A 453,866-nucleotide genomic window follows, 5' to 3' on the forward strand; every position below is an offset into this window, starting at 1 on the left:
AAGCGGCGCCGGCGCTGCAGGTCGATCACCCGCCGGCGCAGGATGCTCCAGAACAGCGGCGCCCACTCGGCGGCCGGCTTGTCGGCGTAATCCAGCATGCGCAGCAGGGCATCCTGCACTGCGTCCAGGGCGTCGTCGCGCTGGCGCAGGCCGGCCTCGGCGAAGCGGAAGGCGCGCGGACCGACGCCGGCCAGGAACGCCTCCAGCGATGCCGGCAGGGCATCGGTCTCGGCGCTCGGGGGGACAGGGCTGCTCACCAGCACAGGGTACGGTTCCTCGCTCGGGGTCACCATTGACAACGCGTGAGCGCGGCATCGGTTGACCCGGATGCGCGCCAGGTTCAGCCCGTGGTTATGATGGGGCGACGAAGACAGAGCGGGAGCGTTGCCAGTGAGTGACGGGTTCGTGGCGCTGTACATCTTCATGCTGGCGGCCATCGCCGGCCATGTGATCATTTCGCGGGTGCCGGTGATCCTGCATACCCCGCTGATGTCCGGATCCAACTTCATCCACGGCATCGTGCTGATCGGCGCGATGGTGGTGCTGGGGCACGCGCAGACGCCGCTGGAAAAGGCGCTGGGCTTCCTTGCCGTGGTGCTCGGCGCCGGCAACGCCGCCGGTGGCTATGTGGTCACCGCGCGCATGCTGGAGATGTTCAAGCCGAGTGCGCCCAAGGGCGCCAAGGACGAACTGAAGGAGCCGCAGGCTTGAACATCAGCACCGTCGAACTGCTTGATTGGCTGGTCAAGGCCAGCTACCTGGTGGCCGCCACGTTGTTCCTGCTCGGCCTGCAGCGCATGGCCTCGCCGCTGACCGCGCGCAGCGGCATCCGCTGGGCCGGGCTGGGCATGCTGCTGGCCACCGTGGCCACCTTCTTCCTGCCGGAACTGCACAACGTGCCGCTGATCCTGGTGGCGCTGCTGCTCGGCGCCGGCCTGGCCTGGTGGTCGGCCGGTAAGGTCGCCATCACCGACATGCCGCAGATGGTGGCGCTGTACAACGGCATGGGCGGTGGCTCGGCGGCGGCGATCGGCGCGGTGGAGCTGCTGCGCTATGCCTTCCTGGCCCACCGCGACACCACGCATTGGAGCGCGCAGGCGCTGGCCGACCTGGCCGCGCGCCAGCCGTCGGGCACGGTGCTGCTGCTGGCGGTGGTCGGCGCGGCCATCGGCGCGGTGTCGCTGTCCGGCTCGGTGATCGCCTGGGCCAAGCTCGATGGCCGCCTCGACAAGCGCGTCACCTGGCCGGGCCAGCAGGTGATGAACCTGCTGGTGGCGCTGGCGGTGGTGGTGCTGGCGATCATCGCGGCCAGCACGCTCAGCACCTGGGCGATCGTCGCCTTCTTCGTGCTGGCACTGGCACTGGGCGTGCTGATGACGCTGCCGATCGGTGGCGCCGACATGCCGGTGGTGATCTCGCTGTACAACGCGTTCACCGGCCTGGCGGTGTCTTTCGAAGGCTACGTGCTGGGCAACGAGGCGCTGATCATCGCCGGCATGATGGTAGGCGCGGCCGGCATCCTGCTCACGCGGTTGATGGCCAAGGCGATGAACCGGCCGATCCGCAACGTGCTGTTCTCCAACTTCGGCGGCACTGCCGGTGGCGAAGCGCAGGCGATCAGCGGTTCGCAGAAGCCGATCGACGCGGCCGACGTCGCCGCGATGATGGCCTTTGCCGAGCGCGTGGTGATCGTGCCCGGCTACGGCATGGCGGTGGCGCAGGCGCAGCACAAGATCTGGGAGCTGGCGCAGCGGCTGGGCCAGCGCGGGGTCAAGGTGAAGTTCGCCATCCACCCGGTGGCCGGGCGCATGCCCGGGCACATGAACGTGCTGCTGGCCGAAGCCGGCGTGCCCTACGACCTCATTGCCGACATGGACGACATCAACCCCGAGTTCGCCAACACCGACGTGGTGCTGGTGATCGGCGCCAATGATGTGGTCAATCCGGTGGCACGTACCGATCCGGCCAGCCCGATCTACGGCATGCCGGTGCTGGACGTGGTCAACGCCCGCAACGTGGTGGTGATCAAGCGCGGCAAGGGCACCGGCTTTGCCGGCATCGAGAATGCGCTGTTCTACGCCGACAACACGCGCATGCTGTACGGCGATGGTGCCGAAGCGGCGGCCTCGCTGGTGAGCGAGCTGAAGGCGCTCGACGGCGGGCATTGAGATCCGGGGTCGGATCCCTTTCCGCAGGAAAGGGCTCTGACCCCACATGTGTTGCTTGGTGGGTGCGGACCTTGGTCCGCACGCTTCTGCCGGCCAGCGGCCGGCACTACCACCCTTATCCACGCATGGCGTGGATTTACGCGCTCAGCGCGCCAGCCAGGCGCCCACGGCCACACCCAGCGCCAACCACAACCACTCCATCGCGCCATTGGCCAGGGTGACCAGAGTCCAGGCCAGGTGCGGGCCCATCCGCATCGTGGCGTCCCACAGGTCCAGCCCGATCGAGCCGCCCATCCAGGCGCTGGCGATGGTCCAGTTGGCCACTGCGGCCACCAGCAGGGTGCCCAGCACGACCAGGGCGATGCGCAGCCGGCCCGGGCCGAGCGTGCCCAGGCGCAGCATGAACACCAGTTCCAGGGCGGTCACCACCGCCATCCAGCCGACCTGTCGGCCGGTCATCAGCGCCAGCACCAGCCAGGCGAGGGGAGCAACAACCAAGCCCAGCAACAGCATGAAGGGCCAGAGCCAGGTCACGGTCCTGGCACGCGCGGCATTGGAGGACATCGAAGCTCCCTGAAGATCATCCACAGGATACTGTGGTTTGCCGCGGTGCACCGGCGGGGGCAGGGCGGCTGGGCTAGAATGCGTGCTTGCGTGGCTGCAGCCACGGCCCCATATCGGTCCCCATGTATTCCCGTAGCAGTGAACCTGTCCACTTCGAGCGCGATTGCGAGGCCGTGATGGTCCCGCAGGGCGATACCGTGACCCTGCCCGCCGGCAGCTATGGGTACATCACCCAGGCGCTCGGTGGCAGCTATTCGGTGTTCGTCGAGGGCAACCTGTTCCGCATTGCCGGCAAGGACGGTGATGCCATCGGCAAGGAGGCGCCGGCACCGCTGGAACTGCCCGCCGATGCCACCGATGAACAGGTGGAACAGCTGGTGTGGCAGCAGCTTCGCACCTGCTTCGATCCGGAAATTCCGGTGAACATCGTCGAACTGGGCCTGGTCTACGAGGTCGAGATCAAGCACCTGGACGAGGGCCAGCGCGAGATCGACGTGAAGATGACCCTGACCGCGCCGGCCTGTGGCATGGGCGACATCCTGGTCGACGACGTGCGCAGCAAGCTTGAAATGATCCCGACGGTGGCCGAGGCCGACGTCGAGCTGGTATTCGACCCGCCGTGGAACCAGCACATGATGTCCGAAGCGGCCCGGCTCGAGACCGGCATGCTTTGACCCAGGGCCCGCAGTGACGCGGGCCCGGCACTACCCGTAACCAGAACAGGAATCCTCCGGTGTCCCAGTCCATTCCCAGCTTCGCCGTCACCCGTTCGGACCACCCGCGCAGCGCTGAAGAGCGCGCCCAGATCCTGGAGAAGCCCGGCTTCGGCCTGCACTTCACCGATCACATGGTGGAAGTGCGCTGGGACAAGGACGCCGGCTGGCACAACGCCAGCGTGCGTGCCTACGGCCCGCTGCAGCTGGACCCGGCTGCGGCCGTGCTGCACTACGGCCAGGAAATCTTCGAAGGCATCAAGGCCTACCGCCACGCTGACGGCTCGATCTGGACCTTCCGCCCGGACGCCAACGGCCGCCGCCTGCAGCGTTCGGCGCAGCGCCTGGCGCTGCCGGAACTGCCGGTGGAAATCTTCGTCGAATCGCTGAAGCAGCTGATCGCCGTGGACAGCGCCTGGGTGCCGTCGGCCGATGAGTCCAGCCTGTACTTCCGTCCGTTCATGATCGGCGACGAAGCCTTCCTCGGCGTGCGCGGCGCGCACAAGGCAGGCTACTACGTCATCGCCAGTCCGGCCGGCCCGTACTTCGCCAAGGGCGTGGCCCCGGTCTCGATCTGGCTGTCCACCGAGTACGCGCGTGCGGCCAAGGGCGGCACCGGCGCCGCCAAGTGCGGCGGCAACTACGCCGCTTCGCTGCTGCCGCAGCAGAAGGCACAGGCGCAGGGCTGCTCGCAGGTGCTGTTCCTCGACCCGGTTGAAGGCAAGTACCTGGAAGAGCTGGGCGGCATGAACGTGTTCCTGGTCTACAAGGACGGCACGCTGGTGACCCCGGAACTGTCCGGCAGCATCCTCGAGGGCATCACCCGCGAGAGCATCCTGCAGCTGGCCCGCGATCGCGGCATGAAGGTCGAAGAGCGCAAGGTCAGCATCGACGAGTGGAAGCAGGGCGTGGCCTCGGGCGAGATCGCCGAAGTGTTCGCCTGCGGTACCGCCGCGGTGGTCACCCCGATCGGCCAGCTGAAGGGCGAAGGTTTCTCGGTCGGCGACATCAACGCGCCGGCCGGCGAAGTGACCATGTCGCTGCGCAAGGAGCTGACTGACATCCAGTACGGCCGCCTGCCGGACCGACACAACTGGCTGGTCAAGCTGGGCTGATCGCCCACATGGATCGGTAGCGTCGAGCGTGCTCGACGGCTCTTCCGGAAAGCCCGTCCCCGTGACGGGCTTTCTGCGTTCTGACCCCGAGTGCCGCCGCCCACACCGAACCGTAGCGTCGAGCTTGCTCGACGGCTCTTCCGGAAAGCCCGTCCCGGTGACGGGCTTTCTGCGTTCTGGGCCGGGGGTCAGATCCCTTTCCCTGCGGAAAAGGGATCTGACCCGAGTGCCGCCGCCCACACCGAACCGTAGCGTCGAGCTTGCTCGACGGCTCTTCCGCAAAGCCCGTCCCGGTGACGGGCTTTCTGCGTTCTGGGCCGGGGGTCAGATCCCTTTCCCTGCGGAAAAGGGATCTGACCCCGATTGGGCGGACGCCGATGTCGGCAAAGTCATCACAGGACACGTGATGACCCAGTCAGGTGCGTGCAGGGCGCGAGAAAGTTCCTTCACCTTCACAAACCCTCGACCCGAAAAGTCTCAGAACGAACATTTCATCTTGCTGAAAAGACACTGAAAATCTTGTGGTGTCCGGTTTTGGTCATTAGCGTCGTCTGCACGGCGGATCAATAGGGGGATCCGCTGACTCACCGGTCTTCCGAACCTCGCCAATGCAAGCCAGCCCATGGTTCGGGCCGGTGCTTCTGCCGATTCCGGCATTCACACCACTAGAAAGGGAAATACGATGTCCCAGGTAACGCAACCGCGTGTGCGTCGAGTGTGGGTGGTCCTTGGTGCGTCCGTTCTGTCATCGCTGCTGCTGGCCACGCCCGCGCTGGCCGGTGATGTCCAGCTCAGCGGCCTGCAGTCCGCACCGACACACCAGCGTTTCATCGTGAAGTACCGTGATGGCAGCGCCCCGGTGGCCAACACCACCGCGCTGGCTTCTTCGCTGAAGAGTGCCGCCGCCGGCCTGGCCAGCAGCCAGGGCCGCGCGCTGGGCCTGCAGGAAGTCCGCAAGCTGGCCGTCGGCCCGACCCTGGTCAGGACCGACCGTCCGCTCGACCAGGCCGAATCCGAACTGCTGATGCGCAAGCTGGCGGCCGACCCGAACGTGGAATACGTCGAGGTCGACCAGATCATGCGTGCCACGCTGACCCCCAACGACACCCGCTTCAGCGAACAGTGGGGCTTTGGCACCTCCAATGCCGGCATCAACATCCAGCCGGCCTGGGACAAGTCCACCGGCACTGGCGTGGTGGTGGCGGTGATCGACACCGGCATCACCAACCACCCCGATCTGAACGCCAACATCCTGCCCGGCTATGACTTCATCAGCGACGCGGCGATGGCGCGCGACGGCGGTGGCCGCGACAACAACCCGAACGACGAAGGCGACTGGTACGGTGCCAACGAGTGCGGCTCGGGCATTCCGGCCTCCAACTCCAGCTGGCACGGCACCCACGTCGCCGGCACCGTGGCGGCAGTGACCAACAACGCCAGCGGCGTGGCGGGTACCGCCTTCAACGCCAAGGTCGTGCCGGTGCGCGTGCTCGGCAAGTGCGGCGGCTACACCTCCGACATCGCCGACGCGATCGTGTGGGCCTCCGGCGGCACCGTCAGCGGCGTGCCGGCCAATGCCAATCCGGCCGAGGTGATCAACCTCTCGCTGGGCGGTGGTGGCAGCTGCTCGAGCACCTACCAGAACGCGATCAATGGCGCGGTCGGCCGCGGTACCACCGTGGTGGTTGCCGCCGGCAACAGCAACGCCAACGTGTCCAGCTCGGTGCCGGCCAACTGCCCGAACGTGATCGCGGTGGCCGCGACCACCTCGGCCGGTGCGCGTGCCAGCTTCTCCAACTACGGCGCCGGCATCGATATCTCCGGCCCGGGCCAGAGCATCCTGTCCACCCTCAACACCGGCACCACCACCCCGGGCAGCGCCAGCTACGCTTCCTACAACGGCACCTCGATGGCGGCCCCGCACGTGGCCGGCGTAGTCGCGCTGATGCAGTCGGTCGCCCCGAGCCCGCTGAGCCCGGCGCAGGTGGAGAGCATCATCAAGAGCACGGCCCGTCCGCTGCCGGGCGCCTGCTCGGGTGGCTGCGGCGCCGGCATCATCGATGCCAACGCGGCGGTGGCCGCCGCGATCAATGGCGGCGGCACCAATCCGGGCGGCAACGTGCTGCAGAACAACGTGCCGGTGACCGGCCTGGGCGCCTCGACCGGTGCCGAGCTGAACTATACCGTCGCCGTTCCGGCCGGCAGCACCCAGCTGCGCGTGGCGATCAGTGGCGGCAGCGGTGATGCCGACCTGTACGTGCGCCAGGGCAGTGCCCCGACCGATACCACCTACACCTGCCGTCCGTACCTGAGCGGCAACAGCGAAACCTGCACCATCAACAGCCCGGCCGCCGGCACCTGGTATGTACGGGTGAAGGCGTACAGCACCTTCTCGGGCGTGACCCTCAACGCCCAGTACTGAGCCCAAGACCCTCTCCAAGGGCACGCCCTGGCTTCGGCCGGGGCGTTTTTGCTTTGGTAGGTGCCGACCTTGGTCGGCACGCGGTTCCTCACACCGATTCGAAGCGGTTCGCAGCCACGTTCTTGCGCACGTGCTGCGGATCGAAGATGCGGCCGTTCATGGCGATGTACACGCCGCTCGGCAGCGACTGCACCGCGCCGATCGCGCAGCCGATGTTGAACTCCGCATCCGAACCACGGAACCGCGCCGGGCTGAGCGCGCCGGTCATCACGATGGTCTTGTCCGGGATCGTCGCCAGCACCTTGCCGGTCTGCACCATCGAATCGGTGCCGTGGGTCACCAGCACGTGACGGGTCGGCTGCGCGGCAATGGTGGCACGGATCAGCTCGCGGTCCTCATCGTTGATGTGCAGCGAGTCCTTGCGCAGGATCGGAATCACGTTGAAGCGGAACGTCACACCCAGCTCACGCAGGATCATGCCGATCTGCGGATCGCCGATCTGGTAGTCCGACTTGTCGTCGAAGTAGATCTTGTCGATCGTGCCACCGGTGGTGACGACCAGGAGCTCTTCCATCATGTGCATGCGCGAAACCAGGACAGGTACTGCGGCGCGGGGCCAGGAATGCAGATGATACGGCCCAGCGGGCGCAGCGTCAGCGTCGCTTGCCGAAGCGGGCGCGCAGGCCGGGCAGGCTGGCGCTGAAGATCACCAGCAGTGCCAGTGCGATCTCGATCAGCGCCAGCCAGCGCGTTTCCGGGTGGCTCCAGGCGCTCATCACGCCATGGCTGAACCAGCCCAGCGCCAGCACCGAGGCCCAGAAACCGGCCTTGCGCCAGCCCAGTCGCAGGGCCACGGCCAGCAGCAGCGGCGGCGCGGTGAACACCAGCTGGGTGGCCAGCCAGTGCTTGTCATTGATGAACCAGCCGGCGAACAGCGCGGCCAGCCCCATCAGGGCCAGCAGCAGGACCGTGCGCGGCGCGGCACTCATCGGGCCAGCCGCTGCGCGATATCGGCCACCCGCCGGCCCAGCGCGCGCGCCAGCACGGCCTCGTCGTCGGTCGGCTGCGGGTCGTCGGCGGCACCGGCCACGTGGCTGGCGCCGTAGGGCGTGCCGCCGCTGGTGGTGTGGCTCAGCGCCGGTTCGGTGAAGGGAATGCCGACGATCACGCAGCCGTGGTGCAGCAGTGGCACCTGCATCGACAGCAGGGTCGATTCCTGGCCGCCATGCATCGATGCGGTGGAGGTGAAGACACCGGCTGGCTTGCCGGACAGGGTGCCGTTGACCCACTCGGCGCCCAGGCCATCGAGGAAGTGCTTGACCGGCGCGGCCATGTTGCCGAAGCGGGTGGGGCTGCCGAGCAGCAGGCCCTGGCACTCGGCCAGGTCCTGCACGCTCACGTAGGGGGCGCCATCGTCGGGCACCGGTGGCTGCGCGGTCTGGGTGACGGCGGCCACCGGCGGCACGCTGCGCAGGCGCGCGCTCATGCCCGGCACTTCGCCGATGCCCCGCGCGATCTGGCGCGCCAGCCGTGCCACCGAACCGCCCCGGCTGTAGTACAGCACCAGAATCTCGCCCATCGTGCCCGCTTCTCCTCGTCGTGTGGCCCCCAGTATGGCTATCCTGCCAGCATTCCGCATCGGGTACCCTTCCACCGATGGAACCTTTGGATACGCTCAACCTGTGGATGGAGCGCGCGCGGGATCGCGCACGGGCCATCAGCTTCGGCCGCTTCCTGTGGCACCGCTTCCTCGACGACCGCCTGTTCCAGGCAGCGGCGGCGCTGGCGTACACCACGGTGTTCGCGCTGGTGCCGCTGGCCATCGTGGTGTTCGGCGTGCTCTCGGCCTTCCCCGTCTTCGACCGCTGGAGCGATCAGCTCAGCGATTACGTCTTCTCCAACTTCGTGCCCAATGCCGCGCGCGCGGCCGAGGGCTACCTGCGGCAGTTCTCGGCCAGTGCCGGCCAGCTCACCGCCGCCGGCTTCATCGCGCTGGTGGTATCGCTGCTGATCACGCTCAACAGCGTGGAAGAGACCTTCAACCAGATCTGGCGGGTCGGCTCGACCCGGCCCAAGCTGACCCGCTTCCTGGTCTACTGGACTGTGCTGACCCTGGGCGCGATGCTGGCGGCCGCTTCACTGGCGGTGTCGGCGCGGGTGTTTGCGATGCCCCTGTTCGGTACCCAGGAGGGCCGCTGGCTGGCCGAGCTGGCGTTGCGGCTGGCACCGATCCTGATCGAGTTCGTATGCATCACCCTGATGTACCGGGTGGTGCCGCACCACACGGTGAAATGGCGGCATGCGGTGCCCGGCGCGATCCTGGCCGCGGTGATCCTGGAGGTGGTGAAGTGGGGCATCGGCGCCTACCTGGGCAGCTTCCAGTCCTATCAGAAGCTCTACGGCACGGTGGCCTTCGTGCCGATCCTGCTGCTGTGGATCTACCTGTGCTGGGTGGCGGTGTTGCTCGGCGCGTCGCTGGCCTCGTCGATGGCCGCCTTCCGCTACCAGCCGGTTGAGCTGCGCCTGCCGCAGGGCTACGAGTTCTACGGCCTGCTGCGCCTGCTCGGGCGCTTCCATCATGCGCGTGCGCAGGGCCGGGGCCTGGCCGATGACGAGATCCTGCGGCTGGAGCCGATGCTGACCGACTCGTTGCTGCAGGATCTGGCCTGCAACCTGCAGGAGATCGGCCTGCTGCGCCGTGATGAGCGCGGCGAGTGGCTGCTGTCGCGCGACCTGGATCAGGTCAGCCTGGCCGATCTGTACGAATGCACCCAGCTGCGCATCCCGGTGGCCGAGCAGCATCTGCCGTACCGCGACGACAGCCTGGGCCGCGCCGCGCTGGCGGCGCTGGACGAATTGCGGCTGCCCCTGCGCGAACGCCTCAAGCGCAAGGTCAGCGATATCTATCCCGATTCCGGAGACACCCCATGACCCGCAAGACCTCGTTGCCGCTGCTGCTCCCGCTGGCCCTGCTGTTGGCGCTGGCGGCCTGCAAACCGGCCCAGGAGCCGCCCCCGGCCAGCAGCCAGCCACCAGCGCAGGCACCGACGCCGACCACGCCGGCACCGGAGGCAGAAACCCCGGCCGAGCGCACCACCGCCGACTTCCCGACGCTGAAGATGAAGGCGGTGGACGGCAGCGACTACGACCTGGCCGCGCATCGCGGCAAGTGGGTGGTGGTGAATTTCTGGGCGACCTGGTGCGCGCCGTGCCGCAAGGAAATGCCGGAGCTGTCGGCGCTGCATGCGATGCGCAGCAACATCGAAGTGGTCGGCCTGGCCTATGAGGACATCGAAGCGCCGGAGATGCAGGCATTCCTGGTCAAGCATCCGGTGACCTATCCGATCGTGATCGTGGATCCCTACGATCCGCCGGCCGACTTCGCCACGCCACGCGGTTTGCCGTTGACCCATCTCATCGATCCGCAGGGCAAGCTGGCGCACAGCTTCCTTGGTCCGGTGACAGCCGCCGACATCGAAAAGCAGATCGCCGCTGCCAAGTAGGTGGGGTATCGGCAGGGCTGCGCCCTGCACCCGCGGTAGTGCCGGCCGCTGGCCGGCAACCTCAGCAACAGCCAAAGCAACAGCCAAAGCGCGATTTCGGTGTGGTGGCGGGGCGGTGTCGGAGTGCGGGGACGCCGCAAGTACGTCCCTGTAGGCTTGGCAGCCGCATCCATGCGGCTGACACCCCGCACTCCGACACCGCCCCACCTCTGACAGATTTCTGCGATCTGGTAGATCCACGCCATGCGTGGATGAATCTCCATCGAGTTCGAATACTTCGACAATTGAACAAAGAGCATCCACGCATGGCGTGGATCTACAGAAAGCAATGCCGACAGATCGCGGAGAACTGTCGAAGGCGGGGTGGGTCCGGTTGCGGGGGCGTGAGCCGCATGGGCGCGAGGCATGCCTCGGGCGGGTTGGGCAGGACGCCCAACCCCGGTCTTGCCGTGTGCGCAGGACAGCGCACACGTGCAAGCCGCGACCGAGCTTACATGGACGTATTTGCAGCGGCCCCCGCAACCGGACCCACCCCGCCTACCCACAGGTAAGCCGCTTTCTGATTCGGCTGTTGCTGTTGCCCTGGTTCGTAGCAGGTGCAGGGCCGCAGGCCCTGCCGAACAACCCCTAGTCTTCGACCGGGAAATCCTCGATCGGCTTCAGCACGTCGTAGTGTTCCCGATGCAGCTTGCCCTTCAGCTTCGGCAGCTCCGGCAACGGCGCATCCACGCGCGTATCCGGCAGCCGGTCCAGCAGGTTGCGCACCAGGGTCAGCCGGCCCAGCCGCTGGTCGTTGAAATCCACCAGCGTCCACGGTGCCGCCTCGCGATGGGTCGCACGCAGCATTGCCTCGCGGGCTTCGGTATAGGCGCTGTACTTGCTGCGCGATTTCAGGTCCACCGGAGAGAGCTTCCAGCCCTTCAGCGGATCGAGGTGGCGTTCGGCAAAGCGCTTCTCCTGCTGCTCCTGGTCCACGCACAGCCAGTACTTGAACAGCAGTAGGCCGTCGTCCACCAGCAGCTGTTCGAACACCGGCGCCTGGCGCAGGAACTGCTGGTACTCGGTTTCGCTGCAGTAGCCCATCACCCGCTCGACGCCGGCGCGGTTGTACCAGCTGCGGTCCATCAGCACGATCTCGCCGGCGGCCGGAAGATGCGCGGCGTAGCGCTGGAAATACCACTGCGTGGCTTCGCGGTCGGTGGGCTTGGGCAAGGCCACCACCCGGCACTGGCGAGGGTTGAGATGCTGGCTGATGGCCTGGATCGCACCGCCCTTGCCGGCCGTGTCGCGGCCTTCGAACAGCACCAGCAGGCGTTGCCCGCTGTGCTGCACCCAGCGCGCCATCGCGGTCAGTTCCAGCTGCAGCGGCAGCAGCAGTTCGTCGTAGTCCTTGCGCTTGAGCTTGGCCATCGTCACACCACGCGGGAAGGAAGCCCGAGCGTAGCGCAGGCGGCGCTCAGGTGATGTCGATGCCGGGAAGCCGGGTAGAGTCGACTGTCAGTCGACTATCGCGCGCAGCGCGGGGGTTTGCGTTCTGCCCCTAGGGCAGTCGACCAACAGCCGACTCTACCCAGTCGACGTCATCCAATCGACGTTACCCAGCCGACGTTACCCATCCGACGCCTCTGTTCCCAACCAGCCGTGCTCGCGCGCCAGCTGCTGCAGCAACGCCGACAGATCGCGGGCAAACCCACCCATGTCGAACAGCCCGCTGCGCTCGCGTGCCTGCGCCAGTTCAGCGCGCAACGCCGCCAGCGCCACCGGATCGTTGCCCAGCGCACTGGCGGTGGCGATGAACGCGGCATCGTCGTCGGCATTCATCCGCGCCAGACCCAGATGATGGTTGAGGCTGCCGGCCACGCGCGCGGCGAAGGTATCGCCGGGGCAGGTCAGCACCGGACAGCCGGCCCACAGTGCGTCGGATGCCGTGGTGTGGGCGTTGTACGGATGGGTGTCGAGGAACAGATCGGCCAGTCGATAGCGGGCCAGATACTGCGGATGTGGCAGCTTGGGCATGAACACCAGGCGCGCCGGATCCAGGCCAGCGGACTGTGCGGCCGCGCGCAGACGTGCATCGGCCTTGCCGGGGCCGGACAACAGCCACAGCACGCTGCCCGGCACGGCCTGCAGCACTGCGAAGGCACGGCCCATGCTGCGCGGGTTGAGCTTGTAGCTGTTGTTGAAGCAGCAGAACACCACACCCTGTGCGGGCAGGCCGCAGTCGGCCCGGGTCGGCGCGGGTTCCAGTACACGGGTGTTGTCTGAAGGCTGGAAGGCGCGCGGCAGGCGCAGCACGCGTTCGCTGTAGTGTGGTTCCAGCGCGGGTGGCAGGACGAAGGCATCGCCGACCACCGCATCCATCCACGGCGCGCCCGACGTGCCCGGGTAGGCCAGCCAGTTCACCTGCAGCGGGGCCGGGCGCATCGCCAGCACTTCCGGGGTGCCACCCCCACCCCAGCCACGCAGGTCGATCAGCAGGTCGATGCCGTGTGCGCGGATGCGTGCAGCCGTGTCGGCGTGTCGCAGCCCTGTTACATCGTGCAGCTGGGTCGCCGCCTGCAGGCGCTGGCGGATACGGCTGCCGTCATCGCGGTTCAGGGCGTACAGATGCAGCTGCAACGCCGGGTCGTGGCGCAGCTGCTCGAACAGCGCCACGGTCAGCAGCCCGGTCGGATGCGCGCCGAAGCCATTGGAGAGGAAGCCGACCCGCAGCGGGCCACGCGCGCGCACCGTCACCGGCGGCAAGGGCCGCACCGCAGCGGCCACGGCCAGCGCGCGGGTGCGTGCGCAGGTCAATTGTTCTGCGGCGCTGGCGTCCTCGCTGAGGAAGGCGAACGGTTCGACCACGCCCTGGCCGGAGGCCAGCGCGCCGCGTACCTGTGCGGCCAGGGCGTCCAGGTCCTGCCAGTCGCACAGGCGGCGCTGCCAGGCCAGGCGCTGGGCTGCGATGTAGGGCTCTGCGGGCATCAGCGTGTGCGCGCGCCGATAGGCCGCGGCCGCGCCTTCGGCATCGTCGGCGTCTTCCAGGGCATGGCCCAGCCACAGTGCGATGCCCGGGTGCTGCGGGGCCAGCGCCGAGGCCTGGCCGAGCAGCGTTGCGGCATCTTTGTGTGCACCGGCCATCCAGGCCACACGACCCAGCCGCGCCAGCGCTTCCGGATGGTTCGGGCGCAGTTGCAGCGCGCGTCGCGCGGCCTGTTCGCCGGCAGCGATGTCGCCGGCTTCCAGTTCCAGGTCGGCCAGCATCACCCAGGCAACGAAGTCGCCGGGTTGGCGTGCGATCGCCTGCTGCAGGTGCTGTCGCTGCTGCCAGGCCGACATCGGGTCAGCCCGCCGACAGCTGGGCCAGGGCGTCGACCTGGTGTTCGTGGCTGAGCCGCTGCAGCAGCGGGTCGAGGTCGCCGGCCAGGATGTTGGGCAGGTCGTACAGGGTCAGGCCTTCGACGCGATGGTCGGTGATCCGGCCCTGCGGGAAGTTGTAGGTGCGGATGCGCTGGCTGCGGTCGCCGCTGCCGACCTGCAGGCGGCGCGATTCGGCCTGCGCCGCGTCCTGGCGCTGGCGCTCGGCATCGAGCAGCTGCGCCTTCAGGCGCTTCATCGCCTTGTCGCGGTTGGCGTGCTGGCTGCGCTCGGTCTGGCACTCCACCACCACGCCGGTGGGCACGTGGGTGATGCGGATCGCCGATTCGGTCTTGTTGACGTGCTGGCCGCCGGCGCCGGACGAACGGAAGGTATCCACCTTCAGGTCGGCCGGGTTGATGACGATGTCATCGACTTCGTCGGCTTCGGGGATGATCGCCACCGTGGCGGCAGAGGTGTGGATGCGGCCCTGCGATTCGGTGGCCGGCACGCGCTGCACGCGGTGGGTGCCCGATTCGAACTTCAGCCGCGAGAACGCACCGCGGCCGACCACGCGCGCCACCACTTCCTTGTAGCCGCCATGCTCGCCGGGGTTGTCCGATTCGATCTCGACCTTCCAGCCCTGGCGCTCGGCATAGCGGGCGTACATGCGGAACAGGTCGCCGGCGAAGATCGCCGCTTCGTCGCCGCCGGTGCCGGCGCGCACTTCCAGGAACAGGTTGCCTTCATCGCGCGGGTCGCGCGGCACCAGCAGCAGTGCCAGTTCCTGTTCCAGCTCCTGCAGGCGGGCCTGTGCGGAGGTGATTTCCTCGTCGGCCAGCTCGCGCAGATCGGGGTCGGCGCGCATGCCTTCGGCGGCGGCCAGGTCGGCCTTGGCACGGGCTTCGTCGGCGAGTGCGGTGGCGACCGGTTCAAGTTGGGCGAATTCGCGCGAAAGGTCGCGGAAACGGGTGTTGTCGGCGACCACATCGGGTTCGGCGAGCAGGCGTTCCAGTTCTTCGCGGCGCTCGGCCAGCGCTTCCAGCTTACGGCGCAGGGTCGGCGTCATCGGGTCTCACGGAGGGATGGTGGTAACCCGGCGTGGCCGGGAACAGGCGCTGCGCGGCGCGGGTCAGGTCGGCATCGCCGCTCAATGCGGCCGCGCGCAACGCAGCGGTGGGCGGGTGCAGCAGGCGGTTGGTCAGGCCATGGGCCAGCAGTTCCAGCACTTCATCGGCCGGCTTGCCGTTGGCCAGCTGCTGGCGCGCGCGTTCCAGCAGCTCGGCGCGGGTGGCCTCGCCGAACGCGCGCAGCTGCCGCAGCGGGGCCTGGTGGGCGCTGGCCTGCTGGGTCTCGACGAAGCGCGACACCTGCAGGTCGATGATCGCCTCGGCTTCGGCGGCGGCCTCGCGACGGCCGCGGCGGTTGTCTTCCACCGCGCGTTCCAGGTCATCGACGGTGTACAGGAAGGCATCGTTGAGCGTGCCGACCTCCGATTCGATGTCACGCGGTACGGCCAGGTCGAACAGCAGCATCGGCTTGTGCCGGCGCGCGCGCAGCGCCTTGGCCACCATCTCGCGGTGGATCACCGGTTCGCGCGCGGCGGTGGCCGAGAACACCACGTCGGCCTCGGCCAGGTGGCGGTCCAGCTCGGTCAGCGGCAAGGCCACGCCGCCGTGGCGGGTGGCCAGCTCCTGGGCGTGGGCGAGGGTGCGGTTGGCGATCAGCAGCCGGCGCACCTTGCCTTCACTGAGGTGGCGCGCGGCCAGTTCAATGGTCTCGCCGGCACCGACCAGCAGTACCGTGGAATCGTCCAGCCGCGCGAAGGCGTTCTGCGCCAGACGCACCGCTGCCGAGGCCACCGATACCGGGTTGGCCCCCACCTGGGTGTCGGTACGGGCGCGCTTGGCCACCGAGAAGGTCTGCTGGAACAGCCGGTCCAGGCGCTGGCCCAGCAGGCCGTGGTCGCGCGCGGTGGACCAGGCATCCTTCACCTGGCCCAGGATCTGCGGCTCGCCCAGCACCATCGAGTCCAGCCCGGTGGCGACCCGGAACAGGTGGCGCACCGCCTCGGCATCGGCGTGCTGGTACAGGTAGCCCTGCAGGTCGCCGGCCTGGCTGTGCAGCCACTGGTCCAGCGCCTGTGCCGAATCGGCCACGGCGTACAGTTCGGTGCGGTTGCAGGTGGACAGCAGCACCGCCTCGGCAATCTGCGGGGTGTCGCGCAGCGAACCCAGCGCGCGCGGCAGCGCCTCACCGGCGAAGGCCGCGCGCTCGCGCAGCTCCACCGGTGCGGTCTGGTGATTCAGTCCGAGCACCCACAGGGTCATTGTTCAGTTGCTTGCGATAAGCTGCTGGCCATTGGACGACATTTTAAGGCCCCGATGCCGACGATGCCCGCATTGATTCGCATCCCCAGTGTTCTGCTGCTGTCCCTGGCCTGCGGCCAGGCCCTGGCGGCGGTGCCGGCCAAGGCTCCTGTACGGGTCCCGGCCACTGAGGAACTGGCGCTGGAACCGGTGATGGCCGGTGAGTTCGCGCTGCAGGCCGGCAAGCTGGCCGAGGCCGCGCGCTGGTACCTGCAGGCGGCCCAGCGGACCGACGGCGATGCCGGCCTGGCCGAGCGTGCCACCCGCATTTCCATGCTGGCCAACGATGATGCCAGTGCTGCCAAGGGTCTGGCCCTGTGGCAACAGCGCGCGCCGCGCTCGTTGACGATGCGCAGCGCGGCCGGTGCGCTGGCCATGCGCCAGGGCGATGTGAAGGCCGCCCGCACCGAGCTGCAGGGGCTGCTGGCCGACCCCGATGAGCGGGGCTGGAAGTTCGCCCTGGCCGCGCTGATCGGCGGCGGTCGCGATCCGGCGGTGCCGGCGCAGGTGCTGGGCGAACTGGTCGAGGCCAACGCCATTCCGCCGAAGATCGAGGCCTGGCAGGAGTTCGGCCGCCTTGCCCTGCGCATGGACAAGCCCGAACTGGCGCGGCGGATGATCGATGAAGTGGTCAAGCGCTTCCCCGAAGAGCCGCGCGTGGCCCTGCTGCGCGCCAGCCAGCTGCAGCAGGCCGGCGAGACCGGCAAGGCGCTGACGCTGCTGCACGACGTCGAGCCCAGGACCCGCCAGGACCCGGAACTGCGCAACGCGGTGGCCATCGCCTACGACAGCCTCGGCCAGCCTTCCGCGGCCGAGCGCGTGCTGGCGTTCGGCCCGCAGGACGTGCAGACCTGGGGCATGCGCGCCTCGCTGCTGGCCAAGCAGGGCGACAAGGCCGCGCTGTCCAATCTGTACAACGAGCTGTCGCGGCAGGCGGCCAAGCCGGATCCGGCGCAGCGCCTGCTGCTGGGCAAGATCGCCGAGTACCTCAAGCGCTATCCCGAGGCGGTGCAGTGGTACCACAGCGTGCCCGGTGGCGATGAACTGAGCGAGGCGCGCCTGCGCGCAGCCAACGCCCAGGCCCTGGCCGGGCGCCTGCCGCTGGCGCTGGATGAAGTGCACGCGATCCAGTCCGATGCGGTTGTCGATGACGATGTGCGCCGCGACGCCTACCTGCTGGAAGCCGAACTGCGCCAGCGCGGTGACGACAGCGCCGGTGAGCTGGACGCGCTGGCCCGCGGCCTGGCCGCCTTCCCGGATGACAACGGCCTGCTGTATGCGCGCGCGCTCACCTGGGAGCGCCGCGACGACATCCCGCGCGCCGAAGCCGACCTGCGCAAGATCCTGGTGACCGACCCGGAAAACGTACCGGCGCTGAATGCACTCGGTTACACCCTGGCCGACCGCACCGGGCGCCTGCAGGAGGCGCTGGAACTGATCGACCGCGCACGCGTGGCCGAGCCGGACAATGCGGCCATCGTCGACAGCTATGGCTGGGTGCTGTATCGCCTGGGCCGCAAGGAAGAAGCGCTGGTGCAGCTGCGTCGCGCCTGGACCCTGGCCAAGGACCCGGAGATCGCCGCCCATGTCGGCGAAGTGCTGTGGGTGCTGGGCAAGCACGACGAAGCCCGCCACTTCTTTGAAGAAGCCGCCAAGCTCGATCCCGAGAACCGCGCGCTGCTGCGCGCCCGCGAGAAGTTCAATCCATGAGTGTTTCCCTGATCCGGCCGCTGCTGTTGGCGGCCGCGACCCTGGCCGTTTCCGCCTGTACCAGCGTGGGCACCCAGAAGACAGCGCCGCCGGCCGTGGTCGAAACGGTTTCGGCCGAGGCGGCGCAGGCCGAAGCGGCGCGCGTGGCCGCGCTGCACGCACAGCCGGACTGGGCCTTCCAGGGCCGGGTGGCGGTCAGCAAGGGCAAGGACGGCGGCAGCGGTCGCATCGACTGGAAGCAGCAGGGCCGCCGTTATGTGGTCGAACTGAGCGCACCGGTGACCCGGCAGAGCTGGAAGCTGAGCGGCGATACCCAATCCGGAGGTGGGCGCCTGGAAGGGCTGGCAGGCGGCGCGCGCGAGGGCGAGGACGCCCAGCAGCTGCTGCTCGACGCCACCGGCTGGGACATTCCGGTCAACCCGTTGCCTGACTGGATCCGCGGCCTGGTGGCCGCTGGCACCGGCGATGGCGCGCAGGCGGTCGAACGCGACGGCGAAGGCCGGCCGCGCCGCATGCAGCAGATGGGCTGGCAGGTGCAGTACCTGGACTGGTACCCGGCCGACGCAGCGCGTCCGGCGTTGCCGCGCCGGATCGAGGCCAGCCGGGGCGATGCCAAGGTGCGGCTGCTGGTGGACCAGTGGGGGCAGGGCGCTCCATGAATGCGGCGGTCGAGGGTGCGGGCTGGTCCTGGTGGCCGGCCCCGGCCAAGCTGAACCTGTTCCTGCATATCACCGGCCGTCGCGCCGATGGCTATCACGAGCTGCAGACCGTATTCCGCCTGCTCGACTGGGGCGACCGCATCGGCCTGCGCCTGCGTGAAGACGGCCAGGTGCGCCGGCAGGGCGAGGGCTTGGCTGGCGTGGCCGAAGCTGACGATCTCGCGGTTCGCGCTGCGCGATTGCTGAAAGAGGTCGCCAATGTCGCGCAAGGTGCTGACATCATCGTCGAAAAACATGTTTCTGCTGGCGGTGGTTTCGGTGGCGGCTCATCGGATGCCGCCACCGTGCTGGTCGCGCTGAACCGGCTCTGGCAGGCCGGCCTGGACGAAGACGCGCTGGCTGCGCTGGGTCTTCGGCTGGGTGCGGACGTGCCGGTATTCGTGCGTGGCCGCAACGCCTGGGCTGAAGGCGTAGGCGAGCGCCTGCGTCCGATCACGCTCGCACCTGCCTGGTATGTGGTGGTCGAGCCCGGCGTTCATGTTCCCACGCCGGCCCTGTTCGCAGACCCGGATTTGACGCGCGACAGCCCAGTGGCGAAAATAGAGGACTTCGCTTCCGGGACCCTGGTCGGGAACGCGTTCGAACCGGTGCTGCGCCGCCGTGAGCCTGCCGTTGATGCAGCGCTTGCAGCGTTGAGCGACATTGGCGCGGCGCGACTGACCGGTTCGGGAAGTGGTTGTTTCGTCGAGTTCGCATCGCAGGCTGCCGCAGAGCAGGGACGGTCGAAGTTGCCGAAGGAGTTGCGGGCAAGGGTGGCTGCGGGCGTTGCGCGTTCGCCACTGCTGGATGCACTCGAGCAACACTGATTTATCAATGCAGGGGCGTCGCCAAGAGGCCCAAGGCACCAGGTTTTGATCCTGGCATTCGTAGGTTCGAATCCTACCGCCCCTGCCAATAGCGGCTGTGTCCGCGCCTTCCAGCGCATCGCCCGCGCGGGACGTGGAAACAACCGCGGTGTTGTCAGCAGCAAGGGTCCATCAGGGTCCTTGCCGACTCCGGATCCCCGCCACTCGTCCCCGCCCGAGACAATCATGATGCAAGAGTCCCCGAACCTGCTGGTCTTTTCCGGCAACGCCAACAAACGTCTGGCGCAGAACATCTGCAAGGAACTGGGGGTTCGCCCGGGCAAGGCGCTGGTCTCGCACTTCTCCGATGGCGAAGTGCAGGTGGAGATCGAAGAGAACGTCCGCAAGCAGGACGTGTTCGTGATCCAGCCGACCTGCGCGCCGAGCGCGGAAAACCTGATGGAACTGCTGGTGCTGATCGACGCGCTCAAGCGCGCATCGGTGGCCAGCGTGACCGCCGTGGTGCCGTACTTCGGCTACTCGCGCCAGGATCGCCGCATGCGTTCCTCGCGCGTGCCGATCACCGCCAAGCTGGCGGCGAAGATGTTCAGCACCGCTGGCGCTGACCGCGTGCTGACCGTCGATCTGCACGCCGACCAGATCCAGGGTTTCTTCGATATTCCGGTGGACAACGTGTATGCGTCCCCGCTGCTGCTGGCCGACATCTGGCGCGCCTACGGCACCGAGAACCTGATCGTGGTCTCGCCGGACGTGGGTGGTGTGGTCCGCGCGCGCGCCGTGGCCAAGCGCCTGGATGACGCCGATCTGGCAATCATCGACAAGCGCCGCCCGCGCGCCAACGTCTCCACCGTGATGAACATCATCGGTGACGTCGAAGGCAAGACCTGCGTGATGGTCGATGACATCGTCGATACCGCCGGCACCCTGTGCGCCGCTGCCGCTGCCCTGAAGGCGCGCGGTGCGCTCAAGGTCGCCGCCTACTGCACCCACGCGGTGCTGTCGGGCCCGGCGGTGGACAACATCACCAATTCGCAGCTGGACGAACTGGTGGTGACCGACACCATTCCGCTGAAGGACGCCGCGCGCGTGTGCAGCAAGATCCGCCAGCTGAGCGTGGCGGAAATGCTGGCCGAAACGATGCGCCGCATCGCCTTCGGCGAGTCGGTAAGCTCGCTGTACGTCGATTGAGTTTTTCGCTCCTGCCGGCAACGGTGGGGGCATACCCCGGATGCTTCTGGTCGCGGAAGCATCTTCAACCGCCAGGCCGCAAGGCAGGGCAACAACCTGAGTAGTCGAAAATGTCGAAGACCCATGAAATCAAGGTCACCAAGCGTGAACTGCAGCGTAAGGGTGCGAGCCGCCGCCTGCGTCACGCCGGTGTGATCCCGGCCATCGTGTACGGCGGCAACGCCGAGCCGGTCGCCATCAGCCTGGACCACAACGAAATCTGGCTGGCCCAGCAGAACGAGTGGTTCTATGCCTCGATCCTGGACCTGAACCTGGACGGCCAGGTGCAGAAGGTCCTGCTGCGTGACATGCAGCGCCACCCGTACAAGCAGCTGATCATGCACCTGGACTTCCAGCGCGTGAACGAGAACGAAGCCCTGACCGCTTCGGTCCCGCTGCACTTCGTCAACGAAGACACCTCGCCGGCTGGCAAGGCTGCCGACGTCGTGGTCACCCACGAACTGAAGGAAGTGACCATCACCTGCCTGCCGAAGGACCTGCCGGAGTCGATCGAAGTCGACCTGGGCGAGCTGAAGGCCGGTGACGTGGTGTACCTGTCCAACATCAAGCTGCCGAAGGGCGTGGAAATCCCGGCGCTGGCGCTGGGCAAGGACCACGACGACGCCATCGTCACCGCCAAGGCCGGCAAGGCCGACGCGGCCGACGAAGAAGCGGCTGCCGAGTAATACCGCTACGGTGCCTGCCTCCGGGCAGGCACCGTATTGGAAGGAACCATGGCAGGACTGCGACTGATCGTCGGTCTGGGCAATCCCGGATCGGAACACGCCCGGACCCGGCACAATGCCGGGTTTCATTTCGTTGAGGCCCTGGCGGAAAAAGCCGGTGCGCGATGGAATGTGGACAGCAAGCTGTTCGGCGAGACCGCCAAGGTCGAGATTGCCGGGCAGACGGTGTGGCTGCTCAAGCCCGCCACCTTCATGAACCTCAGCGGCAAGTCGGTCACCGCCGCACAGCGGTTCTGGAAGATCGAGCCGGAGGAAACCCTGCTGGCCCACGACGAACTGGATCTGGCGCCCGGCGTGGCGCGGTTGAAGTTCGACGGCGGCCACGGCGGCCAGAACGGCCTGCGCGACACCATCCGCCTGCTCGGCCATGGCAAGTTCCATCGCCTGCGCGTGGGCATCGGCCATCCCGGTCACAAGGACCGCGTGGTGGGCTGGGTGCTCGGTCGCCCGTCCAAGGAAGACGACGTCCTGATTGCCCGTGCCATCGACGATGCGATCGACGTGCTGCCGCTGGCGGTGCAGGGCGATTTCAGCGAAGCGATGAAGCGGCTGCACACCCCGAAATAACCGGTAGGTACCGACCGTTGGTCGGTACGGAACCAACCCGGCCGGTAGGTACCGACCGTTGGTCGGTACGGAACCAACCAGACCGGTAGGTGCCAACCTTGGTTGGCACGCAATGATCAACACCGAGATGGATTGGCCAAGCAGCGCGCGCGCTGTTTCTCCAATCACTTTCACCCCAGAGAGCTGTCACCCATGGGTATCAAATGCGGCATCGTCGGCCTGCCCAACGTCGGCAAGTCGACCCTGTTCAACGCGCTGACCAAGGCGGGTATCGCCGCGGCGAACTTCCCGTTCTGCACCATCGAGCCGAACGTCGGCATCGTGCCGGTGCCGGATCCGCGCCTGAACGAGCTGGCGGCGATCATCAACCCGCAGAAGGTCATCCCGACCGCGGTCGAGTTCGTCGACATCGCTGGCCTGGTGGCCGGTGCCGCCAGCGGTGAGGGCCTGGGCAACAAGTTCCTGGCGCACATCCGCGAAGTCGATGCGATCACCCACGTGGTGCGTTGCTTCGAGAACGCCGACGTCATCCACGTCAACAACAAGGTCGACCCGATCTCGGATATCGAAACCATCGATACCGAACTGGCGCTGGCCGATCTGGACAGCGTCGAGAAGGCGTTGAACCGTGCCGAGCGCGCCGCCAAGGGTGGCGACAAGGATGCGGCCGCGCGCAAGCCGGTGCTGGCCAAGCTGCAGGCCGCCCTGTCGGACGGCAAGTCCGGTCGTTCGGTCGGCCTGGACGAGGAAGAGAAGGCGCTGGTGCGCGACCTGTTCCTGCTGACCCTCAAGCCGGTGATGTACATCGCCAACGTGCTCGAGGACGGTTTCGAGAACAACCCGCACCTGGAAGCCGTGCGCGCGCACGCCGCCGCCGAGGGCGCGCAGGTGGTGCCGGTGTCGGCTGCGATCGAAGAAGAGCTGTCCCAGCTCGATGACGAAGACCGCGATACCTTCCTGGCCGACCTGGGCCTGAGCGAGCCGGGCCTGAACCGCGTGATCAACGCGGCCTACAACCTGCTGGGCCTGCAGACCTACTTCACCGCCGGCGTGAAGGAAGTGCGCGCCTGGACCGTGCGCAAGGGCGCCACCGCGCCGCAGGCCGCGGCAGTCATCCACACCGACTTCGAGAAGGGCTTCATCCGCGCCGAGACCATCGCGTATGACGACTTCATCAAGTACAAGGGCGAAGCTGGCGCCAAGGAAGCCGGTCGCCTGCGTCTGGAAGGCAAGGAGTACCGCGTGCAGGAAGGCGACATCCTGCACTTCCGCTTCAACGTCTGATCCAGCGGCAACGGATCGACCCCGGACGCCCCGCCTTGCGCGGGGCGTTCGCGTTTCCGGCATCGGTCGCATGCGTGGACAGAAATTGACCACGCCCTGAAACGCCCGCGGCGCAAGGCTCGCAGGTACTTGTCCACACCAAACCCCCACCACTTTCCACGCCCGGTGTGGAAAACCCCGTGTGCCGCTGTAGAGCCGAGCCCATGCTCGGCTGATGTCGGCCGGAGCCGAGAATGGACTCGGCTCTACAGGGCTTGTCCGCACGGCGTGGATAAATACTCGCCACGCGTCCAAACACTTGCCTGGCAACACTCACAACCACTTGTCCACACCTAGTTCCCATCGCTTTCCACGGCGCATGTGGAAAACCCGGATTCTGCCTGGACAAAAAAACACCACCCTTTGAAACCATTGCAATGCGTGGTTCGCAGCGACTTCTCCACACCAAACCCCCACCGCTTTCCACGGCCTGTGTGGAAAACCCCGTGTGCCGCTGTAGAGCCGAGCCCATGCTCGGCTGATGCCGGCCGGAGCCGAGCATGGGCTCGGCTCTACAGGGCTTGTCCGCGCAGCGTGGATAAATATTCGCCACGCTTCCAAACACTTGCCTGGCAACACTCACAGCCACTTGTCCACACCTGGTTCCCATCGCTCTCCACGGCCTGTGTGGAAAACCCCCGGCATGAAAAAGGACGGAGGCCTGCGCCTCCGTCCCAGCGTCCACATCGCGATGGAGTGCGCCTTACAGCGCGCTGCCACCGAACTTGTGGGTGTACTGCAGGTTGATCGTGCGGCCGACGCTGTCGAACCAGGACACGTCGTAGTACGGATAGGCCGTATAGGTCAGGTCCTTCGGCGGCATCTTGTTGAACACGTTGACCACCGACAACGACAGGCGCGAATGGTCGTCGAAGCGGTACTGCACCGATGCGTTGTAGCGGTAGGTTGCCTTGACGTAGGGGCTGTCGCCGCTGTCCCAGTCGAACACCTGGTCGTAGCTGTCCGAAGTCGGCAGCTTGCCCAGGCGCGAGCCGTAGACCGTGGCCGACCACGCGGCCTTCTCCCAGGTCACGCTCAGGCTGGTCTTGGTGCGCGGAATATCGAAGCCGCTGTTGACCGCGAACTGGTCCTCGGTCACATCGCCAGCGAAGCGCTGGAAGTCGTGCTTCTTCACCCAGGTATGGGTGCCGTTGAGGATGAAGTCACCGATACCGGTCTGCAGGCGGTAGCGCAGGCCGACGTCGATGCCGGAGGTGGACTCGCGGGCCACGTTGATCGGCTCCACGCGCACGCCGTACAGGCGGCCGTCGGCGGTACGGGTGATGCGGCCGAGCGCGTCCACGCAGGTCGGCGAGCTGATGTCCGCGCTGCCAAGGCGGCAGTTGGCTTCATTGGCCAGGATCGTGCGCACGTCCATGTCCTGCACCTGGTTGCGCATGTCGATGTCGAACCAGTCCACCGACAGGTCCAGGCCGATGGCCGGCGACCAGACGAATCCGGCGCTCCACGAGGTGCTGGTTTCCGGATCAAGCTGGCGGTTGCCGGTGCGGCTGCGGACCAGATCGCGCTCATGGTCGGCACAGTCGCTGGCCTCTTCCAGGCGGCAGGTGTACAGATCTTCAGCGCTGGTCTCGTCGTTGCCCGGGCCTGCGAACACGTAGTGCAGGTCCGGCGCCCGGAACGCGGTGCCGTACGAACCGCGCACCAGCAGGGTATCGATCGGGCGCCATTCCAGGCCGCCGCTCCAGGTCGCCTTGCCGATGGTGTGGCCGGAATAGCGGTACTGGTCGTAGCGGCCGGCCACGCTCAGGTTGACCGTCTCATGCAGCGGCATGCGCAGTTCGGCGGCGGTGGCCCAGCGGTTGCGCGAGCCCTGGCCGTCCGAATCCTTCCAGCTGTAGTAGTAGTACTGCGTCGCCAGCGGATCGGGATTGAGCGAGTACGCCTGCTGGCCCACTTCCACGGTGGCCGCGAAGCCGGCATCACCGCCGGGCAGGCCGAACAGTGCGCTGTTGGTCAGGGTGAAGGCCGCCGTCTCCGTGCGCGACTTCGGCGTGTAGGTGGTGCGCGCGGCGATCGAATCGTACTCGGCGCGGGTCAGCGGCCGGTACAGGCGCGACGGGTCGGCGTTGTAGATCGGGAAGCCTTCGTCATCCTCGCCCAGCTGCGGGCCCAGGAACAGGTCATTGGCCTTGGCGGCGACGATCTGCGCCCAGCTGATCCGCGACTTGTACTGCGAATGGCTCAGTGCTGCTTCGTAGTCCCAGTTGCCGGCCAGATTGCCCTTGAAGCCGGTGGTCACGCTGAAGGTGCGCTGCGTGCTGCGCACCATGGCGTTGCGCAGCCCACCCATTTCCTCCGGCGAGAACTGCCGCTGCCAGAACTCGATTTCGCCGGTGGCTTCGTTGTTGAAGTAGCCCGACTCATCGCCGTTGGCGTCCATGCGGCCCCACGAGGTGACGTCGCGCATCAGCGACAGCGTGTGGTAGCCCAGCTGCACATCGGCGAACCACTGCTGGCCGTTGTCGAAGTCGTAGCTCAGCGACGCATAGCCGTTGGCGCCGCGGCGCTTGTTGAGGATGGTGCCGTAGCCGATCGATGCGTCGCTGCCGCAGTAGTAGCCGTAGCGCGGCCGGTAGGCGTGGTAGGTGCTGCCCTGGTTCTGCGCGGCCAGCGCATCGCAGGTGGCCGCACCCGGGTCGAGGTAGTCATCGTTGTAGTCGGTACGCAGGTAGGCGCGACGGCCGATGCGCGAACCTTCGGTGGGACCGTCCTGGGTCGAATCCTGGATGTCGCGCTGGTAGGCCCACAACGGGGTCTGCGACTGCAGCTCGACGCTGTACACGGCGTTGAAGCCGCCGTGGCTGAATCCACTGGCGATGCTCATGTCGAACGACTCGCCACCGCCTTCGGTGGTGGTGCCCATGCGCAGGTCAACCGTGGTGCCGTCGGCCTTCTTCTTCAGGATGAAGTTGACCACACCGGCGATCGCATCCGAACCATAGATGGCCGAAGCACTACCGGTCAGCACTTCGATGCGCTCGATCATGCCCAGCGGGATGTTGGAGACGTCGGTGAAGTTGCTGCGGCCCTTGAACGGCATCGGGAAGTCGGCGATGCGGCGGCCATTGACCAGCACCAGGGTGTGGTTCGGGCCCAGCCCGCGCAGATCGACCTGCTGTGCGCCGGGCGAGAAGTCGGCGCCACTGGACGACTGCTGGCTCTGTGTCTCACCGCCGTTCTGGGTCATCGCACGCAGCACGTCCGGCACGCTGGTGAAACCACTGGAGCGGATCTGCTCGGCATTGATCACCGTGATCGGCGCGGGGCCTTCCACCTGGGCGCGCGGAATGCGCGAGCCGGTGACCTGCACCGCGTCCAGTTGTTGAACCGAAGAGGAAGCCGGTGCCTGGGCCGCCGCGGAAGCAGCCACGCCCATCAACGCCAGCTGGATCGACCACGCCATCGCCTGTCTACGCATGAGGAATTCTCAAAAATGATGCCGGCCCGCAGAGGAGGGGCCCTGTCCCCCATTCATGTTTCAGCAATGGGCGCGCGCATTTAACGCCTTTTTCATGCTCTTGACTACTGGGTGTCCATCTGGCAAAGAGTGAAAACGCTTGCAGGTCGATTTTGTTCAGGGAGATCAAGATGCGACGCCTCCATCGGGCCTGGTTTGCCCCGATCACCTGGCTGGTGGTCCTGGTGCTGGCCTGGCCGCTGGCCACGTCCGCGCAGGACCTGCACGGTCCCGGCTTTGCCTATTACGAAGTAGGCGATCTGGACGCGCCACGCCCCGGCCCGCGCGCCCCGGCCATGATGTTGATGGGCGGTGGGGAATGGGTGCCCGATGCCTTCCAGTGGTGGTTGCGGCAGGCCGGCAACGGCCGCGTGCTGATCCTGCGCGCCTCCGGCAGCGATGAACTGCAGGACCGGCTGTACCACGACATCGGCGGCACCACCGCCGTGCAGACCCTGGTCTTCGACAGCCGACGTGGCGCCGACGATCCGGCCGTGCTGCGCGTGGTGGCGGCGGCCGATGCCATCTTCATCGCCGGTGGCGACCAGTCGCGCTACATCCGCTTCTGGAAGGGCACCGCGCTCAACCGTGCGCTCAATGCACACGTGCGTGCCGGCAAGCCGATCGCCGGCACCAGTGCTGGCCTGGCGATCCTGGGCGGCTATGCCTATGGCGCGCTCGATGGTGGCAGCATCACCTCGGCCGGTGCACTGGCCGATCCCATGGGCAGCGCGGTCACCCTGGACCATGGTTTCCTGCAGATGCCCTACCTGCAGCGCGTGGTCACCGACACTCATTTCGACAAGCGTGACCGGCTCGGCCGCCTGATCGTGTTCGTGGCGCGCGCCGTGCAGGACAGTGGTGACCCCGGCATCGTCGGCATCGGCGTGGATGAAGATACTGCCCTGTGCGTGGAGCCCGATGGCCAGGCCCAGGTCTACAGCGCCGACGGCGAGGGCAAGGTCTGGGTGGTCAGCCCCGGCCGCGATGCCGACCGGCTGGTCGAGGGCGAGCCATTGCGCTTCCATGCGGTGCCGGTGACGGTGGTCGCCAGCGGCAGCCGCATGCGGCTGGATGATTTCGAGGCCGAGGCCGACTACCAGGCGGTGGCCGACATCAACGACGGCGAGATCGAAGTCATCCGCCGGTGACCCGGCGATCCTGTGGCCACGCATGGGATGCTGTAGAGCCGAGCCCGCGCTCGGCTGCCTTTCAATCGAGGCATCAGCCGAGCATGGGCTCGGCTCTACGATGATGCCTCCCTTGCCCACCTGTTGGAGACGTACCCGATGAAACTGCGCCTGGCGCTGTCTGCGCTGCTGTCCCTGCCTTTGCTCGCCCAGGCCGCGCCGACGGCTTCGCCGCTGCTGGTCATCCATGGCGGCGCCGGTGTCGAGCGCAAGGATCTGTCACCGGCCGAAGAGAAGGCCGCGCGCGAGGCGCTGCGTGCCGCGCTGCTGAAGGGCCATGCCGAACTGGCCGCCGGCCGTCCGGCGCTGGCCGCAGTCACGGCGGCGATCACCGTGCTTGAGGACGATCCCACCTTCAATGCCGGCAAGGGGGCGGTGTTCACCCATGACGGCCGCAACGAGCTGGATGCTGCGGTCATGGACGGTGCCACCCAGGCCGCCGGCGCGGTGGCCGGCGTGCAGCGGGTGCGCAACCCGATCCTGCTGGCGCAGACGGTCATGCAGAAGTCCAGGCACGTGATGATGGTCGGGCAGGGTGCCGAGGCGTTCGCAGTGGAGCAGGGCACGGTGCTGGTCGATCCGTCCTACTTCCGCACCGAAAAGCGCTGGCAGCAGCTGCAGCGTGCACTGAAGGAAGAGGCCAGCGGCCAGGCGCACGCCGATCTGGAGACCGCAAGACACTTCGGTACCGTCGGCGCGGTCGCGCTGGACGCGCAGGGGCAGCTCGCAGCAGGCACTTCCACCGGCGGCATGACCAACAAGCGCTATGGCCGGGTGGGTGACTCGCCGATCATCGGTGCCGGCACCTGGGCCGATGCGCGCTGCGCGGTGTCAGGCACCGGCTGGGGCGAGTACTACATCCGCACGGCCGCCGCGCACGAGATCTGTGCACGCATGCGCTACCAGGGGCAGACCCCGGAACAGGCCGGCAAGGGCGTGATCAACGAGACGATTCCGAAGATGGGCGGCGACGGCGGCGCGATCGTGCTCGCTGCAGACGGAAAAATGGCCACGCCGTTCAACACCCAGGGCATGTATCGGGGCTGGATCGGCGCCGACGGTGTCCCGCATGTCGCAATTTTCGCCAGTGAGACCCTGCCGGTCCCCGGGCAATAACCTTGCGTATCAATGGGTTTGCGACAACGTGTGAAAAAGATGGAAAAAAGCGTTGACAGGCCTCCGTCCCATCAGCAGAATAAGCGGCTCACCACCACACACCGCAACGCTTCGGCGGCAACGGAATGGGGTGGTAAGGAGGGATACCCAAGCGGCCAACGGGGGCAGACTGTAAATCTGCTGGCTTACGCCTTCGGTGGTTCGAATCCACCTCCCTCCACCAGTTTCACGTTGTGACATTCCCGGCGCGGGAGTAGTTCAATGGTAGAACCTCAGCCTTCCAAGCTGATGGTGCGGGTTCGATTCCCGTCTCCCGCTCCATTGAATGAACTTTGAATCTTATCGAGTTCATGTCATAATGCAAAACTCGGCTCACGTAGCTCAGTCGGTAGAGCACTTCCTTGGTAAGGAAGAGGTCGAAGGTTCGATTCCTTTCGTGAGCACCATCTTAAGCATCACCTCTCAGACGAATTCGAGATAAGCAGCCATGGCCAAGGGTAAGTTCGAGCGCACCAAGCCGCACGTCAATGTCGGCACCATCGGTCACGTCGACCACGGCAAGACCACGCTGACCGCCGCACTGACCAAGATCGGTGCCGAGCGCTTCGGTGGCGAGTTCAAGGCATATGACGCCATCGACGCCGCGCCGGAAGAAAAGGCTCGTGGTATCACGATCTCGACCGCGCACGTCGAATACGAATCCCCGACCCGTCACTACGCCCACGTTGACTGCCCGGGCCACGCTGACTACGTCAAGAACATGATCACCGGTGCTGCCCAGATGGACGGCGCGATCCTGGTGTGCTCGGCCGCTGACGGCCCGATGCCGCAGACCCGCGAGCACATCCTGCTGTCGCGTCAGGTCGGCGTGCCGTACATCGTCGTGTTCCTGAACAAGGCCGACATGGTTGACGACGCCGAGCTGCTCGAGCTGGTCGAGATGGAAGTGCGCGAACTGCTGAGCAAGTACGAGTTCCCGGGCGACGACACCCCGATCATCGCGGGTTCGGCCCGTCTGGCGCTGGAAGGCGACCAGAGCGACATCGGCGTGCCGGCCATCCTGAAGCTGGTCGATGCCCTGGACACCTGGATTCCGGAGCCGGAGCGTGCGATCGACAAGCCGTTCCTGATGCCGGTGGAAGACGTGTTCTCGATCTCGGGCCGCGGCACCGTGGTGACCGGTCGTATCGAGCGCGGCATCATCAAGGTCGGCGACGAAATCGAAATCGTCGGTATCCGTCCGGTGCAGAAGACCACCGTGACCGGCGTTGAAATGTTCCGCAAGCTGCTGGACCAGGGTCAGGCAGGCGATAACGCCGGTCTGCTGCTGCGCGGCACCAAGCGTGACGACGTCGAGCGCGGCCAGGTTCTGGCCAAGCCGGGTTCGATCAAGCCGCACACCAAGTTCGAAGGCGAAGTCTACGTCCTGTCGAAGGACGAGGGCGGCCGTCACACCCCGTTCTTCAACGGCTACCGTCCGCAGTTCTACTTCCGCACCACCGACATCACCGGCGCTGCCAAGCTGCCGGAAGGCGTCGAAATGGTGATGCCGGGTGACAACATCAAGATGGAAGTCACCCTGATCAACCCGGTGGCAATGGACGAAGGCCTGCGCTTCGCCATCCGCGAAGGCGGCCGTACCGTCGGCGCCGGCGTGGTCTCGAAGATCATCGAGTAAGCCTGCAGTACCGGTGGTTGCATAGCACCGCCGGTTACGCGAATGGCGGGCCGGGAACCTCGGTCCGCCTTCGCCGTCTAAGGGAAGGCAAGTTTCAAACGTACGCCAGTAGCTCAATTGGCAGAGCAGCGGTCTCCAAAACCGCAGGTTGGGGGTTCGAGTCCCTCCTGGCGTGCCATCTGCCCACCTTATCCAGCGGCCTGGGCCGCTAAAGCAGACACAGCCGGATGAATAGCAAGATCGAACACTCCAAGGACACCTCCGCCACGGGTGGGGATATCGTCAAGTATGTCGCCGCATCGCTGCTGGTGCTGGCCGGTCTGTTCGTCTGGTTCTGGTTCTCCGCCGACTCCGGTCGCGCCGCCCAGCTGGGTGCGTGGGCCGGTCAGTTGCGTGCATTGGCGGTTGTGGTCGGCCTGGTTGGCGGTATCGGCGTGTTCATGCTGACCGGCAAGGGGCGCGACACCCGTGAATTCCTCTCCGAGTCGCGTTTCGAACTGCGCAAGGTGGTCTGGCCGACGCGCCAGGAAGCCATCCGCATGACCTGGGTCGTGATGGTGGTGGTAACCATTCTCAGCCTGCTGCTGGGCGGGTTCGATTACGTCATTCAGTGGCTGGTTCAGCTGTTCCTGAGCCGCTAAGGAGATTTGCATGAAGCGTTGGTACGTCGTTCACGCCTATTCGGGCTTCGAGAAGTCGGTGGCGCAGGCTCTGCGCGATCGCATCGTCCGTGACGGCATGGAAGAGCGCTTCGGCGACGTCCTGGTCCCGACCGAAGAAGTGGTCGAGATGCGCGCTGGCCAGAAGCGCCGCTCCGAGCGCAAGTTCTTCCCGGGTTACGTGCTGGTCCAGATCGAGACCCACGAAGAAGCCGGCATTCCGCGCATCGACAACGAAAGCTGGCACCTGGTCAAGGAAACCCCGCGTGTGATGGGCTTCATCGGCGGCACCGCTGACCGTCCGCTGCCGATCGCCGATTCCGAGGCCGAAGCCATCCTGAATCGCGTTCAGGAAGGTGTCGAGAAGCCGCGCCCGAAGGTGCTGTTCGAGCCGGGCCAGATGGTCCGCGTCACCGACGGTCCGTTCAACGATTTCAATGGCGTCGTCGAAGAAGTCAACTACGAGAAGAGCCGTCTGCGCGTCTCGGTGCTGATCTTCGGTCGTGCCACCCCGGTCGAGCTCGAGTTCGGCCAGGTCGAAAAGGCCGTCTGACCGGCGGGGTAGAGTCGAGCTTGCTCGACTTTGCTGGCCAGTCGAGCAAGCTCGACTCTACGACCGCGGAAAGTCGAGCAGGCTCGACGCTACGTCAAGGAACCGGGCATCGCCCGGTTTCCTTCGTTTATGCGCCGCTTCAGGCATGTGAAGAAAAAACCTGTTATAGTTTGCGGCTCCCTGCTGGGATGCCGGCAGGACGAGGCCGCCGCGAGGTGGCCTTCGGCATGATTTCAAAACGCGATGCCGGGACGCGTGATTCCCGGTCCGATGGGGAGCCTGTTGTCGAAAGGCGCTAGCACCCGGAGAGCACTCACATGGCAAAGAAAGTTGTCGGTTACATCAAGCTGCAGGTGAAGGCCGGTCAGGCCAACCCCTCGCCGCCGGTCGGTCCCGCGCTGGGTCAGCGTGGTCTGAACATCATGGAATTCTGCAAGGCGTTCAACGCTGCCACGCAGAAGCTCGAGCCGGGTCTGCCGGTTCCGGTGATCATCACGGCCTACTCGGACCGTACGTTCACCTTCATCACCAAGAGCACCCCGGCCACCACCCTGCTGAAGAAGGCCGCTGGCATCTCGTCGGGCTCCAAGCGCCCGAACACCGAGAAGGTCGGCAAGGTCACCCGTAAGCAGCTGGAAGAGATCGCCAAGGCGAAGGAACCGGATCTGACTGCCGCCGACCTGGACGCCGCCGTGCGTACCATCGCTGGCTCTGCCCGTTCCATGGGCCTCGTGGTGGAGGGTTAATAAGATGGCACAGACCAAGCGTGAGAAGGCCATCAAGGCCGCCGTCGTTCCGGGCAAGGCATACGCCTTCGAGGACGCGATCAACATCCTGAAGAGCGCCACCAAGGCCAAGTTCGTCGAGTCGATCGACGTTGCCGTGCGCCTGGGCGTCGATGCGAAGAAGTCCGACCAGCAGGTTCGTGGCTCCACCGTGCTGCCGGCTGGTACCGGCAAGTCGGTCCGCGTCGCCGTGTTCGCTCCGGCCGGTGCCAAGGCTGACGAAGCCCTGGCCGCTGGCGCCGAAGCCGTCGGTATGGATGACCTGGCCGAGAAGATGCAGGCCGGCGATCTGAACTACGACGTCGTCATCGCGACCCCGGACGCCATGCGCGTTGTCGGTAAGCTGGGCACCGTGCTGGGCCCGCGCGGCCTGATGCCGAACCCGAAGGTCGGCACCGTTTCCCCGAACCCGGGTGAAGCGGTGAAGAACGCCAAGTCGGGTCAGGTCCGTTACCGCACCGACAAGGCCGGCATCATCCACTGCACCATCGGCAAGGCCGACTTCGCCGAAGACGCGCTGAAGTCGAACCTGACCGCGCTGCTGCTGGACCTGATCAAGGCCAAGCCGGCCACCTCGAAGGGCACCTACCTGCAGAAGGTTTCGGTCAGCTCGACGATGGGCCCGGGCGTCACCGTCGACCAGTCGTCGCTGACCCTGAAGTAATTGTTTCAAGCGGTCACGGTGCCTTGGGTGCCGTGACCGTGACATTTGAAGGCATCGCAGGCAGTACACCGCCGGCGGTAGCCGTCAAAGACCGCAGGCGCGGTCGTGGCAATACCGGCGACGGGCACGGAAGCTCGATCTGGCAAGGAGTCGCCGCCGGAGCAGTCACGAGCGCTTAATCGATTCCCCGGAATCACCCTGCGTAGATGGTGCCCTTCTGGAGTTTTTCTGGTTCACGCACGTCTGGGTTTCCCAGGTTGGCCCACTCCAGGTCTAGAACGGCCCACCCCCGGAACATCATCCCGATGTTCCCGGCGTCCAGGACGGATGCCGCACAGGACCGCACACGGCAGGAGCCGTAAGCGGAGTTCAATAGGAGGAGTGCAATGGCTCTCAATCTGTCCCAGAAGCAAGAAGTAGTCGCCGAGCTGGCAGACGTCGCCGCCAAGGCCCACTCCTTGATCGCAGCCGAATACGCTGGCACCACGGTCGCCCAGATGACCGCGATGCGCAAGCAGGCTCGTGAAACCGGTGTTTTCTTGAAGGTTGTCAAGAACACCCTGGCTTCGCGCGCTGTTGAAGGCACCGAGTTCGCAGTCGCCCAGGACCAGATGGTTGGTCCGCTGCTGTACGCGTTCTCGCTCGAGGAGCCCGGCGCTGCCGGTCGCCTGATCAAGGAAGCCGCCAAGGGCAACGACAAGCTGAAGGCTAAGGTCGTCGCCATCGGTGGCGAAGTGTTCCCGGCAAGCCACGTTGACGTGCTGGCCTCGCTGCCGACCCGCGATCAGGCCCTGGCCATGCTGGCCCGCGTCCTGACCGAGCCGGTCACGATGTTCGCCCGCGCGATCAAGGCTGTTGGCGAGAAGCAGGGTGGTGGCGACGTTGCCGCCGACGCTGCCGAGCCGGCCGCCGAGACTGCCTGAGTTTCGACTTACCGTGGTTCCTGACGGAACCTCAACCCAGAAAATCATCCAAAGGTATTTATCATGTCCCTTACCAACGAACAGATCGTCGACGCCATCGCCGAGAAGTCCCTGATGGAAGTGATGGAGCTGGTCAAGGCCATCGAAGAGAAGTTCGGCGTCTCCGCCGCTGCTCCGGTTGCCGTGGCTGCTGCCGCCGGCCCGGCTGCTGCTGTTGAAGAGCAGACCGAATTCACCGTCACCCTGAAGACTGCCGGCGAGAAGAAGGTCGAAGTCATCAAGGCCGTCCGCGCCATCACCGGCCTGGGCCTGAAGGAAGCGAAGGACCTGGCCGAAGCCGGTGGCGTCCTGAAGGAAGCCGCTTCGAAGGACGAAGCCGAGAAGATGAAGAAGGACCTGGAAGCTGCTGGCGCGACTGTCGAAGTCAAGTAAGCACTTCCCTTGCATCGTCATCGATTCACGGCGATGCAGCCAAGGCTGGGGGCGTAAGCCCCCGGCCTTTGGTCGTTCCTGCGGTGTTGTAGATCCACGCCATGCGTGGATGTAGTCGGTAGATCCACGCCATGCGTGGATGCAACAAGCAGCAGAAAGCCCAACACGGGCTGCGGTCAGACCCCGGCCGGCCAGCGCAGAGCGCGGCAGCGGGGGAGTGGTAGCAGACGAGTTGGCAGTTGGAAGTAGCGGGAGAAGGCGTGCTGGTGCCGGCAATACCAGCGACTTCCAACTGACAATTTCAAGTTCCCTTCAGGGTCGTGGACGCACGGCCCGCACAACAAGGTGGAAGACCTCATGACGTCCTATTCGTTCACCGAAAAAAAGCGTATCCGCAAGGATTTCGGCAAGCAGCGCTCGATTCTCGAAGTGCCGTTCCTGCTCGCCATCCAGGTGGATTCCTATCGTGAATTCCTGCAGGAAAACGTCGATCCGGCCAAGCGCACGGACCACGGCCTGCACGCTGCGCTGAAGTCGGTCTTCCCGATCGCCAGCTACAGCGGCAATGCGGCCCTGGAATACGTCGGCTACAAGCTGGGCGAACCGGTCTTCGACGAACGTGAATGCCGCCAGCGCGGCATGAGCTACGGCGCCCCGCTGCGCGTCACCGTGCGCCTGGTGATCTACGACCGCGAGTCGTCGACCAAGGCCATCAAGTACGTGAAGGAGCAGGAGGTCTATCTGGGCGAAATCCCGCTGATGACCGAGAACGGCACCTTCATCGTCAACGGCACCGAGCGCGTCATCGTCTCGCAGCTGCACCGCTCGCCGGGCGTGTTCTTCGACCACGACCGTGGCAAGACCCACAGCTCGGGCAAGCTGCTGTACAGCGCCCGCATCATTCCTTACCGCGGTTCCTGGCTGGACTTCGAGTTCGACCCGAAGGACGCGCTGTTCACCCGTATCGACCGCCGCCGCAAGCTGCCGGTGTCGATCCTGCTGCGCGCGCTCGGCTACAGCAACGAAGAGATGCTGGCCGAGTTCTTCGAGATCAACACCTTCCACATCAACCCGGATGAAGGCGTCCAGCTGGAGCTGGTGCCCGAGCGCCTGCGTGGCGAAACCCTGGGCTTCGACCTCGCCGACGGCGACAAGGTCATCGTGGAAGCTGGCAAGCGCATCACAGCGCGCCACATCAAGCAGCTGGAAGCCTCGGGCATCGCCGCCCTGGCCGTGCCGGACGACTACATCGTCGGCCGCATCCTGTCGCACGACGTGGTCGATGCCTCCACCGGCGAACTGCTGGCCCAGGCCAACGACGAGATCAGCGACGAGCAGCTGCAGAACTTCCGCAAGGCCGGCGTCGATGCGGTGGGCACCCTGTGGGTGAACGACCTGGATCGTGGCCCGTACCTGTCCAACACCCTGCGCATCGATCCGACCAAGACCCAGCTGGAAGCCCTGGTCGAGATCTACCGCATGATGCGTCCGGGCGAGCCGCCGACCAAGGATGCCGCGCAGAACCTGTTCCACAATCTGTTCTTCACCTTCGAGCGCTACGACCTGTCCGCGGTCGGCCGCATGAAGTTCAACCGTCGCGTGGGCCGCAAGGAAACCACCGGCGAAGCCGTGCTGTACGACAGCAAGTACTTCGGTGAGCGCAACGACGAAGAGTCCAAGCGCCTGGTTGCCGCCCATGGCGACAGCTCCGACATCCTGGACGTGATCAAGGTCCTGACCGAGATCCGCAACGGTCGCGGCGTGGTCGACGATATCGACCACCTGGGCAACCGTCGCGTGCGTTCGGTCGGCGAAATGGCTGAGAACGTGTTCCGCGTGGGCCTGGTCCGCGTCGAGCGCGCGGTCAAGGAGCGCCTGTCGATGGCCGAGTCCGAAGGCCTGACCCCGCAGGAGCTGATCAACGCCAAGCCGGTCGCCGCGGCCATCAAGGAGTTCTTCGGCTCCTCGCAGCTGTCGCAGTTCATGGACCAGAACAACCCGCTGTCGGAAGTGACCCACAAGCGTCGCGTCTCGGCCCTCGGCCCGGGCGGTCTGACCCGTGAGCGCGCCGGCTTCGAAGTGCGCGACGTGCACCCGACCCATTACGGCCGCGTCTGCACCATCGAAACCCCGGAAGGCCCGAACATCGGCCTGATCAACTCGCTGGCCGTGTACGCCCGCACCAACCAGTACGGTTTCCTCGAGACCCCGTACCGCAAGGTCGTGGACGGCAAGGTCTATGACGAAGTCGAGTTCCTGTCGGCCATCGAAGAAAACGAGTACGTCATTGCGCAGGCCAACGCGCTGACCGACGCCAACAGCGTGCTGACCGAGCAGTTCGTCCCCTGCCGTTACCAGGGCGAATCGCTGCTGAAGCCGCCGGCGGAAGTCCACTTCATGGACGTCTCGCCGATGCAGACCGTGTCGATCGCGGCCGCGCTGGTTCCGTTCCTGGAGCACGATGACGCCAACCGCGCACTGATGGGCGCCAACATGCAGCGTCAGGCCGTGCCGACCCTGCGTGCGCAGAAGCCGCTGGTCGGTACCGGTATCGAGCGCGCCGTGGCGCGTGACTCCGGCGTGACCGTGAACGCCCGCCGTGGTGGCGAGATCGTGCAGATCGACGCCGCCCGCATCGTGGTCAAGGTCAACGAGGAAGAGATCGTTGGCGCCACCGACGCCGGCGTGGACATCTACAACCTGGTCAAGTACACCCGCTCGAACCAGAACACCTGCATCAACCAGCGTCCGCTGGTCCAGGTGGGTGATGTCATCGCCCGCGGCGACGTGCTGGCCGACGGTCCGTCCACCGACATCGGCGAACTGGCCCTGGGCCAGAACATGCTGATCGCGTTCATGCCGTGGAACGGCTACAACTTCGAAGACTCCATCCTGCTCTCTGAGCGCGTGGTGGAAGAGGATCGCTACACCACGATCCACATCGAAGAGCTGACCTGCGTCGCGCGTGACACCAAGCTGGGGCCGGAGGAAATCTCGGCCGACATCCCGAACGTTTCCGAGCAGGCGCTGAACCGCCTGGACGAGAGCGGCGTGGTGTACATCGGTGCCGAAGTCCGCGCCGGCGACATCATGGTCGGCAAGGTCACCCCGAAGGGCGAAAGCCAGCTGACCCCGGAAGAGAAGCTGCTGCGTGCGATCTTCGGCGAGAAGGCTTCGGACGTGAAGGACAGCTCGCTGCGCGTTCCGCCGGGCATGGACGGCACCGTCATCGACGTGCAGGTCTTCACCCGCGATGGCATCGAGAAGGACAAGCGCGCCCGTCAGATCGAAGAATCTGAAATCAAGCGCGTCAAGAAGGACTTCGACGACCAGTTCCGCATCCTGGAAGCGGCCATCTACATGCGTCTGCGTTCGCAGATCGTGGGCAAGGTGGTCAACGGTGGCGCCGGCCTGAAGAAGGGCGACGTGATCTCCGACGCCTTCCTGGACGGCCTGAAGAAGGCCGACTGGTTCGCCCTGCGCATGAAGGACGAGGACGCGTCGGAAGCCATCGAGCGCGCGCAGAAGCAGATCCAGGCGCACGAGAAGGAATTCGAGCGTCGCTTCGCCGACAAGCGCGGCAAGATCACCGCCGGCGACGATCTCGCCCCGGGCGTGCTGAAGATGGTCAAGGTGTTCCTGGCCGTGAAGCGCCGCATCCAGCCGGGCGACAAGATGGCAGGCCGCCACGGTAACAAGGGTGTGGTGTCCAACGTGGTGCCGGTCGAGGACATGCCGTACATGGCCTCGGGCGAAACCGTGGACATCGTGCTGAACCCGTTGGGCGTGCCGTCGCGTATGAACATCGGCCAGATCCTGGAAGTGCACCTGGGCTGGGCGGCCAAGGGTCTGGGTCGCAAGATCCAGGCGATGATGGAAGCCCAGGCGGCCGTGGCCGACCTGCGCAAGTTCCTGGACGACATCTACAACCACGATGACACCAACGTGGCCAACCGTGTCGACCTGTCGCAGTTCAGCGACGAGGAACTGCTGCGCCTGGCCCGCAACCTGACCGACGGCGTGCCGATGGCCACCCCGGTGTTCGACGGTGCCACCGAAGCGGAAATCAAGCGCATGCTGGAACTGGCCGACCTGCCGAGCAGTGGCCAGACCCAGCTGTACGACGGCCGCACCGGTGAAGCCTTCGATCGCCACACCACCGTTGGCTACATGCACTACCTGAAGCTGAACCACCTGGTCGACGACAAGATGCACGCCCGTTCGACCGGCCCGTACTCGCTCGTCACCCAGCAGCCGCTGGGCGGCAAGGCGCAGTTCGGCGGCCAGCGCTTCGGTGAAATGGAAGTCTGGGCGCTGGAAGCCTACGGCGCGGCCTACACCCTGCAGGAAATGCTGACGGTGAAGTCCGATGACGTGCAGGGCCGCAACCAGATGTACAAGAACATCGTCGACGGTGAGCACGAGATGGTCGCGGGCATGCCGGAATCCTTCAACGTGCTTGTGAAGGAAATCCGCTCGCTGGCCATCAACATGGAACTGGAAGACAACTGATCCATGCCGGCGCGGCGGTTCGCCGCCGCGCCGCTGGCAGTGACCTGAAAGCCCATCGACACAGCATTCCTCCTTCTGGAGAACACCATGAAAGACCTGCTCAACCTCTTCAACCAGCAGCGCCAGACGCTGGACTTCGACGCGATCAAGATCGCGCTGGCCTCGCCGGACCTGATCCGTTCGTGGTCCTTCGGCGAAGTGAAGAAGCCGGAAACCATCAACTACCGTACCTTCAAGCCGGAACGTGACGGCCTGTTCTGCGCCGCCATCTTCGGGCCGGTCAAGGACTACGAGTGCCTGTGCGGCAAGTACAAGCGCATGAAGCACCGCGGCGTGGTCTGCGAAAAGTGCGGCACCGAAGTGACCCTGGCCAAGGTGCGTCGTGAGCGCATGGGCCACATCGACCTGGCGTCGCCGGTCGCGCACATCTGGTTCCTGAAGTCGCTGCCGTCGCGCATCGGCCTGATGCTGGACATGACCCTGCGCGACATCGAGCGCGTGCTGTACTTCGAAGCCTACGTGGTGACCGAGCCGGGCCTGACCGCCCTGGAGCGCCGCCAGCTGCTGACCGAAGAACAGTACCTGCAGGCCCGCCAGGAGCACGGTGACGACTTCGACGCCGCCATGGGCGCCGAGGCCGTGTACGAACTGCTGCGCACCATCGACCTGCAGTCGGAAATGACCCGCCTGCGCGAGGAAATCGCCGCCACCGGTTCGGAAACCAAGCTCAAGCGCCTCACCAAGCGCATCAAGCTGATCGAAGCCTTCCTGGAATCGGGCAACCGTCCGGAGTGGATGGTCATGACCGTGCTGCCGGTGCTGCCGCCGGACCTGCGTCCGCTGGTGCCGCTGGACGGCGGCCGCTTCGCGACCTCCGACCTGAACGACCTGTACCGCCGCGTCATCAACCGTAACAACCGCCTGCGCCGCCTGCTCGAACTGAGCGCGCCGGACATCATCGTGCGCAATGAAAAGCGCATGCTGCAGGAATCGGTCGATGCGCTGCTGGACAACGGCCGTCGTGGCCGTGCCATCACCGGCACCAACAAGCGCCCGCTGAAGTCGCTGGCCGACATGATCAAGGGCAAGCAGGGTCGCTTCCGTCAGAACCTGCTGGGCAAGCGCGTCGACTACTCGGGCCGTTCGGTCATCGTGGTCGGTCCGTACCTGCGCCTGCACCAGTGCGGCCTGCCGAAGAAGATGGCGCTGGAGCTGTTCAAGCCGTTCGTCTTCGCCAAGCTGCAGCGTCGTGGCCTGGCCACCACCATCAAGGCCGCCAAGAAGCTGGTCGAGCGCGAAGAAGCCGAAGTCTGGGACATCCTGGAAGAGGTCATCCGCGAGCATCCGGTGATGCTGAACCGTGCGCCGACCCTGCACCGTCTGGGCATCCAGGCGTTCGAGCCGGTGCTGATCGAAGGCAAGGCCATCCAGCTGCACCCGCTGGTCTGCACCGCGTTCAACGCCGACTTCGACGGTGACCAGATGGCCGTCCACGTGCCGCTCTCGCTGGAAGCCCAGCTGGAAGCGCGTGCGCTGATGATGTCGACCAACAACATCCTGTCGCCGGCCAACGGCGAGCCGATCATCGTGCCGTCGCAGGACGTCGTGCTGGGTCTGTACTACATGACCCGCTCGCTGGAGAACAAGAAGGGCGAGGGCATGGCCTTCGCCAACATCGCCGAAGTCAAGCGTGCCTACGACAACCGCGTGGTGGAACTGCACGCGCGCGTCAAGGTCCGCATCACCGAAGTGGTGACCGACGAGGAAGGCAACAAGCAGCCGAAGACCTCGATCGTGGATACCACGATCGGTCGCGCCCTGCTGGCTGAAATCCTGCCGGAAGGCCTGCCGTTCGCGCTGGCCAACACCGAGCTGACCAAGAAGAACATCAGCCGCCTGATCAACTCCAGCTACCGCCAGCTGGGTCTGAAGGACACGGTCGTGTTCGCCGACAAGCTGATGTACACCGGCTTCGCCTACGCGACCCGCGCCGGCGTCTCGATCGGCATCGACGACATGCTGATCCCGGACGAGAAGAAGGGCATCCTCACCGAGGCCGAAGCCGAAGTGCTGGAAATCCAGGAGCAGTACCAGTCGGGTCTGGTCACCGCCGGCGAGCGCTACAACAAGGTGGTCGACATCTGGTCGCGCACCAACGAGCGCATCGCCAAGGCGATGATGGACACCATCGGTACCGAGAAGGTGGTCAATGCCAAGGGTGAGACCATCGACCAGAAGTCGATGAACTCGCTGTACATCATGGCCGACTCCGGTGCGCGTGGTTCGCAGGCGCAGATCCGTCAGCTGGCCGGCATGCGTGGCCTGATGGCGCGTCCGGATGGCTCGATCATCGAGACGCCCATCAAGGCGAACTTCCGCGAAGGCCTGAACGTGCAGGAGTACTTCAACTCCACCCACGGTGCCCGTAAGGGTCTGGCCGATACCGCGCTGAAGACCGCGAACTCGGGTTACCTGACCCGTCGTCTGGTCGACGTGGCGCAGGACGTGGTGATCACCGAGGTGGATTGCGGTACCACCGAAGGCCTGATCATGACCCCGATCGTGGAAGGCGGCGACGTGGTCGAACCGCTGAAGGACCGCGTGCTGGGTCGCGTGGTTGCCGAGGACGTGTTCCTGCCGGGCAACGACGAAGATCCGATCGTGACCCGCAACACCCTGCTCGACGAAGCCTGGGTGGCCAAGCTGGAAGATGCCGGCGTGCAGAGCATCAAGGTCCGCTCGACGATCTCGTGCGAATCGGCCTTCGGTGTCTGCGGTCGCTGCTACGGTCGCGATCTGGCCCGTGGCCACCTGGTCAACATCGGTGAAGCGGTCGGCGTCATCGCCGCCCAGTCCATCGGTGAGCCGGGTACCCAGCTGACCATGCGTACGTTCCACATCGGTGGTGCGGCGTCGCGTGCGGCTGCGGTCGACAACATCACGGTCAAGACCACCGGTTCGGTCAAGTTCAACAACCTCAAGTCGGTCGAGCACGCCAATGGCTCGCTGGTCGCAGTGTCGCGCTCGGGCGAAATCTCGGTGCTCGACGCGCACGGCCGTGAGCGTGAGCGCTACAAGCTGCCCTACGGTGCCAACATCACCTCCAAGGACGGCGAAGCGGTCAAGGCTGGCCAGACCGTGGCCAACTGGGATCCGCACAACCACCCGATCGTTTCCGAAGTGGCCGGTTTCGTGCGCTTCGTGGACTTCATCGACGGCATCACCGTCATCGAGAAGACCGACGAACTGACCGGCCTGGCGTCGCGTGAGATCACCGACCCGAAGCGTCGTGGTTCGCAGGGCAAGGATCTGCGTCCGCTGGTCCGCATCGTCGATGCCAAGGGCAACGACCTGTCGATCCCGGGCACCGATCTGCCGGCGCAGTACCTGCTGCCGCCGCGCTCGATCGTCAACCTGCAGGACGGCGCCCCGGTGGGCGTGGGCGACGTCGTCGCCAAGATCCCGCAGGAAGCATCGAAGACCCGCGACATCACCGGTGGTCTGCCGCGCGTGGCCGACCTGTTCGAAGCGCGCAAGCCGAAGGATCCGGCGGTGCTGGCCGAGCGTTCGGGCATCATCAGCTTCGGCAAGGACACCAAGGGCAAGCAGCGCCTGATCATCAAGGACACCGATGGTTCGGAGCACGAAGAGCTGATTCCGAAGTACCGCCAGGTCATCGTGTTCGAAGGCGAGCATGTCACCAAGGGTGAAACCATCGTGGACGGCGAGCCGAGCCCGCAGGACATCCTGCGTCTGCTGGGTGTCGAACCGCTGGCGGCCTACCTGGTGAAGGAAATCCAGGACGTGTACCGCCTGCAGGGCGTGAAGATCAACGACAAGCACATCGAGGTGATCACCCGCCAGATGCTGCGCAAGGTCGAGATCACCGATCAGGGCAGCAGCAAGTTCCTGAACGGCGAACAGGTGGAGCGTCAGCGCGTGATCGAGGAGAATGCGCGCCTGTCGACCCGCAACGAGCTGCCGGCCCAGTTCGATCCGGTGCTGCTGGGTATCACCAAGGCCTCGCTGGCGACCGAGTCGTTCATCTCGGCGGCGTCCTTCCAGGAAACCACCCGCGTGCTGACCGAAGCGGCCGTCCGCGGCACCTCGGACAACCTGCGTGGCCTGAAGGAAAACGTCATCGTCGGCCGCCTGATTCCGGCCGGTACCGGCCTGGCGTACCACAGCAACCGCCGTCGTGGCGCGTCCGGTCTCACCGAGTCGGAGATGCAGACCCTGGCCGGCACCCCGGCCGCGGTCGAGGCACCGGCCGCCGAAGTGGAAGCTGAACAGGCTTCGGAAGACTGAAACACCGGTCCGGCCGGTAGAGTCGAGCTTGCTCGACTGCACCGATCGGGCCAAGGACAGGGCAGGGTGGACCGCTCGCGGTTCACCCCGCCAACCTGAACGGGGTACATGGAGGCCCCCCAGTAACGTTCCGGGATCAGGAACGGGCTTGACAGGAGGCGTTTGACTGCTTTCCTGGCAGGTTGCTACAATCGTCTGTCTCAGCAGGCCAAAATTTCGGCCTGCTTTAACATTTCCGCATCTCTGGTCGGATTTTCCGGCCACCAATCAGAAGAACCTACTGATGGCGACGATCAACCAGCTGGTCCGCAAGCCGCGGCAAGCGACCACCTACAAGAGTGCCTCGCCGGCGCTCGACAAGTGCCCGCAGCGCCGTGGCGTCTGCACCCGTGTCTACACCACCACTCCGAAGAAGCCGAACTCGGCTCTGCGCAAGGTTGCCAAGGTCCGCCTGACCAACCAGGAAGAAGTGATTTCCTACATCGGTGGTGAAGGCCACAACCTGCAGGAGCACTCCGTGGTCCTGATCCGCGGCGGTCGCGTCAAGGACCTGCCGGGTGTGCGTTACCACACCGTTCGTGGCTCGCTCGACGCCGCCGGCGTTGCCAAGCGTCGCCAGGCCCGTTCCAAGTACGGCGCCAAGCGTCCGAAGGCATAAGGAGAGAGCACTATGTCGCGTAAGGGTAATACTCCGCAGCGTTCCGTCCTGCCCGATCCGAAGCACGGAAGCGAAACCATCGCCCGCTTCATCAACATGGTCATGCAGAGCGGCAAGAAGTCCGTCGCCGAAAAGATCGTGTACGGCGCCATGGACGTGATCACCGAGAAGAACAGCAGCGCCAACGCCATTGAGCTGGTGCAGAAGGCGCTGGACAACGTCGCTCCGGCGGTCGAAGTCAAGTCGCGCCGCGTCGGTGGTGCCACCTACCAGGTGCCGGTCGAAGTGCGTTCGTCGCGCAAGATGGCTCTGGCCATGCGCTGGCTGATCGACTCCGCGCGCAAGCGTGGTGAGAACACCATGCCGAAGAAGCTGGCCGCTGAACTGATCGACGCCTCGGAAAACCGTGGCGGCGCCATCAAGAAGCGCGAAGAAACCCACCGCATGGCCGAAGCCAACAAGGCATTCGCCCACTACCGCTGGTGAGTTTGACGGCCTTGTAAAACAGGCAGGGCAGCACCATTACGGTGCTGCCTCGCGGCCCCAGAAGGGCTGCGCCAATCCGAAGGCCGCCGCAAGGCGGCGTTCGGCCATCCGAATTCCAAGAAATCTGAGAGGCTCCCCGTGGCCCGTTCCACTCCCATCGAGCGTTACCGCAACTTCGGCATCATGGCCCACATTGATGCCGGCAAGACCACCACGTCCGAGCGCATCCTGTTCTACACCGGCAAGAGCCACAAGATCGGTGAAGTGCACGACGGCGCCGCCACCATGGACTGGATGGAGCAGGAGCAGGAGCGTGGCATCACGATCCAGTCCGCTGCCACCACCGCGTTCTGGAAGGGCATGGACAAGTCCCTGCCGGAGCACCGCTTCAACATCATCGACACCCCCGGGCACGTCGACTTCACCATCGAAGTGGAGCGCTCGCTGCGCGTGCTTGACGGTGCCGTCTTCGTGCTGTGTGCCGTCGGTGGCGTGCAGCCGCAGTCGGAAACCGTGTGGCGCCAGGCCAACAAGTACCACGTGCCGCGCATCGCGTTCGTCAACAAGATGGACCGCACCGGTGCCAACTTCCAGAAGGTCGTCGGCCAGCTGAAGGCCAAGCTGGGCGCCGTTGCCGTGCCGATGCAGCTGCCGATCGGCGCTGAAGACAACTTCAAGGGCGTCGTCGACCTGCTGAAGATGAAGGCCATCCACTGGGATGAAGCCTCGCAGGGCATGAAGTTCGAATACAGCGACATCCCGGCCGACCTGCAGGGCCCGGCGGAAGAAGCTCGCCAGTTCATGGTCGAGACCGCTGCCGAAGCCAGCGAAGAGCTGATGGAAAAGTACCTGGGCGGCGAAGAGCTGGCCGAGGCTGAAATCATCAACGCGCTGCGTACCCGCACCCTGGCCACCGAAATCGTGCCGATGTACTGCGGCTCGGCCTTCAAGAACAAGGGCGTGCAGGCCATGCTGGACGGCGTGATCCAGCTGCTGCCGTCGCCGGTCGACGTGCCGGACGTGAAGGGCGTGGACGTTGACGACGACACCGTCGAAATGACCCGCAAGTCGGACGACAAGGCTCCGTTCTCGTCGCTGGCCTTCAAGATCATCACCGACCCGTTCGTCGGCGCGCTGACCTTCTTCCGTGTCTACTCGGGCACCCTGAACGGTGGCGACACCGTGCTGAACTCGGTGAAGGGCAAGAAGGAGCGCATCGGCCGTATCCTGCAGATGCACTCGAACAACCGCGAGGAAATCAAGGAAGTTCTGGCCGGTGACATCGCCGCGGCCGTGGGTCTGAAGGACACCACCACCGGTGACACCCTGTGCGCCGTGGACGCCCCGATCATCCTGGAGCGCATGACGTTCCCGGAGCCGGTGATCTCGATGGCTGTCGAGCCGAAGACCAAGTCGGACCAGGAAAAGATGGGTCTGGCCCTGGGCCGTCTGGCGCAGGAAGATCCGTCGTTCCGCGTCAAGACCGACGAAGAATCCGGCCAGACCATCATCTCGGGCATGGGCGAGCTGCACCTGGACATCATCGTCGACCGCCTGAAGCGCGAGTTCAACGTTGAAGCCAACGTCGGCGCGCCGCAGGTGGCCTACCGCGAAACCATCACCCTGGCCGACGTCAAGTCGGACTACAAGCACGCCAAGCAGTCCGGTGGTAAGGGTCAGTACGGTCACGTCGTGATCGAACTGTCGCCGATCACCGCTGCCGACCGTGCCGATCCGAAGCTGGCTCCGGCCATCAAGGATGACTTCCTGTTCATCAACGACATCACCGGCGGCGTGATCCCGAAGGAATTCATTCCGTCGGTCGAGAAGGGCCTGCGCGAAACCATCACCAGCGGTCCGCTGGCTGGCTTCCCGGTCGTGGACGTCAAGGTGAAGCTGGTGTTCGGTTCGTACCACGACGTCGACTCCTCGGAAATGGCGTTCAAGCTGGCTTCGTCGATGGCCTTCAAGCAGGGCTTCGCCAAGGCCAAGCCGGTGCTGCTGGAGCCGATCATGAAGGTCGAGATCGTGACCCCGGAGGATTACCAGGGTGACGTGATGGGCGACGTCAGCCGTCGTCGCGGCGTGCTGCAGGGTTCCGACACCACCGGTGACGGTTCGGCCAGCATCATCAACGCGATGATCCCGCTGGGTGAAATGTTCGGCTACGCCACTGCGCTGCGTTCGCAGACCCAGGGCCGCGCCACCTTCACCATGGAATTCGATCACTACGAGCCGGCGCCGACCAACATCGCCGAAGCCGTCATGAAGAAGGGCTGAGCCTCGCTCAGCCTCTCTTGAAACCACTTACGAACAATCAAGGTATAGAACAATGGCAAAGGGTAAGTTCGAGCGCACCAAGCCGCACGTCAACGTCGGCACCATCGGTCACGTCGACCATGGCAAGACCACGCTGACCGCTGCACTGACCAAGATCGGTGCCGAGCGTTTCGGTGGCGAGTTCAAGGCGTATGACGCCATCGACGCCGCGCCGGAAGAAAAGGCTCGTGGTATCACGATCTCGACCGCACACGTCGAATACGAATCCCCGACCCGTCACTACGCCCACGTTGACTGCCCGGGCCACGCTGACTACGTCAAGAACATGATCACCGGTGCTGCCCAGATGGACGGCGCGATCCTGGTGTGCTCGGCCGCTGACGGCCCGATGCCGCAGACCCGCGAGCACATCCTGCTGTCGCGTCAGGTCGGCGTGCCGTACATCGTCGTGTTCCTGAACAAGGCCGACATGGTTGACGACGCCGAGCTGCTCGAGCTGGTCGAGATGGAAGTGCGCGAACTGCTGAGCAAGTACGAGTTCCCGGGCGACGACACCCCGATCATCGCCGGTTCGGCCCGTCTGGCGCTGGAAGGCGACCAGAGCGACATCGGCGTGCCGGCCATCCTGAAGCTGGTCGATGCCCTGGACACCTGGATTCCGGAGCCGGAGCGTGCGATCGACAAGCCGTTCCTGATGCCGGTGGAAGACGTGTTCTCGATCTCGGGCCGCGGCACCGTGGTGACCGGTCGTATCGAGCGCGGCATCATCAAGGTCGGCGACGAAATCGAAATCGTCGGTATCCGTCCGGTGCAGAAGACCACCGTGACCGGCGTGGAAATGTTCCGCAAGCTGCTGGACCAGGGCCAGGCAGGCGACAACGCCGGTCTGCTGCTGCGCGGCACCAAGCGTGACGACGTCGAGCGCGGCCAGGTTCTGGCCAAGCCGGGTTCGATCAAGCCGCACACCAAGTTCGAAGGCGAAGTCTACGTCCTGTCGAAGGACGAGGGCGGCCGTCACACCCCGTTCTTCAACGGCTACCGTCCGCAGTTCTACTTCCGCACCACCGACATCACCGGCGCTGCCAAGCTGCCGGAAGGCGTCGAAATGGTGATGCCGGGTGACAACATCAAGATGGAAGTCACCCTGATCAACCCGGTGGCAATGGACGAAGGCCTGCGCTTCGCCATCCGCGAAGGCGGCCGTACCGTCGGCGCCGGCGTGGTCTCGAAGATCATCGAGTAATCTGGTAGTATCTGCGCCCCGATGTTGCCTGGGTAGGGCATCGGGGCGTATCAAATGGGAAAGCAGGCACAGGATGTGCCTTGTGTTCCCCGGACCAGGAAGGGTCAATGCCATTCAGGCGGCGTCAACAGGCGACTGTTGACAGCTGCCTTGCGTGCCATTATGCTTCTACGTCTGGGCAGGCCTGGGAACGGGTCTGCCTACGTTTTTGAGGTCTACGGATTGACCTTGTCGGCCTGCAGGAGTGTGGGCCGTCCGTATTCAGGAATTTCATGGGACAAAGCAACCCAGAGGCTTTGTCTGTCGCTCTTTTAACGAAGGAACCTACCGCCATGGCGGACCAAAAGATCCGGATCCGGCTGAAAGCGTTCGATCATCGTCTGATCGACCGTTCGGCCAGCGAGATCGTTGAAACGGCAAAGCGGACCGGCGCGCAAGTGCGTGGCCCGATCCCGCTGCCGACCAAGATCGAGCGTTACACCGTTCTCGTCTCCCCGCACGTCGACAAGGACGCGCGTGACCAGTACGAGACCCGCACGCACAAGCGCGTGCTCGATATCGTTGACCCGAATGACAAGACCGTGGACGCGCTGATGAAGCTCGAACTGGCTGCCGGCGTCGACGTTCAGATCAAGCTGACCTGAGGACTACGACCATGACGAAGAAGTATTCGTTGGGCTTCGTGGGCCGCAAGGCCGGCATGAGCCGCGTGTTCACCGAAGATGGTCGTTCCATCCCGGTGACCCTGATCGAAGCAACCCCGAACCGCATCGCGCAGATCAAGACCGTCGAAACCGACGGCTACAGCGCTGTGCAGGTGACCGTCGGCGCGCGTCGCGCTGCCCTGGTCAACAAGCCGGAAGCCGGCCACTTCGCCAAGGCGAAGGTGGAAGCGGGTCGTGGCCTGTGGGAATTCCGCGTTGAAGACGCGCAGCTCGGCGATTTCGCCGTTGGCGGCGAAGTCAAGGCGGACATCTTCGAAGTCGGCCAGATCGTCGACGTCCAGGGTGTCACCAAGGGTAAGGGCTTCCAGGGCACCATCAAGCGCCACAACTTCCGTATGGGCGATGCAACCCACGGTAACTCGCTGTCGCATCGCGCGCCGGGTTCGCTGGGTCAGCGCCAGACCCCGGGTCGCGTTTTCCCGGGCAAGAAGATGTCGGGCCACATGGGCGCGGTGCAGCAGAGCACCCAGAACCTGGAAGTGGTCAAGGTCGACGTCGAGCGCGGTCTGATCGCGGTTCGCGGCGCCGTTCCGGGCGCGGCGGGTGGCGATGTGATCGTCCGTCCGGCGAGCAAGGCATAAGGAGAGATGACGATGGAACTCGTTATCACGGGTAGCAACAACAAGGTCTCGGTCTCCGAAGCCGTGTTCGGTCGCGATTTCAGCGAAGATCTGGTCCACCAGGTCGTCGTTGCTTACCGCAACGCCGGTCGCGCCGGCACCAAGGCACAGAAGACTCGCTCCGAAGTGGCTGGTACCACCAAGAAGTCGAAGAAGCAGAAGGGCGGCGGCGCGCGTCATGGCGCACTGACGGCTCCGATCTTCGTCGGCGGCGGTGTCACCTTCGCGGCCAAGCCGCGCAGCTTCGAGCAGAAGGTCAATCGTAAGCAGTACCGTGCCGCCATGTGCGCGATCCTGTCCGAGCTGAACCGTCAGGGCCGTCTGACCATCGTGGAGGCCTTCGATGTCGAAGCCACCAGCACGAAGGGTCTGATCGCCAAGCTGGCCGGCCTGGAAGTGGGCAAGCGCCCGCTGATCGTCACCGAAGATGCCTCCGAGCACCTGTACCTGTCCGCCCGCAATCTGCCGTACGTGCAGGTGCGTGACGTCCAGGGCCTGGATCCGGTGTCGCTGGTCGGTGCCGACACGGTCGTCATCACCGCTGACGCGGTCAAGAAGGTCGAGGAGTGGCTGGCATGAACAGCAACGAAAAAATCTTCAGCGTGCTGCGTGCCCCGCGTGTCTCCGAAAAGACCGCGCGCCTGCAGGAACTCTCCAACCAGTATGTCTTCGAAGTTTCGAACGAAGCCACCAAGGCCGATGTAAAGGCCGCGGTTGAGCAGCTGTTCGACGTCAAGGTCGAAGCCGTCAACGTGGTCAACGTCAAGGGCAAGAACAAGTCCTTCCGTAACCGTGCTGGCCGCCGCGGCGATTGGCGCAAGGCGTACGTTCGCCTGGCCGACGGCCAGTCGATCGATGTAACGGCCAAGGCCTGAGGTACATCCCATGCCATTGATGAAATTCAAGCCCACTTCCCCCGGTCGTCGTTCGGCCGTGCGCGTGGTCACGCCCGACCTGCACAAGGGTGCTCCGCACGCCGCACTGGTCGAGTCGCAGAGCCGCTCGGGTGGTCGTAACCACCACGGCCGCATCACCGTGCGTCACGTCGGTGGTGGTGCCAAGCAGCACTACCGCATCATCGACTTCAAGCGCAACAAGCTGGGCATCCCGGCGCGCGTGGAACGCATCGAATACGATCCGAACCGCACCGCCCACATCGCCCTGCTGTGCTACGTCGACGGTGAGCGTCGCTACATCATCGCCCCGAAGGGTCTGAAGGCTGGTGATCAGGTGATCGCTGGTTCGGACGCCCCGATCAAGGCCGGCAACACCCTGCCGCTGCGCAACATCCCGGTCGGTACCACCATCCACTGCATCGAACTGAAGCCCGGCAAGGGCGCTCAGATCGCCCGCGCCGCTGGTGCGGCCGTGCAGCTGGTGGCCCGTGAAGGCATCTACGCCACCCTGCGCCTGCGCTCGGGTGAAATGCGTAAGGTTCCGGTCGAGTGCTGCGCCACCATCGGCGAAGTCGGCAACGACGAGCACAGCCTGGAAAAGCTGGGCAAGGCCGGTGCCAAGCGCTGGCGCGGCGTCCGCCCGACCGTTCGTGGTGCTGCCATGAACCCGGTTGACCACCCGCACGGTGGTGGTGAGGCGAAGGCCGGCCAGGGTAACCCGCACCCGGTCACCCCGTGGGGTGTCCCGACCAAGGGTTACAAGACGCGCCATAACAAGCGCACTCAGCAGTTCATCGTCCGCGATCGTAGGGGCTAATCGACCATGGCACGTTCACTCAAGAAGGGCCCGTTCGTCGATCACCACCTCGTCAAGAAGGTGGAGGCCGCTGCGGGCAGCAAGAAGCCGATCAAGACCTGGTCGCGCCGTTCGATGATCCTGCCTGACATGGTAGGCATCACCATTGCCGTGCATAACGGCAAGAACCACATCCCGGTTCTCGTCAACGAGAACATGGTCGGCCACAAGCTCGGCGAATTTGCCATCACCCGGACCTTCAAGGGTCACGGTGGTGACAAGAAGTCGGGCAAGTAAGGAGAGATGACAATGGAAGCGAAAGCCATCCTGCGCACTGCGCGCATCTCCCCGCAGAAGGCTCGTCTGGTCGCTGACCAGGTGCGCGGTCTGCCGGCCGAGCGTGCGGTCAACCTGCTGAAGTTCTCGGACAAGAAGGCTGCCCACCTGATCAAGAAGGTGGTGGAGTCGGCTATTGCCAACGCCGAGAACAACCAGGGCGCCGACGTCGACGAGCTGAAGGTTCAGACCATCATGGTTGATGAAGGTCCGACCCTGAAGCGTTTCATGGCGCGGGCGAAAGGCCGCGGTACCCGCATCCTCAAGCGCACCAGCCACATCACTGTGGTTGTGGGCGCCGGCAAGTAAGCGGATAAGGAAAAGACCATGGGTCATAAAGTTCATCCGATTGGTATCCGTCTCGGTATTTCCAAGGACTGGAACTCCAAGTGGTACGCCAACAAGGCCGAGTTCGCTGGTTACCTGGCAGCCGACCTGAAAGTGCGCGAAATGCTGCGCAAGAAGCTGGCTCAGGCCGGCATCAGCAAGATCCTGATCGAGCGTCCGGCCAAGACCGCTCGCGTGACGATCCACACCGCCCGTCCGGGCGTGGTGATCGGCAAGCGCGGTGAGGACATCGAGAAGCTGCGCAAGGAAGTGAGCGAGATGATGGGCGTCCCGGCGCACATCAACGTCACCGAAGTGCGCAAGCCGGAACTGGACGCGCAGCTCGTTGCCGAGTCGATCGCCCAGCAGCTGGAGCGTCGCATCATGTTCCGCCGTGCCATGAAGCGCTCGGTCGGCAACGCGATGCGCCTGGGTGCCCTGGGCATCAAGGTCAACGTCGGTGGCCGCCTCAACGGTGCAGAAATCGCCCGTTCGGAGTGGTACCGCGAAGGCCGCGTGCCGCTGCACACCCTGCGTGCCGACATCGACTATGGCTTCGCTGAAGCCAAGACGACCTACGGCATCATCGGCATCAAGGTCTGGATCTACAAGGGCGAAGTCTTCGATTTCTCCCAGGTTGGCCAGGAAAAGCAGGACGACACCCCGTCGCGCAACGATCGTCACGATCGCGGCGACCGTGGTGACCGTCAGCGCCCGGCTCGTGAAGCGAGGTAACGACAATGTTGCAACCCAAGCGAACCAAGTACCGCAAGGTACACAAGGGCCGTAACGAAGGCCTGAGCTGGAGCGCCAACGCTGTCAGCTTCGGCGAATACGGCCTGAAGGCAACCGCACACGGTCAGCTGACCGCGCGTCAGATCGAAGCGGCCCGCCGCTCGATCAGCCGCTACGTCAAGCGCGGCGGCAAGATGTGGATCCGCGTGTTCCCCGACAAGCCCATCACCAAGAAGCCCATCGAAGTTCGAATGGGTTCGGGTAAGGGCAACGTGGAATACTGGGTGGCCCAGATCCAGCCCGGCCGCATGATCTATGAAATCGAGGGTGTTACCGAAGAAGTGGCACGCGAGGCGTTCCGCCTGGCCGCCGCCAAGCTCTCGGTCACCACCACTTTCGTGACCCGTACGGTGCGCTGATGGATATCAAAACTCTCCGTGAAAAGTCGGCTGACGAACTGAAGGCCCACCTGATCGACCTGCGTAAGGAACAGTTCTCTGTCCGTATGCAGCAGGTCACCGGCCAGCTGCCGAAGACCCACGACATCCGCCGGGTCCGTCGCGAGATTGCTCGCGTCAAGACCCTGCTCGGCAGCACGAAGTAAGGATGGCCGCTATGAGCGACAATACTGAAAACAAGACGCTGCGCACGGTCGAAGGCCGTGTCGTCAGCAACAAGATGGACAAGACGGTTACCGTCCTGGTTGAGCGTCAGGTCAAGCACGCGCTGTACGGCAAGTACATCAAGCGCTCGACCAAGCTGCACGCCCACGATGCCGACAACGCCTGCAAGGAAGGCGATGTCGTCCGCGTGACCGAGATTGCTCCGATGTCCAAGACCAAGAACTGGCGCGTGGTGGAAGTCATCACGCGTGCGGCTGAATAAGGAGTCTGAATCATGATCCAGATGCAGAGCTACCTTGACGTCGCGGACAATTCGGGTGCCAAGCAGGTGATGTGCTTCAAGGTGCTGGGTGGTTCCAAGCGCCGTTACGCCGGCATCGGCGACATCATCAAGGTCACCGTGAAGGATGCGATTCCGCGCGGCAAGGTCAAGAAGGGCGAAGTGTATGACGCCGTCGTGGTGCGTACCCGCAAGGGTGTGCGTCGCGCCGACGGCTCGCTGATCCGCTTCGACGGCAACGCTGCCGTTCTGCTGAACAGCAAGCAGGAGCCGATCGGCACCCGTATCTTCGGGCCGGTGACCCGTGAACTTCGTTCGGAGAAGTTCATGAAGATCGTCTCGCTCGCTCCCGAAGTGCTGTGAGCGACAGGAGATAATCATGGCTAACCGTATCAAGAAGGGCGACCAGGTCGTCGTCAACACCGGCAAGGACAAGGGCAAGCAGGGCGAAGTCGTCCGCGTCGACGGCGACCGTGTGGTCGTCGCCAACGTGAACATCGTCAAGCGCCACACCAAGCCGAACCCGCAGGCAGGCGTTGCCGGCGGCGTGGTCGAGCGTGAAGCTTCGATCCATATCTCCAACGTGAATGTGCTGAACCCGGCTTCGGGCAAGGGCGAACGCGTTGGCTTCAAGGTGCTGGAGGATGGACGCAAACTGCGTGTGTTCCGCTCCAGCGGTGAGGCGCTCGACGCCTGAGGAATGTGAAGATGACTTCCCGTCTCGAAAAGTTCTACAAGGAAGAAGTGGTGCCGGCGCTGATGAAGCAGTTCGGCTACACCAATCCGATGGAAGTGCCGAAGCTCGTCAAGGTCACCCTGAACATGGGTGTCGGCGAAGCGGCCACCAACAAGAAGATCCTGGAAAACGCCGTCGGCGACATGACCAAGATTTCCGGCCAGAAGCCGGTTGTCACCAAGTCGCGTATCTCGGTTGCGTCGTTCAAGATCCGTGATGGCTGGCCGATCGGCTGCAAGACCACGCTGCGTCGCCACAAGATGTACGAGTTCCTGGACCGCCTGATCAACATCTCGCTGCCGCGCGTGCGCGACTTCCGTGGTGTTTCCGGTCGTTCCTTCGACGGTCGCGGCAACTTCAACATGGGTGTGAAGGAACAGATCATCTTCCCGGAAATCGACTTCGACGCCGTCGACGCGATCCGCGGTATGGATATCGCCATCACCACCACTGCGAAGACCGACGCGGAAGCGAAGGCGCTGCTGGCAGCGTTCAAGTTCCCGTTCCGTAACTGATCTGTCGAGGAAACCGAAATGGCAAAGACCTCCATGGTCAACCGCGACATCAAGCGGGAAAAGCTGGCCAAGAAGTACGCTGACAAGCGTGCGGCTCTGAAGAAGATCGTGTCCTCGGTGGACGCGAGCTACGACGAGAAGATCGAAGCCGCTACCAAGCTGGCCAAGCTGCCGCGCGACTCGTCGCCGAGCCGCCAGCGCAACCGCTGCGAGCTGTCCGGCCGTCCGCGTGGCGTTTACAGCAAGTTCGGCCTCGGCCGCAACAAGCTGCGTGAAGCCACCATGCGTGGCGACGTCCCGGGCCTGCGCAAGGCCAGCTGGTAATCCCAGCCGGTCCTGCGATCAGGAGCCCCCTCGGGGGTTCCTGAACCGGGGAGGGGAGGCATTCAGCTTCCCTTCTGCGAAAAAACCCGAAGAGCCCGACGCAAGTCGGGCTCTTTTGGCGTATACTCCCGCGTCTTGCCCTGTGCAAACCGGGTTTTAGGGCGGGCCGCTGGCCTGCCGCAAGAAGGGACCTGGCCCGTTTCCAGGAGACAACAGATTTTCGCGAAAGCGGATATCGGTGCACTCAAAGGTACTCATATGAGCATGACTGATCCCATCGCCGACCTGCTGGTCCGCATCAAGAATGCGGCTGCGGTTGGCAAGCAGACGGTGAAAGCCCCGTCGTCCAAGATCAAGGTTGCGATCGCCCAGGTCCTGAAGGACGAGGGTTACATCACCGACCTGCGCGTGACCCAGCTGGAAAACAACAAGTCCGAGCTGGAAATCGTGCTGAAGTATTTCGAAGGCAAGCCGGTCATCGCGACCCTGAAGCGCTTCTCGCGTTCGGGCCTGCGCCAGTACCGCGGCAAGAGCGAGCTGCCGAAGGTCATGAACGGCCTGGGTATCTCCATCATTTCCACCTCCAAGGGCATCATGACTGATGCGCAGGCGCGCCAGCTGGGCGTCGGCGGCGAAGTCCTGTGCTTCGTGGCCTAAGGCGAAAGGAGTAGAACTATGTCCCGCGTAGCCAAGAAGCCCGTCGACCTGGGTAAGGTTGAACTGAACGTCCAGTCCGAATCCGTCACCGTCAAGGGCCCGAAGGGCACCCTGTCGCTGGCCAAGCCGGCCGGTATTGCCATCAACGTCGACAACGGCGTTGCCACCCTGAGCACCGAGAACGCCGAGCTGGTCGCACTGACCGGTACCGTGCGTGCGATCCTGTCCAACATGGTCAAGGGCGTGTCCGAAGGCTTCGAGCGCAAGCTGGAGCTGGTCGGCGTGGGTTACCGCGCTGCCATGCAGGGCAAGGACCTGAGCCTGTCGCTGGGCTTCTCGCACCCGGTCGTGTTCGTGGCGCCGGAAGGCATCACCCTGTCGACCCCGACCCAGACCGAGATCCTGGTCCAGGGCGCTGACAAGCAGGTCGTCGGTGAAGTCGCCGCCAAGATCCGTGCGTTCCGCAAGCCGGAACCGTACAAGGGCAAGGGCGTGAAGTACTCCGACGAAGTCATCATCCGTAAGGAAGCCAAGAAGGCCTAATTAGGTCCTTCCGCTTTCAAGGGAAAAACAAAATGAACAAGAACATCGCCCGCCTGCGTCGCGCCAAGTCGACCCGCGCCCACATCCGTGAGCTCGGCGTTGCCCGTCTGTCGGTGCTGCGCACCGGTCAGCATCTGTACGCCCAGGTCTTCACCGCTGACGGCTCCAAGGTGCTGGCTGCTGCCAACACCACCCAGGCCGACATCAAGGAAGGCCTGAAGAACGGCAAGAACGCCGACGCCGCCGCCAAGGTCGGCCGTATCGTCGCTGAGCGCGCCAAGGCCGCCGGCGTCGAGAAGGTTGCCTTCGATCGTTCGGGCTACCGCTACCACGGCCGCATCAAGGCCCTGGCAGAAGCCGCCCGCGAAGCCGGCCTGCAGTTCTAAGGGATAAGGGCAGGGGACTTCGGGTCCTCTGCCCGCCTGCTCGCCAGCCTGAGTGAGGCTGGACGGCGCCGCTCTTCTGTAGCGGCCCACCGGAACAACGCGTCACTCCACAACCATAAGCGGCCTCGAGCCGTACATACCCAAACTACCAAGGAATCAAAATGGCAGAAGAGCGTCAGCAGCGGGGTCGCGATCGCGACCGTAACCGCGAAGAGAAAGTCGACGACGGCATGATCGAAAAGCTGGTCGCGGTCAACCGCGTCAGCAAGACCGTCAAGGGCGGTCGCCAGTTCACCTTCACCGCCCTGACCGTGGTCGGCGACGGCGAAGGCAAGGTCGGTTTCGGCTATGGCAAGGCGCGCGAAGTGCCGGTCGCCATCCAGAAGTCGATGGAACAGGCGCGCAAGAACCTGGTCAGCGTTGACCTGAACAACGGCACCCTGTGGCACACCATCAAGGATGGCCACGGCGCTGCACGCGTGTTCATGCAGCCGGCTTCGGAAGGTACCGGCGTCATCGCCGGCGGTGCCATGCGCGCCGTGCTGGAAGCGGTTGGCGTGAAGAACGTGCTGGCCAAGGCCACCGGCTCGCGCAACCCGATCAACCTGGTGCGTGCCACCGTGAAGGGCCTGACTGCAGCGCAGTCGCCGGCTCGCATCGCGGCCAAGCGCGGCAAGAAGGTGGAGGAACTCAACCATGGCTAATGAGTCCAACAAGACTGTGAAGGTGCGCCTGGTGCGCGGCCTGCGTGGTGCTCAGTCGCGTCACCGCCTGTCGGTGCGTGCTCTGGGTCTGAACAAGCTCAACGATGTGCGTGAACTGAAGGACAGCCCGCAGGTTCGCGGCCTGATCAACACCGTTCACTACCTCGTCAAGGTTGAGGAGTAATCGATCATGACTCTGCGTCTCAATGAACTGAGCCCGGCACCGGGCGCCCGCACCGAGCGCACCCGCGTCGGTCGCGGTATCGGCTCGGGCCTGGGCAAGACTGCCGGCCGCGGCCACAAGGGTTCGTTCGCCCGTAAGGGTGGCGGCAAGATCAAGGCTGGCTTCGAAGGCGGCCAGACCCCCATGCAGCGTCGTCTGCCGAAGATCGGCTTCCGTTCGCCGATCGCCAAGGACACCGCTGAAGTGCTGCTGTACGCGCTGGACAAGCTGCCGGCCGGTGAGATCGACTTCGCCGCCCTGCGTGCTGCCAAGCTGGTCCCGAGCACTGCCAAGAAGGCCAAGGTCGTCGTCAAGGGCGAAGTGACCAAGGCGTTCACCCTGAAGGGTATTGCTGCCACGGCTGGTGCCAAGGCCGCGATCGAAGCTGCCGGCGGCAGCGTAACGGAGTAAGAAAATCATGGCGCAAGCTGGCATCGGTAACCTCGCGGGCGGAATGGGCAAGTTCACTGAACTTCGCCAACGTTTGCTGTTCGTCGTCGGGGCTTTGATCGTCTATCGCATCGGCTGCTACGTGCCGGTGCCGGGCGTCAATCCCGATGCCATGCTTGCCATGATGCAACAGCAGGGCGGCGGCATCGTGGACATGTTCAACATGTTCTCGGGCGGCGCCCTGCACCGTTTCAGCATCTTCGCGCTGAACGTGATGCCGTACATCTCGGCATCGATCGTGATGCAGCTGGCCGTGCACATCTTCCCCGCCCTGAAGGCGATGCAGAAGGAAGGTGAGTCCGGTCGCCGCAAGATCACCCAGTATTCGCGCATCGGCGCCGTGCTGCTGGCAGTGGTGCAGGGCGGTTCGATCGCGCTGGCCCTGCAGGGCCAGGTCTCGCCGTCGGGCGCTCCGGTCGTGTACGCGCCGGGCATGGGCTTCGTGCTCACCGCTGTGGTCGCGCTGACCGCCGGCACCATGTTCCTGATGTGGGTCGGTGAGCAGGTCACCGAGCGCGGCATCGGCAACGGCGTGTCGCTGATCATCTTCGCCGGTATCGTGGCGGGCCTGCCGGGTGCGGTCATCCACACCTTCGATGCCTACCGCGACGGCAACATCCAGTTCATCCAGCTGCTGCTGATCGCCATCGTCGTGCTCGCCTTCACCTTCTTCGTGGTGTTCGTCGAGCGTGGCCAGCGCCGGATCACGGTCAATTACGCGCGCCGCCAGGGCGGTCGCAACGCGTACATGAACCAGACCTCGTTCCTGCCGCTGAAGCTCAACATGGCCGGCGTCATCCCGGCGATCTTCGCCTCGAGCCTGCTGGCCTTCCCGGCCACCCTGGCCATGTGGTCCGGCCAGGCGGCCAACCAGAGCAGCTTCGGCCAGGTTCTGCAGAGGGTCGCCAATGCCCTGGGCCCGGGCGAACCGCTGCACATGATCGTGTTCGCTGCGCTGATCACCGGCTTTGCGTTCTTCTACACCGCGCTGGTGTTCAACTCGCAGGAAACCGCCGACAACCTGAAGAAGTCCGGCGCGCTGATTCCGGGCATCCGTCCGGGCAAGGCCACCGCCGATTACATCGACGGCGTGCTGACCCGCCTGACTGCGGCTGGCTCGGCCTACCTGGTGATCGTCTGCCTGCTGCCGGAACTGATGCGCACGCAGCTGAACGCCTCGTTCTACTTCGGCGGTACTTCGCTGCTGATCGTGGTGGTGGTGGTGATGGACTTCATCGCCCAGGTGCAGGCGCACCTGATGTCGCACCAGTACGAGAGCCTGCTGAAGAAGGCCAACCTGAAGGGCGGCAACCGCGGCGGCTTTGCCCGCGGCTGATTGGCCTGTTATACTTTCGTCTTCCTGACGTGATGGTCCCTCCGCTTCGCGGACTCCGGCCACACAAACGAAGGGCGGCCCCCGCAGCGGTTCCGGGTGGGGGTGTGATGAGGTGGTCCCGCGCTGGAGTAGCGCGGGCGGCTCCGGGGGAAACCCCAGGTCCAACCCCATCCGGCGCCGGAGCCTGGGCACACTCCCCAGGCCGGGTTCATGAAACCAATGGTTTCACGGGCTTCCATGTAAACCGGAACCTTGTTAGTATCGCTAGTTCACTTTTTTGATCCATCCTGCCGGATTGGCGTGCCCGAGGCGCGCTGTCGGCCATCACTCAGCTGGAGAACCGCGTCATGGCGCGTATTGCAGGCGTCAACCTGCCAGCCCAGAAGCATGTCTGGGTCGGGTTGCAAAGCATTTACGGCATCGGCCGTACCCGTTCGAAGAAGGTCTGCGAAGTCGCAGGCGTTGCTTCGACCACCAAGATCCGCGATCTGTCGGAGCCGGAAATCGAGCGCCTGCGCGCCGAAGTCGGCAAGTACATCGTGGAAGGCGATCTGCGTCGTGAGATCGGCATCGCGATCAAGCGCCTGATGGACCTGGGCTGCTATCGCGGCCTGCGTCACCGTCGTGGCCTCCCGCTGCGTGGCCAGCGCACCCGTACCAACGCCCGCACCCGCAAGGGTCCGCGCAAGGCGATCAAGAAGTAAGGGACTGAGAAATGGCTAAGCCCGCTGCTAAGACCAAGAAGAAGATCAAGCGCGTCGTCACTGACGGCGTTGCCCACGTCCACGCTTCGTTCAACAACACCATCGTCACCATCACCGACCGCCAGGGCAATGCTCTGTCGTGGGCGACCTCCGGTGGCGCTGGCTTCCGCGGTTCGCGCAAGTCGACCCCGTTCGCTGCCCAGGTGGCTGCTGAAAAGGCCGGTCGTGCTGCGCTGGACTACGGCGTGAAGTCGCTGGAAGTCCGCATCAAGGGCCCGGGTCCGGGCCGTGAGTCGGCCGTGCGTTCGTTGAACAACGTCGGCTACAAGATCACCAACATCATCGACGTGACGCCTATCCCGCACAACGGGTGCCGTCCGCCGAAGAAGCGTCGCGTCTAAAGGGAGCGATAAGAAATGGCTCGTTATATCGGTCCTACCTGTAAGCTCGCCCGTCGCGAAGGCGCCGACCTGTCCCTGAAGAGCCCGGCGCGTGCGCTGGACTCCAAGTGCAAGCTGGAGCAGAAGCCCGGCCAGCACGGCGCCACTGCCCGCAAGGGCAAGCTGTCCGACTACGCCACCCAGCTGCGTGAAAAGCAGAAGGTCAAGCGTATCTACGGCCTGCTGGAGCGTCAGTTCCGCAACTACTACAAGAAGGCCTCGACCAAGAAGGGCAACACCGGCGAGAACCTGCTGCAGCTGCTGGAAACCCGCCTGGACAACGTCGTCTACCGCATGGGCTTCGCCGTGACCCGTCCGGCTGCCCGTCAGCTGGTGTCGCACCGCGGCGTCACCGTGAATGGCAAGTCGGTCAACCTGGCTTCGTACCAGGTCAAGGCTGGCGACGCCATCGCTCTGTCTGAAAAGGCTGCCAAGCAGCTGCGCGTCCAGGAAGCCCTGACCGTCGCCGCCCAGCATGACCTGAGCCCGTCGTGGGTTGAAGTGGATTCCGGCAAGTTCACCGGCATCTTCAAGGCTGTTCCGGATCGTTCGGATCTGCCTGCGGACATCAACGAAGCGCTGATCGTCGAGCTGTATTCGAAGTAATTCACATTGGAGAGCCCCCGGCGACGGCCGGGGGTTCACTAGGAGAACCCGCAACATGACGGTTACCGCCAACCAGGTTCTGCGTCCTCGCGGTCCGCAGATCGAACGCCTTACCGACACCCGTGCAAAGGTCGTTATCGAACCTTTGGAGCGGGGTTACGGGCATACGCTGGGCAATGCCCTGCGTCGCGTGCTGCTGTCGTCCATCCCGGGCTTCGCCATCACGGAAGTCGAAATCGACGGCGTGTTGCATGAGTACACCACGGTCGAAGGTCTGCAGGAGGACGTGCTGGAAGTCCTGCTCAACCTGAAGGACGTGGCCATCCGTATGCACTCCGGCGACAGCGCCACCCTGTCCCTGTCCAAGCAGGGCCCGGGCGTTGTCACCGCTGCCGACATCAAGGTTGACCACAATGTGGAAATCTTGAACGGCGACCATGTGATCTGCCACCTGACCAAGGACACGGCAGTCAACATGCGTCTGAAGATCGAACGTGGTTTCGGCTACCAGCCGGCTGCCGCGCGTCGTCGTCCGGACGAAGAAACCCGTGCCATCGGCCGTCTGGTCCTGGATGCCTCGTTCTCGCCGGTCCGCCGCGTCGCCTATGCCGTGGAAGCGGCTCGCGTCGAGCAGCGCACCGACCTGGACAAGCTGGTCATCGATATCGAGACCAACGGCACCATCGATGCCGAGGAAGCCGTGCGCACCGCCGCCGACATCCTCAGCGACCAGCTGTCGGTGTTCGGTGACTTCACCCACCGCGATCGCGGTGCGGCAAAGCCGGCCAACAACGGCGTGGATCCGGTGCTGCTGCGCCCGATCGACGATCTGGAGCTGACCGTGCGTTCGGCCAACTGCCTGAAGGCCGAGAGCATCTACTACATCGGCGATCTGATCCAGAAGACCGAAGTGGAGCTGCTGAAGACCCCGAACCTGGGCAAGAAGTCGCTCACCGAGATCAAGGAAGTGCTGGCTCAGCGCGGCCTGTCGCTCGGCATGAAGCTGGAGAACTGGCCGCCGGCCGGCGTCGCCAGCCACGGCATGCTGGGCTGATATCGGTAATGGCTGAGGGCTCCACCGGCAACGGTGGAGCCTTCAACCGGTTTACCAAACATGCCACGACGAACCCCAGGTTCGCGGGCAGGGCGTCCAGGACGGGCGACCAGGACCATCCGCAGTCCACGCAGCAACGCCAGGATGGCGACAACGATCCGCACAGTCTCATCATTAACCAAGGAATATCACCATGCGTCACCAGAAGTCTGGCCGTAAGTTCAGCCGCACCAGCGCCCACCGCGAAGCGATGTTCAAGAACATGGCCGCCTCGCTGTTCAAGCACGAGCTGATCAAGACCACCCTGCCGAAGGCCAAGGAACTGCGCCGCGTTGCCGAGCCGCTGATCACCCTGGCCAAGGTCGACTCCGTCGCCAACCGCCGTCTGGCCTTCGCCCGTCTGCGTGACAACGAAGCCGTGGGCAACCTGTTCACCATCCTGGGCCCGCGCTACGCGAACCGTCCGGGCGGCTACCTGCGTCTGCTGAAGTGCGGCTTCCGCGCCGGCGACAACGCACCGATGGCCTACGTCGAGCTGGTTGACCGTCCGGCCGTGGCCGAGGAAGTGGCCGAGTAATCGGACCGCTCCAACGCGACACAGTGAAAGCCCGGCATCTGCCGGGCTTTTTCGTTTCTGCGGGGTCGGATCGCGCGCCGGAGGCACGGGATCTGACCCTCACCGTTCCGACAGGCGTCACCTGTGGCGGTTCGAATGGCGCGCGCTCTCGGTTACGCTTGGCGCCTGATCACTTGAGCGTTGACGATGAATCCACTGCGCTGGCCCTTCCGCGCCCAGTTCTTCCTGGGCTTCCTGATCTGCGCGGGCCTGCTGGGCTACGCGATCTTCCTGCAGCTGAAGATGGGCCTGGAGCCGTGCCCGCTGTGCATCTTCCAGCGCCTGGCGTTCGCCGCCCTGGGCCTGTTGTTCCTGATCGGTGCGTTGCACGGTCCGTCCAACCGCCCTGGCCGGGCGACCTACGGCATCCTCGCCTTCATCGCTGCGGCGGTGGGCGTGGGCATCGCCGCGCGCCACGTCTATGTGCAGATGCTGCCGCCGGAGATGGGCGCGACCTGCGGCCCGCCGTTGAGCTTCCTGCGCGAGACGATGGGTCCGCTGGAAGTGTTCCGCACGGTGCTGACCGGCACCGGCAACTGCGGCAACATCGACTGGACGTTCCTGGGCCTGACCATGCCGATGTGGTCGGGCGTGTGGTTCGTGCTGCTGGCGCTGTGGGCGCTGGTGGTGTCGCTGCGCAGGGTCAAGCGCTGAACGTAGCCACCCATGGCGTGGCTCTACTGGGTAGTGCCGGCCGCTGGCCGGCATACCGTGGAATTGCCGGCCAGCGGCCGGCACTACCTCAGAAGTCCTGCTGCAGGCTCAGGTAGGCGCCGCGACGCGGTCCCCATTGCGGGGCAAATACACCGACGCCGCCACCGTCGCGCAGCTGGTAGCTGCGATCCAGTGCGTTGATCACAGCCACCTGCACGTGCAGCGGATGCCCGCTGTCGGCGTTGAAGTCATGCCCGGCGCTGAGGTTCACCTGCAGGTACGATGGCAGCTCGCCGCCGTTGGGCACGCCCTCGATATCCGAACGCAGGCCGCTGCCGAACACGTAGTTCGCACCGATCCGGTTGTGGCCGGCGAGGGCATAGCTGAGGCCACCGGACGAGGTCAGTTTCTGGTCGTGGTCCAGGTGGATCCAGTGGTCGGCCACGTAGGCCAGGGCGTCCGGGTCGAGGTTGTACTGGCCGGTGATGACCTGGGTGCCGATAGCCTTGTTGTACGCCGCGTTGAAGTAGGCACTGAACGGGCCGTTGCTGTAGTCGGCACTGAACTCCAGGCCACGGATGTGGCCGCGGCCATAGTTGAAGGTCGAGTAGATGTACGCGGCGCCGAACTGGCCTTCGTCCTGCAGGCGCGCAACGCGGCGGTCGTACGCGTCCAGGCCCAGGGTCAGGTGTTCGCCCAGCTGCTGCGAGACGCCGATGTCGTAATAGTCACTGCGCTCGGCCAGGGGCGTGGTGTTGCCGCCGCTGGGCTGCTGGTTGGTGGTGCCGTCGTACAGGGCGATGTCGCTGCTGGCGATCAGCTCACTGGCCGGCGGCGTGAAGTAGCGTGAATAGCCGGCGTGCACGGTGGTGCTGTCGCTGGCATTCCAGACCACGCCCACGCGCGGGCTGAGCTGGCCTTCGGTGTGGCCGAAGGCCTTGTAGCGGTCGCCACGCAGGCCATAGTTCACCGTCCAGTCGTCGCCGATCTTCCATTCGTCCTGCACGTACAGCGCCAGCGTGCTGGCATGGAAGGCGCTGCGGTCGGGGATCAGCCGCGGCGTGGTGCTGGACTGCTGGCCGCTGTCGTCCACCGGGAACACCCAGCTGTTGTTGCTGGCCTGTGCGTTCTCGTAATTGCCATACAGGCCATAGCGCAGCGTGTGGTCGTTGCCCAGCGGCGTTGAGAAATCGGCCTGCAGGGTGTTGGCGCGGTTGCTGCGCTGCACCTGCGAGGCGACGCCGCTGAACACCAGGTCGCCGATGACATCCGGGTTGAACGCCACATCGCTGTAGCGCTGCCCGGCCGAGAGCTGATAGGCGGTGGCGCCGAGCGTTCCCTGCAGCACCAGCATGCCGAAGCGAGTGGCCTCGCGCTGGGTCTCGTCCAGCTGGCTGGAATCGAAGGTAGTGGTGTCGAGATAGCCGAACTGCGGCGTCTGGCCCGGATTGACCGGAATCTGGAAGCGGTTGTTGGCGAAGCCGGCAAACACACTCAGGCGCGTGCTGTCGTTGACCAGGTAGGTGAGGTCGGCGAAGGCCTTGCCCTGATGGGTATCGTCATGCAGCGGCCTGCGCGCGTTGGTGGGGTTCTCCAGGCCAACATCGTTCTGGTCGTAGTTGCCGGTCAGGAACCAGCTCCAGCGCCCCTGGCTGCCCCACCAGGAGGCATTCGGGTTGAGCTTGCCGAATGATCCGGCGGTCAACCCGACACTGCCGCCGTTGCCAAGCTCGGCGCCACTGCGGGTGGTGATGTCGACCACCGCCGCCGTACGCTCGCCGAACTGTGCCGGCAGCGCGCCGTCCATCAGGCGGATGCTCTTGATGGTGCGGGCGTCCAGAGTCTGGCCGAAGCCGGAAATCGACTCGGGCAGCACGACGCCGTTGATGCGGTACTGCAGATTGGCGTGGTCACCGCGGACATGCACGCCGCCGTAGGAGTCCTGCACCACGCCGGGTGCCTGCAGCAGCACCTGGCTGAGCGGCGCGGAGGCGCCCAGCGGCTGCTTCTGGATGTCCTCGGCGGTGATCTGGTACTGGCTGCTGCCGATGTCCGGCGACAGTGCATTGCGGGCCTGGTCGAGCTGGGCGTGGACGGTGACCGCGTCCAGCTGGGTGACCGGCGCGGCCGCATCATTGGCGGCGGCAGCGAAGGCCGGGAGGCTGGCCACGGCCAGGACGAGGGTGATGCCGGTAGCGAGGGGCGAGGGCTTCATGGGGAGGGGCGGAGCCTGGGGCGTAGGAGGGGCCGGTCCGTGACATGTCAGTGTTACTCCGTAACAAATCATGCGCCTGTTGGAGCCGTCGTGGACATGCCGTGTCTGGCCGCTCGCGTTGCCCTTTCCCCACCGTTCAGGCTGCCGGACGCGGCCCTGGCCCTTTGCGACAGCGGCCGGCTCTGCGACCATGACCGCCCCCCACCCCGGAAGTCTGCAATGAGCCTGTCCGCCGTTCCGCCCGTGTCCGATCCTGCCGCAGGTGCCGTTGGCGCCGCCTGGTCGCCGGAGAGCTGGCGTGGCAAGACCGCGCTGCAGATGCCGACCTATCCCGATCCGGTGGCGCTGGACGCGGCGCTGCACGAACTGAAGCGGCTGCCGCCGCTGGTCACCTCCTGGGAGATCCTGGCGCTGAAGCAGCAGCTGGCCGAGGCCCAGGAGGGCAAGCGCTTCCTGCTGCAGGGTGGCGACTGCGCGGAGAACTTCAGTGACTGTGAATCGGGCACCATCTCCAACCGCCTGAAGGTGCTGCTGCAGATGAGCCTGGTGCTGGTGCACGGCCTGCGCCAGCCGGTGATCCGCGTGGGCCGCTTCGCCGGCCAGTACGCCAAGCCGCGCTCGGCCGACACCGAGACCCGCGACGGCGTGACCCTGCCCAGCTACCGTGGCGATGTGATCAATGCGCCGGCGTTCACCGAAGCGGCGCGCCTGCCGGATCCGAAGCGGATGCTGCAGGCCCACGCGCATTCGGCGATGACGATGAACTTCGTGCGGGCGCTGATCGATGGTGGCTTCGCCGATCTGCACCATCCCGAGTACTGGAACCTGGAGTGGGTGCGGCATTCGCCGCTGGCCGCCGAGTACCAGAAGATGGTGGCCTCCATTGGTGATGCGGTGCACTTCATGGAGACCCTGGCCGGGGCCCGCGTGCACAACCTCAACCGCATCGATTTCTACACCTCGCACGAAGCGCTGCTGCTGCCCTACGAGCAGGCGTTGACCCGGCAGGTGCCGCGCCAGCAGGGCTGGCTGAACCTGAGTACGCATTACCCGTGGATCGGCATGCGCACCGCCGCGCTGGATGGCGCCCATGTCGAGTACCTGCGGGGTGTGCGCAACCCGATTGCGATCAAGGTCGGGCCGTCGGTGTCGCCGGACCAGCTGCTGCGCCTGATCGACGTGCTCAACCCGCACGACGAACCGGGCCGCCTGAGCTTCATCCACCGCATGGGCGCGGCACAGATTGCCGACAAGCTGCCGCCGCTGCTGGATGCAGTCAAGCGCGACGGGCGCCGCGTGCTGTGGGTGTGCGATGCGATGCATGGCAACACCGAAAGCACGGCCAACGGCTTCAAGACGCGCCGCTTCGACAACGTGCGTGGCGAAGTGGAGATGTCGTTCGACCTGCATGCGGCCGCCGGCACCCGTCTGGGCGGCGTGCATCTGGAGCTGACCGGCGAGGACGTGACCGAATGCACCGGTGGTGCGCGCGAACTGACCGAGCGTGACCTGGAGCGTGCGTACCGCTCGACGGTGGACCCGCGGTTGAACTACGAGCAGTCGCTGGAGATTGCGATGGCGATCGTGCGCAAGCAGGAACAGGTGCGGTAAGGGGTTTTCGGCAGGGCTTGGTAGTGCCGGCCGCTGGCCGGCAACCTCAACAGCAAAAGCAGAAGCGGCATTCCGTGGGATGGTGGGACGGTGTGGGTAGTCAGGACACGCCGTAAACCCATCCATGGGGGCTCGATGGCGCCATTCATGGCGCCAACGGTCCTGCCTACCCACACCGTCCCACCTCTGACGGATTCCTGCGGCGGTTGGTAGGTGTCGACCTTGGTCGACACGGTAGATCCACGCCATGCGTGGATGAATCTCCATCGACATCGAATATTTCGATTTCGGAACGATTTGAGCCGAGCATGGCTCGGCTCTACAGAAGGCAGTACCCGACAGGTCGCAAGGATCTGTCGAAGGCGGGGTGGGTCCGGTTGCGGGGGCGTGAGCCGCATGGATGCGGCGACCGAGCCTCCATGGACGGATTCACGGCGTCCCCCGCAACCGGACCTACCTCGCCATCCCACGGGATGCACGCTGTTGCTGTTGAGGTTGCCGGCCAGCGGCCGGCACTACCGCAGGTGCAGGGCTGCAAGCCCTGCCGACCAACATCCTGCTTACGAACGACTGACGTGACGCTCATGCCCCATGCGCGAGGCTGTCCGCTTGGCTGTTCGAGTGGAGGTGGCAGCGGTGCACTGGCAAAGCGCACAGGCCTACGCATGGCCGTTGGGATTGGCAGCATTGATCGGTGGCATCGGTGCGTGGCTGATCCTGTGGATCTACCATCGATTGAAAGGGCGTGATCGTCGGCGCGCGCGCATCGGTCGCGTGCTGGGCCTGCCGATGGCGACCGCCTGGCCGCTGCTGCTGCTGATCCCTGCATTGCAGGCCACGCCCCTGCAGGATCCGTTGCTTGGCCACCTGCAGCACGTGCTGCATATCGCACTCACGGCCTGCTTCATCTGGTTGCTGGTTCGCGCGGTGGCGGCGGGCGAACGGGCAATCCTGCGCAGTCATCCCATCGATGTCGCCGACAATCTGGAGGCGCGCCGCATCCAGACCCAGACGCGGGTGCTCAGCCGGGTACTGATGGGCGGCATCATCGTGCTCGGCGCATCGCTGGTGCTGCTGACCTTCCCGATGGTGCAGAAGATCGGCACCGCGCTGCTGGCATCGGCGGGCCTGATCGGGCTGGTGGCGGGCATCGCGGCCAAGCCGGTGTTCGGCAACCTGATTGCCGGCCTGCAGATCGCGCTGACCCAGCCGATCCGGCTGGACGACGTGGTGATCGTCGAAGGTGAGTGGGGGCGTGTCGAGGAAATCGGCAGCAGCTATGTGGTGGTGCGGGTCTGGGACGAACGGCGCATGGTGGTGCCCCTGACCTGGTTCATCGAGAACCCGTTCCAGAACTGGACGCGACGCAGCGCGGATCTGCTGGGGACGGCATTGCTGTGGCTGGACTACCGCGCGCCGATCGCGGCGATCCGCAGTGAGCTGGAGCGCATCTGCCGTGGCGAGGCGCTGTGGGATGGACGCGTCTGCGTGACCCAGGTGACCGAGACCAGTGAACGCGCGATCCAAGTGCGGCTGCTGGTCAGCGCGCGCAGCTCCGGTGATGCCTTCGATCTGCGCTGTCTGGTGCGCGAGCGCATGCTCGATTTCCTCGCGCGTGAGCATCCGCAGTCATTGCCGCAGGTTCGTGCACGCGTGCAGCACGAGGACGAGCAGGACATGCCGCGCGGGCCGCGTGCACGCACGGCGGATGTGCGCTCGCCGGGTGCGGAGGATGGCGAAGCGGCGATCGTGCCGGTGGAGGCGCTTGATCGGTAGTGCCGGCCGCTGGCCGGCAGCGCCGGGATGATCGAGCTGCCGGCCAGCGGCCGGCACTACCGGAGCTCAGGATTCGCCGGCGTCACCGGAAGTCAGGATTTGCCGGCGTCATCGGAGATCACGGCTCGTCGGTGTCGATCAGCGTGTCGGTATCAAAGTGCGGTGGCCGTCGCGCGCGCGTGCGTTGTTCATAGGCGTAGGCCATTTCGATCAGCTTCGGTTCGCTCCAGGCGGTGCCCATGAACAACAGGCCCACGGGCAGGCCGTTGATCTGGCCCATCGGCACGCTGAGGCTGGGATACCCGGCCACGGCGGCGGCGCCATAGCTCTCGCCGGGGAAGTCGTCTCCTTCGCTGCGGATCGGCCAGGCCACACCGGTGGTCGGCGCCACCAGTGCATCGAGCTGGTGGGCGGCGAGGGCGGCATCGATGCCTTCCGGGCCGGCCAGCCGGCGCGCATCGCTGCGTGCACGGATGTAGGCGGGATCGGCCAGGCCGGCGGTGGCGTCGGCTTCCACCAGCAGCTCCTGGCCGAACAGGCCCAGCTCCTGCTTGTGGTGCGCCTGGTTGAAGGCGATCAGGTCGGCCAGGCGTCGCAGTGGCGCCCGGTGCGTGTTGAAGTAGCGCTCCAGGCCGGCCTTGAATTCGTACAGCAGTACCGTGCGCTCGGCCTCGGCCCACGCGCCCTGGTTGGGCAGTTCCACCGGCACCACCACCGCACCGGCGCGACGCAGTTCGGTGGCCGCCTGTTCCATCAGCGGTGGCATGCCCCGATAGGTCAGCAGCGGCGTCTGCAGCAGGCCGATGCGCTTGCCACGCAGACCCTGCGGGTCCAGGCGTGCGGTGTAGTCATAGACCGCGCGGCCGGGCATGGTCGCAGTGGCCGGGTCGGCGTCGTCGCGGCCGGCGATCGCGGTCAGCACGGCCGCCGCGTCGGCCACGCTGCGCGTCATCGGCCCGGCGGTGTCCTGGCTGAAGGAGATCGGGATGATGCCGTCGCGGCTGACCAGCCCGACGGTGGGCTTCAGGCCAACGACCCCGTTGATCGCGGCCGGGCAGACGATGCTGCCGTCGGTTTCGGTGCCGATGGCCACGCTGGCCAGGTTGGCCGCCATCGCCACCGCGCTGCCGCTGCTGGAGCCGCAGGGGGAGTGGCTGAGGCGGTAGGGGTTACGGGTCTGGCCGCCGCGCGCACTCCAGCCGGAGATCGAGTCGTTGCCGCGGAAGTTGGCCCACTCGCTGAGATTGGTCTTGCCCAGCACCACGGCGCCGGCCTCGCGCAGGCGTCGCACCAGGTAGGCATCGTCAGGACGGAAGCCCTGCAATGCCAGCGAGCCGGCCGTGGTGCTCATCGGTGCGGCGTTGATGTTGTCCTTGAGCAGCACGGGAATGCCGTGCAGGGCACCGCGCACGCGGCCGTCACGGCGCTCGCGGTCGCGTGCGGCGGCTTCCTTCAGGGCATCGGGATTGAGTTCGATCACCGCGCGCAGGCGTGGCCCGGCACGGTCCAGGGTGGCGATGCGCTGCAGGTAGGCCTGGGTGAGGGTGGTGCTGTCCAGTTCGCCGGCGGTCATCCGCGCCTGCAGGTCGGCCACATCGGTTTCGGCATAGGGGAAGGGCACGTTGCGGCTCGCAGGTTCGGCGGCATGTGCGCTGGACGCGGCCGGACTGCAGCCAGCCGAAAACAGCGCAGGCAGCGCGCTGAGCAGGCAGATCAGCAGAGGCGGCAGGGGCGGGCGCATGGGGCGGCTTGGTCGGCTCCAATCCCCAGTGTAGCCGGTGCTCAGCGGTGACGCTTGCGCAGGTCGCGGGCCAGCACGTAGACCACGATCAGGTTGATCGCCAGGATCGTCCAGGAGGGCCAGCCGGGGTGGCGGATGATCGCGAAGATATCGAAAGGCAGGTACAGCGAGGCGGTCAGGCAGCCCAGCCAGGAGGCCCAGGCCTTGGCCCGCCACAGGCCCCAGGCTTCGACCAGGTGCAGCAGGCCGTAGCCGATCATCCCCGCCGCGGCCAGGTGCACCGCGTCGGGGCTGATCATGTGCAGCAGCGAGGGCAGGGTGCCATGGTCCGGATCCAGGCTGAAACGCCGGATCAGGACCATGATGCCGTGCCGTAGCGGCTGCGGTCCGAGCACTTCCAGCCCGGTGGCAGCCAACAGCGCCAGCATCGCCTTGCTCGCTTCGAGCAGGGCGATGACGTGGAGACCCGGATGCCGGTGCGGATCCGGGTTGTAACCGCTCGGGTTCACGGGGTGCTGGCTCAGCCGCCGCGCGAAGCCTTCTTGCGGTCGCTTTCGGTCAGGAACTTCTTGCGCAGACGGATCTCCTTCGGGGTGATCTCGACCAGCTCGTCGTCTTCGATGAAGTCCAGGGCCTGTTCCAGCGAGTACTTGATCGCCGGGGTCAGCTGGATCGCATCGTCCTTGCCCGAAGCGCGCATGTTGGTCAGCGGCTTGGTCTTGATCGCGTTGACGGTCAGGTCGTTGTCCTTGGAGTGGATGCCGACCAGCTGACCTTCATACACGTTGTCGCCTTCAGCAGCGAAGAGCTTGCCGCGCTCCTGCAGCGGGCCCAGCGAGTAGGCGGGCGTGGCGCCCGGCGCATTGGCGATCATCACGCCGTTGATGCGCTTGGCGATCGCGCCCTGTTCCTTCGGACCGTAATGGTCGAACACGTGGAACAGCAGGCCCGAACCCTGGGTGAGGGTCTTGAACTCGTTCTGGAAGCCGATCAGGCCACGGGCCGGGATCTGGTATTCCAGGCGCACACGGCCCTTGCCGTCCGGCTCCATGTTCTTCAGCTGGCCCTTGCGGGTGCCCAGCTTTTCCATCACGCCGCCCTGGTGCACTTCTTCGATGTCCACCACCAGCTGCTCGATCGGCTCCATCAGCTGGCCGTCGATTTCCTTGATGATCACTTCCGGGCGCGACACGGCCAGCTCGTAGCCTTCGCGACGCATGTTCTCGATCAGCACCGACAGGTGCAGTTCGCCACGGCCGGAGACCAGGAACTTGTCGGCGTCTTCCAGCTGTTCGACCTTCAGGGCCACGTTGTGGACCTTTTCACGGTCCAGGCGGTCCTTGATCTGGCGGCTGGTCAGGAACTTGCCACCGGACAGGTCCTTGTTGCCGGCGAACGGCGAGTTGTTGACCTGGAAGGTCATCGAGATGGTCGGCTCGTCGACGGTCAGCGCCGGCAGTGCTTCCGGGGTATCCGGGGCGCAGAGGGTGTCGGAGATGGTCAGCTCCTGGATGCCGGAGATGGCCACGATGTCGCCGGCTTCGGCCGAGTCCTGCTCGATGCGCTCCAGGCCCAGGAAGCCCAGCACCTGCAGCACCTTGCCGTTGCGCTTCTTGCCTTCACGGTCGATGACCGCGACCTGCATGTTCTTCTTCAGGGTGCCGCGCTGGATGCGGCCGATGCCGATGACGCCCACGAAGTTGTTGTAGTCCAGCTGGCTGATGCGCATCTGGAACGCGCCTTCCGGGTCCACTTCCGGCTTCGGCGCGTGCTGCATGATCGCTTCGTACAGCGGGGTCATGTCGCCGTCGCGCACGGTGTCTTCCAGGCCGGCGTAGCCGTTCAGGGCCGAGGCGTAGACGATCGGGAAGTCCAGCTGCTCATTGGTCGCGCCGAGCTTGTCGAACAGGTCGAAGACCTGGTCGATCACCCACTCCGGACGCGCGCCCGGACGGTCGATCTTGTTGACCACCACGATCGGCTTGAAGCCCATCGCGAAGGCCTTCTGGGTGACAAAGCGGGTCTGCGGCATCGGGCCGTCCATCGCGTCGACCAGGATCAGCACGGTGTCGACCATCGACAGCACGCGCTCGACCTCACCGCCGAAGTCGGCGTGGCCGGGGGTGTCGACGATGTTGATGCGGTTCTTGACGCCGGTCCGCTTGTCTTCCCAGGTGATGGCCGTGTTCTTGGCCAGGATGGTGATGCCGCGTTCCTTTTCCTGGTCGTTGCTGTCCATCACGCGCTCGGCGAGGACGGTGCGCTCGGACAGGGTGCCGGACTGCTTCAGCAGCTGGTCGACCAGGGTGGTCTTGCCATGGTCGACGTGGGCGACGATGGCGATGTTGCGAAGATTTTCGATGGACATACGAAAGGGGGCCAGTCGGCGCCGGATTTGGAAAAAGAAGTCCAACATTATACGTCGAACTTGACGATTCGCGAAAAGGTGGATTTCACGCCGGTCATGGGGCCCATTCAGCTGGCCGACCACCGCCCCGGCCGAGGCCGCCAGGAGCCGGCGGCGCGGCTCCCCGTCCGGAGGCTGAAGCCGGGCTCTTCACCGATGGTCGAAGCCGCCGCCGACACGAGGCGGGTGTAAACTAGGTGGCTAGACGCATTCCCCTTTGCATCAAGGATCTTCATGTCCCTCATCGCCACTTTCGACACCACCCAGGGCCCGATCAAGGTCGAGCTGTTCGCCGACAAGGCGCCGCTGACCGTGGCCAACTTCGTGAACCTGGTCAAGCACGGCTTCTATGACGGCCTGATCTTCCACCGCGTGATCGCCGACTTCATGATCCAGGGCGGCTGCCCGCAGGGTCGTGGCACCGGCGGCCCGGGCTACAAGTTCGAAGACGAGAAGAATGGCGTGAAGCACGAGGTCGGCTCGCTGTCGATGGCCAACGCCGGCCCGAACACCAACGGCAGCCAGTTCTTCATCACCCACATCAAGACCGACTGGCTGGACGGCCGCCACACCGTCTTCGGCAAGGTCCTGGAAGGCCAGGCCATCGTCGATTCGGTCAAGCAGGGCGATGTGATCCATTCGATCACCCTGGAAGGCGACGTCGACGCCGTGCTGGCCGCCCAGGCCGACCGCGTCGCCGAGTGGAACAAGCACCTCGCCGCCTGATTCCCCTTCGAAACGGCCACCCACGGGTGGCCGTTTCCCTGTTCCCCGCCGCCCGCCAGGCCTGCGTGGCTCCGCCCGCGGCGTCCCATCAAACGCTTGCAAGCAAGAGGAAACCCCCATGAAAGCACCCGTTCGTGTTGCCGTGACCGGCGCCGCCGGCCAGATCGGTTATGCCCTGCTGTTCCGCATCGCCTCCGGCGAAATGCTGGGCAAGGACCAGCCGGTCATCCTGCAGCTGCTGGAACTGCCGGTGGACAAGGCCCAGGCCGCCCTGAAGGGCGTGATGATGGAGCTGGAAGACTGCGCCTTCCCGCTGCTGGCCGGCATGGTCGGCACCGATGACGCCGAAGTGGCGTTCAAGGACGCCGACATCGCCCTGCTGGTCGGCGCGCGTCCGCGCGGCCCGGGCATGGAGCGCAAGGATCTGCTGCTGGAAAACGCCAAGATCTTCACCGCCCAGGGCGCGGCGTTGAACAAGGTCGCCAGCCGTGACGTGAAGGTGCTGGTGGTCGGCAACCCGGCCAACACCAACGCCTACATCGCCATGAAGTCGGCTCCGGACCTGAAGCCGGAGAACTTCACCGCCATGCTGCGCCTGGACCACAACCGCGCGCTGAGCCAGCTGTCGACCAAGCTCGGCAAGCCGGTCGGTGGCATGGAGAAGCTGGTGGTGTGGGGCAACCACAGCCCGACCATGTACCCGGACTACCGTTTCGCCACCGCCGATGGTGCGTCGATTGCCGATGCGATCAACGACCAGGAGTGGAACGCCAACACCTTCATCCCGACCGTGGGCAAGCGCGGCGCGGCCATCATCGAAGCCCGCGGCTCGTCCTCGGCGGCTTCGGCGGCCAACGCTGCCATCGACCACGTGCGTGACTGGGTGCTGGGCAGCAACGGCAAGTGGGTCACCATGGGCGTGCCGTCCGACGGTTCCTACGGCATTCCGGAAGGCGTGATCTTCGGCTTCGCGGTGACCACCGAGAACGGCAAGTACACCCTGGTGAAGGATCTGCCGATCGACGACTTCAGCCAGAAGTACATCGACAAGACCCTGGCCGAGCTGGAAGAAGAGCGCGCCGGCGTCGCCCACCTGCTGGGCTGATGCGGGCGGTACCGGCCACGGCCGGTATCTCCGCCGCGATGGTGGGTATCTCCACCGCCACGGTGGGTACCGACCGTTGGTCGGTACGCTCACCGCAGAAAACGGGGAAGCTTCGGCTTCCCCGTTTTTGTTTGAACGGATACGCAAACCGATGATCCACCTGCACTACATCGACGATGCCCTGCTGGTGGCCGAGAAGCCGGCCGGCCTGCTGTCTGTGCCCGGCCGCAGCGAAGAAAACCAGGACTGCGTGGTCACACGCCTGCAGGGGGTGTACCCGGACGCGCTGACCGTGCACCGGCTGGACCAGGTGACCTCCGGCCTGTTGCTGCATGCGCGCGGCAAAGAGATGCAGGCCGCGTTGTCGATGCAGTTCGAGCGGCGCCAGGTCGGCAAGCGCTACGAGGCCATCGTGCAGGGCGTGATCGAAGGCGAGGCCGGCGAAGTGGACCTGCCGCTGATCGTGGACTGGCCGAACCGACCGAAGCAGATGGTCGACCGTGAGCGCGGCAAACCCGCACTGACGCGTTGGCGCGTGCTGGCCCGTGACGCGGGAGCGCAGCGCACGCGCGTGGAGCTGGAACCGATCACCGGCCGCAGCCATCAGCTGCGCCTGCACATGGCCAGCCTCGGCCATCCAATCGTCGGTGACGTGCTGTACGACGCCGCACCGGCGCAGCGCGTGCACCTGCATGCACGCAGCCTGCAATTCACTCATCCGGTGACGGGCGAAGCGCTCGCGTTCGAGTCTGCGGCTCCGTTCTAGGGAGTGGGTGTATCGGCAGGGCTGCGCCCTGCACCTGCTACGAACCGGTGCAACGTCAAAGGCCAAGGTGGCTCTGGTGTTCTGCTTGTTGGGCGGGGCGGTGTGGGTTGGCAGGACACGCCGTAAACCCATCCATGGGGGCTCGATGGCGCCATCCATGGCGCCAACGGTCCTGCCAACCCACACCGCCCCGCCTTCGACAGATCTCCGGTGAAGGATGGTCTATCCACGCTTTGCGTGGATCAAATCCATCGGAATCGAATATTTCGACAACTGATCGAAAAGTATCCACGCATGGCGTGGATCTACCGTGTCGACCAAGGTCGACACCCATCAGGGCAATACGCCGTTCCAACAGATCGCAGGAAACTGTCGAAGGCGGGGTGGGTCCGGTTGCGGGGGCGTGAGCGCCATGGACGGCGCGACCGAGCCTACAGGGACGTATTCACGGCGTCCCCCGCAACCGGACCCATCCCGCCAACCCTCAGGAAACCAGCTTGTGCTGTTGCCGTTGCCGGCCAGCGGCCGGCACTACTGCAGGTGCAGGGCTGCAAGCCCTGCAGAACAAACCCACCCCCTACCAAGGTAGGGCGGCCCGCGCGGCAGCGCCGGACTATCCTCGAACCCATGACTTTGTCTGGGAGGGCTGCGTCATGAACTACGAGGAAACCTACCGTCGCTCGATCGACGAGCCGGAGGCCTTCTGGGGCGAGGAAGCCAAGCGCATCCATTGGCACAAACCGCCACAGCAGGTGCTCGACTACAGCAACCCGCCGTTCCGGCGCTGGTTCGTCGGCGGCGAAACCAATCTCTGCTACAACGCCGTCGACCGCCATCTGGCCGACCGTCCCGACCAGCTCGCGCTGGTGGCCATCTCCACCGAAACCAACAGCACCCGCGAAATCACCTATCGCCAGCTGTATCGCGAAGTGAATGATTTCGCTGCCGTGCTCAAGCATCTCGGCGTCGGCCACGGCGACCGCGTGGTGATCTACATGCCGAACATGGCCGAGGCCGTGTTCGCGATGCTGGCCTGTGCACGCATCGGTGCGGTGCATTCGGTGGTGTTCGGCGGCTTTGCCGCACACAACCTGGCGCTGCGCATCGACGATGCCCGACCCAAGCTGCTGATCGCCGCCGATGCCGGCATGCGCGGTGGCAAGCTGATTCCGTACAAGCCGATGGTCGATGCCGCCTGTGCGGAAGCCAGCGCGCCGCCACCGCACGTGTTGATCGTGTCGCGCGGACTGGATGCGGCCGAGCCGCGCGTGCCGGGCCGTGATGTGGAGTACGCCGCGCTGCGTGCGCAGATCGGGCAGGTCGATGTGCCGGTGCAGTGGCTGGAAGCCAGCGAGCCAAGCTACCTGCTGTACACCTCCGGGACCACCGGCAAGCCCAAGGGCGTGCAGCGCGATGTCGGCGGCTATGCGGTAGCGATGGCACAGTCGATGGAAACCGTGTTCGACTGCAGACCGGGGCAGGTGATGTTCTCCACCTCCGATGTCGGCTGGGCGGTGGGCCATTCGTACAACGTGTACGGCCCGCTGATCGGGGGTTGCACCTCGCTGCTGTATGAAGGACTGCCGACCAACCCCGATCCGGGCATCTGGTGGGCGCTGTGCGAGCAGTACAACGTGCGCACGATGTTCTCTTCGCCCACCGCGATCCGCGTGCTGAAGAAGCATGATGCGGACTTCATCCATCGCCACGACCTGCGCGCGCTGAAGTACCTGTTCCTGGCCGGCGAGCCGCTGGATGAGCCGACTGCGCACTGGATCAATGACGCACTGGGCAAGCCGATCATCGACAACTACTGGCAGACCGAAACCGGTTGGCCAGCGCTGACCCTGCTGCCCGGCCTGGAGATGAAGCCGGTGCGCTTCGGCTCGCCCGGCTTCCCCAACCTCGGTTACCGGATGAAGGTGATCGACGAGAACACCGGCGAAGAAGTCGCGCCGGGACAGAAGGGCGTGCTGGTGGTGTCGCCACCGCTGCCGCCGGGCTGCATGAGCACGGTGTGGAACGACGACAACCGTTTCCTGCAGAGCTACTTCAGCCACTTCAAGGAACTGCTGTACAGCTCGCTGGACTGGGCGATCCGCGACGATGATGGCTATACCTTCATCCTCGGCCGTACCGACGATGTGATCAACGTGGCCGGGCACCGCTTGGGCACGCGCGAGATCGAGGAGGCCATTTCCAGTCATCCGCGCGTGGCCGAGGCCGCCGTGATCGGGGTCAAGGATGAGCTGAAGGGGCAGGTGCCGCTGGTGTTCGTCACCCTCAAGCAGAGCCTCGGTGGCGAGGATCCGGCACCGGTGGTGGCAGAGATGATGGCGACGGTGACGACTTCGCTTGGTGCGGTAGCGCGCCCGGCGCATGTGCACGTGGTCAATGCATTGCCCAAGACCCGCTCTGGCAAGCTGCTGCGGCGCTCGTTGCAGGCGCTGGCCGAGCAGCGCGACCCGGGTGACCTGTCGACCCTGGATGATCCCAGCGCGCTGGAGGAGATCCGCCGGGCGTTGGGCCGCTGACCCGGTAGTGCCGGCCGCTGGCCGGCAATCCCGTCAATCCGGAGGTTGCCGGCCAGCGGCCGGCACTACCCGCGGTTCTTGCGCTAAGCTCGGCCTGTCATCGACCTGCAACACGCGGCGCGCGCCGGGGAACGTGCGTGCCGTCCGGGGATGGCAGACAGGGGGACGTGCCCGCCAGGGCACGCCGGCATGGCGCATCAAGGGAGGGGGATGCAATGGCATTGCTGCACGCCAAGACGGCTGCTGGCCGTCAGGAAATCGAAGACCGTGGCCGGCGTCTGCCGGCGGCGCTGCGATCAATCCTGCTGATGGTCGACGGCCATCGCGACGATACCGAACTGCGCGGCCTGTTCGAAGGCCTGCGCGCACCGCACGATGCGCTGGAGCAGCTGGCAGCGCAGGGCCTGATCGAGGTGATCGGTGGCAGCGCCGAGGCGGTGCCGATGCGCGGCATCAGCAGTGGCCGCGAACAGGACCCGGCGTTGTACCAGCAGCTGTATGAGGCGATGAGCGACGCCGTGCGGCGTCATCTCGGCCTGAAGGGCTACTTCATGCAGTTGAAGATCGAGCGCTGTACCGATGCGCTGGCGCTGGAACGCCTGTGCCCGGAACTGCTGGCTGCCGTGGGCAAGGCGCGCAGCCCGGCACTGGCGCAGCGCTGGTGGCAGGAAACCCAGGCGGCGATGGCGATCGATGGTGGCCAGGTCGTGCAGGCCTGAGCCAGCGCGTAAAGTGATCGGTTCACTTTCCCACAAGGAGTCCCGCGTGCAGGACGACCACCACGACAGCGACACCCCGGGCTGGGACGCGATCAACGCCGCGCTGGCGCCGCTGTATGCCGGCCAGGAACCGCGCCATTTCGGCACCGCGCTGCCGTATACGCTGGGTGGCCAGGATCCACTGGACGGCATCAGTGTGTACTGGTCGGATGCGCCGGTGCCGCACTGGCATTACATCACCTATGGATTCTCCGAGCTGTACGCCAAGGAGAGCAGTGACGCTGCCGCCAGCGGCTATGGATTTGAACTGACCTTCCGTCTGGCCGCCGCAGCCGATGAGCGCGCCGACGGCACGCCGCCGGTGTGGCCGATGAACCTGTTGCAGAACCTGGCGCGTTACGTGTTCGGCAGTGGCAATGTGTTCGAGGATGGCCACCATCTGGATGCCAACGGCCCGATTGCGCTGGAGACCGACACGCGGCTGTGCCATCTGGCCTTCATCGCCGACCCGCAGTTGCCGGCGCGCGACACCGCCAATGGCCACCTGCAGTTCCTGCAGCTGGTCGGGCTGACCGACGAAGAGATGGCGGCGGTCAAGCGCTGGTCCACGCGCGGCGTGCTGCAGGCACTGCAGCCGGCGATGCCGCTGTGGATCACCGATCTGCATCGCGGCAACCTGCTGGAGGATCCGGTATTGGCCGCACGTGTACGTGCCGGGAGCGAGCAGGAAGGCTCCAGTACCGGCATGTTGTTCATCGAGACCCTGGACTGGCGCCAGCAGGAGGGCGTGACCACGCTGGTGCTGGGTGCAGGGCAGGTGCCCAGTGTCTGCGAGCTGCTGCCGTTGCGCCTGCGCCATGGCATGTCGCTGGAACTGGTGAGCCGCCAGCGGCAGTGGGAGTTCAGCCCCGGCGACGAGGGCGGACGCGGCGAACTGGGGCCGGACAGCGCGCGCTGGCCGTTGGACGAGCACGGGCTGCAGGCGCTGGCCGAGGTGCGTGCCGAGCGTGGCATCTACCCACTGGGCGCTGCACTGCAGATCGAAGTGGTGCCGACCCTGCTGCGTGACGCCCAGGGTGAGGTGATCCGCCAGATCGGCTGACCACGCCGATCGCAGCGGTGGGGTCAGAGCCGCCTGCGGTGCAGGCGGATCCGACCCCGCCTGGGGGCAGTGGGGTCGGATCCGTTCGCAGGACGAACGGATCCGACCCCGGGCGTGCCTCAGGCCAGGCCTTCGGCCTTCAGCGCGGCCTGCACGCCGGCATCGGCGTCCATGCGCGCCTTGTAGGCGGCCAGGTTGTCCAGGCCGGACAGATCGACCTTGGTGCCGGCGGCCCAGCGCAGGGTGATGTAGAAGTACGGGTCGGCGAAGCTGCGGAAGCCGGCCAGCCACGGCTTGTCGGCCAGCTGCCTGTCGGCGGTCTCGAACAGGCCGCGCAAGCGCTTGTGCGCGGCGGCGCGGATGGCGTCGTACTGGCCTTCGTCGGCAATGAACTTGCCCGGCGCGAACAGCGGCGAGAAGGCCGGGTGCACGTCGGAATTGACGAAGGCCAGCCAGCGGGTGGCTTCGGCGCGCTGGCGCGCGCTGCCGTCGCCGCCGAGGCCGGCCTGCGGGAAGCTGTCGGCGATGTAGCCCATGATCGCGGCGTTCTGCAGCAGCACGAAATCGCCGTCGACCAGCGCGGGTACCGCGCCGGCCGGATTGATCTTGAGGAATTCCGGACCCTTCAGGGTGTCCTTGTTCAGCAGTTCAACCTCGAACGGCTGGCCGGTCCACTGCAGGGCGATGTGGTCGGCGGTGGAACAGGCACCGGGCTTGCTGTACAGCTTCATGGGAACTCCAGGTGATGCGGGCGGGAAACGCCCACTATCCCAGAGCCTGGCGGCGGGCGGCAACGCTGCCGCCGGCACGGATCGTTACGACTGTCGCGGCTTGAGGTTCTGCACCTTATAGAAGGTGTGATCGCCGATGGTGGCCACCTGGTAGGCATTGCGCCAGTTCGGGCTGGCGATGGACAGCGCGGCGAAATGGCTGGCACCGGGCACGATCTCGCGGCGCTCGCCGGCCGGCAGCGCCCAGTTGCGCTCGGCGTCGAAGGCGACGTTCATCGCCTCGCTCCAGGCCGCGTCATTGCCCAGCTGGGTGCCGGGGGAGACGATGGTCGGCGCGAACTGCTTGCGCGCGGTGACCACCTGGCACATCGAGTCGCCCCACAGGCCGCTGTCGAGGCGGCGCAGGGCAACCTCGGCGACGGCCTGCTGGCCACGCAGGGTCTGGTCGCGGGCTTCCAGGTACACGGTGGTGCTCAGACACAGTGAATCGGCGGCCGGCTGCGGCAACAACTGCGACAGCCAGAGAATCCAGGCCAGTTTCATATAACTCCTTGCTCCGTATGGGCCGCACTCTCCGGTTCCGGCCGCGAGGGCGACGGGAAGCGGGGCACGACTTGGCGTCATGGGGAGGCGGCCATCGGGGCCGCCCCGTGGGCAGCCCCAAAAGAAACGATCAGTACCGATCGAGGGGGCTGCGCCGGCTCACCGGAAACTGGCTGGTGAGCGGAAAGATGGCGCAAGGTAGGGGGGCATAGCCGAACGCATCGTGAACCGCCCGGCTTGACATTCAGCTTCAGCAGGGGTGACGGAAATCACATTCCGTCCCCCATTCAGGCGCCTCTTACAGCGCCGCGGCGACGCGACTGCCCTGGTCGATGGCGCGTTTGGCATCCAATTCGGCGGCGACATCGGCGCCGCCGATCAGCTGCGCACTGATGCCGGCGGCCTGCAGTTCGGCCTGCAGCGCGCGGTTCGGTTCCTGCCCGGCGCAGATCACCACGTGGTCGACCGGCAGCAGCTGTTCGCTGCCCTCGACGCGGATGCGCAGGCCCTCGTCGTCCACGCCCAGGTACTCGACGCCACCGAGCATGCGTACGCCCTTGGCCTTCAGCGTGGCACGGTGGATCCAGCCAGTGGTCTTGCCCAGGCGCGCACCGGGCTTGCCCGGGCTGCGCTGCAGCAGCCACAACCGCCGCGGCGAGGCTTCGGCCTGCGGTTTTGCCAGCGAGCCACGCGCTTCGAAGCTGCTGTCCACGCCCCATTCGGCCATCCAGCGCTGCGGGTCGAGGGACGGGGACTCACCGGCATGGCTGAGGAACTCGCCGACGTCGAAGCCGATGCCGCCGGCGCCGATGATCGCCGCATTGGCGCCCACCTCGACCCGGCCCAGCAGCACGTCCAGGTAGCTGACCACCTTGGCATGGTCGGCGCCGGGGAAGTCGACCTTGCGCGGGGTGATGCCGGTGGCCAGCACCACCTCGTCGAATCCGGCCAGGCTGGCCGCGTCGGCGCGGGTGCCCAGGCGCAGCTGCACGCCGGTTTCGGCCAGCTTGTGGCGGAAGTAGCGCAGGGTTTCGTGGAACTCTTCCTTGCCGGGGATGCGCTTGGCCACGTTGAACTGGCCCCCGATCTCCTCGTTGGCATCGAACAGGGTGACCTGGTGGCCGCGCTCGGCAGCCACCGTGGCGCAGGCCAGTCCGGCCGGACCGGCGCCGACCACGGCGATCTTCTTCGGCGCGGGGGTGGGGCGGTAGACCAGCTCGGTCTCGTGTGCGGCGCGCGGGTTGACCAGGCAGCTGGCCAGCTTGTTCTCGAACACGTGGTCCAGGCAGGCCTGGTTGCAGGCGATGCAGGTGTTGATCGCCTCGGCGCGGCCCGCCCGGGCCTTGTTCGGCCACTGCGGGTCGGCCAGCAGCGGGCGCGCCAGCGACACCATGTCGGCGCCGCCGTCGGCCAGGATGCGCTCGGCGACCTCGGGCATGTTGATGCGGTTGGTCGCCACCAGCGGCACCTTCACATGCGGCTTGAGCTTGGCGGTGACCCCGGCGAACGCAGCACGCGGCACCGAGGTGGCGATGGTCGGAATACGCGCTTCGTGCCAGCCGATGCCGGAGTTGATGATCGTCGCACCGGCGGCCTCGATGGCCTGCGCCTGCTGCACGATCTCTTCCCAGTTGCTGCCGTCTTCCACCAGGTCCACCAGCGACAGGCGGTAGATGATGATGAAGTCCGGCCCACAGGCCTCGCGGATGCGGCGCACGATCTCCACCGCAAAGCGCATGCGCTGGCGGGCGTCACCGCCCCAGGCATCGGTGCGTTTGTTGGTGCGCGGGGCGATGAACTCGTTGATGAGGTAGCCCTCCGAGCCCATCACTTCCACGCCGTCGTAGCCGGCCTCGCGGGCCAGCTTCGCGCTGCGTGCGTAGTCGGCGATATGGCGCTCGACACCCCCGGCCGACAATGCGCGCGGGGTGAACGGGTTGATCGGCGCCTTCAGCTTCGACGGCGCCACCGACAGCGGATGGTAGGCATAGCGGCCGGCGTGCAGCAGCTGCAGGCAGATCTTCGCGCCGTGCTGGTGCGCGGCGGCGGTCAGCTGCCGGTGCGGGCGCACTTCCCAGGGCCAGGACAGCTTGCCGCCGAACGGCTTCAGCCAACCGACCACGTTCGGCGCGAAGCCGCCGGTGACGATCAGGCCGACGCCGCCTGCGGCGCGCTCGGCGAAGTAGGCCGCCAGGCGCGGGAAATCACGGGCGCGGTCTTCCAGCCCGGTATGCATCGAGCCCATCAGGACGCGGTTGCGCAGCTGGGTGAAGCCCAGGTCCAGTGGGGCGAACAGGTTCGGGTAGGCGGCTTCGTTGGCTGGCGACATGATCGATACGCTTGCGTACGGAAGCGCGAAGCGTGCCGGGAAACGGCCGCCGGAGCAAGGGGCGCGGGGTAGTGCCGGCCGCTGGCCGGCATTCCAGCCAGCTCAGGGCGATTGCGGTTGCCGGCCAGCGGCCGGCACCACCGGCAGCGGCCGGCCGATCCCGAACCAGCCCAGGGTCACCCCGCATAGCGGGCCGATCAGCAGGGCAAAGACCAGGGTGCCGATGCCGACGTTGCCGCCCAGCCACCAGCCCAGCAGCAGCACGCTGCCTTCGATCAGGCTGCGCACCTTCCAGATCGGCCAACCGGTGCGGGCATGCAGCCCGGTCATCAGGCCGTCGCGCGGGCCAGGGCCCAGGCGCGCGCCGATGTACAGGCCGGTGGCCAGCGCGACCAGCAGCATGCCGGCGCAGAACATCGCCAACTGCCAGCCCAGGCCGTCCGCTGGCGGCAACAGCCACAGGCCGAACTGCGCCGAGGGACCGATCAGCAGCACATTGAGAACCGTGCCCAGCCCCGGCTTCTGCCGCAGCGGCCACCACAGCAGCAGCACCAGCGCGCCGATCACGTTGGTCGCCAGGCCGAACGACAGCGGCGTCTGCGCGGCGATGCCCTGCGACAGCACATCCCAGGGCGCCACGCCGATCGCCGCACGGATCATCAGCGAGGCACCGAAGCCATACAGGAACAGGCCGGTGATCAGTTGCAGCAGGCGCAGGGGCAGGGCGGTGGGCATGGCGGGCTCGGGGGAGGGGATCTGTTTCCACCGTAGATCCGAATAAGTCGCCAGCATAGATACAGATGCCGGCCAATCCGCCGCCACAGGCGGAATCTGTAGAGCCGAGCCCATGCTCGGCTGCTTTGGCTGGCACCGCCAGCCGAGCATGGGCTCGGCTCTACATGACGCTTCAGTCGTCCCAGCCGGCCAGCGCCAGCTTGCCCACCGTGCGTCCGCTGGCCAGGCGCTGATGGGCGATGTCGAGGTTGGCGGCGTTGATCGTGCCCAGCGTTTCGCTGAGCGTGCCGCGCAGTTGTCCGGCGTCGATCATGCTGGCCGCGCGGCTGAGGATGCGGTGCTGTTCGATGCGGTCGGCGGTGGCAAAGCGCGCACGCGCAAACATGAATTCCCAATGGATGCCGATGCACTTGGCTTTGTACGGATCACCGATCCGCAGCGCGCCGCGGGGTTCGACGATCAGGCCGACATGGCCCTGCGGTGCCAGCAGCTGGCCCAGCTCATCCCAGTAGTGGTCGGTGTCGGCCAGGTTCAGTGCGACCTGCACCTCGGCGATGCCCAGCGCCTGCAGCTGGGGTTGCAGGCGCTGCCGATGATCGATCACATGGCGGGCGCCCATCTGCCGGCACCAGTCGACCGAGGCGTCACGCGAGGCGGTGGCGATCACCTCGAAGCCCGCATGGTGGGCCAGCTGGATCGCCATCGATCCCACGCCGCCGGCGCCTCCGACCACCAGCAGATGCTGGCCCGCTTGGCGACGATCATCCAGCTGCAGGGGCATCCGCTGGAACAGCAGTTCCCAGGCGGTGAGCGTGGTCAGCGGCAGTGCGGCAGCCTCGGCGAAATCCAGCGTAGTGGGCTTGCGAGCCACCAGCCGCTCGTCCACCAGCTGGTACTGCGCATTGCAGCCCGGACGGGTGACATCCCCGGCGTAATAGACCTCGTCACCGGAGGCGAACAGGCTGGCCTCGTCGCCAATGGCCTCGACCACGCCGGCGGCGTCCCAGCCCAGCACGCGCGGGGTGTCGAGTGTGGCCGGATCGGTGGCGGCACGCTGCTTGCCATCGACGGGATTGACCGACACCGCTTCGACCCGGATCAGCAGGTCGCGGCCACCCGGCGGCAGCGGCGGAGGCAGATGGACATCGTGCAGGAGGGGGGCGGATTCACGACTCAGGGCGACAGCTTTCATTACGGCTCCGGCTGGGTGCGTTCCCTCATCATAAGGTTCCTCACGTTTGCGGAAATGCGCTGAACACGGTCATCCGTGGTGTTGCGCAGTATGTCGTTTTCCGCACTTAAACCCCGTCAAACCCTTGCAGCGTGAGGGTCTTGCGGATTTTCATCATCCTGTATAGGGTTTCAACGTCGGACCGGTGGACGGTCGGGCGCAACACTTCACATGTTACGGGACTGTTAACATGACCTTCACCCGCCTGAGCATAATGTTCGCGGCGGTGGCGTGCTGAATCGGCTGTCGAGCTTCGACGCAGTAGTGCTGGCCCATGCCTCTACCGGTTTCATACCCCCGAAATAGGAGCTGTACTCAATGAACAAGAAGATCCTTACTGCAGCGCTGCTGGGCGGCCTGGCTTTTGCCCAGGCAGCTTCTGCGCAGGAGTTCGATGACCGCTGGTACCTGACCGGTTCGGCCGGCTTCAACTTCCAGGACAGCGACCGTCTGACCAATGACGCTCCGTTCGTGACCCTGGGCCTGGGTAAGTTCATCAGCCCGAACTGGTCGCTGGACGGTGAGCTGAACTACCAGAACCCGAACTTCGACAGCAACCAGGACCTGAACTGGTCGCAGTACGGCATCTCGCTGGACCTGCGTCGCCACTTCATCAAGGAAGGCCGCGGCTGGAACCCGTACATCGTCGGTGGCCTGGGCTACCAGAAGTCGGAAGAAGAGTACGCCGCGCTGGACAACAATGGTCCGCGTGAGCGCAAGGACGGCAACGTTGCCGCCAAGCTGGGCGTCGGCCTGCAGACCACCTTCGACAAGCGCGTTGCTGTCCGCGCCGAAGTGGCCTACCGCGCTGACTTCGACGACCAGAGCGTTGCCGCCCGCAACGAAAGCTGGTTCGGCGACGTGCTGGCTTCGGTCGGCGTCGTGATCCCGCTGGGCCCGGCCCCGGTCGCGGCTGCTCCGGCTCCGGCTCCGGTTGCCCCGAGCTGCGCCGATCTGGACGACGACGGTGACGGCGTCAACAACTGCGACGACAAGTGCCCGAACTCGCAGCCGGGTCAGACCATCGGTCCGGACGGTTGCCCGGTGCCGGTCTCCATCGACCTGAAGGGCGTGAACTTCGACTTCGACAAGTCGAACCTGCGTCCGGACGCCGTGGCGATCCTGAGCGAAGCCACCGAGATCCTGAAGCGTTACCCGGATCTGCGCGTTGAAGTTGCCGGTCACACCGACTCGAAGGGTACCGACGCTTACAACCAGAAGCTGTCGGAGCGTCGCGCCACCGCCGTGTACAACTACCTGACCAAGAACGGCGTTGACGCCGGTCGCCTGGTCGGCCCGATCGGCTACGGCGAGAGCCGTCCGATTGCTCCGAACACCAACCCGGATGGTTCGGACAACCCGGAAGGTCGCGCCAAGAACCGTCGTACCGAGCTGAACGTCCAGAACTAAGTTCTGACGCTCTGCCGGTAAGACACTGCAGGACCCGGCTTCGGCCGGGTCTTGTTGTTTGTGCGGCCCGGATGCTGGCCGCACGCCGATCGGGCAGACCGTTCGTCGGTAATTTGTCCATGAAACCAATAAGTTGGCGTATTCATTGAAAGTGGCGCTTGAAAGCTGTCGCGGCATTGCTACACTCGCCGCGTCACTTCCTTCCGTGGATGCCCCTCATGCTGCGCTCTGCATCGGCCGCCGTCCTGGCGCTGGCCCTGGTTCCCGCCGCCCACGCTGCGGTTGATTGCTCGGTCAACACCAGCGCTACGCCGCTGCCGTTGCCGGCCACGACCATCGCACCGGTGGCCGACGAGCTGTACATCCGTGGCAATCAACTGGGCATGCCGGCCGGCGTGCTGAGCAGCAGCTATGACCCCTCGCAGTCGCTGGACCAGGTGCTGCAGCGTCTGCGCATCGATGGTTGCCAGAACATCGCCAAGGCCATCCCGAGCGCACCGGCGGTGAAGCCGAACGATCCGGCGGCGTACAAGCCGCAGACCGAATTCGACAACACGCCCTGGCGCTTTGACATGAGCCAGAACGGCAAGCGCATGACCGCCGAGGAGTTCGACGCCTGGATGAAGGCGCGCGGTGTGCGTGTGGTCAAGGCGCGTCCGGCACCGGCGGCCGCCTCGGCCGCTGCCGAAGCACCGGCTGAGACCAAGCCGGGCGAGAAGAAGTAAGGCGCGCGGGGAGCAGAGGCTTGCGCACGCGCCGCCCCCCTGCTGCCCCCGCTGCCCGCTCCCACGCAGCGCGTGGGCGTGCGACGCCCGCTGCCATGCCGGCCGGTGTCCGTCATGGCCTGGCGCGTGTGTTGTCCAAGGCCGGTGTGTGCTCGCGCAGCGAGGCCGCGCGATGGATCGCCGATGGCCGCGTACGCGTGTCCGGCCGCATCGTGCGCGATCCGGAATTCCCGATTGGCCAGCCGGCGCCGTCGATCGAGGTCGACGGCCAGCCGATGGGCGCGCCGCAGCGCCTGTACCTGATGCTCAACAAGCCGCGCGGGGTGGTGACCACCGCGCAGGACGAGCGTGGGCGCGACACCGTGTACCGCTGTTTCGATGGTGCCGGCCTGCCCTGGATCGCCCCGGTCGGGCGCCTGGACAAGGCCAGTGAAGGGTTGCTGCTGTTCAGCAACGACCCGCAATGGGCGGCGCGGCTGACCGACCCGCAGACCGGGCCGGACAAGACCTACCACGTGCAGGTCGACCATCTGCCCGATGAGGCGACGCTGGCGGCCCTGCAGGCCGGCGTGCAGGACGATGGCGAGTTCCTGGTGGCCCAGGCCGTGCGCGTGCTGCGCAGTGGCGACAAGACCGCGTGGCTGGAGGTGGTCCTCGACGAGGGCCGCAACCGCCACATCCGCCGCCTGCTGGCGGCCTTCGACCTGCAGGTGCTGCGCCTGGTCCGGGTCGCGATCGGCGGGCTGGCGCTCGGTGATCTCGGCAAGGGCCAATGGCGGGTGTTGCAGGTCAGCGACCAGCAGCGGCTGGGGGCCGCTGCAGCGGGCTGATCATCGCCCGCGGCCGGCAGCTGCCGGCCACCGTTCCAGGCGTAGGGGGCGCCTGGCTTTCGATCTACTTGAACGGAGCGTGCCCATGTACCTGACCCTCAACCGAACCCTGCGCTGCGCCGGCCTGCTGTTGCCGATCGCATTGCTGGCCGCCTGTGGCGGCCACAAGAAGGTGGCCAAGGCGGAAACGCCGGCCGAGACCCCGGTGGTGGAAGTGAAGACCCCGGAGCTGGACGGTCGCGGCAGTTACCGCTTCATGATGAGCAACGGCGACCAGAAGATGACCGCCGACCAGTTCGATGCCTGGATGAAGGCCAACGGCATCCGCGTGGCCAAGGGCAACGCGCAGGATGCTGCCGCCAAGCCGGTGGTGGTGGCCAGCAAGGACGAGCCGAAGGGCAAGAAGAAAAAGAAATGACGCCGACAGGTGCCGACCCTGGCCGGCACGCCACCCGGCTCCGGTAGGTGCCGACCTTGGTCGGCACGCTCTGCCCGGTGGGGTCAGAGCCCTTTCCTGCGGAAAGGGATCCGACCCCGGGCCTGATCAGGCCTTGATCACGCCCAGCTCGACGCCGATGCGAGTAAACGCATCGATCGCGCGATCCAGATGCTCGCGGCTGTGCGCCGCGCTGATCTGGGTGCGGATGCGCGCCTGGCCCTTGGGCACCACCGGGAAGAAGAAGCCGATCGCATAGATGCCTTCTTCCAGCAGGCGCTCGGCGAACTTCTGCGCCAGCGGGGCGTCGTACAGCATCACCGGGCTGATCGGGTGCACGCCGGGCTTCACGTCGAAGCCGGCCGCGGTCATCTTCTCGCGGAAGTAGGCGGTGTTCGCGGCCAGCGTGCTGCGTAGGTCATCGGCGGCGGCCAGCATCTCGAACGCCTTGATGCCGGCGGCGACCACATGCGGCGGCAGCGAGTTGGAGAACAGGTACGGGCGCGAGCGCTGGCGAAGCAGCTCGATCACCTCGGCGCTGGCACAGGTGAAACCGCCCAGCGCGCCGCCCATGGCCTTGCCCAGGGTGCCGGTGATGATGTCGATCTTCTCCAGCACACCCTTGACCTCGGCCGAGCCGCGGCCGGTGGCGCCGAGGAAGCCGGTGGCGTGGCACTCATCGATATGCACCAGCGCGTTGTACTTCTTCGCCAGCGCGGTGATCTCGTCCAGCGGAGCGATGAAGCCGTCCATCGAGAACACGCCGTCGGTGGTGATCAGCTTGGTCTTGCAGCCGGCGGCGTCGGCGGCCTGCAGCTGCGCCTCCAGGTCGGCCATGTCGCAGTTGGCATAGCGGAAGCGCTTGGCCTTGCACAGGCGCACGCCGTCGATGATCGAGGCGTGGTTCAGCGCATCGGAGATGATCGCGTCGTTCTCGCCGAGCAGCGGTTCGAACAGGCCGCCGTTGGCATCGAAGCAGGCCGCATACAGGATGGTGTCCTGCTTGCCGAAGAAATCGGCGATCTGCTTTTCCAGCTGCTTGTGCAGGTCCTGGGTGCCGCAGATGAAGCGCACCGAGGCCATGCCGAAGCCATGGCTGTCCAGCGCATCCTTGGCGGCCTGGATCAGGTCCGGGTGATCGGCCAGGCCCAGGTAGTTGTTGGCGCAGAAGTTCAGCACCGTGCGGCCGTCGTCGAGGGTGATCTCGGCGGACTGCGGGCTGGTGATGATCCGCTCGGACTTGAACAGGCCCTGGGCGCGGATGGCGTCCAGTTCGTCTGCATAGTGGCGGGTCAGGGCGGAGGAGGCGTCGGTCATGGCGTGGGCACGGCTCAGCACGGGAAACCGCTGATTCTACCGGGCATCGGTGACCCCGGACCGGGTGACCGGCGGCCCCGCCATGGCCGGCACATGTTGCATCGCAATAGCAAACGGGTTAAAAATTCGTGAACCGGACCTGTCTGGCTCCGGTTCCCGCATCCGCCTTCCACGCCACCGCCCCCACCGGAGACGCCCATGAAGCACGCCCGTGCCTGCCTCGCCATTGCCGCCGCCCTGACCCTTGCGCCGTTCGCGGCCAGCGCCCAGGACAACGAATCGCCGTACAGCTGGAACGTCACCGCCGTGTCGGACTACCTGTTCCGTGGTGTGTCGCAGACCGACGAGAAGCCGACCCTGCAGGCGGGCTTCACCTACACCTCGCCGGTCGGCCTGTATGCCGGTGTCTGGGGTTCGGGCGTGGACTTCGGTCCGGGCGACCCGAACACCGAGGTCGACTACCAGATCGGTTACGGCGTGGACGTCACTCCGCGCGTCAACTTCGACGTGCTGCTCAACCGCTACACCTACATCGGTGCCAGCAACCAGAACTACAACGAACTGGTCACCACCACCACGCTGGATGAGACCTACAAGCTGACCGTGGCCTACACCAACGACCAGTGGAACAGCGGCACCGATGGCTGGTACTACGGCGTCGGTGGCCAGTGGGGTCTGCCGAACGACTTCGCACTGAGCGCCAATGTCGGCCGCAGCAGCTTCGAACAGGGCCTGGCCAAGGACTACACCGACTGGAACGTCGGCGTCAGCCGCCAGTTCGGCCTGTTCAATGTCGGCCTGGGCTACTACGGCACCGACGGCAACGGCCGCGACAACTCGGGCAAGCTGGCGCACAGCCGCGTGCTGCTGACCGTGGCGGTCGGAAAGTAACGCCGCAGGCGTTACCGGTAGTGCCGGCCGCTGGCCGGCAACACCAAAGAAAAAGGCGCCCATCGGGCGCCTTTTTCAATTCCGCAGCGTTCTTGATCCCATCTGGGGGAGAGCCCCCTTGTTGTTCAAGGGGGCGCGCCAATGGCGCGGGGATAAGGAAACATGCGCGGACTGATTCAACGTGCCGAGAGCACGGTGAATCAGTTCCAGCTCAGCACGACCTTGCCCGCCTTGCCTTCTTCCATCAGGTCAAAGCCCTTCTGGAACTCGTCGATCGGCAGCTGGTGGGTCATCACCTTGCCGAGTGGGAAGCCGGACAGCACCAGCTGGGTCATCTTGTACCAGGTCTCGTACATCTTGCGGCCGTAGATGCCCTGCACGGTCAGGCCCTTGAAGATGATCTTGTCCCAGTCGCAGCCGGCGCCCTTGGGCATGATGCCGAGCATGGCGATCTTGCCGCCGTGGTACATGCAGTCGAGCATGTCATTGAACGCGCGCGGGTTGCCGCTCATTTCCAGGCCCACGTCGAAGCCCTCCATGTGCAGCTCCTTCATCACGTCCTTCAGCGACTGGTTGGCGACGTTGACCACGCGGGTGGCGCCCATGTCGGCGGCCAGCTTCAGGCGGAAGTCGTTGACGTCGGTCACCACCACGTTGCGCGCACCGATGTGCTTGCAGATGCCCGCAGCGATGATGCCGATCGGGCCGGCGCCGGTGATCAGCACGTCTTCGCCGATCACATCGAACTCCAGCGCACAGTGCGCGGCGTTGCCGTACGGATCGAAGAACGCGGCCAGTTCCGACGGAATCTGATCGGGGATCGGCCACAGGTTGCTGGCCGGCATCACCATGTATTCGGCGAACGCGCCGTTGACGTTGACGCCGATGCCGACGGTGTTCGGGCACAGGTGCGGGCGGCCGCCACGGCAGTTGCGGCAATGGCCGCAGACGATGTGGCCCTCGGCCGAGACACGCTGGCCGATCTCGTAGCCGGTCACCGCCGAGCCGAGCGCAGCGATGCGGCCGACGAACTCATGACCGATGGTCAGGCCCGGCTTGATGGTGCGCTGGCTCCACTCGTCCCACAGGTAGATGTGCAGGTCGGTGCCGCAGATTGCGGTCTTCTCCAGCTTGATCAGGACCTCGTTGGGGCCCGGGGTCGGCACCGGAACTTCTTCCAGCCAGATGCCCTTGGCCGCTTCGCGCTTGACCAGGGCCTTCATCGTTTGCTGCGCCATCGGGGTGGAACTCATCAGGGGGAAAGCGCGGATTATAGGGTGCTGCGCGGATTTCCCATGTTGCGCTGCGGGTGCTTTGGCGGAACGAAAGGCGTGCGCCGGCGGGCGTTTCGAACGTCCTGCAAACAGCAGCGCCTCCCTGATCAGGGGGGAGGGGGCGTGGTCACCCTGGCCGGGACACGCAAAAGCCCTTCCATGGTGCTCGATGGCGCCATCCATGGCGCCAACGGTCCCGGCCAGGGTGACCACGCCCCCTCTGGACGATTCCCGTGCGCGCGGCCAACATGCGCGCGGCGGAGCGAAGTGGGCCCATGACTTCCGGGGTTCGGGCCGGGGCAGGGCGGCGGGCTACAATCGAGGGTTCCACTACCAGGGGCCGCTCCATGCGCTCGAACCTGCTTGCATTCTCCATCGTCGCCAGCCTCGGGCTGGCCCAGGTCGCCCATGCCGCTGAAGGCATGTGGGTGCCGCAGCAGCTGCCGGAAATCGCCGGCCCGCTGCAGAAGGCCGGCCTGAAGCTGTCCCCGGAGCAGCTGTCCAACCTGACCGGCGACCCGATGGGCGCGGTTGTTGCCCTCGGCGGCTGCACCGCCAGCTTCGTCTCGCCGCAGGGCCTGGTGGTCACCAACCACCATTGCGCCTATGGCGCCATCCAGCTCAATTCGACCGCGCAGAAGAACCTGATCAAGGACGGCTTCAACGCGCCGAAGCACAGCGATGAACTGAGCGCCGGCCCGAACGCCCGCGTCTACGTGCTGGACCAGATCACCGATGTCACCGCGCAGGCCAAGGCCGCCATTGCTGCGGCCGGCAACGATCCGCTGGCCCGCAGCCGTGCGCTGGATGCCTTCGACAAGGCCCAGGTCGCCGCCTGTGAAGCCGAGGACGGCTTCCGCTGCCGCCTGTACACCTTCTCCGGCGGCAACACCTACCGCCTGTTCCGCAACATGGAAATCAAGGACGTGCGCCTGGTCTATGCGCCCCCGGGCAGCGTCGGCAAGTACGGCGGCGACGTCGACAACTGGATGTGGCCGCGCCACACCGGCGACTTCTCGTTCTACCGCGCCTACGTCGGCAAGGATGGCAAGCCGGCCGCGTTCTCGGCCGACAACGTGCCCTACCAGCCCAAGCACTTCCTGAAGTTCACCGACCAGCCGCTGGGCGCCGGTGACTTCGTGATGGTGGCGGGTTACCCGGGCCGCACCAACCGCTACGCACTGGCCGGCGAGTTCAACGAAACCGCCAACTGGACCTACCCGACCATTGCCAAGCACTACAACGCGGTGCTGAAGATGATCGACGAGGCCGGCAAGGCCGACGCCGACGTCAAGGTGAAGTACGCCGCCACCGCGGCCAGCATGAACAACGTGGCCAAGAACTATTCGGGCCAGCTGGAAGGCTTCAAGCGCATCGACGCCGCCGGCCAGAAGCAGGCCGAGGAAGCGGCCGTGCTGGCCTGGCTGAAGAAGCAGGGCGCCGCCGGCAAGCCGGCACTGGCCGCACACGCGCAGCTGGTCAAGCACCTGGACACCAGCAAGGCCACCCGCGAGCGTGACCTGTTCGTCGGCCAGTTCAACAACACCCAGGCGGTCAGTGCCGCCATCGGCCTGTACCGCCTGTCGATCGAGCGCGCCAAGCCGGATGCCGAGCGTGAAGTCGGCTACCAGCAGCGCGACCTGCCGACCCTGGAAGGCGGTCTGAAGCAGATGGATCGCCGCTACGTGGCGAAGATGGACCAGCAGCTGCAGACCTACTGGCTGGACCAGTACGTCGCCCTGCCGGCCGCGCAGCGCAACAACGAGGTGCTGAACAGCTGGCTGGGCGGCAGCGATGCCAACGCGGTCAAGGCGCTGGTCAGCAAGCTGTCGGGCACCGAGCTGGGCAGCCTGGACGCGCGCCTGAAGTGGTTCAAGGCCGACCGCGCCGCGTTCGAAGCCAGCAGCGATCCGGCCATCCAGTACGCGGTGGCGGTCATGCCCTCGCTGCTGAAGCAGGAAGAGCAGAAGAAGATCCGCGAAGGCGAATCGCTGACCGCGCGTCCGCTGTACCTGCAGGCACTGGCCGACTACAAGAAGAGCCAGGGCGAGTTCGTCTACCCCGATGCCAACCTGTCGCTGCGCATCACCTTCGGCAACGTGATGGGCTATGAGCCCAAGGACGGTGTGGCCTACACCCCGTTCACCACGCTGGAAGGCATCGTCGCCAAGGATACCGGCGTGGATCCGTTCGATGCGCCCAAGGCGCTGCTCGATGCGGTCAAGGCCAAGCGTTACGGCGGCCTGGAAGACAAGCGCATCGGCTCGGTGCCGGTGAACTTCCTGTCCAACCTGGACATCACCGGTGGCAATTCCGGTTCGCCGGTGCTGGACGCCAACGGCAAGCTGGTCGGCCTGGCCTTCGACGGCAACTGGGAATCGGTCAGCTCCAACTGGGTGTTCGACCCGGTGATGACCCGCATGATCTCGGTCGACAGCCGCTACATGCAGTGGATCATGCAGGAAGTGGCGCCGGCACCGCAGCTGCTGAAGGAACTGAACCTGGCCAAATAAGGTAGTGCCGGCCGCTGGCCGGCAACGCCGGCACGCCCGGTGCGCGATTCATCCACGCATGGCGTGGATCTACCAACCCCGCGACCGACGTCGCGGGGTTTTTTCATGCCCGGCCCGGCCCGGTGCGCCGAACAGGTATCATCCGTGTTCCGCGTACTTCACAGGATGTGAACGAAACGCGGAAACCTCCTCCCCCCAGGACCCCTTGTTCGCATGCGCATCCTGCTTGCCCGTCACGGCGAAACGCCGTGGAACGCCGAAGGCCGCTACCAGGGCCAGATCGATATCCCGCTTTCGCCGATCGGTGAAGCCCAGGCACAGGCACTGGGTGCCCGCCTGGCCTCGGTGGACATCACCCGTGCCGTCGCCTCGCCGCTGTCGCGCGCGCAGCGCACCGCGCAGCTGGCGCTGGGCGCGGCCCGTGCCGACATGCTGCTGACCGAGCCGGAACTGCAGGAAATTGCCCACGGTGAGTGGGAAGGACTGCTGGCCAGCGAGATCCACGAGAAGGATCCGTCGCGCCTGCAGGCCTGGCGCGAGGAGCCGGATACCGTGCTGATGCCCGGTGGTGAATCGCTGCGCCTGGTACTGGAACGCAGCTGGCGTGGCCTGGCCCGTGCCACCGAAGGCCTCGGCGAGCACGACACCCTGCTGGTGGTCGCCCACGACGCGGTCAACCGCGTGATCCTGTGCAAGGTGCTGGGCCTGCCGATTTCCCGCCTGTGGACCTTCCGCCAGGCACCGACCACGCTCAACCTGCTCGAAGGCGCCGACCTGGACAGCCTGGAAGTGGTGCGCCTGAACGACTGCGCCCACCACACGCCGTTCTTCGGTGAAGCCAAGCACCGCGCTCTCTGATCCATCCCCTCGCATCAACTGCTTCTGCTGGAACCGCTGCCGTGACGAACATCCCGACCACCCTGGCCGACTGGCTGGACTACATTGAACGCCAGCACCCGGCGACCATCGACATGGGCCTGGAGCGCGTACGCGCCGTGGCCACGGCGATGGGGCTGGGCGCGCCGGCCAAGCGCACCATCGTGGTCGGTGGCACCAACGGCAAGGGCTCCACAGTGGCCTTCATCGAGGCCATCGCGCGCGCCGCCGGCTGGAAGGTCGGCGCGTACACCTCGCCGCACCTGCTGCGCTACAACGAGCGCGTGCGCATCGACGGCCAGGACGTGGACGATGCTGCGCTGGTGGCCGCCTTCAACACCATCGAGGCCGCCCGCGGTGACACCACGCTGACCTATTTCGAATACGGCACGCTGGCGGCACTGCAGCTGTTCGCCGACGCCGGGCTGGACCTGGCGGTGCTGGAAGTGGGGCTCGGCGGCCGCCTGGACGCGGTGAACATCGTCGACGCCGACGTCTCGGTGATCACCACCGTGGACATCGACCATGCCGAGTGGCTGGGCGAAGATCGCGAGACGATCGGGGCCGAGAAGGCCGGCATCATCCGTGGCTGGAAGCCGGTGATCCTCGGCGAGACCGATCCGCCCTCCAGCGTGCTGGCGCGCGCCTACCTGCTGGGGGCCAACGCGATCCGTGGTGGCAGCGATTATTTCTACGAGCCGATCGATGCCCAGCGCTGGCGCTGGCGCGACGTTGGCCTGCGCATGGAGCTGCCGACCCCGGCGATGGCCGGTCCGATCCAGCTCGCCAACGCCGGCGCCGCCGTGGCCGCGCTGCGCGCGCTGGACAAGCCGGTGCCGCGTGCAGCGTGGGCGGCGGGTATCGCGGCGGCGCGCATCGCCGGCCGCCTGCAGGCCTTCGAGCGTGATGGCGTGCAGATCCGGGTCGATGTCGGCCACAACCCGCAGGCTGCCGGCCAGCTGGCGCGTGCACTGAAGGCCGAGGTGTGCAGCGGCCGCACGCTGGCGGTGTACGCCGCGCTGCAGGACAAGGACGCGGTGGGCGTGGTGCAGGCGCTGCAGGAGGTAGTGGGGGCGTGGACCCTGGCCGGCCTGGACGGCCCGCGCGGGCAGAGCGCGGCCCAGCTGCAGGATCGGCTGGCCGATACCGCAGCCGCCAGCGCGGCCCTGGCCGGTACCGTCGAGCAGGCGCTGGCGCAGGTGCTGGCGAAGGCCGAGCGCGGCGACCGGGTGCTGGTGTTCGGTTCTTTCCATACCGCCGCCGCTGCACTGCAATGGCTGCAGGAGCCGGCCTGATCCACGTTCAGCCAACGCCGACGCCGCCCGGTCCGGCACCCGTATAATCGACCGCAACCTCCGGACAGTTGCCTGCCTCACGTGGATACGCCTCTGAAACAGCGTCTGATTGGTGCCATCGTGCTGGTGGCACTGGCCGTGATCTTCCTGCCGATGCTGGTCAAGGGACCGGCTCCGGACAGCGGTGTCGCCAATGTGCCGATCGCCGCGCCGGACGCACCGGCCGATGGCCAGTTCGAAACCCGTGAGCTGCCGCTGGTCGCTCCGGCCGGTGGCGCTACCGGCCTGCAGAGCGGCCAGGCCAAGCCGCTGGCGGATGCCGCCGCGCCGGTCACGCCGCCGACGGTGGATACCTCGCCGGCCGTGGCCGCCGGCAACTATGCAGTCACCTTCGGTGCCTACGGCAGCAAGGCCGACGCCGACGCGGTGATCGCCCACCTGCAGCGCTCGCAGCTGCCGGGCTTCAGTGAAACCACCACGCTCAATGGCCGCCAGGCCTGGCGTGTGCGCGTCGGGCCGTATGCCGACCGCGCGCAGGCCGAAGCCGGCCGGCTGCAGGCGGTGAAGATCCGTTCCGACGTGAAGGCCGAGGTCATCACGCTGGATGCGGCCACCGGCAGCACGGCCGCGGCGACCCCGGCGCCGGCCGCGCCGAGCGCCAGCACCCCTGCCGCAGCCACCGCACCGTCGGCCAATGGCAACCCGGTGCGCAGCGAAGCCCTGCCGCCGAGCACGCCGACCGCCACCACCGCGCCGGCGGCCAAGCCGGAACCGCCCAAGCCGGCACCGAAACCGGAAGCCCCCAAGCCGGAAGCCACCGCCAGCAAGCCGGCGACCGCGCCGGTCACCCCGGCCGCACCGGCCGCGGCAGGCGTCGGCTTCGCCGTGCAGCTGGGCGCCTTTGGCCAGGCCAACGATGCCAACGCGCTGCGTGACAAGGTCCGTGCCGCCGGATTCAGCGCCTTCGTCGAACAGGTGCGCACTGAAAAGGGCACCCTGCATCGGGTCCGTGTCGGGCCGGTGGCCAACCGTGCCGATGCCGAGCAGCTGAAGGCGCAGGTCGCCGCCAAGGTCGGCGTCGCCGGCATGGTCCGCCCGCACCCGTGACCGGGCGCGCAGTCCGCCGCTGTCGAAGGCAGGAGCGGGTCGCGTGATCGACATCGTGCTGGGCGTGCTGATCGGCGCGTCCGCCCTGTTCGGCTTCATCCGTGGGTTCGTCGGTACGGTGGTGGCGCTGGTGTCCTGGCTGCTGGCCGGCTGGGCGGCGTTCACCTTCGGCAACCAGGCCTCCCATTGGTGGGCGGCGCCGCAGCCACCGGGCAGCGGCCATTACCTGGCCGGCTATCTGGGCGTGTTCGTGGTCACCGTGGTGCTGGTGGGCCTGCTGGGCCTGCTGCTGAAGGCGGTGATCAAACTGACCCTGCTCGGTGGCGTCGATCGTCTGCTGGGCGGGGCGCTGGGCGTGGTCCGCGGTGCGTTCTTCGCCTGCGTCCTGCTGTTGCTGGCCGGCTTCACCGCGCTGCCGGGTGAGCCGGCGTGGCAGCAGTCGCAGCTGCGCCCGGTGCTGCAACCGGCGGTGGCATGGATGCAGGCGCAACTGCCACAGCTGGACGAGGTATTGCCGCAGGCGTTGCCGCTGCAGGCCCTGCTGCCGGAGCGGCTGCCCTTGCCTCTGGCCGAGGACGCCCCATCTTCGCAGCAGGTGTTGGGCAAGCCGACGGTGACAGGCGATAATGGCGTTCTCAACCAGGTAGTGGCGGGCGGCGGATGGCCGCGGCCCGTGGACGTGGAGCCGGAGCCCAGGCGGGCCCCCGCACTGCCCAGCAACATCGAGCCGGTGCCCGCGCGCCCGGCCCGGCCCGCGCCTGACGCGGGCGGGATCCCCGGCCAGGCACGGCCATCTTCCTTGTAACTGGGCACAGCCCAGCGGAGACCTCGCACCATGTGTGGCATCGTCGGAATCGTCGGCAACCAGAACGTCGCCGGGCAGTTGTATGACGGCTTGACCGTTCTCCAGCACCGTGGCCAGGACGCGGCAGGCATCGCCACCGCCAACGGCAGTCGCCTGCGGGTGCAGAAGGCCACCGGCCTGGTGCGCGACGTATTCGATGCCCGCACCATGTCCACCCTGGAAGGCAGCGTCGGCATCGCGCACGTGCGTTATCCGACCGCCGGTTCGGAAGGCATGGACGAGGCGCAGCCGTTCTACGTCAATTCGCCCTACGGCATCGCGCTGGCGCACAACGGCAACCTGATCAACACCGAGGCACTGCGCCAGCAGGTGTTCGAGCAGGACCGCCGCAACGTCAACACCGATTCGGACAGCGAAGTGCTGCTGAACGTGTTCGCCTATGAACTGGAGCAGCAGCGCCAGCTGAGCCCGGAGGCTGCGATCCGTGCGGTGGCCGGCGTGCACCGTCGCTGCAAGGGCGGCTATGCGGTGGTCAGCGTGGTGCTGGGCCTGGGCCTGGTGGCCTTCCGCGATCCGCACGGCATCCGTCCGCTGGTGCTGGGCAAGCGCAGCCATGCCGAAGGTGATGAGTACATCGTCGCCTCCGAGTCGGCCGCGCTGGACGTGCTGGGCTTCCAGCGCGTGCGTGACGTGCAGCCGGGCGAAGCGCTGGTGATCACCGCGCGTGGCGAGCTGTTCTCGGAAATCTGCGCCGAGCCGGCCGAGCACACCCCGTGCATCTTCGAGTACGTGTACTTCGCGCGTCCTGACTCGATGATCGACAACGTCTCGGTGCACAAGGCGCGCATGCGCATGGGCATCAAGCTGGGCGAGAAGATCCTGCGCCTGCGCCCGGACCACGACATCGACACCATCATCCCGATCCCGGACACCTCGCGCGATGCCGCGCTGGAGATCTCCAACGTGCTGGGGGTGAAGTACCGCGAAGGCTTCATCAAGAACCGCTACATCGGCCGCACCTTCATCATGCCGGGGCAGGGTGAACGGGTGAAGTCGGTGCGCCGCAAGCTCAACCCGATCCACCTGGAGTTCCGCAACCGCGTGGTGCTGCTGGTGGACGATTCGATCGTGCGCGGCACCACCAGCCAGCAGATCGTGCAGATGGCCCGCGATGCCGGTGCGCGCAAGGTCTATCTGGCCAGCGCCGCGCCGCCGGTGCGGTTCCCGAACATCTACGGCATCGACATGCCGGCCGCCGAAGAGCTGGTCGCGCATAACCGCAGCGTGGAAGAGATCGAAGCCCACCTGGGCTGCGACTGGCTGATCTACCAGGACATCGAGGACATGGAAGCGGCGGTCAGCGAAGGCAATCCGGCGCTGCGCAGCTTCGATTCGTCCTGCTTCAACGGGCATTACCCGACCGGCATCGAGCCGGGCTACTTCGAGCGCATCCAGCAGCTGCGTTCGGACGACGCCAAGCACAAGCGCCGCGCCTGAGGTCCAGGCGTGGTGGATGTGGCCGACGTAGGAGGCGATCTGCTGCGCGCGGCACAGCAGTGCCTGGCCGAAGCCGATCCGCTGCGCAAGGTGGCGCTGACCCAGGCCCATGCCGCCGCGTTCCGCGCCGGCCGCCTGAAGGTGGCCACCGATGCGCCAGCGCCGGAGCCGATCCGCATGCCGGGCCGGCCGGCGCAGCTGGTGCTGGTGCATCCGCGCGAAGTGCCGCGACGCGGACTGGGTGGCGTGGAGGGACGCGCCGCCTTCATCCACGCCATTGCCCACATCGAGCTCAACGCCATCGATCTGGCCTGGGATGCGGTATATCGCTTCCGCGGCCTGCCGTCGGCCTTCCATGCCGATTGGGTCAGCTGCGCCGATGACGAATCGCGGCACTTCATGCTGCTGCGCGAACGGCTGTTGGCCCATGGCCACGACTACGCCGATTTTCCCGCGCACAACGGCCTGTGGGAGATGTGCGAAAAGACCGCGCACGATGGCCTGGCGCGCATGGCGCTGGTGCCGCGCGTGCTGGAAGCGCGTGGCCTGGACGTGACCCCGGGCATGATCGACAAGCTGCGCAATGTGGGCGACGGTGAAACCGCCGAGGTGCTGGAGGTGATCCTGCGCGAGGAAGTGGCCCATGTCGCCGCCGGTTCGCGCTGGTACCGCTGGTACTGCGACCGCGCCGGCGTCGAACCGCGCGCACGCTTCAAGGAACTGCTGGTGGAGTACGCCGGCGGCTACCTGCACGGGCCGTTCAACATGGAGGCCCGCCTGTTGGCCGGCTTCGATGCCGACGAACTGGCCAACCTGGTCGAGCAGGCCGGCTGAAAAAAGGGGACGGAGGGAATCAAGTCGTTTGTGCCACAAACGACTTGATTCGCTCCGTCCCCTTTTTCATGCGTTCGGCAGAACCACGCGCTTGCCGTCGACCGTCGGGCGGTTGATGTAGAACAGCCCGGGCCCGGGCCGGTAGGGCAGTTCGCTGACCCCGGCGTCAGCGGCGTAGGTCAGTGCGGTGTCGCCCAGCGCGTCGAAATTCCAGTGCGCCGACTGCATCAGGTAACGCCGGCGCAGCAGTGCTTCCTGCGGTTGGGTGAGCGTCTGTCCAGCCACCAGGCGACGCGCGATCGGCTGCAGGGCGGAGGGCAACGCCCATTCGGCAACATCGGCGGCATGGCCACGCCACTGCACACCGGCATCGATGGCGTGCTGCTGCATCACCTGTAGTGCGATCAGCTGGTAGCGCCAGTCGATGCGCCGGCGCAGCACCACCGCCGCAGTGACATACAGCGTCGGTGCCAGCAGCACGCTGCGGCTCCCCGCACGGCGCTGCTGCTGCCACTGGTGCCAGACGTCCACCCAGACCTCGTTCGCGCCCGCCCCCAGCTGTTGCCGCCAGCGCTCGGCATCGGCCTGCGCTTCGGCATAGGCCGTGGTGGCCTGCAATACCGCCAGCGGCGGTGTCTGGTAATCGGCAACGGCGGGGCGACGCAGCTGCTGGCGCCGTGGCCGGCTCAGCAGCTTCGGTCCTTCCTCCACCTGGTTGTAGCCGCCACCGATGTTGGCATGCACCCCCGGCAACGCGATCTCGGCAAACGGGGGCGCCACGCTGGTGAGCGGATAGTGCTGGCGGTGCTCGTCACGGGCGGTCAACTGCACCACGTGCGCGGCCACGCCTTCGCGCAGCTGTATCTGCGGCTGCTCGTCCGCGCGCCCACTGTTGACCGCTACCACCGTGTCGAACAGCCCGATGAAACGCACCAGCGGTGTGGCCGGTGCGAAGTCCTCCGTGCAGGCCAGGCCCGAGGCCTGCAACTGCTGCCGCCAGCGCGCGCTGTCCCAGCCCTGCAGCTGGTTGGCGACCTCACGTGCCGCAGCGGCACCGCGCGAGTAGCCGAACAGGTCCAGCTGCACGCGCCGCAGCGGCGTTGTCCAGCGCGCGGAAAGCGCGGCCAGCGCCGCCGGCAACAGCACCTGCAATGCGCGCTGCACTTTGGCACGCACACCGCTGGCGCCGATGCCGAACGCCAGTCCGATCAGATCGTCGTCGGCGTCATCGCGGGTTCCCACACCTTCCACGTAGATCGACAGCGAGGGTGAGGCACGGGTTTGGCGCCGGCTGTCCGGATACAGCTGCTGCAATCGCGCGATGTTGGTCAGGCCGTTGTCGTAGCTGCTGGTCAGCCGGCTCTGGTAGGTCGAGTCATCGTCGGCCCGCATCTGCGCGGGTCGGGGCTGCGGTTGCTGCGGGCGACCGCGCGCCAGGTTGTGCGCGTTGTTGCGGGTGCCGTCGAAGAACAGGCCAATCCGCAGCAAGCCGACAGCTTCGTCCGTGTCCTGCGATGGTGCCATGTGCATTCCCCGTCGTGGCTGCGTCACGGTAGCGCGAAAGTAGTGTGTTGACGACGTGTAGTGACGCTTTTGACCTGCCTGAACGCAGATGCGGTCGATCACATTTCCTGATTTTCATTCTCATCATCTATTGAATTCACACGACCTGCGCAGGCCAGATGGCCAAACCCGGCAGATCCGGGTCGTGCTGCATCAACGCTGTTCACATCATTCAAGGAGCGACGCAATGTTGTCCAGATCGATTGGCAAAGCGGCAGGTGGCCTGGTGTTGGGATTGTCGGTGGTAGCGGCCGCGCACGCGGCTCCCCTGTTCGAACCGGTGACGGTACTCAGTCGCGCCTCGGCGTCGAGCGAGCCCGCGCTGGGCAAGCTGCTGGCGGCCCCGTCCACGGCCACGGTGCAGGAAGTCCGCGTTGATGCGGCAGCCACTGCATCGACGCAGCTGGAATTCGAGCTGCTCGGCCAGCGCGTGCAGGCAGTGCGCAGCAAGCTCGAAGCGCTGCCCGACGGCGGCAGCATCTGGTATGGCCAGTTCCGTTCGCCTTCGGACAAGCTGACCGCCGCGACCTCCAACGGCCAGGACGATCCGGGCAATTCGCTGATCCTGGTGCGCTCGGGCAACACCCTCACCGGTTCGATCCGCAAGGACGGCAAGCTGTACCGGCTGCGCCCGCTGGGCAACCGCCATGTGCTGGTCGAGGTGGACGAATCGCGGATGCCGGCCGACCATCCGGCCGACTACAACCAGTTGCCGAAGATCCCGATGGGCGACAGCGACCGCATCGGCATCGCGCAGGCATCGTCGGGCACCCCGGCCACCATCCGAGTGCTGGTGGTGGCAACCAACGCGGCGGTGGCGGCCTATGGCGGCAACATGCAGTCGCTGGTGCAGCTGGCGGTGGCCGAGTCCAACCAGGGCTACACCAACAGCAACGTCGGCCTCACCCTGCAGCTGGCCGGCTACGAGACCACCAGCTACAGCGAGTCGGGCAGCTTCGATACCGACCTGGCGCGGTTCCGTGGCACCAGCGATGGCTACATGGACAGCATCCACACCAGCCGCAACACCACCACCGCCGACGTCGGCGTACTGCTGATCAACAACAGCGCCTATTGCGGCCTGGCCTCGGGTATCGGCTCGACGGCGTCGACCGCGTTCGCGGCGGTGTACTGGGACTGCGCGACCGGGTACTACTCCTTCGCGCACGAGATCGGCCACCTGCAGAGCGCGCGGCATGACATCGCCACCGATCCGAGCACCTCGCCCTATGCCTACGGCCATGGCTACCGCTATGAACCGTCCAGCGGCACCGGCTGGCGCACCATCATGGCCTACAACTGCACCCGCAGCTGCCCGCGCCTGAACTACTGGTCGAACCCGAACATCAGCCACAACGGCATCCCGATGGGCAATGCCAGTACCGCCGACAACCAGCGCGTGCTGGTCAACACCAAGCACACGATCGCCGCCTTCCGCTAAGCCCAGGCGCCGGCCAAGGTCGGCGTCTACCAGTGCGCGTGCACCTGCTCTGGTAGATGCCAACCTTGGTTGGCACCCTGCGATCCATCAGCCGCGCGCGAGGGTCTCCAGCGACCAGCCGCTGGCATCCACGCGCAGTACCGAGCCCTGTTCGTACCAGTCGCCCAGCACGATGCGGGTGCGGTCACGGCCGCCGGCCTGCAGCGCATGGATGGCGGGGCGGTGCGTATGGCCATGGATCATGGTGTCCACACCATGGCGCACGAAGGTGGCCTCGACCTCGGCCGGCGCCACGTCGGTCACGGTCTCGAACTGCGCGCGATCACCCTGCTTCATTTCCGACTGGCGGGCCTGGCTGGCCTCACGTGCCTTCTGTGCGAAGGCGATGCGAGCGGCCAGCGGCTGCGACAGGAACTGCGCCTGGAACGCCGGATCGCGGGTCTGCGCACGGAACTGCTGATAGGGGATGTCATCAGTGCACAGCAGATCGCCGTGCTGCAGCAGCACCGGGCGGCCGTACAGCTCGATCACGCACGGGTCGGGCAGGATGCGCAGGCCGGCACGGCGCGCATAGTCCTCGCCGAGCAGGAAGTCGCGGTTGCCACGGATGAAGTACACCGGCACGCCACTGTCGGACAGCACCTTCAACGCATCGGCCACCGCATCGGCGGCGGGCGAGGGCGTGTCGTCGCCGATCCAGGCTTCGAACAGGTCGCCGAGGATGTACAGCGCATCGGCGCCGGGCGCCTGCTCGCGCAGGAAGCGCAGGAACAGATCGGTGATCTCCGGACGGCTGGGGTCCAGGTGCAGGTCGGAAATGAACAACGTGGTCATGCCCGCATTCTAGGGCATCAACGATGACGGTAGCGCCGCAGGAATCGCCGGGGTCAGATCCCTGTTCCTTTGGAAAAGGGATCTGACCCCGAAGGCTACCCCGGGGGCTACACCGGCAGCGGCAACCAGGCCAGGCTCGCCGACGCCAGCCCGATGGCGATGCCGGTGGCGGCCAGCACATCGCTGGGGTAATGCAGCCCCAGGACCACGCGCGACAGGACCACGCCGCAGGTGAACGGCACCAGCAGGGGCGCCAGCCACGGGTAGTAGGCCAACGCGACGATGGTGAACGATACCGCGTGCAGCGTGTGTCCCGAGGGGAAGCTGAACTCGTCCAGCGGCGCCACCCAGGCGCGGATGCGCAGGTCTGCCGCATACGGGCGCGGGCGTCGGGTCCAACGCTTGAGGCCCTTGTACAGCAGCAGTGCGGCCAGCCCGGTGGCGGCCATGTGTACCGACGCACGCAGGCCGTCGAAGCCATCGATCAGCACCAGCGCACCCATCAGCACATACCAGAACACGCCATCGCCCAGCCGGCTGATTACCGCGAACAGGCGACGCACGCGGCGGCGCCGGCAATAGTGGTTGGCCCGCCGGCACAGGCGCGCTTCGCGGCCGGCCAGCAGTTCAAGCGGCGTGGTGCGCATGACCGCTCCTCCGCGACTGGGCCAGTTCGGCCAGCAGGGCATCGAACTCGGCCACCACCTGCTGGGGATGCAGCCGCTTCATCGCACGTGCGGCGTTGCTGCCGAGCTCGCGCCGTTGCGCATCATCACCCGCCAGCTGCACGGCGGCGTCGATGAACTGCTCATCGCTGTCCACCGCCGCGCCGTTCTCGCCGGTACGCAGGTATTCGCGTGCGGCACCGTAATCGAAGGCCACCGTCGCCACACCGCTGGCCATGCTTTCCAGGGTCACGTTGCCAAAGGTCTCGCTGCGGCTGGGGAACAGGAACAGGTCGCCGCTGGCGAAGTGCCGGGCCAGGGCATCGCCGCGCTGGATGCCACAGAAGATGAAGTCGGGGTTCTCATGCGCCAGCTTCTCGCGGGCGGGCCCATCGCCGACCCAGACGAAGCGTGCCTTCGGCCGGATCTGCTGCAGGCGGCGGAACGCCTTTACCGCAAGACCGAGATTCTTTTCGGCGGCAATGCGGCCCACATAGATGGCCACCAGGCCGTTGCCATCCACGCCCCATTCCTCGCGCAGCGCGGGATCACGCCGGGCCGGATCGAACTGCTGGCTGTCGACCGCACGGGCCAGCAGGCGCACCCGCTCGAAACCCTGTTCGCCGAGGAACTGCTGCAGTTCGCGGGTCGGCACCAGGGTGGCATCGGCCTGGTTATGGAAGCGCCGCATCCAGCGCATCGCCGCGGCCTGCAGCCAGGCTACGCCGTAATCGGGAAGGTATTCGTCGAAGCGCGTGTGGAAGCCGCTGGCAACCGGAATGCCCAGGCGGCGCGCGGTGCGCAGCGCCGACCAGCCCAGCGGGCCTTCGGTGGCAACGTAGACCGCATCCGGGCGTTGCTGCTGCCAGTGCCGACCGAGCCGGATCGGCGCCGGCAGGCCGAAGCGCAGGCCCGGGTAACGGGGCAGCGCCGCGCCCGGCACCAGCAGGGTGCCCGGCGCCGAATCGAGCGCTTCGCTGGCCTGGCGGGGGCGTACCAGGTCGATCTCGTGCCCGGCCGCGCGCAGTCCCTGTTCCAGCCCCTGCACGGTAAGGGCAACGCCGTTCACTTCCGGCGGATAGGTCTCGGTGACGATGGCATAGCGCATGGCGGGCCTCCGGGTTTCGGGCATGCTCGGGCCTGGCGATGTAGCCAACATGACCGTATTGCGACCGCTGGATGACGCCGCTGCCGGCCACCGTATGGACGGCGCCGGGCAAAAAAAACCACGGCCCCGAAGGGCCGTGGTCGTGGTGCATCACATCACAGCGCGATGGATCAGAAGCGCTGCTGGTACTTCATGTAGACGAAGCGACCGATGTCGTAGCCGCCGTAGTACGAGAAGGCCGAGTTCGGCTTGGTGTACATGATCGGGCCGGTCTTCTCGAACACGTTGTTGGCACCGACGGAGACGGTGGCATCCCACGGCAGCGAGTAACGGAACTGCACGTCGTGGAAGGTGACCGAACCACGCTCGTTGTAGTTGCGTGCACCCTTGTACCACGGGGCGTACACGCCCGGATCGGAGCACTCGTCCGGATAGGCGCGGATGTCCACGCACTGTTCCTTCACGCCGGAGTAGTAGCGCGCGGTCCAGCTGACGCCGAAGTTGCCCAGATCCCAGCCCAGCACCAGGTTCGAACGGACGCGGAAGTTGCTGCCGATGCCGTTGGAGACGGTCGGCACCACCGTGCTGTCGTTGGTCGAGCGGAACTCGCTCTTGCTGACATAGGTGGTGGCCCAGCCGGCGTTGAACTTGCCGACGCTGGTTTCCAGGCGGTAGTTCAGGTCCAGGTCGTAGCCTTCGGTTTCCATGAAGCCGGCATTGCGGCTGCCGAACTGCAGGGTATCGACGATGCCGGCGGTCGGGCCGGTCGACTTGTCACGGGTGAAGCGCTGGCAGCGTGCATCAATGCCCTGCTCGTAGCAGTCGATCAGGATCTGGGTCGGGCTGTCGGCAACGATGGTGTTGTCGATGCGGATCTTCCACCAGTCCAGCGAGGCGTTGAAGTTCTTGATGAAGCTCGGGCTCCAGACCAGGCCCAGCGTCTTGCTGGTCGAGGTTTCCGGGGTCAGGCTCGGGTTGGAGCCGGACACGAACGGCACCGGCGTCGCATCGACGGAGGTGGCGACCGGCTGGTTGCCCTGGCGCAGCTGACGGAAGGTTGCAGCGTTGGCGATGTCACGGGCGCAGCGTGCACGCACTTCGGCGCTGGTGCGCGAGGAGCCGAACTGCACGTCGCAGGGATCGCTGAACTGGGCGAAGGTCTGCGAGCCACCACCGTACAGATCGCTGATGGTCGGGGCGCGGAAGCCTTCAGCCCAGGTACCACGGACCAGCAGCTGGTCGAACGGCTTCCACTTGAAGCCGAACTTGCTGTTGAGCGTGTTGCCGAAGGTGTCGTAGTCGGAGAAGCGGGTAGCGCCGTTGAAGGTCAGTTCCTTCGCACCCGGCAGGTCGGCCAGCACCGGCACGTTGATTTCCAGGTACGCCTCGTTGACCTTGTAGCCGCCACCGGTCGGGCCTGCGGCCAGGTTGGTGGTGGCACCGGTCTGCGCCAGCGGATCCGGACGGTACTCACCGGTTTCCTTGCGGCTTTCCACGCCGAAGGCGAAGCCCAGGTCGCCGGCCGGCAGGGTCACGATGGAACCGGCGATGTTGGCGAAGAAGTTCTTGCTGGTGGTCTTGCCGGTGGTGACTTCCGGCGGGAACAGCCAGGCCTGCAGGTCGGCGTTGCCATCGATGCCGTTCGGATCGATCGTGCCGTACGGCACCAGCGGGTTCCACGGCTTGCACACGTCATAGGAGATCGGCGCGGCAGCGGTACCGCACTGGACCTTGCCGGTGGCTGCATTGTAGAACGACGGGCCGACGCCGCCGGCGACGCGGGCCTTGTGCAGGTTGCCGGTGGCGATGGTTTCCAGCTCGTTGCGGTTGTACTGGTAGCCCGCTTCCCAATCGAAGTAGCGGCTGCCGATCTCGAACGAACCGTCGAACGAAGCCACCGCGCGGTAGGTCTTCAGCTCGCTGGTGGTCACGCGCGGCACTTCCCAGGTGCGGCGGTTCCAGGCCACGGCGGTCGGGGTGGCGTAGCCGTGCTGGCGGCCGAACGGGTTGAAGTAGCTGTCGATCGACATCGAACCCACGCCGGCGGTGCTCGACTGCAGCGGGTAGCCGGCGATCTGGCGCACGGCCTTGCGCTTGTTGTAGCCCAGCTCGGTGCGGAAGTTGACGTTGTCGGTGATCTTGAAGCGGCCGTCGAAGTACACCGAATCACGCTTGAGCGGGAAGTTCAGGTGCATCTGGTCGTTGGCGTTGCTGACATCGCCGGTGAACGCAGACGGATCGGTGAGGTGGTAATTGGCCGGGTTGGTCGGATCGGCGCCACGGTTGAGCGAGTAGTTGCAGCCGCTGCTGATGGTGCAGCCCGGGCCACCCCGCAGGCCGGTGAACTGGCCCCACTGGCTGATGGTCGTCCAGTTGGTCAGGTTGTCGGCATGGCGGTCGGTCAGGCCGTAGGCGCTGAAGCCACGGTCCTTGGCCCATACGGCCTTTTCTTCGGCATGTTCGGCCGCGACGGTCAGCGAGATGCGGTCATTGCTCCAGCCCGCCACCACGTCGAAGCGGTCGCGCGCGCCGTCGCCCTGGCTGAACTGGCCGTGGTAGACGTTGGCGGTCACACCGGTGACATTGGAGCGGGTGATGATGTTGACCACGCCGGACATGGCATCGGAACCGTAGATGGCCGACGCGCCATCCTTCAGCACTTCGATGCGCTCCACCGCCGACACCGGAATCGTGGAGATGTCCTGGTAGCCGGAGGTGCTGATGCCCAGGCGCTTGCCGTTGATCAGCACCAGCGTGCGCTGGGTGCCCAGGTTGCGCATGTCGATGTACGAGCCACCCGCGTTCTCACCTGCGGTCAGCGCGTTGGCGCGGCTGATCGCCGGGCTGCCCATCGCGGTGACGTTCTGCAGGATGTCGGCGACCGAGCTGAAGCCCTGCTGCTCGATGGCGGTGCGGGTGATCGCGAACACCGGCTGCGCGGTCTCCACGTCCACCTGGCGGATGCGCGAACCGGTGATCTCGATGCGGTCGAGGTTGGTCGGGTTGGCGTTGCTGCCGTCCTGGGCAAAGGCGGGCAGGGCGGCCAGCGCTGCAGTGGTAGCCAGGGCGTAGCGGATGGCCTGCCCCAGTGCGGTGGTGCGTGAAGTCATGGCGAGCTCTCTCTCTCAGGTCGTGCAAAGGACGCCAAAGCGGGCGTCGAAGGAAGCCGGCATGGCCAATGACCGAGCCGGTGACCCGATAGTAGTCTCGTTGGTTAATGCTCTGTAAAGAGTTCGTATCCATTTATGTCGTGACGCACCCGACCTTTTCACGAAACGTGAACAAAAGCAGGCGGTTACGTGGGGTTCACGGAATCGGTCATGGCCTCGCCGTGCTGCGTGGCAGCACAAAAAACCGCCAGACTGCGCAAAGTGGGAGCGCGAAGCGCGTCACCTTGTCGCCCCGTGACCCGCACGGGGACGCGTATTCAGGCAACGAAGGGGCGGAACTGGATGCCCAGCCCGGCCAGGCCATCGTTCTCGCCGATCAGGTCGGCGCGCAGCAGCGGGCGGGCATCGATGAAGGCCTGCGGCACGATCAGCGACAGCCGGTTGTCGTCAGCGGTCAGCTCCAGTGCCGGCAGCGGATCGTTCTCATGGGCGCGGTTGAGCAGCACCGCCAGCCGCAGCAGGGCCGCCAGCCGGCGTGCGGTCAGCAGCAGGCGCTCGGGCAGGGCATCGAACGCGGTCTTGGGCACGCTGCGGCGATGGCTGCGCACCAGCGCGGCCAGCATCTGCTGCTCCTGCCGCGAGAAGCCGGCAATGTCCGAGTGCTCCAGCACATAGCTGCCATGCACGTGGTAGCCGCTGTGCGCGATCATCAGGCCCAGCTCGTGCAGGCGCGCGGCCCAGCCGAGCATGCGTGCGTCGTCGGCATCCAGGGCCCAGCGCTCCTGCACCTGCTCCAGCAACGACAGTGCGGTGTCCTGCACGCGGTCGGCCTGTACGGCGTCGATGCCATAGCGCTGGCTGAGCGCAGCCACCGACTCCTCGCGCAGGTCGTTGTCGCCGGCACGGCCGACGATGTCATAGAGGATGCCTTCGCGCATCGCCGCCTTGCTGACCAGCAGTTTCTGCAGGCCCAGCGCCTGGAAAGCGGCTTCCAGCACCAGGATGCCGCCGGCGATGATCGGGCGACGGTCGCTGGACAGGCCTGGCAACTGGATGTCGTCGATCTTCTTGGCTTTCAGCAGTTCGTCGCGCAGCTGCGGCAGCGCTTCAGCGGTGATCGCGCCCTTGCTCAGCTTCATCGTCGCGCAGATCTCGCTGATCGCCTTGTGCGTGCCCGACGAACCCAGCGCCTCCTGCCAGCCCAGCGCGCGGTACTTGCTGGCGAAGGGCTGGAACTCGCGGCCGATCTCGGCCAGCGCGTCCTTCCAGCGCTTGCGGCTGAGCTTGCCGCCCGGGAAGAAGCGACGCGTGCTGGCGATGCAGCCGGCCTGCAGGCTCTCGCGTTCCAGGGTCTGCATGCCCATGCCGATGATGAATTCGGTCGAGCCGCCGCCGATGTCGATCACCAGCCGGCGCTGGCCGGGCTTGGGTGGCTGCGCATGCGCCACGCCGAGGTAGATCAGGCGCGCTTCTTCGCGGCCGCTGACCACTTCGATGGCGTGCCCCAGCGCGGTCTCGGCCGGAACCAGGAACGATTGCGGCGAGCGCAGCTGGCGCACGGTGTTGGTGGCCAGCGCGCGTACCCGGTGCGGCGGCACATTGCGGATGCGCTGGCCGAAACGGGCCAGGCATTCCAACGCACGCTGCCGGGCCGCGGCGGAGAGCCCGCCCTTGCCGTCCAGGCCGTCGGCCATGCGCACCGTTTCGCGCAGGCGGTCGATCACCCGCAGCTGGCCGAGCGTGTAGCGCGCGATGACCATGTGGAAACTGTTGGAGCCAAGGTCGATGGCGGCCAGCAGGTCGCCATCCTGCAATGCGGGCGGAGTCGTGGTGGTATGCGGCATGGGCGAATGTTAGCCGAAGGCCGGGTCGCGGCGTCACCGCGCGGTCTTCACATTTTGTGGGAGGCGTACGGCAGGGATGCACCCTGCACCTGCTGAATCAACGTCAACGTCAAAGGCGGGCTGTCCGTGGGAGGGCGGGGTGGGTCCGGTTGCGGGGGACGCCGCAAGTACGTCCCTGTAGGCTTGGCCGCGGCATCCATGCCGCGGACACCCCCGCAACCGGACCCACCCCGCCTTCGACAGGCCCCGCGATCTGTCGGAACGGCGAGGGGTCAGATCCCGTCGCTGCGCAACGGGCTCTGACCCCGGTGTTGAATCGCTTTTGTAGAGTCGAGCCATGCTCGACTGCCTTTGCTGTTGGCAGGTGTCGACCTCGGTCGACACGGTAGATCCACGCCATGCGTGGATGAATCCCAACGTGCCGACCAACGGTCGGCACCTACCGGATCACAGACCCTGCATCAACGCCATGTGGGCCGAATGCGGCGCTTCGTCGTGTGCCGGGGACAGCTGTAGGTAGGTGTCGACCTTGGTCGACACGGTAGATCCACGCCATGCTTGGATGAGATCCAGCGTGCCGACCAACGGTCGGCACCTACCGGATCACAGACCCTGCATCAACGCCATCTGGGCCGAGTGCGGTGCCTCGTCATGGGCCGGGGCGCGCTTGTGGTACACGCCGTCGGCATCAAGCTCCCATGCGTTGAGGTTGTCGTCCAGATAGTTCTGCAGTACCTCGCGGTACACCCGCTTGGCCAGTTCCGGATCGAGGATCGGGAAGCAGGTCTCGACCCGGCGCAGCAGGTTGCGTTCCAGCCAGTCGGCGCTGGCGCAGTACATCTCCGGTGCGCCGTCATTGCCAAACCAGTAGACGCGGCTGTGCTCGAGGAAGCGGCCGACGATCGAACGCACGCGGATGGTGTCCGACACGCCCGGTACGCCCGGGCGCAGGGTGCAGGCGCCGCGGATGATCAGGTCGATCTGCACCCCGGCCTGCGAGGCGGCGTACAGCGCACGCACCACCTGCGGTTCGTTCAACGCGTTCATCTTGGCGATGATGCGAGCGGGCCGCCCGGCAGCGGCGATGCGCGTCTCGCGCTCGATGCGGCCGAGGATGCCGGTGTGCAGGGTGAAAGGCGACTGCAGCAGGCGCTTGAGCTTCATCTTCGAGGCCAGCCCGGACAGCTGCTGGAACAGCAGGTGCACGTCGTTGCCGATGTCCGCATCGGCGGTGATCAAGCTGATGTCGGTGTACGCGCGCGCGGTACCGCTGTGATAGTTGCCGGTGCCCAGGTGCACGTAGCGGCGCAGCTTGCGGCCCTCGCGGCGCACGATCAGCAGCATCTTGGCATGGGTCTTGTAGCCGACCACGCCATACACCACCTGCACGCCGGCTTCCTGCAACCGATCGGCCAGGCCCAGGTTGGCCTCTTCGTCGAAGCGCGCGCGCAGTTCGACCACCACGGTCACGTCCTTGCCGTTGCGCGCGGCCTGGATCAGCGCATCAACGATGAGCGAGTCCTTGCCGGTACGGTACAGGGTCTGCTTGATCGCCAGAACGTTGGGATCGATCGCCGCCTGCCGGATCAGGTCCAGCACCGCGCTGAAGGCATCGAACGGATGGTGCAGCAGCAGGTCCCGGCGCGCAGCGATCTCGAAGATGCCGTCGCTGTCGCGCAGGGTGCGCGGGGTCATCGGCGGATACTTCAGGTCAGGCTGCGCGATCAGGTCGTACAGCTGGATGATGCGGTTGAGGTTGACCGGGCCGTCGATGCGGTACACCGCGTTCTCGGTCAGGCCGAAGTTCTGCAGCAGGGTGCGCACGATCTCGCGCGGCATGTCATGGGCGATTTCCAGCCGCACCGCCGGCCGGTAGCCGCGGTCGACCAGTTCGTCGCGCAGCGCCAGCGCCAGGTTCTCCACTTCTTCCTCGTCCACCACCAGTTCGGAGTTGCGGGTGACGCGGAACTGGTAGGCGCCTTGGACTTCCATGCCCGGGAACAGCTCGTCGACGAAGGTGGACAGCACCGAGGACAGGAACACGAAGTTCTGCGAGCCCCCCAGCTTCTCCGGCAGCTGGATGATGCGCGGCAGCGAGCGCGGCGCGCGCACGATGGCCAGGTGGCCGGCACGGCCGAACGCGTCGGTACCCTTCAGCACCACCACGATGTTCAGCGACTTGTTGAGGATCTTCGGGAACGGATGCGCCGGGTCCAGGCCCAGCGGCGACAGCACCGGCATGATCTCGTTGCGGAAGTAGGCGCGCAGCCAGCGCTTCTGGCGGTCGCTCCAGGAATGGCGGCCGAGCACGCCGATGCCGGCGTCCATCAGCGCCGGGCGCAGCGTCTCGTTCCAGCAGCGGTACTGCTGGTCCACCAGTTCGGCGGCGCGTTCGTGGATGGCATTGAGGATGGCCTGCGGGCTCATCCCGTCCGGCGCCGGCGGCAGGCCGAATTCCTGCGCATGGCGCACGGCGGCGGCACGGATCTCGAAGAATTCATCCAGGTTGGTGCAGGAGATGCACATGAAGCGCAGGCGCTCCAGCAACGGCACCTGCGGGTCCATCGCCTGGGCCAGCACGCGGAAGTTGAAATCCAGCTGTGACAGCTCGCGGTTGATGTACAGCGCCGGGTCGCGCAACGGATCGTTGTCCGGGCTCACGGGGAGGGGGAGGGATCCGAGGCTGCTCATGGCGTCATTCTTCGATGGTGGTCAGGGGGGCGGACTCACGTGGGCGCACGTGGTCGGCATCGAAATGGCAGGAGAACACCGAGCCCTTGCCGACTTCGCTTTCGATCTCCAGCCGCGCATGGTGCAGGCCGAGGATGTGCTTGACGATCGACAGGCCCAGGCCGGTGCCGCCGCTCTCGCGCGAACGGCTGCTGGAAACACGGTAGAAGCGTTCGGTCAGGCGCGGCAGGTGGTTGGCCGGAATGCCATAGCCGGAGTCGCGCACCGCCAGCACCGCACCGTCGCCTTCGCGGCGGAACTCGACCGCGATGCGGCCGCCGGCCGGGGTGTAGCGCACGGCATTGGTGACCAGGTTGGAGAAGGCGCTGTGCAGCTCCTTGGTCGAGCCCTGCAGGTCGACACCGGCAAGATCGTCGATGCTGATCTGGTGGCGGCCCTGGCTGTGCGCTTCGGCCTCGCGGCGCAGCGTGGCCAGCATCGGCTGCATGGCCACGGTCTCCTCCTCGCTGTGTTCCTGCGATTCCAGCCGCGACAGGGTCAGCAGGTCTTCCACCAGCTGGGCCATGCGCTGGCTCTGCTTTCGCATCTCTTCCAGCATCGGTCCGGTGCCCGGGAAATCCTCCGGGTCCATCATGTCCAGGTAGCCGTGCACCACGGTGAGCGGCGTGCGCAGCTCATGTGAAACGTTGGCCACGAAGTCACGGCGCACCTGCTCCAGGCGCAGCAGCTTGCTGACATCGCGGGCGATCAGCAGCCAGTAGTCGGACGAATAGGGAATCAGGCGCAGGTTGAGGCGGATCGCCGGATCGACCGGCGAGGGCACGTCCAGGATCGGCTCGGCATTGCGGCCGCCGGCCAGCCAATGCGCCAGCGGCATCGGCTGCAGGCGTTCGACCAGCGCTTCGCCAAGGTCGCCGGGATGGTGCAGGCCGAGCAGGGCGGTGGCCGCTTCGTTGAACCACTGCACGCGCTGGCTGTTGCGGTCCAGCACCACCACCGCATCGGGCAGCGCGGCGGCAGCGGCGCGGTAGCTGCGCAGCATGTCCAGCAGGCGGCGCTTGCGCACGCGCATTTCCACCTGGTTGCGGTACAGCAGGCGGTCCAGCTCGTTCCAGACACCGGTGCCTTCTTCGGCGGTATCCCAGCGCTGGCGCGCGGTCAGCCGGCGCAACACGCTGCGCAGGCGCCAGTAATGCCAGGCCAGCGTGGCCAGTGCGCCCAGCGCGATGCACAACCACAGGTGGCCCGTGAACCATCCCACCAGTCCGGCGAACAGCAGTACCGCGGCAACGGTGGCCAGGGTCTTCAACCAGGCAGAGCGGATGTGGCGGGGCATTGCGATCTCGTCGTTGAGGTGCGGCGGTTCACTGGGGTGAACCGAGGGTTATAGCAGAGTTGCCGGCACCGGCACCCGCGGGTGCGCGGCGCCGGCACGACGAGACTCAGGTGGCAGTGGAGAAGCGGTAACCGGCGCCGCGCACGGTCTGCACCATGTTTTCGGCGTTGAACGGTTCCAGCGTCTTGCGCAGGCGGCGGATGTGCACATCGATGGTGCGCTCTTCCACATACACGCTGCCGCCCCACACATGGTCCAGCAGCTGGGCGCGGGTATAGACGCGCTCGGGGTGGGTCATGAAGAAGTGCAGCAGGCGGTATTCGGTCGGGCCGATCGGCACCGGCTGGTCGTTGGCGAACACGCGATGGGCAGCGCCGTCGATGCGGATCGGGCCGACCGCCACGCTGCCATCCTCATCGTCCTCGCGGGCACGACGCATGACCGCGCGGATGCGGGCCAGCAGTTCGCGCGCCGAGAACGGCTTGACCACGTAGTCGTCGACACCGGCTTCCAGGCCACCGACGCGGTCGTTCTCTTCGCCGCGGGCGGTCAGCATGATGATCGGCACTTCGCGGGTCAGTGTTTCCTTGCGCCAGCGACGGGCCAGGTCCAGGCCGCTGGTGCCGGGCAGCATCCAGTCCAGCAGGATCAGGTCGGGGACGCGGTCGGCGATCGCGGTCTGGGCCTCACGGGCATCGCCGGCGTGGACCGGTTCGTAATCGCCCTTGCGGAGGGCGAAGGCGACCATTTCACGGATCGCGGGCTCGTCGTCGACGATCAGGATGCGTTTCTGCACGAGGACACCGTAGGGCTCGGTTACTGGAGTGGTGCCAGTAGACTACGGTTTGATGACATGTTTGTGACTACCCGGCCGGAACCGGCCGCGATTGCCATCGGCCGGTCATGCGCGGCTCAGCGGCGGTCCAGATCCGGGTCCTGCACGCCCTGCCGGCGCAGTTCCAGCACGGTGGGGGTGATCGCCTCGATGCGCGCGTCCACCCGGGCGCGCCCGATGTAGTCCAGGGCCGGGTTGCGCTTGAGCGCCTGCAGCTGCATCAGCGCCTGCTCCGGGCGCCCGCTGAGGAAAGCGGCCTCGGCATAGGCCTCGCTGGCCCGCACGCTGTCACCGGCCAGCTCGCTGGCGCGGGCGTAGCGCTGCTGGAAGACCGGATCGTTACCACTTTGCGACAGCAACGGCCGCAGCATGGCCTGGGCGCGCTTGCCGGCGTCGGGGTTGCCCTGTTCGTTGAGGATCTCGGCATAGGTCAGCGCCACCGGGCGGCTGTTGGGGTGCTCGCGCAGCAGCTGCTCGAACCGGCTGTTGGCCTGCGCGGCCTGGCCCGCCCGCGATTCGGCCTCGCCCAGGCCCAGCGCCAGCCACAGGTTGCCCGGATGGTCCTGCAGCAGACCGGCCAGCGTCTGCCGGGCCTGGCCGGCGCCACTGCGGCCACCGCGCATCACCGCCAGGGCCTGGCCGTAGCGCTGTGCGTCGTTGAGGCCGTTCTTCTGGCGCTTGGCCAGGTCGGCATATTCGCGCTCCAGCTCGGGGGTCGAGTCGGCGCTGAGCACGCGCAGGCGCTCACGTGCCCAGTCGAAGTCGCCGCTGGCGCCACGGCTGAGCTGCCCCATCGGGACACGCAGCACACTGGCCGGCAGCAACGGGTTGTTGCCGCGCAACAGGGGTTCGGCCAGGCTGGGGTCGGCCGGGTCCACCCGTTCCCTGCGCTCGCCGGTCGGCGTTGTGGTGGTCAGCAGCACCGTGTCCTTCTTCATCTGCTCGGCGCGGGCCTTGGCCTCGCTGATGCGGGTGATGTTGACCGGGTGGGTGCGCAGGAAGTCCGGCACGCTGTAGCCGCCCTCGTTGCCGCGCATCGCCGCCGACATCCGCTCGAAGAAGCCGGCCATCGCATCCACGTCGTAGCCGCTGCGCGACAGGGTGCGGATGCCCAGGCGGTCGGCCTCGGACTCATTGGAGCGGGTGTAGTTGATCTGCCGCTGCTGCATCAGGCCCATGCCCGAGCTGATCGCGGCCATGGTGGCGTTGCCCGAGGAGCTGCTGTTGCTGGCCTGGGCGGCCACTACCGCCGCCAGCATGCCCAGCAGGATCGGGATCTGGTCGCGCTGGGCACGTTCGACCCCGCGCAGCACGTGCTGCTGGGTGACGTGGGCGATTTCGTGGGAAAGCACCGCGGCCACCTCGTCCTCGCGCTCGGCGGTCAGCACCAGGCCGGCGTTGACCCCGATGTAGCCGCCCAGGGTGGCGAAGGCGTTGATCTGGCGGTCCTTCATCACAAAGAAGGTGTAGGGCTGACGAGGCTGGTCGCTGTTGGAGCCGAGCCGGGTGCCCATGGTCTGCAGCCAGTCGTTGACCAGCGGATCGTCCAGCAGGTAACCGTAGTTGCGCAGCTCGCGCAGCATCATCGCGCCGTACTCGGCCTGGCGCGCCGGGGTCAGCAGCTCGCCGGCCGAGGAGCCGATGTCGGGCAGCTTCTCCTGGGCCCGGGCCAGCGGCATGGCCAGGGCCAGGGTGACGGCGGTAGTCAGCAGCAGGGCTCGCAAGCAGAAGGTCCTCGGGCGGGGCGCGCCCAGCGTGGCAGGGCAGGGGGCAACCATTCGTTAATCCACAGTGTTGCGGCCGTGGCGTGGAAATTCCAGCGCACCGGTACCATATGTAGACCGTCGATCCATCGTGGAGTTTCCCGTGACAGCCCAGACCGCCGGCGGTGCCCCCGCCATCACCATCTATTCCACCGCCGTCTGCCCCTACTGCGTGGCCGCCAAGAACTTCCTCAAGAGCAAGGGCCAGCAGTGGACCGAGGTCCGCATCGACCTGGACCCGGTCGAGCGCGAGAAGATGATGGCGCTGACCCGCCGCACCAGCGTGCCGCAGATCTTCGTCGGCGACGTCCATGTCGGCGGCTACGACGACATGATGGCCCTGCACCGTGAAGGCAAGCTCGAGCCGCTGCTGGCCGGGCAGGGCCAGGCATGAGCGCGGCCGACGACGGCAGCAAGGACCGCATCGCCGAGTTCACCGACTTCCGCAAGCGCATGAACGAGCGCATCCTGGGCGAACCGAACCAGGTGGTGCGCCGCTTCTTCGCGCTGGACACGCAGACCTACCAGGCCGGCGCGCTGGACGTGAAGACCAAGGAACTGTTGGGCCTGGTGGCCTCGATGGTGCTGCGCTGCGATGACTGCATCAGCTACCACGTGGCCCAGTGCAAGGACGCCGGGGTGACCCGTGAGGAGTTTTTCGAGACCTTCTCGGTCGGCCTGGTGGTGGGCGGCTCGATCGTGATCCCGCACCTGCGCCGCGCGGTCGACTTCCTCGACCAGCTCGAAGGCGGCGCCGCCGCCCCGGCAGCGCACGAGCACTGACCCTGACGAACGCCGGGAACCGGGACCTTGCGCCCTTCCCGGTACGGCCGGCCGCTGGCCGGCACTACCCCGTGATCTTCCAGCCCAGGAGCCCCTTCTTGTTGAAGGGGCGCGCCGACAGGCGGGGGTAGAGGAGGAATGCGCGGGCAATTCTGCCTGGGCCAGGGACTGGGACCATGGTCTATTTGGGACCTCGGCCCCGGCTCAGGCATAATTGCTGGTGAAACTTCCTTTGCGCCGGCGTTTCCGGGCACGTCCGGACGGCGTTTTTCCCCCTGTTCGGAACATCGATCAATGACGCAGAAAATTACGGTCATCCGCGGCGACGGCATTGGCCCGGAAATCATGGACGCCACCCTGTTCGTGCTCGACCAGCTCAACGCTGGCCTGGAGTATGAAGACGCCGACGCCGGCCTGGTGGCCCTGGAAAAGCACGGCGACCTGATGCCGGCGGTGACCCTGGAATCGATCGCGCGCAACAAGGTGGCGCTGAAGAGCCCGCTGACCACCCCGGTCGGTGGTGGCTTCACCTCGATCAACGTCAGCCTGCGCCGTCACTTCGACCTGTACGCCAACGTGCGTCCGGCCCACACCTTCCCGAACACCAAGTCGCGCTTCGACAACGTCGACCTGATCACCGTTCGTGAGAACACCGAAGGTGCCTACCTGGCCGAAGGCCAGGAAGTGTCGGCCGACGGCGAGACCGCCTTCTCCGGCACCCGCATCACCCGCAAGGGCTCCGAGCGCATCGTGCGCTACGCCTTCGAGCTGGCCCGCAGCGTCGGCCGCAAGAAGGTCACCGCGGTGCACAAGGCCAACATCATCAAGTCGACCTCGGGCCTGTTCCTGAACGTCGCCCGTGAAGTGGCCGCGCAGTACCCGGACATCGAGTTCCAGGAAATGATCGTCGACAACTGCTGCATGCAGCTGGTGATGCGTCCGGAACAGTTCGACGTGATCGTCACCACCAACCTGTTCGGCGACATCATCTCCGACCTGTGCGCCGGTCTGGTCGGCGGCCTGGGCCTGGCCCCGGGTGCCAACATCGGCAAGGACGCGGCGATCTTCGAAGCCGTGCACGGCACCGCGCCGGACATCGCCGGCCAGGGCAAGGCCAATCCGTGCGCGCTGCTGCTGGCAGCCGCACAGATGCTGGACCACGTCGGTCAGCCGGAAAACGCCGAGCGCCTGCGCAAGGCCATCGTCGCCACCATGGAAGCCAAGGACTCGCTGACCGGCGACCTCGGCGGCACCGGCACCACCATGAGCTTCGCCAAGGCCATCGCCAGCCGCCTGTAAGCGGCCGGCGTTCCGGCTGGAGATCGTCTCGGTGATGTCCAGTCCGGTCCTGCATGCGTTGAAGACGGGCCGTCGTTGTACGGCCCGTCTGCGTTTTCAACTGCGGCTTTTCACCGACAGGACTTTTTCAGATGCCTGAGGCGGCCGTGTGGGTCGTGGCGGCCGTTGCCGTCTATGCTACCGGCGTGGCCATCTACGCCTTCTTCTACTGGCCGTGGTCCCGCGCCCAGCGCGCGCTGCGCCGCCTGCGCACGCATGGGGCGCCCCTCCGCAGCCTGCGGGAGAGCGAGGCGCGCATCCTGCGGTTGGTCGAATTTCCGGCAGGATTGCCTGTGTATATGCTCGAAGGCAACTGTGCGGCGTTCGTGATCAGGAGCAGGATCTCTCCGGCCCAACATGTGCAGACGCTGGCCGGCGTCCCAGTGAAGTATCCGACGAGACTTGAACGTGCCGTGCGTGCGGGCAGCAATATCGCCGAAGTGGTGCTGGGTCGTGACCACGCGATGATCGTGCGACTCAACGGGGTCAAGCTGGCCCCGTAGCCTCGGGCCATGCTCGGCCGCGCTTTCACGGCCCTGGACGAAAAGCAGAAGCAGTCGAGCATGGCTCGACTCTACAGTGCGTTTTTCGCACAGATCATGTGCTGTTGCATGGCTGGTTCGTGCGCCAACCGCTCCGCATCCTGTGCCCCACTCCCATCGCACAGGAATCCGTCCATGAACCTCACCGCCTTTGGCCTGGCCAGTCTGATCGGCATGGCCGCCGCTGCCCCGATTGCCTCCGCCGAGCCGTCCCACCCCACCATCCGCCACATGGCCGGCGCGCCGTCGGTGGCCGCGCTGGATGCAGCCAAGACCGCCGTCTTGGTGATCGACTTCCAGAACGAGTATTTCGATGCCAGCGCCGCACCGGGCTTTGCCGGTGGCCGCATGGTCATCCCCGATGGCGTGGCCGCGCTGCGCCAGGCCAAGCGGGTGGTCGAATTTGCCGACGCCAACGGCATCCGCGTGATCCACGTGCAGCACGTGCTGCCAGCCGGTGCGCCGCTGTTCGCGCAGGGCAGCGTCAATGCCGCCTTCCATCGCGACCTGCAGCCGCGCAAGGGCGAGACCGTGGTGCAGAAGGACAACGTCAGCGTGTTCGCTGGCAGCTCGGCCGCGGTGCTCGACACGGTGCTGAAGGACGCCGGCATCGACACGCTGATCGTCACCGGTCTGCAGACCCACGCCTGCGTGGCCGGTGCCGCGCGCGATGCGGCCGCCGCGCCGCGCGGCTATCGGGTGATCGTGGCCTCCGATGCCAGTGCCAGCCGTGACCTGGACCTGGCCAATGGCGGTCGCATCGATCATCGCGTGCTGCACGACGCCTCACTGGCGCAGATTGAAGACACCTTCGGTGATGTCATGCGTACCGATGCGATCCTGGCGCTGCCGGTACGCAAGGCCGGCAACGGCGCTTGATAAGCTGGCGGGGTCCGCACGTCGCGGGCCCCGCCCTGTGGAGCCGACCACCGATGGACCACTTTGCCGCTCTGCGCGCGCTGCGCGCCATCGTTGATGCCGGCAGTTTCACCGCCGCCGCCGAGCGCCTGGGCACCACGCACTCGGCGATGTCGCGGCAGCTGCGGCAGCTGGAAGAGCACCTGCAGGTTCGCCTGCTCGATCGCAACAGCCGACGGTTGTCATTGACCGAAGCCGGACGCGACTACTACCGGGAGGCCGGCGCCCTGCTGGACCGCCTGCAGGAAGCCGATGACCGCGCGCGCGCCGGGCAGGCGCAGCCCAGCGGCACCGTGCGGATCAGCGTGCCGCAGGTGGTGGCCAGCCAGGAGTTGCCGCAATGGCTGCCATCATTCCTGCAGCGCTACCCGCAGGTGGCGCTGGACCTGTCGGCCGATGACCAGCTGGTCGATGTGGTCGGTGGTGGCTTCGACCTGGCCCTGCGCATCGCCGCCACGTTGCCGGACAGCCAGCTGGTCGCGCGCGAACTGGCCAGCTGCCCGCGCATCCTGGTGGCTGCGCCGGCCTATCTGGCACGTCATGGTCTGCCGCGGCAGGCTGCGGATCTCGAACAACACACGCTGCTGGGATTCAGTCCCACCCCGTCAATGCTGCCCTGGCAGCTGCAGGGGCCGCGCGGTGCCAGCGTGAGCATCGAGGCCGGCCAGCGCCTGCGCGTGGATGCCACGCCCGCGCTGTATGCCGCCGCGCTGGCCGGAATGGGCATCAGCCTGTTCACTGCACTGACCGTACAGGAGGACCTGCGCGCGGGCCGCTTGATCCGCGTGTTGCCGGCCTGGCATGCCGGGCAGCGCCGCTACTTCGCGCTGTATCCGCATGCGCGTGCACTGGCGCCGAAAGTGCGCGCGCTGGTCGAGCACCTTGCGGCGCACTACGCTGCACAGGTGGGCGCGGCAGGGTAGCCGCGCGGTTGCAACCGAGGTGGTGATGGAGTCGGTGTATCTGCTGGTCGCGCTTGGCGCGATCGTCGCTGGATTCGTGCAGGGCTTGTCCGGCTTCGCCTTCGGCATGGTGGCGATGTCGTTCTGGGCATGGGGACTGGAGCCGCGCCTGGCCGCCACACTGTCGGTGTTCGGCGCGCTGGTCGGGCAGTTGGTTGCAGTGTTCACCGTGCGCCGCGGCTTCAACCTGCGCCTGCTGCTGCCCTTCGTGCTGGGCGGGCTGGCCGGCATTCCGCTGGGCGTGATGGTGCTGCCGCAGCTGGACATGGTCTGGTTCAAGGCGCTGCTGGGCGGCTTCCTGGCACTGTGGTGCCCGGTGATGCTGATGGCGCGGTCGTTGCCGCCGGTCACCGTCGGCGGCCGCGTGGGCGATGCGATCGCCGGCATGGCCGGGGGGGTGCTCAGCGGCATTGGCGGTTTCGCCGGACCGGTGCCGACGCTGTGGAGCACGCTGCGGGGCTTCGGCAAGGACGAGCAGCGCGCGGTCATCCAGAATTTCAATCTGGCGATGCTGGCGGTGACCCTGGCCACCTATGTCGGAAGTGGCCTGGTGACGCGGCAGATGCTGCCGTACTTCGCCATCGTGGCACCGGCGATGCCGGTGCCGACGCTGTTGGGCGCGCGGGTCTACATCGGCATCAGCGAAGCGCGCTTCCGGCAGGTCGTGCTGAGCCTGCTGACCGCCTCCGGCATCGCGCTGCTGGCGTCGTCACTGCCGGTGCTGCTGGCCGGGCGGTAGCTGGGGAAGGTCATGGGATCCTGCTCCGTAGCGTCGAGCTTGCTCGACGGGATCGGCATCCGTCGAGCAAGCTCGACGCTACCGTCTGAAGCAGTCGAGCAAGCTCGACGCTACGAAAAAGCCGCGACCCTTGCGGATCGCGGCTTGTCGTTTACGGCACGCCGGGACTCAGCGCTGCTGGATCTTCGACAGCAGTCGCAGGAACTCCACATACAGCCAGACCAGGGTCACCATCAGGCCGAATGCGCCATACCATTCCATGTACTTCGGCGCGCGCTGGGCCACGCCGGTCTCGATGAAGTCGAAATCCAGCACCAGGTTGAGTGCGGCCACCACCACCACGAACAGGCTGAAGGCGATGCCCAGCCAGCTGGCGTCGTGGATCACCGGCACGTTGATGTTGAAGAAGCCGAGTACGAACGAGGCCAGGTAGAGCAGGGCAATGCCGCCGGTGGCGGCGACCACGCCCATCTTGAAGTTCTCGGTGGCCTTGATCACGCCGCTGCGGTAGGCGATCAGCAATGCGGCCAGCGTGCCGAAGGTCAGCAGCACGGCCTGGAACACGATGCCCGGGTACTTCATGTTGAACAGGGCCGAGACCGCGCCCAGGAACAGGCCTTCGACCAGTGCGTACATCGGTGCGGTGACCGGCGACCATTCCTTCTTGAAGATGGTGATCAGCGCCAGCACCAGGCCACCGATCGCGCCGCCCATGGCGTACAGGCCGGCACCGCCGGTCATCTGGCCGTACGCGTCGACCGACTGGTTCCAGGCGAAGGCGGCGGTCAGCACGGTCAACAGCAGCAGGATGCCGGTCTTGTTGGCGGTGCCGTTGAGGGTCATCACCTGGTCGGGGCGGGTCACCACCGAACCGTTGGCGAGGTCGAGGAAAGTCGACTCGGAAAGAGCCGGGTTGCCGCTGCGCATGCGCGTTCTCCGTGCGAATGAGGGTCTGGACGGCCATCCGGCCGATCACCGCGAGCATAGCCGATGACCGCGCACGGCGCTGTTGTCGGCGCCCACGTCGCGCTGCCCGCGTTGACAGTTCGCAATGCGCTTGGCGACAATGACCAGCTCCCCGGGCCCGGCCCGAGGGGATTGCAAGACCGGGGTATAGCGCAGTCTGGTAGCGCGCCTGCTTTGGGAGCAGGATGTCGGGGGTTCGAATCCCTCTACCCCGACCAATCCCACATCACGTCGGATTGGACACCGTTCCGGTTCGGGCGCCCGTAGCTCAACTGGATAGAGCACCGGCCTTCTAAGCCGGCGGTTACAGGTTCGATTCCTGTCGGGCGCGCCATTGGAATCAATGGCTTATAGATTATTCTGATGCTGGCGGAGCCCTCCCGGGAACACCGGGGATGCGCGGATCGCGACATTGTGGGCAACAAAAAAAGGCCAGCGCGGTGCGCTGGCCTTTTTGCGTCCTGGCAGGGCACTGCGTTGAAGCGCCCCGCGTGGAATCACAGCTGCTCGAGTTCGCCCACATCAACCCTGCCGCCACCGCAGTTGCCGTGGCAGCCGCCGCCGATCGGGCCGCTGCCGCCACCGCCGCCGCCGCCACCACCACCACCGCCACCGCCACGTGCAGGGGGCGGCAGGACGGTGGAAACAACCGTGCCACTGTCGAACACCTGGTTGTAGCGCAGGGTGTAGTCCGCGCAGACGATGCCATTGCACACCGTCAGGGTGTCGCCGGGCTTCATCCGGTTCGCGACCTGCCACACGGTCCCGCTCGAGGGGCTCTGGCGCTCACGCTCCCGGGACAGCACGCGATACGTTGCTTCATCCGGATTCGGTACGGTGACCGTGCACTCGCTGCAGTTGAGAACGCCGCGATTGGCCGCAGACGCCTCCCAGGCAGTCAGAAGTACCAGTGCGCCGAGCAGGATCGAAAGATGCTTCGTTCGAAACCCTGGAGTGTCCTTGATTCCCACAGTTTTCATGTTTTCCTTTCCCCTATTTCAGGATGCAACAGTTCTGGTAGATGTTTTCAGCAAGGGTTCGTGAGTTGGCCTTCTCCTCCTGAGTCAGGTCTTTCTCGTAGCGCATCAGATCGTCATGGGTGACCAGGCGCGGGTTGACCCTCTGCAACGCGCGCGCGTATGCCCAAGCGCGCACAGGGTCGGGTTGCGTGAAGCTGCCGGCGGCGTACGCCCTTTCCAGATCACCGAGTGCGGAAATGTTTCCCTGTGCAGCCAGTGCATCGAGATAGCTGAGCGCGGTCTCCTTCCATTGGCTGAGCCGGGCCGGATCCCGGATGGCGTCATCCAGTGAGCCGATGACCTTCTCGGGAGAGAGCGAGTAGGCGCGCATGGCTTCCTGCGAGCCCATTGCAGCAGCCTTGGAGAGCCAATCGGTGTGGTAGATGTCGCGCTCCAGCGCCAGCGATTCGCACTCCTTGAGCAGGCGCTCGGATCGTTCCAGGAACCAGCCGCCGGCACCGACGCTGGCGGCCGAATCGGCCAGCACGTCGGCGCGGTCCGAAGTGAAGGTCTGGCACTGCTCGATGGTCAGATGGATCTCGTAGGTGGCCGTGGCATCGCCGGCATCGGAGCGCAGCATCAGTTGCCTGACGTGGGCGAGTGCATCGCCCGCAGGGCGGAATTCGTGTGCGCGGGTGATCTGGTAGGCCTTGGGTCCCACCGCGGTGTACGAGCCGGGCGGGATCTTGCTGTCCTTCTCAAGCCGCTGTGCGGTCGCTGCACCGGAGCCTGGTGGCTGCGCCTGCCGGGTCGATTCCTGCGTCGGGCCGACGCGTCTGGTTGCATCCGCGTGCATGGCATCTGCAGGCGCCTGTTGCAGGTGGACGAACAGTGCAACGGCCGCCACTGTCAGCACCGCTGCCAGTGCGATCACTCCGATTTGCCGTTTTCTCATCTGGTGTTTCACCTTCGTTGCCGGACGGGACAGGGTTTCAAACGTCCGCCTCGCCTTCCATGTCCCGCTGCTAACGGTGAATGAGCGGATCTCCCCCAGCGTCATTCGCGATTCGTTCACTATTTATTCATTTGTTGTTCACGCGTCCGCATAGCCGATGATGGGCAGGGGCCGGCGCCCGGAACTGGGCGTCGGAGGTGTTGCGGTGACGGGCCGTCCGAGCGCTGCGGCGCAACGCCACAAAGTGGTGGGTGGACAGCCGTGTGTCGTGTTGTCTGGATGGACGATCCGGTTCCGCGTCCATCACCGGACTGCGCGTTTCCGATCATGCGTGGCCAATGACGGAGGCGTGCATCGCGCTGCGTCCACACCTGGCCGCAGGAGAGTGGAGAACACGCCTGACGTTGTGGGTCTCCGCAGAGCAGAAACGCGGCTGGCGCCGCTGACCGTTTGCGCCGCAGGGTGCGAAATTGTGGCCACGCATCGCTGATGCGGGTGCCTGCACATCAATGTGAAGAAACGCTTGCAATTCCTTCGCGACTCCCGGAAAATGCCGGACTCGCTTCGGGGGACGGACTTCTGGTTCCGCCCGGTTGCAAAGCATCAAGGTTCCAACGCCAGCTTCATCGGCGGGGGAGCAAACGTTTCAGTGGTGGCTGTAGCTCAGTTGGTTAGAGTACCGGATTGTGATTCCGGTGGTCGGGGGTTCGAATCCCCTCAGCCACCCCACTGTTTCAACCGCCTCGGCGCAGCCGAAACGGTATTGCAATAAACAGAATGCACGTTACAATGTGCGTCTGAGTTTCACGGGCCGTTAGCTCAGTTGGTAGAGCAGTTGACTCTTAATCAATAGGTCCAAGGTTCGAATCCTTGACGGCCCACCAAGACGGAAGCCACCTGGTATGCCAGGTGGCTTTTTTCTTTAAGTGTGACTCCTTCTTTCTGTTGGATCACACGCTGCAGATCCCCGCCTGGCTTGGATCTGCCGCAGTAGCGGGATCGCAGTACTGGTTTCAACGATGTTGAAAATAGTGCTTGCGCCCACCGAGCGGATCGGGTCATAATTCGCGCCCCGATTTCGGGCTGTTAGCTCAGTTGGTAGAGCAGTTGACTCTTAATCAATAGGTCCAAGGTTCGAATCCTTGACAGCCCACCAGACGAAAGCCACTTGGTTTGCCAAGTGGCTTTTTTCTTGCCCGCGCGCGGCCTTCATCCACGCATGGCGTGGATCTACTGAAGCTTTGCCCGCGCGAGTGGCCGACCCTCATCCACACAAGGTGTGGATCTACTGAAGCGGTGATGAAACCCGGGGCATACGCGTCATCGGTGTTTTCAATGCTGTGCGCTGCTTCTCACCGCAGTGCCTCCTGCATCGCACCCAATGGTGGTTCCGCGCCGATGGCGCATGCATGGAGGACGATCCTGATGGCCGATTTCAATCGACTGCGCCTGACGCTGCTGTTGCCGTTCGCACTGGTGGCGCTGACCGCGTGTGAGGCTGGGCGTGAGGCTGCCGGACATGATGCTGCCGCGCAGAGTGCTCCGGCTGCTTCGGCCGGGGAGGCGATGCCGATGCAGCCGACCGCGCCGATGGAAGGGGGGCCGCCGTCCGAGGCGGTGCAGGTGCGCCGGACCGATGACGGCGGTGTTGAAATCCGCAAGCTGGACGCGGCGGACGGGCAGGGTGTGGATGCGGCGCCGGCCGAACCCCGACAGCCCTGATCCATGAGCGTCCCGGGCGGCTGCCGGTCGCTCGGGACGGCAGATTCAGCTTTGTGCAGGCCTTCCGCTTCCTGCGCCCGCCTGCGACAATGAACGCCTGTGCCGGCCACGCGAAAGTGGCGGAATTGGTAGACGCCCTGGATTTAGGTTCCAGTGCCGCAAGGCGTGGGGGTTCGAGTCCCCCCTTTCGCACCAGTGCCGGCCTGTCCCCGCCCTGATCGGGCCATCGGCGCCCCCTTGACCGGCACGCGCTGGCAGTGCACGCCGAATTGGGCGAAACTAAAGGGCTGCGGCAAGCAGGCGCGTCCCAGACGTCGTGTCCTTACAACCGTTTCATCCCATCATCGAGCCGGGGGCCTGGGCCACCGGTGGCAGGAGTCAACATGCAAGCTTCGATCGAATCCACCGGCAACCTGGAACGCCGCCTGAGCTTCTCGCTGCCGGAAGACCGTCTGCAGAGCCACATCGTCGGCCGCCTGGGCGAAATCGCCCGTACCACCCGCATCAAGGGTTTCCGTCCGGGCAAGGTGCCGGCCAAGGTGATCGAGCAGCGCTTCGGCGCGCAGGTCCGTGGCGAGGCGCTGGACGGCCTGCTGCGCGAAACCTTCGACGCGGCCGTGCGTGAGCACGACCTGCGCATCGTCGGCAGCCCGCGCATCGACAAGGGCGAGGAGGGTGAGTTCTCCTTCGTGGCCACCGTGGAAGTGGTGCCGGACTTCGGCGACCTCGACGTCAGCAAGCTGACCGTGGTGCGCCACACCGCCGAGATCAGCGACGCCGACATCGACCAGATGATCGAGAACCTGCAGAACCAGCGCCGTACCTGGGCCCCGGTCAGCCGTGGCGCGCAGGACGGTGACCTGGTGGCAGTGGAGACCTGGTCGCAGGCCGGCGAAGAGCGCCTGCCGGCCGAAGGCACCGAGAAGGGTTCGATCGTGCTCGGCCAGGGCATGATGTTCGACACCATCGAGAAGGGCCTGGTCGGCCTGGCCAAGGGTGAAGAGAAGACCCTGGACGTCGACTTCCCGGCGGACTGGCGCGTGCCGGTGCTGGCCGGCAAGACCGTGCAGGTCACCGTCAAGGTGGCTGAAGTGTCCGAGCCGGTCGTGCCGGCGGTGGACGAAGCCTTCATCAAGAGCTTCGGCGTGAAGGGCGGCGACGTCGAGCAGTTCCGCAGCGACATCCGCGCCAACCTGGAGCGTGAGCTGAAGGGCGCGCTGATGAACCGCCTGCGCCGCGAAGTGGGTGAGCAGCTGATCGCCGCTTACTCCTCGGTGGAAATGCCGCCGCGCCTGGTCGACAACGAAGCCCGCGCCATGCTGGCCCAGCAGGTCGAGCAGATCCGCCGCAACGGCCAGAACGTCGGTGAGATCCCGGCCGACGCCCACGAAGGCTTCAAGGACGCGGCCGCCAAGCGCGTGCTGGTCGGCCTGGTGGTGGGTGAAGTGGCCCGCACCAACGACCTGCGCCTGGAACCCAAGCGCCTGAACGAAACGATGCGTCTGATCGCTTCGACCTACGAAGAGCCGGAACAGGTCATTGAGATGTACCGCAACGACCCCCAGCTGATGTCTGGCCTGCAGAACCGTGTGATGGAAGAGCAGGTGATCGACTGGATCGCCGAGCGTGCCCAGCACACCGAAGAGAAGCTGTCGTTCCAGGACGCGATCCGCCAGTAATCCCGGGCGGATCACCGCATCCCCCGCGTCGTTGCCGGCGCGGGGTTGTTTCCCCCCAAGACAGGTACCTCACGTAATGGACAACCGAACCAAAGCCCTGAACCTGGTTCCGATGGTGGTCGAGCAGACCAGCCGCGGCGAGCGTGCCTACGACATCTATTCGCGCCTGTTGAAGGAGCGCCTGATCTTCCTCGTGGGCCCGATCGACGATCACATGGCCAACGTGGTGGTGGCGCAGTTGCTGTTCCTGGAATCGGAAAACCCGGAAAAGGACATCAATATCTACATCAACTCGCCGGGTGGCGTGGTCACCGCCGGCATGGCGATCTACGACACCATGCAGTACATCAAGCCGAATGTGAGCACCACCTGCATCGGCCAGGCCGCCTCGATGGGCGCCCTGCTGCTGGCCGCGGGCGAAGCCGGCAAGCGCTATGCGCTGCCGAACTCGCGCGTGATGATCCACCAGCCGCTGGGCGGCTACCAGGGCCAGGCCACCGACATCGACATCCACGCGCGTGAGATCCTGACCCTGCGTTCGCGCCTGAACGAGGTGCTGGCCAAGCACACCGGCCAGTCGCTGGAGACGATCGCCCGCGATACCGAGCGCGACAACTTCAAGAGCGCCTTTGAAGCCCAGGCCTATGGTCTGGTCGACCAGGTGCTGGAGCGTCGTCCGGATGAGTCGATCCAGGCCGGTTGACCGGCCTTCACGGGGCCATGGAGGCCCCGTTCCTGCAGGGTCGGGCGGGACTGGTGTCCCCTCGGCCCTGTGCTATTCTCGAATCGAACCCCCGTTCAGCGGGTGGGGCAACTGGGTAAGCGAAGCATGAGCGAAGACCGCCAAGGTCGTTCCACGGACACCGGCAAGATCCTCTACTGCTCTTTCTGCGGCAAGAGCCAGCATGAAGTGCGCAAGCTGATTGCGGGTCCGAGCGTGTTCATCTGCGATGAATGCGTGGAGCTGTGCAACGACATCATCCGTGAGGAACTTGAGGAAAAGGCGCAGTCGGCGCGCAGTTCGCTGCCCAAGCCGCGCGAGATCCTCGAGGTCCTCGACCAGTACGTGATCGGCCAGAACCGCGCCAAGCGCACCTTGGCCGTGGCCGTGTACAACCACTACAAGCGCATCGAGAGCCGGCAGAAGAACGACGACGTCGAACTGGCGAAGTCGAACATCCTGCTGGTCGGCCCGACCGGTTCGGGCAAGACCCTGCTGGCCGAGACCCTGGCCCGCCTGCTCAACGTGCCGTTCACCATGGCCGATGCCACCACGCTGACCGAAGCCGGTTACGTGGGCGAGGACGTGGAGAACATCATCCAGAAGCTGCTGCAGAAGTGCGACTACGACGTCGAGAAGGCGCAGCAGGGCATCGTCTACATCGATGAGATCGACAAGATTTCGCGCAAGAGCGAGAACCCGTCGATCACCCGCGATGTGTCCGGCGAAGGCGTGCAGCAGGCGCTGCTGAAGCTGATCGAAGGCACCGTGGCCAGCGTGCCGCCGCAGGGCGGCCGCAAGCACCCGCAGCAGGAATTCCTGCAGGTGGACACCAAGAACATCCTGTTCATCTGCGGCGGCGCGTTCGCCGGGCTGGACAAGGTGATCCAGGCCCGTTCCACCGACGTGGGCAGCATCGGCTTCGGTGCCAAGGTCAAGAGCAGCGAGCGCAAGCAGGAAGTGGGCAAGGTGCTGGCCGAAGTCGAGCCGGAAGACCTGATCAAGTTCGGCCTGATTCCCGAGTTCGTCGGCCGCCTGCCGGTGGTGGCGACCCTGGAGGAGCTGGACGAGCCGGCGCTGATCAAGATCCTGACCGAGCCGAAGAACGCCATCACCAAGCAGTTCAAGAAGCTGTTCGAGATGGAGAACGTCGAGCTGGAGTTCCGTCCGGACGCGCTGTCGGCCATTGCCCGCAAGGCGCTCAAGCGCAAGACCGGTGCCCGTGGCCTGCGCACCATCGTCGAATCGGTCCTGCTGGACACCATGTACGACCTGCCGTCGCAGGAAAACGTCAGCAAGGTGGTGGTGGACGAGTCGGTGATCGAGCACAAGTCCGAGCCGTACCTGATCTACCAGACCCCGGCGGCCCCTGAACAGAAGGCCGCAGGCGCCGAGTGATCCCTCCAGGTTGTTGATTGGAAAGGATTTTCAAGGAATGCCTTGCATCTGAAAGCCGATGGCCCCATAACGGGGCCATCGGCTTTTTTTGTCTCCGGAAGATGCCCTCCCGGAGGCGGTTTTCCCCTTCCCTGGAGCCCCCATGGCCCGTTCCCCAAGTGAAACCCTCGACCTGCCGGTCCTGCCGCTGCGCGACGTAGTGGTGTTCCCGCACATGGTCATCCCGCTGTTCGTCGGCCGTGACAAGTCCATGCACGCGCTCGAACAGGCAATGGAATCGGACAAGCGCATCCTGCTGCTGGCGCAGAAGTCGGCCGAGACCGACGACCCGCATGCGGCCGACCTCTACCAGGTCGGTACGCTGGCGCAGGTGCTGCAGCTGCTGAAGCTGCCCGACGGCACCATCAAGGTGCTGGTCGAAGGTCTGTCGCGCGTGCAGGTCACCCACGTCGACGAGCGCAACGGCTCGCTGCACGGCCAGGCGGTGGAGATCGACGCCGTTGACGGTCGCGAGGCGCGCGAGGTCGAAGCGATCGCCCGCTCGCTGATGTCGCTGTTCGAGCAGTACGTGAAGACCAACCGCAAGCTGCCGCCGGAACTGCTGCAGACGCTGTCGGGCATCGATGAGCCGGCGCGCCTGGCCGATACCATCGCCGCTCACATCAGCGTGCGCCTGGCCGACAAGCAGCGCCTGCTGGAGACGCTGGCGGTGAGCGACCGCCTGGAGATGCTGGTCGGCCTGGTCGATGGCGAGATCGACGTGCAGCAGATGGAAAAGCGCATCCGCGGCCGCGTGAAGTCGCAGATGGAGAAGAGCCAGCGCGAGTACTACCTCAACGAACAGATGAAGGCCATCCAGAAAGAACTGGGTGACCTGGACGATGCGCCGGGCGAGCTGGAAGAACTGGCGCGCAAGATCGCCGAAGCCGGCATGCCCAAGGCCGTGGAAGCCAAGGCGCGCAATGAACTGAACAAGCTCAAGCAGATGTCGCCGATGTCGGCCGAAGCAGCCGTCGTGCGCAACTACCTGGAGTGGCTGCTGGGCGTGCCGTGGAAGAAGCGCAGCAAGGTGCGCAAGGACCTGAAGGCCGCGCAGGACACCCTGGACGCCGATCACTACGGGCTGGAGAAGGTCAAGGAACGCATCCTGGAATACCTGGCGGTGCAGTCGCGGGTGAAGCAGATGAAGGGCCCGATCCTGTGCCTGGTCGGGCCGCCGGGCGTGGGCAAGACCTCGCTGGGCCAGTCCATCGCCAAGGCCACCAACCGCAAGTTCGTGCGCATGTCGCTGGGCGGCGTGCGCGACGAGGCCGAGATCCGTGGCCACCGTCGCACCTACGTCGGTTCGATGCCGGGCCGCATCGTGCAGAACCTCAACAAGGTCGGCAGCAAGAACCCGCTGTTCGTGCTCGATGAGATCGACAAGATGTCGATGGACTTCCGTGGCGATCCGTCCTCGGCGCTGCTGGAAGTGCTCGACCCGGAGCAGAACAACGCGTTCAACGACCACTACCTGGAAGTGGATCTGGACCTGTCCGAAGTGATGTTCGTGGCCACCTCGAACTCGCTCAACATTCCGGGCCCGCTGCTGGACCGCATGGAAGTGATCCGCATCCCCGGCTACACCGAGGATGAGAAGCTCAACATCGCCACCCGCTACCTGGTTCCGAAGCAGATCAAGGCCAACGGCCTGCAGCCGGAAGAGCTGGAGATCGGCAGCGATGCCATCCAGGACATCGTGCGCTACTACACGCGCGAATCGGGTGTGCGCAACCTGGAGCGCGAGATCGCCAAGATCTGCCGCAAGGTGGTGAAGGAGATCGCGCTGGCCGGCCCGCAGCCGGCGGCGAAGGCGAAGAAGGGCGCGAAGAAGAAGGCGCTGGTGAGCGTGTCCGGCAAGAACCTGGACAAGTACCTGGGCGTGCGTCGCTTCGACTTCGGCCGTGCCGAGGAAGAGAACGAGATCGGCCTGGTCACCGGCTTGGCCTGGACCGAAGTGGGCGGCGACCTGCTGCAGATCGAATCGACGCTGGTGCCGGGCAAGGGCCAGCTGATCCTGACCGGTCAGCTGGGCAACGTGATGAAGGAATCGGCGTCGGCGGCGTTGTCGGTGGTGCGTTCGCGCGCGGTCGGCTTCGGCATCGATCCGGAGTTCCTGCAGAAGCACGACGTGCACCTGCACGTGCCCGATGGTGCCACGCCGAAGGATGGCCCGAGTGCCGGTGCGGCGATGGTCACCTCGCTGGTGTCGATGCTGACCAAGGTGCCGGTGCGTGCCGACGTGGCGATGACCGGCGAGATCACGCTGCGCGGTCGCGTCACCGCCATCGGCGGGCTGAAGGAGAAGCTGCTGGCGGCGCTGCGCGGCGGTATCCGCACGGTCATCATTCCGGAGGAGAACCGCAAGGATCTGGCGGACATCCCGGTCAACGTCACCCGCGATCTGAAGATCGTGCCGGTGAAGTACATCGAAGAGGTGCTGGATCTGGCATTGGAGCGTCCGCTGGCGCCCAAGAAGGCGCGCAAGAGTGCGCAGCGCGTCACTGTGCGCAGCAAGGCCAAACCGAGTGGAAGCGCGCGCGTCAAGCATTGACGCGCGCTGTCCAATGGCCCGAAACCCGCGTCGTTGCTGGCTTTCCAGCTTGCGTGGGGGTAGGGCCGCTGGTATAAAAGCAGCACTCGCGAATGAGTGATCGCTGTCAGCGATGACTGAATCGGCGAACCGTTTCCACATGGCGGCCGCATGCAGAACGCGTGCGGTTGCTTCCCTGTCGAATAAGCGGAACCCACCGCCAAAGGAGTTGTAGAGAATGAACAAGACCGAATTGATCGATGCCGTTGCTGAAGCTGCCGACCTGACCAAGGCCGAGTCCAGCCGCGCTGTCGATGCCGTCGTTGCTGCCGTCACCAAGGCGCTGAAGGACGGCGATGCGGTCACCCTGGTTGGCTTCGGTACCTTCCAGGTCCGCGACCGTGCTGCCCGCACCGGCCGCAACCCGAAGACCGGCGACACCATCAAGATCGCCGCTTCGAAGAATCCGTCGTTCAAGGCTGGTAAGGCCCTGAAGGATGCTGTAAACTAAGCGGCTCGCTGGGGTGCTTAGCTCAGCGGTAGAGCGTCTCCTTTACACGGAGAGGGTCGGGGGTTCGAAACCCTCAGCACCCACCACAGCACCGCGGTAAAAGTTTGAGTGTGGAGCGGTAGTTCAGCTGGTTAGAATGCTGGCCTGTCACGCCGGAGGTCGCGGGTTCGAGTCCCGTCCGCTCCGCCATTCAACGAGGCCTCCGGCCAAAAGCTGGAGGCTTTGTTTTCTCCCCGGTCCAGGCCGGCAGGAAACAAAAGCAGCAACAACGCGGAGCGGTAGTTCAGCTGGTTAGAATGCTGGCCTGTCACGCCGGAGGTCGCGGGTTCGAGTCCCGTCCGCTCCGCCACTACATCGAGGCCCCGGTTCAACGCTGGGGGCCTTGTCTTCTCCCCGAAAGGTTCGGGAGGAAGGCGAAAAGGTTTTTGCAAGAACGGAGCGGTAGTTCAGCTGGTTAGAATGCTGGCCTGTCACGCCGGAGGTCGCGGGTTCGAGTCCCGTCCGCTCCGCCATTGCAGAATTCTTAAGTCCCTGTGAAAAAACTTTGAAAAAAGTGTTCACCGGGCTGGGTTTCCAGGGAGTCTTCGGATATACTGGGCGCCTGCAAAGTTTCAGTGCGGAGCGGTAGTTCAGCTGGTTAGAATGCTGGCCTGTCACGCCGGAGGTCGCGGGTTCGAGTCCCGTCCGCTCCGCCAACTCTAAAAGCCCTCGGCGCAAGCCGGGGGCTTTTTCTTTGTGCCGTCGCGAAGCGGTGCGCAGCCCACGCCGGCGCTGCTTTTGGTCCCTGCCACGAAGCGGGTTACACTGCCGGGCTCGCCAATCAGGCCTTGTGATTCCTCACCATGCTGCAGAAACTCCGCGACAAGACCTCAGGCTGGATCGTCACCGTGATCCTGGGGCTGCTGATGATTCCGTTCCTGTTCGTGATCGACAACAGCTACCTCGGTGGCGTTGGCGCACAGAACGTGGCCAAGGTTTCCGCGCCGCCGACCTGGTGGCGTTCGGCACCGTCGTGGTGGCCGGTGCGCATGTTGTGGCAGCACCATGAGATCAGTGCGCAGGATTTCCGCACCCGCTTCGAGCAGGAGCGCATGCGTGAGCGCCAGCAGCAGGGCGAGAACTTCGACCCGCGCGCGTTCGAAAGCACCCAGAACAAGCTGGCCGTGCTCGACCAGCTGATCGACGAGCAGGTGGTGCGCCTGGTCGGCGAGCAGGCCGGCGTGGTGATCGGTGATGGCGCGGTGCGCGAGTACATCGCCACGATGCCGGCCTTCCTCGATGCGAACGGCAAGTTCAACGAGAACAACTACCGCCTGGCGCTGGCCGGCGGCAATCCGCCGCGTACGCCGACCCAGTTCCAGGAACTGGTGCGCGAGAGCCTGCAGCAGTCGGTGATCCCGGCCGGCCTGCAGAACTCCGGCTTTGTCACCCAGGCCGAAACCGAGCGCCTGCTGAAGCTGCTGGGCGAGACCCGCGACGTTGAACTGGCCGCGCTGCCGGAAGTGCCGGCCGATACCGCGCCGGTCACCGATGCACAGATCAAGCAGTGGTACGACAGCCATGGCAAGGATTTCCGCCAGGCCGAAACCGTCTCGCTGGAGTATGTCGAGATCAACGGTGGCAACCTGCCGGCGCCGACCCCGGCCGATGAAGCAACCCTGCGCAAGCGCTATGAGGAAGAGAAGGCGAAGTTCACCTCGCCGGAGCAGCGCCAGGCCTCGCATATCCTGATCACCGGTGACGGTGCCGAAGCCAAGGCCAACAAGCTCGCAGCCGAAGCCAAGGCGGCCGGTGCCGACTTTGCTGCATTGGCCAAGGCCAATTCGGAAGATCCGGGTTCGAAGGCGCAGGGCGGTGACCTGGGCTGGGTCGAGCGTGGCGCGATGGTCAAGCCGTTCGAAGACGCTCTGTTCGCGGCCAAGGCCGGCGAGGTGATCGGCCCGGTCAAGACCGATTTCGGCTATCACATCATCAAGGTGGCCGCGGTGCGTGGCGGCCAGGGCAAGTCGTTCGAGGAAGTGCGTGACACGCTGGCCGCCGAGCAGCTCAAGGCCGATGGCGAACGTGGCTTCAACGATCTGGCCGGCCGTCTGGTCGATGCCATCAACAAGAGCCCGAGCGATCTGGCGGCGGCGGCCAAGGAAGTGAACCTGCCGCTGCAGACCCTGGGTCCGATCACCCGTGCCACCGCCAGCGGCATTGCCGCCGACCCGGCCGTGCTGCGTGCTGCGTTCTCCGACGTGCTGGTGCAGGACGGTACTGCCAGCGACCCGATCGCCCTGGGTGGTGCCACCAACCACAGCGTGGTGATCCGCGTGGCCGCGCACACCCCGGAACAGGCGCTGCCGCTGGACAAGGCGCGTGAGCAGGTGATCGCCGCGATCCGTGCCGACCGCCAGCGCCAGGCCAGCGACAAGGCCGCCGATGCCATTCTGGCCAAGCTGAAGGGTGGGGCCACCCTGCAGTCACTGGCGGCCAGCGAGAAGCTGCAGCTGAGCCCGATGCCGGGCCTGCCGCGCAGCCAGCCGGTGCCGACCCCGGAAATCAACCGCGCGATCTTCAGCGCGCCGGTGCCGGCCGAAGGCAAGCCGAGCTACGGCAAGGTGGATGTCAACGGCCACGCGCTGCTGTTTGCGGTGAACAAGGTCAACCCGGGCGACATCAAGGAAGTGACCGCCGAGCAGCAGAAGCAGCTGAAGGACCAGCTGAGCCAGATCGACGGCATGGCCGCTGCGAAGGGCTACATCGAGACGATGCGCAAGAAGTTCGTGATCCAGACCACCGAAGCGAACCTGTAAGCGCTGCGTTATTGGTGAACGAGAAAGGCCCGGCATTGCCGGGCCTTTTTTGTGGGTGTGCGTAAGCGTGGAGCTTGTTCGGCCAGGTTCTGTTGCGTCGAGCTTGCTCGACTGGAGACACAGAAGCAGTCGAGCAAGCTCGACTCTACCGGGAGCGCGGTCGAGCAAGCTCGACTCTACGGGCGGTGTTTCGAGGGCAAGAAAAAAGCCGAGCGTGGGCTCGGCTCTACAGGCAGTGCCTGGCGGGCGCGTCAGTCTTCGACGCGCAGTACCGCGCCCGGCTTCAGCACGCTGCTGCCGCTCAGGCCGTTCAGCGACAGCAGAGCCTTCACCGGCATGCCGTAGCGACGTGCGATGGTCCAGGCCGACTCGCCGTCGCGGACGGTGTGGCGGCGGCTGCGCGGACGATCGGCGATTGCGGCAACGGTCTTGGCGGCCTGCGGCGTGGGCGCTGCGGCAGCCACCGGTGCGGCGCTGGCGACCAGCGCGGTCGCCGTCTCGGTCACCGTCGCATTGGCAGCCGAGACCGGCGCCAGCACGCGGGTGGTGCCCGAGGCGCGGCCACCGCCGGCCAGGGCCGGGTTGAGGCGGGTGATGCGGGCCGGGTCCAGGGCGCGCTGTGCGGCCCACTGCTGCACGCTGGTACCGGCCGGCAGGGTGTGGTCCTTCAGCACCGGTACGGTGCGGTCCAGCGAGGCCATCACGCCCGGCTGGTCTTCCACGTCTTCCAGCACGCAGGCCAGGGCATGCAGCTTCTCGACGTAGGCATAGGTGACCGGCGACAGGCCCGGCAGCGCTGACGGCTTGGCGTTCTGCGCGTTCATGCCGGCCTTGCGCAGCGATTGCAGCACGCGGTACTCACCGGCGTTGTAGGCCATCGTGGCCAGGCGCCAGTCGCCACCGAACATGCCGTGCAGGGTCTTCAGGTAACGCACCGCGGCCTGGGTCGAATCCACCGCCGACAGGCGGCCATCGTAGCCGTTGCTCATCGGTACGCGGTGGTTGCGTGCGGTGGTGGCGATGAACTGCCACAGGCCGGTGGGGCCGCTGCCGTTGCGGGCGTTGGGCCGGTAGCCGCTTTCCACGAACGGGATGAGGGCGAACTCGGTGGGCAGGCTGGCCTTGCGCAGCTCTTCGACCACATAGCCGAACAACACCAGGGCATCGTCATCCTGGTTGGCCAGGCGCGAGGGCGCATGGGCGAACTGCTTCTGCCAGCGCGGGCTGGTGGCCTCGGCGTCGCAGCTGGGCTCGGCCAGGCCGTCGCGGAAGCTGGTGAAGATCTCCTGGCCGTTGCGTACCGACGGTGCCGGCAACGCTGCCGGATCCAGCGGCAGGGCCGCAGCGGCGGTCAGGTTCTGGCTGATGCCGGCGCCCAGCGACTGCGCGCCCGCGTTCCCGGCCAACCCCAGGGCGAGCCCCAGGGCCAGCGTCAGACTTCGGCGCATCATGCGCGGAAGCCGTCTTTCCAGTGCCGGAGACCGGCCATCACGTCGACGTCGTCCACGACGTCACGGCCCAGGTGTGCCGACACCGACGCACGGATCGGTGCGCTGTGCACACGCAGGAAGGGATTGCAGTCAAATTCGTTGGCCAGGGTTACCGGCAGGGTGGAACGGTCATCGCGGCGCATGGCCAAAGCCTCCTCTTGGCGCTGCCACAGGGCAGCGTTGGCGGGGTCGACATGCCGCGCGAAGACGGCATTTGACACGGTGTACTCGTGGGCGCAACAAAGCAGCAGTTGCGCGGGCAAGGCACCCAGCTTGCGCATCGATGCCAGCAGCTGGGACGGCGTACCTTCGAACAGGCGTCCACAGCCCAGGCTGAACAACGAATCTCCGCTGAAAAGATGTTCAGCAGTGTGAAACGCGATGTGGCTGCGGGTATGCCCGGGCACGGATAGTACGTGGAACATCTGCCCCAGTGCCTGAACGCGTTCACCTTCGCCGATCCGCTCGGTCGCGCTGGCGATGCGCTCTTCCACGGGAGCCACCACCCGCACGCCGGGAAAACGGGCCTGCAACGCGGGCACGCCGCCGATGTGATCGTCGTGGTGGTGGGTGAGCAGGATCGTGTCCACGCGCAGGCCCTGATCGGCCAGTGCGAGTACCGGGGCGGCATCACCAGGGTCGACGACCACGGCCGCGCCGTCGTCGCCGATCAGTGTCCAGATGTAGTTGTCCGCAAATGCGGGCAGGGCAGTCAGTCGCATAGAATTGGACCATGCCCGCGCTGCAGAGCACCCGTCAAGCGAGCCAGACCCCGTGGTTCGACAGCGAACCGGCGGCGGCCCTGCGCATTCTGGAACGACAGTTGCTGTTGCCGCAGCTGTCGGCGCTGCCTACGCAGCCCTGGTTGTGGATCGCGCCGAGTGCGGCCTGGCTGGGCGACGCAGCACTGGGCGGGCGCGGCCTGCGCCTGTACCGGGAGGGGGGCGGCTATGCCGGCGATACGCGTTGCGCGCTGCCGTTGCCGCTGGCCAACGAGAGCGTCAATGCCATCGTGCTGCAGCATGTCACCGCCGCCGATGCGGACCGGCTGCTGGACGAGTGCGAACGCGTGCTGATGCCGGGTGGGCACCTGTGGTTGAGCAGCCTCAATCCGTTCAGCCCCTACCGCACGCGCTGGCGCCAGCATGGACTGGTGGTGCGCACGCCGCAGCGGATCCGCCTGCTGCTCGGCCGCCATGGCCTGGAGTGCGACGATATGCGTTACCTCGGCCCGCTCTGGCGCGGCGCCGGCAGCCGCCGACCCGGTGGCTGGGCGCCGCTGCGCGCCGCTTGCCTGTTCCATGCGGAAAAACGCACGCTGGCCCTGCCCGGGCCGAAACCGTTGCCGGTGCGCTGGCACGGCACCGTTGCTACCTGATCCTGGAGTTGTATTGAAAACCATTGAAATCCACACCGACGGTTCCTGCCTTGGCAATCCCGGCCCGGGCGGCTGGGCTGCGTTGCTGCGTTACAAGGGCCACGAGCGCGAACTGAGCGGCGGCGAAGCGCACACCACCAACAACCGGATGGAGTTGATGGCGGCGATCTCCGGGCTGGAGACGCTGACCGAGCCGTGCAACATCGTGCTCTACACCGATTCGCAGTATGTGCGGCAGGGCCTGACCCAGTGGATGCCCGGCTGGATCCGCAAGAACTGGAAGACCGCTGGCGGCGACCCGGTGAAGAACCGCGAGCTGTGGGAGCGCCTGCATGCGGCCACGCTGCGGCACCAGATCGACTGGCGGTGGGTGAAGGGCCACTCCGGTGACCCGGACAATGAACGGGTGGATACCCTGGCCCGCAACGCGGCGATCCAGATCCGCGATTCCAGCCCGGTAAACTGAGCCCATGCGTCAGATCATCCTCGATACCGAAACCACCGGCCTGGAATGGAAGAAGGGCAACCGCATCGTCGAAATCGGCTGCGTGGAGCTGTTCAAGCGCCGCCCGACCGGCAACAACTATCACCAGTACATCAAGCCGGACTGTGAGTTCGAACAGGGCGCGCAGGAAGTTACCGGGCTGACCCTGGAGTTCCTGGATGACAAGCCGGACTTCGCGCAGATCGCCGATGAGTTCCTGGCGTTCATCGATGGTGCCGAACTGATCATCCACAACGCGGCGTTCGACCTGGGCTTCCTCGACAACGAGCTTTCGTTGCTGGGCCCGCAGTACGGGAAGATCACCGACCGCTGCACGGTGATCGATACCCTGGTGATGGCGCGTGAGCGCTTCCCCGGCCAGCGCAATTCGCTGGATGCGCTGTGCAAGCGGCTGGGCGTGGACAACTCGCACCGTGCGCTGCATGGCGGCCTGCTCGATGCGCAGATCCTGGGCGATGTCTATATCGCGCTGACCTCGGGCCAGGAAGAGATCGGTTTCGGCCTGGGCGATGACGAGGGCGGTGGAGCCGGTGCGGCGCTGCACGCGTTCGATACCAGCAAGCTGCTGCCGCGCCCGCGCGTGGTGGCTACGCCGTCGGAACGGGAAGCGCACACCGCGCGGCTGGAGCGACTGCGCAAGAAGGCCGGCCACGCCCTATGGGATGGCCCGAAGGTGGAAGAGCCCGCCAGCGCGTAATGCCTGGGATGGGGTAGTGCCGGCCGCCGGCCGGCATCTGCGTGATACGAGGTTTCCCGATGAGCCGGCCAGCGGCCGGCACTACCGTGAGTCAGTGGCAGCGCACCAGGATCACGCTGATGTTGTCGCGGCCGCCGCCATCGAGTGCGGCCGCCACCAGGGTGTCCACGCATTCCTGCGCGCTGGCATCGTCGAAGGCCAGGGTGCGCGCGATGCCCCGGTCATCCACCTCTTCGGTGAGGCCGTCACTGCACAGCAGCAGCTGCATGCCCGGGCGCAGCTCACCGCTGGTGGTGGCCACATTCAGATGCGCCGGATCGGTCACACCCAGTGCCTGGGTGACCACGTTGCGGTGCGGATGCGCACGCGCCTGTTCGGCGGTCAGGTTGCCCTGCGCGACCAGCTCCTGCACCACGCTGTGGTCCTGGCTGAGCTGGGCCAGCTGGCCGTCGCGCCACAGGTAGGCACGGCTGTCGCCAACCCAGGCCACTTCATAACGATTGCCCTGCACGCGTGCGGCGACCACGGTGGTGCCCATCGGCAGCGTGTCATTGCGCCGGCGCGAGGTGCGGATGATCTCTTCATCGGCGGTGCGGATGGCCTGCACCAGCGGTGCACCGCGCCGCACTTCGCGGACGATGGTCTCGCGAGCCAATGCGCTGGCCACTTCGCCGCAGGCGTGACCGCCCATGCCATCGGCCACCAGCCACAGGGCCAGCTCGCTGTCACCGTAGTAGGTGTCCTCGTTGAGCTCGCGGCGCAGGCCGGGGTGGGTGAGGTGTCCGAATTCGATCATGGTGGGTCGTGGGCGGGGCATTGCGGGGGAGACAGGCATCATCGGGGGGCCGCCGGCATCCGGCAAGGCATGCGCCGAGGAAATTTTCACTTCATTGGCTGGAATGACTTGTCGCCGGCCTCACTTCCTCGTATGATGCGCGTCCCCGGTCCGCCGGGGACCACCCGGAGAGGTGGCAGAGTGGTTGAATGTACCTGACTCGAAATCAGGCAGGCGTTTATAGCGCCTCGGGGGTTCGAATCCCCCCCTCTCCGCCAGATAAAGAAAAAGGGCTGCCGAAAGGCAGCCCTTTTTCTTTATCTGACGCGGGACGCGACGCCCCTGTCGGGGCAGCCCCTCAACAGAGGGGCTTGTTGCTCCAGAGGCATCAGTAGATCCACGCCATGCGTGGATCCACCCTTCCCATCGCGGGCCGCGGGTTAAACTGCCTGCATCATCTGCTGGAGCTTTCCCCATGACCGCTGAAATTCTCGTTCCCGTTTCTTTCGGCGAGCTGCTGGACAAGATCTCGATCCTGCAGATCAAGTCCGAGCGCATCAGTGACGAGGGCAAGCTGGCCAACGTGCGCAAGGAGCTGTCGGCGCTCGACCAGACCTGGATGGCGCACCCGGCGGCGGTGAAGGACATCGCCCGGCTGCGTGCCGAGCTGAAGACGGTCAACGAGCAGCTGTGGGACATCGAGGACGATATCCGCCTGAAGGAAAAGGCGCAGGCGTTCGATCAGGGCTTCATCGATCTGGCGCGCAGCGTCTATCTGCGTAATGACGAGCGCGCACGGATCAAGAAGGCGATCAACCTGGCGCTGGGTTCGGCCTATGTGGAAGAGAAGTCCTACCAGGATTACGCGCAGCGCGGGTGAGGTGGACCCGCCGGGCGTGACCCGGCGCTACCGATGATCCATCGACTCAGGTGAGGTGGTCCGCCACGTAGCGTTCGAATGCGGCGATGCCGTCCTCGACGGTGATCAGTTCCATGACCTCGTCGAACTCGATCTTGGTGCCCCACTTCAGGTCGGCCGCCTGCTTGCCGAGGTACTTGCGCGCAGCATCGTCATAGCGGTCCACGCAGTAGCGACGGTCCGAGTAGGGGCCGCTGCGGTGCGGGTTGCTGGCCGCATGCAGGCCCAGCACCTTGGTGCCCATCGCGTTGGCGATATGCATCGGGCCCGAGTCCGGGGTCATCACCAGGTTGGCGCGGGCCAGCAGGGCGGGCAGCTGCTTGAGCGTGTCCTTGCCGACCAGATCCAGTGCCGGTGCAGGCAGCTGCGCCTGGATGGCATCGCCCATGCTGCGCTCCAGCTCGCTGCGGCCACCGCACAGCACCACCTGCCAGCCGCGTTGCGCGGCATGGTTGGCCACGGCGGCGTAGCGGTCGGCGTACCAGTTGCGGCGCACGTGGCTGGAACACGGCGAGATCATGAGCACCGGGCGGCCATCGTCCTGCCACTGCGCGGCGGCCCACTCGAAGGCGGACGGCGGTACCGCCAGATCCCAGCTGACCTCGGTCTGGCGCAGTCCCAGCGGTTCGCAGAAGCTGCCGATGGCGTCCAGTACATGGATGCCCGGGCGGTCGGGAATGCGTTCGTTGATGAAGAGCCCGTGCAGGTCCTTGGAGCGGCTGCGGTCGTAGCCGATGCGGCGCTCGGCCGGAATGAAGGCCGACAGCAGATTGGCGCGGAAGGCGACCTGCATCTGCAGCAACGCTTCAAAACGCCCCGGTGGCAGCTGCGTGCGCAGTTCCTTGACCCCGGCCATGCCGCTCTTCTTGTCGTAGGCATGGAAGGTGACGCCCGGCAGGCCATCGAGCAGCTTGTGGCCGGCCTTGTCGATGATCCAATGGATCGGCGTATCCGGGCGCGCGGCCTGCAGGGTGCGCACCAGGGGCACGACATGGGTGACATCGCCGAGTGCGGACAGGCGCAGGAGGCACAAGGATGAGGACGCTGATGCCATGTGTTGTTAGACTCAATGAAATGGTCGCATTCGACGCCAATGAAGCGCTGACGCCATGCCGCGAGGGTCGCGGCATCGGGGCCATTCTGTTCGACCGCGAGCGGCTGCGGCAAGCCGAGATCGGCCTGTTCTCGCCGCAGCACTGGGGCAGCAGGGCCCGGCCGGTAGGCGAGGGGGGCCGTGGCAGTGCCTGGTTCGTCGATGCACCGTTCGGCGCCAGCGTGCTGCGGCACTACCTGCGGGGCGGCCTGGCCGCCAAGCTCAGCCATGACCAGTACCTGTGGCGCGGCTCGGACCGGACCCGCAGTTTCGCCGAATTCCGGCTGATGCGTGCGCTGCGCGAGAAGAAGCTGCCCGTGCCGCGGCCGATCGCCGCGTTCTACATGCGCGAGGGCCTGCGCTACCGGGCTGCGATCCTGATGGAGCGGATCGAGGGCGTGCGCTCGCTGGCCGACCGTGCACTGGTGGCCGGCCGCGGCGCGCCGTGGGAGGAGACCGGTCGGCTGATCGCCCGCTTCCATCGTGCCGGGCTGGACCATGCCGACCTCAACGCGCACAACATCCTGTTCGATGGCAACGGCCACGGCTGGCTGATCGACTTCGACCGTGGCGTCATCCGTATTCCGGCCACCGCCTGGCGCGAACGCAATCTCAAGCGCCTGCTGCGCTCGCTGATCAAGCTGCGCGGTGAACGCAGCGTGGAAGATGTGCAGAAGGACTACGCGCGGCTGCGCCGCGCCTATGACATGGCCTGGAACCGGGGCACCTGATGGACTGGTCGTTGCGTTTCCTCGGCGTCGGCAATGCGTCGGCGGTCGAGCTGGGTTCGCCGATGTCGGTGATCGAGCGCGAGGGCCGGCCGTGGCTGACCATCGATTGTGGCGGCGAAGGCCTGACCGCGTTCAAGGCGCACTACGGGCACATGCCGCAGGCGCTGTTCGTCACCCATGTGCATCTGGACCACGTGGCCGGCTTCGAGCGGCTGTTCGTCGATACCTTCTTCAATGCGCAGCGGCGCGGCAAGGTGCGCCTGTATGTGCCGGCCACGGTGGTGCCGCTGCTGCACAAACGCATCGGTGACTACCCGAACGTGCTGGCCGAGGGCGGTGCCAACTTCTGGGACGCGTTCCAGCTGATCGTGGTGGGCGATGCGTTCTGGCACGAGGGAGTGCGCCTGGAGGTGTTCCCGGTGCGCCACCACTGGCCGGAGACGGCCTATGGCCTGCGCCTGCAGGGCGCGCTGACCTGGAGCGGCGATACCCGGCCGATTCCGGAGATGCTGGCCCGCTTCGCCAGCGACAACGAGCTGATCGCCCACGACTGCGGCCTGCACGGCAACCCGTCGCACACCGGCGTGGATGACCTGGAGCGCGAGTACAGCGCTGAACTGCAGGCGCGGATGATGCTCTACCACTACGCCAGCGTGGCCGATGGTGCCGCGTTGGCGGCGCGCGGGCACCGCGTGGCGCAGCCGGGCCAGTGCGTGCCGCTGGCCACCCCGACCGCGCCGCACGTGCTGGTGCAGGATCCGCCGTGAGCGGAACCGGCGGCGCTGGCCGCCAAATTTGAGGCGCTGGAACGCGCGCTGCACACCCGGCATGTGCGCGCTGATCGCACGCGGCTGTCGGAACGTCTGGATTATGAAGCCGGGGTCAGATCCCTTTGCCATGCAAAGGGATCTGACCCCAGTGCAGAAAAGGCGGTGGCCCCGCCGGCTGGCCTCGGCGCCCGCGTCGATCGATACCGTTGCTGCCTTCCGGCCCTGGCGGGGTTTTCGACCTAGCGTCGCGAGGGGCCGACGGGGCCACCATAGAGACGTTGGCCGCCCGATGGGTGGCCAGTTCACGGATCAGGGGAAGCAGCGCGGGTTGCGCCGGAGACCACAGCCGGACTGCGCATCGGCTGGCCGATGGCAGACGCGTATTCTACCGCACGCGCACGCACCGACGCCAGCTTCACGCACTGAATCGGCTGTAACCCGTTCCCGGCCAGGCAGGCCGCGGCGGTTGCCCGTTGCTAGAATGCCGGCCAGGAGGAACGACCTCCCCCACATCGGGAATCAAAGACCAGGACGGCCTGGCCCTACCAAGAGGAGGGCCGTCATGGCCTGGATCTATCTGTTGTTCGCCGGCCTGCTGGAAATCGTCTGGGCCGTGTCCATGAAGCAGTCCGAAGGCTTCAGCAAGCTCACCCCCACCGTGGTGACCATCATCGGCATGATCGCCAGCTTCTGGCTGCTGGCGGTGGCCATGCGCAGCCTGCCGCTGGGTACCGCCTACACGATCTGGACCGGCATTGGTGCGGTCGGCGCATTCGTGGTCGGCATCGTTTTCCTCGGCGAACAGGTCAGCCCGATGCGGATTGGTGCGGCGGTGCTTATCGTTTCCGGCCTGGTCCTGATGAAACTCTCCAGCAGCTGAGGGTTTATCCCGACTGGGTTATGCAGGGTGGGTTCTGTTTGCCGTGAATATGCAATGTGCATTTTCGGCAAAATAGATTTACCCGCCCGTTTTATTTGACGCACGTCATAAAATTTCGTTGGGTGATTCACGCGGCACTGGCGGCATCCGTCGCACAGTGCCGCCATTCGTCGTGCGGAACCGGGGAGTTTCCGTGCCGATGGATACGCTGGAACGCCGTCCTCGATGCGCGCCCGCGTGAAGATGTGAAGATTTTCCGAAGTTAATGCGCCAGGCCTTGTTTCCGCAGCGGGAACCGGGATGGGCCGCATCGTCTTCAAAAAACCTGCCCGCAGTGCCATCCGGTCTTTTCATGGAGATTTACCGATGAACCGCATTTACCGTCTGGTTTTCAATCGCGCCCTTGGCGTAATGCAGGTTGCATCGGAGGTTGCCCAGAATCCGGGTGGAAGTGCAGTTTCCACCGGGCGGCCACCGCGCCTGCGGGCGCATCAGCTGGCGATGGCTTTGGCCGCCACGCTGGCCAGTGGTTCGGCGTTCGCTGCGTGCACGGGGACCACCACGGTCAATTGCGATGGCGCAACCAACCTCACCAACTACGCCAATGGCACCAGCGGGCTGACCCTGAACATCGCCAGCGGCGCAGTGTTCAGCGTGCCGCCGCTGCTGGGCGGCAATGCGGTGACGCTGACCGGCAGCAACACCACGGTCAACAATGCCGGCACGATCGATCCGTTCCTGACCGGTGGGCTGAGCCTGGCCGCTGCCGGCCTGGTGGTCGGCAACAACACCGCCGGTGGCAGCACGATCACGGTCAACAACGAGACCGGTGGCCAGATCAAGGGCATCTTCAATATCGGCACGCTGCTCGGCTTCGGCGGCCAGGCGGTGACCGCGCAGAATGCTGCCGGTGGCACGACCACCCTGGTCAACGACGGTGCGATCGGAATGTCGCTGCTGGGCTTGGGTCAGGTGGCCGATGCGACCTCGGTGGTGACCTACGGCGGTGCACAGGCCAACGTGACCAACCGCGGCAGCATCACCGGCCGTGTCGGCCTGGGCGCTTCGGGCGGAAATACCTTCACCAATGCAGGCACGGTCAGCGGCAGCGTGCATCTGGGTGATTCCACAGGAGGCAATACCTTCACGGCCGTGGCCGGCTCCAGTGTCGCTGCAGGCGGTGGCCTGGCCGCAGCGGGCACGCTGGTGGGCGTGGCCGGGGTGAAGGTGGCGGCCGCCGGATTCGTCGACGCCGGCGCCGGTACCGGTGCGGCCAACAACACGCTGGTGCTGCAGGACAATGCCGGCAACAACGGACCGGCCACCAGCATCGGCTGGAGCAACTACGTCGGGTTCCAGAGGCTGACGGTCAACAGCGGCATCTGGAACCTGCAGGGACCCTGGTCGGGAACCGGCGCGATCACCCTCGGCGGTGGTCTGGTCAACTTCAACAGCAGCACCTCGTTCGGCTCCGGGCTGTTCACCGTCAACGGCGGCACCATCGCTGCCAGCGGTGCAGGCCTGGCGCTGGGCAACAATTTCACCCTCAACAACGCGTTGACCCTGGGCGGCACGCAGGGCTTTGCCCTGAATGGCGTGCTGTCCGGTGGCGGTGGCCTGACCATCAGCAACACGGGGGTGGTGACGCTGGGTGCTGCAAACCTGTTCGGCGGCGGCGTCAATCTCAATGCCGGCGGCCTGGTGTTGGGCAATGCCGGTGCGCTGGGCAGCGGCAACCTGACCGTCGGCGGCAGCGCCTCGCTCGATACTACCGCCGGCTTCGTGCTGGGCAACAACCTGGTGATCAACGGCGGCGGTTCGCTGAACCTGCTGGGCAACAATGCGCTGTCATTGAACGGCTCGATTTCCGGTGCCGGCAACCTGATCAAGAACGGTGCCGGCACGCTCACCTTGAACGGTGCCAATTCGCTGACCGGCAACTTCAGCCTTACCGGGGGCTCGCTCGCGCTTGGCGCGGGCGGCAGCTTGTCACCCATCGGCGCGATCAACGTGGGCGTAGGCACCAGCCTGGACCTTTCCGCGGCCGCCAACCAGACCATCGGCTCGCTGGCCGGCCTCGGCGGCACGGTCAACCTGGGCAGCCGCACGCTGACCCTCGGTGGGCTGGGCAACACCAGCTACAGCGGCACGTTCGGCGCGGGCACCGGTGGCCTGATCAAACTCGGGACCGGCGTGCAGACGCTGTCGGGTGTCAACAACCTCAGCGGCGGTGTTGCGCTCAACGCCGGTGGCCTGCTGCTGGGCAACAACGCTGCACTCGGCAGCGGCGCGCTCAGTGTGGGTGGCAACGTGAGCCTGGATGGCACCAGCGCGCTGTCACTGACCAATGCGATCTCTCTGGGCGCTGGCGGAACGCTGAACCTGCTGGGCAACCAGGCACTGACGCTCAACGGTGTGATCGGTGGCGTGGGAGGGCTGACCAAGAGCGGCGCGGCAACGCTGACGCTCAATGGTGCCAATACGTTCGGTGGCGGGCTGGCGTTCAATGCCGGCAGCCTGGTGCTGGGTAATGCCGGCGCGCTGGGCACCGGCGCGCTGAATGTCGGTGGCGCGGTGACGCTGGATACCGGCTCGGCGCTGAGCGTGGGCAATGGCATCAACCTGGGCGGCGGTGCGTCGCTCAATGTGCTCGGCGGCAATGCACTGACGCTGGGCGGTGTCATCGGCGGCAGCGGCAGCCTGGTGAAGAATGGCGCTGCAACGCTGACCCTGAGCGGTGCCAACACCTACACCGGCGGCACCGCCATCAATGCGGGCACGTTGGCCATCGGTGCTGGTGGCAGCCTGGCCGCAACCGGCGCGGTCACCCTCGGTGGCGTCGGTGCGGTGCTGGATCTGTCCGCCGGCGGCAACCAGACCGTCGGCGCACTCAGTGGCGTGGCCGGCAGCACGCTGGCGCTCGGCGCCACGACGCTGACCTTCGGCGACGCCACCAACCAGACCCTGGCAGGTGTCATCACCGGTACCGGCGGACTGGTCAAGCAGGGCGCCGGCACGCAGACACTGAGTGGAGCCAACACCTTCAGCGGTGGCCTGAACCTGGCGGCTGGCGGGCTGGTGCTGGGCAACAACGGTGCCCTCGGCAGCGGCGCGTTGACGGTCAGCGGCAACGGCACGCTGGACGGCACCGCTGCGCTGAACTTGGGCAATGCGGTGAACCTGACCGGCTCGCTGACGCTGCCAGGCGCACAGAACCTGACCCTGGGCGGTGTGGTAGCCGGGACCGGCAGCCTGGTCAAGAACGGCGCTTCGGTACTGACACTGACCGGTACCAATACCTTCAGCGGCGGGCTGACGCTCAATGCCGGCAGCCTGCTGCTCGGCAGCAGTGCGTCGCTGGGCAGCGGCGCACTGAACGTCAATGGTTCGGCGACGCTGGATGGCGTGTCGGCGCTCAACCTGGGCAACAACGTTGCGCTGGGCGCTGGCGTCGCACTGACGCTGCCGGGCACGCAGGCGGTGACGCTCGGTGGCGTGGTATCCGGTGCCGGCAGCCTGACCAAGAATGGCGCCAGCACGCTGACGCTCAACGGTGCCAACACCTTCACTGGCGGCCTGGCGCTCAACGGCGGTGGCCTGCTGCTGGGCAACGCCGGAGCACTCGGCACGGGTGCACTGAATGTTGGCGCAAACGCGACGCTGGACAGCAGTGTGGCGGCCAACCTGGGCAATGCGGTGAACTTGGCTGGAGGCACGGTGCTGAACCTGCTGGGCAGCCAGGACGTGACGCTGGGCGGTGTCATCGCCGGAACCGGCGAACTGGTCAAGAACGGCGCTTCGACGCTGACCTTGAATGGCCCCAACACCTTCTCCGGTGGTGTCGGCCTCAATGCCGGTGTGCTGCGGCTGGGCAATGCCGGCGCACTGGGCACCGGCGCACTGGATGTGGGCGGCAATGCGTCGCTGGATACCAGCGCTGCACTGAACCTGGGCAACAGCATCGGCCTGGCCGCAGGTGCCAACCTGACCGTGCTGGGCAGCAACGACCTGACGCTGGCTGGGCCGGTGTTCGGCGCCGGTGGATTGATCAAGGACGGTGCGGCACGGTTGACCCTGAGCGGTGCCAACCTCTATGCCGGCGGCACCACCATCAACAACGGTACGCTGGCGCTGGGGGCCGGTGGCAGCCTGGCGGCGGGCGGCGATGTGACGCTCGGCAATGCCGGTGCGGGCTTCGACATTTCAGCGGCCGGCGGCAACCAGACCATCGCTGCGTTGAACGGCGTGGCCGGAACCGCGCTGACCCTGGGCGGCAATTCGTTGACCTTCGGCAGCAATGCCAGCGCCACCTTTGATGGCGTGATCAGCGGCACCGGCGGCCTGGTCAAAACCGGTACCGGCATCCAGACGCTGTCCGGTGCCAACACGTTCAGCGGTGGCCTGGCGCTCAATGGCGGCGGGCTGGTGCTGGGCAACGCCGATGCGCTGGGGACCGGCGCGCTCGGCGTCGGTGCTGCGGTCAGTCTCGACAACACGGTGGCACTGAACCTTGCCAACGCGGTGAACTTCGGCGCCGGCACGCAGCTGACCCTGGGCGGCAGCAATGACCTCACCCTGGGCGGCGTGCTGAGCGGCGATGGCAGCCTGGTCAAGAACGGTGCTGGCCTGCTGACGCTCAACAACAGCAACACCTTCACTGGCGGCCTGACCTTGAACGGCGGCAACCTGGTGGCGGGCGCCAACGGTGCGCTGGGTACCGGCGCACTGGCGGTGAACGGCAACGCCTCGCTGGATGCCGGCGCTGCGGTGACGCTGGGCAACGCGGTGAACCTGGGATCGGGCGTGGCACTGACCCTGCCGGGCAGCAACGCGCTGACCCTGAGCGGCATCGTGGCCGGCAATGGCAGCCTGATCAAGAATGGTGGTGCGACGCTGACACTGTCCGGCGCCAACACCTATACCGGTGGCACCACCGTCAATGCCGGCACGCTCGCGTTGGGCGCGGGCGGCAGCCTGGCTGCGGCAGGTGATGTCACGCTGGGCGCTGCAGGGGCGATCTTCGACATCTCCGGCGCAGGCAGCAGCCAGACCATCGGGGCGCTCAACGGCGTGGCGGGAACTTCGCTGGCCCTGGGCGGCAATTCGCTGACCTTCGGCAGCGCTGCCAACGGCGCGTTTGATGGCCTGATCAGTGGTGGCGGCGGGTTGGTGAAGGTGGGGGCGGGTGTGCAGACCCTGTCCGGTGCCAACACCTTCGGCGGCGGCGTGACGCTCAATGCCGGCGGCCTGGTGCTGGGCAATGATGCGGCGCTGGGTACCGGCGCACTTACCGTCGGTGGCGCGGCTACATTGGATACCACCGCGCTGGCGACGCTGGCCAACAACGTTGTGCTCAACGCCGGGCTGACCGTGCTGGGCACCAACGCACTCACCCTCAACGGTGTGCTCTCCGGTACCGGCAGCCTGACCAAGAACGGCCTTGCAACGCTGACCTTGAACGGCATCAACACCTACACCGGCGGTACCAACATCAATGCCGGTACGCTGGCACTCGGCGCCGGCGCCAGCCTGGCCGCAAGCGGCACCGTCAATCTCGCCACCGGCGCCACGCTGGACCTGTCGGCCGGCAACGGCACGCAGGTGTTCGGCACGCTGGTGGGCAACGGCACGGTCAACCTGGGGGCCAACAACATCGAGGTGGGCAGTGCCGCCAACGGCACCTTCAGCGGTTCGATCGCCGGCACCGGTGGCCTGACCAAGGTCGGCAGCGGTATCGAAACTCTGACCGGCATCAACACCTACACCGGCGGCACCACCATCAACGCCGGCACGCTGGCGATCGGCGCCGGTGGCAGCCTGGCGGCGACCGGTGCAGTGAACGTGGCGGCGCCAGGTGCGGGCTTCGACATCTCGGCCTCCGGCGCCAACCAGACCATCGGTTCGCTGTCCGGCGTGGCCGGCTCGACGGTCAGCCTGGGCGCCAACACCCTGATCCTGGGCGGCGTCAGCAGCAGCACCTTCGATGGCGCGATTGCCGGTACCGGCGGGTTGGTCAAGAACGGCGCGGGCATTCTCACCCTCGGCGGCGCCAACCTGTTCAGCGGCGGCGTGGCATTGAACGGTGGCGGGCTGGTGGTCGGCAACAACGCGGCACTGGGCAGCGGCGCGTTGAACGTCGGTGCCGATGCGTCGCTGGACAGCAGCCTGGCGGTGACCCTTGGCAATGCCATCGACCTCACCGCCGGGGCCAACCTCAACCTGCTCGGCAGCAATGCGCTCACGCTGGGTGGTGTCATCAGCGGTGGCGGTGGCCTGATCAAGAATGGTGCGGCGACGGTGACCCTGACCGGCGCCAACACCTACACCGGCGGTACCACCATCAACAGCGGCACGCTGGCCATCGGTGCCGGCGGCAGCCTGGCCTCCACCGGCGCGGTGAATCTTGCCGGCGCCGGCACGCTGGATATCTCCGCCGGTGGCAACCAGAGCATCGGTTCGCTGGCCGGTGTGGCCGGCAGCAGCGTGGCGCTGGGCGGCAACTCGCTGACCCTGGGCGGCGTGGCCGACAGCACCTACAACGGCGTGATCAGCGGCAGCGGCGGATTGATCAAGAACGGTGCCGGCGTGCAGACACTGACCGGTGCCAATACCTTCGGTGGAGGCGTCAGCCTCAACGCCGGTGGCCTGGTGGTGGGCAACAACGCCGCGCTGGGTACCGGCACGGTGACCGTGGGTGGCAATGCCACGCTCGATTCCAACAGCGCGATCACTCTGGGCAACAACTTCGTTCTCAATGCCGGCCTGACCGTGCTGGGCAGCAATGACCTGACCCTCAACGGCAGCCTCAGCGGCACCGGTTCGCTGACCAAGAACGGCCTGGCCACGCTGACCTTGAATGGCACCAACACCTATACCGGTGGCACGTTCATCAATGCCGGCACGCTGGCGCTGGGGGCAGGGGCCAGCCTGCATGCCAACGGCATCGTCAACCTGGCCAGCGGGGCCACCTTCGATCTGTCGGCCGGCGCCGGTACGCAGCAGTTCGGCACGCTGATCGGCGACGGTACGGTGAACCTGGGCGCGAACACGCTGACCATCGGTGATGCCACCAACGGCACCTTCGCCGGTTCGGTGGCGGGCACCGGTGGGCTGATCAAGGAAGGCACCGGTACCCAGACCCTGACCGGCACCAACACCTTCACCGGCGGCACCACCATCAACGCCGGCACGCTGGCGATCGGCGCCGGCGGCAGCCTGGCGGCGACCGGTGCGGTCACCCTGGCCAATGCCGGTACCGCGTTCGATATCTCCGCAGGCGGTAACCAGAGCATCGGCTCGCTGGCGGGCGTGGCGGGCTCGGACGTGTCGCTGGGCGGCAACACGCTCACCCTCGGCGGCGTCGGCAACACCACGTTCAACGGTGTCATCGGTGGCACCGGCGCGTTGATCAAGGACGGCGCGGGCGTGCAGACGCTGGGAGGTGCGAACACCTTCACTGGTGGTGTCACCCTCAACGCCGGCGGCCTGGTGGTCGGCAACAACGCGGCACTGGGCAGCGGCGCGCTCACCGTCGCCGGCAACGGCACGCTCGATGCCAACGCGGCGGTGACCCTGGCCAACGACGTCGCCCTGGGCGCCGGCGCCAACCTGGACGTGCTCGGCAGCAACGATCTGACCCTGGGCGGCGCGATTTCCGGCGCAGGCGGCTTGATCAAGGATGGCCCGGCCACGCTGACGCTGACCGGCGCCAGCAGCTACACCGGCACTACCACCCTCAACAGCGGCACGCTGGCGGTGGGCGCGGGCGGCAGCCTGTCCGGCGCCAGCACCGTGAACCTGGCCGGCACCGGCACCCTGGACATCAGCGCCGGTGGCAACCAGAGCATCGGCGGTCTGGCCGGCGTTGCCGGCAGTACCGTTGCGCTGGGTGGCGCCACGCTGACCACCGGCGGCAACAACGCCAGCACCACCTTCGCCGGCGTGCTCAGCGGTACCGGTGGCCTGGTGCAGGGCGGTACCGGCACGCTGATCCTCAGCGGCGACAACACCTATACCGGGGGTACCACCGTCAATGGCGGCAGCACGCTGCAGATCGGCAATGGTGGCAGCACCGGTTCGGTGCTGGGCGACATCACCAACAACGGCAGCCTGGTCTACAACCTGGGTACCACTGCAACGGTGGGTGGCGTGGTCAGCGGCAGCGGCGGCCTCACCCAGGCCGGCAGTGGCACGCTGGTGCTGACCGGCAACAACACCTACACCGGCGGTACCACCATCAATGCCGGTGGCACGCTGCAGGTCGGCAATGGCGGTGCCAGTGGTGCGATCGTCGGTGACATCACCAACAACGGCGCGCTGGTCTCCAACGTGGCCGGCAACACCACGCTGGGCGGCACCATCAGCGGCAGCGGTGGCCTGACCCAGGCCGGCAGCGGCACGCTGCTGCTGACCGGCAACAACACCTATACCGGCGGCACCACCATCAACGCCGGTGGCACGCTGCAGGTCGGCAACGGCGGCGCGACCGGTGCGATCACCGGCAATGTCGCCAACAACGGCAGCCTGGTGTTCGACGTGGCCGGCAACACCACCGTCGGTGGCGCGATCAGTGGCAGTGGCGCGCTGACCCAGGCCGGCGCGGGTGTGCTGACCCTGGTCGGCAACAACAGCTACACCGGTGGCACCACCATCAATGCCGGTGGCACGCTGCAGGTGGGCAATGGCGGCGCCACGGGTTCGATTGCCGGTGACATCACCAACAATGGTGCGCTGATCTCCAACGTGGCCGGCAATACGCAGCTGGGCGGCACCATCAGCGGCAGCGGTGGCCTGACCCAGGCCGGCAGCGGCACGCTGCTGCTGACCGGCAACAACACGTACAGCGGCGGTACCACCATCAACGCTGGCGGCACGCTGCAGCTGGGCAATGGCGGCGCGACCGGCTCGATCGTCGGCGACATCACCAACAACGGTGCGCTGGTGTCCAATGTGGCCGGCAACACCACGCTGGGCGGCACCATCAGCGGCAGCGGCGGCCTGACCCAGGCTGGCAGCGGCACGCTGACCCTGACCGGCAACAACACCTACACCGGCGGCACCACCATCAACAGCGGTGGCACGCTGCAGGTCGGCAACGGTGGCGCGACCGGCGCGATTGCCGGCAACGTCACCAACAACGGCAGCCTGGTGTTCAACGTCGGTGGCAACACCACCGTCGGCGGCACCATCAGCGGCAGCGGTGGCCTGACCCAGGCCGGCAGCGGCACACTGATCCTGGGCGGCAACAACACCTATACCGGTGGCACCACCATCAACACCGGTGGCACGCTGCAGGTCGGCAATGGCGGCGCCAGCGGTGCCATCACCGGCAATGTCAGCAACAACGGCAGCCTGGTGTTCAACGTCGGTGGCAACACCACGGTTGGCGGCACCATCAGCGGCAGCGGCGGCCTGACCCAGGCCGGCACCGGCACCGTCACTCTCACCGGCAACAACACCTACACCGGCGGCACCACCATCAATGCCGGCGGTACCGTGCAGGTCGGCAACGGCGGCGCCAGCGGCTCGATCACCGGCAACATCACCAACAACGGTGGCCTGATCATCAACACCAGTGGCACCACCACGCTGGGCGGCACCATCAGCGGCGGCGGCAGCATCGTGCAGGCCGGCCCGGGTGGGCTGAATCTGGGCGGCAACAGCGGTGGCTTCAGCGGCACCGGCCAGGTCACCGGCGGCGGCCTGAATGTCACCGGCACCATCGGTGGCCAGTGGACCATCGGCAGCGGCACCACCCTGTCCGGTACCGGCACCATCGGTGGCACCGGCGGTGGCGTGACCGTTTCCAGCGGCGGCGTGCTGTCGCCGGGCAATGGGCCGGGCAACGGCAGTGGCGCCGGCAACGGCACCGGGACGATCACCGTGGGCGGCAACCTGACCCTGTCGCCGGGCAGCACGCTGGGCATCGATCTGGGCGCCACCGGCAGCGATACCGTGCAGGTCGGTGGCAGCGCGACGGTGGGCGGCAGCACCGTGCAGGTGAACACCATTTCGCCCAGCACCAGCTACCAGCAGGGCCAGCAGTACACGGTGGTCAACGCGGCCGGTGGGGTGAGCGGGCAGTTCGCCTCGGCGACTTCGCCGTCGGCGTTCCTGACCATCACGCCGGTGTATACGGCCAATACCGCCAACCTGAAGATCGACGTGGCGCAGACCGCGGCGTTCACGTCGGTGGCCAACAGCCGCAACCAGTACAACACCGCAGCCGCGCTGGACAGCCTGCCGCAGAGTGGTCCGGCGCTGGGCCTGTACAACACCGTGCTGATCTATGACGCGGCCACCGCGCGCAGTGCGTTCGACCAGTTGTCCGGTGAAGTGCATGCGGCCAGCCGTGCGGTGCTGCTGTACGACAACTACCTGGAAGAAGGCATCCGCCAGCGTCTGGGCAGCGAACTGCCGACCGTGCGTGGCGAGCGCGCCTCGGCCTGGCTGGCCGGCAGCGGCAAGGTGTTCAAGCAGGATGGCGATGGCAACGGGGATGAGATCCGCGCCAACCGCAATGCGCTGATGGCCGGTGTGGACTGGCAGCTGGGCGAGCACGTGGTGCTGGGTGCGGCCGCCGGCAATGAACGCCTGGATACGCGCCTGTACGAACGCAGCTCGCGCGCCCGCCTGCGTGGCAATACCTTCGGCCTGTATGCACAGGGCGAATGGAACAACGGCTTCGCGGTCGGTGGCAGCGTGTCACGCGGTGACTACCGTACGCGCACCACGCGTGAAGTGCCGCTGCTGGGCCAGACCCTGTACAGCCGCCAGGATTCGGACGTGACCATCGCCCAGGTCGAAGGCAGCTGGACCTGGAGCCACGGCCGGACCCAGCTGCAGCCGTACGTGCAGTTCACCAAGCACTGGGTCGACAGTGATAGCGCAGTGGAGCAGGGCGGGACTGCCGCGCTGGTGCTGGAAGGCGGCAAGGACACGCTCAATGTCAGCACCGTGGGTGTGCGTGGCCGCTGGGATGTGGGCAGCGGCGAGCGCTTCCCGGCGCAGCTGACGGTTGGCCTGGGCTGGCAGCACGCCTCGGGTGATACCGACGTGGCCAGCCGCAACCGCTTCGCGGTCGGCGGCAATGCCTTCGATGTCTACAGCGCGGTGATGGCACGCAATGCGCTGGTCAGCCAGGTCGGCGTGGCGGTGGGCCTGGGCCGCAACAGCCAGCTGTCGATGTTCGTGCAGGGCCAGCACGGCGATGGTCGCCGCGATGTCGGCGGGCAGATCAACCTGCGCGTGGGCTTCTGAGGGGAGTAGGGCAGCAAGGGATCCACGCGCGGCGTGGATCCGGGCCGGGGCGGAGGGCTATACCCTCCGCTCCATCTCCACGGCGTCAATGCCTGCGCCGTGGCCATCGGCTACCACCCGCGTCACCTGGAAGCCGAGGCCGGCGTAGAACCCCTGGGTGTGCTGGCTGGTGCTGAGCGTGATGCGGGTGATCGACCGATCCGCTTGGGCCTGGTGCAGGCGCGCCCGGGCCAGTTCGCGGCCGATGCCGTGCCGGTGCAGCGCGCGCTCGACCATGCCCCAGCAGAAGCCGGCACTGCCATCGTCGCGGCGCGAGAGCCCGCCACAGGCCACGATGCGGCCATCGCGTTCGATGACCTGGAACGCGCAGGCCATCGCCTGCTCACGCAGGAAGCGTTCGAAATCACTGCGCTCTTCGGGCGCGAAATACGTGGGCACGTTGCCTTCGAAGATCGACAGGCAGGCGTTGGCATCCGTGTGCCGGTAGAGTCGGAGTGTCATGCGCTCACGATAGACGATCGGCGGTAGATCCACGCCACGCGTGGATTCACTGCCTGGATGCCTTGCTTGTTCCTGCTTACGCCGAGATACCGGCCAGCGTTGCGTACATCACCACGAAACTCACCAGGCACAGGTAGATGCCACCGATGATGAGATAGCGCGCGAGGGTCAGCACCTTGTTGCCGCCATAGACGCGTTGCTGCATCCACAGCAGATAGATGGGAACGGCCAGCCACAGCAGCGCGTACAGCCACGAGCTGACCGCCGAGAACGTGGGCGAGGCGAAAGCCGTGCCCAGGCCGGCGATGAGGAAGGTGGCCAGCAGCACCATCATCAGCCAGCAGTGGCTGTACAGTGCCACCACTAGGTGCTCGAGATAGCCCATCGCACGTGGGACGTAGGCCACGCGCAGGACCAGTGCGAAGACCGGCATCAGGAAGAACAGCGCGCCGGGCAGCGCGGTCAGGATCGCCTGCATGTACAGATCGGTCTTGCCGCCCATGCGCTGGATGTTGGCGTTGCCGTTCTGCAGGCGCTTGTTGAGCCACTGGTTGGCGAACTGTGGCCAACCGGCAATGACGATCGGATTGCGGTCGGCGTCCCACGGTTTGCCGTTGACGGTGTGGCTGAAGAACGAACCCCCGCCGGAGGCGGTGTCCTCGCTGCCGGCATCCTGCTGCCCGCCGGTCAGCTCGGCCCGGCGTTGAGCCGCCGCGGCGTTCAGCGCTGCCCTGGCCATGGCGAAGGCGGCCGGGCCAGCCGTGGCCGCGTCGGCCTGCTGCCGTTCGAGCAGGGTGATCTGCTCTGCGCGCAGCGCATCAACCTGTTCGACGGTCGTGGCGCGGGCAAACAGGGCGTCGCGGCCACCGCCGCTGCTGATGCCGAAATCGTCGACATGCACGAACAGCTTGCCGATGAAGAAGGTGAACAGCGTGAGGATCACAAACAGGCGCAGCGGCTGTACGTAGCCGACCCGGCGGCCGTTGAGGTAGTTCAGCGCGATGCGGCCGGGCATCCACAGATCGCGCAGCGTGCGGAAGATGCGTCCATCCAGATGCCAGAACGATTCGAACACTTCCTCGATGGCATGGCCCACGTGCTTGAGCGGGTTGTGCGCCGATTGCCCGCAGCGATGGCAGTAGTGGCCCTGCAGGGCAGTGTTGCAGTTCTCGCAGGCGGCGTGCGCGCTGTCAGTCGAGCTCATGGGCGATGGGCGACGCGTCGGATTGAAGGCGCCTACGATAGCGAATTTTCAGGGTTCGTTCAGTTTTGTTTGAGGGGGGCGCGAGAGTGTGGAAGGTGTCCAGGCGCATCCACGCATGGCGTGGATCTACGGATCGGTCTGGAGGAACAAGCCCCTTTGTTGAGGGGCTGCCCCGACAGGGGCGGGGAGAGGCAGGCAAAGGGAGGGGCCCAATCGTTGCGCAGCAACGTTTGGGGCGAAGCGCGCGCAGCGCGTTTCGCGTCCCGCGCCAGATAAACAGGAAAAGGCGTCTGCCAGATCGGGGGCATCCGGTGGCGCGCCATCCACGCATGGCGTGGATCTACGGATCGGTCTGGAGGAACAAGCCCCTTTGTTGAGGGGCTGCCCCGACAGGGGCGGGGAGAGGCAGGCAAAGGGAGGGGCCCAAAGGTTGCGCAGCAACGTTTGGGGCGAAGCGCGCGCAGCGCGTTTCGCGTCCCGCGCCAGATAAACAGGAAAAGGCGTCTGCCAGATCAGGGGCATCCGGTGGCGCGCCATCCACGCATGGCGTGGATCTACGGATCGGTCTGGGGGAACAAGCCCCTCTGTTGAGGGGCTGCCCCGACAGGGGCGGGGAGAGGCAGGCAAAGGGAGGGGCCCAAAGGTTGCGCAGCAACGTTTGGGGCGAAGCGCGCGCAGCGCGTTTCGCGTCCCGCGCCAGATAAATAAAAAAGGCCACCCGAAGGGCGGCCTTTTTTATTTATCTGGCGGAGAGAGGGGGATTCGAACCCCCGAAGCGCGGTTTAGACGCTTACACACTTTCCAGGCGTGCTCCTTCAACCACTCGGACACCTCTCCGGATCCCTGCCATCGGCAAACGCCTCAGCAGGGGCGCAGATTCTAGCGGGCGGCGCGGCAGGACACAAGCACCCCGATCAGGGATGCATCCCGGGGCGTTGAAGGCGAGGGGGCTGGACAGGCATGGCACAATGGAACATCCGATGGAAAACGGTGGCCTGATGTCCTATCTCGTCCTTGCCCGCAAGTGGCGTCCGAAGCGTTTTGCCGAGCTGGTGGGCCAGGAACACGTGGTCCGGGCGCTCAGCAACGCGCTCGACAGCGGCCGGGTCCACCACGCGTTCCTGTTCACCGGCACCCGCGGTGTGGGCAAGACCACCATCGCGCGCATCTTCGCCAAGTCGCTGAACTGCGAACAGGGCACCAGCGCCGACCCGTGCGGCCAGTGCGCGGCCTGCCTGGACATCGACGCCGGCCGCTACATCGACCTGCTGGAAATCGACGCCGCGTCGAACACCGGTGTGGACGACGTACGCGAGGTGATCGAGAACGCGCAGTACATGCCCTCGCGCGGCAAGTACAAGGTCTACCTGATCGACGAAGTGCACATGCTGTCCAAGGCGGCGTTCAACGCGCTGCTGAAGACGCTGGAAGAGCCGCCGGAACATGTGAAGTTCCTGCTGGCTACCACTGACCCGCAGAAGCTGCCGGTCACCGTGCTCAGCCGCTGTCTGCAGTTCAACCTCAAGCGCCTGGACGAAGACCAGATCCAGGGCCAGATGACCCGCATCCTGGCCGCCGAGGAGATCGAGGCCGACGGCAGTGCCATCGTGCAGCTGGCCAAGGCCGCCGACGGCAGCCTGCGTGATGGGCTGTCGCTGCTCGACCAGGCCATCGCCTACGCCGGTGGTGCACTGCGCGAGGACGTGGTGCGGACCATGCTGGGCACGGTCGATCGCACCCAGGTGACGGCCATGCTCGATGCGCTGGCCGAGGGCGATGGCCCGCGCCTGCTGCAGGTAGTGGCCGCGTTGGCCGAGTTCTCGCCGGATTGGAGTGGCGTGCTGGAAGCGCTGGCCGAAGGCCTGCACCGCATCCAGGTGCAGCAGCTGGTGCCCGGTGCCGCGACTGCGGAAGGTCTGGATGCGGCTGCATTCGCCGAGCGCCTGCGCCCGGAAGTGGTGCAGCTCTGGTACCAGATGGCGCTCAATGGCCGTCGTGACCTGCCGCTGGCGCCGAGCCCGCGCGCGGGCTTTGAAATGGCCGTGCTGCGCATGCTGGCGTTCCGTCCGGCCGCAGCGGTGCCGCCGGTGCCGACGTCGGTCGATGCTGCTGGCGGTGGCGTGCAGGGCGGCACTGCTGCCGGTGGTGGCGCAGCTGCCCCCGAAGCGGCGCCGGCCGCCGCTGGCGCCTCGGCCGCAGCGCAGACGCCCGCGCCGGTACAGGCTGCGCCGCGTGAGCCTGAACCCGAACCTGAGCCGGCCCCGCAACCGGAGCCGACACCGGACCCCGAGCCGGAGCCGGTTCCGGTGGAAGAGCCCGTGTCGCCGCCGCCGCTGAAGGCGGAGGCCGCGCTGCCGACGGCCACCGCTGACGCTGGGGCGGCCGATGATCTGCCGCCGTGGGCCACCGACGAAGCCGAGGCCCGTGATGCGGCGCTGGCGGCCGAGATGGCGGGCCCGGATGCGGCCATGGTCGCGCCCTGGCACAAGCCGCCGGCTCCGGCCGTCGCGCCTGCTGAAGCAGTGCCAGCCGAGCCGGGGCGTTCGTTCCGCGCCGAAGGCATTGCCATCGCGCCAGCCGAGCCCGTCGCGATGCTCGAGACCGCGCCGCAGGAAGATGTCAGCGAGCTGGCCACGGCCGAAGACTGGCTGGACCTGGTGGCCAACAGCGGCCTGAGCGGCCCGTCACGGCAGCTGGCCGCCAACGCCGCGTTCATCAGCTGCCAGCACGGGACCTTGAAACTGGGCCTTTCGCCCGGATTTGAATACCTGCGTTCGGAGCGCGCGCTGAGCGCCCTGGGCGAGATGCTGGCCAAGGCGCTCGGCCAGGCGCCGAAGATCGTGGTCGAGACCGTGGAGACCGAGCACGTTCCGGCCGAGACCCTGCACCAGCGTGCCGACCGCCAGCGTGGCGAGCGGCAGCAGCTGGCAGAGGCTGTTTTCATGGACGACCCGGAAGTGCAGGTGCTGATCCAACAGCACGGTGCGCGGGTCGTTTCCGATTCCATCCGTTCTTTTGACGAGTAAGACACCATGCGCGGAAACATCGCCCAACTGATGCAGCAGGCCCAGAAGATGCAGGAGAACCTGCAGAAGGCCCAGGAAGAAATCGCCAAGATCGAAGTGACCGGCAGTGCCGGTGGCGGCATGGTCAGCGTGACCCTGACCGGCGCCAAGGAGTGCCGCAAGGTGCGCATCGATCCATCGCTGACCAGCGATCCGGAAATGCTGGAAGACCTGATCGCCGCCGCCTTCAACGACGCCTCGAACAAGATCGATGCCGAGTCGAAGTCGAAGATGGGCTCGGCCACCGCCGGCATGCAGCTGCCGCCGGGCATGAAGCTGCCGTTCTGATCGAGGGTAGCGTCGAGCCTGCTCGACTTCATGCATGAAGCAGTCGAGCGAGCTCGACGCTACCAAGCCCTTCAGTCGAGCATGGCTCGACTCTACAAAGCATGCCGCCGTGTCCGCACCCCTGCTTGAACAACTGATCGATGCGCTGCGGGTGCTGCCTGGCGTTGGCCAGAAGACCGCCCAGCGCATGGCCTACCACCTGCTCGAACGTGAGCGCGAAGGTGGACAGCGCCTGGCCGAAACGCTGGCGCTGGCGGTGGAACGCATTGGTCATTGCGCGCAGTGCCGCGACTTCAGTGAAACCGATCTGTGCCCTACCTGCGCCAACAGCAGCCGTGAGCGCAGCCAGTTGTGCGTGGTCGAATCACCGGCTGACCGGCTGGCCATCGAGAATGCTACCGGCTTCCGCGGTGTGTACTTCGTGCTGCAGGGCAGGCTGTCGCCGCTCGATGGTATCGGGCCGCGAGAGCTGGGTCTGGAGCAGCTGGAGCAACGCCTGGCCGAAGGCGAGGTGCAGGAGCTGATCATCGCCACCAGTGCCACGGTCGAGGGCGAGGCGACGGCGCATTACCTGGCGCAGCTGGCACGGGCGCGCAAGGTGCAACCCAGCCGCCTGGCCCAGGGGCTGCCACTGGGCGGTGAGCTGGAGTACGTCGACCGCGGCACGCTGTCGCACGCGTTCGGAACGCGCAGCGAGTTCCGCGATTGAGTGCAGGCCGGGCATTGCCCGGCGCGGGCGGCCTACAATGCCGATGACATCTCCGCCTAGGCCGACCATGAGCACCGAAACCCTCTTCAGCAAGATCATCCGCCGCGAGATCCCGGCCAGCATCGTCTATGAGGACGATGAGGTGCTGGGCTTCAAGGACATCGCGCCGCAGGCACCGGTGCATGTGTTGTTCATTCCGAAGAACGAGATCATCCCGACCCTGGATGACCTGCAGCCGTCGCAGGCGCACCTGATCGGCAAGCTGGCGCTGGCTGCGGCCGAATATGCACGGCGCGAAGGCTTCGCGCAGGACGGCTACCGCATCGTGATGAACTGCCGCGAGGACGCCGGGCAGACCGTGTTCCACATCCACATGCACCTGCTGGCCGGTGCGCCGCTGGGGCATTTCGGTACGCCGGGGCGGTGATGCGCCCGGCATCCGTCCAGTAGATCCACGCCATGCGCGGATGAAAAAAAAGGCCGCCCGAAGGCGGCCTTTTCCGTCAAGCGTGGCGCGTGGCGATCACCACCAGCCCCAACGGCCGTAGCCGCCCCAGTACGGGCCATACGGGCCCGGGCCCCACGGGCCGTAGGGGTAGGGCACCACATCGACCTGGCGCTGTTCCGGCCACAGGTAGATCACATCGGCCGAGAGCTTCGGCAGGCGATAGTCGTAGTCGCCGATGCGGGTGTTCTGGTAGCCATCGATCTTGCCGATGAAGGTCACGTCACGACCTGCCTCGAACACGGCCGGGTCGTAGAAGCCGGCGCGGCAGGCAATGAAGCGGCCATCGCTGGCATCGGAGGAGGTGGTGTTCGGGCGGCCGCTGGCGTTGAGCGGGCGCGAGATCATCTGGAAGCAGGTCTCGCCCTGGCCGGGCTTGGTTTCAATGATGCGGCCACCCCACCGGACCGGCGTGCCGACCTGCTGGGTAGCGACCGAGTCGCGGGGGGAAACCAGGCTGAACTGTCCCTGCAGCGGCTTGGGGGCCGTGGCGCAGGCCGACAGGGCCAGCGTGGCCACAGCGGTGAGAAGGAACTTGGTGTTCATGGGGAGGCTCCGGAAGTCGGGCGATGCCTGCGCAGGTCCCGCAATAATGAAGCGAGGTCGGTGCAAGTTCCAGCGTAACGCGCGTCAGCGAAACGCTGGCTGAGTGCGAGCAGGGCCGGATCGGGCCGCGCGGCATGCACCCGCTGCGCCCAGTCGTGCGCGGTTTCGTGCGGCTCCCGGGCCAGCCCGAAGCGGGCGTAGCGACGGCCCAGACGGTGCCAGGCGCGCAGCAGCGGGTCGCGCTCGCGTTCGCCCCGGGCCAGCAGCCAGGCCATCCAGGCCAGCGCCATCAACGCGGCGATCACAAAGCCGGCCAGCAGCTGGGCAGGCGCCAGATCGTCCAGGCCCAAAGGCTTGAGCAGTTGCTGCTGGCGCTGGGCGTCGAAGGACAGCACCAGGTCGTTCCAGCCGCGGCGCAGCCAGTCGCCCACCTGGCCCAGTTGCAGCCAGCGCTGCTGCAGCGGGGTATCGGCGGCGGCCAGCAGGCGGTCATCGAGCGTATCGAGGATGCGCTCCGGCGCCACCGCAGCGGTCGGGTCGATGCGCACCCAGCCGCGCTGCGGCAGCCACACTTCGGCCCAGGCGTGCGCATCCATCCGGCGCACCACCCAGTAGTCGCCGATCGGGTTGCGGGTGCCACCGGCAAAGCCGGTCACCACGCGCGCGGGAATGCCGGCATTGCGCATCAGCACCACGAAAGAGGAGCTGAAGTGTTCACAGAAGCCGGCCTTCTGATCGAACAGGAACTCGTCCACCGGGTCGCGGCCGGCCGGCGGCGTATCCAGCGTGTAGGAGAAGTCGGTGCTGATCCATTGCAGTGCGCGGCGCACGAGAGCTTCATCGTCGGCGCCGGCCTGCTGCCGCCACTGCCGGGCCAAGCTCGCCGTGCGCGGGTTGAAGCCGGCAGGCAGCTGCAGGGTGGCGCGGCGCAGGTAGGGCGACAGGCTGGTGTCGAAGCGCTGCACCGGCGCCGAGTGCAGGCGCCAGCGGCTGAGCGAGGTGAGCGGGCGTTCGCTGCCCAGGCTCATGTCGGCATCGAGCTGGCTGCCGGCCGGCGCCTGGCTGGGCAGGTCCAGCGCCACCAGCTGGCGGCGGTCGGTCGGCTCGTAGTCGATCTGGTAGTCCCATCCGCTGGCCGCGGCCTCCACCTGCGGCGCCGGCCGTCGCGCGCTGGCACGGTCCCGGGTCCAGCGCCGGCCATCGAAGGCGGTCAGCACCGGGCCACGCCAATAACGCTGTGCCGGTTCGGGCGTCGCGCCGAAGAACTGCACGCGCAGTGCCGGTGTGTCATCGGACATCAGGTCCAGCCACTGGCCCGGCTCCATGCTGTCGGACAGCCCCGGTGTCCCCACCGCGCGCTCGGGCACGCCCCAGAGCGGGGTGGCCAGCCGCGGGAACAGCCAGAAGCAGGCCAGTGCCAGCGGCAGGCCGATCGCCAGCAGGCGGCCGACACCCCGCAGTTGGCCACGCAGCGGCAGGCGGCCGGCGTGGCCCTCATCCTGTGCAAGTCGTTGCAGTGCCAGCAGCGCGCTGACCCCGGCCAGCGCGGCCAGGGTGGTCGTCAGCGGCCCCTGGTCGAGCAGGAATGCGGCAAAGGGCGAGAACAGGGCGAATCCGAGCAGGCTGCGGGCATCGCGCAGGCTGCGCAGTTCACTGGATTTGATGGCCAGCATCGCCGCCAGCAGCGCACAGCCGGTATCGCGTCCGGGTCGCACCAGGCCCATCTGCCACACGATCGCCGCAAGCATGCCCAGCACCAGCAGCAGGCGCAGCGGCATCGGCAGCACGCGCCGCCACGACAGCGCGGCGGTCAGCAGGGCGGCCACGGCGATCAACGTCGCCAGTACCGGCGGCAGCTGCAGCAGCAGCGGCAACAGGGCCAGCGCGGCACTGGCCAGGGTTGCGTTGCGCGTGGCGCGATCAAGTTCGATGGCGGTGTCAGTCATGGGGCATCAGGGCCAGTGCTCGCAGGCACAGCTGATGGTGGCTGGCGCCCTGGCCGGGCCCGAAGGGCGGATGTGCCGGCAGCAGCAGCGTGTAGCGGCGTCCTTCGCGCTCGGCACTGTCGACCCAGCGTGCCAACCGCGCGATGCGTGCTTCGCCGCCCAGTGGCGCCAGCGTGTGCCAGTCCAGCACCACGTCGATGCCGATGGGCTTCTCATACTCACGCACCAGCAGGCTGTCACGCCGCGCCGAGTGCTTCCAGGAAATGCTGCGCGGCGCATCGCCGGTGCGGTAGGCGCGCAGCTGGTGCAGTTCTTCACCGCTGGCGTGGGCGCGGGTGTGCAGCGGGTCGTTGCCACTTTCGGGTAGCGCCGGTGCCATCGCTTCGGCCAGCGGATGGACCAGCAGCGGTTGTTCCGGCCACACCCACGACCACGCCCGCACCAGCCCCAGCGGCTGGGTGGTGGACAGGCGGATGCGCGGCAGTTCCAGCCAGCCGCGTCGCTCGCTGCGGACATCCAGTTCCACCTCGCAGCGGCCGTGCGCCGGCAGCGATGCCCAGGCCTGGCTGTCGCCCAGTTGCAGATGCAGCCCATGCCGTGGGCGCGGATCACGCAGCGACAGGTCCACCCGCAGGCGCAACGGCTGGCCGGCCGGCACCGGTTCGGCGGCGATCGCATCGACCTGCACACCGGACAGCTGCAGGTGCGCGGCGATGGCGCTGGCGATGGCCGCAGCGGCCAACAACAGCGCCAGCAACAGGGCCGGGTTGTTGTTGTAGTTCAATGCGCCCAGCAGCATCGCCGCCAACACGCCGGCGACGAACAGGCCGAAGCGGGTGGGCAGTACATAGATGCGGTGGCGGTCCAGCCGCTGCGGCAGGGCTTCGGGACTGCGTGGGCGGGCCAGCAGCTGGAGGCGTGCCCAACGCGAGGCCATGTTCAATCCACCGCGACGGTCTGCAGGATCGCCCGCGCCATGGCCGGTCCCGAACTGGATTCGGCCTCGGCAACCAGCCGATGCCCGGCCACCGCCACGAACAGGGTCTGCACATCCTCGGGGACCACGTGGTTGCGGCCGAGCAGCAGCGCGTGCGCCCGCGCCGCGCGCAGCAGCGCCAGGCCGGCGCGCGGCGACAGGCCCACGCGTACGCCGGCGTGCTGGCGGCTGCGGGTCAGCAGTGCCTGCACGTAGTCGATCAGCGCGTCGCTGGCATGCACCTGGCCGACCGCCTCGCGCAGCGCACGCACCTGACGGTCATCCAGCTTCGGCACCGCACGCGCGATCAGGTCGCGACGATCGGTACCCCGCAGCAGTTCGCGTTCGGCCTGTGCGCTGGGATAGCCCATCGCCAGGCGCAGCAGGAAACGGTCCAGCTGCGAGTCCGGCAACGGGAACGTGCCGGACAGATCAACCGGGTTCTGGGTGGCGATCACGAAGAACGGATCGGGCAGCGAATGGGTCTGTCCGTCCAGCGTGACCTGCTGTTCGGCCATGGCCTCCAGCAGGGCGCTCTGAGTGCGTGGCGGAGCGCGGTTGATCTCGTCGGCCAGCAGCACATGGGTGAACACCGGGCCGGGATGAAACTGGAACTGGCGACTGCCGGCCTCGTACACCGATACGCCAAGCACATCGGCCGGCAGCAGATCGGAGGTGAACTGCACACGCTGGAAGCCCAGGCCCAGGCTGCTGGCCAGCGCGTGCGCCAGTGTGGTCTTGCCCAGACCAGGCAGATCCTCGATGAGCAGGTGGCCGCCGGAGAGCAGGGCGACAAAGGCCAGCCTGACTTCCGGCACCTTGCCCAGCACCAGTGCGTTCACCTGATCCTGTGCCTCCCGCAGGGCCTGGCGCAGTTGATCGGTTAGCATGCTGGGATTGGGGGACGAAGCTGGCATGATCGTCTCACGTCTGGAATCCATCGATTATCCATAGAGCAATGCAAGGCGAACAGCGCGCACGAACGATATTTCTCTGGTTATGGACGCTGGTCACAGCGGCCAAGCTGGTGGTGGCTGCGCGCCTGCCGCTTTTTGTCGATGAAGCGTTCTATTGGCAGGAAGGCCAGCACCTGGCCGCCGCCTATTCCGATCTGCCCGGGTTGACCGCATGGCTGGCGCGGCTGGGCGTGGAGATCGGTGGCGGGCACGTGCTCGGGTTGCGGCTTCCGTTCCTGGCCATCGGCGCGCTGCTGCCGCTGCTGGTGGTACGCATTGCCACGCGCTGGTTCGGCAACGTCGCCGGCTGGCAGGCCGGCAGCCTGACCTTGTTGATGCCGCTGTCGGCCACGCTGGGCCTGCTGGCGGTGCCGGATGTGCCGATGGCGCTGGCGGCGGTGATCTGCCTGAGTGCCGGCGCACGCCTGCTGCACAACGTGGATGCGTCCTCGGCGATGAAGCTGGCACTGGGCCTGCTGATCGGTGCGCTCAGCCACTACCGTTTCATCGGTGTCATCGGCGTTGGCTTCATCGCCTTGCTGGCGCTGCCGCAGGGCCGGCGCATGCTGGCCGACCCGCGCGTCTGGGTGGCGCTGGCGGTGGGCGTGCTGGCGTGGCTGCCGCTGCTGGCGTGGAATGCGGACAACCACGATGCCGGCCTGAAGTTCCAGGTGGTCGAGCGCCATCCCTGGGCTTTCGAGTGGAACGGGCTGTGGTTCCTGGTGATCCAGCCGATGCTGGTGACGCCGATCCTGTGCATCGCGATGTGGAAGGTGGCGCTGGCCGGTACCCGCAGCGGTGGCGGCGCACGAGTGCAGTGGCGTTACTTCGGCCTGGTCGGCGGCGTGTCGACGCTGGGCATCTTCGTGCTCGGCTTCTTCACCGATGTCGAACGGATCAGCTTCCACTGGCCGCTGCCGGGCTACCTGGCACTGCTGGTGGCGGTGCCGGTGGTGCTCAACGGCTGGCCGCGCTGGTTGCGCCGCGCCGGGTGGTGGCTGGCAGCGGCCGGCGCGGTGCTGGCCTTCGGCTACTACCTGATGGCGTCGACCCCGGCGCTGCGCGAGCAGCTGGCCGGCAGCAAGTATTACCCGCGCAACTTCGCCGGTTGGCAGCCGCTGGCCGTGGCGGTGCGCGACGAACTGCGGCAGATGCCGCAGGGCACGCGCATCCTGGCGGGCAACTTCAAGGTGGGCGCCGAACTGGGCTTCCAGCTGCGTACCGGTGACATCGAGGTGCTGCCGCATCCGCTCAACGACAAGCACGGGCGGACCGCGCAGTTGGCGCAGTGGAACCTGCTGCACGATGGCCAGCGTGCTGCACCGATGCTGCTGGTGCTGTCACCCAGCGATCAACGCTATCGCGATCTGCTGGCGCGCTACCACGCCATCTGCGAGCAGGTGGGGCCGTTGCCTGCACCGCGTGTGGTCAGCAGCGATCATGGATTCCAGCGCTTCCTGTTGTTCCGCCTGCCTGCGCAGCGCGCGCCGGGCCCCTGCGTCACCCCGGCCATGGCGTGGCTGGATTCGCCGGCCAACGGCCAGCGGGTGTCCGGCACGCTGGCGATCAAGGGATGGGCGTTCAAGGACGGTGTCGGGCTGGAGCGCGTGGAGATCCTGGTCGATGGCCGCCGCATCGGCGATGCGCGCTATGGACGCGTGTTCGACGTCCGTCACACCTGGCCGGACAGCACCGATCCGCAACATCCGGCGGTGGGTTTCGATTCGGCGCTGGATACCACTACGCTTCAACCCGGCCGGCATTGGCTGGGCCTGCGCCTGCACGGGCGTGATGGCAGCGTTGAAGAATGGCAGGAGCAGCCGTTCGAGGTTCGCTGAGGCGTCCGCTTTTGTAGAGTCGAGCTTGCTCGACTGCGTTTGTTGCAGAGGCCGAAAAAGCAGTCGAGCAAGCTCGACTCTACCGTTCAGGGCACCGCGAACCCGGCCTTGCGCAGCAAGCCGCACAGCGCGATCAGCGGCAGGCCGATCAGCGCGCTCGGGTCGCGGTTGTCGATCGCCTCGAACAGGCTGATGCCCAGACCTTCGCATTTGAAGCTGCCGGCGCAGTCCAGCGGTTGTTCGGCGGCCACGTAGCGGGCGATCTCCGCCTGTTCCAGCGTGCGGAAGCGCACCTCGGTCATGTCGAGCGCGGCCAGGGATTCTCCGTCACGGGTGAGACTGATGGCGGTATGGAAGCGTACCGTCTGCCCGGACATCGCCGCCAGCTGCGCGCAGGCCGCCTCGACCGTCCCAGGCTTGCCCAGCGGCTGTCCGTTCAGGTCCGCCACCTGGTCCGAGCCGATCACCCAGGCGCCGGGATGGCGGGCGGCCACCTCGGCGGCCTTGGCGGCGGCCAGGCGCACGGCCAGGGCCTGCGGGGCCTCGCCGCGCAGCGGAGTCTCGTCCACCTCCGGGCGCGCGCAGTCAAAGGGCAGCCCCAGCCGTTGCAGCAGCTCGCGGCGGTAGCGGGACGTGGAGGCCAGGACCAGTGACATGCGACAATACCGGGGCAGGGCGGGGCAGTCTGGCCCGTCGCTGGTGCCCGCAGCAAGACCCTGTATGGCGGGCATTTGACAGTCGCCGCCCCGATCCTTAGTATTCAGCGGCTTATGTCCGCGAACGTGCCCGAAACGCTGGATGCCTGGCGGATGGTTGTAGCGCGAAGGCGCTTCGACGGCCAGGTCTCCCTGGCTGAATTGACCCGCCTGCAGGGGTTGGTCGCCGATACCGACGGCGAGTGTGTCTACTCGCTTGAATTCGGTCGCGACGACGTCTTGCGGGTATCCTATGTGGAACTGACCATCGATACCGCGCTGCCGCTGATCTGTCAGCGCAGCATGCAGCGATTCCTGTTGCCGGTGAAGGTGACCCAGAGGCTTGGCCTGATCCGCGACGAGGACGAGGAATCGTCCCTGCCGGAGGAATACGAGGCGTTGCTGGTGCCGGAAGATGGCCAGCTGAAGCCGCTGGATCTGGTCGAGGACGAATTGGTGCTGGCGGTGCCGGTGGTACCGCTGTCGCCCGACGGTGAAGCAGTCGACAAGGACTGGGCGCCGAGCGAAGAAGAAACGAAGAAGGCCAACCCGTTTGCGGCGTTGGCGGCATTGAAGAAGCAATAGCAGCCGGTTGTCGTCGGCGGCTGCGGCGAAAGCGAAAAGTGTGCTGGGCGCTGGCGTCCTGTGCGACGAAACGACGAAGCAAAACGAACCGAGTTTGGAGCAATCCCATGGCTGTCCAGAAATCCCGTGTTACCCCGTCCCGTCGCGGCCAGCGCCGTTCGCATGACGCCCTGAGCGCCAAGCAGCTGTCGACCGACCCGACCACCGGCGAAGTGCATCTGCGTCACCACATCACTGCTGACGGTTTCTACCGCGGCAAGAAGGTCATCCAGACCAAGACCTCGGCCGTCGAAGAAGATTGATGTGCCGGGAAGGCCGCTGCCTCCGGGCAGCGGCCTTTGCCTTCTTTCCCGGGCGTGCCGGTGATCGGCGGCCCGCGCAACAGGAAACATGATGAGCAAGCGGATCTACTCGAGGATCGCGGGCACCGGTAGCTATTTGCCGGAAAAAGTCCTGACCAACGCCGACCTGGAAAAAATGGTCGAAACCTCGGATGAGTGGATCCAGTCGCGCACCGGAATTCGTGAACGGCACATCGCGGCCGAAGGCGAAACCACCAGCGATCTCGGCTACCAGGCCGCGCTGCGCGCACTTGAAGCGGCAGGCATCGACGCTTCGCAGCTCGACATGATCGTGGTCGGCACGACCACGCCTGATCTCATTTTCCCCTCCACCGCGTGCCTGATCCAGGCCAAGCTCGGTGTTGCGGGGTGCCCTGCCTTTGACGTCAACGCCGCCTGCTCGGGCTTCGTGTTCGCGTTGGGCGTGGCCGACAAGTTCATCCGTTCCGGCGACTGCAAGCATGTGCTGGTGATCGGCACCGAAACGCTGACCCGCATGGTCGACTGGAACGATCGCACCACCTGTGTGCTGTTCGGCGATGGCGCTGGCGCCGTCGTGCTCAAGGCCGACGAAGAGACCGGCATCCTCAGCACCCACCTGCATGCCGATGGCAGCAAGAAGGAACTGCTGTGGAACCCGGTAGGCGTCTCGACCGGCTTCAAGGGCGGCGCCAATGGTGGTGGCACCATCAACATGAAGGGCAACGACGTGTTCAAGTACGCCGTCAAGGCGCTGGACTCGGTCGTGGACGAAACCCTGGCCGCCAATGGCCTGGACAAATCCGACCTGGATTGGCTGATTCCGCACCAGGCCAACCTGCGCATCATCGAAGCCACGGCCAAGCGCCTGGACATGTCGATGGAGCAGGTGGTGGTGACCGTCGACAAGCACGGCAACACCTCGTCCGGTTCGGTGCCGCTGGCGCTGGACGCCGCGGTGCGCTCGGGCAAGGTCGAGCGTGGCCAGCTGCTGCTGCTGGAAGCCTTCGGAGGCGGCTTCACGTGGGGTTCGGCCCTGCTGCGCTATTGATAGTGCAAGTTACGACAACGTGAAGTCTGTCGTTACGGCCCCTCTGGGGCCGTAACGCGTTTAGGAGGTCCTGTCATGGTTGAGCCCATCGTCATTGAAGGGCAGCGCGCCTGGCTGAAGCAGTACGGCAAGGGAAGCCGCGCACTGGCCCTGGGCCTGCTCAATGTCATCGCCCGCCGCTTTCATCTGGATGCCCTGCGCCCGCCACCGCACCGGGGCGGCGATGCCGCGCGCGAAACCGAGGCCCGTCGCCTGGCTGAACTGCAGGCGCAGGGCGTGAACGTGCCCGGTGTGCTGGGCAGCGGCCATGCCGCGCTGGTGATCGGCGACAACGGCAGCTCGTTCAATACCTGCCTGCGCGAGGCCGACGACGCACAGCGCGACCGCCTGGTGATGGCCGCGATGCAGTCCCTGGCCGAGGCACACGCGCGTGGCGCCTACTTCGGCCAGCCGCTGCCGCGCAATCTCACCTGGGATGGGGAAAAGGTCGGTTTCATCGACTTCGAGGAAGATCCGCTGGAAGTGATGGATCTGGCCGAAGCGCAGGCCCGTGACTGGCTGATGTTCGGCTACGGCGTGGCCAAGTACTACGCCGACCGCCCCGAGCAGCTGCAGGCGATGATGGCCGAGGCGATGGGCGAGGTTCAGGCGCCGGTGCGCGAGCACGTGCACGCCGTCAGTGGCCGCCTGCGCAGCCTGGCCCGGGTCTGCATGAAGCTGGGCCGTTCGGCGCGCGCGCTGGCCCATTCGATCTTCATCACCCATGGCGCCAGTACCGCCGGCGTGCTGATGCTGGTGGGGCTGTGCGTGGACTTCCTCGCCGACGGCGATCTGGACGTGCTGCAGCTGTTCTGCTGATGGCTGACAGGGGTCAGATCCCTTTTCCTGCGGAAAAGGGATCTGACCCCGTTGCGCCTGCCCGGCCGCGCTCCATACGCCTGCATACGCGCACGTACAGACGACACAGCGGATTCGCCCTTATCATGGCCCGCTTCGATTGCAGCAAGCGGATGACCGCGTGACCGTATCCACCCTCGCTTTTGTCTTCCCCGGCCAGGGCTCGCAGTCTGTGGGCATGGTGGCCGAGCTGGCCGAACTGCACCCGCAGGTGCGTGAAGCCTTCACCGAGGCATCCGACGGTGCCGGTGTCGACCTGTGGGCGCTGTCCCAGGGCGGACCGGAGGAAATGCTCAACCGTACCGAATACACCCAGCCGGCCCTGCTGGCCGCGAGCATCGGCGTGTGGCGCGCCTGGAACGCCGTCGGCGGTCCGCGCCCGTCGGTGCTGGCCGGCCACAGCCTGGGCGAGTACACCGCCCTTGTCGCTTCCGGCGCGCTGAGCCTGCATGACGGCGCCCATCTGGTGCGCCTGCGCGGCCAGCTGATGCAGGAAGCCGCGCCGGCCGGTGTCGGCGCCATGGCCGCCGTGCTCGGTGCCGAAGACCAGCTGGTGCTGGACGTCTGTGCCGAAGCCGCAGGCAGCCAGGTGGTGGTGCCGGCCAACTTCAATTCGCCGGGCCAGATCGTGATCGGTGGCGACGCCGAGGCGGTCGACCGCGCGCTGGCGCTGCTGGCCGAAAAGGGCGTGCGCAAGGCGGTCAAGCTGGCCGTCAGCGTGCCCTCGCACACCCCGCTGATGCGCGAAGCCGCCAACCGCCTGGCCGAAGTGATGGCTGGGCTGTCCTGGCAGGCGCCGCAGCTGCCGGTGGTGCAGAACGTCGATGCCAAGGTGCATGACGGCGTTGATGCCATCCGTACCGCGCTGGTGCAGCAGCTGTACCAGCCGGTGCAGTGGACCGGTTGTGTGCAGGCGCTGGCCGCCCGTGGCATCACCCAGGTTGCCGAGTGCGGCCCGGGCAAGGTGCTGACCGGCCTGGTCAAGCGCATCGACAAGGCCATCGACGGCCGTTCGCTGGCCACGCCGGGCGACTTCGAAGCCGCCCGCGAGGCATGGTCGGCCTGACCTTCCCTGTTCCTGCCGACCGTACCGGTGGCCGCTGCACGCGGTGCGGGTACGGCGGCCGCTCCCGCCTGAGGAAAACATCATGAGCAAGCCCCTGCAGGGTGAAATCGCACTGGTCACCGGTGCCAGCCGTGGCATTGGTGCCGCCATCGCCGATCTGCTGGCCGCCCAGGGCGCCACCGTCATCGGCACCGCCACCACCGAATCCGGCGCCGCCGCGATCGGTGAGCGCCTGGCCGCCCACGGCGGTCACGGCCGCGCGCTGAACGTCACCGACGCCGCCGCGCTGGACAGCGTGCTCGATGGCATCGCCAAGGAATTCGGTGCGATCTCGATCCTGGTCAACAATGCCGGCATCACCCGCGACAACCTGCTGATGCGCATGAAGGACGAGGACTGGGCGTCGATCATCGACACCAACCTGACCAGCGTGTTCCGCACCAGCAAGGCGGTCATGCGCGGCATGATGAAGGCGCGCAAGGGCCGCATCATCAACATCGCATCGGTGGTGGGCGTGACCGGCAACGCCGGCCAGGCCAACTACGCCGCGGCCAAGGCCGGCATCATCGGCTTCAGCAAGTCGCTGGCCAAGGAAATCGGTTCGCGCGGTGTCACCGTCAATGTGGTCGCACCGGGCTTCATCGACACCGACATGACCAAGGCGTTGCCGGAAGAGGCGCGTACCGCGCTGATCAACGACATCGCCCTCGAACGCCTGGGTTCGCCCGAAGACATCGCCCATGCGGTGGCCTTCCTGGCCAGCCCGGCTGCCGGTTACATCACCGGCGAAACCCTCCATGTGAACGGTGGCATGTACATGCCGTAAGCAAGGGGCGCAGGGATTGCGCCGCAAGTGGTTGATCTGCTGAGGTTTTTGCTGCGATGCAAGGCCGCGCCGGTTTCCACTACACTATCCCACGGCCATCGCCTTTGATGGCGACCACTTTTGAACCACAACTCCATCTGGAGCGAGATCCCATGAGCACCATCGAAGAACGCGTCAAGAAAATCGTCGTCGAACAGCTTGGCGTCAAGGAAGAAGAAGTCACCAACAGCGCATCGTTCGTCGATGACCTGGGCGCTGACTCGCTGGACACCGTCGAGCTGGTGATGGCCCTGGAAGAAGAATTCGAGTGCGAGATCCCGGACGAAGAAGCCGAGAAGATCAGCACCGTGCAGGCCGCCATCGACTACATCAAGGCCCACGTCAAGGCCTGATGTCAGACGGCAGTGCGCGCGCGGGTCTCCGCTCGCCGCGCACCGCACCCCATGGGGCCGCAGTTGCGGCCCCGTGTGTTTGAGCATCACACCGAAGCAAACCGTGTTACCCGATTGAACCTTCGGGTCAGGAGAATCAGCAATGAAGCGTCGCGTCGTCGTAACCGGCCTGGGTATCGTCTCGCCGTTGGGCAATGATCTGGCCAGCAGCTGGGAAGGCATCACCCACGGTCGTTCGGGCATCGGTCCGCTGACCAACGTTGCCGATGCCTACCTGGACCGGTTCACCACCAAGATTGCAGGTGAGGTCAAGGGTTTTGACATCACCGCCGACAACGAACTGTTCGGCAAGTACCGGGTCAGCGGCAAGGATGCCAAGAAGATGGACCCGTTCATCCATTACGGCCTCGGTGCCTCGTTCATGGCCCTGCACGACTCGGGCCTGGAAATCACCGAAGCCAATGCCGAGCGCATCGGCGCCATCGTCGGCGCCGGCATCGGCGGCCTGCTCGGTATCGAAGAGCAGACCATCGAGTTCCACGAGGGCAAGAAGATCTCGCCCTTCTACGTGCCCAAGACCATCATCAACATGCTGCCGGGCCAGCTGAGCATCATCAGCGGCCTGAAGGGCCCGTCGTTCTCGGCGGTGTCGGCGTGCGCGACCTCGAACCATTCGATCGGTACCGCGATGCGCATGATCCAGTACGGCGATGCCGACGTGATGGTGGTCGGTGGTGCCGAGCGTGGCTCCTCGCCGACTGCACTGGGCGGCTTCTGCGCGATGAAGGCGATGAGCACCCGCAACGACGCTCCGGAACAGGCCTCGCGCCCGTGGGACAAGGACCGTGACGGCTTCGTGCTGGGCGACGGCGCCGGCATCCTGATCCTGGAAGAGTACGAGCACGCCAAGGCCCGTGGCGCGAAGATCTATTGTGAGCTCGCCGGTTTCGGCGCCAGCTCCGACGCGTACCACATGACCGCCCCGAGCGAGAACGGCGAAGGCGCCGCGCGCTGCATGGTGATGGCGATGAAGGACGCCGGCGTGACCCCGGAACAGGTCGGTTACCTCAACGCGCACGGCACCTCCACGCCGCTGGGCGACCTCGGCGAAACGATGGCGATGAAGACCGCCTTTGGCGACCACGCCTACAAGATGATGGTCAGCTCCACCAAGTCGATGACCGGCCACCTGCTCGGCGCGGCCGGCGGCGTGGAAGCGATCTTCTCGGTGATGGCGCTGCAGGACAACGTCATTCCGCCGACCATCAATCTGCAGCAGCCGGGCGAAGGCTGTGACCTGGACTACGTGCCCAACGAAGCACGCCAGGCCAAGGTGGACGTGGTGATGTCCAATGGCTTCGGCTTCGGCGGCACCAACGGCACGCTGATCTTCAAGCGCGTCTGACCGGTGCGGTAGGTTGTAGAGTCGACTGTTAGTCGACTGCTCTTCGCGGGAAGCCAAATTCCCGCGCTGCGCGCGATAGTCGACTAACAGTCGACTCTACCGTTCGGCGTCCGGAGAATCGGATCAACGCCGTGCACCACGGAGGCCGCCGCAAGGCGGCTTCCGTGCATCTGAACCCCCGAACTGGCCGCCATGACCCACGCACCGCTGATCCACCCGCTGCCGCACCCGATCGACCTGCTGGCCCTGCAGCAGCACGACCCGGCGCGTTTCCCGCTGCTGATGGAATCCACCGCCTCGGGCACCGCCCAGGGGCGCTGGAGCCTGCTGCTGGCCGCGCAGGGCGATGGCCTGCGGCTGGACGCCGATGGCCAGGTGCGCGACCTGCACGACGTAGTGCAGCCCGGCACGTTCCTGCAGGCGCTGGACCGTGCCTGGCAGCATGAGCGCCTGCCGCATGATGGCAGCCACAGCCTGCCGTTCCGTGGCGGCTGGGCGCTGATGCTGGATTATGAAGTGGCCAGCCAGATCGAACCGGTGCTGCCGGCCCGTGCACGGGACGACGGCCGCCCGACTGCGCTGGCGCTGCGCTGCCCGGCCGCCGTGCTGCATGACCATCACAACGACGCCAGCTTCGTCATCGCCGAAGCGGGCGAACAGGCGCTGCTGGACGCGCTGGTGGCGCTGGCCGCGCAGGCACTGCCGGATGCAGGGCAGGGCTGGCAGCCGCCGCAGGCGGTCGGCGAAGACGCGCCGCAGCGCTTCACCGATGGCGTGCGCCGGGTGATCGACTACCTGCGCGCCGGCGACGTGTTCCAGGTGAACCTGTCGCGGCGCTGGAGCGCGCAGTTCGCCGCGCCGGTCAGCCCGCAGGCGCTGTATGCGCAGCTGCGCCGCGCCAACCCGGCGCCGTTCGCCGGCCTGTTCAGCGCACACGGCCGTCACGTGGTCAGCTCCTCGCCGGAGCGGCTGGTCTCCGTGCATGCCGGGCATGCGCAGACCCGGCCGATTGCCGGCACGCGGCCGCGCTTCGAGGGCGATGATGATGCCGCGCGCATCCAGGAGCTGGTCGGCCACCCCAAGGAGCGTGCCGAGCACGTGATGCTGATCGACCTGGAGCGCAATGATCTGGGCCGCATCTGCCAGCCCGGCACCGTGGTGGTCGATGAGCTGATGACCGTGGAGAGCTACGCGCATGTGCACCACATCGTCAGCAACGTCAGCGGCCACCTGCGCCCGGAAGTCACTCCCGGCGAGGTGATCGCCGCTACGTTCCCGGGCGGCACCATCACCGGCTGCCCGAAGGTGCGCTGCATGCAGATCATCAGCGAGCTGGAACAGGTGCCGCGCGGGGCCTACACCGGTGCGTTCGGCTGGCTGAACCGCGATGGCGACCTGGACCTGAACATCCTGATCCGCACTGCCGAAGTGGACGGCCATGAGGTGAGCTTCCGCACCGGTGCCGGCATCGTGGTGGATTCGGACCCGGACAAGGAACTGGACGAGACCCGCGCCAAGGCCCGCGGCCTGCTGCGCGCGCTGGGCCAGCAAGGCTGATTCGGCCGGGGTCGGATTCCCCGCGCGCCGCGCGAGGGCTCTGACCCCGGCGGTCATGTTGGTGGGTGCCGGTGGGTGTCATTGTTGTGGTGGGTGCCGACCGTTGGTCGGCACGGGCACAGGCCCCGGTCATGACCCCACACCACCGGCACGGTATCCTGCACGACGGAATCGAGTTCAGAGGTAGTCCATGGCGGGAGCCAAGCGCGGGTGTCTGTTCGTGGTAACGCTGGTGGTGGTGCTGGCCGCCGTCGTGGCCGGTGCGGGCGCGTGGTTCTTCTACCAGCAGACCCGCTTCGCCGATGCTCCGATCACGCCCTCCGCCGAGAGCGTGGTCATCGCCAGCGGCGATGGCATGAACAGCGTGCTGCGCAAGCTGCGCGAGGCCGGCGTGGATGAAGGCCAGGACACCCAGTGGCAGCTGCTGGCGCGCCAGCTCGATGCGGCCGGCAAGCTGAAGGTGGGCGAGTACGCACTCAGTGGCGAGCTGACCCCGCGCGAGCTGCTGCTGCGCATGCGCGCCGGCAAGGTGCTGCAGCACCGCCTCACCATCATCGAAGGCTGGAACATCCGCCAGGTGCGTGCCGCGCTCAAGCGCGCCGAACCGCTGCTGCACACCACCGACAGCCTGGATGACGCCGCACTGATGCAGCGCCTCGGTTTCGGCGGCCAGCATCCGGAAGGCCGCTTCCTGCCGGAGACCTACATCTATCAGCGCGGCGACAGCGATCTGGACGTGCTCAAGCGCGCCCATGCCGCGATGGAAAAGGCACTGGACGAAGCCTGGGAAAACCGCGCGCCGGACCTGCCGATCAACACGCCGTATGAACTGCTGACGATGGCCTCGATCATCGAGAAGGAAACCGCGCTGGCCAGCGAGCGCCCGCAGATTGCCGGGGTGTTCATGCGCCGCCTGAAGATCGGCATGCGCCTGCAGACCGACCCGACCGTGATCTACGGCATCGGTGCGGCGTATGACGGCAACATCCGCCGCCGTGACCTGACCACCGATACGCCCTACAACACCTATACCCGTGCCGGCCTGACCCCGACTCCGATTGCCATGCCCAGCCGCGACGCGCTGATGGCGGCCGCACAGCCGGCTGCGGGCGATGCGCTGTACTTCGTCGCCGTCGGCGATGGCAGTGGCGCGCACGTGTTCTCGCCCAGCCTGGACCAGCACAACGCCGCAGTGGCCCGCTACCTGCAGCAGCTGCGCCAGCAACGTACCCAGGAGACCCCGGCGCAATGAGTCCCGCGCTGCTTCGCCACCCGCGTTTCGTCAGCCTGGAAGGCGGCGAGGGCGCGGGCAAGACCACCGCCATCAATGCCATCCGTGACTGCCTGCGCAGCCACGGCCACGAAGTGGTGCTGACCCGCGAGCCCGGCGGCACGCCGCTGGCCGAGCGCATCCGCGGCCTGGTGCTGAAGCCCGATGCCGAGATCGCCGCCGAGCCGCTCAGCGCCGAAGCCGAACTGCTGCTGGTGTTCGCCGCGCGCGCGCAGCATGTGCGCCAGGTGATCCAGCCGGCATTGCAGCGCGGTGCCTATGTGTTGAGTGATCGCTTCACCGATTCCAGCTACGCCTACCAGGGCGGTGGCCGTGGCCTCGACCCGCAGTGGATTGCCGACCTGGAGCGCCGCGCGGTTGGCCTGCTGCCGGGGCTGACCCTGTTGCTGGATGTAGACGTGGCCGTCGGCCGCGCGCGCGCCAACGGGCGCGACCTGTGGCCGGACCGCATCGAAAGCGAACAGGATGATTTCTTCCAGCGCGTGCGCGAAGTGTTCCGCAGCCGCGCGCAGCAGGACCCGCAGCGCTTCGCGCTGATCGACGCCGGCCAGGTGCAGGCCCGCGTGGCCGCCGATGTGGTCGCGCAGGTCGAGCGCTGGCTGCAGGACGGGGAGGGCGCATGAGCACCTTTTCGCCGTGGCAGCAGCGCGCCTTCGACCAGACCGTGGCCGCACTCGATGCCGATCGTCTCGGCCATGGCCTGCTGATCTGCGGCCCGGCCGGGCTGGGCAAGCGCGAGGTGGCGCTGGCGCTGGCCGACCACGTGCTGGCTCGCGGTGATGCCGCGCATGCCACGCGCACGCGCCAGCTGATCGCGGCCGGCACGCATCCGGACCTGCAGCTGGTCAGCTTCATTCCGAACAAGAGCGGCGACAAGCTGCGCACCGAGATCGTGATCGAGCAGGTGCGCGAGATCACCGACAAGCTGGCGCTGACTCCGCAGTACGGCGTGGCACAGGTGGTGATTGTCGACCCGGCCGATGCGATCAACCGTTCGGCCGCCAATGCACTGCTGAAGACCCTGGAAGAACCGCAGCCCGGCCGTTACCTGTGGCTGATCAGCAGCGACCCGGCGCGCCTGCCGCAGACCATCCGCAGCCGCTGCCAGCGCCTGGAGTTCAAGCTGCCGCCGCAGCACGAAGCGCTGGCCTGGCTGCAGCAGCAGGGCCACAGCGAGGCGTCGGCGCGTGAAGCGCTGGAGGCCGCGCGCGGCCATCCCGGCCAGGCCGACAACTGGCTGCGCGAAGACGGCCTGAGCCTGCGCCGCGAGGTCGGTCGCGAGCTGGAACAGCTGGCCGCCGGCAAGACCGGTGCGGTGGAACTGGCGCAGAAGTGGTGCGGCGATGACAACGCGGCGCTGCGCCTGCGCTTTGCCGCCGACCTGGCGCTGGCCCAGGCCAGCACCGATGCCTTGACCACGCCGGAGCGATTGCACAAGCTTGCAGCCTGGTTCGATGCGGCCAACCGCACCCGCGACCTGCTGCGCACCACGGTGCGTGCAGACCTTGCCGTGGTCGAGTTGCTGCTGGCCTGGAACAAGGTGAACGAGCGGCCTGCCGCAAGGGGAAATCGATGAGTGCCAGCAACGCCCGCCAGGGCATCCTGTCCCTGGCTGTGAAGGATAAAGCCGCGCTGTACAGCGCGTACATGCCGTTCGTGAAGAATGGCGGCATCTTCGTGCCCACGCCCAAGCGCTACTTCCTGGGCGACGAGGTGTTCCTGCTGCTGACCCTGCCCGATTCCAGCGAGCGCCTGCCGGTGGCCGGCAAGGTGATCTGGGTGACCCCGGCCGGCGCGCAGGGCAACCGCACCGCCGGCATCGGCGTGCAGCTGGCCGACGGCGCCGAAGGCGAGGGCGTACGCCACAAGATCGAGACCCTGCTGGCCGGCCTGACCAGCTCGGACAAGCCGACCCATACGATGTGATTCCGGTAGCGCCGGGCCATGCCCGGCGGAACCACCGAAACACCCGTGAACACGAATGTGAAAAACTGTTGACGGCCTCTGAAAAGCCCCTATAATGAGCGGCTCAGCAACACACCGGGCGGTTAGCTCAGCGGTAGAGCATTGCCTTCACACGGCAAGGGTCACAGGTTCGATCCCTGTACCGCCCACCATGTTGCAGAACGAAAGAAGCCTCCAGCAATGGGGGCTTTTTTGTTGCCTGCGATCCAGCAGATCAGCCGAATGCGCGCACCGCCTCAACCGTGCTCCTCCAGCAGCTCGCGCGCGATCATCGCTGTAGCATCCAACAGGTCGTGGCCGCTACCGGCCTGCACCACCACCGCCAGCAGACTACGGCCGACCTCGGCATTGCCGCTGGTCAGTTCCATCTCGCCTTCAAAGCACAGATCGGCCAACCATTCATGGGCCTGCTGCAGCCCACGCTTGCGGACGCGGCGGAACTCCGCGAGCAGCTTCGCCTGTCCGGCCTCCCGCTCGCCATCGGCCAGCAGGCCGATGGCTCCGCCGTGCGCTGCGCGCCAGATGGCCGGCAGTGGGCGACCGTTCGCATCCACCACATCCGCCGAGAACTGGGCGCAGTACATTTCGTAGCGTTTGCCCGCCGTACTGCCGGGCACGATGCCGGCCTCGGCGAGCAGGCGTTCGGCTTCATCCAGTTTGCTGAACTTCAAGCGCAGCAGTGCAGGGCGGCTCAGCTGTTGTGCCAGCGCGTGCTGGTTTGCGGCAAACCATACGTTCCAACCCACGGTTGCGCGGCCTTCCAGTGCGGCCTTGAAGTACTCCAGGTGTTCGGCGTCCATTGCGGCCTCCTGCGTTCCCTGCGCGATTGTAGCGGGAGCACATCCGGGCCGGTCAGGTGTGGTCCTCGGCGAGGCAGTGATGCGCCTCGCGCACCAGTTGTCGCGCGGCCACGATCAATCCATCAGTGTGGAAGGCGCCCAACTGCTGGTCTGCGCCACCTTCGGCGCGCGCTCGATCGCCCGCCTGCAGCAGATCGAGCAATGCACTGAGCCCGGACAGCGAGCGGCGGAGCGAGGCGTGATTGCTGGCGCAAAGGGTGAGGCTGCAGCACGGTTGTCCGTCATCGCCGTCGGCCTGGTTGATGGCATTGAGGCAAGTGAAGAAGGCAGGCGACTGCACGGGCACATTCTGTTCGTGCAAGGCGCACTCGATCTCGCGTGCGAGGTCCTCGGGCACGTCGGCGGCGATGTCGCCGATCAAAGCGAATAGGCGGGGATGGACGGCGGTGCGGTTGGTCATGGCGAAACCCTCACTGGCGTGGAGCCACCTTCCAGAGTGAAGGTGGCGGACGGTGCGGGTTGGCGTGCCGGGGCAAACACAACGGAGTGAGAAATCACCCGGCGGATCGAGTGATCCCCACGCACCGCCCGCCATTGAGGGCAGTTGGTGCATTCTTGCGGCTACGCACTGCTGCGCAACCTATCCGTTCGGTTTGCTTTTTCGAGACGCCAATCCCGGCCTAGGCATCTGCCTCGGCCCGGAGATCATCGGATCGCACAATCACAGTGGTCTGTAAGGAAAGTTCTCAACTGAGTGCAGGCGCACCAAGCGTTCACCGTTCTGTGCCCTGCTGCACCCGCCCGCTGTGCAGCCCATCACTGATGGCGCATATCGCCGCCCATGCCGACCGTGCATATGACGACTCCTGTGCGGCGCCGCCATGTCAATCGCGTCACCCAGCGCGCGCGGGCGGGAATGTGCCACGGGTGAAGGCAGAGGGTTCCATCCCTGCGCTGTCCCACCGCCCCGGGCAGGCGTAGTCTCAGCCCATTGCCGTGCCCATCCACGCTGGAGCCCCGCCATGCCGCTCGCCCGCATCGATCTTCGCAAAGGAAAATCCGCCGACTACCTGCAACGTGTCGGTGAAACCATCTACCAGGCCATGCGCGCGGTGGGCGTGCCGGAAAACGACCGCTTCCAGATCTTCCAGGAACACGCGCCCGGCACGCTGATCTACGACCCCGGCTACCTGGGCGTGGACCGCACCGACGACTTCATCTGCATTCAGATCACCTGGAACGAAGGGCGCACGCTGGAGCAGAAGAAGGCGTTGTACGCCGGCATCGCCGATGGACTGCACGCGGCGGTGGGTATCCGCCGCGAAGACGTGTTCATCAATCTGGTGGAGGTGAAGAAGGAGAACTGGTCGTTTGGTAATGGCGTGGCGCAGTACGTGAGTTGATGGGCGAAAAGCATCCACGCATGGCGTGGATCTACTGAATGGACGGCGTGCGCGGGGGAGGGCAGGCCTGCGTCACCGTGTCGCAGGGGGTAAACCCTGAACGGGGTCCAAGGTTGGCTGCGGGCCCGTAGAATGGCCGCGTGCGTCATTCTGTCCTCCACCGCCGATTCCAGGCCCTGGCTTGGCTTGCCCTGCTGCTGGTGCTGCTCGCCCCGCTGGTGAGCCGCTGGCTGGCGCACGGGCACGTGGCCGCGGCGGTGCCGGTGGCGGCGATGGATCATTCCCTGCATGCACAGCACGCGATGGAAGGCCATCACGACCACCACGCGATGGCGATGCCGCACGGCGAATCGACGCCTAAGCCGCCTGCCGATCCCCATGCCGATCATGAGATGGGTGTGGATTGCGATTACTGCCTGATCGCAGCGCGGTTGATCACGCTGTTGGTAGCGGCATTGTTGCTGCTGGTGCCGATGGCCGCGGTGTGCCGCGCGCTGCGCGGTGCGGTGCGCACGTTGCCACAACGCGTTAGTGGCACATTGGGAGCGCGTGGGCCGCCCGCCTTGATGGCCGTCTGAGACCTGCGCGTACGCCGTTGGATTGATGCTTCCGAGCTGCCAGGCATGGCCTGGCACTACTGCGTGCGCGTTTCCCGAACTCCTTGAGTTGCCCTGCTTCTGCGGGGTGGCCTTGCATGCCGTGAAACAATGAAAACGAACCCCAACTCCGCGCGCCTGCGCCGGGCGGCGCTGTCTGTCGCCTGCGCGCTGCTGCTGCACTCCACTTCTGCCCTTGCTGCCGACGCGGCACCACCGACCACGCTGGATACCGTACGCGTGATCGATACCCGCAGCGGCGAGCTGTCAGCCACCGCCAGCGCCGGCTCTGCGTTGGGCCTGAGCGTGCTGCAGACGCCGGCCAGCCTGACGGTGATTTCGCGCGAACAGCTTGAGCAGCGCGGCGACAGCAACCTCAACGATGCGATCAGCCGGGCCGGTGCGATCAGTGCCATGCCGCACCCGGGCAACGGCCTGAGTGCGCTGTCCAGCCGTGGCTTCACCGATGGCGCTTCGGTGATGCGCCTGTACGACGGGCTGCGCCAGTACGGCGGCGTGGGCATCACCTTCCCCTTCGATCCCTGGTCGATCGAGCGCATCGAAGTGCTGCGCGGGCCGGCCTCGGTGATCCACGGCGATGGTGCGATCGGCGGGGTGATCAACATCGTGCCGAAGAAGCCCTCGCGCGGTGTCATCGACAACGAGATCAGCGTGACGGTGGGCAGTGAGGACACCGCGCGCCTGGGCTTCGGCAGTGGTGGCGCGCTGACGCCGGAGCTGGCCTATCGGTTGGACGTGAGTGGCAACTACAGCGGTGGCTGGGTGGACCGTGGCCGCAACAGCGATGCCACCTTCTCCGGCGCGCTGCTGTGGCAGCCGCGTACCGACCTGCAGCTGACCCTGACCCATGCGCAGGGCCATCAGAAGCCGATGCGCTACTTCGGCACGCCGCTGGTGGACGGACGCCAGCTGGACGCGCTGCGCCACCGCAACTACAACGTGGAAGACAGTGATATCCGCTTCCGTGACCGCTGGACCCAGCTCGATGCGCTGTGGACGCCTAACGCGAAGGTGGAATGGCGCACGCGCGTCTACCAGATCGACAGCCAGCGCGATTGGCGCAACGCCGAAGCCTATGTCTACAACCCGCGCACCGGGCTGGTTGACCGCTCGGGCAACACCCAGATCACCCACAACCAGGACCAGACCGGGCTGACCTCGACGCTGCGTGTGCAAGGGAATATGGGCGGCCTGGCCAACAATTTCGCGGTGGGTCTGGACGCAAACCGTGCGCACTTCAAGCACACCAACAACACCTATGCGGGCAGCTCCGGCCCGGTCGATCCGTTCCATCCGGTGCCGGGTCAGTTCGCCAGCGATGCGCCGAATCTGCCGCGCTACCGCAACGGTGCCGAGCAGTACGCGCTGTTCGTGGAAGACCATCTGACGCTGAGCGAGCGTTGGTCGGTGCTGGGCGGCCTGCGCCATGACCGCGCGCGCATCGATCGCACCGATCTGATCAGCGGCCAGAACGCGTTCTCGAAGACCTACAACAGCACCGGCTGGCGCGCCGGCACGGTATTTGCGCTGCAGCCGACGCTGAGCCTGTACGCGCAGTATTCGCAGGCGGCCGACCCGGTCAGTGGCCTGCTGATGATCAGCCCGGCCAACGGTGCCTTCGACCTGGCCAAGGGCCGACAGATTGAGGTGGGCCTGAAGCAGGCCTTCGACGGTGGCGAGTGGACACTGGCGGCGTACCGGATCCGCAAGACCGGGCTGCTCAGCCGCGACCCGCTGCTGCCCGATCGCCGGGTGCAGGTAGGGTCGCAGACCTCGCGCGGCATTGAAGCCTCGTTGAACTGGGCCTTCGCGCCGCGCTGGTCGCTCGATGCCAACGCCACGCTGCTGAAGGCCGAGTTCGAGGACTTCCTGGAAACCACCGGTTCGCCGGCGATAGTGGTGTCGCGCGATGGCAACGTGCCGCCGAACGTGGCCGAGCGGCTGGCCAATGTGTGGCTGAGCTGGCAGTTCCTGCCCGACTGGACCGTGGCCGGTGGCGCGCGTTACGTCGGCAAGCGCTACGCCGACAACGCCAACACCCTGCAGCTGCCGGGCTACAGCACCACCGACCTGGCGCTGAGCTGGCAGGCGGCACCGCGCACGCGGGTGAGCGCGCGCCTGTTCAACGTGTTCGACAAGGCGTACTACGCGACGGCCTACTACACCAGCACACAGTGGCTGCTGGGCGCGGACCGCCGCGTCGAGTTCACGCTCGACCACCGCTTCTGAGGGCGCCGGCCATGTCGTTGCGATCCACTGCCAAGCGCTGGACCTACCTGGTGCACCGTTGGCTGGGCATCGGCGGATGCCTGCTGATGCTGCTGTGGTTTGTCAGCGGCATGGTGATGCTGTTCGTGGGCTACCCGAAGCTGACGCCGGGCGAGCGGCTGGCGGCGTTGCCGGTGCTGGGCGATGCGCACGGGCTGCTTGGCTTGTCGGCGTTACCGGCAGCAGTACAGGCGGAGCCGGAAAGCGTGGCGCTGACCACGCTGCGCGGTGAGCCTGCCTACGTGGTGCGTAGTGGCAACCACGTGGGAGCGTGGTCGGCGCACACCGGGCAGGCTTTGCTGCCGGTCTCGGCACAGCGCGCCGAAGCCTCGGCGGCGCAGTTTGCCGGCGGGCCAGCCTTCGTCGGTGCGATGCGCGTGGATGAGGACCGCTGGACCCATTCGCGTGCGCTGGACGCGCATCGGCCGCTGTACCGGGTGGAGGTGGGCGGTGCGCAGCCGGGTGACCTGTATGTGTCTTCGCGCACCGGTGAGGTGGTGCTGGATGCACCGCATGTGCAGCAGCGCTGGAACTATGTGGGGGCGTGGCTGCACTGGCTGTACTTCCTGCGCATGCAGTCGGTGGACCCGGTGTGGACGTGGGCGGTGATCGTGCTGTCCTCGCTGTGCACGCTGGCGGCGGTCAGCGGCATCGTGGTGGGGGTGTGGCGCTGGCGCTTCGCTGGCCACTATCGTTCCGGTGCGAAAACGCCGTACGTCGAGCCGTGGATGCGCTGGCATCATCTGATCGGCCTGATGGCTGCGGCGTTTGTGTTCACCTGGATCTTCAGTGGCCTGATGTCGATGAATCCACTGGGCGTGTTCAGCAGTACGCGCGGGGCGATCGACACGGCGCAGTATCGCGGCGATGCGGTGGCGGTGAATGGCGCTCTGGGCGAACCGGCAGCGCTGCTGGCTGCGGCCCATGATGGGCCGTTCATGCCGGTGGAGATCCAGTGGCGGCGCATCGGCGGTGAGCTGTTCGCGCTGCTGCTGGACGGGCAAGGCGATACGCGCATCGTGGCCGCGGGCGAAGGGCATCTTCGGGTGATGCAGTGGCTGCCGCTGGCATGGCTGCAGCAGAAGGCGCAGGCGATGTCCGCCGCGCCGATGCGCCGGTTCGCGCTGCTGCCTGCAGCCGATGCCTATTTCTATCCACGTGCGCCGGAGGCGATGAACGGTGCGGCGGTGCGCCGCTTCCCGGTGGCGGTGGCGGACTTCGGTGATGCCGAAGCAACGCGCGTCTACGTCGACCTGGCCAGCGGTGACCCACTGCTGACGTTGGGGCATCGTGAGCGGGTTGGGCGCTGGCTGTTCTACTTCCTGCACAGCTGGGACCTGCCGGCGATGCTGCGGCAGGAGACGGCGCGGTTGGGCGTGCTGCTGCTGTTGAGCACGGCCGGCACCGCGCTGTGCGCGACCGCCACGGTGATCGGTTACCGCCGGGTGCGGATGAAGCTGCGGCGCCGGCGTCGTTGATGCCGCGCGCTACACCCGCAGCCAGCGCGTGGACACCGCCACCAGCAGCAGTGCGATGGCCACACCGATGAATGCAGCGATCAGGCCGAAGTGGTTGGCGGCAAAGCCGATGAGTGCCGGGCCGGCAAGAATGCCGGCAAAGCCCAGCGTGGAGACGGCGGTGATCGCCAGTGCGCCGGGCATGCGGGTCTGGTGGCCCGCCAGCGAGAACAGCGCCGGCGCGATGTTGGCGCAGCCAAGGCCGACCAGCACATAACCGGCCAGTGAAGCCTGCCAGGGCGTGACCAGCGTGAGCACCAGCACGCCGCTGGCAGCGAGCAGGCCGCCGAACACGATGGCGCGTTCGCGTCCCACCCGCGCCACCAGTGCATCGCCGAACAGGCGCGCGACGGTCATGGTCAGGGTGAAGGTCACATAGCCGATGCCGGCCAGGCTGGCATCGACGCGGCGCACATCGCTGAGGAACACCGCGCTCCAGTCCAGCATCGCGCCTTCGCCGAGGAAGGCCACGAACGCAAGCACGCCGATGAACAGCACGATGCCATGGGGCATCGCCAGCATCGGGGTGTCGTGGGGCATGCGTTCGCTGTGCCAGTACGACGCCGACGCCAGCATCGCCAGCAGCATTGCGGCCACACCGATCAGCACCGACGCCAGCGGTGGCAGCTGCGCGGAGAGCAGCAGGGTCATCATCGCTGCACCGAGGAAGCCGCCGATGCTGAAGAAGGCGTGGAAGCCGGACATCATCACGCGCCGTGCCTCGCGCTCGACGATCACCGCCTGTACGTTCATGGTGCAGTCCATCGCGCCCACGGCAGCACCGAACACGAACAGCACCAGGCCCAGCAGCCACGCCGAATCGGCCAGTGCCAGCCCGGGCACGGTCAGGCAGATCAGCAGGCTGCTGGCCACCATCACCCGGCGGCAGCCCAGGCGCGCGGCCAGCACGCCGGACAGCGGCATCGCCAGCAGCGAACCGGCACCGAGACAGAGCAGCACCAGGCCCAATGTGGCGTCGTTGATCTCCGTACGTGCCTTGGCGAAGGGGACCAGCGTGGCCCACAGCGCGGTGGCGAAGCCGGGAATGAAGAAAGCAGCGCGGGTCGCGTGCTGTTCGGCACGCGCGCGGTTGGCCAGGGACATGAGCGGTACGGTCAGGGGGGAGTGGGGTGCACCGCGATGCCGGCGGCGCGGAAGCGCGCGGCCAAGGCCGGCGGTGCGCTGGTGGTGAGCACCAGGTCGTCGATTTCGTCCAGGCTGGCAATCTGCCAGTGGCCACGGGCGCCGAGCTTTTCGGTGATGGCGGCGACGATGACACGGCTGCTGCAGGCCACCATGGCACGCTTCAATGTGGCTTCTTCGGCATCCATCGCCCACACACCGGTGTCGCCGTCCACCGCGCACGGGCCGGGCAGGTACACGTCGGCACGCAGGCGCTGCACCTGGGCCAGTGCTTCGGCGCCGACTGCACCGCCACCGCTGGCCAGGCGGCCGCCGATCAGCTGCACCGACGTGCCTTCATGCAGGCTGGCGGCGGTGGCGATCTGCGGCGCGTTGGTGATCACCGTCAGTGCCAGTTCGGGCGGCAACTGCTGGGCGATGGCCAGGTTGGTCGAACCGGCATCGAGCAGCACCACCTGGCCAGGTTGCAGCAGGGCACAGACGCGCGCGGCCAGTTCGGCCTTGTCGCCACGGTCGCGGGTCAGCCGCTCGCGCAGCGGGCGTTCCTTCGGTGGCGGCAGCACGGCGCCACCGTAGACGCGCTGGCACAGGCCCTGGGCGGCCAGTTCGCGCAGGTCGCGGCGGATCGAATCTTCGGAGACGGCATAACGACGCGCCAGCTCGGCGGCCACCACGCGGCCCTGCTGGCGCAGTTCCTCGAGGATCAGCCGGGTGCGCTCGGCGGGGAGGGAATTGGGTTCGGAGCTCATGGTGCGAGTGTGCATGTTCGTGCATGAACGTGCAACAACGGGCATTGAGCGATGGCGCGGTCGATGAGCGGGTGAATCCGTGCCGGCGTAGGGCTTTGGAATGCGGCAGTGGCCCGGCATCATGGCTGCGCTTCTGGCATGGAATCCCTGATGTCCTCCACCGTTCACCGCAGGCTGCGCATCGGCGCGGACCAGTACACCGGCCAGAAAGTGGTCGACCAGCAGTTCCACGAATGCGATTTTTCCGGCGCCGACCTGACCGGCACCGAGTTCATCAACTGCAGCTTCTACGATGCTGACAGTCGCCTGGGGTGTCGCTTCAACGGCGCCACGCTGAAGGAAGCCAGCTTCCGCAGCTGCGACCTCAGCCTGTGCCATTTCAACTTCATCAAGGCGCTCGGCCTGGAGATCAGCGAGTGCCGCGCGCAGGGTGCGGACTTCAGCAACGCCAGCTTCATGAACCAGATCACCACGCGCAGCTGGTTCTGCAGTGCGTTCATCAAGAAATCGAACCTGCGCTATGCCAATTTTTCGCGGGTGACGCTGGAAAAGTGCGAGCTGTGGGAGAACTGCTGGGACGGTGCGAATGTGAGCGGTGCCAGCTTCGCCGGCTCGGACCTGTCCGGTGGCCAGTTCGAGGGCATCGACTGGAACAGCGCCAACTTCGCCGACTGCGATCTGACCAACTCGGAGCTGGGCGAGCTGGACCTGCGCAGCACCAACCTGCGCGGCGCCACGCTGGATGTGCAGCAGGTGGCGCTGTTGATGCAGCGCATCGGCATCACCGTGGTGCCCTGAGCGTACCCGTAGCGTCGAGCTTGCTCGACGTCTCTTCAGCCTTCGTAGCGTCGAGCTTGCTCGACGGCCGACGCCGCATCCAGACCTGGCCTCGGCTGCACCAAGGCGTCAAGCCGCATAGGCCACCCAACCCCTGAAGCTGAAACCTGCATAGAACAGCTCTACGCCCTCAAAGCCGGCCTCCTGCAGCAGCGCGACCTCCTGCTCGGGTGCCAGCAACGGCAGCCGCTCGGCGATGGCCTCGATCGCGCGCTGCGCATCGGCGCGTGCCACGCCGGACGCTTCGGCGAAGGCTGCGTAGCGCTGCAACCAGCGCCGCTTGCCGGCCGGATCCTGCGGCACGCTGTGGTGGGCCACCACCAGTGGCGCGCCGCGTTGCAGGCGCCTGTGCAGTTCACGCAGTGTGTGCAGGCGCTGCGCGGCATCGAGGAAATGCAGGGTCAGCAGGCAGCTGGCACCGTCGAAGCGCATGTCCGGGGCATCGTCGATATAGCCTTCCAGCAGCTGCACACGCGATATCAACGGGCCCAAAGTCTGCTCGGCCAGGGCCAGCATCGGCGCGGCCGGGTCGACCCCCAGCAGCTGCCAACCCGGTTGCGCCTCGGCAAAGGCCTTCAGCTCCAGCCCGCCACCGGCGCCGAGCACCAGCACGCGGCCCTGTGCTGGAACCCGTTCGGCCAGCAGCAACTGGCTCATCTGCTGCAGGGCCAGGAAGCCCGGCACCTGGCGCAGTGGGCCTTCGGCGTAGCGGGCTACCGCCTGCGGATCGGAGAACGTGGACATGCGCGGTTTCCTGCAACGGGCGACATACCACTGTAGCGCGGCGCGCAAGGGGCATTGCGCGCCGCTGCCGCACAGGCAGGTGAGCGCTCAGGCCGCTTCCGCTTCCAGCACATCCTGCAGCCGCAGCTCGCCAAGGAAACCGCCGCTGCTGGTTGCCGTCCGCTGCGCCTCGATGGCGTGCGCGAACTGCACACCGGCATCGTCCTGGAGTCGTTCGAACAGCTGCTGCAGCTTCGGGAAGTCGCGGCGGTCGACCACCTGGTGGTAGTCGTTCCAGCGGGCGATGCCGGCGAAGTAGGCGTCGGCCAGGCTGCGCTGTCCGCCCAGCAGCCAAGGGCCGTTGCCGATCATCTGCTCAAGCGCCTGATGCACGTGGCGTACTTTTTCCGTGCCGTAGCGGCGCAGGGCTTCGCCGTCGGCACCTTCGGCATGTTCCAGCGCGTGCCAGAGCGGGGCATAGGCACCAAAGAAGCTGGTGTTGAGGTAGGCCAGCGCCTGGTTGAGGCGGTCGAAGCCGGGCGTGCCCTGCGCGAAGCCCCAGCCCTGGGCGATGCCGCGCGCGGCCAGATGGTTGAGGATGGCCAGGCTTTCGCTGATCAGTTCACCGTTGGCGGTGCGCAGGGTGGGCGTTTCTCCCAGCGGATTGAGGCGGCGATAGTCTTCGCCCTGTACCTGGCCGGGCATGTCGATGCGGCACAGCTGGTAGGGCTGACGCAGCCATTCCAGGGCAACGATGGAGCCGAACGAGCAGCCCGAGGGCACGCCGTAGAAGAGGATCGGGGTCATGGCAGGTTTCCGGTTGAAGCCGCGGTGCGGCGGGTAGGGAAAGCGTGCCTGCATGGACATTGCGGCAGAAGCCATTCAAATGGCATCCTGAAGTCCACGCCTATGGACGTTGCGCATGCTCAACCTCAACGACCTGGCCCTGTTCGTCACTGCGGTGGAGCAGGGCGGCTTTGCTGCCGGCGGCCGTCATCTGGGCCTGCCGCGCTCGACCCTGAGCAAGCGTGTGGCATTGCTGGAGGAGCATCTGCAGGTGCGCCTGTTGCAGCGCAGTTCGCGCCGCTTCGCGCTGACCGAGGTCGGTCAGGAGTTCTTCGAGCGCGCACGCGCGGCGTTGTCCGAGGTTGAGGCTGCCGAGGCCATCGTCCGCGACCGCCAGGCCGAACCCAGCGGCACCGTGCGCATCAGTGCTTCGATTCCGGTGGTGCAGGGCGAGCTCGCCGCATGCCTGCCCGCGTTGGCCCGGCGCTATCCGCGGCTGCGCATCGAAGTTGAAGTGAGTGATCGTTTCATCGATCTGGCGCAGGAAGGCATCGACATCGCCCTGCGCAGCCACTTCGGCCCCTTGCCGGATTCGGGGTTGGTGCAGCGCGCGCTGGGCAGCGAACGCATTGTGCTGGTGGCGGCGCCCGCATACCTGGCCGCCGCGTCTGCGCTGGATGCGCCGGAGCAGCTGCGCGGGCATGCCGGGCTGCTGACCGCGCGCCACGCAACGCGCTGGACACTGCACGGGCCGGCCGCGCGCAGCGTGCAGGTGGAACCGAAGGTGGCGATGGTCGGCAACGAATCGCAGCTGCTGATCGCGGCGGCCGAAGCCGGTCTGGGCATCACCGTGCTACCGCACAGCCTGTGTGCGGCGGCCATTGCCGCCGGCCGCCTGCAGCAGGTATTGCCGCAGTGGCATGCCGGAGAGGTGACCACCAGCGTGCTGCTGCCGCATCGTCGCGGCCAGCTGCCGGGCGTGCGCGTGGTGGTGGACGCGCTGGTGGCGCATTACCAGCTCAGCGCAGCGCCTGCGCCAGCACTTGCCAGATCCGTGGGTCCTGGCACTGCGAAACGTTGAAGCGCAGATAGTCGGCCGCGCGCTGCGACTGGCTGAAGGCATTGCCCGGCGCCAGCACGATGCCCTCGCGCAGGCACTGCCGCGCCAGCGCAGCGGCATCGCGGCCATCGGGCAGCTGGCACCACAGGAACAGGCCGGCTTCCGGTTGCAGCCACGCGGTGATGCCCAGCGCGTGCAGTTTCCGCAATGTGTGCCGGCGCGCATCGGCCAGGCGCGAGCGCACCGACTGCATGTGGCGGCGATAGCCGCTGTCGGTCAATGCGATGTGCATCAGCTGCGCGATCAGGTGGCCACCGCCGAAGCTGGTGGCCAGCTTCAGATCGGTCAGCGCCTCGATCCACTCCGGGCGCGCGGCGATGTAACCGCAGCGCGAGGCGGCCGACAACGTCTTGGAGAAACTGCCGACATGGATCACCCGCGACAGGCCATCGAGCGCGGCCAGCCGCGGCGCAGGGTGCAGCTCGAAGTCGGCGAAGATGTCGTCTTCGATGATGATCAGTTCGCTGCGTTCGGCCAGCCCCAACAACCGATGCGCGGTGCTGGCCGAGAGGATCGCGCCGGTCGGGTTGTGCAGGCCGGAATTGGTGATGTACAGCCGCGGCGCGTGCGCCTGCAGGGCCTGCGCGAACGCGTCCAGATCCGGGCCGGTGTGCGTGTACGGCACACCCACCGCCTGTACCTGGTGCGCCTTCAGCAGGGCGTGGTAGTTGAAGTAGCTGGGGTCATCAACCAGCACGCAGTCGCCGGGCTTGAGCAGGAAACGGCAGATCAGGTCGACGGCATGGGTGCCCGATTCGGTGAGCAGGATCTGCTCCATCGGCGCGTCGATGCCCAGCACGGCCGCACGCCGCTGCAACAGCTGGCGCAGGGCGGGCAGCCCGAGCGGTCCGGCGTAGTCGACCAGCTGCGGTGCATCGACGCGCGCCAGCCGGCGCAGGCCGCGACGCATGCCATCGTGGTACAGCCAGGTGCTGGGCATCCAGCCACAGCCGGGCTTGAGGTGGCCGGCGGGTGTTTCCAGCGATTGTCGTGACACCCACAGCGGATCGACTGCACGGTCCAGCCGCGGTTCCATCTCGGCCAGGGCCAACGGCGCCACCGGGCCGCTGACGTAGAAGCCGGACCCGGCGCGGGCGGCAATCACGCCTTCCGCTGCCAGGCGCTCGTAGGCCTCGACCACGGTGGACACCGACACCCCCATCGCCGCCGCCTGCGCGCGCACCGAGGGCAGGCGCGAGCCCGGCCCGTCCACACGTGCGCTGATGCGGCTGCGGACCGTGTGGATGACCGATTCAATGCGGGTAAGGGGGCGGTTCATAGCGGGACTGTAGTGGAAGTGTGAGCAGTACAGTTTCTTGAAACTGTACTGGATTGTAGCTGGGGAGACGCGGCGGTCGATGCTTCCATGGACGTCCACCGGGCATCGCCCGGCATTGCGGGAGCACAGGTGTGGAACGGTCGGCGAGTGGGTGGGTCAATGGCTTCATTGGTGTGGTGATTTTTGCCGGCTCGCTACCGGCCACCCGACTGGCGGTGTTGCAGCTGGATGCCGGATTCGTCACCGCCGCGCGCGCCAGCATCGCCGCCGTGCTCGGGCTGGGACTGTTGCTGCTGCTGCGCCAGCCCTGGCCCCGGCGCGCAGACCTGCCCGGGCTGGCGGTGGTCAGCCTGGGCGTGGTGGTGGGCTTTCCGCTGTTGACCGCGCTGGCCCTGCGCCATGCGTCCTCGGCGCACACGATCGTGTTCCTCGGCCTGCTGCCGTTGAGCACGGCCTTGTTCGGCGTGCTGCGGGGCGGTGATCGTCCGCGCCCGGCGTTCTGGCTGTTCTCGCTGCTGGGCAGTGCCTGCGTGGTCGGCTACGCGGCCCGCAACGGTATCGAGGCCTCGCTGCAGGCCGACCTGCTGATGCTGGCGGCGATCGTGGTGTGCGGGCTGGGCTATGCGGAGGGCGGCCGGCTTGCGCGTCATCTCGGTGGCTGGCAGGTGATCAGCTGGGCGCTGTTGCTGGCGTTGCCGGTGATGTTGCCGCTGACGGTGCTGATGCGCCCGGTCTCGTTTGCTGCGGTGGACGCCTCGGCATGGTGCGCGCTGGGTTACGTGGCGGTGTTCAGCATGCTGCTTGGGTTCCTGTTCTGGTACCGCGGCCTGGCACAAGGCGGCATCGCGGCCGTCGGCCAGTTGCAGCTGCTGCAACCGTTCTTCGGCCTGGCGCTGGCTGCACTGCTGCTGCACGAGTCGGTCAGCCTGGGCATGGTGCTGGTGACGCTGGCCGCGGTGATCTGCGTGGCCGGCGCCCGCCGCTTCAGCCGCTGAAAAAAGGGGACGGAGGGGATTAAGTCGTTTCTGGCACTTCGTGGGCGATTGCGACTTAATCCCCTCCGTCCCCTTTTCTGGCGATAGCGTGGGCGTATCGTGGTGGGTGGCCAACGGTATTGGCCAGCGCCGTCGCTCCTGGTTGAAGCTGGGCGGATGCAGCCGATTTCCCCTATTTCCTTTGAGGGCCAGGTGGGCCTGGTGACCGGTGCCGCCGGTGGGCTGGGCCTGGCCTACAGCCGCCTGCTGGCCCAGCGCGGTGCGCACGTGGTGATGCATGACGTGGGTGCGGGTACCGATGGCCGTGGTCGCGACCCGCAGCACATCCTGCACAGTGTCGAGACGCTGCGGGCGCAGGGCCTGTCGGTGCAGGGCGCAAGCGGACCGATCGACGATCGCGCCAGTTGCCACGCTGTCCTGCATTCGTTGTTGCAGCAGCATGGCCGCATCGACTTCCTGATCCACAACGCCGGATGGGTGGAGTACCAGGCGCTGGAAGCCATCGAGGACGAGGCATTGGAGCGGATGCTGTGCCTGGCGGCGAAGACGCCGCTGTGGCTGGCGCAGGCGGCATGGCCGGCCATGCGCGATGCCGGGGGAGGGCGGATCGTCATCACCACCTCCGATCGCGCGCTGTATCCGCAGTACGCACAGCGTGGGCTGTCCGCCTATGCGATGGGCAAGCTGGCCGCGCTCGGGCTGGTCAATGTGCTGGCACTGGAAGGGGCCGCACACGGCATCGTGGTCAACGCGGTGTCGCCGGTGGCCAAGACGCGCATGTGGGGCATCGACGGTGAGCCGGATGAACTGCATCCGGAGGCGGTCGCACATGGCGTGGCCTACCTCGCCTCGCCGCGCTGCCAGCAGGGCGGGTGGGCGCTGCGCGCGAGCAACGGGCAGTTCCACGCGTTGCGCCTGCAGGAGGCCGAGCATGTGGCCTACCCACGTGATCTGCGCGCGATCAGTGCCGACAGCATCGAAGCGGTGGCGTTGCAGTGGCCGGCCATCGCCCGCGCGAGCGTGGACGTGCGCAGCTGAGGGCGTAGGCTAGGCAGGTTTCCATTGCCTGCATCCAGATGATCGACCTGCGCCTGCTCCGTCAGTTCGTGGCCGTGGCCGAAGAACTGCACTTCCACCGCGCTGCGGCCCGCCTGCACATGTCACAGCCGCCGCTGACCGCGGCGATCCGGCGTCTGGAAGACGTATTGGGCAGCGAGCTGATCGTGCGCGGCAACCGCACCCTGGGCCTGACCGCGGCCGGGCAGACCTTGCTGGTGGAAGCGCGGGCCACCCTGCAGCAGGCCGAGCAGGCGCTGCAGCGCACCCGTGAGGCTGCAGCGGGGCACTGTGGCAGCCTGCGCGTGGGGTACGTGGGCAGCGCACTGTATGGACGCCTGCCGGGATTGATCCGCCGCTTTCGCCAGCAGTATCCGCAGGTGCAGCTGCATCTGCACGAAGCCACCTCGCGCCAGCAGCAGCAATGGCTGCGGGAGCAGCGCATCGACGTCGGCGTGCTGATTCCACCGATTCCGGCCGCCGAGCTGCTGCTGCACGACTTCGATCACGACCGCCTGGCGATTGCGCTGCCGCGTGCACATGCACTGGCCGACGCAGCGCAGGTCCGTGTGGCGATGCTGGCCGACGAACCGTTCGTATCGTGGCCAGCGGGCGAAGGCATCGGTTTTCATGCGCAGGTGCTGGGCCTGTGCACCGCCGCAGGCTTCACTCCGCACGTGGTGCAGGAAACACAGGGCATGCACGCGGTGCTGTCGCTGGTGGCGGTGGAAGCCGGGGTGGCGATCGTGCCGGCCAGCATGGCCAGCTTCCGTCCGGAAGAAATCGTCTATCGCGAGCTGGAAGGCGATGCAGCGCGCTTCGCCCTGCAGTTCTGCGTGCGCCCGCAACAGCCCTCGCCGGTGCTGGGCAATTTTCTGCAGGCGGCGACCAGTGGCTGATACGGCGGGTCAGCTAACCCTTGTCACTGCGGAACAGATGCGCAGCGGCATAGTCGATGAACACCCGCAGCCGTGCACTGGGGTGGCGCCCACCAGGCCATAGCAACGAGAACTGCCCTTCGTAGGTGGGCAGCGCGGGCAGCACCCGTTGCAGGCGGCCGTCGGCCAGTGCGTCGGCGGCCAGGAAGTCGGGCATCCAGCCCAGGCCCATGCCACCGATGGCGGCGGCCAGCAGGGCTTCCATGTTGTTGCAGGTCATCGCCGTTGGAAGGTGCGCTCCGGCGTCACCTTCAATCCCCGGCAGCCGCCACGGATGCAGCTTTCCGGTGGTCGGGTAACGGAAGCGCAGTGCTGCATGCATGCGCAGGTCGCCCACGTCGGCCGGCGTGCCGTGCGCCTGCAGATAGCCGGGCGCGGCACAGAGCATGAAACGAAAGCCACCCAGCCGGCGTGCGGTCAAGCTGGAGTCGGCCAGTTCACCGCTGCGTATCACCGCGTCGAGGCCTTCGCTGACCACATCGACGATGCGGTCGTTGAAATCCAGTTCCAGCTGTACCTGCGGGTAGCGCTGCTGGAAGCCGGGCAGCACCGGCAGCAGGAACCGGTAGCCGATGGTGGGCAGGCCGATGCGCAGCAGGCCGCTGGGTGCGTGCTGGCGTTGCGCCAGATCCGCCTGTGCCTCGGAAAGCTCGTCCAGTGCGCGCCGGCAGCGCTGCAGCAGCAGTTCGCCTTCGTCGGTGAGGTGCACGCGGCGGGTGGTGCGATGGAACAGCCGCGTGCCCAGGTCCTGTTCGAGGCGTGCGATGCGCTTGCCGACCGCCGAAGCCGACAGGCCGAGCACACGGGCGGCGCCGATGATGCTGCCGGCCTCGGCGGTTCGGACGAAGGCGAGCAGGGCAGAGATGGAGTCCATGCAGGCATGATTGCGGAACATCTGGCCGTAATCAACGTCCATCCAGCCTGTTTTTCAGCAATAGCGGCCTGCCCATCATCAATGCCCCTGATGGAAGGAGGCCCGCATGGCCCCGGTTTCGATGCTCCCTGAATCTGATCGCACGCAGCAGCGCTGGGCGCTGCTGGCGGTCTGCCTGGCCGCGCTGGCGCTGCCGCTTTCGTTCTCGGCCGGCGCGGTTGCGGTCCCCGTGCTGGCCCGCTCCGCTGCGGCTTCGCCGACGGCACTGGCGTGGGTGACCAATGCGTTCATGCTGACCTTCGGCAGCCTCCTGCTCGCTGCCGGTGGGTTGGCCGACCGCTATGGGCGGCGACGGCTGTTCCTGCTGGGCACGGCCGGGTTCACCGCCGCCACCGGCGCTGCATGCCTGGCACCGGCGCTGCCCTGGCTGGATCTGGCGCGAGGTCTGCAGGGCGTTGCCGCCGCTGCGGCGCTGGCGTCCGGCACGGCGGCGCTGGCGCAGGCCTGGCAGGGGCCGGCGCGTGGCCGCGTCTTCGCCCTGCTGGGTACGACGTTCGGTGCGGGGTTGGCATTGGGGCCGCTGCTTGCCGGCCTGCTGCTGCAGGCACTGGGCTGGCGCAGCGTGTTCGCCGCCGGCGGCCTGCTGACGTTGGCGGCCTTCGCACTGGGCGCACGCGTGTTGCCGGAAAGCCACGGCGAGCGCGGCCGGCTGGACATCGCCGGCATGCTCGGCTTCAGCCTGATGCTGGCGGCGTTGACCCTGGCCCTGTTGTGGCTGGGCGAATTCGGCGCGCAGTCGCTGCGCGTGCGGATGGCGATGCTGGCGACACTGCTGCTGGGTGTGGCGTTCGTCGCCCTCGAACGTCGGCAGGCGTCACCGCTGCTGGACCTGACCCTGTTCGCGCAACCGGCGTTCCTGGGGGTGCAGCTGCTGCCGGTGGCGACCTGCTTTGGCTATGTGGTGCTGCTGGTGGTGCTGCCGCTGCAGCTGATGGGCGTGCATGGGCAGAGCGCGGCCTGGGTCGGCCTGCAGATGCTGGCGCTGTCCGCACCGATGCTGGTACTGCCCCTGCTGGCCGCGCGCTGGGCGCAACGGATCGGCAGCGCGCCGCTGTGCACGTTCGGCTTGTTGGCCGGTGCAATGGGCCTGTACCTGTTGTCGCGGCAGGCGGTGCATCCTTCGCCAGCACAGTGGATGCCGTTGCTGCTGCTGATCGGTGCCGGCACTGCGCTGCCGTGGGGGCTGATGGATGGCCTGTCGGTGAGTGTGGTGCCGGTGCAGCGCGCTGGCATGGCGGCTGGCATTTTCGGCACGGTGCGGGTGGCCGGCGAGGGCATTGCGCTGGCGGCGGTCACTGCCTTGATCGCGCTGTTGATCGGCCAGCGGCTGCACGGCGCGTCGCCGGCAACGGTGGCCAGGGCGGCGGCCTATCTGGCCACCGGCGCGCAGGCGCAGGCCGCAGCGCTGTTGCCGGCGATGACCGCCACGCAGCTGCAGCAGGCCAGCGCCGAAGCACTGGCGGCGCTGCTGCGCGTGCTGGCGGTGCTGACCGCCGCATGCGCGGTGCTGTTGCACCTGCTGCTGCGGCGGCCAGCGCCGGCGGTGCTCAGAACCGATAGCTGATGGTGCCGGTGACCACGCGCGGATAACCGGCGAAGCAGTCGCCGAAGGTGCGGCACGGTGCGTAGTAGCGCTTGTCGGTGAGGTTGGTGATGTTCAACGCCATCGTCCAATCGGTTACCTGCACCTCCAGCAGTGCATCGGCCAGCGTGTAGCTGGGGGTGACGATGCGCCCGCCGTTGCCCAGCGAGACCGTGTTGCCGACGTGGCGCACGCCCAGGCCCAGGCGCAGGCGCGCGGCATCATCCAGCTGGAAGCCCTTGGACACCCAGGCCGAGGCCAGGTCCTGCGGCGTATCGTTCAGGCGCTCGCCCACTTCCAGCGCGAAGTTGCTGCGGCTGACTTCGGCTTCGTTGCGTGCAACGGCGGCGGTGACGGTGAGGTCGTTGGCGAACTGGAACTGGCCTTCCAGCTCGATGCCCTTGGAGCGGATCTGGCCGGTCTGCACCACGTTCAGCACGTTGTCCGGATCGTTGGTCTGCCGGTTGGTTTCGGTGATGCGATAGGCCGCCATCGTCAGCAGCAGGTTGCGTGCCGGCTGCCACTTGATGCCGGCTTCGCCCTGGCGGCCGCGCATCGGCTTGAAGGCCTGGCCGAACAGGTCCTGGCCGGATACCGGCAGGAACGATTCGCTGTAGCTCAGGTAAGGCGACACGCCGGCTCCCACGTCGGCAATCAGGCCGGCGCGATAGGTGGTGGCGTTGTCGGTCTGGCTGGGCTGGCCCTCGGTTTTGGAGCGCGCATGGTCGCGGCGCGCACCCAGCACCAGCGAGACGCGGTCGGCCCAGCGGATCTGGTCCTGCACGTACAGGCCCAGCTGGGTGGAGGTCTGGTCGGGCTGGCGCTCCCAGCCGCGCACCGTCGGCGCCACCGACACCGGGTCGTAGATGTCGATCGGCGTGCCGGTGGCATCCAGGCGCTGCAGCTGTTCCTTGTACTGGCTGTAATCCACGCCCGCCAGCAGCAGGTGCTGGAAGGCACCGGTGGCGAAGTCGAACTGCAGTGCGTTGTCGGCGCTGAGGATCTGCACGTCCGGGCGGGTACCGTAGGCAGTGCGGTTGACCACGCGGCGCGCAGCGTCGATGAACGGATCGGCCGGGTTGCTGTAGCTGTCCACGTACATCTGCTGCAGCGTGGTCCTGCCGTCGATGTAGCGCAGCGCCGAGCGCAGGCTGAGCACGTCGCTGAAGCTGTGGTCGAACAGTGCGGTCAGGCTGTAGACGCGCGAGTCGATGCGGTCGAAGTCGGGATCGCCGATGAAGGTGGACGGATCCAGGCGGCGCCCGGGCGGCGCCAGCAGGGTTGCCGCCAGCGGCAGGAACTGCTGGCTGGAGCCGGTCTTGTCATGCTGGTAGCTGGCCAGCAGGGTGAGGTTGCTGCGCTCGCCGCGCCAGCTGATCGACGGAGCCAGGTAGACGCGATCATCCTTGAGCGTGTCGGTCTGCATGTTCGACGCGCGTACCAGCCCGACCAAGCGTCCGGCCACGCTGCCATCGGCGTTCAACGTGCCGTTGAGATCGCCCTGCAGCTGGCGCCGGTCGAAGCTGCCGAGCTGTACGCCGAGCTCGCCGCTGGGCGAGGCGAAGGTGGGGCGCTTGCTCATCGCATTGATGATGCCGCCGGTGGCACCGGCGCCGTACAGCACCGAAGAGGGGCCGCGCAGCACCTCCACCCGTTCCAGGCCGTAGATCTCCGGTCGTGCCAGCGGGCTGAAGCCATAACTGCGGCGCAGACCATCGAGGTACTGCACCGGGTCCAGGCCGCGCATCGAGGTGGCATCGTTGCGGGTATCCAGGCCCCAGGCGTCGGCGGTGACGCCGGCGCTGTAGCGCAGCACTTCCTGCAGGTTGTGCGCGCCGCGATCAGTGAACAGCTGCTGGGTGACCACGCTGATCGCCTGTGGCGTCTGGGTCAGCGCGGTATCGGTCTTGGTCGCGGTGCTGGCGCGGTCGGCGACGACGCTGACCCGGTCCAGGGTGCGCGCATCAGGTGCGTCATCGGCCAGGGCCAGCGGAGCGGTGACACAGGCGGGAAGGCAGAGCGCAAGCGACAACAGGGTGCGGCGGGCGGGCATGGCGGTCGGTCCACAGGAGATCGCCGCGGATTATCGGGATCGACCGCGAATGATGCAAATGATTCTCAATGGCGTGTCATCTGGAGGTCGTCCGCGCATCACGCCGTGCATGCCGACGTGGGCCCAGTATCGATCGTCCCCGTCCCCCACGGAGACCCGCCATGTGGCTGCTCGACCATCTCTGGCCCGGCCGAAGGCCCGTGCCCGCCCCGGCTGCCACCGAGCCGCCGGCGATGCCCCGCCGGCCCTGGCTGAAACGCCCCGTGCGGGCCGGCCGCAGCGGCATGGCGCCCTGGCAGAAGGTCGCCGCACCGCCGCGGCGCAGCCGCCACTAGGCGCTGCGGTCGGCGGGGTGGTTGACCCCGTCGTTGACCGGGATCACGCCCAGCGCGAACGGGTCGATGCCTTCCAGGCAGGCCACGTTGTAGCCGTACTGGTCGGGGTTGGAGCGCCTGCGATGATGGGTGTAGATGCCGCACACGCCGCAGAAGTAGTGCTCGGCCACGTGGGTGTTGAACTGGTACCGCTGCAGGTGGTTCTGCCCGCGCAGCACCTGCAGGCCTGCGCGGGTGACGCTGGCGGCGATGGCGCCACGGCGGCGGCACATCGAGCAGTCGCAGCGGCGCGGGTCGACGATGCCATCGGGCAGATCGAGCAGCAGTTCGACCGCACCGCAGTGGCAGGTGGCGCGGTGCCGGGGTTGGACCGGAACACCGGCTACGGACGTGATGCCCATTGTTGCTCCTGTGTGGTGGAACGTGGTCCAAGACCCTGCGCCGGCTGGCCTGAACGGGCCGTAGATGCCACGCTGAGCCGGCTTGTGGCTAACTATGCGGCTTCAAGACCGCCACAGGATGCCAGTGAACGCCGCAGGACGTTGGATGACAGGAAGTGCCATGGCGCTGGCGGCGTTGTGGGTGACCGGCCTGCTGGCCTATCAGCTGCCGGGGCCGGGCTGGCTGGCCACGGGCGTGGCGATGCTGTGGCTGCTGCTCGCCCTGTGGGCCGCGTGGCAGGTGGCGCGCGGCCACGGCACGCGCCGCCTGGGCCTGGCCTTCGGCGCATCGCTGGCGCTGGCCGGGCTGTGGTGGCTGCTGCTGACCCCGCGCCAGGACCGGGTATGGGCCGACGATGTTGCCCAGCGCCTGCACGTGGTGTCATTCGACGGCCGCCATGTGGTGCTGGACAACGTGCGTGACTTCACCTGGCGCAGCGAGACCGACTACGACGCGCGCTGGGTGCGCCGCGAGTACGATCTTGACCAGCTGCGCTCGGCCGACCTGGTGCTGTCGTACTGGATGGGCCCGGCGATCGCCCACACGCTGATCTCGTTCGGCTTCGACGACGGTCGCCATGTGGTGTTCTCGCTGGAGATCCGCAAGGAGCGCGGCGAATCGTTCTCGGCGCTGGGCGGCTTCTTCCGCAAATTCGAGATGACCCTGGTCGCCTCGGAGGAGACCGACATCATCCGCACCCGCACCAACGCGCGTGGCGAGGATGTCTACCTGTACCGCCTGCACGGCATGGACCGCGCGCAGCTGAAGGCACTGTTCGCGGCCTACATCGCGCAGGCGCGCGAGCTGGATGCGAAGCCGGGCTTCTACAACACGCTGACCAGCAACTGCACCACCATCGTCTTCGACCTGGCCCGGCATATCGCGCCGCGTCTGCCGCTGGACTACCGCCTGCTGCTGTCCGGCTATCTGGCCGAGTACGCGCAGGAGGTCGGCGCGTTGACCCCGGGCGTGCCGTACGCCGAGCTGCATGACAAGGGCCGCATCACCCAGCGTGCGCTGGACCTGGGCAACGGCGACCATTTCTCCACCGTGATCCGCCAGGGCGTGCCCGGCACCGAGCAGGACCCGCAGTAATGACCCCATTCTTCCCCTCCCGCTGGCAGCGCCTGCTGCCGGCGTTGTTCGCCGCCTTCCTGCTGCTGGGCAGCAGCGGCTGTGCGATGGTCACCGTCAAGCAGGTCACCTCCAGCGATTCGCTGGTCAACAAGCGCGCCGACGTGCTCAACACCGGCAAGCTCAGCCCCGCCGCGCGCGAGACGCTCAGCGCGGCGGGCCTGGACGAGTCGCAGTGCGAAAAGGACTTCCTGGTCTGCCGCAGCACGCTGCTGATGACCGATGACCTCAACGTTGAGCAGCGGCTGTCGGCGCTGTCCGAGCTGTGGGTGAAGGCGGCGCTGGCGCTGACCCCGAAGAAGACCGCCGCCGGCGATCCACCGATGAGTGACGCGGCGCTGGATGCCTGGCTGGAAGCGGCGCGTTACGCATATGCCTACCTGTTCTACAGCGGCCGATCACCGTCCGACCGTGCCTTCGAGGATCGGCAGACCCAGGTGCGCGACTACTACAACTATGCGGCCGAGAAGGCCGCGGTGGTGTTGTTCGTGCGCGCGCGTGCGGCGGCATTGGCCGGCGAGGACTATACGAAGCCGCTCTCGGTTGGCAGCTGGTCACTGGCCTCCAACTACCAGCAGTTGAACCTGAAGAGCATCCCGGCGCAGCTGGTGCCGGCCGGCACGGTCAGCTTCGTCGGCCTGCGCAGCACCTATCGCCGCGACGGCTTCGGTGCCGAGCTGGTGATGGTGATGGACCCGCCGAAACTGGTCGCACCGGTGATCGCACCCGATGGCCCCAAGGCCGACAGCGCGCCGGATGACGAAGACGATGCGCGCCGCGGTCGCCGCCATCGGCATGACGACTCGGTACCCGAGTTCAGTGAAATGTCTTCGATCAATGTCACCGCGCTGCTGCGCTTCGAGGGCAGCAACCTGGACGATGTGATGCGCACGCGCCGGGTCGAGCTGGACGCTTATTCGCCCGAAGCCACCGAGCGCATCACCCTGCATGGCGAACAGGTGCCGCTGGCCGGCAACTTCACCGCTGCCTACGGCCTGTGGCTGGCGCAGAGTGGCTTCGCCCGGCAGTCGCTGCGCACCCTGTTCGGCATGAGCGAGGGCATCGGCGAACCGCATATCTACCTGATGCAGCCGTGGGACCCGAACCGCCGCATCATCTTCATGCTGCACGGCCTGGCCAGCAGCCCGGAAGCGTGGGTGAATCTGGCCAACGAGATCATGGGCGACCCCGAACTGCGCCAGCAGTTCCAGGTGTGGCAGGTCTATTACCCGACCAATGCGCCGATCGCGCTGAACCGCTACGAGATCGCCAATGCATTCAACGACACGCTGAAGCATTTCGATCCCAACGGCAGCACGCGTGCATCGAAGGACATGGTCTATATCGGCCACAGCATGGGCGGGGTGCTGGCGCGCCTGCTGGTCAGTGATTCCGGAGACGTGCTGTGGAATGATTTGCTGGCCAACTACGACCTGAAGGGCGAGCGCTTGAAGCGCGTGCAGAACAAGCTGGGGCCGCTGCTGCATTTCAAGGCGCAACCGAACGTGGAGCGCGCGATCTTCATCGCCGCACCGCACCAGGGCACCGATATTGCCGGCAACAAGGTCGGGCGCCTGATCGGCCGGCTGGTGCGCCTGCCGCTGACCATCCTCGGCAAGTTCGAGGATGTGTTCCTGGCGCTGGCGCAGGCCGAACAGCAGGTTGACGGCACCGCCAAGCCGAAGATCCCCAACAGCATCGACAACCTCAAGGCCAGCGATCCGTTCGTGAAGGCGGCCGCACAGCTGCCGATCGAGGCCGGCCTGAAGTACCACTCGATCATCGCCCAGCGCAAACCGGAATTGCCGGTGCAGAAGTCCGACGATGGGCTGGTGCCGTACTGGAGCGCGCACCTGCCGGGCGCGCTGTCGGAGAAGGTGATCATTTCCGGCCACAGCGTGCAGGAGACCCCGCAGGCGGTGCTGGAAGTGCGCCGCATCCTGCATCGGGATATCGATGACATGGGAGCCGCTGCCCGGTAGTGCCGGCCGCTGGCCGGCAGTGTCGATCAAGGTCGACACCTATCAACAGCATTCCCATTGCCGCATGACCGTGCAGAGCCCAGGGCAGGCAACGTGCCGGCCGGAGGTTCCGGTAGTGCCGGCCGCTGGCCGGCAGTGTCGACCAAGGTCGACACCTACCAACTGCATTCCCCTTGCCGCACGACAGTGTGGAGCCCAGGGCAGGCAAGGTGCCGGCCGGAGGTTCCGGTAGTGCCGGCCGCTGGCCGGCAGTGTCGACCAAGGTCGACACCTACCAACAGCATTCCCCTTGCCGCATGACCGTGTAGAGCCGAGCGCAGGCAACGTGCCGGCCGGAAGTTCCGGTAGTGCCGTCCGCTGGCCGGCAGTGTCGACCAAGGTCGACACCTACCAACTGCATTCCCCTTGCCGCACGACAGTGTGGAGCGCAGGGCAGGCAACGTGCCGGCCGCTGGCCGGCAATCCCGCAATGCGCCGGCGCTACACCCGCCGTGCGATCACCGCAGCCAGCACTGCCAGGCCGAAGGTGATCGCCAGGCACAGCAGGTAGCCGGTGTGCGGTGCGCTGTCCACGAACAGCGCGAACAGCGCGCCGGAGACCGCCAGCGCGGTTGTCACCGACAATGCTTCGCTGAGTTGCAGGGCGGAGGTGTTGGCGCCCTGCTCATGCGGCGCCGACAGCGAAAGCGTCAGCACCGACAGGCTGGCGTAGATCATGCCCATGCCAAAGCCGGTCACGGCCCAGCCGAGCAGCGACAACGGCAGCGGCACTGCGTTGAACAGCACCGCCAGCGTGGTGGCGATGCCGACCGTCATCATCGCGGTGCCGGCGCGCAGCAACTGCTGGCGCGACCAGCCACGCTGCTGGTGGCCCTGCAGCCACGAACCGGCAAACCAACCCAGCGCGCCCAGGCTGAGCACGGCGCCGGCGCCACTGGGCGTGAGCCCGCGCTCGCGCTGCAGCAGCAGCGGCAGGTAGGCCTCGCAGGCGAAGAAGGCCGCAGCGGCGATGCCGCGCAGCGCGATCACGCTGGGCAGCCCGCGGCGCAGCAGCAGGGTTCCCGGCGGCAGCAGCCGGTACACGCAGAACAGCAGTGCCAGCATCGCCACGCCGATGCACAGCAGGGCGGTCACACCGCGTTGCTGGCCGCCGAAATACAGCAGCAGCGCCGCCAGCGACGCACCGCTGGCCCAGCGCACCACGTTGCCGCGCCCACCGTCATCGCTGCTGGTCGCCGGCGGCTGCAGCCGCGCCAGCGCCGGGCGCAACAGCAGGGCCGCCGGGACCGCCAGCAGCGGGACCGCCAGGAACACCCAGCGCCACCCCAGGTGCTGCACGATCAGGCCGCTGAGCGCGGGGCCGATCATCGACGGCACCACCCAGCCTGCGGAGAACGCTGCGAACACCTTTGGCCGCAGCGGTTCGGGGTAGCTGCGGCCGACCATCACATACAGCGATACCGAGATCGCACCGGCGCCCAGGCCCTGCAGCAGGCGCCCGGCCACCAGCACGCCCATGCGCATCGCCAAGCCGGCCAGCAGCAGGCCCAGCACGAAGCAGGCCAGGCCATACCACAGCGGGCGCGCCGGCCCATGGCGGTCAACCCAGCGCCCAGCCAGGGTCATGCCGATCACGCTGGTGGCCAGCGTGCCGCCAAAGGCCAGCGCATACAGCCGCAGGCCGTCCAGCGCCTCGGCCACGGTCGGCATCGCTGCGGCCACCGCCAGCGCCTCGAACGCATGCAGTGCGACCAGCGCCACCATGCCGAGGGTGGTGGCGCGGTAGCGGGAGGACAGGATCGACATGGCGGCCGGCGGGTGCGTGTCGGCGGGCGAGAGTGTTGTGTTCATACCAGGCAGGGGCGGGCCGCGCTTGTCAACGAGCGGCGAAGATAGCAGCATGACACCTCAACCGTAGTTGAGGTCAAGGCATGGCATCCCAGGAGTTGAGCGTGGGAGAGGTTTCCCAGCGCAGTGGCGTGGCCATTTCCGCGTTGCACTTCTACGAGCGCAAGGGCCTGATCAGCAGCCTGCGCACGTCCGGCAACCAGCGCCGCTACAACCGCGACGTGCTGCGCCGGCTGGCGGTGATCCGTGTGGCGCAACGGGTGGGCATGCCGCTGGAGGCGGTCGCGCGGGCATTCGAGAGCCTGCCCGAGGGACGGACACCGACCAAGGCCGACTGGGCCAAGCTGTCCGCACGCTGGCGCACCGAACTGGAACAGCGCATCCATATGCTGCAGCTGCTGCGCGATGAACTGACCGGCTGCATCGGCTGCGGTTGCCTGTCGCTGAAGCGCTGCCGCTTGGCCAACCCCGAAGACATCCTCGGCGAACGCGGCGACGGCCCGATGCGCTGGGAATGAGCGAAGAAGAGGCCGGCTCCCGCTAGCGCCGGGCCATGCCCGGCGGATCACCAGACGGTGATCGTCTCACCGCTCTGGATGCCCTCGACCGCGCGCTGGAACGCGAGCGCTGCGCGCTGTGCGGTCACCGCTTCAAAGCCCGGGAAGTAGGGGCCGTAGTCGGCCATCGATTCGACCAGCACGTTGGGGCTGATCACGTTGATGCGCAGGCCGCGCGGCAGCAGCTCCAGCGCGGCGGCACGCACGAAGCCTTCCAGTGCGGCATTCACCGCCGTGGCGTTGACGCCATCGCGGATCGGATGGGCGCTGATGATGCCGCTGGTCAGGGTGATCGAGCCACCCGCGTTGAGATGATGCTGCGCGGCCAGCGCCAATCGCACCTGCCCCAGCAGCTTGTCCTGCAGGCCAAGGTTGAACTGCGCCGGCGTCATCTCCTGCAGCGGGCCGAAGTGCACTGCGCCGGTGGTGGAAATCACCGCATCGACCGTACCGGTGCGCGCGAACAGGTCGGCGACGCTGGCATCGTCGGTCAGGTCGACGCGCAGTTCGCCGCTGTGGCGGCCGGCAGACAGGATCTGGTGCTGCTGGCCGAGCTGGCGCGCGACTGCCTGGCCGAGGGTGCCGTTCGCGCCGACGAGGAGGATCTTCATGGCCGTTCCTTGCGAGTGGGGATGGGCGCAGTCTGCGCCGTCACAGTCGGGTTAGGTAAGTGGCGTATGCTTCGCAGATTCCTAACGGTGGGTTAGTAATGGATACCTTGCGCTGCATGCACGCGTTTGTCGCCGTGGCCGAGTGCGGCAGCTTTGCCGGTGCCGCCGAGCAGCTGCAGGTGTCGGCGGTGATGGTTGGCAAGTACATCCAGCAGCTGGAGGCACACCTGGGCACCGCGTTGCTGCAACGGAACACCCGCCGCCAGCGCCTGACCGAAGCCGGCAGCGCCTACCTGGCCGGGTGCCGGCAGGTGCTGGAGCAGGTGCAGCAGGCCGAGGCCGATGTGGCCGGCCTGCAGGTGCAGCCGCGTGGCCTGCTGCGGGTCAGCGCGCCGACCACCTGGGGCAGCTGCGTGCTGGCGCCGCGACTGGCCGGCCTGTTGCGCGCGCAGCCGCAGTTGAACATCGAGCTGGATCTGAGCAACCGGCGCGTGGACCTGATCGAGGATGGGTTCGATGTGGCGATCCGGGTGGGTCCGCTGCCGTCACAGGAGGTGGTGGCGCGGCCGCTGCCGCCGTATGCGATGAGCCTGTGCGCGGCGCCGTCGTACCTGCGGCGGCGCGGCACGCCGCGCACGCCTGCCGATCTGGAAGGGCACGATTGCCTGAGCCATCTGGCCTGGCGCGGAGGCCATGGCTGGCAGCTGGCCAATGGCGAGCAGGTGGATTGGGAAGCGCGCCTGACCTGCAACGATGGGTTCGCGTTGCGCGAAGCGGCCGTGGCCGGAGCGGGACTGGTGCTGCAACCGACCGCGTTGCTGGCGGCCGAAATCGCCGCCGGGCGCCTGAAGCCGCTGCTGCGCGACTACCTGCCCGAACCGCGGCCGATGCACCTGATCTACCTGCCCGATCGCAGGCCGCGCCCGCGATTGCAGTGCTTCGTGGATTTCGTCATGACCACCTTGGCGCGGTAGATGGGGTCAGATCCCTTTGCCTCGGAAAAGGGATCTGACCTCAGGGGATCAATCATTCGCCGCAGACAGTTCCTGCCCACGCACCTGCGCGGCGCGCAGGGCGCTGTCCACCAGCGCCTCGAAACCTGCGGCCTGGAAGCTTTCGATCGCGGCCTGCGTGGTGCCGTTCGGCGAAGTGACGCGGCGGCGCAGTTCCGCCGGGCTTTCGCCAGCCTCATCGAGCATGCGCGAGGCGCCCAGCAGGGTCTGCACCACCAGCGTGCGTGCCGCCTCGGCCGGCAGTCCCTGGGCGATGGCCGCCGCTTCCATCGCTTCGGCCAGCAGGAACACATAGGCCGGGCCACTGCCGGAGACGGCGGTGACCGAATCCATCAGCGCCTCGTCGTCGATCCACACGGTGCGCCCGGCACTGGCCAGCATCTGCTCGGCCTGCGCGTGCTGTGCCGCATCCACCGCCGGCGTGGCGAACAGACCGGTGACGCCGGCGCCGAGCAGGGCCGGGGTGTTGGGCATCGCACGCACCACCGGCAGCTGGCCACCCAGCCAGCGCTGCAGCTGCGCGCTGGTGATGCCGGCGGCAATGGAAACCACCAGCGGCCGGTTGTCCTGCGCCAGCGCCTGCAGTGACTGGCAGACCTCGCGCAGCACCTGCGGCTTGACCGCCAGCAGCCAGGTGCCGCCCTGCGTGGCCGCGTTGGCGGCGTTGTCGTGCACCTGCACGCCGAAGTCGGCGGCCAGTGCCTGGCGCAGTTCGGCCACCGGTTCGGCGACGTGGATGCGTGCGGCAGGCACGCCCTGGCGGATCAGGCCGGCGATCAGGCTGCGGGCCATGTTGCCGCCGCCGATGAAGGTGATGGAATCAGTTGCCATGGGGGTCTCCTTCGAATGTCAGGCCGGGCGCGGGCGCGCGCCGAACAGGGCGGTGCCGATGCGCACCAGGGTGGCGCCCTCGGCGATGGCTTCGGCGTAGTCACTGCTCATGCCCATCGACAGCGTGTCCAGCTGCGGGTGCTGGGTGGCCAGTGACTGGAAAAGTGTGCGCATGCGCACGAACGCGTCGCGGCGGCGCTCGGCCTCGGGCCACGGCGCGGGAATGGCCATCAGGCCACGCAGGCGCAGGCGGGGTTCGGCGGCAATCGCGGTGGCCAGTGCCGCCACGTCCTCCGGTGCACAGCCGTGCTTGCTGGATTCGTCGTCGATGTTGACCTGGATCAGCACGTTCAGCGGGCCACGCGCCTCGGGGCGATGCCGTGCCAGCGCGGTCACCAGCTTGGGCCGGTCCACGCTCTGTACCCAGTCGAAGTGGGCGGCGACGGCGTCGGCCTTGTTCGACTGCAGATGGCCGATCAGGTGCCATTCCAGCGCCAGGTGCTGCAGCGCCTGCATCTTGGCCAGTGCTTCCTGCACGTAGTTCTCGCCGAACGCCTGCTGGCCCTGGGCGGCCAGCGCGGCCACGGCCTCGGCCGGTTGGGTCTTGGACACCGCCAGCAGACGCGGGTCGGGCCGGCCGGCCGCTGCGGCGGCGGCATGCAGGTTGCTCAGGATCTGGGGCAGGGGAGTGGCCACGTAACGCGTTCCATTGAATCAGGAGGCTATACTGCCGCCCGGGGAAAGATCCTTCCAGTCGAAGCCGTTATTGGGGAGTAGCCGCTCATGGATATCGCCGAACTGCTGGCGTTTTCCGTAAAGAACAAAGCGTCCGACCTGCACCTGTCCGCAGGCCTGCCGCCGATGATCCGCGTGGACGGCGACGTGCGCCGGATCAACATTCCAGCCCTGGACCACAAGCAGGTCCACGCGCTGGTATACGACATCATGTCCGACAAGCAGCGCCGCGATTACGAGGAATTCCTCGAAGTGGATTTCTCGTTCGAGATCCCGTCGCTGGCGCGCTTCCGAGTGAACGCGTTCAACCAGAACCGTGGTGCCGGTGCGGTGTTCCGTACCATTCCCTCCGAGGTGCTGACCCTGGAGGACCTGGCCTGCCCGCCGCTGTTCCGCGAGGTGATCCAGCAGCCGCAGGGCCTGATCCTGGTGACCGGTCCGACCGGCTCGGGCAAGTCGACCACGCTGGCGGCGATGATCGACTACATCAACAAGAACGAATACGGCCACATCCTCACCGTCGAGGATCCGATCGAATTCGTGCACACCTCGCAGAAGTGCCTGATCAACCAGCGCGAAGTGCATCGCGATACGCACGGCTTCAACGAAGCACTGCGTTCGGCACTGCGTGAAGATCCGGACATCATCCTGGTGGGCGAACTGCGTGACCTGGAAACCATCCGCCTGGCGCTGACCGCTGCGGAAACCGGCCACCTGGTGTTCGGCACCCTGCACACCAGTTCGGCGGCCAAGACCATCGACCGCATCATCGACGTGTTCCCGGCCGGCGAGAAGCCGATGGTGCGCTCGATGCTGTCCGAATCGCTGCGCGCGGTGATCTCGCAGGCGCTGCTGAAGAAGGTCGGCGGCGGTCGTACCGCAGCGTGGGAGATCATGGTGGGCACCCCGGCCATCCGCAACCTGATCCGCGAGGACAAGGTGGCGCAGATGTATTCGGCCATCCAGACCGGCCAGCAGTACGGCATGATGACCCTGGACCAGCACCTGCAGGATCTGGTCAAGCGCAGTCTGATCACCCGCAATCAGGCCCGCGACTACGCCAAGGACAAGCGCCTGTTCGAGTAAGGCGGGACGACCACGGGCGGCGTGCGCCACCGCGCCGCCGTTGCCGTGCTGTTTCCTCCACCGACCGTTTCCTGGTACATGCCCCATTGGGAGCCCGCCGTGAACACCACCGCGACCACCATCGATTTCACTTCGTTCCTCAAGCTGATGGCGCACCAGCGCGCCTCGGACCTGTTCATCACCGCTGGCATGCCGCCGGCGATGAAGGTCAACGGCAAGATCTCGCCGATCACACAGACCCCGCTGACGCCGCAGCAGAGCCGCGACCTGGTCCTCAACGTGATGACCCCGGCGCAGCGCGAAGAGTTCGAAAAGACCCACGAATGCAACTTCGCCATCGGCCTGTCCGGTGTCGGCCGCTTCCGTGTCAGCTGCTTCTACCAACGCAACCAGGTCGGCATGGTGCTGCGTCGCATCGAGACGCGCATCCCGACCGTGGAAGAGCTGAGCCTGCCGCCGATCATCAAGACGCTGGCGATGACCAAGCGCGGCATCATCCTGTTCGTCGGTGCCACCGGTACCGGCAAGTCGACATCGCTGGCGGCGATGATCGGTTATCGCAACCATAATTCGACCGGCCATATCATCACCATCGAAGACCCGATCGAATTCGTGCACAAGCACGAAGGCTGCATCATCACCCAGCGCGAAGTGGGCATTGATACCGACAGCTGGGAAGCGGCGTTGAAGAACACCCTGCGCCAGGCGCCGGACGTGATCATGATCGGCGAGGTGCGTACCCGCGAGGGCATGGACCATGCCATCGCCTTCGCCGAAACCGGCCATCTGGTGCTGTGCACGCTGCATGCCAACAACGCCAACCAGGCGATGGACCGCATCATCAACTTCTTCCCGGAAGACCGCCGCAACCAGCTGCTGATGGATCTATCGCTGAACCTCAAGGGTGTGGTGGCGCAGCAGCTGGTGCCTTCGCCCGATGGTCGTTCGCGCAAGGTGGCGATGGAGATCCTGCTGGGCACGCCGCTGGTGCAGGACTATATCCGCGATGGCGAGATCCACAAGCTGAAGGAAGTGATGAAGGATTCGGTCCAGCTGGGCATGAAGACCTTCGACCAGAGCCTGTTCGAGCTGTACCAGGCCGGTGAGATCAGCTACGAGGACGCACTGCGCTACGCCGATTCGCAGAACGAGGTACGCCTGCGCATCAAGCTCAGCCAGGGCGGCGACGCACGCACGCTGTCGCAGGGGCTGGATGGCGTGGAGATTTCCGAGATCCGGTGACCACCAAGGCGCCTGCGGGCGCCTTCTGCTTCGTGATGACCACAACGCCTGCTGTATTCCGGCGTGAACCTGTCAGGAAGGTGTGCATGCGTGAAACGGCGCGCGTGATGTTGGCAATGGCCGTGCTGTTGCAGGTCGGTTGTGCGCGTACTCCCGAGTCCGCCGCCCCGGCCGGGGACTGCGACGATCCGCAGGCGCACGCCTGGTATCTGCTGCCACCGCCCGCACAGAGGCGCAGCAGGGACCCGCTTCCGTTCGTCGATTTCACCGGGTTTGCAAGGGCGTCCTACAACGACCGGTTGCGGGATCTCGATGGCTTGCCGGAGCCGTCGTTCCGCTGTGGCAGCGTACCGGTCCAGGCGTATCGCTTCGTCTGGGAACCCGCGTTCTTCCCGGGTGTGGTCATACGCGCGCAGCGCAACGCAGCGGGCCAGGCGTGGATCGTCGGGCGCAGTGCACGCGATTTCGAGATTCCCGCATCGCCGTCCGACGGCCCAGCCACCCTCATCAAGGGCGGGACATGTTCTCCGCCCCGCGCGCTGAGCGCGCAGGAGTGGAAGGCCATTGCCAGCGCGTTTGCGCTGCTGCAGGGCGAAGATTCGAGCGCTGGACTCGATGGTTCATCGTGGATTTTCGAGTCCGTGGTGGACGGCGAGCAGCGCTGGTTCGCGCGATGGGTGCCGCGGGATCCGACGTTCCGCAATGCTGGCAGGATGATGGTGGAACTGGCGGGATGCGCCGACACCCTGCAGTCGATGGAATGACGGGTACCGCGGCTGATTGATGAATTCCAGTCATGACCGACTGCCATCGCGTCGGTTCAATCCGCCGCCCTTGCAGGCGTATCGTCAGCGCTCCCCCTCTGGAGCACGACGATGCAGACACGTGAACTCGGCCGCAGCGGCCTGAAGGTTTCCGCCCTGGGCCTGGGCTGCATGGGCCTGAGCCATGGCTACGGCCAGCCGGTCGAGCGCAGCCAGGGCATCGCGCTGCTGCACGCCGCTGTCGAGCGCGGTGTGACCTTCTTCGATACCGCCGAAGTGTACGGCCCGTATACCAACGAAGACCTGCTCGGCGAGGCGCTGGCGCCGTACCGCGACAAACTGGTGATCGCCACCAAGTTCGGCTTCAAGGATGCGCGGGTGGATACCGGCCTGGACAGCCGTCCCGAGAACATCCGTGCGGTAGCCGAGGCCAGCCTCAAGCGGCTGCGTACCGACCATATCGACCTGTTCTACCAGCACCGCGTCGACCCGAACGTGCCGATCGAAGATGTAGCCGGTACCGTGCGCGACCTGATCGCCGAGGGCAAGGTCGGCCACTTCGGCCTGTCCGAGGCCAGTGCCGCCACCGTGCGCCGCGCGCATGCGGTACAGCCGGTGGCGGCGGTGCAGAGCGAGTACTCCCTGTGGTGGCGTGAGCCGGAGCGCGAGCTGCTGCCGACCCTGCAGGAACTGGGCATCGGCTTCGTGCCGTTCAGCCCGCTCGGCCGCGGCTTCCTGACCGGTGCGATCAACGCTGATACGACCTTCGACGCCAACGACTTCCGCAACACCGTGCCGCGTTTCGAGGTGGAAGCGCGTCGCGCCAACCAGGCGCTGGTGGACCGCATCAGCACGATTGCTGCTGCGCGCGGTGCGACCCCGGCACAGGTGGCGCTGGCCTGGCTGCTGGCGCAGGCACCTTGGATCGTGCCGATTCCGGGCACCACCAAGATCCACCGCCTGGAAGAAAACCTGGGCGCGGCCGCGCTGCAGCTGGCGCCGGAGGAACGGCAGCGCATCGCACAGGCGCTGGAGGAAGTCGCGATCGTCGGCGAGCGGTACAACGCGCAGCGTGCGGCACAGGCCAAGGGCTGACCGCCCGGTGGGTGCAGAGTGTGGTGGGTGCGGACCGTTGGTGGTGGGTGCGGACCGTTGGTGGTGGGTGCGGACCGTTGGTCCGCACTCCTTGACCCTCACCTCATCGGCTCGCGCAGCGCATCCAGCACCGTGCGCATCGCCACCGTTACATGCCGGCGGGACGGGTAGTACGCGTAGTACCCATCGAAGTGCGGGCACCAATCGTCGAGCACCGACAGCAGCCGTCCATCGTCCAGCATCGGTTGTACCTGGTCTTCCGGCAGCCAGGCCAGGCCGCTGCCGGCCAGTGCGGCGGCGCGGGTCATGCCCATGCTGTTGAAGATCCACTGGCCACTGACGCGCACGCTCAGTTCGTTGCCGTCCTTGCCGAAATCCCACGGCATCAGCCCACCGTGGGTCGGCAGGCGCAGGGTGACGCAGTTGTGCGCGGCCAGCTCGTCCGGATGCTGCGGCACCACGTGCTGGCGGAAATAGCTGGGGGCGCCGACCACGCGCATGCGCAGCGGTGGGCTGACCGGCACGGCGATCATGTCCCGGGCCAGCCGCTCGCCCAGACGGATGCCGATGTCGTAGCGCTCGGCAACGATGTCGGCCAGGCCGTAGTCGGCGGTCAGTTCCACCTTCAGGTCCGGGTACTGCTGCAGCAGCGGCGCCAGTCGCGGCCAGGCGATGTACTCGGCGGCATGGCCGGTCGCGTTGATGCGGATGGTGCCGGCCGGGCGCTCGCGGTACTCGGCCAGCGCGGCCAGCCCGTCCTCGATCTCGGCCAGGCGCGGAACCAGCGTGTCGAGCAGGCGGGCGCCGGCTTCGGTGGTGGATACACTGCGCGTGGTGCGGGTCAGCAGGCGCACACCCAGGCGCTGTTCCAGCCCGCGCATGGCATGGCTGAGCGCGGACTGGGAGACGCCCAGCTGCGCGGCCGCCCGGGTGAAGCTGCCCTCGCGGGCGACGTGGACGAAGGCCTGCAGGTCGTTGAGGTTTTCACGGGGCATGCGCGAATGATACGGCCGGGCTGCGCCCGGCACCTGCCGAATCAACGTCAACGGCAACGTCAAAAGCTGGCTTCCCGTGGGAGGCGGGGTGGCTCAGGTCGCGGGGGACGGCGCAAGTACGTCCATGTAGCCTCGGTCGCGCCATCCATGGCGCTCACGCCCCCGCAACCTGAGCCACCCCGCCTTCGACAGTTTCCCGCTGCTGTTGGTGGGTGCCGACCGCTGGTCGGCACGGGATCCGGCACCACTACGTGAGGGTGTGTCGATTTCTGCGTCTGTGGTTCGTCGAATGAATGACTTCAATGGGAGCTGCAGATGAGCACTGACACCAAGCCGAAAGGCCCGGCCTCGTACTTCCCCTCCATCGAGAAGACCTACGGGCAGCCGGTGGCACACTGGTTCGGCCTGCTGTCGAAGAAGAAGGGGCTCAAGCACATGGAACTGGTCAGCTTCCTGAAGAGCGAGCACGGACTGGGCCATGGGCACGCCAATGCGCTGGTGGCGCACCACCTGGCTGGCAAGGGCTGATCAAGGGGAGGCGGAAGGCAGGGTGGGGCGCATTCAGCTGAACGATTTCATCTGCAACTGTCATGCAGATCGTGTCTAATATCGCTCCCCACCTGCTGTTCCCCCACCCGTATGTCCCTCCCTTCCCATGGCCCCGCGCCGTGCGACGACGCCGACGGCCACCTGGTCACCGCCGGTCCGTTGACCCCGCCGCCGGACAGCGCCGGTACCACCGCCGATGAAAAAGCCTTGCGCCACTCGATCGCCGAGGATGTGCAGGGCATGGTGCTGGCCACCATGGTGGCCTCGCTGGGGCTGGCCATCTTCGCCAAGAGCGGGCTGATGATCGGCGGTATGGCCGGCATGGCCTTCCTGCTGCACTACGCGCTGGACTGGAACTTCGGCGTGGTGTTCGTGCTGGTCAACCTGCCGTTCTACTGGGTGGCGGTGCGGCGCATGGGCTGGGAATTCACCCTGAAGACCTTTGCCGCGGTCACCGCTTGCGGCGTGCTGACCGACCTGCTGCCGCGCTGGATCGACTTCTCGCACATCCACCCGCTGTATTCGGCGATCGTCGGTGGCGCGCTGTCCGGGCTGGGCATCCTGTTCTTCATCCGCCACCGCGCCAGCCTCGGCGGCATCGGCATCCTGGCGGTGTACCTGCAGCGCACCCGTGGCTGGAGCGCGGGCAAGGTGCAGATGTCCTACGACGCGTGCCTGATGGTGGCTGCGTTCTTCGTGTTGTCGCCGTCGAAAGTGCTGTATTCGGCCATCGGCGCAGTGGTGCTCAGCCTGGTGCTGATGTTCAACCACCGCCCGGGCCGTTACATGGGGGTGTGAGGGTTCAACGGGGGTGCCGGCCAGCGGCCGGCACTACCGGAACCCACGCGTGGTAGCGCCGGGCCATGCCCGGCGGATTTGCATCAGCGGGCGGCGGCCTTCAACCACGGCGGTGAAAGCTTCAGCAGCCGCGCCTGCACCGGGCAGTCCTCGGCATGGGCGCCGGGCAGGTAGCCCAGGCTCATCAGGAACTCGCCGGTGATCTCGCCGCCGGTGAAGCGGAACGTCTTCTTGAACAGCTTCACCCAGTCGGCCTTGCTGCGCGGGTGATGCGCATCCAGCCACGCCGCGAAGCTGCCATGGCTGGCCCTCAGTTGCTGGATCACCTGCGCGTTGTGGATCGCCGCCAGCACCTTCAACCGGTTGCGGATGATGCCGGCATCGGACAGCAGGCGTTCGATGTCCTGCTCGGCATAAGCTGCCACGCGGTCCACATCGAAACCGTCATAGGCCGCGCGGAAGCCCTCGCGCTTCTTCAGGATCGTTTCCCAGCTCAGCCCGGCCTGGTTGATCTCCAGCACCAGCCGCTCGAACAGTTCGCGCTCGTCACGCTGCGGGAAGCCGTACTCGTTGGCGTGGTAGTAGTCGTGCACCGGATGGCCCGGGGCGATGAGGCAGTAACCGGACACGTCGAACTCCTGCGCGGTGGGACGTCATTATGCGCGCCGTGACCGTCGAGTGGAGGCGCCCGGCGCGCCCAGCCGCTAGAATGGGGCCATGCCTGTAACGCCGACCTCCCTTGCCGATCACCTGCTCGTCGCGCTGCCGTCGCTGCTCGACGCGACCTTTGCCCGCAGCGTCGCGCTGATCTGCCAGCACGACGAGAACGGGGCGATGGGCGTGCTGGTCAACCAGCCGTCCGAGTACACCCTGGGCGAAGTGCTCGCGCAGATGGACATCAGCACCGGTGATGGCGACCTGCAGGCACGCATGGTGCTCAACGGCGGCCCGGTGCATCCCGAACGCGGCTTTGTCATCCACGACGACGCACGGGCGTGGGATTCCAGCCTGATCGTGGGCGAAGGCCTGTACCTGACCACTTCGCGCGACATCCTTGAAGCGATGGCGCGTGGCGAAGGCCCGGCCAACGCCGTGGTCACCCTCGGTTGTGCGGGGTGGGGCGCCGGCCAGCTGGAAAGCGAGCTGGCCGAGAACAGCTGGCTGACCGTGCCGGCCGATGCCGAACTGGTGTTCCAGCTGCCGCTGGAGCAGCGCTGGCAGGGCGCGGCCTCGCGCATCGGCGTGGACCTGTTCCGGCTGACGGACTACAGCGGCCATGTCTGAGCCGGCCGTCATCCGCCGTGATGGCACCGTGCTCGGCTTCGACGTGGGCTCGCGGCGGATCGGCGTGGCCATCGGCAGTGCTTTCGCCGCGCATGCGCGCGCAGTGGCCGTAGTTGATGTGCATGGCAACGGCCCGGACTGGACCGCGATCGAACGGCTGCTCAAGGAATGGAAGCCCGATGGCCTGGTGGTGGGCGACCCGCTCACCCTCGATGGCCAGGACCAGCCCAACCGCAAGCGCGCGCAGGGCTTTGCCCGCCAGCTGCGGGAACGTTTCAAGCTGCCGGTGGTGATGATCGACGAGCGCTCCAGCTCGGTCGAGGCTGCCCGCCGCTTCGCTGTCGAGCGCGCCGAAGGGCGCAGGCGCCGCCGTGACGCGGCCGCCCTCGATGCGGTGGCCGCGGCGGTGATCATCGACCGCTGGCTGTCGTCACCGGACGACGCCACTCCCATTCCCTGACTGCACGACTCCCGCCATGACCGCCCAGCAACTCGATGCCTCCGGACGCCTGCGCCACCTGCTGACCCTTGAGGGCCTGCCGCGCGAAACCCTGCTGCAGCTGCTCGACCGTGCCGGGCAGATCCGCGATGCCGCAGTCGGCCGCGTCGGCAACAAGCGCCACGTGCTGGCCGGTTCGGCGGTGTGCACGCTGTTCTTCGAACCGTCCACGCGTACCCGCAGCTCGTTCCAGCTGGCGGCGCAGCGGCTGGGCGCCGACGTGCTGAACTTCGATGCCTCCACTTCGTCCACGCGCAAGGGCGAAACCGCCTGCGACACGCTGCGCAACCTGGAAGCGATGGGCGTGCGCGGCTTCGTGGTGCGCCACCCCGATGACGGCGCCGTGGCCGCACTGGCCGAGGCGGCGGGCGAGGGCACGGCGTTGATCAACGCCGGCGACGGCCGCAGTTCGCACCCGACCCAGGGCCTGCTGGACATGCTGACCCTGCGCCAGGCCAAGGGCCCGGATTTCTCGAAGCTGAAGGTGGTGATCGTCGGCGACGTGAAGCATTCGCGCGTGGCCCGCACCGACCTGCACGCGCTGCGCACGCTGGGCGTGGGCGAGATCCGCGTATGCGGCCCGCAGTCGCTGCTGCCCGACGATGAGACCCTGAAGGGCTGCGTGGTCGGCGATGATTTCGACGCGATGCTGGAAGGCGTCGATGCGCTGATGATGCTGCGCCTGCAGCGCGAGCGCATGGAAGAGGGCCTGGTGCCGTCGCTGGAGCAGTACCACGCGCAGTACGGCCTGACCAACGCGCGCCTGGCGCGTGCCGGCAAGGATGCGGCGGTGCTGCACCCCGGTCCGATCAACCGCGGCGTGGAAGTGACCGACGAGGTGGCCGACGGCCCGCAGTCGTGGGTGCTGCGCCAGGTCGCCAACGGCGTCGCCGTGCGCATGGCCGTGCTGGAAACCCTGCTGGGCTGATCCCCCTGGATTTGCTTGGGTAGGTGCCGACCGTTGGTCGGCACAGAGCAACACGTCACGTGAACTCCTGGGCGCGACCATTGATTGGCCGCAGCCCTACCTCCATCGGAGCGTTTACCTGATGGAAGCAAGCTGGCGGCGGGCACAAGCTTGGGCCCATGAGCTGTGCACGTCTACGCCTTGGCCGTCATTCCCGGATCGGGCAGACCTACATCCTGACCACCGTTACCGGGAGTCGTCGACGCTACTTCGACGATGCCAATGCGGCGCTGATGGTGATGGACGTGGTCCGCCGCATTGATGCTGAAGGTCTGACGCACTCGCTTGCCTATGTGGTCATGCCGGACCACATCCATTGGCTGGTGGAGCTCCGCGCGTTCTCACTGGACTACATCATGCAACGCTTCAAATCGAGCAGTGCATTGCGGATCAATCGCATGCTGGGTAGAACAGGACGATTCTGGCAATCGAGCTATCACGATCACGCCATTCGTTCTGAAGAATCACTGTTTCGTCATGCGATGTACATCGTCGCCAACCCGGTCAGGGCGAACTTGGCGAGCTGCGTGGGGGAGTATCCGTATGCCTGGTGCCGATGGGAGATCGATGTGAGTTGCCAAGCAATGGATTTCCCCGAAACGGAGAGATAGTGCCGACCAACGGTCGGCACCCACCAACATCCATGCCGACCAACGGTCGGCACCCACCAACATCCATGCCGACCAACGGTCGGCATCCACCAACAGATGTTTCCCAGCAGAAGCGGTGGCTCAGCGCTTCTGCGCGAACAACCACGCCCACATCGCCGGATCGGCGTAGGTGGCATCCCAGGCGTTGTGGTTGCCGTCGGGGTATTCGGTGTAGCGCACGTCGCGCGCGCCGGCGGCCTGGAACGCGGTGTGCAGGCGACGGTCATCGGCAGGCGGCACCACGTCATCCAGCGCGCCGTGGAAGATCCAGATCGGGGTGTGCCGCAGGCGCTGGGCGATGGTCGCGTACGGGTCGGCCTCGTGGGCGACCTGTTCGACGAACAGGGTCGGGCGCACCGCACGCGGGGCCAGTACCGCGCCACATACCGGCACGATCGCCGCGAAGCGGCGTGGGTCGTCCAGCGCGATGTTCCAGCTGCCATAGCCGCCCATCGACATGCCGGTCAGGTACTGGCGCGCCGGGTCGGCGCCGAACTCGGCAATGGCGGCGTCCAGCGCGGCCAGCGCCACGCGGTTGTTGCGCCCGCTCCATTCCTCGCGCCCCGGCACCTGCGGAAACACCGCCAGCGCCGGGAAATCGGCCGCATGCGCACGCAGGTGCGGCCCCAGTCCCGCGTGGGTCTGCTTGACGCCATCGCCGCCACGCTCGCCGGATCCATGCAGGAACAGCACCACCGGCAGCGAGCCGGGTGTGCGCGCCGCCGCCGCCGGAACGAACACCTGGTAGTAGGCCGTTTCGCCGTCCACCTTCACCGCGCGCGCTTCGAAATGTCCTCGCGCGCTGTCCGGCATCGAGGAGCAGCCGGTCAACATCAGAACGGCCAGGGCTGGCAGCCAGCGCGAGATTGAACGGAGCATGGGGCTTCCAGAAGCGGCGAGGTCACTGCATCGTAGTCCGCTGCCGTCAGCGCGGCATCGTGCGCCGCGTCACTGCGGGTGTGGAAAGCTGGCGATGATGTCCAGCTGCTCCTGGGCCTCGGCATTGCCGTCGGCGGCCGCCGCCTGCACCTGCGCCAGGTCCGGGTGCAGGACCACCAGCAGCGGGTTCTCGCAGACCGGGCAGTCGTACTCGGTGGCGTCTTCGTCCAGCTCCATCTCCATTGCGCGCGAGTTGCCCTTCCATTCGCAGGCCGGGCAGGTGTGCTGCTGGTCGCGCCAGCCGGGCTGGAAGTAGTTTTCGATGGTGGTTGCCATGGGGGATCCAGTGGGGATCGGGTCAGAGCCCCGCGCAGCGGGGATCCGACCCTGGGTTTGGAGCAGGTCGAGGATCTGACCGTGCAGGGATCAGTGCAGCAGCACCAGGGTGGCCAGGCCGAGGAAGGTGAAGAACCCCATCGAGTCGGTCACCGCAGTGAGGAAGATGCCACTGGCCAGCGCGGGGTCGAAACCGAAGCGCTTCAGGGTCAGCGGTACCAGCACGCCGGCCAGCGCGGCGAACAGCAGATTGCAGGTCAGTGCGATGGCGATCACCGCCGACAGCCCCGGCGAGTGGAACCAGGCCAGCACGATCAGACCCAGCACCGAACCGAGCATCACGCCGTTCAACAGCGCGACCCGGACTTCCTTCCACAGCAGGGTGCGGGCGTTGGAGGCGCCCACCTGGCCCAGCGCCAGGCCGCGCACCATCAGTGCCAGCACCTGGGTACCGGCGTTGCCGCCGAGGCCGGCGACGATCGGCATCAGCACCGCCAGCGCCACCAGCTTGTCGATGGTGCCTTCGAAATGGCCGACCACGCTGGAGGCCAGGAAGGCGGTACACAGGTTCACCGACAGCCACATCAGGCGGCGGCGCATCGCGCGCCAGACCGGGCTGAACAGGTCCTCGTCCTCGTCCAGACCGGCGGCGCCCAGCGCCTGGTGCTCGGCCTGGCCGCGGATGATGTCGACCACGTCATCGATGGTGATGCGGCCGATCAGGATGTTGTTGTCATCCACCACCGGCGCGGAGATCCAGTCATGGTCGGAGAACTGGCGGGCGACTTCCTGATCGCTCTCGCCGACGTCGATGGCCGGCTGCTCGTCGTCGATCAGGCGGTTGATCGGGGTGGTGTCCTCGTGGGTCACCAGTGCCGCCAGCGACACCCGGCCCAGGTACTGGTGGCGGCGGCTGACCACGAACAGATGATCGGTGTGGTCGGGCAGTTCGCCGCGCAGGCGCAGGTAGCGCAGCACCACGTCGACGTTGACGTCGGCGCGCACGGTCACCACGTCCGGGTTCATCAGGCGCCCGGCGCTGTCCTCGGGATAGGACAGCACCTGTTCCAGGCGCTCGCGGTTCTCCCGGTCCATCGACTTGAGGACCTCGTCGATGACCGTGTCCGGCAGGTCTTCGACCAGGTCGGCCAGATCGTCGATGTCGAGGTCTTCGACCGCGGCGATGATCTCGTCCGGGTCCATGTCGGCCAGCAGGCTCTCGCGCACGTCGTCGCCGACGTGGACCAGCACCTCGCCGTCATCTTCCGGATCGACCAGGCCCCACACCACCTCGCGCTTGCCGGGCGGCAGCGATTCGAGCAGGTTGCCGATCTCGGCCGGGGCCAGGGTGTTGACCAGGCGGCGCACCGGACCCAGGCGGCCACTGTCCAGTGCATCGGACAGCATCCGCAGTTGGCGCGCAGTCTTGTCGTGGCGTACAGCTTCAGCCATCGCAGCTCCCGCGGGGATAAGAAAAGCCGCGATCCCGGCAAGGATGCGGCAACAGGGGTGTTCAGCGCGTCATTATCGCAAGGGGATGTTTCAGCGCATAGCCGCCGGGGAATGGGGTCAGATCCCTCTCCGGCGGAGAGGGATCTGACCCCGCCGGACGGCGCGTCAGGGCGCGTCGACCACCAGCGCCAGCCAGCGCTCGATGGCGCGGCGGTCGCGGGCGGCCAGCAACTTCGGTGCGCGCGCGCGCAGCGTGGCCAGATCGGCCTCGCGGATCGCGCGGCGCACTTCCAGCAGGGTGCCCGGATGCAGGCTGAACTCGGTCAGGCCCAGCGCCAGCAGCAGTGGCGTCATCCGTGCATCGCCGGCCATCTCGCCACACACCGCTACCGGAATGCGATGGCGCGCGCCGGTCTCGATCACCATCTGCAGCAGGCGCAGCACGGCCGGGTGCAGGGGTGAATACAACTCGCCGAGCGCTTCGTTGTTGCGGTCGGCGGCCAGCAGGTACTGCACCAGGTCATTGGTGCCGACCGACAGGAAGTCGACCAGATCGATGAAACTCTCCAGCGCCAGCGCGGCGGCGGGGACTTCGATCATCGCGCCCAGCGGCACATGCTCGGACACCATGTGCCCTTCGCCGCGCAGCTGCTCGGTCAGCTTCAGCATGCGCCGGCGCACCGCCAGCAGTTCCTCGCGGGTGCTGATCATCGGCAGCAGCACGCGCAGCTTGCCGTAGGCCGATGCACGCAGGATCGCACGCAGCTGGGTATCGGCTACCTTCGGCCGCGCCAGCGACAGGCGCACGCCACGCAGGCCCAGCGCCGGATTCTCCTCGTTGCTCAGGGTCAGGCCGGTGCGGTCGGCCTTGTCCGCACCCAGGTCAAGCGTGCGGATGGTCACCGGCCGCCCGCTCATGCCCAGCGCGGCGTCGCGATAGGTCTGGAACTGCTCTTCCTCGTCCGGCAGCTCGTTACGCTGCAGGAACAGGAATTCGGTGCGGTACAGGCCCAGGCCCTGGGCGCCCAGCGCATGGGCCTGGGTCACATCCTCCAGCGATTCGGCATTGGCCAGCAGGGCGATGTCGACCTGGTCGCGGGTGCGGCTGGGCTTGCTGCGCAGCCGCCCGAGCTCGCGCTGTTCGCGTGCGTGTTCCTTCAGGCGCGCGCGGTAGTCGCGCAGGTTGTCGGCCAGCGGGTTGGCGGTGATGCTGCCGTCGGCGCCATCGATGATCAGCACATCGCCATCGGCGACGCGGCTCAGCAGCTGCGGCACGTTCACGATCAACGGCAGATGCAGGCTGCGCGCCAGGATGGCGCTGTGTGACAGCGCGCTGCCGGCCGCCGTGACGATGCCGACCACGCCCTGTGCCTGCAGCTGGGCCAGCTCGGACGGGGCGATGTTGTCGCAGACCAGGATCTCGCCGGCCAGGCCCTTCACCACCGGCGCACGCTCGGGTTGCAGGAAGGCATGGATGCGGCCGATCACATGGTCCAGATCGTCCATGCGGCTCTTCAGATAGGCATCGTCCATGCCATCGAAGACCTTGGCCAGGCGGTCGCGTTGCACGCGCAGGGCATAGCCTGCGCTGTACGGACCGCTGCGGATCAGCTCATCCAGCCCGTGCAGCAGCTCGGGGTCGTCCAGCAGCAGGGCGTGCAGGTCGAGGAATTCGCCCACTTCCTGGCTCAGGGCACCGTGCAGGCGCTGGCGCAGCTCGTGCATTTCGGTGCGTGCGGCGGCCACTGCGTGGTGCAGGCGGGCCAGTTCGGCCTCCACCTGGCTGGGCGCCACCCGTTGTTCGGCTACCTCCAGCGCATGCGGCAGGCGCACCCGGGCGCGGCCCATCGCCGTGCCGCGTGCGGCGCCGTGGCCGGCCAGCAGCTGCACCGGCCGCAGGCCGGAAGAAGGCTGGCCGGCGCGTGCGCGTGGCACGCTCAGCTGTCCTCGTCGAAGCGGCGTTCGAACAGGTCCACCACCGCATCCATCGCGGCCGACTCGTCCTCGCCGGTGATGCGCACGGTGACCGGCGTGCCCTGGCCGGCAGCCAGCAGCATCACGCCCATGATGCTCTTGGCGTTGATCTCACGGCCTTTGGCGGCCATGGTCACGTTGCAGCGGAAAGGCGCCAGGGTCTGCACCAGCTTGGCGGTGGCCCGGGCATGCAGGCCCAGGCGGTTGCTCACGGTGAGTTCTCGTTCAAGCATCGTCGACTATCGCTCCATTACGGGTACCCGCCGCGGCTGTGGCGGGCAGTTGATCCAGTCCCTGTTCCGGATAATTCATCACCCGCAGCAACATCGGCAGGCTCAGCGCCGACACCCGGCGAACCGGGGTCCCCAGCCGGGCCAGCTGCCCGGCAAGATTGGCGGGGCTGGCACCGTACAGGTCGGTCAGGATCAGCACGCCTGCACCACCATCTACCCGCCGCAGGGCGGCCGAGGCGAGCGGGAGCAGGGCGTCCAGGTCTGCGTCGAACGGTACTTCGAAAGCTTCGGTCTTCAGCGGCAATTGCCGCAGGAGCCGGGTCGCCACATCAAGCAGGGCGGTCCCGACCCCAGGGTGTGTTACGAGGAGAATGCCACAGGTCATTACTGCACGTTAACAGGTCAAGGTGAATCGGCGATAGCAGCAGGAGAGGGGCACTGTGTCCCGTATTCAGCGATGCCGGGGTCGGATGCCTTTTCCATGGGAAAAGGGCTCTGACCCGCCACGGGTTCCGATTCATCCACGCATGGCGTGGATCTACCGTGTCGACCAAGGTCGACACCTACCCACAGCAGCGCAGAACGCCGTCCCTACAGATGGCGGGAACCTGTCGAAGGCGGGGTGGGTCAGCAAGCGGGGGCGTGAGCCGCATGGATGCGGCGACCGAGCTTACAGGGACGTACTTGCAGCGTCCCCCGCTTGCTGGCCCGCCCCGCCATCCCACGAAATGCTGCTGTTGCTGTTGCTGTTGCTGTTGCTGTTGCTGTTGCCGGCCAGCGGCCGGCACTACCAGCGGGTGCCGGGCGCAGCCCGGCCGACGCCCTCAATCCTGTTCGCGGTGGTAGGTCGCCACGTCTTCCCAGCCCATCTCGCGCGCATGCCGCGCCATGCGCTCGGCCAGGAACACCGAGCGGTGCTTGCCACCGGTGCAACCGAAGGCCACGGTCACGTAGCTGCGGGTGCCGTCGCCCAGCTTCGGCAGCCAAGTATCGAGAAAGTCCATCAGCTGGGCCAGATAACGCTGCACATCCGGCTGCGCCTCCAGGTAGTCGCGCACGCCGGGTTCGCGCCCGCTGAGCGCGCGCAGGTCGGGATCCCAGTGCGGGTTGGGCAGCACCCGTGCGTCGAACACGAAGTCTGCTTCGGCCGGCACGCCACGCTTGTAGGCAAACGATTCGAACAACAGCGACAGGCTGGTGGCATGGCCCATCGCGAACTCGGTGATGATGCGACGGCGCAGCTGATGCACATTGAGGCTGCTGGTATCGATCACCGCGTCGGCTTCGCGCCGCAACGGCGCGGTCAGTTCGCGTTCGCGGGCGATCGCCTCGGGCAGAGAAAGACCGAGCTGGCTCAGCGGATGCCGGCGGCGGGTGTCGGCATAGCGCTTGAGCACGGTCTCGTCGCTGGCCTCGAAGAACAGCACCTTCACTTCAACGCCGGCGTCGGTGGCCAGCTGCCGCCAGTCGCCCAGCTGGCTCAGGTCGGCCTGGCCGCGCACGTCGATACCCACCGCCAAGCGGCGCGGCGCGCGGCCGTCGTGGTTGTCCAGCAGGCTGCGCACGAAGTCCGGCAGCAGGTGGATCGGCAGGTTGTCCGAGCAGTAGTAGTCCTGGTCCTCGAAGGTCTTCAGGGCGACGGATTTACCCGAGCCGGACAGGCCGCTGACGATGATCAGGGTCGGGGCGGTGGGAGGGACGGTGCTCATGGACAGGCTCTTGGCAGGGCAGGGGGTCAGGGCGTTCGCCGTTCCAGCAGGTTGCTGTGGCGGGCGATGAACATCGCCGCCGGGTCGATGCCCTTGGTACGCAGGATGTGCAGGCGGGTGGCCGCCTCGGTCAGCACGGCCAGGTTGCGGCCCGGCATCACCGGCAGGGTGATCAGCGGCACGTCCAGGTCCAGCACATGGCGGGTGCCCGAATCGCCGGTCAGGCGCTCGTAGCCATGCGGCGTGGGTTCGGTCATCGGCTTGGTCAGGTGGACGATCAGCCGAAGATACTTGTTCTTCTTTACAGCCGTGTCGCCGAACATCTCGCGCACGTTCAGCACGCCCAGGCCGCGCACTTCCAGCAGGTCCTGCAGCAGCTCCGGGCAGGTGCCATCGAGCACGTCGGGGGCGATCTGGGTGAACTCGGGGGCGTCGTCGGCCACCAGCCGGTGGCCACGGCTGAGCAGCTCCAGCGCCAGCTCGCTCTTGCCCGAGCCGGCCTCACCGGTGATCAGCACGCCGATGGAGTAGATCTCCATGAACACGCCATGCAGGATCACCCGCGGCGCCAGCGTGCGCGCCAGGTGGTAGGACAGATGGTTGAGCAGCTCGTGGCCGCGCTTGGGAGACAGCCACAGCGGCGTGCCGGATTCATCGGCGGCGGCGCGCAGGTCTTCCGGACAGGGCTGGTTGCGGGTCAGCACCAGCGCCAGCGGATGCGACTGCATGATCTTCTCGATCGTTTCCCAGCGCTGGCGCGGTTCCAGCGCATCCAGCCAGGACAGCTCTTCGGTGCCCAGGATCTGCACCTTGTTGGGGTAGATCGCATTGAGGTAGCCGGCCAGCGACGGGCGCCGCGAGACCGTGTTGCCGGCCTCCAGCTCGCGCTTTTCGCCGGACTGGCCGGCGGCCCAGCGCAGGCCGAGCCGCTCGCGCTGCTGTTCGAACAGTTCGCGTGCGGTGATGCTGGTATTCATGCGGCGCTCGCAGGTGGGGGCAGGTCCAGCGCCTGGCGCAGGGCCCGGGCGTCGCCGGCGTCACGCAGCGCCTGGCGGATCGCCGGCGCCGAGAACAGTTCGGCCAGCTCGGACAGCAGCATCAGGTGCTGGTGCGTGTAATGGGCGGGGACGGCGATCGCAAATACCAGGTCGACCGGTTCGTCGCCGCCGAAGTCGACCGGGGTGGCCAACCGCAGCAGGGCGCCGCGTGGGCGATCCAGGGTCGGCGCGCGGCCGTGGGGGATGGCGATGCCGTGACCGATCGCCGTGCTGCCCAGCGCTTCACGCTGGCACAGGTTCAGGTAGATCTGTTCGGCGTTGGCCTGGCGGCAGGCCAGCAACCCGGCGGCGGCCTGCAGGACGCTGTCGCGGTCGGTGGCCGTGCAGAGTTGGGTCTGCACGGCCGCCAGGAGGTCATTCAGGGGCATGTCTGCGGGAAACGGTGGCGATCAGCCGCCATTGTCGCCCACCGGCAGCGGTGCGTGCTGCTGTTTTTTCTCCTTGTGCTTGATCACCAGGCGGTCAAGCTTGTCCGCAAGCACGTCGATCGCGGCATACATGGTCTGGCCGCCGGCCTCGGCGTGCAGGGTCTGCCCCGGAATGTTGAGGCTGGCGTCGACGTGGTGCTCGGTCTTCTGCAGCTTGAGGGTCACCCGCGCTTCGCAGTGCTGGTCGAAGTGTTTTCCGATCCGGGCCAGCTTCTCCTCTACATAGGACTGCAGGGCCGGGGTGACTTCGACGTCTTTGCCAAACGTTTCGATGCGCATCGGGTTTCTCCTGTGTTCGGATGTGCCAATGAACCTCTCCGCCGGGCGCGGCGGTGCGTCAAGCGATTCTGACCCTTTCGTGCGAGGCGGAGATGTTCATGGCTTCACGATACTTCGCCACGGTGCGCCGCGCTACTGGAATTCCCGACGATTTGAGCAGGTCAGCCAGCTTGGCGTCAGAAAGCGGCTTGCGCGGGTTCTCATCGTCGATCAGGCGCCGGATCATCGCCTGGATGGCGGTGCTGGAGGCCTCGCCGCCGCCGTCGGTATCGATGCCCGAGGCAAAGAAGGCACGCAGCGGCAGGGTGCCGCGCGGGGTGCGCACATGCTTGCGGGCGATCGCGCGCGACACCGTCGATTCGTGCAGGCCCAGTTCGGCGGCGATCTCGCGCAGAGTCAGCGGGCGCAGCGCCTGTTCGCCGAATTCGAGGAATCCGGCCTGTTGCAGGATCAGGCTGCGCACCACCCGCAGCAGGGTCTCGCCACGCTGCTGCAGGCCCTTGAGCAGCCAGCGCGCTTCCTGCAGCTGGGCGCGCAGATAGCCTGCATCGGCGTCGCCACAGCGGCGGATCAACTGTTCATAGCCACGGTGGATCACCACCTTCGGCCCGGCATGCCCGGCCAGTGCCGCGCGCCAGACACCGTTCTGCCGCCACACCACGACGTCCGGCACCACGTAGGTGTCCTGCGACAGCGGCGCGATCTGCGTGCCCGGGCGCGGGTCCAGCGAGCGCAACAGGGCCACGGCGGTCTCGACTTCGGCCAGCGGCTGCTTCAGTTCGTGGGCAAGCCCGGACACGCCACTGCGCGGCAGTCGTTCCAGCGGGCCTGCGGCAATCTGCCGCGCCAGCGCCAGGCCGGGCGTGTCCTCGTCCAGCACCTCCAGCTGCAGCTGCAGGCATTCGCCCAGCGTACGCGCGGCCGCGCCCACCGGATCGAAACGCTGGATGCGGTGCAGTACCGCCAGGATCTCATCCTCGTCGGCATGGATCGCCGGCAGCAGGGTTTCGGCGATGGTTGCCAGCGGCTCGCGCAGGTAGCCGTCGTCGTCCAGTGCATCGATCAGCGCCGCGCCGATGCTGCGGTCACGCGCCGACAGATGCGACAGGTGCAGCTGCCACAGCAGATGGTCGGCCAGGGTTTCGGTTTCGGCCACGCGCTCGGCGGCGCTGCCGGTGTCGTCATCGTCATCGAAGCTGCCGCCGCTGCCGGCGGCACTCCAGTCCAGCTCGGCCGGCGCCCAGTCGTCGCCGCTGTCGCTGCGTTCGGCCGGGGCCTCGCTGTCGCTGTCGTCACTGCCTTCGTTGGCCGCGTTGCCGTCGCTGCCGTCGGCCCAGTCCAGCAGCGGATTGCTTTCCACCGCCTGGGCGATCTCCAGCTCCAGCTCGGTGGTGGACATCTGCAGCAGCTTGATCGCCTGCTGCAACTGGGGCGTGAGCACCAGGTGCTGTCCCAACGATGTCTGCAGCCGAGTCTTCATGCCTGTGCCGAACGGAAGGAAAGGGACCCGGCGCCTGCGATCACAGCTTGAAGGAATCCCCAAGGTAAACGCGACGTACGTCGGCGTTGTCCAGGATCGCCTCCGGCGACCCCTGGGCGAGCACGCTGCCCTCGGCGAGGATATACGCGCGGTCACAGATTCCCAAGGTCTCGCGCACGTTGTGGTCGGTGATCAACACACCGATGCCGCGCTGCTTGAGATGGGTGACGATGCGCTGGATCTCGCCGACCGAGATCGGATCGACACCGGCGAACGGTTCATCGAGCAGGATCAGGCGCGGCTGTGCGGCCAGGGCGCGGGCGATCTCGCAACGGCGGCGCTCGCCACCGGACAGGCTGGCGCCGAGCTGGTCGGCGACGTGGCCCAGCTGCAGCTCGTCGAGCAGGCTGTTCAATTCGCGCTCGCGGCCGGCCGAATCCAGGTCTTCGCGCAGTTCCAGCACCAGGCGGATGTTGTCGGCCACGGTCAGCTTGCGGAACACCGACGGTTCCTGCGGCAGGTAGCCCACGCCCTGCTTGGCGCGGGTGTACATCGGGTCGCCGGTGATGTCCTTGCCGTCGAGCACGATGCTGCCGGCATCGGCGGCGACCAGGCCGACGATCATGTAGAAGCAGGTGGTCTTGCCGGCACCGTTGGGGCCCAGCAGGCCGACCACTTCGCCGGCGTCGAGAGTCAGCCCGAAGTCCTTGACGACTTCGCGCTGCTTGTACTTCTTGCGCAGGCCCTGTGCGACGAGCATTACTTCTTGCTCCCGGCCGGCGCCGCCGCCGGCGTCTTGTTCTTGGGCGGGATGACGGTGCGCACGCGGCTGCCGTCGCCACCGGAGTTCATCTCGCCGCTGCGGGTGTTGTAGATCATGCGCTGGCCGGCATTGGTGCCGCGCGCGCTGGTGACCTTGTAGTTGCCGGTCAGGGTGATGATCTCGGTCTTGATGTCGTAGTCGATGCGGTCGGCCAGCGCGTCCATCCAGGTGCCGTCATCGAGCTGCTGCTTCATTTTGGCCTGCTTGCCGGTGAACACCACGCGTACCGCTTCACCGTCCTTGAGGTAGATCTCGGCCTCGGACGAGCGCAGGTCCAGCGTGCCCTGGGTGATGATCACGCCCTGCGACAGCACGGTCTTGCCGTCGCCGGTGAGCATGCCCGACTGTGCGCCGGAATCGATGTGCATGTCTTCGTTGCGGTCGGTGGACTTGGCGAAGGCAGCGCTGGGCACAAGAAGACCGAGCGCGAGTACGGCTGCAAAGGGAATCTTCATCGGGGTCCGTTCTACCAGTGGGGCCACCCGGCGGACCGGGGGCGGGTGGGTGGGCTGTCCGCTTTGCGCCGGTCCGGAGACGTCGCAGGCGGGCGGCGGAATCAGCGTCGGGGCGTGTAGCGGCCCTTGGACTGGCTGAGGAAATGATACGTGTTGTTCTTCGAATCCACCTCGAAACCCACACCGGACTGTTCCATGCCCGGACGGGTCATGGTGACCAGGGCATCGGTGCGGGCGCGGCTGTCCTTGGGGAACACGTCCAGGTGGTCGGTGCGGAAGGTGGTGGGCACCACGCCCGGGCCGGCCGGGCTGTCGCCGGCGACATTGCCGCGCAGCTTCATTTCATCGCCCTTGGCGCTGAGCCAACCGGTTTCGGCACGCAGGGTCCAGTGCTTGCCATCCTTGTCGGGCATCTCGAACAACGGGGTGGCGATGGAGATGGTCTGGTCACCGCGCTGGCGCTCCAGCAGCGGCGCCCGCAGGGTGGTCGATTCCTTGCCCTGGTCATCCAGTGCCACGATCTGGAAATCGTGCAGCACGTAGTCCACGCCCAGTTCCTGGCTGTCGTTGGCCGGGCCCCTGTCGCGGTTGCGCAGGGCGGCCCAGCTGCTGAGCAGCGCCGCCAGCAGCAGACCGATGCCCAGCATGGTGCGCCAGTTCAGTGTCGGCAGGTTCATGCGCCGAACCTCGCCAGCGCGGCGTCCACGTGGCCCTGCGCGGCCAGCAGGATGTCGCACAGTTCACGGGCCGCGCCACGACCGCCCTCGGCCCGGGTCTGCCAGTGCACGCGCTCGGCAATCCACGGGTGGGCATTGGCCGGGGCCACCGCCAGCCCGACCGCGCCCAGCGGCGCCAGGTCAGGCAGATCGTCGCCCATGAACGCCACCTGGTGCAGCCCGATGCCGTGCCTGGCGCACAACGCCTGCACGCTGGCCAGCTTGTCGCCCACCGCGATCTGGGTATCGATACCCAGGTCGGCGCCGCGCTTGAGCGCGGACTGGCTGTTGCGCGCGGTGATCAGCACGGGGTGGATGCCGTGCTGCTGCAGCAGTTTCAGGCCCAGGCCATCCTGCACGAAGTACGCCTTGCTCTCGTTGCCGTCCTTGTCGTAGTACAGCCGACCGTCGGTGAGGGTGCCGTCCACGTCGAAGCAGGCCAGGCGGATACCGGCCGCCGTGGCGTGCAAGGGAGCGGGAAAGGCGGACAGGGGGGACCAGGGCATCAGGGCGACAGACTCGGTGGCGGCAGGAAGGGCATTACAGACTGAATGGGGTCTACGGACTGTCGGTTAAACCACCCGGGCCCGCAACAGGTCATGAATGTTCAGGGCGCCGACCGCCCGGCCCTGGCCATCGACCACGATCAGGCCGTTGATTTTCTGGGTTTCCATCTGCCGGGCGGCCTCCACGGCCAGCTGGTCGGCACCGATGGTGCGTGGGTTGCGGGTCATCACATCGGCGATCCTGGCGGTACGCACATCCAGCGCACTGTCCAGCGCACGGCGCAGGTCGCCGTCGGTGAACAGGCCGATCAGCACGCCATCGGCGTCCACCACGGCGGTCATGCCGAGCCGTTTGCGGCTCATTTCCACCAGCGCTTCGCTGAGGCTGGCGTCGGCCGGGACCTTGGGCAGGTCCTCGCCGGTGTGCATCACGTCGGTGATGTGCAGCAGCAGGCGGCGGCCGAGGCTGCCGGCCGGATGCGAGCGGGCGAAATCATCGGCGGTGAAGCCACGGGCGTCGAGCAGGGCCACTGCCAGCGCATCGCCCATCGCCAGCGAGGCGGTGGTGCTGGAGGTGGGGGCCAGTGCCAACGGGCAGGCCTCGGCCGGCACGCTCACGTCCAGGTGCACGTCGGCCGCAGTGGCCAGGCTCGACTGCGGGCGGCCGGTCATGGAAATCAGCACGTTGCCCTGGCGCTTGAGCACCGGCAGCAGCATCAGCACCTCGTCCGACTCGCCCGAATAGGACAGGGCCAGCACCACGTCGTCTTCGGTGATCATGCCCAGGTCGCCGTGGCCGGCCTCGCCCGGGTGCACGTAGAACGCCGGGGTGCCGGTGGAGGCCAGGGTCGCGGCGATCTTGCGCGCGATATGCCCGGACTTGCCCATGCCGGTGGCGACCACCCGGCCGCGGCTGGCCAGGATCGCCTGGCAGGCCTGCTGGAAGGCCTCGCCGAGGCGGCCGGCGACGGCATCCAGGGCCTGCTGCTCGATCTCGAAGACACGGCGGCCACTGGCGACCAGGCTGGCCGGATCGACGGAACGGGGGGGCAGGAGGGACTCGGCCATGCGGACGCCACGCAGCGGAAGTAGAATGAGCGCTCATTTTATTAGGAAAGCCCGTTGGACGCCGACACCATCCGCAACCTGATCGAAACCGGCCTGCCCGGCGCCCGCGCCGATGTGCGTGGCGACGATGGCGTGCATTTCGAAGCGACCGTGGTCTGCGAGGCCTTTGCCGGCAAGATGCCGCTGACCCGCCACCGGATGGTCTATGCCACCCTGGGCGACCTGATGGGCGGCGCGATCCACGCGCTGGCGCTGAAAACCGTGACCCCGGCCGAAGCCGGCTGAACCGCAGAAGATCCCCAATACATGGCCAAGATCGTTGTGACCGGCGGCGCTGCGCTGCACGGTGAAGTGAGCATCTCCGGCGCCAAGAACGCCGTCCTCCCCATTCTCTGCGCGACCCTGCTGGCCGATGCGCCGGTGGAGATCACCAACGTGCCGCACCTGCACGATGTGGTCACCACGGTGAAGCTGCTGGGCGAACTGGGCGCCAAGGTCACCATCGACCAGGGCACCCTGTCGCGGGGCAGTGCGATCGTGGTCGATCCGCGCTCGGTGAACCAGCACGTCGCGCCGTATGAGCTGGTCAAGACCATGCGCGCCTCGATCCTGGTGCTGGGCCCGCTGCTGGCCCGCTTCGGCGCCGCCGAAGTGTCATTGCCCGGTGGCTGCGCGATCGGTTCGCGCCCGGTGGACCAGCACATCAAGGGCCTGCAGGCGCTGGGTGCGGACATCGTGGTCGAGAACGGCTTCATCAAGGCCACCGCCAAGCGCCTGAAGGGCGGCCATTTCACCTTCGACATGGTCAGCGTTACCGGTACCGAGAACGTGCTGATGGGCGCGGTGCTGGCGGAAGGCACCACCATCCTCGACAACTGCGCGATGGAACCGGAAGTGACCGATCTGGCGCATTGCCTGATCGCCCTTGGCGCGAAGATCGAAGGCCTGGGCACTGCGCGCCTGGTCATCGAAGGCGTCGAGCGCCTGTCCGGTGGCCGCCACGAAGTGCTGCCCGACCGCATCGAGACCGGCACCTTCCTGGTGGCCGCGGCGATGACCGGCGGCAAGGTCACGGTCAACCGTGCGCGCCCGAACACCATGGACGCGGTGCTGTCCAAGCTGGTCGAAGCCGGTGCGAAGATCGAGACCACCGAAGACACCATCACCCTGGACATGCAGGGCAAGCGGCCCAAGGCGGTGAACCTGACCACCGCGCCGTACCCGGCGTTCCCCACCGACATGCAGGCGCAGTTCATGGCGCTCAACTGCGTGGCCGACGGTGTCGGCGTGATCAATGAAACGATCTTCGAGAACCGTTTCATGCACGTCAACGAACTGCTGCGCCTCGGCGCGGACATCCAGGTCGAAGGCCATACCGCCATCGTGCGGGGCAGCGAACACCTGAGCGGTGCGCCGGTGATGGCCACCGATCTGCGTGCGTCGGCGTCGCTGATCCTGGCCGGCCTGATGGCCAGCGGCGATACCACCATCGACCGCATCTACCACCTTGACCGTGGCTACGAGAACATCGAAGAGAAGCTGTCTTCGCTCGGTGCCACCATCCGGCGCGTGCCATGATTCTGCGCGGGAAGTTCAGCCCGCGTCGCAAGGCGCTGCTGGCGCTGGTGCTGATCGTGCTGGCGTGGCTGGGCTATGCCTGGTACGCCAACCTGGCCATCACCCAGGGCATCGAGCAGAAGGACATGGACTGGAATGGCGATGGCACGGTCAGCCGTGACGAGATCATCCAGTCGTTCTACGCGGTGGCGGTGAATGACAGCCAGGACGGCAACCGCCATTGCCGCACCTTCGTCTGGCGCAGCACCGGTGAGCAGATCCGCGTGGACTGCCGCACCGAGTTCGCGCCGGCCGCGGCCGAGGAAAAGAAGTAAAAAACGCCCGCGAAAGCGCGCGTTTTTTTCTGGGGCATCCATCCACGCATGGCGTGGATCTACTTCAGGTTTCCAGTAGATCCACGCCATGCGTGGATGACGTGGATCTCCGGTCAGTTCATCGCCTTGATGGTCAGGTCCAGCGCGTCACGGCCACCCTCACGCTGCAGCATGCGCGCCGGCACCGGGAACTCCGGCACGATCCAGGCGATCAGCTCCTTGTTGCCGTCGGCACGCGAGACCTTGGTGGCGTCGTAGCTCTTGCCGCCAACGGTGATCGCTTCCTTGCCGATCACACGGTAGGTCATGTTCTTGATCCGGCCTTCGTCGACCATGCGGTAGGTCAGCGGCTTGCCGGCGGCCAGGTCGCGGGCGATCGCCAGGTTGATCAGCAGCGCATCCATGTCACCGCTTTTCAGCGCGATCGGGCCGGCGCGGTCCGGCTTGATGTCGCCGGTCCAGGTGGCCTGGTTGCTGGTCCAGTTGTAGTTGGCCTGCACGTTGCGCTTCTTCACCAGCAGGGCCGAACGGTCCTGGCTGCTGAGCGGGCGCAGCTGGCCGCGCACTTCCTCGAACACGGTGCTCTGGCTGAGGTCGGCGAGCTGGTTCTTCACCTGCAGCGTGTAGCGCCACTTGTTGGCGCCTTCGCTGCTCAGGGTCATGCTGCCGTTGGCCTGCATGCCCATGTAGCTGGCCAGGTAATCGGCCTTGAACGGCTGCAGGGCCATGGCCGGCAGACTGGCCATCGACAGCGCGGCGGCCGCGATCCAGGTGAGGGGGCGGGTCAGGGTGCTCATGCTCAGACTCCTTGGTATTCGATCAGTCGAAGGTCGACGCGGTCTTCGCCGTCTTCGCGTTGCAGGATGCGCACCGGGGTGGGAACACCGTTGGCGATCCAGAGAATGGTTTCGTTGTTGCCGCCGTTGGTGCGGTACACCTTCAGCGCGTTGTAGGACAGGTCGCCGACCTCGACGTTCTCGGTCTGCGCTGCCGCCTGGTAGTCATGCTGGCGGACCTTGCCCATGTCCACGTAGCGGTAGTGCATGGCCGCGCCCGGACGCGCATCGCGCATGATCGCCAGGTTGATCAGCAGGGCGCTCTGGTCGCCCGGCTGCAGCGGGATCGGCTGCGCGCGGTCCTTCTTCACATCGCCGCTCCACTGCGCGGTGCCGGCCTGCCAGTTGTAGGTGCCGACCGCCTTCTTGCCCAGGAACAGGCCCTTGCGCACGGTGCTCTGGCTGAGCGGCGCGTAGGTGCCACCGCGTTCCTCGAACACGGTGCTCTGCTCGATGTTCAGGCCCAGCACGCTGGCAAAGCCGCGGCGGCCGACCACCTGCATGTCCACCCGCCATTGGCTGCCGCCGGTGTGGGTGACCTGCATGCTGGCGTCGCCGGCCTCCTTGCCCTTGTAGAAGGCCTGGTAGGTGGCGCTGAACGGCTGCAACGGCGGCGGCTCCCAGGCCAGGGCAGGAGGCATCGGCACCGGCGGTTCGGCCGGCGCCTGCACCATGGGCACCGCAGCCGGTGCTGTGGCGGGCGCTTGCGCCTGTCCCCAGCCCGGGCCGGGGAACGCGGCAAGCGACAGCAACAATGAAGTGGGCAGCAGGGTCGTGGTCTTCATGAAGGGCAGGGACCGCAGGAGGGGGCAGGATGCCAGCCGCGCAGTCAGCGGGGCGTGTGCAAGCCGGTTACCGGTTCAGGTTCCCGGCGAAATCTAGAGCCAACGGGTTAAACAGGGGGTGACCATCCAGCCAGGGTTGCCCGTCCCGTTCAGCCAGGCGGCCGCTGCACAGCAGCTGCAGCGTGGCGATCAGCAGCGGATGCTCCACCGCCAGCACGCGTGCAGCCAGGCTGTTCGCGTCATCGCCTGGCAGCACCGGCACCCGCACCTGGGCCAGCACGGCACCGGCATCCAGCTCGGGGACCACCAGGTGCACGCTGGCGCCATGCTCGGTATCGCCGGCCTGCAGCGCCCGGGCGTGCGTGTCCAGGCCCTTGTGCAGCGGCAGCAGCGAGGGATGGATGTTGACCAGGCGGCCAGCGAAGCGCTGCACGAAGATCGCGCCGAGGATGCGCATGTAGCCGGCGCAGATGATCCAGTCCGGCTGCGCTGCGGCCAGCGCATCGCCCAGGGCCTGTTCATAGGCGGCGCGGTCACTGAATTCCTTCGGTGCATGCGCCCAGCGCAGGCCCGCATCGACGCGTTGCAGCGCCTCGGCCGCGGGGCGATCGGAGAACACACCGACCACCTCGGCGCGCAGCCGGCCGCTGCCGATGGCGTCGAGGATGGCCTGCAGGTTGCTGCCACGGCCCGAGGCAAGCACGGCGATACGGGGGGGGGAAGCACTCATTACGGGGAACTCCGGCGGATCAGCGGCCAGGTGAACAGGCTGCCCACGGTGGCCATCAGCATGTCGGCGTGGGCATCCCACAGGTCGCCCTGCTGGCCGTTGTAGGCCTCGGCGGCATCGGGGGAGAGGGCCAGCGCGATGGCCCATTCAAACCATTCGTAGACCAGGCTGGAGCACATGATGGTCATCACCGCCAGGGTGAAGGCGTGGCCCCGGCGCAGTGCCGGCCAGGCATGGCGGGCCAGCTGCAGCAGTGCCGGGGTGAAGCAGACGCCGTACAGGAAGTGGATGAGGCGATCGAAGTGGTTGCGCTGCCAGCCGAACGCCGCATTGGGCGACCAGCCGGTCAGCGTCTGCATCCACGCGTCGTAGGGCACGTTGGAGTACAGCCAGCGCGCCGCCACGCAATGCAGGGCGATGAAGCCGCAGATGGCGATGAAGGCGCCATTGCCCAGCCAGCCACGGCGGTCCACCCACAACAGGGCGACCAGCCCGAGCACGGTCAGCGTGCTGTGCAGGGCCTGTTCGGTCGGCCACAGCGGCCGGATCCAGCTGATCGCGAACACCACCAGCACGGCGGCGAACGCCAGCTTCTTGGCGCCCGATGCACGGTAGGCGGAGGCAGGAGGGGCGAGGGCAGGCGAGGACATGTCGGGTCGATCAGGAAGGGACGGGTATTCGCCGGCCGGCTCAGACGCTGAGATGGTCGCCGCGGTCGAACAGGGCAGCCATCTCCGGTTTGGACAGGAACACCAGTGCATAGGCGGTCAACGCCATGCCCAACGGCCCGGCCAGCACGGCCAGCCAGGCCGCACGCCGGCACGCGGCCAGACCGGAGCGGCGCGACAGCAGGCGGGCGGTATGCAGCTGCACGAAGCCCAGCACCGCGGCCAGCACGGCGATTGCCGCATAGACCGTGGCCAGCACGGCGCCGTCGTCGAGCCCGCGCGAACTGGCCACCAGACCGATGAAGGCGGTGAAGGCCAGTGCGGCCAGCCAGTGGAACCCCGCCAGCGCGTAGAACAGCACTTTCAACGTCTGCAGATGGCTGGCCAGCTGCAGCTGGGCCAGGGTCTGCTGCGGCAGCGGTGGCGGATGGCCTGCGGCGTTCACAGGGCAGCGCCCGGTGCATCGAAGGCCGCCTTGACCTGCGGGCGCAACAGGGTGATCAGGCTCAACACGCCCAGCGCGGTGCCGATCGGGGCGACCAGACAGGCCAGGCCGGCCACGATCAGGCACAGCAGATGACGGCGACGGCGTGCCAGGCAGCGCCCGGCATAGGCGACGAACGCGCCCAGCGTGACGCCCCCGAACACCATGACGCAGCCGAGGATGGTGAACACCCAGCCCATCAGCTGCTGTTCGGCCAGCGAGGAGGGCTCGCCGCCGGACTTCATCGGCAGGCTGCCGGTCAGGGCGGCGATACCGATCACGATGTGCAGGATGAAGATCAGCGAGAACAGTGCGATCAGGCCACCGACCACGTAGTGCGCGATGGCCAGCATGCGCAGGTGGTCGGCATCCTGGGCGGTGAACACCGGCACCGTCGCCAGCGGCGGCGGTACCGGAGCGGGTGGCAGGGGGGGCGTTGCGTCCATGCGGGCTCCTGGGTTGCCGGGATCAGCCGATGTGGACGCGCTCGGCGCCTTCGGCGCTGACCACCTGGCCGATGGTCCAGTGTTCCAGGCCCTGCGCCTTGACTGCCTCGGACACGGCCGCCACCTGATCCGGAGCGACGATCAGCACGAAGCCGATGCCGCAGTTGAAGGTGCGCCACATCTCGCTGTCGGCCACCGCGCCTTCCTTCTGCAGCCACTGGAAGACCGGCGGCAGGGTCCAGGACGAAGCCTGGATGTCCAGGCCGAGGCCGTCGGGCACCACGCGGATGATGTTCTCGGTCAGGCCGCCACCGGTGATGTGGGCCATGCCGTGGATGGCCGCACCGTGCGACTTCAGCAGCGACAGGATCGGCTTGACGTACAGCCGGGTCGGCGCCATCAGCGCATCGACCAGCTTCACGCCGCCTTCCAGTTCCAGATCGGCCGGGCGGCCGGCGCGGTCGTAGATGCGGCGCACCAGCGAATAGCCGTTGGAGTGCGGGCCGGAAGAGGCGATGCCGATCAGCACGTCGCCGTTGGCCACGCTGGCGCCGTCCTTCAGCTCGCTCTTCTCGACCGCAGCGACGGTGAAGCCGGCCAGGTCGTATTCGCCGGGGGCGTACATGTCGGGCATTTCAGCGGTTTCGCCGCCGATCAGGGCGCAGCCGGCCTCGGTGCAGCCGTTGGCGATGCCACCCACCACGGCCGCGGCGGTGTCGATGTCCAGCTTGCCGGTGGCGAAGTAATCCAGGAAGAACAGCGGTTCGGCACCCTGCACCAGCACGTCGTTCACGCACATGGCGACCAGGTCGATGCCGATCGTATCGTGGCGGTTCAGCTGGTGGGCCAGCTTCAGCTTGGTGCCCACGCCGTCGGTACCCGACACCAGCACCGGCTCGCGGTACTTGTTGGACAGGTCGAACAGGGCGCCGAAGCCGCCCAGGCCGCCCATCACTTCCGGCCGGAAGCTGCGCTTGACCAGGGGCTTGATGCGCTCGACCAGCGCGTTGCCGGCGTCGATGTCGACACCCGCGTCACGGTAGGTGAGGGGGGAGGGGGCGGAAGACGGGGTGTTGGTCACGGGCGTCGGCGCTGGCAGGGGTTGAACGGGCGATTTTAACAGGCCGCATTGGCGCAAAGTCCGTATTCGGGCAACAATTCCCCCCGGATACGTCGAGCCAATGGATGTCCTGATGCGCCGCAGCCTGATTCTGACCCTGCTCATTGCACTGAGCCTGCCGGTGGCCACGATGGCCCAGAGCGGCCTGCGCACCGAGGGTGATGTCGCCACCGCCACCGGCGCGTACGAGGCCGAAGTGCCCGTCAACAGCCAGGCCGAAGCCGATCGCAACGGCGCCCTGGCCCGCGCGCTGAGCGTGGTTCTGGGCAAGTTGTCTGGCGATCGCAGCGTGATGTCCCGCCCCGGCGTGGTGCAGGCGCTGCGCAACGCCAAGGATTACGTGGCCAGTTACGACTACAAACAGGACCAGAGCGTGGGCGCCAGTGGCGCGCCGAGCTTCCGCACCCTGCTGGTGGCCCGTTTCCGCGAGGATGACGTCGATTCGCTGGTCGCCGCCCTGGGCCTGCCGCTGTGGCCGCAGCCGCGACCGAAGCCGGTGCTGTGGCTGGCGGTGGATGACGGCAGCGGCCCGCGCCTGGTCAGCGTGCAGCAGGCCAATGCCGCCCGCCCGCTGCTGAACCGCGCCATCGAACGCGGTTACAAGCTGGGCCTGCCCAGTGGCGGTGCCGCCGAACAGGCGCTGGCCGGGGCCATCTGGCGCCAGGACAGCGCTGCGGTGGCCCGTGCCTCGTCGCGTTATTCGCCGCCGATGCAGCTGATCGGCAAGCTGTACCGCGCCAATGGCGGCTGGCAGGCGGACTGGGTGTTCGTCGACAACGGCCGTGAACTGAACAAGTGGACCAGCAAGGACGCCAACGCCATGCGTGCGATGGCCGCCGGTGCCGATGGCGCCGCCGACGCGCTGGTCAAGCGCTATGCCAAGGCCGGCGTAGCCACCGGCCAGGCCGGGACCTACCGCGTGGTGGTGACCGGCATCAACAGCGCCGACGATTACCTGCGCCTGGCCGCCGGCCTGCGCGAGGTGCCGGTGGTGCGCAATGTCACCCCGCTGCACGCCTCGGCCGGCCAGTTGGAGCTGAGCCTGGAGATGACCACCGGCCTGGCCGGCTTCAACCGCATGCTGGGCGACAACGGTGTGCTGGTGCCGAGTGCCACGCTGCCGGCGCTGCCGACCCCGATCGATGAGACCAGCGGCGCCCCTGTGGCCGCGCCGGTCAGCAACGAGTACCGCCTGCGATGACTCTGACCCCGGAAGCGGAAATCGCGCAGTTCCTGCGGCGGATGAAGTACATCCTGTTCGCCGGCCTGGTCGGCTGGATCGTCTGGCTGCTGGCGCCGATCCTGACCCCTTTCGTACTGGCGCTGGCCCTGGCCTGGCTGGGTGACCCGTTGGTGGACCGCATCGAGGCTACTGGCCGCTCGCGCATGACCGGCGTGGTGCTGGTGTTTGCGGCCATGGTGCTGGTGATCGTGGCCCTGCTGCTGGTGCTGGTGCCGATGATCGAACGCCAGATCACCACCCTGATCGCGGTCGCGCCGCAGGCGCAGGCGTGGCTGATGGAAAAGGGCATTCCCTGGTTCGAGCAGAAGACCGGCCTGGAAGTGATGCAGTGGCTGGACCCGGATCGGCTGATCGACTGGGTGCGCAGCCACTGGCAGCAGGCCGGCGGCTTCGCCACCACGTTCATGGGTTACGTCTCGCGCTCGGGCTTTGCGATGGTGACCTGGGTGGTCAACATCCTGCTGCTGCCGATCCTGGCGTTCTACTTCCTGCGCGACTGGGACAAGCTGGTGGAGCGGGTGGCGTCGGTGATTCCGCGCAACCACATCGGCACCATCAGCGCGCTGGCGCGCGAGTCCAACGACGTGCTGGGCGCGTTCATCCGCGGCCAGTTCCTGGTGATGCTGGCGCTGGGCGTGATCTACGCCGGCGGTCTGTCGCTGGTGGGCCTCAAGCTGGGCCTGCTGATCGGCCTGATTGCCGGCCTGATCAGCTTCATCCCGTACCTGGGCGCGACCACCGGCATCGTGATGGCGATCGTGGCCGCGCTGGTGCAGTCGCAGGGCTTCGACCTGAAGCTGCTGATCCTGGTCGGTGTGGTGTTCACCGTTGGCCAGCTGCTGGAGAGCTACGTGCTCACGCCGCGCATCGTCGGCGACAAGATCGGCCTGCACCCGGTGGCGGTGATCTTCGCGGTGATGGCCGGTGGCCAGCTGTTCGGCTTCCTCGGCATGCTGCTGGCGCTGCCGGTGGCGGCGGTGACCAACGTGCTGCTGCGCTACGCCCACCAGCGTTATCGGCAGAGCGAGCTGTACGTGGGCGAGAAGCCGGCAATCGTGCTTGATGGCGTGGTCGATACCCCCCATATCATCATTCCGAACGACAAGGGCCCCGACCTGAAGTGATGGGTGTGCCGCAACTGCCGCTGGCCCTGCATTACCCGCGGGACCAGCGCCTGGAGACCTTCATCGGCGCGCCGGATGGCGCGCTGGCGCAGCTGCGCGCGATCGCAGTGGGCGCCAGCCACGATTGGGTCTACCTGGAAGGGGCGGCGGGCACCGGCAAGACTCATCAGGCGCTGGCGATGTGCTCCAGTGCCGAGCAGGCCGGGCGCCTGCCGACCTATGTACCGCTGGCCAGCGCCGCCGGCCGTGTGCGCGCGGCGCTGGACGGGCTGGAGTCGCGTGAACTGGTGGCGCTGGATGGCCTGGATGAGGTGGCCGGCGATCGCGAGGACGAGATCGCGCTGTTCGACTTCCACAACCGCGCGCGGGCTGCCGGGGTGACCGTGCTGTACACGGCGCAGAAGGCGCCCGAAGCGCTGGGCCTGGTGCTGCCGGACCTGCGTTCGCGGCTGGGCCAGTGCGTGCGCGTGCTGCTGCAGCCGCTGGATGAGGAAGGCCGCGCGGCGGTGCTGCGCGAGCGCGCGCTGCGGCGTGGGCTGGCGATCGACGAGGCCGCCATCGAGTGGCTGCTGTCGCACACCGGGCGTGAACTGGGTGGATTGATCACGCTGCTGGACTGGCTGGACCGCGAATCGCTGGCGGCCAAGCGGCGGATCACCGTGCCGTTCCTGCGCCAGGTGCTGGAAGAAGGCCGCCCTCGTTACTGAGGATGGGTGTGTTTGCAGGGCTGCGCCCTGCACCCGCGGTAGTGCCGGCCGCTGGCCGGCAACAGCAGAAGCGACGTCAACGTCAACTTCAAAAGCTGGCTTCCTGAGGGGAGGCGGGGCGCTGTGGGCTTGCGGGGCCGCCGTAAACCCGTCCATGGGGGCTTGGTCGCCGCATCCATGCGGCTCACACCCCGCAAGCCCACAGCGCCCCGCCTTCGACAGGTTCCCGCGGCTGTTGGTGGGTGTCGACCTTGGTCGACACGAGTCTTGCTTGTGGTGGGTGTCGACCTTGGTCGACACCAGAGCAAGCGCAGCGAAGCGACCCGCTTTTGATTTTCTTTTTCTTTTCCGTGGCTGGACGTACACGGAAACTGTCAGAGGCCGGGCGGGTGGGCCATGCAGGGGCGTTGGCGCCATGGATGGCGCCATCGAGCTTACAGGGACGTACTTGCAGCGTCCCCTGCATGGCCCACCCGCCCGGCCAAGCACGCGATCCGCTCTACGCAACCCGCCACGAGGGGCTCAGCCGTTCGCCGCCAATTCCGCATCCAGCGCACGCAGGCGATCCACCGTCCCGACATCGGTCCAGCGCCCGTGATGGTACTGACCCGTCATCAATCCCTGCGCCATGAAGTGCTTCTGCAGCGGCACGACCGAAAATTTCGGTGGCATCCGCTCGCTGCCCGGCGCATCGCCGATCACCTCGCGCCAATCGGCCACGATCGAAGGGCGGTACACGCCGATGCCCGCATACGTCAGGCACGGTCCTTCGCGGTCGTGATGCAGCCCGCCCTGCGGGTCCAGCCGGTAATCACCGTGTGGGTGCTGGGCCGGATTGTCGACCAGCACCAGGTGCGCCTGGCCCTGCGGTTCGCGCGGCAGGCCGGCGAAATCGAAATCGGTCCAGATGTCGCCGTTCACCACAAGGAATGGTGCCTCGCCCAGCACCGGCAGTGCATTGAGGATGCCGCCGCCGGTTTCCAGCGGGGTCGCCCCTTCGTGGAGGAAATGCAGGTGCAGCCCCCATTGGCTGCCATCGCCCAGCACCGCCGGAAACTGCTCGGCCAGCCACGCGGTGTTGATCACCACCTCGCGCACGCCCAGCGCGGCCAGGCGCTCCAGGTGCCACACGATCAGCGGCTTGCCCGCCACTTGCAGCAGCGGCTTGGGCGTGTGCAGGGTCAGCGGGCGCATGCGCTCGCCCAGGCCCGCGGCAAAGATCAGCGCCTTCATCGGGCCACGCGCATCGGTGCAGCCAGTTCGGCCAGCGCCGGCTTGATGCGTGTTTCCAGCAGCTGCTGCAGCGGTGCCAGCTCGCGATAGCGCGGCAGCACTTCCTCCAGGTAGCCGATGAAGCGCGGCGCGTCATCCAGGTAATGGCCCTTGTTGTCGCGGTAACGCAGGCGGCAGAACAGGCCGAGGATCTTGACGTGGCGCTGGATGCCCATCCAGTCGGCATCACGCAGGAAGGTAGCGCGGTCGGGCACCGGCAGGCCGGCATCCAGCGCGCGCTGGTGGTACTGCGCCAGCCATTCGTCCACGCGCTGCAGCGGCCAGCTCAGGAACGCATCCTTGAACAGGCTCACCGCATCGTAGGCGATCGGGCCACGCACCAGGTCCTGGAAATCCAGCACCGCAGGGCCATTGTCGACCGGCATGAGGTTGCGTGGCATGTAGTCGCGGTGGGTCATCAGCTGGGCCTGGCCCAATGCGTTGTCCATCAACCGGCGATGCACCAGCTGCAGGCCTTCGATTTCACCGCAGTCCAGTTCCAGGTTCAGATGGCGCTGCAGGAACCATTCGTCGAACAGCCCGGCATCGCGTTGCAGCAGTGCTTCGCCGAACTGGCCGAAATCAGCCGGCACCGGAATCGCCTGCAGGCGCAGCAACTGTTCGATTGAACGGCCGAACCATTCATCGGCATTGCGTTCGTCGAGGATCTTGGCCAGCGTCGGGCCACCGAGATCCTCCAGCAGCAGGAAACCGGCATCGAGATCCTGGGCAAGCAAGGCGGGCACGCGCAGGCCATGGTCATGCAGCAGGCCGCGCATGCGCAGCCACGGTCGCGGATCTTCCAGCCCCGGCGGCGCGTCCATCACGATGTGGCTGCCGCGCGTGCTGGTGGTGCGCCAGTAGCTGCGCATGCCGGCATCGACCGAGGCGCGCTCGACCACCGCGTTGGCATCATCAAGCTGGGTACGGGCCCACTGCAGGCGCTGCGCGCTGCGCTGGGGGTCGGAGGCGGGTTCGGTCATGCAGGCAGTTCCGGGCGCGCCAGGCGCGCCACGCTCAGGAGAGAGGAAAGGGGGTGTCAGCGGCGTGGGCTGAACAGGCGCATCAAGGCCAGCACGGCCACCGCGCCGATCACGGCGCCGAGGAAACCAGCCGGCTCGCCGGGGCGGTACCAGCCCATGTACTGGCCGAACCAGCCGGCCACCAGCGCGCCGACGATGCCCAGCACGATGGTCAGCAGGCAGCCCATGCGGTTGTTGCCGGGCATGAAGAAGCGCCCGAGCAGGCCGACGAAGAAGCCGACCAGCAGGATGTACAGCCAGCTGCTGCTGCCGAACAGACCATTCATGCGCGCGGATTCCGCTTGAGTGTGGACGCAGCCTAGCAAGGCCAGGCTGCGTCCGTCACGGGTGCCGGATCAGCAGCAGCCGTGGTCGCCGTGGCGGGTGCCGCTGTCGGCGGCCACTGGCGAACCGCTGGTCTCGCCGCGCAGGCTGGCGGCGTAGTGCTCGCTGATCACCTTGGACACGCAGGCGGTGACCTTCTTGCCCATCGGAATGTGCAGGAACTCGTTCGGGCCGTGCGCGTTGGAGTGCGGGCCGAGCACGCCGGTGATCATGAACTGCGCACCCGGGAACTTCTCACCCAGCATGCCCATGAACGGGATCGAGCCGCCTTCGCCCATGTACATCGCCGGCTTGCCGAAGAAGGCCTGGCTGGCGTCGTCGATGGCCTGGGTCAGCCACGGCGCCATGGCCGGGGCGTTCCAGCCGGTGGAGGCCTTTTCCAGGTCCAGGGTGACCTGCGCGCCGTTCGGCGGGTCGCGCAGCAGCGCTTCCTTCAGCAGTTCGCCGCAGGCCTTGCCATCGGCGGTCGGCGGCAGGCGCAGCGACAGCTTCACCGAGGTCTGCGGGCGCAGCACGTTGCCGGCCGATTCCAGCGGCGGCATGCCACCGATGCCGGTGACCGACAGCGCCGGGCGCCAGGTGCGGTTGAGCACCAGCTCGGTCAGGTCTTCGTTCATCGGGCGCAGGCCGTCGACCATCGGGAACTTCTCGAAGATCTCGGTATCGACCACTTCGGCAGCACGCTTGGCCTGTTCCTGGCGCTCGGCCGGAATCTCCACGTTCATGCCGTCGATCAGGATGCGGCCGGTGTCCTGGTCCTCGATGCGCGAAAGGATCTGGCGCAGCAGACGGAAGCTGGACGGGATCACGCCGGAGGCATCGCCGGAATGCACGCCTTCGTTGAGCACCTTCACGGTGAAGTTGCCGCCGGTCAGGCCGCGCAGCGAGGTGGTGCACCACAGCTGGTCGTAGTTGGCGCAGCCCGAATCCAGGCAGACCACCAGCGACGGCTTGCCGATGCGGTCGGCCAGGTGGTCGACGTAGGCCGGCAGGTCGTAGCTGCCCGATTCTTCGCACGCTTCGATCAGCACCACGCAGCGGGCGTGCGGCAGGCCCTGGGCCTGCAGCGCCAGCACCGCCGCCAGCGAGCCGAAGATCGCGTAGCCATCATCGGCGCCGCCGCGGCCGTACAGCTTGTCGCCGCGCAGTACCGGGGTCCACGGGCCGAGGTCGTCGTCCCAGCCGGTCATTTCCGGCTGCTTGTCCAGATGGCCGTAGAGCAGGATGGTGTCGTCGCCGGTCTCGGCGCCGGTGGCCGGAATTTCCAGGAAGATCAGCGGGGTACGGCCTTCCAGGCGCACCACCTCGACCTTCAGGCCGGGCAGCTGCTGGGCCTTGGCCCAGTTCTCCATCAGGGTGACTGCCTGTTCCATATAGCCGTTCTGCACCCAATTGGCGTCGAACATCGGCGACTTGTTGGGAATGCGGATGTAGTCGACCAATTGCGGGACGATCTCGCTGTCCCACTTGTCATTGACGAATTGGCCGAGCTTGGCGCTGTCCATCTGAAACTCCGGTTGCATGGGCTGTGATCCGGCCATTCTACGCCTGTGCCGAGGGTAGGGTTTTTCCTACATCACGTCGGGTATTTGGCTGGCTTACTGGAACGCGGGAAACCGATAGGCTGTGCACATGTGGAGACGGACACTGTTCCTACCGGCGGGATTGCCGGGAGGGGCCACCCGAACCACAAGGAGATACACGTCGTGCCTTGGTTTGTCGTGTTAAGGGCACTGGTACTGGGAATGTGGATCGCAGGGGCGCACGCCGCTGCTCCGATCGACATCAACCGGGCCGATGCCCGGGCGCTGCAGCAGGGACTGACGATGGTCGGAGCCGTCAAGGCCGAGGCGATCGTCGAGCACCGGCGCAGACACGGCCCGTTTCACCGCGTCGAGGACCTGACGCAGGTGAAGGGGATAGGGAAAGCAATCGTCGAACGGAATCGACAGCGGATCACCGTAGGCAACAGGGCGTTGCCGGCGGATCCGGTACCCGGATCGGTACCGGTGCGAACCGTACCCAGGCGCTGACAGCAGGATCGTCGGAACCGGCAGGACGCTGGTTCATCGGGCACGGGCAGGAAGGCCGTGCCCACCGACCGCCGCAGGACGCGGCACCAATCACCAGGACGGTGGCATCACAGACCTGTGGAAGGGGCTGAGATACAAGCAGGACGAACGCGGTCGCGTGCAGGATGCAACGCTGTCCCCACAGCGCAGGAAGCGAGGGGACGGCAGCAGGCCGACAGGGATGTAACGATTGCCCGGTACGACACAAGGCTGTGTCGCCGGGCAATTTCATTTGTGGCGTCCGTTCTTGCCGCGGCCACCACGCGCCGATGAGGTACGGTAACCGCCTCGCATGGAAAGGACCGCCGCTGGATGCCTCTGTACCGCCCCACGACGCTGATGTTCGCCCTGGCCCTGGCCCTGCCGCTGATGGCCAGTGCCGCCGCGCCCGCCAAACCTGCGGCTGCGGCCGCCAGCACCGCGGAGGTACGCGGTCCGACCGACCTCAAGCCGGGCGAGTACCTGTGGCACCCGGAAATCTCGCCCACCGGCCCGATCGTGCTGGTGGTCAGCCTCGACGAGCAGCGTGCCTACGTCTACCGCAACGGTATCGCCATCGGCCTGACCACGATCAGCTCGGGCAAGGCCGGGCATGAAACACCCACCGGGGTGTTCACCATCCTGCAGAAGGACAAGGACCACAAATCCAACCTCTACAACAGCGCGCCGATGCCCTACATGCAGCGGCTGACCTGGGACGGCATCGCCCTGCACGGCGGCAGCCTGCCCGGGCATCCGGCCTCGCATGGCTGCGTGCGCCTGCCACAGGCCTTCGCGCAGAAGCTGTTCAGTGAAACCCAGCGCGGCGATACGGTGGTCGTGGCCGATGCCAAGAGCTCGCCGATGACGCTGGCCTACCCGTCGGTGCTGGCGCCGGTGAACGCGCGCGGCCAGGCGCTGCCGGAAACCGAGGGCGGCGCCAGCGCGCAGGCCTGGTGGAACGACGGCGCAGCCCCGGCCGGGCAGGTCGGCATCCTGGTCAGCCTGCACGACCAGCGTCTGTACGTGCTGCGCGATGGCGTGATGATCGGCGAGTCGCCGCTGAAGGCGGACGCGCTGCCGGCGTTCCAGGGCACCACCCTGTTCGTGATGGGGCAGGGTTACAGCGATACGCCCAGCCCGCTGGATGTGAACCAGCGCCTGCACCAGTGGACGGCCTACCCGCTGCTGGGCCAGGACCGTGCCCAGGCCACCCCGGACCTGCTGGCCACGCCGTCGTTGCCGATGGCGCTGCCGGCCGATTTCGCCCGTCAGCTGTACCAGGTGCTGGTGCCGGGCACGACCCTGCTGGTGACCTCGCTGCCGGCGGTCCGCCCAAGCCCGGCTGAATCCGGAATGCAGCCGGTCTTGGAATCCGAGCCGCCAGGGTCCACCCTCAAGGGCAACTGAGCCCCCTCGTTGTGCCCATGACTGCATCCCGCCTGTGCCGGCTGGCCGCGTTCGGCCTGCTGGCGACCTCGGCCAGCGCCCCGGCGCTGGCACAGACGCCCGCCCTCGCCACCAGCGCCGATGATCTGGCTGCGCTGCTGTCGCGTAGTGCGCCCAAGGCCGACCGCCACGTGTTGCAGCTGGCGGCGCACGCCATGCGCTGTGCATTGCAGCGCCCCGAGCTGGGCATCAACGGTGATCGCCTCAGCGTGATCGATTATTCGCGGCCGTCCACCGAGCCGCGCCTGTGGGTGTTCGACCTGGCCCACCAGCGCCTGCTGTTCGAGGAATGGGTGGCGCATGGGCGCAACAGCGGCGAGAACCGCACCGAGCACTTCTCCAACCGTGATGGCAGTTTCATGTCCAGTCTCGGCGCGTTCACCGCGCAGGAGACCTACATGGGCGGCAACGGCTATTCGCTGCGCCTGGCCGGGCTGGAACCGGGCTTCAACGACCGCGCGCGCGAGCGCGCGATCGTCATCCACGGCGCGCCCTACGTGAACCCGGCGACCGCGCAGCTGCAGGGGCGGCTGGGCCGCAGCCTGGGTTGTCCGGCAGTGCGCCTGTCGGTGGCCAAACCCCTCATCGATGCGCTGCGCGGCGGCACGATGGTGTTCGCCTACTACCCCGACCAGGACTGGCTGAAGCACTCGCAGCTGCTGGGCGGCGAGTGTGGTGGCCAGAGCACGCTCGCCACGCGGTGATGCACGATGGCGCGTGGCGTGATGCAATGCGCCGATGAACGTCGACTCTCTGCTGCACACTCCGAGCCAGGTCATCTCCTGCCTGGACTACCGCCGCGAACGCTGGCGCAACAGCCTGGGCTGGACGCGCGAGATCCTGCGCCTGCCCGCGCAGGGCGACGACTGGGCGCTGCGCCTGTCGGTGGCCGAGATCGAACAGGATGCCGCGTTTTCCGCCTTCCCCGGTGTGGAGCGTGAACTGGTGCTGTTGCAGGGCAATGGCGTGCGCCTGCGCTTTGAAGACGGCCGTGTGGCCGAGGTGCTGCCGCCACATGGGCGCGTGCGCTTTGCCGGCGAGGAAGCGCTGCAGGGCGAACTGGTGGATGGCATCACCCACGACTTCAACCTGATGTGGAAGCGCGATCTGCTGCAGGCCGAACTGCTGCACCGGCCGCTGGTGGGCTCGATGTTCTTCTTCTGCGAGCCGGGCGTGGCCTGGGCCTTGCACCTGTTGGCCGGGCACGCGGAGTTCGGTGCTGACAGTGGCCTGCCGCCGCTGCAGGCCGGCGATACTGCGTGGCTGTCAGCGGGTGAACGGCAGCGGCATGCCGTGCAGGGCGGCGGCGAGGTGTTGGCGATCCGGGTGAGTGCGGCGGCGTGATGATTCGTTGGCGCCGGTGGGCGCGGCCAGCCGAGCATGGCTCGGCTCTACAGTAGATCCACGCCATGCGTGGATGCGGCGACCTCAATACACATCCCGCCGGTAACGACCGGCCAGCAGCAACGCTTCCTTGCCGTCCGCTCCCAGCACCTGCTCGATCACTGCATCCACGGCCGGGGCCATGCCCTGCAGGCTGCCGCAGACCAGGATCGTCGCGCCTTCATCCACCCATTGCCGCAGCGTCGCCGCCTCGGCCAGCAACCGGTCCTGCACGTAACGGTGCGCGCCGCCGTCGCGGCTGAACACTACGTCCAATCGCGCCAGCGTGCCGTCGGCCTGCATCGCCTGCAGTTCTTCACCGAAGTGGAAGTCGTGCGCTGCGGTGCGCTCGCCGAACAGCAGCCAGGTACGGCGCGCGCCACTGCGGGCACGTTCGTGCAGATGGGCACGCAGGCCGGCGATGCCGGTGCCGTTGCCGATCAGCAGCAGTGGCACGTCGGCGGCGACGCCATGGAAGTTGTCGTTGCGACGCAGGCGCAGCTGCACCGGCTCGCCGATCACGGCGTGGTCGCACAGCCAGCCGCTGCCGATGCCGGGCGTGCCATCGCTGCGCAGCTGGCGCCGTAGCAGCAGTTCCAGTGCGCCGTCGGCCATCACCGAGGCGATCGAGTATTCGCGATGCGGCAGCGGCTGCAGCGTCGCCAGCAACGCCGATAGATCTCCGGGGGGAACCAGCGAGGGCAGGTGCGAGCGTTCGACGCGGGCCAGCAGTGTCTGTCCATCGTCCAGCACCGTATCTGCGTCCAAGCCCTGCGCCTGCAGCCAGGCACGCGCGGTGTGGCGCGCATGCTGCGGGCCGATCTCGGCGATGTCACCGGCCTGCCACTGTCCATCGGCATTGCCCGGCGGTTGCAGGCGCAGCCAGTACACCGCGCCACCGGGGCTGCCGGGATTCAGATGCGCGCGCTGCTGCAGCGTCCATGGCTGGTACTCGGCCGGGCTCCAGTCGGGCAACTCGCTGGCGCCGCCACCAAGCTGGCCGAGCAGTTGCTGCCAATGGCGCAGCGCGGCCGGATCGGCGTTGTCGACTTCGATCGCATCGAACAACGGATGCGCGCCTTGCCTGCGCAACCACTGATCAAGTTGATGGCCGAATCCGCAGAAATGGCCATAGCTGCGGTCGCCCAGTGCGAGCACGCCGTAGTGCAGGTGTTGCAGCGAAGGCGGCGCGGCCATCACCCCGCGCAGGAACGGCAGCGCATGATCGGGTGGGTCGCCTTCGCCAGTGGTGCTGGCGATGAACAATGCACGCTGGCTGTCGGCCAGCAGTGCGGCGTCCACCTCGTGCAGACCGCGCACACGCACTGGCACGCCGGCACCACGCAATGCCTCGGCACTGCGTTCAGCCAGTTCGCGGGCAAAGCCGGTCTGGCTGGACCAGACCAACAGCAGCGGCCGCGTATCGCCGGCTGCGGCGTCGTCGCGCGGGCGGCCCCGCCACCACAGTGCGGCGCAGGCCAGCGCATACAGCGTGGACGCGGCCGCGGCGATCAACTGCTGCCGTCCCGGCGGCGCGCCCTGCCACCAGGATTCGCCGAGGTGCAGGCGCAGCAGCGCCCAGCCGATCAGCGCCAGCGCGATCAGTACAAGCGTGTTGCCGAGCAGCGCGCGCGACGGCCGTGCGCTCATGCGTCCTGCTCGTCGAGCAGGCGCTGGAAGGCGCTGCTGAGGAACTCGCGCGGGCCATCGACGGCCCGTTGCAGGTAACGCACGGCCAGGCCTTCGCGCTCGGCCAGCGCCAGGCCCTGATCGTGGCCGAGCACGGTCAAGGCGGTGGCCCAGGCATCGGCGTGCATCGCGTCGTCGGCGACTACGGTCACGGCGGCGGCGACCTGGCGTACCGGCATGCCGGTGCGCGGGTCGAGGCTGTGGCTGAAAGCCTGGCCGTCGGCCTGGTACTGGTGCCAGCGGTCACCAGAGGTGGCGACCGCCCTGCCGTCCAACGCCAGCACCCGCGGTGGTGTCTCGGTGTGTGCGTCTTCTTCCGGCGCCGATTCCACCAGCACGCGCCACGGCTGGCCGTCCGGCTTGCGGCCGTAACCGGCCAGTTCGCCACCGACTTCGATCAGTGCAGCGGTGATGCCTTGGCTGCGCAGCCAGTCGGCCACGTGATCGACACCGAAGCCCTTGGCGATCGCCGACAGGTCCAGTTCCAGTCCGCCCGGCTGCAGCAGTGCGTCGTCCTGCCAGTGCAGGTGCTGCCAGCCGCAGCGTTCACGCGTGGCCTGCAGCGTAGCGACGTCGGGCTGGCGGCGTTCACCGGCATGCGCACCGAAGCCCCACAGCGCAACCAGGGGGCCGACGGTGGGATCGAAGGCGCCGTCACTGGCGGCGGCGATGGCCTGTGCGCAGGCCAGCACCCGGCGCGTCTCGGCCGGCAGCGTGCACCACTGGCCGGCGGCGGCCTGATTGAAGCGGCTGAGGTCCGAGCCGGCCTCCCACGTACTCATCTGCGCGACCACCTCATCCAGTCGCGCCTGGATGCCGGCGTGCAGCGGGTGCAGGTCGCGCTGGCGCGGTGCGACCAGCGACACGCTCCAGGTGGTGCCCATGGTGGTGCCACCGAGGCGGGCGATGTCGTGCAGGGAATCGGTCATGGCGGGGCGGTGCGGGCGCGATGCCGGGATGTGCCCGGCATCGCGGTCCACATTACTGCGGCAGCACTTCCAGCGTGGCAACGTAGCTCAGGCGACGCTTGGCAGCCTGCTTGACCGAGGTCTTGTTGTCTTCGGTGCCGGTTTCCAGCCAGTACATGCCGGCTTCCGGCCAGGTCACCTTGATCTCGCCCTTGGCGTCGCTGGTCAGCTTCAGCTCGTCCTGCGCGTTGCGGTAGCGGGTGGCGCCACGCACGATCTCGAATTCCAGGCCGGCGGTCGGCTTGCCATCGACCAGCACGCGGAAGGTGGCTTCCTCGCCGGCGAACAGGTCGTTCGGATGGCCCACGGCAACCAGCTCGATGCCACGGTTGGTCGGCTTCAGCGCGGTGGCGTTCGGCGCACCGTTGGTGACGAAGGTCTCCACGCGGCCAACCGACTGGCTCACTTCCAGCTTCTTCGCGTCCTTGGGCAGTTCGCCGAAGGTGGCGGCGGTACCGCGCCAGCGCTTGCGCTCGCCGTTCTGTTCGTAGGTGGCGAACAGGCCGTCGTTGACCGAGGCGATGCGGTAGGTGCCCGCCTGCTTCAGTTCCAGATCGAACACGCTGCGGTACTTGCCGGTCGAAGCATTCTGCGGTTGCACGCTGCTGCCGTCCGGCGCGGTGATCACCAGCGATTCCAGGCGCAGCGGCACATGGTTGAAGTAGAACAGGTCGTTGGAGACCGCACCGTCGACGGTGATCCACGGCGCGTTGCCGGCGATCACGGTCTGCGAGGGCAGCAGCCAGGCCTTGTGGGCCAGGGCGGAGAAGGGAAGGGCAGCGGCCAGAGCGGCGGCGAGGACGAGCGTGCGCTTCATGCGGAAGACTCCAGGGACGTTGGGTGGGTGGGGTCAGAGCCCTTCCTGCGGAAGGGATCCGACCCCGGGGTCGGATCCCTTTCCAACGGAAAGGGCTCTGACCCCGGCTCAGGCAGTTACGGCTTTACGGCGAGGGTGACCTGGCCCAGTTCGGTGGCGCCCTGCGCCTTGCCGTTCTGCGCGGCGGTGGCCGGCCAGGTGAAGGGGATCTTCAGCAGTTCGCGGCCGCCGACTTCGCGCACCGCTTCCACCACCAGGGTGTAGTTGCCCGGTGCCAGCTGCTTCAGCGCCGGCTGCTTGTCGTTGAACGACAGCGCGTGCTTGCCGGCCGGGCGGGTCGGGCCGGTCACGCCGTCCACCGGCACCTGCAGCGTGCGGCCGCTCTTGCGCCACCACTGGCGCAGGTCGGGCAGCCACTTGGTGCCGTGGCCCTCACTGTTGCTGGTCTGCTGGTACCAGACCGACAGGTTGGCCGCGACCTTCTGGTCGGCACCTTCCAGCCACACCGCCACATACGGGCGGTGGTATTCGGCCACGTTGAGCTTGGGCACTTCGACGTTGATGTCGAGGGTGGCGGCGTAGGCCGGCGAGGTGGCCAGCAGGCCGCTGAGGGCGATGGTCAGGGTGACGCGCATGGAGCGGCTCCGGGAACGAGGGAAAGTCAGTGGATCAGCAGCAGGGCGATCAGCAGCGGGATCATCAGGCCCAGGCCGACCAGCGGCCAGGTCATGCGCCGCTGCCGCGCATGCAGGTGCAGCAGGAACAGGCCGGTGATGCAGAACACCAGGCAGGCCACGGCGAACAGGTCCAGGAACCAGCCCCACGCCGGGCCCGCGTTGCGGCCCTTGTGCAGGTCGTTGAGGTAGGACACCACGCCGCGCGAGGTCGATTCGTACTCCACCGCGCCGGTTTCGCGATCGATGCTCAGCCAGGCGTCGCCGCCGGGGCGTGGCAGCGACAGGTAGATCTCCTCGGCCGACCACTCGGCGGGGCGGCCGCCGATGGCGATGCCCAGCTGTGCATCCAGCCAGTGCCGCGCCGGGCGCGGAATCGGTGCGTTGCCGTCCTCGCGCGTGCCGAGCTGGCCGAGCAGTTCGGGCGGCAGTTCCAGGTGCTGGTTCTGCACCTGGGGCGTGGCTTCGATCTTCGCCGCGTGGTTGAGGGTCAGCCCGGTCACCGCGAACAGCAGCATGCCGATCAGGCACACCGCCGAGCTGATCCAGTGCCACTGGTGCAGCGTCCGCAGCCAGAAGCCACGGCTCTGTTGCTGCTGCACGGTGGAGGAGGCGGGACGGCTCACGGCACGGTTCGGGGCGGACGGGGACTGCCCATTACATCATTGATGAGAATAGCTCGCAATTGCGTATCTTTCTGTATCCCAGACGGGGTAGTGGCGGTTGCCGGCCAGCGGCCGGCACTACCGCTACCGCCGGTCGGTAGATCCACGCCATGCGTGGATGAAACGGTGCCGACCAAGGTTGGCACCCACCAGGGCAGGGCGGTGCCAACCAAGGTTGGTATCTACCGAAGCAGCGCGGTGCGGGGCGATCAGAACTTCGCGTTGAGCGAGATCCAGTAGCTGCGGCGCTGATCCTTGGTCGCGTAGTCGTCCACGCAGTTGAACTCGCTCGGGCTGATCAGCAGGCACGACTGCGAGACGAAGTCCTTGTCGAACAGGTTGTTGACCCGCGCGTTCACCGTCAGCCAGGGCGTGGCCTTCCAGCTGCCACCGAGATGGAAGATCGTGTAGTCCTCGTAGTAGCGGGTCTGGCTGACGCCGTTGGCGTCCAGCAGCGTGTCGCGGTAGCGGTCGTAGCGGCCCTCGCCGATCAGCGACAGGCTGATGGCCTCGTTGAGCTGCCAGTTCAGGCTGGCGTTGGCCATGTGCTTGGCCGGGGTGGTGCCGGTGATCGGCAGTCCCTTCTGCGGGCCGCTGGTCTGCTCACTCTTGGTCCAGGTGTAGTTGCCGCGCAGCTGCAGGTTGTCGAGCAGGTCGACGTGGCCGGCCAGTTCGGCACCACGGGTCTCGGCCTTTTCGATGTTCACGCTCTGGGTGAAGGTGCTGTAGCCCAGCGCGGCCCAGCCCGGGCCGATGTCCACGCAGTACCCGCTGCCGGCCGGCGCCACTTCGCAGTTCGGGAAGGTGCCGCCGCTGGCGATCTTGTCTTCGAACTTGTTGATGAAACCGGTGACGTTGAAGCCCCAGCGCTGGCCTTCGTAGTAGGCGGCCAGCTCGTAGTTGGTGCTGGTTTCCGGCTTCAGGTTGGGCGAGCCCACCAGCGGCAGCACGCCCTGGCCACCGAAGCCGGTGATGCCCGGGAACAGCTGGTCCGGGCGCGGGGTCTTGTAGCCGGTGCTGACGCCACCCTTGAAGGTCCACGCATCGCTGGCGTTCCACACCAGGTAGCCGCGCGGGCTGAGATGGCTGCCGAAGATGTTGTGGTCGTCGTAGCGCAGGCCGAAGGTGGCGGTGAGGGTGTCGGTCAGCGCCCAGTTGTCCTCGGCGAACAGCGCCCACATGCGGTGCTTCTGCCTGGTGTTGCTGCGGTAGCCGGCGCCGTCCATGCCAAACACGCCGTCGATCATGTCGGTGTCGTTGTACTGGCCGCCGACGGTGAGCTTGTGCGCGCCGAAGTCGAGGTCGAGCATCGTGTCGAGCACGTAGCCTTCCAGTTCCATGGTGCGCAGCGGACGCGGCAGGAACGCCTGCAGGCGGGCCTGTTCACTGGCGTTGAGTGCGGTGAGGGCATTGTTGCGGCCGGCGGCGCAGTTGTTGGCCGCGCCGGTGCGGCGGCACACGTCGTTCCACAGCGTCTGCAGGTTGGCGCGCTCGTCCAGGGTCAGCGGCAGCGAGCGGCCCAGGTTGCTGCTCTTGCTGTGGGTCAGCGAGGTCTGCCAGGTGCCGAAGCTGTAGCGGCCCTGGTGGGTCAGCGACAGCTGGTCGCGCTCGTAGCGCTGGTAGGCGGTGTAGCCCACGCGCGGCTGCACCACGCGGCGGGTGACCGTGCCGTTGCCGTTCGGATTGGGGATGACTGCGTTGCCGACGCGCCACAGGCTGGCCAGGCTGTCCAGGGTGCCGGTCTGGCCTTGGCTGTTGTCGTACTTCTGCCGCGACACGTCGTAGTCCAGCCACAGTTCGTGGTCATCGTTGACGTGGAAGTCCAGGCGCACGCCGGTGTTCCAGTTGGTGTTGGCCACCGACTTGCCGCCGCCACCGAAGCCGATGCTGCGCTCCCACAGCGTGCCGTCGGGCAGAGTCAGTGCATCCCATTCCGGGTTCGATGCCTTGGCGTCGTAGTAGCTGCCGCGCACCGCCAGGCTCAGACGATCCTTCAGCAGCGGGCCGCTGAGATACAGGTCGGTGGTGCGTGCATCACCGAACTGGTCGTCCTGCTGCACCGTGAAGCCCTGGGTCAGCGCGCCGTGCCAGCTGTCCTGGTTGCGGCGGGTGATGATGTTGATGACGCCGCCCATGGCGTCCGAGCCGTACAGGGTGGACATCGGGCCGCGCACCACTTCGATGCGTTCGATGGCATCCAGCGGCGGCAGGTAGGCGAACTGGCCGCCACCGAAGTTGTTCGGGTACAGCTGGCCGACGTTGCTCTGGCGGCGGCCGTCGATCAGCACCAGGGTGTATTCGGAGGGCAGGCCGCGCATCGAGATGGTGGCGCGGCCGTTCTTGTCGGTGGCTTCCAGGCCGACGTCGATGCCTTCGACATCGCGCAGCGCGTCGACCAGGTTGGTGTACGGGCGCTTGCTCAGTTCCTCGCGGCTGACCACGCTGATGCTGGCCGGTGCATCGACCACCTTCTGTTCGAAGCCGGAGGCGGTGACCACCACCTTGTCCAGCGTCTGCGGGGCGCCGGCGATCTCTGCATGGGCGGAAGCAGGGGCCGCCATCGCCGCCAGCACGGCGCTGGTCAGCAGGGGGCGGGACAGGGACGAACGGACACGATGGCGCTGGGCCATGGCAGATACCTCGAAGGATGTAAGGCAGCGCGATGCCGGGTGCGGAGCGCGCACGGCAGAGCAGGGAAAGCCCGGTCAGGGGCGGCAGGGATGAAGCAGGCGGCGGCGTGTGCACGCGACCGCGCAGGCGGTCACGTCGGGCCGTGGATCAGGCCAGCGGCGGCGCCTGGCCGCGTTGCTGGCGACGCCCCGGCGCGTCGGCCCAGGGCGTGTCCGGAGCGGCCAGTGGCCAGTCCGGGCGCACGCCGGGCATGGCCGGCGTGGCGGGTACGAGTTCAAGTTCGGTACGCAGCCACTGGCTGGCCAGCAACAGCGGCGGCGGCGCCTTCTCGGCCGCTTTCATCGGGGTGGAGGCGCAGCGGCGCAGTTTGGCCGGGGCCTCTTCCTGCAACGGGCCTTCGCCACCACGTTCTTCCAGCGGGACCTGCACGGCCATCGCTGTGGCCGGATGCGGCAACAGCGGCAGGGTGCCCAGCAGCAGCACCAGCATCGCCACCCACGCCAGCAGGCTGGCCAGCGCGGGACGCTGACCGCGCATGGCGGTGCCCATCTTGCGATGGATCAGTGGGCGAGGGCGGAGCGGGCGCAGCAAGCAGGGGTCCCCGGGCGGTCGCCGGCAGCGGCCGGCATCAACGGGGCGTGATTGTAATGAGAGCTGTTAGCCGTTGCAAATGAGAATGATTGCCAAACGATCACGGGGCGGCCGCAAACGGCTCAGACCTCGCTCCAGCGCCGCAGCAGGTTGTGGTACACGCCAGTCAGCTGCAGCACCGCCTCAGCGTCGCCACCGGTCTGGCGCAGGCGCTCGATCGAGCCGTCCATTTCCCACAGCAGGCGCCGCTGCACGTCATCGCGGATCATGCTCTGCACCCAGAAGAACGAGGCCACGCGCGCGCCGTTGGTGACCGGGCGCACCTGGTGCAGGCTGCTGGACGGGTACACGATCAGGTCGCCGGCCGGCAGCTTCACTTCATGCTCGCCGTAGGTGTCGCTGATGATCAGCTCGCCGCCCTCGTACTCGTCCGGATCGGACAGGAACAGGGTGCAGGAGATGTCCGAGCGCAGCTGTTCGCCGTTGCCCAGGTTCATCACCGCGCCGTCGACATGGAAGCCGTAGGTGCCGCCGCCGGTGTAGCGGTTGAAGCGCGGCGGCAGGATCTTCAGGGGCAGCGCTGCAGCGAAGAACAGGGGGCTGCGGCTCAGTGCGGCCAGCACGTCCCGGCCCAGCTCCGCTTTCAGGGGCGAGGCATCCGCCAGCTGCTGGTTGTGCTTGACCATTGCGCCCTGCGTACCGACGGTCTCGTGACCGTCGGTCCAGTCTGCAGCGTCGAGCCGCCTGCGTGCCTGCGCCACGTCCTGGGGTGAAAGCACGTCGGGAATGTGCAGCAGCATGGCGGTTCCTTTTGGGGCGCGGGGGAGCGTGGCTCCCCCGCGCAATGCATCAGAAGCGGATGTCCGCGCTGAGCAGGAAGGTGCGCGGGGCACCCGGGGTGTAACGGTAGCCGCTCTTGTTGATGCTGGCCACGTACTGCTTGTCGAACAGGTTGTAGCCGTTCAAGCGCAGCGAGATGTTCTCGTTGATCGCCCAGGACACGACAGCGTCGTACACCACGTAGGATTTGGTGAACGACGGGGTGCCCACCGCACCGTCGGTGCCGCGGTGCATGCCGGCGGCATAGCGCACGCCGCCGCCCACGGTGATGCCGTAGGGCAGGATGTAGCTGGTCCAGCCGGTGAACGTGTCGTCCGGGGTATAGGTCAGGTTGGTGGTGCCGTCGGCGGCCACCTTGGCACCTTCCTTCACTTCGGTGTCCAGATGGCTGTAACCGGCGCTGACCGACCAGTTGTCGGTGAGGCGGCCGACTGCGGAGAGCTCCACGCCCTTGACGCGCTTGCTGCCGGTCTGAGTCGGGTTGCCGGCATCATCCAGCACGGTGGTGTTGATTTCGTTGTCCACGTCGGTCTGGAACAGCGCCAGGTTCACCGCCAGCGCATCGTCCATGAAGCCCCACTTGCTGCCCACTTCGAAGGTCTTGGCCTTCTGCGGGTCCAGCTTCGGGTTGTCGGCGCTGCTGGCCGAGCTGCTCAGCTGGAAGTTGGCACCGCCCGGCGGCTGCTGGGAAATGGCGTAGTTGGCGTACAGGCTGACCGTGTCGCCGACCTTGTACAGTGCACCCAGCTTCCAGTTCAGCAGGGTGTCGCTGGCTTCCAGCGTCGGATTGCGCAGCACGGTACCGGTGGGGTTGCTGCCGCAGGCCGGGCCACCGCGGCCACCGCACACCGAAGCGCTGGCGTACTCGGTCTTGTAGTGGTCGGCGCGCACGCCCGCGGTCAGCAGGAAGCTTTCACCGAAGGACAGGGTGTCGAACAGGTAGGCCGAGGAGGTGGTGGTCTTGCCGTGCGCATCGGCGCCGTTGTGCGCCCAGCTCAGGCCACTGACGTTCCAGTCCGGGTCGTACAGGTTGGCGGCGGGCCAGCTGGTACCGGCCGTAGCGGCCTGGCCGTAGCTGTCCAGTTCCTCACGGGTGAACTCCAGGCCGGCGCTCAGCGCGTGGCCGACCGCGCCGGTGGCGAAGTCCGCGCGCAGGTTCAGCTGATCGGTGAGGATAGTGTTGCGCTGGTCCTTGAAGGTCGGCAGGCTGCGCGCGATGGCGTAGCTGGAGAGGTCAGCCGGGTTGGTATAGCTGATGTTGCCGGTCGGTCGGCCACCCGCGCCGCGCACGCCGGTGCCCATGAAGGCAGTGAGCAGGTAGTCCTGTTCGGTGCGGCCCCAGCGCGCAGTGTTGGTCAGGCGCACGCTGTCGTTGAAATCGTGCTCGAAGCGGAACGTGGCCATCTTCGCGGTCACGTCATCGTGGTCGGCGCGGGTGCCGTAGAAGTTTTCCGGATCGACCGGGTGGCCGGCCAGCGCTTCCAGGGTCGGCTGCGGGGTCCAGCCCGGCAAGCCCAGAGTGGGCACGCCGCCATCGGGCACGTTGTCCTGCTTCACATACAGCAGGTTGAGGTAGTAGCGCGTGGCAGTGCCCAGGCCAAAGGCCAGCGACGGTGCGATGCCCCAGCGCTTGTTCTGCACGTGGTCGCGGCCGGGCTGGTCGCTGTCCTGCCACATGCCGTTGATGCGCAGCGCGCTGGTGGCGCCCAGCGACTGGTTCCAGTCGGCCGTGGTACGGCGCTGCTGGTCGCTGCCCAGCGAAATGCTGGCCGAAGTGGCGTCCTGCAGGTTGGCCTGCTTGCTGACCAGGTTGATTGCACCGGTCGGTGCCGAACGACCGTTGTCGGTGCCGGCCGGGCCCTTGGTCACTTCCACCTGTTCGATGTTGAACACATCGCGCGAGATCGAGCCCAGGTCGCGCACACCGTCCACGTACAGGCTGTTGGAGGTGTCGAAGCCGCGCATGAACAGCGCGTCGCCGGTGGTGGTGTTGCCGTTCTCGCCGGCATAGAAGGTGCCCACGCCGGGGCTGTTGCGCAGCGCTTCGGTCAGCGTGGTGGCGCCCTGCTGGTTGAACAGGTCGCTGGTGATGACCTGGATGGTCTGCGGGGTGTCCTGCAGGCGCTGGGTGAACTTCGGCGAGGCCACCTTGTCAGCCTTGTAGCCGCGGGTGGCGTGCACATCGATCTTGTCCAGGGTGCGCGCGTTGTCGGCGGCTTCGGCGTGGGCCAGCGCGGGAAGGGCCGCCAGGCCGAGGCCGGCGGCAAGACTGGCGGTGGCCAGCGGCAGGGTACGAAGCGGCGAAGCGTGCTTGCGGCTCTTGATCGGTTTCATGGGCGTCTGCAGAGAGGGAACAGGAAGGGGCGGCCGGCGCAGGCGGCGCGGCAGCAGGGCATGGAGCGAAAAGGGGAACGTGCGGATACGACTGCGCAGCGCGCAGCAGAGCGTCAGGCCAGCAGCGCGGGTGGTGCCTGTGAGGGGGGCTGGCGTCGGTCCGGCGCGTGCAGCGCAGGCGCCGGTGTCAGCGTCGCCGGAGCGTCCGCAGGGGCACTCTGTGGGAATTGCAGGCAGAGCCGTCGCAGCACCGGTGGCTTGCCGCCGCGACTGCCATCAGGTTCGGACTCCGCGCGGTGCATGGCCTGTTCGTGCGGCAGTGCATGTGGTGGGGACGCGGGCGCGGCACCCGGGGCGTGCACCGTGTTCATGGCGGCGGTTGCCGTACCACGTCCTTCGTGCAGTGCCGACCAGCCCAGCAGCAGCGTCAGCAACACCGCCACCAGCAGCGGCCACCCGTGGCGGGCGAGCTGGCACAACGCGGCGGTGGGCGCGGGCGAAGCCATGGCGCAGAGGTGGAGTCGTTACGAAGATGTTACGCAGAATAACATAAACGATAATGATTCGCATGTGCGCAATTCGGCGGGCGATCCGGATGGCCCGGAAGGGCTCTGGGGCGCCGCTCAGGACGCTCTGGTAGATCCACCCGGTGGTGGGATGCTCTTCGGTAGGGGCGTCCGAGAGCGATCCCTGTAGGCCGAGCGCTGCCTCAATCGCGGTCGTCGCGGGTCCAGACCGCGTCGTGCTCGCGCTTGACCGGGAACTTGGGCACCGGGGTATAGGCCGGGGCGCACAGGGCGCGGCCATCGCGCACGTCGAAGCGCGCGCCGTGCAGCACGCACTCCACGCTGCCTTCGGCCGTGTTGAACTCGCCCGAGGATAGTTCGAACTCTTCATGCGTGCACTGGTCCTCCAGTGCGTACAGCTCGCCGTCGAGGTTGAACACCACGATCGGGGTGCCGGTCACTTCGTCGAACACGCTCTTCATTTCACCCGGCAGCAGCTCGTTGCCGGCACAGACGAAGGTCCAGGTATCGCTCACGCGGCGGCTCCGGCCAGCGGCTTTTCCAGAATCTCGAAGCGCAGGTCGTCGCGCTTGGGAATGCCGAAGCGTTCGTCGCCGTACGGGAACGGCTTCTTGATGCCGGTGCGGCGGTAGCCGCGGCGCTCGTAGAAGGCGATCAGTTCGTCACGCACGTCGATCACCGTCATCTGCATCACCGGCACGTTCCATTCGCGCGCGGCGTGCGCTTCGGCCGCGTCCATCAGCTGCTTGCCGACGCCGCCGCCCTGCTGGGCCGGGTCGACCGAGAACATGCCGAAGTAGCCCTTGCCGTCGACATCGGCGACGTGGGCGCAGGCCACCAGTTGGCCCTCGCGTTCGGCCAGCAGGATGGTGGAGCGCGGGCGGTCGAGGTCGCCCTGGATGCCTTCGGCGTCGATGCGGGCGCCGTCCAGCAGGTCGGCTTCGGTGGTCCAGCCGACGCGGCTGGCGTCGCCTCGGTAGGCCGAGGTGACCAGGGTGATCAGGGCGGGGATGTCGGCCGACGTGGCGGCGCGGAAGGTCAGGGTGCTCATCGGCCCATTCTAGGTGGGCGGTGGGCGGGCGCAAATGGGGGAGCAGCGTGGGGTCAGAGCCCTTTCGCGATGCGAAAGGGATCTGACCCCGGCGTCTACTGACCCAACGCCAGGCCATGGACCGACTGTCACGGGCGCAGAGCCGGCAGATGCTCGGGGTCAGATCCCTTTGCGCAGCGAAGGGCTCTGACCCCTGTTCCCAGGAGACACCCATGCCAAGGCCACCACGCATCGATGCGCCCGGTTACCCGCAACATGTTGTTCAACGTGGCAACAATCGCCAGCCCGTGTTCTTCACCGATGGCGACCACGTGGCCTACCTGCGCCTGCTGTGTCAGCACGCGGACCAGCAGCACTGCCGGGTCCACGCGTATGTGCTGATGGACAATCACGTTCATCTGCTGGCGACCCCTGATGTCTCCGGCGGGCTGTCGCGGATGATGCAGGCCGTGAGCCGGACCTACGTGCGGCGGGTGAATGATCGGCAGGGCCGCACGGGAACCCTGTGGGAGGGGCGTTTCCACTCGACGCTGGTCGATACGGATCGCTATCTGCTGGCCTGCCAGCGTTACATCGAGCTCAACCCTGTCCGTGCGGGGAGGGTGGCGCGCCCAGGGGACTATCGCTGGTCGAGCTATCGGGCGAATGCGCACGGCAGGCCGAATGCGCTGCTCAAGCCGCATTCGGCATTCGAGCTGATTGCCTTGGATCTGGATGAACGGCGCAGGCGCTATGCGGCGTTCATCGAGGAGGGTATTCCTGCCGCGGATGTGGCGGCGATCCGGCAAGCATTGCAGTCACAGCGACGGTTGGCCGGTTCGCTGATGGGGTCAGATCCCTTTCGCGGAGCGAAAGGGATCTGACCCCGGTGTGCCGGGTGGCGCAGGTGTTATGCGGAGGTGGGGTCAGATCCCTTTCGCGGGGCGAAAGGGATCTGACCCCGCTGTTCCGGCTCAGCCCAGCAGCTTGCGTACCTTGGTCAGCGCGGTCATGAAGCGCTCGATCTCGGCGTGGGTGTTGTAGAACGCCAGCGAGGCACGGCAGGTGGCCGCCACACCGAAGTACTGCAGCAGCGGGTGCGCGCAGTGCTGGCCCGAGCGCACGGCCACGCCTTCCAGGTCGAGCAGGGTGGCCAGATCGTGCGCATGCGCGCCGTCGATCAGGAACGAGACCACCGCTGCCTTCTCCGGCGCTTCGCCGATGATGCGCAGGCCGTCAACCCGGCGCAGTTCTTCGGTGAAGTGCGCCAGCAGTTCGGCTTCGCGCGCTTCCACGTTGTCCTGGCCCAGCTGCTGCAGGTAGTCGGCGGCCACGCCCAGGCCGATGAAGCCGGCGATGTTCGGGGTGCCGGCTTCGAACTTGTGCGGGGCATCGTTGAACACGGTGCCGTCGAAGCTCACTTCCTTGATCATCTCGCCACCGCCGAGGAACGGCGGCATCGCGTCCAGGTGCTCGCGGCGCGCCCACAGCGCACCGGTACCGGTCGGGCCGCACATCTTGTGGCCGGTGATGGCGTAGAAGTCGCAGCCGATCGCGGCGACGTCGACCTTGCGGTGCGGCACTGCCTGCGAGCCATCGACCACGGTGATGATGCCGCGCTTGCGCGCTTCGCGGCAGATCTCGCGCACCGGGTTGACCGTGCCCAGCACATTGGACACATGGGTGACGGCGAGCAGCTTGACCTCGGGGGTCATCGCCGCACGCAGCGCATCCAGGTCCAGCGCGCCATCGGGGGTGATCTCGGCCACGCGGATGGTGGCGCCTGTGCGCTGCGCGACCAGCTGCCACGGCACGATGTTGGCGTGGTGCTCCATGCGCGAAACCAGGATCACGTCACCGGCCTTCAACCGCGGCAGGGCCCACGAATACGCCACCAGATTGATGGCGAAGGTGGTACCACTGCACAGCACCAGGTCGCTGGGGCGCACGTTGAGGAAACGCGCCAGCTTGTTGCGTGCACCTTCGTAGGCGTCGGTGGCTTCGCTGCCCAGCGCATGCACGGCGCGGCTGACGTTGGCGTTGTAGCGGCGGTAGAACTCGTCCACCGCGCCGATCACCTGCACCGGCTTCTGGCCGGTGTTGGCATTGTCGAAATAGACCAGCGGCTTGCCGTGCACTTCGCGCATCAGCAGCGGGAAGTCGAGGCGGACGCGGTCCCAGTCGGGGGCGCCGCTGGGGGTTTCGATCGGGCGCGGGGTGGACAGGTTCATGCCACACCCGCCTCGGCCAGGGCCTTGTCCAGGCGGCGTGCCAGCTGCTCGCGCAGCGCGTCGGGCAGCACCTTCAGCGGCTCGTGGCAGAACGCGGCACTCAGCAGCGCCTGCGCCTGGGCCTGCGGAAGGCCACGCGAGCGCAGATAGAACAGCGCATTGGCATCGAGCTGGCCGACGGTCGCACCGTGTGCGGCCTTCACTTCATCGGCATCGATCACCAGCGTCGGCTGGGTGTCGATCTCGGCATCGGCCGACAGCAGCAGGTTCTTGTTGGACAGGTTCGCATCGGTGCCGTCGGCGCCTTCGCGGATCTGGATGCCACCATGGAACACCACGCGGCTGCGGTTGGCGGCGACGCCGCGCCACAGCAGTTCGCAGCTCGTATCGCGGGCGATGTGGTCGATACCCAGGCGGGTCTCGACGTGGCGGCGGCCAGTGCCGAGCAGCACGCCATTGGCGGTCAGCTGGGCGTTGTCGCCTTCCAGACGCACGTTCAATTCGTGGCGGCTGAGCGCGGCGCCCAGTTCCAGATCGACACGGTGGTACTGCGCATCGCGTGCCAGCACCGCGTCGGTACGCAGGAAGCTGGTCTGGCGCGCGCTGCCAGCCTGCACGCGGGCATGCTTGAGCACGGCATCGCGGGCGACATGGGCGTGCAGCACGGTGTTGTCCAGGTGCGCCGAATCGCCCACGCTGAAGCGGTGCTCGACCACGCCCAGGCTGGCGCCGGCACGCAGTTCGATCAGGTGGCGATGGTGCCAGGCCAGGTCGGTATCACCGGCGACGCTGGCGAACACCAGTTGCAGCGGCGTTTCGACCTGGACGTCTTCGTCGACACGCAGCACCACGCCTTCATCGGCCAGTGCGGCATTGAGGCGGGCGAAGATCTCCTCACTGCGCTCGTAGCGGCGACCGAGGAAACGCACGGCGTCCTCGCCGGCCGCCAGCGCAGCCGACAGCGGCTGCAACTGCACGCCGGCCGGCAGTGCCTGCACATCGCTCAGCGCGGCATCCAGGCGGCCGTTGACGAACACCAGGCGCGGCGCCGGGATGTCCTCCAGCAGCGCGGCATCCAGTCCCGGCGGGGCCAGCGGTGCGGCGGCGAACGCACGGCGCTCCAGCTGGCGCAGCGAGGTGTACTTCCAGGCTTCGTTGCGGGCGGCCGGCAGGCCGTCACGCAGGGCCGCGTCGAGCACTTCGCGGCGCGCATCGCTGCCGCAGAAGGCCTGGGCCATCGAGTCGAGCAGCGCGCTCATCAGACCGCCGCCTCGCGCACCACGCGATCCTTGAGGAAATCGTAGCCGTGCGCTTCCAGTTCCAGCGCCAGTTCCGGGCCGCCGGTCTTGACGATGCGGCCGTCGGCCAGCACGTGCACCACGTCCGGCTTGATGTAGTCCAGCAGGCGCTGGTAATGGGTGATGACCAGGAACGAGCGGTCGGCGGCACGCAGTGCGTTGACGCCGTCGGCCACGCTCTTCAGCGCGTCGATGTCCAGGCCCGAATCGGTCTCGTCCAGGATCGCCAGCTTCGGCTCCAGCACGGCCAGCTGGAAGATTTCGTTGCGCTTCTTCTCGCCACCGGAGAAGCCTTCATTGACGCCACGGTGCAGCAGCTCGTCCTTCAGGTGCAGCACGGCCAGCTTCTGGCGTACCAGCTTGAGGAACTGCATGGAATCCAGTTCGTCTTCGCCACGCGCCTTGCGCTGCGCGTTCAGTGCGGCCCGCAGGAAGTAGGTGTTGTTCACGCCCGGGATTTCCACCGGGTACTGGAACGCCAGGAACAGGCCGGCCGCGGCGCGCGCTTCCGGGTCCTGGTCGAGCAGGTCCACACCGTCGAACTGCACGCTGCCCTCGGTCACTTCATAGCCGTCACGGCCGGCCAGGACATTGCCCAGGGTGGACTTGCCGGCGCCGTTGGGGCCCATGATGGCGTGCACCTGGCCGGGCTTCACGTCCAGCGACAGGCCCTTGAGGATTTCCTTGTCGCCGATGCGGGCGTGGAGGTTTTCGATCTTCAGCATGGTGGGGGTTTCCGTGTGGCGGGCCGTGGCCCGCCGGTAAAGAGAATGCGTTTGCGAGGGGGCAGGGGGCGGGCGATCAGCCCACCGAACCTTCCAGCGAGACTTCCAGCAGCTTCTTGGCTTCCACTGCGAATTCCATCGGCAGTTCGCGGAACACCTGCTTGCAGAAGCCGTCGACGATCATCGACACCGCGTCTTCCTGGCTGATGCCACGGGCGCGGCAGTAGAACAGCTGGTCGTCGGAAATCTTCGAGGTGGTGGCCTCGTGCTCGACGGTGGCGCCCGGGTTCTTCACCTCGATGTAGGGGAAGGTGTGGGCACCGCACTGCTTGCCGATCAGCAGCGAATCGCACTGGGTGTAGTTGCGCGCGCCATCGGCATTGCGGTCCACCTTGACCAGGCCACGGTAGGTGTTCTGGCCGCGGCCGGCGCTGATGCCCTTGCTGACGATCTTGCTCTTGGTACGCTTGCCGACGTGGATCATCTTGGTGCCGGTGTCGGCCTGCTGGCGGTGGTGGGTCAGTGCCACCGAGTGGAATTCGCCCACCGAATCGTCGCCCAGCAGCACGCAGGACGGGTATTTCCAGGTGATCGCCGAGCCGGTCTCGACCTGGGTCCAGGTGACCTTGCTGCGCGCGCCGCGGCATTCGGCACGCTTGGTGACGAAGTTGTAGATGCCACCCACGCCGTTCTCGTCGCCCGGGTACCAGTTCTGCACGGTGGAGTACTTGATCTCCGCATCTTCCAGCGCGACCAGTTCCACCACCGCCGCATGCAGCTGGTTCTCATCGCGCATCGGCGCGGTACAGCCTTCCAGGTAGGACACGTAGGCCTTGTCCTCGCACACGATCAGGGTGCGCTCGAACTGGCCGGTGTGGCCGGCGTTGATGCGGAAATAGGTGCTCAGTTCCATCGGGCAACGCACGCCCTTGGGAATGAACACGAAGCTGCCGTCGGAGAACACCGCCGAGTTGAGCGCGGCGAAGTAGTTGTCGCCGACCGGCACCACGGTGCCCAGGTACTGGCGCACCAGTTCCGGGTGCTCCTTGATGGCCTCGGACATCGAGCAGAAGATCACGCCCTTCTCGGCCAGCTCCTTGCGGAAGGTGGTGCCGACGGAGACCGAGTCGAACACCGCATCCACCGCCACCCCGGCCAGCTTGGCGCGCTCATGCAGCGGCACGCCCAGCTTGTCGTAGGTATCGAGCAGTTCCTTGGGCACGTCGTCCAGCGAGGCGTACTTCGGGCCCTTCGGCGCGGAGTAGTAGCTGAGCGCCTGCAGGTCGATCGGCGCGATCTCCAGCTTGGCCCAGTCCGGCATCGGCATGGTCAGGAAGTGGCGGTAGGCGTCCAGGCGCCACTGCGTCATCCACTCCGGCTCTTCCTTCTTGGCCGACAGGGCACGGATGGTGTCCTCGTCCAGGCCGGCCGGAAGCGAGTCCGATTCGATCTCGGTGATGAAGCCGGCCGAATACTTGCGGCCGAGCTGCTCGTGGATCTCGCGGTTGGGGGTGTCGTCGTGGGCGATGTTTTCGATGGTTTCGGTGGCCATGGGGGGGCTGCCTACGGATCAGGAGACGACGTCGACAGCGATGGTGCGGCGCTGTTCGTCATCGACAAGGGGAAGGGGGGGCAGGATCTGGGCCAGGCTGACATCGCGCAGGGCCTCGGATACCACGTCGTTGATCAGCCGCCAGCTGCTGCGCGCGCCGCACTTGGGCGCCATGCCGCACTGGTGGTGGTCGTGGCTGCATTCGGTCAGGGCCAGCGGCCCCTCCATCGCTTCGACCACTTCAAACAGCGAGATCTCGAGGGCCGGGCGGGTCAGGCGGTAGCCGCCACGCACGCCGCGCAGGCCCTCGACCAGGCCGGCCTGGGCCAGCGGCTTGAGCACCTTGCTGACGGTGGGCGGTTCCAGACCGGTGAATTCGGCCAGTTCGGTGGCACTGAGCACCTCGCCCGGGCGGGCGGCGAGCACGGTCAGCACGACGGTGGCGTAATCGGTGAGCTTGGTGACGCGCAACATGGGGATGCGAGTGGTTCTTAAAGCGGACTGAAATTGTACGCTTTTCTTCGCCGCCATCCAACCCGGGTATTCAGCCGGCGCTGGGGCCTGGCCGGGAGCACACACCGGGGCCGTTGCCGGGGGCGCCATGCTGCGCTACCGGGGTGATTTTCGCAATCACCCGGAATGGGCGAGAATCCCCCTTCCTTTCGCTGCAAACAGCCCGTGCCGATGCCGAAGAAGATCCAAGCCCGCAAGTCCGCCATCCATGGCAACGGCGTGTTCGCCGTGGCCCCGATCAAGCAGGGCGAGCGCGTGATCCAGTACAAGGGCCTGCTGCGCAGCCACGGCGACGTCGATGCCGATGACAGCGGCGATGTCGAAAGTGGTCATACCTTCCTGTTCACCCTCAATGACGACTGGGTGATCGATGCCAACTACAAGGGCAACGATGCGCGCTGGATCAACCACAGCTGCGAACCGAACTGCGAGGCGGTGATCGAGGAGGACGAGGACGGTGACAGCCGCGGCGACAAGGTGTTCATCGAGGCGCTGCGCGATATCAAGGCCGGCGAAGAGCTGACCTACAACTACGGCATCGTGCTGGCCGAGCGCCACACCGCGAAGCTGAAGAAGATCTGGGAGTGCCGTTGCGGCTCGCCCAAGTGCACCGGCACCATGCTGCAGCCCAAGCGCTGACCCGCAACGGGTAGTGCCGGCCGCTGGCCGGCACACACGTGAAAAGGGTGCCGGCCAGCGGCCGGCGCTACCTCATTTGCCGAGGATGCCGGCCGGCACCAGGTTGCCCAGGTTCTGGTTGAAGGTCACTACCAGCTTGCCGTTCTTGACCTGCGCCGACTGCACCTGCAGGGCGCCCAGCACCCCGGCCACGGCCGGGTCCAGCTTGTAGATCGGTTCGCGCTGGGCGTAGTCGCTCAGCCAGGCGTTGAGCAGGCCGCGGGTGCGCGAATCGAGGCGGCCGCCCTGGCTGGCCGGGGTGAAGTCATCCACGCTCGGCTGCTGCAGGTGGAAGCCCTGGGTCTGCGCGTCGTAGCGCAGGCCGCTGCTGAGCTTGACCGTGCCGAGCTTGGCCGGATTGCCGCCGGCGGTGGCCAGCGCCACGTCCATGCCCAGGTTCAAGCGTTCGCCGGCCGGCAGGCTCAGTTGCGGGTGGCTCATGGTCAGCGCGATCAGCCCACCCAACGCATCCTGGGTGCGCGGGAAGCTGCCGTCGAGGTACTGCTGCACATCGCTGGCGCCGACCGACAGTTCGCGGCCGGAAATCGAGGGCGCCGCCTGCGCGCCGATCGCCGCGGCGATCAGTACGGTGGACGCGGCGAGGCGGGTCATCAGGGAACGCAGGCGCATGGTGGTGACCGATGGCGGAATGGATGAAGGACAGAGTAGTCCTGCTGGCTGAATCGTGCGTGCATGCCGTTGCAACGGTTCAGTCCAGCGATGGCCGCAGTTGCGCCGACTGGATCTGCCAGGCGCGCCCATCGGCGCTGGGCTGCACGCGGTACCAGCCGCCGAAGCGGAAGGTGCCGTTGGCGGTGAGTGCGCGCACCTGCACGGGAACTTCCAGCAGCCGCGGTGGCTGCTGGCCATCGCGGGCGATCGGCAGTTCGGTGCTCAGGCGCATGCTGCGCACGCCCTCCAGCTGGCGCAGCGCGGCATCGTCGGCACGGGCGTCGTCGCTGGGAGGGAACGTCCAGGCGGCGTCGGCGGTGGCACGATCGCGGTTGAGCAGCGCCATCACGTAGCGGTCCAGCAGCGCGGCCGGTGGCTCGGCATCGGCATCGACGGCGGCGAACAACGGCGCGATGGCCGGCGCCTGCAGCGCGGGCGGATCGGCTTCAGTGCGCGCCGTGGCGCTGCCCGCGTCGGTGGCGGTGGCAGGTTTGCCCGCAGGGTCCTGTGTGGTGGCAGGCCGGGAACAGCCCAGCAGCAACAGGGGTACGACCAGCAGCAGTTGACGGTACATGCCTGCCTCCTCCCCGAGGCAACCTGAAGGGCGGCAGTGTATCGATTCCCGGGCCGTCAGCGGGAGGAGGGCAGTTGCTCCAGCGCGTCCAGCGCGGCCAGCGTCTGCGCGGCAACGGCGGCCAGTGCGTGGCCTTCGCTGCCGGCATGGCGTTGCACGATGTCGCGCAGCAGCTGTGCTGCGATCACCAGGGTGGCGCGTTCGTCGCCGCCCAGCCCGGCCGTGCGCGGCGCGGCTTCCAGCAGGCGCATCAGGTCGCGGCTGGCGCGATGCTCCAGTTCGATGGTGCAGCGCCCGGTGCACTGCACCCCGTCCTTTTCGATAGGCGTCACCGAGATGCGGTAGCGGGTGGAGGGGCTGGCCATGGGGGATGCTCGCCGTAGCTGTGGAGGATGTGCCAACCATAGGCAAGCAAGCGGCCGGCGGCGACGGCCGGCGCTGCACGCAGTGTTCCACCCGGTACGTTCCGCAGCTGCGGCAGGTGGGACGCGGCCAACAGTGGCGGGCCTGAGCAGGGGATGGCGCAGGCCGGGAAACGCTGTGTTGCGGCCGATGGAGCCACGCGCGGCGGGGTTCCGCGCAGCCGTGGCGCGGGCAAAAAAAACGGGACGGCCAAGGCCGTCCCGTTGCGAACCAGCAGAAGGGTACGCGCTTACAGCGCGGCGTCCTTCAGCTTCTTCAGCGGGCGCACCTTCAGCTTGGTGGTGGCCGGCTTGGCGGCGAACCACTGCTCTTCCTTGGTGAACGGGTTGATGCCCTTGCGCTTCGGCTTGGCCGGCACATTGACGGTGGTGATCTTCAGCAGGCCCGGCAGGGTGAAGGAGCCAGCGCCCTTCTTGTGCACCGAGGAGGCGACTGCGCCTTCCAGCGAGGCCAGCACCGCGCGGACGTCCTTGGCGACAACGCCGGACGCTTCAGCGATGTGTGCAACCAGGCCCGACTTGGTCAGCACTTCCTTGATCGGCTTCGGAGCGGCCGGCTTGGCGGCTGCCTTCGTCGCGACTTTCTTCACTGCCTTCTTCGGGGCAGCCTTCTTAGCGGTCTTTGCCATGGTTTCCTGTTCCGTGAACGGTTGGTTGTTTGGTCGGCGCCGAACCCCGTCGGCAAGCGCAATGTAGGGCAACTCTCGGGCGCCGCCAATAGCCCGAAGCGCGGAAAGTGCATGTTTTTTCATATCCAGGCCGATTCAGTACATGGCCGGTGGTGGGGGATGGGGGCGCTCGGGCACGCCCGGCGGCTGCAGCCCGGAGCAGGGTGAAATGCGCGAAACCACTGAAAACAAGGGGAAAATATGTGGCGGGCTGGTGAGCGGACGTCCATCCGCAGCGCGCGCGCCGGACGCCCTGACTGCGGCGGAGCGACGCAGGACTAACGCGCCGCGTGCGAGGGTGAGTGTTCATCACCACCACGCAGGAGCCGCACGAATGGGAATCTCACGACACGCCACCGCGCACTGGGAAGGCGATCTGAAGTCCGGGAAGGGCCAGTTGAGCACGCCGCAGAGTGGCCTGCTGGACAAGACCCGCTACGGCTTCAACAGCCGTTTCGGTGAGGAAAAGGGCACCAATCCCGAAGAGCTGATCGCCGCCGCGCACGCCGGCTGCTTCACCATGGCGCTGTCGGCCAAGCTTGGCGAAGCCGGGTTCACCCCGACCTCGCTGGATACCGAGGCCAAGGTCGATCTGTCGCTGGAAGGGGGGCCGCAACTGTCGCAGATCCGGCTGAAGGTGAAAGCGGTGGTGCCGGGCATCGACGCGGCCGCGTTCCGTGCCATCGCCGATGACGCCAAGCAGAACTGCCCGGTGTCCAAGGCATTGAGCGCGGTGCCGATCAGCCTGGAGGCCGAGTTGGGCTGAGCGGGTAGTGCCGGCCCCTGGCCGGCAATCGCAGGATGCTGAAGCCAAGGTGGCAGCCGGCCAGCGGCCGGCTCTACCCTCCAGCAGCAATCACCAATCAAGGGTGCCGGTAATCACCGTCTGCACCTGGCCGCCCGACCAGACCTCACCGTCCTCATCCACCAGAAGGGTCAGGCGCGCATCATGGCCGACCTCGCGGCCCTGACTGACTTCGAACGGTGCACGGCCACGCGGCAGCGCATCGCGCAGGTCCAGCCACGCGGCCAGCACGGCGTTGGCGGCGCCGGAGGCGGCGTCCTCGAAGCGGCGTCCATTGCCGACGAAGGCGCGTACCGCCAGGTCGAAGTCCTCATGGCCATCGCAGAAGGTATAGGCGAACACGCCCATGCTGTCGGTCGATTCGGCCAGCGAGGCCACCGCGTCCCAGTCCGGGCGCAGCGCGCGCAATGCCGCTTCATCGGCCACCTGCACCACCCACCAGCTGCGGCCGCCCTGCATGCGTGCCGGTGGCAGCGGGCCCAGCGGCCAGCCCTTCAGCGCAGCCTGCAGCCGCGGATCGCTGGCCTCGGCGATCTCGGCCAGCTGCGCGCGCGGGGTGCGGATGGCGATGCGCTGCTGGGCGCCTTCGCCACTGACGCGCAGCGGCAGCGCGCCGGCGATGCCGTCCTGCACCAGCACGCCGTCCACCGGCACCGCCAGACCGGCCTGCAGCACCGCATGCGCGGTGCCGACGCTGGGATGGCCGGCAAACGGCACTTCCTTCTGCGGGCTGAACATGCGCAGCCGGTAGCTGGCGCCGGGCGCCTCCGGCGGGAACACGAAGGTGGTCTCGGGCAGCCGCGTCCAGCGGGCGATGGCCTGCATCGCGGCGTCGTCCAGGCCTTCGGCATCCAGCACCACGGCCAGCGGATTGCCAGCGCCGGCGCGCGGGGAGAACACATCGAGCTGCAGGAAACGGCGGGGGGGCATAGGGGAAACTCCAGGAACGGGTGGCGCGCAGCTTAACCCGCCGTTGTGGAGCCGAGCCTGTGCTCGGCTGCCCTGCGGTGGGCCGCAGCCGAGCGCGGGCTCGGCTCTACAGCCAGCGGATGTGGCCGTCGATGACCGGCTGCACCTGGCCGCCGATCCACACCGTGCCCTGCGCATCAATCTGCACCTGCACGCGGCCATCGCGGCCGACCTCGCGGCCCTGGCTGGCCACGTAGCGGCCCTCACGGCCGGGCAGCGCATGGCGCTGCCGCAGCCAGGCACCGATCAGCGCATTGGCGCTGCCGGTCACCGGGTCCTCAGGTACGTTCACCGCGTCGCCCGGGCAGAACGCGCGCACCACGCGGCTGTGGTCGGCGGCGGCTTCATCGGCGAACACGGCAACACCGGTCGCGCCGGTAGTATTGGTCCAGTCACGCAGCGCTGCCATGTCCGGGGCCAGGCCGCGCACGGCGGCGGCATCGCGCAGCGGCAGCAGCCACCAGCGCGGGCCGTTGTCCCACAGTTCCGGCCGATGACCGGCGGCGGCCAAAGCCAGCAGCGGTTCCGGCACCGTGCCGGGCGCGGTCGGCAGCTGGCGCGCCGGTGGGCTGGCCAGTTCGATGGTCGGCGCATCGGCGTTACCCCTCACCCGCACCGGCAACAGGCCGGCGGCGCACTGCTGGACCAGCGCGCCGTCCGCGCGCGGGGTGGCCAGGCCGCAGGTGACCGCTGCCCAGGCCGCACCCACGCTGGGGTGGCCGGCAAACGGCAGCTCGCTGCCGGGGGTGAAGATGCGGATGTGATAGTCGGCGCCCGGGGCGCTGGGGTGCAGGAAGAACACTGTCTCGGACAGGTTCAGCCAGGCAGCGAGCGCCTGCATGCGGGCGCTGGACAGCGCGTCAGCGCCCAGCACCACGCCCAGCGGATTGCCGCTGCCGGGGTGGGAGGCGAAGACATCCAGCTGCAGGTAACGGAAGGCGGCCATCGGCGGGTCCATTGGGCTTAGAATCGAAGGTTCCGCCCCCACGGGCGGCTTCCCCACATTACACATAGCCTATCCATGTCAGCTTCCCCCCTTGTCGATCGTTGGATCGTACTGAAGTTCGGCGGCACCTCGGTGTCGCGTCGCCACCGCTGGGACACGATCGGGAAGCTGGCGAAAAAACGCGCGGAAGAGACCGGCTCGCGCGTGCTGGTGGTGGTTTCGGCACTGTCCGGCGTCACCAATGAACTGACCGCGATCGCCGACGGTGCGCCGGACAGCCGTGATCGCGTGGCGGCGCTGGTCGAACGCCATGAAGGCTTCCTGGACGAACTGGGCCTGGGCCGCGAGGTGCTGGCCGAGCGCCTGGCCGCGCTGCAGGGCCTGCTTGACGACGCACGCGCGGCTGGCCGTCCGCTGGACTGGCAGGCCGAAGTGCTGGGCCAGGGCGAGCTGTTGTCCTCCACGCTGGGCGCGGCCTATCTGCGCGCCTCGGGCCTGGACATGGGCTGGATGGATGCTCGGCAGTGGCTGGACGCGATGCCGCCGCAGCCGAACCAGAGCGACTGGTCGCAGCGCCTGTCGGTGAACTGCCAGTGGCGTGCCGATGCGGAGTGGATGCAGCGCTTCCGCGCACAGCCGACCCGCCTGCTGATCACCCAGGGCTTCATTTCCCGCCATGCCGATGGCGGTACGGCCATTCTTGGCCGCGGGGGCTCGGATACCTCGGCGGCGTATTTCGGTGCACTGCTCGGCGCCAGCCGCGTGGAAATCTGGACCGATGTGCCGGGCATGTTCAGCGCCAACCCGAAGGACGTGCCCGACGCGCGCCTGCTGACCCGCCTGGACTATTACGAAGCGCAGGAAATCGCCACCACCGGTGCCAAGGTGCTGCACCCGCGCTCGATCAAGCCGTGCCGCGACGCCGGCGTGCCGATGGCCATCCTCGATACCGAGCGCCCGGAACTGCCGGGCACCAGCATCGATGGCAATGCCGCGCCGGTGCCGGGCGTGAAGGCGATCAGCCGCCGCAACGGCATCGTGCTGGTGTCGATGGAAGGCATCGGCATGTGGCAGCAGGTCGGCTTCCTGGCCGATGTGTTCGGCCTGTTCAAGAAGCACGGCCTGTCGGTGGACCTGATCGGTTCGGCCGAGACCAACGTCACCGTGTCGCTGGACCCGTCCGAGAACCTGGTCAACACCGATGTACTGGCCGCGCTGTCGGCCGACCTGTCGCAGATCTGCAAGGTCAAGGTGATCGTGCCGTGCGCGGCGATCACGCTGGTGGGCCTGGGCATGCGTTCGCTGCTGCACAAGCTGTCGGACGTGTGGGCCACCTTCGGCCGCGAGCGCGTGCACATGATCTCGCAGTCGTCCAATGACCTGAACCTGACCTTCGTCATCGACGAGGCCGATGCCGATGGCCTGCTGCCGATCCTGCATGCCGAGCTGATCGACAGCGGCGCGATGCCGGTGGAAGAGACCGAAGTGTTCGGCCCGCGCTGGCGCGAGATCGCCGGCAGCGTGCGCCCGCGTGGCACGCCGTGGTGGCGTGGCCAGCGCGCGCACCTGCTGCAGCTGGCCGATGCCGGCACGCCGCGCTACGTCTATCACCTGCCGACGGTGCGCGCCCGCGCCCGCGCGCTGGCGGCGATCAAGCCGATCGACCAGCGCTACTACGCGATCAAGGCCAACAGCCACCCGGCCATCCTGCAGCTGCTGGAGGCCGAAGGCTTCGGCCTGGAGTGCGTGTCGCACGGCGAGCTGAAGCACGTGTTCCAGCATCTGCCGGAACTGTCGCCCAAGCGCGTGCTGTTCACCCCCAGTTTCTGCCCGCGCAGCGAGTACGAAGCGGCGTTCGCGCTCGGCGTCACCGTCACCATCGACAATGTGGAAGCGTTGCAGCGTTGGCCGGATCTGTTCCGCAACCGCGAACTGTGGCTGCGCGTCGACCTGGGCCGGGGTGAAGGCCACCATGCCAAGGTGCGCACCGGCGGCAAGGAGTCCAAGTTCGGCCTGCCGATCGCCCGCGTGGACGAGTTCGTGCGCGCGGCCACCGAGCTGGGTACCCGCGTGGTGGGCCTGCATGCGCACCTGGGCAGCGGCGTGGAGACCGCGCAGCACTGGCGCCTGATGTGCGATGAGCTGGCCGGTTTCGCCCGCCGCATCGGCAGCGTGCAGACCATCGACATTGGCGGCGGCCTGCCGATTCCGTATTCCGCCGAGGATGAGCCGTTCGACCTTGAGGCCTGGGCCGAAGGCCTGGCCGAGGTCAAGGCGCTGCACCCGGCGTTCCGCCTGGCGATCGAACCGGGCCGTTACCTGGTGGCCGAATCGGGTGTGCTGCTGACCCACGCCACCCAGGTGGTGGAGAAGGACGGCGTGCGCCGCGTCGGCCTCGACGCTGGCATGAACGCGCTGATGCGCCCAGCCCTCTACGACGCCTGGCACGACATCGAGAACCTCAGCCGCCAGGGCGGTTACGCCGAAGCGGCGTTCGATGTGGTGGGCCCGATCTGCGAATCCAGCGATGTGTTCGGCAAGCGCCGCAAGCTGCCGGTGTCCACCGCGCCGGACGATGTGATGCTGATCGCCGATGCCGGCGCCTACGGTTACGTGATGGCCAACACCTACAACCAGCGGCTGTTGCCGCGCGAGGACGTGATCGAGTGATCCGCTCGCGCGCCCTGCACCTGCCCACCGACACGCCCCGCGCCAGCGCGCGGGCCGTGCCTGACCGCGCTTGAACTGGATCCACCATGACTGCTTTCGACAAACACCAGGTTTCCCGCTTCCGCTTCGTCCGCTGCGAATTCGCTGCGGATACCGGCGTGGCCCGGCTGGTCTACGCCTTCGATGACGGCCCGGAGATGGTGGAGACCATCTCCGTGCCCGGCGCACCGTTCGTGCTGGACGACGCGCGCGCCGCTGCCGTGCAGCGCGCGCTGCAGCTGCTGCACCTGATTGCCGGTGTCAGCTACTACAAGGCGGGTGTGCCGGAGACGGTCAGCATCGACAGCTATGCGATCGATGCCGATACCGCCGCCCTGGTGGAAACGATCTACCTCAATGGTCTGGGCGAATTCGCCTACCGCAACGGCCTGAACCTGCGCGGGCGTTTCCGCCTGCCGGTGCAGGGCCAGGCAGTGCAGGCGCCGGTGCTGGGCCTGCAGCCGCATGCGCTGGTGGCCATCGGCGGCGGCAAGGATTCGCTGGTCAGCATTGAAGCGTTGCGCCGTGCCGGGGTGGACGAGACGGTGACCTGGATCGGCGGTTCGCAGCTGATCCGCGCCTGTGCCGAACGTACCGGCCTGCCGACGCTGAACCTGGGCCGCGCGCTGGCCCCGGAACTGTTCGAGCTGAACCGCCAGGGCGCCTGGAACGGCCATATTCCGGTCACTGCGGTGAACTCGGCGATCATGGTGCTGGCCGCGCTGCTGCAGGGCGTGGACCAGGTGGTGTTCTCCAACGAGCGGTCGGCCAGCTATGGCAGCCAGATTCCGGGCACCGGTGAAGTGAACCACCAGTGGTCCAAGGGCTGGGCCTTCGAGCAGGCCTTCGGCAACTACGTGCAGCAGCAGGTGGCCGCCGATCTGCAGTACTACTCGCTGCTGCGCCCGATGTCCGAGCTGGCGGTGGCCCGCCAGTTCGCCAAGACCGATTTCTACGACGCGCATTTCTCCAGCTGCAACCGCAATTTCCACATCCTGGGCGAGCGCCCGGTGAACCGCTGGTGCGGCGTCTGCCCGAAGTGCCATTTCGTGTTCCTGGCGCTGGCCCCGTTCATGCCCAAGACCCGCCTGGTGCGCATCTTCGGCCGCAACCTGCTGGACGATGCCGAACAGGCCGGTGGCTTCGATGCGCTGCTGGAATTCCAGGACCACAAGCCGTTCGAGTGCGTCGGCGAAGGCCGCGAATCGCGTGCGGCGATGGCGACCCTGGCGCAGCGCCCGGAGTGGAAGGAAGACGTGCTGGTGAAGCGCTTCTGCAACGAGATCCAGCCGCAGCTGGAGGCGGCCGAACTGGAACTGGCACCGCTGCTGCAGCTGCAGGGCGAGCACCGCATTCCGGCTGCGCTGTGGGAACAGGTGCGTGAAGATTTCGCAGCTTGAAGGAAAGCGCGTAGCGCTGTGGGGCTGGGGACGCGAGGGCCGTGCGGCGTTTGCCGTGCTGCGCGCTCGCCAGCCTTCGCTGGCCCTGAGCCTGTTCTGCCCGGCCGCCGAGGCCGAGGCGGCGCGCGCCGAAACGCAGGGCGGGCTGGACGTGCGCGGCGAGCCTACGGCCGAGGCACTGGCGGCGTTCGATGTGGTGATCAAATCGCCCGGCATCAGCCCCTATCAGCCGATCGCGCTGGCGGCGGCGGAGCAGGGCACCACCTTCATCGGCGGCACCGCGCTGTGGTTCGCTGAACATGCCGGTGCCGATGGCATCGTGCACGACACCGTGTGCGTGACCGGCACCAAGGGCAAGAGCACCACTACCGCGCTGGTCGCGCACCTGCTGCGCGCGGCTGGCCATCGCACCGGCCTGGTCGGCAACATCGGCCTGCCGCTGCTGGAAGTGCTGGATCCGCAGCCGGCGCCCGAGTACTGGGCTGTCGAGCTGTCCAGCTACCAGACCGGTGAAGTGGCGCGCAGTGGCGCCCATCCGCAGGTGGCGGTGGTGCTGAACCTGTTCCCCGAACACCTGGACTGGCACGGCAGCGAGCAGCGTTACATCGAGGACAAACTGCGGCTGGTGACCGAAGCGGCACCGCGCATCGCCGTGCTCAACGCGGCTGATCCGCATCTGGCCGCACTGTCGCTGCCCGACAGCCAGGTGGTCTGGTTCAACCAGCCGCAGGGCTGGCACATGCGCGGTGACATCGTGCACCGCGGCGAGCGGGCGGTGTTCGATACCCGCAACACGCCGCTGCCCGGCCGCCACAACCGCGGCAACCTGTGCGCGGTGCTGGCCGCGCTGGAAGCGCTGGGCCTGGATGCGGTGGCGCTGGCACCGGCGGTGCAGGCGTTCCGTCCGTTGCCCAACCGCCTGCAGCGCATCGGCGTGGCCCAAGGCCTGACCTACATCAACGATTCGATCAGCACCACGCCGCATGCCAGCCTGGCCGCGCTGGAGTGCTTTGCCGGGCAGCGCATCGCGCTGCTGGTCGGTGGGCACGACCGTGGCCTGGACTGGACCGACTTCATGCAGCACATGGCGCACGACGTGCCGCCGGTGGAGATCGTGACCATGGGCAGCAACGGCCCGCGCATCCATTCGATGCTGCAGCCGCTGGCCGATGCCGGCCGCTTCGGCCTGCACCCAGCGGGTGATCTGCCCGAGGCGATGGCGCTGGCGCGTGCCGCCCTGGGTGCGCAGGGCGGGGTGGTGCTGCTGTCGCCGGGTGCGCCCAGTTTTGGTGCCTACCGCGATTACGTGGCGCGTGGCCGCCATTTCGCCGAACTGGCCGGGTTCGACCCGGACAGCATCAGCGCGATCCCGGGCCTGGGCATCGCCTGAGGGGGCGGCTGAGGGGGTCAGAGCCCTTTCCGCAGGAAAGGGCTCTGACCCCGCCATGGAATTACCATGGGCTTCCCCGGACGCATCCGGACACCCGCATGTGCACCTTCATCACCCTGTTCCTGCCGACGTCGTTTCCGCACGATGAGGCCGCCGCGATCATGCAGCGCAGCGGCCGACGTCTGTTCGCCCAGGCATCGTCCAGCCTGCAGGCGGCGGCCGGACCCCGATGGCAACCGTGGCTGAGTGCCACGCACTGCGATTGCGGGACGGCGCTGGCATCGGCAGGTGCGGCCCCGGAATGGAAGGGCGATGCCGAACGCTGGCGGAAGAAGGGCTGGAGTGAGGCCAAGATCGCCCGCGCGCAGGCCGAGCAGACGGCGCGGCACGCGCAGGATCTACAGTTGCGTCGCGATGAAGCGCTGGGCGATGCCGACCAGTGGCTGCAGCGCATCGACGCGCTGCTGCGGTCCGGCGCCACGCGCATTGGCCTGCTGGTGCGTGACTACGACGGCGCGGTGGGGGCGCGGCAGGCCAAACCGCCGGAACGTTGTTGGTCGTGGACGCAGATGACGGCGGCGGATCTGGTGGCGTTCGAGCCGGGCACGTTGCATTGGATCGAACGCGGGTAGTGCCGGCCGCTGGCCGGCAACCCCCGGGGAAACCCATCCACGCATGGCATGGATCTACTGTAGAGCCGAGCCCACGCTCGGCTGGGTCTCAATCATCGTGCCGGATGAACGCGTAATCGCGATCAATCAGCTGCTGCAGGTACGCATCGAAGCTGGGGGCGATCACCGCATAGCTGTCCGGATCATGCAGGTAGCGCACCACCTGGCCGACGGTGCCGCCCGGCGTCGGATTGAAATCCAGATACAGCATCGAGGTGCCGCCATTGTTCATGCAGTGCGAGAAGCACAGGCGGCGGTTCATCGGCAGGTCGGCATCGATACCGTCGCCGAGGATCTCCGGTTCGTCATCCAGCCATTCCTCGTAGATGGAACGGATGCTGTCGTCCCACTGCTGCTGGTCCTCGAAGATCTGCGCCACCGATCGCAGGTAGTACGGGTAGCCGCCGTCCTCCACGTCCGAGCCCAGCATCAGCACACAGACCTCGCCACCGGGATACTCGCGGAAGTGGCTGCCATCCACCCGTGCAAGCAACGCCAGCAGGCTGTCCGGCACCTGCGGCCACTGCGCGCGCAGGCGCTGCAGGTCCCCACTGCTGGCGCCCTGCACAAGGGCCCACTGCGGCGCATCGTCGGCGGGCAAGCGCGGGATCAATCCCAACAGAAAGCGATCGACAAGGTTCATGCCAAAAAAGGGGACGGAGGGGATTAAGTCGTATCCCACCACACCTGCGTCACGCCGCCAAGGCAGAATGCGACGCGGGAGGGGCGAATACGGCTTAATCCCCTCCGTCCCCTTTTTCTGCGGAGCAGGCGCATGAAACGTTGGCGATGCGGTGTGGCGATGGTGCTGGGGCTGGCGGCGATGCCGGCGTGGGCGGCGATGAAGACCCAGCCGGTGGAGTGGAAACACCAGGGCACGACCTTCAGCGGCGTGCTGGTCTACGACGATGGCGAGCATGACAAGCGCCCGGGCTTGGTGATGGTGCCGAACTGGAAGGGCGTGAACGAATCGGCCATCGAGAAGGCCAAACAGCTGGCCGGTGACGATTACGTGGTGCTGGTGGCCGATGTCTACGGCAAGGGGGTGCGGCCGAAGACCGATGCCGAGGCCGGCCCGGTGGCGACCAAGCTGCGCAATGACCGGCCGCTGCTGCGCGCACGTGCGCTGGAGGCGGTGAACGTGCTCAAGGCGCAGGCCGGCAAGGTGCCGCTGGATGCCAGCCGGATCGGCGCGGTCGGGTTCTGCTTCGGCGGCACCACGGTGCTGGAACTGGCCCGTGCCGGTGCGCCATTGGCCGCTGTGGTCAGCCTGCATGGCGGATTGGGATCGCCGTTGCCGGCACAGGCCGGGGGCACGCACCCGTCGGTGCTGGTGCTCAACGGCGCCGACGACAAGAGCGTGACCGCGGAGGACATCGCCGGTTTCCAGAAGGAAATGGACGCGGCCAAGGTCGATTGGGAGTTCACCAACTACAGCGGCGCGGTGCACTGCTTTGCCGAGCGCGATGCCAACAGCCCGCCGGGTTGCCAGTACAACGAGCGGGCGGCCAAGCGCGCGTGGAAGGCGCTGGATGAGTTCTTCGAGGAGCGGTTCCGGTAAACAAACGCGTGCCGACCAACGGTCGGCACCCACCGATGCTCCAGTGCCGACCAAGGTTGGCACCCACCGATGTTCCAGTGCCGACCAAGGTTGGCACCCACCGATGTTCCAGTGCCGACCAACGGTCGGCACCCAGCAAACCGGCATTGCCGTGGGTGCCGACCGTTGGTCGGCACGCCTCCCCATCAATGCGAGCGCTGTACCGCGTAGCGGGCCAGGCCGCGCAGGGCGGCCACGGCATCGTTGTCGGCCAGGCCATCAAGCGCACGCTCGGCCGCTTCGGCGTATTCCTCGGCACGCGCGCGGCTGTACTCCAGGCCGCCGGTGGCACGGATCGCGGCCAGCACTTCCGGCATCGCCGAGGCATCGCCGTCCTGCACGATGGTGCGCAGGCGCTCGCGGGTGGCGTCGTCGGAATGGGCCATGGCGTGGATCAGCGGCAGCGTCGCCTTGCCTTCGGCCAGATCGTCGCCCAGGTTCTTGCCCAGCTCGTCGGCGTTGGCCGAGTAGTCCAGCACGTCGTCGGCGATCTGGAACGCGTAGCCCAGGTGCATGCCATAGTCGAACAGGGCCTGCTGGGTGGCCTCGTCCACGCCGCTGGCCAGCGCGCCCAGACGGGTGCCGGCGGCAAACAGCACCGCGGTCTTGCGCTCGATCACGCGCAGGTAGGCGGCTTCGTCGGTGTCCGGGTTATGCACGTGCAGCAGCTGCAGCACCTCACCCTCGGCGATGCGGTTGGTGGCATCGGCCAGGATCTGCATCACCGACATGCGCTCCAGCTCGACCATCAGCTGGAAGCTGCGCGAGTACAGGAAGTCGCCGACCAGCACGCTGGGCGCATTGCCCCACAGCGCATTGGCGGTGCTGCGGCCACGGCGCAGGCTGGATTCGTCCACCACGTCGTCGTGCAGCAGGGTGGAGGTGTGGATGAACTCGATGATCGCGGCCAGCTGGTGGTGGTCCGCGCCGACGTTGCCGACCGCGCGGCCGGCCAGCATCACCAGCATCGGGCGCAGGCGTTTGCCACCGGCGGAAATGATGTGATCGGCGATCTGGTTGATCAGCACGACGTCCGAGGACAGCCGGCGCCGGATCAGGGCGTCGACGGCAGCCATGTCGGCTGCGGCAAGCGACTGGATCTGGGGCAGGCCCAGGGCGGGGCGGGTGTCTTCGGTGATGGTCATGCGATCAGGCTTTCAGGCTCACCGCTGATTATAGGCGTTGGCCGTGAATTCGGGCGCAAAGCGTGCCGGCCCGGTCGGTCGGCCCGCGGCGGCGGGCCGCCTGCGTGAATACGTATGCAGGCTGCGCCATGCCCGCAAGGCCACCGCTAAGCTTGCCGGAACAGGATTTCGGCCCGCTTCCGGTGGGCCCTGCATGCCCGGAGGGGGGCTGTCGATGTCGCACTATCCATGGTGGCGCGGAGCCGTCATCTACCAGATCTACCCGCGCAGTTTCCTCGACGCCAACGGCGATGGGGTAGGCGACCTGCCCGGCATCATCGAACGCTTGGACTACATTGCCGCGCTGGGCGTGGACGCGATCTGGATTTCGCCGTTCTTCAAGTCGCCCATGGCCGACTTCGGCTACGACATCGCCGACTACCGCGAAGTCGACCCGTTGTTCGGCACCCTGGATGACTTCGATCGCCTGCTGGCCAAGGCCCACGGGCTGGGCCTGAAGGTGATGATCGACCAGGTGCTGAGCCATACCTCGATCGAGCATGCCTGGTTCCGCGAGAGCCGCCAGGACCGCAGCAATCCGAAGGCGGACTGGTACGTGTGGGCCGACCCGCGCGAGGACGGCACCCCGCCCAACAACTGGCTGTCGCTGTTCGGTGGCTGCGCCTGGCAGTGGGAGCCGCGCCGTGAGCAGTACTACCTGCACAACTTCCTGGTCGACCAGCCGGACCTGAACTTCCATCACCCGGAGGTGCAGCAGGCGACCCTGGACAACGTGCGCTTCTGGCTGGACCGCGGCGTCGACGGCTTCCGCCTGGATGCGATCAACTTCTGCTTCCACGACGCGCAGCTGCGCGACAACCCGGCCAAGCCGGCGGACAAGCGCTTCGGCCGCGGCTTCAGCCCGGACAATCCGTACGCCTACCAGTACCACTACTACAACAACACCCAGCCGGAGAACCTGCCGTTCCTGGGGCGCCTGCGCGCGCTGCTGGACCAGTACCCGGGCGCGGTCAGCCTGGGCGAGATCTCCTCGGAGGACTCGCTGGCCACCACCGCCGAGTACACCCGTGATGGCCGCCTGCACATGGGCTACAGCTTCGAGCTGCTGGTGGACGACTACAGCGCGGCCTACATCCGCGACACGGTCTCGCGCCTGGAAGCGGCGATGACCGAAGGCTGGCCGTGCTGGGCGGTGTCCAACCACGACGTGGAGCGGGCGGTGAGCCGCTGGGGCGGCCATCCGGCCGATCCGCGCCTGGCGCGGATGCTGGTGGCGCTGCTGTGCTCGCTGCGCGGTTCGGTCTGCCTGTACCAGGGCGAGGAACTGGGCCTGGCCGAGGCCGAGGTGCCGTTCGAGGCGTTGCAGGACCCGTATGGCATCACGTTCTGGCCGAACTTCAAGGGCCGCGACGGCTGCCGCACCCCGCTGCCGTGGACCGAGGCGCCGCTGGCCGGCTTCACATCGGGCCAGCCGTGGCTGCCGATCCCGGCCGAGCACCGGGCGGCGGCAGTGTCCGTGCAGGAAGCGGCCCCAGCGTCGGTGCTGTCCGCCTTCCGGGCGTTCCTGGCCTGGCGGGCCACCCAACCGGCGCTGCAGCACGGCAGCATCCGATTCGTCGAAAGCGCCGAGCCAGTGCTGCTGTTCGAGCGTATGCTTGCAGATGAAACCCTCCTGCTGGCCTTCAACCTGTCGGCCGAGGCGGTGAGCCATCCGCTGCCGCCGGGCAACTGGCAGCAGGTGGCGGTACCGGGCCCGGATGCGGGCACGGTGCAGGGCAATGAACTCCAGCTGCCGCCGCGCGCGGTGATTTGCGCACGACGCAGCTGACCGTTTTCTCCGGTGGCGGTACTTGCGGGGACGGGGCCGAAGCGCCCCGTCCCTTTTTTGTGGGTACGGTTGCGGTGGGAGGCATCCACGCATGGCGGGGATCTACCGGCGCGTAAAAGAAAACCCGCTGCCTGCGCAGCGGGTTTCCGGTCCTGCTCCCTGTTTTCTGTTGCCGGCCAGCGGCCGGCACTACCGACTGGCGGCCGGCCAGCGGCCGGCGCTACCGGGCCCGGGGCGCCGGGCAGGGCCCGGCGCGACCTCAGAACTTGTAGTTCACGCCCAGCATGTAGGTGCGGCCCCACTCGATGTACTCCAGCGGGCGGTCCTTGCTGCCGGCATAGGTGCGGTACGGCTCGTTGGTCAGGTTGCTGCCCTGCAGCAGCACGGTCAGGCCACGCAGGGCGCTGCTGTCGCTGAAGGTGTAGCTGACCTGCGCATCGGTCACGTTCTCGCCCACCACGTAGCGCAGGCTGCGGTTGCCGTTGAAGTTGCCGATCTCACCGATGAAGTCCGAACGACGGCGCTGGCTGACGCGTGCCTCGAAGCCGCTGCGCTCGTAGTACGCGGTGAAGTTGTACACGCGCTTGGACAGGCCGGGCAGGCTGATCGGATCGGTGCCCACGCTGGAGGCGCTTTCCGGATCCAGGATGGTGATGTCGCTCTTGTTGAAGGTGGCGCTGGCCTGCACACCGAACCCGCGCAGGCTGTCGGTCAGCATCTCCAGCGGGAACGAGCCGGTCAGCTCCAGGCCCTTCAGCGTGCCGCCCTTGCCGTTCTGCGGTGCGGAGAAGGTACCGGTGGTCAGCACCGGCGAGGTCATGCCCGGCGGCGGCACGTAGCTGCCCAGCAGCGCGGTGAAGTCGTAGTTGTCCACCGACTGGGTGTAGACGTAGCTCTTCAGGTCTTTGTAGAAGATCGCAGCGGCGACGTAGGCCTTCTCGCCGAAATACTTCTCATAGGACAGGTCCAGCGCGGTGGCACGCCACGGGTCCAGCAGCGGGTTGCCGCCACTGCCGCCGGGGCGGCCGGTGCCGGTATCCACGCCGAACTCCAGGCCGGCGCGCATCTGGTCCACACGCGGGCGCGCGACCTGCTTGGCGGCGGCGAAGCGCAGCGTCTGCTGGTGCGGGAACATGAAGGCCAGGTTCAGGCTCGGCAGCCAGTCGTTGTACGTGCGGCCGTCGGAATAGGGCTGGATGTTGTTGCCGGCCGTTTGCGAGCTGTCCCAGTAGCGTGAATCCGAGCTCTGGTCGGTGTGCTGCATCTGCACGCCGATGTTGCCGCGCACGCCGACCACGCCGATGTCGGTGTTGATGTTCAGGCGCGCCCAGGCGGTGGTGATCTTCTCCTGCACCGTCCACGACTTGGGAATCAGGTAGTCCAGGTTGTCGACCGGATTGAAGGTCATGTAGCGAGCGACCGCGGCCGGCACATCCCACGCCGGAATGGTGCCCAGGCCGGCGAAACCGAGATTGACCGGGCGGTACTGCAGGTCGGCGGCGATGTTGGCATCGCCCTGCGCGCCGAGCAGGATGTTGCCCTCGGACTGGGTCTTCACCTTGCGACGGTCGGCATAGTTGACGCCGATGTCGATGTCCGGTGCCCACGAGGCGATCGCTTCGGGCAACGCAATCGTTGCGGCCAGCTTGCCGCCCTTCAGGCGGTCTTCCACCTGCGGCACCTTGCCGTAGCCGGAGCCGTAGATGGTGTTGGTCAGGAACAGCGCGTCGGGGTTGGAGTAGTTCAGGCCCGGGCTGATCTGCGAGAAGCCGTTCTGGCGGATCGACACGCCGACCGTATCCAGCTGCGGCATGGGGGTCAGCTGCAGGTTGTTTTCCAGGTTCAGTTCATCGCGCGTGGCCTTGGAGTAGTTCAGGTCGGCGACCAGTTTGACGCCACTGAAGTTGAACTCGTTGTTCCAGCCGAACGCGTCGATCTTGTCCTTGCGCTTGTTGTACATGCCACGCACCAGCGGGTACACGCCGCTGGCGGTGCCGCCGGTGAACGAACCATTGGCGTTGACCTGCGGGTTGCTGACCAGCAGACCCGGGGTGTAGTTGCCGTTGTAGTTGCTGAGATTCAGCTCGAACTGGTTGGCAGTGTCGATCTGCTCGGCTTCGGTGTGGAACGCATCGAAGGTGCTGGTCCAGCTGTTGTTCGGCCGGAACTGGATGGTGGCCATCACGCCGTCGCGCTTGTTGTTGCCAGTGCGGCGCAGGGCCTTGATGCCGTCGGAGAAGTAGGTGCCCGCAGCAACACCCGGGCGGTTGCCGTTGTCGGTGTGCTCGGTGGTCCACGGCTCGTACAGGCCGACCTGGTTTTCCTGGATCGGCATGTCGCTGTGCGCGTAGCCGATGGCGATGCCCAGGGTCTTGTCCAGGAACTGGTCGATGTAGCTGGCGCTGAAACGGTTGCCGTACGGGTCGACATTGGCGGCGCGGCCGAGCGAGCTCTTCTGGTAGCGGCCACTGACCGCGATTACGCGCTCACCGAAGCTGAGCGGACGCGCGGTCTGCATGTCGATGGTGCCCGACAGGCCCTGGCCCACCAGCGCGGCATCCGGGGTCTTGTACACGGTCACGCCGTTGACCAGCTCGGACGGGTACTGGTCGAACTCGACGCCACGGTTGTCACCGGTGCTGACCACTTCGCGGCCGTTGAGCAGGGTGGTGGCGAAGTCCGGCGACAGGCCGCGCACGCTGATCACCTGCGCACGGCCGGCCACGCGCTGTGCGGCCAGGCCGGGCAGGCGCGAGATCGATTCGGCGATGCTGACGTCGGGCAGCTTGCCGATGTCTTCGGCGGAAATCGCCTCGACCACCGAGGTGGCGTCCTGCTTGATGGCGATCGCGTTCTCGATGCCACGGCGGATGCCGGTGACCTGCACCGTATCCAGGTTGGTGGCGGCGGTGCCGGCCGGCGTGGTGGTGTTCTGCGTGGACTGTGCCGACGCCAGCGTCGGCGCCAGCACAACGGCCAGCGCGAGACTCAGCGCACTGCGCTTGTGGTTCAACATTTTCCCCTCCCAGGCAATGTTGCAGATCGATTCGTGAGCGTCCCGGAGTGCCCGGAGACGTGCGACGCGGTGGCCGCTGTCGTCGCCGCTATGGTAGGCAGCGCATTCTTCGCGGGAATCACCCTGCATACGTATTCAATGGCGTTTGCAGGGGTGTAATCGCTTTCAGGTCCTGTTTGCGGTAGTGCCGGCCAGCGGCCGACACCACCCATGCATTCAAAGCGGCGTGAAGCGGATGGCCTGCCCACCGCCCGGCGCCAGCACCAGCGTCAGGGCATCGGCGCTGGTCACCTCGCGGGTTTCGCGGGCGAACGCGAACGGGTTGCTGCGGAAGTCGGCGCCTTCACCATCGCGGTAGATCTCGGCGCGATAGCGCACGCCTGGTTCCAGGAAGCCCAGCGACACCGGCAGCACGCGGCCGTGCTCGTCGGTGATGCTGCCCAGGAACCAGTCACGGCTGTTGCGATCGCGGCGCACGATCGTCACGTAGTCCCCCACTTCACCCTCGAGCACGCGGCTCTGTTCCCAGTCCACCGCCACGTCCTCGATGAAGCGGAACGCCTCGCGATGCTGCAGGTAGTGCTCGGGCAGGTCGGCGGCCATCTGGATCGGGCTGTACAGCACCACGTACAGCGCCAGCTGCCGCGCCAGCGTGCTCGGAATGGCCTGGCCGTGGCGACCCTTCAGGCTGAGGATGCCGGGGGTGTAATCCATCGGCCCGGCCAGCATGCGGGTGAACACCAGGTTGACCTCGTGCTCCGGTGGGTTCGGTGGCTGTCCCCAGGCGTTGTACTCCATGCCACGTGCGCCTTCACGCGAGATCCAGTTGGGATAGGTGCGGCGCAGGCCGGTGTCCTTGATCGGCTCATGCGGGTTCACCGACAGGTGCCGGCGCGCGGCCTCCTGCACCACCTTCAGGTGGTGGCGGGCCATGAACTGCCCGTCGTGCCACTCGCGCCACAGCGGGCCACCGGCTGGATTGCGGCGATCGACCTGGCCATCGTCGCAGACGTAGCCGGTCTTGAACTGGTCCACGCCCAGCCGTGCGTACAGGTCCAGCGCGGCGCCCAGCTGGTCCTCGTAGTGCTCGATGGCGCAGCCGGTTTCATGGTGGCCGATCAGATGTACACCCTTTTCCAGGCCATACGCCGACAGCGCTTCAATGTCGAAATCGGGCGTGGCACGGGTGAAATCGAAGTCGTAGCCGTTGCCCACCCACATGCCGTCCCAGCCGGGGTTCCAGCCTTCCACCAGCACGCCGCGGAAGCCGTGCGCAGCGGCGAAATCGATCACTTTTTTCGTCTTGGCGGTGGTGGCTGCGTGCTTCGGCCCGGTCGCCCAGCTCTCGTTGTCCAGGTGCATCGACCACCACACGCCCAGGTACTTGGCCGGTTTCACCCAGCTCACATCGCCCAGCGCATTGGGTTCGTTGAGGTTGAGGATCAGGTCCGATTCGACCAGGCCGCCGGCGCGGTCGGCAATCTGCAGCGTGCGCCACGGCGTGGCCAAGGGCAGGGTGCGGCGCACCTTCCAGCCTTCGGCCGAGGGCGAGAGCTGCGCGCGCAGGCGCTGGCCCTCGGTGCGGCGCAGCCACATGCCGGCGTAGTCCACCAGCGCGGCCTCGTGGATCGCCACGTGCAGGCCGTCACCGCTGCGCACGGTCATCGGCGTATGCACCAGCGGCACTTCGCGCAGCGGGGTACGCTGGTACAGGTACTCGTAATGGATCGGCTCGCCGGCGGGTATCCACCAGGCGGTCGATTCCGGCGCGATGGCGAACTCGGTCAACTCGTCATCGATGATCGCTTCGCGCAGGTTCGGTTGCTCGGGGAACACATAGCGGAAGCCGAGGCCGTCGTCGTAGACGCGGAACACCACATCCAGCCGCCGCTTGCTGCCGGTGGTCTCGGCCAGCTGCACGGTCAGCTCGTTGAAGTGGTTGCGGGTGACCCGGCGTTCGCCCCAAGGCTGTTCCCAGCGGTCGTCGACGCTGCGTTGCTGCTGCCCGATCACCGCGAAATCACGATCCAGGCGGCCGTCGCGCAGGGCGAAGCCGAGCTTCGAATCGTCCACCACGGTCTGACCGAAGCGCTCGACGCGATAGCGCGCCGTGCCGCCATCCAGCACCAGGCTGGCCCTGAGCACCTTGCCCGGCGAGTCGACGCTGACAACCAGCGGCGTGGCCTGCGCCAGCGAGGCCATTCCCAGCAGCGCCAGGCCGAACAGATGCGCGAGCGCGGTACGTACAGCAATGGGTGACATCGGCATTTCCCCTCCCAAGGCGCCGTTGGCAGACCCGGACCATAAGCCAGCGCGGCGGGCGTGCTGGCGCAGGGCGGCATGAATACGTATGCAGCTGGACGCAGCCGACAGCCCCGCGTCTACCATGGGCCCAAGGCACCTTGAGGGAGGGGCCGCGCCCGCCCCTCGGCAACGATGGTGCGGACCTACAACGCGTGCAGAGAGGGAGGGAGGCCGACGGGCGCAAGCCGGTCCGCCGCTTCGATGCTGAAGATCATTTGCCTGACCGCTGCCCTGGGGGCAGCGCTGGGATCGACCGCGCAGGCGGCCGACCTGCAATTCGACGGCCGCCACGCGCGCGCCGAAGCCGCAGCCAACGGCAGCTTCGTGCTGCATGCGCCGACGGGCGAGGTGCGCATTGCGCCGATGCCGATGCGCAGCCAGACCGGCAGCGTGATGTTCGATGCGCTGTTCGCGCTGGCCCAGCAGGACATGGACCAGGACCGCGTGGACGCGATCCGTGACCCTGCCTTCGACGAAGGCAGGCCGGTGCCCTGCGAATGCTTCCAGACCGGTGCACGCTGGCCTTACGTGTGGACCCGCGATGTGAGTTTTGCCGCCGATCTGGCGCTGGCGAAACTGGACCCGCAGCGCACGCGGCAGTCATTGCAGTTCAAGCTGTCGGCAGCCCGCGACGGGCACACGCCCGGCCTGTTCGTGGCGCAGGACACCGGTTCCGGCGGTAGCTGGCCGATCAGCAGCGACCGCGTGGTGTGGTTCCTGGCCGCGCGCCATCTGCTGGATGATGCGGCCTTTGCCGACCAGGTCTGGCAGGCGCTGCAGGGCACGCTGGCGCAGGACCGTGCGATGGTGTTCGACGCGCAGATGGGCCTGTACCGCGGCGAGACCTCGTTCCTTGACTGGCGTGAGCAGACCTACCCGGACTGGACGCGCGAGAACGTGCGCTTCATCGGCGATTCCTACGCGCTGTCCACCAACGTGCTGCACTACCAGGCCCTGCGCCTGGGCCAGCAGATGGCCGCGCAGCTGGGCGATGAGCGCGCCGAGCAGTACAAGGCCTGGGCCGACGCACTGGCGGTGCAGATTGATGCACGCTTCTGGCGGCAGGACATGGGCCAGTACATGAGCTACATCGGCGAGGCCGCGCACCCGGTGCCTTATGCCAAGGTTGATCTGCTGGGCCTGTCGCTGGGCATCCTGGCCGAGGTGCTGCCCGCCGAGCGCGCGCAACGGGCGCTGGCCGCTTACCCGATGGGGCCGGCCGGCAGCCCGGTGGTGTGGCCGCAGGAAGCGCAGCAGCCGATCTACCACAACCGCGCCATCTGGCCGTTCGTCAGCGCCTATTCGCTGCGCGCGGCGCGCCAGCTGGATGATGCGCCACGCATTGCCGCCGAGATCCGTTCGCTGATGCGCGGCGCCGCGCTGGCCGGTTCCAACATGGAAAACTACGAGCTGGTCAGCCAGGCCGTGCATGTGGACGAAGGCGCGCTGAGCGGGCCAGTGGTCAACTCAGAGCGCCAGCTGTGGTCGGTGGCCGGCTATCTGGCCATGGTCACCGAAGGCGTGTTCGGCGTGCAGGACGATGGCCGCGTGCAGCCCAAGCTTCCGGCCGCGCTGGTGCCCGAACTGTTCGGCAAGCAGCGCCGCATCACCCTGGACGCCAACGGCAAGCGCTATGTGCTGGAGCGGCCGAAGCGGGTGGGTGATGGCCTGCTGGTGGCCGGCAAGGTGAAGACGCGCGGCACCACCACAACCGTGCAGCTGGTGGCCGCGCCGTCGCGTGCGTTGCCCGCCAGCACCGCCGATGCCAATGCGCGCGCGCCGGCAACCCCGGCTGCACCGCAGGCGCGGCGCAGCGGCCAGGGCTGGACCGTAGCGGTGGCCGAGGGCCAGGTGCTGTGGCAGGACGGCCGCGCGGTGACCGCGATCAGCAAGGGGGTGGCACGCCTCGGCGATGACGGCCTGCAGCATTGCCTGAGTCTGACCCGTCGCGACGGTGCACTGGAATCGCTGCACAGCCCGACGCTGTGCGTGGGCCCGCAGCAGGTGCTGCGCGGTGCACGCCAGTGGCAGTTCACTGCAGCCAAGGCCGGGCCGGTACGCCTGCGCCTGCAGTACAGCAACCCCAATGGCCCGATCAACACGGGGGTGACCGCCGCGGTGAAGCAGCTGGCGGTGCAGTGTGGCAGCCAACCCGTGCAGCGCTTGACGGTGACGCTGCCGCACAGCGTGGCCGCGCAGGAATCCACTGCCGCGACCTTCAGCGTGCCCAAGGGGCGCTGCAGCGTGAAGCTGGAAGAGGGCTTCAACATGAGCGCGCTGCAGCACTTCGCGCACTACACCGGCGGCAAGGGCGGGCGCGACGGCGTGCTCAACCAGGCCCGGGTGCAGGCGCTGAAGGTAGCGCCGGTGGTGGCGGACGAGGGCGCACGATGAATCGTCCCGCCAAGCCGCAGCTGTCGTTCTGGCAGATCTGGAACATGTGTTTCGGTTTCCTCGGCATCCAGTTCGGTTTTGCCCTGCAGAACGCCAATGCCAGCCGCATCTTCGAAACCCTCGGTGCGGACATGGAAGCGGTGCCGGGGCTGTGGATCGCCGCACCGCTGACTGGTCTGCTGGTGCAGCCGGTGATCGGCTACCTGTCCGACCGCACGTGGACGCGCTGGGGACGGCGCCGGCCGTTCTTCATGATCGGCGCGGTGCTGACCACGCTTGCCCTGCTGGTGATGCCCAATTCGCCGACGCTGTGGATTGCCGCCGGCACGCTGTGGGTGCTCGATGCCTCCATCAACGTATCGATGGAACCGTTCCGCGCGTTCGTGGGCGACCAGCTGGCACCGCGGCAGCGGCCCACCGGCTATGCCATGCAGAGCTTCTTCATCGGTGTGGGCGCGATCGTGGCCAGCTTCCTGCCGTTCATCCTGGCCCACTTCGGGGTGGCCAACACGGCCGCCGCCGGCCAAGTGCCCGATACGGTGCGCTATGCGTTCTACTTCGGTGCGGTGGTGCTGCTGGCCGCGATCACCTGGACCGTGGTCAGCACGCGTGAGTATTCGCCCACCGAGCTGGCCGGCTTCGAGGATGCCGAGCCGCCGGCGCACCACGCCGCCGCCGCGATCCACGGACCGGCGCCGTGGTCGCAGGTAGCGCTGTGGCTGGGCATGGGCCTGCTGCTGGCGGTACTGATCGCCTGGCGCCAGGGCGACAGGATGCTGTACGTGCTGGCCGGCCTGTGTGCGGGTTACGGCCTGCTGCTGGCGGTGGCCCGCTCGTTGCCGGGTACCCACATGCTGGCGGCAATCGTCGACGATCTGCGGGCGATGCCCATCACCATGCGGCGCCTGGCCTGGGTGCAGTTCTTCTCGTGGTTCGCCCTGTTTGCCATGTGGATCTACACCACCGCTGCGGTGGCCGGCACCCACTTCGGTTCCACCGATCCGCAGTCGGCCGCCTACAACGAAGGTGCCAACTGGGTGGGCGTGCTGTTCGGCGCGTACAACGGCTTTGCCGCGCTGGCCGCGCTGGTCATCCCGCTGATGGTGCGTGCCGTGGGCCTGCGCTGGAGCCACCTGGTGAACCTGTGGCTGGGCGGCGCCGGCCTGATCTCGCTGATGTTCATCCGCGATCCGCACTGGCTGCTGCTGTCGATGGTAGGTGTGGGTTTTGCCTGGGCGTCGATCCTCTCGCTACCGTATGCACTGCTGTCTGACAGCGTGCCGGCCAGGAAGATGGGCGTGTACATGGGCATCTTCAATTTCTTCATTGTGATCCCGCAGTTGGTCGCGGCCAGTGCGCTCGGCTTTGCCCTGCGCGCATGGCTGGGTGGCCAGCCGATGCACGTGCTGGTGCTGGGCGGCTGCAGCCTGCTGCTGGCCGGTGTGTGCGTGCTGCGGGTTCCGTCGCGTTCGGAGGTGGTGTGATGCGTGCTGTGTTGCCTGTTGCTGTCTGTGTAGCCCTGTTTGCCGGCCAGGCGCTGGCCGCGCCGCGCCCGGCGTATGTCGGCACCACCGAACCGTTCGCCAGCGATGCGGTGTACTTCGTGGTGACCGATCGCTTCGTCAATGGCGATCCGTCCAACGACCACCGTGACCAGGGCGGCAAGCACCGTACCTTCGATATTCCGGTGCCGTGCCCGGACAAGGTGGACGGCAACATCGGTTACCTGGGCGGCGACTTCCGCGGCGTGCTGGACAACGCGCAGTACATCCGCAACCTGGGCTTCGGCGCGGTGTGGATCACCCCCATCGTCGACAACCCCGACCAAGCCTTCACCGGCAGCAAGGCGATCAGCTGCACCAGCACGCTGACCGACCGCGGCAAGACCGGCTACCACGGCTACTGGGGCATCAATTTCTACAAGCTCGATGAGCACCTGCCGAGCAAGGATCTGGATTTCGCCGGGCTGAACAAGGGCCTGCACGATGCCGGCCTGAAGGTGGTGCTGGACATCGTCGGCAACCACGGCTCCCCGGCGTGGACCATGCCGAAGCGGCAGCCGCAGTTCGGCCAGATCTTCGACAAGGACGGCAAGCTGATCGCCGATCACCAGAACCTGCCGCCGCAGAAGCTGGACCCGAAGCACAACCCGCTGCATGCGTTCTACAACAACATCGGCCCGGTCGACGGCAAGAACGGCTCGATCTTCGATGGCAACCTGGCCGAGCTGTCCGACTTCAACCAGAACAATCCGGCGGTGATGGACTATCTGGTCGGCGCCTACCTGCAGTGGACCGCGCAGGGCGTGGACGCGCTGCGCATCGACACCATCGGCTGGCTGCCGCACCCGTGGTGGCATGAATTCGTCAGCCGCATCCGCGCCGAGCATCCGGGCATGTTCATGTTCGGCGAAGCGTTCGACTACGATGCCGCGCGCATCGCCGAGCACACCTGGCCAGGCAATGCCAACGTCAGCGTGCTGGATTTCCCGCTGCGCGGCGCGCTGGAGCAGACCTTCGGCACCGCCGGCAAGGGCTTTGAAACGCTGGCCGAACCGCTGCACCTGAGCGGTGGGCCGTATGCCAACCCGTACGAGCTGATGAGCTTCTACGACAACCATGACATGCCGCGCCTGCAGGCCAGCGACAACGGCTTCATCGACGCGCACAACTGGCTGTTCACCGCACGCGGCATTCCGGTGGTCTATTACGGTTCGGAAACCGGCTTCATGCGCGGCCGCGCCGAGCATGCCGGCAACCGTGCCTACTTCGGCCAGCCGCGCGTGGACGCCGCGCCGCAGAGTCCGATCTTCGCGCCGCTGCAGCGCATCGCCAGGCTGCGCGAAGCCACCCCGGCCCTGCAGCGCGGCTTGCAGGTGAACGAACGCCTGCAGGGGGATGAGGCGGTGTTCCTGCGCGTTCTGCAGCACGGCGATGTGGCGCAGACGGCGCTGGTGCTGCTGAACAAGGGCGATGCGGCGCGCACCTTCGACGTGGAGCGCTACCTGCAGGCCGGCACCTGGCGCGACGCACTGGGCGGCGGCGAACTGAAGGTGAAGGACCGCCTGCGGACTGAAGTGCCCGCCCACGGGGTGAAGGTCTACGTGCTGGATGCGCCGGTGCAGCAGCCGGCATTGCAGACTGAACTGGACAAGGCGATGGCCGACCAGCGGGCACGGGACCAGCGGCTGCGGCGGTGACCCCCATCGGTAGTGCCGGCCGCTGGCCGGCAACCCCGGATTCATGGAAGCTGCAGATGCCGGCCAGCGGCCGGCACTACCGGGTTTGACCGCATCCGGCACAATAGGCCCCCCCTCACGCCTTGCCGTACCGCCATGACCGACCTCGCCCCGCAGACCCCGATTGAAACCCTGCTGAAGGCGGCGATGGACGGGGCCGTGCCGATCCGCGCGTTCATGGAAGCCTTCGTCGCCTCGGAGGTCGTGCTGCTGACCGGCAGCCTGGTCACCCCTGACGGCAGCGGCTTCGACCCGCTGCTGTTCGACAAGCAGGGCACCCTGCACGTGGCCGTGTTCACCGATCCGTCGCGCGTGGGCATCTACAGCCAACAGGCACCGCACCAGATCCGCTGGCTGATGCTGGACGTGCTGCGCCGCGTGCCGGGTGGCTACGGCGTGGTGATCAACCCGGGTACCCCACTGGGCTTCGAGATCTCGCCTGCGGGCATCGGCGAGATCCTGAAGGACTTCGCGCAGGGCTGAATGTCCCATCGGACGGTTTCGTCCGTGGCATGCACTTGCGGGGATCGGGGTGTTTGCTAGAGTCCGCGCACCGACAGGACGCAAGGAGCAGCGCCATGACAGCAGCGCAGGAAAGGCCCGCACGTGTCGTCGATCTGCACACCCATCTGTTCAACGCGCGGCATCTGCCGCTGGAAAGCATCATCGCCGGCGCGATGGGCGCGTGGTCGAGCCCCCTGGCCCGACCCTTGGCGAAGCTGCTGTATTTCCTGACCGACACAGGCGGCGAGCAGGCGGAGTTCTCGCGTCTTCAACAGCTGCATCCGCAGCGTCTTCTTCATGGTCATGGCGGGCACGAGCAGATCGACTACATCGCGTCGATCAGCAACGTGGCCAGCCATGAGCTTCTGGCAGGCACTGCGGCAGCGCCGCTCGATGCTGACGGTCTGGCGGCGCTGGCGGTCGACTCACCGGAAGCACAGGCCATACGAGGCTCCGAGCTGATGGCGATTCTCCGCGAGCTGGATCAGGCCATTCCTGCGACCGGGGGGCCCGAGCCAGGCGCCTGGCCGCCCGTCGATTCCCTCGTGCAGGAAATGATGGCGCCGGCCGGTCTGGTCGATTGGGCACGCCGCACCGTGAAGCGCGCGCTGGAACGCTTCATGGCAATGGTGGTGCGTGATCCGACCAGTACGATCGGCAACTACGCCGAGTTCTTCTTCACCCTGCTGGGTTCGGAGGAAACGATTTTCCGTCGCCTGCAGGCGGCGTACGGCAGTTCCCTGCCGCCCATGGAGTACGCCCATCTGATGATGGACATGGAGCTGGCGTACCCGGGCGGGCCATTGGCCAACTATCACTTGCCGCAGCGCACCCGGAACATGCTGGAACTGCAGGCCAGGTTTCCTGCGCTGCATGGCTTCTTCGCATTTGATCCGCGTCGCAATGATGCGAAGGCGGGTGGCTGGCGACAGCTGCTCACATCTGCGCTTGAGGCGGGATTTGTAGGCTTCAAGTTCTATCCGGCGATGGGATACAGACCCGCCGGTGATGCGGTCCATGCCCGGCGGATCGACGAGTTCTACGATTTCTGCCTGGAGCACGATGCGCCGATCTTCGCGCATTGCACCCCGGTGGGGTTCCAGACCCCGCGCAAGGAAGGTGCGTTCGCGAACCCGGAGTACTGGGCCGAGGTTCTGGGCAGTCGCAAGGAACTGCGGTTGTGCCTGGGTCATGCAGGTGGGCAGCGTGCCCCCAGCGAGCGGCCGGTTTCGGCGGGCTGGGACGCCGAAGAGGTCGAGTGGAAGAAGGGCAACTACGCCTGGCAGGTGGTCGACCTGTGCGTCCGATACCCCAATGTCTACTGCGAGATCGGGCATCTGGAAGGTCTGCTTGATGGAGATATCGCTGCCTTCGAACGGAACCTCAGACGCGCCCGGGATACGCAGGTCGAGTACGGATTCATGAGCAAGATCGCCTATGGGTCAGACTGGCACATGCAGGCGATGGTCAACTCGGCCCGTCCCTACCTTGATCTTTTCCTGCAGCTGTTTGAAAAGGAGGAGTGGCGGGACTACAGGGAAGGCTTCTTCTGGCGCAACGCATACGCCTACCTGCGGCTGCCGCGATAAGGTGGTTGCACACGGCAGTGATCCGCACTGAAGCAGAGGTCATGGATGGAGTTCAACGTACTTGCCGGCGATGCGCCGGAACGGCAGCAACTGGCACAGTGGTACCACGCGCAATGGGGCCAGGACGCCGGCCTGACACTGGAACAGGAACTGCAGCGGCTCAACCGGGCGCAGGATGCGGACGGTTTCCCGCACCTCATCGCGGCCTTCGACGGCGGGCAGGTGGTTGGCGCCGTGCAGTTGAAGCGGCGTGAGATGACGGCCTTTCCGCAGTACGAGCACTGGCTGGGGAGCGTGTTCGTTGCCGACAGCCATCGTGGTCGCGGCCTGGCCGGCCAGCTGGTCGAGCGGGCCGCCGCGCAGGCCGTGCGGATGGGCGTTGCCGACCTGTACCTGCAGACCGAAGCGCCGGACGGTGGGTTGTACGCGCGATTGGGCTGGACGCCGCTGCATCAGGCCGACAACCAGGGCCACCGCGTGCTGGTGATGGTGCGCAGGCTCGCCGCATGAGCGCCGCAACGGCCCGGCACTCCCGATCTGCACTGTTGTTCCTGTTCGGCGCCATCGTCGCCGCGCTGGCATCCATGCCGCTGCTGCGCGCGCTGGGCCTGGTGCAGTGGCCGGTGCTGGTCATCGCCTGGCTGATCAACCTGGGCGCAGCCTGGCATCTGGGGCAATGGGCGCGCCAGCAGGGGCGTCCGGGCTGGGCGTTCGGGGTAGCGGCGGCGCTCGGAACGGTCGCTTCCATCGTGGTGTACGTGCTGTTGGCGTTGCTGGGGCCGAAGGCCGCGCGCTGAGTTCGCGCGGCACGTCCGGCCCATGTGCCGAGCATGGCTCGGCACTACAGTAGAGCCGAGCCATGCTCGGCTGCACCAGGCGGAACGTCACAGTAGAGCCGAGCCATGCTCGGCTGCACCAAGCGGAACGTCACAGTAGAGCCGAGCCATGCTCGGCTGCACCAGGCGGAACGTCACAGTAGAGCCGAGCCATGCTCGGCTGCACCAAGCGGAACGTCACAGTAGAGCCGAGCCATGCTCGGCTGCACCAAGCGGAACGTCACAGTAGAGCCGAGCCATGCTCGGCTGCACCAAGCGGAACGTTCGAAATTCCGCAGCTGCATGCCCCGCACAACCGGGTGTCATGCAAGCGTCTGCGGGTAGTAGAGCAGCGCGGATCCTGTCTCCAGAGCTTCTTCGTAGAAGGCGGCAAAGCCACGGTAGGCCTCGCGGTTGAGTGCATCCACCTGCATGCGGCCACAACGCAGATCCTGGATGTCATCGAACCCGAAGCGGGTGCATTCGGCCAGCGCGAGGTCGAATGCATCGCGTTCGTCCTCCTGCAGCAGGAACAGCATGGCCCTGTGGCGTGCACCGATGCTGGGCGCGTCCCACTCGAACGCGCCGTTGCCGGTGTAGCGGCCACTGAAGCCGTAGATCAGCACGACCATGCTGTTTGCCGAGCTTGGCCCGGCACTACCGTACCGGGTCTCACATCGTCACCTTGCGCCGGTTGTCATCGCTCACCCGGTCGATCAGCTTGTTGTAGGGGTCAAAGCCCGCCTCATCCGGCTTCTCATCCACGGTCACCATGATCTTCGGTTCCGCCGTGGTGATGTGGTGGCGCTGCAGGTACAGCACCTTCTGGTCGCGCTCCTTGCCGGAAGGGCCATTGGCGAACACGCCGATCTCGATCCAGTCGTCCATCGTGCCAGTGCTCTCCTGGCCCTTGCCATCGGCATACTGCTTGGCCGCGTGCAGGTCCAGGGTCACGTCGTAGCGGCCGTCATCGCGCTTGCGTGCGCTGGCGGCCATCACCCGGTTGTCGTAGAAGCTGATCTTCTCGAACAGGTCGGTGACCAGCTGCTGGCGGTCGGCCGGCGTCTCGGCGCGGATGTAGGCCAGCAGTTCGCGCGAGGTGGTGTAGGGCGGCTGCTGGTAACCCTTGTCCTGCAGGAAGCGTTTCAACGCGCGGTTCAAGGCCTGCTCGCCGATCTCCTCGCGCAGCCGGTAGAACACCAGCGAACCCTTCTGGTAGTGGATGTACTGCTGGTTCTCCACCCGCTCCAGTGGCTGTTCCTCGATGGCCTCGCCACCACGTCCGGACAGGTAGCCATCCAGTTCGCGCTTGAGGAACTGGCGCATGTGCTGGCGGCCGTACTCCTGCTCCATCACCATCAGTGCCGAGTACTGCGACAGCGACTCGGACAGCACCGTGGCGCCCTGCATGTTGGCGCCGATCACCTGGTGCGCCCACCACTGGTGCGCGATCTCGTGCGCGGTCACGTAGAACACGTAGTCCACCTTGTCCGGATCACGCAGGTCGGCGATGAAGCCGATCGCTTCGGAATACGGGATGGTGTTGGCGAACGACTGCGCGAAACGCGCATAGCCCGGGAACTCGATGATGCGCACCTGGCGGTGCTGGTACTGGGTGAAGTTCGCTTCGTAGTAGGCCAGCGACTTCTGCACCGCCTCGATCATCCGGTCCACGTTGTAGCCGTGCGCCGGGTCGAAGTAGACCTCGATCGGAATGTCCTTGTACGTGCCCTTGCGCACCTGCCAACGCGCCGACAGGTAGGCGTAGAAATTCAGCATCGGCCGGTCCATGGCGTAGCTGAAGCAGCGCCGGCCGTTCACCGTGGTCTGGTGGCGCAGGTAGCCCGGGGCCAGCGCGACCTGGTCGGGCGCAGTGCAGACGGTGGTGCGGAAATCGAGCCAGTCGGCATCGTTGGAAATGTAGGTGTTGGCGCGCGCCGCTTCGTCTTCCAGCTTGGGCATGCGCCGCGGTTCGCCGAGATCACGCTTGCGGCGTTCGTTGCGGTCGGTGATCTCCGCGCCCTCGTTGTAGCCGAACGATGGCAGCACGCGGCTGTTGAAGAACGTGCCGTTGTCCACGAGGTTGCTCGGCGCCTGGCCGGCGGTGAGGCCGTTGGGCTTCTGCACTACCCGGAAATGGACGCTACGGCTTTCGCCTGGCCGCAGCGGCGTGTCCAGCCGGTAGATGCGGTAGCCCAGATCCTTGTCATGGAAGGTCAGCTTCTGTCCGCCAAGATCGGCCGCCAGCAGCTGCTTGTCGTCGCCCATCGTCACATGCAGGTCCTGGATGGGCTGCGCGTGCAGGTTGCGGATCGTCCAGTTCGCATCGATCACCATCGACTGCGATTCCGGGAACAGGTCCACGCGGTTGTCCACCGCCACGATGCGCGGCTGCGGCAGGTTGCGGTACTTCGACAGCTCACGCTCGTAGCGGGCCTGCAGGTCCAGCTGCTGGTCGGGCGAGAGGAACTCGTTGCGGATGTTGGTGCTCCAGTACAGCCAGCCGCCCACGCCGACGAACGCCAGTGCGGCCACGGCGGCGAACACGCCGGTCGGGCCGCGCAGGCGGCGGCCGGCCAGGGCCAGGCGCTGGCGCAGGCCCTGGCTGACACCGCGTACCCAGAAGGCCGAAGCCAGGCACATCAACGCGAGCAGGAACAACGCCCAGTAGCCCTGGAAGGCCAGCTGTCCGGCCAGGAAGTGGCCGTAGCCATTCATGTCCGAATAGGGAGCGATCGGCCAGCTGCCGAAGTTGTAGATGTTCTGCGTGTAGTCCAGCAGGCCCAGCACGCCCTGGCCGATCATCACCACGATCAGCAACGCGTAGCCGATGAACTTGTTGTTGGTCAGCACCTGCAGCACCAGCGCCAGGCCCCCCATCAGCACGTACACCACCGAGTCCAGCGCCAGGCTGCGCAGGTACAGCAGCGGCTCCAGATGGGTGTAGCCCTTGGCCAGCTGTACGCCCATCGCGGCCAGCGCACCGGCCGCCTGGAAGCAGACGATCACCGCCAGCAGCGCGGTGAACTTGGCCAGCAGCGGAACCCAGTTCGGCACCGGCATGGCATCGGTGACTTCATTGATGCGTGCGCTGCGCTCCTTCCACACCAGCTCGCCGGCGAAGAACAGCACGATGATCACCAGCAGCCAGCTGAAGGCGCCCTGCAGGGCCATGATCATCTGCGAGGTGACCGGCCAGATCGAGGTGCCGTACAGCGTCTGCCGGAACAGCGCGCTGGGCAGGAAGTTGGCCAGGCCCAGCACCAGCAGCACGATGAACGGCACGCTGCGCAGCACGCCGCGCGTGTCGAAGCGGACCTGGCGCAGGAACTGCTGCCACGCCGTGCCTGCCGTGAATGCCGGCGCCACGCGCGGAAGCGTCGCACGGCGGGGGCGGACGGCGCTGGCGTCGGCTGCCGGCAACGCGTGCCTGCGGCCCCAGCGGCGGCGCCCGCTGCCACTGCGCTCGGTACGGAACAGCGCGAAGGTGGCGGCGAACAGCACCGCGGTCACGCCCAGCCACAGCGCACGGTTGGCCAGCAGGTAACCGGTCAGCGCGGGAATACCACTGTTGCGCTCGGCGGTGGACCAGTAGCGGATGGTGCGGCCCAGCGCACGCATGCCCAGCGGCTCGCTCAGCACCGCGATCCAGGTGTTGTCGATGTCGCGCAGCAGCGCGGCGCTGGCGCCGAACAGCACCAGATAGGCGACCAGGCCGATGTAGATCCACAGGATCGAGCGGGTCACCGCGGCCAGCAGCGACAACAGTGCGGTGCTGAACAGCAGGTTGGGAATGACGATGACCGCGAAGGTCCAGGCAAAGCCCTGCCAGCTGATCGGGCCCATGCGGTCGGGGTCGACCCAGGGCATGAACGGCGCCAGCCACAGGCCGAACGCGATCAGCACATAGACCAGCAGCCCGGCGGCCAGGGCTGCGGCAATGCGCCCGGCCAGGTAATCGCGGCGCTTCACCGGGCTGGCGAAAATCAGCTCGGCCGTGCCCAGTTCGAAATCACGCAGCAGCGCATTGCTGACAAACAATGCAGTGACCAGCATGCCGAGCAGGGTGAAGATACCCAGCATCTGCGCGATCACCGTCGGCGCGTTGCTGTGCACGTTGCCGGTGCCGCCACCGATCTGTACCGCGTCGCTGGAGGCCGCGGCGAAGGCGAGCAGGGCGAACAGTCCGGCCAGCAGCCACAACAGCGGGGAACGCAGCTGCTCGCGCAGCTCGAAGCGGAAGAAGTTGAGGATCATGGTGTGCTCCGCTCAGGCTGCCGCGCGGGCACGGGCCTGCAGGCGCAGGCGCTGGAAGTACACGTCCTCAAGGTCGGGAGCCACGGCCGCGAAGCCATCGCCGGGGTCGTTGGCGCTGTGTACGTGGATCACCGGGCGGCCCCCCACCAGGCGGGTCGACAGCACCACATAGCGCGCCTCGTGGTCGGCCAGCTCGGAAGGATCGACCTGCTTGCGCCAGACCTGCTGCTGCAGCGCGTCGATGGCATCGGCCGGGCGCCCGGTCAGCAGCACCTGGCCCTTGTTCATGATCGCCATGGTCGGGCACAGGTCAGTCACGTCCTCGACGATGTGGGTGGACAGGATCACCGCCACGTTCTCGCCGATCGCCGCCAGCAGGTTGAGGAAGCGGTTGCGCTCCTCCGGGTCGAGACCGGCGGTGGGTTCATCGACGATCACCAGACGCGGGTCGCCGAGCAGCGCCTGGGCGATGCCGAAGCGCTGCCGCATGCCGCCGGAGAAGGTGCCCAGCTTGCGCTTGCGCGCGTCCCATAGGTTCACCTGCTGCAGCAGGCCGTCGACCACTTCGCGACGCTGCGCGCGCTGGGTCAGGCCCTTGAGCACCGCGAAATGCTCCAGCAGGTCCAGCGCACTGACCTTGGGGTACACGCCGAAATCCTGCGGCAGGTAGCCGAGCCGGCGCCGCACCGCATCCTTGTCGCGCAACACGTCGATCGGTGCTTCGCCGGGGATGCTGAGCACGGCCGAGCCGCTGTCGGCCTCCTGCAGAGTGGACAGCGTGCGCATCAGCGAGGACTTGCCGGCGCCGTTCGGCCCGAGCAGGCCGAACATGCCGCGCGGGATGTCCAGGCTGACGTTGTTGAGGGCATGCACGCCGTTGGCGTACGTCTTGGACAGCGAATCGATCTTCAGCATGCGACGTACACCTTTCCATGGGCGTGTCTGCGCGTTATCCGCGCATCGGCGCCGGTGCGCATCCGCCGTTGGTCATGGGGGGAGAATCCTGCGGTTGCGCGTTGGGGAGCGGCGGCGGTGAGGTCGCCGCCCCGATCGACGCCTCAGTCGGCCGTCACGTGCCGTCGCCAGCACAGCAGTGCACCGTCTTCGGCGTCGCTGCGCTGACCGACCACGGTAAAGCCATTGCGACGCAGCACCGCCTGCGAAGCGACGTTGCCCACCGCCGTTTCAGCGCTCAGGCAACGTACGCGCGCATCGTGCCGGGCCCATTCCACCAGCTCGGCCAGGGCCCGGCCGGCAAGACCACGGCCCTGGTGTACCGGCGCAACGCCATAGCCGATATCGAGCACGCCCTGCTCGGGTGCGCGGGTAATCGAGAACAGGCCGACCGCCACGCCGTCCTCGGTCACCAGCCAGGCGGCGGGTGCGAACACCGGTTCGATACGCCCGGCCAGGTCGGCCAGCATGGTCAGCACGGCAGGCGGGGCGATGGCATGCCCCTCGGAACACGGAGACAGCAACAGCTCGCGCAGATCCTGCGCGGAAGTGGGAACCAGCATGGAAACCTCGACAGGTTGAATGGCCCAAGGCGGGCATGACCGGTACGAGGGCGGGCGTGGGCGTCAGTCTCGACGCAGCGTGCCTTTCGCCGCCGTTACCGGTGCGGTGTGGGTGCGCTGGCGGAGGACAAAGGCCTTCTCCCGAAGAGGGCGTGCGATGCCGGGTCGGGCCCGGCGGTTGGGCGCAGCATAGCCGATGCAGTCGCCTCAGCGCTGCGAGGATTCGCGCACCACCAGCTTCACCGGGATGCTCTGGCTGTCCACCGGCTGCCGGCCGATCAGCGCCAGCAGGCGTTCGACCAGCAGCTGGCCGGCCTGCTTGGTGTCCTGCTGCACCGTGGTCAAGGCCGGCGACACCGAGGCGGCCAGTGGAATGTCGTCGAAACCGGTCACCGCTACGTCCTGCGGCACCCGCAGGCCCGCCTCGCGCAGGGCGCGGATCGCACCGATCGCGATCAGGTCGCTGGCCGCGCAGATCGCATCGATGGGTTCGCCGCGCGCCAGCAGCAGCTGGCAGGCCTCCTGGCCGGAGGCCTCGGTGGTGATGGCATCGTGCTGCAGCGCCGGTTCGGCGGCCAGACCGTGTTCCTGCAGTGCCGCCACATGGCCGCGGTAACGCTCCTGGAACTCCGGGTAGTGGCTGGAGGCATGGCCGAGGAAGGCGATGCGGCGGCAGCCCTGCTGCAGCAGGTGGGTGGTGATGTCATGCCCGCCCTGGAAATTGTCGCTGCCGATCGACACGCCGGGCTGGCCGGGCAGGGCGGCGCCCCAGCGCACGAAATGCGTGCCCTGTTCGACCAGCCGCTGCAGGCGGTCGCGTGATTGGTGGTAGTCGCCATAGCCGAGCAGGATGATGCCGTCGGCCTTGTTGCTGTCCTCGTAATCGGCCTGCCAGTCGGTGGACAGCTGCTGGAACGAGACCAGCAGGTCCTGCCCGTGCAGGGCGCAGGCACGGGTGATCGAGCCGAGCATCGAATGGAAGAACGGGTTGATCAGCGAGTCGTCGTTGGTCGGGTCTTCGAAGAACAGCAGGGCCAGGGTGCCGGCATTGCGCAGGCGCAGGCTGGAGGCGTTCTTGTCGACCTTGTAGTTCAGCTCGCGGGCGATACGCAGGATGCGCTCGCGGGTCTCGGCGTTGACCATCGGGCTGCCACGCAGGGCCCGCGACACGGTGGGCTGGGAGACCCCGGCCAGGTGGGCGATGTCCAGGGAGGTGGCTTTGCCTTTGATGGTCATGTGTGGACGCAGGGGGACAGATGGAAGGTGCGTGGGCATGATGCCATGGGCCGACGCGAATGCCCCTCTGGACGTCGGCCTGCGTGCAGGTAAGTCATTGCCGGACAAGGAAATCAGCCGGATCCTTCGGCGTGATCGGGGTCTCCTGACCGGGCGGATGGCGGCGGCAATGGTAAGATGCCTCGTTCTCGCATTCCCCCAAATTTCACCAGGGGCGGCCCAGCGTACTGCACCCCGCCCGGGGCTGTGCTATCACTGGCGGTCTGCCCCTGGACAACGGACGAAGGTACCTATGGCGCGCGGCATCAACAAAGTCATCCTGGTCGGCAATCTCGGCAACGACCCGGACGTGAAGTACACCCAGAGCGGCATGGCGATCACCCGCATCAGCCTGGCCACCACCAGCGTCCGCAAGGACAAGGATGGCAACCAGCAGGAACGCACCGAATGGCACCGCGTGGTGTTCTTCGGCAAGCTCGGCGAGATCGCCGGCGAGTACCTGCGCAAGGGCAGCTCGGTCTACGTCGAAGGCAGCCTGCGTTACGACAAGTACACCGGCCAGGACGGCGTGGAGAAGTACTCCACCGATATCGTCGCCGATGAAATGCAGATGCTTGGCGGCCGCGGCGAAGGCGGCGGTGGTGGCGGTGGCGGCAACTACGGCGGCGATCGCCCGCAGCGCCAGCAGGCCCCGCGCCAGGAGTACGGCGGTGGCGGTGGCGGCCAGCGTGGTGGCCAGGGCGGCGGCTATGGCAACCAGGGCGGCAACCAGGGCGGTGGCTACGGCAACCAGGGCGGCAACCAGCGCCCGCAGCCGCAGCAGGCGCCGCCGATGGACGACTTCGCTGACGACGATATTCCGTTCTGATCGAACGCGCGTCTGCAGCAGAAAAGAAAGCCCCGCTCATGCGGGGCTTTTCTTTTTCCACGATGTCATCGCAGTGGTGCCCCGCAGCATCGATTTTCGTGCACTGCGACTTGCAAACAGACAATTTCCTCCCCTATGGTGCAATCGATTGCATTGCGGCGAATCCGCAGCGTTTGATGCCGGTTGGGAGGCCGGAAGGTGGATGTCCATCCCTACGATCAAACCCGGCCCATCCCCGGGGCTTACGCGACGTGATGCGCTGCGTCTCGCCGTGGCCGGCAGCATTGGCCTGGGGGCAGCGGGCGCGCTGCCCGCATTCGCCGCCGATGCACCGCTGAAGGGCAACCTGAAGCACTCGGTGGCGCGCTGGACGTTCCCGCAGCTGTCGGTGGCCCAGCTCTGCCAGACGGTGAAGGACATCGGCTTCGCCGCCATCGATCTGGTCGGCCCCGAAGACTGGCCCACGCTGAAAGCCCATGGCGTCTACAGCTCGATGTGCAATGGCGCGGAGCTGGGCCTGACCAAGGGCTTCGCCGGCCGCCAGTTCCACGATGAACTGGTGGCGCGCTACACGCGGCACATCGACCTGGTGGCCGATGCCGGCTATCGCAATCTCATCTGCTTCTCGGGCAACCGCGACGGCATGGACCCGCAGGAAGGCATCGCCACTGCCGAGGCCGGTCTCAAGCGCATCCTCGGGCACGCCGAGAAGCGTGGGGTGGTGCTGGTGATGGAGCTGCTGAACTCCAGGGTCGATCATCGCGACTACCTGTGCGACCACTCGGCCTGGGGCGTGGAGTTGTGCCAGCGGCTGGGCTCGGACAACTTCGGCCTGCTCTACGACATCTATCACATGCAGATCATGGAGGGCGACATCATCGCCACCATCGGCAGGCACCACGCGTTCTTCAAGCACTATCACACCGCGGGTGTGCCGGGCCGGCATGAGATCGGTGACCAGCAGGAACTCAACTATCCGGCCATCTGTCGCGCGATCCGCGACACCGGCTTCCAGGGGTATCTGGCCCAGGAATTCATGCCTGCCGCGCCGGACCCGGTTGGCTCATTGCGCGAGGCGATCCGCCTCTGCGACGTCTGAAACGATATCCACCCAGGTGAGAAACCCATGGCAGATAATCACTACGACGCCATCGTTGTTGGCTCGGGAATCAGTGGCGGTTGGGCGGCAAAGGAACTGACCGAAAAGGGCCTGAAGGTCCTGATGCTCGAACGCGGGCGCAACATCGAGCACGTCAAGGACTACGTCAATGCGATGAAGGAGGCATGGGATTTCCCGCATCGCAACCGGCCAACGCAGGCGATGAAGGCCGAGTTCCCGGTGCTGATGCGCGACTACGGCCTGGCCGAGAACCTGGAAGGGATGTGGGCCAACGAGCAGGAATCGCCCTATATCGAGACCAAACGGTTCGACTGGTTCCGCGGCTACCACGTCGGCGGCCGCTCGCTGATGTGGGGCCGCCAGAGCTATCGCTTCTCCGACCTGGATTTCGAAGCGAACCTCAAGGACGGCATCGCCACCGACTGGCCGATCCGCTATGCCGACATCGCGCCCTGGTATGACCATGTGGAGAAATTCGCCGGTATCGCCGGCACACGCGAAGGTCTGGATGTGCTGCCGGACGGTGAGTTCCTGCCACCGATTCCGTTGAACATCGTCGAGAAGGATGTGGCGGCGCGGATCAAGAAAGCCTTTGGTGGAACGCGGCACCTGATCCACTCGCGCACCGCCAACATCACCAAGCCGATGCCCGAGCAGGGCCGCGTCAACTGCCAGTACCGCAACAAGTGCATCCTGGGCTGCCCGTTCGGCGCCTACTTCTCGACCCAGGCGGCGACGCTGCCGGCGGCGATGAAGACCGGCAACCTGACGCTGCGGCCGTTCTCGATCGTCAAGGAAGTGCTCTACGACAAGGACCGCAAGCGCGCGCGTGGCGTGGAGGTCATCGATGCCGAAACCGGGCAGACCTACCAGTACACCGCCAAGGTCATTTTCCTCAATGCGTCGTCGTTCAACTCGACCTGGCTGCTGATGAACTCGGCCACCGATGTCTGGGACGGCGGGCTGGGCTCCTCCTCGGGCGAACTGGGACACAACGTGATGGACCATCACTTCGGTGCCGGCGCCTCCGGCCGCGTCGAGGGCTACGAGGACAAGTACTACTTCGGCCGTCGCCCCTGTGGTTTCTACATTCCCCGCTTCCGCAACATCGCCGCCGAAAAGCGCGGCTACCTGCGCGGGTTCGGCTACCAGGGCGGCGCCAGCCGCACCGGCTGGTCGCGCGAGATCGCCGAACTGAACATCGGTGCCGACCTGAAGGAGGCGCTGACCGTGCCCGGTGACTGGCGCATCGGCATGACCGGTTTCGGCGAGATGCTGCCGCACCACGACAACACGATCCGGCTGGATCGGCAGCGCAAGGACAAGTGGGGGCTGCCGGTGCTGGCGATGGACGTTGCCATGCGCGCCAACGAACTGGCCATGCGCAAGGACATGGCCGCCGATGCCGCCGAGATGCTGGAGGCGGCCGGGGTCAAGGACGTGAAGATGCACGACAACGACTACGCGCCGGGCAAGGGCATCCACGAAATGGGAACCGCACGCATGGGCCGTGACCGGAAAAGCTCGGTGCTGAACGCGCACAACCAGGTCTGGGACGCGCCCAACGTGTACGTGACCGATGGTGCTTGCATGACCTCCAGCGCCTGCGTGAACCCTTCGCTGACCTACATGGCCTTGACCGCGCGCGCCGCCGACCACGCCGTGCGCGAACTGAAAGCGGGGAACCTGTGATGGATCGGCGCGAACTGCTGAAGATGATCGTCGCCGCCACGGGAGCGGCGATGGTGGGCCTGCCGGCGCTGGTGCACGGGCAGGGGGCGGCTGCACCCACACAGGTCCGTTTCTCCGACGCCGATGTCGGCATGCTCGATGAGATCGCCGAGACCATCCTGCCGCGGACCCGGACGCCAGGTGCCAAGGACGCCGGCGCTGGCGCATTCATGGCGACGTTCGTCAGCGACTGCTACACAGCCCGGCAGCAGGCCACGTTCCGCGCCGGGCTGGCTGACATCGACAAACGCGCCGGTGGCCGCTTCGTCTCACTCACACCAGAGGCCCGCACCGGACTGCTGCGTGTTCTGGACGCGGAGGCCAGGGCACGCCCTGCCGAGGTGACCGAGACCGGCACCGCCGAGGAGGGCGAAGCAATGCCGCATTACTTCACGATGATCAAGCAGTTGGCGATCTTCGGCTTCTTCACCTCCAAGGTCGGTGCGACCGGGGTGCTGCAGTACGTTGCCGTGCCAGGGCGCTACGACGGCGATCTGGCCTATGTTCCCGGCACTCCTGCATGGGGGACCAGCTGATGGAGCGCACGATGAGGATCAAGCCGCTATTGATCGCCGCTGGCGTGCTCGCCGCTGCACCTGCGTTCGCGCAGGCCGCTGCCGATCCTGCGCGCGATCCGAAGAAGACCGAAGTGTGGTCACCCGTGCCGGCGATCGTGGCCACGCCGGCGGGCGCCGCGCCTTCCGACGCGATCGTGCTGTTCGATGGCAAGGATCTTTCGCGCTGGGAGTCCGAGCAGGGCGGGCGCGTGCCCTGGACCGTCGCCGACGGCGCGATGACCGTGGTGCCGGGCAGCAAGGGCATCCGCACCCGGCAGGGCTTCTGCGATGTGCAGCTGCATGTCGAGTGGCGCACGCCGGTCGAAACCCAGGGCTTTGACGGTCAGAACCGCGGCAACAGCGGCATCTTCCTGCAGGGACTGTACGAGCTGCAGGTGCTCGACAGTTACAACAACCGGACCTACGCCAACGGCCAGGCCGGCTCGATCTACAAGCAGGCCTTGCCGTTGGTGAATGCCTCACGGGCGCCGGGGCAGTGGCAGGCCTACGACATCATCTGGAAGGCCCCGCGCTTCTCGCCGGGCGGCGGGCTCGTCTCGCCCGCGCGTATCACCGTGCTGCACAACGGCGTGCTGGTGCAGGATGACACCGTGCTGGCGGGCAAGACCGAGTACATCGGCGCACCGTCGTACTCGCCCCATGCCTGCGCGCCGCTCTATCTGCAGGAGCACGATTCGAAGGTCAGCTACCGCAACATCTGGGTACGCGAGCTGTAATGCCGATCAACTACTTCGCCAGGTAACTGGCGATGTCGTCGATCTCCTGCTGCGACAGCTGTGGAAACGGCGGCATCAGTCCGCCGCCTTTCCGGATCTTGTCCTTGATCTGCGCGCCATCCAGGCGCTTGCCAATATCGGTGAGCGCCGGGAACGCCCCCGGCATGCCGGCGCGGTCTGCCCCATGGCAGGCGGTGCAGTTCGCGCTGTAGAGCTTGGCGCCGGCAGCTGGATCGTCCTTGCTCCAGCCGGTGGTCGCAAGCGTTGCGCCACACAGCATCGCCGCCAGTTTCAGTATCGTCTTCAAGCGAGTCTCCTTCGCGGGCTAGCGCTGTGCGCCGGCGGGCGGGCTGACGGTCAGGTGTTCACGCAGGTAATCCGCGCCGGACTGGATCACCCTGGCCGGATCGCGTGGCTGGTCGTGTTCGAGGATGTACCACTGCACGCCGGCGGCGGATGCGGCCGGCAGGATCGCGTTCCAGTCCAGCACGCCCTGGCCGACGGCGGCGAAGCCACCTTCGTCCTCGGCCTGGCCCTTGGCAGCGTTGTCCTTAGCGTGCACCGCGAACAGGCGGCCGCGGAACTTGCCCAGCATCACGGCCGGGTCGTGGCCGGAGCGTGCCACCCAGGCCAGGTCCAGTTCGGTCTGCAGGTCAGGTCCGGCGGCGGCAAACAGCAGTTCCAGGCCGGTCCTTCCGTTGAAATCGACCAGCTCGAAGTCGTGGTTGTGGTAGGCCAGGTGCATGTCCTTGGCGCGCACCTGTTTGGCGAGGCGGCCCAGCTCCTGGCCCAGTGCGGTCCAGCCGGCCGCATCGGTCGGCCGGTCCTTCGCATCCAGGTAAGGCACCACCAGCGTGGTGTTGCCGATCGAACGGTTGAAGGCCACCACGCCGTCCAGGTCCCGGCGCAGCTCGGCCAGTGCCACGTGCGACGAGATCGCCTTGATCGCATACCGGTCCAGCAGCTGCTTGAGTTCGCTGGCGCTGACGCCCTGCGTGCCGACCGTTTCCACCGCATGCACGCCGGCGTCGTGGACGATCTTCAGCTGCTGGTCGAGCGATCCGGCATTGCGCAGCGAGTACATCTGCACCGCAATGGGCTTCTGCGCGGCGACGGCCTGCCCTGCAAAGGCGGGCAGGGCAGCAAGCAGCAGAAGTGCGAGCGCTGTGGTTCGGCGGACAGGGGCTTTCATCAGGCGTTCCTCCCGGGGTTCAGTCGATGGTGGTCCAGGCACGCGTCCAGGCTGAGGCGATGACGCGGTCAACGATCCGCGCTGAGCGCACGCCGTCGTCGAAGGTCGGCAGACCCTCGGCGCGTTCGCCGTCGAGGGCGCGATAGGTGTCGGCGACAAATGCGTCGAAGCACGCGCTGTAGCCCTGTGCGTGCCCGGCCGGCAGCACCGACAGCCGGCGCTGATCGGCACTTCCCGCGCCCGGGCCGCGCACGAAGATTTCCTCGCGCTGGTCGGGCCGGCCGATCCACAGCCGCTCTGCATCTTCCTGGTTGAAGGCCACGCTGGCCCGGGCACCATCGATCTCGAACCAGAGCCGATTGTGCCGACCGGCCGAGACCTGGCTGGTCGTCAACGATGCCAGCGTGCCGGCGCCGGTCCTGAACATGGCTATCGCCACATCTTCGCTGACCACCGTCTGCAGCGCGCCGCCGGCGGCCGGGGTGCTGAAGCTCTGCGCGGTGCCGGCGCCGCGCTCACTGATCACGGTGTCGAACGCCGCGCTGACCTCGGTGAAGCGTTCGCCGCTGACCCATTCCACCAGATCGCACCAGTGCGAGCCGATGTCGGCGAACACGCGGGAGGCACCGCCCAATGCCGGGTCCACGCGCCAGTTGTTGCTGGCCGGGTCCAGCAGCCAGTCCTGCAGGTAGCTGCCGTGGATCAGGTGCAACGGCCCCAGTTCGCCCTGTGCAATGCGCGCGCGCGCTTCGCGCACCACCGGGTGGTAGCGGTAGACGAAGGGAATCGTGGCGACAAGGCCGCGCGAGGCGGCCAGCGCCGCCAGCGCCTGGGCATCGGCCAGGGTGGTGGCCAGCGGCTTCTCGCAGATCACGTGCTTGCCCGCCTCCAGCACGGCTTGTGCCATCGGCCGGTGCAGGTGGTTGGGCGTGCAGACGTGCACGACCTGCACCTGCGGATCGGCGATGACCTCTTCGATATCCCGATAGGCGCGCGTGACATTCCACGAATGAGCAACCTCGCGTGCACGGTCCGGCGAAGAGCCGGCAACACCGCAGATCCGGGCACCGGCCAGCAGCGCCGCGCGACGGTGCACGGCGCCGATCATGCCGGTTCCGATGATGGCGATTCCAGGTGTTGGCATCGGCAGGCGTCCTCAGGGGGTGGAAGGGGCGGCAGCAACGGCCGGCCGGTCGCGGAACAGCAGCAGAAACGCGATCAGCACGAGCAGGGCGACGCCGGCCGGGAACAGCCAGATCTGCTGCCAGTCCGGCCCTGCTGCGGTGGTGAAGTGCTCCACCACCGCGCCGGACAGGAAGGTGCCGATCAGCATGCCCACACCATAGGTGGCCAGGGTGATGAAGCCCTGTGCACTGCTGCGCGCGTCGGGGCCGGCATGTGCATCGGTATAGATCTGGCCGGTAACGAAGAAGAAGTCGTAGCAGATACCGTGCAGCACGATGCCGATCACCAGCAGCGAGAAGCCGCTGCCGGCATCGCCGAAGGCGAACAGGGCATAGCGCAGCACCCACGCGGCCATGCCAACGGCCAGCATCGTCTTCACCCCCAGCCGCACGAACAGGAACGGCATGGCCAGCATCAACAGCACTTCGGACACCTGGCCCAGCGATTGCAGGCCGGCAGCGCCACGTACGCCGAGGTCGTTGAGGTAGGGGTTGGTGAAGTTGTAGTAGAACGCCAGCGGGATGCAGATGGCGATGGAGGCCAGGAAGAACACCAGGTAGGAACGTGACTTCAGCAGCCGCAGCGAATCCAGCCCCAGGATCTGCCCCAGCCCGGCATCGCGCTGCCGGGCCAGCGGCGGCGTGTGCGGCAGGGTGAACGCATACAGCCCCAGCAGCAGCGATGCCACGGCGGCCATCTGGAAGGTGAGTTCGAGCCGGTGGGCCTGTTCCCAGCCCAGCCAGCCGATCAGCACACCGGCCACGATCCAGCCGACGCTGCCGGCCACGCGCACCAGCGGGAACTGCTTTTCCGGCGACTGCATGTGCCGCATCGCCACGCTGTTGGCCAGCGCCAGCGTGGGCATGAACAGCAGCATGTAGCCCATCACGCAGGCGGAGAACATGCTGAAACTGGTGGCGGTGGAGGCAAGCCACAGCAGTACCGCGCCGGCCAGGTGCAGCACCGCCAGGATGCGCTGCGCGGCGAAGTAGCGGTCTGCGATCAGCCCGACCAGGAACGGCGCGACGATCGCACCGATCGACTGGCTGAGGAAGGCGGTGGCCACCTGGCTGGCGCTGGCCTGCAGCGGGCCCTGCACCAGGTAGGTGCCCAGGGTCACGAACCAGGCGCCCCAGATGAAGAACTGCAGGAACATCATCGCGCCCAAGCGCGACATGGCGTGCGTCATGGCTTGCCCTCCCGGGGCGGTAATGGCTCAGATTCCCAGCATGCGGTGCAGTGAAGCGGTGTCGGTGCCGCTGTCGGCGAAGTCGTCGAAGGCGCGTTCGGTCACACGGATGATGTGGTCGCGGATGAAGGCCACGCCCTCGCGTGCGCCGTCCTCCGGGTGCTTCAGGCAGCACTCCCATTCGAGCACGGCCCAGCCCGGGAAGTCGTACTGCGCGAACTTCGAGAAGATCGCCTTGAAGTCGATCTGGCCATCCCCCAGCGAGCGGAACCGCCCCGGGCGATCGATCCAGTCCTGGTAGCCGCCATACACGCCGCTGCGCGCGCTGGGGCGGTACTCGGCATCCTTGACATGGAAGATGCCGATGCGGTCGTGATAGCGATCGATGAAGCCGAGGTAGTCCAGCTGCTGCAGCAGCAGGTGGCTGGGGTCGTAGAGGATCTTCGCGCGTGGATGCTGGTCGACCACCTCGAGGAAACGTTCGAAGGTTGCGCCGTCGTGCAGGTCTTCGCCCGGGTGGATCTCGAAACACAGATCGACGCCGCAGGCATCGAACGCATCGAGGATGGGCCGCCAGCGGCGGCCGAGTTCGGCGAAGGCTTCTTCCGCCAGGCCGTGGGGGCGCTGTGGCCAGGGGTAGAAGTAGGGCCAGGCCAACGCGCCGGAGAAGGTGGCATGCGCGCTCAACCCGAGGTTCCGGCTGGCCTGGGCCGCCAGCAGCAGCTGCTCGACCGCCCAGGCCTGCCGTGCCGCCGGATCGCCGCGCTTGTCCGCCGGCGCAAACCCGTCGAACAGGCTGTCGTAGGCGGGATGGACGGCCACCAGCTGCCCTTGCAGGTGGGTGGACAGCTCGGTGATCTGCAGCCCGTGCCCGGCCAGCATGCCGGCGATGTCATCGCAGTAGGTCTGGCTGCGCGCGGCCTCGGCCAGATCGAACAGGTGGGGCGCGTTGGTGGGTACTTGTACGCCAGAATAGCCCAGGCCCGCAGCCCAGCCGGCCAGCGTGTCCAGTCGATCAAAAGGAGCTGTGTCGCCGATGAACTGCGCCAGGAACAGCGCGGGACCCTTGAGCGTCTTCAAGAGGATTCGCCCTCGATGCAATCGATTGCATTATCCTAGCAGGGGCGCACGCAGGAGCTGTTGTGCACTGCACAGCGGACAGGAGGACTAACGCCATGGCCACCATCTACGACATTGCAAAGCACGTTGGCGTCTCCGCCGGCACGGTGTCGCGCGCGCTTTCGCGGCCGGACAAGGTACTGCCGGCCACGCGCACCCGCATCGAGCAGGCCGCCGCCGCGCTGGGCTATGTGCCCAACACGGTCGCGCGGACGCTCAAGACCCAGCGCAGCGGCAAGATCCTGGTCACCGTGCCGGACATCGCCAACCCGTTCTTCGCGCAGATCCTGCAGGGTGCCGAAGACGCCGCGCAGGCGCTCGGCTACGCGGTACTGCTGGGCGATACCCAGGACCAACCCGACCGCGAGGAGCGCTACGCACAGATGCTCCGTCGCAACGAGGCCGACGGCATGATCGTGCTCGGGCATCGCCTGCCGCCCACCGCACGCGCCATCGTCGAGCAGCAGGGGGCCGCCGCACCGGTGGTCAATGGCTGCGAGTTCGACCCGGCGCTCGGGCTGCCCAGCGTCCACATCGACAATGCGGCCGCCGCACGCGCGGTGATGGAACACCTGTATGCGCTGGGCCACGAGCGGATCGCCGTGGTCGGCGGGCCGCCCGACAACCCGCTGCACCAGCAGCGCCTGGAAGGGGTGCGGGCTGCCGCCAGGGCGCGCGGTCGCCTGCGCCAGCTGAACATCGTGCCGGGTGATTTCTCGGTCGATTCCGGCCATGCCGCGGCGACGGCGCTGCTGGCCGCCACGCCCGTACCGACGGCGATCTTCTGCTTCAGCGATCAGATGGCGCTGGGGGCCCTGGCGGCCTGCCGCGATCTGGGCATCGGCGTGCCCGATGACCTGTCCATCGTCGGCTTCGATGATCTGGCGTCGTCGCGTTACCTCACGCCGCCGCTGACCACCATCCGGCAGCCGATGCGGGAAATCGGCGAGCGCGCGGTCAACCTGCTGCTGGCCATCATCGAGCGTGCCGATGTACCGCTTCAGCAGACGCTGGAGTTCAGCCTGATGGTACGGGGCTCGACGGCGGCGCCACGGCGCGGGTGAGGGCGGGGCGCGCGATCATCGCCTGCGCTCGTACCAGCCCTGCGATGCGTTGACGATGCGGACCACCGACAGCATCACCGGTACCTCGATCAGCACGCCGACCACCGTCGCCAGCGCTGCACCGGAATGCACGCCGAACAGGCCCACCGCGGTCGCGACGGCCAGTTCGAAGAAGTTGCTGGCGCCGATCAGCGCCGATGGACCGGCCACGCAGTGGGCAACGCCCAGCTGCCGGTTCAACAGGTAGGCCAGCCCTGCGTTGAAGTACACCTGGATCAGGATCGGCACCGCGATCAGTGCGATGACCAGCGGCTGCTGCACGATCTGGCGGCCCTGGAAGCCGAACAACAGCAGCAGGGTCAGCAGCAGCGCGGCCAGCGACAGCGGACCGAGCGCGCGCAGCACGGCCTGCAGGCCGGCCGGGCCATGTCGCGCCAGCAGCATGCGGCGCAGCACTGCGGCAGCGATCACTGGCGCGATGATGTACAGGGCCACCGACAGGACCAGCGTATCCCACGGCACGCTGATGGCCGCCAGGCCCAGCAGCAACGCCACCACCGGCGCATAGGCCACCACCATGATCGCGTCGTTCAGCGCCACCTGGCTCAGCGTGAAGTTGGCATCGCCGCGGCACAGGTTGCTCCACACGAACACCATCGCCGTGCACGGCGCTGCCGCCAGCAGGATCAGGCCGGCGATGTAGCTGTCGGCCTGCCCGGGCGGCAGCCAGCCGGCGAAGGCATGGCGCAGGAACAGCCAGCCCAGCAGCGCCATCGAGAACGGCTTGACCGCCCAGTTGATGAACAGTGTCACGCCGATGCCCTTCCAGTGCTGGCCGACCTGGCGCATCGCGCCGAAGTCGACCTTCAGCAGCATCGGGATGATCATCAGCCAGATCAGCACCGCCATCGGCAGGTTGACCCTGGCCACTTCGGTGCGCGCCAGCGCGGCAAATGCAGCGGGCAGGAAATGGCCCAGTGCGGTGCCCGCCGCGATGCACAACGCGACCCACAAGGTGAGGTGGCGTTCGAAGCGCCCCATCGGAGCGGAACGGCTCATGCGTCCGGGTCTGCGGGCTGCACGAAACCGATCCGGTCCAGGGCGTGTTTCAGTTCACCACGGTCGTTCCAGGTGGCGGCCGGCAGGGCCAGCAGGGCGAGCAGCCGTGCCTTCACGATGGCATGGGCCTGGGCAAACGCCTGGGCCTTGTCGGCGTCGCTGCCTTCGACTGCGGCCGGATCCGGCAGGCCCCAGTGCGTGCGCAGGAAATCGCCGAACACCACCGGGCAGGTTTCCGCCGCAGCGGCGTCGCAGACGGTGATCACCAGATCCATCGGTGCGGCGTGGGCGAACACGTCCCAGGATTTGCTGTGCAGCCCGGCGGCGGCGATGCCGTCGGCCTGCAGCTGGGCGATGGCGAACGGATTGACCTGGCCGGTCGGCTGGCTGCCGGCACTGAAGACCTCGAAGCGATGCCCGGCCCACGCCCGCAGGGTGGCTTCGGCGAGCACACTGCGGGCGGAATTGCCGGTACACAGGAACAGCACGCGTAGGGGGGGCACAAGGAGATCTCCGCTCAGCAGGCGCAGTCGGGCGCGTTGGGGCTGCAGCCCGGCGCGGGTGAGCCGGCACAGCAGTTGTGGGTGAGGTAATCGATCAGGCCGGTCATGGCGTTGAAGTTGGCGCGGTAGCAGACGTTGCGGCCCTGGCTCTGGCTTTCCACCAGGCCGGCCTGCAGCAGTTCCTTCAGGTGGAAACTCAGCGTGGCCGGTGGCACCTGCAGGATCGAGGCGATGTCGCCGGCCATGCGCCCCGCGGGCCCGGCTTCGACCAGCAGGCGGAAGGCGGCCAGGCGGGTGGCGTGGCCGAGGGCGGTGAGGGCCGCGATTGCAATCTTCGTTTCCATATTTCTAGAATAATCGAATGAACAAGCCGATCTCAAGTACCGCACTGCCGAATCTGCTCGAAGCCGCCCTTCCGCAGCCCGATCCCATCCTGCTGGCCGCCGGCGATGCCGGGCCTCCCAGGATCCTGCTGCTGTATGGCTCGCTGCGGCCAGAATCGTTCAGCCGCAAGCTGGCACTGGAGGCTGAGCTCGTGCTGCGCCATCTCGGCTGCCAGACGCGGGTGTTCGACCCGCACGGGTTGCCGATGCTGGACAGCACCGACAAGCACCACCCGGAGGTGCAGCGCCTGCGTGCGTGGTCGCTATGGGCCGAGGGCCACGTGTGGATCAGTCCGGAACGCCACGGCACGGTGACCGGCGTGTTCAAGAACCAGATCGACTGGTTGCCGCTGGAGGAGGGCGGGATGCGTCCCACCCAGGGCAGGACGCTTGCGGTGATGCAGGTCAGCGGGGGCTCGCAGTCGTTCAACACCGTCAACACGCTGCGTGTACTGGGGCGCTGGATGCGCATGCTGACCATTCCCAACCAGTCGTCGGTGGCCAAGGCCTGGCAGGAGTTTGACGATGACGGACGGATGAAGCCCTCCGCGTTCTATGACCGGGTGGTGGATGTGATGGAGGAGCTGGTCAAATTCACCCTGCTGACACGCGGTCGGTCGGATTACCTGGTGGATCGCTACAGCGAACGCAAGGGCAATCAGCAGGCGGCCGTGCTCGCCGGCGCTTCGGGAGCGGATGCAGCGAAGTAGTTCCACTGAGTTCGATGCCACCTTGATCCCGAATTGACGCAAAGCTGTCAGACTCGTTGCAGGCCGCCCGCCAGGGCCGTAGTGGAACGTGCGATCACGCAAGGGGGTCGTCAATGCCTTACTTCACCGACTCGACGGAAGTGGCGGTCGAAGGCATTGGCGCGGCCCGGCGCATCGGCTGGATGCGCTTCGTCGGCAACGGACTGGGTGCGGTTCCCATCGCCTCGATCATGCTTGAGCGCCAGGATGGCACGCTGGCCTGGCTCCTGTTGCTGCTCAACGCGCTGGCCTGGCCGGCGCTGGCGCTGCTGCTGACCCATCGTTCGCGCCAGCCCGCAGTGGTGCAGTTCCGCTGCATGGTGGTCGATTCCCTCTTCGGCGGCGGCTGGATCGCTTTCATGGGCCTCAGTGCGGTGCCCAGTGCACTGTTCGCCGCGTTGCTGGTGGCCGACAAGATCGCCGCCGGCGGCGTGCGCCTGGCACTGCGCGCAACGCTGGCGCTGGTGCTGGGTTTCGCGCTCACCTGGTGGATGCTGGGGTTCCCGTACCAACCGGTGTCGTCGCAGCGCACGATCGTGCTCAGCGTGCCCTTCCTGTTTGTCTACGGCATCGGGCTCAGCATCCTCAGCTGGCAGCTGGCGCGCCGGGTCAAATCACAGAACCGGCAGCTGCAACGGTTGAGCCGGATGGATCCGCTGGTTGAACTGGCCAACCGTGGTTTCCTGATCGTGCGCGCGCAGCAGGCGCTGGACCGCGCACAGGGGCAGGGCGGTTTCGCCTGCCTGCTGATGCTGGACGTGGACGATTTCAAGCACATCAACGATTCCCATGGCCACCGCGCCGGGGACGAAGTGCTGCGCCACATCGCCGCTACCCTGCGCAGCTTCGCCCGGCCCGGCGATACGCCCGCGCGGCTGGGCGGCGACGAGTTCGTGGTACTGCTGCATGACTGCGCGCCGGTGGATGCGATGCATGTGGCCGAGCGCGTCCGGCTGCGCCTGCTGGAGGCGGCCCGGCAGGCCACCCCGGGCGTCGAGTTCAGCGTCAGCATCGGCATCGCGGCCACCCCCCGGGGCGGCAGTGTGGAGGACTGGCTGGCGCTGGCCGACCGCGCCCTCTACCACGCCAAGCGCCAGGGCAAGAACACCGCCAGCTACGGCGAATGAGGCCACCTGCACCGCGGCGCCGCCAGTCCGTGGCTGGCCCGGTGGCGGTTCAGCCTGCACGCGGCATTGCGCCGGCAATCCTCTACCATGGGCCACCCTGCCCGGACGTACCGCCATGCAAGACGCTCTCGCTGCCCAGCCCAAGCCCCCCGTTGCACGGATCGCGGCCTGGTTGATGATGCTGCTGGGCATGTGGCTGGCGCTGAAACTGGGGCTGGTGGTGACGCTGTTGTCGGGCCTGCTGGTGTTCCAGCTGACCCATGTGCTGGCCTCCACGGTGGAGGGCCGGCTGCCGCCGGGACGGGCGCGGGCGATCGCGGTGATCCTGCTGTCCGCCGTGATCATCAGTGCATTGGTGCTGGCCGGGATCGGCATCGCCTCGTTCTTCCGCACCGAGACCGGCGGCCCGGACGCGCTGCTGGGGCACCTGATGGAGATCCTCAACAGTTCGCGCCATCAGGTACCGGCACTGCTGCAGCCCTATATTCCCGAAGACATGCCGGCATTGCGTGCGGCGCTCAACGAATGGGCGGCCGAACACCAGCGCCAGCTGGGTGTGGCCGGCACCTCGGCGGTGCAGGTGGGCGTGCGCATCCTGATCGGCATGGTGCTCGGGGCCATGATCGCGCTGTACGACGAACTGCCGCTGCCGAAGATGGGGCCGCTGGCGCAGGAACTGATCGGACGTACCAGCCGCATGGCCACCGCGTTCCGCCAGGTGGTGTTCGCGCAGGTCAAGATCTCGCTGCTCAACACCGTGTTCACCGGCATCTTCCTGCTGGGCGTGCTGCCGCTGTTCGGCGTGCACCTGCCGCTGTCCAAGACCCTGGTGCTGATCACCTTCCTGGCCGGCCTGCTGCCGGTGGTGGGCAACCTCATCTCCAACACCGTCATCACCATCGTCGCGCTGTCGGTCTCGTTCTATGTGGCGGTGGCCGCGCTGCTGTACCTGATCGTGATCCACAAGCTGGAGTACTTCCTCAACGCACGCATCGTCGGTGGCGAGATCCAGGCCCGTGCCTGGGAGCTGCTGCTGGCGATGCTGGTGATGGAAGCGGCGTTCGGCCTGCCGGGCCTGGTCGCCGCGCCGGTGTTCTATGCCTACGTCAAGCGCGAGCTGGTGGATCAGCGCTGGATCTGATCTGCGGTGACGTGGGCCGGCTGATCCACTGATCCACATGCAGGGGGCTACATCGATGGGTCGCAGGGCATCGCCAATCGGTCTGCAGACATGGCTCTGGATACTGGGCGGCCTGTTCGTGCTGTGCACGCTGCCGTTGATGGCCATCGCGCTGGTGCAGGGGACGCAGCGCTTCGTTGAAGCCGAGACCAACCTGGTCAGCCTGCGCCAGCTGCGCCAGACCTTCGAGCTGGCCAATCTGATCTCGGCCGAGCGTGGCCCGGCCAACAGCCTGCTCGGCGCAGACCCGGCCGACGCAGGCACGCACGCGCGATTGGCCGCGCAGCTGGCGGCGGCACGGCAACGGGTGGATGCCGCGCTGCTGCGCCTCGATGCGGTCTTCAAGGCCGACCCGGGAGAGGTGGATGGCCAGGGCCTGCTGGCCGATGCACGGCGCCGGTTGTCCTCGGCGCGCGCAGCGGTGGACCAGATCGTGGCACGACCACGCGATGCGCGGCGGGTGGAAGAGGTGGAGCGTGCGATCAGCAGCATGTTCGCCGTGGTCGATCGTCTGCACCTGCTGACCTCGGCACAGATCAACGCGCTGGTGCGCGCCGACCGCGAAGCTGCCATCCCGGCGATGCAGGGCCAGGTGCTGATCGACCTGCGCGAACACGGTGGCCGGCTGGCCTCCAACGTGATGGCGCCGGTGGCAGTACCCGGCGCGTGGCGCGATGAGCAGGTGCGCGCCGCGTTGCAGACCGAAGGCCGCCTGCTCGAGCTGTGGCACCTGGCAGGCAGTCATGAGTCGGTGTTCCGCAGTGACCCGACGCTGTCCTGGCATTGGGACATGGCGCGACGGCAGTTCTTCGGCGAGTCGCTGCCGATGATCGAGCAGCTGATCGAGGATGGCAGGCGCGGCCGTCCACCGCCGTGGACCGCTGCCGAGTTCACCACGCGCTACGTACCGACGCTGCGTTCGCTGGAGGAACTGCGCGACGGCTATCTGCGGGTGTCGATCGATCGCTTCGAGCACGCCCGCAACCGCGAGGCGACACGGCTGGGGGTGCTGGTGGCCACCGCGCTGGGTACGCTGCTGGTGTTGGGCGGCGCCCTGCGCATCGCACATCGGCAGATCCTGCGCCCGCTGCTGCAGGCGCAGAAGCAGGTGATCCAGATCGCCTCGGACACACCCGGTCCGGAGCAGCACGCCACCCATCCACTGGCCGAGATGCAACGCCTGTTCGATGCCATCGAAGTGCTGCGCGGGAGCTCGCGCGAACGCTCGGCGCTGACCAGTGAACTGCGCCAGCTGGCCGGCACCGATGAACTGACCGGGCTGTTGAACCGGCGCGCGCTGGAAGAAAAAGTGCAGCAGCGCCATGCCGACGGAGACGCGGATGCCGTAGTGATCCTGCTGGACGTGGACCGCTTCAAGGCCATCAACGATGGCCATGGCCACGATGCCGGCGACGCGGTGCTGGTACAGGTGGCCCGATTGCTGCAGCGTCATCTGCGCCGCAGCGACAGCATTGCCCGCTACGGCGGCGAGGAGTTCCTGGTGCTGCTGGCCGACGGTGACCTGGCCGCCGGCCGGCAGCTGGCCGAATCGCTGCGCGTGGCCCTGCGCCAGCTCGATATTGCGGTGGCCGGTGACGGCGTGCTGCGGGTGACTGCCAGCTTCGGCGTGGCGCAGGGTGGCACCGATGCGCTGGGCTGGCGGGCCCTGCTGCGCGCTGCCGACGCGGCGATGTACCAGGCCAAAGCGCAGGGCCGTGATCGGGTGCGGGTGGCCGGCGGTGGACGTAGTGGGCGCTGAGGCCGGCGTTCATCGCCGGCGCACGCGCCGGCCCCTAGACTGGCCGCCCCGAACGTTGCAGGAGCTGGACATGATCATGCGCCCCCTTCTGGCTGCCATGCTGCTGGCCGGCGTGCTGGCTGGCTGCAGCACGCCCTCGCAGACGTCGGCCGATGAGCCGCACCCTCCCACTCTGGGCGCCGGCCTGAGCCCGGTGCCGGCCTTCACGGGCGGCGGTGCCGGCTGGCGCATCGAGATCGCGTCCACCGGCAAGGGCAACCACGATGCCAGCCTCAGCGCCGATGGCCGCACCCACACCGGCACGCTGCGCTATCTGGGCCAACCCGCCGATGCACCCAGTACGCTGATCGTGCTCAACGGAGAGCTGGGCAGGCAGCCGGCCATTGTCGAGATCAAGCGCGAGTCGTGCCGCAATGCCGAAGGCGTGGATACCCAGGCCAGCGTGCAGGTGACGCTGCAAGGGCAACCGCAGCGCCGTGGCTGCGGCCACCTGGCGGTGTACTGAGCCGGCATGGGCCATGCTTGAGATCCCCACCCTGCACACCGCACGCCTGCGGCTGCGCCCGCAACGGCTGGACGACTTCGGCGTCTATGCAGCGTTCCTGGCATCGCCGCGCGCACGCGGCATGGGCGGTCCGTTTGGCGAAGTGGCGGCCTGGGGCCAGTTCTGCCATGACCTGGCCAGCTGGCACCTGTTCGGCCACGGCGCGCTGATGATCGAGCGGAGCGACAGTGGCGCCTGCATCGGCCAGGTCGGCATCAATCACGGCCCGCTGTTCCCGGAAAAGGAACTGGGCTGGTTGCTGTACGACGGCCACGAAGGGCAGGGCTTTGCCACCGAAGCGGCCGGCGCGCTGCGCGACTGGGCATTCGTGGTGGTGCAGCTGCCGACCCTGGTCAGCTACATGGCGCCGGACAATATCGCCTCGCAGGCGGTGGCAAGGCGCCTGGGCGGCGTGCTCGATGCGCAGGCCACGCGCAGCGACGCGCAGGATCTGGTGTACCGCTACATCTCGGGGTAGTGCCGGCCGCTGGCCGGCATCATCAACGCACCGGGCCGGTTGCAAACTCATCGAGATCGGCCAGTTCCGGTGCCAGTGCATGTTCCACCGCACGGCGCAGCAATGCAGGAGCCACGTAGTGCCGATGCGTGCTGTCGATCAGCGCCATGTAGAGGCGACCGAAGGCATTGTGGGTCTGCACGCGCGTGCCCAGGCTGATTTCGATGTGGCCTTCGGCACACCGTTGAACCCGTACGCGGCTGCGGAAGCGCAGGTGCCGATCATCAGCACCGAGCAGCACTTCGGCGTAGTCGTTTTCTGCGTCGATGTGCGAATCCAGCACCGGATAGCGGCCGGCGAACAACCGGCTGCGATCGGCCGACAGCAGCGATGATACTGGGCACCCCAGCGGCGACGTCCGCAACCGAAGCGGCGCGACCAGACGGTTGCGAAGCGCCATCAGGTGGCCCACGCCGGCAGGCGGATTGCGCAGAAATCCTTCCAGGACATCAGCCAGCAGCGCAGATGTGGAACGATGTGAGACCTGCGTGTGGTCCAGACGCAGCGTGGTCAGGTCCTGGTAGTGGCTGTGTGGCAGTGCGGCAGCCAGCAGGCCTTCGCTGGCGGCGGACCTTGACTGGATCGGGTAGCCTGGCGTCGCGCGTTCGACGAAGCCCCGCAGCGGTCGCAGCGAAATCCGCCGTAGCGGGCCGAGCAGGGCGCGGGCCTGCGTGCACAGGCGGGCGCACAGGCTCGGCGCCGGCGCCTGCAGCGACAGCCGCAGCAGAGGCGCCGCTGCCAAGGCTTCAGGCGTCGGCACATGCGCGTCCGGCAGTACATCGGTCAGGCTGGGAATGTCGGCGGCATTGCGGCTTATCAGCGCGTGCGTCTGTTCGGTCATCGCCCCGGCCAGCTCGTTGCTGTGGCACGACAATGCGAACAGCGCGGGATGGGCCGGATGGTTGGAGGTGAACTGGTGCCAGGTGCCGCCGCCGAAGCGCACGGTGAACAGGCAGTCCGGCGGTATGCGGATACGCCGCAGTGAACGTGCGAAGGCGCCGGGATCGCCTGCCAGCTGGGCGTCCGAGGCGACGGCGAAGCGCAGCTCGGCGCCCGAGCTGCCGGCGATGGCCGTGAACATCCGTGGTCCCGCATGGCGATGGAACGGGTGGCCACCCGCTCCCACCGCGAAGCTGTACAGCGAAGAGGCATCGCCGTGTTGCAGATGCATGCCGCCCAGCCGGGCCGAAGGCTCGTCCAGCGCGTCGATGAAGGCCGGGTGGTGACGCTGGCGTTGGCTGGCGTCGGCCACAAGCATGTCACCTGCACCGATGCCGAGCTGCGCGATGAGGGTCACTTCGGTCGGGCTGCTACCGGCCTGCGCGGGAAGCTGCACCGCCGGAAACGAACGGTCATCGCGGATCGAAGCAGGCATCGTCAGACTCCTTGGCGGGCGCGCTCAGCGCGCAGGGGACTTGCGGCGCGCGCGTGCTTCGCGCTTGAGTGGGCCACCCACCGGACAGACTTCGGCGGCCCAGGAGAACAGCGTGTTGGCCAGGCGGTCGGGCACCTGGCGGAAGTACACGAACTGGCCGCGCTTCTCGCGTTCGATCAGGCCGGCATCCTCGAGGATGCGCAGGTGGCTGGACAGCGCGGGCTTGCTGAAGTCGAAGCGTTCGGCCAGCTCGCCGGCACTGAGCTCGCCGGCACTGAGGTAGGCCAGGATCTGCCGGCGTGCGGTGGAGGCGAGGGCTTCGAAGATGCGGTCCATGACGATATGATTAACTAATTCGTTAACTGATATTCCATCGGGCGACTACCTGGCGTCAAGCGGGTGCGGGACATACGCGCGATTCAGTCTTTCACGCCGGTTGTGGTATATCGTTTATCGATAAATACACCCCGGGGCGGCGAGGCCACCCCAATGCCGGAGGCCGCTTGACCGCTCGTCCCGCTCGCGCCACTGCTGCGCGAGGCTTGTTCACCCTGGCCCTGGCCGCCGTCCAGGCGGTCCGCGCGATGTGCTGGCTGGGCATCCTGGCCGCCCTGCTGGCCGTGCCGCTGGTGGCCCATGATCGTCGCTGGCTGCTCGACAGCGTGCATGACACCGCTGCGGCGGCCGCGCACGGCAGCGACCTGTTTCTGCATTTCTGCCTGGGGCTGGGCGCGATCATTGCCCTGCTGGTGCTGTGCCTGCTGTTCCTGCGTCACCTGCTGCGGCTGCTGAAGTCGGCCGCGCGCGAGCGTCCGTTCACCCACGCCAATGCACAGCGCCTGCAGCGCATGGCCTGGCTGATGCTGGCCATGGAACTGCTGTCGATCCTGATCGGCGCCTACGCGGCCTGGATGGGGCCGGACTTCACCTGGATGGAAGTCGGCGGCGGCATGTCGATCACCGGCCTGGTGGCGGTACTGATGCTGTTCGTGCTGGCGCGGGTGTTTGCCGTGGGCGCGGCGATGCGCGATGACCTGGACGGTGTGATCTGATGGGCGCGCGCTGATGGCGATCATCATCACCCTGGACCGCATGCTGCAGGAGCGGGGCATGACCCTGTCCGAGCTGGCGGCGCGCATCGACATCACCCTGGCGAACCTGTCGATCCTGAAGACCGGCAAGGCGCGCGCCATCCGCTTTTCCACCCTGGATGCCATCTGCCGGGAGCTGCAATGCACGCCCGGCGACCTGCTCGGGCATGACCCGGCGCAGGTGCAGGAGGGTGACTGAGTGGCTTTCCCTTTTTCTTCCCTACTGACGAAACGGACCTGAAATGGAATGGTTGGCTGACCCCTCGATCTGGATGGGCCTTGCAACCCTGGTCGTGCTGGAGATCGTGCTCGGCATCGACAACCTGGTGTTCATCGCGATCCTGGCCGACAAGCTGCCGCCGCACCAGCGCGACCGCGCGCGGGTAATCGGCCTGGCGCTGGCGTTGCTGATGCGGCTGGTGCTGCTGGCCGCGCTGGCCTGGATCATGAAGCTGACCGAACCGCTGCTCACGCTGTTCGACCACAGTTTCTCCGGGCGTGACCTGATCCTGCTGGGCGGCGGCCTGTTCCTGCTGTTCAAGGGCACGATGGAGCTGCACGAACGGCTGGAAGGCCGCGAGCACCATGAAGACGGCAAGAAGGTCTATGCCAGTTTTGCGATGGTGGTGGCGCAGATCGTCGTGCTCGATGCGGTGTTCTCGCTGGACTCGGTGATCACCGCGGTCGGCATGGTCGACAACCTGGGCGTGATGTACGCGGCGGTGACCATCGCGATGGCACTGATGCTGGTGGCCAGCAAGCCGCTGACCCGCTTCGTCAACAAGCATCCTACGGTGGTGGTGCTGTGCCTGGGCTTCCTGCTGATGATCGGTTTCAGCCTGGTGGCCGAGGGCCTGGGCTACAAGATCCCGAAGGGCTATCTGTATGCGGCCATCGCCTTCTCGATCCTGGTCGAGGCGTTCAACCAGTGGGTGCGCTTCAACCGCGAGCGCAACGAGCGCCGGCAGCCGTTCCGCCAGCGCACCGCCGATGCGGTGCTGAGGATGCTCGGCGCGCGCCCGGCCAATGGCCACGACGATGCCGGCGAGGAGTCGCTTGAGGATGCCGAAGAGCGCCTGCAGCCGGCCGAGCACGAGATGATCCGCAGCGTGCTGGGCCTGGCCGACCGGCCGGTGTCGAGCGTGATGACCGTGCGCGCCGACGTGCAGTGGATCGATCTGGCGCGTGGCCAGGACGATGTGGTTGCACGCCTGGTGGCCTCGCCGCATACCCGCCTGCTGGTGGGTGACGGCGATCTGGACAGCCTGCGCGGCGTGGTGCAGAGCCGCGATCTGCTGGCCGACCTGCTGCAGGGCAGGCCGCTGCAGCTGGAAGGCAATCTGCGCGAGCCGCAGTACGTGTTGTCCAGTGCCAGCGCGTTGCAGGCCCTGGAACTGATCCGCCAGCACCCGGTGCCGCTGGCGGTAGCGGTGGACGAGTACGGCAGCGTGGAAGGCCTGGTCACCGCCAATGACCTGCTGGCCGCCATTGCCGGTGACCTGGTCGACACCCAGGACGAGCGCTATGGCGTAATCGCGCAGGGCGAGCAGCAGTGGGAAGCCGACGGTGCGTTGACCCTGGACGACCTGCAGCGGCTGACCGGTGTGTCGTTGCCGCGCAGTGCCGACTACATGACCATCTCCGGGCTGGTGCTGGAGCAGCTGGGCCGCCTGCCGGACATCGGTGACGCGGTGGAGATCGCCGACGTGCGCATCACCGTACTGGCGATGGAGAAGCGCCGCATCGCCCGCCTGCGGGTGGAGCGCCTCGACGGAATGGCTTGACCCGCCTGTCCCTGTAGAGCCGAGCCATGCTCGGCTGCCGGTCACGTAGAGTCGAGCTTGCTCGACTGGTCTTGAGCAGCCGAGCATGGCTCGGCTCTACACAACGCGGCCGGCACCGTTCACCATGGCGGGCCCGCTTTCTTCACCGGATGGTTGCAGTGCTGAGTACGATCGGTTTGTTGATGGGCCTGTATGTGGCCTGGCGCCTGTTCTGGCCACTGCGCATGCAGGCCTGGCTGAAGATCGTGCTGTCGCTGCTGCTGGTGGCCATTGCGGTGCAGCTGCGCATCGTGGCTACCTTCTGGGGCACGATGGCATCGCCGGAGATTCCGAAGCTGGCCATCGCCACGCTGGCCACCGGATCGACGGCGGTGCTGCTGCTGGCGTTGGCCATGCTGGTGCTGGATGCCGGCCTGCTGCTTTCCCGCCTGCTGCGTTGGCAGCGCGCCGCGTCGGCGCTTCGCGGCGCGAAGCTGCGGCCCGTGGCCGGCGTGCTGGCCCTGCTGGCCAGTGGCTATGGCATCAGCCAGGGCATGGCCGTGCCCCAGGCCCGGCAGATTGAGGTGGCGATCAACGATCTGCCGCCCGCGTTCGACGGCTACCGCGTGCTGCAGCTGACCGACATCCATGCCAGCCGCCTGCTGACCGGCGATTGGGTGCGCAAGGTGGTGGCCGCGAGCAACGCATTGAAGCCGGACCTGATCGTGATCACTGGTGACCTGATCGATGGCAGCGTGCACGCCCGCCGCGATGATGCGCGCCCGCTGGCCGATCTGCGCGCACCCGACGGCGTCATTGCCATCACCGGCAACCACGAGTACTACGCGCAGTACCAGGACTGGATGCAGGCGTTCCGCGCGCTGCACATGCAGGTGCTGGAGAACAGCCATCTGCAGGTACGCCGTGGTGACGCCGCGCTGACCATCGCCGGTGTCACCGATCCGGTGGCGGCCCGCTATGGCCTGCCGTTGCCGGATATCGATGCCGCGCTGGCCGGGGCTGATCGGTCCGCGCCGGTGATCCTGCTCGATCACCGTCCGCGCAATGCGCGCGAGGCCGCCGCCCGTGGCGTGGCGCTGCAGCTGTCCGGGCATACCCATGGTGGGCAGATCATCGGCATGGACCAGCTGGTGAAGCGGGCCAACGGGGGTTTCGTCTCCGGGCGCTACGAAGTCGATGGCATGACCTTGTATGTGAGCAACGGTGCCGGTCTGTGGGCAGGTTTCCCGGCGCGCATCGGCGTGCCGTCGGAGATCACCCTGATCACGCTGCGCCGGACGCTGTGACCTGAAGTGGGTCAGATCCCTTTCCCACCGGGAAAGGGATCTGACCCCGAAGACCTGGAAGGAACCATGGCCCACCCGCGCGCGCCAATGGAGCGTCTGATCCGAGCCAATGCCGAAGAGATCAACCGGCTCCGCCAGGCCGTCCGCGAAGCCGCTGGCGCGCGCTGGCGTGGCCCGGAAGAAATGCAGCGGCATGCGGCAGCCTGCGTGGAATACAACCAACGTTATGAACAGCTTGCGTTTCCGGGTGGCTACGCCAATGCACTGAAGCAACTGGCTGAGCACGATCCGGATACGGTGGATGTCGTGCTGACCTTCCTCGAGGTGCGGCCATACTTCTTCCGTTCCGGATACATGTGGAAGACGCTGTTGAAGCGCGTGCAGCGGGTGCCGATGGGCGCCAAGCAGCAGGCCAGGCTGCAGAAGATCCTCGCGGCCTATGCGGTCTATCGCGCCGCGCGAAGCCAGTAGGGGGCAGATCCCTTGGCCGTTGGCAAGCGGATCTGGCCCCGACCGGTCACGCTGCGCGCGGCGCCGGCCGCGCATGCGCATTGCGCCGCAGCGACTGCGCCCGCTTGGCGATTGCGCGCACCACGAAAGCGGTGAACAGCAACGCCGAGGGCACCGCGTACCAGAAGTTGCCGGGCACGCGCTTGAAGTACGAATAGGTGAACACTGCGGCGATGATCCACATGCCGGTGACGTGCAGGCGACGCCACGCGGTCGGACCCATGCGGCGGGCGATGCCACGATGCGAGGTGATGGCCAGGGCAAGGATGGCCACGTAGCCGACCGAGCCCGGCAGGTTGGCCAGGGCCGAGCGCGCTGGCCAGAACGCAGGGTTGAGGATGCCGAAGGTGGTGATCGCCACCGCATGCAGCAGGTGCGAGAACGCAAACGACAGGCCGACGATACGCCGTTCGCGCAACAGGAAGCGGGTGAACGGGCCGGGCAGCAGGCTGGCGAACGAGGATGCGGTGAACGCGGCCAGGAACAGCAGGAACGATGTGCGCGCGGTAACCCGGATCGCCGCGCGGCTGCCTTCGATGATGTCGGGCTGCAGGGCGAACGCCGCCAGTGCGAATGCGATCAGGACCACGGCGATGGCCACGAACAGGCGCCAGCCGTGCAGAAGGGAAGTGTGGGAAACAGTCATGATCAGACCTCGAAGAACGGAGAGGGGCCATGCCGGCCTTTGGCCGGCCAGGGAAGGGGCCGAGCCGGCTGCTGGTCGGCCAGGGAAGGGGTAGTGCCGGCCGCTGGTCGGCCAGGGAAGGGGTAGTGCCGGCCGCTGGCCGGCTCGCTCAGCAGTCGTTCGTCACAACCAGCACGCCGCCCGCGCACAGCTCGCCCAGCAGCGGACTGCAGGCCGCACGCAGTTCGTCGGCGGCAACGCCATGCGCCTCGGCCAGTACCTGCAGCGCGTCTTCCACGCCGGCGCCGGCGTCGCCGAAAGCCGACAGCAACGCATACGTCAACGGTGCCAATTCCTCGACCCGCAGGCTGAAATCACCCAGGCGTCGCAGAAGCAGTAATGTCGGTATCGTGCTCGGCGCACCGTTCAATCCGGTATCCTCATGCACAGGCCACTGGTAGCCCAGTACCCGCACCAGTGGAGACAGCGCAAGCACGTTGCCTGCCTGTGGCTCATGCAATGGCATCTGGCCGGCGTCCCGCGCTTCGATGTGCAGTGCCTGCTGCGTGCTTTCGTAGTGCGCCAGTTCTGCGATCCAACCCGGCAGCGCGAGGTCTGCCTGCACGCCCAGCCACGCGGCGAATTCACCTGCGATCTGCGGGAACAACGGCGTATGGCAGGCATGGCGCGCGTAGTAGTGCTCGACGGTATCGCGCCAGCAGGCATCACCCAGCTGCGCCTGCAGGCGCGGCAGGCTGCCTGCCAGCAGGTTGTCCAGGCTGTCGATGCAGAGGCGGCGGTAGACCGCCATCCGTCGTGCATCGATGCCCTCGGGCGCGGGCATCGACGGATCGCGTACATGATCGGCCCAGCGCTGCTGCAGGGTCGCCAGCGACTCAGCCATGGGCCACCTCGGGCAGCAGCACATCGGCCTGCACCTGGCGGATCTGCTCGACCTCGGCCAGCAGCTCGGCCAGAGGAGGGAAGTTGAAATCACGTTCCAGCAGGGTAGGGCGCACGCCGACACGCGCATATGCCTCGTGCAGCAGGGCCCAGACCACGCCCTTCACCGGTGCGCCATGGGTGTCGATCTTGAAGCCGTCGTCTTCATCGAAGTGGCCGGCCACGTGCAGTGAGGCAACGCGATGCGCAGGTACGCGTGCCAGGAAATCGAAGGCGTCGTAGCCGTTGTTGCAGGCGTTGACGAAGACATTGTTGACGTCCAGCAGCAGGTCGCAGTCGGCCTCGGCCAGCACCGCAGTGATGAAGTCGATCTCGCTCATGTCCGCACCGGGCACGGCGTAGTAGGAGATGTTTTCCACGGCGATGCGCCGGCCGAGTGTGTCCTGCACCTGGCGGATGCGATTGGCGATGTGGTGCACGGCCTCGGCGGTGAACGGCAGCGGCAGCAGGTCGTAGACATGGCCGCCGGCGGCGCAGTAGCTCAGGTGTTCGCTGTACAGCTGCACCTGGTGCAGATCGAGGAAGGCACGGGTCTGCGCCAGCAGGGTACGGTCCAGCGGGTCGGGGCCGCCCAGAGACAACGAAAGGCCATGACAGGTCAGGCGATGGCGCTCGCTCAGCTGGCGCAGCGCGGCGCCGTGGGCGCCGCCCACACCGATCCAGTTGTCCGGCGACACTTCAAGGAAGTCGACAGCATCGGCCGGCATCGCCAGCAGTTCATCGATCAGGCCGCGGCGTAGGCCAAGACCGGCGCTGGCAGTGGGCAGGGGCGTGTGCATGGGCACTACTCCAGGCAAGGGCGCCGCCATTGCGGCGGCGCCGTGGGAACGCAATCAGTCGTTGACGCGGGAGAACAGACCCTTCGGCATCGGCTTGCCGTGGGCGGTGTAGACGCTGCGCAGGTAGTCGTGCGCTTCCTGCTCGCTGATGTAGCCGTCATGGTCGGCGTCGATGCGATCGAACTCGGCGGCGCGCTCGCCGGCCACGGCGTTGAACTCGGCCCGCGACACGCGGCCGTCGTGGTCACGGTCGGTGCGGGCGAACGAGGCATCGCCACACTTGCCTTCACCGCACTGGCCTTCGGCCACCTTGGCCTTGCCGGCGGGCTTGCTGGTGCTGGCCTTGTTGGCGCCGCACTTGCCTTCACCGCACTTGCCTTCGGCGGCGGCGCTCATCGAGACCGCGCTGATCGCCAACGGTTGGATCGCAGCGGCCTGGCCGGCCAGCAGCAGGCCACCGGCCAGGGCGATACCAATGGCGCCAATGCGCGGCAGGCGGGAAGCAGCGGTGTTCTTGGTCGAAACGGACATGGTGATGACTCCTTGGATTGGCACGCAGGGCGTGCGGGGTGGACGCCGCCTGGGGCGACGGAAAACAAAGGGAAACGGTGTGGTCGCTGTGGGATCAGCCGGTGCGGCGACGGCGCAGCCCGTAGGCCAGCAGCAGGGCTGCGCCGAGCAGGGCGCCACCGAAGCCGATGCCGGGCAGCAGCGCGGCAACCGGCAGCAGCAGGGCGATCAGGCTCACGCCCCAGCCGAGGCCGTCATTGCCGCCAGCGGCGCGTTGCGGGCCGGTCAGCAGCCGGTCCAGGCTGAGCGCACCACCGCCGTTGAGGATCAGCGGCAGCAGCATCGCCAGGAACAGCAGCGGCAGCTTGAAGTTGCCGTAGCCCTGGTCGGTGATCGCATAGCCCTGCCAGAGTTCGCCCAGGCCGTTCCACTGGTCGGGCCAGTGCACGGCGGCGATGGCGACGATGGTGAGTACCCAGAAGATGTAGGCCACCGAACGCGTGGCCAGGCCCAGCAGCAACAGCACCGCGCCCACCAGCTCCAGCCAGGTGGCCAACTGCCAGTTCAACGACGCCGGCAGGGTGGAAAACGGAAACGGGAAACGCCCTTCCAGATCGGCGAACCAGTTCTGCCCGCCCAGCTTCTCGCGGCCGGACTCGAAGAATTCCCAGGCCAGCAGTGCGCGCAGGGCCAGCGGCGAGAGCCAGCGGCCGACGGCATCCAGGCGGGGCGTATACACGGAAGAGGCGGTGCTGATCATGGTGGTGTCCTGCGGGCCAGTGGTCGATGGAGGCCATTCCAGGGCGCGCAGGTATCGGCAACGTGTGCTGTTGCCCGGGGTTTTGTCAGCGACTGTGGCCGCGTCGGGGGTTTCGTACAGTCCGTTACAAAGACGCCGCGTCGGGCGTTCGCCGGGCATCGCCCGGCGCTACCGCAGCCGGGGTCTCCTCGCGCGTGCATGCGGGGAACCTTCTCCACCCGGTAGCGCCGGGCGATGCCCGGCGGCCGAATGTATCCAACTGTAGGAACCCGCCGCCGCCCTACAGTCCGGTACAACTCGGCCCCACCGCGAAACAGCACCGATACACCCGCAGGCGGAAATGGCCACTCCCTACACCGGAGTGCCACCTATGATCCGCATCACGCTGCTCGCCGCTGCCATCGCCCTTGCCGGCGCCGCGACCCCCGCCTTCGCCGCACAGACCAACGCCAGCGCGCCGCCCACCGTCATCCTGGTCCACGGCGCCTTCGCCGATGGCTCCAGCTGGAACAAGGTCATCACCACGCTGCACGACTGGAAGGTGCCGGCAGTGGCGGTGCAGAACCCGCTGACCTCGCTGTCCGACGATGTGGCTGCGACCCGTCGCGCGATCGCTGCTGCGCCCGGCAAGGTGGTGCTGGTCGGCCACAGCTGGGGTGGCACGGTCATCACCGAAGCAGGCAACGACCCCAAAGTGCAGGCACTGGTGTACGTGGCCGCGTTCGCACCGGACGTGGGCCAGTCATCGGCGCAGCAGGGCGAGGGTTTCCCGGTGGGCCCGGGCCTGACCCGCCTGCAGGACCGCGACGGCTACCTGAGCCTGCCGGCCGCTGCCATCGCCGAGGATTTCGCGCCGGATGTGATGAAGAAAACCGCAGCGCTGCTGTACAGCACGCAGGTGCCACTGAAGGCCAGCGCACTCGGCGAAGCCGTGACCTCTGCGGCCTGGCGCAGCAAGCCGAGCTGGTATGTGCTCAGCCGTGACGATCGCATGCTGTCGCCGCAGCTGCAGGCCGCCACCGCAAGGCGCATTGGCGCGCAGCTGCAATCGATCGGCAGCAGCCACGTATCGTTGCTCTCGCATCCGGCCCAGGTGGCTGACAGCATTCTGGAAGCCGCAGGCGTGAAGCCGGCCGAACTGCCGCTGGCCGAGCAGGGGGGCTGAGTGATGGTCACCCTGCGCGCGTATGCGTTGCCGTTGCTGCTGGCTCTGACCGGGGGGGCTGCACTGCTGCTGGTCTGGCCCAGCCCGCAGGCCGATGCGCAGCCGGCCGAACCGGTGGCGGCTGCCGGTTTCGATGGCGGCGGCCCGTGGCACAACAGCCCGCCGCTGCGCCTGGAACAGTTGCGCGGGCAGGTGGTGCTGGTCGAGTTCTGGACCTATGGCTGCAGCAACTGCTTGAACGTGGCGCCGTATGTGCACCAGTGGCACGCACGCTATGCGCCGAAGGGCCTGCGCGTGGTGGGCGTGCATACGCCCGAGTTCGCCTACGAGGGACTGCAGGGCAACGTGCGCCACGCGATCCGTCGCCTGGATATCACCTGGCCGGTGGTGCAGGACAACCAGTACCGGATCTGGAACGCATGGGGCAACCGCTTCTGGCCGGCGCTGTACCTGCTCGACCGGCAGGGCAGGGTGGTCTACCGCCACTATGGTGAGGGCGACTACGCACGTACCGAAAGCGAGATCCAGCGCCTGCTGGCCAGCCCCTGAGCCGCGCTACCATGGCCGCGCCGCGCGGCCTTGACCTCCGTCTTCATCGAGAACGCAATGAACCACGTACCGCACATCCTTGTCGTCGACGATGACAGCGAGATCCGCCAGATGCTGGCCGACTACCTGCAACGCAACGGCCTGCGCGTGAGCCAGGCCGATGGTGGGCGTGCGATGCGCGCGCTGATGGACACTCACGCGGTGGATCTGGTGGTGCTGGACGTGATGATGCCCGGCGAAGACGGCCTCAGCCTGTGCCGCAACCTGCGTGCCGGCAAGCACCGTGCGGTGCCGGTGGTGCTGCTGACCGCCCGCGATGACGAAACCGACCGCATCATCGGTCTTGAAATGGGTGCCGACGACTACGTGACCAAGCCGTTCTCTTCGCGCGAACTGCTGGCACGCATCAATGCGGTGATCCGACGCACGCAGATGCTGCCACCGAACCTGCAGGTGAGCGAAGCCGGGCGTCAGCTGGCCTTTGGCGACTGGCGGCTGGATACCACCGCGCGCCATCTGCTGGATGCGCAGGACACCGCCTATCCGCTCAGCGGTGCCGAGTTCCGCCTGCTGCGCGTGTTCCTCGACCACGCCAACCGCGTGCTCAGCCGCGACCAGCTGCTCAGCCTTACCCAGGGCCGCGATGCGGAACTGTTTGATCGTTCCATCGATCTGCTGGTCAGCCGCGTTCGCCAGCGCCTGGGCGATGATGCGCGTGAGCCCACCTACATCAAGACCGTGCGCAGCGAAGGCTATGTGTTCAGCGTGCCGGTGCAGTTGCTGGGGCCGCAGGAATGAACGCCCGCGCGCGCCGCCTGCCGTGGCCGCGCACGCTGTCGGCGCGCCTGCTGCTGGTGCTGCTGGGCGGGTTGATCCTGGCCCATGCGCTGTCCTTCGGTCTGTTGTTCTACGAACGCTACCAGTCCACCCGCAGCATGATGCTGCGCAATCTGGACGAGGACGTGGCAGTAAGCGTGGCCCTGCTCGAGCACCTGCCGGCCGACCAGCGCCAGGCCTGGGTGCCGCGGCTGGAGCGGCGTACCTACCGCTACCTGTTGCGCCCGGCACAGGCGGGGCCCGCGCTGGAAACCGAGCGCGCGCGGCAGGTCACCGCCATTATCGATGACAGCCTGGAGCATCGCTATCGGTTGCAGGCGCGCCAGGTGGCACGCCTGCCGGAACGTTTCGAAGTGGAGCTGCGACTGCGTGACGGTTCACCGCTGACCATCGAAGTCACACCCTCGGGCCTGCCGTTGGCGCGATGGCTGCCGGCCGTGCTGCTGGTGCAGCTGGCGTTGCTGCTGGTCTGCGCATGGCTGGCGGTGCGGCTGGCATTGCGCCCGTTGCGGCAGCTCTCGCACGCCGTCGAGCAGCTGCAACCCGGCAAGGACGCACCGATGCTGCCCGAAGACGGCCCCGCCGAAGTGGGTACGGCCGCAGCCGCGCTCAATGCACTGCATGCACGCATCCGTGGCCATGTCAGCGAGCGGCTGCAGATTCTGGCTGCCATCTCGCACGATCTGCAGACGCCGATCACGCGCATGAAGCTGCGGGTGGAAACGCTGCCCGAAAATGCCACCCAGCAGCGCCTGCTGGATGACCTGGATCACCTGGGGCAACTGGTGCGCGAAGGCGTGGCCTATGCGCGCAGCAGCCATGTGGCCAGTGGCGCGCCGGTGGCGATGGATCTTGGCGCGTTCCTGGCCAGCGTGGTGGGCGACTATGAAGACATGGGCAAGGCGGTCAGTGGCGGCGCACCTGCGGGCCTGACCGTGCAGACCTGGCCGCAGCCGCTGCGGCGGGTGGTCGGCAATCTGGTCGACAACGCATTGCGCTATGCCGGCAGTGCCGAGATCGAGGCGGGTCGTGATGCAGCAGGCCGGCCGTGGATCAGCGTGTCCGACCGCGGCCCCGGCATCCCGGAGGACCAGCTGCAGGCCGTGCTGGCGCCATTCCATCGGCTGGAGAGCTCGCGCAACCGCGATACCGGCGGCACCGGCCTGGGCCTGGCCATCGCGGTGCAGCTGGCGCAGTCGCTGGGCGGCTCGCTGCAGCTGCGCAATCGCGAGGGCGGCGGCTTGCGGGCGGAACTGCAGCTGCCGGGGTAATGAGCGGGGTCAGATCCCTTTGCCAACGGCAAAGGGATCTGACCCCGTAGTTGGTGCACCGCGTCGTCACTTCGTGCGTGGCACGCTGCGGCGATGAAGGAACACATGCAATGACTGCAGCACGGCAGCGCTCGATGTGGGTGGCGGGCCTGTCCACGGTGGTGGAGTGGTACGACTTCACCCTGTACCTGTATTTCGCCACGGTGCTGTCGCGGGTGTTCTTCGGCGGCGGCGAGCAGGCCTTGCTGGTCACCCTGGCCGGCTTCGCGGTGTCCTATCTGATGCGTCCGTTGGGCGCGCTGTGCTTCGGTCACCTCGGTGATCGCCTCGGTCGGCGCTGGATGCTGCTGGCCTCGATGGCATTGATGGCCGCGGCGATGCTGGCCACCGCACTGCTGCCGACCGCCGCCACCGCAGGCACCACCGCCGGCGTACTGATGCTGGTCCTGCGCTGCGTGATGGCGTTCTCGGTGGGTGGCGAATACACCGGCGTGGTGGCCTACCTGCTGGAAAGCGCACCGCTGCGGCGACGGGGCCTGGTGACCTCGCTGGCCTCGGCGGCCAGTGAAGTGGGTGCGCTGCTGGCGGTGGCGATCTCCGCGCTCACGGTTGCGCTGCTGCCCACGCCGCAGCTGGACAGCTGGGGCTGGCGCATTCCGTTCTTCGTCGGTGCCGCACTGGCACTGGTGATCCTGGTCGCACGCTCGGGCATGCGCGAATCACCCGAATTCGAGCGGCAGCGCCGCGACGGCAGCATTCCGGCCACACCGCTGCGCCATGTGCTGCGCAACCATCCAGGAGCGGTGGCGCGCACCTTCGCGATCTCCGCACTGGGTTCGATCACCTATTACGTGGGCATCACCTACGTGCCAGCGTTCCTGCATGCGCGAGGGCACGACGAGGGCGATGCGTTGTGGCTGTCGACGATCGCGGCGGTCGCTGTGATCGCGATCACCCCGCTGTGCGGCGCATTGTCGGATCGCGTCGGCCGTCGGCCGATGCTGCTGGGCCTGACGCTGCTGGCGGCCCTGCTGCCGCTGTCGCTGTTTGCGTGGATGGCGCAGGCCTCGGCGTGGGGCATCGTGCTGGCCGCAGTGCTGCTGGCCTGCGTGGCCGGTGGCGTGAGTGCGGTGGCGGCCCCGGCTACCGCCGAACAGTTCCCAGGCGAAGGCCGGGTCAGCGGGTTGGCATTGGGCGTGACCATGGCCACGGCGGTGTTCGGTGGCGCGACACCGTGGCTGGCGCAATGGTGGGTGGAACGCAGCGGCTGGGCGGCGGCGCCGGGCGCGATGATCGCGCTGGTGGCGGTGCTGGTGCTGCCGGTGCTGTGGACCCTGCCCGAGACGGCCCCGGGCAGGGTCAAGCGCTAGCCGATCAGACCTTCAGGGTCTGCTCGATGTCGGCCAGTACCGCGGCCGCATCCACGCCGATGGCGATGGACTGCAGCACATGTCCATCCCACACGCTGGGGCCGAAACCCATGCCTTCCGGCTTGGGAATGGTCATGCCACGGGCAACGCCGTCGGTGGCCACGCGCACGCTGGCGCGCTCGAACTGGAACAGTTCCGGGCGGGTCAGCGCGATGCAGGCGCAGCAGTCGTGCACCACCATGCCCTTGTGGCCCGCCTGCAGGTAGAAGTCCACGTAGTCCTGCGACAACGCCCGCACCAGCTCGGCATCGGCGCCGCCGAGGGCGGCCAGCGTGTCCAGGCCATCGCGGTTCATTTCCACGCGGGTGGTTACGTCCAGGCCGATCGCGGTGACCGGCCAGTCGGTGGTGAACACCACGTCGGCCGCTTCGGCGTCGCCCCAGATGTTGGCCTCGGCGGCCGGAGTGATGTTGCCGTTGACGTGGAAGGCGCCGCCCATGAGCACCACGCCGCGCACCAGGCCGGCGATGTCCGGGGCCTGCTGCAGGGCCAGGGCCAGGTTGGTCATGCGGCCGACCGCGACCAGGGTCACTTCGCCCGGGTGGGCACGGACCAGATCGATGATCAGCTGATGCGCCGGGCGGGCGTCGGCGGCCACATCCAGCTGTGCCGGCACCGGGTGGTTGCCCAGGCCGTTGTGGCCGTGGATGTGCACCGGCCAGGCTTCCGGGGTGGCTTCCGGCTGCAGCGGGCCAGCGGCGCCGCGCGCGACCGGGGCGGCAAAGCCCCAGGCCTGCTTCAGGTACAGCGCATTGTGGGTGGTCGACTCCACCGAGGCGTTGCCGAAGGTGGTGGTGACGCCGATCAGGTCGATCTGGGCGTGCTTGTGCAGGTACAGCAGGGCCAGGGCGTCGTCGACGCCCGGGTCGGTATCGAAAATGACTTTCAGCATGTTGTTGTTCTTCTTCTTCCGTGTGGTGCGGGGGGCGCCGGCGGCCCGCAGGCAGGCCGGCGCGCCCTACATTGTCCCATCTTCATGACAGGCACGGCCATTGCCGGGGCCGCAGGCCATAATGCCCCCCGTCCAGGCCCGGAGTCCGCCGCATGCTGATCGTGACCCTTCTGCTGGCCCTGCTGGTGCTGGGCCTGAACGTGGTAGCCACGGTGGTGATCGTCCAGCGCGAGGGCCTGTCGGCAGGGGGCCGGGCGGTGCAGCTGCTGCTGGTCTGGCTGCTGCCGCTGGTCGGCGCGATCCTGTGCATGGTGGTGGCCACGGCCGATGGCTCGGGCGGCGGCGGGGACGGCGATTGATGGGACCTTCCTGGTTGCCGGCCAGCGGCCGGCACTACCCCGCCGAGGTCACGTCCCGGTAGTGCCGGCCGCTGGCCGGCAACCTCACCCGCTCAGCCGCCGCTCGGGCAGCCGCGGGGAGGGGTGAGGGCGGCGTAGCGTCGAGCTTGCTCGACCGCCTGTACAAAAGCAGTCGAGCAAGCTCGACTCTACAGAAGCGGCGACAGCGGCGACGGCGGCGATGGATGGGACGTTCCTGGGTGCATACCCCGCCGAGGTCACGTCCTGGTAGTGCCGGCCGCTGGCCGGCAACCTCACCCGCTCAGCCGCCACCTTCGGTGGGCAGCGGCGCCGGCACGTTCAACAGGCCGCCGGCGGCTACATAGGCGGCCAGCGCCTGGCCCTGGCTGAGCAGGTGGCGTTCCATGGTGCGTTCGGCCGCAGCGGCATCGCGCCTGCGGAAGCACTCCATCAGCTCGCGGTGTTCGGCCAGCGACTGCGCGGTGCGCCCCGGGGTCAGCAGCTGGCGGCCACGGTGCATCTTCAGGATGCGGTGCAGGTCGTGGGTGATGCGGATCAGCCACGGATTGCCGGCATAGTGCTGCACGGTTTCGTGGATGAGGTAGTTGTTGCGGTAGTACTCGGCGATGTTGCCCTCGGCGGCGGCCGTCTCCATCGCCGCGTGCAGGTTCTCCAGCTGCTGCACACCGGCATCGTCGATATGCCTGACCGCCTCATGCGCGCAGCGGCCTTCCAGCATCGCCATCACCGGGAACAGCTGGTTGAGGTCTTCCAGGGTGAGCCGGGTGACCCGCGCGCCACGACCCGCATCGATCTGCACCAGTCCTTCGGCGGCCAGCAGCTTCAGCGCCTCGCGCAGCGGTGTTCGGCTGATGCCCAGTTCCTCGCACAGGGCCGGCTCGTCGATCCACTCACCCGGTGGCAGGCGGTAGTCGTAGATGCGTTCGCGCACGTGTTCGGCGACCTCTTCATACAGAGGGGCGCGCTTCTTCGGTGAACGCGGGGCAGGAGCGATGGCCATGGCGGAAAGTGTACTGCCTCCCTGCGTGGGACCTGTAACGCGGGCGGAAACCGAGGGGGGAACGGCTCGGGGGGAGCGGCGGGGTAGAGTCGACTGTTAGTCGACTTTCGCGCGCAGCGCGGGGTTTTTCGCCGTCGGAACGCAGAGCAGTCGACTAACAGTCGACTCTACCTCGTCGGCCATACCCCGCTGGAAAGGCGCCGGCCCCCGGCGCCCCTGTGCAGTTACATCCAGCCCGGCACCACGAACACCAGCCACGCCAGCAGCGGCCCCAGCGCCACCACCAGGCCGCTGTAGACCAGAAAGCGGCGGAACAGGGTCTCGCGCTCTTCCTTGGCGGCCGAGGCCACCACCAGTGCGCCATTGGTCGAGAACGGGCTGACGTCAACGATGGTGGACGACACCGCCAGCGCGCAGATCACGCCGGCTGCGCCCAGGTGGCCCTGCATCAGGAACGGCACGGCCAGCGGAATCGTTGCGCCCAGCACGGCGGCCGAGGACGCGAAGGCGGAGACGATGCCGCCGACGTAGCAGACCAGCAGTGCGCCCAGCAGCGGAATGCCGATGCTGGAAACACCATGGCCGATGAAGTCCACCGCGCCGGCATGCTCCAGCACGCCGATGTAGGTCACCACGCCGCAGATCAGCAGCACGGTGGACCAGCTGATGCCATCGACCGCACCCTTCTGGCTCCGCGGCGACAGCAGCGCCAGCGCCACGGCCACGGTGATCGAGACCAGGCCGACGTTGAGGTTGTAGATCAGCGCGGCCACGCCCAGCCCCAGCAGGCCGATCAGGGTGAACAGGCGTTCGCGGGTGAAGCCGACCGCCTCCAGCGCCTCGGGATCGTTGCTGAGCGTGCCGCCACCGGCAGCGACCAGCGCGCCATGCCCTTCAATGGCGAACTGCCGCGACGACGCCTGCGGGCTACCGGCCATCGCAAGCCCGGCGTTGCCGATCGTTCCGGCCGCGGTGATCGAGCCACGACGCAGCAGCGCGATGCCACCGAAGGCGAAGAAGCAAATCGTCGCCATCATGAAGTTGAAGCCCAGGCTGGTCAGGAACACCGCCATTTCAGTTACTTCCAGCCCGGCTTTCTGCACGACCCCATTAGTGATGCTGCCGTACACGCTGATTGGCGAAAAGCCGCCGGCCTGTGCGCCATGGATCACCAGCAGGCCCATCATCAGCGGGTTGATGTTGTATTGCTTGGCGAAGCGCAGCGCGACCGGGCCGATGATCGCCACTGCGGCCGGGCCAAGCGCACCGAACGCGGTGAGTACCGCGGTGACCACGAACATCACCCAGGGGATGGCGACGATGTGGCCGCGCACCGCGCGCACCGCCCAGTGCACCAGCAGGTCGATGGTGCCGTTCTTCTGCGCAATGGCGAACAGGTAGGTGATGCCGACCAGGGTCAGGAACAGGTCGCCCGGGAACCCGGCCAGTACCTCCTTGCCGTCCATGCCGACCCAGACACCGCCAATGATGAACGCCAGCGCGAAGGCCACCGCACCCATGTTGATCGGCAGAGCGGTGGCGACGATGAACATGACCACCAGACCGATGATCGTTGCGAGTTGTGGACTCATGCGCCCTCCCAGACACGTGGCTCACGTACAGCACGGATGGAGACCCGCCATCCCGGGGTAAGGCGACGTACGGCGTGTTGCGTGATGCGTACTGCTCGAACCCGTTACTGCAGCCGCTCCAGCGCGCTGCGGACCCAGGCCGCGGTGCCTTCAAGGCTCTGGAACTCTTCCACCGCGCGCACTTCGCAGCACGGATAAGCCGGCGCGACCATGCGCGCCAACGCGTTGCCGGGGCCCAGCTGCAGGAATACCCGCGCGCCACGCTCGAAGGCCTGGCGCATCACCTGCGCCCATTCGATGGTCTGTGCCAGCTGCGCCGACAGGGTGTGCACCGTCGCCGCACGATCACGCACGGGTCGTGCATCGATAGCGGCCAGCAGCGGCAGGCGCGGGGCCTGCAGCGGGGCAGCATCAAGTGCGGCGGCAAACGGTGCGACCGCCGCCGCCAGCAGCGGTGTGTGTGCGGGAACATGCACCGGCAGCACGCGGACTTCGGCGCCCTGTGCGCGTGCCGCGTCGGCCAGTGCCTGCAGGGGCGCCTGCGCACCGCCAACGATGAAATGATCATGGCCATTGGCAATCGCCACGAAGGTGCCGTGCGCATCACAGAGCGCGTGCAGTGCACTGCGATCCAGCCCAAGCACCGCCTGCAGTCCGGCATCGGCGGGGCCGGCGGCGTCCATCAGCTGCGCGCGCCGGGCGGCGAGTGCCAGACAGGTGTCCGCATTGAAGGTGCCGGCGACGGCATGCGCGGCCAGTTCACCGACGCTGTAGCCGGCCACCAGCACCGGTGCAGGCAGCGCTTCGCGCAGTCCCTGCCAGTGCGCGAGGGTGGCCGCACACAGCAATGGCTGCGCCAGCACGTTGTCGAAGCGCGATTCATCAGCGGCCGCCGCGAACACGTCGCGTCCAAGCACTGCGCTGGCAATCTCCAGTACGTCGCGCGCGGCAGGCAGATCGCGCACGCGCTCGAACATCGCCGCATGCTGCGCGCCTTGCCCGGGACAGAGCAGAGCCAGGCTCATGCGGCCTCCTGCTGCAGCAGGAACCAGCTGCAGGCGAGCAGGTCGGCACTGCCGCCAGGGCTGAGGCGGCGCGCGACGAAGCATTCACCGATGCCGTGCAGGCGCACTTGCCAGCCCGGTGCGAAGGCACCGCCACTTTCCAGAAAACCACGCGCCTGCTGCTGCGCCCAATGCAGGCCGTCGATGCCGCCACGGTGCAGCAGGTTGAGGTCGTCGATGTGCGCGACCAGCTGCATCAGGGTCTGGCACAGCGCCGCGTCGCGCGGCAGCCCTGCGCTCAGGGCATCGCGCAAGGTGGGCACGGCCAGTTCGCGCAGCAACGGGTAACCGGCCGCCGCCTGTTCGCGCACGCCCGGCACACCATGCTGCACTCGTGCGCGCTGCCCCGGGCTCTGTGCATCCAGTGGAGCACGGGCGAAATCGTCGGCCCAGTGCTGTACGCCGAGGCACACCTGTGCGGCAGGCACGCTGTGGCCGTGCTGGCGCCGGCAACGTGCGGCGGCGGCCACCAGCAGGCCGAGGCTGAAGATTGCACCGCGATGGGTGTTGATACCGCTGGTGGCGCGCAGCATCGCGGTTTCGGCAGCGAGGCCGTGCGTGCGCAGCCGCGCGAACGGTGCGTCGGCAGCACCGGCGTGCGCCATCGCGGTGAAGTAGTGGCGCAGCGCGAACAGGCTGCGCAGGAATGTGCCGGCATCCATGTCGTCATGGCTGCCCGCATCGAACGGCGTGACCAGCCCCGGTTTGGGGGCCAGTGCCAGTTCGGCATGCAGGCTGGCGATGGCCAGGCGACCCAGGCGCGCGCTGTCGAACGCACGTTCGCCGGGCGGCAGACGGAGCTGGACGACGGCGCTCACGCCGCCACTCCGGTTGCCACGAACAGGTGCTCGCGGCTTTCCAGCGCCGCGCCATCCAGGCGCTTCATCAGCACCTGGCGGCTGTCGCCGGCATATTCGCGCCAGTTCACCGCGCCGCCATCAGGCAGGCCCAGTTCGCCATCGACGCGACGGCCGTGCTCGTGCTCCCAGGCATTCAGGTGTGCGACAAGTGCGTCGGCATGGGTGCGGGTCTGCACCTGCCACAACAGATCGATGTCCGAGCGTGGATGCACATACGGCAATCGGCTCAGATGCTGCCAGGCGAACGCACCGAACACGCGTGCCGGTGCGATGCGCGCCAGGGTGTGCAGTGCCTGCTGCCAGTCGGTCGGGACACCGGCGGTGAGCACCGCGTCCAGTGTCGGCGGCAGTTGCAGGCGCTGCACATCCTGCAGCGGTACGCGCAGGGCCAGGCGCAGTTTGCCTTCGTTCGGCGGCAGCGGTACGCCCAGGCGCAGGCGCGGGTCGGGATCATCCACGGCACGACGCGCCACCATCGCCGGCAGGCCCTGCGCGAACCAGGCCGCGAGGCGTGGTTCCTGCGCGGCCACGTCGGCGCGCCAGTCGGCGTGGGCCGACAGCCAGACCAGCGTGTGGCGGGCGGGCCGCTCAGGCATCGCCGCGGGCCACGGCATCGGCAACAACCGCCGCCAGCGCACGACCGCCACGCTGTACACCCAGCGCCGCGCGCACGTCGCCTTCGCTGGGCGTGCGCAAGGCCTGCAGCAGATGCTGGGCCAGGTCGCCTTCCCACAGCGATTCCACGGCGCCCATGGCCACGTAGTTGGCCACGCCCGGCGCGAATACCGGTGAGCTCTGGCTGAGCGCCTGCAGCTTTTCCAGCGGCTGCTTGGTCACCCGCGCCATCGCGCGCAGGTCCATCACCCGCACCTGTGCGTCAGGCAGGGCATGGATGTGGTCGGCCATCAGGCCGAAGGACAGGAAACCACCACTGACCGATTCGCCATAGACCAGGGTGACCAGCCGCGCACCACGGCGACGCGCCAGATCGATGCTCTGCGCGAGGTGGCCGAAGTAGCCGTTGATGCCCAGCAGTTCATCGCGGCGCGCCAGGCGCTGGCCTGCGGTGTCGGCCAGCATCACGATCGGCCGCTGCGGATGCGCGGCGGTGCTGGCCAGCACCGATTCGGCCAGCGCCAATGCATGATCGACACCGACCTCGATGCGGTCGGTGGTGCCGATCACCGTCACCTCGCCGTCGTCGGTGGTCGCCGTGCCGGACAGCACCGAGTCACTCACCGCGATGGCATGCCCGCGCGGGAACAGGGCATCTAGCAGGGGCTGCAGCGCGGCGTTCATGGCAGGCTCCGGTCACGGGTGGCGGCAAGGAAGGCGTCGGTGTCCAGCAGCGGCAGCCGCGCGGGTTCGGCAATGCCCTGGCGGGCCCATATCTCCACGGCGTCGCGGCAATCGCCCCAGGCCTGAACGCGGGCCTTCAATGCCGCATGCCGGGCCTGCAATGCACGCAGCGAACGCTCGCTGTCGCCGCTGTCGGCATCGGGGTGCAGCGCCTCGGCAGCGGCGTGGGCGAAGGCGTCGAGGGCGTCGGGCACCAGCACCTGGGCCTGGTCGATCAGATAGCGGTGCTTGCCGCCGGTCACCCGCCACACCAGCGCGCGGTCGCGCGAGTCGAACTCCTCCACGCCGCGTACCGTCTCGATCACTTCCGGTCCGGACAGCGACAACCGGCCTTCCTCGGACATGATCACCGTGCTGCAGCAACGGGCGACGATGCCCATGCCACCGAACGCACCATTGCCACTGCCGATCAGGGCGACGACCGGCACGCCCGCCGCGCGCGCATCGAGCGTGGCGCGCATGATCTCGGAAATGGCGATCAACCCGGCATTGGCTTCATGCAGACGTACGCCACCGGTGTCGAGCAGCAGCAGCACGCCTTCCGGGTGCGTCTGCGCCGCGCGGCGCAGCAGGCCGGTCAACTTGGCACCATGCACTTCGCCGACACCGCCGCCCATGAAGTGGCCCTGCTGCGCGGCCAGCAGCACGCGCTTGCCGCGCAGCAGGGCCTGGCCGACCACGATGCCATCGTCAAACGCGGCCGGCTGTTCGAGCTGGGCCAGATGCGGGCTCATCATCCGCCGCGCGGGGCCGAGGAATTCGCGGAACGAACCGGCATCGACCAGCCCGGCAATGCGCTCGCGTGCATCGGCTTCGTAGTAGCTGCGGCGCTGCATGTGGCTCATGGTGTGCCCCCGGCGAGCAGGGTTTCCACCGCCTGGTCCAGGCGCAGGCTGACCACCGCCGGTGTGGCGCCGGCGTCGTTGATCGACACGCGCACGTCGCGCAGCGGGTGGCGCTGGGCGAAGTCGGCGATCACCGCCTGCCAGATGGTGCCGAAGCCGCGCGCAGCGGTGACGATGCGCACCGTCATCGCGCCGTCCAGTGCGGCCGGCTCCAGCAGGATTTCCAGATTGCCCGAGGCCAGCACGCCGACCAGCACCGCATCGCGCGCGAACTGCACCGGGGTGCGGCCTTCGAATCGATAGTCGAGGGTTTCCATGCTCGGTCCCTTACCAGTTGCGGAAGCGCTTGGGTGGGTCGTACAGCCCGCCGGACCAGCGCACCAGATCCTTCACCGAGCGCGCGGCCAGCAGGTCGCGGCTGGCATCGCGCACGTTGATGCCGAGGTCGTCCGGGCGCTGGATCACGCCACGGTCACGCAGGTTTTCCACCATCGCGCGGTCCCGGCCCATGCCGACGGCGGTGTAGCCGGCCACGCCACGGATGGCCTGTTCGCGTTCTTCCTGCGTGCGGCACAACAGCAGATTGGCGATGCCCTCTTCGGTGAGCACATGGCTGACATCGTCGCCATAGATCATCACCGGTGGCAGTGGCATGGCGGCGCGCTCGGCCAGCTCCCAGGCATCCAGGCGCTCGACGAAGGCCGGCGCCATGTGTTCGCGGAAGGTCTCCACCATCTGCACCACCAGCTTGCGTCCGCGTGGCATTTCGCCGGGGCGTGCCGCCTGTCGGCCAGCCTTGATCCAGGCATCGCTGGCGTGGCGGCGGCCGCGTGCATCCGAACCCATGTTCGGCGCACCACCAAAGCCGGCGATGCGGTCGCGCGTGGCGGTGGAGCTGTTGCCCTGCAGGTCGATCTGCAGGGTCGAACCGATGAACATGTCACAGGCATACAGGCCGGCGGTCTGCGAGAACGCGCGGTTGGAGCGCATCGAACCGTCGGCACCGGTGAAGAACACATCGCCGCGCGCGGCGATGTACTGCTCCATGCCCAGTTCCGAGCCGAACGAATGCACCGACTTGACGAAGCCCGATTCGATGGCCGGAATCAGCGCCGGATGCGGATTGAGCGCCCAGTGCTGGCAGATCTTTCCCTTCAGCCCCAGCGATTCGGCGTAGGTGGGCAGCAGCAGTTCGATCGCGGCGGTATCGAAGCCGATGCCATGATTGAGGCGGTTCACGCCGTACTCGGCGTAGATGCCCTTGATCGCCATCATCGCCATCAGCACCTGGATCTCGGAGATCTGCGCCGGATCGCGGGTGAACAACGGCTCGATATGGTTCGGCGTTGGCGCCTGCACCACGAAGTTGACCCAGTCGGCCGGGATGTCGACGCGGGGGAGGGTGTCGAGGATCTCGTTGACCTGGGCAATGACGATTCCGCCGCCGAATGCAGTGGCTTCCACGATCACCGGCGTGTCTTCGGTGTTCGGGCCGGTGTAGAGGTTGCCGTGGCGGTCGGCGGCCTGCGCGGCCACCAGCGCTACGCGCGGGGTCAGGTCGATGAAGTAGCGGCCGAACAGTTCCAGGTAGGTGTGGATGGCCCCGATCTGGATGCGCCCTTCGGCCACCAGGTTGGCCAGCCGCACCGATTGCGGGCCGGAGAAGGAGAAGTCCAGTTTCGAGGCGATGCCGCGCTCGAACACATCCAGGTGCGAGGGCAGGGACAGCACCGACTGCACCATGTGCAGGTCATGCACGCGAGCGGGGTCGAGGTCGGCGAGGGTCTGGGCGAGGAAGTCCGCCTGCTTCTGGTTGTTGCCTTCCAGGCAGACCTTGTCGCCGGGTTCGAGCAGCGCGTGCAGCAGTTCGCGCACGTCGTCGGCCGCGACCTGGTGGCCGCGCGCCCACGGCGCGGCGCGCTCCAGGCGCACCCGGCGGCTGCGTTCCAACGTATCCCAGCTCGGGTTCATCGACCGGCTTCCGATTGGCGTTGGGATAATTACGGCATAATTACAGCGCGGAGTGCAACCTGCAGTGCAGCAAAAGTAAGGGCCCGCGCGGAGGCGGGCCCTGTCCTGCTGCCTGGGGTCAGAGCCCTTTCCTGCGGAAAGGGATCCGATCCCGGGCATGTGCCTGCCTCAGAATTTCCAGCGTAGGCTGGCCGCCACGAAGCGCGGTTCGCCGAAGTTGTTGTAGTCCAGGTTGGCCCAGTAGGTCTTGTCCAGCGCGTTGCGCACGCTCAGCGTCGCGGTCCAGTTGTCGCTGATGCGGTAGTTGGCGTTGAACTGCACCAGCGAGTACGCGGGCTGGTTCACCGTTACCGTGCCACCCAGCGGGTAGGCGATGTTGTAGCCCTGCACCTTGCTCTGCCACTGCACGCCGCCGCCGATGCTCAGCCGTTCCAGCGCGCCGCGCAGCTGCAGCTGGGTGTTGAGCTGCAGCAGGTCCTCGGGCGGGTTGGCGTACAGCAGGTCGGTGGCGGCGCGGGTCACCTTGACGTGGGTGTAGCCGGCATTGACCGTCCAGCCCGGCAGGATTTCGCCGTTGACGTCCATCTCCCAGCCCCGCGCCTTGGTGCCGTTGATGCCGATGTAGGCCGAGCTGCCATCACTGAGGGTGCCCTCCGGCACGCTCATGTCGCGCACGGCGTAGTTGTCCTGCTTGGCCTCGAACACCGCCGCATTGGCGGTCAGGCGGCCGTCGAACCACCGGGTCTTGATCCCCGCTTCCAGATTCGAACCCTGCACCGGCGCCAGCAGGTTCTCGTTGCGGTCCTTGTAGTTCTGCGGATTGAAGATCTCGGTGTAGCTGGCGTAGGCCGACACGTTCGGGGTGATGTCGTAGACCAGGCCCACATACGGGGTGATTTCGTCGCTGACCTTGTAGGCGCCGCTGGTGCCGGTATAGGCGCCGGCCGCGTTGTAGGAACGGCTCAGGGTCTGCCAGCGGCTCAGGCGCGCACCGGCGATCAGCGACAGCGGATCGGCCAGGTGCAGGCGGGTGGCCAGGTAGACGCCGCTCTGGGTGGTCTTTGCCACGCGCCGTGCACCGGTGCGGGTGTAGGTCACCTCGGAAATGTCGCCGTCCCAATCAAAGACATTCGGGATGTAGTAGCAGCGCTCGCGCCCGCAGGTGGCCCAGTCACGCGGGAAATTCAGCGCGACGGTATTGGTGGTTCCTTCCAGGTCCGACCACTGCGCACCCAGGGTGAGGTCGTGGTCGCGGCCGAACAGCGGGAACGTGCCGGTCAGGTAGGCATCGACGTTGCGGCGGGTGTCCTTGGAATCACCCGCCGCGGCGCGCAGGTAGATGCCCGAGCCGGTTACCGGGTCCGGGTTGCCGGTGCCGTACAGGCGCACGTTCTGCACGTTGCCGCGGGTGTAGGCGGTGTTGATCTTCAGCAACCAGTCCTCGCCCAGGCGCTGCTCCAGATTGGCGAAGGCCGTGTTGCTCTCGCGCTTCCAGTAGCTCCATTTCGGCGACAGGTTGGTCGAGCGCGCCAAGTGGGCAAAGTTGCCCTGGTTGTCGAAGAACGCCACGGTACCCCAGGTGGATCCGACCGGGTTGTTGTCCTGGCTCTGGTAGCCGAGGGTGATCGTGGTGCTGTCGGTGACGTCGCCTTCCAGCACCGCCATGCCCGCCATCTTGTTCTCTTTGTAGCGGTCGTAGTACAGCCCGCGATCGGTATAGGCGGCGACCACGCGGCTGCGGAAACGGCCGTCATCGGTCAGCGGCGCGGTCACATCGGCCTCCATGCGGCGGTAGTCCCAGCTGCCGGCGCTGACCGCGAACGAGGCATCGAACTCCTTGCCCGGGCGCTTGCGCAGCAGGTTCACCGTGGCCGACGGCACGCCGGCGCCACTGAGCAGGCCGTTGGCACCGCGGATCACTTCGATGCGGTCATAGAAGGCGGTGTCGTATTCCTGGTTGGTCGAGCCGCTGTAAGTGGGAATGCCATCGACCTGGAAATCGGTGATGGCAAAACCACGGGCGTAGTACAGCGGGCGCTGGGTGTCATAGAAGGACACGCTGACGCCGGTCACGGTGCGCATCACATCGTTGATGCTGAACAGCGACTCGTCCTGCAGGCGCTTGAGGCTGATCGCCGTGGCCGACTGCGGGGTTTCCTGCAGGGTGATCGGCAGGCGCGTGGTGCTCGACGGTGGTGCGGACTGTTCGGCGCGAACGCTGACCCGGTCCAGGGTCTTGGCATCGGCGGCGCCATCGGCCGCCGCGAACGCACTGGGTGCGGCCAGCAGCGACAGCGACGAAAGCAGGGCCGCCGGCAGCAGTGCGCGGCGGGGCAGGCGGTTACGCAGGGTCAGGGACATGGTGGGCTCGAAGCGTGGAGGCGGGGAAGGGCGGCAACAGTCGTCCAGCACCCGGGGCGGCGGCTTCGGGCACGTCAGTTCCATCTGGGAGGGGCGCGGTCACTGCGCAGGACGCAAATGTAAATAATTCTTAACAACATTACAATTCGTATCAATGCGCATAGGCTTTCCGGCGTATGGCAGCGATGGGATGGGGTCAGATCCCGTTGCGCAGGCAACGGGCTCTGACCCCGGCCATCAGCGTCTGGGGACGGGTCAGAGCCCTCCCGTTCGGGAGGGATCCGACCCGTCGGCGCACAAAAACGAACGGCCACCCGAAGGTGGCCGTCCGTGTGCGTCGAAAGGAAACGGCCGGCTTACAGCGCCTGCAGTTCCTCGTTGGCGTTGCGCTTTTCCTTGGCCGGCGCCGGAACCGCGGCCGGAACCACGGCGGGTGCAGGGGCTGCCGCATTGGCGTCCACCGGTACCTCCAGGTACGGCAGGTGCAGGGTCTGGCTGGTCAGCGTGCGGATCTCGTTGGTCAGCGCCGCGCTGTCGTTGAGCTTGCGCCCGTACGACGGCACGATCTCGCGCAGGCGCGCTTCCCAACCGGCCTTCATCTGGTCCGGGAAGGCCTTGGCCATCAGGTCCAGCATGATCGGCGGTGAGGTCGAGGCACCCGGCGAAGCGCCGAGCAGGGCGGCGAGGGTGTGATCCTTGTCGGTCACGATCTCGGTACCGAACTGCAGCACCGCGCCCTTCAACGGGTCACGCTTGATGATCTGCACGCGCTGGCCGGCGGTCACCAGCTTCCAGTCGCCGGGCTTGGCGTTGGGGAAGTACTTGACCAGTTCGGCCTGGCGATCGGCGTCGTTCAGACGCGCCTGGCCCATCAGGTACTGCACCAGGTCGAGGTTGTCCTTGCCCACTTCCAGCATCGGGCCCACGTTGTTGTGGGTGACCGAGGAGTACAGGTCCCACCACGAGCCGTGCTTGAGGAACTTAGTGCTGTACAGCGCGAACGGCCCGAACAGGACCACCGGCTTGCCGTCCAGCTTGCGCGCATCCAGGTGCGGCACCGACATCGGCGGCGACCCGGTCTCGGCCATGCCGTAGGCCTTCACGCCGTGGCGCGAAGTCACGTCCTGGCCCTGGAAGGCCAGGAACTGGCCGCCAACCGGGAAGCCGGCGTAGTCCTTCGACTCCGGAATGCCCGACATCTGCAGCAGCTTCAGCGCAGCGCCACCGGCACCGATGAACACGAAGCGGGCGTGGGTGGTGGACTCGGTGCCGGCCTTGAGGTCCTTCACCGTCACGTTCCAGCTCTTGTCGGCGTTCTGCCGCAGCGCGCTCACCTCATGGTTCAGATGCAGGCTGAAGTTCGGGCTGCGCTGCAGGCCGGAAGTCAGCTGGCGGGTGATCACACCGAAGTTGACGTCGGTGCCCAGCGGCATCCAGGTTGCGGCCACCTTCTGCTTCGGATCACGGCCTTCCATCAGCAGCGGTGCCCACTGCTTGATCTGCGCCGGATCTTCCGAATACTGCATGCCGTAGAACAGCGGATTCTTCACCAGGGCCTGCTGGCGCTTGTGCAGGTAGGCGATGTTGTCATCGCCCCAGACAAAGCTCATGTGCGGGGTCGGGTTGATGAAGTCGCTGGGCTGGCTGAGCCGGCCTTGCTTGACCTGGTGCGACCAGAACTGGCGCGAGACCTCGAACGATTCGGCGATGCCGACCGCGCGCTTGGTCTCGATGCTGCCGTCGGGCAGTTCCGGGGTGTAGTTCAGTTCGGCGAACGCCGAGTGGCCGGTGCCGGCGTTGTTCCAGCCGTCGGAGCTTTCACCGGCGACGCCGTCGAGGCGTTCGTAGACCTGGATGTTCCAGTCCGGCTGCAGTTCCTGCAGGTAGGTGGCCAGGGTGATGCTCATGATGCCGGCGCCGACCAGCACAACGTCGACGGGCTTGTCGTTGCTGGCGGCGGGCACCGAGCGCTGGGTCAGCGGCCAGTACAGGAACAGCGCGGCGGCCAGCAACAGCAGCACGAGCAGGGCGAGCAGGGCCTTGCCAAATTTCTTCATGGGGGCGGGATCGTTGGCGGAGGGGAGGAGTTCAGGATGCGCATGAAGCAGGGAAAGGGCGTGAAGAAACAACGCCTTGCAGCATCCAGACGCGATTCTAACCGGATCCGGTCCTTTTTTGATGCAACGCAGCATCCGGCATGCCGTGCCGTGCCCACCCGGTAGCGCCAGGCCATGCCTGGCGACGCCTTCAATCAGACCAACTCAAGAATCTCGTCACCGACCTCGTCGATCTGCCCGGTCGGGCGCCAGCCCAGGCGCCGGTAGAAGCCATGCGAACGCGAGCGCGGGTCGGCCGAGCAGGCCAGGAACAGCCGCCGGTGGCCGGCATCGCGGGTCAGGCTGACCACCTCCTGCAGCAGCTGGCGGCCGATGCCACGGCCTTCGTAATCCGGCAGCAGGGCCAGCACCAGCACTTCACCGCTGTCGCGGTCGGCGAAGCAGTAGCCGACCATGCGCTCGCCCTCCCAGGCGACGCGGCCGATGAAATCGCCGGCGGCGGTGCTTTCGGCCCACGTCTGCGCGGTGATGCCCAGCTCGGCCAACTGCGCGGGGCTGAAGGCGTTTTCGCGGGTACGCCCACGCAGGTCGATGCAGGCGGCGGCGTCTTCGGGGCGCGCATCGCGGACGAATACAGGCATGCAGGGCATCCTTGCAGTGATCGGCCGGCCAGTATCCGCATCACGCATGGACCGGGTGTGTAGGAATCATGGAGATCCGATGGAGCCCCTTTTCAGCGCTTGCGCCGGATCAGCGCCGAGGAGGCGTCCAGCACCGCGCGGGTCAGCAGGGCCATGGTCTGCACGTCGCCCTTCCAGTGCTGCCAGTACAGCGGCACGTCTTCCCATGCGCGCTGGCGCACGTAGACGAGGCGGCCAGCATCCAGGTGCCGCTTGACCAGCGGCAGCGGGTTCATGGTCCAGCCCATGCCCCCCAGGTTGGCCTGCACGAAGGCGCGGGTGGAGGGGATCCACCAGGTCGGGGCGGTGCTGGGCAGGTCGCCGCCGGCCATGCGCCGGGCGAAGCGCGACTGCATGTCGTCCTTGCGGTTGAACACCAGCACCGGCGCCTGAGCCAGCGCCTGCGCGGTCACGCCCTTGGCGAAATGACGCTCGCGGAACTCGGGGGTGCAGGTGGCGGCGTAGCGGATGCTGCCCAGCGCGTGGATCTGGCAGCCCTGCACCGGCTCGTCCAGCGTGGTCACTGCGCCCAGCACCGTGCCCTGGCGCAGCAGCTCCACGGTGTGGTCCTGGTCTTCCACACGCAGGTCCAGCGTGGTGCCGGTGCTCTGCGCGAACTGATAAGCCGCCTGCGGGAACCAGGTTTCCAGGCTGTCGTGGTTCACCGCCACCGGGATGCTGGCCTGAGGCAGATCCTCGTCGGCCAGGCCCATCCGGTGCAATGCGTCGTGTTCGAGCAGCGCGGTCTGTTCGGCCAGCTGCACCAGCAGCTGGCCCTCGGCGGTGGCGGTGGCCGGGGTGCCGCGCTTGACCAGCAGGCGACCGACCCGGTCCTCCAGTGCCTTGACCCGCTGCGAGATCGCCGAGGGCGTGACATTGAGCGACTGCGCGGCGCGGTCGAAACTGCCCTCGCGGATCACCGCGGCCAAAGCGCGCAGCTGGGCATGGTCGATACGCATCGAATTAAGCTCCGCTAATGTTGGTTTAGGAAGTTTAGCTCGTCTTTTTAATGTTGCGGCGCGACAATGGCGCCCGTTCCGGTGCTGTCCGCCTTCGCGAGGCGCCGTCCCCCCAGCAAGTAAAGGCAGTGAATCCCATGTTCTCGGTCATCTCCGCCAGCACCGGCCTCGGTGCCTGGTTCTCTGGTGCAGCTACCGGCATCGGCCTGTTCGCCGTGGTCGGCGCCCAGAGCGCCTTCATTCTGCGCCAGGGCATCCTGCGCAGGCACATCGTGCCGGTGGTCGCCACCTGTGCGGCCATCGATGCCATCTTCATCTTCGCCAGCGTGGCCGGCCTGCGCACGCTCACCTCGGCGTTGCCGTGGCTGACCACCGCCGTGCTGTGGACCGGTGTGACGTTCCTGGCCTGGTATGCCATGAAGTCGGCGCGCCGTGCGATTGCCGGTGGCGGCGGCATGGGCGAGGCCGACAGTGATGACGGCAGCCGCCGCGCGGTGCTGATGGCTGCGGTCGGCTTCTCGCTGATCAACCCGCACTTCTGGCTGGACATGATGGTCATCGGCTCGATCGCCGAGAACTTCGGCAACGCCCGCATGGCCTTCGCTGCCGGCGTGGTCACCGCCAGCTGCCTGTGGCTGACCGCGCAGGGCCTCGGCGCGCGCCTGCTGGCGCCGCTGTTCACCAAGCCCAGCACCTGGCGCGTGCTCGACGGCACCATCGCCGTGATCCTCAGCATCCTGGCCCTCATGCTGGCGCTGCGCGGGGTCCATTGACCCGGCGCGCGCCCCCCGAACCCACGTCCTGACTCTCTCTCCAAGGTAGTGGCAACGACGGCACCGGCAACGGTGCCGTCGTCTTTTCCGGCTCTGGCGGGAAAGGCCCGGCCCTGCCTAGAATCGACGACCAGGACAAGGTGTCCACTGGAACAGGGGGAAGGATGCGCAGGACAATTCTGGCGGCCGCACTGGTCGTCATCGGGGGCGTTGCCGCTGGCAGCGCGGGGGCGGTGGATCTGACGCAGTACCTGCGTCGGGAGACCTTCACCGATATCAAGATTTCGCCGGGGGGCGAGTACGTAGCGGCAACGGTGCCGAGGGAGGACAGCACCGCGATCGCGATCCTGCGCCTGAAGGACAAGGAGGTGGTCGGCAGTTTCTGGCCGCCCAGCCGCAATCATGCGCAGACATTTGATTGGGTCAGCAACGAGCGCCTGCTGATCGGCCTGGCCGAGAAATGGGGCTCGCTGGATCAGCCCAACCCCACCGGCGAGCTTTACGCCATCGATGCCAACGGCAACCGCGGCGAGCTGCTGGTCGGTTACCGCGTCGAAAGCAAGGGCCCGGGTACGCGCATCCAGCCGAAGAAGGTCGAAGCGGTGGCCGCCTTCCTGGCCGACGACCTGCCGGGCGATGAACGCAACGTGCTGGTGACCGTGTGGCCGCTGGCCGAAGATCCCTACACCCGCGTCGATCGCATGGATGTAGCCAGCGGCCGTCGTACGCGGGTGGCGTCTTCGCCGGTACGGCGGGGGGAGTTCACCACCGACGGCGCCGGCGAAGTGCGCTTCGTGCACGGCTCCGGCAGCGACAACGTCAACAAGCTCTACTTCCGTGAGCGCTCCGGCGACACCTGGAAGCTGATCAACGACGAGGCCGTCAGCAAGCGCATCGAAACCGCCATCGGCTTCTCGGCCGATGACAGCCTGGCCTATCTCAACGTCGAGCAGACCCAGGGCCCGGATGCGATCATCAGCTGGAACCCGCAGACCGGCGAGCGTGCCACGCTGCTGCGCGACGAAGTGGTCAACCCCTATCGCATCATCCATCGGCCCGGCACCCACGTGCCGGTGGGCGCGCTGTACATGGGCGATACGCCGCGTACCCGCTTCTTCGACGAGAAGTCGCCGGAGGCGCGCCTGTACCGCAGCCTGGAAGCCGCCTTCGGAGGCCCGGTCTACGTCACCTCCAGCACCCGGGACGGTCGCGTCGTGCTGGTGGAGACCTGGTCGGGCTCCAACCCGGGCGATTTCTACGTGTACGACACCGTGGCGCGCAAGGCCGATCATCTGATCAGCCGCAGCGATTGGATCGATATCGAGCGCAGCGCCAAGGTGCGCCCGATCGCCTTGAAGGCGCGCGACGGCCTGCCGCTGCATGGCTTCTTGACCCTGCCGGCCGGCAGTGACGGCCGCAACCTGCCGATGGTGGTGCTGCCGCACGGTGGCCCGTTTGAAATCTTCGATTCCGGCGAGTACGACCGCGAGACCCAGATGCTGGCGGCTGCTGGCTATGCCGTGCTGCAGGTCAACTTCCGCGGGTCGGGCAACTATGGCCGGGCGCACACCCAGGCCGGCGCGCAGCAGTGGGGCGCGGCCATGCAGGACGATCTCACCGATGCCACCCGCTGGGCGATCAGCCAAGGCATCGCCGATGGCCGTCGCATCTGCATCTACGGTGCCAGCTACGGTGCCTATGCGGCGATGATGGGGGCTGCCCGCGAACCCGGGCTGTACCAGTGCGCGGCCGGCTATGTGGGTGTCTACGATCTGCCGATGATGTACACCCGTGGTGACATCCAGGACCGCGGCTCAGGCGTGACCTACCTGCGCGAATGGCTGGGCGACCCGGCCAAGCTGGGCGCGGTGTCGCCGGTGAACCTGGCCGAACGGATCAAGGTGCCGGTGTTCCTTGCCGCCGGCGGCGAAGACAAGCGCGCACCGATCCAGCACACCGAGCGCATGGAAGCGGCGCTCAAGCGCGCCGGTACGCCGGTGGAAAGCCTGTACTACAAGACCGAAGGCCACGGCTTCTACACCGAGGCGCATCGCAGCGAGTACTACGACAAGCTGCTGGCGTTCCTGTCGCGCAGCCTGGGTGGCAAGACCGCCACCACCACGCCTGCGGCCGGCAAGGACAAGGCGCCCTGATGCCGTCACGGCGGCGACGCTGAGCGTCGCCGCCGTGGACCAGGTGCTCGCGGCGGCGTGCCCGCGACAGCGTTCCGGTGCGCATCTTTGCAACATGTTGCATGGACCATCGATCCATCGGGTGGGGATCATCACGCTTTTCCCGACCGATCGCTGCCATGGCCCCGCGCATTTTCTCATCCTCCCGGCTTGCCCGCTGTGGGCGCCGGCTGCTGGTCTGCTGTGGGCTGCTGGCTGTGGCCGCACAGGCCCAGGTGCCGGAACGCTACGACGCCGAGGAGGTCACCCGGTCGCTGCTCAACACCGGCGCCGTGCACGAGCAGGCGCTGCAGCTGCATCGCTGGTTCACGGGCGCCCAGCAGGATGCGCCCGCAGGCGCTGAAAGCGAGATCAGGATGATGACCACCGCCATCGCGGTGGCAACCGGGCTGACCGACAGCTGGATCGATGCGCTGTACGGCAAGGCGGCGGCGGGGGCTGAAGCACAGGCGGCGCGGAAACTGCTGGCGCAGGCCAACAGTGCCGGAGCGTCGCGCTGCATGGCGCACCGCGTCGAGGAGCAGCCGGAGAATGCGCCACTGCAGGGTCATGCGCTGGAGCGCTTTGGAGACACCCCACTGCCCGCCCATGCAACGGTTTTCGAGGTTCAGTACAGATGCATCACCTCCTACATTTCGGCGCACAGGGTTCTCGCTTTGGCCGCGATGGACGCATTGACGGAGGGGCGCCGCCCGGCAGCGGGTGAGGTGCTGGCCGATCTGCAGGCGGGCATGGAGCGTGATCGGCGCTGGCCCCAGGCAAACGGTGGTGAAATGCAGCTGCTTTCGTTCTGGAAGGGGCGCGCGTGGTCCGGTGATCAGCAGCTGGTCGAGACACTCGCCAGACAGTCGATCTCCATGGACGAAGTGCGACCCGTGGATGCAGTCGCACAGAGGGCGATGTTCGCCGACTTCAGCGCACAGACCCTTGAACAACTGGACCCGCAGGAGCTGGTCACCCAGGTCCTGCTATGGATACCGCCTGTTCTGCGCGAGTCACTGCGCAGCGAAGTGGAAGCCTATGTCGCCGCCGCGGCGATCTCGTCCCTGCAATGTCAGCCGGTGCGTGCAGAGTTCATCGACGAAGAACGCCTGCGCGCACGCATTGAAGCTCAATGCACGGTACCGGCGCTGGATGCCATCGCGGTACCGGTGATGGCAGCATCACTTTCAGAAGATGCGCTGGAACAGCACTACCGGCAGGTGTTGGGTGCGTTGCGCGCGTCCATCGGCAGCGCCAACAGGGCCACGCTGACCGGATTCACCACCCTGCACTGGAGCGCGGATGCCCAGCGTTGGGAACTGCCCGTCGGCGGGTACGCGGCGCTGCAGGCACGCGCGCTGCTGCCGACGCCGGTGGTCGACGAGTGGGGCAAGCCGTCCAACATCAGCCGCTTCCTGCCGGACGTGCTGCGCGTGGAGAACATCGATCCTTCAGCGCTGGACGAAGAGACCCGCGACAAGATCCAGAGCATGCGGCTGCAGGCGGCCGAAGCCGTGCGCGGCGGCTTGCACTGAAGCCGGGGCCTATTTCACCCCGTGCATCATCCGCTTCAGCAGCGGCGCGGCGATGAAGGCGGCCAGGGCACAGCCCAGGCCAATCCACATCAGCAGCCAGAACAGGTGCGCGTAGGCACCGGCCGCGGCCACCATGTCCAGCGATTCGCCTTCCGGCACCTCGATCGCGGCCAGCTTGCCGAACAGCGCGGCCAGCGTTTCCGAAAACGCGGTGGCCAGGAACCAGGTGCCCATCATCAGGCTCATCACCCGTGGCACCGCCAGCTGGGTCACCGCCGACAGGCCGACCGGCGACAGGCACATTTCGCCGCTGGCCAGCAGGAAGTAGGCCAGCACCAGCCACCACACGCTGGCCATCTCGCCGGTGGCACCGACCTGCTGTGCGGCCAGCGCCAGCGGCACGAACGACAGCGCGCCGATCACCAGGCCCCAGGCCGATTTCACCGGCTTGCCCGGCTCCCAGCCACGGCGGTCCATCCAGGTCCACAGCGCGGCGAAGGCCGGTGCCAGCAGTACCAGGAACAGGCCGCCGAGATAGGTGAGCGAGCCGGCGGTCTGCGGAATCACCAGGCAGTCGCGCACCAGCAGCACCAGCATCAGCACGACGATGGCGGCGAAGAAGGTACGTGGCGCGGCTGAACCCGGGCGGCGCTCGGACAACCGCGCGCTGACCACAAAGCCCAGCGGTGCCAGCAGCAGCGAGAGGATCGACCACGGCAGCGGAGTGCCGCCGGTGATCACCAGCGACGGCACGATGTCCTTGGTCAGCAGACGGTCGGTGAAGGTCACCCACGAGCCATAGGACTGCTCGTACATCGTGAAGAACACCAGCGCCATGAAGATCAGCACCATCAGCGCGATCATCTGCTGGCGCTGCACCGGCGTGCACTTGGTGCCGGTGAACCAGGCGAACCATACCAGCACGCCGCCCAGCACCACCAGCATCAGCATCAGCGCCAGGCTGATTTCGCCGCCCAGCGCGAACGCGCCGTTGCCGGCGGCCCACATCAGCCACGCCACCGGCAGCACACCGAGCACTGCGCACAGATAGATGAGCCATTCGCGCGGCAGTCCGAGCACCTTCTGCTTCAGCGCGGCCGGCTGCGGCGGTTCGGCATGGCCCTGCAGGTACTTCTGGCCCCACAGGAACATGGCCAGGCCGGCCAGCATGCCGATACCGGCCGCGCCGAAGCCGTACTTCCAGCCGTAGGCTTCACCCAGGAAGCCACACACCAGCGAGGAGAACAACGCGCCCAGATTGATGCCGGCGTAGAACAGCGAGAAACCCGAATCGCGGCGCGGGTCGTCCTTGGCGTACAGCTTGCCGACGATGGTGGAGATGTTCGGCTTGAGGAAGCCCACGCCCATGATGATCAACGCCAGCGACAGGTAGGTCACGGCCAGCGCCGAGGTATCGCGCACCACTTCACCGTTGACCCGGTACGCCGCGTGGCCTTCGAAGGCCATGCCGAGGTGGCCCAGCACCAGCAGGATGCCGCCGAACAGTACCGCCCGGCGCATGCCCAGCCAGCGGTCGGCCAGCATGCCGCCGAACACCGGGATGCAGTAGACCAGGCCACCGTAGGCACCGAGCAGGTCCAGGCCGGCCTTGTCGCCGAACAGGTGGTACTTGGTCAGGTACAGCAGCAGCAGCGCCTTCATGCCGTAGAAGGAGAAGCGCTCCCACATTTCGGTGAAGAAGCAGACGTAGACGCCCTTGGGATGGCCCAGGAAGTCGTCGGAGGCGGTAGCGGCAACGGTCATCGACGGCGGGAACTGCGGAAAGGGCGCGATTATAGAAGGGGATGGCGCGGGGCATGCGGCTTATGCCAAATGCGACTTAATCCCCTCCGTCCCCTTTTTTGCCGCAGGTGTTGGCCGGCCTTGCCGGATCGGCCGGTTGGCCTTGCCGTACCGGCCGGAGAGGGCGACAGGCCCTGGGCGGCGGTGACCATGCGCACTGGACTTGCCGCCCCCTGAACGCTAGCGTGCAAGGGATTTTTTGCCAGCAGGGGCTTCCATGAACCACGACGCTGCGCCCAAGCAGCTCACCTTCCGCGCAGTGGCCCTGGCCATCGTGCTGGCGGTGGTGCTGTCGGCGGCCAACGCCTACCTCGGTCTGTTCGCAGGCCTGACCATCGCCACCGCCATTCCCGCCGCGGTGATCTCCATGGGCGTGCTGCGCCTGCTGGGCGGTGGCTCCATCCTCGAAAACAACATCGTGCAGACCGGCGCCTCGGCCGGCTCGTCAATCGCCGCCGGCGTGATCTTCACCATCCCCGCGCTGGTGATCATGGGCTACTGGCCGGACTTCAAGTACTGGTGGGTGCTGGGCATCGCCGGCCTCGGTGGCCTGCTGGGCGTGCTGTTCTCGGTGCCGCTGCGCCGTTCGATGATCGTTGAAGACCCGCTGCCGTTCCCGGAAGGCAAGGCCGCCGCCGAAGTGCTCAAGGCCGGTGAGAACCCGGGCCCGGGCCTGAAGATCCTCGGCCTGTCGGCGGTGATCGGCGCCTTCGTCAAGCTGGCTGCGGAAAGCGGCCTGCGCCTGATCCCCGATGCCTGGGCCACCTCGGCCTATGTCGGCAGCTCCAAGGTCACCGCCTTCATCGGCACCAACCTGTCGCCGGCGCTGCTGGGCGTGGGCTACATCGTCGGCCTCAACGTCGGCATCGTGGTGGTGTCCGGCTCGATCCTGACCTGGCACATCGCCATTCCGATCTACCAGGCGTTCTTCATGAACACCGATCCGGGCCTGGCGGCCTCGGTCGCCACCGCCTCGTCCACCGAGGCCGCGTTCGCCATCTGGGGCGCGAAGATGCGCTACCTGGGTGTGGGCGCGATGCTGATCGGTGGCATCTGGACCCTGATCTCGCTGCGCAAGTCGCTGCTGAACGGCGTCAAGAGCGGCTTTGCTGCCGCCCGCAAGAGCGGTGGCCCGGCGCTGGCGCACACCGAGCGCGACCTGCCGATGAAGTGGATGCTGGTCGCGCTGGTGGTCTTCGTGCTGCCGTTGCTGGCCCTGTACCAGGCCATCGTCGGCCAGTGGCACGTGTCGATCCCGATGACCATCATCATGATCGTCGCCGGCTTCCTGTTCGTTTCGGTCTCGGCCTACCTGGCCGGCCTGATCGGTTCGTCCAACAACCCGGTCTCGGGCATCACCATCTCCACCATCCTGTTCGCCTCGGCCGTGCTGGTCGTGCTGCTGGGCGCCGATGGTCTCAAGCCGGTCGGTGCCTACGGCGCGCCGCTGGGCGCGGTGGCGGCGATCATGATCGGCGCGGTGGTGTGCTGCGCCGCCGCAGTCGGTGGTGACAACCTGCAGGACCTCAAGGCCGGCTACATCGTCGGTGCCACCCCGTGGAAGCAGCAGTTGATGCTGGGCATCGGCGCGTTCTCGTGCGCGCTGATCATGGCGCCGGTGTTGAACCTGCTGGCCACCGCCTACGGCATCGGCGTGAAGTCCGAGCTGCATCCGAACGCGCTGGCCGCCCCGCAGGCCAACCTGATGGCCTCGGTGGCCAAGGGCCTGTTCGGCGGCGAACTGCCGTGGACCTTCATCGGCATCGGTGCCGTGGTCGGTGCCGTCATCATCGCCTTCGACAGCTGGCTGAAGTCGCGCAACGCCCGCTTCCGGGTGCCGGTGCTGGCCGCTGCCATCGGTATCTACCTGCCGCTGGAACTGATGGTGCCGATCTTCCTCGGCGGCCTGATCGCCTACCTGGTCGAGCGCTTCCACAAGGTGCGCGCCGACGATGAAGAAGGCCGTGACCGCGTGCACAAGCCGGGCGTGCTGTTCGCCGCCGGCCTGATCACCGGCGAGGCGCTGATGGGTATCGCCATCGCGATTCCGATCGTGGTCAGCAGCCGCGCCGACGTGCTGGCCGTGCCGTTCCACCTGCCGGGTGCACAGTGGATCGGCCTGGCCGTGCTGTTCCTGGTCGGCTGGCTGATCTACCGCACCGGCAAGCACGCCAAGGCGTAAGCAACGGGGTCGGATCCCGAATTCAATGGGTAGTGCCGGCCGCTGGCCGGCAATCCCGGAATTCCGAGATACCCCTGGTTGCCGGCCGCTGCCCGCCCGCAGCCATGACCGATGGCCTTGGCAGCCCCGGCCACGCGGGCCTACCATCGTTTTTTTGCCGTCCTGCGGAGACCCCGATGAAACTGCGTCATGCCCTGCTGCCACTGAGCCTGCTGGCCGCCCTGCCCAGCGTTGCCGCTGCCCGTGGCCTGGAAGTCCGCGACATGGTGGCGATGGACCGCGTTTCCGCGCCGGTACTTACTGCCGACGGTGGCACCGTGGTATTCGCCAAGCGCAGTGTCGATGCCAACCTGAAGGCCTCCACCGCGCTGTTCGCGCGCAACCTGCGTACCCGCGACGCGGCGCCGCCGAAGCAGATCACCCCGGCCGGCTGGAACGTCAATTCCGCTTCGCTGTCGGCCGATGGCCAGACCGTGTATTTCCTCAGCGCCAAGAGCGGCAGCCAGCAGCTGTACGCGCAGCCGCTCAACGGCGGCACGCCGCGCCAGCTGACCGATTTCGCGGTCGATGTGGACAGCTACCACGTGTCGCCGCAGGACGACCGCGTGCTGTTCAGCGCCGGCGTGTTCCAGGCCTGCGCCTCGGACCTGGCCTGCACCGCAACCAGGCTGAAGGAAAAGAAGGACGCCAAAGCCAGCGGGCAGGTCTGGGATTCGCTGTTCGTGCGCCACTGGGATACCTGGAACGACGGCCGTCGCAACACCCTGTTCGTGGCACCGCTGCCGGCGGCCAAGGCCGGCCCGGTCAAGGGCGCTTCGGCGCTGAGCGCCACCATTGACGGTGATGCACCGTCCAAGCCGTTCGGTGGCAACGATGATTTCGTGTGGTCGCCGGATGGCGCCAGCGTGGTGGCCAGCATCCGCGTGGCTGGCAAGCAGGAACCGTGGTCGACCAACTTCGATCTGTACCGCTTCGACGCCGCCGGCAAGCAGGCGCCGGTCAACCTGACCGCGTCCAATCCGGCCTGGGATGCCGGCCCGGTGTTCAGCGCCGACGGCAAGACCCTGTTCTATCGCGCGATGAAGCGTCCGGGCTTCGAGGCCGACCGCTTCGGTCTGATGGCGATGGACCTGGCCAGCGGCAAGGCCCGCGAGATCGCGCCGCAGTGGGATCGTTCGGCCGGTGGCATCGCCCTGTCCGCCGACGGCGCCAGCATCTACACCACCGCCGATGACCTCGGCGAGCACCCGCTGTTCCAGATCGACGTGGCCAGCGGCAAGGCCACCAAGCTGATCGGCGACGGCAGCGTTACTGCGGTCGACGTGGCCGGCAACAGCGTGGCCATCACCCGCAACAGCCTGAAGAGCAACGACCAGGTGCTGGTCGGCCTGCTGCCGGCCGCGGGCCAGCCGATCGGCGAGCTGCGCGCGCTGACCCCGGCCGCCGGCGACGTGCTGAAGGACGTGTCCTTCGGCGACTACGAGCAGTTCGAGTTCAAGGGCTGGAACAACGACACCGTGCACGGCTACGTGGTCAAGCCGCACAACTACCAGGAAGGCAAGTCCTACCCGGTGGCGTTCCTGATCCACGGCGGCCCGCAGGGCAGCTTCGGCAATGGCTGGAGCTACCGCTGGAACCCGCAGACCTACGCCGGCCAGGGCTACGCGGTGGTGATGATCGACTTCCACGGTTCCACCGGCTACGGCCAGGCCTTCACCGATGCGATCAGCCAGCACTGGGGCGACCGCCCGCTGGAAGACCTGCAGAAGGGCTGGGACGCGGCGCTGAAGAAGTATTCCTTCCTCAACGGTGACAAGGCCTGTGCGCTGGGCGCCAGCTACGGCGGCTTCATGGTCAACTGGATCGCCGGCAACTGGAACAGCCCGTTCAAGTGCCTGGTCAACCATGACGGCGTGTTCGACCAGCGCATGATGGGCTACGCCACCGAAGAGCTGTGGTTCACCGAGTGGGAGCAGGGCGGTACCCCGTACCAGAAGGCGGCGAACTACGAGAAGTTCAACCCGGTCAACCACGTCGCCAACTGGAAGAAGCCGATCCTGGTCATCCATGGCCAGCAGGACTTCCGCATCCCGGTCGAGCAGGGCCTGGCCGCGTTCACCGCCGCCCAGCGCCAGGGCATCGAATCGAAGTTCCTGTACTTCCCGGACGAGAACCACTGGGTGCTGAAGCCGAACAACAGCATCCTGTGGCACGACACCGTCAATGCCTGGCTGAAGCAGCACATCGGTAACTGATGACTGCAGCGCCGCCCTCCGGGGCGGCGCTTCTATTTTCGCCGGTGGGTGCCGACCGTTGGTCGGCACACCTTCCACCAACAGCAGCCGAGCATGGCTCGGCTCTACAAGAGCACCTGCATGATCCAGAACGACATCGTCGTCTTCGGTTTGATCGCCGCCACCCTCGGTGCCGTGTTCTGGACCGCCTCGCGCGAGCAGGGCCTGTGGAAGCGTTTCTACACCTTCGTGCCGGCGCTGCTGCTGTGCTATCTGCTGCCGGGCATCTACAACACCGTCGGCCTGATCGACGGCCAGAACACCAAGCTCTACAACCCGGTGGCGCGCGACATCCTGCTGCCGGCGGCGCTGATCCTGCTCACCCTGGCGGTGGACATCAAGGGCATCCTGCGGCTCGGCCCGAAGCTGGTGCTGATGTACCTGGGCGCGTCGGCCAGCATCATGCTCGGTGCGGTGGTGGCCTTCCTGCTGATGCGCGCGGTGCATCCGGAAACCGTGGCCGGCGACACCTGGGCCGGCATGGCCGCGCTGGCCGGCAGCTGGATCGGCGGCGGCGCCAACATGCTGGCCATGCGCGAAGTGTTCGACGTCAATGCCACCACCTTCGGCCAGTTCGCGGTAGTCGATGTCGGTGTCGGTTACGTCTGGATGGCCGCGCTGATCTTCCTGGCCGGGCGCGCGGCGAAGATCGATGCACGCAGTGGCGCCGATACTTCGGCCATCGATGAGCTGAAGGAGCGCATCGCGCGCTTCCAGGCCGAGCACGAACGCATTCCCAGCCTTACCGACCTGATGCTGATCGTGGCGGTGGCCTTCGGCGGCGTCGGCCTGGCGCACGCCATCGGCGCGCCGCTGGCGGCCTGGTTCAAGCTCAACGTCAGCTGGGCGGCGCAGTTCAGCCTGGACGCACCGTTCGTGTGGGTGGTGGTGTTGTCCACCACGCTGGGCCTGGGCCTGAGCTTCACCCGCGCACGCACCCTGGAAGGCGCCGGCGCTTCGCGGCTCGGCTCGCTGCTGCTGTACTTCCTGATCGCCTGCATCGGCATGCAGATGGACCTGCTGGCGCTGCTGGACCGGCCGTGGCTGTTCCTGCTGGGCATCATCTGGATCAGCGTGCACATCGCGCTGCTGTGGTGCCTGGGCAAGCTGCTGAAGGTGCCGTTCTTCTACTTCGCCATCGGTTCGCAGTCGAACATCGGTGGCCCGGCCTCGGCACCGGTGGTGGCCGCCGCGTTCCATCCGGCGCTGGCGCCGGTCGGCGTGCTGCTGGGCACGATGGGCTACGCCACCGGCACCTATCTGGCCTACATCGTCGGCATCACCCTGCGCGCGCTGGCCGCGTAGAGTCGAGCTTGCTCGACTGCTTCTGCATTCGGAACGATGGGGTCAGATCCCTTTTGCTGCGCAAAAGGGATCTGACCCCGGCTCACGGCGCGTCACGCCACCGGCAACCCGCGCTCGATCAACCACGCCTTCGCGTCTTCGGCATCCTGCTCGAACCACGCCTGGGTAGACCCGAGCCGGTAGGTGTAGCCCCACGCATCCATGTCGGCCATCAGCTGCTGGCTGCCGACACCGGGCAGCTGCGCGGCCAGCACGATCTGCAGGTAGCAGGTGGCGTCTTCCTCGGGCACCGAATCGGTGGCGTCGGTGTGCACCTGCGCGCGCCGCTCCGGCGGCAGCACGATCAGGTGGCAGGCTTCGTGCAGCATCGAATGCACGGGGGTGTCATCGCGCACGTACACGTTGCTGGCGATGATGCCCGCCTCGGGCTCGCCCCAGTAGCTGCCGGGAATCGGCTCGCCGTCGGCCACGTGGTGCAGCTGCAGGCCATGCGCGGCGAGCAGGCGCTGCGCATCGGCGAAGGCGATGGCGCCGACGCGGGTGACGTTCGGTTCGGGTGTCGTGTCGGTCATGCGGGTCAGCCGGCCCCGCCCATGCTGGCACGGGCGGGGCAGGGGATCAGGGCTTTTCCGGGCCTTCGGGCAGCGCCACGGAGATGTCCAGCACATCGTGCTGGCCATCCTTCACCAGGTCGACCTTCACCGCATCGACGTCGATGTTCACGTACTTCTTGATCACTTCCAGCAGCTCGCGCTGCAGCAGCGGCAGGTAATCCGGGCCACCGCGGTGGCTGCGTTCCTGCGCGATGATGATCTGAAGGCGGTTCTTCGCGGTTTCGGCGGTGGTCTTCTTCGCTTTGAGGAAATCGAACAGGCCCATGCTTACCCTCCGAACAGCTTGCTGAAGAAGCCCTTCTTCTCGACGGTGGTGAAGCGCATCGGGCGATCTTCGCCGAGGATGCGCGCGACGGCGTCGTCATAGGCCTGGCCGGCAGCGGATTCGACATCCAGGATCACCGGTTCGCCCTTGTTGGACGCGTTGAGCACGTCGCCCGACTCGGGGATCACGCCGATGGCCTTCAGGCCCAGCACTTCCTCGACGTCGGCGATGCTCAGCATCTCACCGGTTTCCACGCGCAGCGGGGTGTAGCGGGTCAGCAGCAGGAAGGCGGGCACGTTCTGCCCGGATTCGGCCTTGTGGGTCTTCGAGTCCAGCAGGCCGATGATGCGGTCGGAGTCGCGCACCGAGGACACTTCCGGGTTCACCACCACCACGGCGCGGTCGGCGAAGTACATCGCCAGGAAGGCGCCCTTCTCGATGCCGGCCGGCGAGTCGCAGATGATGTAGTCGAAGCCATCGGCCGCCAGGTCCTTGAGCACCTTGCCGACGCCTTCCTGGGTCAGTGCGTCCTTGTCGCGGGTCTGCGAGGCGGCCAGCACGTACAGGTTGTCAAAGCGCTTGTCCTTGATCAGGGCCTGCTTGAGGGTGGCTTCGCCGTGCACGACGTTGACGAAGTCGTACACCACGCGGCGTTCGCAGCCCATGATCAGGTCGAGGTTGCGCAGGCCGACGTCGAAGTCGATCACCGCCACCTTCTTGCCGCGCCGCGCCAGGCCACAGGCCAGGCTCGCGCTGGAAGTGGTCTTGCCCACGCCGCCCTTGCCGGAGGTGACTACGATGATTTCAGCCAAAGGACTTCTCCTGGTTCTGCATTAGTTTGGGGCTGCGTCAGTCCAGCGCAGCGATCTTGATCTGGTCCTGTTCCAGCCACACCTGCACGGCCTTGCCGCGCAGAGTGTCCGGAACATCGTCCAGTACCTTGTAGTGGCCGGCAATGGCCACCAGTTCCGCATGGAAATCACGGCAGAAGATGCGTGCCGCGGTGTTGCCCTGGGCCCCTGCCAGCGCACGGCCGCGCAGAGTGCCGTAGATATGGATGCTGCCATCGGCGATGACTTCGGCGCCGGCGCCGACGGTGGCCATCACGGTCAGGTCGCAGTTCTCCGCATACAGCTGCTGGCCCGAACGCACGTTGCCCAGCTGCATGCGGCCCGGCTGCGGTGCGGCGGCATCGGCCACCTTGGCCACCGGTGCGGCCGGGGCCGGCTTCGGTTCGGCGCGGGTCGCGCGGCGGGGTTCCGCTGCGGGCGGCGGCGGGGCCGGTTCGGCCTCAGCGCGCTCGTACTGGGCGCGGAACTTGGCCAGCAGCGGCAGGCCGAGCTGCTGCGAGAGCAGGTCGACCGCGCTGGTGCCATAGGCCAGCGCCACCGGCAGCACGCCGGCGCTGCGCAGGCCATCCACCAGCGCCTGCGCGGTGGCCACGTCCGGCACCTGGCTCAGGCCGCCGAAGTCGAGGATCACCGCAGCGCGGCCGAACAGCTTCGGCGCGCGGGTCACGCGCTCGCGCATTTCCTGCACGAGGCGTTCGACATCAAGGGTGCGGATGCGCAGGTTGGCGATGCCCACCTGGCCGATCTTCAGTTCACCGGCCTGTTCGTAATCGAAATTCACCGCCACGCTCAGGTCCCCGTCGGCCGCTGTGCCTGCGCCGGCAGCTGCCGGGCGCGTGTCCATGCCACATCCGGCAGCTTGCCGCCATAGGTCTCCTGGACCCACGGGTAGCTGCACAGTTCCTTGGCCAGCATGCTGGCGCGCACATCAACCTGCGGCATGGTGTTCTGGCCCAGCTCGCGGAAGCCGAAGCTGCCGTGGAAGAGCAGGGCGGCATCGGCGCCATGGTCGAGGAAGACTTCGCAGGTCATCTGCGGGTAGCGCAGCTCGGCAAAGCTCTGCGCGTCGGCATAGAACGCACGGCCGACACCACCGCCACGGCGGCGGCTGGCGACCACGATGCGGTCGATGTAGAAGAACGGGGTGTCCAGCTGCTGCTTGAACCAGGCGAAGTTGCTGCTGTCGTGCTGGCTGTCGCTGCCGAAGCCGATCAGGAAGCCGGCCAGGTTGCCGTCGCGCTCGGCGACGCGGAAATACTCAGCGGTTTCATAGAACAGGCGCAGGCGGGCCGCATCCAGGGGAAGGATGGCCAGGCCAGCGTTGTTGTTCAAAGCCAGGACGGAATCGAGCTCGTGCTCGCGCACGTCGCGGATGACAATCGACATTGTGACTCCGTGGGGTAACGCGGTTGGTCCATCAAGGGACCCTGCGCACGATTATTGCATGCCCGGGGTGGGCTGCGGCATGAACAGGCGACCGGGCAGGCATGACTTCCGTGGGGTGCGGCGCGCAGGCCGGGCCCGTAGAGTGCTGGCATGTTGGGAGCCCTCAGCCATACCCGCGTCCTCCGCCTGGCCGGCCTGTTCACTTGGGTCATGGTCGGCCTGCCGCTGGCCTATTCGCAGTTCGAGAACCTGCACAGCCGCAACGACATGGGCGGCTGGGCGATCCTGCTGTTCGTGGCCTACCTGTCCTTCGGCACGGCGTACTACTGGTTGACCCGCATCCTGCGCAGCGACAGCCACACCAGCTGGCTGGACCGTGGCCTGCTGTTGCTGCTGACGGTCTCGGCGCTGGGGGTCAGCTTCCTCAGCGGTTCGGGCCTGGGCAGCATCCTGATGATGGTCGCCGCCGGCGTCATTCCGTGGATGCTGTCGGTGCGGCTGGGCGTGCTGTGGCTGCTGGTCAGCCAGCTGGCCGTGGCGCCGGTGTACTACATGCTGCTGCGCTTCCCGTTGTTCGAGGCGGTGATGCAGTCGCTGCTGTACGGCGGCTTTTCCATGTTCATCTTCGTGACCAGCCTGGTCGCCCGGCAGCAGACCGAGGCGCGTGACGAGCAGCGCCGGTTGAACTCCGAACTGCGCGCGACCCGGGCCCTGCTGGCCGAGAGTGCGCGCGTCAACGAGCGCACCCGCATCTCGCGCGAGCTGCACGACCTGCTCGGCCACCAGCTGACCGCGCTGACCCTGAACCTGGAAGTGGCCGGACACCTGGCCGAGGGCCAGGCGCTGGAGCACGTGAAGCGCTCGCACGCACTGGCCAAGCTGCTGCTGGGCAACGTGCGCGAGGTGGTCAGCCAGCTGCGCGAGACCGGTGCCATCGACCTGGCCGCGGCGCTGCGCCCGTTGACCGAGAACGTGCCTTCGCTGGACATCCAGCTGGAGATCGACGACCCGCTGAACGTGGAAGACCCGCAGCGGGCCCATGTGCTGCTGCGCTGCACCCAGGAGATCATCACCAACGCGGTGCGCCACGCCGGCGCCCGCCACCTGTGGATCAAGGTGTACCGTGAAGCCCCCGACCGGGTGGTGGTGGAGGCCCGCGACGACGGTGTCGGCGCGGATATGGTCAATGTGGGCAACGGCTTGCGCGGGATGCGCGAGCGCCTGCAACAATGTGGTGGCCAGCTGCAGATCGAGACCCGTCCCGGCGAAGGCTTCCGGGTACGTGCGACGGTTCCGGCAACGGTGCTGGTGGCGGCCCTTACCAAGGTTCCTGAAGGAGTGCGTTGATGATTCGCGTCTGCCTGGTCGACGACCAAACCCTGGTGCGGCAGGGAATCCGCTCCCTGCTGGCGCTCGACGACGGCATCGAAGTGGTGGCCGAGGCCGGCGACGGCCGGCAGGCGGTCGAGCTGATACCGCAGGTGCGCCCGGACGTGGTGCTGATGGACATGCGCATGCCGGTGATGTCCGGCCTGGAAGCGCTGCAGGTGCTGTCGCGGCAGGAGCAGCTGCCGCCGACCATCATCCTCACCACCTTCGACGATGACCAGCTGGTGCTGGCCGGGCTCAAGGCCGGCGCCAAGGGCTACCTGCTCAAGGACGTCACCCTGGAGCAGCTGGTCGGTGCCATCCGCACCGTGGCCGACGGCGGCTCGCTGGTGCAGCCGGCGGTGACCCAGCGCCTGCTGTCCGGGCTGGAGCACATGCGCAACGAATTCGTCAGCCTGGACCGGCCCGATCCGTTGACCGACCGCGAGACCGAGATCCTGCGGCTGATGGCCAGCGGCTTCTCCAACAAGGAGATCGCCAACTCGCTGGGCGTGGCCGAGGGCACCATCAAGAATCACGTGTCCAACATCCTTTCCAAGCTGGGCGTGCGCGACCGGACGCGTGCCGTGCTGAAGGCGTTCGAACTTCAGCTGGTCTGAGGAAAACCGTTTTCATACAAAGACTTGGGTGGCCATGTGGGGGCCGGGCCAGCGGCCCCCCCTACATGCCGGGTAGCGGTATGCGTTACCCTTCGAACTCTTTGTCCATACAAATACGCAGCCGGCAGGGAAACCGGTGCGCCAATCCCGATAAACAATGCCCGCGAAGCCTGCTAGGATTGGCGCTTCGCTTCAATCAACCCGGCCGTGGGATCGGCCCCGGAGACTCTCTGAATGACCCGTATTATCGAGTTCCTGATCGCCTTGGGGATCGTGGCTGGCCTGTTCGTCATCATTGGCGTATGTCTGCCGGGCGAGCGTCACATCACCGAAAGCATCGAGACCAACCGCAAGATGACGATCGTGTACGACACGGTCAGCAGCCTGCGCCGCTTCAAGGACTGGAACCCGCTGGTACTGCGCGATCCCGCCGTTGAACTGAAGCTGTCCGGCCCGGCCTCCGGCAAGGGCGCCACCCTCGACTTCACCTCCAAGGACCTGGGCACCGGTTCCTGGAAGATCACCGATGCCGAAGAGAACAAGCGCGTTGCGATCGCCATCGAAGACGCCACCAAGGGTCACGACAAGGTCACCACCTTCACCCTGGAGCCGACCGGCAAGGGTGGTCGTAACGTCAAGATCACCCAGGACTACTCGGTGAAGTACGGCTTCGACCTGTTCGGCCGTTATGCCGGCCTGTATGTCAGCCGCCAGATCGGCGACGACATCAAGATGGGTCTGTCGCGCATGGCCAACATGCTCGCCACCGTCCCGAACGTCGACTACCGCACCCCGGAAGCGCCGCTGACCGATCTGGCCATTGTTGAAGTGCCGGCCGAGGATCTGCTGGTGGTCAACGCCGGTAACGTCGATCGTGGCCAGGACACCATCACCAAGTCCATCAAGGACAACCAGGAGTGGATCAAGCGCGTGATGGAGGCCAATGGCCTTGAAGCCGCTGGCCCGTTCCGCATCATCACCACCGACTTCGGTCAGGAGAAGTACGCCTTCGACATCGCCCAGCCGGTGAAGAAGAAGGGTGCTGAAGGTGCCACCGCTGAAGCCCTGACCGTCAAGATCGACGGCGGCGCTCCGGTCAAGTACCTGCACGTGGCTCCGCACCGTTCGGCGCATGCGGCCTACACCGGCCACATGGCGGGTCTGGACGTGGCCCGCAATGGCCTGCGTGCCTGGGCCGTGACCTCGGGCAACGAAGTCATCGACCGTCCGTACGAATCCTGGAAGGACGGCATCGACAAGTCGTTCACCCCGGAAGGTACCTACGACATCTACTGGGCCGTCAAGTAAGCTTCGGCTGACCCATGTAATGTTGGACACGAAAACGCGCCGCTCATTGCGGCGCGTTTTTTTTCATCCGGCGCCCGGCAAGCGGCGCTGCGCAAGGAGCCCTCATGTTCAATCTGGAACGCCGCGCTCGTAAGCCCTCCCTGTTGGCCTGCCTTGGCGCGCTGCTGGCCGCCGCCTCGATCGGCCTGTCTGCCTATGCCTCGCATGGTGTGGCCGATCCGCTGGCACAGCAGCATCTGAACATGGCGGCGCTGTATGCGTTTGCGCACGGTGCGGTGCTGGTGGCACTCGGGCCGCGCGCACAGGGGGCGATCGCACACCTGGCGCTGTATGTGCTGCTGCTGGGGGTGCTGCTGTTCTCCGGCAGCCTGGTCGGCGGCGCGCTGTGGCAGTGGCCGACGCGGATGGCGCCGATCGGCGGTACCAGCATGATGGCCGGATGGGTGCTGCTGGCGATCAACGCGTTGCGGCGGTAACGCTGTGACGACGCGACGACTGTAGAGTCGAGCCACGCTCGGCTTCGACAAGTGCAGCCGAGCATGGCTCGGCTCTACAGCACATGCGCAGCCGAGCGTGGCTCGGCGCTACCTCAGCCATTGGCCGGTGGTGCCCAGCACCAGTGCCACGGCTCGTAGACGATGCCGTGCGGGTTGTCGCGCGGGTAGCTCAGCTGGAAGCCGTGTTCACCGGCATGGGCCTGCAGCCAGGCGAATGCGTCGGTCGCTTCGAACGATTCCTCGGCCGGGGCATCGCCCGGCGTACCGATGTCCAGCGCATGGCCGCTGTGGTGTTCGCTGAAGCCCGGTGCCGCATTGACCTTCAGGATGTCCGCCACGCTCAGTCCGCGTGCGCGCTTTCGTTCGAAGATGCCCAGCTGATAGGCGTGGCTGCGGAAGCCGGAGATCGCGTCCAGCGCGATGCCATCTCGCGCGGCATGCAGGCGCATCCGTCGCCAGCCTTGCGCCGCGCCACGGCGCAGCCACAGCGGGCGGCCGAACCGGTCGTGGCCGGCCAGGCGCAGCAGGCAGGGCTCAGGTTCCAGCGGCAGGCCGCTGTCGCGTGCATAGCGCTGCGGGTCCAGACCGAGCTGCTGCAGTCGCTGCTGCAGGCCGGTCAGTGGCAGCCACTGTTCTTCCAACGTCGCGGCGAACGGCCGTGCCAGCGGCGCTTCCAGCAGTGACAGCGCTTCCTCCACGCCCGGCTCGCGCGCCAGCCGCGGCACCATGGCATGCACGCCGTGCGCCAGCACGGCTGCCAGGTAGCGGCCATCGCGCTTGCGCCGCAGTACCCACTGCGCCCGCGCCAGCAGGCGTGCATCGAGGTTGCTGCGCGCGCGCAGCAGGCCGGCCGGCCATGCCTCGATGGCCTCGGTATTGATCAGCAGGGGCGGGCGTCGTTGCATCGCCGCAGCTTACTGCCGTGGCACGGTTACGGCCACCTTGCGCAGGGCGTCCAGCAGCGCCTGCGGCCGTTCCAGGCTGAGCAGCAGCGTGCTGCCATCGCGCACCGGCAGCACCAGCACGCGGCTGCGGTCGGTCACCAGGGCAAAGCCCTTGCCGCCGCCCTGCAGGCGGAAATGGCCGGAATGGAACCCCGGCATCGAATAGCCGTTGGTCTTGAAGCGGATGGCGTAGCGCCGGTCTCGGCCGAGATCGACCACTTCGGCGCGATCCAGCTGCAGCTGCGCCACTGGCACGCGACGTCGGTACATCGTTGAACGGACGTCCAGCACTGTGCCATCGAACTCCACCCGGCGCCGGAAGAAGGCCAGGCCCAGCCCGATGCCGAGCGCGGCGATCATCACCAGGCTCCATGCCGCGCTGCCGCCCATCCGGAACCACGGCGGCGACAGGGTCACCTCCATCCACGGCGCGTTGGCACGCGCCGTGTGCAACTGTGCGTAGACGCTGATGGCGAAGGCCAGCAACAGCGGCAGGATCACCCACAGCACGCGGAACGGCGAGCTCTCCGCCACGTCGAAGCGCTTCGGGTCGCTGCCGTTCATCGCTGTGCCTTTATCCAGGTGGCCACGTCATCGATCAGCGTCGCATCGACATGGCCCGGTTGCGTGTACTCCTGCAACGAGCTGCGGCCCGTGCCGGCAATGCCGATATGGTTCAGGGCCGGATACGCCCGCCACTGCACGTCGTTGCGGGTGGCCAGCGCCTTCTGCCACAGCACCCAGTCGGTGTCGGGTACCTGGAAGTCGCGGCCGCCGTGCAGCATCAGCAGCGGCGTGCGCAGTGCCTGTGCATCGGCGCGTGCATCAACGGCTTCGATGCTTTTCCAGAATGACTGTGGCACTCCCAGCGGCAGCTCGCTGGCGGCCACCGGCGCGTTGCCCCGTGCGGCGGCGATCTGCCTGTCGAGCGCCTCCAGGAAGGCCTGCTCCGACGCAGTGATGTCGCCGTCCAGGCCCAGCAGGTAGCGGTTCTGTTCCGGCAGCAGGTCCAGCAGCGTACGGGCAGGCGCCGCCCACAGGATCGCGCCACGCGCCTGCGGCCAGTGCCGGGCAATGCGCGGGGCGAGCATGCCGCCCTGGCTGTGGCCGAGTACGAACACGCGGCGTCCGTCGATGCGCGGGTCGGCAGCCAGAGCGGTCAGCGCGGCCACGGCGTCGTCGGTGGTTTCGTCATCAACGGTGAACGTGCCGCCCTGGAAATCCTGCGGGCGGGCGAAGGTGCGCTTGTCGAAGCGCAGCACGGCGATGCCCTGGCTGGCCAGGCCGCGGGCGATATCCAGGAACGGGCGGTTGCCGCCGATCGTCTCATCGCGGTCCTGTGGCCCCGAGCCATGCACAAGGACCACCGCCGGGAACGGGCCCTTGCCGTTGGGCAGCGCCAGCGTGCCCGGTAGCGCACCGCGCGCCTGCGGCACGCTGAAATCGCTCTCGCCATAGTTCGCATCGGCAGGCGGCGGCGCTGCCTTGGTCGCCGGGGCCGGGCGCAGCATCAGGCCGGCCACCTTGTCCTGCGCATCCACTGCCACCTGCGCGACGACCCGGCCGCTGGCGAACTGCAGCGGCACCACCACCAGGTGCATGCCCTGCTGCGTGCTCACTTCGGCGGCACCTCGTTGCTGCAGGGTGCCCAGCGACTTCCACAGCACGCCGAGCCTGTCGGCGGGTACGGCCTGGGCCATCTGCGCGGTCAGCATCGCTTCGGCATCGGCAATCTGGCCGGCCTGCAGGTGATCCAGCAGCTGGTTGGCGACCTGCTGCGGTTCGGCGGCCAGGGCCGGGCCGGTGAGCAGGGCCAGTGACAGCATCAGCGCTCTGCGGTGCATGGGCATGGTTACTGCTCCTTCTTGAAGACCAGCATGGCCGGGCGCATCGGCGCCGGGATGATGATGTTGACCAGCTCCCAGCCGAGCATGCCCTGGCGGGTCAGCTCGCTCTGGATGTCCTCGGCCTTGAGGACGCCCATCATCGTGGTCTTCACTTCAACGGTCTGGTAGCTCCAACGCGTGCTCATTCCTTGTCCTCCGGCGATGATGTGGGTTTCGGCAGGCGTCCTGCCTTGCGCAATGCGTCGCGCAGCACGTATTCGATCTGCGCGTTGAGGCTGCGCAGTTCGTCGTCAGCCCAGCGCTGTGCCGCGGCCAGGACCTCGGCATTGATGCGCAGCGGATAGGCTTTCTTCTCACTCATGAAAACTCCTGGCGGGGCGGTGGGGCGCCCCGTTGCGAGGATGGCTCAGTACAGCGAACCGGCGTTGACGATCGGCTGGGTGCCGCGATCGGAGCACAGCACGGTCAGCAGGTTGCTGACCATGTGCGCCTTGCGCTCCTCGTCCAGCTGCACCACGCCGTTCTTCTGCAGTTCGGCCAGGGCCATTTCCACCATGCCGACGGCACCGGCCACGATGCGCGTGCGTGCGGCGATCACCGCATTGGCCTGCTGGCGCTGCAGCATCGCCTGGGCAATTTCGGCGGCGTAGGCCAGGTGGCTGATGCGGGCATCAAGCACCTGCACGCCGGCATCGGCCAGGCGCTCGGCCAGCTCGTTCTTCAGGTGCTGGGAGATCTCGCTGGCGTGGCTGCGCAGCGCCAGCTGGCCGTCCTCGTGCTGGTCGTAGGGATAGCTGGTGGCCATCGCGCGCAGTGCCGACTCGGACTGGATGTGCACGAAGCTCTCGTAGTCGTCCACGTTGTAGACCGCTTCGGAGGCGTCGACCACCTGCCAGACGATCACGGCGGCGATCTCGATCGGGCTGCCGTCCAGCTCGTTCACCTTCAGCTTGCCACTTTCGAAGTTGCGCACGCGCTGGCTGACCCGGCGCTTGGCATAGAAGGGGTTGTTCCAGCGCAGGCCGTTGTCCTTGACCGTGCCCACGTACTTGCCGAACAGGCTCAGCACGGCGGCCTGGTTGGGCTGGATGGTGTACAGGCCGGCCAGGATGAAGACCGCAGCGACGATCACCAGCACCCCGGCCAGCATCATCAGCAGGTTCGGCGCGCCGGTGCTGGCCTTGGCCGCCACTCCCAGCACGAACAGCGCTGCGCCGGCCAATGCGGCCAGCAGGGATCCGGCCAGGGTGCCCAGGCCGTTGAGGGAGGCAAGCGACTTCTCTTTCATGGCGGTACGTCCTTGAGGGTTCGATGAAAAGATATCAAAGTGATATCAGGTGTGGCGACCGTTCGTCGGAAGATCCAGGCCGGGGGCGCAGGCCGGACCGGCTAGAATGCCCACCCGTCTTCACATCGCTGCTGGAACCGCCATGGCCAAGCTTGGAACCCCGTTGTCTCCCTCCGCCACCCGCGTGCTGCTGCTGGGCTCGGGCGAACTGGGCAAGGAGGTGGCCATCGAGCTGCAGCGGCTGGGCGTGGAAGTGATCGCCGCTGATCGCTATGCCGACGCCCCGGCCATGCAGGTCGCACACCGCTCGCACGTGATCGACATGCTCGATGCGATGGCGCTGCGCGCGCTGATCGCGCAGGAACAGCCGCACCTGGTAGTGCCGGAGATCGAGGCCATCCACACCGAAACCCTGGTCCAGCTGGAGCAGGAGCAGGGCCTGCGGGTGATCCCGACCGCACGTGCCGCACGCCTGACCATGGACCGCGAGGGCATCCGCCGCCTGGCTGCCGAGACCCTGGGCCTGCCGACCTCGCCCTACCGCTTCGTCGATACCGAGGCCGAGTACCGCGCCGCGGTCGCGGCGATCGGCCTGCCGTGCGTGGTCAAGCCGGTGATGTCCTCTTCGGGCAAGGGCCAGAGCACGCTGCGCAGCGAGGCCGACATCGCCCCGGCCTGGGACTATGCGCAGACCGGTGGCCGTGCCGGTGCCGGCCGCTGCATCGTCGAAGGTTTCATCGATTTCGACTACGAGATCACTCTGCTGACCGTGCGTCATGCCGGGGGCACCTCGTTCTGCGCGCCGATCGGCCACCTGCAGAAGGACGGTGACTACCGTGAAAGCTGGCAGCCGCAGCCGATGTCGAGCGCGGCACTGGCGCGCGCGGAAGAGATCTCGCGCGCGATCACCGATGACCTGGGTGGTTGGGGCCTGTTCGGCGTCGAGCTGTTCGTGAAGGGCGACGAGGTGTGGTTCAGTGAAGTGTCGCCGCGCCCGCATGACACCGGCCTGGTGACCCTGGTCTCGCAGGAACTGAGCGAGTTCGCCCTGCACGCGCGCGCCATCCTCGGCCTGCCGATTCCGCTGATCCGCCAGAGCGGTCCGTCGGCGTCGTGCGCACTGCTGGCGCACGGTGAGGGTGTGCCGTACTTCAACAACGTCGCCGCCGCGCTGCAGGTGCCCGATACCGCCGTGCGCCTGTTCGGCAAGCCGAGCGTGCACGGCCATCGCCGCGTCGGCGTGACCCTGGCGCGCGCTGAAACCATCGACCAGGCGCGTGCCATCGCCCGCGATGCCGCCGACGCCATCGGCGTCGAACTGCGCCCGTAAAGCAAAAAAGGGGACGGAGGGGATTAAGTCGTTTGTGGCACAAACGACTTAATCCCCTCCGTCCCCTTTTTCCGGTGGGTACCGACCGTTGGTCGGTACAGATTTCCGTGCAGTCGACTAACAGTCGACTCTACCGCACATCCACCCACACCAGATGGTGGTCGCTGCCGTCGGCGATCTTCGCCTCCGGGCTTTCATTGGCCGGCCAGAAGATGCCGCTGCCGATGTACTCGAAACCGGTCGAGGGCAGTACGTAGTCCAGGCGCATGGTGCCGGACTTCGGGCCGAAATCGCCGGTGGCGTGGAACGGTGCGCCCCTGCGCGTGATGCCCTTGGCCGCATAGGCCAGACTGGTCTGCTCGCCGCCGATGCTGCGCGGGGTGGGGTAGCGCAGCACACGGGCGTTCTCGATCAGTTCCACGATCGCCTCATGGCGGCCATCGCCATCGACCGGGTCGTTGTTGAGGTCTCCGAGGATCACGAAGCGCGCGTCCTGCGCCAGACCTCCGCACTGGCCCTGGTCATCGCACAGCCACGGCTTGTCACCCTTGGACAGATATTCCTGCCACAGGCGCAGTTCGTCGTGGTTGCGTGCGGCATTGCGCTTCTCCGGACCATCGAACACCGGCGGCGTCGGGTGCGAGACCAGCGCATGCACCACGCCGGCCGGGGTCTTCACCGGCACGTCCCAATGCGATTTCGACGACAGGCGCAGCTGCGACCACACCGCATCGTTGTAGAAGCTCTGGCCGGTGCGCGGATCGACCGGACGGATCGCGTCGGGCATCGCGCTCCACTTCAGCAGCTGGAAGCTGCGCACCTTGGCTTCGTCGATCGGGTAGCGCGACAGCACCAGCATGCCGTACTGGCCCGGGTGCAGGCCGTAGCCCCAGGCATCGTTGCCGCGGCTGCGGCCTTCGCCGCCGACTACGCCGTTGTTGTCCAGGTCCAGCCCACTGGGCACGCCGGTGTTGACCGGGGCCAGGTAACGGTAGGCGAAGTGCAGCGGCTTGCCGCCACCGGGCTGGGCCACTTCCAGGTAACGCTTCTGGAACAGGTCGGCAGCGCGATGGGCGTCGTCGAAGTCGAACTCGTTCAGCAGCACCAGGTCCGGGCGCACCTGCTGCAGCACCGCGGCGATCTTGCGCGCGTGCTCGCTGTCACCTTCCAGTTCCTTGATCAGGCCACCGGTCTCGTCGGAGTACAGCGAGGTGTTGTAGGTGGCCAGGCGCAGCGCAGCGGACGGCTTTTCGGTCATCGCGGGGGACTTGGCGAAGGCGGGGGCGGTGGCGCCGCAGAGCAGGGCCAGGGCGAGGATCAGGGGTTTGGCGTTCATGGCCCTATTCTGCACCCGGTCCGGTGTCAGCGGTTTGTCAGCGCCCGTCCAGATCGTTGTCGAAATCGTGCCAGCGGCGGCCGTCGTAGGCCTCCAGTGGATGGAAGCGGCGCTTGTAGTCCATCTTCTGATGGCCACGGATCCAGTAGCCCAGGTACACGTGGGGCAGCCCCTCGCGACGGGCCCATTCGATCTGCTGCAGGATCGCGAAGGTGCCCAGCCCACGTGCGGCGTGCTCCGGGTCGAAGAAGGTGTAGACCGCCGACAGGCCGTGCTCGGTGACGTCGGTCACCGCCACCCCCAGCAGCTGGCTCGGCTGACCGTCGTGGCCCGGCAGGCGCATCTCCATGAAGCGGGTGTGCGACCAGCTGCCGATCAGGAACTGCTCGAATTCGTGCGGACCGTGGTCGTCCATGCCGCCATTGGCGTGGCGGTGCACCAGATAACGGTGGTACAGCGCGAACAGGTCGTCGCGGGCGGTGGCGGCGGTGATCCGCACTTCCAGGTCGGCATTGCGGGCGGCACAGCGGCGCTGGCTGCGGTCGGGGGCGAAACGCGCCACCGGGATACGCACGGCCACGCAGGCCTGGCAGTGCGCGCAGTGGGGCCGGTAGACCAGGTCGCCGCTGCGGCGGAAGCCCCAGCTCAGGGCCAGCGGATACAGGCCGCCCAGGCGGCGGTCGTGGGGGTCCAGCACCAGGTCGCGCGCCACCCGGTCCGACCAGTACCCGCAGGGGTGCTCGCCGGTCTGGAAAAGCCGCAGTTCGTCGTCTCTGTCGCCGTGTATCGCCATGGGCACAGCATAGCCCCAGCCCGTCGCAGTGGCGGCGACTGTCCGCCGGATGAATGAAACCGGCCGCGGCGTCAACCGATGTCGCACCCGGGCGTTGTTGTCCCCCGAGGGTGAAGTGATCACCCCGACGCAATTCCCATCCCCAGGAGTGACCTCATGATCCGTACCCCCCTGCTGCTGGCCCTGCTGCTCGGCACCTCCGCTTCCGGTATCGCGCTGGCGGCCGACACCCCGACTGCGCCGGCACAGCGCCCGGTCAAGCTGGATACCAACGGCGACGGTGTCATCGACCGCAGCGAGGCTGCTGCCAACCCGCGCTTGGCCGCGAAGTTCGACGAGCTGGACAAGAACAAGGACGGCAAGCTCTCGCGCGATGAACTGCCGCGCTGGAAGCACGGCCGCCGTGGCCACGGTGGTGAGCGCTGGGCCAAACTGGACCTCAACAAGGACGGCCGCATCAGCCGCGAGGAAGCCAGGGCCGATCCGCGCCTGGCCGCGCGCTTCGACCAGCTCGACGTCAACAAGGACGGCTACCTGGACAAGGCCGACCGCGAGCTGCGCATGAAGCAGATGCGCGATGCCTGGTTCGCCGCCGCCGACACCAACAAGGACGGCCAGTTGAGCAAGGCCGAGTTCGATGCCGCCAAGGGCCCGATGCACGGTGGCCCGCGCCACGGTGGTCCGCGTGACGGTGCCGCGCCGAAGCCGCAGCGCTGATTCATCGCGCGCTGATCGACCACGACGCCGGCGTACTGCCGGCGTCGTGCGTTGCGGCCCTAGCGGCCGCCGGTATGGGCCACGGCATACAGCACGACGCCCAGCACCATGATGTTCATGGCGATGACCCCGGTACGCCCATACAGCGATTCATACACCCAGTTGGTGCCGGTGCGCCCACGCCGCGCCGAATCGCGCGCGATCAGCGGTGCCATGATCCGCTGCAGCGGCCCCAGGCACTGGTAGTTCACCAGGCCCAGGCCGAGCACCAGCACCAGCAGATGCACCCACGTCGGGGTCTGCAGCAGCACCACGGCCAGCACCGACAGGCAGCAGGCCATGGCGGTCCAGGTGTTCATGCGCACGAAGCGCCAGACCTGCGCGCGCTCGGCATCGGTCTTGGCATAGGACAGCAGGAATCGACCACCCAGATAGCTGCCGATCACGCCACCGGCCACGCCACCGGCGAAGGCGCCCCAGGTGCTGGCCGGAATCATGTGCAGGTAGCCCAGGGTAGCCGTGACCGAGCCCATGGCCGTACCCCCGGCCACGCTGGCGCCGCCCAGGCCCAGCTTGCTGCCGCCCACACCGACGCCGGCGCTCAGCAGGATCGCCGCGCTGGCGGTCCCGGGGGCCGCCACCAGCACCATCGACACGACGGCGGTGGCGAACGCTGCACTGGGTGCGCTGCTGCGGGCGAACTCGCCGAAGCGCTGCAGCAGGCCTTCGCGGACCTGACCGCGGGCGCGTGACAGGCGCTTGCGCACCGCCGCGTCGCTGAGCCCGAGCAGATCGGCCACCTGCTGCGAGCGCTGCCCTTCGCGGTAGTACAGCAGCAGCACCTCACGGCTGTCGGCGGGCAGGGCGGAGATGATGTCCTCGGCGGCGATCTCTTCTTCCACGCGCTGCAACCGGTCGGCTGTGCTCGGCGACGGATCGGCGGCCATGCCCAGCGCCACTTCGGCCGCCTCACCGGTGAGCGGCCGGCCACGTTGCGCACGCAACCAGTCGCGGGCCAGGTTGCGGGTGATCTGCCGCAGCCACGGTAGGAAGCTGGTCGAGCTGCGCAGCTGGTGCAGCTGCTGCCAGCCTTTCACGAAGGCTTCCTGGGCGATGTCCTCGCTGGCCTGGCGGTCACGGGTGATGGCCAGGGCGATGGCGGTGACCGTGTTCTGGCAGGCCAGCACGATGCGCCCATAGGCGTGCTGGCAGCCGCTGGCGGCGGCCGGCAGTTCGCGTTCCAGGGTCTGGTCGATCGATGCGGCGAACGTCGTCATGGCAGCGGTTCTCCTGCTGGGATTGTGTCCCATGACGGAGCCGCGCGCCCAATGTGACCGGCCGTCCACACGGTAGTGCCGGCCGCTGGCCGGCAACCGCAGCCCGCCGGACCGGTTCATGAGGTTGCCGGCCAGCGGCCGGCACTACCCGGCGGTCAGGTCGACGGTTGGATGCGGACCCGGACTTCTTCCTCTTCCGGCGCGGCCTGCGGGGCCGGTTGTGCCTGCTGCGGCTGGGCCTGCGGGGCAGGCGGCGGCGTGACGGGGGCCGGGGCGCCACGGTGGCGCAGGCCGATCACCAGCGCCACGCCGGCAATCACCACCAGCAGCGCGATGCGGATGCGCCAGGCCCAGCTGCGGCCACCGCCACCCTGTTCCGGCGCGTCGCGGAAGGCGAATTCGGCGGTCGGGTGGTCGCGACGGGTGGTATCGAGCAGGCGCGCCTCGCGCAGGATTTCGCGCGCGCGTGGCTGGTCGTCGGCACGTACGATCCACACCGCCGGATAGGCGCTGGCATTGCCCAGGTCGGTATAGCTGAACTGGCCCCGGCGGCGGGTCTTGTACGAGCGCCCGTTGGTCACCTTGACCTCGATACCGTGCCCGCGCAGGAGCTCGGCCACGCCTTCGACGGTTTCCACGCGCTGGCTGCTGAAAATCTGGCGCATCGGTTTACTCCTTGGCCGGCACGGCGGCGGCCGCAGCCTGGTCCGGAACGACGCGGATCAGGCCTTCCTGCGCGGTGCTGGCCACCAGCACGCCGTTGCGGGTAAAGAACTGGCCACGGGCCAGCCCGCGCGAATCCTGCGCGCTGGGGCTGTCCAGCGAGTACAGCAGCCAGTCATCGGCACGGAACGGGCGGTGGAACCAGATCGCGTGGTCGAGCGAGGCCATCTGCACGTGCGGGTGGTAGTAGCTGATGCCGTGCGGGAACGTGGCGGTGCCCAGCAGGTGGAAATCGGAGGCATAGGCCAGCAATGCCTGGTGCAGTTCCGGTGCATCGCCGACCGGCTCGCTCAGGCGCAGCCACACCTGATGATAGGGCGGGCGCTTGGGCGGGTTCAGTTCATCGCGCGGGTAGACATGGCGGAACTCGAACGGGCCACCGCGCGACAGCCAGCGCTGCACCTTGATCGGCAGGCGTTCGAGCACTTCGGCCGGCAGCGGGCGGTTCGGCTCGATGTCTTCCGGCTGCGGCACTTCAGGCATCTTGTGCTGGTGCTCGGCACCGGTCTCGGCCTGCTGGAACGAGGCGGCGCAGAAGAAGATCACCTTGCCGTGCTGGATCGCGGTCACCCGGCGCACCGAGAAGCTGCCACCGTCGCGGGTGCGGTCGACGTCGTAGACGATCGGGTGGTCGATGTTGCCGGCGCGCAGGAAATAAGCGTGCAGGGAATGCACGTGGCGACCGTTGTCGACCGTGGCCTGTGCGGCGGCCAGCGCCTGGCCCAGCACCTGCCCGCCGAACACGTACTTGGTGCCGATATCGCGGCTCTGCCCGCGGAACAGGTTGTCCTCCAGCCGCTCCAGCGTGAGCAGGTCGATCAGCTCGGAGACGACGGGTTCGGGCGTGTCGTTCAAGGGGGCGGCCACAGCAGGGAAAGAGGGCCTGATTATACCGGTCAGGGGTCAGATCCCTTTCGCATCGCGAAAGGGATCTGACCCCGCTGCCATGGACGGCCCCATCATCGGTAGTGCCGGCCGCTGGCCGGCATCCGCAGGCGGTCTGTAAGGATCACCAGGTTGCCGGCCAGCGGCCGGCACTACCGTTTACTTGCCCAGCCGGGCCACCAGCGCCTGCAGTGCGTTCTGTGCGTCCGGGGCGAACCAGGCCTCGACGAAGCGGTCGAGCTGGATCAGGTCCGGGTGCAGGGCTTCGTGCAGATCGGCGCGGGCGATCGCGCGGGTCAGCAGCATCGGCTGGCGCGGCTGTTTCAACAGGTTCTGCAGCCAGGCCACCGCGCGCGCCACCACCAGGTCGCCCTCGGCCAGCTCATCGACCAGGCCGATCTGCAGTGCCTGTTCGGCCGGCACCAGCGAACCGGTGGTCAGCAGCACGCCGGCACGGTGCACGCCCACGGCACGCCGCAGCAGGCGCTGGATGCCTTCCGGCGCGATCAGGCCCACCTGCACTTCATTCAGGCCGATGGCATACGGGCGCGACGGATCGGCGCTGCGCGCCATCACCCGGTAGTCGCAGCACAGGGCCAGCACGCAGCCGCCGGCCGGCGCATGGCCGGTGATTGCGGCGACCACCGGAATGCGGCTCTCGGCCAGCGTGCGCACGGCGCCGAAAAATGCGTTCCAGGTGTCCAGCAGCTTGTGCTTGTCATCGCCGTGCGAGAGCAGGTGCGGCACGTCCATGCCGCCGGTGAAGACGCGCTCGCTGCCCGACAGCACGATGCCGTGCGCGTCTTCGGCCATGGCCAGCTCGATGGCGTGGATCAACTGCCGGCACAGTTCGGTATCCAGGGCATTGACCGGCCGCCGCGCCAGGCGCAGTTCACGGATGGGGCCATGGTTGATCACCTCGATGAGCGTCGTCATGCTGCGGTCTCGTTGCGAAGAAGGAACCTGGGCGATGATAACCAAACCATTCGTTGGCGTATTGTTGATGATGTGTGCGGCCGCAGCATCGGCGTCCGCCGCCGGGACGACGTGCGTCACCGTCGAGCAGGGCTGGGCGCGGTTGCCGCCGAATCCGGCGATGCCGATGACCGCCGGCTACGGCGTGATCCGCAACGGCTGTGGCAAGGCGGTGGTGATCACCGGCGCAAGCAGTGCGGTGTTTGGTGATGTGTCGCTGCACGAAACCACCATCGTCGATGGGGTCAGCCGGATGCGCGCGATCGAACGCCTGCCGCTGGCACCGGGTGCGCGTGCCGAACTCAAGCCCGGTGGCCTGCACCTGATGCTGATGCAGGGCCAGGGCGCGCTGAAGGAGGGGCAGGCGGTACCGCTGCGGCTGCAGCTGGAAGGCGGTGGTGAAGCGAGTTCAACGTTGACCGTACGCAAGGCCGCAAAATGACGGTCAGGTAGTGCCGGCCGCTGGCCGGCAACACGGGGTATGCCGGCCAGCGGCCGGCACTACCACGGGGTTTCAGGACCAGTCGTACGAGAACAGCACCGTGCGGCTCACCGGCTCATACAGCATCACGATCGCGTCGGCACCGGTGGCGCACCAGTTGTAGCCGGCCACTTCGGCCACGGCGAAGAACTTGTTGCCATTCCGGGTGATGATCACCGTTTCTGCATCGTCCGCAGCATTGGGGTCATCGGCAGCGTCGGTGAAGCCCAGCTCGAATGCCGCGGGAATCTCTGCGGTCTCGGTCCAGTTGCCGAAACCAATCGGTCCGCCCAGCGTATCCAGGTAGTCACGCTCGCTGGGCTCACCCTTGCCGTAGCGCGAGTAGCAGGCGAGACGCCCCTGCGCGGCATGGTAGTCACGCGCCTTGGCGTAGCTCTCGCGCATCTGCGCGATGTGCTCCTGCGCGTCCTTGTCCTGCGCCGCATCGCCGATGAAATAGCCCTCGTTGCCGAGAAAGCGCATCTCGTTGCCAGCGCTCAGTTCGAAGGCGATCCAGTTGGTGCCGGTGAAATCATTGTGGTGATCTTCGGTGCTCTCGCCGATGCAGCCGTCATACGGCTCGATCGGGCACAGCATCGTCGCTACCTGGCCGGCCAGTTCCGGCCGCAGCACACCCAGATCGATCTTCAGCAGCGGCAGCAGGTGCTGGCCGAGCCACGCCTGATCGGCGGGGAAAACATCGGTGGGGAAGGCGACCATGCCGGGCAGCAGGTCGCGCAGTTCGGTGTGGTGGATCATGTCAGTCCTTTGAACAGAGTGGGTAGAGTCGAGCTTGCTCGACTGATCCGGCAAACGGCAGTCGAGCAAGCTCGACTCTACGAGGTGCAGGGTCAGGCGTGCCGACCAAGGTCGGCACCCACCAGGGCATTTCAGCTGGAAGCGCTGCGGATCGCTTCCGGCAGCGGTGCGCTCTTGCCGGTCTGGGTATCCATCCAGACCACCACCACGTTGCCGTCCGAATACAGCTTCGAATCATCCTGCTGGTCGACGATGCGGTGGCCGATGGTCACGCTGCTGTTGCCCAGGCGCTCGACGAACAGTTCAACCAGGATGTCGTTGGGCCACACGATCGGCAGCCGATAGTTGACGTTGGTCGCGGCCACCACCGGGGCGATGCGGTCGGTCATCGAGACACCGTCCACGCCCAGCATCCAGCGCACGCGCGCTTCTTCCAGGTAGGAGATGTACTTGGCGTTGTTGACGTGGCCCATGCTGTCCATGTCACGCCAGCGCACGCTGATCGGGATGCGGGCCAGGATCTTGTGTTCGTTGTTCATCAGGCGTCCTTCTTCTTGCTGGCCGTAGCGCTCTTGCTGGCCTTGCCGGTGCTTTTGGCGGCCACCGCCTTCTTCGCCGTCTTGGCGACCTTCTCAGGCTTCACCTTGCGCGGCGGGCGGGCGTCGGGCTTGTTGGCCACGGCGGCCGGCTGCTCCGGGCGCGCGCTGGTGGAGGGCAGCATGCGCGCCAGGAACTGGCCGGTGTACGACTGCGGGCAGGCCGCCACGTCTTCCGGCGTGCCGGTGACCAGGATGGTGCCACCGCGATGGCCACCTTCCGGGCCCAGGTCGACGATCCAGTCGGCAGTCTTGATCACGTCCAGGTTGTGCTCGATCACCACCACCGTGTTGCCTTCGTCGCGCAGCTTGTGCAGTACGCCCAGCAGCGCTTCGATGTCGTGGAAGTGCAGGCCGGTGGTCGGCTCGTCGAGGATGTACAGGGTGCGGCCGGTATCGCGGCGCGACAGTTCCTTGGACAGCTTCACGCGCTGCGCCTCACCACCGGACAGCGTGGTCGCGCTCTGGCCCAGCTTGATGTAGCTCAGGCCGACGTCGACCAGGGTTTCCAGCTTGCGTGCGATCGACGGCACCGGCTCGAACAGCTTCAGCGCATCCTCGACAGTCATTTCCAGCACGTCGTTGATGTTGAAGCCCTTATACAGGATCTCCAGCGTCTCGCGGTTGTAGCGCTTGCCGTGGCAGACATCGCACGGCACGTACACATCCGGCAGGAAGTGCATCTCGACCTTGATCAGGCCATCGCCCTGGCACGCCTCGCAGCGGCCACCACGCACGTTGAAGCTGAAGCGGCCCGGCGAATAGCCACGCGCACGCGCTTCGGGCACCTGCGCGAACAGCTCGCGCAGCGGGGTGAACAGGCCGGTGTAGGTGGCCGGGTTCGAACGCGGAGTGCGGCCGATCGGCGACTGGTCGATGTCCACCACCTTGTCGAACAGGTCCAGGCCATCGATCTCCTTGTAAGGAGCGATCGGGTGCGAGGCGCCGTTGATCTCGTTGGCGGCCAGCGAGAACAGGGTGTCGTTGATCAGGGTCGACTTGCCCGAGCCGGACACGCCGGTCACGCAGGTCAGCAGGCCCGACGGAATCGCCAGGTCCACGCCCTTCAGGTTGTTGCCGCTGGCACCGCGCAGGTGCAGGGTCATCTTCGGGTTCGGCTTGTGCCGGCGCGCCGGAATCTCGATCGCGCGCTTGCCCGACAGGTACTGGCCGGTCAGCGAACGCGGTGCCTCCAGGATGTCCTGCAGGGTGCCCTGGCCGACGATCTCGCCGCCATGCACACCTGCGCCCGGGCCGATGTCCAGCACGTAGTCGGCCAGCCGGATCGCGTCCTCGTCGTGCTCGACCACGATCACCGTGTTGCCGAGGTCGCGCAGGCGGGTGAGGGTGCCGAGCAGGCGTTCGTTGTCGCGCTGGTGCAGGCCGATCGACGGCTCGTCGAGCACGTACATCACCCCGACCAGGCCGGCGCCGATCTGGCTGGCCAGGCGGATGCGCTGCGCCTCGCCACCGGACAGGGTGTCGGCCTTGCGCTCCAGGGTCAGGTAATCCAGGCCCACATCGACCAGGAAGCCGAGGCGTTCGCCGATTTCCTTGACGATCTTCGAGGCGATTTCGCCGCGCCAGCCCGGCAGGCTCAGTTCACTGAAGAACTTCAGCGCTTCGTCGATCGGCAGCACCACCAGATCCGGCAGCGGGCGATCGGCCACGAACACGTTGCGCGCCGCCTTGTTCAGGCGCGCACCATGGCATTCCGGGCACGGCTGTTCGCTGATGTACTTGGACAGTTCCTCGCGCACCGCCGGCGACTCGGTTTCCTTGTAGCGGCGTTCGAGGTTGGGAATGATGCCCTCGAAGCGATGCTTGCGCTGGGTGCGGCCACCGGCTTCGGTGAAGTAGGTGAAGGTGATCGCCTCATCGCCGCTGCCGTACAGCACGGCCTGCTGCACGTTCTCCGGCAGCGAGTTCCACGCCGCGTCGACGTCGAACTTGTAGTGCTTGGCCAGCGAAGCGATCAGCTGGAAGTAGTAGGCGTTGCGGCGGTCCCAGCCGCGCACTGCACCGGCGGCCAGCGACAGCTCGGGGTGCACCACCACGCGCGAGGGATCGAAGAATTCGGCCATGCCCAGGCCATCGCAGCCGGGGCAGGCGCCCATCGGTGCGTTGAACGAGAACAGGCGCGGTTCCAGTTCCGGCAGCGAGTAATCGCAGACCGGGCAGGAATACTTGGAGGAGAACAGCGTCGGCGCGGTCCCGGCGTTGTCCAGGCTCTGCACCGAGGCCATGCCGTCGCCCAGTTTCAGCGCGGTCTCGAAGCTCTCGGCCAGGCGCTGCTTGATGTCCTCGCGCGGGCGGAAGCGGTCGATCACCGCCTCGATGGTGTGCTTCTGGCGCAGCGCCAGCGGCGGCACCGCGTCGATCTCATGCAGCTCGCCGTCCACGCGTACGCGCACGAAACCCTGTGCACGCAGCTGGTCGAACACCTGCGCATGCTCGCCCTTGCGGTCGCGGATGACCGGCGCCAGCAGCATGTAGCGCTGTTCCGGGTCGAGGGTGAGTACCTGGTCGACCATCTGGCTGACCGTCTGTGCTTCCAGCGGGTAGCCGTGGTCCGGGCAGCGTGGGGTGCCGACGCGCGCGTACAGCAGGCGCAGGTAGTCGTAGATCTCGGTGATCGTGCCGACCGTCGAACGCGGGTTGTGCGAGGTCGACTTCTGCTCGATCGAGATGGCCGGGGACAGGCCTTCGATGTGGTCCAGGTCCGGCTTTTCCATCACGCTCAGGAACTGGCGCGCATAGGCCGACAGCGACTCGACGTAGCGGCGCTGGCCTTCTGCATAGATGGTGTCGAACGCCAGCGAGGACTTGCCCGAGCCGGACAGGCCGGTGATCACGATCAGCTTGTCGCGGGGCAGGTCGAGGTCGAGGTTCTTCAGGTTGTGCGTCCGCGCGCCGCGGATGCGGATGAAATCCATCGCCATGGGGGATCCGGTTGTGGGGGCGTTGGCTGGGTGCCGGGCCAGCGGGGAACGGCAATCGGTCAGCCTACCGAGGTGACCAGATGGGGGCAATGGGCGACAATGCCAGCCCGGTGTCTCACCTTGTGAGACAGGCCGACAGGCAGGGGTCAGATCCCTTTTCACGACGTGAAAAGGGATCTGACCCCGTTCCGGCCGACCCTTCCGGGCCGTTCAGGGGTTGACTTGACCCGCGCCCGCTGATCTGCGTACAATCCCGCTCCTGTCCGCCCTCGATGGCGGCAGCTCAGACCACAATAACTACAGAGGAAGGCCTGGTCATGTACGCAGTACTGGTCACCGGCGGTAAGCAATACCGCGTGGCGCAGGGCGAAAAGCTCCGCATTGAAAAGCTCGAAGTCGAAGTCGGCAGCGAGATCAAGTTTGACAACATCCTGATGCTGGGTGACAGCGACGGCGTGAAGCTGGGCGATGCGCTGAAGGGCGCTGCCGTCACCGCCAAGGTCCTGTCCCAGGGTCGTGCTGACAAGGTCCGGATCATCAAGTTCCGTCGCCGCAAGCACCACATGAAGCGTCAGGGTCACCGTCAGTACTACACCGAAATCGAGATCACCGGCATCGCCGGCTAAGCATCAGGAGAAGCAGTCATGGCACATAAAAAGGGCGTAGGCTCCTCGCGCAACGGTCGCGACTCCAACCCGAAGTACCTGGGCGTCAAGATCTTCGGCGGCCAGGCCATCGAAGCCGGCAACATCATCGTGCGTCAGCGCGGCACCCAGTTCCACCCGGGTTCCGGCGTTGGCCTGGGCCGTGACCACACCCTGTTCGCCCTGGTGGACGGCAAGGTGGAGTTCTCGGTCAAGGGCGCCAAGAAGCGCCGCACCGTCAGCATCGTCTCGGCCGACGCCTGATCCAGGCATCGCCGGCACCCGTGCTTCGGCAGGGTGGTGCTGGGTGAAGAGCACGTTGCATGGAGAGCCCCGCTTCGGCGGGGCTTTTCGTTAGAGTGAACGCAAGACCGGCTGTGCCGGGTTGCCGGCCCGCGGCCGGCATGACATTCAAGGCGGCGGCCCGCAGGCTGCGCCCATCGCAGGCATCGAAACAATGAAACTGGTAGACGAAGCAGAAATCGAAGTGTTCGCCGGCAACGGCGGCAACGGCTGCATTGGCTTCCGTCGCGAGAAGTTCATTCCGCTCGGCGGCCCGGACGGCGGCGACGGCGGTGCCGGCGGCAGCGTGTACATCCGCGCCGACGAGAACCTGAACACCCTGGTCGACTTCCGCCATGACCGCATCTTCAAGGCGCAGCGCGGCGAGAACGGCATGGGCCGCCAGGCCTATGGCAAGGGCGGCGAAGACCTGACCATCACCGTGCCGGTGGGCACCGTGGTGATCAACGTCGCCACCGATGAAGTCATCGGCGACCTGACCCAGCACGGCGATCGCCTGCTGGTGGCCAAGGGTGGCCGTGGTGGCCTGGGCAACATGCACTTCAAGAGCTCGACCAACCGCTCGCCGCGCCAGGCGCTGCCGGGCGAGCCGGGCGAAGAGCGCACCCTGAAGCTGGAGCTGAAGCTTCTGGCCGACGTCGGCCTGCTGGGCTTCCCCAATGCGGGCAAGAGCACCCTGATCCGTGCCGTTTCGGCGGCGACGCCGAAGGTGGCCGATTACCCGTTCACCACGCTGTACCCGAACCTGGGTGTGGTGAAGGTGGAGAACTACCGCAGCTTCGTGATCGCCGATATTCCGGGCCTGATCGAAGGCGCGGCGGATGGCGCCGGCCTCGGTGCGCAGTTCCTGCGTCACCTGCAGCGCACCCGCCTGCTGCTGCACCTGGTGGACATCTCGCCGATGGAAGGTGGCGTGGAAGGTATCTCGCCGGTGGAGCAGGTGCGTGCGATCGAGCGCGAGCTGGAAAAGCACGACCCGGAGCTGCTGGAAAAGCCGCGCTGGCTGGTGCTGAACAAGGCCGACCTGATGTTCGAGGACGAGGCCAAGGCTGCGGCCGAGCAGATCGTGGCCGAGCTGGGCTGGAAGGAGCCGTGGTTCCTGGTCTCCGCGCTGGGTCGCGAAGGCACCTTCCCGATCATGAGCCGGATCATGGCGTTCTTCGATCGCCAGAAGGAAGACGAGCTGGAAGCCCGCAACGCGCAATGATGCCGTTGTGGTTCCGTGCGAAAAACCCGGCTTCGGCCGGGTTTTTTGTTGGCCTGTGCGACGGGGCGGCTGGGTCAACGGGTTCCAGCTGGGTAGAGTCGACTGTTGGTCGACTATCGCGCGCAGCGCGGGCTTTGCAGGTGCCGCGAAGAGCGGTCGACCAACAGTCGACTCTACCCGGCCGGTTCGCTCCAGCTGGTTCGACCCGGTCGGATCGCAGGCAACAAAAAACCCGGCCGGGGCCGGGTTCTTGTGTGCTGCCCGACCCCGAAGGGCAGGGCGGAAACGCCGGATCAGGCGGCCTTGAGGGCCTTGATGCGGTCGTTCAGGCGGCTCTTGTGACGAGCAGCCTTGTTCTTGTGGATCAGGCCACGCGCGCTGAAGCGATCCAGGATCGGCTGGGCAACGGCGAAGGCGGCTTCGGCGCCGGCGGCATCGTTGGCGTCCAGCGCCTTGATCACTTTCTTGACAGCGGTGCGCAGCATCGAGCGCTGAGCCACGTTGCGCGCGTTGCGCACGACGGTCTGCTTGGCGCGCTTCTTGGCGGACTTGATATTGGCCACGGTGGTGGTTTCCTGAAAAAATCGGTGTTATGGGAACAGCAAGCTAGCTAGTATGATGGCGTAAGAAATGCACGTCAAGTCGATTGTCAAGAGGGACGCTGAGTGAGTTCACCCAAGTTGTTGCGGGGCCTGCTGTCGTTCAGCAGCATGACCATGGTCTCGCGCGTTCTCGGACTTGTCCGGGACTTCGTGGTGACCACCACGTTCGGCACCAACGCCATCACTGATGCTTTCTGGGTCGCGTTCAGGGTACCCAATTTCCTGCGCCGTTTGTTCGCTGAGGGCTCGTTCGCCACCGCTTTCGTGCCGGTGTTCACGGAAGTGAAGGAAACCCGCAGCCTCGCCGAACTGCGCGAACTGATGGCCCGCACCGCCGGCACCCTGGGTGGGGTGCTGATGCTGGTGACCGCGCTGGCGCTGATCTTCGCGCCGCAGCTGGCCTCGGTCTTCTCAAGCGGCGTTGATACCGACCCGGTCAAGCAGGGCCTGCTGGTCGACCTGTTCCGCCTGACCTTCCCGTTCCTGCTGTTCGTCTCGCTCACCGCCCTGGCCGGCGGCGCACTGAACAGCTTCCAGCGCTTTGCGATGCCGGCGCTGACCCCGGTCATCCTCAACCTGTGCATGATCGCCGGTGCGCTGTGGCTGGCGCCGCGGCTGGGCGGCACCCCGGAAAAGCAGATCCTGGCGCTGGGTTGGGCAGTGCTGGCCGCGGGCATCCTGCAGCTGCTGTTCCAGCTGCCGTCGCTGAAGGGCATCAACCTGTTGACCCTGCCGCGCTGGGGCTGGAGCCACCCGGGCGTGCGCAAGGTGATGACGCTGATGGTGCCGACCCTGTTCGGTTCGTCGGTGGCGCAGATCAACCTGCTGCTGGACACGGTGATCGCGGCCAAGCTGACTGACGGCTCGCAGTCCTGGCTGTCGCTGGCCGATCGCTTCCTGGAACTGCCGCTGGGCGTGTTCGGGGTGGCGCTGGGCACGGTGATCCTGCCGGCACTGGCCCGTCATCACGTCAGCACCGACCGCGAAGGCTTCTCGCGCTCGCTGGACTGGGGCCTGCGGATGACCCTGCTGATTTCGGTGCCGGCCATGCTGGGCCTGCTGCTGCTGGCCGAGCCGCTGATCGCGACGATCTTCCAGCACGGCCAGTTCAGCGCCTTCGACACCCGCATGACCGCACTGTCGGTGTACGGCCTGAGCTTCGGCCTGCCGGCGTTCGCGCTGCTGAAGGTGGTGCTGCCGGCGTTCTATGCCCGCCAGGACACCCGCACCCCGGTGCGTGCCGGCGTGGCCGCGCTGGTGGCCAACATGGTGTTCAACTTCGCGCTGCTGGCGGTGCTGTATCAGGTGATGGTGCCGGACGAGCTGAAGGCGCAGGGGGTGATGGCGGCCATCGGCAAACAGCCGGGCCTGCACCTGGCGCTGGGCATTGCCAGCGCGCTGTCCAGTTACCTGAACCTGGGCCTGCTCTGGTACTGGCTGGGCAAGACCGATGTCTACCAGCGCCGACCGGGCTGGGGCGGCTACCTGGGCCGCCTGCTGCTGGCCTGCGTGGCGATGGTTGCCGCGCTGCTGGCCCTGCTGCACTGGCTGCCGGCGTTCTCGGCGATGGGTGTGTGGGAGCGGATCGGCAGCCTGTCGCTGCTGGTCGGCGGCGGCGGCGCCACCTACGCGGTGGCCATGCTGGCGCTGGGCTTCCGCCCGCGCGACCTGCGCGGGCATTGATCACCGCTTGTGGCGGCTATACTTCAGGGTTACACCATTGAAGCGGCGGCCCCGGTCGGGCCGGAACGAGAGTTGATGAGCAGGCTGTTCAGAAGCGTCGAGGGCGGGGAGCTGTTCCCCAACGGAAGCGTGGTCTGTATCGGTGCATTCGACGGCCTCCACCTGGGCCATCGTGCGCTGGTCCGCCACGCGGTCGCCCGCGCGCGCGCCTTGGGCGTGGCCGCAGTGGCGGTGGCGTTCGAGCCGCTGCCGCGTGAATTCTTCGCGCAGGGCACGCCGCCGCCGCGGCTGACCCTGGCGCGCAGCAAGGTCGAGATCCTGCGCGAGCTCGGTGTCGATGCGGTCGGCCTGCTGCGCTTCGACGCGGCGATGGCGGCGATGCCGGCCGAGACCTTCGTACGCCAGCTGCTGGTGCAGCGCCTGAACGCCCGCGAAGTCTGGATCGGGCCGGAGTTCTGCTTCGGCAACCGCCGCCGTGGCGATCTGGCCCTGCTGCAGAAGATGGGCGCCGAACTGGGTTTCAGCGCCGGCGAGATTGAAGCGGTCGACCTGCATGGCGAACGCATCTCCAGCACCCGCATTCGCCAGCTGCTGCAGGACGGCGATTTCGCCCGCGCCAACGACCTGCTCGGCCGCCCCTACGCGATCAGCGGGCGGGTGGTGCGCGGGCGCCAGCTCGGCCGTACGCTGGGCTTCCCCACCGCCAACCTGCGTTTCCCGAAGACTCCGGCGCTGTCGGGCATCTACGCGACCTGGGTGCACGGGGTGTTCGACCAGCCGTGGCCGTCGGTCTCCAGCTTCGGCACGCGGCCGACAGTGGACGGTGTGGAGCCGCTGCTGGAAGCCCACCTGTTCGATTTCCAGGGTGACCTGTACGGTCGCCACATCGACGTGGAGTTCGTCGCCAAGCTGCGCGACGAAGAGAAATTCAATGATCTGGCGGCGCTGACCGACCAGATGCACCGCGACGCCGAACAGGCGCGCGCCATCCTTTCCGAACATAGATTGCGAGCCACTGCGTGAGCCAGGACTACAAGACCACCCTGAACCTGCCAGCCACCGAATTCCCGATGCGCGGCGACCTGCCCAAGCGCGAGCCGGGCATTCTGGCGCAGTGGGAAGCGCAGGGGCTCTACCAGCAGCTGCGCGACAACGCCGCCGGCCGCCCGCTGTTCGTGCTGCATGACGGCCCGCCGTACGCCAACGGCCGCATCCACCTCGGCCACGCGGTCAACAAGATCCTGAAGGACATCATCGTCAAGTCGCGCTACCTGGCCGGCTTCGATGCGCCCTACGTGCCGGGCTGGGATTGCCACGGCCTGCCGATCGAGATCGCGGTCGAGAAGAAGTGGGGCAAGGTCGGCACCAAGCTGGACGCCGTTGAATTCCGCCAGAAGTGCCGTGAGTTCGCCGAAGAGCAGATCAACATCCAGCGCGTGGACTTCAAGCGCCTGGGCGTGACCGGCGACTGGGACAACCCGTACAAGACCCTGAGCTTCGACTTCGAAGCCAACGAGATCCGCGCGCTGGCCAAGGTCGTGGCCAATGGCCACCTGGTGCGCGGCGCCAAGCCGGTGTACTGGTGCTTCGACTGTGGCTCGGCGCTGGCCGAAGCCGAAATCGAGTACCAGGAAAAGGAATCGCCGGCGATCGACGTTGCCTACGCCGCGCGTGATGCGCAGGCCATCGGCCAGGCGTTCGGTGTGAGCGTGCCGGCCGACGTCGAAGTGGCGGTGCCGATCTGGACCACCACGCCGTGGACGCTGCCGGCCTCGCTGGCGGTGTCGCTGGGCGCGGAAATCAACTACGTGCTGGCCGAAGGCCCGGCCCACAACGGCAAGCGCCGCTGGCTGGTGCTGGCCGCCGCGCTGGCCGAGCGCGCACTGCAGCGCTACGGCGTTGAGAGCGTGGTGCTGCATGGTGAAACCACCGGCGCCGCGTTGGAAAACCAGCTGCTGGCGCACCCGTTCTACCCCGAGCGCGAGATCCTGGTGCTGAACGGCGAACACGTGTCCGACGAGGACGGTACCGGTGCGGTGCACACCGCCCCCGGCCATGGCCAGGAAGACTTCGTGGTCAGCCAGAAGTACGGCCTGCTGGACAAGTACAACGCCGGCCAGGTGACCCCGATCGACGGCCGTGGCGTGTACCTGGAATCGACCCCACCGGCCGGTGACGTGGTGCTGGCCGGCCAGCACCTGTGGAAGGCGCAGGAGGCCATCGTCGGCGTGCTGCGCGACAACGGTGCGCTGCTGGCCTTCCATCCGATCCGCCACAGCTACCCGCATTGCTGGCGCCACAAGACGCCGGTGGTGTTCCGCGCCACCCCGCAGTGGTTCATCTCGATGGACAAGGCCCACCTGCGCCGCGATGCGCTGGCCGCCATCGATACCGTCGGCTGGTTCCCGAGCTGGGGCAAGGCGCGCATCCAGAGCATGGTCGACGGTCGCCCGGACTGGACCATCTCGCGCCAGCGCACCTGGGGCGTGCCGATCGCCCTGTTCACCCATCGCCAGACCGGCGAGATCCACCCGCGTTCGGTGGAGCTGATGCAGCAGGTCGCCGACCGCGTCGAAGCCGAGGGCATCGACGTGTGGTACTCGCTGGACGCCGCCGAACTGCTGGGCGCCGAAGCGGCCGACTACGAGAAGGTCACCGACATCCTCGACGTCTGGTTCGATTCGGGCGTGACCCATGAAGGCGTGCTCGCCGCGCGTGGCTTCGGCAAGCCGGCCGACCTGTACCTGGAAGGCTCCGACCAGCATCGCGGCTGGTTCCAGTCCTCGCTGCTGACCGGCGTGGCGATCGACAAGCGCGCCCCGTACAAGCAGTGCCTCACCCACGGTTTCACCGTGGACGAGCACGGCCGCAAGATGTCCAAGTCGCTGGGCAACGGCATCGAGCCGCAGGACATCATGAACAAGCTGGGCGCGGACATCCTGCGCCTGTGGATCGCCTCGGCCGACTACAGCAACGAGATGTCGCTGTCGCAGGAAATCCTCAAGCGCAACGCCGACGCCTACCGCCGCCTGCGCAACACCGCGCGCTTCCTGCTCGGCAACCTGGATGGTTTCGATCCGGCCCAGCACCTGCGCCCGCTCGACCAGATGGTCGCGCTGGACCGCTGGATCGTGCATCGCGCGTGGGAGCTGCAGGAGAAGATCAAGGCGGCCTACGACGGCTACAACATGGCCGAGATCGTGCAGCTGCTGCTGAACTTCTGCAGCGTCGACCTGGGCTCGCTGTACCTGGACGTGACCAAGGACCGCCTGTACACGATGCCGACCGATTCGCACGGTCGCCGTTCGGCACAGAGCGCGATGTACCACATCGCCGAAGCGTTCACCCGCTGGGTCGCGCCGATCCTGACCTTCACCGCCGACGAGCTGTGGGGCTACCTGCCGGGCGAACGTGCCGGCCACGTGCTGTTCACCACCTGGTACGACGGCCTGGCGCCGCTGCCGGCCGATGCCCAGCTCAACGCGGCTGATTTCGACCAGTTGCTGGCCGTGCGCGAGCAGGTGGCCAAGGTGCTCGAACCGATGCGTGCCAACGGTGCGATCGGTGCCGCACTGGAGGCGGAGATCACCATTGCCGCCAACGAAGAGCAGGCGGCGCGCTGGCAGCCGTTGGCCGATGAGCTGCGCTTCCTGTTCATCAGTGGCGACGTGCAGGTGCGCCCGGCGACCACCGACGAGGTGTTCGTCAGCGCGCAGCCGACCAGCAAGGCCAAGTGCGTGCGCTGCTGGCACCACCGCGCCGATGTCGGCAGCAACGCCGATCACCCCGAACTGTGCGGCCGCTGCGTGAGCAACATCACCGGCGCCGGCGAACTGCGGAGCTGGTTCTGATGAGCACTGCACGCCCGCATCCCAATGCCCTGGTCTGGCTGCTGCTGTCGGTGGTCATCATCGGCCTGGACCAGTGGTCCAAGGCCTGGGTGCTGTCGAGCCTGCCGGAGTTCCAGCCGGTGGTGGTCATCGATGGCTTCTGGAACTGGTACCGCACCTACAACACCGGTGCGGCGTTCAGTTTCCTGAGCGACGCCGGTGGCTGGCAGAAGTACTTCTTCACCGCGCTGGCGATCGCCATCAGCGGCCTGATGGCCTGGTGGCTGCGCGGCACTGCCCGTGGCAACTGGAAGGCCGCGGTGCCGTATGCGCTGATCATCGGCGGTGCCATCGGCAACGTGATCGACCGCCAGGTGCACGGCCACGTGGTCGATTTCATCCAGTGGTACGTGGGCAGCTATACCTGGCCCTCGTTCAACATCGCCGATTCGGCCATCGTGGTCGGTGCCATCGGCATCGCCCTGTTTGGCCTGTTCGACGGCAAGTCCGCCAAAAAGGCGGATAATGCCAACCCGAAACCGTAAGCCGGCCGCTGCCGGGAGATTGAACTGATGGATGTGCTGCTCGCCAACCCGCGTGGTTTCTGTGCCGGTGTCGATCGTGCGATCGAGATCGTCAAGCGCGCGATCGAAACGCTGGGCGCGCCCATCTACGTCCGCCATGAAGTGGTGCACAACCGCTTCGTGGTCGACGACCTGAAGCAGCGCGGCGCGATCTTCGTCGAGGAACTGGACGAAGTGCCGGACAACAACACGGTCATCTTCAGCGCGCACGGCGTATCCCAGGCGGTGCGCCAGGAAGCCGAACGCCGTGGCCTGAAGGTGTTCGACGCCACTTGCCCGCTGGTGACCAAGGTCCACTTCGAGGTTGCCCGCCACTGCCGTGCCGGCCGTGACGTGGTGCTGATCGGCCACGCCGGTCACCCGGAAGTGGAGGGCACCATGGGCCAGTGGAACCGCGAAGCCGGTACCGGCCAGATCTACCTGGTCGAGGACGTCGAGCAGGTGGCCACGCTGCACATCAACCAGCCGGAGAACTTCGCCTACACCACCCAGACCACGCTGTCGGTGGATGACACGCGCGGCATCATCGATGCACTGCGCGAGCGTTTCCCGGCGATGCAGGGCCCGAAGAACGACGACATCTGCTACGCCACGCAGAACCGCCAGGATGCCGTGCGCGACCTGGCCAAGCGCTGCGACCTGGTGCTGGTGGTGGGTTCGCCGAACAGCTCCAACTCCAACCGACTGAGCGAACTGGCCCGTCGTGAAGGCGTGGAGTCCTACCTGATCGACGGTGCGCATGAGATCGACCCGGCGTGGGTGGCGGGCAAGCAGCACATCGGCGTGACGGCCGGTGCCTCGGCCCCGCAGGTGCTGGTTGATGGCGTGCTGGCGCGGCTGGCCGAGCTGGGTGCCAGCGGCGTGTCCGAGCTGGATGGCGAGCCGGAATCGATGGTGTTTGCACTGCCGAAGGAACTGCGCCTGCGCCTGGTCGACTGACCGGACCTGACTCTGGCGGGTGCGAACCCGCACAGGGTGGGTGCGGACCCGTACAAGGTGGGTGCGAACCTTGGTCCGCACTGCTTCTGCATGCACTCCATCCACGCATGGCGTGGATCTACTGCTCACGGCCTTGTTGCCGGGTTTGTCGCTTCTGGTGGGGTTCGGGCGCCCATGACCTTTGGCCATGGGGCAGGGCACGTTACCGGCCTAGCATCGGAGGATTCTCCGTTGTTGGATGCCGCCCGATGAAGACCCGTGCCCTGGTGATGTCCGTGCTGTTCGCGCTGGGCGCAACGCCTGCACTGGCGCAGACCTCGCCGCCGGTCAATGCCGCCGCCCCCGGCCTGCTGCGCATCGACGTGGACGCGCGCGACCTGGCCCGGCGCATCTTCAAGGTCACCGCCACCGTGCCGGCCAAGCCGGGCCCGATGACCCTGCTGTATCCGCAGTGGATTCCCGGCAACCATTCGCCCACCGGCCCGATCGACAAACTGGCCGGCCTGCGCGTCACCGCCAACGGCAGGCCGCTGGCCTGGCAGCGTGACCAGTTCAACGTCTATGCGTTCAAGGTGGACGTGCCCGAGGGCGTCAGCGAGATCGTCGCCCACTTCGACTTCCTGTCCTCGCAGGGCGGCAGTCAGGGCCGGGTGGTGATGACTCCGGAAATGCTCAACCTGCAGTGGAACGCCAACTCGCTGTATCCGGCCGGTGTCGATGCACGCCAGTTGCAGGCGCAGGCCAGCGTGACCCTGCCCAAGGGCTGGTCGTTCGCCACCGCACTGGAAACCGCGCGCCGCGACGGCGACACCGTGGTGTTCAAGCCGATTTCCTATGACCACCTGGTCGACTCACCGCTGTTCGCCGGCGAACACTACCAGCGCATCGATCTCGACCCGGGTGCAAAGGTGCCGGTGCACCTCAACGTGTTCGCCGACGAGGCCAAGTCGCTGAAGCCGACCGACGCGCAGATCACGATGCACCGCGCGCTGGTGCAGCAGGCCGACAAGCTCTACGGTGCGCGTCACTACAACCACTATGAATTCCTGCTGGCGCTGTCCGACCGCCTCGGCGGCATCGGCCTGGAGCACCACCGTTCCAGCGAGAACAGTGCCGATCCGGGCTACTTCACCGAGTGGGATGCCAACGCCTGGATGCGTGACCTGCTGCCGCACGAGTACACCCATTCCTGGAACGGCAAGTACCGTCGTGGCGCCGATCTGGCCACCGCCAACTTCAACGTGCCGATGGGCGACAGCCTGCTGTGGGTGTACGAAGGGCAGACCCAGTTCTGGGGCCAGGTGCTCGCGGCGCGCTCGGGTCTGTGGTCCACCGCGCAGGCGCGCGACATGCTGGCCAATGTGGCCGCCACCTATGACCGCGGCCGTCCCGGCCTGGCCTGGCGCCCATTGCAGGACACCACCAACGACCCGACCATCGCCCAGCGCCGCACGTTGCCGTACCGCAATTACCAGATGAGCGAGGACTACTATTCCGGCGGGCAGATGCTGTGGCTGGAAGTGGAGGGCAAGCTGCGCGAGTTGAGCGGCAACCGCCGCAGCCTGGATGACTTCGCGCGCGCGTTCTTCGGCGTCGGCAATGGCAACTGGGACGTCAACCCGTACACCTTCGACGACGTGGTGGCGACCTTGAACGGCATCGCGCCGTATGACTGGGCGACCTTCCTGCGCGGCCGTCTGGATGGGCATGGTTCGCTGACCGGCGGCCTGGCGCTGGCCGGCTGGACGCTGGTCTACCGCGATACCCCGAACGAGGCCTACAAGGCGCAGGAGAAGCGCGCCAAGGCGGCATTGCTGGCCTACTCGCTGGGCGCGACCGTGCTCGACAGCGGCACGGTCGGCGATGTGATCTGGGACAGCCCGGCGTTCAACGCAGGGTTGGCGCCGGGCATGAAGGTGATCGCCGTCGGCGGCCGCGAGTACAGCAGCCAGCGGCTGAAGGATGCGGTCGCGGCTGCGGCAAAGGACAAGGCGCCGATCGTGCTGCTGGTGAAGCAGTTCGACCGCATCGAGACAATGAACATCGACTACCACGGTGGCCTGCAGTACCCGGTGCTGGAGCGCATTGCCGGCAAGCCTGACCGTCTGGCCGAGCTGTGGAAGGCACGATGAAACCGCGCGTGCGCGACGGCGTGATCCTGCTGATGGCGGTCCTCGCCATCGTTGGCGCGTTCCTGCATGGCGATGGGCGCTGGCTGCACTGGTTGGCCAAGCCGGCGACGACGCTGCTGATCGCGGCCATCGTCTGGCAGGCGCGCGATGCCGCGCGGCCGTTCTACCGGCGCGCGGTGCTGGCCGGCATGCTGTTGTCGTGCCTGGGCGACATTGCGCTGATGTTGCCGGTGGATGCGTTCGTGCCCGGCCTGATTGCCTTCCTGCTGGCGCACCTGTGCTACATCGCCGCCTTCCGCGACGGCCTGCGCGCGGGCCGTGGGCTGCTCGCCGCCGCCATGGTGCTGGGCGCATTCGCCGTGCTCAACGTGATGGGCCTGTGGCCGCATCTGCCGGCGCCGATGCGCATTCCGGTGCTGGCCTACGTGGTGGTGCTGGCGTCGATGGCGGTGCTGGCACTGGCACGGCTGTGGCGCCGTCCGCCGCCCGCCGCGATGGACGCGGGCAGTGCGCGTTGGGCCGCGGCTGGCGCGCTGCTGTTCGTGGCCAGCGATTCCCTGCTGGCCTGGGACCGCTTCGGCGGCGGCCTGCCGCTGGCCAGCCTGCTGGTGCTGTCCACTTACTACGCCGCGCAGTACGCGATCGCCCGCTCGGTGAAACAGCAATAAGGGGACGGAGGGGATTAAGTCGTATCCGGCATCCGTGGCAGAAACGACTTAATCCCCTCCGTCCCCTTTTTCTCAGCGGAACTGCAGGGTCAGCAGGATGTAGCGGCCGAGGGGATCATCCAGCCCCGGCATCTGCCCGCCGTTGCCGACCAGGTAGTTCACCGGTTGTGCGTCCAGCACGTTGTGTACATCCACGGCCGCGACGATCCGAGGGCCGAGCCGGCGTGCCAGGTGCAGGTTCCAGCGCAGCTGCCGGGGATTCATGCAGTGGTTCAGTTCGCGCTGGTCGTCCGGGCATTCGGCGCCGGGCAGCCAGGCGCGCGTTCGCCCCACCTGGTTGCCGCGCAGGGCGACATCCCAGTTGCTGTTCTGCCATTGCACGTTGAGTACGGCGGCCGTCGTCGGAGTGACGTGGCCGCGCAGGTCCACCGCCGCGTCCTGGCCGCGGTCGCGGCGAAGCGCCTGTTGCTTCAGTGCATCCAGCGAGAACAGCCACTGGCCGTTGCCACCGGCATCAATGCGGTACTCGCCGCGCATCACCCAGTTGCGAGAGGTGGTGCGGCCGATGTTGTCGAAGGACAGGCGCAGGCTGCGCAGGTGGCCGTCCTCATCCAGTTCCCAGGTGCTGCTGTTCCATACCGCATCGGCCGGTTGCAGGGCCAGGATCTCGTTGCGCAGCTCGACGATGTTGTGGGTCAGCGACAGCGAGACCGTATCGGTGGGCGTCCACGATGCGGCCAGCGAGTGGCTGCGTGAGCGCTCCGGCTTCAATGCATCGTTCTCGACCACCTCGGCGGTGACGCTGCAGCGGCCACCGCCGGCGAGCTGTGCGCATTCGGGCAGGGCACTGGATGCGGGCAGCTCGACTGAACCGAAGTAGCCGGGCGGTCGGCGCTGCTCGAACAGGCTGGGGGCACGGTAGCCGCGTCCGCTGGCCAGCAGGAACGACCAGTGTGCGGTGGGGCTCCAGCGCAGCCCGGCGCGCGGCGAGAACGCACTGTAGCCGCCATCGCGATCGGCGCGCGCGGCCAGGTCCATGCGCAGCGTGGGCGCCAGCGGCAGGCCGAGTTCGGCGTAGGCGCCGCCGCTGCGGCGTGACAGTCGCCGCTGTTGCTGCGGCAGCCCCAGCGCCAGGTCGCCCTTGCTCAGCAGCGCGTCGGGATGCGAAGTCCAGCGTTCCTGGCGCACATCAACGCCGGTGGCCAGCTGGGCATGCCCCCCGGGCAACGGCATCAGTTCGCGCTGTATGCCCCACCAGCCCTGCCACTGTTCGGTGCGGCCGCGATTGCGGATGGAAGGGAACAGCTGCTGGGCCGCATCCGTGCGCAGCGTGGTGAAGCCGGGCAGGAAGTCGAGCGCTTCGGCCGCCCGCAGCAGTGGCTCGGTACGCACGGTGCCCGACGTGGCCAGCGTGACATCGCTGCGCTGGGCGCTGATGCCGGCATCCCAGCTGCGCCCACGCTGTTCGCGGCCGAGCCCGAACGCCAGATCCGCATCGGTGGCGCGCACCCGTGGGCGCACATTGCCGGCCTCGCGCAGCACACTGTTGAAGGTGAAGCCGTACAGGCCGATCGCCACCGCCGTAGGCCCCAGGTCGAAGCGCTGCCGATTGTGGCTGGCCCGTGCCTCGGCATAGGCGTAGCGCCCGTCGCCACGCTCATGGCGGTAGCGCAGGTAGGCCGAGGCGGTGTCCGAGGCGGGCTGGATCGAACGCGGGCGTGCGCTGTCGAACCAGCAGCCATCGTCGCGGCGCTGCAGCGGTGCCTCGCAGCTGCGCGCCGGCCAGTAGCGGTTGCCCTGGAATGCGCCGATCAGGTACTGCGAAGTTTCCGCATGCCAGTCGCGGCGATCGCCGGCCACGTGCTCGATGCGGTACAGGTCGACGCCGGCAAACCAACGGTCGCCACCGTCGCGCACACCGCCGGTGGCCGCCTGCACGCGGTATTGGCCAGCGTCACCGCGGCTGCTCAGGCCGGTCTGCAGCGTCGCCTCGGGGCCTTCGGCCTGGTCGCGCAGGATGATGTTGACCACGCCGGACATCGCATCGGCGCCATAGATGGCCGAGGCGCCGCCGCGCACCAGTTCGATGCGTTCGACGAAGCTGAGCGGGATGCCGCCGAGGTCGGTGAGGCCGCCCTGTTCCAGCGACACCATCGGATAGCGTGGCAGACGCCTGCCGTTGACCAGGAACAGCGTGGCGCGCGGCCCCATGCCGTCCAGACTGGTGGTGGTGGCCGCGCCGACCGGCAGGTACTGCGAATCGCCACTGCGCGAGGTGCTCATCGCCGGGTGACCGTTCATGCCGGGCAGGTGTCGCAGCAGATCGAACAGGCTGCCGTAGCCGCTGCGCAGGATGTCATCGCGGTCGATGATGGTCACCGGCAGCGTGGTCTGCACCGACGTGCGTGGCAGCCGGCTGCCAGTGACGTGGATCGGTGCCAGTTCCACCTGTGGCGGTGCATCCGGCGCCTTGCGTGGCGCTGCCAACGTGGGGCGCGTGGCAACCTCGGCTGGCGCCGGCACGGTGGCACGCGTGCGGCGCACCACGAATCCCCCCGACGGTGTACGCAGGATGGTGACCGGCAGGCCGGCGACCAGCTCCTTCAGCGCCGCCGCCACATCGCGCCGGCCGTGGCTGCCACTGCTGCGCAGACCGTCCAGTTCGCGCGCGTCGAACAGCAGCGCGATGCCACTCTGCCGCGCCCACTGCTGCAATGCCGGGGCCAGCGGGCCGGCGGCAACATCGATGTCGAGCGTGCCGGCGGTCTCGGTCGCGAAAGCCGGCGATGTGGCGAGCGCCAGCACGATGCAAAGCAGACTGCGGCGCAGCCCTGCCTGCAGCGTGCCCGGTACTGCCCTCACCGCCGTTCTCCTCAGTAGGTGCGGCGCAGTTCCAGCGCGCCGTCCGGACGCGTCTGGCCAGCCACGGACCACCCCAGTTCCAGCGCCGCCAGCAGTTCCTGTGCATCACCGGCGCGGAAGGTACCACTCACCGCCAGGTCGGCGATCTGCGGATCGGCGATCACCAGCGGGGTACGGCCATAACGGTTCATGCGTTCGACCACGATCGACAACGGCGTGCCGTCGAACACCAGCTTGCCGTGCAGCCAGCCTTCGGCGGCGGCGTTGGACGACAGCGCCGGACCCGGCTCGATGCGCCCGGAGGGCGACACCTGCAGCTGCTGGCCCGGCGCCAGGGTGTGCTGGGCGCTGCCGTTGCTGACTTCCACCGCGCCCTCCAGCAGCGCCACTTCGACCCGGCCATCGCGCAGGCGCTCGACCTGGAAGGTGGTGCCGATATCGCGGATGGTGCTGTCGCCGGCGCGCAGCTGCAGCGCTTTGCTCGACGGTGCAACCTGCAGCTGCACGCGCCCGCGTTCAAGCACCAGTGCGCGGTGACGCCAGCCGAAGCGGGCGTCCAGCGTGGTGCCGGCATCGAGGGTGACCACGCTGCCATCGGCCAGCGTCTGCTGCCGGGGTTGCAGGGAGTCATTGGCATAGCGCAGTGGCGTCGGGTTGCCATCGACGGCCACCATCCAGCCGATGCCGATGGCCAGGCAGAGGCCGGCTGCCGCCGCCATTGCCGGCCACAGCGGGCGCCGTGGCGGGCGCGCCGCGCGAGCCGCCGCCGTGCGCAACCACGGGTCGGCCGCCAGCGCCTGGCCGCGCTGGAACAGGCGCTCGGCCTGGACCCAGGCGGTCACATGGGCGGGATTCTCGGCCAGCCAGTCTTCGAACGTCTCGCGCTCATCAGCGGTGCAGTCGGGTGCTTCCAGCCGCGCCACCCAGGCGCTGGCGCACTCGAACAGCCGGGCGTCATCCTTGTGCCGGTTGCCGCTCATTCGTTGTCCCTGTCGTTGTGCAACGGATCCGATCCGAGTTCCTGGCGCAGGCCCTGCAGCGCACGGGCGATATGTTTTTCCACGGTCTTGGCGGTAATTCCACAATGCCGCGCGATCTGGGTATAGCTCATGCCGGTGATGCGGTTGAGCAGATAGACCTCACGAGCGCGCTCGGGCAGCTTGAACAGGGCCTGCCGCAGCAGGGACAGCATCTGTCCGGACTCGGCCTGCCGCAATGGATCGGGCGACGAGCTGGACGGCTCGTTGCTCCCTTCGTGCTCGGCCAGTGACAGGTGCGGCCGCGACTGCGGCGAACGGCCGCGGTCTGCCAGACGGTTGCGGGCGATACGATACAGCAGCAGGCGCAGTTCGTCCGCGCCGTGCGCACGGTAGCGGATCAACCGTTCCATGCAATCCTGTGCGATGTCCTCTGCATCGTCGGGTCCAACGCCGCGCATGCGCAGGAACGCGCACAACGGCCCGCGTTCTTCCCGTACGAACGCAATGAATGCATCCGCAGGCGCGGACAGGTCCGGCGCGCGATGGAGCAGAGGAGAGGGGGTGGACAGGGCTGGCCTCGGACAACGGTGGCGGGGGCGCCTTCGAGTTTTACGCGACCGTGACCGGATGGGGAAGAGTGAGATGTGCCATCGCGTGGATCGTGAATGAATTCATGCTTGGCGCAGCCATCGACTGGGGGTGTCCATGCCCAAAGAACGTTATATATACCGGCGGCAGCCGTCAGCTTGGCCGTGCCAGGGGCGTTCCGCCCTGCCTGTGGCTGCGGTATGGTCGGCGCGGACCTTTGCCCAGACCCTGCCATGCAGATTGCCGTCTTCAGCGCCCGCCCCTACGACCGCCGTTTCCTGGACGAGGCCAACTTGCGCGATGCGGCCGGGCAGGGCTTTACGTTCGTGTACTTCGAGGCCGCGCTGGACGTGCATACCGCTGCGCTCGCACAGGCGTGCGCCGGCGTCTGCGTGTTCGTCAACGACCGCCTGGATGCACCGGTGCTGCACGCCCTGCATGCGCATGGCGTGCGCGCCGTGCTGCTGCGCTGCGCCGGTTTCAACAACGTGGATCTGGCCGCCGCTAAGGCGCTGGACCTGTTCGTGGCACGGGTGCCGGCATACTCACCCGAGGCCGTGGCCGAACATGCGCTGGCGCTGGTGATGACCCTCAACCGCCAGACCCATCGCGCCTACAACCGGGTGCGAGAGGGCAACTTCATGCTCGATGGCCTGCTGGGGCGCACCCTGCATGGGCGCACGGTCGGCATCGTCGGTACCGGCAAGATCGGCCTGGCGACCGCGCGGATCTTCAAGGGCATGGGCTGCACCGTGCTGGGGCATGACCCGTACCCCTCAGCGGACTTCGCGAACGTGGGTGAGGGAGTGGGGCTGGACGAGCTGCTGGCGCGCGCCGACATCGTGTCACTGCATTGCCCGCTGACACCGGACACCCACCATCTGATCAACGATGCCTCGCTGGCCCGGATGAAACCGGGTGCGATGCTGGTCAACACTTCGCGTGGCGGCCTGGTCGATACCCATGCAGTGATCCGCGCGCTGAAGTCGCGCCGGCTTGGTCATCTGGCCATTGATGTCTACGAGCAGGAGAGTGCGTTGTTCTTCCAGGACCTGTCCGGCGAGATCATCGACGACGAAGCCTTCCAGCGCCTGATGACCTTCCCCAACGTGCTGGTGACCGGCCACCAGGGATTCTTCACCGTGGAGGCGCTGCAGGAGATCTCGGCGATCACGCTGGGCAACCTGCAGGATTTCGCCGCAGGGCGCGCCTGTGTCAATGCGGTGGGGACGGGCTGATAATGCGGCCAGGTCGGCCAGCGACGATGCCTGCAGAGGGAATGATGCATCCATGACCCAGGCGACGTTCAGGGCCAGCATGAAGTGGATCAATCTGGCGGTCGCGCTGCTGATCTTCCTGCTGGCGACGCGTTACCTGTGGAGCCGGGCCAGCAGCGGACAGCTGGGCGCCATGCACGACGTTGCCCTGGCCGGACTTTCGTTGTTCTGTGTGTTTTTCGGGGTGCTGACCGTGCAGTCGATCCGCAGCAGCAGGGGCAGGCAGGGGTAGCGCCTGCAGGCCGACCTCGATTGACCTGCTGATCGCCACCCCCTACAATTCCCTGCTAGGCCGGAATAGCTCAGTTGGTAGAGCGGCGCATTCGTAATGCGTAGGTCGCAGGTTCGACTCCTGTTTCCGGCACCAGTTGCATGAAAAGCCCCGGCCTTGGTCGGGGCTTTTTTTGTGCTCCGGTAGTGCCTGCCGCTGGCCGGCACCCGGGATGGCAGAACCTAGTGGTCAGCTCCAGCTCCAGCTCCAGCTCCGGCTTCCCAGGCGCTTGGTCGTTCGTATTGTTCCCGGCCTGCACACCGCATCTGACCCAGATGAGGCCATCAAATTCCTTCATGCCCGTCCCGCTGCCATGAATGCTCGGGCATGCTTCGGGGCTCTTTCCCGGCTACAAGCCGGGATATGGCAGAGGTCGGAACCTGGCCCGTACGGGTGGTGATCTGTTGAACTTGTTTGAGACAGGCTCCGTGAGCCGCGCTTGTGGCGGTGTTGTAGCGAGTTCCAGATCGAGGAAGATGGGGAAAAATGATCGCGCGTACTGCTTCCTGGGTCGTTGTTCTGATCGTCGCGCTCACAGGCGCAGCATCCGCTACGCCTCCAGTTTCCGTTTCCCAAGCATGTGCGCCGACCTGCTGCATCGAGGTTATCGCCACAACTCCGGACCGACCGGTGGCGATCGGGGTTGAATCGACAGTTCCCGCAGACGCTGCGACCACAACGGTGGAGATGGGGCGCTGATTCACAATTGCTTTCCATTCCAGATATGTTGAATGGAAATCAGGGGTGGTAGGGCTGCCTCCCGTGAGGCGGAGGCCAGACCGGCATGGCCCCGTGGCAACGAGAATCCATGTGATGGGAAACTCACAATGGGTCGAGGCGAAGATCGCGCGAGCCGGCAGAACCGGGAGTGGGAGTGCGGTGGCGAAGATTCACTGCAGGATGGGTATCGTTGAGGGCGCCTTTCATGTGTAGTGCAAGAAGCGCGGGAGCTGGAACCATCTGAGCACAAGCGCATGCGGCTGCTGGAAGATGAGAGCCGCAAGCACAAATGTCCGTTGGCCGACTTGGGTCTGGACAAGGCGATGTGCAGAATGGGGTCGCACAAGGCTCCGAGGCTTGGCCATCGGTGTTCTTGAGTGGGGCGGTTGCAGTAGTGACTTTGTGTGATTCTTTGTCGCGCCCTACGGATGGCGGCGATGTGTTGTGTACGCGTCCGCTTCCGGCGCCCGGTACACGGCGTGGCGGAATCCCGGAGTGCAGGCTGACTCCCTTGCGTTCGAGGTTCTTCAATCGCCAACGTTTGGCGGATCCCTGCTCGAGTACCAGGATCCGCCGTCTTGCTACCCGGAGATGATCAGTCTCCAGGCCACTGCAGGCTCAAGCGTGTTTCATGATTGGCCACGCGACGGCAATGCGGCTGCAGTTGCCCATGTGTTCACAGCTGGTCTTCACTGCTGTTCGATGGGGCCGATTTCGACCCGGCCGCAGCAAGCGCCGCCACCGCCACCGCCACCACCACCACCACCACCCCAGCCGTCCCAACCTCCACCGCCGTAGCCGCCGCCGAAGTCGCCACCGCCACCGCCACCGCCACCCTGTGCGGGCGGGGGCAGGACCGTTGAAATGACCGTTCCGGAATTGAACCGGTCATTGCCTCGCCAAGTGTACTCAACGCATTCGATGCCGTTGCAGACCACCAGGGTATCGCCCGTCTTCAGCCCCTGGGCTCCCCAGGCATTCAATCGTCCTTCTTCGCCCAGCAGGACACTGCGGGTGCTTCCGTCCGGGTCGGGCGTACTTACCGCACAGTGACTGCACTGCAGAATGCCGGCACGACTGGCCGCATCCGCAGTATCAATGCCTGCGCACAACGCTGCCGCAAGAGTCGAGGCATAGATCATTCCCTTGAAAACTGCAGTTTCTCCGAAACACTTACTCTGCATGCTTGCATCCCCTATTGTTTAACGCAGCATTTGTTGTAGATCTCGTCAGAAGCAGACTTCACTCGCATCAGTTCCTTTGCGCTCAACCTCCTTTCGATTTCGGACACCTGGTCCGGGGTGATGAAACTGGAGTTCACCCTGTTCACCACGCGCGAGTACGCGGCGGCCATGACAGGGTCTGCGTCGACGACGCCACCGTAGGTGTAGGCGCTGGCCAGATCCCAGAGGGCAGAGACGTTTCCCTGGCTGGAAAGATCCGTCAGGTATTGCTGGGCATTCCTCCGCCATTCGGCCACCTTGTCCGGATCGCCGACGGCCTTGTCCAGTGAGCCAAGGACGTCCTCCGGCGAGTTCGCATACGTCCTCATTGCGGACTGCGAGCCCATCGCCGCGGCAGTGGACAACCAATCCGCCTCATAGATGTCCTTGTCCAGGATCAGGGATTCGCACTCTTTGAGCATCCGCTCGGATCGCTGCAGAAACTGCCCTTCCTTTCCAACCGATCTGGCCGAGTCCGCAAGTTCGTCCGCGTGCTGGGAGGCGAAGGTCTGGCACTCTCTGACGGTCAGGTAGACGTCGTAGGCCGCGTTCGCGTCACCTGATCTGGACCGGTCGATCAACTGCCTTGCGTGCGTCAGTGCATCACCAGGAGGCCGGATGCGGTTGCCGCGGATGATTTCGTAGGCTTTGGATCCCATGGGCTTGAATGAACCCTGTGGTATCTTCATCTCCGCCTCAAGCCGCTGCGCCGCCGCAAGCGACGGTGCCAAAGCGCTGCCGTTCCGGTGTTGCACTTCCGAGACGGTACCTGCACCGGCGGCAGGCGCGGGCGTCTGCCGTGCGTTGGAGTAGATCGTGGTAAGCGTGATCGCTGCCACTGCACCCGCAACGACTGTTCCGACAAGCCATTTGTTCATTGGTCGATCTGGTTCCCTTGGTGGAATGCAGGGTCAATGACCGCCATTCCGGATCGGTGTGGGCGCAGGCATCCTGCGCGGAATCCAGAACATTCCACAGGCAGGTTTTCCACACAATTCAATGCGCTGTCAGTGGCGGCCCTGCGCTGTTCTGGTGGCCGGACACATCGACACTCGAATCCCCGTTTGCTGGGTATGCAAACGCTGCATCGTGCCGATTTCCCCCAGTTACATTTATTTTTGGTTCATGATTTGTTCACGCATCGCGGGGCGAGGCGAACACGTCACTGATCGGCGGCAATCGAAGATGACGCGGTGGCATATTGAATCCGGCGCAGGCTTCCTTCCTGGCCAGCTGGATTCATCTGTTCCGCCGCACAAGCGCTGCTGAGCGCGCCCATGCCCACCCCAGCGCTCGCGGATAACCGCCCGCTGCTCCGGCCAGGGCGCAGCCCGCCAATCGTCCACCGGTGCGCGTGAATTGGCCGCCCCGAACCCGCAGCCAGGGCGGGGTGGCCATCAGCTGCGCTCCCGACAACTACGCGACCACATCCAGCTCCAGCGCATCGACCACTGGCAACAGCGGCAGCAGATCCGGATTGCAGGCCAGCACGATCAGCAGCCCGGTGCAGAGCAGGGCGATCACGTGTTGCGTGTTGCGCGTTGCGCGATGGGCGAGGCCAGCCAGCGCCGCAGAACAGTGAGCTCGGCCGCCGATTGCCGCGCAGGCGGCGTCCGGCTCGTCATCCCTGCTCATGCCGTGGCTCCGTCGGCGGGGCCTTTCAGTTCGATGGTGTTGCCATCCGGGTCGGTGAAGTAAAGCGACAGCCCATCACCTTCGGCGCCGAAATTGACGTCGGCCGGCCCGGCCACCTGCACCCCAAGTTCCTGCAGGTGCGCGACCAGGGCAGGCTCGTCGAAGGGGGTGATGCGCAGGCACAGGTGATCGGTGTTGCGCCCCTCTGCCTCGGGCCCGCGCCCGCCGCGCAGGCCCAGCGGGCCGTCCAGGCTCACCAGGTCGACCATCGATGCCCCCGCACGCAGATGCACCAGACCCAGGTGATCGCGCCGCCGCACCACCTCACAGCCCAGCACCTGTCCGTAGAACACCACGCTGCGCGCCAGGTCGCGAACCCGGAACACCACGTGGTCGATGCGCTCAACAACAAACGGCCTTGCCATCCGATCCATCCTCCCAGTGCAGATGCTGCTACCTGAATATGTTCAGTTAACTTTGCCGGGTCTGTTGCGTCGGTGCCCGGCGGCCTGATGCTACGCTGCGCGTCCTGTGGTGATCTGCCCCCGCCGGTGCGCGGTGCGACAACGTGTCGCAGCCAGATTGGCGCCTTTCCTGCGCCCGATCATTGTCAATGTCTTTCTTAAATGGTGGGTGACGGCCTAAAATTGAAAGGCTGACTCGACCCCACCTCACTGCCTGTCTCACCACAGGCGGGACCGGCTTTGCCGGAGCGGGCAGGACGGGGAACGGCATTCCCTCGCAATTGGATCGACCGATGATTCCGTTGAAAACCCTTGGGCGCTGGTTGCGCCCGGGCCTGCTGCTGTCGTTGCTGGTGATGCTCACCGGTTGCGATGCGGTGGCCATCCTCAGTCCGAAGGGCCAGATCGGCCAGGATGAGAAGACCCTGCTGATCACGGCCACCGTGCTCATGCTGCTGGTCGTCATCCCGGTCATCATCATGACCCTGACCTTCGCGTGGAAGTATCGCGCCTCCAACACCAAGGCCCGGTACGAGCCGAAGTGGTCCCACTCGACGGCGATCGAGGTGGTGGTGTGGTCGATCCCCTGCATGATCGTGCTGGTGCTGGCGGTCCTGACCTGGCGTTCGTCGCACGCGCTTGACCCGTACAAGCCGCTGGAATCGGACGTCAAGCCGGTCACCATCGAGGCGATCTCGCTGGACTGGAAGTGGCTGTTCATCTATCCGGAAGAGAAGGTGGCGGTCGTCAACGAAATCAAGTTCCCGGTCAACACCCCGCTGAACTTCAAGATCACGTCCGACACGGTGATGAATGCGTTCTTCATCCCGCACCTGGGCAGCATGATCTACTCGATGGCCGCGATGGAGACCAAGCTCCATCTGATCGCCAACGAGACCGGTGAATTCCCGGGCATGTCCTCGCACTACAGCGGCGCGGGCTTCGCCAAGATGCACTTCACCGCCTACTCGGTCACCGATGCCGAATACCGCCAGTGGCTGGACCAGGTCCGTGCCGGCGAACAGACCCTGGACAAGGCCTCGTTCAAGGCGCTGGGTGAAGCACGCAACGCCGAGTGGTACCCGGTCACCTACTTCGGCAAGACCGAAGAAGGCCTGTTCAACTGGGTCATCGCCAAGCACATGGGCGACAACAAGCACTACGGCATGAAGCACGAACATGCCGGTGCCGCCGCTGCCGATGCCGCCAGCCATGAAGCGCACGAGGGTCACGCCCCCAGTGACGCGCATGATTCCAAGGAGTCGGGTGAGAACCTGGACGCCACCGAACACGAACACGCAGGCCATGCCGGCCACGCGGGTTCGGGAGAATGAACATGTTGGGAAAACTCTCTCTTGAGTCGATCCCCCACGATCCGATCGTGCTGACCACCCTGGTCGGCGCGGTGCTGGGTGGCCTGGGCGTCATGGCCCTGATCACCAAGTTCAAGCTGTGGGGCTATCTGTGGAAGGAGTGGTTCACCTCGGTGGACCACAAGAAGATCGGCGTGATGTACCTCATCGTCGCCTTCGTCATGCTGCTGCGCGGCTTCTCCGACGCCATCATGATGCGTACCCAGCAGGCGCTCGCCGTCGGCGGGTCCGAGGGTTACCTGCCGCCGCACCACTACGATCAGATCTTCACCGCCCACGGCGTGATCATGATCTTCTTCGTGGCGATGCCGCTGATCACCGGCCTGATGAACCTGGCCGTGCCGCTGCAGATCGGTGCGCGCGACGTCGCGTTCCCGTTCGTCAACTCGCTCAGCTTCTGGCTGTTCGTGTCCGGCGCGGTGCTGATCATGCTGTCGCTGTGGATCGGTGAGTTCGCCGCCACCGGCTGGCTGGCGTTCCCGCCGTTGTCGGGCATCGAATACAGTCCAAGCGTCGGCATGGACTACTACATCTGGGGTCTACAGGTCGCAGGCCTGGGTACCACGCTGAGCGGTATCAACTTCTTCATTACCATCCTGAAGATGCGTACCCCCAGCATGAAGCTGATGCAGATGCCGGTGTTCACCTGGACGGCGCTGGTCACCAACGTGCTGATCGTCGCCGCCTTCCCGGTGCTGACCATCACCCTGGTGCTGCTGACCCTGGATCGTTACCTGGGTACGCACTTCTTCACCAATGACGGTGGCGGCAACGCCATGCTGTACATCAACCTGATCTGGATCTGGGGTCACCCGGAGGTGTACATCCTGGTCCTGCCGGCGTTCGGTGTGTTCTCCGAAGTCATCGCGACCTTCTCGCGCAAGGCGCTGTTCGGCTACAAGGGCATGGTCTACGCCACCGCCTGCATCGGCGTGCTGTCGTTCATCGTGTGGCTGCACCACTTCTTCACCATGGGCTCGGGTGCCAACGTCAATGCCTTCTTCGGCATCACGACGATGATCATCTCGATCCCGACCGGCGTGAAGATCTTCAACTGGCTGTTCACCATGTTCCGCGGTCGCGTGCAGTTCACCACGCCCGTGCTGTGGACCATCGGCTTCATGGTCACCTTCACCATCGGCGGCATGACCGGCGTGATGCTGGCGATCCCGGCCATCGACTTCGTGCTGCACAACAGCCTGTTCCTGATCGCCCACTTCCACAACGTCATCATCGGCGGCGTGGTGTTCGGCATGTTCGCCGGCATCACCTACTGGTGGCCGAAGATGTTCGGCTTCCGCCTGAACGAGTTCTGGGGCAAGTGCGCGTTCTGGTGCTGGTTCATCGGCTTCTATGTGACCTTCATGCCGATGTACGTGCTGGGCTTCATGGGCATGACCCGTCGCCTGCAGAGCACCGTCAACCCGGCCTACGAGCCGCTGCTGCTGGTGGCTGCCGCAGGTGCCTTCATCGTCGGTGCCGGCATCCTGTGCCAGATCATCCAGGTGGCCGTGTCGATCCGCGACCGCAAGAAGACCGTCGACCTGACCGGCGATCCGTGGGATGCCCGTACGCTGGAGTGGGAAACCTCTTCGCCGCCGGCCTTCTACAACTTCGGCACGCTGCCGGAAGTCACCGAGCTGGACGATTTCTGGGAGCGCAAGCAGCGTGGTGAAGCCTGGCCGAAGCCGGCCAAGTACACCGACATCCACATGCCGCGCAACACCGGCACGGGCGTTGTCATCGGTGCCTTCAGCCTGGTGTTCGGCTTCGCGATGATCTGGCACATCTGGTGGCTGGCCATCGTCGGCTTCGTCGGCATGATCGCCACGTTCATCTACCGCACCTTCGACCAGGACGTGGACTACTGGGTCCCGGCCGCCGAGGTGGAACGCATCGAGAACGAACACCGCAAGCACCTGGAAAGCCAGGGCCTGGTGAAGTCGGAGCTGAAGGCATGAGCACCAATACCTCGACCCTGAGCCACGGGCACGCCGCGCACGCGGCGGCCCATGGCCATGACGACCACGAGCACCACGACACCGGCGGCAACACCGTCTTCGGTTTCTGGGTGTACCTGATGAGCGACTGCCTCATCTTCGCCTCGCTGTTTGCCACCTACGTGGTGCTGGCCGGCGGTACCGATGGTGGCCCCGGCGCGAAGGACCTGTTCGAGCTGCCGTTCGTGGCGTGGGAAACCGCGCTGCTGCTGACCTCGTCGCTGACCTTCGGCCTGGGCATGATCGCCATGCACCGCAAGCAGATGGGCCAGATGTACCTGTGGCTGGCCATCACCTGGCTGCTGGGCTTCGGCTTCATGTGCATGGAAGTGTGGGAGTTCCAGCACCTGATCCACCAGGGCTACGGTCCGGACCGCAGTGCCTTCCTGTCGGCGTTCTTCGCCCTGGTCGGTACCCACGGCCTGCACGTCAGCGCCGGCCTGCTGTGGCTGCTGGTGATGTTCGTGCAGCTGAAGAAGTACGGCCTGACCCCGACCAACAAGACCCGCATGGCGTGCCTGAGCCTGTTCTGGCACTTCCTGGACCTGATCTGGATCGGCGTGTTCTCCGTCGTCTACCTCAATGGAGCGCTGTAATGGCACATGACAACCATGCACACGACCACGGCACCGGCGGCGAAAGCCATGGCACCGTGAAGTCGTACCTGATCGGCTTCGTGCTGGCGGTGGTGCTGACCGTCATCCCGTTCTGGATGGTGATGTCGGGCGATTTCTCGCGCACCGTCAACGGTGTGGTGATCGCCATCACTGCGGTCCTGCAGATGCTGGTGCACCTGGTGTTCTTCCTGCACCTGGACCGCTCTTCGGAAAGCCGCTGGAACGTCAACGCTGCGGCCTTCACCGTGGTGGTGATCGGCATCATCGTGGTCGGTACCCTGTGGGTCATGCACAACATGAACGTGCACATGATGCACTGACGTCTTCGCGACGTTGCCACGCAGAAAGGCCGCCCTTCGGGGCGGCCTTTCTGTTTTCCTGTGGACGGGTAGTGCTGGCCGCTGGCCGGCAATTGCGGGAAGCCGGCCAGCGGCCGGCCCTACCGGTTGATGCCACTGGTCGGATTGCGCTGCGCCTGCGCCTGCAACTGGTTGCGGCGTGGTAGCGCCGGCCGCTGGCCGGCAATAGCGGGAAGCCGGCCAGCGGCCGGCTCTACCGGTTGATCCCATTGGTCGCATCGCGCTGCGCCTGCGCCTGCAACTGGTTGCGGCGTGGTAGAACCGGCCGCTGGCCGGCAATAGCGGGAAGCCGGCCAGCGGCCGGCTCTACCAGTGGATCCACGCCATGCGTGGATGGGGTCAGAGCCCTTGCCTGCGGCAAGGAATCCGACCCCAGCGCAAAACCTCAGCCCACCCGGCGCAGGAACTCGTCGGCCTCCATCGGCCGGCCCAGGTGGTAGCCCTGCAGCTGGTCGCAGCCCAGCGCGCTCAGGTATTCACGCTGCGCCTGCGTCTCCACGCCCTCGGCCACCACCTGCAACTGCAGCGTGCGGCCCAGTGCGATGATCGAGGAGACGATGGCGGCATCTTCGGCATTGCATTCCAGATCGTGCACGAACGCGCGGTCGATCTTCAGTTCGGTGGCCGGCATGCGCTTGAGATACAGCAGGCTGGAATAGCCGGTGCCGAAATCATCGATGGCAATGTGCACGCCCATCGCGGTCAGGTCGTTGAGGATCGCAAGGCTGGCGTCCACATCCTTCATCGCGGTGGTTTCGGTGATCTCCAGGGTCAGTCGCGCCGGTTCGATGCGATGCCGCTGCAGCACTTCGCGCACGCTGTCCAGCAGCGCCGGCGAGGCGAACTGCAGCGGCGACAGGTTCACCGCCATCGTCCATTCCCCATGCCCGGCGTCGTGCCATGCGCGCAGCTGCGCACAGGCGCGGTCCAGCACCCAGTCGCCGATCGGCAGGATCAGGCCACTGCGCTCGGCGATGGGAATGAACACGTCCGGCGCCAGCAGGCCCAGTTCCGGGTGCTGCCAGCGCAGCAGGGCCTCGGCGCCTGTGGCCGGGGCACCGGCGGCCGGGAACTTGGGCTGGTAGTGCAGCACCAGTTCGCCGCGTGCGATCGCCTTGCGCAGGTCCTGCAGCAGGCGCAGCTGCCGGTTGGCACTGAGCTGCATCGAGGGAGTGAAGAAGGTATAGCCGTTACGGCCGGTTTCCTTGGTGTGGTACATCGCCGCGTCGGCGTGTGCCATCAACTCGCGCTCGTTGCTGGCATCGTCCGGATACAGCGCGATGCCCAGGCTGGCGCTGACCTGCAGTTCGGCGGCGTCCAGCGTGAACGGTTCGCCGGCGGCGGCGATGATGCGCTCGGCCACCACCACCGCGTCATCGGGGGTGTCGATGGCCAGCACGATCACAAACTCGTCGCCGCCCAGGCGGGCGAAGGTGTCCTGTGGCCGCAGCTGGCTGCCGATGCGTTCGGCCACGGCCACCAGCAGGCGGTCGCCGAGCTGGTGGCCATAAGCATCGTTGACCGCCTTGAAGCCGTCCAGATCGCAGAACATCACCGCCACGGCGTGCTGCCGCCGGCGTGCCTTCTCGATGGCCTGCTCGATACGGTCCTGCAGCAGCATGCGGTTGGGCAGCTGGGTCAGTGGATCATGCAGCGCGGCCTGGATCAGCTTGTCGTTGGCATGCGCCAGCGAGTCGGCCAGCAGGCCGGTGCGCACACGCATCTGCCGGTCGAACAGCGAGGTCACCAGCGCGATGCCGAGGGTCGCCACGGTGGTCACGATCACCAGCATCGCCAGCCAGCGGGTGTCGATCGCGCCGCTGCCGACCGCGCCGCAGATGCTGCCTTGCGGGAAGCGCGCGGCGGCCATGCCGGTGTAGTGCATGCCGACGATGGCCAGGCCCATCAGCAGTGATGCCAGCAGGCGCAGGCGCAGCGTGTTGCGCTGTTCGGCGCGCAGGCGGAAGGCGATCCACAGCGCGGCGCCGGCCGCGCCGATGGCCACCGCGATGGATGCGGCGAACCAGCCGGGGTGGTAGTCGATGCCGGGCTGCATGCGCATCGCCGCCATGCCCAGGTAGTGCATGGCGGCGATCCCCAGGCCCATCAACACCGCGCCCGCCATCAGGCGGCGCCAGGGCAGGCTGGGGCGCGAGACCAGCCACAAGGCGTAGGCCGAGGCGCCGATCGACACCGCCAGCGAGTACAGGGTGATGGCCAGGTCATAGCCGACCGGAATCGGCAGGTTGAAGGCCAGCATGCCGATGAAGTGCATGGACCAGATGCCCAGGCCCATCGCGGCGGCGCCACCGGCCAGCCACCAGCGCGCCACGCGGCCTTCGGCGGTGGCCAGGCGACCGGCCATGTCCAGCGCGGTGTACGAGGCAAGAATGGCCACCAGCAGCGAGATGGCGACCAGGCTCTGACTGTAACTGCCAGTCATGTTGAATCCAGTGGGAAAGGAAGGGGCGGCCGCAAGGCGCACGCCCGCGACCCCTATCGGCGCGGGTGGGCGGGACTTGAGCGGTCGCAGCAGCTGCGACCAGGCTCGGCTATCCTGCCACGCCTGTTCCCGTTGCTGGAAATCATCCGATGGCAAAAGCCCGTACCGCCTACGTCTGCAATGAATGCGGCGCCGAGTACAGCAAATGGCAGGGCCAGTGCACCGAGTGCAACGCCTGGAATTCGCTGTCGGAGATCGTCCTGGAAAGCGCCGCCGCGGCCAAGGCGCCGGCCTCGCGACGGGCCGGCTGGGCGGGCAAGATCGATCCGCCGAAGATCACCGCGCTGAAGGATGTCGAGCAGACCGAGCATCGCCGGGTCAGCACCGGCATCGGTGAATTCGACCGGGTACTGGGCGGCGGCCTGGTGGAAGGCGCGGTGGTGCTGGTGGGTGGCGATCCGGGCATCGGCAAATCCACCCTGCTGCTGCAGGCGGTGGCGAAGATGGCGGCCGAACTGCCGGTGCTGTATGTGACCGGCGAGGAGTCGCTGGCGCAGGTGGCCGGTCGCGCGCACCGGCTGGAGCTGCCGCTGGATGGCGTCAATGCCTTGGCCGAGACCGGCGTCGAATCGATCCTGCAGCACGCCTCCAGGGCCGGCCCGCGGCTGATCGTGGCCGACTCGGTACAGACCCTGTGGACCGAGAGCCTGACCGCCGCACCCGGCTCGGTCAGCCAGGTGCGCGAGAGCGCGGCACGGCTGGTGCGCTTCGCCAAGGAGACCGGCACCGCGGTGTTCCTGGTCGGTCACGTCACCAAGGAGGGCGGTATTGCCGGCCCGCGCGTGCTGGAGCACATGGTCGATGCGGTGCTGTACTTCGAAGGGGAGAGCGGCAGCCGGTTCCGTCTGTTGCGTGCGTTCAAGAACCGCTTCGGTGCGGTCAATGAGCTGGGTGTGTTCGCGATGGGCGACAAGGGCCTGAAGGAAGTCTCCAATCCCTCGGCGATCTTCCTGTCCGGTGGCAGTACCCACCAGCCCGGCAGCTGCGTGATGGTCACCCGCGAGGGCACCCGCCCGCTGTTGGTGGAAGTACAGGCGCTGGTCGATGCCTCGCCGCTGTCGAACCCGCGCCGTGTCGCCGTTGGCCTGGAGCAGAACCGGCTGGCCATGCTGCTGGCGGTGCTGCATCGCCACGGCGGCGTACTGGTCGGTGATCAGGACGTGTTCGTCAACGTGGTCGGTGGCATCCGGGTGCAGGAGACCGCCGCCGACCTGCCGGTGCTGCTGGCCGTGCTGTCCTCGCTGCAGGACCGTCCGCTGGCGGAAAAGACCATCGCCTTCGGTGAGGTCGGCCTGTCCGGCGAGATCCGCCCGGTGCCCAATGGTGAAGACCGCCTGCGCGAAGCCGCCACCCATGGTTTCAAGCGCGCCATCGTGCCCAAGGCCAATGCGCCCAAGGGCGGGTCGGTGAAGGGCATGGAGGTGATCGCGGTGGAGCGCCTGTCCGAGGCCATCGACGCCGCGTAACGCACCGACGGTAGAGTCGAGCTTGCTTGACTGCTGGTCAAACGGCCGTCGAGCAAGCTCGACGCTACGAAGAGCGAACAGCCGTCGCGCAAGCTCGACGCTACGAAGAGCGAACAGCCTTCGAGCAAGCTCGACGTTACGGGGATGCGGCAGCCGACACGGCAACGGTCAGCCTGCCTGTGCTAGTTTTTCCCGCTCGACGAAGACGCCCTCTGGCGTCTTTCCGTGCCCAGGAGTAAACGATTACATGCAGGACACCGCGCTCATCTCCCCCAACGCCGAAATCCGTCGTGCCGGGGTTGATCTCAATGGACTGATGACGGTGCTGGGCAAGCACCTGTATTCCACCCCGGTGGTGGCCCTGCGCGAGCTGGTGCAGAACGCGCACGACTCGATCATCCGCCGGCGCATCGAGCAACCCGGTACCGAGGTGCCTTCGCGCATCTCGGTGCAGGTCGATGCCGGTGCGGGCGTGCTGCGCATCAGCGATACCGGTGCGGGCCTGACCCGCCAGGAAATCCACGACTACCTGGCCACCGTCGGCGTCGGCTATACCCGTGGCCTGCGCCAGGGCGGCGAGGACGATGAAGGCCTGATCGGCATGTTCGGCCTCGGTTTCCTCTCGGCGTTCGTGCTGGCACGCCGCGTCAGTGTGCGCACCACCTCCTACCAGACGCCGGAGCAGGGCCACCTGTACGTGTCCAGCAACGCCGAGCAGTACACCGTCAGCGAAGTGCCGGCGCGTGCGGTCGGCACCGAGGTGGAACTGGAGCTGCATCCGGATTTCCTGCCGCTGGCCAACGAGGCGCGCCTGCACGAGGTGCTGGGCCGCTACTGCGCGCTGCTGTCCGAGCCGATCTTCATCGGTGGCGCGGCCGAGGCGCTCAATCCCGAGCCGCCGCCGTGGCGCGGCCAGGGCGAGGTCGCCCTGCATCCGGTGCAGGCGCGGCGGCAGGCGCTGCAGTTCGCTGCGCGCTTCGAGCACGATTTCGAACCGATCGTCACCGTGCCGCTGCGCGCCGACGGCGGCAGTGATGCCACCGGCCTGCTGTGGGTGCAGGATGGCGCCACCTATGGCACCAGCGACAACCGCAACCTGTCGGTGTTCGTGCGCGGCATGCTGCTGGACGATGACGCGCGCGACCTGCTGCCGCCGTGGGCCGGCTTCATCGGTGGGGTGATCGAATCCTCGCGGCTGACGCCGACGGCGAGCCGTGAGGATCTGCAGCGCGATGACCAGTACCGCGCCGTGCAGCATGCGTTGCTGGAAGCGCTGATCGATGGCCTGGCCGACGTTGCGCGGCAGCAGCCGGAAGCATGGCGGCGGGTGCTGACCCGTCACAACGAGGCGCTGCTGGGCGCCGCACTGTGTGATGACCGCCTGTTCGAGCTGCTGATGGAGCATGTGCGCGTGCCGACTTCGCAGGGCGACCTGCCGGCCAGCGCGTTGCCGGCCCGTGGCGCCGTGCACGTGATTCTCGACAACGGCGGCGGTTTCGAGGAGATGCTGTTCCGCGCGATGGGCGTGCCGGTGGCACATGGTCATCGCTACGCGGTGGTGCCGTTCCTGCGCCGCTGGGCCCAGGCCAAGGGCCTGCGTCTGGTTGAACTGGGCACCGAGCAGGGTAACCGCGCGCTGTTCCGCAGCGACGACAGCCTCGACGAAACCCAGCTGGCCTGGCTGCGTGAGCAGCTCGGTGACGGCGAACAGTTGTTGCCGGCGCGCTTCAGCCCCGAGGCGCTGCCGGTGGTGGTGGTGCCCGACCGCGAGGCCGAACTGAAGCAGCGCCTGGAAGACGACGAGAACGACAAGCGTGTGTCGATGGCGGCCCTGCGCCTGGCGCGGCAGTTCACCGCGCGCATCGAGTCGCGTGCACCGTCGCGGCTGTACCTCAACCTCGATAATCCCGCCGTGCAGGCGCTGCTGCGCGCACAGCGCGAGGGCCATCCACAGGCCGAAGCGGCGGCGCGCCTGCTGCGCTCGCTGAAGATCATCGTCGCCGCGCAGGGGCGCCCGCTGGCACGTGCGACCGCCACGCCCGCCCCCGATCTCAACGGCGCCTTTACCGATATCGCCGGTGCTCTGCAGCAGATGCTGCGCTGAGCACCGCACCTTCTCATCCAGCCTTCGCTAGACAGGAGCAATGACCCCATGGACATCTGGAACTGGGTTGAAAAACTGCAGGGTGACCTGCGCCAGGCCGGCCAGGCGCAGAATGCGCATCTGCTGAACCGGCTCGCCGACGAGGTGAGCGAGCTGCACGTCGATCGCGTCGACGCCCTGCTGCCGGAAGCGCGCGCGCTGGGCAAGGCGCTGGACAACCCGTGGGTCGACGTCTACGTCGGCCACTGGGCGCTGCGCAACCGCGTCGGCAACCGCGTCGAGGGTGAGAGTGCGCTGGGCGAGGCGGTCGCGCTGTTCGAACGTGCGCATCGCGAAGATACGCTGGAGTGCCCGCAGTCGATCTGCGTGACCCAGGACCTGGCGGCCTGTTACGGCAACATTGACGGCCCGGGCTGGGTGCCCGAGCGCATCGAGGTGTGCGATGAAACGCTGGCGCGCATCGATCCGAGCTGGGCCTGCTTCCAGTGCCTGAGCTGCGAGAAGGCCGATGCGCTGCTCGATGATGGCCGTGGCCAGGATGCACTGGCGTACCTGCAGGTGCAGTCCGACGCGATCGAGGCCTGCGGCAAGGAAGTGTTCGACAGCTTCCCGGAGATGCAGATCAAGATCCTGCTCGGCATGGGCCGTGCCGAAGAAGCGTTGGCGCTGATCGAGAAGCGCGAAGCCGAAGTGGCCGCATCCGGCGAGTACGAGCCGGCCAACTGCACGGTGCCGCGCCGTCTGTCCAAGGCCTGGGCGCTGGCCCAGCTCGGACGCGACGAAGAAGCACTGCAGCAGCTGGTGCCGTGGAGCGAACTGACCCCGACCTACTGGCGGTTGTGGGCCAACACGGCCGCTGCACTGTGCCAGCGCGATCCGCAGCGCAATACCTGGGATCTGGGCACCCGCTTCAACACCATCATCGAGCACTTCGCCCGGGTCGGTTCGCACCGTCTGCTGATCGAGGTGGCGGCACTGAGCCTGGAGCTGGCCCTGCAGCGTGGCGCGCGCTGGGTGGCGCAGCGCCAGCTGGAACTGGCCCGTACCCATCTGGCGCAGCTGCGCCAGGACCGCGGTGCGGCGGCGCTGGTGGCCGGCCTGGCCGCACGCATCGCGGCCTTGCCGGAAGCAGCGCCGCTGCCGGTGCCGGCCACCGAACTGCTGGCCTGGCTGAGTGCGCAGGGCGAACAGGACCAGGCACGGGACCCCGAGCGCGAAGCGCAGTGGCTGCTGCAGGCGCATGCGCAGTGTCCTGACGATGAAGCGCTGGCCGAGATGGCAGCCTCGGCACTCAATGCGTGCGGCGCGCAGACCGAAGCCCGCGCGTTGCTGTGGCGGTTCGTGCGGGCACATCTGCACGAAGATGGCGCGGCCGCCTATACGCTGATGCGCTGGCTGGCCGAGCAGGGCGACGACGAGGGCCTGCGCCAGCTGGCCGATGCTTACCGCGCCAGCGTGCCGGTGTTCGCGCACTGGTGCGAGGTGCAGCGTGCGCGCCGGGTGTCCGACTGGCCGGCGCTGGAGCAGGCCTCGCAGGCGCTGCTGGCGCTGTCGCCGGGTTCGAACGGCGCGCGCGGCACGCTGGCACGCATGTACATGGAGACCGGGCGCTTCAGCGAGGCGCAGGCCTGCTATGCACAGCTGGTGGAGCTGCTGGAAGACCCCAACGCCGCCCACTGGGATCACATGAGCGCGGCCAGCGCGGCGCGTGACTGGGATGCGGTACGTCGCTCGGCGGCGGCCATCGGCATGGAGCTGTCCAGCCAGGAGGGCGTTGTCGAGGAGCCCTGGGGCTGGGTGATCATCCGCAGCGAAGAGCAGGGCGAGCCGATGGAGTACTACGCCCGGCGCAGTGGCCCGGTGACCGCGCGCATCGTCGAGAACGCACCGGCCAACCGTGCCCAGCAGGTCGGCGACTGGGTGGTGTTCGATGCCGCCCTGGTGCATCCGGCGCCGGAGGAGGAAGAGGCGCGCCAGCACTTCATCCCGACCTACGCGCAGGTGCATGTGCTGGAGCGCGGCGGTTTCGCCCGCAGCTGGCTGATCGATGGCGCGCACCCGGGCGAAGACGCCTGGAACGCGCTGGTCGAATCGGCCGAGGCACAGGGCTGGCAGGTGTGGTCACACAGCCGCGCCGACTACACGGTGACCGATCCGGATGCGCCGGATGGAACGCTGCCTGGCCTGTTGTTCACGGTCGCCCAGCCGCAGGACCATGCGCCGTTGGCGCTGCATCGTTTCCTGCAGCAGGCCACCGCGGGCTGGCCGCATCCGCACTGCTGGCTGCGCCTGGCCGAGGCCTGCGACCAGGACCGCCAGCCGCACCTGGATGTGATCGAGCGCTACGGGCTGTAGTCCTGGCATCGGGTAGTGCCGGCCGCTGGCCGGCAACCCCTTGGATATCTGCAACTGGCGGCCAGCGGCCGGCACTACCTCAAGGACGAACACAATGCGAAAGACAGGGATGTTGATGTTGGCCGGCCTGCTGCTGGCGCCGGCCGTACAGGCTGTACCTGCCTGCCAGGAGCCTGCGGCTGTGGCCCGCGCCTTCTACGAGGCGACGACCGGCAATGGTGATCTGCTGGCGCCGCCGGCTGCACTGGTCAGCGCGGCCTTCGGCAAGGCACTGCGTGGCGAGCGCGCCTGCCAGCAGCGCGAGGAAGGCATCTGCACGATCGATTCGGACCCGTGGCTGGACGCGCAGGACGGCGACATCGACAGCCCGGTGCGCTACAGCTGGAAACAGACTTCGGCGACTACCGGCCAGGTCGAAATGCGGTACTCGGTGTGGAAGGCTGCCTACGTGACCCGGTTGCCGATGGTGCGCCAGGGCCAGGGGTGCTGGCAGGTCGATGACATCCTCACCAACAGCGGCCGTTCGGTGCGGAAGATCCTGGCGCAGCCGGTGCCCTGAACCGCCTGCGGCATCCACGCCGGCCAGCGGCCGGCACTACCATGTGATGTTGGGGTGGGTGCCGACCGTGGGTCGGCACGCCCTCTATCGCGTATGCCCGAACACCAGTTCGATCACGAACTGGCTGCCGAAGAACGCCAGCAGCAGCAACAGCATCGCTGCCAGTGTCCAGTGCACGGCTTTCATGCCCCGCCAGCCGTAGCGGCGGCGACCGATCAGCAGCACGCCGAACACGATCCACGACAGCACGCTCAGCACGGTCTTGTGCACCAGCTTCTGCGCCAACAGGTCGTCGACGAACAGCACGCCGGTGACCAGGGTCAGGGTCAGCAGCGCGAAACCCACGGTGATCACCCGGAACAGCAGCGATTCCAGGTCGGCCAGTGGCGGCAGGGCGCGCAGCCACGGGCGGAACTCACGGCGGCGCAGGGCGCGTTCCTGCAGCCACAGCATGATCGCCAGCAGCGCCGCAATGCTCAGCGTGGCGTAGGCCAGCAGCGCCAGCCAGGCATGGCTGGCCAGGCGCCAGCCCAGGACCTTGCTCGGTTCGTGGCCATAGCCGTGGTAGGCCAGCAGCAGGACGGCGGCCAGCGGGAACACCACCACCCCCAGCGCCGACATCCGCCCGCGCGCACCGACCAGCGAGGTCAGCCACGCCATGCCCAGACCGACCAGCGACAACGCGGCGAAGAAATGCATGTCCGGGCCGCCGCTGGTGCGCATCGCCACCATCACGTGGTAGCCGCCATGCAGCAGCATCGCCGGGAGGGCCGGCCACAGCCAGATCGGCGAGCCGGCTGTTTCATCGCGGCCGAGCGCCCGCACCAGCAGGGCACTGGCAGCCAGGTACAGCAGGACGGCGATGAGAACGATTGTCATCGTTGCAGTTTCGCATACCCCCGCCGTGGTGGCGACGGCCGCGGCGTCGCGGCGCGGGCGGTGGGGCGGACCCGCTATACTGTCTGCCTTATTGTCCCCCGCTTTCAGACAGGTTGCGCCGCATGTTCGAGTCCCTGACCCAGCGCCTTTCCGGCACCATCGAGCGCCTGCGTGGCCGTGGCCGCCTGACCGAGGAGAACATCCGCGAGGCGACCCGCGAAGTGCGCATCGCGCTGCTTGAAGCCGACGTCGCGCTGCCGGTGGTGCAGGCCCTGATCGAGCGCATCAAGGTGCGTGCGGTCGGCCAGGAAGTGCTGAAGTCGCTGACCCCGGGCCAGGCCCTGATCAAGGTCGTGCGCGACGAGCTGACCGCGGTGATGGGCGCCGAAGCCAGCGACCTGAACCTGAATGTTCCGGCCCCGGCCATCATCCTGATGGCCGGCCTGCAGGGTGCCGGCAAGACCACCACCGTGGGCAAGCTGGCCAAGCACCTGAAGGAAAAGCGCAAGAAGAAGGTGATGGTGGTCTCGGCCGACGTCTACCGTCCGGCCGCGATCGAGCAGCTGAAGACCCTGGCCGAGCAGGTCGGCGTGCTGTTCTTCCCGTCCAGCGCCGACCAGAAGCCGGAAGCCATCGTGCGCGCCGCCATCGACGATGCGCGCAAGTCGTTCGTCGACGTGCTGCTGGTCGATACCGCCGGCCGCCTGGCCATCGACGAAGCGATGATGGCCGAGATCAAGGCCCTGCACGCGGCGGTCAACCCGGCTGAAACCCTGTTCGTGGTCGATGCCATGACCGGCCAGGACGCAGCCAACACCGCCAAGGCGTTCGGCGATGCGCTGCCGCTGACCGGTGTGGTGCTGACCAAGACCGACGGTGACGCCCGTGGTGGTGCCGCGCTGAGCGTGCGCTACATCACCGGCAAGCCGATCAAGTTCGTCGGTGTCAGCGAAAAGCCGGAAGGCCTGGATGTGTTCCATCCGGACCGTATCGCCAGCCGCATCCTGGACATGGGCGACGTGCTGTCGCTGGTCGAGCAGGTCGAGCAGCAGGTCGACAAGGACAAGGCCGCCAAGCTGGCCGAGAAGGTCGCCAAGGGCAAGAAATTCGACCTGAACGACATGCGCGACCAGCTGGAGCAGATGCAGAACATGGGCGGCATCGGCGGCCTGATGGACAAGCTGCCGGGTCTGGGCAACATCCCCGACCATCTGAAGCAGCAGGTCAGCCAGGGCAAGGAAGTACCGCGCATGATCGCCATCATCGGTTCGATGACCAAGAAGGAACGGCGCAATCCGAACCTGCTGAACGGCTCGCGTCGTGCGCGCATCGCCAAGGGCTCGGGCGTGACCCCGGCCGACGTCAACAAGCTGATGAAGCAGTACATGCAGATGGAAAAGATGATGAGCAAGATGGCCGGCGGTGGCATGAAGGGCATGTTGCGCAGCATGAAGGGCATGATGGGCGCCATGGGCGGCCGTGGCATGCCGTTCCGTTGACCGGCGCGAGGGCAGGGCGCAGGTGCCGGGATCGGCACTTGCATGCCACGGCCCGTATTGCTTGACTACCTGCCGTATCTGACAAGGGAATGTTCATGAACAAAGTGATCGTGGTGATGGTCCTGGCCCTGGGCCTGACCGCATGCAAGGACGACACCTCGGTGTCGCAGAAGGCCGGCAGTGCCATCAGTGGCACGGCGGCCGATTTCGTCGCAGGCCTGGGCGAGGGCGTGGACAAGCGCATGAATGTGACGCTTCAGGCCGATCCGGGCCTGGCCGCACGCGGCCTGACCGTCACCCTGGGCAAGAGCCGTGGCATGGGTTCCAAGGAAGCGGCGGTGTACGTGGTGGCCGACAAGGCCTTCAAGGGCAAGCTGGTGGCCCGCGCGCTGGACGCCGACGGTACCGAGATCGGCCGGGCATCGGCCGAGGCGGAGTTTGCCGCTGATGATGCGCGCTACGTGACCTTCCATTTCAATGAGGAAATGGACAGCCAGCTGGTCCGCACCTACGCGGTGGCGGCGCGCTGAGCCGCCGGCGAGCGGTACGCGCCGCGCGCCTTTGCCTGCCCCGTAGAGTCGAGCTTGCTCGACTGCTCCTGGCGCACGGTAGTCGAGCAAGCTCGACTCTACCCCTGTCCTGCGCGCACCATGGGGGCCTGTCCGAAACGATGGGCCGTCATGCAGAGTTCCGCTGTAACTTCCCGCGTCGAGGCGTTCTGCCGGCGCTTTGACGTTTCCGTCCCGATCCTGTTGGCGCCGATGGCCGGCGCCTGCCCGGTGCCGCTGTCGGCCGCGCTGGCCAATGCCGGCAGCATGGGCGCGATGGGCGCGGTGCTGTCGTCATCGGCCGACATCGGGCGCTGGATGGACGATTTCCGCGAGACCTCGACCGGCCCGGCGCAGGTGAACCTGTGGGTGCCGGACCCGGCACCGACCCGCGATGTCGCCGCCGAAGCCGCCAGCCGCAGCTTCCTCGCGCAGTGGGGCCCGGACGTGCCGGCCAGTGCTGCCGACGCCACGCCTGCCGATTTCGACGAACAGTTCGCCGCGCTGCTGGCCGCGCGCCCGGCGGTGGCCTCGACCATCATGGGCGTGCTGCAGGCACGCCACGTGCAGCAACTGAAGGACGCCGGCATCACCTGGATTGCCTGCGCGACCACGTTGTCCGAAGCGCGCGCAGCGCAGGACGCCGGTGCCGATGCGGTGGTGGCGCAGGGCGTGGAGGCGGGTGGCCACCGTGGTTCGTTCGACCCGGCGATGGCCGAACGCCAGTTGGTGGGATTGTTCGCGCTGCTGCCGCGCCTGGCCGATCACCTGCAGATTCCGGTGATTGCCGCCGGCGGCATTGCCGACGGTCGCGGCATCGCCGCCGCACTCACCCTGGGCGCCAGTGCGGTGCAGATCGGCACCGCCTTCCTGCGCACGCCCGAAGCAGCCATTGCCTCAGCCTGGGCCGATGGGCTGGCCGCCAGCGAACCGGAAGACACCTGGCCGACCCGCGCCTTCAGTGGGCGCCTGGGTCGTGGCCTGGCCACGGCCTATGTGCGCGCGGCCGCGGCGGAAGGCGCCCCCGCGCCACGCCCGTATCCGGTGCAGCGCGGGCTGACCGCGCCGATGCGCAAGCAAGCGGCGCAGCGCAATGAACTGGCGGCGATGCAGGCCTGGGCCGGGCAGTCGGCATGGATGGCGCCGGCACGACCGGCGGCCGAGGTGCTGCGTGGCATGTGGGAACAGGCGCAGGCGCTGCTGCGATGACGGTAACCTGCAACGGCCAACCGGCACGGGTCGAGGACCTGCTGCCGGCGCTGGTGAACTACGGTCACTTCACTTCCCTGCAGGTGCGTGGCCATGCCGTGCAGGGGCTGGACCTGCATCTGGCGCGGCTGTCACAGGCAACGCGTGAACTGTTCGGCAGCGAGCTTGACACCGCGCAGGTGCAGGCATGGATGGCGCTGGCAGTACGACAGTCAGGGCAGGCCGATGCCTCGCTGCGGGTGACCGTGTATTCGCGCCACTTCGATTTCCGCAATCCGCTGGCTGCCGTGCCGGTGGATGTGCTGGTGGCGGTGTCCGCGCCGGTGACGCTGAGTGCACCGAAGCGTGTGCGCAGCGTGGCCTGGCAGCGCGAGCTGCCGCAGATCAAGCACGTGGGTACGTTCGGCCTGTTCGCGCAGCGTCGGGCGGCGCTGGCCGAGGGCTTCGACGATGCCCTGCTGGTCGGCAGCGATGACTGCATCAGCGAAGGCACGACCTGGAACCTGGCCGTGCACGACGGCCATCAGTTGCTCTGGCCGCGCGCGCCAGCCCTGCGCGGTACGGCCGAGAGCCTGCTGAAGCAGCATTGGCCCGGCCCGCAGGTGACCCGGCCCTTGCCGAGGGCGGCACTGGCCGGTGTGAAGGCGGCCTTTGCCTGCAATGCCAGCGGCCTGTGGGCGCTGGAGGCCATCGATGGGCAGGTCCTGCCGGGCTCGCAGGCGCTGGCTGAACAGGGCAGGGCGGTACTGGCGGGCGTGCCGTGGGACGCGCTGGGGTCAGATCCCTTTTGCGCGGCAAAAGGGATCTGACCCCGGGAGCAGGTGCCTGGGGTTGGCTCGGCCCGGCTCTGCCGCTATAATCGCCCGCTTACCTCGCCATCCTGGCGACTGGGCAATAGGAAAAACACCATGGTCAAGATTCGACTGACCCGCGGCGGCGCCAAGAAGCGTCCGTTCTACCACATCATCGTCACCGACGTGCGCAGCGCGCGCGACGGCCGCAACATCGAGCGCGTTGGCTTCTACAACCCGGTCGCCCAGGGCGCCGAGAAGCGCATCGAGCTGGACCTGGCCCGCGTTGACCATTGGGTCAAGAACGGCGCCCAGCCGACCGACAAGGTCCGCAACCTGATCAAGGAAGCGACCAAGTCCCAGGCCGCTGCGGCCTGATCCTGACGGGCCACGCTTCGGCGTGGCCCTCTTGGTTGAAGCAGATGAAAGATATCGAGCGCCGCATCCTGCTGGGCAGGGTTGTCGGCGCTTTTGGTGTGCGCGGCGAGATCAAGCTCGAGTCCTGGACCGAGCCACGTTCCGCCATTTTCCGTTACCAGCCGTGGATCGTGCGCAGCCCGTCCGGCGTGGAAACCACGATTGAAGGTGTGCGTGGCCGCGACAGCGGCAAGCACCTGGTCGCCCGTTTCCCCGGCGTCGAGGACCGTGATGCGGTCGAAGCGATGCGCGGCACCGAGATCTACGTGGCGCGCAGTGCCTTGCCGCCGCCGAAACCCGACGAATACTACTGGGTGGATCTGGAAGGCCTGGATGTGAAGACCACCGAGGGCGTTGCCCTGGGCCAGGTCTCGCATCTGTTCAGCACCGGCGCCAATGACGTAGTGGTGGTCCGCGGTGACCGCGAGCGGATGATTCCGTTCGTGCAGCCGGACTTCGTCAAGTCGGTCGATTTCGAGGCCAACCTGGTCGTGGTCGACTGGGACCCCGAGTTCTGAGTGTGAGCATGCGTTTCGACGTCATCACCCTGTTCCCTGAATTCCTCGCCCAGTCCGCTGGATTGGGCGTGGTCGGGCGTGCGCAGGAGAAGGGGCTGTTCAGCCTGCATGGCTGGAACCCCCGTGATTACGCCGAAGGCAACTACCGCCGGGTGGACGACCGTCCGTTCGGTGGTGGCCCGGGCATGGTGATGCTGATCGAGCCGCTGCAGGCCTGCCTGCAGGCGATCCGCGAGGCCGATCCGACCCCGGCACGGGTGATCTACCTCAGCCCGCAGGGCGCGCCGCTGACCCAGGCCAAGGTGCGGGAACTGGCGGCGCTGCCGCGCATGGTCCTGCTCTGTGGCCGCTATGAAGGCATCGACGAGCGCTTCCTGGAAGCCAATGTCGACGAGGAGATTTCCCTCGGCGACTACGTGCTGTCCGGTGGCGAACTGGGGGCGGCGGTGATCATCGACGCCGTGGCCCGGCTGCAGGATGGTGCCTTGAACGACGCCGAGTCGGCGGCCCAGGACAGCTTCGAGGGCGACCTCGGCCTGCTCGACTGCCCGCATTACAGCCAGCCGGCCCAGCACCCGCTGGGTGACGTGCCGGAGGTGCTGCGTTCGGGCAATCACGCGGCCATCGCCGCCTGGCGCCGCCAGCAGTCGCTGGTCCGTACCGCCCAGCGGCGCCCGGACCTGCTGGATGAACAGGCGCTGGGCAAGGCCGACCGCAAACTGCTGGAACAGGGCCGCCAGGCCCAGAAACACAAGGCCAGCCCCTAGCGCAGGGCTGGCTTTATCGGCTATCATGGCCAATTCCCGTCGGCCCCGGCCGGCGTGCGCAGTACCCAAAACAAACGTGCAGCACAGTCCGGTGACTGCATGAGCCTACGTTGTCGATACGACACGCCCACCCGAACAAGAATCGGTGTAACCCATGAGCAAGCTGAACAAGTCCATCGTCGCGGAATTCGAATCCGCCCAGATCACCCGTGAACTGCCGAAGTTCAGCCAGGGCGACACCGTTGTCGTCAACGTGAAGGTGAAGGAAGGCAGCCGCGAGCGCGTGCAGGCCTACGAAGGCGTCGTCATCGCCACCAAGAACGCCGGCCTGAACTCCTCGTTCACCGTGCGCAAGATCTCGCACGGCTACGGCGTCGAGCGCGTGTTCCAGACCCACAGCGCCATCATCGACTCGGTCGAAGTGAAGCGTCGTGGTAAGGTCCGCGCCGGCAAGCTGTACTACCTGCGTGGCCTGGAAGGCAAGGCTGCCCGCATCAAGGAAGACCTGGCTGCCGCTGCTGCCGCCAAGGCTGCCCGTCTGGCCGAAAAGGCCTGATAAACAACTTCGGTTGTTGCCGCGACGGCCGCCTTCGGGCGGCCGTTTGCGTTTGTGGCACCGCATCGGCCACGATCGGCTGATGAACGATATCAACCCGCGCTATCCCGCCGTGATCCAGGCGGCACTGCGCTTTCTCGACGGCAAGGGGCTGGCGCGTGCGCAGTCGGCGCCGTTGCTGCATCGCCTGCTGTGGCGCCTGGGCATTGCGCTGCCGCCGCCGATCCTGGCCGGTTTTGCGACCAACGCGCTGGTGCAGGGTCTGCTGTTCGGGCTGTTCTGGACCGCCCTGATGTGGCTGATGCTGTGGCAGGGCAGCGAGCGCCCGCTGGCGCTGCTGCTGGCGGCCGGCCTGTTGGCCGGCGTCCTGTTCGGTGTGGTGATGGCGGCGCTGATGCGGTCGCTGCGCCGCCACCGCAGGCTGCCGGACTGGCGGCAGTTCCGGACCCGGCACGCGGACTGAGCCGATGGCGCGCCGCGCCGTGACCGCCAGGCGCGGACCGCGCTAGTCTGCAGCCATCATCCCGATGGAGGTGCCGTGCGATGCCTGCCAAGCGAACCGCACCCGCCGCCGTGCCCAGGCTGCTGTCCGGCGGCAACCCGCAGATCGCCAAGGGCGAGGGCGATGCTCCCGTGCAGGCCTATATCGCCGCGATGCCCGGCTGGAAGCGGCCGATCGGTGCGCAGCTCGATGCGCTGATCGGCCAGGCCGTGCCGGGCGTGCACAAGGCGGTGAAATGGAACTCGCCGATGTATGCGGTTGCGCCGGGCGCGGGCTGGTTCCTCAGCTTCCATTGCTTCACCCGCTACATCAAGGTGGCGTTCTTCCGCGGCACGGCACTGACGCCGGTGCCGCCCGAGTCGTCGCGCAGTGCCGACACCCGCTACCTGCACATCTGCGAAGATGCGCCGTTGGATGAAGCGCAGTTCCTCGACTGGGTGCGGCAGGCGGCCGCGCTGCCCGGCGAGCACATGTAACCCCCGACGTTCCCATCCCCTTGCCGACGAGAGCCCCCGATGGCCACGCATGCACCCAACCCTGCCGATGCCGGAACAGCGGCGGCCGAACTGATCGACGCGCGCATCGCCGAGCTGGGTGATTGGCGTGGTGAAACCCTGGCACACGTGCGCGCGCTGATCCATGAAGCACTGCCCGACGTGCAGGAAACCTGGAAATGGCGGGGTACGCCGGTGTGGGAGCACAACGGCATCCTGTGCACCGGTGAAACCTACAAGCAGGCGGTGAAACTGACCTTCGCCCACGGCGCGGCGCTGCCGGACCCGAAGGGCCTGTTCAACGCCAGCCTGGACGGCAACACCCGGCGCGCGATCGACATCCATGAAGGCGCGATGCCCAATGCGCCTGCGTTGAAGGCCTTGCTGCGTGAAGCAGCGAAGTACAACGCGGCAAAGAAAAAGCGGTAGTGCCGGCCGCCGGCCGGCAACCTCGCGATGCCTCTGGAAGCGCAGGGAATTGCCGGCCAGCGGCCGGCACTACCGTTGAATTTGTCGATGCACGAGGTTGCCGGCCAGCGGCCGGCACTACCGTGGCGGTGCGGCATCCGGGTCGGCCACCGGCGAGGGCGGGCAGGCGGGGATTTCCGAGGGCGTGGCCAGCTCTTCGGCGTGCGACGGGGCGCCCATCATCTTTGCCTTGCGCCAGCCGCCCCAACGGTAATAGGCCAGCGAGAGCAGCATCGAGACCAGCGAACTGACCGGGAAACTCCACCAGATCGCATCGGCGCCCCAGTAGGGCTGCAGCAGTTCGGCGAACGGCACGCGCACGCCCCACAGCGACGCGGCCAGGATCAGCAGCGGGGCGATCACCGCGCCGGTGGAGCGCACCACGCCGGAGATCACGAAGCTGACGCCGAAGAACAGGAACGAGCCGATCACCACGTGATTCAGATGCCGGGCCGTCTCCAGCGCCTGGCTGGCCGGCGGCAGGAACAGGGCCAACAGCTGCCGGTCGAACACCACCAGCGGCAGGATCAGCGCACCGGTAAGCAGGAAGTTGAACAGCACGCCCTGGCGCGCGGTGCCGCGCACGCGGTCCCAGCGCTGCGCGCCGACGTTCTGCGCGGCCATCGACGAACAGGCCGCGCCGATCGCCATCGCCGGCATCTGCAGGTAGTTCCACAGCTGCAGCGCCGCACCATAGCCGGCGGCGGTGTCGGTGCCGTACTGGTTGACCATGGTCATCAACAGGATGATCGACAGCGAGATCAGCACCATCTGGAAGCCCATCGGCACGCCCTTCACCACCAGCGCCTTGAGGATGGTCAGGTCGAGCTTGAACAGGTGCATGTCGGCACGGCCCAGCCACAGGCTGTGGCGCTTGTGGCGCATGTACAGCAGCAGGCCAGCCAGTGACAGGGTCTGCGCGACCAGGGTGGCCCAGGCCGAGCCGGCGATACCGAGCGCAGGCAGCGGGCCCACGCCGAAGATCAGCAGGGGGTTGAGCACGATGTCCAGGACCACCGACACCATCAGGAAGCGGAACGGTGTACGCGAATCGCCGGCGCCGCGCAGCGCGGCAGTGAGGAAGGCGAACGCGTACAGCGTCGGCATCGCCAGGAAGATGATCTGCAGGTAGGCCTCGGCCAGGGGCAACGAGGCGGCCGGCGTGCCCATCGCGGCCAGCAGCGGGTGGGCCATGAACCAGCCGGCGATGGCGATGATCACCGACAGCCCGATGAAGAACGTGGCGCTGGTGCCGACCACCCGCCGCGCCTGGGCGATGTCGCGCGCACCCATGGCCTGGCCGATCAGGATGGTGGAGGCCATGCCGAAGCCGAACACCGAGCCGATCAGGAAGAACATGATGTTGTTGGCGTTCGCGGTGGCGGTCAGCGCCGCCTCGCCGAGGAAGCGCCCCACCCAGACCGCGTTCACCGAGCCGTTCAGCGACTGCGCGATGTTGCCTGCCAGGATCGGCAGGGAGAACAGCAGGAGACTGCGGCCGATCGGGCCGGAGGTCAGGTCAAGCGGCGCTTTGGCCATGGAGTGGTGATCGAATCCCGGGAGGCGCACACTAGCACCAAGCCGGTTTGCGGGATGTGGCAATGCATCAACGACTGCAGGTGACGTGGCACGTAGCGCTGGCCTTGATCGGCGCCGTACTGGCCGCATGTTCGATGGACGACCGGTTGGGTGATACCCAGATCCGGCCGACCGACCGACCCGAATGCCTGGTGGGCAGCCAGCGCCAGGATCTGGCGTCCGGCGTGCGGCCCTTGATCGGCGGCACCGGCTGCCGTGTCGACCCGGACAATCCGCGTCCTTTGAACAAGCCACCGGAGTAGTTTCGCCCCATGCCCGAGCTTTCCCCGCTGTCGCCCAGTGTCCGCCTGGACATCTGGTTGTGGGCGGCCCGTTTCTTCAAGACCCGCAGCCTGGCCAAGCAGGCCATCGAAACCGGCAAGGTCAGCGTGGCCGGGCAGCGCCCGAAATCCTCGCGCGCGGTGCGCGTGGGCGAGCAGCTGCAGGTGGATCGTGGCGAGGAGCATTTCGAGATCCAGGTGCTGGGCCTGAGCGATCAGCGCGGACCGGCACCGGTGGCGCAACAGCTGTATGCCGAGAGCGAGGCCTCCAGGGCGCGGCGTGCTGAACAGCGGGCGCTGCGCATGGCCGCTCGTGACGGGTTCCAGCCGCCCGAGCACAAGCCGGACAAGCGTGCGCGGCGATTGATCCGCGCCCTGGGTGACATCGACGCGCTTTGACGGTAGTTGCCCACCTTGGTGGGCGTTGTGCCTGGCTGCCAACCAAGGTTGGCATCTACCGGTTCATGGCCGCCCGGCGTGCGCTGTGCCGCGCGCGCTCAGCCACGGTTCGGCTTGCGCCCCGCAGGTTGGGTCTTCCTTCTCATGGAAGATCGCAATGCGCCTGCGCCACAGCCTGTTGTGCCTGTCCCTCGCCACCGCTGCCCCGGCGTTCGCCGCCGACATCACCTTCTGGGATACGCCGCAGCGCGGTGGCAACAGCTTCAACGAGAACCCGCCTGACCGTGCCTACCTCCAGGCGCTGCGGGACACCGGTGCGACCTGGGTCCGGCTGAGCCCGGACAAGTGGAAGAGTGCCGGCGGCCGCGACTTCCTGATGGGCGATGCCGACCGCTACCAGGGGCTGGTGCAGGCCGACGTGGCCATCCTGCGGCGTGCGCTGGATGACGCCAATGCCGCGGGCCTGAAGGTGGTGCTGGTGCCGTTGTCGCTGCCCCTGCTGCGCTGGAAGCAGAAGAACAATGGCGTGGTCGACCAGCGGCTGTGGCAGTCGATGGACAACCATCTGCCTGCGCAGCGCTTCTGGCATGACCTGGCCACGGCATTGAAGGGGCATCCCGCGCTGGCGGCCTACAACCTGATCAATGAGCCGGTGCCGGAGTACGGTGCAGGCCTGGCCGAACATGCCTCAACCGATGCCATGCGGCAGTGGTATGCCGGTGTGCAGGACGGTCCGCGCGATCTGCGCCGCTTCTACTCGGCGCTGATCGCCAGCATCCGCGAGGTCGATGCGGACATGCCGTTGATGCTGGATGCGGGCTGGTATGCCGCCGCCGATGGGTTCAACTACTGGCCAGCGCCGTTGGCCGATACCCGGCTGCTCTACAGCGTGCACATGTATGAGCCGTATGCGGCGACCAGTGCGCCGAACCAGAAGCGCGCCACGCCGTACCGGTATCCGGGCCTGGTGCCGTTCGGTGAGCACAGTGAACGCTGGGATGCCGCGCGCGTGCAGGCGTACCTGCAGCAGCCGATGGACTGGGCCAGGACCCACGGCATTGGCGCCAATCGCATGGTAATCGGTGAGTTCGGCTGCATGCGGCGCTGGCCGGACTGTGCCCGCTATCTGCGCGACGTGCTGGCCGTGGCCGAGCAGCAGCGGGTTCACTGGGCCTTCTACGCCTTCCGCGAAGACGGTTGGGACGGCATGGACTACGAGCTGGGCGACACGGCGCTGCCGGGCTCGTACTGGCAGGCGGTGGAGAAGGGCGAGCCTGTGCAGCCACCGCGTTCGATGCAGGCGCCGCTGTTCGCGCCGATCCTGCAGCGGTTGAAAGACGGGGCGCGTTGAAAACGCCGTCGCTGCTCCGCATGCCAACCAAGGTTGGCATCTACCGGGTCATGGCCGCCGTCGGATCGCTCTGGTAGTCGCCCACCTTGGTGGGCGACTGGATGTGCCAACCAAGGTTGGCACCTACCGAGGCACGTCAACCGTGCAGGTCGTAGCGGTCCAGCTCCATCACCCGGGTCCAGGCGGCGATGAAATCCTGCACGAACTTCTTCTCGCCATCGGCGCTGGCATAGACCTCGGCCAGTGCGCGCAGCACCGCATTGGAACCGAACACCAGGTCGGCGCGGGTACCGGTCCAGCGTGCAGCACCGTCGTTGCGGCCACGGCCTTCGTAGCTTTCACGGCCGGTGGCCTTCCACTGCGTGCCCATGTCCAGCAGGTTGACGAAGAAGTCGTTGCTGAGCGTGCCCGGGCGCGCGGTGAACACGCCGTGCTTGCCGCCGTCGGCATTGGCGCCGAGCACGCGCAGGCCACCGACCAGTGCGGTCATCTCCGGCGCGGTCAGCGTCAGCAGCTGCGCCTTGTCGATCAGCAGCGCCTCACCCGGCACGCTGTAGGCGCCCTTCAGGTAATTGCGGAAGCCATCGGCGGCCGGCTCCAGCACCGCGAACGATTCGACATCGGTCTGTTCCTGGCTGGCATCGGTGCGGCCCGGGGTGAACGGCACGCTGACCTCATGACCCCCGGCCTTGGCGGCCTGTTCGACACCCACGCCACCGGCCAGCACGATCAGATCGGCCAGTGAGACCTGCTTGCCGCCGGCATTGAAGCTGGCCTGCACCTTTTCCAGCGCGGCCAGCACCTTGGCCAGCTGCTGCGGCTGGTTCACCGCCCAGTCCTTCTGCGGCGCCAGGCGGATGCGTGCACCATTGGCGCCGCCACGCTTGTCCGAACCACGGAAGGTCGAGGCTGACGCCCAAGCGGTGGAGACCAGCTCGGCTACGCTCAGGCCCGCTGCGGCGATCTGCTGCTTCAGTGCGGCGATGTCCCTGGCGTCGATCAGCGGGTGCTGTGCCTCAGGCAGGGGGTCCTGCCAGATGAACTGTTCGGCCGGAATTTCCGGGCCGAGGTAACGCGCACGCGGGCCCATGTCGCGGTGGGTCAGCTTGAACCAGGCGCGGGCGAAGGCGTCGGCGAAGGCCTGCGGCTCGGCGAGGAAACGGCGCGAGATCTTCTCGTAGGCCGGATCCATGCGCAGCGACAGATCGGTGGTGAGCATGGTGGGGCGGTGCTTCTTCGACGGATCGTGCGCGTCGGGAATCACCGCGTCGGCATTCTTGGCCACCCACTGGTGCGCACCGGCCGGGCTCTTGCTCAGTTCCCACTCGTTGCCGAACAGGATTTCGAAGAAGTCGTGGCTCCACTGCGCCGGAGTACGCGTCCAGGTCACTTCCAGGCCGCTGGTGATGGCATCGCCGCCCTTGCCGCTGCGGAAGCTGCTGGCCCAGCCCAGGCCCTGGTTTTCCAGGCCGGCGGCTTCCGGTTCCTTGCCGACGTTGTCGGCCGGGCCGGCACCGTGGGTCTTGCCGAAGCTGTGGCCACCGGCGATCAGCGCGACGGTCTCCTCGTCGTCCATGGCCATGCGGCCGAAGGTATCGCGGATGTCATGCGCGGCCAGCACCGGATCCGGGTTGCCATCCGGGCCTTCCGGATTGACGTAGATCAGGCCCATCTGCACCGCAGCCAGCGGATTTTCCAGCTTGCGCGAATGCACGTCGCCGTCGGCGTCGTCATCGGACACCAGCACGCCATGGTTCTCTTCAACGCCTTCCGAGCCATGCTTGTAGCGCACGTCGCCGCCCAGCCAGGTGGTCTCGCGGCCCCAGTACACATCCTGGTCCGGCTCCCAGGTGTCGGGGCGGCCGCCGGCGAAGCCCAACGTCTTGAAGCCCATCGATTCCAGCGCGACGTTGCCGGTGAGAATGAGCAGATCGGCCCAGGAAATGGCCTGGCCGTACTTCTGCTTGATCGGCCACAGCAGGCGCCGGGCCTTGTCCAGGCTGACATTGTCCGGCCAGCTGTTGAGCGGTGCGAAGCGCTGCTGGCCACGGCCGCCGCCGCCACGGCCGTCGCCGATGCGGTAGGTGCCGGCACTGTGCCAGGCCATGCGGATGAACAGGCCGCCATAGTGCCCGAAGTCGGCCGGCCACCAGTCCTGCGAATCGGTCATCAGCGCCTTCAGGTCCGCCTTCAGCGCAGCGTAGTCCAGCCCCTTGAAGGCCTTGGCGTAATCGAAGCCGGCATCGAGCGGGTTGGAGCGCGCCGAATGCTGGTTGAGCAGGTCCACGCGCAACTGGTTCGGCCACCAGTCGCGGTTGGTCGTCGCGTCGCCGACGACGGCATGGTTGAACGGGCACTTCGCTTCGCTTTTCATGGGTCTCTACCTGTGGACTGGCGAAAGGTGGAATCGGGGGAGGCCTGACCACCATAGGCGGCGCCTACCAATGGGTAAATTCGATTGATTCAACCGCTGCGATAGTGGATGCCTATAGATGGCCGCGCACGCCTGTGCATGATCAGCGCTTGAGCAGGCCCGCGCCCAGCTTCATCAGATCGCTGGCTCCGAACTGGCCGTCGCCGTCCTGGTCCAGTACGCCGCCGAGCAGGCTGCCGATGCCGCCGGACTGTTGCGTTTCCTGGCCCAATGCCTGGCTCAGCTGGCCTGCGTTGCCGCCCTGGGCGAAGCGCTGGGCCAGGAAGGACATCACGATGGGGGCGAGGATCGCCAGCAGCTTGCCGGAGGTGCCGCTGTCGAGGCCGGTCTTCTGCCCGAGCAGTTGTGCCGCCTGCGGTTGCTGGCCACCGAACACATGGCCGAGGATGCCGGCGCCATCGGTGGCGCCGCTGCCACCGCCGCCCATCACCGCGCCCAGGATGCCGCCCAGGTCGAAGCCGCCGCCACCGCTGTGGTCGCGCTGCAACGCGTTGAGCAGCGACTGCGCGCCCTGTGGCTCACTGGCGTTCTGCCCCATCGCGCCGAGCAGCAGGGGCAGGGCGCTGCCGACCGCCTGGGTGGTCTGGCTGCTGTCCAGGCCGAGTTGCTGGGACACCTGCTGCAGGCCCTGGCCCTGCTGCAGCTGCTGGAAGAGGGATGCGGCAAGCGATTCGGTGTTCATGGCAGTCTCCGTTCTGTGAAGGAAGGACTGCCCGAGCATAACGCTGCGTGCACTACGGGAATGCGAAGGCAGCCGAGCATGGCTCGGCGCTACAGGGGGGCGGATTCCAGGTAGAGCCGAGCCCACGCTCGGCTGCTCCTGACCTGCCGACGCCGTTACAACAACGTCTTCAACCGGTACAGCGCCTCAAGCGCCTGCTTCGGGGTCAACTCGTCCGGATCGATCGCCGCCAGCGCTTCCTGCGCCTTGCTGGACGGCGCGCTGAACAGGCCGAACTGCTGTGGTGCGTCCAGAGCCTGCGGTGCCAGTTCGGCCGCGTGGCTTTCACCGCCGCGCTGTTCCAGCTCGGCCAGGCGACGACGCGCCTGCGCCACGGTCGCCCGCGGCAGGCCGGCCAGTGCCGCCACCTGCAGGCCGAAGCTGCGGTTGGCCGGGCCGTCCTTCACCGCGTGCATGAACACCAGCGCCTCGCCATGCTCGACCGCGTCCAGGTGCACGTTGGCAATGCCGCTGCGGCCGCCCTCGTGCTGTTCGTCGGCCAGCGCGGTCAGTTCGAAGTAGTGGGTGGCAAACAGCGTGTAGCAGCGGTTCTGGTAGGCCAGGTGGCGGGCCACTGCGTCGGCCAGCGCCAGGCCGTCATAGGTGGAGGTGCCACGGCCGATCTCGTCCATCAGCACCAGCGAATGCGCGGAGGCGTGGTGCAGGATGTAGCTGGTTTCGGCCATTTCCACCATGAAGGTGGATTGCCCGCGCGCCAGGTCGTCGCCGGCGCCGATGCGGGTGAGGATGCGGTCGATCGGGCCGATCAATGCGCGGCTGGCCGGCACGAAGCTGCCGATGTGGGCCAGCAGCACGATCAGCGCGTTCTGCCGCATGTAGGTCGATTTACCGCCCATGTTCGGGCCGGTGATGACCAGCATGCGACGGTCTGGATGCAGGTCCAGATCGTTGGGTTCGAACGGCTGTTCGCGCACCGCCTCGACCACCGGGTGGCGGCCGCGTTCGATCTTCAGGCACGGCTCGGCCTGCAGTTCCGGGCGTGCCCAGTCCAGCGCCTGTGCACGTTCGGCGAAGGCGGCCAGCACGTCCAGTTCGCTCAGCGCCGCCGCACACTGCTTCAGCGGTTCCAGCTGGCTGCCCAGGGTGTCGAGCAGTTGTTCGTAGAGGTACTTCTCGCGCGACAACGAACGGTCGCGCGCGGACAGCACCTTGTCCTCGAACGCTTTCAGTTCTTCGGTGATGTAGCGCTCGGCATTGGTCAACGTCTGCCGGCGGGTGTAGTGCACCGGCGCGCGGTCGGACTGGCCCTTGCTGATTTCGATGTAGTAGCCGTGCACGCGGTTGTAGCCCACCTTCAGGGTGGGAATGCCGCTGCTTTCTCGTTCGCGCTGTTCCAGGTCGACCAGGAACTGGTCGGCGTGGGTCGACAGCCGGCGCAGCTCATCCAGTTCTTCGTCGAAGCCATCAGCCAGCACGCCGCCATCGCTCAGCTTCAGCGGTGGCATTTCGGCAATCGCACTGGCCAGCAGCTGCGCGCATTCGTCGTGCTCGCCGAGCGCGGCGTGCAGGGTCTGCAGGCGCGGCGAATCCAGCGGTGCCAGCACCTCGCGCACGGCCGGCAGCAGGCCCAGGCCATCGCGCAGGGTGGAGAAATCGCGCGGGCGCGCCGAGCGCAGTGCAACGCGGGTGAGGATGCGCTCCAGATCGCCCAGGCGGCGGAACTGCTCGCGGATGTCGGCGTCGCTGCCGCGATCAATCAGGGTTTCCACGGCGTGATGGCGCTGCACCAGCACCTCGCGCAGGCGCAGCGGACGATGCAGCCAGCGCCGCAGCAGGCGGCCGCCCATCGGCGTGACCGTGCTGTCGAGCACGCCCAGCAGGGTGTTGCGGGTATCGCCGTCGACGCGCGTATCCAGCTCCAGGTGGCGGCGGGTCGCGGCGTTCATCGCGATCGCCTCGCCGGCGGTTTCCATCGCGATCGAGGTCAGATGTGGCAGGCGCTGCTTCTGGGTTTCCTCCACATAGCCGAGCAGGGCGCCGGCGGCGGCGGTGGCGCGCGGCTTGTCGTCGATGCCGAAACCGCTCAGGTCATGCAGCTTGAAGAAGGCCAGCAGCTGGCGGCGGCCGCTGTCGGCGTCGAACAGCCACGGTGCGCGGCGGCGCACGCCGGTGCGCTGGCGCAGGAATTCCGGCCAGTTCTCTTCGTCGGGTACCAGTAGTTCGGCCGGCTCCAGGCGCGCCAGTTCGGCTTCCAGCGCGTCGTCGGTCTCCACTTCGTTGACCAGGAAGCGACCACCGGCCAGATCGGCCCAGGCCAGGCCGTAGCCCTGGCGGGTACGCGACAGCGCCATCAGCAGGGTGTCGCGGCGCTCGTCCAGCAGCGCCTCGTCGGTGACCGTGCCAGGGGTGACGATGCGCACTACCTTGCGTTCGACCAGACCCTTGGCCAGTGCCGGATCGCCGATCTGCTCGCAGATGGCCACCGACTCGCCCAGCGCCACCAGCCGCGCCAGATAGCCCTCGTAGGCATGCACCGGCACACCGGCCATCGGGATCGGCGCGCCGCCGGAACTGCCGCGCTGGGTCAGGGTGATGTCGAGCAGGCGCGCGGCCTTGCGTGCATCGTCGTAGAACAGCTCGTAGAAGTCGCCCATGCGGAAGAACAGCAGCAGGTCCGGGTAGTCGGACTTGGCTGCGAAGAACTGCTTCATCAGCGGGGTGTGTTCGGCGGACTTGTCTTTGGACATGGGACTCGTGGATCGGGGCATCCGGCCGCGCCGGAAGGCTGCGGCGGCGGAGCAGGGACAGGGCCGTCCATGGTAACTGCTGGGGCACCCGGGTGCCGGTACCGATGCCGGGCCACAGGGCGCATCAGGTCGCTGCCCGCGCGATCTGCCGAGGGCGGGTGGGCCCCTTCATGGCGATCGCGCGGCGGGGGATTTCCGGTATCCGCCATCAACGGTATTCACTGGCATTATGAATGCGGGTATCGGGGGTATTTTCCAGGCCGCTCCGCACAGTTCAGGATATTCTTGAAGGTATATGCAGAAAATCTCTTAAAGATTCTCCCGGTTACGCCGCCATCGATCGTACGGCCATGATCAAGGGAATTGAGATGCTCGCCTTACGCAACCTCCGTGTGGGTTCCCGGCTGGGTGCCGGGTTTGGTCTGCTGCTCCTGTTCATCCTGGCCATTGTCGGCCTGGTGCTGTACGGAAATCACCTCAAGTCCGCCCAGTTCGAAAAGGTGGTGGACGTGAACATGGTGAAGATGCGGCTGTTGAACGACATGCTCGATACCAACAACGCGATGCTGATGCACCGGCGGTTGATGGTGATCAAGCGCGGCGAGGATTTCGACAAGGATTATCAGCAGGCCCTGCAGCTGTCGCATACCTACGACGGTATATGGGCGCGTTACGTCAAGATTCCGCGCGACGCCACCGGCGATACGCTGGTGGCGAAAATCGAAGCGGCGCGCAAGGCCACCGAGGTTTCCACCGGGCAGCTGCATGCACGCATGAAGGCCGGTGATTTCGACGGTGCCGCCCGCGAACTGCTGGCCGAGCATGGTCTGGCGACGGCCTGGAATGAATCCATTTCCGCGCTGCTGCGCCACCAGGAATCGCTGACCGCGCGCAGCCGCGAAGAATATCGCGCCACCGAGGCCTGGACCGGCACGCTGTCGATGGTATTTGGCGCACTGAGCCTGCTGCTGGGGTCATTGGCGGCCTGGGCGATCACCCGCAGCCTGACCCGCCCGCTGGCGGGGGCGGTGAAGCTGGCCGACGGTATCGCCAGCGGACGCCTGGACACTGCCATCGACGCCTCGGGCAACGATGAGGTGACCCAGCTGCTGAAGTCGATGCAGCGCATGCAGTCCCAGGTGCAGGCGGTGATGGCGGCACAGGGCGAGCTGGCCCGCCAGCACGATGCGGGAAGTCTCAGCTATCGCATGGACGAGAGCGCGTTCCCGGGCGACTACGGACGCATGGTGCACGAGACCAATGCCCTGGTGGGCTCGCACGTACAGGTGCAGAACCGCTTGATCGAGGTGATGAAGCATTACGCGCGCGGTGACTTGTCGGTGGACATGGATCCATTGCCGGGCGAGAAGGCGGCGATCACCCAGGCCATGGACGAGACCAAGCGCAGCCTGTCGGCGATCAATGGCGAGATCCGCCGGCTGGCGACGGCAGCGGCCGCCGGCGATTTCAGCCAGCGCGGTGATGAAGCGCGCTTCTCCTACGAATTTGGTGACATGGTGGCCGGGCTGAACCGGCTGATGCAGACCACCGACGAGAATCTGGTACAGGTCTCGACCCTGCTGCAGGCGATCTCGCGCGGCGACCTGACGGTGCGCATGGAAGGTGATTTCCATGGCGTGTTCGCGCGCATGCGGGACGACTGCAACGCCACCGTCGATCAGCTCAAGCAGATCGTCGGGCGCATCCAGTCCAGTGCATCGAGCATCACCCTGGCCGCAGGTGAGATCGCCGCCGGCAATACCGATCTGTCGCGGCGCACCGAGCAGCAGGCGGCCAACCTGGAAGAGACCGCTGCATCGATGGAGGAGCTGACGTCCACCGTCAAGCAGAACGCCGAGCACGCGCGTCAGGCCAACCAGCTGGCCATCGGCGCGCATGGCGTGGCGACGCAGGGCGGCGATGTGGTCGGCCAGGTGGTGACCACGATGTCCGCCATCGAAGCCGCTTCGAAGAAGATCGCCGAGATCATCAGTGTGATCGATGGCATCGCCTTCCAGACCAACATCCTGGCGCTCAACGCGGCGGTGGAGGCCGCGCGCGCCGGCGAGCAGGGCCGTGGCTTTGCGGTGGTCGCCAGCGAAGTGCGCACGCTGGCGCAGCGCTCGGCGGGGGCGGCCAAGGAGATCAAGGGGCTGATCGAGGATTCGGTGGGCAAGGTGGCCGATGGGTCGGCGCTGGTACGCCAGGCGGGCACCACCATGGGCGAGATCGTGGCCTCGGTGCAGCGCGTGACCGACATCATGGCCGACATTTCCGTAGCCTCGCAGGAGCAGAGTTCGGGCATCGAGCAGGTCAACCAGGCGGTGGTGCAGATGGACGAGACCACGCAGCAGAATGCAGCGCTGGTGGAAGAAGCCAGTGCCGCCGCACGCTCGATGGCGGAACAGGCCAACCTGCTGTCCGAGGCCGTGGCCGTGTTCCGTACGGGTGCGGTCGCTGCGGCCACATCGGTTCCGCGCGCGCTTGCCGCAGTGGCCGCCTCGGTCGCGCCGGTGCGACGACCGGCGGCGCTGTCGCCACGCATCGAGCAGACGTTGGCCGCCAATGCAGGTGGCTGGGAAGAGTTCTAGCGGTAGCGCATGCCGGCAGGGAGACGGCGCCCATCGCGATGGCTGATCGCGGTGGGCGCACCTTTGTTCCTGAACGCGCCATGGCCGATCAGGTGGCGGACACGCGCATTTCACTTCCGGTTGCCACCCCCGGGAGGAGACTTGCGACATACCGCAACCTTGGAGATGGCCATGAAGACCTCGACCCGATTGCTTGTGCTGGGCACGCTGCTGGCGGCATCGTCGGTGGCCGGCGCCCAGACCTACGGCCCGCGCGATGAGGGACGCCGTTTCAACGATGGCAGCCGCGTGGTCTGCAAGAACGTGGAAGTGCAGCGCAACTCGCGCGATCCCAACCGTATTGCCGGCACGGCGACCGGTGCGGTGATCGGTGGCCTGCTGGGCAACCAGGTGGGTGGCGGCAACGGCAAGAAGCTCGCCACTGTGGCCGGAGCCGTGGCCGGTGGTGCGGCGGGCCGGCAGATCCAGGGCAACAGCCAGCAGAAGAACGGCGATCGCGTGGTCGAACGCCGCTGCGAGCGCGTCTACCGCTGATTGCCTGTATCCGCGCAGCCCCTTCCGCAGCAGCACGTAGTACGTATGTCCCGAACGCCGGCCCCGTGCCGGCGTTCGTCGTTGAGTGGCCCCGTATCGCGGGCCGCGGTGCGGTGTCTATACTGCGCCGACTTCAACGGATGAACGCCCTGTGAACGAATCACCCCTGGCTGAGTCGCGCGCGCCGGTTGCCGAGGTCGATCCAG

General features: G+C 66.9%; 424 protein-coding genes, 20 tRNA genes, 1 other RNA gene and 1 pseudogene (2 of these 446 running past the window's edge). 260 read left to right on the forward strand and 186 right to left on the reverse strand.

Translation table 11 applies throughout. The features are described 5' to 3' along the window. Positions 1-293, reverse strand: partial view of an RNA polymerase sigma factor gene (locus C9412_RS00785; RefSeq protein WP_107229932.1) — the 5' portion only. 292 nt of this gene lie to the left of the window's left edge; only the first 293 of its 585 coding nucleotides appear in the window; its start codon is at positions 291-293; its stop codon lies off the left edge, out of view. Positions 294-390: 97 nt separating this feature from the next. Here C9412_RS00785 and C9412_RS00790 point away from each other — a divergent pair, with 97 nt between their 5' ends. Further along, the gene (locus tag C9412_RS00790; RefSeq protein ID WP_107229933.1) at positions 391-711 is read left to right on the forward strand and encodes an NAD(P) transhydrogenase subunit alpha; all 321 of its coding nucleotides are present in this window, start codon (positions 391-393) and stop codon (positions 709-711) included. Further along, positions 708-2,168, forward strand: coding sequence for an NAD(P)(+) transhydrogenase (Re/Si-specific) subunit beta (locus tag C9412_RS00795; RefSeq protein ID WP_107229934.1), 1,461 nt, complete (start codon positions 708-710; stop codon positions 2,166-2,168). The genes C9412_RS00790 and C9412_RS00795 overlap by 4 nt, the downstream gene beginning before the upstream one ends. A gap of 144 nt (positions 2,169-2,312) precedes the next feature. Here C9412_RS00795 and C9412_RS00800 read toward each other — a convergent pair whose 3' ends face one another. Next, positions 2,313-2,732, reverse strand: coding sequence for a hypothetical protein (locus C9412_RS00800; protein WP_107229935.1), 420 nt, complete (start codon positions 2,730-2,732; stop codon positions 2,313-2,315). A gap of 122 nt (positions 2,733-2,854) precedes the next feature. On the opposite strand from C9412_RS00800, the gene sufT reads away from it, so the two are divergent. The 3 genes from sufT (at position 2,855) to C9412_RS00815 (ending at position 6,982) form a co-directional block, all read left to right on the forward strand. After that, the gene (gene sufT / locus C9412_RS00805; protein ID WP_004144911.1) at positions 2,855-3,406 is read left to right on the forward strand and encodes a putative Fe-S cluster assembly protein SufT; all 552 of its coding nucleotides are present in this window, start codon (positions 2,855-2,857) and stop codon (positions 3,404-3,406) included. 59 nt (positions 3,407-3,465) lie between these two features. Further along, positions 3,466-4,560, forward strand: a complete 1,095-nt coding sequence (locus C9412_RS00810; protein ID WP_107229936.1) for a branched-chain amino acid aminotransferase — start codon at positions 3,466-3,468, stop codon at positions 4,558-4,560. 682 nt (positions 4,561-5,242) lie between these two features. Then, positions 5,243-6,982, forward strand: coding sequence for a S8 family peptidase (locus C9412_RS00815; RefSeq protein WP_107229937.1), 1,740 nt, complete (start codon positions 5,243-5,245; stop codon positions 6,980-6,982). A gap of 88 nt (positions 6,983-7,070) precedes the next feature. Here C9412_RS00815 and C9412_RS00820 read toward each other — a convergent pair whose 3' ends face one another. From C9412_RS00820 to wrbA, 3 genes are all read right to left on the reverse strand, one after another. After that, positions 7,071-7,556 carry an asparaginase domain-containing protein gene (locus C9412_RS00820; protein ID WP_010481766.1) on the reverse strand — a complete coding sequence of 162 codons (486 nt, stop codon included), beginning with the start codon at positions 7,554-7,556 and terminating at the stop codon, positions 7,071-7,073. Positions 7,557-7,635: 79 nt separating this feature from the next. Beyond that, positions 7,636-7,971 (reverse strand): DUF2069 domain-containing protein, encoded by a 336-nt coding sequence (locus C9412_RS00825; protein WP_107229938.1) that lies wholly within the window; start codon positions 7,969-7,971, stop codon positions 7,636-7,638. Continuing rightward, positions 7,968-8,561, reverse strand: coding sequence for an NAD(P)H:quinone oxidoreductase (gene wrbA, locus C9412_RS00830; protein WP_107229939.1), 594 nt, complete (start codon positions 8,559-8,561; stop codon positions 7,968-7,970). Before wrbA ends, C9412_RS00825 begins: the two co-directional genes overlap by 4 nt. Positions 8,562-8,638: 77 nt before the next feature. Here wrbA and C9412_RS00835 point away from each other — a divergent pair, with 77 nt between their 5' ends. Together C9412_RS00835 and C9412_RS00840 are read left to right on the forward strand one after the other, a co-directional pair. Beyond that, positions 8,639-9,913: a YihY family inner membrane protein gene (locus C9412_RS00835; protein ID WP_107229940.1), complete on the forward strand. Its 1,275-nt coding sequence runs from the start codon at positions 8,639-8,641 to the stop codon at positions 9,911-9,913. After that, the gene (locus tag C9412_RS00840) at positions 9,910-10,485 is read left to right on the forward strand and encodes a TlpA disulfide reductase family protein (RefSeq protein WP_107229941.1); all 576 of its coding nucleotides are present in this window, start codon (positions 9,910-9,912) and stop codon (positions 10,483-10,485) included. Before C9412_RS00835 ends, C9412_RS00840 begins: the two co-directional genes overlap by 4 nt. Before the next feature lie 627 nt (positions 10,486-11,112). Here the strand turns inward: C9412_RS00840 and ppk2 are convergent. The 4 genes from ppk2 to hemA all read right to left on the reverse strand — a co-directional run bounded on the left by ppk2 (position 11,113) and on the right by hemA (position 16,154). Next, positions 11,113-11,895 (reverse strand): polyphosphate kinase 2, encoded by a 783-nt coding sequence (ppk2, locus tag C9412_RS00850; protein WP_107229942.1) that lies wholly within the window; start codon positions 11,893-11,895, stop codon positions 11,113-11,115. Positions 11,896-12,093: 198 nt separating this feature from the next. Next, the gene (locus C9412_RS00855; protein WP_107229943.1) at positions 12,094-13,806 is read right to left on the reverse strand and encodes a tetratricopeptide repeat protein; all 1,713 of its coding nucleotides are present in this window, start codon (positions 13,804-13,806) and stop codon (positions 12,094-12,096) included. Between the two features lie 4 nt (positions 13,807-13,810). Further along, complete coding sequence (prfA, locus tag C9412_RS00860) at positions 13,811-14,893, reverse strand: peptide chain release factor 1 (RefSeq protein ID WP_107229944.1); 1,083 nt, start codon at positions 14,891-14,893, stop codon at positions 13,811-13,813. Then, a complete protein-coding gene (hemA, locus tag C9412_RS00865) occupies positions 14,871-16,154 on the reverse strand; it encodes a glutamyl-tRNA reductase (RefSeq protein ID WP_107229945.1) in 1,284 nt (427 codons plus the stop codon). The genes prfA and hemA overlap by 23 nt, the downstream gene beginning before the upstream one ends. A 63-nt stretch (positions 16,155-16,217) precedes the next feature. Here hemA and C9412_RS00870 point away from each other — a divergent pair, with 63 nt between their 5' ends. The 8 genes from C9412_RS00870 to ychF all read left to right on the forward strand — a co-directional run bounded on the left by C9412_RS00870 (position 16,218) and on the right by ychF (position 23,252). Continuing rightward, positions 16,218-17,903: a tetratricopeptide repeat protein gene (locus C9412_RS00870; protein ID WP_181358736.1), complete on the forward strand. Its 1,686-nt coding sequence runs from the start codon at positions 16,218-16,220 to the stop codon at positions 17,901-17,903. Continuing rightward, positions 17,900-18,562: a lipoprotein insertase outer membrane protein LolB gene (gene lolB, locus C9412_RS00875; RefSeq protein ID WP_107229947.1), complete on the forward strand. Its 663-nt coding sequence runs from the start codon at positions 17,900-17,902 to the stop codon at positions 18,560-18,562. Before C9412_RS00870 ends, lolB begins: the two co-directional genes overlap by 4 nt. Beyond that, complete coding sequence (gene ispE, locus C9412_RS00880; RefSeq protein WP_107229948.1) at positions 18,559-19,428, forward strand: 4-(cytidine 5'-diphospho)-2-C-methyl-D-erythritol kinase; 870 nt, start codon at positions 18,559-18,561, stop codon at positions 19,426-19,428. The genes lolB and ispE overlap by 4 nt, the downstream gene beginning before the upstream one ends. Before the next feature lie 11 nt (positions 19,429-19,439). Next, positions 19,440-19,516 (forward strand) — tRNA-Gln (locus tag C9412_RS00885). A gap of 140 nt (positions 19,517-19,656) precedes the next feature. After that, positions 19,657-20,616: a ribose-phosphate diphosphokinase gene (locus C9412_RS00890; RefSeq protein WP_005415400.1), complete on the forward strand. Its 960-nt coding sequence runs from the start codon at positions 19,657-19,659 to the stop codon at positions 20,614-20,616. A 110-nt stretch (positions 20,617-20,726) separates the two neighbouring features. Continuing rightward, positions 20,727-21,341, forward strand: coding sequence for a 50S ribosomal protein L25/general stress protein Ctc (locus tag C9412_RS00895; RefSeq protein WP_107229949.1), 615 nt, complete (start codon positions 20,727-20,729; stop codon positions 21,339-21,341). A 48-nt stretch (positions 21,342-21,389) separates the two neighbouring features. Continuing rightward, entirely contained in the window at positions 21,390-21,968 is a 579-nt protein-coding gene (pth, locus tag C9412_RS00900) for an aminoacyl-tRNA hydrolase (protein ID WP_049395820.1), read from the forward strand. Positions 21,969-22,160: 192 nt separating this feature from the next. Beyond that, the gene (gene ychF, locus C9412_RS00905; RefSeq protein ID WP_107229950.1) at positions 22,161-23,252 is read left to right on the forward strand and encodes a redox-regulated ATPase YchF; all 1,092 of its coding nucleotides are present in this window, start codon (positions 22,161-22,163) and stop codon (positions 23,250-23,252) included. A gap of 742 nt (positions 23,253-23,994) precedes the next feature. Here the strand turns inward: ychF and C9412_RS00910 are convergent. Continuing rightward, the gene (locus C9412_RS00910) at positions 23,995-26,733 is read right to left on the reverse strand and encodes a TonB-dependent receptor (RefSeq protein WP_107229951.1); all 2,739 of its coding nucleotides are present in this window, start codon (positions 26,731-26,733) and stop codon (positions 23,995-23,997) included. 170 nt (positions 26,734-26,903) lie between these two features. Between C9412_RS00910 and C9412_RS00915 the strand changes: the two genes are divergently transcribed. The 47 genes from C9412_RS00915 to C9412_RS01150 all read left to right on the forward strand — a co-directional run bounded on the left by C9412_RS00915 (position 26,904) and on the right by C9412_RS01150 (position 63,545). Continuing rightward, entirely contained in the window at positions 26,904-27,923 is a 1,020-nt protein-coding gene (locus tag C9412_RS00915) for a cyanophycinase (protein ID WP_107230413.1), read from the forward strand. Positions 27,924-28,061: 138 nt separating this feature from the next. After that, positions 28,062-29,078, forward strand: coding sequence for an isoaspartyl peptidase/L-asparaginase (locus tag C9412_RS00920; RefSeq protein WP_107229952.1), 1,017 nt, complete (start codon positions 28,062-28,064; stop codon positions 29,076-29,078). 137 nt (positions 29,079-29,215) lie between these two features. Beyond that, positions 29,216-29,301 (forward strand) — tRNA-Tyr (locus C9412_RS00925). A gap of 24 nt (positions 29,302-29,325) precedes the next feature. After that, positions 29,326-29,399 (forward strand) — tRNA-Gly (locus tag C9412_RS00930). Between the two features lie 49 nt (positions 29,400-29,448). Continuing rightward, positions 29,449-29,524, forward strand: a tRNA-Thr gene (locus tag C9412_RS00935). A gap of 41 nt (positions 29,525-29,565) precedes the next feature. Continuing rightward, positions 29,566-30,756 carry an elongation factor Tu gene (tuf, locus tag C9412_RS00940; RefSeq protein ID WP_057497303.1) on the forward strand — a complete coding sequence of 397 codons (1,191 nt, stop codon included), beginning with the start codon at positions 29,566-29,568 and terminating at the stop codon, positions 30,754-30,756. 102 nt (positions 30,757-30,858) lie between these two features. Further along, positions 30,859-30,934 (forward strand) — tRNA-Trp (locus tag C9412_RS00945). A gap of 49 nt (positions 30,935-30,983) precedes the next feature. Then, positions 30,984-31,397: a preprotein translocase subunit SecE gene (secE, locus tag C9412_RS00950; RefSeq protein WP_107229953.1), complete on the forward strand. Its 414-nt coding sequence runs from the start codon at positions 30,984-30,986 to the stop codon at positions 31,395-31,397. A gap of 10 nt (positions 31,398-31,407) precedes the next feature. Continuing rightward, positions 31,408-31,968: a transcription termination/antitermination protein NusG gene (nusG, locus tag C9412_RS00955; RefSeq protein WP_004154362.1), complete on the forward strand. Its 561-nt coding sequence runs from the start codon at positions 31,408-31,410 to the stop codon at positions 31,966-31,968. Positions 31,969-32,285: 317 nt separating this feature from the next. After that, entirely contained in the window at positions 32,286-32,714 is a 429-nt protein-coding gene (gene rplK, locus C9412_RS00960; protein WP_004145248.1) for a 50S ribosomal protein L11, read from the forward strand. Positions 32,715-32,718: 4 nt separating this feature from the next. Then, positions 32,719-33,417: a 50S ribosomal protein L1 gene (gene rplA / locus C9412_RS00965; protein WP_004154350.1), complete on the forward strand. Its 699-nt coding sequence runs from the start codon at positions 32,719-32,721 to the stop codon at positions 33,415-33,417. A 386-nt stretch (positions 33,418-33,803) separates the two neighbouring features. Continuing rightward, the gene (gene rplJ, locus C9412_RS00975; protein ID WP_005408203.1) at positions 33,804-34,340 is read left to right on the forward strand and encodes a 50S ribosomal protein L10; all 537 of its coding nucleotides are present in this window, start codon (positions 33,804-33,806) and stop codon (positions 34,338-34,340) included. Between the two features lie 63 nt (positions 34,341-34,403). Continuing rightward, on the forward strand, positions 34,404-34,772 hold the full coding sequence (gene rplL, locus C9412_RS00980) for a 50S ribosomal protein L7/L12 (protein ID WP_057497299.1): 369 nt from the start codon (positions 34,404-34,406) through the stop codon (positions 34,770-34,772). Between the two features lie 357 nt (positions 34,773-35,129). Further along, the gene (gene rpoB / locus C9412_RS00985; protein ID WP_107229954.1) at positions 35,130-39,284 is read left to right on the forward strand and encodes a DNA-directed RNA polymerase subunit beta; all 4,155 of its coding nucleotides are present in this window, start codon (positions 35,130-35,132) and stop codon (positions 39,282-39,284) included. 87 nt (positions 39,285-39,371) lie between these two features. Then, positions 39,372-43,592: a DNA-directed RNA polymerase subunit beta' gene (rpoC, locus tag C9412_RS00990; protein WP_107229955.1), complete on the forward strand. Its 4,221-nt coding sequence runs from the start codon at positions 39,372-39,374 to the stop codon at positions 43,590-43,592. A 283-nt stretch (positions 43,593-43,875) separates the two neighbouring features. Continuing rightward, positions 43,876-44,250 (forward strand): 30S ribosomal protein S12, encoded by a 375-nt coding sequence (gene rpsL / locus C9412_RS00995; protein ID WP_004145320.1) that lies wholly within the window; start codon positions 43,876-43,878, stop codon positions 44,248-44,250. 12 nt (positions 44,251-44,262) lie between these two features. After that, complete coding sequence (rpsG, locus tag C9412_RS01000) at positions 44,263-44,736, forward strand: 30S ribosomal protein S7 (RefSeq protein ID WP_004145321.1); 474 nt, start codon at positions 44,263-44,265, stop codon at positions 44,734-44,736. A 138-nt stretch (positions 44,737-44,874) separates the two neighbouring features. Beyond that, on the forward strand, positions 44,875-47,016 hold the full coding sequence (gene fusA, locus C9412_RS01005) for an elongation factor G (protein ID WP_107229956.1): 2,142 nt from the start codon (positions 44,875-44,877) through the stop codon (positions 47,014-47,016). Between the two features lie 52 nt (positions 47,017-47,068). Then, the gene (gene tuf, locus C9412_RS01010; protein ID WP_057497303.1) at positions 47,069-48,259 is read left to right on the forward strand and encodes an elongation factor Tu; all 1,191 of its coding nucleotides are present in this window, start codon (positions 47,069-47,071) and stop codon (positions 48,257-48,259) included. 332 nt (positions 48,260-48,591) lie between these two features. Further along, positions 48,592-48,903, forward strand: a complete 312-nt coding sequence (rpsJ, locus tag C9412_RS01015; RefSeq protein ID WP_005408208.1) for a 30S ribosomal protein S10 — start codon at positions 48,592-48,594, stop codon at positions 48,901-48,903. Positions 48,904-48,914: 11 nt separating this feature from the next. Further along, complete coding sequence (rplC, locus tag C9412_RS01020) at positions 48,915-49,565, forward strand: 50S ribosomal protein L3 (protein WP_004145336.1); 651 nt, start codon at positions 48,915-48,917, stop codon at positions 49,563-49,565. Between the two features lie 12 nt (positions 49,566-49,577). Next, on the forward strand, positions 49,578-50,183 hold the full coding sequence (rplD, locus tag C9412_RS01025) for a 50S ribosomal protein L4 (protein WP_057497304.1): 606 nt from the start codon (positions 49,578-49,580) through the stop codon (positions 50,181-50,183). After that, complete coding sequence (gene rplW / locus C9412_RS01030) at positions 50,180-50,479, forward strand: 50S ribosomal protein L23 (RefSeq protein ID WP_004145338.1); 300 nt, start codon at positions 50,180-50,182, stop codon at positions 50,477-50,479. Before rplD ends, rplW begins: the two co-directional genes overlap by 4 nt. A gap of 10 nt (positions 50,480-50,489) precedes the next feature. Beyond that, positions 50,490-51,317, forward strand: coding sequence for a 50S ribosomal protein L2 (gene rplB, locus C9412_RS01035; protein ID WP_004145339.1), 828 nt, complete (start codon positions 50,490-50,492; stop codon positions 51,315-51,317). A gap of 6 nt (positions 51,318-51,323) precedes the next feature. Next, a complete protein-coding gene (rpsS, locus tag C9412_RS01040) occupies positions 51,324-51,593 on the forward strand; it encodes a 30S ribosomal protein S19 (RefSeq protein ID WP_005415413.1) in 270 nt (89 codons plus the stop codon). A 12-nt stretch (positions 51,594-51,605) separates the two neighbouring features. After that, positions 51,606-51,941, forward strand: a complete 336-nt coding sequence (gene rplV / locus C9412_RS01045; protein ID WP_080375339.1) for a 50S ribosomal protein L22 — start codon at positions 51,606-51,608, stop codon at positions 51,939-51,941. Positions 51,942-51,959: 18 nt separating this feature from the next. Beyond that, positions 51,960-52,694, forward strand: a complete 735-nt coding sequence (gene rpsC, locus C9412_RS01050; RefSeq protein WP_004145350.1) for a 30S ribosomal protein S3 — start codon at positions 51,960-51,962, stop codon at positions 52,692-52,694. Between the two features lie 5 nt (positions 52,695-52,699). After that, positions 52,700-53,113 (forward strand): 50S ribosomal protein L16, encoded by a 414-nt coding sequence (rplP, locus tag C9412_RS01055; protein WP_025879305.1) that lies wholly within the window; start codon positions 52,700-52,702, stop codon positions 53,111-53,113. Beyond that, the gene (gene rpmC, locus C9412_RS01060; protein ID WP_004154487.1) at positions 53,113-53,298 is read left to right on the forward strand and encodes a 50S ribosomal protein L29; all 186 of its coding nucleotides are present in this window, start codon (positions 53,113-53,115) and stop codon (positions 53,296-53,298) included. The genes rplP and rpmC overlap by 1 nt, the downstream gene beginning before the upstream one ends. Positions 53,299-53,309: 11 nt before the next feature. Further along, positions 53,310-53,579, forward strand: coding sequence for a 30S ribosomal protein S17 (rpsQ, locus tag C9412_RS01065; RefSeq protein WP_053519744.1), 270 nt, complete (start codon positions 53,310-53,312; stop codon positions 53,577-53,579). 12 nt (positions 53,580-53,591) lie between these two features. Further along, a complete protein-coding gene (rplN, locus tag C9412_RS01070; RefSeq protein WP_004145357.1) occupies positions 53,592-53,960 on the forward strand; it encodes a 50S ribosomal protein L14 in 369 nt (122 codons plus the stop codon). Positions 53,961-53,976: 16 nt separating this feature from the next. Next, entirely contained in the window at positions 53,977-54,294 is a 318-nt protein-coding gene (gene rplX / locus C9412_RS01075) for a 50S ribosomal protein L24 (protein WP_053519745.1), read from the forward strand. Positions 54,295-54,305: 11 nt separating this feature from the next. Beyond that, positions 54,306-54,848 (forward strand): 50S ribosomal protein L5, encoded by a 543-nt coding sequence (gene rplE, locus C9412_RS01080; RefSeq protein ID WP_004145361.1) that lies wholly within the window; start codon positions 54,306-54,308, stop codon positions 54,846-54,848. Positions 54,849-54,866: 18 nt separating this feature from the next. Then, positions 54,867-55,172, forward strand: coding sequence for a 30S ribosomal protein S14 (rpsN, locus tag C9412_RS01085; RefSeq protein ID WP_107229957.1), 306 nt, complete (start codon positions 54,867-54,869; stop codon positions 55,170-55,172). Between the two features lie 258 nt (positions 55,173-55,430). Continuing rightward, positions 55,431-55,829: a 30S ribosomal protein S8 gene (rpsH, locus tag C9412_RS01090; RefSeq protein ID WP_005408210.1), complete on the forward strand. Its 399-nt coding sequence runs from the start codon at positions 55,431-55,433 to the stop codon at positions 55,827-55,829. Positions 55,830-55,847: 18 nt separating this feature from the next. After that, positions 55,848-56,372: a 50S ribosomal protein L6 gene (rplF, locus tag C9412_RS01095; RefSeq protein ID WP_107229958.1), complete on the forward strand. Its 525-nt coding sequence runs from the start codon at positions 55,848-55,850 to the stop codon at positions 56,370-56,372. 32 nt (positions 56,373-56,404) lie between these two features. Next, a complete protein-coding gene (gene rplR, locus C9412_RS01100) occupies positions 56,405-56,758 on the forward strand; it encodes a 50S ribosomal protein L18 (protein ID WP_107229959.1) in 354 nt (117 codons plus the stop codon). A gap of 161 nt (positions 56,759-56,919) precedes the next feature. Continuing rightward, positions 56,920-57,462, forward strand: a complete 543-nt coding sequence (gene rpsE, locus C9412_RS01105; RefSeq protein WP_053448882.1) for a 30S ribosomal protein S5 — start codon at positions 56,920-56,922, stop codon at positions 57,460-57,462. Then, on the forward strand, positions 57,455-57,646 hold the full coding sequence (gene rpmD, locus C9412_RS01110) for a 50S ribosomal protein L30 (protein ID WP_004145412.1): 192 nt from the start codon (positions 57,455-57,457) through the stop codon (positions 57,644-57,646). Before rpsE ends, rpmD begins: the two co-directional genes overlap by 8 nt. A gap of 6 nt (positions 57,647-57,652) precedes the next feature. After that, positions 57,653-58,096, forward strand: a complete 444-nt coding sequence (rplO, locus tag C9412_RS01115) for a 50S ribosomal protein L15 (protein WP_004154498.1) — start codon at positions 57,653-57,655, stop codon at positions 58,094-58,096. Positions 58,097-58,103: 7 nt separating this feature from the next. Then, complete coding sequence (gene secY, locus C9412_RS01120) at positions 58,104-59,471, forward strand: preprotein translocase subunit SecY (protein ID WP_107229960.1); 1,368 nt, start codon at positions 58,104-58,106, stop codon at positions 59,469-59,471. 347 nt (positions 59,472-59,818) lie between these two features. After that, positions 59,819-60,175, forward strand: coding sequence for a 30S ribosomal protein S13 (rpsM, locus tag C9412_RS01125; protein WP_004154500.1), 357 nt, complete (start codon positions 59,819-59,821; stop codon positions 60,173-60,175). Between the two features lie 11 nt (positions 60,176-60,186). Continuing rightward, complete coding sequence (rpsK, locus tag C9412_RS01130; RefSeq protein WP_004145443.1) at positions 60,187-60,576, forward strand: 30S ribosomal protein S11; 390 nt, start codon at positions 60,187-60,189, stop codon at positions 60,574-60,576. A 15-nt stretch (positions 60,577-60,591) separates the two neighbouring features. Beyond that, entirely contained in the window at positions 60,592-61,221 is a 630-nt protein-coding gene (gene rpsD, locus C9412_RS01135; RefSeq protein WP_004145446.1) for a 30S ribosomal protein S4, read from the forward strand. Between the two features lie 55 nt (positions 61,222-61,276). Continuing rightward, positions 61,277-62,275 (forward strand): DNA-directed RNA polymerase subunit alpha, encoded by a 999-nt coding sequence (gene rpoA, locus C9412_RS01140; RefSeq protein ID WP_004145453.1) that lies wholly within the window; start codon positions 61,277-61,279, stop codon positions 62,273-62,275. A 193-nt stretch (positions 62,276-62,468) separates the two neighbouring features. Further along, positions 62,469-62,852: a 50S ribosomal protein L17 gene (gene rplQ / locus C9412_RS01145; protein WP_053519752.1), complete on the forward strand. Its 384-nt coding sequence runs from the start codon at positions 62,469-62,471 to the stop codon at positions 62,850-62,852. Positions 62,853-63,038: 186 nt separating this feature from the next. After that, the gene (locus C9412_RS01150; RefSeq protein WP_058980348.1) at positions 63,039-63,545 is read left to right on the forward strand and encodes a disulfide bond formation protein B; all 507 of its coding nucleotides are present in this window, start codon (positions 63,039-63,041) and stop codon (positions 63,543-63,545) included. An 88-nt stretch (positions 63,546-63,633) separates the two neighbouring features. Here the strand turns inward: C9412_RS01150 and C9412_RS01155 are convergent, their stop codons facing one another. Next, positions 63,634-65,760 carry a TonB-dependent receptor gene (locus C9412_RS01155; protein ID WP_107229961.1) on the reverse strand — a complete coding sequence of 709 codons (2,127 nt, stop codon included), beginning with the start codon at positions 65,758-65,760 and terminating at the stop codon, positions 63,634-63,636. A 219-nt stretch (positions 65,761-65,979) separates the two neighbouring features. On the opposite strand from C9412_RS01155, the gene C9412_RS01160 reads away from it, so the two are divergent. Further along, entirely contained in the window at positions 65,980-67,371 is a 1,392-nt protein-coding gene (locus tag C9412_RS01160; protein WP_107229962.1) for a 3-deoxy-7-phosphoheptulonate synthase class II, read from the forward strand. A gap of 591 nt (positions 67,372-67,962) precedes the next feature. After that, positions 67,963-69,147 carry a mechanosensitive ion channel family protein gene (locus tag C9412_RS01170; protein WP_343125553.1) on the forward strand — a complete coding sequence of 395 codons (1,185 nt, stop codon included), beginning with the start codon at positions 67,963-67,965 and terminating at the stop codon, positions 69,145-69,147. A 118-nt stretch (positions 69,148-69,265) separates the two neighbouring features. On the opposite strand, the gene C9412_RS01175 is transcribed toward C9412_RS01170, so the two are convergent. The 3 genes from C9412_RS01175 to typA are packed head-to-tail and all read right to left on the reverse strand — an operon-like array spanning position 69,266 to position 73,256. Then, a complete protein-coding gene (locus C9412_RS01175; protein ID WP_107229963.1) occupies positions 69,266-70,888 on the reverse strand; it encodes an amidase in 1,623 nt (540 codons plus the stop codon). A gap of 41 nt (positions 70,889-70,929) precedes the next feature. Next, positions 70,930-71,397 (reverse strand): DUF2127 domain-containing protein, encoded by a 468-nt coding sequence (locus C9412_RS01180; protein ID WP_049467554.1) that lies wholly within the window; start codon positions 71,395-71,397, stop codon positions 70,930-70,932. Between the two features lie 11 nt (positions 71,398-71,408). Next, positions 71,409-73,256, reverse strand: coding sequence for a translational GTPase TypA (gene typA / locus C9412_RS01185; RefSeq protein WP_107229964.1), 1,848 nt, complete (start codon positions 73,254-73,256; stop codon positions 71,409-71,411). A 273-nt stretch (positions 73,257-73,529) separates the two neighbouring features. Here typA and C9412_RS01195 point away from each other — a divergent pair, with 273 nt between their 5' ends. The 6 genes from C9412_RS01195 (at position 73,530) to C9412_RS01220 (ending at position 80,247) form a co-directional block, all read left to right on the forward strand. Further along, positions 73,530-74,021, forward strand: coding sequence for a peptidylprolyl isomerase (locus C9412_RS01195; protein ID WP_005408225.1), 492 nt, complete (start codon positions 73,530-73,532; stop codon positions 74,019-74,021). 118 nt (positions 74,022-74,139) lie between these two features. Next, the gene (locus tag C9412_RS01200) at positions 74,140-75,126 is read left to right on the forward strand and encodes a malate dehydrogenase (RefSeq protein WP_004153634.1); all 987 of its coding nucleotides are present in this window, start codon (positions 74,140-74,142) and stop codon (positions 75,124-75,126) included. A 151-nt stretch (positions 75,127-75,277) separates the two neighbouring features. After that, positions 75,278-75,892 carry an RluA family pseudouridine synthase gene (locus C9412_RS01205; RefSeq protein WP_107229966.1) on the forward strand — a complete coding sequence of 205 codons (615 nt, stop codon included), beginning with the start codon at positions 75,278-75,280 and terminating at the stop codon, positions 75,890-75,892. A 653-nt stretch (positions 75,893-76,545) separates the two neighbouring features. After that, on the forward strand, positions 76,546-78,426 hold the full coding sequence (gene prpE / locus C9412_RS01210) for a propionate--CoA ligase (protein WP_107229967.1): 1,881 nt from the start codon (positions 76,546-76,548) through the stop codon (positions 78,424-78,426). A 215-nt stretch (positions 78,427-78,641) separates the two neighbouring features. Beyond that, positions 78,642-79,145: a hypothetical protein gene (locus tag C9412_RS01215; RefSeq protein WP_107229968.1), complete on the forward strand. Its 504-nt coding sequence runs from the start codon at positions 78,642-78,644 to the stop codon at positions 79,143-79,145. Between the two features lie 46 nt (positions 79,146-79,191). After that, positions 79,192-80,247 (forward strand): suppressor of fused domain protein, encoded by a 1,056-nt coding sequence (locus C9412_RS01220; RefSeq protein WP_107229969.1) that lies wholly within the window; start codon positions 79,192-79,194, stop codon positions 80,245-80,247. 119 nt (positions 80,248-80,366) lie between these two features. Here C9412_RS01220 and C9412_RS01225 read toward each other — a convergent pair whose 3' ends face one another. The 5 genes from C9412_RS01225 to C9412_RS01245 all read right to left on the reverse strand — a co-directional run bounded on the left by C9412_RS01225 (position 80,367) and on the right by C9412_RS01245 (position 85,777). Further along, positions 80,367-80,978 carry a glutathione S-transferase N-terminal domain-containing protein gene (locus C9412_RS01225; RefSeq protein WP_107229970.1) on the reverse strand — a complete coding sequence of 204 codons (612 nt, stop codon included), beginning with the start codon at positions 80,976-80,978 and terminating at the stop codon, positions 80,367-80,369. An 84-nt stretch (positions 80,979-81,062) separates the two neighbouring features. After that, on the reverse strand, positions 81,063-81,521 hold the full coding sequence (locus tag C9412_RS01230; protein ID WP_004154513.1) for a cell wall hydrolase: 459 nt from the start codon (positions 81,519-81,521) through the stop codon (positions 81,063-81,065). Positions 81,522-81,819: 298 nt separating this feature from the next. Further along, complete coding sequence (locus tag C9412_RS01235) at positions 81,820-83,850, reverse strand: NADPH-dependent 2,4-dienoyl-CoA reductase (protein ID WP_107229971.1); 2,031 nt, start codon at positions 83,848-83,850, stop codon at positions 81,820-81,822. 102 nt (positions 83,851-83,952) lie between these two features. After that, entirely contained in the window at positions 83,953-84,585 is a 633-nt protein-coding gene (locus tag C9412_RS01240; protein WP_107229972.1) for a hypothetical protein, read from the reverse strand. Positions 84,586-84,757: 172 nt separating this feature from the next. Next, complete coding sequence (locus tag C9412_RS01245) at positions 84,758-85,777, reverse strand: zinc-binding alcohol dehydrogenase family protein (protein ID WP_107229973.1); 1,020 nt, start codon at positions 85,775-85,777, stop codon at positions 84,758-84,760. 357 nt (positions 85,778-86,134) lie between these two features. Here C9412_RS01245 and C9412_RS01250 point away from each other — a divergent pair, with 357 nt between their 5' ends. From C9412_RS01250 to C9412_RS01265, 4 genes are all read left to right on the forward strand, one after another. Further along, positions 86,135-87,226: an OmpA family protein gene (locus C9412_RS01250; RefSeq protein WP_107229974.1), complete on the forward strand. Its 1,092-nt coding sequence runs from the start codon at positions 86,135-86,137 to the stop codon at positions 87,224-87,226. Between the two features lie 218 nt (positions 87,227-87,444). Further along, on the forward strand, positions 87,445-87,951 hold the full coding sequence (locus C9412_RS01255) for a hypothetical protein (RefSeq protein WP_107229975.1): 507 nt from the start codon (positions 87,445-87,447) through the stop codon (positions 87,949-87,951). A 95-nt stretch (positions 87,952-88,046) separates the two neighbouring features. Further along, positions 88,047-88,781, forward strand: a complete 735-nt coding sequence (locus C9412_RS01260; protein WP_258189917.1) for a pseudouridine synthase — start codon at positions 88,047-88,049, stop codon at positions 88,779-88,781. Between the two features lie 85 nt (positions 88,782-88,866). Beyond that, positions 88,867-89,199: a hypothetical protein gene (locus C9412_RS01265; RefSeq protein WP_107229977.1), complete on the forward strand. Its 333-nt coding sequence runs from the start codon at positions 88,867-88,869 to the stop codon at positions 89,197-89,199. A gap of 126 nt (positions 89,200-89,325) precedes the next feature. Here the strand turns inward: C9412_RS01265 and kbl are convergent, their stop codons facing one another. Then, positions 89,326-90,534, reverse strand: a complete 1,209-nt coding sequence (gene kbl, locus C9412_RS01270; RefSeq protein WP_107229978.1) for a glycine C-acetyltransferase — start codon at positions 90,532-90,534, stop codon at positions 89,326-89,328. A 198-nt stretch (positions 90,535-90,732) separates the two neighbouring features. On the opposite strand from kbl, the gene C9412_RS01275 reads away from it, so the two are divergent. Next, positions 90,733-91,425, forward strand: a complete 693-nt coding sequence (locus C9412_RS01275; RefSeq protein ID WP_107229979.1) for a TorF family putative porin — start codon at positions 90,733-90,735, stop codon at positions 91,423-91,425. Between the two features lie 200 nt (positions 91,426-91,625). Here C9412_RS01275 and tdh read toward each other — a convergent pair whose 3' ends face one another. Then, positions 91,626-92,648: an L-threonine 3-dehydrogenase gene (gene tdh, locus C9412_RS01280; protein WP_032955954.1), complete on the reverse strand. Its 1,023-nt coding sequence runs from the start codon at positions 92,646-92,648 to the stop codon at positions 91,626-91,628. A gap of 398 nt (positions 92,649-93,046) precedes the next feature. Here tdh and C9412_RS01285 point away from each other — a divergent pair, with 398 nt between their 5' ends. The 7 genes from C9412_RS01285 (at position 93,047) to C9412_RS01315 (ending at position 101,626) form a co-directional block, all read left to right on the forward strand. After that, a complete protein-coding gene (locus tag C9412_RS01285; RefSeq protein ID WP_107229980.1) occupies positions 93,047-95,212 on the forward strand; it encodes a S46 family peptidase in 2,166 nt (721 codons plus the stop codon). 213 nt (positions 95,213-95,425) lie between these two features. Next, positions 95,426-96,070, forward strand: coding sequence for a histidine phosphatase family protein (locus tag C9412_RS01290; RefSeq protein ID WP_008268389.1), 645 nt, complete (start codon positions 95,426-95,428; stop codon positions 96,068-96,070). Between the two features lie 41 nt (positions 96,071-96,111). Continuing rightward, complete coding sequence (folC, locus tag C9412_RS01295; RefSeq protein WP_107229981.1) at positions 96,112-97,383, forward strand: bifunctional tetrahydrofolate synthase/dihydrofolate synthase; 1,272 nt, start codon at positions 96,112-96,114, stop codon at positions 97,381-97,383. 81 nt (positions 97,384-97,464) lie between these two features. Beyond that, positions 97,465-98,490 (forward strand): SPOR domain-containing protein, encoded by a 1,026-nt coding sequence (locus C9412_RS01300; protein ID WP_107229982.1) that lies wholly within the window; start codon positions 97,465-97,467, stop codon positions 98,488-98,490. A 43-nt stretch (positions 98,491-98,533) separates the two neighbouring features. Continuing rightward, positions 98,534-99,295 carry a CvpA family protein gene (locus C9412_RS01305; protein ID WP_107229983.1) on the forward strand — a complete coding sequence of 254 codons (762 nt, stop codon included), beginning with the start codon at positions 98,534-98,536 and terminating at the stop codon, positions 99,293-99,295. A gap of 30 nt (positions 99,296-99,325) precedes the next feature. Next, the gene (gene purF / locus C9412_RS01310; protein WP_057497638.1) at positions 99,326-100,792 is read left to right on the forward strand and encodes an amidophosphoribosyltransferase; all 1,467 of its coding nucleotides are present in this window, start codon (positions 99,326-99,328) and stop codon (positions 100,790-100,792) included. 9 nt (positions 100,793-100,801) lie between these two features. Then, positions 100,802-101,626, forward strand: a complete 825-nt coding sequence (locus C9412_RS01315; RefSeq protein ID WP_107229984.1) for a ferritin-like domain-containing protein — start codon at positions 100,802-100,804, stop codon at positions 101,624-101,626. 66 nt (positions 101,627-101,692) lie between these two features. Here C9412_RS01315 and C9412_RS01320 read toward each other — a convergent pair whose 3' ends face one another. Further along, complete coding sequence (locus C9412_RS01320) at positions 101,693-103,150, reverse strand: DUF2235 domain-containing protein (RefSeq protein ID WP_107229985.1); 1,458 nt, start codon at positions 103,148-103,150, stop codon at positions 101,693-101,695. Between the two features lie 226 nt (positions 103,151-103,376). On the opposite strand from C9412_RS01320, the gene C9412_RS01325 reads away from it, so the two are divergent. After that, positions 103,377-104,630, forward strand: a complete 1,254-nt coding sequence (locus C9412_RS01325; RefSeq protein ID WP_107229986.1) for a M12 family metallo-peptidase — start codon at positions 103,377-103,379, stop codon at positions 104,628-104,630. Positions 104,631-104,717: 87 nt separating this feature from the next. Here C9412_RS01325 and lpxH read toward each other — a convergent pair whose 3' ends face one another. The 9 genes from lpxH to C9412_RS01370 all read right to left on the reverse strand — a co-directional run bounded on the left by lpxH (position 104,718) and on the right by C9412_RS01370 (position 118,831). Continuing rightward, positions 104,718-105,464, reverse strand: a complete 747-nt coding sequence (gene lpxH / locus C9412_RS01330) for a UDP-2,3-diacylglucosamine diphosphatase (protein ID WP_107229987.1) — start codon at positions 105,462-105,464, stop codon at positions 104,718-104,720. Positions 105,465-105,571: 107 nt separating this feature from the next. Next, positions 105,572-106,111: a phosphatase PAP2 family protein gene (locus tag C9412_RS01335; protein ID WP_107229988.1), complete on the reverse strand. Its 540-nt coding sequence runs from the start codon at positions 106,109-106,111 to the stop codon at positions 105,572-105,574. After that, positions 106,092-107,237: a glycosyltransferase family 1 protein gene (locus C9412_RS01340; protein WP_107229989.1), complete on the reverse strand. Its 1,146-nt coding sequence runs from the start codon at positions 107,235-107,237 to the stop codon at positions 106,092-106,094. Before C9412_RS01340 ends, C9412_RS01335 begins: the two co-directional genes overlap by 20 nt. A gap of 170 nt (positions 107,238-107,407) precedes the next feature. After that, a complete protein-coding gene (locus C9412_RS01345) occupies positions 107,408-110,347 on the reverse strand; it encodes a TonB-dependent receptor (RefSeq protein WP_107229990.1) in 2,940 nt (979 codons plus the stop codon). Positions 110,348-110,664: 317 nt separating this feature from the next. After that, complete coding sequence (gene ppx, locus C9412_RS01350) at positions 110,665-112,191, reverse strand: exopolyphosphatase (RefSeq protein WP_107229991.1); 1,527 nt, start codon at positions 112,189-112,191, stop codon at positions 110,665-110,667. A gap of 603 nt (positions 112,192-112,794) precedes the next feature. After that, positions 112,795-114,882, reverse strand: a complete 2,088-nt coding sequence (gene ppk1 / locus C9412_RS01355; RefSeq protein WP_107229992.1) for a polyphosphate kinase 1 — start codon at positions 114,880-114,882, stop codon at positions 112,795-112,797. Positions 114,883-114,886: 4 nt separating this feature from the next. After that, positions 114,887-116,218 carry a phosphate regulon sensor histidine kinase PhoR gene (gene phoR / locus C9412_RS01360; protein WP_107229993.1) on the reverse strand — a complete coding sequence of 444 codons (1,332 nt, stop codon included), beginning with the start codon at positions 116,216-116,218 and terminating at the stop codon, positions 114,887-114,889. 106 nt (positions 116,219-116,324) lie between these two features. Then, positions 116,325-117,014, reverse strand: coding sequence for a phosphate regulon transcriptional regulator PhoB (phoB, locus tag C9412_RS01365; RefSeq protein ID WP_005408258.1), 690 nt, complete (start codon positions 117,012-117,014; stop codon positions 116,325-116,327). Between the two features lie 116 nt (positions 117,015-117,130). Further along, the gene (locus C9412_RS01370; protein ID WP_181358768.1) at positions 117,131-118,831 is read right to left on the reverse strand and encodes a M48 family metalloprotease; all 1,701 of its coding nucleotides are present in this window, start codon (positions 118,829-118,831) and stop codon (positions 117,131-117,133) included. An 88-nt stretch (positions 118,832-118,919) separates the two neighbouring features. Here C9412_RS01370 and grxC point away from each other — a divergent pair, with 88 nt between their 5' ends. From grxC to C9412_RS01405, 7 genes are all read left to right on the forward strand, one after another. Continuing rightward, a complete protein-coding gene (gene grxC, locus C9412_RS01375; protein ID WP_049400919.1) occupies positions 118,920-119,210 on the forward strand; it encodes a glutaredoxin 3 in 291 nt (96 codons plus the stop codon). After that, entirely contained in the window at positions 119,207-119,599 is a 393-nt protein-coding gene (locus C9412_RS01380) for a carboxymuconolactone decarboxylase family protein (RefSeq protein ID WP_005408260.1), read from the forward strand. The genes grxC and C9412_RS01380 overlap by 4 nt, the downstream gene beginning before the upstream one ends. A 294-nt stretch (positions 119,600-119,893) precedes the next feature. Continuing rightward, positions 119,894-120,898 carry an isocitrate dehydrogenase gene (locus tag C9412_RS01385; protein ID WP_107229995.1) on the forward strand — a complete coding sequence of 335 codons (1,005 nt, stop codon included), beginning with the start codon at positions 119,894-119,896 and terminating at the stop codon, positions 120,896-120,898. 131 nt (positions 120,899-121,029) lie between these two features. Then, positions 121,030-121,440 carry a hypothetical protein gene (locus tag C9412_RS01390; protein WP_107229996.1) on the forward strand — a complete coding sequence of 137 codons (411 nt, stop codon included), beginning with the start codon at positions 121,030-121,032 and terminating at the stop codon, positions 121,438-121,440. A 174-nt stretch (positions 121,441-121,614) separates the two neighbouring features. Beyond that, entirely contained in the window at positions 121,615-122,358 is a 744-nt protein-coding gene (locus C9412_RS01395; RefSeq protein WP_107229997.1) for an isochorismatase family cysteine hydrolase, read from the forward strand. Positions 122,359-122,411: 53 nt separating this feature from the next. Further along, positions 122,412-123,320: a LysR family transcriptional regulator gene (locus C9412_RS01400; protein ID WP_107229998.1), complete on the forward strand. Its 909-nt coding sequence runs from the start codon at positions 122,412-122,414 to the stop codon at positions 123,318-123,320. A gap of 25 nt (positions 123,321-123,345) precedes the next feature. Continuing rightward, positions 123,346-124,098 carry a sulfite exporter TauE/SafE family protein gene (locus C9412_RS01405; protein ID WP_107229999.1) on the forward strand — a complete coding sequence of 251 codons (753 nt, stop codon included), beginning with the start codon at positions 123,346-123,348 and terminating at the stop codon, positions 124,096-124,098. 168 nt (positions 124,099-124,266) lie between these two features. Here C9412_RS01405 and C9412_RS01410 read toward each other — a convergent pair whose 3' ends face one another. Continuing rightward, positions 124,267-125,025 (reverse strand): Bax inhibitor-1/YccA family protein, encoded by a 759-nt coding sequence (locus C9412_RS01410; RefSeq protein WP_107230000.1) that lies wholly within the window; start codon positions 125,023-125,025, stop codon positions 124,267-124,269. A 180-nt stretch (positions 125,026-125,205) separates the two neighbouring features. On the opposite strand from C9412_RS01410, the gene C9412_RS01415 reads away from it, so the two are divergent. Continuing rightward, positions 125,206-125,282 (forward strand) — tRNA-Pro (locus C9412_RS01415). A 39-nt stretch (positions 125,283-125,321) separates the two neighbouring features. After that, positions 125,322-125,398 (forward strand) — tRNA-Arg (locus C9412_RS01420). A 163-nt stretch (positions 125,399-125,561) separates the two neighbouring features. On the opposite strand, the gene C9412_RS20655 is transcribed toward C9412_RS01420, so the two are convergent. After that, complete coding sequence (locus C9412_RS20655; RefSeq protein ID WP_258189923.1) at positions 125,562-126,035, reverse strand: hypothetical protein; 474 nt, start codon at positions 126,033-126,035, stop codon at positions 125,562-125,564. A gap of 22 nt (positions 126,036-126,057) precedes the next feature. Next, positions 126,058-127,098: a hypothetical protein gene (locus C9412_RS01430; protein ID WP_258189924.1), complete on the reverse strand. Its 1,041-nt coding sequence runs from the start codon at positions 127,096-127,098 to the stop codon at positions 126,058-126,060. A 532-nt stretch (positions 127,099-127,630) separates the two neighbouring features. Here C9412_RS01430 and C9412_RS01435 point away from each other — a divergent pair. The 16 genes from C9412_RS01435 to C9412_RS01510 all read left to right on the forward strand — a co-directional run bounded on the left by C9412_RS01435 (position 127,631) and on the right by C9412_RS01510 (position 138,379). Next, a tRNA-His gene (locus C9412_RS01435) sits at positions 127,631-127,707 on the forward strand. A gap of 79 nt (positions 127,708-127,786) precedes the next feature. Next, positions 127,787-127,862: transfer RNA gene (locus C9412_RS01440), tRNA-Lys, on the forward strand. A 196-nt stretch (positions 127,863-128,058) separates the two neighbouring features. Next, positions 128,059-128,134: transfer RNA gene (locus C9412_RS01445), tRNA-Lys, on the forward strand. Positions 128,135-128,403: 269 nt separating this feature from the next. Beyond that, positions 128,404-128,700, forward strand: a complete 297-nt coding sequence (locus C9412_RS01450; RefSeq protein ID WP_107230003.1) for a hypothetical protein — start codon at positions 128,404-128,406, stop codon at positions 128,698-128,700. Positions 128,701-128,810: 110 nt separating this feature from the next. Beyond that, positions 128,811-128,895, forward strand: a tRNA-Leu gene (locus tag C9412_RS01455). 188 nt (positions 128,896-129,083) lie between these two features. After that, on the forward strand, positions 129,084-130,379 hold the full coding sequence (gene tig / locus C9412_RS01460; RefSeq protein WP_107230004.1) for a trigger factor: 1,296 nt from the start codon (positions 129,084-129,086) through the stop codon (positions 130,377-130,379). A gap of 76 nt (positions 130,380-130,455) precedes the next feature. Continuing rightward, entirely contained in the window at positions 130,456-131,082 is a 627-nt protein-coding gene (gene clpP / locus C9412_RS01465; RefSeq protein ID WP_004146318.1) for an ATP-dependent Clp endopeptidase proteolytic subunit ClpP, read from the forward strand. Between the two features lie 126 nt (positions 131,083-131,208). Next, the gene (gene clpX / locus C9412_RS01470; protein ID WP_004154600.1) at positions 131,209-132,498 is read left to right on the forward strand and encodes an ATP-dependent Clp protease ATP-binding subunit ClpX; all 1,290 of its coding nucleotides are present in this window, start codon (positions 131,209-131,211) and stop codon (positions 132,496-132,498) included. A 142-nt stretch (positions 132,499-132,640) separates the two neighbouring features. Continuing rightward, positions 132,641-135,091 (forward strand): endopeptidase La, encoded by a 2,451-nt coding sequence (gene lon / locus C9412_RS01475; RefSeq protein WP_107230005.1) that lies wholly within the window; start codon positions 132,641-132,643, stop codon positions 135,089-135,091. 217 nt (positions 135,092-135,308) lie between these two features. After that, entirely contained in the window at positions 135,309-135,581 is a 273-nt protein-coding gene (locus C9412_RS01480) for an HU family DNA-binding protein (RefSeq protein ID WP_004146343.1), read from the forward strand. Between the two features lie 11 nt (positions 135,582-135,592). Further along, positions 135,593-135,667: transfer RNA gene (locus C9412_RS01485), tRNA-Val, on the forward strand. Between the two features lie 26 nt (positions 135,668-135,693). Continuing rightward, a tRNA-Asp gene (locus tag C9412_RS01490) sits at positions 135,694-135,770 on the forward strand. An 83-nt stretch (positions 135,771-135,853) separates the two neighbouring features. Further along, positions 135,854-135,930, forward strand: a tRNA-Asp gene (locus C9412_RS01495). A gap of 86 nt (positions 135,931-136,016) precedes the next feature. Continuing rightward, a tRNA-Asp gene (locus C9412_RS01500) sits at positions 136,017-136,093 on the forward strand. A gap of 106 nt (positions 136,094-136,199) precedes the next feature. Next, positions 136,200-136,276, forward strand: a tRNA-Asp gene (locus tag C9412_RS01505). A gap of 147 nt (positions 136,277-136,423) precedes the next feature. After that, positions 136,424-138,379 carry a peptidyl-prolyl cis-trans isomerase gene (locus C9412_RS01510; RefSeq protein ID WP_107230006.1) on the forward strand — a complete coding sequence of 652 codons (1,956 nt, stop codon included), beginning with the start codon at positions 136,424-136,426 and terminating at the stop codon, positions 138,377-138,379. Positions 138,380-138,630: 251 nt separating this feature from the next. Here C9412_RS01510 and C9412_RS01515 read toward each other — a convergent pair whose 3' ends face one another. Next, positions 138,631-139,830, reverse strand: a complete 1,200-nt coding sequence (locus C9412_RS01515) for a lytic transglycosylase domain-containing protein (RefSeq protein WP_107230007.1) — start codon at positions 139,828-139,830, stop codon at positions 138,631-138,633. After that, positions 139,827-140,591, reverse strand: a complete 765-nt coding sequence (gloB, locus tag C9412_RS01520) for a hydroxyacylglutathione hydrolase (RefSeq protein ID WP_107230008.1) — start codon at positions 140,589-140,591, stop codon at positions 139,827-139,829. The genes C9412_RS01515 and gloB overlap by 4 nt, the downstream gene beginning before the upstream one ends. A gap of 11 nt (positions 140,592-140,602) precedes the next feature. Here gloB and C9412_RS01525 point away from each other — a divergent pair, with 11 nt between their 5' ends. Genes C9412_RS01525 through dnaQ form a run of 3 tightly spaced genes read left to right on the forward strand, consistent with a single transcriptional unit; the run spans position 140,603 to position 142,449 of the window. Beyond that, positions 140,603-141,247 (forward strand): methyltransferase domain-containing protein, encoded by a 645-nt coding sequence (locus C9412_RS01525; protein WP_107230009.1) that lies wholly within the window; start codon positions 140,603-140,605, stop codon positions 141,245-141,247. 13 nt (positions 141,248-141,260) lie between these two features. Further along, positions 141,261-141,713, forward strand: coding sequence for a ribonuclease HI (rnhA, locus tag C9412_RS01530; RefSeq protein WP_014036151.1), 453 nt, complete (start codon positions 141,261-141,263; stop codon positions 141,711-141,713). A 4-nt stretch (positions 141,714-141,717) separates the two neighbouring features. Beyond that, a complete protein-coding gene (dnaQ, locus tag C9412_RS01535; protein ID WP_107230010.1) occupies positions 141,718-142,449 on the forward strand; it encodes a DNA polymerase III subunit epsilon in 732 nt (243 codons plus the stop codon). Between the two features lie 91 nt (positions 142,450-142,540). Here the strand turns inward: dnaQ and C9412_RS01540 are convergent, their stop codons facing one another. Then, a complete protein-coding gene (locus C9412_RS01540) occupies positions 142,541-143,245 on the reverse strand; it encodes a protein phosphatase 2C domain-containing protein (protein WP_107230011.1) in 705 nt (234 codons plus the stop codon). A 166-nt stretch (positions 143,246-143,411) separates the two neighbouring features. Between C9412_RS01540 and C9412_RS01545 the strand changes: the two genes are divergently transcribed. Then, positions 143,412-143,502 (forward strand) — tRNA-Ser (locus C9412_RS01545). Between the two features lie 197 nt (positions 143,503-143,699). After that, positions 143,700-144,104 (forward strand): DUF6165 family protein, encoded by a 405-nt coding sequence (locus C9412_RS01550; RefSeq protein WP_107230012.1) that lies wholly within the window; start codon positions 143,700-143,702, stop codon positions 144,102-144,104. A gap of 46 nt (positions 144,105-144,150) precedes the next feature. Here C9412_RS01550 and C9412_RS01555 read toward each other — a convergent pair whose 3' ends face one another. Further along, the gene (locus C9412_RS01555; RefSeq protein WP_107230013.1) at positions 144,151-145,197 is read right to left on the reverse strand and encodes a glycosyltransferase family 9 protein; all 1,047 of its coding nucleotides are present in this window, start codon (positions 145,195-145,197) and stop codon (positions 144,151-144,153) included. Between the two features lie 20 nt (positions 145,198-145,217). On the opposite strand from C9412_RS01555, the gene C9412_RS01560 reads away from it, so the two are divergent. Together C9412_RS01560 and C9412_RS01565 are read left to right on the forward strand one after the other, a co-directional pair. Beyond that, entirely contained in the window at positions 145,218-145,967 is a 750-nt protein-coding gene (locus tag C9412_RS01560) for a 3-deoxy-D-manno-octulosonic acid kinase (protein ID WP_057496945.1), read from the forward strand. Further along, positions 145,967-146,734, forward strand: coding sequence for an MBL fold metallo-hydrolase (locus C9412_RS01565; RefSeq protein WP_107230014.1), 768 nt, complete (start codon positions 145,967-145,969; stop codon positions 146,732-146,734). Before C9412_RS01560 ends, C9412_RS01565 begins: the two co-directional genes overlap by 1 nt. Before the next feature lie 174 nt (positions 146,735-146,908). Here the strand turns inward: C9412_RS01565 and ffs are convergent. Beyond that, positions 146,909-146,999, reverse strand: an RNA gene (gene ffs, locus C9412_RS01575) — signal recognition particle sRNA small type. A 300-nt stretch (positions 147,000-147,299) separates the two neighbouring features. On the opposite strand from ffs, the gene sugE reads away from it, so the two are divergent. Beyond that, positions 147,300-147,617, forward strand: a complete 318-nt coding sequence (gene sugE / locus C9412_RS01580; protein ID WP_107230015.1) for a quaternary ammonium compound efflux SMR transporter SugE — start codon at positions 147,300-147,302, stop codon at positions 147,615-147,617. Positions 147,618-147,983: 366 nt separating this feature from the next. Then, on the forward strand, positions 147,984-158,876 hold the full coding sequence (locus tag C9412_RS01585; RefSeq protein WP_107230016.1) for an autotransporter-associated beta strand repeat-containing protein: 10,893 nt from the start codon (positions 147,984-147,986) through the stop codon (positions 158,874-158,876). A 57-nt stretch (positions 158,877-158,933) separates the two neighbouring features. Here the strand turns inward: C9412_RS01585 and C9412_RS01590 are convergent, their stop codons facing one another. The 3 genes from C9412_RS01590 to C9412_RS01600 all read right to left on the reverse strand — a co-directional run bounded on the left by C9412_RS01590 (position 158,934) and on the right by C9412_RS01600 (position 161,418). Further along, positions 158,934-159,377: a GNAT family N-acetyltransferase gene (locus C9412_RS01590; protein WP_107230017.1), complete on the reverse strand. Its 444-nt coding sequence runs from the start codon at positions 159,375-159,377 to the stop codon at positions 158,934-158,936. A gap of 76 nt (positions 159,378-159,453) precedes the next feature. Beyond that, complete coding sequence (locus C9412_RS01595; RefSeq protein WP_107230018.1) at positions 159,454-160,581, reverse strand: DUF3667 domain-containing protein; 1,128 nt, start codon at positions 160,579-160,581, stop codon at positions 159,454-159,456. Positions 160,582-161,325: 744 nt separating this feature from the next. Continuing rightward, positions 161,326-161,418, reverse strand: a tRNA-Ser gene (locus C9412_RS01600). 143 nt (positions 161,419-161,561) lie between these two features. Here C9412_RS01600 and dnaX point away from each other — a divergent pair. From dnaX to C9412_RS01620, 4 genes are all read left to right on the forward strand, one after another. After that, on the forward strand, positions 161,562-163,607 hold the full coding sequence (gene dnaX / locus C9412_RS01605) for a DNA polymerase III subunit gamma/tau (protein WP_107230019.1): 2,046 nt from the start codon (positions 161,562-161,564) through the stop codon (positions 163,605-163,607). Between the two features lie 6 nt (positions 163,608-163,613). Then, positions 163,614-163,934 (forward strand): YbaB/EbfC family nucleoid-associated protein, encoded by a 321-nt coding sequence (locus tag C9412_RS01610; protein WP_005408298.1) that lies wholly within the window; start codon positions 163,614-163,616, stop codon positions 163,932-163,934. Positions 163,935-164,043: 109 nt separating this feature from the next. Beyond that, entirely contained in the window at positions 164,044-164,643 is a 600-nt protein-coding gene (recR, locus tag C9412_RS01615; RefSeq protein ID WP_107230020.1) for a recombination mediator RecR, read from the forward strand. A 67-nt stretch (positions 164,644-164,710) separates the two neighbouring features. Beyond that, positions 164,711-165,070, forward strand: a complete 360-nt coding sequence (locus tag C9412_RS01620) for a histidine triad nucleotide-binding protein (protein WP_107230021.1) — start codon at positions 164,711-164,713, stop codon at positions 165,068-165,070. Positions 165,071-165,166: 96 nt separating this feature from the next. Here C9412_RS01620 and C9412_RS01625 read toward each other — a convergent pair whose 3' ends face one another. From C9412_RS01625 to C9412_RS01640, 4 genes are read right to left on the reverse strand one after another with little or no spacing between them, the layout of a single operon-like run. Continuing rightward, on the reverse strand, positions 165,167-165,694 hold the full coding sequence (locus C9412_RS01625) for a Slp family lipoprotein (RefSeq protein WP_008265847.1): 528 nt from the start codon (positions 165,692-165,694) through the stop codon (positions 165,167-165,169). Continuing rightward, complete coding sequence (locus C9412_RS01630; protein ID WP_107230022.1) at positions 165,691-167,640, reverse strand: DUF3488 and transglutaminase-like domain-containing protein; 1,950 nt, start codon at positions 167,638-167,640, stop codon at positions 165,691-165,693. The genes C9412_RS01625 and C9412_RS01630 overlap by 4 nt, the downstream gene beginning before the upstream one ends. After that, positions 167,633-168,577 carry a DUF58 domain-containing protein gene (locus tag C9412_RS01635; protein ID WP_107230023.1) on the reverse strand — a complete coding sequence of 315 codons (945 nt, stop codon included), beginning with the start codon at positions 168,575-168,577 and terminating at the stop codon, positions 167,633-167,635. The genes C9412_RS01630 and C9412_RS01635 overlap by 8 nt, the downstream gene beginning before the upstream one ends. Before the next feature lie 2 nt (positions 168,578-168,579). After that, entirely contained in the window at positions 168,580-169,533 is a 954-nt protein-coding gene (locus C9412_RS01640) for an AAA family ATPase (RefSeq protein WP_107230415.1), read from the reverse strand. A gap of 41 nt (positions 169,534-169,574) precedes the next feature. Between C9412_RS01640 and C9412_RS01645 the strand changes: the two genes are divergently transcribed. Next, on the forward strand, positions 169,575-171,410 hold the full coding sequence (locus C9412_RS01645; protein WP_107230024.1) for a glycosyltransferase family 39 protein: 1,836 nt from the start codon (positions 169,575-169,577) through the stop codon (positions 171,408-171,410). Between the two features lie 86 nt (positions 171,411-171,496). On the opposite strand, the gene C9412_RS01650 is transcribed toward C9412_RS01645, so the two are convergent. Then, the gene (locus C9412_RS01650; RefSeq protein WP_107230025.1) at positions 171,497-172,066 is read right to left on the reverse strand and encodes a Maf family nucleotide pyrophosphatase; all 570 of its coding nucleotides are present in this window, start codon (positions 172,064-172,066) and stop codon (positions 171,497-171,499) included. 114 nt (positions 172,067-172,180) lie between these two features. Here C9412_RS01650 and C9412_RS01655 point away from each other — a divergent pair, with 114 nt between their 5' ends. The 14 genes from C9412_RS01655 to C9412_RS01720 all read left to right on the forward strand — a co-directional run bounded on the left by C9412_RS01655 (position 172,181) and on the right by C9412_RS01720 (position 183,612). Next, positions 172,181-172,690, forward strand: a complete 510-nt coding sequence (locus C9412_RS01655; protein WP_107230026.1) for a YceD family protein — start codon at positions 172,181-172,183, stop codon at positions 172,688-172,690. A gap of 107 nt (positions 172,691-172,797) precedes the next feature. Then, positions 172,798-172,992 carry a 50S ribosomal protein L32 gene (rpmF, locus tag C9412_RS01660; protein ID WP_005408308.1) on the forward strand — a complete coding sequence of 65 codons (195 nt, stop codon included), beginning with the start codon at positions 172,798-172,800 and terminating at the stop codon, positions 172,990-172,992. A gap of 91 nt (positions 172,993-173,083) precedes the next feature. Beyond that, positions 173,084-174,061, forward strand: coding sequence for a beta-ketoacyl-ACP synthase III (locus C9412_RS01665; protein WP_107230027.1), 978 nt, complete (start codon positions 173,084-173,086; stop codon positions 174,059-174,061). A 75-nt stretch (positions 174,062-174,136) separates the two neighbouring features. Then, the gene (locus C9412_RS01670) at positions 174,137-174,919 is read left to right on the forward strand and encodes a serine/threonine protein phosphatase (RefSeq protein WP_107230028.1); all 783 of its coding nucleotides are present in this window, start codon (positions 174,137-174,139) and stop codon (positions 174,917-174,919) included. Positions 174,920-175,079: 160 nt separating this feature from the next. Continuing rightward, positions 175,080-176,024: an ACP S-malonyltransferase gene (gene fabD / locus C9412_RS01675; RefSeq protein WP_107230416.1), complete on the forward strand. Its 945-nt coding sequence runs from the start codon at positions 175,080-175,082 to the stop codon at positions 176,022-176,024. Between the two features lie 82 nt (positions 176,025-176,106). After that, positions 176,107-176,850, forward strand: coding sequence for a 3-oxoacyl-ACP reductase FabG (fabG, locus tag C9412_RS01680; protein WP_107230029.1), 744 nt, complete (start codon positions 176,107-176,109; stop codon positions 176,848-176,850). 152 nt (positions 176,851-177,002) lie between these two features. Continuing rightward, positions 177,003-177,242, forward strand: coding sequence for an acyl carrier protein (gene acpP / locus C9412_RS01685; RefSeq protein ID WP_005415509.1), 240 nt, complete (start codon positions 177,003-177,005; stop codon positions 177,240-177,242). A 142-nt stretch (positions 177,243-177,384) separates the two neighbouring features. Continuing rightward, positions 177,385-178,647, forward strand: coding sequence for a beta-ketoacyl-ACP synthase II (fabF, locus tag C9412_RS01690; RefSeq protein ID WP_107230030.1), 1,263 nt, complete (start codon positions 177,385-177,387; stop codon positions 178,645-178,647). A 192-nt stretch (positions 178,648-178,839) separates the two neighbouring features. Beyond that, on the forward strand, positions 178,840-180,204 hold the full coding sequence (locus tag C9412_RS01695; RefSeq protein ID WP_107230031.1) for an aminodeoxychorismate synthase component I: 1,365 nt from the start codon (positions 178,840-178,842) through the stop codon (positions 180,202-180,204). A 190-nt stretch (positions 180,205-180,394) separates the two neighbouring features. Next, positions 180,395-181,456 carry an endolytic transglycosylase MltG gene (mltG, locus tag C9412_RS01700; RefSeq protein ID WP_107230032.1) on the forward strand — a complete coding sequence of 354 codons (1,062 nt, stop codon included), beginning with the start codon at positions 180,395-180,397 and terminating at the stop codon, positions 181,454-181,456. Continuing rightward, positions 181,453-182,118: a dTMP kinase gene (gene tmk, locus C9412_RS01705; RefSeq protein WP_049400648.1), complete on the forward strand. Its 666-nt coding sequence runs from the start codon at positions 181,453-181,455 to the stop codon at positions 182,116-182,118. Before mltG ends, tmk begins: the two co-directional genes overlap by 4 nt. Further along, a complete protein-coding gene (locus tag C9412_RS01710; protein WP_107230033.1) occupies positions 182,115-183,071 on the forward strand; it encodes a DNA polymerase III subunit delta' in 957 nt (318 codons plus the stop codon). Before tmk ends, C9412_RS01710 begins: the two co-directional genes overlap by 4 nt. Continuing rightward, complete coding sequence (locus C9412_RS01715; RefSeq protein WP_004146965.1) at positions 183,068-183,421, forward strand: PilZ domain-containing protein; 354 nt, start codon at positions 183,068-183,070, stop codon at positions 183,419-183,421. The genes C9412_RS01710 and C9412_RS01715 overlap by 4 nt, the downstream gene beginning before the upstream one ends. A gap of 116 nt (positions 183,422-183,537) precedes the next feature. Further along, positions 183,538-183,612, forward strand: a tRNA-Val gene (locus C9412_RS01720). Between the two features lie 84 nt (positions 183,613-183,696). Here C9412_RS01720 and C9412_RS01725 read toward each other — a convergent pair. Together C9412_RS01725 and C9412_RS01730 are read right to left on the reverse strand one after the other, a co-directional pair. Further along, a complete protein-coding gene (locus tag C9412_RS01725; RefSeq protein WP_107230034.1) occupies positions 183,697-184,260 on the reverse strand; it encodes a hypothetical protein in 564 nt (187 codons plus the stop codon). Positions 184,261-184,312: 52 nt separating this feature from the next. Continuing rightward, positions 184,313-184,720 carry a hypothetical protein gene (locus tag C9412_RS01730; RefSeq protein ID WP_107230035.1) on the reverse strand — a complete coding sequence of 136 codons (408 nt, stop codon included), beginning with the start codon at positions 184,718-184,720 and terminating at the stop codon, positions 184,313-184,315. 562 nt (positions 184,721-185,282) lie between these two features. Here C9412_RS01730 and C9412_RS01735 point away from each other — a divergent pair. The 4 genes from C9412_RS01735 (at position 185,283) to C9412_RS01750 (ending at position 190,026) form a co-directional block, all read left to right on the forward strand. Then, positions 185,283-185,663 (forward strand): tautomerase family protein, encoded by a 381-nt coding sequence (locus C9412_RS01735; RefSeq protein ID WP_107230036.1) that lies wholly within the window; start codon positions 185,283-185,285, stop codon positions 185,661-185,663. A gap of 191 nt (positions 185,664-185,854) precedes the next feature. Then, entirely contained in the window at positions 185,855-186,241 is a 387-nt protein-coding gene (locus C9412_RS01740) for a DUF2946 family protein (RefSeq protein WP_107230417.1), read from the forward strand. A 129-nt stretch (positions 186,242-186,370) separates the two neighbouring features. Beyond that, on the forward strand, positions 186,371-188,509 hold the full coding sequence (locus C9412_RS01745) for a TonB-dependent receptor (RefSeq protein WP_107230037.1): 2,139 nt from the start codon (positions 186,371-186,373) through the stop codon (positions 188,507-188,509). Between the two features lie 11 nt (positions 188,510-188,520). Next, on the forward strand, positions 188,521-190,026 hold the full coding sequence (locus C9412_RS01750; protein WP_107230038.1) for a PepSY domain-containing protein: 1,506 nt from the start codon (positions 188,521-188,523) through the stop codon (positions 190,024-190,026). Positions 190,027-190,035: 9 nt separating this feature from the next. Here C9412_RS01750 and C9412_RS01755 read toward each other — a convergent pair whose 3' ends face one another. Beyond that, positions 190,036-191,169, reverse strand: a complete 1,134-nt coding sequence (locus C9412_RS01755; protein ID WP_107230039.1) for an MFS transporter — start codon at positions 191,167-191,169, stop codon at positions 190,036-190,038. Positions 191,170-191,180: 11 nt separating this feature from the next. Beyond that, the gene (locus C9412_RS01760; RefSeq protein WP_107230040.1) at positions 191,181-191,957 is read right to left on the reverse strand and encodes a DeoR/GlpR family DNA-binding transcription regulator; all 777 of its coding nucleotides are present in this window, start codon (positions 191,955-191,957) and stop codon (positions 191,181-191,183) included. Between the two features lie 150 nt (positions 191,958-192,107). On the opposite strand from C9412_RS01760, the gene smqnr reads away from it, so the two are divergent. Then, a complete protein-coding gene (gene smqnr / locus C9412_RS01765) occupies positions 192,108-192,755 on the forward strand; it encodes a SmQnr family pentapeptide repeat protein (protein ID WP_107230041.1) in 648 nt (215 codons plus the stop codon). A 108-nt stretch (positions 192,756-192,863) separates the two neighbouring features. Here smqnr and C9412_RS01770 read toward each other — a convergent pair whose 3' ends face one another. Together C9412_RS01770 and C9412_RS01775 are read right to left on the reverse strand one after the other, a co-directional pair. Continuing rightward, on the reverse strand, positions 192,864-193,538 hold the full coding sequence (locus tag C9412_RS01770) for a class I SAM-dependent methyltransferase (RefSeq protein ID WP_107230042.1): 675 nt from the start codon (positions 193,536-193,538) through the stop codon (positions 192,864-192,866). Between the two features lie 87 nt (positions 193,539-193,625). Beyond that, entirely contained in the window at positions 193,626-194,324 is a 699-nt protein-coding gene (locus tag C9412_RS01775; protein WP_107230418.1) for a glutathione S-transferase family protein, read from the reverse strand. Positions 194,325-194,439: 115 nt separating this feature from the next. On the opposite strand from C9412_RS01775, the gene C9412_RS01780 reads away from it, so the two are divergent. Beyond that, positions 194,440-195,384: a LysR substrate-binding domain-containing protein gene (locus C9412_RS01780; RefSeq protein ID WP_107230043.1), complete on the forward strand. Its 945-nt coding sequence runs from the start codon at positions 194,440-194,442 to the stop codon at positions 195,382-195,384. Here the strand turns inward: C9412_RS01780 and C9412_RS01785 are convergent. After that, positions 195,323-196,702, reverse strand: a complete 1,380-nt coding sequence (locus tag C9412_RS01785) for a PLP-dependent aminotransferase family protein (protein WP_107230044.1) — start codon at positions 196,700-196,702, stop codon at positions 195,323-195,325. The two genes, C9412_RS01780 and C9412_RS01785, sit on opposite strands and share 62 nt — an antisense overlap. A gap of 131 nt (positions 196,703-196,833) precedes the next feature. Between C9412_RS01785 and C9412_RS01790 the strand changes: the two genes are divergently transcribed. The 3 genes from C9412_RS01790 (at position 196,834) to C9412_RS01800 (ending at position 199,652) form a co-directional block, all read left to right on the forward strand. Next, positions 196,834-197,697: a DMT family transporter gene (locus C9412_RS01790; RefSeq protein ID WP_107230045.1), complete on the forward strand. Its 864-nt coding sequence runs from the start codon at positions 196,834-196,836 to the stop codon at positions 197,695-197,697. Between the two features lie 156 nt (positions 197,698-197,853). Further along, positions 197,854-198,735, forward strand: coding sequence for an SDR family oxidoreductase (locus C9412_RS01795; protein ID WP_107230046.1), 882 nt, complete (start codon positions 197,854-197,856; stop codon positions 198,733-198,735). Between the two features lie 38 nt (positions 198,736-198,773). Next, positions 198,774-199,652 carry a LysR family transcriptional regulator gene (locus tag C9412_RS01800; RefSeq protein ID WP_107230047.1) on the forward strand — a complete coding sequence of 293 codons (879 nt, stop codon included), beginning with the start codon at positions 198,774-198,776 and terminating at the stop codon, positions 199,650-199,652. Between the two features lie 13 nt (positions 199,653-199,665). On the opposite strand, the gene C9412_RS01805 is transcribed toward C9412_RS01800, so the two are convergent. Further along, positions 199,666-200,565, reverse strand: a complete 900-nt coding sequence (locus C9412_RS01805) for a LysR substrate-binding domain-containing protein (protein ID WP_107230419.1) — start codon at positions 200,563-200,565, stop codon at positions 199,666-199,668. A 106-nt stretch (positions 200,566-200,671) separates the two neighbouring features. Here C9412_RS01805 and C9412_RS01810 point away from each other — a divergent pair, with 106 nt between their 5' ends. Continuing rightward, positions 200,672-202,189 carry an MFS transporter gene (locus tag C9412_RS01810; protein ID WP_107230048.1) on the forward strand — a complete coding sequence of 506 codons (1,518 nt, stop codon included), beginning with the start codon at positions 200,672-200,674 and terminating at the stop codon, positions 202,187-202,189. Here C9412_RS01810 and C9412_RS01815 read toward each other — a convergent pair. Continuing rightward, positions 202,173-204,260, reverse strand: a complete 2,088-nt coding sequence (locus tag C9412_RS01815) for a TonB-dependent siderophore receptor (RefSeq protein WP_107230049.1) — start codon at positions 204,258-204,260, stop codon at positions 202,173-202,175. The genes C9412_RS01810 and C9412_RS01815 overlap by 17 nt on opposite strands. A gap of 331 nt (positions 204,261-204,591) precedes the next feature. After that, a complete protein-coding gene (locus tag C9412_RS01820; protein ID WP_107230050.1) occupies positions 204,592-204,996 on the reverse strand; it encodes a GFA family protein in 405 nt (134 codons plus the stop codon). Positions 204,997-205,156: 160 nt separating this feature from the next. On the opposite strand from C9412_RS01820, the gene C9412_RS01825 reads away from it, so the two are divergent. Further along, entirely contained in the window at positions 205,157-206,131 is a 975-nt protein-coding gene (locus C9412_RS01825; protein ID WP_107230051.1) for a DUF4105 domain-containing protein, read from the forward strand. Then, positions 206,131-208,152 carry a hypothetical protein gene (locus C9412_RS01830; RefSeq protein WP_107230052.1) on the forward strand — a complete coding sequence of 674 codons (2,022 nt, stop codon included), beginning with the start codon at positions 206,131-206,133 and terminating at the stop codon, positions 208,150-208,152. Before C9412_RS01825 ends, C9412_RS01830 begins: the two co-directional genes overlap by 1 nt. A gap of 480 nt (positions 208,153-208,632) precedes the next feature. Here C9412_RS01830 and C9412_RS01835 read toward each other — a convergent pair whose 3' ends face one another. Continuing rightward, positions 208,633-210,054, reverse strand: coding sequence for an MFS transporter (locus tag C9412_RS01835; protein ID WP_107230053.1), 1,422 nt, complete (start codon positions 210,052-210,054; stop codon positions 208,633-208,635). Positions 210,055-210,083: 29 nt separating this feature from the next. Here C9412_RS01835 and soxR point away from each other — a divergent pair, with 29 nt between their 5' ends. After that, positions 210,084-210,518: a redox-sensitive transcriptional activator SoxR gene (soxR, locus tag C9412_RS01840; protein ID WP_107230054.1), complete on the forward strand. Its 435-nt coding sequence runs from the start codon at positions 210,084-210,086 to the stop codon at positions 210,516-210,518. Between the two features lie 47 nt (positions 210,519-210,565). On the opposite strand, the gene C9412_RS01845 is transcribed toward soxR, so the two are convergent. Beyond that, on the reverse strand, positions 210,566-211,168 hold the full coding sequence (locus C9412_RS01845; protein WP_107230055.1) for a short chain dehydrogenase: 603 nt from the start codon (positions 211,166-211,168) through the stop codon (positions 210,566-210,568). A gap of 98 nt (positions 211,169-211,266) precedes the next feature. Between C9412_RS01845 and C9412_RS01850 the strand changes: the two genes are divergently transcribed. Then, positions 211,267-212,142, forward strand: coding sequence for a LysR family transcriptional regulator (locus tag C9412_RS01850; RefSeq protein ID WP_107230056.1), 876 nt, complete (start codon positions 211,267-211,269; stop codon positions 212,140-212,142). A gap of 48 nt (positions 212,143-212,190) precedes the next feature. Here the strand turns inward: C9412_RS01850 and proC are convergent, their stop codons facing one another. Then, positions 212,191-213,012 (reverse strand): pyrroline-5-carboxylate reductase, encoded by an 822-nt coding sequence (gene proC, locus C9412_RS01855; RefSeq protein ID WP_107230057.1) that lies wholly within the window; start codon positions 213,010-213,012, stop codon positions 212,191-212,193. 18 nt (positions 213,013-213,030) lie between these two features. Further along, positions 213,031-213,708, reverse strand: a complete 678-nt coding sequence (locus C9412_RS01860) for a YggS family pyridoxal phosphate-dependent enzyme (protein ID WP_107230058.1) — start codon at positions 213,706-213,708, stop codon at positions 213,031-213,033. Between the two features lie 87 nt (positions 213,709-213,795). On the opposite strand from C9412_RS01860, the gene C9412_RS01865 reads away from it, so the two are divergent. From C9412_RS01865 to C9412_RS01880, 4 genes are all read left to right on the forward strand, one after another. After that, positions 213,796-214,833 (forward strand): type IV pilus twitching motility protein PilT, encoded by a 1,038-nt coding sequence (locus tag C9412_RS01865; protein WP_006422551.1) that lies wholly within the window; start codon positions 213,796-213,798, stop codon positions 214,831-214,833. Positions 214,834-214,911: 78 nt separating this feature from the next. Then, the gene (locus C9412_RS01870) at positions 214,912-216,075 is read left to right on the forward strand and encodes a PilT/PilU family type 4a pilus ATPase (protein ID WP_107230059.1); all 1,164 of its coding nucleotides are present in this window, start codon (positions 214,912-214,914) and stop codon (positions 216,073-216,075) included. An 86-nt stretch (positions 216,076-216,161) separates the two neighbouring features. Then, positions 216,162-216,839: a hypothetical protein gene (locus tag C9412_RS01875; protein ID WP_107230060.1), complete on the forward strand. Its 678-nt coding sequence runs from the start codon at positions 216,162-216,164 to the stop codon at positions 216,837-216,839. Between the two features lie 111 nt (positions 216,840-216,950). Next, positions 216,951-217,934: an aldo/keto reductase gene (locus C9412_RS01880; RefSeq protein WP_107230061.1), complete on the forward strand. Its 984-nt coding sequence runs from the start codon at positions 216,951-216,953 to the stop codon at positions 217,932-217,934. Between the two features lie 98 nt (positions 217,935-218,032). Here C9412_RS01880 and C9412_RS01885 read toward each other — a convergent pair whose 3' ends face one another. After that, on the reverse strand, positions 218,033-218,929 hold the full coding sequence (locus tag C9412_RS01885; RefSeq protein WP_107230062.1) for a LysR family transcriptional regulator: 897 nt from the start codon (positions 218,927-218,929) through the stop codon (positions 218,033-218,035). A gap of 315 nt (positions 218,930-219,244) precedes the next feature. Here C9412_RS01885 and C9412_RS01890 point away from each other — a divergent pair, with 315 nt between their 5' ends. Next, positions 219,245-219,457: a DUF4287 domain-containing protein gene (locus tag C9412_RS01890; RefSeq protein WP_099553959.1), complete on the forward strand. Its 213-nt coding sequence runs from the start codon at positions 219,245-219,247 to the stop codon at positions 219,455-219,457. A gap of 111 nt (positions 219,458-219,568) precedes the next feature. After that, complete coding sequence (locus C9412_RS01895) at positions 219,569-220,276, forward strand: YitT family protein (RefSeq protein ID WP_029379885.1); 708 nt, start codon at positions 219,569-219,571, stop codon at positions 220,274-220,276. Between the two features lie 83 nt (positions 220,277-220,359). On the opposite strand, the gene C9412_RS01900 is transcribed toward C9412_RS01895, so the two are convergent. After that, positions 220,360-220,905: a DNA-3-methyladenine glycosylase I gene (locus C9412_RS01900; protein WP_107230063.1), complete on the reverse strand. Its 546-nt coding sequence runs from the start codon at positions 220,903-220,905 to the stop codon at positions 220,360-220,362. A gap of 88 nt (positions 220,906-220,993) precedes the next feature. Here C9412_RS01900 and C9412_RS01905 point away from each other — a divergent pair, with 88 nt between their 5' ends. From C9412_RS01905 to C9412_RS01920, 4 genes are all read left to right on the forward strand, one after another. Beyond that, positions 220,994-221,560 (forward strand): YqgE/AlgH family protein, encoded by a 567-nt coding sequence (locus tag C9412_RS01905; protein ID WP_107230064.1) that lies wholly within the window; start codon positions 220,994-220,996, stop codon positions 221,558-221,560. Continuing rightward, positions 221,553-222,020, forward strand: coding sequence for a Holliday junction resolvase RuvX (gene ruvX, locus C9412_RS01910; protein WP_107230065.1), 468 nt, complete (start codon positions 221,553-221,555; stop codon positions 222,018-222,020). Before C9412_RS01905 ends, ruvX begins: the two co-directional genes overlap by 8 nt. Before the next feature lie 16 nt (positions 222,021-222,036). Then, entirely contained in the window at positions 222,037-222,987 is a 951-nt protein-coding gene (locus C9412_RS01915; protein ID WP_107230066.1) for an aspartate carbamoyltransferase catalytic subunit, read from the forward strand. 158 nt (positions 222,988-223,145) lie between these two features. Beyond that, positions 223,146-223,637 carry a transposase gene (locus C9412_RS01920; protein ID WP_107230067.1) on the forward strand — a complete coding sequence of 164 codons (492 nt, stop codon included), beginning with the start codon at positions 223,146-223,148 and terminating at the stop codon, positions 223,635-223,637. A 120-nt stretch (positions 223,638-223,757) separates the two neighbouring features. Here C9412_RS01920 and C9412_RS01925 read toward each other — a convergent pair whose 3' ends face one another. The 16 genes from C9412_RS01925 to C9412_RS02000 all read right to left on the reverse strand — a co-directional run bounded on the left by C9412_RS01925 (position 223,758) and on the right by C9412_RS02000 (position 237,072). After that, complete coding sequence (locus C9412_RS01925) at positions 223,758-224,555, reverse strand: prolyl oligopeptidase family serine peptidase (protein ID WP_107230068.1); 798 nt, start codon at positions 224,553-224,555, stop codon at positions 223,758-223,760. A gap of 69 nt (positions 224,556-224,624) precedes the next feature. Then, positions 224,625-224,891, reverse strand: a complete 267-nt coding sequence (locus C9412_RS01930; RefSeq protein WP_107230069.1) for a hypothetical protein — start codon at positions 224,889-224,891, stop codon at positions 224,625-224,627. Positions 224,892-224,981: 90 nt separating this feature from the next. Continuing rightward, positions 224,982-226,343 (reverse strand): magnesium transporter, encoded by a 1,362-nt coding sequence (gene mgtE / locus C9412_RS01935; RefSeq protein WP_005408383.1) that lies wholly within the window; start codon positions 226,341-226,343, stop codon positions 224,982-224,984. Positions 226,344-226,508: 165 nt separating this feature from the next. Beyond that, positions 226,509-228,278, reverse strand: a complete 1,770-nt coding sequence (gene ptsP, locus C9412_RS01940) for a phosphoenolpyruvate--protein phosphotransferase (protein WP_107230070.1) — start codon at positions 228,276-228,278, stop codon at positions 226,509-226,511. A 2-nt stretch (positions 228,279-228,280) separates the two neighbouring features. Continuing rightward, a complete protein-coding gene (locus C9412_RS01945) occupies positions 228,281-228,550 on the reverse strand; it encodes an HPr family phosphocarrier protein (RefSeq protein ID WP_107230071.1) in 270 nt (89 codons plus the stop codon). Then, on the reverse strand, positions 228,543-228,935 hold the full coding sequence (locus C9412_RS01950; RefSeq protein ID WP_057497257.1) for a PTS fructose IIA subunit family protein: 393 nt from the start codon (positions 228,933-228,935) through the stop codon (positions 228,543-228,545). The genes C9412_RS01945 and C9412_RS01950 overlap by 8 nt, the downstream gene beginning before the upstream one ends. A gap of 439 nt (positions 228,936-229,374) precedes the next feature. Further along, complete coding sequence (gene rapZ, locus C9412_RS01955; RefSeq protein ID WP_181358759.1) at positions 229,375-230,259, reverse strand: RNase adapter RapZ; 885 nt, start codon at positions 230,257-230,259, stop codon at positions 229,375-229,377. A 26-nt stretch (positions 230,260-230,285) separates the two neighbouring features. Beyond that, entirely contained in the window at positions 230,286-231,236 is a 951-nt protein-coding gene (hprK, locus tag C9412_RS01960) for an HPr(Ser) kinase/phosphatase (RefSeq protein ID WP_057497259.1), read from the reverse strand. Continuing rightward, entirely contained in the window at positions 231,233-231,685 is a 453-nt protein-coding gene (locus C9412_RS01965) for a PTS sugar transporter subunit IIA (RefSeq protein ID WP_107230072.1), read from the reverse strand. The genes hprK and C9412_RS01965 overlap by 4 nt, the downstream gene beginning before the upstream one ends. A gap of 21 nt (positions 231,686-231,706) precedes the next feature. Beyond that, positions 231,707-232,024: a ribosome-associated translation inhibitor RaiA gene (gene raiA / locus C9412_RS01970; RefSeq protein ID WP_057497261.1), complete on the reverse strand. Its 318-nt coding sequence runs from the start codon at positions 232,022-232,024 to the stop codon at positions 231,707-231,709. 58 nt (positions 232,025-232,082) lie between these two features. Next, positions 232,083-233,504 (reverse strand): RNA polymerase factor sigma-54, encoded by a 1,422-nt coding sequence (locus C9412_RS01975; RefSeq protein WP_107230073.1) that lies wholly within the window; start codon positions 233,502-233,504, stop codon positions 232,083-232,085. Between the two features lie 40 nt (positions 233,505-233,544). Continuing rightward, complete coding sequence (gene lptB / locus C9412_RS01980) at positions 233,545-234,264, reverse strand: LPS export ABC transporter ATP-binding protein (RefSeq protein ID WP_107230074.1); 720 nt, start codon at positions 234,262-234,264, stop codon at positions 233,545-233,547. After that, positions 234,264-234,782, reverse strand: coding sequence for a lipopolysaccharide transport periplasmic protein LptA (lptA, locus tag C9412_RS01985; protein WP_107230075.1), 519 nt, complete (start codon positions 234,780-234,782; stop codon positions 234,264-234,266). Before lptA ends, lptB begins: the two co-directional genes overlap by 1 nt. Positions 234,783-234,883: 101 nt before the next feature. Continuing rightward, positions 234,884-235,459: an LPS export ABC transporter periplasmic protein LptC gene (gene lptC / locus C9412_RS01990; protein ID WP_107230076.1), complete on the reverse strand. Its 576-nt coding sequence runs from the start codon at positions 235,457-235,459 to the stop codon at positions 234,884-234,886. After that, positions 235,456-236,004 (reverse strand): HAD hydrolase family protein, encoded by a 549-nt coding sequence (locus C9412_RS01995; protein ID WP_107230077.1) that lies wholly within the window; start codon positions 236,002-236,004, stop codon positions 235,456-235,458. The genes lptC and C9412_RS01995 overlap by 4 nt, the downstream gene beginning before the upstream one ends. 66 nt (positions 236,005-236,070) lie before the next feature. Continuing rightward, on the reverse strand, positions 236,071-237,072 hold the full coding sequence (locus C9412_RS02000; RefSeq protein WP_107230078.1) for a KpsF/GutQ family sugar-phosphate isomerase: 1,002 nt from the start codon (positions 237,070-237,072) through the stop codon (positions 236,071-236,073). A gap of 54 nt (positions 237,073-237,126) precedes the next feature. Here C9412_RS02000 and C9412_RS02005 point away from each other — a divergent pair, with 54 nt between their 5' ends. From C9412_RS02005 to C9412_RS02015, 3 genes are read left to right on the forward strand one after another with little or no spacing between them, the layout of a single operon-like run. After that, positions 237,127-237,357 carry a BolA family protein gene (locus tag C9412_RS02005; protein WP_107230079.1) on the forward strand — a complete coding sequence of 77 codons (231 nt, stop codon included), beginning with the start codon at positions 237,127-237,129 and terminating at the stop codon, positions 237,355-237,357. A 21-nt stretch (positions 237,358-237,378) separates the two neighbouring features. Continuing rightward, positions 237,379-238,650, forward strand: coding sequence for a UDP-N-acetylglucosamine 1-carboxyvinyltransferase (murA, locus tag C9412_RS02010; RefSeq protein WP_107230080.1), 1,272 nt, complete (start codon positions 237,379-237,381; stop codon positions 238,648-238,650). Beyond that, entirely contained in the window at positions 238,647-238,964 is a 318-nt protein-coding gene (locus C9412_RS02015; RefSeq protein WP_107230081.1) for a hypothetical protein, read from the forward strand. The genes murA and C9412_RS02015 overlap by 4 nt, the downstream gene beginning before the upstream one ends. Positions 238,965-239,077: 113 nt before the next feature. Here the strand turns inward: C9412_RS02015 and C9412_RS02020 are convergent, their stop codons facing one another. The 7 genes from C9412_RS02020 to purM all read right to left on the reverse strand — a co-directional run bounded on the left by C9412_RS02020 (position 239,078) and on the right by purM (position 243,994). Next, positions 239,078-239,761 carry a DUF3108 domain-containing protein gene (locus C9412_RS02020; RefSeq protein ID WP_107230082.1) on the reverse strand — a complete coding sequence of 228 codons (684 nt, stop codon included), beginning with the start codon at positions 239,759-239,761 and terminating at the stop codon, positions 239,078-239,080. Between the two features lie 2 nt (positions 239,762-239,763). Next, a complete protein-coding gene (locus C9412_RS02025) occupies positions 239,764-240,585 on the reverse strand; it encodes a DUF3108 domain-containing protein (RefSeq protein ID WP_107230083.1) in 822 nt (273 codons plus the stop codon). Positions 240,586-240,652: 67 nt separating this feature from the next. Further along, positions 240,653-241,315: a phosphoribosylglycinamide formyltransferase gene (gene purN / locus C9412_RS02030; RefSeq protein ID WP_107230084.1), complete on the reverse strand. Its 663-nt coding sequence runs from the start codon at positions 241,313-241,315 to the stop codon at positions 240,653-240,655. Beyond that, on the reverse strand, positions 241,315-241,965 hold the full coding sequence (locus C9412_RS02035) for a DUF2238 domain-containing protein (protein ID WP_107230085.1): 651 nt from the start codon (positions 241,963-241,965) through the stop codon (positions 241,315-241,317). The genes purN and C9412_RS02035 overlap by 1 nt, the downstream gene beginning before the upstream one ends. A gap of 40 nt (positions 241,966-242,005) precedes the next feature. Beyond that, on the reverse strand, positions 242,006-242,428 hold the full coding sequence (locus C9412_RS02040) for a hypothetical protein (protein WP_107230086.1): 423 nt from the start codon (positions 242,426-242,428) through the stop codon (positions 242,006-242,008). After that, positions 242,425-242,913 carry a hypothetical protein gene (locus tag C9412_RS02045; RefSeq protein WP_107230087.1) on the reverse strand — a complete coding sequence of 163 codons (489 nt, stop codon included), beginning with the start codon at positions 242,911-242,913 and terminating at the stop codon, positions 242,425-242,427. The genes C9412_RS02040 and C9412_RS02045 overlap by 4 nt, the downstream gene beginning before the upstream one ends. Before the next feature lie 22 nt (positions 242,914-242,935). Continuing rightward, positions 242,936-243,994, reverse strand: a complete 1,059-nt coding sequence (gene purM, locus C9412_RS02050; protein ID WP_107230088.1) for a phosphoribosylformylglycinamidine cyclo-ligase — start codon at positions 243,992-243,994, stop codon at positions 242,936-242,938. A gap of 112 nt (positions 243,995-244,106) precedes the next feature. On the opposite strand from purM, the gene C9412_RS02055 reads away from it, so the two are divergent. The 3 genes from C9412_RS02055 to hda are packed head-to-tail and all read left to right on the forward strand — an operon-like array spanning position 244,107 to position 247,107. Continuing rightward, positions 244,107-245,234, forward strand: coding sequence for a DUF2066 domain-containing protein (locus tag C9412_RS02055; RefSeq protein ID WP_258189930.1), 1,128 nt, complete (start codon positions 244,107-244,109; stop codon positions 245,232-245,234). Continuing rightward, positions 245,231-246,400, forward strand: coding sequence for an AI-2E family transporter (locus C9412_RS02060; RefSeq protein ID WP_107230090.1), 1,170 nt, complete (start codon positions 245,231-245,233; stop codon positions 246,398-246,400). Before C9412_RS02055 ends, C9412_RS02060 begins: the two co-directional genes overlap by 4 nt. After that, positions 246,400-247,107: a DnaA regulatory inactivator Hda gene (gene hda / locus C9412_RS02065; RefSeq protein WP_107230091.1), complete on the forward strand. Its 708-nt coding sequence runs from the start codon at positions 246,400-246,402 to the stop codon at positions 247,105-247,107. Before C9412_RS02060 ends, hda begins: the two co-directional genes overlap by 1 nt. A 522-nt stretch (positions 247,108-247,629) precedes the next feature. Here hda and murU read toward each other — a convergent pair. The 4 genes from murU to C9412_RS02085 form a co-directional block, all read right to left on the reverse strand. Continuing rightward, positions 247,630-248,340: an N-acetylmuramate alpha-1-phosphate uridylyltransferase MurU gene (gene murU / locus C9412_RS02070; RefSeq protein ID WP_107230092.1), complete on the reverse strand. Its 711-nt coding sequence runs from the start codon at positions 248,338-248,340 to the stop codon at positions 247,630-247,632. Then, positions 248,337-249,362, reverse strand: coding sequence for a phosphotransferase (locus tag C9412_RS02075; protein WP_107230093.1), 1,026 nt, complete (start codon positions 249,360-249,362; stop codon positions 248,337-248,339). Before C9412_RS02075 ends, murU begins: the two co-directional genes overlap by 4 nt. A 56-nt stretch (positions 249,363-249,418) precedes the next feature. Beyond that, positions 249,419-249,688, reverse strand: a complete 270-nt coding sequence (locus tag C9412_RS02080; RefSeq protein ID WP_107230094.1) for a GlsB/YeaQ/YmgE family stress response membrane protein — start codon at positions 249,686-249,688, stop codon at positions 249,419-249,421. A 69-nt stretch (positions 249,689-249,757) separates the two neighbouring features. Further along, positions 249,758-251,251, reverse strand: a complete 1,494-nt coding sequence (locus C9412_RS02085) for a M20 family metallopeptidase (RefSeq protein WP_107230095.1) — start codon at positions 251,249-251,251, stop codon at positions 249,758-249,760. Positions 251,252-251,452: 201 nt separating this feature from the next. On the opposite strand from C9412_RS02085, the gene C9412_RS02090 reads away from it, so the two are divergent. The 4 genes from C9412_RS02090 to C9412_RS02105 all read left to right on the forward strand — a co-directional run bounded on the left by C9412_RS02090 (position 251,453) and on the right by C9412_RS02105 (position 254,590). Then, entirely contained in the window at positions 251,453-251,779 is a 327-nt protein-coding gene (locus tag C9412_RS02090) for a helix-hairpin-helix domain-containing protein (RefSeq protein ID WP_258189932.1), read from the forward strand. A gap of 351 nt (positions 251,780-252,130) precedes the next feature. After that, positions 252,131-253,207, forward strand: coding sequence for a L,D-transpeptidase (locus C9412_RS02095; protein ID WP_107230097.1), 1,077 nt, complete (start codon positions 252,131-252,133; stop codon positions 253,205-253,207). Between the two features lie 17 nt (positions 253,208-253,224). Continuing rightward, entirely contained in the window at positions 253,225-253,950 is a 726-nt protein-coding gene (locus tag C9412_RS02100) for a murein L,D-transpeptidase catalytic domain family protein (protein ID WP_107230098.1), read from the forward strand. 34 nt (positions 253,951-253,984) lie between these two features. Continuing rightward, a complete protein-coding gene (locus C9412_RS02105) occupies positions 253,985-254,590 on the forward strand; it encodes a HutD family protein (RefSeq protein ID WP_107230099.1) in 606 nt (201 codons plus the stop codon). Between the two features lie 84 nt (positions 254,591-254,674). Here the strand turns inward: C9412_RS02105 and C9412_RS02110 are convergent, their stop codons facing one another. The 12 genes from C9412_RS02110 to C9412_RS02165 form a co-directional block, all read right to left on the reverse strand. Next, on the reverse strand, positions 254,675-256,279 hold the full coding sequence (locus tag C9412_RS02110; protein WP_107230100.1) for a sulfite reductase subunit alpha: 1,605 nt from the start codon (positions 256,277-256,279) through the stop codon (positions 254,675-254,677). Beyond that, complete coding sequence (locus C9412_RS02115) at positions 256,276-257,247, reverse strand: FAD:protein FMN transferase (protein WP_107230421.1); 972 nt, start codon at positions 257,245-257,247, stop codon at positions 256,276-256,278. The genes C9412_RS02110 and C9412_RS02115 overlap by 4 nt, the downstream gene beginning before the upstream one ends. Positions 257,248-257,299: 52 nt before the next feature. Then, positions 257,300-258,103 carry a DUF4198 domain-containing protein gene (locus tag C9412_RS02120; RefSeq protein WP_107230101.1) on the reverse strand — a complete coding sequence of 268 codons (804 nt, stop codon included), beginning with the start codon at positions 258,101-258,103 and terminating at the stop codon, positions 257,300-257,302. A gap of 116 nt (positions 258,104-258,219) precedes the next feature. Beyond that, positions 258,220-258,738 carry a DUF2271 domain-containing protein gene (locus C9412_RS02125; RefSeq protein WP_099590125.1) on the reverse strand — a complete coding sequence of 173 codons (519 nt, stop codon included), beginning with the start codon at positions 258,736-258,738 and terminating at the stop codon, positions 258,220-258,222. Between the two features lie 26 nt (positions 258,739-258,764). Next, positions 258,765-259,403 carry a PepSY-associated TM helix domain-containing protein gene (locus C9412_RS02130; RefSeq protein WP_107230102.1) on the reverse strand — a complete coding sequence of 213 codons (639 nt, stop codon included), beginning with the start codon at positions 259,401-259,403 and terminating at the stop codon, positions 258,765-258,767. Between the two features lie 248 nt (positions 259,404-259,651). Next, positions 259,652-262,072, reverse strand: coding sequence for a TonB-dependent receptor (locus C9412_RS02135; protein WP_107230103.1), 2,421 nt, complete (start codon positions 262,070-262,072; stop codon positions 259,652-259,654). 148 nt (positions 262,073-262,220) lie between these two features. Further along, a complete protein-coding gene (locus C9412_RS02140; protein ID WP_107230104.1) occupies positions 262,221-262,622 on the reverse strand; it encodes a hypothetical protein in 402 nt (133 codons plus the stop codon). Between the two features lie 164 nt (positions 262,623-262,786). After that, a complete protein-coding gene (locus C9412_RS02145; protein WP_107230105.1) occupies positions 262,787-263,464 on the reverse strand; it encodes a Fe2+-dependent dioxygenase in 678 nt (225 codons plus the stop codon). Between the two features lie 49 nt (positions 263,465-263,513). Next, a complete protein-coding gene (locus tag C9412_RS02150) occupies positions 263,514-265,838 on the reverse strand; it encodes a catecholate siderophore receptor Fiu (protein WP_107230106.1) in 2,325 nt (774 codons plus the stop codon). A 113-nt stretch (positions 265,839-265,951) separates the two neighbouring features. Continuing rightward, positions 265,952-266,344, reverse strand: a complete 393-nt coding sequence (locus C9412_RS02155) for a hypothetical protein (RefSeq protein ID WP_107230107.1) — start codon at positions 266,342-266,344, stop codon at positions 265,952-265,954. A 203-nt stretch (positions 266,345-266,547) separates the two neighbouring features. After that, positions 266,548-266,880 (reverse strand): non-heme iron oxygenase ferredoxin subunit, encoded by a 333-nt coding sequence (locus C9412_RS02160; protein ID WP_061479221.1) that lies wholly within the window; start codon positions 266,878-266,880, stop codon positions 266,548-266,550. After that, a complete protein-coding gene (locus C9412_RS02165; protein WP_107230108.1) occupies positions 266,877-267,416 on the reverse strand; it encodes a GNAT family N-acetyltransferase in 540 nt (179 codons plus the stop codon). Before C9412_RS02165 ends, C9412_RS02160 begins: the two co-directional genes overlap by 4 nt. 212 nt (positions 267,417-267,628) lie before the next feature. On the opposite strand from C9412_RS02165, the gene C9412_RS02170 reads away from it, so the two are divergent. Then, positions 267,629-268,279 (forward strand): transposase, encoded by a 651-nt coding sequence (locus C9412_RS02170; RefSeq protein ID WP_107230109.1) that lies wholly within the window; start codon positions 267,629-267,631, stop codon positions 268,277-268,279. Positions 268,280-268,369: 90 nt separating this feature from the next. On the opposite strand, the gene C9412_RS02175 is transcribed toward C9412_RS02170, so the two are convergent. The 5 genes from C9412_RS02175 to C9412_RS02195 all read right to left on the reverse strand — a co-directional run bounded on the left by C9412_RS02175 (position 268,370) and on the right by C9412_RS02195 (position 273,675). Continuing rightward, entirely contained in the window at positions 268,370-269,626 is a 1,257-nt protein-coding gene (locus C9412_RS02175) for a cysteine desulfurase (protein ID WP_106549258.1), read from the reverse strand. Further along, on the reverse strand, positions 269,623-270,885 hold the full coding sequence (sufD, locus tag C9412_RS02180; RefSeq protein ID WP_107230110.1) for a Fe-S cluster assembly protein SufD: 1,263 nt from the start codon (positions 270,883-270,885) through the stop codon (positions 269,623-269,625). The genes C9412_RS02175 and sufD overlap by 4 nt, the downstream gene beginning before the upstream one ends. Beyond that, complete coding sequence (gene sufC / locus C9412_RS02185) at positions 270,885-271,649, reverse strand: Fe-S cluster assembly ATPase SufC (RefSeq protein WP_107230111.1); 765 nt, start codon at positions 271,647-271,649, stop codon at positions 270,885-270,887. Before sufC ends, sufD begins: the two co-directional genes overlap by 1 nt. 76 nt (positions 271,650-271,725) lie before the next feature. Continuing rightward, positions 271,726-273,201 (reverse strand): Fe-S cluster assembly protein SufB, encoded by a 1,476-nt coding sequence (sufB, locus tag C9412_RS02190; RefSeq protein WP_107230112.1) that lies wholly within the window; start codon positions 273,199-273,201, stop codon positions 271,726-271,728. An 18-nt stretch (positions 273,202-273,219) separates the two neighbouring features. Continuing rightward, positions 273,220-273,675 (reverse strand): SUF system Fe-S cluster assembly regulator, encoded by a 456-nt coding sequence (locus tag C9412_RS02195; protein WP_107230113.1) that lies wholly within the window; start codon positions 273,673-273,675, stop codon positions 273,220-273,222. Positions 273,676-273,885: 210 nt separating this feature from the next. On the opposite strand from C9412_RS02195, the gene C9412_RS02200 reads away from it, so the two are divergent. Next, complete coding sequence (locus tag C9412_RS02200; protein WP_107230114.1) at positions 273,886-274,353, forward strand: SET domain-containing protein-lysine N-methyltransferase; 468 nt, start codon at positions 273,886-273,888, stop codon at positions 274,351-274,353. Between the two features lie 72 nt (positions 274,354-274,425). Here C9412_RS02200 and C9412_RS02205 read toward each other — a convergent pair whose 3' ends face one another. The 4 genes from C9412_RS02205 to C9412_RS02220 all read right to left on the reverse strand — a co-directional run bounded on the left by C9412_RS02205 (position 274,426) and on the right by C9412_RS02220 (position 276,689). After that, positions 274,426-275,022: a DUF1439 domain-containing protein gene (locus tag C9412_RS02205; protein WP_107230115.1), complete on the reverse strand. Its 597-nt coding sequence runs from the start codon at positions 275,020-275,022 to the stop codon at positions 274,426-274,428. 79 nt (positions 275,023-275,101) lie between these two features. Then, positions 275,102-275,638: a hypothetical protein gene (locus C9412_RS02210; protein WP_107230116.1), complete on the reverse strand. Its 537-nt coding sequence runs from the start codon at positions 275,636-275,638 to the stop codon at positions 275,102-275,104. Between the two features lie 56 nt (positions 275,639-275,694). Next, positions 275,695-276,003, reverse strand: a complete 309-nt coding sequence (locus C9412_RS02215) for a DUF3861 family protein (RefSeq protein WP_107230117.1) — start codon at positions 276,001-276,003, stop codon at positions 275,695-275,697. A 287-nt stretch (positions 276,004-276,290) separates the two neighbouring features. After that, positions 276,291-276,689, reverse strand: a complete 399-nt coding sequence (locus C9412_RS02220; RefSeq protein ID WP_053516661.1) for an HU family DNA-binding protein — start codon at positions 276,687-276,689, stop codon at positions 276,291-276,293. Between the two features lie 373 nt (positions 276,690-277,062). Here C9412_RS02220 and C9412_RS02225 point away from each other — a divergent pair, with 373 nt between their 5' ends. After that, entirely contained in the window at positions 277,063-277,494 is a 432-nt protein-coding gene (locus C9412_RS02225) for an OsmC family protein (RefSeq protein ID WP_107230118.1), read from the forward strand. 90 nt (positions 277,495-277,584) lie between these two features. Here C9412_RS02225 and C9412_RS02230 read toward each other — a convergent pair whose 3' ends face one another. After that, positions 277,585-278,463, reverse strand: coding sequence for a PhzF family phenazine biosynthesis protein (locus C9412_RS02230; RefSeq protein WP_107230119.1), 879 nt, complete (start codon positions 278,461-278,463; stop codon positions 277,585-277,587). Between the two features lie 106 nt (positions 278,464-278,569). After that, complete coding sequence (locus C9412_RS02235; RefSeq protein ID WP_107230120.1) at positions 278,570-279,448, reverse strand: PhzF family phenazine biosynthesis protein; 879 nt, start codon at positions 279,446-279,448, stop codon at positions 278,570-278,572. 75 nt (positions 279,449-279,523) lie between these two features. On the opposite strand from C9412_RS02235, the gene C9412_RS02240 reads away from it, so the two are divergent. The 4 genes from C9412_RS02240 to C9412_RS02255 all read left to right on the forward strand — a co-directional run bounded on the left by C9412_RS02240 (position 279,524) and on the right by C9412_RS02255 (position 285,579). Then, the gene (locus C9412_RS02240) at positions 279,524-282,118 is read left to right on the forward strand and encodes a bifunctional aspartate kinase/diaminopimelate decarboxylase (protein WP_107230121.1); all 2,595 of its coding nucleotides are present in this window, start codon (positions 279,524-279,526) and stop codon (positions 282,116-282,118) included. 86 nt (positions 282,119-282,204) lie between these two features. Continuing rightward, positions 282,205-283,557 (forward strand): UDP-N-acetyl-alpha-D-muramoyl-L-alanyl-L-glutamate epimerase, encoded by a 1,353-nt coding sequence (gene murL / locus C9412_RS02245; protein ID WP_107230122.1) that lies wholly within the window; start codon positions 282,205-282,207, stop codon positions 283,555-283,557. Beyond that, positions 283,538-284,947 carry a UDP-N-acetylmuramoyl-L-alanine--D-glutamate ligase gene (gene murD / locus C9412_RS02250; RefSeq protein ID WP_107230123.1) on the forward strand — a complete coding sequence of 470 codons (1,410 nt, stop codon included), beginning with the start codon at positions 283,538-283,540 and terminating at the stop codon, positions 284,945-284,947. The genes murL and murD overlap by 20 nt, the downstream gene beginning before the upstream one ends. A gap of 98 nt (positions 284,948-285,045) precedes the next feature. Next, entirely contained in the window at positions 285,046-285,579 is a 534-nt protein-coding gene (locus C9412_RS02255; protein ID WP_107230124.1) for a hypothetical protein, read from the forward strand. 88 nt (positions 285,580-285,667) lie between these two features. On the opposite strand, the gene C9412_RS02260 is transcribed toward C9412_RS02255, so the two are convergent. After that, on the reverse strand, positions 285,668-286,261 hold the full coding sequence (locus C9412_RS02260; RefSeq protein ID WP_107230125.1) for an SMI1/KNR4 family protein: 594 nt from the start codon (positions 286,259-286,261) through the stop codon (positions 285,668-285,670). 132 nt (positions 286,262-286,393) lie between these two features. On the opposite strand from C9412_RS02260, the gene C9412_RS02265 reads away from it, so the two are divergent. Continuing rightward, complete coding sequence (locus C9412_RS02265; protein ID WP_107230126.1) at positions 286,394-287,179, forward strand: dienelactone hydrolase family protein; 786 nt, start codon at positions 286,394-286,396, stop codon at positions 287,177-287,179. A gap of 185 nt (positions 287,180-287,364) precedes the next feature. On the opposite strand, the gene C9412_RS02270 is transcribed toward C9412_RS02265, so the two are convergent. Then, positions 287,365-288,363: a polyprenyl synthetase family protein gene (locus tag C9412_RS02270; RefSeq protein WP_106549274.1), complete on the reverse strand. Its 999-nt coding sequence runs from the start codon at positions 288,361-288,363 to the stop codon at positions 287,365-287,367. A 214-nt stretch (positions 288,364-288,577) separates the two neighbouring features. On the opposite strand from C9412_RS02270, the gene C9412_RS02275 reads away from it, so the two are divergent. Further along, positions 288,578-290,191, forward strand: a complete 1,614-nt coding sequence (locus C9412_RS02275; RefSeq protein ID WP_107230127.1) for an alpha-glucosidase — start codon at positions 288,578-288,580, stop codon at positions 290,189-290,191. Between the two features lie 259 nt (positions 290,192-290,450). Here C9412_RS02275 and C9412_RS02280 read toward each other — a convergent pair whose 3' ends face one another. Together C9412_RS02280 and C9412_RS02285 are read right to left on the reverse strand one after the other, a co-directional pair. Further along, a complete protein-coding gene (locus tag C9412_RS02280; protein ID WP_181358654.1) occupies positions 290,451-293,207 on the reverse strand; it encodes a TonB-dependent receptor in 2,757 nt (918 codons plus the stop codon). A gap of 216 nt (positions 293,208-293,423) precedes the next feature. Further along, complete coding sequence (locus C9412_RS02285; RefSeq protein WP_107230128.1) at positions 293,424-295,469, reverse strand: glycoside hydrolase family 97 protein; 2,046 nt, start codon at positions 295,467-295,469, stop codon at positions 293,424-293,426. 243 nt (positions 295,470-295,712) lie between these two features. On the opposite strand from C9412_RS02285, the gene C9412_RS02290 reads away from it, so the two are divergent. The 7 genes from C9412_RS02290 (at position 295,713) to C9412_RS02320 (ending at position 304,033) form a co-directional block, all read left to right on the forward strand. Then, the gene (locus C9412_RS02290) at positions 295,713-297,905 is read left to right on the forward strand and encodes a Six-hairpin glycosidase-like protein (RefSeq protein WP_107230129.1); all 2,193 of its coding nucleotides are present in this window, start codon (positions 295,713-295,715) and stop codon (positions 297,903-297,905) included. Then, positions 297,902-299,389, forward strand: coding sequence for an MFS transporter (locus C9412_RS02295; protein ID WP_107230130.1), 1,488 nt, complete (start codon positions 297,902-297,904; stop codon positions 299,387-299,389). Before C9412_RS02290 ends, C9412_RS02295 begins: the two co-directional genes overlap by 4 nt. Next, positions 299,389-301,104 (forward strand): alpha-amylase family glycosyl hydrolase, encoded by a 1,716-nt coding sequence (locus C9412_RS02300; RefSeq protein WP_107230131.1) that lies wholly within the window; start codon positions 299,389-299,391, stop codon positions 301,102-301,104. The genes C9412_RS02295 and C9412_RS02300 overlap by 1 nt, the downstream gene beginning before the upstream one ends. 135 nt (positions 301,105-301,239) lie before the next feature. Continuing rightward, positions 301,240-301,626, forward strand: coding sequence for an SseB family protein (locus C9412_RS02305; protein WP_107230132.1), 387 nt, complete (start codon positions 301,240-301,242; stop codon positions 301,624-301,626). 95 nt (positions 301,627-301,721) lie between these two features. Then, positions 301,722-303,236 carry an amidohydrolase family protein gene (locus C9412_RS02310; RefSeq protein ID WP_181358655.1) on the forward strand — a complete coding sequence of 505 codons (1,515 nt, stop codon included), beginning with the start codon at positions 301,722-301,724 and terminating at the stop codon, positions 303,234-303,236. Between the two features lie 45 nt (positions 303,237-303,281). Then, entirely contained in the window at positions 303,282-303,746 is a 465-nt protein-coding gene (locus C9412_RS02315; protein WP_107230134.1) for a GNAT family N-acetyltransferase, read from the forward strand. After that, a complete protein-coding gene (locus C9412_RS02320; protein WP_107230135.1) occupies positions 303,743-304,033 on the forward strand; it encodes a hypothetical protein in 291 nt (96 codons plus the stop codon). Before C9412_RS02315 ends, C9412_RS02320 begins: the two co-directional genes overlap by 4 nt. Positions 304,034-304,374: 341 nt before the next feature. On the opposite strand, the gene C9412_RS02325 is transcribed toward C9412_RS02320, so the two are convergent. From C9412_RS02325 to C9412_RS02345, 5 genes are all read right to left on the reverse strand, one after another. Continuing rightward, entirely contained in the window at positions 304,375-304,683 is a 309-nt protein-coding gene (locus tag C9412_RS02325; RefSeq protein WP_107230136.1) for a hypothetical protein, read from the reverse strand. Between the two features lie 40 nt (positions 304,684-304,723). After that, entirely contained in the window at positions 304,724-308,308 is a 3,585-nt protein-coding gene (locus C9412_RS02330; RefSeq protein WP_107230137.1) for a M1 family aminopeptidase, read from the reverse strand. Positions 308,309-308,320: 12 nt separating this feature from the next. Beyond that, positions 308,321-309,223: an ABC transporter ATP-binding protein gene (locus tag C9412_RS02335; RefSeq protein ID WP_107230138.1), complete on the reverse strand. Its 903-nt coding sequence runs from the start codon at positions 309,221-309,223 to the stop codon at positions 308,321-308,323. Positions 309,224-309,366: 143 nt separating this feature from the next. Then, on the reverse strand, positions 309,367-309,825 hold the full coding sequence (locus C9412_RS02340) for a GNAT family protein (RefSeq protein WP_219906176.1): 459 nt from the start codon (positions 309,823-309,825) through the stop codon (positions 309,367-309,369). 207 nt (positions 309,826-310,032) lie between these two features. Continuing rightward, positions 310,033-311,061: a LacI family DNA-binding transcriptional regulator gene (locus tag C9412_RS02345; RefSeq protein WP_107230140.1), complete on the reverse strand. Its 1,029-nt coding sequence runs from the start codon at positions 311,059-311,061 to the stop codon at positions 310,033-310,035. Between the two features lie 292 nt (positions 311,062-311,353). Between C9412_RS02345 and C9412_RS02350 the strand changes: the two genes are divergently transcribed. The 5 genes from C9412_RS02350 (at position 311,354) to C9412_RS02370 (ending at position 316,074) form a co-directional block, all read left to right on the forward strand. Continuing rightward, positions 311,354-311,929: a single-stranded DNA-binding protein gene (locus C9412_RS02350; RefSeq protein ID WP_010483495.1), complete on the forward strand. Its 576-nt coding sequence runs from the start codon at positions 311,354-311,356 to the stop codon at positions 311,927-311,929. A 202-nt stretch (positions 311,930-312,131) separates the two neighbouring features. After that, entirely contained in the window at positions 312,132-313,028 is an 897-nt protein-coding gene (locus C9412_RS02355) for a TIM barrel protein (RefSeq protein WP_107230141.1), read from the forward strand. A gap of 27 nt (positions 313,029-313,055) precedes the next feature. Continuing rightward, positions 313,056-314,741, forward strand: coding sequence for a GMC family oxidoreductase (locus C9412_RS02360; protein ID WP_107230142.1), 1,686 nt, complete (start codon positions 313,056-313,058; stop codon positions 314,739-314,741). Further along, positions 314,741-315,316: a gluconate 2-dehydrogenase subunit 3 family protein gene (locus tag C9412_RS02365; RefSeq protein ID WP_107230143.1), complete on the forward strand. Its 576-nt coding sequence runs from the start codon at positions 314,741-314,743 to the stop codon at positions 315,314-315,316. The genes C9412_RS02360 and C9412_RS02365 overlap by 1 nt, the downstream gene beginning before the upstream one ends. Next, on the forward strand, positions 315,301-316,074 hold the full coding sequence (locus tag C9412_RS02370) for a DUF1080 domain-containing protein (RefSeq protein ID WP_107230144.1): 774 nt from the start codon (positions 315,301-315,303) through the stop codon (positions 316,072-316,074). Before C9412_RS02365 ends, C9412_RS02370 begins: the two co-directional genes overlap by 16 nt. A gap of 10 nt (positions 316,075-316,084) precedes the next feature. On the opposite strand, the gene C9412_RS02375 is transcribed toward C9412_RS02370, so the two are convergent. The 5 genes from C9412_RS02375 to C9412_RS02395 are packed head-to-tail and all read right to left on the reverse strand — an operon-like array spanning position 316,085 to position 320,720. After that, on the reverse strand, positions 316,085-316,381 hold the full coding sequence (locus C9412_RS02375) for a cytochrome c (RefSeq protein WP_181358656.1): 297 nt from the start codon (positions 316,379-316,381) through the stop codon (positions 316,085-316,087). 18 nt (positions 316,382-316,399) lie between these two features. Continuing rightward, the gene (locus C9412_RS02380; protein ID WP_107230146.1) at positions 316,400-317,266 is read right to left on the reverse strand and encodes a sugar phosphate isomerase/epimerase; all 867 of its coding nucleotides are present in this window, start codon (positions 317,264-317,266) and stop codon (positions 316,400-316,402) included. A 19-nt stretch (positions 317,267-317,285) separates the two neighbouring features. Further along, a complete protein-coding gene (locus C9412_RS02385; RefSeq protein WP_107230147.1) occupies positions 317,286-318,410 on the reverse strand; it encodes a Gfo/Idh/MocA family oxidoreductase in 1,125 nt (374 codons plus the stop codon). A 12-nt stretch (positions 318,411-318,422) separates the two neighbouring features. Further along, on the reverse strand, positions 318,423-319,640 hold the full coding sequence (locus C9412_RS02390; protein WP_107230148.1) for a nucleoside permease: 1,218 nt from the start codon (positions 319,638-319,640) through the stop codon (positions 318,423-318,425). Between the two features lie 27 nt (positions 319,641-319,667). Next, entirely contained in the window at positions 319,668-320,720 is a 1,053-nt protein-coding gene (locus C9412_RS02395; protein ID WP_107230149.1) for a sugar phosphate isomerase/epimerase family protein, read from the reverse strand. 95 nt (positions 320,721-320,815) lie between these two features. Between C9412_RS02395 and C9412_RS02400 the strand changes: the two genes are divergently transcribed. Continuing rightward, a complete protein-coding gene (locus tag C9412_RS02400) occupies positions 320,816-321,823 on the forward strand; it encodes a LacI family DNA-binding transcriptional regulator (RefSeq protein WP_107230150.1) in 1,008 nt (335 codons plus the stop codon). A gap of 15 nt (positions 321,824-321,838) precedes the next feature. Here C9412_RS02400 and arsB read toward each other — a convergent pair whose 3' ends face one another. The 3 genes from arsB to C9412_RS02415 are packed head-to-tail and all read right to left on the reverse strand — an operon-like array spanning position 321,839 to position 323,729. Further along, a complete protein-coding gene (gene arsB, locus C9412_RS02405; RefSeq protein ID WP_107230151.1) occupies positions 321,839-322,864 on the reverse strand; it encodes an ACR3 family arsenite efflux transporter in 1,026 nt (341 codons plus the stop codon). 14 nt (positions 322,865-322,878) lie between these two features. Further along, positions 322,879-323,385 (reverse strand): arsenate reductase ArsC, encoded by a 507-nt coding sequence (locus C9412_RS02410; protein WP_107230152.1) that lies wholly within the window; start codon positions 323,383-323,385, stop codon positions 322,879-322,881. A 14-nt stretch (positions 323,386-323,399) separates the two neighbouring features. Continuing rightward, positions 323,400-323,729 carry a metalloregulator ArsR/SmtB family transcription factor gene (locus C9412_RS02415; RefSeq protein ID WP_107230153.1) on the reverse strand — a complete coding sequence of 110 codons (330 nt, stop codon included), beginning with the start codon at positions 323,727-323,729 and terminating at the stop codon, positions 323,400-323,402. A 17-nt stretch (positions 323,730-323,746) separates the two neighbouring features. Here C9412_RS02415 and arsH point away from each other — a divergent pair, with 17 nt between their 5' ends. The 6 genes from arsH (at position 323,747) to C9412_RS02445 (ending at position 329,605) form a co-directional block, all read left to right on the forward strand. Continuing rightward, positions 323,747-324,478 carry an arsenical resistance protein ArsH gene (gene arsH / locus C9412_RS02420; protein WP_107230154.1) on the forward strand — a complete coding sequence of 244 codons (732 nt, stop codon included), beginning with the start codon at positions 323,747-323,749 and terminating at the stop codon, positions 324,476-324,478. Between the two features lie 113 nt (positions 324,479-324,591). Continuing rightward, positions 324,592-325,644, forward strand: coding sequence for a sensor domain-containing diguanylate cyclase (locus C9412_RS02425; protein ID WP_107230155.1), 1,053 nt, complete (start codon positions 324,592-324,594; stop codon positions 325,642-325,644). A 115-nt stretch (positions 325,645-325,759) separates the two neighbouring features. Continuing rightward, positions 325,760-326,785 carry an AI-2E family transporter gene (locus C9412_RS02430; RefSeq protein WP_107230156.1) on the forward strand — a complete coding sequence of 342 codons (1,026 nt, stop codon included), beginning with the start codon at positions 325,760-325,762 and terminating at the stop codon, positions 326,783-326,785. 55 nt (positions 326,786-326,840) lie between these two features. Next, complete coding sequence (locus C9412_RS02435; protein ID WP_107230157.1) at positions 326,841-328,583, forward strand: GGDEF domain-containing protein; 1,743 nt, start codon at positions 326,841-326,843, stop codon at positions 328,581-328,583. Between the two features lie 70 nt (positions 328,584-328,653). Continuing rightward, complete coding sequence (locus tag C9412_RS02440; protein ID WP_107230158.1) at positions 328,654-329,088, forward strand: hypothetical protein; 435 nt, start codon at positions 328,654-328,656, stop codon at positions 329,086-329,088. Positions 329,089-329,101: 13 nt separating this feature from the next. Next, positions 329,102-329,605, forward strand: coding sequence for a GNAT family N-acetyltransferase (locus C9412_RS02445; protein WP_107230159.1), 504 nt, complete (start codon positions 329,102-329,104; stop codon positions 329,603-329,605). Between the two features lie 22 nt (positions 329,606-329,627). Here the strand turns inward: C9412_RS02445 and C9412_RS02450 are convergent, their stop codons facing one another. Then, complete coding sequence (locus C9412_RS02450; protein WP_107230160.1) at positions 329,628-331,019, reverse strand: DUF2867 domain-containing protein; 1,392 nt, start codon at positions 331,017-331,019, stop codon at positions 329,628-329,630. Between the two features lie 24 nt (positions 331,020-331,043). After that, entirely contained in the window at positions 331,044-331,361 is a 318-nt protein-coding gene (locus C9412_RS02455) for a metalloregulator ArsR/SmtB family transcription factor (RefSeq protein WP_219906178.1), read from the reverse strand. Between the two features lie 242 nt (positions 331,362-331,603). On the opposite strand from C9412_RS02455, the gene C9412_RS02460 reads away from it, so the two are divergent. The 5 genes from C9412_RS02460 to C9412_RS02480 all read left to right on the forward strand — a co-directional run bounded on the left by C9412_RS02460 (position 331,604) and on the right by C9412_RS02480 (position 335,651). Beyond that, positions 331,604-332,071, forward strand: coding sequence for a DUF2975 domain-containing protein (locus C9412_RS02460; RefSeq protein WP_107230423.1), 468 nt, complete (start codon positions 331,604-331,606; stop codon positions 332,069-332,071). Between the two features lie 13 nt (positions 332,072-332,084). Then, a complete protein-coding gene (locus tag C9412_RS02465) occupies positions 332,085-332,309 on the forward strand; it encodes a helix-turn-helix transcriptional regulator (RefSeq protein WP_107230162.1) in 225 nt (74 codons plus the stop codon). Between the two features lie 43 nt (positions 332,310-332,352). Then, positions 332,353-333,894 carry a TerC family protein gene (locus C9412_RS02470; protein WP_107230163.1) on the forward strand — a complete coding sequence of 514 codons (1,542 nt, stop codon included), beginning with the start codon at positions 332,353-332,355 and terminating at the stop codon, positions 333,892-333,894. A gap of 149 nt (positions 333,895-334,043) precedes the next feature. Then, a complete protein-coding gene (locus C9412_RS02475) occupies positions 334,044-335,180 on the forward strand; it encodes a metallophosphoesterase (RefSeq protein WP_107230164.1) in 1,137 nt (378 codons plus the stop codon). A 66-nt stretch (positions 335,181-335,246) separates the two neighbouring features. Beyond that, on the forward strand, positions 335,247-335,651 hold the full coding sequence (locus C9412_RS02480; protein WP_107230165.1) for a hypothetical protein: 405 nt from the start codon (positions 335,247-335,249) through the stop codon (positions 335,649-335,651). A 46-nt stretch (positions 335,652-335,697) separates the two neighbouring features. On the opposite strand, the gene C9412_RS02485 is transcribed toward C9412_RS02480, so the two are convergent. From C9412_RS02485 to C9412_RS02505, 5 genes are all read right to left on the reverse strand, one after another. Next, entirely contained in the window at positions 335,698-336,336 is a 639-nt protein-coding gene (locus tag C9412_RS02485; RefSeq protein ID WP_107230166.1) for a ferric reductase-like transmembrane domain-containing protein, read from the reverse strand. Positions 336,337-336,484: 148 nt separating this feature from the next. Continuing rightward, complete coding sequence (locus C9412_RS02490; RefSeq protein WP_107230167.1) at positions 336,485-337,219, reverse strand: putative DNA-binding domain-containing protein; 735 nt, start codon at positions 337,217-337,219, stop codon at positions 336,485-336,487. Further along, positions 337,212-338,057 carry a DUF692 domain-containing protein gene (locus C9412_RS02495; protein ID WP_107230168.1) on the reverse strand — a complete coding sequence of 282 codons (846 nt, stop codon included), beginning with the start codon at positions 338,055-338,057 and terminating at the stop codon, positions 337,212-337,214. The genes C9412_RS02490 and C9412_RS02495 overlap by 8 nt, the downstream gene beginning before the upstream one ends. Before the next feature lie 54 nt (positions 338,058-338,111). Further along, positions 338,112-338,588 (reverse strand): hypothetical protein, encoded by a 477-nt coding sequence (locus C9412_RS02500; protein ID WP_107230169.1) that lies wholly within the window; start codon positions 338,586-338,588, stop codon positions 338,112-338,114. Between the two features lie 94 nt (positions 338,589-338,682). Further along, positions 338,683-339,327, reverse strand: coding sequence for a DoxX family protein (locus C9412_RS02505; RefSeq protein WP_107230170.1), 645 nt, complete (start codon positions 339,325-339,327; stop codon positions 338,683-338,685). A 370-nt stretch (positions 339,328-339,697) separates the two neighbouring features. Between C9412_RS02505 and C9412_RS02510 the strand changes: the two genes are divergently transcribed. From C9412_RS02510 to C9412_RS02530, 5 genes are all read left to right on the forward strand, one after another. Then, positions 339,698-340,492, forward strand: a complete 795-nt coding sequence (locus C9412_RS02510; protein WP_107230171.1) for an alpha/beta hydrolase — start codon at positions 339,698-339,700, stop codon at positions 340,490-340,492. A gap of 3 nt (positions 340,493-340,495) precedes the next feature. Next, complete coding sequence (locus C9412_RS02515) at positions 340,496-341,041, forward strand: redoxin family protein (protein ID WP_107230424.1); 546 nt, start codon at positions 340,496-340,498, stop codon at positions 341,039-341,041. 57 nt (positions 341,042-341,098) lie between these two features. Then, a complete protein-coding gene (locus C9412_RS02520; protein ID WP_107230172.1) occupies positions 341,099-341,839 on the forward strand; it encodes a response regulator transcription factor in 741 nt (246 codons plus the stop codon). Beyond that, entirely contained in the window at positions 341,836-343,149 is a 1,314-nt protein-coding gene (locus C9412_RS02525; protein WP_107230173.1) for a HAMP domain-containing sensor histidine kinase, read from the forward strand. The genes C9412_RS02520 and C9412_RS02525 overlap by 4 nt, the downstream gene beginning before the upstream one ends. Before the next feature lie 110 nt (positions 343,150-343,259). Beyond that, positions 343,260-344,519, forward strand: a complete 1,260-nt coding sequence (locus C9412_RS02530) for an MFS transporter (protein WP_107230174.1) — start codon at positions 343,260-343,262, stop codon at positions 344,517-344,519. Positions 344,520-344,523: 4 nt separating this feature from the next. On the opposite strand, the gene C9412_RS02535 is transcribed toward C9412_RS02530, so the two are convergent. Further along, complete coding sequence (locus C9412_RS02535) at positions 344,524-345,471, reverse strand: nucleoside hydrolase (protein ID WP_107230175.1); 948 nt, start codon at positions 345,469-345,471, stop codon at positions 344,524-344,526. A 152-nt stretch (positions 345,472-345,623) separates the two neighbouring features. On the opposite strand from C9412_RS02535, the pseudogene C9412_RS02540 reads away from it, so the two are divergent. Further along, a pseudogene (locus C9412_RS02540) lies at positions 345,624-345,809 on the forward strand (hypothetical protein); the annotation flags it as partial. A gap of 322 nt (positions 345,810-346,131) precedes the next feature. Here C9412_RS02540 and C9412_RS02545 read toward each other — a convergent pair. From C9412_RS02545 to C9412_RS02605, 13 genes are all read right to left on the reverse strand, one after another. After that, positions 346,132-346,851, reverse strand: a complete 720-nt coding sequence (locus C9412_RS02545) for a GntR family transcriptional regulator (RefSeq protein WP_107230176.1) — start codon at positions 346,849-346,851, stop codon at positions 346,132-346,134. 224 nt (positions 346,852-347,075) lie between these two features. Further along, positions 347,076-348,443: an SLC13 family permease gene (locus C9412_RS02550; RefSeq protein ID WP_107230177.1), complete on the reverse strand. Its 1,368-nt coding sequence runs from the start codon at positions 348,441-348,443 to the stop codon at positions 347,076-347,078. Positions 348,444-348,547: 104 nt separating this feature from the next. After that, positions 348,548-349,468: a malonate decarboxylase subunit epsilon gene (gene mdcH / locus C9412_RS02555; protein ID WP_107230178.1), complete on the reverse strand. Its 921-nt coding sequence runs from the start codon at positions 349,466-349,468 to the stop codon at positions 348,548-348,550. Beyond that, positions 349,465-350,325 (reverse strand): triphosphoribosyl-dephospho-CoA synthase MdcB, encoded by an 861-nt coding sequence (gene mdcB, locus C9412_RS02560; protein WP_107230179.1) that lies wholly within the window; start codon positions 350,323-350,325, stop codon positions 349,465-349,467. Before mdcB ends, mdcH begins: the two co-directional genes overlap by 4 nt. After that, positions 350,322-350,963: a malonate decarboxylase holo-[acyl-carrier-protein] synthase gene (gene mdcG / locus C9412_RS02565; RefSeq protein WP_107230425.1), complete on the reverse strand. Its 642-nt coding sequence runs from the start codon at positions 350,961-350,963 to the stop codon at positions 350,322-350,324. Before mdcG ends, mdcB begins: the two co-directional genes overlap by 4 nt. Further along, positions 350,956-351,666, reverse strand: a complete 711-nt coding sequence (gene mdcE / locus C9412_RS02570; RefSeq protein ID WP_107230180.1) for a biotin-independent malonate decarboxylase subunit gamma — start codon at positions 351,664-351,666, stop codon at positions 350,956-350,958. The genes mdcG and mdcE overlap by 8 nt, the downstream gene beginning before the upstream one ends. After that, entirely contained in the window at positions 351,663-352,571 is a 909-nt protein-coding gene (locus C9412_RS02575) for a biotin-independent malonate decarboxylase subunit beta (RefSeq protein ID WP_107230181.1), read from the reverse strand. Before C9412_RS02575 ends, mdcE begins: the two co-directional genes overlap by 4 nt. Further along, positions 352,568-352,888, reverse strand: coding sequence for a malonate decarboxylase acyl carrier protein (mdcC, locus tag C9412_RS02580; protein WP_107230182.1), 321 nt, complete (start codon positions 352,886-352,888; stop codon positions 352,568-352,570). The genes C9412_RS02575 and mdcC overlap by 4 nt, the downstream gene beginning before the upstream one ends. A gap of 10 nt (positions 352,889-352,898) precedes the next feature. Continuing rightward, positions 352,899-354,542, reverse strand: a complete 1,644-nt coding sequence (gene mdcA, locus C9412_RS02585) for a malonate decarboxylase subunit alpha (protein WP_107230183.1) — start codon at positions 354,540-354,542, stop codon at positions 352,899-352,901. Positions 354,543-354,710: 168 nt separating this feature from the next. After that, positions 354,711-356,903: a TonB-dependent siderophore receptor gene (locus C9412_RS02590; RefSeq protein ID WP_107230184.1), complete on the reverse strand. Its 2,193-nt coding sequence runs from the start codon at positions 356,901-356,903 to the stop codon at positions 354,711-354,713. A 356-nt stretch (positions 356,904-357,259) separates the two neighbouring features. Continuing rightward, positions 357,260-358,960, reverse strand: a complete 1,701-nt coding sequence (gene mqo, locus C9412_RS02595; RefSeq protein WP_107230185.1) for a malate dehydrogenase (quinone) — start codon at positions 358,958-358,960, stop codon at positions 357,260-357,262. Between the two features lie 194 nt (positions 358,961-359,154). Then, complete coding sequence (locus C9412_RS02600) at positions 359,155-359,601, reverse strand: GNAT family N-acetyltransferase (RefSeq protein ID WP_107230186.1); 447 nt, start codon at positions 359,599-359,601, stop codon at positions 359,155-359,157. 92 nt (positions 359,602-359,693) lie between these two features. Then, complete coding sequence (locus C9412_RS02605; RefSeq protein ID WP_107230187.1) at positions 359,694-360,599, reverse strand: LysR family transcriptional regulator ArgP; 906 nt, start codon at positions 360,597-360,599, stop codon at positions 359,694-359,696. Positions 360,600-360,736: 137 nt separating this feature from the next. Here C9412_RS02605 and C9412_RS02610 point away from each other — a divergent pair, with 137 nt between their 5' ends. From C9412_RS02610 to C9412_RS02620, 3 genes are all read left to right on the forward strand, one after another. Then, positions 360,737-361,372 carry a LysE family transporter gene (locus C9412_RS02610; protein WP_057496234.1) on the forward strand — a complete coding sequence of 212 codons (636 nt, stop codon included), beginning with the start codon at positions 360,737-360,739 and terminating at the stop codon, positions 361,370-361,372. A gap of 164 nt (positions 361,373-361,536) precedes the next feature. Next, positions 361,537-363,525: a prolyl oligopeptidase family serine peptidase gene (locus tag C9412_RS02615; protein WP_107230188.1), complete on the forward strand. Its 1,989-nt coding sequence runs from the start codon at positions 361,537-361,539 to the stop codon at positions 363,523-363,525. A gap of 101 nt (positions 363,526-363,626) precedes the next feature. Further along, positions 363,627-365,081, forward strand: a complete 1,455-nt coding sequence (locus tag C9412_RS02620) for a hypothetical protein (RefSeq protein ID WP_146161733.1) — start codon at positions 363,627-363,629, stop codon at positions 365,079-365,081. A 9-nt stretch (positions 365,082-365,090) separates the two neighbouring features. Here the strand turns inward: C9412_RS02620 and C9412_RS02625 are convergent, their stop codons facing one another. After that, complete coding sequence (locus tag C9412_RS02625; RefSeq protein ID WP_107230190.1) at positions 365,091-366,845, reverse strand: oligopeptide:H+ symporter; 1,755 nt, start codon at positions 366,843-366,845, stop codon at positions 365,091-365,093. A gap of 256 nt (positions 366,846-367,101) precedes the next feature. Here C9412_RS02625 and C9412_RS02630 point away from each other — a divergent pair, with 256 nt between their 5' ends. From C9412_RS02630 to C9412_RS02640, 3 genes are all read left to right on the forward strand, one after another. Further along, positions 367,102-369,066, forward strand: a complete 1,965-nt coding sequence (locus C9412_RS02630) for an oligopeptide transporter, OPT family (RefSeq protein WP_107230191.1) — start codon at positions 367,102-367,104, stop codon at positions 369,064-369,066. Positions 369,067-369,242: 176 nt separating this feature from the next. Beyond that, the gene (locus C9412_RS02635; RefSeq protein WP_107230192.1) at positions 369,243-371,321 is read left to right on the forward strand and encodes a S9 family peptidase; all 2,079 of its coding nucleotides are present in this window, start codon (positions 369,243-369,245) and stop codon (positions 371,319-371,321) included. A 120-nt stretch (positions 371,322-371,441) separates the two neighbouring features. Then, positions 371,442-372,665, forward strand: a complete 1,224-nt coding sequence (locus C9412_RS02640; RefSeq protein ID WP_107230193.1) for a DUF819 family protein — start codon at positions 371,442-371,444, stop codon at positions 372,663-372,665. 92 nt (positions 372,666-372,757) lie between these two features. Here the strand turns inward: C9412_RS02640 and C9412_RS02645 are convergent, their stop codons facing one another. The 5 genes from C9412_RS02645 to C9412_RS02665 are packed head-to-tail and all read right to left on the reverse strand — an operon-like array spanning position 372,758 to position 375,781. Continuing rightward, positions 372,758-373,237, reverse strand: a complete 480-nt coding sequence (locus tag C9412_RS02645; RefSeq protein WP_107230194.1) for a hypothetical protein — start codon at positions 373,235-373,237, stop codon at positions 372,758-372,760. Positions 373,238-373,283: 46 nt separating this feature from the next. After that, complete coding sequence (gene minE, locus C9412_RS02650; RefSeq protein ID WP_053516176.1) at positions 373,284-373,544, reverse strand: cell division topological specificity factor MinE; 261 nt, start codon at positions 373,542-373,544, stop codon at positions 373,284-373,286. Between the two features lie 2 nt (positions 373,545-373,546). After that, positions 373,547-374,356 carry a septum site-determining protein MinD gene (gene minD / locus C9412_RS02655; protein WP_107230195.1) on the reverse strand — a complete coding sequence of 270 codons (810 nt, stop codon included), beginning with the start codon at positions 374,354-374,356 and terminating at the stop codon, positions 373,547-373,549. A gap of 37 nt (positions 374,357-374,393) precedes the next feature. Then, entirely contained in the window at positions 374,394-375,239 is an 846-nt protein-coding gene (gene minC, locus C9412_RS02660; protein ID WP_107230196.1) for a septum site-determining protein MinC, read from the reverse strand. Continuing rightward, positions 375,185-375,781 carry a GNAT family N-acetyltransferase gene (locus C9412_RS02665; protein ID WP_010483371.1) on the reverse strand — a complete coding sequence of 199 codons (597 nt, stop codon included), beginning with the start codon at positions 375,779-375,781 and terminating at the stop codon, positions 375,185-375,187. The genes minC and C9412_RS02665 overlap by 55 nt, the downstream gene beginning before the upstream one ends. Positions 375,782-375,931: 150 nt before the next feature. Here C9412_RS02665 and C9412_RS02670 point away from each other — a divergent pair, with 150 nt between their 5' ends. From C9412_RS02670 to C9412_RS02685, 4 genes are all read left to right on the forward strand, one after another. Beyond that, positions 375,932-377,128 carry a sensor histidine kinase gene (locus C9412_RS02670; protein ID WP_107230197.1) on the forward strand — a complete coding sequence of 399 codons (1,197 nt, stop codon included), beginning with the start codon at positions 375,932-375,934 and terminating at the stop codon, positions 377,126-377,128. Then, on the forward strand, positions 377,128-377,769 hold the full coding sequence (locus C9412_RS02675) for a response regulator transcription factor (protein ID WP_057496222.1): 642 nt from the start codon (positions 377,128-377,130) through the stop codon (positions 377,767-377,769). The genes C9412_RS02670 and C9412_RS02675 overlap by 1 nt, the downstream gene beginning before the upstream one ends. Before the next feature lie 234 nt (positions 377,770-378,003). Further along, positions 378,004-379,077: an SRPBCC family protein gene (locus tag C9412_RS02680; RefSeq protein WP_107230198.1), complete on the forward strand. Its 1,074-nt coding sequence runs from the start codon at positions 378,004-378,006 to the stop codon at positions 379,075-379,077. A gap of 104 nt (positions 379,078-379,181) precedes the next feature. Then, a complete protein-coding gene (locus C9412_RS02685) occupies positions 379,182-379,553 on the forward strand; it encodes a DUF423 domain-containing protein (RefSeq protein ID WP_019659313.1) in 372 nt (123 codons plus the stop codon). 113 nt (positions 379,554-379,666) lie between these two features. Here C9412_RS02685 and C9412_RS02690 read toward each other — a convergent pair whose 3' ends face one another. From C9412_RS02690 to C9412_RS02715, 6 genes are read right to left on the reverse strand one after another with little or no spacing between them, the layout of a single operon-like run. After that, positions 379,667-380,479, reverse strand: a complete 813-nt coding sequence (locus C9412_RS02690) for a M15 family metallopeptidase (protein WP_107230199.1) — start codon at positions 380,477-380,479, stop codon at positions 379,667-379,669. A 9-nt stretch (positions 380,480-380,488) separates the two neighbouring features. Beyond that, on the reverse strand, positions 380,489-381,082 hold the full coding sequence (locus tag C9412_RS02695) for a PH domain-containing protein (RefSeq protein ID WP_107230200.1): 594 nt from the start codon (positions 381,080-381,082) through the stop codon (positions 380,489-380,491). Then, positions 381,079-382,368 carry an alpha/beta fold hydrolase gene (locus tag C9412_RS02700; RefSeq protein WP_258189939.1) on the reverse strand — a complete coding sequence of 430 codons (1,290 nt, stop codon included), beginning with the start codon at positions 382,366-382,368 and terminating at the stop codon, positions 381,079-381,081. The genes C9412_RS02695 and C9412_RS02700 overlap by 4 nt, the downstream gene beginning before the upstream one ends. 2 nt (positions 382,369-382,370) lie before the next feature. Beyond that, positions 382,371-382,550: a DUF4177 domain-containing protein gene (locus C9412_RS02705; protein WP_107230201.1), complete on the reverse strand. Its 180-nt coding sequence runs from the start codon at positions 382,548-382,550 to the stop codon at positions 382,371-382,373. Then, the gene (locus tag C9412_RS02710; protein WP_107230202.1) at positions 382,547-382,726 is read right to left on the reverse strand and encodes an Arc family DNA binding domain-containing protein; all 180 of its coding nucleotides are present in this window, start codon (positions 382,724-382,726) and stop codon (positions 382,547-382,549) included. The genes C9412_RS02705 and C9412_RS02710 overlap by 4 nt, the downstream gene beginning before the upstream one ends. Positions 382,727-382,771: 45 nt before the next feature. Continuing rightward, positions 382,772-383,653 carry an SPFH domain-containing protein gene (locus tag C9412_RS02715; RefSeq protein ID WP_057496216.1) on the reverse strand — a complete coding sequence of 294 codons (882 nt, stop codon included), beginning with the start codon at positions 383,651-383,653 and terminating at the stop codon, positions 382,772-382,774. A gap of 142 nt (positions 383,654-383,795) precedes the next feature. Between C9412_RS02715 and purT the strand changes: the two genes are divergently transcribed. After that, the gene (gene purT, locus C9412_RS02720; protein WP_107230203.1) at positions 383,796-384,983 is read left to right on the forward strand and encodes a formate-dependent phosphoribosylglycinamide formyltransferase; all 1,188 of its coding nucleotides are present in this window, start codon (positions 383,796-383,798) and stop codon (positions 384,981-384,983) included. Between the two features lie 130 nt (positions 384,984-385,113). On the opposite strand, the gene C9412_RS02725 is transcribed toward purT, so the two are convergent. Together C9412_RS02725 and C9412_RS02730 are read right to left on the reverse strand one after the other, a co-directional pair. Beyond that, positions 385,114-386,319 (reverse strand): endonuclease/exonuclease/phosphatase family protein, encoded by a 1,206-nt coding sequence (locus C9412_RS02725; RefSeq protein WP_107230204.1) that lies wholly within the window; start codon positions 386,317-386,319, stop codon positions 385,114-385,116. A gap of 37 nt (positions 386,320-386,356) precedes the next feature. Continuing rightward, positions 386,357-387,112, reverse strand: a complete 756-nt coding sequence (locus C9412_RS02730; protein ID WP_107230205.1) for an arginyltransferase — start codon at positions 387,110-387,112, stop codon at positions 386,357-386,359. Between the two features lie 156 nt (positions 387,113-387,268). Here C9412_RS02730 and C9412_RS02735 point away from each other — a divergent pair, with 156 nt between their 5' ends. After that, positions 387,269-387,829, forward strand: a complete 561-nt coding sequence (locus C9412_RS02735) for an EF-hand domain-containing protein (RefSeq protein WP_107230206.1) — start codon at positions 387,269-387,271, stop codon at positions 387,827-387,829. A gap of 59 nt (positions 387,830-387,888) precedes the next feature. Here the strand turns inward: C9412_RS02735 and C9412_RS02740 are convergent, their stop codons facing one another. The 4 genes from C9412_RS02740 to C9412_RS02755 all read right to left on the reverse strand — a co-directional run bounded on the left by C9412_RS02740 (position 387,889) and on the right by C9412_RS02755 (position 391,650). Further along, complete coding sequence (locus tag C9412_RS02740; RefSeq protein WP_107230207.1) at positions 387,889-389,106, reverse strand: sigma-70 family RNA polymerase sigma factor; 1,218 nt, start codon at positions 389,104-389,106, stop codon at positions 387,889-387,891. A 155-nt stretch (positions 389,107-389,261) separates the two neighbouring features. Continuing rightward, a complete protein-coding gene (locus C9412_RS02745) occupies positions 389,262-389,771 on the reverse strand; it encodes a pathogenicity-like protein (protein WP_107230208.1) in 510 nt (169 codons plus the stop codon). A gap of 4 nt (positions 389,772-389,775) precedes the next feature. After that, positions 389,776-390,684: an acyl-CoA thioesterase II gene (tesB, locus tag C9412_RS02750; protein WP_005412623.1), complete on the reverse strand. Its 909-nt coding sequence runs from the start codon at positions 390,682-390,684 to the stop codon at positions 389,776-389,778. Positions 390,685-390,873: 189 nt separating this feature from the next. Continuing rightward, positions 390,874-391,650, reverse strand: a complete 777-nt coding sequence (locus C9412_RS02755; RefSeq protein ID WP_107230209.1) for an enoyl-CoA hydratase/isomerase family protein — start codon at positions 391,648-391,650, stop codon at positions 390,874-390,876. Positions 391,651-391,684: 34 nt separating this feature from the next. On the opposite strand from C9412_RS02755, the gene C9412_RS02760 reads away from it, so the two are divergent. Then, complete coding sequence (locus C9412_RS02760; protein ID WP_107230210.1) at positions 391,685-392,131, forward strand: copper chaperone PCu(A)C; 447 nt, start codon at positions 391,685-391,687, stop codon at positions 392,129-392,131. Between the two features lie 72 nt (positions 392,132-392,203). Here the strand turns inward: C9412_RS02760 and C9412_RS02765 are convergent, their stop codons facing one another. The 3 genes from C9412_RS02765 to uvrA form a co-directional block, all read right to left on the reverse strand. Further along, positions 392,204-392,929: an enolase gene (locus tag C9412_RS02765; RefSeq protein ID WP_107230211.1), complete on the reverse strand. Its 726-nt coding sequence runs from the start codon at positions 392,927-392,929 to the stop codon at positions 392,204-392,206. 131 nt (positions 392,930-393,060) lie between these two features. Next, a complete protein-coding gene (locus C9412_RS02770; protein WP_107230212.1) occupies positions 393,061-393,468 on the reverse strand; it encodes a thioesterase family protein in 408 nt (135 codons plus the stop codon). Beyond that, positions 393,468-396,467: an excinuclease ABC subunit UvrA gene (gene uvrA / locus C9412_RS02775; RefSeq protein WP_107230213.1), complete on the reverse strand. Its 3,000-nt coding sequence runs from the start codon at positions 396,465-396,467 to the stop codon at positions 393,468-393,470. Before uvrA ends, C9412_RS02770 begins: the two co-directional genes overlap by 1 nt. Before the next feature lie 317 nt (positions 396,468-396,784). Between uvrA and rplU the strand changes: the two genes are divergently transcribed. The 3 genes from rplU to cgtA all read left to right on the forward strand — a co-directional run bounded on the left by rplU (position 396,785) and on the right by cgtA (position 398,621). Beyond that, positions 396,785-397,093, forward strand: a complete 309-nt coding sequence (gene rplU / locus C9412_RS02780) for a 50S ribosomal protein L21 (RefSeq protein ID WP_005408557.1) — start codon at positions 396,785-396,787, stop codon at positions 397,091-397,093. Positions 397,094-397,111: 18 nt separating this feature from the next. Further along, positions 397,112-397,375 (forward strand): 50S ribosomal protein L27, encoded by a 264-nt coding sequence (gene rpmA, locus C9412_RS02785; RefSeq protein WP_005415704.1) that lies wholly within the window; start codon positions 397,112-397,114, stop codon positions 397,373-397,375. 193 nt (positions 397,376-397,568) lie between these two features. Continuing rightward, positions 397,569-398,621: an Obg family GTPase CgtA gene (gene cgtA / locus C9412_RS02790; protein WP_107230214.1), complete on the forward strand. Its 1,053-nt coding sequence runs from the start codon at positions 397,569-397,571 to the stop codon at positions 398,619-398,621. 293 nt (positions 398,622-398,914) lie between these two features. Here the strand turns inward: cgtA and rpsT are convergent, their stop codons facing one another. Next, positions 398,915-399,184, reverse strand: a complete 270-nt coding sequence (gene rpsT / locus C9412_RS02795; RefSeq protein ID WP_005408560.1) for a 30S ribosomal protein S20 — start codon at positions 399,182-399,184, stop codon at positions 398,915-398,917. Positions 399,185-399,301: 117 nt separating this feature from the next. Between rpsT and murJ the strand changes: the two genes are divergently transcribed. The 7 genes from murJ to C9412_RS02830 all read left to right on the forward strand — a co-directional run bounded on the left by murJ (position 399,302) and on the right by C9412_RS02830 (position 409,059). Next, positions 399,302-400,906, forward strand: a complete 1,605-nt coding sequence (murJ, locus tag C9412_RS02800) for a murein biosynthesis integral membrane protein MurJ (RefSeq protein WP_107230215.1) — start codon at positions 399,302-399,304, stop codon at positions 400,904-400,906. A 75-nt stretch (positions 400,907-400,981) separates the two neighbouring features. Then, positions 400,982-401,929, forward strand: coding sequence for a bifunctional riboflavin kinase/FAD synthetase (locus C9412_RS02805; RefSeq protein WP_107230216.1), 948 nt, complete (start codon positions 400,982-400,984; stop codon positions 401,927-401,929). Then, positions 401,926-404,757: an isoleucine--tRNA ligase gene (ileS, locus tag C9412_RS02810; RefSeq protein WP_107230217.1), complete on the forward strand. Its 2,832-nt coding sequence runs from the start codon at positions 401,926-401,928 to the stop codon at positions 404,755-404,757. The genes C9412_RS02805 and ileS overlap by 4 nt, the downstream gene beginning before the upstream one ends. Then, entirely contained in the window at positions 404,757-405,281 is a 525-nt protein-coding gene (lspA, locus tag C9412_RS02815; protein ID WP_006424833.1) for a signal peptidase II, read from the forward strand. Before ileS ends, lspA begins: the two co-directional genes overlap by 1 nt. Before the next feature lie 27 nt (positions 405,282-405,308). Further along, complete coding sequence (ispH, locus tag C9412_RS02820; RefSeq protein WP_107230218.1) at positions 405,309-406,259, forward strand: 4-hydroxy-3-methylbut-2-enyl diphosphate reductase; 951 nt, start codon at positions 405,309-405,311, stop codon at positions 406,257-406,259. A 248-nt stretch (positions 406,260-406,507) separates the two neighbouring features. Beyond that, complete coding sequence (locus C9412_RS02825) at positions 406,508-408,391, forward strand: M61 family metallopeptidase (RefSeq protein WP_107230219.1); 1,884 nt, start codon at positions 406,508-406,510, stop codon at positions 408,389-408,391. Further along, entirely contained in the window at positions 408,388-409,059 is a 672-nt protein-coding gene (locus C9412_RS02830) for a lysoplasmalogenase (protein ID WP_107230220.1), read from the forward strand. The genes C9412_RS02825 and C9412_RS02830 overlap by 4 nt, the downstream gene beginning before the upstream one ends. A 72-nt stretch (positions 409,060-409,131) precedes the next feature. On the opposite strand, the gene C9412_RS02835 is transcribed toward C9412_RS02830, so the two are convergent. From C9412_RS02835 to C9412_RS02845, 3 genes are read right to left on the reverse strand one after another with little or no spacing between them, the layout of a single operon-like run. Continuing rightward, positions 409,132-411,921, reverse strand: a complete 2,790-nt coding sequence (locus tag C9412_RS02835; protein ID WP_107230221.1) for a TonB-dependent receptor — start codon at positions 411,919-411,921, stop codon at positions 409,132-409,134. Positions 411,922-411,932: 11 nt separating this feature from the next. Further along, positions 411,933-412,901: a FecR domain-containing protein gene (locus C9412_RS02840; protein ID WP_107230222.1), complete on the reverse strand. Its 969-nt coding sequence runs from the start codon at positions 412,899-412,901 to the stop codon at positions 411,933-411,935. Then, positions 412,898-413,431: a sigma-70 family RNA polymerase sigma factor gene (locus C9412_RS02845; RefSeq protein WP_107230223.1), complete on the reverse strand. Its 534-nt coding sequence runs from the start codon at positions 413,429-413,431 to the stop codon at positions 412,898-412,900. The genes C9412_RS02840 and C9412_RS02845 overlap by 4 nt, the downstream gene beginning before the upstream one ends. A gap of 291 nt (positions 413,432-413,722) precedes the next feature. Between C9412_RS02845 and C9412_RS02850 the strand changes: the two genes are divergently transcribed. The 3 genes from C9412_RS02850 to C9412_RS02860 all read left to right on the forward strand — a co-directional run bounded on the left by C9412_RS02850 (position 413,723) and on the right by C9412_RS02860 (position 415,133). After that, positions 413,723-414,727 carry a 2-hydroxyacid dehydrogenase gene (locus C9412_RS02850; RefSeq protein WP_107230224.1) on the forward strand — a complete coding sequence of 335 codons (1,005 nt, stop codon included), beginning with the start codon at positions 413,723-413,725 and terminating at the stop codon, positions 414,725-414,727. 52 nt (positions 414,728-414,779) lie between these two features. Next, complete coding sequence (locus C9412_RS02855; protein WP_107230225.1) at positions 414,780-414,998, forward strand: hypothetical protein; 219 nt, start codon at positions 414,780-414,782, stop codon at positions 414,996-414,998. A gap of 59 nt (positions 414,999-415,057) precedes the next feature. Next, positions 415,058-415,133, forward strand: a tRNA-Thr gene (locus tag C9412_RS02860). A 1,313-nt stretch (positions 415,134-416,446) separates the two neighbouring features. Here C9412_RS02860 and C9412_RS20660 read toward each other — a convergent pair. The 4 genes from C9412_RS20660 to C9412_RS02880 all read right to left on the reverse strand — a co-directional run bounded on the left by C9412_RS20660 (position 416,447) and on the right by C9412_RS02880 (position 419,040). Further along, the gene (locus C9412_RS20660) at positions 416,447-416,899 is read right to left on the reverse strand and encodes a hypothetical protein (protein WP_181358657.1); all 453 of its coding nucleotides are present in this window, start codon (positions 416,897-416,899) and stop codon (positions 416,447-416,449) included. Positions 416,900-416,952: 53 nt separating this feature from the next. After that, on the reverse strand, positions 416,953-417,858 hold the full coding sequence (locus tag C9412_RS02870) for a hypothetical protein (RefSeq protein WP_107230226.1): 906 nt from the start codon (positions 417,856-417,858) through the stop codon (positions 416,953-416,955). A 538-nt stretch (positions 417,859-418,396) separates the two neighbouring features. Next, on the reverse strand, positions 418,397-418,615 hold the full coding sequence (locus C9412_RS20805) for a hypothetical protein (RefSeq protein WP_258189942.1): 219 nt from the start codon (positions 418,613-418,615) through the stop codon (positions 418,397-418,399). Continuing rightward, positions 418,612-419,040 carry a VOC family protein gene (locus C9412_RS02880; RefSeq protein ID WP_107230227.1) on the reverse strand — a complete coding sequence of 143 codons (429 nt, stop codon included), beginning with the start codon at positions 419,038-419,040 and terminating at the stop codon, positions 418,612-418,614. The genes C9412_RS20805 and C9412_RS02880 overlap by 4 nt, the downstream gene beginning before the upstream one ends. 332 nt (positions 419,041-419,372) lie before the next feature. On the opposite strand from C9412_RS02880, the gene cyoA reads away from it, so the two are divergent. The 4 genes from cyoA to cyoD are packed head-to-tail and all read left to right on the forward strand — an operon-like array spanning position 419,373 to position 423,389. Beyond that, positions 419,373-420,413, forward strand: coding sequence for a ubiquinol oxidase subunit II (gene cyoA / locus C9412_RS02885; protein WP_107230228.1), 1,041 nt, complete (start codon positions 419,373-419,375; stop codon positions 420,411-420,413). A gap of 2 nt (positions 420,414-420,415) precedes the next feature. Beyond that, on the forward strand, positions 420,416-422,413 hold the full coding sequence (gene cyoB / locus C9412_RS02890) for a cytochrome o ubiquinol oxidase subunit I (RefSeq protein WP_107230229.1): 1,998 nt from the start codon (positions 420,416-420,418) through the stop codon (positions 422,411-422,413). Continuing rightward, the gene (gene cyoC / locus C9412_RS02895) at positions 422,410-423,048 is read left to right on the forward strand and encodes a cytochrome o ubiquinol oxidase subunit III (protein WP_107230230.1); all 639 of its coding nucleotides are present in this window, start codon (positions 422,410-422,412) and stop codon (positions 423,046-423,048) included. The genes cyoB and cyoC overlap by 4 nt, the downstream gene beginning before the upstream one ends. Beyond that, positions 423,048-423,389 carry a cytochrome o ubiquinol oxidase subunit IV gene (gene cyoD, locus C9412_RS02900; RefSeq protein WP_005408584.1) on the forward strand — a complete coding sequence of 114 codons (342 nt, stop codon included), beginning with the start codon at positions 423,048-423,050 and terminating at the stop codon, positions 423,387-423,389. The genes cyoC and cyoD overlap by 1 nt, the downstream gene beginning before the upstream one ends. Before the next feature lie 424 nt (positions 423,390-423,813). Here the strand turns inward: cyoD and C9412_RS02905 are convergent, their stop codons facing one another. Further along, entirely contained in the window at positions 423,814-425,871 is a 2,058-nt protein-coding gene (locus C9412_RS02905; RefSeq protein WP_107230231.1) for a bifunctional diguanylate cyclase/phosphodiesterase, read from the reverse strand. Positions 425,872-426,020: 149 nt separating this feature from the next. On the opposite strand from C9412_RS02905, the gene radA reads away from it, so the two are divergent. From radA to C9412_RS02925, 4 genes are all read left to right on the forward strand, one after another. Continuing rightward, positions 426,021-427,397: a DNA repair protein RadA gene (radA, locus tag C9412_RS02910; RefSeq protein ID WP_006425111.1), complete on the forward strand. Its 1,377-nt coding sequence runs from the start codon at positions 426,021-426,023 to the stop codon at positions 427,395-427,397. A 247-nt stretch (positions 427,398-427,644) separates the two neighbouring features. Beyond that, positions 427,645-429,501 (forward strand): ATP-binding protein, encoded by a 1,857-nt coding sequence (locus C9412_RS02915; protein WP_107230232.1) that lies wholly within the window; start codon positions 427,645-427,647, stop codon positions 429,499-429,501. 48 nt (positions 429,502-429,549) lie between these two features. Continuing rightward, positions 429,550-431,856 (forward strand): tetratricopeptide repeat protein, encoded by a 2,307-nt coding sequence (locus C9412_RS02920; RefSeq protein ID WP_107230233.1) that lies wholly within the window; start codon positions 429,550-429,552, stop codon positions 431,854-431,856. Positions 431,857-431,950: 94 nt separating this feature from the next. After that, positions 431,951-432,415 carry a hypothetical protein gene (locus C9412_RS02925; RefSeq protein WP_107230234.1) on the forward strand — a complete coding sequence of 155 codons (465 nt, stop codon included), beginning with the start codon at positions 431,951-431,953 and terminating at the stop codon, positions 432,413-432,415. An 84-nt stretch (positions 432,416-432,499) separates the two neighbouring features. On the opposite strand, the gene ccsA is transcribed toward C9412_RS02925, so the two are convergent. Then, on the reverse strand, positions 432,500-433,294 hold the full coding sequence (gene ccsA, locus C9412_RS02930; protein ID WP_107230235.1) for a cytochrome c biogenesis protein CcsA: 795 nt from the start codon (positions 433,292-433,294) through the stop codon (positions 432,500-432,502). Positions 433,295-433,416: 122 nt separating this feature from the next. Between ccsA and ffh the strand changes: the two genes are divergently transcribed. The 11 genes from ffh (at position 433,417) to C9412_RS02985 (ending at position 441,024) form a co-directional block, all read left to right on the forward strand. Continuing rightward, positions 433,417-434,793, forward strand: a complete 1,377-nt coding sequence (gene ffh, locus C9412_RS02935) for a signal recognition particle protein (RefSeq protein WP_014036403.1) — start codon at positions 433,417-433,419, stop codon at positions 434,791-434,793. Positions 434,794-434,888: 95 nt separating this feature from the next. Further along, entirely contained in the window at positions 434,889-435,323 is a 435-nt protein-coding gene (locus C9412_RS02940; RefSeq protein ID WP_146160113.1) for a hypothetical protein, read from the forward strand. A 150-nt stretch (positions 435,324-435,473) separates the two neighbouring features. Further along, positions 435,474-436,550: a nitronate monooxygenase gene (locus C9412_RS02945; protein WP_107230237.1), complete on the forward strand. Its 1,077-nt coding sequence runs from the start codon at positions 435,474-435,476 to the stop codon at positions 436,548-436,550. Continuing rightward, positions 436,547-437,359 carry an aminotransferase class IV family protein gene (locus C9412_RS02950; protein ID WP_107230238.1) on the forward strand — a complete coding sequence of 271 codons (813 nt, stop codon included), beginning with the start codon at positions 436,547-436,549 and terminating at the stop codon, positions 437,357-437,359. Before C9412_RS02945 ends, C9412_RS02950 begins: the two co-directional genes overlap by 4 nt. Before the next feature lie 99 nt (positions 437,360-437,458). Further along, entirely contained in the window at positions 437,459-437,719 is a 261-nt protein-coding gene (gene rpsP / locus C9412_RS02955; protein ID WP_005415733.1) for a 30S ribosomal protein S16, read from the forward strand. A 44-nt stretch (positions 437,720-437,763) separates the two neighbouring features. Continuing rightward, complete coding sequence (rimM, locus tag C9412_RS02960; protein ID WP_049431209.1) at positions 437,764-438,276, forward strand: ribosome maturation factor RimM; 513 nt, start codon at positions 437,764-437,766, stop codon at positions 438,274-438,276. A gap of 8 nt (positions 438,277-438,284) precedes the next feature. Continuing rightward, a complete protein-coding gene (trmD, locus tag C9412_RS02965; protein ID WP_107230239.1) occupies positions 438,285-439,043 on the forward strand; it encodes a tRNA (guanosine(37)-N1)-methyltransferase TrmD in 759 nt (252 codons plus the stop codon). A 154-nt stretch (positions 439,044-439,197) separates the two neighbouring features. After that, positions 439,198-439,599 (forward strand): 50S ribosomal protein L19, encoded by a 402-nt coding sequence (rplS, locus tag C9412_RS02970; RefSeq protein ID WP_005408597.1) that lies wholly within the window; start codon positions 439,198-439,200, stop codon positions 439,597-439,599. A gap of 82 nt (positions 439,600-439,681) precedes the next feature. Next, complete coding sequence (locus tag C9412_RS02975) at positions 439,682-440,062, forward strand: DUF6404 family protein (RefSeq protein ID WP_107230240.1); 381 nt, start codon at positions 439,682-439,684, stop codon at positions 440,060-440,062. 80 nt (positions 440,063-440,142) lie between these two features. After that, the gene (locus tag C9412_RS02980) at positions 440,143-440,577 is read left to right on the forward strand and encodes a DUF1801 domain-containing protein (protein ID WP_107230241.1); all 435 of its coding nucleotides are present in this window, start codon (positions 440,143-440,145) and stop codon (positions 440,575-440,577) included. Positions 440,578-440,616: 39 nt separating this feature from the next. After that, positions 440,617-441,024, forward strand: coding sequence for a DUF1801 domain-containing protein (locus tag C9412_RS02985; protein WP_107230242.1), 408 nt, complete (start codon positions 440,617-440,619; stop codon positions 441,022-441,024). Between the two features lie 117 nt (positions 441,025-441,141). Here the strand turns inward: C9412_RS02985 and C9412_RS02990 are convergent, their stop codons facing one another. Then, positions 441,142-442,602 carry an MATE family efflux transporter gene (locus C9412_RS02990; protein WP_107230243.1) on the reverse strand — a complete coding sequence of 487 codons (1,461 nt, stop codon included), beginning with the start codon at positions 442,600-442,602 and terminating at the stop codon, positions 441,142-441,144. 62 nt (positions 442,603-442,664) lie between these two features. On the opposite strand from C9412_RS02990, the gene C9412_RS02995 reads away from it, so the two are divergent. The 3 genes from C9412_RS02995 to C9412_RS03005 all read left to right on the forward strand — a co-directional run bounded on the left by C9412_RS02995 (position 442,665) and on the right by C9412_RS03005 (position 444,672). Then, on the forward strand, positions 442,665-442,904 hold the full coding sequence (locus C9412_RS02995) for a hypothetical protein (protein WP_107230244.1): 240 nt from the start codon (positions 442,665-442,667) through the stop codon (positions 442,902-442,904). Between the two features lie 9 nt (positions 442,905-442,913). Beyond that, positions 442,914-443,321 (forward strand): RNA-binding S4 domain-containing protein, encoded by a 408-nt coding sequence (locus tag C9412_RS03000; protein ID WP_107230245.1) that lies wholly within the window; start codon positions 442,914-442,916, stop codon positions 443,319-443,321. Between the two features lie 157 nt (positions 443,322-443,478). Beyond that, a complete protein-coding gene (locus C9412_RS03005; RefSeq protein ID WP_258189943.1) occupies positions 443,479-444,672 on the forward strand; it encodes a glycoside hydrolase family 5 protein in 1,194 nt (397 codons plus the stop codon). Between the two features lie 136 nt (positions 444,673-444,808). Here C9412_RS03005 and katG read toward each other — a convergent pair whose 3' ends face one another. The 3 genes from katG to mutS form a co-directional block, all read right to left on the reverse strand. Continuing rightward, positions 444,809-447,046: a catalase/peroxidase HPI gene (katG, locus tag C9412_RS03010; RefSeq protein WP_107230246.1), complete on the reverse strand. Its 2,238-nt coding sequence runs from the start codon at positions 447,044-447,046 to the stop codon at positions 444,809-444,811. Between the two features lie 142 nt (positions 447,047-447,188). Then, complete coding sequence (locus tag C9412_RS03015) at positions 447,189-447,788, reverse strand: DUF937 domain-containing protein (protein ID WP_107230247.1); 600 nt, start codon at positions 447,786-447,788, stop codon at positions 447,189-447,191. 155 nt (positions 447,789-447,943) lie between these two features. Further along, a complete protein-coding gene (gene mutS, locus C9412_RS03020; protein WP_107230248.1) occupies positions 447,944-450,535 on the reverse strand; it encodes a DNA mismatch repair protein MutS in 2,592 nt (863 codons plus the stop codon). A gap of 368 nt (positions 450,536-450,903) precedes the next feature. Between mutS and C9412_RS03025 the strand changes: the two genes are divergently transcribed. The 3 genes from C9412_RS03025 to C9412_RS03035 all read left to right on the forward strand — a co-directional run. After that, the gene (locus tag C9412_RS03025) at positions 450,904-453,126 is read left to right on the forward strand and encodes a methyl-accepting chemotaxis protein (protein ID WP_107230428.1); all 2,223 of its coding nucleotides are present in this window, start codon (positions 450,904-450,906) and stop codon (positions 453,124-453,126) included. A 165-nt stretch (positions 453,127-453,291) separates the two neighbouring features. Next, the gene (locus C9412_RS03030; protein ID WP_014646414.1) at positions 453,292-453,660 is read left to right on the forward strand and encodes a glycine zipper 2TM domain-containing protein; all 369 of its coding nucleotides are present in this window, start codon (positions 453,292-453,294) and stop codon (positions 453,658-453,660) included. Between the two features lie 151 nt (positions 453,661-453,811). Further along, on the forward strand, positions 453,812-453,866 hold the 5' end (the start) of the coding sequence (locus C9412_RS03035; protein WP_107230249.1) for a hypothetical protein. The gene runs 1,322 nt beyond the window's last position; 55 of the gene's 1,377 nt are visible here — the first part of the coding sequence; its start codon is at positions 453,812-453,814; its stop codon lies off the right edge, out of view.

This window comes from Stenotrophomonas sp. Nf1, assembly GCF_003028475.1.
Taxonomy (GTDB): Bacteria; Pseudomonadota; Gammaproteobacteria; order Xanthomonadales; family Xanthomonadaceae; genus Stenotrophomonas.

Coding starts and splice junctions, on each gene's coding strand:
- C9412_RS00800 (WP_107229935.1), bottom strand. CDS start 2,732: ATGTCCTCCAATGCCGCGCGTGCCAGGACCGTGACCTGGCTCTGGCCC.
- sufT (WP_004144911.1), top strand. CDS start 2,855: ATGTATTCCCGTAGCAGTGAACCTGTCCACTTCGAGCGCGATTGCGAG.
- C9412_RS00815 (WP_107229937.1), top strand. CDS start 5,243: ATGTCCCAGGTAACGCAACCGCGTGTGCGTCGAGTGTGGGTGGTCCTT.
- C9412_RS00820 (WP_010481766.1), bottom strand. CDS start 7,556: ATGGAAGAGCTCCTGGTCGTCACCACCGGTGGCACGATCGACAAGATC.
- C9412_RS00825 (WP_107229938.1), bottom strand. CDS start 7,971: ATGAGTGCCGCGCCGCGCACGGTCCTGCTGCTGGCCCTGATGGGGCTG.
- wrbA (WP_107229939.1), bottom strand. CDS start 8,561: ATGGGCGAGATTCTGGTGCTGTACTACAGCCGGGGCGGTTCGGTGGCA.
- C9412_RS00835 (WP_107229940.1), top strand. CDS start 8,639: ATGGAACCTTTGGATACGCTCAACCTGTGGATGGAGCGCGCGCGGGAT.
- C9412_RS00840 (WP_107229941.1), top strand. CDS start 9,910: ATGACCCGCAAGACCTCGTTGCCGCTGCTGCTCCCGCTGGCCCTGCTG.
- ppk2 (WP_107229942.1), bottom strand. CDS start 11,895: ATGGCCAAGCTCAAGCGCAAGGACTACGACGAACTGCTGCTGCCGCTG.
- C9412_RS00855 (WP_107229943.1), bottom strand. CDS start 13,806: ATGTCGGCCTGGCAGCAGCGACAGCACCTGCAGCAGGCGATCGCACGC.
- prfA (WP_107229944.1), bottom strand. CDS start 14,893: ATGACGCCGACCCTGCGCCGTAAGCTGGAAGCGCTGGCCGAGCGCCGC.
- hemA (WP_107229945.1), bottom strand. CDS start 16,154: ATGACCCTGTGGGTGCTCGGACTGAATCACCAGACCGCACCGGTGGAG.
- C9412_RS00870 (WP_181358736.1), top strand. CDS start 16,218: ATGCCCGCATTGATTCGCATCCCCAGTGTTCTGCTGCTGTCCCTGGCC.
- lolB (WP_107229947.1), top strand. CDS start 17,900: ATGAGTGTTTCCCTGATCCGGCCGCTGCTGTTGGCGGCCGCGACCCTG.
- ispE (WP_107229948.1), top strand. CDS start 18,559: ATGAATGCGGCGGTCGAGGGTGCGGGCTGGTCCTGGTGGCCGGCCCCG.
- C9412_RS00890 (WP_005415400.1), top strand. CDS start 19,657: ATGCAAGAGTCCCCGAACCTGCTGGTCTTTTCCGGCAACGCCAACAAA.
- C9412_RS00895 (WP_107229949.1), top strand. CDS start 20,727: ATGTCGAAGACCCATGAAATCAAGGTCACCAAGCGTGAACTGCAGCGT.
- pth (WP_049395820.1), top strand. CDS start 21,390: ATGGCAGGACTGCGACTGATCGTCGGTCTGGGCAATCCCGGATCGGAA.
- ychF (WP_107229950.1), top strand. CDS start 22,161: ATGGGTATCAAATGCGGCATCGTCGGCCTGCCCAACGTCGGCAAGTCG.
- C9412_RS00910 (WP_107229951.1), bottom strand. CDS start 26,733: ATGCGTAGACAGGCGATGGCGTGGTCGATCCAGCTGGCGTTGATGGGC.
- C9412_RS00915 (WP_107230413.1), top strand. CDS start 26,904: ATGCGACGCCTCCATCGGGCCTGGTTTGCCCCGATCACCTGGCTGGTG.
- C9412_RS00920 (WP_107229952.1), top strand. CDS start 28,062: ATGAAACTGCGCCTGGCGCTGTCTGCGCTGCTGTCCCTGCCTTTGCTC.
- tuf (WP_057497303.1), top strand. CDS start 29,566: ATGGCCAAGGGTAAGTTCGAGCGCACCAAGCCGCACGTCAATGTCGGC.
- secE (WP_107229953.1), top strand. CDS start 30,984: ATGAATAGCAAGATCGAACACTCCAAGGACACCTCCGCCACGGGTGGG.
- nusG (WP_004154362.1), top strand. CDS start 31,408: ATGAAGCGTTGGTACGTCGTTCACGCCTATTCGGGCTTCGAGAAGTCG.
- rplK (WP_004145248.1), top strand. CDS start 32,286: ATGGCAAAGAAAGTTGTCGGTTACATCAAGCTGCAGGTGAAGGCCGGT.
- rplA (WP_004154350.1), top strand. CDS start 32,719: ATGGCACAGACCAAGCGTGAGAAGGCCATCAAGGCCGCCGTCGTTCCG.
- rplJ (WP_005408203.1), top strand. CDS start 33,804: ATGGCTCTCAATCTGTCCCAGAAGCAAGAAGTAGTCGCCGAGCTGGCA.
- rplL (WP_057497299.1), top strand. CDS start 34,404: ATGTCCCTTACCAACGAACAGATCGTCGACGCCATCGCCGAGAAGTCC.
- rpoB (WP_107229954.1), top strand. CDS start 35,130: ATGACGTCCTATTCGTTCACCGAAAAAAAGCGTATCCGCAAGGATTTC.
- rpoC (WP_107229955.1), top strand. CDS start 39,372: ATGAAAGACCTGCTCAACCTCTTCAACCAGCAGCGCCAGACGCTGGAC.
- rpsL (WP_004145320.1), top strand. CDS start 43,876: ATGGCGACGATCAACCAGCTGGTCCGCAAGCCGCGGCAAGCGACCACC.
- rpsG (WP_004145321.1), top strand. CDS start 44,263: ATGTCGCGTAAGGGTAATACTCCGCAGCGTTCCGTCCTGCCCGATCCG.
- tuf (WP_057497303.1), top strand. CDS start 47,069: ATGGCAAAGGGTAAGTTCGAGCGCACCAAGCCGCACGTCAACGTCGGC.
- rpsJ (WP_005408208.1), top strand. CDS start 48,592: ATGGCGGACCAAAAGATCCGGATCCGGCTGAAAGCGTTCGATCATCGT.
- rplC (WP_004145336.1), top strand. CDS start 48,915: ATGACGAAGAAGTATTCGTTGGGCTTCGTGGGCCGCAAGGCCGGCATG.
- rplD (WP_057497304.1), top strand. CDS start 49,578: ATGGAACTCGTTATCACGGGTAGCAACAACAAGGTCTCGGTCTCCGAA.
- rplW (WP_004145338.1), top strand. CDS start 50,180: ATGAACAGCAACGAAAAAATCTTCAGCGTGCTGCGTGCCCCGCGTGTC.
- rplB (WP_004145339.1), top strand. CDS start 50,490: ATGCCATTGATGAAATTCAAGCCCACTTCCCCCGGTCGTCGTTCGGCC.
- rpsS (WP_005415413.1), top strand. CDS start 51,324: ATGGCACGTTCACTCAAGAAGGGCCCGTTCGTCGATCACCACCTCGTC.
- rplV (WP_080375339.1), top strand. CDS start 51,606: ATGGAAGCGAAAGCCATCCTGCGCACTGCGCGCATCTCCCCGCAGAAG.
- rpsC (WP_004145350.1), top strand. CDS start 51,960: ATGGGTCATAAAGTTCATCCGATTGGTATCCGTCTCGGTATTTCCAAG.
- rplP (WP_025879305.1), top strand. CDS start 52,700: ATGTTGCAACCCAAGCGAACCAAGTACCGCAAGGTACACAAGGGCCGT.
- rpmC (WP_004154487.1), top strand. CDS start 53,113: ATGGATATCAAAACTCTCCGTGAAAAGTCGGCTGACGAACTGAAGGCC.
- rpsQ (WP_053519744.1), top strand. CDS start 53,310: ATGAGCGACAATACTGAAAACAAGACGCTGCGCACGGTCGAAGGCCGT.
- rplN (WP_004145357.1), top strand. CDS start 53,592: ATGATCCAGATGCAGAGCTACCTTGACGTCGCGGACAATTCGGGTGCC.
- rplX (WP_053519745.1), top strand. CDS start 53,977: ATGGCTAACCGTATCAAGAAGGGCGACCAGGTCGTCGTCAACACCGGC.
- rplE (WP_004145361.1), top strand. CDS start 54,306: ATGACTTCCCGTCTCGAAAAGTTCTACAAGGAAGAAGTGGTGCCGGCG.
- rpsN (WP_107229957.1), top strand. CDS start 54,867: ATGGCAAAGACCTCCATGGTCAACCGCGACATCAAGCGGGAAAAGCTG.
- rpsH (WP_005408210.1), top strand. CDS start 55,431: ATGAGCATGACTGATCCCATCGCCGACCTGCTGGTCCGCATCAAGAAT.
- rplF (WP_107229958.1), top strand. CDS start 55,848: ATGTCCCGCGTAGCCAAGAAGCCCGTCGACCTGGGTAAGGTTGAACTG.
- rplR (WP_107229959.1), top strand. CDS start 56,405: ATGAACAAGAACATCGCCCGCCTGCGTCGCGCCAAGTCGACCCGCGCC.
- rpsE (WP_053448882.1), top strand. CDS start 56,920: ATGGCAGAAGAGCGTCAGCAGCGGGGTCGCGATCGCGACCGTAACCGC.
- rpmD (WP_004145412.1), top strand. CDS start 57,455: ATGGCTAATGAGTCCAACAAGACTGTGAAGGTGCGCCTGGTGCGCGGC.
- rplO (WP_004154498.1), top strand. CDS start 57,653: ATGACTCTGCGTCTCAATGAACTGAGCCCGGCACCGGGCGCCCGCACC.
- secY (WP_107229960.1), top strand. CDS start 58,104: ATGGCGCAAGCTGGCATCGGTAACCTCGCGGGCGGAATGGGCAAGTTC.
- rpsM (WP_004154500.1), top strand. CDS start 59,819: ATGGCGCGTATTGCAGGCGTCAACCTGCCAGCCCAGAAGCATGTCTGG.
- rpsK (WP_004145443.1), top strand. CDS start 60,187: ATGGCTAAGCCCGCTGCTAAGACCAAGAAGAAGATCAAGCGCGTCGTC.
- rpsD (WP_004145446.1), top strand. CDS start 60,592: ATGGCTCGTTATATCGGTCCTACCTGTAAGCTCGCCCGTCGCGAAGGC.
- rpoA (WP_004145453.1), top strand. CDS start 61,277: ATGACGGTTACCGCCAACCAGGTTCTGCGTCCTCGCGGTCCGCAGATC.
- rplQ (WP_053519752.1), top strand. CDS start 62,469: ATGCGTCACCAGAAGTCTGGCCGTAAGTTCAGCCGCACCAGCGCCCAC.
- C9412_RS01150 (WP_058980348.1), top strand. CDS start 63,039: ATGAATCCACTGCGCTGGCCCTTCCGCGCCCAGTTCTTCCTGGGCTTC.
- C9412_RS01155 (WP_107229961.1), bottom strand. CDS start 65,760: ATGAAGCCCTCGCCCCTCGCTACCGGCATCACCCTCGTCCTGGCCGTG.
- C9412_RS01160 (WP_107229962.1), top strand. CDS start 65,980: ATGAGCCTGTCCGCCGTTCCGCCCGTGTCCGATCCTGCCGCAGGTGCC.
- C9412_RS01170 (WP_343125553.1), top strand. CDS start 67,963: ATGCGCGAGGCTGTCCGCTTGGCTGTTCGAGTGGAGGTGGCAGCGGTG.
- C9412_RS01175 (WP_107229963.1), bottom strand. CDS start 70,888: ATGCGCCCGCCCCTGCCGCCTCTGCTGATCTGCCTGCTCAGCGCGCTG.
- typA (WP_107229964.1), bottom strand. CDS start 73,256: ATGTCCATCGAAAATCTTCGCAACATCGCCATCGTCGCCCACGTCGAC.
- C9412_RS01195 (WP_005408225.1), top strand. CDS start 73,530: ATGTCCCTCATCGCCACTTTCGACACCACCCAGGGCCCGATCAAGGTC.
- C9412_RS01200 (WP_004153634.1), top strand. CDS start 74,140: ATGAAAGCACCCGTTCGTGTTGCCGTGACCGGCGCCGCCGGCCAGATC.
- C9412_RS01205 (WP_107229966.1), top strand. CDS start 75,278: ATGATCCACCTGCACTACATCGACGATGCCCTGCTGGTGGCCGAGAAG.
- prpE (WP_107229967.1), top strand. CDS start 76,546: ATGAACTACGAGGAAACCTACCGTCGCTCGATCGACGAGCCGGAGGCC.
- C9412_RS01215 (WP_107229968.1), top strand. CDS start 78,642: ATGGCATTGCTGCACGCCAAGACGGCTGCTGGCCGTCAGGAAATCGAA.
- C9412_RS01225 (WP_107229970.1), bottom strand. CDS start 80,978: ATGAAGCTGTACAGCAAGCCCGGTGCCTGTTCCACCGCCGACCACATC.
- C9412_RS01230 (WP_004154513.1), bottom strand. CDS start 81,521: ATGAAACTGGCCTGGATTCTCTGGCTGTCGCAGTTGTTGCCGCAGCCG.
- C9412_RS01235 (WP_107229971.1), bottom strand. CDS start 83,850: ATGTCGCCAGCCAACGAAGCCGCCTACCCGAACCTGTTCGCCCCACTG.
- C9412_RS01240 (WP_107229972.1), bottom strand. CDS start 84,585: ATGCCCACCGCCCTGCCCCTGCGCCTGCTGCAACTGATCACCGGCCTG.
- C9412_RS01245 (WP_107229973.1), bottom strand. CDS start 85,777: ATGAAAGCTGTCGCCCTGAGTCGTGAATCCGCCCCCCTCCTGCACGAT.
- C9412_RS01250 (WP_107229974.1), top strand. CDS start 86,135: ATGAACAAGAAGATCCTTACTGCAGCGCTGCTGGGCGGCCTGGCTTTT.
- C9412_RS01255 (WP_107229975.1), top strand. CDS start 87,445: ATGCTGCGCTCTGCATCGGCCGCCGTCCTGGCGCTGGCCCTGGTTCCC.
- C9412_RS01260 (WP_258189917.1), top strand. CDS start 88,047: ATGCCGGCCGGTGTCCGTCATGGCCTGGCGCGTGTGTTGTCCAAGGCC.
- C9412_RS01265 (WP_107229977.1), top strand. CDS start 88,867: ATGTACCTGACCCTCAACCGAACCCTGCGCTGCGCCGGCCTGCTGTTG.
- kbl (WP_107229978.1), bottom strand. CDS start 90,534: ATGACCGACGCCTCCTCCGCCCTGACCCGCCACTATGCAGACGAACTG.
- C9412_RS01275 (WP_107229979.1), top strand. CDS start 90,733: ATGAAGCACGCCCGTGCCTGCCTCGCCATTGCCGCCGCCCTGACCCTT.
- tdh (WP_032955954.1), bottom strand. CDS start 92,648: ATGAAGGCCCTGGTCAAGCGCGAAGCGGCCAAGGGCATCTGGCTGGAA.
- C9412_RS01285 (WP_107229980.1), top strand. CDS start 93,047: ATGCGCTCGAACCTGCTTGCATTCTCCATCGTCGCCAGCCTCGGGCTG.
- C9412_RS01290 (WP_008268389.1), top strand. CDS start 95,426: ATGCGCATCCTGCTTGCCCGTCACGGCGAAACGCCGTGGAACGCCGAA.
- purF (WP_057497638.1), top strand. CDS start 99,326: ATGTGTGGCATCGTCGGAATCGTCGGCAACCAGAACGTCGCCGGGCAG.
- C9412_RS01320 (WP_107229985.1), bottom strand. CDS start 103,150: ATGGCACCATCGCAGGACACGGACGAAGCTGTCGGCTTGCTGCGGATT.
- C9412_RS01325 (WP_107229986.1), top strand. CDS start 103,377: ATGTTGTCCAGATCGATTGGCAAAGCGGCAGGTGGCCTGGTGTTGGGA.
- lpxH (WP_107229987.1), bottom strand. CDS start 105,464: ATGACCACGTTGTTCATTTCCGACCTGCACCTGGACCCCAGCCGTCCG.
- C9412_RS01335 (WP_107229988.1), bottom strand. CDS start 106,111: ATGCGCACCACGCCGCTTGAACTGCTGGCCGGCCGCGAAGCGCGCCTG.
- C9412_RS01340 (WP_107229989.1), bottom strand. CDS start 107,237: ATGCGCTATGCCATCGTCACCGAGACCTATCCGCCGGAAGTGAACGGC.
- C9412_RS01345 (WP_107229990.1), bottom strand. CDS start 110,347: ATGACTTCACGCACCACCGCACTGGGGCAGGCCATCCGCTACGCCCTG.
- ppx (WP_107229991.1), bottom strand. CDS start 112,191: ATGCCGCATACCACCACGACTCCGCCCGCATTGCAGGATGGCGACCTG.
- ppk1 (WP_107229992.1), bottom strand. CDS start 114,882: ATGAGCAGCCTCGGATCCCTCCCCCTCCCCGTGAGCCCGGACAACGAT.
- phoR (WP_107229993.1), bottom strand. CDS start 116,218: ATGCCCCGCCACATCCGCTCTGCCTGGTTGAAGACCCTGGCCACCGTT.
- C9412_RS01370 (WP_181358768.1), bottom strand. CDS start 118,831: ATGGTTGCCCCCTGCCCTGCCACGCTGGGCGCGCCCCGCCCGAGGACC.
- C9412_RS01380 (WP_005408260.1), top strand. CDS start 119,207: ATGAGCGCGGCCGACGACGGCAGCAAGGACCGCATCGCCGAGTTCACC.
- C9412_RS01385 (WP_107229995.1), top strand. CDS start 119,894: ATGACGCAGAAAATTACGGTCATCCGCGGCGACGGCATTGGCCCGGAA.
- C9412_RS01390 (WP_107229996.1), top strand. CDS start 121,030: ATGCCTGAGGCGGCCGTGTGGGTCGTGGCGGCCGTTGCCGTCTATGCT.
- C9412_RS01395 (WP_107229997.1), top strand. CDS start 121,615: ATGAACCTCACCGCCTTTGGCCTGGCCAGTCTGATCGGCATGGCCGCC.
- C9412_RS01400 (WP_107229998.1), top strand. CDS start 122,412: ATGGACCACTTTGCCGCTCTGCGCGCGCTGCGCGCCATCGTTGATGCC.
- C9412_RS01405 (WP_107229999.1), top strand. CDS start 123,346: ATGGAGTCGGTGTATCTGCTGGTCGCGCTTGGCGCGATCGTCGCTGGA.
- C9412_RS01410 (WP_107230000.1), bottom strand. CDS start 125,025: ATGCGCAGCGGCAACCCGGCTCTTTCCGAGTCGACTTTCCTCGACCTC.
- C9412_RS01450 (WP_107230003.1), top strand. CDS start 128,404: ATGGCCGATTTCAATCGACTGCGCCTGACGCTGCTGTTGCCGTTCGCA.
- tig (WP_107230004.1), top strand. CDS start 129,084: ATGCAAGCTTCGATCGAATCCACCGGCAACCTGGAACGCCGCCTGAGC.
- clpP (WP_004146318.1), top strand. CDS start 130,456: ATGGACAACCGAACCAAAGCCCTGAACCTGGTTCCGATGGTGGTCGAG.
- clpX (WP_004154600.1), top strand. CDS start 131,209: ATGAGCGAAGACCGCCAAGGTCGTTCCACGGACACCGGCAAGATCCTC.
- lon (WP_107230005.1), top strand. CDS start 132,641: ATGGCCCGTTCCCCAAGTGAAACCCTCGACCTGCCGGTCCTGCCGCTG.
- C9412_RS01480 (WP_004146343.1), top strand. CDS start 135,309: ATGAACAAGACCGAATTGATCGATGCCGTTGCTGAAGCTGCCGACCTG.
- C9412_RS01510 (WP_107230006.1), top strand. CDS start 136,424: ATGCTGCAGAAACTCCGCGACAAGACCTCAGGCTGGATCGTCACCGTG.
- C9412_RS01515 (WP_107230007.1), bottom strand. CDS start 139,830: ATGATGCGCCGAAGTCTGACGCTGGCCCTGGGGCTCGCCCTGGGGTTG.
- gloB (WP_107230008.1), bottom strand. CDS start 140,591: ATGCGACTGACTGCCCTGCCCGCATTTGCGGACAACTACATCTGGACA.
- C9412_RS01525 (WP_107230009.1), top strand. CDS start 140,603: ATGCCCGCGCTGCAGAGCACCCGTCAAGCGAGCCAGACCCCGTGGTTC.
- dnaQ (WP_107230010.1), top strand. CDS start 141,718: ATGCGTCAGATCATCCTCGATACCGAAACCACCGGCCTGGAATGGAAG.
- C9412_RS01540 (WP_107230011.1), bottom strand. CDS start 143,245: ATGATCGAATTCGGACACCTCACCCACCCCGGCCTGCGCCGCGAGCTC.
- C9412_RS01550 (WP_107230012.1), top strand. CDS start 143,700: ATGACCGCTGAAATTCTCGTTCCCGTTTCTTTCGGCGAGCTGCTGGAC.
- C9412_RS01555 (WP_107230013.1), bottom strand. CDS start 145,197: ATGGCATCAGCGTCCTCATCCTTGTGCCTCCTGCGCCTGTCCGCACTC.
- C9412_RS01560 (WP_057496945.1), top strand. CDS start 145,218: ATGGTCGCATTCGACGCCAATGAAGCGCTGACGCCATGCCGCGAGGGT.
- C9412_RS01565 (WP_107230014.1), top strand. CDS start 145,967: ATGGACTGGTCGTTGCGTTTCCTCGGCGTCGGCAATGCGTCGGCGGTC.
- sugE (WP_107230015.1), top strand. CDS start 147,300: ATGGCCTGGATCTATCTGTTGTTCGCCGGCCTGCTGGAAATCGTCTGG.
- C9412_RS01585 (WP_107230016.1), top strand. CDS start 147,984: ATGAACCGCATTTACCGTCTGGTTTTCAATCGCGCCCTTGGCGTAATG.
- C9412_RS01590 (WP_107230017.1), bottom strand. CDS start 159,377: ATGACACTCCGACTCTACCGGCACACGGATGCCAACGCCTGCCTGTCG.
- C9412_RS01595 (WP_107230018.1), bottom strand. CDS start 160,581: ATGAGCTCGACTGACAGCGCGCACGCCGCCTGCGAGAACTGCAACACT.
- dnaX (WP_107230019.1), top strand. CDS start 161,562: ATGGAAAACGGTGGCCTGATGTCCTATCTCGTCCTTGCCCGCAAGTGG.
- C9412_RS01610 (WP_005408298.1), top strand. CDS start 163,614: ATGCGCGGAAACATCGCCCAACTGATGCAGCAGGCCCAGAAGATGCAG.
- C9412_RS01620 (WP_107230021.1), top strand. CDS start 164,711: ATGAGCACCGAAACCCTCTTCAGCAAGATCATCCGCCGCGAGATCCCG.
- C9412_RS01625 (WP_008265847.1), bottom strand. CDS start 165,694: ATGAACACCAAGTTCCTTCTCACCGCTGTGGCCACGCTGGCCCTGTCG.
- C9412_RS01630 (WP_107230022.1), bottom strand. CDS start 167,640: ATGACTGACACCGCCATCGAACTTGATCGCGCCACGCGCAACGCAACC.
- C9412_RS01635 (WP_107230023.1), bottom strand. CDS start 168,577: ATGGCCTCGCGTTGGGCACGCCTCCAGCTGCTGGCCCGCCCACGCAGT.
- C9412_RS01640 (WP_107230415.1), bottom strand. CDS start 169,533: ATGCCAGCTTCGTCCCCCAATCCCAGCATGCTAACCGATCAACTGCGC.
- C9412_RS01645 (WP_107230024.1), top strand. CDS start 169,575: ATGCAAGGCGAACAGCGCGCACGAACGATATTTCTCTGGTTATGGACG.
- C9412_RS01650 (WP_107230025.1), bottom strand. CDS start 172,066: ATGTCACTGGTCCTGGCCTCCACGTCCCGCTACCGCCGCGAGCTGCTG.
- C9412_RS01655 (WP_107230026.1), top strand. CDS start 172,181: ATGTCCGCGAACGTGCCCGAAACGCTGGATGCCTGGCGGATGGTTGTA.
- rpmF (WP_005408308.1), top strand. CDS start 172,798: ATGGCTGTCCAGAAATCCCGTGTTACCCCGTCCCGTCGCGGCCAGCGC.
- C9412_RS01665 (WP_107230027.1), top strand. CDS start 173,084: ATGAGCAAGCGGATCTACTCGAGGATCGCGGGCACCGGTAGCTATTTG.
- C9412_RS01670 (WP_107230028.1), top strand. CDS start 174,137: ATGGTTGAGCCCATCGTCATTGAAGGGCAGCGCGCCTGGCTGAAGCAG.
- fabG (WP_107230029.1), top strand. CDS start 176,107: ATGAGCAAGCCCCTGCAGGGTGAAATCGCACTGGTCACCGGTGCCAGC.
- acpP (WP_005415509.1), top strand. CDS start 177,003: ATGAGCACCATCGAAGAACGCGTCAAGAAAATCGTCGTCGAACAGCTT.
- fabF (WP_107230030.1), top strand. CDS start 177,385: ATGAAGCGTCGCGTCGTCGTAACCGGCCTGGGTATCGTCTCGCCGTTG.
- C9412_RS01695 (WP_107230031.1), top strand. CDS start 178,840: ATGACCCACGCACCGCTGATCCACCCGCTGCCGCACCCGATCGACCTG.
- mltG (WP_107230032.1), top strand. CDS start 180,395: ATGGCGGGAGCCAAGCGCGGGTGTCTGTTCGTGGTAACGCTGGTGGTG.
- tmk (WP_049400648.1), top strand. CDS start 181,453: ATGAGTCCCGCGCTGCTTCGCCACCCGCGTTTCGTCAGCCTGGAAGGC.
- C9412_RS01710 (WP_107230033.1), top strand. CDS start 182,115: ATGAGCACCTTTTCGCCGTGGCAGCAGCGCGCCTTCGACCAGACCGTG.
- C9412_RS01715 (WP_004146965.1), top strand. CDS start 183,068: ATGAGTGCCAGCAACGCCCGCCAGGGCATCCTGTCCCTGGCTGTGAAG.
- C9412_RS01725 (WP_107230034.1), bottom strand. CDS start 184,260: ATGGACGCCGAACACCTGGAGTACTTCAAGGCCGCACTGGAAGGCCGC.
- C9412_RS01730 (WP_107230035.1), bottom strand. CDS start 184,720: ATGACCAACCGCACCGCCGTCCATCCCCGCCTATTCGCTTTGATCGGC.
- C9412_RS01735 (WP_107230036.1), top strand. CDS start 185,283: ATGCCGCTCGCCCGCATCGATCTTCGCAAAGGAAAATCCGCCGACTAC.
- C9412_RS01745 (WP_107230037.1), top strand. CDS start 186,371: ATGAAAACGAACCCCAACTCCGCGCGCCTGCGCCGGGCGGCGCTGTCT.
- C9412_RS01750 (WP_107230038.1), top strand. CDS start 188,521: ATGTCGTTGCGATCCACTGCCAAGCGCTGGACCTACCTGGTGCACCGT.
- C9412_RS01755 (WP_107230039.1), bottom strand. CDS start 191,169: ATGTCCCTGGCCAACCGCGCGCGTGCCGAACAGCACGCGACCCGCGCT.
- C9412_RS01760 (WP_107230040.1), bottom strand. CDS start 191,957: ATGAGCTCCGAACCCAATTCCCTCCCCGCCGAGCGCACCCGGCTGATC.
- smqnr (WP_107230041.1), top strand. CDS start 192,108: ATGTCCTCCACCGTTCACCGCAGGCTGCGCATCGGCGCGGACCAGTAC.
- C9412_RS01770 (WP_107230042.1), bottom strand. CDS start 193,538: ATGTCCACGTTCTCCGATCCGCAGGCGGTAGCCCGCTACGCCGAAGGC.
- C9412_RS01775 (WP_107230418.1), bottom strand. CDS start 194,324: ATGACCCCGATCCTCTTCTACGGCGTGCCCTCGGGCTGCTCGTTCGGC.
- C9412_RS01780 (WP_107230043.1), top strand. CDS start 194,440: ATGCTCAACCTCAACGACCTGGCCCTGTTCGTCACTGCGGTGGAGCAG.
- C9412_RS01785 (WP_107230044.1), bottom strand. CDS start 196,702: ATGAACCGCCCCCTTACCCGCATTGAATCGGTCATCCACACGGTCCGC.
- C9412_RS01795 (WP_107230046.1), top strand. CDS start 197,854: ATGCAGCCGATTTCCCCTATTTCCTTTGAGGGCCAGGTGGGCCTGGTG.
- C9412_RS01800 (WP_107230047.1), top strand. CDS start 198,774: ATGATCGACCTGCGCCTGCTCCGTCAGTTCGTGGCCGTGGCCGAAGAA.
- C9412_RS01805 (WP_107230419.1), bottom strand. CDS start 200,565: ATGGACTCCATCTCTGCCCTGCTCGCCTTCGTCCGAACCGCCGAGGCC.
- C9412_RS01810 (WP_107230048.1), top strand. CDS start 200,672: ATGGCCCCGGTTTCGATGCTCCCTGAATCTGATCGCACGCAGCAGCGC.
- C9412_RS01815 (WP_107230049.1), bottom strand. CDS start 204,260: ATGCCCGCCCGCCGCACCCTGTTGTCGCTTGCGCTCTGCCTTCCCGCC.
- C9412_RS01820 (WP_107230050.1), bottom strand. CDS start 204,996: ATGGGCATCACGTCCGTAGCCGGTGTTCCGGTCCAACCCCGGCACCGC.
- C9412_RS01825 (WP_107230051.1), top strand. CDS start 205,157: ATGGCGCTGGCGGCGTTGTGGGTGACCGGCCTGCTGGCCTATCAGCTG.
- C9412_RS01830 (WP_107230052.1), top strand. CDS start 206,131: ATGACCCCATTCTTCCCCTCCCGCTGGCAGCGCCTGCTGCCGGCGTTG.
- C9412_RS01835 (WP_107230053.1), bottom strand. CDS start 210,054: ATGCTGCTATCTTCGCCGCTCGTTGACAAGCGCGGCCCGCCCCTGCCT.
- soxR (WP_107230054.1), top strand. CDS start 210,084: ATGGCATCCCAGGAGTTGAGCGTGGGAGAGGTTTCCCAGCGCAGTGGC.
- C9412_RS01845 (WP_107230055.1), bottom strand. CDS start 211,168: ATGAAGATCCTCCTCGTCGGCGCGAACGGCACCCTCGGCCAGGCAGTC.
- C9412_RS01850 (WP_107230056.1), top strand. CDS start 211,267: ATGGATACCTTGCGCTGCATGCACGCGTTTGTCGCCGTGGCCGAGTGC.
- proC (WP_107230057.1), bottom strand. CDS start 213,012: ATGGCAACTGATTCCATCACCTTCATCGGCGGCGGCAACATGGCCCGC.
- C9412_RS01865 (WP_006422551.1), top strand. CDS start 213,796: ATGGATATCGCCGAACTGCTGGCGTTTTCCGTAAAGAACAAAGCGTCC.
- C9412_RS01870 (WP_107230059.1), top strand. CDS start 214,912: ATGCCCCATTGGGAGCCCGCCGTGAACACCACCGCGACCACCATCGAT.
- C9412_RS01875 (WP_107230060.1), top strand. CDS start 216,162: ATGCGTGAAACGGCGCGCGTGATGTTGGCAATGGCCGTGCTGTTGCAG.
- C9412_RS01880 (WP_107230061.1), top strand. CDS start 216,951: ATGCAGACACGTGAACTCGGCCGCAGCGGCCTGAAGGTTTCCGCCCTG.
- C9412_RS01885 (WP_107230062.1), bottom strand. CDS start 218,929: ATGCCCCGTGAAAACCTCAACGACCTGCAGGCCTTCGTCCACGTCGCC.
- C9412_RS01890 (WP_099553959.1), top strand. CDS start 219,245: ATGAGCACTGACACCAAGCCGAAAGGCCCGGCCTCGTACTTCCCCTCC.
- C9412_RS01895 (WP_029379885.1), top strand. CDS start 219,569: ATGTCCCTCCCTTCCCATGGCCCCGCGCCGTGCGACGACGCCGACGGC.
- C9412_RS01905 (WP_107230064.1), top strand. CDS start 220,994: ATGCCTGTAACGCCGACCTCCCTTGCCGATCACCTGCTCGTCGCGCTG.
- ruvX (WP_107230065.1), top strand. CDS start 221,553: ATGTCTGAGCCGGCCGTCATCCGCCGTGATGGCACCGTGCTCGGCTTC.
- C9412_RS01915 (WP_107230066.1), top strand. CDS start 222,037: ATGACCGCCCAGCAACTCGATGCCTCCGGACGCCTGCGCCACCTGCTG.
- C9412_RS01920 (WP_107230067.1), top strand. CDS start 223,146: ATGAGCTGTGCACGTCTACGCCTTGGCCGTCATTCCCGGATCGGGCAG.
- C9412_RS01925 (WP_107230068.1), bottom strand. CDS start 224,555: ATGCTCCGTTCAATCTCGCGCTGGCTGCCAGCCCTGGCCGTTCTGATG.
- C9412_RS01930 (WP_107230069.1), bottom strand. CDS start 224,891: ATGGCAACCACCATCGAAAACTACTTCCAGCCCGGCTGGCGCGACCAG.
- mgtE (WP_005408383.1), bottom strand. CDS start 226,343: ATGGCTGAAGCTGTACGCCACGACAAGACTGCGCGCCAACTGCGGATG.
- C9412_RS01945 (WP_107230071.1), bottom strand. CDS start 228,550: ATGCTTGAACGAGAACTCACCGTGAGCAACCGCCTGGGCCTGCATGCC.
- C9412_RS01950 (WP_057497257.1), bottom strand. CDS start 228,935: ATGACCTGTGGCATTCTCCTCGTAACACACCCTGGGGTCGGGACCGCC.
- rapZ (WP_181358759.1), bottom strand. CDS start 230,259: ATGAGCACCGTCCCTCCCACCGCCCCGACCCTGATCATCGTCAGCGGC.
- hprK (WP_057497259.1), bottom strand. CDS start 231,236: ATGAATACCAGCATCACCGCACGCGAACTGTTCGAACAGCAGCGCGAG.
- C9412_RS01965 (WP_107230072.1), bottom strand. CDS start 231,685: ATGCCCCTGAATGACCTCCTGGCGGCCGTGCAGACCCAACTCTGCACG.
- raiA (WP_057497261.1), bottom strand. CDS start 232,024: ATGCGCATCGAAACGTTTGGCAAAGACGTCGAAGTCACCCCGGCCCTG.
- C9412_RS01975 (WP_107230073.1), bottom strand. CDS start 233,504: ATGAAGACTCGGCTGCAGACATCGTTGGGACAGCACCTGGTGCTCACG.
- lptB (WP_107230074.1), bottom strand. CDS start 234,264: ATGCTCGTCGCACAGGGCCTGCGCAAGAAGTACAAGCAGCGCGAAGTC.
- lptA (WP_107230075.1), bottom strand. CDS start 234,782: ATGAAGATTCCCTTTGCAGCCGTACTCGCGCTCGGTCTTCTTGTGCCC.
- lptC (WP_107230076.1), bottom strand. CDS start 235,459: ATGAACCTGCCGACACTGAACTGGCGCACCATGCTGGGCATCGGTCTG.
- C9412_RS01995 (WP_107230077.1), bottom strand. CDS start 236,004: ATGCCCTGGTCCCCCCTGTCCGCCTTTCCCGCTCCCTTGCACGCCACG.
- C9412_RS02000 (WP_107230078.1), bottom strand. CDS start 237,072: ATGGCCGAGTCCCTCCTGCCCCCCCGTTCCGTCGATCCGGCCAGCCTG.
- murA (WP_107230080.1), top strand. CDS start 237,379: ATGGCCAAGATCGTTGTGACCGGCGGCGCTGCGCTGCACGGTGAAGTG.
- C9412_RS02015 (WP_107230081.1), top strand. CDS start 238,647: ATGATTCTGCGCGGGAAGTTCAGCCCGCGTCGCAAGGCGCTGCTGGCG.
- C9412_RS02020 (WP_107230082.1), bottom strand. CDS start 239,761: ATGAGCACCCTGACCCGCCCCCTCACCTGGATCGCGGCCGCCGCGCTG.
- C9412_RS02025 (WP_107230083.1), bottom strand. CDS start 240,585: ATGAAGACCACGACCCTGCTGCCCACTTCATTGTTGCTGTCGCTTGCC.
- purN (WP_107230084.1), bottom strand. CDS start 241,315: ATGAGTGCTTCCCCCCCCCGTATCGCCGTGCTTGCCTCGGGCCGTGGC.
- C9412_RS02035 (WP_107230085.1), bottom strand. CDS start 241,965: ATGTCCTCGCCTGCCCTCGCCCCTCCTGCCTCCGCCTACCGTGCATCG.
- C9412_RS02045 (WP_107230087.1), bottom strand. CDS start 242,913: ATGGACGCAACGCCCCCCCTGCCACCCGCTCCGGTACCGCCGCCGCTG.
- C9412_RS02055 (WP_258189930.1), top strand. CDS start 244,107: ATGCGCCGCAGCCTGATTCTGACCCTGCTCATTGCACTGAGCCTGCCG.
- C9412_RS02060 (WP_107230090.1), top strand. CDS start 245,231: ATGACTCTGACCCCGGAAGCGGAAATCGCGCAGTTCCTGCGGCGGATG.
- hda (WP_107230091.1), top strand. CDS start 246,400: ATGGGTGTGCCGCAACTGCCGCTGGCCCTGCATTACCCGCGGGACCAG.
- murU (WP_107230092.1), bottom strand. CDS start 248,340: ATGAAGGCGCTGATCTTTGCCGCGGGCCTGGGCGAGCGCATGCGCCCG.
- C9412_RS02075 (WP_107230093.1), bottom strand. CDS start 249,362: ATGACCGAACCCGCCTCCGACCCCCAGCGCAGCGCGCAGCGCCTGCAG.
- C9412_RS02080 (WP_107230094.1), bottom strand. CDS start 249,688: ATGAATGGTCTGTTCGGCAGCAGCAGCTGGCTGTACATCCTGCTGGTC.
- C9412_RS02085 (WP_107230095.1), bottom strand. CDS start 251,251: ATGGACAGCGCCAAGCTCGGCCAATTCGTCAATGACAAGTGGGACAGC.
- C9412_RS02095 (WP_107230097.1), top strand. CDS start 252,131: ATGCCTCTGTACCGCCCCACGACGCTGATGTTCGCCCTGGCCCTGGCC.
- C9412_RS02100 (WP_107230098.1), top strand. CDS start 253,225: ATGACTGCATCCCGCCTGTGCCGGCTGGCCGCGTTCGGCCTGCTGGCG.
- C9412_RS02105 (WP_107230099.1), top strand. CDS start 253,985: ATGAACGTCGACTCTCTGCTGCACACTCCGAGCCAGGTCATCTCCTGC.
- C9412_RS02110 (WP_107230100.1), bottom strand. CDS start 256,279: ATGAGCGCACGGCCGTCGCGCGCGCTGCTCGGCAACACGCTTGTACTG.
- C9412_RS02115 (WP_107230421.1), bottom strand. CDS start 257,247: ATGACCGATTCCCTGCACGACATCGCCCGCCTCGGTGGCACCACCATG.
- C9412_RS02120 (WP_107230101.1), bottom strand. CDS start 258,103: ATGAAGCGCACGCTCGTCCTCGCCGCCGCTCTGGCCGCTGCCCTTCCC.
- C9412_RS02125 (WP_099590125.1), bottom strand. CDS start 258,738: ATGCGCGTCACCCTGACCATCGCCCTCAGCGGCCTGCTGGCCACCTCG.
- C9412_RS02135 (WP_107230103.1), bottom strand. CDS start 262,072: ATGGCCCAGCGCCATCGTGTCCGTTCGTCCCTGTCCCGCCCCCTGCTG.
- C9412_RS02140 (WP_107230104.1), bottom strand. CDS start 262,622: ATGGGCACCGCCATGCGCGGTCAGCGTCCCGCGCTGGCCAGCCTGCTG.
- C9412_RS02145 (WP_107230105.1), bottom strand. CDS start 263,464: ATGCTGCTGCACATTCCCGACGTGCTTTCACCCCAGGACGTGGCGCAG.
- C9412_RS02150 (WP_107230106.1), bottom strand. CDS start 265,838: ATGAAACCGATCAAGAGCCGCAAGCACGCTTCGCCGCTTCGTACCCTG.
- C9412_RS02155 (WP_107230107.1), bottom strand. CDS start 266,344: ATGGCTTCGCCCGCGCCCACCGCCGCGTTGTGCCAGCTCGCCCGCCAC.
- C9412_RS02165 (WP_107230108.1), bottom strand. CDS start 267,416: ATGAGCACCCTGACCTTCCGCGCCGCCACGTCGGCCGACATCCCCGCC.
- C9412_RS02170 (WP_107230109.1), top strand. CDS start 267,629: ATGCCAAGGCCACCACGCATCGATGCGCCCGGTTACCCGCAACATGTT.
- C9412_RS02175 (WP_106549258.1), bottom strand. CDS start 269,626: ATGAACCTGTCCACCCCGCGCCCGATCGAAACCCCCAGCGGCGCCCCC.
- sufD (WP_107230110.1), bottom strand. CDS start 270,885: ATGAGCGCGCTGCTCGACTCGATGGCCCAGGCCTTCTGCGGCAGCGAT.
- sufC (WP_107230111.1), bottom strand. CDS start 271,649: ATGCTGAAGATCGAAAACCTCCACGCCCGCATCGGCGACAAGGAAATC.
- sufB (WP_107230112.1), bottom strand. CDS start 273,201: ATGGCCACCGAAACCATCGAAAACATCGCCCACGACGACACCCCCAAC.
- C9412_RS02195 (WP_107230113.1), bottom strand. CDS start 273,675: ATGTTGCGCGTCACCAAGCTCACCGATTACGCCACCGTCGTGCTGACC.
- C9412_RS02200 (WP_107230114.1), top strand. CDS start 273,886: ATGCCGAAGAAGATCCAAGCCCGCAAGTCCGCCATCCATGGCAACGGC.
- C9412_RS02205 (WP_107230115.1), bottom strand. CDS start 275,022: ATGCGCCTGCGTTCCCTGATGACCCGCCTCGCCGCGTCCACCGTACTG.
- C9412_RS02210 (WP_107230116.1), bottom strand. CDS start 275,638: ATGTACCGTCAACTGCTGCTGGTCGTACCCCTGTTGCTGCTGGGCTGT.
- C9412_RS02215 (WP_107230117.1), bottom strand. CDS start 276,003: ATGGCCAGCCCCTCCACCCGCTACCGCATCTCGGTGACGCCTATCGAA.
- C9412_RS02220 (WP_053516661.1), bottom strand. CDS start 276,689: ATGGCAAAGACCGCTAAGAAGGCTGCCCCGAAGAAGGCAGTGAAGAAA.
- C9412_RS02225 (WP_107230118.1), top strand. CDS start 277,063: ATGGGAATCTCACGACACGCCACCGCGCACTGGGAAGGCGATCTGAAG.
- C9412_RS02230 (WP_107230119.1), bottom strand. CDS start 278,463: ATGCCCCCCCGCCGTTTCCTGCAGCTCGATGTGTTCTCCCCGCGCGCC.
- C9412_RS02235 (WP_107230120.1), bottom strand. CDS start 279,448: ATGGCCGCCTTCCGTTACCTGCAGCTGGATGTCTTCGCCTCCCACCCC.
- C9412_RS02240 (WP_107230121.1), top strand. CDS start 279,524: ATGTCAGCTTCCCCCCTTGTCGATCGTTGGATCGTACTGAAGTTCGGC.
- murL (WP_107230122.1), top strand. CDS start 282,205: ATGACTGCTTTCGACAAACACCAGGTTTCCCGCTTCCGCTTCGTCCGC.
- C9412_RS02255 (WP_107230124.1), top strand. CDS start 285,046: ATGTGCACCTTCATCACCCTGTTCCTGCCGACGTCGTTTCCGCACGAT.
- C9412_RS02260 (WP_107230125.1), bottom strand. CDS start 286,261: ATGAACCTTGTCGATCGCTTTCTGTTGGGATTGATCCCGCGCTTGCCC.
- C9412_RS02265 (WP_107230126.1), top strand. CDS start 286,394: ATGAAACGTTGGCGATGCGGTGTGGCGATGGTGCTGGGGCTGGCGGCG.
- C9412_RS02270 (WP_106549274.1), bottom strand. CDS start 288,363: ATGACCATCACCGAAGACACCCGCCCCGCCCTGGGCCTGCCCCAGATC.
- C9412_RS02275 (WP_107230127.1), top strand. CDS start 288,578: ATGTCGCACTATCCATGGTGGCGCGGAGCCGTCATCTACCAGATCTAC.
- C9412_RS02280 (WP_181358654.1), bottom strand. CDS start 293,207: ATGTTGAACCACAAGCGCAGTGCGCTGAGTCTCGCGCTGGCCGTTGTG.
- C9412_RS02285 (WP_107230128.1), bottom strand. CDS start 295,469: ATGTCACCCATTGCTGTACGTACCGCGCTCGCGCATCTGTTCGGCCTG.
- C9412_RS02290 (WP_107230129.1), top strand. CDS start 295,713: ATGCTGAAGATCATTTGCCTGACCGCTGCCCTGGGGGCAGCGCTGGGA.
- C9412_RS02295 (WP_107230130.1), top strand. CDS start 297,902: ATGAATCGTCCCGCCAAGCCGCAGCTGTCGTTCTGGCAGATCTGGAAC.
- C9412_RS02300 (WP_107230131.1), top strand. CDS start 299,389: ATGCGTGCTGTGTTGCCTGTTGCTGTCTGTGTAGCCCTGTTTGCCGGC.
- C9412_RS02305 (WP_107230132.1), top strand. CDS start 301,240: ATGACCGACCTCGCCCCGCAGACCCCGATTGAAACCCTGCTGAAGGCG.
- C9412_RS02310 (WP_181358655.1), top strand. CDS start 301,722: ATGACAGCAGCGCAGGAAAGGCCCGCACGTGTCGTCGATCTGCACACC.
- C9412_RS02315 (WP_107230134.1), top strand. CDS start 303,282: ATGGAGTTCAACGTACTTGCCGGCGATGCGCCGGAACGGCAGCAACTG.
- C9412_RS02320 (WP_107230135.1), top strand. CDS start 303,743: ATGAGCGCCGCAACGGCCCGGCACTCCCGATCTGCACTGTTGTTCCTG.
- C9412_RS02325 (WP_107230136.1), bottom strand. CDS start 304,683: ATGGTCGTGCTGATCTACGGCTTCAGTGGCCGCTACACCGGCAACGGC.
- C9412_RS02330 (WP_107230137.1), bottom strand. CDS start 308,308: ATGATCCTCAACTTCTTCCGCTTCGAGCTGCGCGAGCAGCTGCGTTCC.
- C9412_RS02335 (WP_107230138.1), bottom strand. CDS start 309,223: ATGCTGAAGATCGATTCGCTGTCCAAGACGTACGCCAACGGCGTGCAT.
- C9412_RS02340 (WP_219906176.1), bottom strand. CDS start 309,825: ATGCTGGTTCCCACTTCCGCGCAGGATCTGCGCGAGCTGTTGCTGTCT.
- C9412_RS02345 (WP_107230140.1), bottom strand. CDS start 311,061: ATGACCATCAAAGGCAAAGCCACCTCCCTGGACATCGCCCACCTGGCC.
- C9412_RS02350 (WP_010483495.1), top strand. CDS start 311,354: ATGGCGCGCGGCATCAACAAAGTCATCCTGGTCGGCAATCTCGGCAAC.
- C9412_RS02355 (WP_107230141.1), top strand. CDS start 312,132: ATGTCCATCCCTACGATCAAACCCGGCCCATCCCCGGGGCTTACGCGA.
- C9412_RS02360 (WP_107230142.1), top strand. CDS start 313,056: ATGGCAGATAATCACTACGACGCCATCGTTGTTGGCTCGGGAATCAGT.
- C9412_RS02365 (WP_107230143.1), top strand. CDS start 314,741: ATGGATCGGCGCGAACTGCTGAAGATGATCGTCGCCGCCACGGGAGCG.
- C9412_RS02370 (WP_107230144.1), top strand. CDS start 315,301: ATGGGGGACCAGCTGATGGAGCGCACGATGAGGATCAAGCCGCTATTG.
- C9412_RS02380 (WP_107230146.1), bottom strand. CDS start 317,266: ATGAAAGCCCCTGTCCGCCGAACCACAGCGCTCGCACTTCTGCTGCTT.
- C9412_RS02385 (WP_107230147.1), bottom strand. CDS start 318,410: ATGCCAACACCTGGAATCGCCATCATCGGAACCGGCATGATCGGCGCC.
- C9412_RS02390 (WP_107230148.1), bottom strand. CDS start 319,640: ATGACGCACGCCATGTCGCGCTTGGGCGCGATGATGTTCCTGCAGTTC.
- C9412_RS02400 (WP_107230150.1), top strand. CDS start 320,816: ATGGCCACCATCTACGACATTGCAAAGCACGTTGGCGTCTCCGCCGGC.
- arsB (WP_107230151.1), bottom strand. CDS start 322,864: ATGGGGCGCTTCGAACGCCACCTCACCTTGTGGGTCGCGTTGTGCATC.
- C9412_RS02415 (WP_107230153.1), bottom strand. CDS start 323,729: ATGGAAACGAAGATTGCAATCGCGGCCCTCACCGCCCTCGGCCACGCC.
- arsH (WP_107230154.1), top strand. CDS start 323,747: ATGAACAAGCCGATCTCAAGTACCGCACTGCCGAATCTGCTCGAAGCC.
- C9412_RS02425 (WP_107230155.1), top strand. CDS start 324,592: ATGCCTTACTTCACCGACTCGACGGAAGTGGCGGTCGAAGGCATTGGC.
- C9412_RS02430 (WP_107230156.1), top strand. CDS start 325,760: ATGCAAGACGCTCTCGCTGCCCAGCCCAAGCCCCCCGTTGCACGGATC.
- C9412_RS02435 (WP_107230157.1), top strand. CDS start 326,841: ATGGGTCGCAGGGCATCGCCAATCGGTCTGCAGACATGGCTCTGGATA.
- C9412_RS02440 (WP_107230158.1), top strand. CDS start 328,654: ATGATCATGCGCCCCCTTCTGGCTGCCATGCTGCTGGCCGGCGTGCTG.
- C9412_RS02445 (WP_107230159.1), top strand. CDS start 329,102: ATGCTTGAGATCCCCACCCTGCACACCGCACGCCTGCGGCTGCGCCCG.
- C9412_RS02450 (WP_107230160.1), bottom strand. CDS start 331,019: ATGCCTGCTTCGATCCGCGATGACCGTTCGTTTCCGGCGGTGCAGCTT.
- C9412_RS02460 (WP_107230423.1), top strand. CDS start 331,604: ATGTGCTGGCTGGGCATCCTGGCCGCCCTGCTGGCCGTGCCGCTGGTG.
- C9412_RS02465 (WP_107230162.1), top strand. CDS start 332,085: ATGGCGATCATCATCACCCTGGACCGCATGCTGCAGGAGCGGGGCATG.
- C9412_RS02470 (WP_107230163.1), top strand. CDS start 332,353: ATGGAATGGTTGGCTGACCCCTCGATCTGGATGGGCCTTGCAACCCTG.
- C9412_RS02475 (WP_107230164.1), top strand. CDS start 334,044: ATGGTTGCAGTGCTGAGTACGATCGGTTTGTTGATGGGCCTGTATGTG.
- C9412_RS02480 (WP_107230165.1), top strand. CDS start 335,247: ATGGCCCACCCGCGCGCGCCAATGGAGCGTCTGATCCGAGCCAATGCC.
- C9412_RS02485 (WP_107230166.1), bottom strand. CDS start 336,336: ATGACTGTTTCCCACACTTCCCTTCTGCACGGCTGGCGCCTGTTCGTG.
- C9412_RS02490 (WP_107230167.1), bottom strand. CDS start 337,219: ATGGCTGAGTCGCTGGCGACCCTGCAGCAGCGCTGGGCCGATCATGTA.
- C9412_RS02495 (WP_107230168.1), bottom strand. CDS start 338,057: ATGCACACGCCCCTGCCCACTGCCAGCGCCGGTCTTGGCCTACGCCGC.
- C9412_RS02500 (WP_107230169.1), bottom strand. CDS start 338,588: ATGTCCGTTTCGACCAAGAACACCGCTGCTTCCCGCCTGCCGCGCATT.
- C9412_RS02505 (WP_107230170.1), bottom strand. CDS start 339,327: ATGATCAGCACCGCCTCTTCCGTGTATACGCCCCGCCTGGATGCCGTC.
- C9412_RS02510 (WP_107230171.1), top strand. CDS start 339,698: ATGATCCGCATCACGCTGCTCGCCGCTGCCATCGCCCTTGCCGGCGCC.
- C9412_RS02515 (WP_107230424.1), top strand. CDS start 340,496: ATGGTCACCCTGCGCGCGTATGCGTTGCCGTTGCTGCTGGCTCTGACC.
- C9412_RS02520 (WP_107230172.1), top strand. CDS start 341,099: ATGAACCACGTACCGCACATCCTTGTCGTCGACGATGACAGCGAGATC.
- C9412_RS02525 (WP_107230173.1), top strand. CDS start 341,836: ATGAACGCCCGCGCGCGCCGCCTGCCGTGGCCGCGCACGCTGTCGGCG.
- C9412_RS02530 (WP_107230174.1), top strand. CDS start 343,260: ATGACTGCAGCACGGCAGCGCTCGATGTGGGTGGCGGGCCTGTCCACG.
- C9412_RS02535 (WP_107230175.1), bottom strand. CDS start 345,471: ATGCTGAAAGTCATTTTCGATACCGACCCGGGCGTCGACGACGCCCTG.
- C9412_RS02545 (WP_107230176.1), bottom strand. CDS start 346,851: ATGGCCATCGCTCCTGCCCCGCGTTCACCGAAGAAGCGCGCCCCTCTG.
- C9412_RS02550 (WP_107230177.1), bottom strand. CDS start 348,443: ATGAGTCCACAACTCGCAACGATCATCGGTCTGGTGGTCATGTTCATC.
- mdcH (WP_107230178.1), bottom strand. CDS start 349,468: ATGAGCCTGGCTCTGCTCTGTCCCGGGCAAGGCGCGCAGCATGCGGCG.
- mdcG (WP_107230425.1), bottom strand. CDS start 350,963: ATGCCTGAGCGGCCCGCCCGCCACACGCTGGTCTGGCTGTCGGCCCAC.
- mdcE (WP_107230180.1), bottom strand. CDS start 351,666: ATGAACGCCGCGCTGCAGCCCCTGCTAGATGCCCTGTTCCCGCGCGGG.
- C9412_RS02575 (WP_107230181.1), bottom strand. CDS start 352,571: ATGAGCCACATGCAGCGCCGCAGCTACTACGAAGCCGATGCACGCGAG.
- mdcC (WP_107230182.1), bottom strand. CDS start 352,888: ATGGAAACCCTCGACTATCGATTCGAAGGCCGCACCCCGGTGCAGTTC.
- mdcA (WP_107230183.1), bottom strand. CDS start 354,542: ATGAACCCGAGCTGGGATACGTTGGAACGCAGCCGCCGGGTGCGCCTG.
- C9412_RS02590 (WP_107230184.1), bottom strand. CDS start 356,903: ATGTCCCTGACCCTGCGTAACCGCCTGCCCCGCCGCGCACTGCTGCCG.
- mqo (WP_107230185.1), bottom strand. CDS start 358,960: ATGAAGAAATTTGGCAAGGCCCTGCTCGCCCTGCTCGTGCTGCTGTTG.
- C9412_RS02600 (WP_107230186.1), bottom strand. CDS start 359,601: ATGCCTGTATTCGTCCGCGATGCGCGCCCCGAAGACGCCGCCGCCTGC.
- C9412_RS02605 (WP_107230187.1), bottom strand. CDS start 360,599: ATGCGTATCGACCATGCCCAGCTGCGCGCTTTGGCCGCGGTGATCCGC.
- C9412_RS02610 (WP_057496234.1), top strand. CDS start 360,737: ATGTTCTCGGTCATCTCCGCCAGCACCGGCCTCGGTGCCTGGTTCTCT.
- C9412_RS02615 (WP_107230188.1), top strand. CDS start 361,537: ATGCGCAGGACAATTCTGGCGGCCGCACTGGTCGTCATCGGGGGCGTT.
- C9412_RS02620 (WP_146161733.1), top strand. CDS start 363,627: ATGGACCATCGATCCATCGGGTGGGGATCATCACGCTTTTCCCGACCG.
- C9412_RS02625 (WP_107230190.1), bottom strand. CDS start 366,845: ATGACCGTTGCCGCTACCGCCTCCGACGACTTCCTGGGCCATCCCAAG.
- C9412_RS02630 (WP_107230191.1), top strand. CDS start 367,102: ATGAACCACGACGCTGCGCCCAAGCAGCTCACCTTCCGCGCAGTGGCC.
- C9412_RS02635 (WP_107230192.1), top strand. CDS start 369,243: ATGAAACTGCGTCATGCCCTGCTGCCACTGAGCCTGCTGGCCGCCCTG.
- C9412_RS02640 (WP_107230193.1), top strand. CDS start 371,442: ATGATCCAGAACGACATCGTCGTCTTCGGTTTGATCGCCGCCACCCTC.
- C9412_RS02645 (WP_107230194.1), bottom strand. CDS start 373,237: ATGACCGACACGACACCCGAACCGAACGTCACCCGCGTCGGCGCCATC.
- minE (WP_053516176.1), bottom strand. CDS start 373,544: ATGGGCCTGTTCGATTTCCTCAAAGCGAAGAAGACCACCGCCGAAACC.
- minC (WP_107230196.1), bottom strand. CDS start 375,239: ATGGACACGCGCCCGGCAGCTGCCGGCGCAGGCACAGCGGCCGACGGG.
- C9412_RS02665 (WP_010483371.1), bottom strand. CDS start 375,781: ATGTCGATTGTCATCCGCGACGTGCGCGAGCACGAGCTCGATTCCGTC.
- C9412_RS02670 (WP_107230197.1), top strand. CDS start 375,932: ATGTTGGGAGCCCTCAGCCATACCCGCGTCCTCCGCCTGGCCGGCCTG.
- C9412_RS02675 (WP_057496222.1), top strand. CDS start 377,128: ATGATTCGCGTCTGCCTGGTCGACGACCAAACCCTGGTGCGGCAGGGA.
- C9412_RS02680 (WP_107230198.1), top strand. CDS start 378,004: ATGACCCGTATTATCGAGTTCCTGATCGCCTTGGGGATCGTGGCTGGC.
- C9412_RS02685 (WP_019659313.1), top strand. CDS start 379,182: ATGTTCAATCTGGAACGCCGCGCTCGTAAGCCCTCCCTGTTGGCCTGC.
- C9412_RS02690 (WP_107230199.1), bottom strand. CDS start 380,479: ATGCAACGACGCCCGCCCCTGCTGATCAATACCGAGGCCATCGAGGCA.
- C9412_RS02695 (WP_107230200.1), bottom strand. CDS start 381,082: ATGAACGGCAGCGACCCGAAGCGCTTCGACGTGGCGGAGAGCTCGCCG.
- C9412_RS02700 (WP_258189939.1), bottom strand. CDS start 382,368: ATGCCCATGCACCGCAGAGCGCTGATGCTGTCACTGGCCCTGCTCACC.
- C9412_RS02705 (WP_107230201.1), bottom strand. CDS start 382,550: ATGAGCACGCGTTGGAGCTACCAGACCGTTGAAGTGAAGACCACGATG.
- C9412_RS02710 (WP_107230202.1), bottom strand. CDS start 382,726: ATGAGTGAGAAGAAAGCCTATCCGCTGCGCATCAATGCCGAGGTCCTG.
- C9412_RS02715 (WP_057496216.1), bottom strand. CDS start 383,653: ATGAAAGAGAAGTCGCTTGCCTCCCTCAACGGCCTGGGCACCCTGGCC.
- purT (WP_107230203.1), top strand. CDS start 383,796: ATGGCCAAGCTTGGAACCCCGTTGTCTCCCTCCGCCACCCGCGTGCTG.
- C9412_RS02725 (WP_107230204.1), bottom strand. CDS start 386,319: ATGAACGCCAAACCCCTGATCCTCGCCCTGGCCCTGCTCTGCGGCGCC.
- C9412_RS02730 (WP_107230205.1), bottom strand. CDS start 387,112: ATGGCGATACACGGCGACAGAGACGACGAACTGCGGCTTTTCCAGACC.
- C9412_RS02735 (WP_107230206.1), top strand. CDS start 387,269: ATGATCCGTACCCCCCTGCTGCTGGCCCTGCTGCTCGGCACCTCCGCT.
- C9412_RS02740 (WP_107230207.1), bottom strand. CDS start 389,106: ATGACGACGTTCGCCGCATCGATCGACCAGACCCTGGAACGCGAACTG.
- C9412_RS02745 (WP_107230208.1), bottom strand. CDS start 389,771: ATGCGCCAGATTTTCAGCAGCCAGCGCGTGGAAACCGTCGAAGGCGTG.
- C9412_RS02755 (WP_107230209.1), bottom strand. CDS start 391,650: ATGACGACGCTCATCGAGGTGATCAACCATGGCCCCATCCGTGAACTG.
- C9412_RS02760 (WP_107230210.1), top strand. CDS start 391,685: ATGATAACCAAACCATTCGTTGGCGTATTGTTGATGATGTGTGCGGCC.
- C9412_RS02765 (WP_107230211.1), bottom strand. CDS start 392,929: ATGATCCACCACACCGAACTGCGCGACCTGCTGCCCGGCATGGTCGCC.
- C9412_RS02770 (WP_107230212.1), bottom strand. CDS start 393,468: ATGAACAACGAACACAAGATCCTGGCCCGCATCCCGATCAGCGTGCGC.
- uvrA (WP_107230213.1), bottom strand. CDS start 396,467: ATGGCGATGGATTTCATCCGCATCCGCGGCGCGCGGACGCACAACCTG.
- rplU (WP_005408557.1), top strand. CDS start 396,785: ATGTACGCAGTACTGGTCACCGGCGGTAAGCAATACCGCGTGGCGCAG.
- rpmA (WP_005415704.1), top strand. CDS start 397,112: ATGGCACATAAAAAGGGCGTAGGCTCCTCGCGCAACGGTCGCGACTCC.
- cgtA (WP_107230214.1), top strand. CDS start 397,569: ATGAAACTGGTAGACGAAGCAGAAATCGAAGTGTTCGCCGGCAACGGC.
- C9412_RS02805 (WP_107230216.1), top strand. CDS start 400,982: ATGAGCAGGCTGTTCAGAAGCGTCGAGGGCGGGGAGCTGTTCCCCAAC.
- lspA (WP_006424833.1), top strand. CDS start 404,757: ATGAGCACTGCACGCCCGCATCCCAATGCCCTGGTCTGGCTGCTGCTG.
- ispH (WP_107230218.1), top strand. CDS start 405,309: ATGGATGTGCTGCTCGCCAACCCGCGTGGTTTCTGTGCCGGTGTCGAT.
- C9412_RS02825 (WP_107230219.1), top strand. CDS start 406,508: ATGAAGACCCGTGCCCTGGTGATGTCCGTGCTGTTCGCGCTGGGCGCA.
- C9412_RS02830 (WP_107230220.1), top strand. CDS start 408,388: ATGAAACCGCGCGTGCGCGACGGCGTGATCCTGCTGATGGCGGTCCTC.
- C9412_RS02840 (WP_107230222.1), bottom strand. CDS start 412,901: ATGAGCGGCAACCGGCACAAGGATGACGCCCGGCTGTTCGAGTGCGCC.
- C9412_RS02850 (WP_107230224.1), top strand. CDS start 413,723: ATGCAGATTGCCGTCTTCAGCGCCCGCCCCTACGACCGCCGTTTCCTG.
- C9412_RS02855 (WP_107230225.1), top strand. CDS start 414,780: ATGACCCAGGCGACGTTCAGGGCCAGCATGAAGTGGATCAATCTGGCG.
- C9412_RS20660 (WP_181358657.1), bottom strand. CDS start 416,899: ATGATCTATGCCTCGACTCTTGCGGCAGCGTTGTGCGCAGGCATTGAT.
- C9412_RS02870 (WP_107230226.1), bottom strand. CDS start 417,858: ATGAACAAATGGCTTGTCGGAACAGTCGTTGCGGGTGCAGTGGCAGCG.
- C9412_RS20805 (WP_258189942.1), bottom strand. CDS start 418,615: ATGAGCAGGGATGACGAGCCGGACGCCGCCTGCGCGGCAATCGGCGGC.
- C9412_RS02880 (WP_107230227.1), bottom strand. CDS start 419,040: ATGGCAAGGCCGTTTGTTGTTGAGCGCATCGACCACGTGGTGTTCCGG.
- cyoA (WP_107230228.1), top strand. CDS start 419,373: ATGATTCCGTTGAAAACCCTTGGGCGCTGGTTGCGCCCGGGCCTGCTG.
- cyoB (WP_107230229.1), top strand. CDS start 420,416: ATGTTGGGAAAACTCTCTCTTGAGTCGATCCCCCACGATCCGATCGTG.
- cyoC (WP_107230230.1), top strand. CDS start 422,410: ATGAGCACCAATACCTCGACCCTGAGCCACGGGCACGCCGCGCACGCG.
- cyoD (WP_005408584.1), top strand. CDS start 423,048: ATGGCACATGACAACCATGCACACGACCACGGCACCGGCGGCGAAAGC.
- C9412_RS02905 (WP_107230231.1), bottom strand. CDS start 425,871: ATGACTGGCAGTTACAGTCAGAGCCTGGTCGCCATCTCGCTGCTGGTG.
- radA (WP_006425111.1), top strand. CDS start 426,021: ATGGCAAAAGCCCGTACCGCCTACGTCTGCAATGAATGCGGCGCCGAG.
- C9412_RS02915 (WP_107230232.1), top strand. CDS start 427,645: ATGCAGGACACCGCGCTCATCTCCCCCAACGCCGAAATCCGTCGTGCC.
- C9412_RS02920 (WP_107230233.1), top strand. CDS start 429,550: ATGGACATCTGGAACTGGGTTGAAAAACTGCAGGGTGACCTGCGCCAG.
- C9412_RS02925 (WP_107230234.1), top strand. CDS start 431,951: ATGCGAAAGACAGGGATGTTGATGTTGGCCGGCCTGCTGCTGGCGCCG.
- ccsA (WP_107230235.1), bottom strand. CDS start 433,294: ATGACAATCGTTCTCATCGCCGTCCTGCTGTACCTGGCTGCCAGTGCC.
- ffh (WP_014036403.1), top strand. CDS start 433,417: ATGTTCGAGTCCCTGACCCAGCGCCTTTCCGGCACCATCGAGCGCCTG.
- C9412_RS02940 (WP_146160113.1), top strand. CDS start 434,889: ATGAACAAAGTGATCGTGGTGATGGTCCTGGCCCTGGGCCTGACCGCA.
- C9412_RS02945 (WP_107230237.1), top strand. CDS start 435,474: ATGCAGAGTTCCGCTGTAACTTCCCGCGTCGAGGCGTTCTGCCGGCGC.
- C9412_RS02950 (WP_107230238.1), top strand. CDS start 436,547: ATGACGGTAACCTGCAACGGCCAACCGGCACGGGTCGAGGACCTGCTG.
- rpsP (WP_005415733.1), top strand. CDS start 437,459: ATGGTCAAGATTCGACTGACCCGCGGCGGCGCCAAGAAGCGTCCGTTC.
- rimM (WP_049431209.1), top strand. CDS start 437,764: ATGAAAGATATCGAGCGCCGCATCCTGCTGGGCAGGGTTGTCGGCGCT.
- trmD (WP_107230239.1), top strand. CDS start 438,285: ATGCGTTTCGACGTCATCACCCTGTTCCCTGAATTCCTCGCCCAGTCC.
- rplS (WP_005408597.1), top strand. CDS start 439,198: ATGAGCAAGCTGAACAAGTCCATCGTCGCGGAATTCGAATCCGCCCAG.
- C9412_RS02975 (WP_107230240.1), top strand. CDS start 439,682: ATGAACGATATCAACCCGCGCTATCCCGCCGTGATCCAGGCGGCACTG.
- C9412_RS02980 (WP_107230241.1), top strand. CDS start 440,143: ATGCCTGCCAAGCGAACCGCACCCGCCGCCGTGCCCAGGCTGCTGTCC.
- C9412_RS02985 (WP_107230242.1), top strand. CDS start 440,617: ATGGCCACGCATGCACCCAACCCTGCCGATGCCGGAACAGCGGCGGCC.
- C9412_RS02990 (WP_107230243.1), bottom strand. CDS start 442,602: ATGGCCAAAGCGCCGCTTGACCTGACCTCCGGCCCGATCGGCCGCAGT.
- C9412_RS02995 (WP_107230244.1), top strand. CDS start 442,665: ATGCATCAACGACTGCAGGTGACGTGGCACGTAGCGCTGGCCTTGATC.
- C9412_RS03000 (WP_107230245.1), top strand. CDS start 442,914: ATGCCCGAGCTTTCCCCGCTGTCGCCCAGTGTCCGCCTGGACATCTGG.
- C9412_RS03005 (WP_258189943.1), top strand. CDS start 443,479: ATGCGCCTGCGCCACAGCCTGTTGTGCCTGTCCCTCGCCACCGCTGCC.
- katG (WP_107230246.1), bottom strand. CDS start 447,046: ATGAAAAGCGAAGCGAAGTGCCCGTTCAACCATGCCGTCGTCGGCGAC.
- C9412_RS03015 (WP_107230247.1), bottom strand. CDS start 447,788: ATGAACACCGAATCGCTTGCCGCATCCCTCTTCCAGCAGCTGCAGCAG.
- mutS (WP_107230248.1), bottom strand. CDS start 450,535: ATGTCCAAAGACAAGTCCGCCGAACACACCCCGCTGATGAAGCAGTTC.
- C9412_RS03025 (WP_107230428.1), top strand. CDS start 450,904: ATGCTCGCCTTACGCAACCTCCGTGTGGGTTCCCGGCTGGGTGCCGGG.
- C9412_RS03030 (WP_014646414.1), top strand. CDS start 453,292: ATGGCCATGAAGACCTCGACCCGATTGCTTGTGCTGGGCACGCTGCTG.